The organism is Roseimaritima multifibrata, from assembly GCF_007741495.1.
Lineage (GTDB): Bacteria > Planctomycetota > Planctomycetia > Pirellulales > Pirellulaceae > Roseimaritima > Roseimaritima multifibrata.
Window position 1 is genome coordinate 3460285 of the sequence record NZ_CP036262.1, and the last position, 461373, is coordinate 3921657.

The 461373-nt window shown below is 53.9% G+C and carries 330 protein-coding genes, 1 tRNA gene, 1 other RNA gene and 2 pseudogenes (2 of these 334 cut by a window edge); 169 read left to right on the forward strand and 165 right to left on the reverse strand.

All coding sequences use genetic code 11. From position 1 onward, the window contains the following. Positions 1-2138, forward strand: the 3' portion of a protein-coding gene (locus FF011L_RS12580; protein WP_145351999.1) for an efflux RND transporter permease subunit. It extends 982 nt beyond the left edge of the window; only the last 2138 of its 3120 coding nucleotides appear in the window; its start codon lies beyond the left edge, outside the window; its stop codon occupies positions 2136-2138. A gap of 479 nt (positions 2139-2617) precedes the next feature. Here FF011L_RS12580 and FF011L_RS12585 read toward each other — a convergent pair whose 3' ends face one another. Then, complete coding sequence (locus FF011L_RS12585; protein ID WP_145352000.1) at positions 2618-5179, reverse strand: phosphocholine-specific phospholipase C; 2562 nt, start codon at positions 5177-5179, stop codon at positions 2618-2620. 153 nt (positions 5180-5332) lie between these two features. Here FF011L_RS12585 and FF011L_RS26290 point away from each other — a divergent pair, with 153 nt between their 5' ends. Continuing rightward, positions 5333-5509 (forward strand): hypothetical protein, encoded by a 177-nt coding sequence (locus FF011L_RS26290; RefSeq protein ID WP_218933173.1) that lies wholly within the window; start codon positions 5333-5335, stop codon positions 5507-5509. Here FF011L_RS26290 and FF011L_RS12590 read toward each other — a convergent pair. The 3 genes from FF011L_RS12590 to FF011L_RS12600 form a co-directional block, all read right to left on the reverse strand. Next, positions 5506-6012 (reverse strand): CBS domain-containing protein, encoded by a 507-nt coding sequence (locus FF011L_RS12590; protein WP_218933174.1) that lies wholly within the window; start codon positions 6010-6012, stop codon positions 5506-5508. The two genes, FF011L_RS26290 and FF011L_RS12590, sit on opposite strands and share 4 nt — an antisense overlap. 349 nt (positions 6013-6361) lie before the next feature. Further along, positions 6362-6745 (reverse strand): group I truncated hemoglobin, encoded by a 384-nt coding sequence (locus FF011L_RS12595; protein WP_145352002.1) that lies wholly within the window; start codon positions 6743-6745, stop codon positions 6362-6364. A gap of 1 nt (position 6746) precedes the next feature. Continuing rightward, a complete protein-coding gene (locus tag FF011L_RS12600) occupies positions 6747-7229 on the reverse strand; it encodes a hypothetical protein (protein ID WP_145352003.1) in 483 nt (160 codons plus the stop codon). A 676-nt stretch (positions 7230-7905) separates the two neighbouring features. Between FF011L_RS12600 and FF011L_RS12605 the strand changes: the two genes are divergently transcribed. The 3 genes from FF011L_RS12605 to FF011L_RS12615 all read left to right on the forward strand — a co-directional run bounded on the left by FF011L_RS12605 (position 7906) and on the right by FF011L_RS12615 (position 12700). Next, on the forward strand, positions 7906-9735 hold the full coding sequence (locus FF011L_RS12605) for an SLC13 family permease (RefSeq protein WP_145352004.1): 1830 nt from the start codon (positions 7906-7908) through the stop codon (positions 9733-9735). Between the two features lie 270 nt (positions 9736-10005). Beyond that, positions 10006-10875 (forward strand): universal stress protein, encoded by an 870-nt coding sequence (locus FF011L_RS12610; RefSeq protein WP_145352005.1) that lies wholly within the window; start codon positions 10006-10008, stop codon positions 10873-10875. 370 nt (positions 10876-11245) lie between these two features. Further along, positions 11246-12700 (forward strand): catalase, encoded by a 1455-nt coding sequence (locus FF011L_RS12615; RefSeq protein ID WP_145352006.1) that lies wholly within the window; start codon positions 11246-11248, stop codon positions 12698-12700. 90 nt (positions 12701-12790) lie between these two features. On the opposite strand, the gene FF011L_RS12620 is transcribed toward FF011L_RS12615, so the two are convergent. Further along, positions 12791-14443: a cation:proton antiporter domain-containing protein gene (locus tag FF011L_RS12620; RefSeq protein ID WP_145352007.1), complete on the reverse strand. Its 1653-nt coding sequence runs from the start codon at positions 14441-14443 to the stop codon at positions 12791-12793. Between the two features lie 998 nt (positions 14444-15441). Here FF011L_RS12620 and FF011L_RS12625 point away from each other — a divergent pair. Continuing rightward, complete coding sequence (locus FF011L_RS12625; RefSeq protein ID WP_246109890.1) at positions 15442-15783, forward strand: DUF1501 domain-containing protein; 342 nt, start codon at positions 15442-15444, stop codon at positions 15781-15783. 91 nt (positions 15784-15874) lie between these two features. On the opposite strand, the gene FF011L_RS12630 is transcribed toward FF011L_RS12625, so the two are convergent. Further along, positions 15875-16888 carry a hypothetical protein gene (locus FF011L_RS12630; RefSeq protein ID WP_145352008.1) on the reverse strand — a complete coding sequence of 338 codons (1014 nt, stop codon included), beginning with the start codon at positions 16886-16888 and terminating at the stop codon, positions 15875-15877. A gap of 167 nt (positions 16889-17055) precedes the next feature. After that, entirely contained in the window at positions 17056-17322 is a 267-nt protein-coding gene (locus FF011L_RS12635; RefSeq protein ID WP_145352009.1) for a hypothetical protein, read from the reverse strand. Between the two features lie 259 nt (positions 17323-17581). Between FF011L_RS12635 and FF011L_RS12640 the strand changes: the two genes are divergently transcribed. The 6 genes from FF011L_RS12640 to FF011L_RS12665 all read left to right on the forward strand — a co-directional run bounded on the left by FF011L_RS12640 (position 17582) and on the right by FF011L_RS12665 (position 23991). Next, positions 17582-17854 carry a hypothetical protein gene (locus FF011L_RS12640; protein ID WP_145352010.1) on the forward strand — a complete coding sequence of 91 codons (273 nt, stop codon included), beginning with the start codon at positions 17582-17584 and terminating at the stop codon, positions 17852-17854. A gap of 56 nt (positions 17855-17910) precedes the next feature. Continuing rightward, complete coding sequence (locus FF011L_RS12645; protein WP_145352011.1) at positions 17911-19641, forward strand: amidohydrolase; 1731 nt, start codon at positions 17911-17913, stop codon at positions 19639-19641. Between the two features lie 745 nt (positions 19642-20386). Further along, entirely contained in the window at positions 20387-21082 is a 696-nt protein-coding gene (locus tag FF011L_RS12650) for a thioredoxin domain-containing protein (protein WP_145352012.1), read from the forward strand. Continuing rightward, on the forward strand, positions 21067-22566 hold the full coding sequence (locus tag FF011L_RS12655; RefSeq protein WP_145352013.1) for a sensor histidine kinase: 1500 nt from the start codon (positions 21067-21069) through the stop codon (positions 22564-22566). The genes FF011L_RS12650 and FF011L_RS12655 overlap by 16 nt, the downstream gene beginning before the upstream one ends. A 52-nt stretch (positions 22567-22618) precedes the next feature. Beyond that, positions 22619-23092, forward strand: coding sequence for a response regulator (locus tag FF011L_RS12660; protein ID WP_145352014.1), 474 nt, complete (start codon positions 22619-22621; stop codon positions 23090-23092). Positions 23093-23409: 317 nt separating this feature from the next. Then, the gene (locus FF011L_RS12665; RefSeq protein WP_145352015.1) at positions 23410-23991 is read left to right on the forward strand and encodes a uracil-DNA glycosylase family protein; all 582 of its coding nucleotides are present in this window, start codon (positions 23410-23412) and stop codon (positions 23989-23991) included. A gap of 100 nt (positions 23992-24091) precedes the next feature. Here FF011L_RS12665 and FF011L_RS26295 read toward each other — a convergent pair whose 3' ends face one another. Further along, entirely contained in the window at positions 24092-24229 is a 138-nt protein-coding gene (locus FF011L_RS26295) for a hypothetical protein (RefSeq protein WP_218933175.1), read from the reverse strand. Between FF011L_RS26295 and FF011L_RS12670 the strand changes: the two genes are divergently transcribed. The 5 genes from FF011L_RS12670 to FF011L_RS12690 all read left to right on the forward strand — a co-directional run bounded on the left by FF011L_RS12670 (position 24228) and on the right by FF011L_RS12690 (position 30499). Continuing rightward, on the forward strand, positions 24228-24569 hold the full coding sequence (locus FF011L_RS12670; RefSeq protein WP_145352016.1) for a 2Fe-2S iron-sulfur cluster-binding protein: 342 nt from the start codon (positions 24228-24230) through the stop codon (positions 24567-24569). The genes FF011L_RS26295 and FF011L_RS12670 overlap by 2 nt on opposite strands. Positions 24570-24958: 389 nt before the next feature. Continuing rightward, on the forward strand, positions 24959-26218 hold the full coding sequence (locus FF011L_RS12675) for a sialidase family protein (protein ID WP_261342568.1): 1260 nt from the start codon (positions 24959-24961) through the stop codon (positions 26216-26218). A 264-nt stretch (positions 26219-26482) separates the two neighbouring features. Next, positions 26483-27883 carry an exo-alpha-sialidase gene (locus FF011L_RS12680; RefSeq protein ID WP_145352018.1) on the forward strand — a complete coding sequence of 467 codons (1401 nt, stop codon included), beginning with the start codon at positions 26483-26485 and terminating at the stop codon, positions 27881-27883. A 331-nt stretch (positions 27884-28214) separates the two neighbouring features. Next, the gene (locus tag FF011L_RS12685; protein WP_145352019.1) at positions 28215-28811 is read left to right on the forward strand and encodes a sigma-70 family RNA polymerase sigma factor; all 597 of its coding nucleotides are present in this window, start codon (positions 28215-28217) and stop codon (positions 28809-28811) included. Next, on the forward strand, positions 28808-30499 hold the full coding sequence (locus FF011L_RS12690; protein ID WP_145352020.1) for a FecR domain-containing protein: 1692 nt from the start codon (positions 28808-28810) through the stop codon (positions 30497-30499). Before FF011L_RS12685 ends, FF011L_RS12690 begins: the two co-directional genes overlap by 4 nt. Before the next feature lie 426 nt (positions 30500-30925). Here FF011L_RS12690 and FF011L_RS12695 read toward each other — a convergent pair whose 3' ends face one another. Continuing rightward, entirely contained in the window at positions 30926-32596 is a 1671-nt protein-coding gene (locus FF011L_RS12695) for an alpha/beta hydrolase (RefSeq protein ID WP_218933176.1), read from the reverse strand. Positions 32597-32823: 227 nt separating this feature from the next. On the opposite strand from FF011L_RS12695, the gene FF011L_RS12700 reads away from it, so the two are divergent. Beyond that, entirely contained in the window at positions 32824-33708 is an 885-nt protein-coding gene (locus FF011L_RS12700) for an alpha/beta hydrolase (RefSeq protein ID WP_145352022.1), read from the forward strand. Between the two features lie 922 nt (positions 33709-34630). Here the strand turns inward: FF011L_RS12700 and FF011L_RS12705 are convergent. After that, positions 34631-36442 (reverse strand): sulfatase family protein, encoded by a 1812-nt coding sequence (locus FF011L_RS12705; protein ID WP_145352023.1) that lies wholly within the window; start codon positions 36440-36442, stop codon positions 34631-34633. Between the two features lie 733 nt (positions 36443-37175). On the opposite strand from FF011L_RS12705, the gene FF011L_RS12710 reads away from it, so the two are divergent. Then, the gene (locus FF011L_RS12710; RefSeq protein WP_218933177.1) at positions 37176-38573 is read left to right on the forward strand and encodes a sulfatase; all 1398 of its coding nucleotides are present in this window, start codon (positions 37176-37178) and stop codon (positions 38571-38573) included. Positions 38574-38670: 97 nt separating this feature from the next. Here FF011L_RS12710 and FF011L_RS12715 read toward each other — a convergent pair whose 3' ends face one another. After that, positions 38671-41097 carry a transporter substrate-binding protein gene (locus FF011L_RS12715; protein ID WP_218933178.1) on the reverse strand — a complete coding sequence of 809 codons (2427 nt, stop codon included), beginning with the start codon at positions 41095-41097 and terminating at the stop codon, positions 38671-38673. A 535-nt stretch (positions 41098-41632) separates the two neighbouring features. Then, positions 41633-41776 carry a hypothetical protein gene (locus FF011L_RS26300; protein ID WP_218933179.1) on the reverse strand — a complete coding sequence of 48 codons (144 nt, stop codon included), beginning with the start codon at positions 41774-41776 and terminating at the stop codon, positions 41633-41635. Positions 41777-41890: 114 nt separating this feature from the next. Here FF011L_RS26300 and FF011L_RS12720 point away from each other — a divergent pair, with 114 nt between their 5' ends. The 4 genes from FF011L_RS12720 (at position 41891) to FF011L_RS12735 (ending at position 47918) form a co-directional block, all read left to right on the forward strand. Then, positions 41891-42820 carry a YybH family protein gene (locus FF011L_RS12720; RefSeq protein WP_145352025.1) on the forward strand — a complete coding sequence of 310 codons (930 nt, stop codon included), beginning with the start codon at positions 41891-41893 and terminating at the stop codon, positions 42818-42820. Positions 42821-42888: 68 nt separating this feature from the next. Next, positions 42889-44505 carry a protocadherin gene (locus FF011L_RS12725; RefSeq protein WP_145352026.1) on the forward strand — a complete coding sequence of 539 codons (1617 nt, stop codon included), beginning with the start codon at positions 42889-42891 and terminating at the stop codon, positions 44503-44505. A 61-nt stretch (positions 44506-44566) separates the two neighbouring features. Further along, positions 44567-45322, forward strand: coding sequence for an LssY C-terminal domain-containing protein (locus FF011L_RS12730; protein ID WP_246109892.1), 756 nt, complete (start codon positions 44567-44569; stop codon positions 45320-45322). Positions 45323-45410: 88 nt separating this feature from the next. Further along, positions 45411-47918 (forward strand): arylsulfatase, encoded by a 2508-nt coding sequence (locus tag FF011L_RS12735; RefSeq protein WP_145352028.1) that lies wholly within the window; start codon positions 45411-45413, stop codon positions 47916-47918. A 767-nt stretch (positions 47919-48685) separates the two neighbouring features. On the opposite strand, the gene FF011L_RS12740 is transcribed toward FF011L_RS12735, so the two are convergent. Continuing rightward, positions 48686-49525 (reverse strand): sugar phosphate isomerase/epimerase family protein, encoded by an 840-nt coding sequence (locus FF011L_RS12740; RefSeq protein ID WP_145352029.1) that lies wholly within the window; start codon positions 49523-49525, stop codon positions 48686-48688. A gap of 140 nt (positions 49526-49665) precedes the next feature. Then, positions 49666-50421, reverse strand: a complete 756-nt coding sequence (locus FF011L_RS12745; protein WP_145352030.1) for an SGNH/GDSL hydrolase family protein — start codon at positions 50419-50421, stop codon at positions 49666-49668. A 215-nt stretch (positions 50422-50636) separates the two neighbouring features. Here FF011L_RS12745 and FF011L_RS12750 point away from each other — a divergent pair, with 215 nt between their 5' ends. The 3 genes from FF011L_RS12750 to FF011L_RS12760 all read left to right on the forward strand — a co-directional run bounded on the left by FF011L_RS12750 (position 50637) and on the right by FF011L_RS12760 (position 53187). Beyond that, complete coding sequence (locus FF011L_RS12750; RefSeq protein WP_246109893.1) at positions 50637-51974, forward strand: Gfo/Idh/MocA family protein; 1338 nt, start codon at positions 50637-50639, stop codon at positions 51972-51974. Positions 51975-52132: 158 nt separating this feature from the next. Next, a complete protein-coding gene (locus tag FF011L_RS12755; protein ID WP_145352031.1) occupies positions 52133-52627 on the forward strand; it encodes a hypothetical protein in 495 nt (164 codons plus the stop codon). A 5-nt stretch (positions 52628-52632) separates the two neighbouring features. Further along, the gene (locus tag FF011L_RS12760) at positions 52633-53187 is read left to right on the forward strand and encodes a sugar O-acetyltransferase (RefSeq protein WP_145352032.1); all 555 of its coding nucleotides are present in this window, start codon (positions 52633-52635) and stop codon (positions 53185-53187) included. 60 nt (positions 53188-53247) lie between these two features. Here the strand turns inward: FF011L_RS12760 and FF011L_RS12765 are convergent, their stop codons facing one another. Then, entirely contained in the window at positions 53248-53952 is a 705-nt protein-coding gene (locus FF011L_RS12765; protein WP_145352033.1) for an SDR family NAD(P)-dependent oxidoreductase, read from the reverse strand. Between the two features lie 331 nt (positions 53953-54283). Between FF011L_RS12765 and FF011L_RS12770 the strand changes: the two genes are divergently transcribed. Continuing rightward, positions 54284-54736: a hypothetical protein gene (locus FF011L_RS12770; RefSeq protein WP_145352034.1), complete on the forward strand. Its 453-nt coding sequence runs from the start codon at positions 54284-54286 to the stop codon at positions 54734-54736. A gap of 156 nt (positions 54737-54892) precedes the next feature. Continuing rightward, entirely contained in the window at positions 54893-55843 is a 951-nt protein-coding gene (locus tag FF011L_RS12775) for an amidohydrolase family protein (protein WP_145352035.1), read from the forward strand. A gap of 213 nt (positions 55844-56056) precedes the next feature. On the opposite strand, the gene FF011L_RS12780 is transcribed toward FF011L_RS12775, so the two are convergent. The 3 genes from FF011L_RS12780 to FF011L_RS12790 are packed head-to-tail and all read right to left on the reverse strand — an operon-like array spanning position 56057 to position 60031. Next, positions 56057-57148: a WD40 repeat domain-containing protein gene (locus tag FF011L_RS12780; RefSeq protein WP_218933180.1), complete on the reverse strand. Its 1092-nt coding sequence runs from the start codon at positions 57146-57148 to the stop codon at positions 56057-56059. A 16-nt stretch (positions 57149-57164) separates the two neighbouring features. Then, positions 57165-58442 carry a DUF1501 domain-containing protein gene (locus FF011L_RS12785; protein ID WP_145352037.1) on the reverse strand — a complete coding sequence of 426 codons (1278 nt, stop codon included), beginning with the start codon at positions 58440-58442 and terminating at the stop codon, positions 57165-57167. An 11-nt stretch (positions 58443-58453) separates the two neighbouring features. Beyond that, complete coding sequence (locus FF011L_RS12790; RefSeq protein WP_145352038.1) at positions 58454-60031, reverse strand: DUF1549 domain-containing protein; 1578 nt, start codon at positions 60029-60031, stop codon at positions 58454-58456. Between the two features lie 589 nt (positions 60032-60620). Here FF011L_RS12790 and FF011L_RS12795 point away from each other — a divergent pair. Continuing rightward, positions 60621-61355 carry an SDR family oxidoreductase gene (locus tag FF011L_RS12795; RefSeq protein ID WP_145352039.1) on the forward strand — a complete coding sequence of 245 codons (735 nt, stop codon included), beginning with the start codon at positions 60621-60623 and terminating at the stop codon, positions 61353-61355. Between the two features lie 60 nt (positions 61356-61415). Continuing rightward, entirely contained in the window at positions 61416-61883 is a 468-nt protein-coding gene (locus FF011L_RS12800) for a hypothetical protein (protein WP_145352040.1), read from the forward strand. Between the two features lie 371 nt (positions 61884-62254). Here the strand turns inward: FF011L_RS12800 and FF011L_RS12805 are convergent, their stop codons facing one another. Next, complete coding sequence (locus tag FF011L_RS12805) at positions 62255-63208, reverse strand: universal stress protein (RefSeq protein ID WP_145352041.1); 954 nt, start codon at positions 63206-63208, stop codon at positions 62255-62257. Positions 63209-63535: 327 nt separating this feature from the next. Here FF011L_RS12805 and FF011L_RS12810 point away from each other — a divergent pair, with 327 nt between their 5' ends. From FF011L_RS12810 to FF011L_RS12830, 5 genes are all read left to right on the forward strand, one after another. Further along, entirely contained in the window at positions 63536-63895 is a 360-nt protein-coding gene (locus tag FF011L_RS12810) for a SpoIIAA family protein (protein ID WP_145355286.1), read from the forward strand. Positions 63896-63897: 2 nt separating this feature from the next. After that, the gene (gene glgP / locus FF011L_RS12815; RefSeq protein ID WP_145352042.1) at positions 63898-66447 is read left to right on the forward strand and encodes an alpha-glucan family phosphorylase; all 2550 of its coding nucleotides are present in this window, start codon (positions 63898-63900) and stop codon (positions 66445-66447) included. Further along, the gene (locus tag FF011L_RS12820; protein ID WP_145355288.1) at positions 66444-67634 is read left to right on the forward strand and encodes an acetate/propionate family kinase; all 1191 of its coding nucleotides are present in this window, start codon (positions 66444-66446) and stop codon (positions 67632-67634) included. The genes glgP and FF011L_RS12820 overlap by 4 nt, the downstream gene beginning before the upstream one ends. Before the next feature lie 59 nt (positions 67635-67693). Next, on the forward strand, positions 67694-70078 hold the full coding sequence (locus FF011L_RS12825; protein ID WP_145352043.1) for a phosphoketolase family protein: 2385 nt from the start codon (positions 67694-67696) through the stop codon (positions 70076-70078). A gap of 107 nt (positions 70079-70185) precedes the next feature. After that, a complete protein-coding gene (locus FF011L_RS12830; protein ID WP_145352044.1) occupies positions 70186-72237 on the forward strand; it encodes a glycogen debranching protein in 2052 nt (683 codons plus the stop codon). Between the two features lie 97 nt (positions 72238-72334). Here the strand turns inward: FF011L_RS12830 and FF011L_RS12835 are convergent, their stop codons facing one another. The 6 genes from FF011L_RS12835 to FF011L_RS12860 all read right to left on the reverse strand — a co-directional run bounded on the left by FF011L_RS12835 (position 72335) and on the right by FF011L_RS12860 (position 80489). Then, the gene (locus FF011L_RS12835) at positions 72335-73336 is read right to left on the reverse strand and encodes a 2-hydroxyacid dehydrogenase (RefSeq protein WP_145352045.1); all 1002 of its coding nucleotides are present in this window, start codon (positions 73334-73336) and stop codon (positions 72335-72337) included. 109 nt (positions 73337-73445) lie between these two features. Next, positions 73446-74498: a dihydroorotate dehydrogenase-like protein gene (locus tag FF011L_RS12840; RefSeq protein WP_145352046.1), complete on the reverse strand. Its 1053-nt coding sequence runs from the start codon at positions 74496-74498 to the stop codon at positions 73446-73448. Positions 74499-74545: 47 nt separating this feature from the next. Beyond that, positions 74546-76105, reverse strand: a complete 1560-nt coding sequence (locus FF011L_RS12845; RefSeq protein WP_145352047.1) for a bifunctional aminoglycoside phosphotransferase/ATP-binding protein — start codon at positions 76103-76105, stop codon at positions 74546-74548. A gap of 200 nt (positions 76106-76305) precedes the next feature. Then, entirely contained in the window at positions 76306-77205 is a 900-nt protein-coding gene (locus tag FF011L_RS12850) for a universal stress protein (protein ID WP_145352048.1), read from the reverse strand. A gap of 446 nt (positions 77206-77651) precedes the next feature. Continuing rightward, the gene (locus FF011L_RS12855) at positions 77652-79103 is read right to left on the reverse strand and encodes a sigma-54-dependent transcriptional regulator (RefSeq protein ID WP_145352049.1); all 1452 of its coding nucleotides are present in this window, start codon (positions 79101-79103) and stop codon (positions 77652-77654) included. Between the two features lie 291 nt (positions 79104-79394). Beyond that, the gene (locus FF011L_RS12860; protein WP_218933181.1) at positions 79395-80489 is read right to left on the reverse strand and encodes a two-component system sensor histidine kinase NtrB; all 1095 of its coding nucleotides are present in this window, start codon (positions 80487-80489) and stop codon (positions 79395-79397) included. A 316-nt stretch (positions 80490-80805) separates the two neighbouring features. Between FF011L_RS12860 and FF011L_RS12865 the strand changes: the two genes are divergently transcribed. Then, on the forward strand, positions 80806-81213 hold the full coding sequence (locus FF011L_RS12865) for a BON domain-containing protein (RefSeq protein WP_145352051.1): 408 nt from the start codon (positions 80806-80808) through the stop codon (positions 81211-81213). 18 nt (positions 81214-81231) lie between these two features. Here the strand turns inward: FF011L_RS12865 and FF011L_RS12870 are convergent, their stop codons facing one another. Genes FF011L_RS12870 through FF011L_RS12880 form a run of 3 tightly spaced genes read right to left on the reverse strand, consistent with a single transcriptional unit; the run spans position 81232 to position 84234 of the window. After that, entirely contained in the window at positions 81232-81588 is a 357-nt protein-coding gene (locus FF011L_RS12870; protein WP_145352052.1) for a response regulator, read from the reverse strand. Continuing rightward, positions 81581-82759 (reverse strand): two-component system sensor histidine kinase NtrB, encoded by a 1179-nt coding sequence (locus tag FF011L_RS12875; RefSeq protein ID WP_145352053.1) that lies wholly within the window; start codon positions 82757-82759, stop codon positions 81581-81583. The genes FF011L_RS12870 and FF011L_RS12875 overlap by 8 nt, the downstream gene beginning before the upstream one ends. A gap of 5 nt (positions 82760-82764) precedes the next feature. After that, positions 82765-84234: an ATP-binding protein gene (locus FF011L_RS12880; protein WP_145352054.1), complete on the reverse strand. Its 1470-nt coding sequence runs from the start codon at positions 84232-84234 to the stop codon at positions 82765-82767. A 304-nt stretch (positions 84235-84538) separates the two neighbouring features. On the opposite strand from FF011L_RS12880, the gene FF011L_RS12885 reads away from it, so the two are divergent. Further along, complete coding sequence (locus FF011L_RS12885) at positions 84539-85420, forward strand: universal stress protein (RefSeq protein ID WP_145352055.1); 882 nt, start codon at positions 84539-84541, stop codon at positions 85418-85420. 7 nt (positions 85421-85427) lie between these two features. On the opposite strand, the gene FF011L_RS12890 is transcribed toward FF011L_RS12885, so the two are convergent. Continuing rightward, the gene (locus tag FF011L_RS12890; RefSeq protein WP_145352056.1) at positions 85428-86063 is read right to left on the reverse strand and encodes a DUF3124 domain-containing protein; all 636 of its coding nucleotides are present in this window, start codon (positions 86061-86063) and stop codon (positions 85428-85430) included. Positions 86064-86511: 448 nt separating this feature from the next. Between FF011L_RS12890 and FF011L_RS12895 the strand changes: the two genes are divergently transcribed. Continuing rightward, a complete protein-coding gene (locus FF011L_RS12895; protein WP_218933182.1) occupies positions 86512-87936 on the forward strand; it encodes a sulfatase-like hydrolase/transferase in 1425 nt (474 codons plus the stop codon). Between the two features lie 254 nt (positions 87937-88190). Here FF011L_RS12895 and FF011L_RS12900 read toward each other — a convergent pair whose 3' ends face one another. Beyond that, on the reverse strand, positions 88191-88691 hold the full coding sequence (locus tag FF011L_RS12900) for a DinB family protein (protein ID WP_145352058.1): 501 nt from the start codon (positions 88689-88691) through the stop codon (positions 88191-88193). Between the two features lie 638 nt (positions 88692-89329). Between FF011L_RS12900 and FF011L_RS12905 the strand changes: the two genes are divergently transcribed. From FF011L_RS12905 to FF011L_RS12915, 3 genes are all read left to right on the forward strand, one after another. Then, on the forward strand, positions 89330-91336 hold the full coding sequence (locus FF011L_RS12905; RefSeq protein ID WP_145352059.1) for a redoxin family protein: 2007 nt from the start codon (positions 89330-89332) through the stop codon (positions 91334-91336). Positions 91337-91594: 258 nt separating this feature from the next. Further along, entirely contained in the window at positions 91595-92614 is a 1020-nt protein-coding gene (locus FF011L_RS12910) for an oxidoreductase (protein WP_145352060.1), read from the forward strand. A 143-nt stretch (positions 92615-92757) separates the two neighbouring features. Then, positions 92758-93048 (forward strand): putative quinol monooxygenase, encoded by a 291-nt coding sequence (locus FF011L_RS12915; protein ID WP_145352061.1) that lies wholly within the window; start codon positions 92758-92760, stop codon positions 93046-93048. Between the two features lie 479 nt (positions 93049-93527). Here FF011L_RS12915 and FF011L_RS12920 read toward each other — a convergent pair whose 3' ends face one another. The 5 genes from FF011L_RS12920 to FF011L_RS12940 form a co-directional block, all read right to left on the reverse strand. Further along, the gene (locus FF011L_RS12920) at positions 93528-94223 is read right to left on the reverse strand and encodes a class I SAM-dependent methyltransferase (protein WP_145352062.1); all 696 of its coding nucleotides are present in this window, start codon (positions 94221-94223) and stop codon (positions 93528-93530) included. Further along, positions 94216-94680 (reverse strand): Rrf2 family transcriptional regulator, encoded by a 465-nt coding sequence (locus tag FF011L_RS12925; protein WP_145352063.1) that lies wholly within the window; start codon positions 94678-94680, stop codon positions 94216-94218. Before FF011L_RS12925 ends, FF011L_RS12920 begins: the two co-directional genes overlap by 8 nt. A gap of 667 nt (positions 94681-95347) precedes the next feature. Beyond that, complete coding sequence (locus tag FF011L_RS12930) at positions 95348-96745, reverse strand: sulfatase family protein (RefSeq protein ID WP_145352064.1); 1398 nt, start codon at positions 96743-96745, stop codon at positions 95348-95350. A 317-nt stretch (positions 96746-97062) separates the two neighbouring features. Then, the gene (locus FF011L_RS12935) at positions 97063-98547 is read right to left on the reverse strand and encodes a sulfatase family protein (RefSeq protein WP_145352065.1); all 1485 of its coding nucleotides are present in this window, start codon (positions 98545-98547) and stop codon (positions 97063-97065) included. A gap of 7 nt (positions 98548-98554) precedes the next feature. Beyond that, positions 98555-99013: a hypothetical protein gene (locus FF011L_RS12940; protein ID WP_145352066.1), complete on the reverse strand. Its 459-nt coding sequence runs from the start codon at positions 99011-99013 to the stop codon at positions 98555-98557. On the opposite strand from FF011L_RS12940, the gene FF011L_RS12945 reads away from it, so the two are divergent. The 6 genes from FF011L_RS12945 to FF011L_RS12970 all read left to right on the forward strand — a co-directional run bounded on the left by FF011L_RS12945 (position 99013) and on the right by FF011L_RS12970 (position 110774). Next, positions 99013-100290 (forward strand): M14-type cytosolic carboxypeptidase, encoded by a 1278-nt coding sequence (locus FF011L_RS12945; protein ID WP_145352067.1) that lies wholly within the window; start codon positions 99013-99015, stop codon positions 100288-100290. The genes FF011L_RS12940 and FF011L_RS12945 overlap by 1 nt on opposite strands. Positions 100291-100337: 47 nt before the next feature. Then, positions 100338-103376, forward strand: coding sequence for a DUF4838 domain-containing protein (locus FF011L_RS12950; RefSeq protein ID WP_145352068.1), 3039 nt, complete (start codon positions 100338-100340; stop codon positions 103374-103376). Between the two features lie 68 nt (positions 103377-103444). Beyond that, positions 103445-104389, forward strand: a complete 945-nt coding sequence (locus tag FF011L_RS12955; protein WP_145352069.1) for a hypothetical protein — start codon at positions 103445-103447, stop codon at positions 104387-104389. 406 nt (positions 104390-104795) lie between these two features. Beyond that, positions 104796-106325, forward strand: a complete 1530-nt coding sequence (locus FF011L_RS12960; RefSeq protein WP_145355290.1) for a TolC family protein — start codon at positions 104796-104798, stop codon at positions 106323-106325. After that, entirely contained in the window at positions 106318-107649 is a 1332-nt protein-coding gene (locus FF011L_RS12965; RefSeq protein WP_145352070.1) for an efflux RND transporter periplasmic adaptor subunit, read from the forward strand. The genes FF011L_RS12960 and FF011L_RS12965 overlap by 8 nt, the downstream gene beginning before the upstream one ends. A 47-nt stretch (positions 107650-107696) precedes the next feature. Then, complete coding sequence (locus FF011L_RS12970; RefSeq protein WP_145355292.1) at positions 107697-110774, forward strand: efflux RND transporter permease subunit; 3078 nt, start codon at positions 107697-107699, stop codon at positions 110772-110774. Positions 110775-110779: 5 nt separating this feature from the next. On the opposite strand, the gene FF011L_RS12975 is transcribed toward FF011L_RS12970, so the two are convergent. Together FF011L_RS12975 and FF011L_RS12980 are read right to left on the reverse strand one after the other, a co-directional pair. Continuing rightward, positions 110780-112216, reverse strand: coding sequence for a DUF1501 domain-containing protein (locus tag FF011L_RS12975; RefSeq protein WP_145352071.1), 1437 nt, complete (start codon positions 112214-112216; stop codon positions 110780-110782). An 8-nt stretch (positions 112217-112224) separates the two neighbouring features. After that, entirely contained in the window at positions 112225-114513 is a 2289-nt protein-coding gene (locus FF011L_RS12980; RefSeq protein WP_145352072.1) for a PSD1 and planctomycete cytochrome C domain-containing protein, read from the reverse strand. A 406-nt stretch (positions 114514-114919) separates the two neighbouring features. On the opposite strand from FF011L_RS12980, the gene FF011L_RS12985 reads away from it, so the two are divergent. Further along, positions 114920-116197, forward strand: a complete 1278-nt coding sequence (locus tag FF011L_RS12985) for an alpha/beta hydrolase family protein (protein ID WP_145352073.1) — start codon at positions 114920-114922, stop codon at positions 116195-116197. Positions 116198-116441: 244 nt separating this feature from the next. Here FF011L_RS12985 and FF011L_RS12990 read toward each other — a convergent pair whose 3' ends face one another. Further along, entirely contained in the window at positions 116442-117095 is a 654-nt protein-coding gene (locus FF011L_RS12990) for a hypothetical protein (RefSeq protein ID WP_145352074.1), read from the reverse strand. 444 nt (positions 117096-117539) lie between these two features. Between FF011L_RS12990 and FF011L_RS12995 the strand changes: the two genes are divergently transcribed. Continuing rightward, a complete protein-coding gene (locus tag FF011L_RS12995) occupies positions 117540-118397 on the forward strand; it encodes an SHOCT domain-containing protein (protein WP_145355294.1) in 858 nt (285 codons plus the stop codon). A gap of 591 nt (positions 118398-118988) precedes the next feature. Here FF011L_RS12995 and FF011L_RS13000 read toward each other — a convergent pair. The 5 genes from FF011L_RS13000 to FF011L_RS13020 all read right to left on the reverse strand — a co-directional run bounded on the left by FF011L_RS13000 (position 118989) and on the right by FF011L_RS13020 (position 132743). After that, complete coding sequence (locus FF011L_RS13000) at positions 118989-120032, reverse strand: sugar phosphate isomerase/epimerase family protein (RefSeq protein ID WP_145352075.1); 1044 nt, start codon at positions 120030-120032, stop codon at positions 118989-118991. A gap of 618 nt (positions 120033-120650) precedes the next feature. Then, on the reverse strand, positions 120651-127718 hold the full coding sequence (locus FF011L_RS13005; RefSeq protein ID WP_145352076.1) for a DMT family transporter: 7068 nt from the start codon (positions 127716-127718) through the stop codon (positions 120651-120653). Positions 127719-127985: 267 nt separating this feature from the next. Next, a complete protein-coding gene (locus FF011L_RS13010; protein ID WP_145352077.1) occupies positions 127986-130877 on the reverse strand; it encodes a vWA domain-containing protein in 2892 nt (963 codons plus the stop codon). After that, on the reverse strand, positions 130874-131428 hold the full coding sequence (locus FF011L_RS13015) for an RNA polymerase sigma factor (protein WP_145352078.1): 555 nt from the start codon (positions 131426-131428) through the stop codon (positions 130874-130876). The genes FF011L_RS13010 and FF011L_RS13015 overlap by 4 nt, the downstream gene beginning before the upstream one ends. A gap of 316 nt (positions 131429-131744) precedes the next feature. Then, on the reverse strand, positions 131745-132743 hold the full coding sequence (locus FF011L_RS13020) for a phosphotransferase (RefSeq protein WP_145352079.1): 999 nt from the start codon (positions 132741-132743) through the stop codon (positions 131745-131747). A 308-nt stretch (positions 132744-133051) separates the two neighbouring features. Here FF011L_RS13020 and FF011L_RS13025 point away from each other — a divergent pair, with 308 nt between their 5' ends. Next, positions 133052-134224, forward strand: a complete 1173-nt coding sequence (locus tag FF011L_RS13025; RefSeq protein ID WP_145352080.1) for a phosphonoacetaldehyde reductase — start codon at positions 133052-133054, stop codon at positions 134222-134224. 37 nt (positions 134225-134261) lie between these two features. Here the strand turns inward: FF011L_RS13025 and FF011L_RS13030 are convergent, their stop codons facing one another. After that, a complete protein-coding gene (locus FF011L_RS13030) occupies positions 134262-135413 on the reverse strand; it encodes a prenyltransferase/squalene oxidase repeat-containing protein (protein ID WP_246109895.1) in 1152 nt (383 codons plus the stop codon). A 347-nt stretch (positions 135414-135760) separates the two neighbouring features. Here FF011L_RS13030 and FF011L_RS13035 point away from each other — a divergent pair, with 347 nt between their 5' ends. Beyond that, positions 135761-137083, forward strand: a complete 1323-nt coding sequence (locus FF011L_RS13035; protein WP_145352081.1) for a dipeptidase — start codon at positions 135761-135763, stop codon at positions 137081-137083. Positions 137084-137453: 370 nt separating this feature from the next. On the opposite strand, the gene FF011L_RS13040 is transcribed toward FF011L_RS13035, so the two are convergent. The 6 genes from FF011L_RS13040 to FF011L_RS13065 form a co-directional block, all read right to left on the reverse strand. Beyond that, positions 137454-140051 (reverse strand): peroxiredoxin family protein, encoded by a 2598-nt coding sequence (locus FF011L_RS13040; protein ID WP_145352082.1) that lies wholly within the window; start codon positions 140049-140051, stop codon positions 137454-137456. A 176-nt stretch (positions 140052-140227) separates the two neighbouring features. Next, entirely contained in the window at positions 140228-140911 is a 684-nt protein-coding gene (locus FF011L_RS13045) for a DUF4956 domain-containing protein (RefSeq protein WP_145352083.1), read from the reverse strand. After that, entirely contained in the window at positions 140904-141827 is a 924-nt protein-coding gene (locus FF011L_RS13050; RefSeq protein ID WP_145352084.1) for a polyphosphate polymerase domain-containing protein, read from the reverse strand. Before FF011L_RS13050 ends, FF011L_RS13045 begins: the two co-directional genes overlap by 8 nt. Further along, a complete protein-coding gene (locus tag FF011L_RS13055; protein WP_218933183.1) occupies positions 141824-143716 on the reverse strand; it encodes a CotH kinase family protein in 1893 nt (630 codons plus the stop codon). Before FF011L_RS13055 ends, FF011L_RS13050 begins: the two co-directional genes overlap by 4 nt. A gap of 464 nt (positions 143717-144180) precedes the next feature. Next, positions 144181-145029: a dienelactone hydrolase family protein gene (locus FF011L_RS13060; protein WP_145352086.1), complete on the reverse strand. Its 849-nt coding sequence runs from the start codon at positions 145027-145029 to the stop codon at positions 144181-144183. A 63-nt stretch (positions 145030-145092) separates the two neighbouring features. After that, complete coding sequence (locus tag FF011L_RS13065; protein WP_145352087.1) at positions 145093-145509, reverse strand: DoxX family protein; 417 nt, start codon at positions 145507-145509, stop codon at positions 145093-145095. Positions 145510-145589: 80 nt separating this feature from the next. Here FF011L_RS13065 and FF011L_RS13070 point away from each other — a divergent pair, with 80 nt between their 5' ends. Both FF011L_RS13070 and FF011L_RS13075 read left to right on the forward strand, forming a co-directional pair. Continuing rightward, positions 145590-146714: a DMT family transporter gene (locus FF011L_RS13070; protein ID WP_145352088.1), complete on the forward strand. Its 1125-nt coding sequence runs from the start codon at positions 145590-145592 to the stop codon at positions 146712-146714. Between the two features lie 144 nt (positions 146715-146858). Next, entirely contained in the window at positions 146859-149207 is a 2349-nt protein-coding gene (locus tag FF011L_RS13075; RefSeq protein ID WP_218933184.1) for an alpha/beta hydrolase family protein, read from the forward strand. A 170-nt stretch (positions 149208-149377) separates the two neighbouring features. On the opposite strand, the gene FF011L_RS13080 is transcribed toward FF011L_RS13075, so the two are convergent. After that, positions 149378-152326: a hypothetical protein gene (locus tag FF011L_RS13080; protein WP_246109386.1), complete on the reverse strand. Its 2949-nt coding sequence runs from the start codon at positions 152324-152326 to the stop codon at positions 149378-149380. 164 nt (positions 152327-152490) lie between these two features. Continuing rightward, positions 152491-153003 (reverse strand): ferritin, encoded by a 513-nt coding sequence (locus tag FF011L_RS13085; protein WP_145352090.1) that lies wholly within the window; start codon positions 153001-153003, stop codon positions 152491-152493. Positions 153004-153304: 301 nt separating this feature from the next. On the opposite strand from FF011L_RS13085, the gene FF011L_RS13090 reads away from it, so the two are divergent. Next, entirely contained in the window at positions 153305-154078 is a 774-nt protein-coding gene (locus tag FF011L_RS13090) for a hypothetical protein (protein ID WP_246109387.1), read from the forward strand. Positions 154079-154480: 402 nt separating this feature from the next. Here the strand turns inward: FF011L_RS13090 and FF011L_RS13095 are convergent, their stop codons facing one another. From FF011L_RS13095 to FF011L_RS13130, 8 genes are all read right to left on the reverse strand, one after another. Then, positions 154481-155827, reverse strand: a complete 1347-nt coding sequence (locus FF011L_RS13095; RefSeq protein WP_145352091.1) for an enolase C-terminal domain-like protein — start codon at positions 155825-155827, stop codon at positions 154481-154483. Between the two features lie 107 nt (positions 155828-155934). Then, positions 155935-157617 (reverse strand): sulfatase family protein, encoded by a 1683-nt coding sequence (locus FF011L_RS13100; RefSeq protein ID WP_145352092.1) that lies wholly within the window; start codon positions 157615-157617, stop codon positions 155935-155937. Positions 157618-157680: 63 nt separating this feature from the next. Further along, on the reverse strand, positions 157681-158172 hold the full coding sequence (locus FF011L_RS27235; protein ID WP_145352093.1) for a histone H1-like repetitive region-containing protein: 492 nt from the start codon (positions 158170-158172) through the stop codon (positions 157681-157683). 1233 nt (positions 158173-159405) lie between these two features. Continuing rightward, entirely contained in the window at positions 159406-161622 is a 2217-nt protein-coding gene (locus tag FF011L_RS13110; protein ID WP_145352094.1) for a hypothetical protein, read from the reverse strand. A 224-nt stretch (positions 161623-161846) separates the two neighbouring features. Further along, on the reverse strand, positions 161847-165953 hold the full coding sequence (locus tag FF011L_RS26305; RefSeq protein WP_218932597.1) for a coiled-coil domain-containing protein: 4107 nt from the start codon (positions 165951-165953) through the stop codon (positions 161847-161849). Positions 165954-166020: 67 nt separating this feature from the next. Continuing rightward, a complete protein-coding gene (locus FF011L_RS13120) occupies positions 166021-168144 on the reverse strand; it encodes a BatA domain-containing protein (protein ID WP_145352095.1) in 2124 nt (707 codons plus the stop codon). Next, entirely contained in the window at positions 168141-169139 is a 999-nt protein-coding gene (locus tag FF011L_RS13125; RefSeq protein ID WP_246109389.1) for a DUF58 domain-containing protein, read from the reverse strand. Before FF011L_RS13125 ends, FF011L_RS13120 begins: the two co-directional genes overlap by 4 nt. A gap of 76 nt (positions 169140-169215) precedes the next feature. Beyond that, complete coding sequence (locus FF011L_RS13130) at positions 169216-170244, reverse strand: AAA family ATPase (RefSeq protein WP_391560875.1); 1029 nt, start codon at positions 170242-170244, stop codon at positions 169216-169218. A 221-nt stretch (positions 170245-170465) separates the two neighbouring features. On the opposite strand from FF011L_RS13130, the gene FF011L_RS13135 reads away from it, so the two are divergent. From FF011L_RS13135 to FF011L_RS13155, 5 genes are all read left to right on the forward strand, one after another. After that, positions 170466-171596, forward strand: a complete 1131-nt coding sequence (locus FF011L_RS13135; protein WP_246109390.1) for a ThuA domain-containing protein — start codon at positions 170466-170468, stop codon at positions 171594-171596. After that, on the forward strand, positions 171596-172708 hold the full coding sequence (locus FF011L_RS13140) for a formylglycine-generating enzyme family protein (protein ID WP_246109391.1): 1113 nt from the start codon (positions 171596-171598) through the stop codon (positions 172706-172708). Before FF011L_RS13135 ends, FF011L_RS13140 begins: the two co-directional genes overlap by 1 nt. A gap of 150 nt (positions 172709-172858) precedes the next feature. Next, positions 172859-173155, forward strand: coding sequence for an Imm8 family immunity protein (locus tag FF011L_RS13145; RefSeq protein ID WP_218932598.1), 297 nt, complete (start codon positions 172859-172861; stop codon positions 173153-173155). Between the two features lie 786 nt (positions 173156-173941). Beyond that, on the forward strand, positions 173942-175114 hold the full coding sequence (locus FF011L_RS13150; protein ID WP_145352097.1) for a right-handed parallel beta-helix repeat-containing protein: 1173 nt from the start codon (positions 173942-173944) through the stop codon (positions 175112-175114). Between the two features lie 428 nt (positions 175115-175542). Next, complete coding sequence (locus FF011L_RS13155) at positions 175543-176073, forward strand: thioredoxin family protein (protein ID WP_145352098.1); 531 nt, start codon at positions 175543-175545, stop codon at positions 176071-176073. Positions 176074-176342: 269 nt separating this feature from the next. Here FF011L_RS13155 and FF011L_RS13160 read toward each other — a convergent pair whose 3' ends face one another. Next, positions 176343-177626: a serine hydrolase domain-containing protein gene (locus tag FF011L_RS13160; protein WP_145352099.1), complete on the reverse strand. Its 1284-nt coding sequence runs from the start codon at positions 177624-177626 to the stop codon at positions 176343-176345. A 25-nt stretch (positions 177627-177651) separates the two neighbouring features. Beyond that, positions 177652-178086 (reverse strand): hypothetical protein, encoded by a 435-nt coding sequence (locus tag FF011L_RS13165; protein WP_145352100.1) that lies wholly within the window; start codon positions 178084-178086, stop codon positions 177652-177654. Positions 178087-178239: 153 nt separating this feature from the next. Between FF011L_RS13165 and FF011L_RS13170 the strand changes: the two genes are divergently transcribed. Then, positions 178240-179031, forward strand: a complete 792-nt coding sequence (locus tag FF011L_RS13170) for an FHA domain-containing protein (RefSeq protein WP_145352101.1) — start codon at positions 178240-178242, stop codon at positions 179029-179031. A 69-nt stretch (positions 179032-179100) separates the two neighbouring features. On the opposite strand, the gene FF011L_RS13175 is transcribed toward FF011L_RS13170, so the two are convergent. Both FF011L_RS13175 and FF011L_RS13180 read right to left on the reverse strand, forming a co-directional pair. After that, complete coding sequence (locus FF011L_RS13175; RefSeq protein WP_246109916.1) at positions 179101-180348, reverse strand: glycosyltransferase; 1248 nt, start codon at positions 180346-180348, stop codon at positions 179101-179103. A 2-nt stretch (positions 180349-180350) separates the two neighbouring features. After that, complete coding sequence (locus tag FF011L_RS13180; protein ID WP_145352102.1) at positions 180351-181220, reverse strand: polysaccharide deacetylase family protein; 870 nt, start codon at positions 181218-181220, stop codon at positions 180351-180353. A 311-nt stretch (positions 181221-181531) separates the two neighbouring features. Between FF011L_RS13180 and hemQ the strand changes: the two genes are divergently transcribed. Then, on the forward strand, positions 181532-182374 hold the full coding sequence (gene hemQ / locus FF011L_RS13185) for a hydrogen peroxide-dependent heme synthase (protein ID WP_218932599.1): 843 nt from the start codon (positions 181532-181534) through the stop codon (positions 182372-182374). A gap of 106 nt (positions 182375-182480) precedes the next feature. On the opposite strand, the gene rnpB is transcribed toward hemQ, so the two are convergent. The 4 genes from rnpB to FF011L_RS13205 form a co-directional block, all read right to left on the reverse strand. Then, an RNA gene (gene rnpB, locus FF011L_RS13190) (RNase P RNA component class A) lies at positions 182481-182899 on the reverse strand. A gap of 49 nt (positions 182900-182948) precedes the next feature. Next, positions 182949-183935: an alpha/beta hydrolase gene (locus FF011L_RS13195; protein WP_145352103.1), complete on the reverse strand. Its 987-nt coding sequence runs from the start codon at positions 183933-183935 to the stop codon at positions 182949-182951. A 357-nt stretch (positions 183936-184292) separates the two neighbouring features. Beyond that, positions 184293-185444 carry a radical SAM family heme chaperone HemW gene (gene hemW / locus FF011L_RS13200; protein WP_145352104.1) on the reverse strand — a complete coding sequence of 384 codons (1152 nt, stop codon included), beginning with the start codon at positions 185442-185444 and terminating at the stop codon, positions 184293-184295. A 5-nt stretch (positions 185445-185449) separates the two neighbouring features. Further along, complete coding sequence (locus FF011L_RS13205) at positions 185450-186289, reverse strand: MBL fold metallo-hydrolase (protein WP_145352105.1); 840 nt, start codon at positions 186287-186289, stop codon at positions 185450-185452. Between the two features lie 316 nt (positions 186290-186605). On the opposite strand from FF011L_RS13205, the gene FF011L_RS13210 reads away from it, so the two are divergent. Then, complete coding sequence (locus FF011L_RS13210) at positions 186606-187535, forward strand: sigma-70 family RNA polymerase sigma factor (protein ID WP_145352106.1); 930 nt, start codon at positions 186606-186608, stop codon at positions 187533-187535. Here the strand turns inward: FF011L_RS13210 and FF011L_RS13215 are convergent. Further along, positions 187532-189007, reverse strand: coding sequence for a serine/threonine protein kinase (locus FF011L_RS13215; protein WP_246109392.1), 1476 nt, complete (start codon positions 189005-189007; stop codon positions 187532-187534). The two genes, FF011L_RS13210 and FF011L_RS13215, sit on opposite strands and share 4 nt — an antisense overlap. An 807-nt stretch (positions 189008-189814) precedes the next feature. Between FF011L_RS13215 and FF011L_RS13220 the strand changes: the two genes are divergently transcribed. After that, positions 189815-190291 (forward strand): keratin-like protein, encoded by a 477-nt coding sequence (locus tag FF011L_RS13220; protein WP_145352108.1) that lies wholly within the window; start codon positions 189815-189817, stop codon positions 190289-190291. A gap of 149 nt (positions 190292-190440) precedes the next feature. Here the strand turns inward: FF011L_RS13220 and FF011L_RS13225 are convergent, their stop codons facing one another. Next, positions 190441-191838 (reverse strand): hypothetical protein, encoded by a 1398-nt coding sequence (locus FF011L_RS13225; protein WP_218932600.1) that lies wholly within the window; start codon positions 191836-191838, stop codon positions 190441-190443. Between the two features lie 102 nt (positions 191839-191940). Between FF011L_RS13225 and FF011L_RS13230 the strand changes: the two genes are divergently transcribed. Then, positions 191941-193077, forward strand: a complete 1137-nt coding sequence (locus FF011L_RS13230; protein ID WP_246109393.1) for a calcium/sodium antiporter — start codon at positions 191941-191943, stop codon at positions 193075-193077. On the opposite strand, the gene FF011L_RS13235 is transcribed toward FF011L_RS13230, so the two are convergent. Further along, positions 193059-194621 carry an ATP-binding protein gene (locus FF011L_RS13235; protein ID WP_246109394.1) on the reverse strand — a complete coding sequence of 521 codons (1563 nt, stop codon included), beginning with the start codon at positions 194619-194621 and terminating at the stop codon, positions 193059-193061. The two genes, FF011L_RS13230 and FF011L_RS13235, sit on opposite strands and share 19 nt — an antisense overlap. A gap of 335 nt (positions 194622-194956) precedes the next feature. On the opposite strand from FF011L_RS13235, the gene FF011L_RS13240 reads away from it, so the two are divergent. Next, positions 194957-195820: an HDOD domain-containing protein gene (locus FF011L_RS13240; protein ID WP_145352109.1), complete on the forward strand. Its 864-nt coding sequence runs from the start codon at positions 194957-194959 to the stop codon at positions 195818-195820. Between the two features lie 114 nt (positions 195821-195934). Next, positions 195935-197320 carry a 3-phosphoshikimate 1-carboxyvinyltransferase gene (gene aroA, locus FF011L_RS13245; protein WP_145352110.1) on the forward strand — a complete coding sequence of 462 codons (1386 nt, stop codon included), beginning with the start codon at positions 195935-195937 and terminating at the stop codon, positions 197318-197320. A gap of 450 nt (positions 197321-197770) precedes the next feature. On the opposite strand, the gene FF011L_RS13255 is transcribed toward aroA, so the two are convergent. From FF011L_RS13255 to FF011L_RS13270, 4 genes are all read right to left on the reverse strand, one after another. Then, the gene (locus FF011L_RS13255) at positions 197771-198469 is read right to left on the reverse strand and encodes a TIGR04283 family arsenosugar biosynthesis glycosyltransferase (protein WP_145352111.1); all 699 of its coding nucleotides are present in this window, start codon (positions 198467-198469) and stop codon (positions 197771-197773) included. Beyond that, positions 198466-199605: an LptF/LptG family permease gene (locus FF011L_RS13260; protein ID WP_145352112.1), complete on the reverse strand. Its 1140-nt coding sequence runs from the start codon at positions 199603-199605 to the stop codon at positions 198466-198468. The genes FF011L_RS13255 and FF011L_RS13260 overlap by 4 nt, the downstream gene beginning before the upstream one ends. Positions 199606-199755: 150 nt before the next feature. Then, positions 199756-199977, reverse strand: coding sequence for a BON domain-containing protein (locus FF011L_RS13265; protein WP_145352113.1), 222 nt, complete (start codon positions 199975-199977; stop codon positions 199756-199758). 140 nt (positions 199978-200117) lie between these two features. Further along, positions 200118-201398 (reverse strand): M48 family metalloprotease, encoded by a 1281-nt coding sequence (locus FF011L_RS13270; protein WP_218932601.1) that lies wholly within the window; start codon positions 201396-201398, stop codon positions 200118-200120. 594 nt (positions 201399-201992) lie between these two features. Between FF011L_RS13270 and FF011L_RS13275 the strand changes: the two genes are divergently transcribed. Beyond that, positions 201993-203435 (forward strand): sulfatase, encoded by a 1443-nt coding sequence (locus FF011L_RS13275; RefSeq protein WP_145352115.1) that lies wholly within the window; start codon positions 201993-201995, stop codon positions 203433-203435. On the opposite strand, the gene FF011L_RS13280 is transcribed toward FF011L_RS13275, so the two are convergent. After that, positions 203432-204370 (reverse strand): GNAT family N-acetyltransferase, encoded by a 939-nt coding sequence (locus FF011L_RS13280; RefSeq protein ID WP_145352116.1) that lies wholly within the window; start codon positions 204368-204370, stop codon positions 203432-203434. The genes FF011L_RS13275 and FF011L_RS13280 overlap by 4 nt on opposite strands. A 410-nt stretch (positions 204371-204780) precedes the next feature. Between FF011L_RS13280 and FF011L_RS13285 the strand changes: the two genes are divergently transcribed. The 3 genes from FF011L_RS13285 (at position 204781) to FF011L_RS13295 (ending at position 208086) form a co-directional block, all read left to right on the forward strand. Further along, complete coding sequence (locus FF011L_RS13285; protein WP_145352117.1) at positions 204781-205374, forward strand: cytochrome c oxidase subunit 3; 594 nt, start codon at positions 204781-204783, stop codon at positions 205372-205374. Positions 205375-205757: 383 nt separating this feature from the next. Next, a complete protein-coding gene (locus tag FF011L_RS13290; RefSeq protein WP_145352118.1) occupies positions 205758-206171 on the forward strand; it encodes a TraR/DksA family transcriptional regulator in 414 nt (137 codons plus the stop codon). Between the two features lie 835 nt (positions 206172-207006). Further along, on the forward strand, positions 207007-208086 hold the full coding sequence (locus FF011L_RS13295; RefSeq protein WP_218932602.1) for a DUF3500 domain-containing protein: 1080 nt from the start codon (positions 207007-207009) through the stop codon (positions 208084-208086). Between the two features lie 259 nt (positions 208087-208345). Here FF011L_RS13295 and FF011L_RS13300 read toward each other — a convergent pair whose 3' ends face one another. Continuing rightward, positions 208346-210673, reverse strand: coding sequence for a serine/threonine protein kinase (locus FF011L_RS13300; protein ID WP_145352120.1), 2328 nt, complete (start codon positions 210671-210673; stop codon positions 208346-208348). Then, the gene (locus tag FF011L_RS13305; RefSeq protein WP_145355317.1) at positions 210670-211233 is read right to left on the reverse strand and encodes a sigma-70 family RNA polymerase sigma factor; all 564 of its coding nucleotides are present in this window, start codon (positions 211231-211233) and stop codon (positions 210670-210672) included. Before FF011L_RS13305 ends, FF011L_RS13300 begins: the two co-directional genes overlap by 4 nt. Positions 211234-213442: 2209 nt before the next feature. Between FF011L_RS13305 and FF011L_RS13310 the strand changes: the two genes are divergently transcribed. Continuing rightward, positions 213443-216274, forward strand: a complete 2832-nt coding sequence (locus FF011L_RS13310; protein ID WP_145352121.1) for a DUF7507 domain-containing protein — start codon at positions 213443-213445, stop codon at positions 216272-216274. Between the two features lie 75 nt (positions 216275-216349). On the opposite strand, the gene FF011L_RS13315 is transcribed toward FF011L_RS13310, so the two are convergent. The 6 genes from FF011L_RS13315 to uvrA (FF011L_RS13340) all read right to left on the reverse strand — a co-directional run bounded on the left by FF011L_RS13315 (position 216350) and on the right by uvrA (FF011L_RS13340) (position 229256). Next, positions 216350-216970 (reverse strand): 3-keto-disaccharide hydrolase, encoded by a 621-nt coding sequence (locus tag FF011L_RS13315; protein ID WP_145352122.1) that lies wholly within the window; start codon positions 216968-216970, stop codon positions 216350-216352. Between the two features lie 302 nt (positions 216971-217272). After that, entirely contained in the window at positions 217273-218412 is a 1140-nt protein-coding gene (locus FF011L_RS13320) for a hypothetical protein (RefSeq protein WP_145352123.1), read from the reverse strand. Between the two features lie 81 nt (positions 218413-218493). Next, complete coding sequence (locus FF011L_RS13325) at positions 218494-219156, reverse strand: hypothetical protein (protein ID WP_315851689.1); 663 nt, start codon at positions 219154-219156, stop codon at positions 218494-218496. A 121-nt stretch (positions 219157-219277) separates the two neighbouring features. Continuing rightward, on the reverse strand, positions 219278-220636 hold the full coding sequence (locus tag FF011L_RS13330) for an outer membrane protein assembly factor BamB family protein (protein WP_145352124.1): 1359 nt from the start codon (positions 220634-220636) through the stop codon (positions 219278-219280). Next, positions 220636-222369, reverse strand: a complete 1734-nt coding sequence (locus tag FF011L_RS13335; protein WP_145352125.1) for a redoxin domain-containing protein — start codon at positions 222367-222369, stop codon at positions 220636-220638. Before FF011L_RS13335 ends, FF011L_RS13330 begins: the two co-directional genes overlap by 1 nt. A gap of 215 nt (positions 222370-222584) precedes the next feature. Beyond that, positions 222585-229256 (reverse strand): excinuclease ABC subunit UvrA, encoded by a 6672-nt coding sequence (uvrA, locus tag FF011L_RS13340; RefSeq protein WP_145352126.1) that lies wholly within the window; start codon positions 229254-229256, stop codon positions 222585-222587. A 237-nt stretch (positions 229257-229493) separates the two neighbouring features. Between uvrA (FF011L_RS13340) and FF011L_RS13345 the strand changes: the two genes are divergently transcribed. The 6 genes from FF011L_RS13345 to FF011L_RS13365 all read left to right on the forward strand — a co-directional run bounded on the left by FF011L_RS13345 (position 229494) and on the right by FF011L_RS13365 (position 236828). Then, positions 229494-229772: a FeoA family protein gene (locus FF011L_RS13345; protein WP_145352127.1), complete on the forward strand. Its 279-nt coding sequence runs from the start codon at positions 229494-229496 to the stop codon at positions 229770-229772. After that, a complete protein-coding gene (gene feoB, locus FF011L_RS13350; protein WP_145352128.1) occupies positions 229769-231784 on the forward strand; it encodes a ferrous iron transporter B in 2016 nt (671 codons plus the stop codon). The genes FF011L_RS13345 and feoB overlap by 4 nt, the downstream gene beginning before the upstream one ends. 194 nt (positions 231785-231978) lie before the next feature. Continuing rightward, the gene (locus FF011L_RS13355) at positions 231979-233571 is read left to right on the forward strand and encodes a glycoside hydrolase family protein (RefSeq protein ID WP_145352129.1); all 1593 of its coding nucleotides are present in this window, start codon (positions 231979-231981) and stop codon (positions 233569-233571) included. A 564-nt stretch (positions 233572-234135) separates the two neighbouring features. Beyond that, positions 234136-234306: a hypothetical protein gene (locus tag FF011L_RS26310; RefSeq protein ID WP_218932603.1), complete on the forward strand. Its 171-nt coding sequence runs from the start codon at positions 234136-234138 to the stop codon at positions 234304-234306. Positions 234307-234359: 53 nt separating this feature from the next. Next, positions 234360-235190 carry a cysteine peptidase family C39 domain-containing protein gene (locus tag FF011L_RS13360; RefSeq protein ID WP_315851690.1) on the forward strand — a complete coding sequence of 277 codons (831 nt, stop codon included), beginning with the start codon at positions 234360-234362 and terminating at the stop codon, positions 235188-235190. 189 nt (positions 235191-235379) lie between these two features. Continuing rightward, on the forward strand, positions 235380-236828 hold the full coding sequence (locus FF011L_RS13365) for an FAD-dependent oxidoreductase (RefSeq protein WP_145352131.1): 1449 nt from the start codon (positions 235380-235382) through the stop codon (positions 236826-236828). 163 nt (positions 236829-236991) lie between these two features. Here FF011L_RS13365 and FF011L_RS13370 read toward each other — a convergent pair whose 3' ends face one another. Both FF011L_RS13370 and FF011L_RS13375 read right to left on the reverse strand, forming a co-directional pair. Further along, positions 236992-238005, reverse strand: coding sequence for a sigma-70 family RNA polymerase sigma factor (locus tag FF011L_RS13370; protein ID WP_218932604.1), 1014 nt, complete (start codon positions 238003-238005; stop codon positions 236992-236994). Next, complete coding sequence (locus FF011L_RS13375; RefSeq protein WP_145352133.1) at positions 237968-238300, reverse strand: hypothetical protein; 333 nt, start codon at positions 238298-238300, stop codon at positions 237968-237970. The genes FF011L_RS13370 and FF011L_RS13375 overlap by 38 nt, the downstream gene beginning before the upstream one ends. Before the next feature lie 25 nt (positions 238301-238325). Here FF011L_RS13375 and FF011L_RS13380 point away from each other — a divergent pair, with 25 nt between their 5' ends. From FF011L_RS13380 to FF011L_RS13395, 4 genes are all read left to right on the forward strand, one after another. Further along, positions 238326-239183, forward strand: coding sequence for a helix-turn-helix domain-containing protein (locus FF011L_RS13380; RefSeq protein WP_145352134.1), 858 nt, complete (start codon positions 238326-238328; stop codon positions 239181-239183). 186 nt (positions 239184-239369) lie between these two features. Further along, on the forward strand, positions 239370-240449 hold the full coding sequence (locus tag FF011L_RS13385; RefSeq protein ID WP_145352135.1) for a DUF1611 domain-containing protein: 1080 nt from the start codon (positions 239370-239372) through the stop codon (positions 240447-240449). Then, a complete protein-coding gene (locus FF011L_RS13390; RefSeq protein WP_145352136.1) occupies positions 240446-241474 on the forward strand; it encodes a dipeptide epimerase in 1029 nt (342 codons plus the stop codon). The genes FF011L_RS13385 and FF011L_RS13390 overlap by 4 nt, the downstream gene beginning before the upstream one ends. A gap of 161 nt (positions 241475-241635) precedes the next feature. Then, complete coding sequence (locus FF011L_RS13395; protein ID WP_246109395.1) at positions 241636-242793, forward strand: DinB family protein; 1158 nt, start codon at positions 241636-241638, stop codon at positions 242791-242793. 544 nt (positions 242794-243337) lie between these two features. Here the strand turns inward: FF011L_RS13395 and FF011L_RS13400 are convergent. Both FF011L_RS13400 and FF011L_RS13405 read right to left on the reverse strand, forming a co-directional pair. Next, positions 243338-244693, reverse strand: a complete 1356-nt coding sequence (locus FF011L_RS13400) for a sulfatase-like hydrolase/transferase (RefSeq protein WP_218932605.1) — start codon at positions 244691-244693, stop codon at positions 243338-243340. A 376-nt stretch (positions 244694-245069) separates the two neighbouring features. Continuing rightward, complete coding sequence (locus FF011L_RS13405; RefSeq protein ID WP_145352137.1) at positions 245070-246056, reverse strand: glycosyltransferase; 987 nt, start codon at positions 246054-246056, stop codon at positions 245070-245072. A gap of 376 nt (positions 246057-246432) precedes the next feature. Between FF011L_RS13405 and FF011L_RS26315 the strand changes: the two genes are divergently transcribed. Continuing rightward, entirely contained in the window at positions 246433-247629 is a 1197-nt protein-coding gene (locus FF011L_RS26315; protein ID WP_218932606.1) for a 3-keto-disaccharide hydrolase, read from the forward strand. A gap of 300 nt (positions 247630-247929) precedes the next feature. Here the strand turns inward: FF011L_RS26315 and FF011L_RS13415 are convergent, their stop codons facing one another. Beyond that, positions 247930-248781, reverse strand: coding sequence for a c-type cytochrome (locus tag FF011L_RS13415; RefSeq protein WP_145352138.1), 852 nt, complete (start codon positions 248779-248781; stop codon positions 247930-247932). Next, on the reverse strand, positions 248778-249962 hold the full coding sequence (locus FF011L_RS13420; protein ID WP_145352139.1) for a hypothetical protein: 1185 nt from the start codon (positions 249960-249962) through the stop codon (positions 248778-248780). The genes FF011L_RS13415 and FF011L_RS13420 overlap by 4 nt, the downstream gene beginning before the upstream one ends. 135 nt (positions 249963-250097) lie before the next feature. Here FF011L_RS13420 and FF011L_RS13425 point away from each other — a divergent pair, with 135 nt between their 5' ends. Next, positions 250098-251033, forward strand: a complete 936-nt coding sequence (locus FF011L_RS13425) for a WecB/TagA/CpsF family glycosyltransferase (protein ID WP_246109396.1) — start codon at positions 250098-250100, stop codon at positions 251031-251033. A 168-nt stretch (positions 251034-251201) separates the two neighbouring features. Here FF011L_RS13425 and rnc read toward each other — a convergent pair whose 3' ends face one another. Then, entirely contained in the window at positions 251202-252095 is an 894-nt protein-coding gene (gene rnc, locus FF011L_RS13430) for a ribonuclease III (protein ID WP_246109397.1), read from the reverse strand. A 202-nt stretch (positions 252096-252297) separates the two neighbouring features. On the opposite strand from rnc, the gene metK reads away from it, so the two are divergent. The 3 genes from metK to FF011L_RS13445 all read left to right on the forward strand — a co-directional run bounded on the left by metK (position 252298) and on the right by FF011L_RS13445 (position 255365). Further along, positions 252298-253479: a methionine adenosyltransferase gene (metK, locus tag FF011L_RS13435; RefSeq protein WP_145352140.1), complete on the forward strand. Its 1182-nt coding sequence runs from the start codon at positions 252298-252300 to the stop codon at positions 253477-253479. A gap of 81 nt (positions 253480-253560) precedes the next feature. Beyond that, on the forward strand, positions 253561-254400 hold the full coding sequence (locus FF011L_RS13440; RefSeq protein WP_145352141.1) for a metallophosphoesterase family protein: 840 nt from the start codon (positions 253561-253563) through the stop codon (positions 254398-254400). After that, positions 254385-255365, forward strand: a complete 981-nt coding sequence (locus tag FF011L_RS13445) for a GDP-mannose 4,6-dehydratase (RefSeq protein ID WP_145352142.1) — start codon at positions 254385-254387, stop codon at positions 255363-255365. The genes FF011L_RS13440 and FF011L_RS13445 overlap by 16 nt, the downstream gene beginning before the upstream one ends. On the opposite strand, the gene FF011L_RS13450 is transcribed toward FF011L_RS13445, so the two are convergent. Beyond that, a complete protein-coding gene (locus tag FF011L_RS13450; protein WP_145352143.1) occupies positions 255362-256240 on the reverse strand; it encodes a sugar phosphate isomerase/epimerase family protein in 879 nt (292 codons plus the stop codon). The genes FF011L_RS13445 and FF011L_RS13450 overlap by 4 nt on opposite strands. A 117-nt stretch (positions 256241-256357) precedes the next feature. Between FF011L_RS13450 and FF011L_RS13455 the strand changes: the two genes are divergently transcribed. Beyond that, positions 256358-257749 (forward strand): hypothetical protein, encoded by a 1392-nt coding sequence (locus FF011L_RS13455; protein ID WP_145352144.1) that lies wholly within the window; start codon positions 256358-256360, stop codon positions 257747-257749. 268 nt (positions 257750-258017) lie between these two features. Here FF011L_RS13455 and FF011L_RS13460 read toward each other — a convergent pair whose 3' ends face one another. Continuing rightward, complete coding sequence (locus FF011L_RS13460; protein ID WP_145352145.1) at positions 258018-259115, reverse strand: cellulase family glycosylhydrolase; 1098 nt, start codon at positions 259113-259115, stop codon at positions 258018-258020. 316 nt (positions 259116-259431) lie between these two features. On the opposite strand from FF011L_RS13460, the gene FF011L_RS13465 reads away from it, so the two are divergent. From FF011L_RS13465 to FF011L_RS13490, 6 genes are all read left to right on the forward strand, one after another. Further along, complete coding sequence (locus tag FF011L_RS13465) at positions 259432-260460, forward strand: AAA family ATPase (RefSeq protein ID WP_145352146.1); 1029 nt, start codon at positions 259432-259434, stop codon at positions 260458-260460. A 9-nt stretch (positions 260461-260469) separates the two neighbouring features. Next, entirely contained in the window at positions 260470-261375 is a 906-nt protein-coding gene (locus tag FF011L_RS13470; protein WP_145352147.1) for a DUF58 domain-containing protein, read from the forward strand. Continuing rightward, positions 261372-263570 (forward strand): BatA domain-containing protein, encoded by a 2199-nt coding sequence (locus FF011L_RS13475; RefSeq protein ID WP_145352148.1) that lies wholly within the window; start codon positions 261372-261374, stop codon positions 263568-263570. The genes FF011L_RS13470 and FF011L_RS13475 overlap by 4 nt, the downstream gene beginning before the upstream one ends. Continuing rightward, positions 263567-266296, forward strand: coding sequence for a VWA domain-containing protein (locus FF011L_RS13480; RefSeq protein ID WP_145352149.1), 2730 nt, complete (start codon positions 263567-263569; stop codon positions 266294-266296). Before FF011L_RS13475 ends, FF011L_RS13480 begins: the two co-directional genes overlap by 4 nt. Further along, positions 266293-271881 carry a hypothetical protein gene (locus FF011L_RS13485; protein WP_145352150.1) on the forward strand — a complete coding sequence of 1863 codons (5589 nt, stop codon included), beginning with the start codon at positions 266293-266295 and terminating at the stop codon, positions 271879-271881. Before FF011L_RS13480 ends, FF011L_RS13485 begins: the two co-directional genes overlap by 4 nt. A gap of 104 nt (positions 271882-271985) precedes the next feature. Further along, a complete protein-coding gene (locus FF011L_RS13490) occupies positions 271986-273122 on the forward strand; it encodes a prenyltransferase/squalene oxidase repeat-containing protein (RefSeq protein ID WP_246109398.1) in 1137 nt (378 codons plus the stop codon). Here FF011L_RS13490 and FF011L_RS13495 read toward each other — a convergent pair. Further along, the gene (locus tag FF011L_RS13495) at positions 273076-274485 is read right to left on the reverse strand and encodes a TCR/Tet family MFS transporter (protein ID WP_145352151.1); all 1410 of its coding nucleotides are present in this window, start codon (positions 274483-274485) and stop codon (positions 273076-273078) included. The genes FF011L_RS13490 and FF011L_RS13495 overlap by 47 nt on opposite strands. 1525 nt (positions 274486-276010) lie before the next feature. On the opposite strand from FF011L_RS13495, the gene FF011L_RS13500 reads away from it, so the two are divergent. Together FF011L_RS13500 and gdhA are read left to right on the forward strand one after the other, a co-directional pair. Next, positions 276011-277498 carry an ammonium transporter gene (locus FF011L_RS13500; protein WP_145352152.1) on the forward strand — a complete coding sequence of 496 codons (1488 nt, stop codon included), beginning with the start codon at positions 276011-276013 and terminating at the stop codon, positions 277496-277498. Between the two features lie 225 nt (positions 277499-277723). Then, the gene (gene gdhA / locus FF011L_RS13505) at positions 277724-279076 is read left to right on the forward strand and encodes an NADP-specific glutamate dehydrogenase (protein WP_145352153.1); all 1353 of its coding nucleotides are present in this window, start codon (positions 277724-277726) and stop codon (positions 279074-279076) included. Positions 279077-279159: 83 nt separating this feature from the next. Here gdhA and FF011L_RS13510 read toward each other — a convergent pair whose 3' ends face one another. Then, positions 279160-279762, reverse strand: coding sequence for an HdeD family acid-resistance protein (locus FF011L_RS13510; protein ID WP_218932607.1), 603 nt, complete (start codon positions 279760-279762; stop codon positions 279160-279162). Between the two features lie 585 nt (positions 279763-280347). On the opposite strand from FF011L_RS13510, the gene FF011L_RS13515 reads away from it, so the two are divergent. From FF011L_RS13515 to FF011L_RS13525, 3 genes are all read left to right on the forward strand, one after another. Continuing rightward, positions 280348-280761, forward strand: coding sequence for a hypothetical protein (locus FF011L_RS13515; protein WP_145352155.1), 414 nt, complete (start codon positions 280348-280350; stop codon positions 280759-280761). A gap of 135 nt (positions 280762-280896) precedes the next feature. Next, positions 280897-281781 carry a patatin-like phospholipase family protein gene (locus tag FF011L_RS13520; protein WP_218932608.1) on the forward strand — a complete coding sequence of 295 codons (885 nt, stop codon included), beginning with the start codon at positions 280897-280899 and terminating at the stop codon, positions 281779-281781. Between the two features lie 94 nt (positions 281782-281875). Then, a complete protein-coding gene (locus FF011L_RS13525; protein ID WP_145352156.1) occupies positions 281876-282811 on the forward strand; it encodes a histone deacetylase family protein in 936 nt (311 codons plus the stop codon). A gap of 214 nt (positions 282812-283025) precedes the next feature. Here the strand turns inward: FF011L_RS13525 and FF011L_RS13530 are convergent, their stop codons facing one another. Together FF011L_RS13530 and FF011L_RS13535 are read right to left on the reverse strand one after the other, a co-directional pair. Next, on the reverse strand, positions 283026-285722 hold the full coding sequence (locus FF011L_RS13530) for a bifunctional acetate--CoA ligase family protein/GNAT family N-acetyltransferase (RefSeq protein WP_145352157.1): 2697 nt from the start codon (positions 285720-285722) through the stop codon (positions 283026-283028). Positions 285723-285772: 50 nt separating this feature from the next. Then, a complete protein-coding gene (locus FF011L_RS13535; protein ID WP_145352158.1) occupies positions 285773-286225 on the reverse strand; it encodes a DsrE family protein in 453 nt (150 codons plus the stop codon). A gap of 589 nt (positions 286226-286814) precedes the next feature. Here FF011L_RS13535 and trxC point away from each other — a divergent pair. From trxC to FF011L_RS13560, 5 genes are all read left to right on the forward strand, one after another. After that, on the forward strand, positions 286815-287228 hold the full coding sequence (trxC, locus tag FF011L_RS13540) for a thioredoxin TrxC (RefSeq protein ID WP_145352159.1): 414 nt from the start codon (positions 286815-286817) through the stop codon (positions 287226-287228). Positions 287229-287921: 693 nt separating this feature from the next. After that, on the forward strand, positions 287922-288986 hold the full coding sequence (locus tag FF011L_RS13545) for an NAD(P)-dependent alcohol dehydrogenase (RefSeq protein WP_218932609.1): 1065 nt from the start codon (positions 287922-287924) through the stop codon (positions 288984-288986). A 19-nt stretch (positions 288987-289005) separates the two neighbouring features. Further along, a complete protein-coding gene (locus FF011L_RS13550; protein ID WP_218932610.1) occupies positions 289006-289173 on the forward strand; it encodes a P-loop NTPase family protein in 168 nt (55 codons plus the stop codon). A 66-nt stretch (positions 289174-289239) separates the two neighbouring features. After that, positions 289240-290268 (forward strand): NADP-dependent oxidoreductase, encoded by a 1029-nt coding sequence (locus FF011L_RS13555; RefSeq protein ID WP_145352160.1) that lies wholly within the window; start codon positions 289240-289242, stop codon positions 290266-290268. Positions 290269-291047: 779 nt separating this feature from the next. Beyond that, positions 291048-292430, forward strand: coding sequence for a transposase (locus FF011L_RS13560; protein ID WP_145352161.1), 1383 nt, complete (start codon positions 291048-291050; stop codon positions 292428-292430). Between the two features lie 193 nt (positions 292431-292623). Here FF011L_RS13560 and FF011L_RS13565 read toward each other — a convergent pair whose 3' ends face one another. Together FF011L_RS13565 and cls are read right to left on the reverse strand one after the other, a co-directional pair. Further along, entirely contained in the window at positions 292624-292935 is a 312-nt protein-coding gene (locus FF011L_RS13565) for a hypothetical protein (protein WP_145352162.1), read from the reverse strand. A gap of 185 nt (positions 292936-293120) precedes the next feature. After that, positions 293121-294620, reverse strand: a complete 1500-nt coding sequence (gene cls / locus FF011L_RS13570; protein ID WP_218932611.1) for a cardiolipin synthase — start codon at positions 294618-294620, stop codon at positions 293121-293123. Positions 294621-294876: 256 nt separating this feature from the next. On the opposite strand from cls, the gene FF011L_RS13575 reads away from it, so the two are divergent. Further along, positions 294877-295638, forward strand: a complete 762-nt coding sequence (locus FF011L_RS13575; RefSeq protein ID WP_145352163.1) for a TVP38/TMEM64 family protein — start codon at positions 294877-294879, stop codon at positions 295636-295638. Between the two features lie 114 nt (positions 295639-295752). Then, the gene (locus FF011L_RS13580; protein WP_145352164.1) at positions 295753-297309 is read left to right on the forward strand and encodes a mercuric reductase; all 1557 of its coding nucleotides are present in this window, start codon (positions 295753-295755) and stop codon (positions 297307-297309) included. Between the two features lie 69 nt (positions 297310-297378). On the opposite strand, the gene FF011L_RS13585 is transcribed toward FF011L_RS13580, so the two are convergent. The 4 genes from FF011L_RS13585 to FF011L_RS13600 form a co-directional block, all read right to left on the reverse strand. Then, entirely contained in the window at positions 297379-298752 is a 1374-nt protein-coding gene (locus FF011L_RS13585) for an NAD-dependent succinate-semialdehyde dehydrogenase (RefSeq protein ID WP_145352165.1), read from the reverse strand. A 623-nt stretch (positions 298753-299375) separates the two neighbouring features. Next, on the reverse strand, positions 299376-300197 hold the full coding sequence (locus tag FF011L_RS13590; protein ID WP_145352166.1) for a ZIP family metal transporter: 822 nt from the start codon (positions 300195-300197) through the stop codon (positions 299376-299378). Between the two features lie 21 nt (positions 300198-300218). After that, on the reverse strand, positions 300219-300482 hold the full coding sequence (locus FF011L_RS13595) for a hypothetical protein (RefSeq protein ID WP_145352167.1): 264 nt from the start codon (positions 300480-300482) through the stop codon (positions 300219-300221). 119 nt (positions 300483-300601) lie between these two features. Then, on the reverse strand, positions 300602-301198 hold the full coding sequence (locus FF011L_RS13600; RefSeq protein WP_145352168.1) for a hypothetical protein: 597 nt from the start codon (positions 301196-301198) through the stop codon (positions 300602-300604). A 752-nt stretch (positions 301199-301950) separates the two neighbouring features. Between FF011L_RS13600 and FF011L_RS13605 the strand changes: the two genes are divergently transcribed. From FF011L_RS13605 to FF011L_RS13625, 5 genes are all read left to right on the forward strand, one after another. Further along, positions 301951-302145, forward strand: coding sequence for a YjzC family protein (locus FF011L_RS13605; RefSeq protein ID WP_145352169.1), 195 nt, complete (start codon positions 301951-301953; stop codon positions 302143-302145). A 143-nt stretch (positions 302146-302288) separates the two neighbouring features. Continuing rightward, positions 302289-302657, forward strand: coding sequence for a carboxymuconolactone decarboxylase family protein (locus tag FF011L_RS13610; protein WP_145352170.1), 369 nt, complete (start codon positions 302289-302291; stop codon positions 302655-302657). A 77-nt stretch (positions 302658-302734) separates the two neighbouring features. Continuing rightward, complete coding sequence (locus FF011L_RS13615; protein ID WP_145352171.1) at positions 302735-303475, forward strand: rhomboid family intramembrane serine protease; 741 nt, start codon at positions 302735-302737, stop codon at positions 303473-303475. Positions 303476-303486: 11 nt separating this feature from the next. Next, positions 303487-304320, forward strand: a complete 834-nt coding sequence (locus tag FF011L_RS13620; protein ID WP_145352172.1) for an SDH family Clp fold serine proteinase — start codon at positions 303487-303489, stop codon at positions 304318-304320. 12 nt (positions 304321-304332) lie between these two features. Next, entirely contained in the window at positions 304333-305295 is a 963-nt protein-coding gene (locus tag FF011L_RS13625) for a magnesium transporter CorA family protein (RefSeq protein WP_145352173.1), read from the forward strand. Between the two features lie 247 nt (positions 305296-305542). Here FF011L_RS13625 and FF011L_RS13630 read toward each other — a convergent pair whose 3' ends face one another. Together FF011L_RS13630 and FF011L_RS13635 are read right to left on the reverse strand one after the other, a co-directional pair. Further along, positions 305543-306214 carry a response regulator transcription factor gene (locus FF011L_RS13630; protein WP_145352174.1) on the reverse strand — a complete coding sequence of 224 codons (672 nt, stop codon included), beginning with the start codon at positions 306212-306214 and terminating at the stop codon, positions 305543-305545. 77 nt (positions 306215-306291) lie between these two features. Beyond that, entirely contained in the window at positions 306292-309954 is a 3663-nt protein-coding gene (locus tag FF011L_RS13635; RefSeq protein ID WP_145352175.1) for a PAS domain-containing sensor histidine kinase, read from the reverse strand. Between the two features lie 429 nt (positions 309955-310383). Between FF011L_RS13635 and FF011L_RS13640 the strand changes: the two genes are divergently transcribed. The 5 genes from FF011L_RS13640 (at position 310384) to FF011L_RS13660 (ending at position 314129) form a co-directional block, all read left to right on the forward strand. Further along, positions 310384-310806, forward strand: a complete 423-nt coding sequence (locus FF011L_RS13640; RefSeq protein ID WP_145352176.1) for a response regulator — start codon at positions 310384-310386, stop codon at positions 310804-310806. 34 nt (positions 310807-310840) lie between these two features. Next, entirely contained in the window at positions 310841-311221 is a 381-nt protein-coding gene (locus tag FF011L_RS13645; protein ID WP_145352177.1) for a response regulator, read from the forward strand. Between the two features lie 57 nt (positions 311222-311278). Then, positions 311279-312358, forward strand: a complete 1080-nt coding sequence (locus FF011L_RS13650) for a two-component system sensor histidine kinase NtrB (RefSeq protein WP_145352178.1) — start codon at positions 311279-311281, stop codon at positions 312356-312358. 135 nt (positions 312359-312493) lie between these two features. Next, positions 312494-312631, forward strand: a complete 138-nt coding sequence (locus tag FF011L_RS13655; protein ID WP_145352179.1) for a putative PEP-binding protein — start codon at positions 312494-312496, stop codon at positions 312629-312631. A 424-nt stretch (positions 312632-313055) separates the two neighbouring features. Further along, positions 313056-314129 carry a fatty acid desaturase family protein gene (locus FF011L_RS13660; RefSeq protein ID WP_218932612.1) on the forward strand — a complete coding sequence of 358 codons (1074 nt, stop codon included), beginning with the start codon at positions 313056-313058 and terminating at the stop codon, positions 314127-314129. 466 nt (positions 314130-314595) lie between these two features. Here FF011L_RS13660 and FF011L_RS13670 read toward each other — a convergent pair whose 3' ends face one another. Further along, positions 314596-318705 (reverse strand): chemotaxis protein CheB, encoded by a 4110-nt coding sequence (locus tag FF011L_RS13670; RefSeq protein WP_145352181.1) that lies wholly within the window; start codon positions 318703-318705, stop codon positions 314596-314598. A gap of 539 nt (positions 318706-319244) precedes the next feature. Here FF011L_RS13670 and FF011L_RS13675 point away from each other — a divergent pair. Next, entirely contained in the window at positions 319245-319718 is a 474-nt protein-coding gene (locus FF011L_RS13675) for a hypothetical protein (protein WP_145352182.1), read from the forward strand. Between the two features lie 53 nt (positions 319719-319771). Next, positions 319772-320020 carry a hypothetical protein gene (locus tag FF011L_RS13680; RefSeq protein ID WP_145352183.1) on the forward strand — a complete coding sequence of 83 codons (249 nt, stop codon included), beginning with the start codon at positions 319772-319774 and terminating at the stop codon, positions 320018-320020. A gap of 872 nt (positions 320021-320892) precedes the next feature. Here FF011L_RS13680 and FF011L_RS13685 read toward each other — a convergent pair. Further along, the gene (locus FF011L_RS13685) at positions 320893-321837 is read right to left on the reverse strand and encodes an NAD(P)-dependent alcohol dehydrogenase (RefSeq protein ID WP_145355336.1); all 945 of its coding nucleotides are present in this window, start codon (positions 321835-321837) and stop codon (positions 320893-320895) included. A 587-nt stretch (positions 321838-322424) separates the two neighbouring features. On the opposite strand from FF011L_RS13685, the gene FF011L_RS13690 reads away from it, so the two are divergent. The 3 genes from FF011L_RS13690 to FF011L_RS13700 all read left to right on the forward strand — a co-directional run bounded on the left by FF011L_RS13690 (position 322425) and on the right by FF011L_RS13700 (position 325369). After that, positions 322425-323027 carry a class I SAM-dependent methyltransferase gene (locus FF011L_RS13690; RefSeq protein ID WP_145352184.1) on the forward strand — a complete coding sequence of 201 codons (603 nt, stop codon included), beginning with the start codon at positions 322425-322427 and terminating at the stop codon, positions 323025-323027. A gap of 252 nt (positions 323028-323279) precedes the next feature. Further along, positions 323280-323780: a cytochrome c nitrite reductase small subunit gene (gene nrfH / locus FF011L_RS13695; RefSeq protein WP_145352185.1), complete on the forward strand. Its 501-nt coding sequence runs from the start codon at positions 323280-323282 to the stop codon at positions 323778-323780. Positions 323781-323827: 47 nt separating this feature from the next. Next, on the forward strand, positions 323828-325369 hold the full coding sequence (locus FF011L_RS13700; RefSeq protein WP_145352186.1) for an ammonia-forming cytochrome c nitrite reductase subunit c552: 1542 nt from the start codon (positions 323828-323830) through the stop codon (positions 325367-325369). A gap of 75 nt (positions 325370-325444) precedes the next feature. Here FF011L_RS13700 and FF011L_RS13705 read toward each other — a convergent pair whose 3' ends face one another. Continuing rightward, positions 325445-330046, reverse strand: coding sequence for a DUF6797 domain-containing protein (locus FF011L_RS13705; protein WP_246109400.1), 4602 nt, complete (start codon positions 330044-330046; stop codon positions 325445-325447). Positions 330047-330570: 524 nt separating this feature from the next. On the opposite strand from FF011L_RS13705, the gene FF011L_RS13710 reads away from it, so the two are divergent. Both FF011L_RS13710 and FF011L_RS13715 read left to right on the forward strand, forming a co-directional pair. After that, positions 330571-331467 carry a ThuA domain-containing protein gene (locus FF011L_RS13710; protein WP_145352187.1) on the forward strand — a complete coding sequence of 299 codons (897 nt, stop codon included), beginning with the start codon at positions 330571-330573 and terminating at the stop codon, positions 331465-331467. A gap of 59 nt (positions 331468-331526) precedes the next feature. Then, on the forward strand, positions 331527-332531 hold the full coding sequence (locus tag FF011L_RS13715) for a 6-bladed beta-propeller (RefSeq protein ID WP_145352188.1): 1005 nt from the start codon (positions 331527-331529) through the stop codon (positions 332529-332531). A 39-nt stretch (positions 332532-332570) separates the two neighbouring features. Here the strand turns inward: FF011L_RS13715 and FF011L_RS13720 are convergent, their stop codons facing one another. After that, positions 332571-333617 (reverse strand): beta/alpha barrel domain-containing protein, encoded by a 1047-nt coding sequence (locus FF011L_RS13720; protein WP_145352189.1) that lies wholly within the window; start codon positions 333615-333617, stop codon positions 332571-332573. Between the two features lie 294 nt (positions 333618-333911). Here FF011L_RS13720 and FF011L_RS13725 point away from each other — a divergent pair, with 294 nt between their 5' ends. After that, positions 333912-335066, forward strand: coding sequence for an FAD-dependent oxidoreductase (locus FF011L_RS13725; protein ID WP_145352190.1), 1155 nt, complete (start codon positions 333912-333914; stop codon positions 335064-335066). 218 nt (positions 335067-335284) lie between these two features. Here the strand turns inward: FF011L_RS13725 and groL are convergent, their stop codons facing one another. Then, positions 335285-336904, reverse strand: a complete 1620-nt coding sequence (gene groL / locus FF011L_RS13730; protein WP_145352191.1) for a chaperonin GroEL — start codon at positions 336902-336904, stop codon at positions 335285-335287. 43 nt (positions 336905-336947) lie between these two features. Further along, positions 336948-337265, reverse strand: coding sequence for a co-chaperone GroES (locus FF011L_RS13735; protein WP_145352192.1), 318 nt, complete (start codon positions 337263-337265; stop codon positions 336948-336950). Between the two features lie 377 nt (positions 337266-337642). On the opposite strand from FF011L_RS13735, the gene FF011L_RS13740 reads away from it, so the two are divergent. Continuing rightward, positions 337643-338806, forward strand: coding sequence for a lactonase family protein (locus tag FF011L_RS13740; protein WP_145352193.1), 1164 nt, complete (start codon positions 337643-337645; stop codon positions 338804-338806). Positions 338807-338874: 68 nt separating this feature from the next. Here the strand turns inward: FF011L_RS13740 and FF011L_RS13745 are convergent, their stop codons facing one another. The 8 genes from FF011L_RS13745 to FF011L_RS13780 all read right to left on the reverse strand — a co-directional run bounded on the left by FF011L_RS13745 (position 338875) and on the right by FF011L_RS13780 (position 347180). Further along, entirely contained in the window at positions 338875-340488 is a 1614-nt protein-coding gene (locus FF011L_RS13745; RefSeq protein ID WP_145352194.1) for a serine/threonine protein kinase, read from the reverse strand. 82 nt (positions 340489-340570) lie between these two features. Beyond that, positions 340571-341002 carry a 6-pyruvoyl trahydropterin synthase family protein gene (locus FF011L_RS13750; protein WP_145352195.1) on the reverse strand — a complete coding sequence of 144 codons (432 nt, stop codon included), beginning with the start codon at positions 341000-341002 and terminating at the stop codon, positions 340571-340573. An 11-nt stretch (positions 341003-341013) separates the two neighbouring features. Beyond that, complete coding sequence (locus tag FF011L_RS13755) at positions 341014-341439, reverse strand: RrF2 family transcriptional regulator (RefSeq protein WP_145352196.1); 426 nt, start codon at positions 341437-341439, stop codon at positions 341014-341016. A gap of 57 nt (positions 341440-341496) precedes the next feature. After that, complete coding sequence (locus FF011L_RS13760; protein WP_246109402.1) at positions 341497-342354, reverse strand: phosphoadenylyl-sulfate reductase; 858 nt, start codon at positions 342352-342354, stop codon at positions 341497-341499. A gap of 183 nt (positions 342355-342537) precedes the next feature. Beyond that, a complete protein-coding gene (locus tag FF011L_RS13765) occupies positions 342538-343518 on the reverse strand; it encodes a type II secretion system F family protein (RefSeq protein WP_246109403.1) in 981 nt (326 codons plus the stop codon). Between the two features lie 91 nt (positions 343519-343609). Beyond that, entirely contained in the window at positions 343610-344584 is a 975-nt protein-coding gene (locus FF011L_RS13770; RefSeq protein WP_145352198.1) for a type II secretion system F family protein, read from the reverse strand. A gap of 71 nt (positions 344585-344655) precedes the next feature. Next, a complete protein-coding gene (locus FF011L_RS13775; protein WP_145352199.1) occupies positions 344656-345978 on the reverse strand; it encodes a CpaF family protein in 1323 nt (440 codons plus the stop codon). 746 nt (positions 345979-346724) lie between these two features. Beyond that, positions 346725-347180, reverse strand: a complete 456-nt coding sequence (locus FF011L_RS13780; RefSeq protein ID WP_145352200.1) for a TraR/DksA C4-type zinc finger protein — start codon at positions 347178-347180, stop codon at positions 346725-346727. A gap of 551 nt (positions 347181-347731) precedes the next feature. Here FF011L_RS13780 and tpx point away from each other — a divergent pair. Beyond that, positions 347732-348232, forward strand: a complete 501-nt coding sequence (tpx, locus tag FF011L_RS13785) for a thiol peroxidase (RefSeq protein WP_145352201.1) — start codon at positions 347732-347734, stop codon at positions 348230-348232. A gap of 126 nt (positions 348233-348358) precedes the next feature. On the opposite strand, the gene FF011L_RS13790 is transcribed toward tpx, so the two are convergent. Next, positions 348359-349318 carry an ion transporter gene (locus FF011L_RS13790; protein ID WP_145352202.1) on the reverse strand — a complete coding sequence of 320 codons (960 nt, stop codon included), beginning with the start codon at positions 349316-349318 and terminating at the stop codon, positions 348359-348361. Between the two features lie 207 nt (positions 349319-349525). Here FF011L_RS13790 and FF011L_RS13795 point away from each other — a divergent pair, with 207 nt between their 5' ends. Genes FF011L_RS13795 through hisA form a run of 3 tightly spaced genes read left to right on the forward strand, consistent with a single transcriptional unit; the run spans position 349526 to position 352698 of the window. Then, a complete protein-coding gene (locus tag FF011L_RS13795) occupies positions 349526-350746 on the forward strand; it encodes a hypothetical protein (RefSeq protein WP_145352203.1) in 1221 nt (406 codons plus the stop codon). Positions 350747-350791: 45 nt separating this feature from the next. Then, complete coding sequence (gene nadA / locus FF011L_RS13800; RefSeq protein ID WP_145352204.1) at positions 350792-351931, forward strand: quinolinate synthase NadA; 1140 nt, start codon at positions 350792-350794, stop codon at positions 351929-351931. A gap of 41 nt (positions 351932-351972) precedes the next feature. Continuing rightward, a complete protein-coding gene (gene hisA, locus FF011L_RS13805; protein WP_145352205.1) occupies positions 351973-352698 on the forward strand; it encodes a 1-(5-phosphoribosyl)-5-[(5-phosphoribosylamino)methylideneamino]imidazole-4-carboxamide isomerase in 726 nt (241 codons plus the stop codon). Positions 352699-353498: 800 nt separating this feature from the next. Here the strand turns inward: hisA and argJ are convergent. The 7 genes from argJ to FF011L_RS13845 all read right to left on the reverse strand — a co-directional run bounded on the left by argJ (position 353499) and on the right by FF011L_RS13845 (position 366524). Continuing rightward, positions 353499-354698: a bifunctional glutamate N-acetyltransferase/amino-acid acetyltransferase ArgJ gene (argJ, locus tag FF011L_RS13810; protein ID WP_145352206.1), complete on the reverse strand. Its 1200-nt coding sequence runs from the start codon at positions 354696-354698 to the stop codon at positions 353499-353501. 1 nt (position 354699) lies between these two features. Further along, positions 354700-355983, reverse strand: a complete 1284-nt coding sequence (locus tag FF011L_RS13815; RefSeq protein WP_145352207.1) for a 6-phosphofructokinase — start codon at positions 355981-355983, stop codon at positions 354700-354702. A 330-nt stretch (positions 355984-356313) separates the two neighbouring features. Next, positions 356314-360354 (reverse strand): FHA domain-containing protein, encoded by a 4041-nt coding sequence (locus FF011L_RS13820; RefSeq protein WP_145352208.1) that lies wholly within the window; start codon positions 360352-360354, stop codon positions 356314-356316. 171 nt (positions 360355-360525) lie between these two features. Then, a complete protein-coding gene (locus FF011L_RS13825; RefSeq protein ID WP_145355343.1) occupies positions 360526-361935 on the reverse strand; it encodes a DUF1501 domain-containing protein in 1410 nt (469 codons plus the stop codon). Between the two features lie 59 nt (positions 361936-361994). Further along, positions 361995-365189: a PSD1 and planctomycete cytochrome C domain-containing protein gene (locus FF011L_RS13830; protein WP_246109404.1), complete on the reverse strand. Its 3195-nt coding sequence runs from the start codon at positions 365187-365189 to the stop codon at positions 361995-361997. Between the two features lie 288 nt (positions 365190-365477). Further along, complete coding sequence (locus FF011L_RS13840) at positions 365478-366053, reverse strand: pyroglutamyl-peptidase I (RefSeq protein ID WP_145352209.1); 576 nt, start codon at positions 366051-366053, stop codon at positions 365478-365480. 15 nt (positions 366054-366068) lie between these two features. Next, on the reverse strand, positions 366069-366524 hold the full coding sequence (locus FF011L_RS13845) for a hypothetical protein (RefSeq protein WP_145352210.1): 456 nt from the start codon (positions 366522-366524) through the stop codon (positions 366069-366071). A 234-nt stretch (positions 366525-366758) separates the two neighbouring features. On the opposite strand from FF011L_RS13845, the gene FF011L_RS13850 reads away from it, so the two are divergent. Next, positions 366759-367289, forward strand: a complete 531-nt coding sequence (locus FF011L_RS13850; RefSeq protein ID WP_145352211.1) for a hypothetical protein — start codon at positions 366759-366761, stop codon at positions 367287-367289. A 213-nt stretch (positions 367290-367502) separates the two neighbouring features. After that, a complete protein-coding gene (locus tag FF011L_RS13855) occupies positions 367503-369260 on the forward strand; it encodes a DEAD/DEAH box helicase (protein WP_145352212.1) in 1758 nt (585 codons plus the stop codon). 505 nt (positions 369261-369765) lie between these two features. Here the strand turns inward: FF011L_RS13855 and FF011L_RS13860 are convergent. Beyond that, the gene (locus FF011L_RS13860; RefSeq protein ID WP_145352213.1) at positions 369766-370347 is read right to left on the reverse strand and encodes a hypothetical protein; all 582 of its coding nucleotides are present in this window, start codon (positions 370345-370347) and stop codon (positions 369766-369768) included. 134 nt (positions 370348-370481) lie between these two features. On the opposite strand from FF011L_RS13860, the gene uvrA (FF011L_RS13865) reads away from it, so the two are divergent. After that, a complete protein-coding gene (gene uvrA / locus FF011L_RS13865; protein WP_246109405.1) occupies positions 370482-373343 on the forward strand; it encodes an excinuclease ABC subunit UvrA in 2862 nt (953 codons plus the stop codon). A gap of 107 nt (positions 373344-373450) precedes the next feature. Continuing rightward, entirely contained in the window at positions 373451-374707 is a 1257-nt protein-coding gene (locus tag FF011L_RS13870; protein WP_218932613.1) for a PHP domain-containing protein, read from the forward strand. Positions 374708-375637: 930 nt separating this feature from the next. On the opposite strand, the gene FF011L_RS13875 is transcribed toward FF011L_RS13870, so the two are convergent. The 7 genes from FF011L_RS13875 to FF011L_RS13905 all read right to left on the reverse strand — a co-directional run bounded on the left by FF011L_RS13875 (position 375638) and on the right by FF011L_RS13905 (position 385793). Further along, complete coding sequence (locus tag FF011L_RS13875; protein ID WP_218932614.1) at positions 375638-375979, reverse strand: hypothetical protein; 342 nt, start codon at positions 375977-375979, stop codon at positions 375638-375640. Positions 375980-376099: 120 nt separating this feature from the next. After that, the gene (locus FF011L_RS13880) at positions 376100-377269 is read right to left on the reverse strand and encodes a hypothetical protein (RefSeq protein ID WP_145352216.1); all 1170 of its coding nucleotides are present in this window, start codon (positions 377267-377269) and stop codon (positions 376100-376102) included. An 87-nt stretch (positions 377270-377356) separates the two neighbouring features. After that, positions 377357-378748 carry a sulfatase-like hydrolase/transferase gene (locus FF011L_RS13885; RefSeq protein WP_145352217.1) on the reverse strand — a complete coding sequence of 464 codons (1392 nt, stop codon included), beginning with the start codon at positions 378746-378748 and terminating at the stop codon, positions 377357-377359. A 173-nt stretch (positions 378749-378921) separates the two neighbouring features. Next, on the reverse strand, positions 378922-380340 hold the full coding sequence (locus tag FF011L_RS13890; protein ID WP_145352218.1) for a DUF1501 domain-containing protein: 1419 nt from the start codon (positions 380338-380340) through the stop codon (positions 378922-378924). A gap of 20 nt (positions 380341-380360) precedes the next feature. Further along, positions 380361-383417 (reverse strand): PSD1 and planctomycete cytochrome C domain-containing protein, encoded by a 3057-nt coding sequence (locus FF011L_RS13895; protein ID WP_218932615.1) that lies wholly within the window; start codon positions 383415-383417, stop codon positions 380361-380363. Between the two features lie 197 nt (positions 383418-383614). Then, the gene (locus tag FF011L_RS13900; protein WP_145352220.1) at positions 383615-384961 is read right to left on the reverse strand and encodes a mandelate racemase/muconate lactonizing enzyme family protein; all 1347 of its coding nucleotides are present in this window, start codon (positions 384959-384961) and stop codon (positions 383615-383617) included. A 199-nt stretch (positions 384962-385160) separates the two neighbouring features. After that, positions 385161-385793, reverse strand: a complete 633-nt coding sequence (locus FF011L_RS13905; protein WP_145352221.1) for a response regulator — start codon at positions 385791-385793, stop codon at positions 385161-385163. Positions 385794-386491: 698 nt separating this feature from the next. Here FF011L_RS13905 and FF011L_RS13910 point away from each other — a divergent pair. Both FF011L_RS13910 and FF011L_RS13915 read left to right on the forward strand, forming a co-directional pair. Beyond that, on the forward strand, positions 386492-387607 hold the full coding sequence (locus FF011L_RS13910) for a Gfo/Idh/MocA family protein (protein WP_145352222.1): 1116 nt from the start codon (positions 386492-386494) through the stop codon (positions 387605-387607). Between the two features lie 429 nt (positions 387608-388036). Continuing rightward, positions 388037-388110, forward strand: a tRNA-Arg gene (locus FF011L_RS13915). Between the two features lie 607 nt (positions 388111-388717). On the opposite strand, the gene FF011L_RS13920 is transcribed toward FF011L_RS13915, so the two are convergent. From FF011L_RS13920 to FF011L_RS26325, 5 genes and pseudogenes are all read right to left on the reverse strand, one after another. Further along, entirely contained in the window at positions 388718-389344 is a 627-nt protein-coding gene (locus FF011L_RS13920) for a PEP-CTERM sorting domain-containing protein (RefSeq protein ID WP_145352223.1), read from the reverse strand. A 144-nt stretch (positions 389345-389488) separates the two neighbouring features. Then, entirely contained in the window at positions 389489-389956 is a 468-nt protein-coding gene (locus tag FF011L_RS13925) for a hypothetical protein (RefSeq protein WP_145352224.1), read from the reverse strand. 300 nt (positions 389957-390256) lie between these two features. Beyond that, entirely contained in the window at positions 390257-390424 is a 168-nt protein-coding gene (locus FF011L_RS26320) for a hypothetical protein (protein WP_218932616.1), read from the reverse strand. 43 nt (positions 390425-390467) lie between these two features. Further along, positions 390468-391319: pseudogene (locus FF011L_RS13930) on the reverse strand (transposase); the annotation flags it as partial. 33 nt (positions 391320-391352) lie between these two features. After that, complete coding sequence (locus FF011L_RS26325; protein WP_218932617.1) at positions 391353-391523, reverse strand: hypothetical protein; 171 nt, start codon at positions 391521-391523, stop codon at positions 391353-391355. Positions 391524-392026: 503 nt separating this feature from the next. Between FF011L_RS26325 and FF011L_RS13935 the strand changes: the two genes are divergently transcribed. After that, positions 392027-392656 (forward strand): carbonic anhydrase family protein, encoded by a 630-nt coding sequence (locus FF011L_RS13935; RefSeq protein ID WP_145352225.1) that lies wholly within the window; start codon positions 392027-392029, stop codon positions 392654-392656. A 197-nt stretch (positions 392657-392853) separates the two neighbouring features. On the opposite strand, the gene FF011L_RS13940 is transcribed toward FF011L_RS13935, so the two are convergent. The 3 genes from FF011L_RS13940 to FF011L_RS13950 all read right to left on the reverse strand — a co-directional run bounded on the left by FF011L_RS13940 (position 392854) and on the right by FF011L_RS13950 (position 393957). After that, a complete protein-coding gene (locus tag FF011L_RS13940) occupies positions 392854-393123 on the reverse strand; it encodes a hypothetical protein (protein WP_218932618.1) in 270 nt (89 codons plus the stop codon). Between the two features lie 53 nt (positions 393124-393176). Further along, positions 393177-393590 carry a hypothetical protein gene (locus FF011L_RS13945; RefSeq protein WP_145352226.1) on the reverse strand — a complete coding sequence of 138 codons (414 nt, stop codon included), beginning with the start codon at positions 393588-393590 and terminating at the stop codon, positions 393177-393179. Positions 393591-393678: 88 nt separating this feature from the next. Next, on the reverse strand, positions 393679-393957 hold the full coding sequence (locus FF011L_RS13950) for a tyrosine-type recombinase/integrase (RefSeq protein ID WP_145352227.1): 279 nt from the start codon (positions 393955-393957) through the stop codon (positions 393679-393681). A gap of 230 nt (positions 393958-394187) precedes the next feature. Between FF011L_RS13950 and FF011L_RS13955 the strand changes: the two genes are divergently transcribed. Beyond that, positions 394188-394916 (forward strand): PEP-CTERM sorting domain-containing protein, encoded by a 729-nt coding sequence (locus FF011L_RS13955; RefSeq protein WP_218932619.1) that lies wholly within the window; start codon positions 394188-394190, stop codon positions 394914-394916. A gap of 110 nt (positions 394917-395026) precedes the next feature. Here the strand turns inward: FF011L_RS13955 and FF011L_RS27040 are convergent, their stop codons facing one another. Together FF011L_RS27040 and FF011L_RS13960 are read right to left on the reverse strand one after the other, a co-directional pair. Further along, positions 395027-395149 (reverse strand): hypothetical protein, encoded by a 123-nt coding sequence (locus tag FF011L_RS27040; protein WP_261342504.1) that lies wholly within the window; start codon positions 395147-395149, stop codon positions 395027-395029. Between the two features lie 614 nt (positions 395150-395763). Continuing rightward, positions 395764-396426: a site-specific integrase gene (locus FF011L_RS13960; protein WP_246109406.1), complete on the reverse strand. Its 663-nt coding sequence runs from the start codon at positions 396424-396426 to the stop codon at positions 395764-395766. A 616-nt stretch (positions 396427-397042) separates the two neighbouring features. Here FF011L_RS13960 and FF011L_RS13965 point away from each other — a divergent pair. Next, a complete protein-coding gene (locus tag FF011L_RS13965) occupies positions 397043-397261 on the forward strand; it encodes a hypothetical protein (protein ID WP_145352229.1) in 219 nt (72 codons plus the stop codon). A gap of 41 nt (positions 397262-397302) precedes the next feature. Here the strand turns inward: FF011L_RS13965 and FF011L_RS13970 are convergent, their stop codons facing one another. Together FF011L_RS13970 and FF011L_RS13980 are read right to left on the reverse strand one after the other, a co-directional pair. After that, positions 397303-398061: a PEP-CTERM sorting domain-containing protein gene (locus FF011L_RS13970; protein WP_218932620.1), complete on the reverse strand. Its 759-nt coding sequence runs from the start codon at positions 398059-398061 to the stop codon at positions 397303-397305. A 947-nt stretch (positions 398062-399008) separates the two neighbouring features. Next, positions 399009-399359, reverse strand: a complete 351-nt coding sequence (locus FF011L_RS13980) for a group I intron-associated PD-(D/E)XK endonuclease (protein WP_145352231.1) — start codon at positions 399357-399359, stop codon at positions 399009-399011. Between the two features lie 659 nt (positions 399360-400018). On the opposite strand from FF011L_RS13980, the gene FF011L_RS13985 reads away from it, so the two are divergent. From FF011L_RS13985 to FF011L_RS14005, 5 genes are all read left to right on the forward strand, one after another. Beyond that, positions 400019-400399, forward strand: coding sequence for a type II toxin-antitoxin system RelE/ParE family toxin (locus FF011L_RS13985; RefSeq protein ID WP_218932621.1), 381 nt, complete (start codon positions 400019-400021; stop codon positions 400397-400399). A 571-nt stretch (positions 400400-400970) separates the two neighbouring features. Next, positions 400971-403319, forward strand: coding sequence for a right-handed parallel beta-helix repeat-containing protein (locus tag FF011L_RS13990; RefSeq protein WP_246109407.1), 2349 nt, complete (start codon positions 400971-400973; stop codon positions 403317-403319). After that, on the forward strand, positions 403312-404511 hold the full coding sequence (locus tag FF011L_RS13995) for a putative glycoside hydrolase (protein WP_145352233.1): 1200 nt from the start codon (positions 403312-403314) through the stop codon (positions 404509-404511). Before FF011L_RS13990 ends, FF011L_RS13995 begins: the two co-directional genes overlap by 8 nt. A 169-nt stretch (positions 404512-404680) precedes the next feature. Further along, positions 404681-406117: an alpha-L-fucosidase gene (locus FF011L_RS14000; protein ID WP_218932622.1), complete on the forward strand. Its 1437-nt coding sequence runs from the start codon at positions 404681-404683 to the stop codon at positions 406115-406117. Positions 406118-408075: 1958 nt separating this feature from the next. Continuing rightward, positions 408076-409338, forward strand: coding sequence for a PQQ-like beta-propeller repeat protein (locus tag FF011L_RS14005; protein WP_145352235.1), 1263 nt, complete (start codon positions 408076-408078; stop codon positions 409336-409338). A gap of 295 nt (positions 409339-409633) precedes the next feature. Here FF011L_RS14005 and FF011L_RS14010 read toward each other — a convergent pair whose 3' ends face one another. Continuing rightward, the gene (locus tag FF011L_RS14010; RefSeq protein ID WP_145352236.1) at positions 409634-410638 is read right to left on the reverse strand and encodes an alpha/beta fold hydrolase; all 1005 of its coding nucleotides are present in this window, start codon (positions 410636-410638) and stop codon (positions 409634-409636) included. Between the two features lie 787 nt (positions 410639-411425). Between FF011L_RS14010 and FF011L_RS14015 the strand changes: the two genes are divergently transcribed. Continuing rightward, positions 411426-412595 carry an aldo/keto reductase gene (locus FF011L_RS14015; RefSeq protein WP_218932623.1) on the forward strand — a complete coding sequence of 390 codons (1170 nt, stop codon included), beginning with the start codon at positions 411426-411428 and terminating at the stop codon, positions 412593-412595. Between the two features lie 568 nt (positions 412596-413163). Next, positions 413164-414321, forward strand: coding sequence for a glucuronyl esterase domain-containing protein (locus FF011L_RS14020; protein WP_145352238.1), 1158 nt, complete (start codon positions 413164-413166; stop codon positions 414319-414321). A 368-nt stretch (positions 414322-414689) separates the two neighbouring features. Here the strand turns inward: FF011L_RS14020 and FF011L_RS14025 are convergent, their stop codons facing one another. The 3 genes from FF011L_RS14025 to FF011L_RS14035 form a co-directional block, all read right to left on the reverse strand. Next, the gene (locus tag FF011L_RS14025; protein ID WP_145352239.1) at positions 414690-418118 is read right to left on the reverse strand and encodes a WD40 repeat domain-containing serine/threonine protein kinase; all 3429 of its coding nucleotides are present in this window, start codon (positions 418116-418118) and stop codon (positions 414690-414692) included. A gap of 35 nt (positions 418119-418153) precedes the next feature. Continuing rightward, positions 418154-418807 carry a sigma-70 family RNA polymerase sigma factor gene (locus FF011L_RS14030; RefSeq protein WP_218932624.1) on the reverse strand — a complete coding sequence of 218 codons (654 nt, stop codon included), beginning with the start codon at positions 418805-418807 and terminating at the stop codon, positions 418154-418156. Positions 418808-419616: 809 nt separating this feature from the next. Then, positions 419617-420078 carry a hypothetical protein gene (locus tag FF011L_RS14035; RefSeq protein WP_145352241.1) on the reverse strand — a complete coding sequence of 154 codons (462 nt, stop codon included), beginning with the start codon at positions 420076-420078 and terminating at the stop codon, positions 419617-419619. 685 nt (positions 420079-420763) lie between these two features. On the opposite strand from FF011L_RS14035, the gene FF011L_RS14040 reads away from it, so the two are divergent. Further along, positions 420764-421636, forward strand: coding sequence for a hypothetical protein (locus FF011L_RS14040; protein WP_145352242.1), 873 nt, complete (start codon positions 420764-420766; stop codon positions 421634-421636). Positions 421637-421921: 285 nt separating this feature from the next. Here FF011L_RS14040 and FF011L_RS14045 read toward each other — a convergent pair whose 3' ends face one another. Further along, positions 421922-422260, reverse strand: a complete 339-nt coding sequence (locus FF011L_RS14045; RefSeq protein WP_145352243.1) for a hypothetical protein — start codon at positions 422258-422260, stop codon at positions 421922-421924. A gap of 256 nt (positions 422261-422516) precedes the next feature. On the opposite strand from FF011L_RS14045, the gene FF011L_RS14050 reads away from it, so the two are divergent. Both FF011L_RS14050 and FF011L_RS14055 read left to right on the forward strand, forming a co-directional pair. Then, positions 422517-423821 carry a hypothetical protein gene (locus FF011L_RS14050; RefSeq protein ID WP_218932625.1) on the forward strand — a complete coding sequence of 435 codons (1305 nt, stop codon included), beginning with the start codon at positions 422517-422519 and terminating at the stop codon, positions 423819-423821. Continuing rightward, positions 423818-427024 carry a WD40 repeat domain-containing serine/threonine protein kinase gene (locus tag FF011L_RS14055; RefSeq protein ID WP_145352245.1) on the forward strand — a complete coding sequence of 1069 codons (3207 nt, stop codon included), beginning with the start codon at positions 423818-423820 and terminating at the stop codon, positions 427022-427024. The genes FF011L_RS14050 and FF011L_RS14055 overlap by 4 nt, the downstream gene beginning before the upstream one ends. Before the next feature lie 176 nt (positions 427025-427200). Here FF011L_RS14055 and FF011L_RS14060 read toward each other — a convergent pair whose 3' ends face one another. The 3 genes from FF011L_RS14060 to FF011L_RS14070 form a co-directional block, all read right to left on the reverse strand. Then, on the reverse strand, positions 427201-427851 hold the full coding sequence (locus tag FF011L_RS14060; RefSeq protein ID WP_391560936.1) for a Vat family streptogramin A O-acetyltransferase: 651 nt from the start codon (positions 427849-427851) through the stop codon (positions 427201-427203). After that, the gene (locus FF011L_RS14065; RefSeq protein WP_246109408.1) at positions 427851-429323 is read right to left on the reverse strand and encodes a mechanosensitive ion channel domain-containing protein; all 1473 of its coding nucleotides are present in this window, start codon (positions 429321-429323) and stop codon (positions 427851-427853) included. Before FF011L_RS14065 ends, FF011L_RS14060 begins: the two co-directional genes overlap by 1 nt. 587 nt (positions 429324-429910) lie before the next feature. Continuing rightward, on the reverse strand, positions 429911-430765 hold the full coding sequence (locus FF011L_RS14070; protein ID WP_145352247.1) for an endonuclease/exonuclease/phosphatase family protein: 855 nt from the start codon (positions 430763-430765) through the stop codon (positions 429911-429913). Between the two features lie 195 nt (positions 430766-430960). On the opposite strand from FF011L_RS14070, the gene FF011L_RS14075 reads away from it, so the two are divergent. After that, positions 430961-431182: a DUF2905 domain-containing protein gene (locus FF011L_RS14075; protein WP_145352248.1), complete on the forward strand. Its 222-nt coding sequence runs from the start codon at positions 430961-430963 to the stop codon at positions 431180-431182. Here FF011L_RS14075 and FF011L_RS14080 read toward each other — a convergent pair. The 5 genes from FF011L_RS14080 to FF011L_RS14100 form a co-directional block, all read right to left on the reverse strand. Further along, the gene (locus FF011L_RS14080; RefSeq protein ID WP_145352249.1) at positions 431179-431724 is read right to left on the reverse strand and encodes a hypothetical protein; all 546 of its coding nucleotides are present in this window, start codon (positions 431722-431724) and stop codon (positions 431179-431181) included. The genes FF011L_RS14075 and FF011L_RS14080 overlap by 4 nt on opposite strands. 226 nt (positions 431725-431950) lie before the next feature. Continuing rightward, positions 431951-432439 carry a hypothetical protein gene (locus FF011L_RS14085; protein WP_145352250.1) on the reverse strand — a complete coding sequence of 163 codons (489 nt, stop codon included), beginning with the start codon at positions 432437-432439 and terminating at the stop codon, positions 431951-431953. A 481-nt stretch (positions 432440-432920) separates the two neighbouring features. Then, the gene (locus FF011L_RS14090; protein ID WP_145352251.1) at positions 432921-433361 is read right to left on the reverse strand and encodes a hypothetical protein; all 441 of its coding nucleotides are present in this window, start codon (positions 433359-433361) and stop codon (positions 432921-432923) included. A 29-nt stretch (positions 433362-433390) separates the two neighbouring features. Next, complete coding sequence (locus FF011L_RS14095) at positions 433391-433591, reverse strand: hypothetical protein (RefSeq protein ID WP_145352252.1); 201 nt, start codon at positions 433589-433591, stop codon at positions 433391-433393. A 114-nt stretch (positions 433592-433705) separates the two neighbouring features. Beyond that, positions 433706-434122, reverse strand: coding sequence for a CBS domain-containing protein (locus tag FF011L_RS14100; protein ID WP_145352253.1), 417 nt, complete (start codon positions 434120-434122; stop codon positions 433706-433708). A 450-nt stretch (positions 434123-434572) separates the two neighbouring features. Here FF011L_RS14100 and FF011L_RS26330 point away from each other — a divergent pair, with 450 nt between their 5' ends. Then, positions 434573-434734 carry a hypothetical protein gene (locus FF011L_RS26330; RefSeq protein WP_218932627.1) on the forward strand — a complete coding sequence of 54 codons (162 nt, stop codon included), beginning with the start codon at positions 434573-434575 and terminating at the stop codon, positions 434732-434734. On the opposite strand, the gene FF011L_RS14105 is transcribed toward FF011L_RS26330, so the two are convergent. Then, a complete protein-coding gene (locus FF011L_RS14105) occupies positions 434721-435797 on the reverse strand; it encodes a hypothetical protein (RefSeq protein WP_145352254.1) in 1077 nt (358 codons plus the stop codon). The two genes, FF011L_RS26330 and FF011L_RS14105, sit on opposite strands and share 14 nt — an antisense overlap. A 258-nt stretch (positions 435798-436055) precedes the next feature. Here FF011L_RS14105 and FF011L_RS14110 point away from each other — a divergent pair, with 258 nt between their 5' ends. Next, positions 436056-436670, forward strand: a complete 615-nt coding sequence (locus FF011L_RS14110; RefSeq protein ID WP_145352255.1) for a class I SAM-dependent methyltransferase — start codon at positions 436056-436058, stop codon at positions 436668-436670. A gap of 231 nt (positions 436671-436901) precedes the next feature. After that, positions 436902-440309, forward strand: coding sequence for an AAA domain-containing protein (locus FF011L_RS14115; protein ID WP_145352256.1), 3408 nt, complete (start codon positions 436902-436904; stop codon positions 440307-440309). Positions 440310-440435: 126 nt separating this feature from the next. On the opposite strand, the gene FF011L_RS14120 is transcribed toward FF011L_RS14115, so the two are convergent. Then, a complete protein-coding gene (locus tag FF011L_RS14120) occupies positions 440436-440684 on the reverse strand; it encodes a hypothetical protein (protein WP_145352257.1) in 249 nt (82 codons plus the stop codon). A gap of 593 nt (positions 440685-441277) precedes the next feature. Here FF011L_RS14120 and FF011L_RS27240 point away from each other — a divergent pair. Continuing rightward, positions 441278-441721, forward strand: a pseudogene (locus tag FF011L_RS27240) (RHS repeat-associated core domain-containing protein); the annotation flags it as partial. 807 nt (positions 441722-442528) lie between these two features. On the opposite strand, the gene FF011L_RS26335 reads toward FF011L_RS27240, so the two are convergent. Further along, positions 442529-442681, reverse strand: a complete 153-nt coding sequence (locus tag FF011L_RS26335; protein ID WP_218932628.1) for a hypothetical protein — start codon at positions 442679-442681, stop codon at positions 442529-442531. Between the two features lie 367 nt (positions 442682-443048). On the opposite strand from FF011L_RS26335, the gene FF011L_RS14130 reads away from it, so the two are divergent. Then, a complete protein-coding gene (locus tag FF011L_RS14130) occupies positions 443049-444134 on the forward strand; it encodes an RHS repeat domain-containing protein (RefSeq protein ID WP_218932629.1) in 1086 nt (361 codons plus the stop codon). A 131-nt stretch (positions 444135-444265) separates the two neighbouring features. After that, the gene (locus tag FF011L_RS14135; RefSeq protein ID WP_145352259.1) at positions 444266-445117 is read left to right on the forward strand and encodes a hypothetical protein; all 852 of its coding nucleotides are present in this window, start codon (positions 444266-444268) and stop codon (positions 445115-445117) included. A gap of 338 nt (positions 445118-445455) precedes the next feature. Here the strand turns inward: FF011L_RS14135 and FF011L_RS14140 are convergent, their stop codons facing one another. Next, positions 445456-445707: a hypothetical protein gene (locus FF011L_RS14140; RefSeq protein ID WP_145352261.1), complete on the reverse strand. Its 252-nt coding sequence runs from the start codon at positions 445705-445707 to the stop codon at positions 445456-445458. A gap of 367 nt (positions 445708-446074) precedes the next feature. Here FF011L_RS14140 and FF011L_RS14145 point away from each other — a divergent pair, with 367 nt between their 5' ends. From FF011L_RS14145 to FF011L_RS14210, 14 genes are all read left to right on the forward strand, one after another. Continuing rightward, positions 446075-446932: an RHS repeat-associated core domain-containing protein gene (locus FF011L_RS14145; RefSeq protein ID WP_145352263.1), complete on the forward strand. Its 858-nt coding sequence runs from the start codon at positions 446075-446077 to the stop codon at positions 446930-446932. A gap of 1023 nt (positions 446933-447955) precedes the next feature. Further along, complete coding sequence (locus tag FF011L_RS14150; RefSeq protein WP_145352265.1) at positions 447956-448450, forward strand: MarR family winged helix-turn-helix transcriptional regulator; 495 nt, start codon at positions 447956-447958, stop codon at positions 448448-448450. A gap of 46 nt (positions 448451-448496) precedes the next feature. Continuing rightward, entirely contained in the window at positions 448497-449732 is a 1236-nt protein-coding gene (locus tag FF011L_RS14155; protein ID WP_145352267.1) for an NAD(P)/FAD-dependent oxidoreductase, read from the forward strand. Positions 449733-449935: 203 nt separating this feature from the next. Then, a complete protein-coding gene (locus FF011L_RS14160; protein WP_246109410.1) occupies positions 449936-450865 on the forward strand; it encodes a hypothetical protein in 930 nt (309 codons plus the stop codon). Positions 450866-450905: 40 nt separating this feature from the next. Continuing rightward, positions 450906-452069 (forward strand): purple acid phosphatase family protein, encoded by a 1164-nt coding sequence (locus FF011L_RS14165; RefSeq protein ID WP_145355354.1) that lies wholly within the window; start codon positions 450906-450908, stop codon positions 452067-452069. A 182-nt stretch (positions 452070-452251) separates the two neighbouring features. After that, a complete protein-coding gene (locus FF011L_RS14170) occupies positions 452252-453079 on the forward strand; it encodes a CvfB family protein (RefSeq protein ID WP_145352269.1) in 828 nt (275 codons plus the stop codon). After that, a complete protein-coding gene (locus tag FF011L_RS14175; protein WP_145352271.1) occupies positions 453051-453284 on the forward strand; it encodes a hypothetical protein in 234 nt (77 codons plus the stop codon). The genes FF011L_RS14170 and FF011L_RS14175 overlap by 29 nt, the downstream gene beginning before the upstream one ends. A gap of 650 nt (positions 453285-453934) precedes the next feature. Then, positions 453935-454444: a nucleotide exchange factor GrpE gene (locus FF011L_RS14180; RefSeq protein WP_218932630.1), complete on the forward strand. Its 510-nt coding sequence runs from the start codon at positions 453935-453937 to the stop codon at positions 454442-454444. Then, on the forward strand, positions 454441-454635 hold the full coding sequence (locus FF011L_RS14185; protein WP_145352275.1) for a hypothetical protein: 195 nt from the start codon (positions 454441-454443) through the stop codon (positions 454633-454635). Before FF011L_RS14180 ends, FF011L_RS14185 begins: the two co-directional genes overlap by 4 nt. A gap of 262 nt (positions 454636-454897) precedes the next feature. Then, positions 454898-455332 carry an Hsp20/alpha crystallin family protein gene (locus FF011L_RS14190; protein WP_145352277.1) on the forward strand — a complete coding sequence of 145 codons (435 nt, stop codon included), beginning with the start codon at positions 454898-454900 and terminating at the stop codon, positions 455330-455332. A 115-nt stretch (positions 455333-455447) separates the two neighbouring features. Beyond that, on the forward strand, positions 455448-455864 hold the full coding sequence (locus FF011L_RS14195) for an Hsp20/alpha crystallin family protein (protein ID WP_246109412.1): 417 nt from the start codon (positions 455448-455450) through the stop codon (positions 455862-455864). A gap of 925 nt (positions 455865-456789) precedes the next feature. Beyond that, positions 456790-457956 (forward strand): Gfo/Idh/MocA family protein, encoded by a 1167-nt coding sequence (locus tag FF011L_RS14200; protein WP_246109413.1) that lies wholly within the window; start codon positions 456790-456792, stop codon positions 457954-457956. Between the two features lie 190 nt (positions 457957-458146). Then, positions 458147-459541 carry a sensor histidine kinase gene (locus FF011L_RS14205; RefSeq protein ID WP_145352279.1) on the forward strand — a complete coding sequence of 465 codons (1395 nt, stop codon included), beginning with the start codon at positions 458147-458149 and terminating at the stop codon, positions 459539-459541. Next, entirely contained in the window at positions 459538-459948 is a 411-nt protein-coding gene (locus FF011L_RS14210) for a response regulator (protein ID WP_145352281.1), read from the forward strand. Before FF011L_RS14205 ends, FF011L_RS14210 begins: the two co-directional genes overlap by 4 nt. A gap of 440 nt (positions 459949-460388) precedes the next feature. Here the strand turns inward: FF011L_RS14210 and FF011L_RS14215 are convergent, their stop codons facing one another. Beyond that, a complete protein-coding gene (locus FF011L_RS14215) occupies positions 460389-460826 on the reverse strand; it encodes a MarR family winged helix-turn-helix transcriptional regulator (RefSeq protein ID WP_145352282.1) in 438 nt (145 codons plus the stop codon). A 316-nt stretch (positions 460827-461142) separates the two neighbouring features. Here FF011L_RS14215 and FF011L_RS14220 point away from each other — a divergent pair, with 316 nt between their 5' ends. Beyond that, positions 461143-461373, forward strand: the 5' portion of a protein-coding gene (locus tag FF011L_RS14220; RefSeq protein ID WP_145352284.1) for an OsmC family protein. It continues 342 nt past the right edge of the window; the window shows 231 of its 573 coding nt (coding positions 1-231); its start codon is at positions 461143-461145; its stop codon lies off the right edge, out of view.

Here is a 461373-nt window from a genome sequence, read left to right on the forward strand (position 1 = left end):
GCACTGAGCTTGTCTCCAAGACGATTCACACGGTGGGCGAAAATATCGGACTGGGCGTAATCCTGGTGATTTTGACGCTGTTCATTTTGTTGGGCGACGTGCGGGCTGGGTTGATCGTTGCCGCCGCAATACCGTTGTCAGCGATGTGTGCGTTGATCGCAATGCGTTACGCCGGTGTGTCCGCCAACCTGATGAGCCTTGGCGCGGTCGACTTTGGGGTGATCGTTGACGGGGCAGTTGTCATGGTCGAGAACTGTGTCCGGCGAGCCATGCAGTATCAGAAGGCTCACGACAGCGACCACGTTCCCCAAGGCGTTTTTCGCGAATCGGCTAAAGAAGTTGGTAAGCCCATTCTGTTTGCCGGATTGATCGTCATTATCGTGTTCTTGCCGATTCTGAGTCTTCAAGGCATGGAAGGCAAAATGTTTCGCCCCATGGCGTTTACTTTTATGACGGCACTGTCGGCGGCGTTGCTGTTGTCGGTGACCGTGATGCCCGTGCTGGCGTCTTTGTTCCTCGCACGTCGACTGAAACAACGCGAAACGTTTGTGGTTCGTAAGTTGAAGTCGACCTACCAGCCACTCTTGATGTTTGCGATGAAGCGACCCTGGCCGATGTTCGGCGGATCGGTCATTTTGTTCATTGGAAGCATGTTTTTGGCTAGCGGGTTCGGGGTGGAGTTCGTTCCGAAACTGGATGAAGGGGACATCGCGATCCAGGCTACAAGATTGCCCAGCGTATCCCTGGAAACTTCCATTGAAATGACCAAAGCGATGGAGAGAACGCTACTGAAATTTCCGCAGGTCCAGACCGTTGTTTCAAAGACGGGGAGACCTGAAATTGCAAATGACCCGATGGGGGTCTATCAAACGGACATCTTTATTCGGATCGATCCTTTAGCTGAATATGACGACGGAAAAACGAAAATCGATTTGATCGAAGAGATGCAAGCTGCGTTGATCAAAGAAGTACCTGGCAACGCCTACAGTTTCACTCAGCCGATCGAACTACGAGTGCAGGAATTGGTTGCGGGCGTGCGCAGTGACATCGGACTTAGTCTGTACGGCGACGATCTGGATGTGCTGAAGGTGAAGGGAGATGAATTGGTGCGTGCTCTCAATCAAGTTGACGGTGCGGCGGACGTCGCGGCTCAGCAAATCGCGGGGTTGTCGTATCTGCGAGTCAAAGTACGACGCGAGGATTTGGCTCGATACGGTATCAATACCCGCGACGTGCTTGACGCTGTCAGCTCCGTTGGAGGGATTCCGATCGGTCAAGTGTTTGAGGGGCAACGGAGGTTCCCATTGCAGATCCGCTTGCGTCCTGAGTCTCGCGAGAATACCGAACAACTGCTGGCGTTGAAGATCGACGATTCGCAAGGCCGACCGATTCCGATTTCGCAAGTCGCGGACATCATCACTGAAGATGGTCCTGTCGAGATCAGTCGAGATGCAGTCCGTCGTCGATTGCTGGTGCAGTGCAACGTTCGCGGTCGTGACCTGGCTGGATTTGTGGCCGAAGCTCAGCGTGTGGTCGAAGATCAGGTCGAATTGCCAGCAGGCTACATGCTCCGCTGGGGCGGGCAATTCGAGAATTTGCAGCAAGCGACTCAGCGGTTGGCAATCGCTGTTCCCGTTGCTTTGATTTTGATCTTTGCGTTGCTATACATCACATTCAACTCGGTCAAATTGGCGATGCTGATTTATTTGAATGTTCCAATCGCAGCAACTGGCGGTGTCCTTGCCTTGTGGGTACGAGATTTGCCGTTCTCGATTTCTGCAGGCGTCGGTTTCATTGCCTTGTTTGGCATTGCAGTGATGAACGGTGTCGTGTTGATCGAACATGTGCGGCATCTGCGACAGGGCGGAGATTCGCAGCGTGACGCTGTCATCAATGGTGCAATCGACCGTTTGAGGCCAGTGCTAATGACGGCAATGTGCGGCGCGCTCGGCTTTATTCCGATGGCGCTGTCCGCCAGTTCCGGCGCCGAAGTCCAGCGTCCGTTGGCGACGGTTGTGATCGGCGGATTGATCACGTCAACGGTGCTTACGCTGCTTGTGTTGCCGACGATCTATCGTTGGTTTGAGCCGACACAAGTTGAGCCAGAGTCTTTTGACGAAACTCAATTTGGACACTAGAGGTACGTGGGGTCCTCCGTTTTCTCCCGGGAAAGTACGCTCCCGCGGAAGTAGCGTTTTCGGGCAGTACTTTCGCGTGGGATGAAGCATCAATGGATGGCGTAGTGGACGGGGCAACAAGTCCCGTTTCGCAGGACTGGTTGCCTCGTCCACTACGTCACTTAAAGCTGCCGTTGCGAGGGAAGTTGACAATCACGAAATCAATAAGCTGGTAAGCGAGGGACCGTCGAAGCAGCTCGCTTTCCGTCGCTGAGGTCACCTATAAACCGCATTTTTAAAGAGACAGAGCTACGGGGTGTGGAGGACGAGTCGAGGAGCGATAACGACGAAGATTCGGGCTATGGTGAGTCGCAAGTTATTGCCGGAGCGGGATTGCTATCGCTTCTATAGTCTGGCCTACCTTCATTGCGTCGTGGATGCCACGACCACGCTTAGTTCGCCACTCAATAAAGGATGACAGACGCGAAAAGTGACGCTCGCTAAAGCGTTGCGTGCACCCTTCCCATCAAAGGGTCTGTCTTTGCTGAATATCCTGTTTCCACACGCCCAGCGTATCGTTGATGGAACGAATACGCACCGCGGACCTGGATTGAAAAATCGTACCAACCATGACTCTGGGTGGTTGATACGGCGACCGTTTCTGTGGTGCCGGGGGCGACGTCCACAGATATTGGCTTATTGCCATAGGCTTGGTCCGAGATTACGACTTTCGAACTTTCATTCTTGGCGTGATTGGCAATCGCGAGTTCGATATTTCCGCTAGGTTTTCTTTTCGCCGGATCCATTGTTTGATACCCGCATCTCACGATGATGTCAGGGGCTTTGGGATTACCTTTGAATTCTCTGAAGAATCCATTGGGGCCGTCGATTCGCAACTGATATTCGTTGTTCTCAAAATGGTTCAGTGGCCACTTCATGAGAATGGAGTCTCCAGCACGCACGGCGACCGGCCAGGTTTGGAAAGGTTCGAATTTGTTTTCACTTTGTGAGTTGTTTGGTTGATAGTTGACCGGGGCGCAAACTTGAAAAGGTGATCCCAATGCTGATTCACTAAAAAAATTGTTACCGGCAGCAAATTCGATCTCGAACGTTGCCGCTCGTGCGTTCAGTTTGCCGTTGGTATAGAGTTCGTAGCTCAGTGGGCATGAGTTTCGAATCCCCGGTTCTTGCTGGGGCATCATTGGCAGCGGATCGGATTGCGTTTTAGCTTGTTCGATTTCGGATTCACTAAGTGGTTTGAATGCGTTGGGCAAACCTTTGAAGCTTGAGTTGTATACCTGTCCGATTATTGTGTCGCGGTCCAGCGTTTCAGGAAACGTGGTTGGCTGGCCATGATAGGGCCGGAACACCGACGTCAAATCGCCACAGACGGTGCGCCGCCAGTCGCTGATGTTGGTTTCTTTGATCGCTTTTCCTGTTTTCTTAGAGAGAAACTTCTCCAGGAACCTAAGGGTTGAGGTGAGGTCGCAGACCTCCGAATTGACCCACCCACCTTTGCTCCATGGCGATGCAATCACCAGTGGCACGCGGTAACCTAAACCAACTGGACTTTGCCTAGCGTTGGAGCGGAGGTTCGCTTTATTCTCCAGGTCCACAAATTCTTCGGTTGTATCGATCCCTTTGGAGACGGCGTTTTTTTCGGCGGGATGGGGAGCCACAAAGGGGGCAACGTGATCAAAGTAGCCGTCGTTTTCGTCGTAGTTGAGCACAAAAATTGTTTTCTTCCAAATCTCGGGATTCTTGGTAAGAATGTCCAACACTTCCGAGACGTACCACGCTCCGTACCAAGGTGAGCTGGGATGGTCGGAGAATTTCTGCGGAGCCACCAACCAAGATACGGTCGGTAGTTTTCCCGCATCCACGTCCTGCCGGAACTGGTGAAGTATGTCTCCCTTGGGCACGCGGACTGAACGGGGCACGCCGTTATCGTCGTACCGAAGCGTTTCGATCTGATGGTAATGGGGATCGTTAAGATTTGTGGTGAACGCCTTTTTGTGCAGATTTTGCTCCCGCTGCGGCAATTTCTCGAAGTTCTCTCGGCTCCATGTTTTTGCCTCCTGATCATTGTGATTCCACTCGGCCAGGGCTTCCGACAATTGGGCGCTCAGTTCTTTGATTTTGGTATCGGCTTCGCTTGCTGGTTGTTTCGCAAGTTTGGACTTCAGTTGTTCGATTTTTCGCCTCAGCATACGCCGACGTTTTTTCAACGCGATCTGGTAGCTGCGACTAAAACCGACATGGTACTGTGAAAACCATTCAAGGTTGTTGTCGGTGAAATTGGCCAGCAGCGAAGCTTCTTCACCCACGAAGCCGTTTTGATGACTGATTTCATTTTGGTAAATCCTCCAGGAAACTCCATGTTCTTCCAATCGTTCTGGAAAAGTTGTCCAGTCGACGGTGCGGGTGTAGCCCACATCTGAATTTTGAATCAGTGCTTTCGATTGAGCGTTTTCACGCAGTTTGCCACTCCAGAAAAACAACCGGTTGGAAGTTGTGCCGGTCAGTGACGAACAGAAGTGCTGGTCGCAGACAGTGAACGCGTCTGCCAGGGCGTAGTAAAACGGGATATCCTCACGCGTGTAGTGCCCCATCGTAAGCGGCATGTCACGATACTCGGCAACGCGGGACTGTTTGGCGTCTAGCCATCGGTTGTGTTTGCCGTCATTGCGAGCGTCCACTTGATCGGGCCAGGAGTGAGGAAGGTCCCCCATCCACGTGGCTTTGGTATCGTGGATGTCTAAGCGGAACGGCAGGTAGGTTTCTCCTTTTCGATTGCTTTGCGCCCAAACCGGCAATTTGTTCGGCTGCTTGATCGCACGGGGATCATTAAATCCTCGAACACCCTGAAGCGTCCCAAAACAATGGTCAAAGGAACGATTTTCCTGCATCAAAAAAACGACATGTTCGGCATCTTCAAAAGTGGTTCCTTGATCGGGTGCGATGGCCATCGCACGCTCGATCGCCGGGGGAACACCAGCCTGCAACCCGATCGCGCCGGTTAACATGCTCGCTCGTTTCAAGAAGCTTCGTCGGTTGTTCATCGTCTCATTCTTTCCAGTAACTGGTTGGTCTGAAAACCAACTTTGGGAGCGTCCAAATAGATGTTAAGTGCTGAAAGATGATCTCTTGGACAGCAAGTTCTGCTCTCCGCGAATTTCCCCTTTGCGTCAGCAGCAACTGACGGGGAGACCAACATGACCGAAGTTAGTCTCTTAGAATCACTCGATCAAGCTATCACTTCTGAACTGAAAAGCATTTCCAAGGTCGCCAAGAGAAGCAGCGGCAACGAATACGATGCTGGCGATGAGAATTTGGAGTGTGGGGCACACGATCTTGACGAGAACTTAACGAAAGGCTCCAGGTACAACTAGACTTGCCTGAAACGCTTGTCTGCGATCAGGCGGACCAGATCCATCGTGGTTACGATTCCGACCAAGACGCCGTGATCGGTGACGGGAAGACGATGGAATCGATATTTGGCGATTTGGCGTGCGATCTCACTGATCGGGCAATTTAAGGGAATGGTGTGTGGGTTGCTGGTCATCACATCGCCTACCTTTAGTCCCTCGATGCGTTCACCAACGCGGTCGGCGATGTCCTTGAATGATTCCATTTTCGATTCATGGAAACCGCTTTCGTCGAAGTAGAAGTCGGACGTTTCCTTCGCGACTTCACGCTCGGCACAAATTTGACTAACGACGTCTGATCGCGAGACGATCCCTACAAGTTTCCCTTCATCGACAACGGGAAAGCCGCTCACATTCGCTGTGAGAAGTTGGCGTTCCAGGTCTGGCAGCGGTAGGGTCGAAGGGACGGTGCTTACCGCGACCTTCATGATGTCGTTGGCGGTTAGCTCTTGCGTTGCATCGTTCATTGCAGATTTCATCTTGGTTACAGGGATACGCGAATTCGCCGAAAACCGTCGCCTATTTCACTGCTGACGAGTTTCATTCAAGCCCGAACGGCTTCTGATATTTCGCCGCCCGCTGTGGTTAAAAACTAAGACGACCGTCTGAAGTGATTCCACCGCTCAACCATCATTTTGGCGCCGACAGATCGATTGAATTACGGTGGATTCCCTTTTTTATGAAGCGGATCGCGGTTGCCGTGGAGGGAAGGTCGGAGAGCGATAGCAACGAAAACCTGGCATCTGACCCGCTGGTACCGTCCGCCGAATCCGTATCGCTATCACCCTTGGCTTCGCCCAAATTTCTCCATCTTCTTTAACCATCGACGTTGCTGTCGCCAGTGATCTTATCCTTGTACGTCGCCAAACGAGCGAGTGCGTCATCGACGTCTCGTTTGGAGGCACCACAATCTTCCATTGCATCGGCGAAGTGCCCACAGAATTTTGCGAAGTGGCGTGATGTGATCCCGCGTCCGGCGTGAACGGAGGAGAGTTCCGCGCCGGTGTATTCGACCGGGCCATCCAAGGCAGAGGCGAGGAACTGCAATTGCATCTTGCGCACTCGATCCATCGGGATGTCTTTGAAGAACGGACCAAGTTCTTCGTCGGCTAAAACACGCCGGTACATCTCGTTGACGATTTCGGCAATCGCCTCGGTCCCACCTAAACGTTCAAACAGTTCTTTGGATTCATCGTTCATGCTAAGGCTCTTGCTTGGAAACTCGGGATGGCCAATGAGATGGAATTAGCTGCACGTCACTCGGCTGCGGCTGAGCCAGACGACGGGAGTCGCGGACGTAATCGTGGCAGTTGACGCAGGTCGTCGTCAGAGCAAGGTAGGTGAACATGACGCCTTCGTGGCTGTTGTCTTTTGCAGCCTGCTCTAACTGATTGCATTGCCGCCGAAAGGTTTGGCCAAAGTGTTCGTAAACTGTGTCTCTTGATCGCGGCCATTCAGCGGCTTCACTGATTCGCTTCATCTGGTTCGCCCCGCGAGCGATGGTGTCAAAGTCCCTTCGCAGCAGTCCTTCAAGCACCTGCTGGGAAGTCACCAACTTCAGTCGCATCAGCGACCCAGGGACCTCACCGATAGGAGTCACTGCTGGACTGTCCGGAGGATCGGCGTGGACAGAACTGATAGCGACCAGCGCCGTAAAGATTCCGGTAACAATGATTCGTTTCATTAATCGTAGCCTCATGCTTTCGTGTTAACGCCTCTCCACCCTTGCGGCGTTCCAGTCCGCTGCAGTTGTGAACTGGAGATAAACGTAGCCAAAGGCAGCTTCCATGCCAATCCAGATTTCATAGGCAATCGTGAAACCGGTCTTCGGGGTGTGTGCCGGAGACGCACACAATGAGACAATCGGCGCGCCCGCCGTAGGTTTAAGGCGAACGGCGGCACTCCAGATTAGTCGACAGGACGACTATCCATTCAGGTACCTCCGTGTCGCCATTTAGTGAAAGTCCTGCAGCGAAACTTTTCCCGATCGCTTTGTTCGAGCGTTGTTCGCTCCTGGTAATGATATCAACGGTTGAGTGACATTTTTTTTGATCGAACGTCGTTGGCGATCATTTATTTAAGGGGGGCGTCATTTCGCGAGGGACGTGAAATCGATTGGTGACGTATTGCGGGTCTGTCCACGCTGTGACGAGCGTAGCCACGTGGATGCCGTAGCTGCCGACGCCAGACGGTGGTTCTCGCCCGGAAACCGCTACCGATTCATTTCTCGTCGCGGGGCGAGGAGGTTCTGTGGGGAAGTTAAGGCACCTAAACATGAGGGCATTGGTTTTCATTTTCCGTAGTTGGAATTTGCACGCGGGATGCTTACGCTCTTACGGCAATGACGCTAATCTTCTCGCATGACTACTGACATTTGGATAGTGACCTGCGTCCTGCTGGCGACGATCATTGCTTTCGTGCTGGATCGTTTTCGCTTGGACGTGGTTGCGTTCGTTTCGTTGTTAGCACTTCTGCTGACTGGGATCCTCACACCGACGGAAGCGACCGCGGGGTTCTCTAACTCCCTTGTCCTAATGATTGCGGGACTATTCGTTGTTGGAGGGGCCATTCTGGCATCGGGCATCGCTGATCTTGCGGGCAGGTGGCTGGGGCAAGTCGGAGGTACGTCCACGGTTCGGCTGACGGCGACCGTGATGCTTGCCAGTGCTTTGTTGTCAGCATTTCTTAGTTCGACCGGGACCGTCGCGGTGATGTTGCCGGTCGTCTTGAGCCTTTGCCGTCGCGCAGAGGTTTCGCCGTCAAAGCTCCTGATACCGCTGGCGTTTGGTGCTTCATTGGGAGGCATGTTGACGCTGATTGGGACGCCGCCGAACATGGTCGTCAATCAAGAATTACGCGATGCGGGGCTTGAGCCGTTCGAGTTCTTCTCGTTTGCCCCGGCGGGGATTCTGATGCTCGCTTTGGGCATCGTGTTCATGTGTACGATTGGTACGCGTCTGCTTCCGAAAATGCGGACGAGCGCCGAGGACGCGACGCGTCATCAAGGTTATGTGTCACGGCCAGAGCTAATCCACAGCTACGCCGTCGACGATAAAATATGCGAAATTCGAATTCCTCGTAAATCAAAATTTGCAGGTCGGACCTTGCGGGACCTCGGGCTCCGCACCAACTTTCAGTTCAACGCGCTTGCGGTTTCCACGCCGAGTACCAAGGGAACGGTGGTCCGTAAGTGCGACGCAGATACCCTTCTGCAGGGCGGTGACACGTTGTTTATCAAGTCATCGAATGAAGAATGTCTGGCAAAACTAATCGATGAAGGGCAAATCGAATCGGTAGCGTTACCAGCGGTATTGCCTAAAGAAGTTCATCTTGCGGAACTCATTATCCCACCGCGTTCGGAATTTATTGGACGTACGGTGCGGGACGTAGAGTTTTTTCGCTTGTATGGAACGATGGTGCTTGCGCTGCATGACGGAACGCAACCGGCCAGCACACGAACTTCGGACACTCCGCTTACTTCGGGCGACACCTTGTTGGTCGCCGCCGATGCCCCCGCTTTGGAAAGATTAAGGAAATCGCGGAACAACGTTTTGCTGGTCAGCGAACAGGAGGAACCGCCGGAGACACCGCTGGCTCCAGCGGCCCGTTGGGTTGTCGTGATCCTTGTTGGAATGTTGGTCGCGATGAGTTTTGGGATCGTCGCAAACGTGACCGCCGTTCTTGTCGCCGCTACGCTGATGGTGATTGTCGGTGCGTTTCGTGGGACGAATGTTTACCAAAGCGTCAATTGGGAAAGCATTGTGATGATCGCGTCGGTGATGCCGCTCGCCACGGCGTTGCAAAAGACCGGAACGCTTGACCTAGTCGTTAGTGTGATCGTGGAGAGCCCAGGACTAACGAATCCATTGGCATTATTGCTACTTCTGTTTGCGGTCACGTCGCTGCTAAGCCAAGCGATCTCGAACACCGCGACCAGTGTGCTGATTGCTCCACTCGCACTCGAGTTGGCGGAGCGGCTTGATGTGTCACCGTATCCATTGCTGATGGGGGTTGCGCTGGCTGCGTCAACCGCTTTTGCCACTCCCGTTGCATCGCCGATCAATGCTTTGGTCGCTGGAGCAGGGAGGTATCGTTTTGGCGATTTTTTGAAAGTTGGCGTGCCGCTTCAAGTGCTGATTCTTCTTGCGACACTCGCCTGCGTCCCGTTTCTGTTTCCTTTCAGTCCGTAGCCGTGGCCACAAGATCCGGGGGGGCGATCTGTGAAGCTGTGTTTACTTTTCCCGTGAAGTGGGCACTTGGTAAGTCGGGGGCGATGCTATTGGTTAAACCCTGGTGTCTGCCCTAAGTTAGCTGGTCGAGTTCTAAGAACTGGATAAACTGAGGGTATCTGTCGACCGACAGCTTTCGTCAAATTCGGCTGTCGATTTGTATTGCAGCGTTGAGGTAGGCGTTGACCGTGGAAAGGTCGTATTCGTAAATTGCTTTAAGGGGACAGATTAGTGAAGACGATTGTGGTTGCTACGGATTTCTCGGAACGTTCGGATCGCGCCATTCGGCGAGCAACGTTGCTGACGCGTGAATTTGGAGCCAGTCTTCATTTGGTTCACGTAATTGATGATGACCAGCCACGGTTGATCGTGCAGGCTGAACGAGATGCCTCGCTCAAGATTCTTGAGGAACTGGCGACAACTCTTGAAGAGGTCGATGGCGTGCAATGCGATTTTCGTGTTGTCCTTGGCAATCCGTTTATCGGAATCTCGGAGGCCGCGCGAGACATTGGAGCTGACCTAGTCATCATTGGTCCCCATCGCCGGCAGTTGCTCCGAGACATCTTGGTCGGGACAACGGCGGAAAGGACCATCCGGACGGCAGATCGCCCCGTCTTGTTAACAAATGGTGTTCCGACGGGGGCATACCGTCGAGCAATCGTCGCTTCCGACCTTTCCACCTACTCGGAAGCAACGTTTCGCACCGCGAAATCCCTTGGAGTGCTTGATCGGTTGAATGTCTCTCTGCTCCATGTGTTCAGTGACCCAGGAACTCCTCTGATGAACCGCGCGTCATTAAGCGACAATGAGAAGCAGTCGTACATCGCTGACGTACGGAACCGAGCGGGAAAAGAGGTGGCGGCATTCATGGCCCGAATCAACGCTGGAGAGATGTCCACGGTCTTAAAACCCATTACAGGTAACATTGCTGAAACGATTTGCGAAACAGCCAACGCGTTGTCTAGCGAGCTAATTGTCCTTGGAACGTGCGGTCGCTCGGTTATTACGCGGGCCCTGATGGGAAGCGTGACAGAAGGTGTTTTGCGCAGCTCTGACCAAGACGTTCTTGCGATACCGCCGCCACGAAATCAACCGGTATGATGGGCTTGCCGTGCCGCAGATGCTCTTTCATCTATATCGGCGAGCTTTTGAAGGGGATGGCTTTGGATGTGTTGCCGACAGGCTGACCTTTTTGTTGAGCCCATTTCGTTTACCTCGATAGTCCCGCATCCGGACTTGCACCGAGCGGGGGCGCGACGGCCAGTTACCCTTTTGTCCGTTCGCTATACGATTCCTTGTCAGGCCTAAAACGCCATTGCGGTGGCGGGGGCGGTGGGCTGACAAAGCATGGTGGCGTTGGAGTCGACATATAGGTGACTGCTCGCTGTAGTAACTCGCGGCGACTTGAAGGAAGTGCTAGATTGGATCCGACTGGCGGATCGCCGAAATCCCACGACAAAGGACTCTTCGCATGACTAAGAAAGATACGAAACCGACGACCACGGATGCGGGGTGCCCCGTTTCCAGTGACGAGCACTCGTTGACCGTTGGCCCGGATGGCCCCATCCTATTGCATGACCATTACCTCATCGAGCAAATGGCCAACTTCAATCGTGAGCGGATTCCTGAGCGGCAGCCACATGCGAAAGGTTCTGGTGCTTTTGGGCATTTTCAGGTGACCCATGATGTTAGCGCATTCACCAAAGCCGCGGTGTTCCAGCCGGGGACAAAGACGGACACCTTGGTGCGTTTTTCGACGGTTGCGGGCGAGCGTGGCAGTCCGGATACTTGGCGCGACCCCCGTGGATTCTCGGTGAAGTTCTATACCACCGAAGGGAACTACGACATGGTTGGGAACAACACGCCCGTGTTCTTCCTGCGTGATCCGATGAAGTTTCAACATTTCATCCGATCACAAAAGAGGCGGGCGGACAACGGCCTGCGCGACCATGACATGCAATGGGATTTTTGGTCTTTGTCGCCCGAATCGGCGCATCAGGTGACGTGGTTGATGGGGGATCGCGGGATTCCAAAAACTTGGCGGAACATGAACGGCTATTCCAGCCACACCTATATGTGGGTCAACGCCGATGGTGAACGGTTCTGGGTGAAGTACCACTTCAAAACGGATCAGGGCATCGACTTTCTCACGCAGGAGGAAGCCGATCGATTGGCCGGGGCCGACGGTGACTACCATCGTCGTGACCTGTTCAACGCGATCAAGCAAGGGGATCATCCCAGTTGGTCTTTGAAAGTGCAGATCATGCCTTTTGAAGAAGCGAAGACCTACCGTTTGAATCCGTTCGATTTGACTAAGGTCTGGCCGCACGCGGATTACCCGCTCCACGATGTGGGCAAGTTAACGCTGGATCGTAACCCAACCGATTTTCACACCGAAATCGAACAGGCTGCGTTCGAGCCAAACAACCTTGTTCAAGGCATTGGTATCAGTCCTGACAAGATGTTGCTTGGTCGCATGTTCGCTTATGCTGACGCTCATCGACATCGCCTGGGTGTGAATTACAAGCACATTCCCGTCAATGCACCGCAATGTCCCGTGTTCAGTTACAGCAAGGACGGGCAGGGGCGAACGCAAAACGTTTCGGATCCGGTTTACGCTCCGAATTCGAAAGGTGGACCGGCGGCGGATGGCGAACGTTTCCCTGACGACGCGACTTGGGCGACCGATGGCGAGTTCACGCGTGCCGCTTATACGCTGCGTGAAGATGATGACGACTTCGGCCAGGCCGGAACCTTGGTACGCGACGTTATGGATGATGAACAACGCGAGCGACTGGTGTCGAATGTTGTCGGACATCTTAAGGGAGGCGTGGCCGAACCTGTGCTGGAACGAGCGCTGCAGTACTGGAGCAACATCGACAAGGAAATTGGTGACCGCATTCGCAAGGGTGTTTCAGGCGGTTAAGAAGTTGTGGGCAACGGTTGTCGTGGATCAACGAAACGATCCACGACAATCGCGCAGCGGCGGCAGAAGAGCTGACCGACGCATGCCCGGCTAGTTCGTTGCGGTCCCTGTTTCGGTCAGCCACGTTTTGACCTGTTCACCGATTGCGCCACCGACCTGTTCCTCGTCACCGCTGATGATTCCACCTGCGGCGGCTAAGGCGTCGCTGTGGATTTGGTATCGTGACCGAACCAGTACCGTCGCGGAGGGATTCATCGATCGGACCAACTGCAAGATCGTCAGGGCGGAACGGAAATGCGGTAGCGTAACGATCACCAGTTTCGCCTCACCGATCGACGCGTGCTCTAAAACGTCGGGGGATGTTGCATCGCCAACGTGTCCATCGAAGCCACGTTGGCGAGCGGTAAGAATTCCAGCGTGATTCAGGTCAATCACAGTCACTCTCAAATGCGACTCCATTAACGGTATCGAGGCAAGCTGGGCAGTTGGTCCGAAACCAACCACCACGACATCGGTCGTATGAGGTGAACTAGGCGTACCATCTTCCGCGCTGATGTCGATGCCGACGCCCAACATTCTTGCTGCCCAATCACCGAACTTCGGAGCGAATGGGACTGCCAGAGCGCTGACAAAAAACGACACAATGGTGACCGAAACAACGAGTGCGTAGACGTCATCCGACACGACGCCCGAGGTGCGTCCGATCGCCCCTAAAACAAATGCGAATTCGCCGATCTGAGCCAGAGCCAGTCCGGTGGCGGCTGCCACACGCAGCGATTGCCGGAACGCTAGGAAAATCGCTGTCGTGATTACCAGTTTGCCAATGGTCAATGCGGCCGTTGCGGCGACTACCCAGTGAAGGTGCGAGAGAATCCAGAGCGGGTCCGCCACCATCCCAGCGGAACCAAAGAACAGCGTCAGTAACAGGACTCGGAGCGAGGATACATCGGCGCGAATCTGGATCGCAAATTGACTGCTGCCCAGCAACATGCCGGAAATGAACGCGCCCAGAGCTGGCGAGATACCGGCGGAGTGGGCAGCCGCTGCCGAGCCGAGTCCGATGACGACTGCAAAGATGACCGTTAGTTCGCGGTTGCGTTCCAAGGTAAGCGTGCCGAGCGTCAACACTGCGATTTTTGTGACGACGTACAATGCGGTTGCCAAGCCGCCAGCCATCAAAACCAGTTTGCCGACATCCATGGCAACGTCCTTCGGCGTGCCATCACCACCAAGGACGGTCATCAGCACCGCCAACGGGACAACGGCGATGTCCTGAGTCAACAGCACGCCAAGGCTATTGCGGCCGTGTGGCATTTCCAGCTCGCTGCGTTCCATCAGGATTCGCAATACCACTGCCGTGCTGCTTAACGCGGCCATCGCCCCCAACGCGATCGCTGGTTTCATTGTCATACCGTACGCCAGCGCCGCGACGGCCCCAGCCAGCACGGTCACGATGACTTGACTGGCTCCGCCCAGAAGCGGCCGACTGCCAAGCCCCTTCAATCGCTCGATTGAAAACTCCAAGCCCAGACTGAACAAAAGAAGCGCGACGCCCAGCTCTGCGATTTCCTCGATTTCAACATTCGAACCGACGAATCCAAAGCCGCCAGGTCCCCCGACTAGCATCCCAGCCAGTAGATACCCGACAAGCGGGCTTTGTCCGATTCGCGACGCCAGTCCACCGCCGATCAAACAGGCAGCAAGCAAGAAGACGATGTCGGCGAGCAGTATCCAAAGTTCCATAGTTCCTACCGAAAATCATTCCATTAAACGCCGTGTCGGTTCCGCAATGGGTCAAGCCTCGCACCAACAAACCAGCGTGCGGGCCAACTCCCAGCTCACCACTAAAAATTCCCGCCCGCCAAATTCCAAACGCGCACCTTACAGCTTTCCCTCGTCGGGGAAACTATAGCATTGTGCAAAATCCTATGAGGCACAGCCATTCCTTAAATGAAAGACGAAGCACTGAAGCGATTGGTCGTACCCGTGGATGATATTTAACGGCTGATCGAACGACTTGCTTCTGCAAAGTTTGTTTGTGGCCGGGAGCAAAATGGTCTGAGTGCGATCGCCAAAAAGGGACGCATGTCGACTGACAGCGCTGGACAGCCGCTCGACGTCGCGGCATCAGCGGTATCTTGGATACCTGCCCGACGGGGGGGATGGGAAGGCTCAGTCGCTCGTAGGTGAAATCACGCCATTCTACCAACCCGAAGCACCTGAATGCGGTGTTTTGCAGTGTTTTTCGCTCGACAGTGTATTTTTGCTGAATGTGGCATTGGGCGATTGGTTCCGCTCCAACCAGGGGGTGTGCTACTTTCCGTGTTGCCCAAAATTGCTAGCTCTGCATAGCCCTCTCAGCATACCTGCTAGTGGCGTGCAGGTTGGTGCGTCGTTCGATGTCGCTATTACTTGGGAGTCGATTGACGCGGCAGCGGAGCTTTTGGTTTCGAATCCCGGAATCACAGCGATCGCTAATCCGTTCGTGGTCTGGACCGCCGTAGATTGCCCGGCAGGAATTTTGATGCCCGTGTGATGACTCCCACGGGGCGGTCCACGCCACCAGTCTTCACTGTTGGAGCGATTCCTGAATTCGTGCAGTCGATCCTCTCGGCGGATGTCGCTTCGGCGTTTGAGTTGGCAGTTGAGTTGGCAGTTGAGTTGGCAGTTGATTCAAGCTGTAATGCGACCATGCCGGCACGGAGTATCAATTACTAGTGCTTTCATGCGTTAAATGACCAATGCGTAGTCGTCGATTGTGCGGCCGTCTCCAAAACGGGGACGACCATGCGGTCAATCACCACGTGTTTGACGGCATGCGATTTCGCGCCGCTTACGATCAAGCGGTTTCGGCGTTGATCGAAGAAATTTGTGAACGCGGTCTCGACGCGAGAATGCTGGTAGTGGTTGCTGGCAGTTTTGGCGGACGCCGAAGATCAATTACCAGCCAAGTAGTGGTGTCGGGAACGCAAGTGCCGCAGGGGGCAACAAGCGGCCTGGCCGGGACCATTGGCCGCGAGCATTTTCGAACATCTGGGCTGATGGAGGGGACGCCCCCTTCCGCTAAAAATTTGAGTTCGTGATTACCTCTCAACGGTAGCGTGCTGGGCCGATCATTCGTCAGCAATGAACTTTACGTGCCCAGAGACGCGGCTACGTGAGATCTTGAGATGCTTAGGATGGTAGCGACGGTGAATCGTTTATCCGTCTGACAAGGTCGGCCACGGCAGGATTGGACTGGCGGTAGGAGACGATTTGGATGTCCAGACCGTGTTGGATGTTTTTCTGGAAGGCTCGCTCGATCGCGTCGGTGATCCATTCATCACGGTTTCCAAAAACACCTCCTCCCAGCAGTGTCAGGAAGAGGACGCGATTACCCGATTGGTTGGCATGGATCACCGCGGCGGCGAACGTCGCTTCGTAGGCAGCGTCTAAAATCAGTTTGGCGAACTCGGTCCACTCTGCCTGGGGTTGCTGCCCGTACGCTACAGGCAACGCTGAACAATAGGCTTGGGAGACTCGATGCCCGACATCGTCTAACGTCACTTCCACGCCCCATTGGAGCCCGATGCGCAACTGGCCACGGAGTAAGTCTAGGTCAGCTGCACTGGTTGCTCGGATCGTTTCGTTGATTTTGGCCAGGCCGTCGTCGCTGGGGAATAGGTATCCGTTCTGCATCTTCCACAGACAATCAGGGATGTTGCCAAGTTTTAGTCCAAGATCGGCTGAACAGTCGATTTGTCTGTCAGCTGATTGGCCCATTTGATCATCGATTTCGGCAAAGTAGTTTCGGTAGATCGTGCCGGCCCCACATGCGACCGCGCACGCAGGCCCTTGCGTCGGATCGTTCTCGTAGATGCCGACACCCCGTTCGGGAGTGACGTGCGGGCTGGTCATCTCTAGAAGGTTGAATTGCGAGGCGACTTGAAACAAGCTGCCAGCGTTGGCGGGATCGGTGTGTAGTTGGCGAACGTCCCCGACGATTTCGCGGATGGTCGATCGGCGTGGTGGAACATCTGCATCCGCGACGGCTTTACGAAGCTCTGATAGCGTCGGAGTTTCCAATCGGCCAAAGGCGATACGTGTTCCGTCGGGACAAACGATGCAATCACCGTCAACGCTCAGTTGATCACGAACTTGCTCGGGTGATTTCTCCTTGATTCCGGTAATTCGCTGAAACCATGTCATGGTTTGGCTCGATTGGTTGTATGAGTGGACAAAGCGATCTGACCGGATCTTTGATTCGCGTGCGAGCGAGAGACCGTGGCGGGGCAATCAATGATCGAGAACCGTCCCGCAGCGAGTGCAACGCCTTCTCTCAGTAGTGAAGAGGGCGGCGCATTGCTGCGCGGCGACTACTCTGTCAGGGAATAGAGTCCACGACCGTCATGTTTGACTTTCCCTTGCTTTGCCAGTTCTTGCCAGACGGCTTTGGGAAATTGGTCAGGAGGCCGGATTGCGACGACGCTGGACTGCTGGCCGCCCGACATTGGGCCGTGCCCTAAACGTGATTCGTCGTCCAAACGCATCAGTTTCAAACGTTTACGGAAGGCCTTCATCGCCAATCGAAGTTCCTCTTTGGATGGAGGAACCGGTTCGGGTATCGCGTCACTGTTTTCCATGGTCAATCCTGATAGTGGGAGTCATTGCATCGAACCAGGATACACTATCTCGGTTGGTCAGGAAGATTAAGGAACGACGATCTTGCCAACTAACGAACCGCGATTGCTAAACATCCAAACCAACCGGCGGGGCGAATAAACATTGCTGCAAATGCAAGAGGCAAAAAAGCAAGTCCATGCTGGCCGTTGGGTTCGTTGCTTGTTGGACCATCGTGTCGGGGGACGTGCGATAAATAGGGGATGGTTTCGTTCGGTTCCTATGGGTGAATCAAAAGGATCTGCGGTTTCCGCTTGCCTGCTTTTTCAGATGCCTTGGCATGTTGCCGTCGCCCGGATCGGACCATGCGGCGTGATCGTTGTCGAAATGGCGGTGGTTGAGTGGTATGATCAGGCCTCGATGCGCGCTCCTATGCCTGCATTCGCTGTAATGATTCGTCAGGCAATGCCTGAGCGATTTGTGCGTCGCCGTTTCGCTGGATTGAACTGGTTGATCCCCGATGCGACTACTTTGTTCAGGCTCTGCTTAAAATGACAATGCAAACGATGACTTGTTTTCCGCCGGCCCGTCCCGATGCAAAGACTTTGATCATGAGATTTATCGCTACGACGATTCTTCTTCTCGCTTCAACCGTTGCGTTTGCCCAAGACGCCGATCTTGTGTTGCGGGGTGGGAAAATTGTCACCGTGGATGCCGATTTTCAGATAGTTGATGCGATGGCAATTCGCTCCGGACGGATCGTAGACGTTGGAACGGAAGCAGAAATTGGATCCAATATCGGGCCCGAGACACGTGTGGTTGATTTAGATGGCAAAATGGTACTGCCCGGTCTGATCGACTCGCATGTCCATCCCAGCAGTGCCAGTATGTTCGAAGCCGACCATGAAATCCCACCAATGGATTCGATAGCGGACGTCCTGGAATACATTCGCCGGCGTGCGGAAGTGGTGCCAAAAGGTGAATGGATCAATGTGTCTCAGGTCTTCATTACACGTCTAAGCGAGCAACGGTATCCGACTCGATCCGAATTGGATTCGGCGGCTCCAGAGCATCCTGTGTTGTTTCGTACCGGACCCGACGGGAGCGCGAACTCGTTGGGCTTAACGGAAAATGGTATTGATAAAGCGTTCGCGGCAAAACATCCAAACCATGTCATGGTGGATCCGGCCACGGGCGAACCGACCGGCCTTTTACGTCAATCCTCTGCTGTCTTTAAATCCAAGCCGGCACCGTCAACGAAAAATTTGACGGAGTCGGAACGCGACGATCGACTGGTGATGCTGTTGGAAGACTATGGTCGCTGGGGCATCACCGGAATCATCGATCGCAATTGCAGTGATTCCGCTCGGTCGCAGTATGGTCGATTGCTGAAATCGAATCGTTTGCAGATTCGCGTTCGCTTGTCACGTAGTTTGAATCCGCGAGGCGACCTAACCGAAATTGAACAAAAACTGGATGCGATTGTTTCCGATCCCTATTTTGTGAAGCCGGATCCGAGATTGGGAGTGATTGGCGTGAAGGTTTTTGAGGATGGCGGGATGCTGACAGGAAGTGCGTTCTTCAATCAACCCTGGGGAATTAGCACGATCTACGGCATCGAGGACCCTCGTTACCGTGGCATGCAGTACATCGACGCGCATCGCATCGAAGCCCTGGTACGAGCGTGCGTAAAACGCGACCTTGCTTTCACGGCACATTGTCAGGGGGACGCCGCCGTTGACACTTTGGTAGGTGCTTATGAAAAAGTGAACCAAGAGATTCCGGTCGGGCCCACTCGATCGACTCTAACGCATTCAAGTTTCATGACCCCAAAAGCTATTGCAGGTGTTGCGAAGCTTGGGATTGGAGTGGATCTACAGCCCGCTTGGTTGTACTTGGACGCACGGACTTTGGTTGCACAGTTTGGGGAGGAACGTTTGAAGTATTTCATCCCGCTACGCAGTCTGTTCGATGCTGGCGTAATGGCGGGCGGCGGTAGTGATCATATGCAAAAGATCGGATCGCTACGCAGCGTCAATCCTTACAACCCGTTTCTCGGGATGTGGGTTGCTGCGACGCGGACGGCCAACTTGCACGATCAACCAATTCACCCCGAACAAGCGTTGACTCGCGAGGAGATGATCCGCTTCTATACAATAAATAACGCATGGTTGATGCGGAACGAGACGGAGACCGGTTCCCTTGAAGTCGGAAAACGTGCCGACTTCATCGTTATTGATACGGACCTGTTAACCTGCAGCGATGATCAAATCCGTGAAACAAAGGTTGATTCGACTTGGCTGGATGGAGAAAAGATTTTCCAGCAACATTCGATCGATTGATGCTTCCACTGCTCCGCCCGGCATCCTCCTAACCTGTTTGACGGGATTCTGCATCGACGCTTCGTTCGGGACGTTCGAAACAGCCACCATGAAGCATGGGGTTATGGGGACCGGAGTGAATCCTCCACTCCCTGTGATTCTTTTTTCACGAATAGGCGAAACACGCACCAGGGGGAGGATTCGTCTGTGCCGTTTTACGCCGTTACCCCTGTCCTTATTGCAATGCGATGTTCTTGGTAGACGTGCGTTTTCGGGGGGACGTGTTTTGCCAATTCTTTTTGCAGTCTGAACCAAGAAAGGAGTCTTCGCAGGCATCGGAAGTTCCGCTAATGGCGTGTCCCGGTGCATCGAAAAGTCCGCAACATTCCCTCGATCCGAAACGGACTAACAGGTTGCGGTGTCGAATGGATTTGTTCTCCGCGACCCAAAGGATGCACTGAGCTCAAATCCGATTGATTCGTCTCGGAAGTGAAAGACCTCCCAAATTTCAGAGGCGTTCCTGGATCATCCGTTCACCATGCAGTCAATTTTTGTCGCTCGGTTAAATCGTAACCTTCTAAACCTCACGTCCAAACGGGGCCCGTATTGTGGGGGATATGAGGGTTAGTCCGCAGGGAATCGTGGGAAACGTCATTTCGACCGCAATTTTGGGCACGTTACTCAGGTGGTACCGAACGTTGACGTAGGTTTGTTCTGAACAACTATTCGCGTCGGATTTTTGGCGGTGAACATGAAGGGCACTCTTATGTTGCACACAGAACCTCACGACAACATCGAAAAAAACCGGGTCGACATCGCGGAGCGTCGGCCGTGGTACTTCCCACGTAGTGGAGCGGTGCTAATGATGTTGATTGTCTGGGGCGCCGTCGTAGGTGCTGGGATTGGAGTTCTATGGAGTTATGAACATAAGCCAGGAACGGTCCATCCAACACTAGCGGTATGGCCGGCAGAATCGGAGATTCCCGCTTCTCAAAGTCGACCGACGCTGGTTTTATTTGCTCATCCGAAGTGTCCCTGCACACGGGCTAGCATCGGTGAACTTGCTCGAATCATGGCCGCCCGCACGGGCAATGTTCGAGCCTACGCGGTCTTTGTGAAACCATTGGGAGCTTCGCATGAAGCCGCATGGGAAAAGACCGATCTTTGGAATTCGGCGCAGCAGATTCCCGGAGTGACCGCGATAGTCGATATCGATGGCGTCGAAGCAAAACGCTTTCGTGCAGAGACCTCCGGATTCGTGGTTCTTTATGACCACACCGGCAAATTGCAATTCAGCGGCGGAATCACTGCGTCGCGTGGGCATAGCGGTGACAATCTTGGACGGTCCACGATTGTCGCTCTTTTGACGGGTGGGGCCGCTCAGACGAACAACACAAAGGCCTTTGGGTGCGGGTTGGCTACAAATTTGGGTGGGCAGGAGCAAAAATGTTGTCATCACTAAATACAAGTATTTCCGCAGTGGAGTCTGCACGAGCCGAGGAACTGCTGCGCGACCAACAACAGACTCTTCACACTCGTACCGATCGAGTGTTTGCAACGTTGATGGTTTTTCAGTGGGTTGCCGGGATCGCGGCGGCGGTATGGTTGTCCCCGCACACCTGGACCGGGGCGATGAGCGAGACTCACTTGCACGTATGGGCTGCGGTTTTTCTAGGTGGAGCGATTACCGCTGCGCCCGTTTTGTTGGTCTGGCTGCAACCTGGACATGTATTGACCCGCCATGTGGTCGCGGTCGGTCAAATGTTGACTTCTGGGCTATTGATTCATCTAAGCGGAGGCCGCATTGAGGCCCATTTTCATATTTTTGGCTCGCTTGCGTTTCTCGCCTGCTATCGGGACTGGCGGGTGATGGTGACGGCAACGCTTGTCATTATCGGCGATCACTGGATCCGCGGTTGGTTATGGCCCGAGTCGGTTTATGGTGTTCTGTCTGGGGCGTCGATGCGGTCCCTTGAGCATACCGGTTGGATTGTCTTTGAGGATATCTTCCTGTTTGTGACGATTCGCCACAGCGTGTTGGACATGAGCCGCAACGCCAGCATTCAGGCTCGGTTGGAATCGATCAATTCACAAATCGAGCAGGAGGTACGGCGTCGCACCGAGCAACTAAGCCAGTCGGTGGCCAAAACGGTTATCGCCAGTCGAAAATTGTTGGAAGCCAACAACATGCTAGAAGAACGCAATGACGAACTTGATCAATTTACGTACATTGCCAGTCACGATCTTCAAGAGCCTGTTCGTAAACTGGTTTCCTTCAGTCAATTGCTGGAACAAGACATTGATGGCGAATTGAATGAGGATGCCCAACGTGACCTGGGGTTCATCGTCGACGCGGCGAAGCGAATGAAGACTCTGGTTCAAGCATTGCTCGATTTCTCGCGTATCGGACGATCTGCTATGCAACAACAAAGCGTTGACCTAAATCACTGCATCGATGACGCGTTGTTTGCCCTCGACTTGCGTATTCAGGAGACCGATGCCACGATTACTCGCGACGAATTTCCTATCGTTGTCGGCGATCAGATGATGTTGACGCAGCTTTATCAGAATCTGATTAGCAATGCGTTGAAATTCATTAAGGATAAAACACCTCAAATTCATTTGACCGCATCCTGCGTAAACGACCGTTGGGTCTTTGGCGTCCGCGACAATGGTATCGGGATGAAAAAAGAATACACGGATCGAATATTCCAGCCGTTCCAGCGGCTGCACGGACGCAGCGAGTACGAGGGGACGGGGATCGGTCTGTCGATCTGCAAGAAGACTGTCCAGCGTCATGAGGGAGATATCTGGGTAGAATCCGAACTGGGGGCAGGATCGCATTTCTTGTTCAGCTTGCAAACCCATCAGCCTGAACCTGTCCCAGTAGCGCCCGTGGGCGTTGGCAGTGCCGCATTGGAGATTGCCCCCGTATCGGCGTCATAACAACCTTTTGTCCGACCGACCCATCTGCTGTCATCCACATGAAATGGACTCCATGCAAGAAGAACCGTTGAGAAGCCAAAAGAAAGCCGTGATTCTGCTGGTCGAAGACGACCCCGGGGATCAGGAATTAACGCGTCGCGCGCTTAAACACGAATCGATCCGTATTGATCTGCGAATTGTCAACGACGGGGAGCAGGCGATGGCCTATCTGCTTCGAAACGGTGGATATGAAGATCCCGTGCACTCGCCGACGCCTGATTTGATTCTTCTGGATCTAAATATGCCCAAAATGAATGGGCGTGAAGTGTTGATCGATCTGAAAAAATGCCAGCGATTGGCACGCATTCCCGTTGTCGTGCTGACGACCAGCGAACAGGAAGCGGACATTCTCCGCAGCTACGATTTGGGATGCAATTCCTACATCCAAAAGCCGGTCGACATTGACCAATTCGTACAATCCGTGCGTCAACTTGGGACTTACTGGTTTTCTGTCGTGACTTTGCCTTCGGCGGTTAGGCCGATCTAGAAGTCGTCACTGTGGAGCAAAAACTGATTTCCAGCTGTGCGTTCACCCACGCCGTCCCTGACTAATCCGATTGCTCCAAAACGGTCATGCTGCGGTGGAAGTCGTTTAGCGTCTGAATTCGAAATTTGGCGACACTGATCGGATCGTTAAAGCGACTTTGGCCGATGGGGACACAAAAGCATGTGATGTCATGCTGTCTGGTTTGGACGACAAAAAGGTTCTCGATACTTTGATTTATCGCGTCCAGGACTACCTCTGTTAGAATACTGCCACCCTCAATGAAGGAACACTGACCAGCGTCTCACGGATTCGTGTCGATGAAACTTCCTGTGTTACTAAAGAACATTCGGCAGTGCCGAGAATGCGGACCGCATCTGGCGCTGGGAACTCGACCCGTCGTACAGGCTGCGTCCGAAGCAAAAATCTTGATCATCGGACAAGCCCCGGGGCGTCGAGTCCATTTGTCGGGCATCCCCTGGGACGATGCCAGCGGAGGTCGCCTGCGAGATTGGATGGGCATTCAACGCGATTCGTTTTATGATCCAGCTGCGGTTGCCATCATGCCGATGGGCTTCTGTTATCCGGGCAGCGGTAAATCAGGCGACTTGCCGCCAAGAAGAGAATGTGCCCGTCTGTGGCATCAAGCTTTGTTGGAACAGTTGACGGCAATCAAACTGACGCTGTTGATTGGTGCTTACGCGCAGGCCTATTATTTGCCGAAAGAAAGCGGGAGCACGCTTACCGAAAACGTGAAGAATTGGCGATCCTTTGCACCCACTGTTTTTCCGCTCCCGCATCCGAGTCCCCGAAACAACGGATGGCTGAAGCAGAATCCGTGGTTCGCCAACGATGTTCTGCCGATGCTTCAGCAAACCACCGCTGAACTTCTCAATGAATGATCAGCGGGGGAATACGGAGCAGGGTAGGGGAGGCGCGATGGTAACCCAATGGATGCGATTCCTTTGACGATCGCCAAGTGAGTGGATTCATCGATGTTGTTTACTCGATCGTGGATAAACCGTATTCTGTTCGGTTCTCTGAATCTTTGGTAACGGATTCAACGTGACCGCGGATCTGCCCGTTGAATTCATAGATCCGCTGCGTTTTGTTGTTCCGTTTTTTGTTAGTTCGCACCATGTCGGATACATCCTCAAAACATGATTGTTGTTCGATCACGGTCATTCTTTTGAATGGACAGGAACGGGTCGTTCAATTTAGGCCGCACGCCTACAACAATTTGATGGAATTGATCGTCAACGAGTTGTACGAGGACATTGGTGATTGCAAAGGGCACGCGTGGTGCGGAACCTGTCACGTCCAGATCGTGTCGGGTGAGCTAACCGAAGAAATGAATCGCGACGAAACGATGACGCTAGAAAATCTTCCCAACACCATCACGTCCAGTCGGTTGGCATGTCAGATCATGACCGACGAGCTGATCGACACGATGGTATTTCGCGTACTCGGCGATGTCTAAAGGGACTGCGCTGACACATTCTTGATGCGCACTCCATTATCCACAGAAAGTTCCGATTCGATTTTGGGACTAGCGCAACGAAGGTGTGGGTTTTGTGGTGTCGGTTTTGTCGGGAACTTAGCAGAAGCGGGTTGTTTGCAGGTCGGAAGGAGTCAGAATGAGGCCCCACCCATACCGTTGCTTGCCCTGCCTCTTCCGGCTTGAATCCTGTCGATAGGCGGCATCAAAGATTAGGAAATAGAAACGCCATGCCAAACCAAGTTTCGTTTGTTCGCCAAGCCATCCCAGCCTTAACGGCTTGTTGCCTCATCGCCAGTTTGCTACTCAGCTTTCCCGCGGCGGTACGTGCGCAGACAGTCGATCCAGAATCCGTACTGGGTGACACCACGATGCCGCCAGCCGACGATGTGTCGCAAAATTTCCCTTATGGGATTACGGGCAAGACGCCACCCTCTTTGACCAAAGTCAATTACAAGGGACAAAAGCCTTATCACAAGCACCGTATTAATTTGCGGGTCTTTCAAGGCTGTCCGCAGGTCGAGATCTCCGAAGAGGGACGGCTTTGGGCAACTTGGTTCGGATCGAACATCCAAGCCGAACGAGCGCCGGTCATGAAGGACCAATTCTCGGTCATCGCGACTTCCGCAGACGATGGCAAGACTTGGAAAGAGGTTTTTATCTTCGACCCTAGCGAGCTGCTTGGCGGGGGAGCATCGGATCCCATTTTGTGGAAAGACCCCAAGGGGAATATCCGCTTCTGCGGCCGGCGGAATATCGAGTTTCAAGTCAAAGATGAATTCGCGTCCTCGGCGTGGGAATTCACCATGGTTGACCCTGAAGACGAACATACGGAATGGAGTAAGCCGCGTCTGCTTGGAAACAAACTCATCTCAGCCATGAAACCGTTGATTTTTCCGGACGGCACCATTTTGCGCCCGATGGACGATCTCAAGCTAGTCGGCAAACCGGACAAGGTGCGGATTCGCTTTTTGAAAGAGGACGTCGATGGCAAGCCGCTATTCGTTTCTGAATTCCCGGCAGATAACGACGCGGTATTTGCGGAACAAATGCCCATCATCCGAAAAGACGGTAGCCTCTTTACCTTCTACCGCGCATTGAAGGGCCAGAAGTTTGCCGAATCTTTTGACGGTGGCAAGAGCTGGAAGCTGGGTGGTTATTTCCCGATGCAGTTCTCGGTCAACACAAAGTGCATCCTCAAAACACTTCCTTCAGGAAGAGTCTTACTAGTCGCAAACGACGTTCAGGTGAAAGCCGAGAAGGGCAAGGATGTTTATTTCTACAACGACGAGAATGGTAAAGAACAGAAGCTGAAAAAACAGGTGACTTCGAGGACTCGAATGACCGCCTACTTAAGTGACGACGACGGCAAAACTTTTCCACATAAAATGCTTTTATGTGACGATGGTCAGATCAGCTATCCTTCGACGACACTCGGTAAAGATGGGGCGATCTACATCGTCTACGACCAAGGGCGTGGCGTGATCGGCCAGCAGGCAGTCTTTTTGTCAAAGATTACAGAAGAAGATATTCTTGCGGGCGAAATCGTGAACGCCAAAAGCTTCTTGAACAACACCGTCAGCCGCCCTAGCGATCATGGAGGCGGACGCCGCGAAGGCGACAGACTCTAACTAGGCCCGGTTCCTACCTGCCGGCGGCTTTGCGGGCGGGTGAATCGGTTTCTATCAGTGTCGTGTGACTGGTGAGAATCGGCTCCATCGGTATTGGGACCAGCGTAACGATCTGTTGGCTTTTATTGGGAACCGAACGGAAACGGGTTGTTTACAAGGCGGAATGAGTCAAAATGAGGACCCACCCATACCGTTGCTTGCCCTGCCTCTTCCGGTTTCAATCCTGTCGATAGGCGGCATCAAAGAATAGGAAACCGAAGTCCCATGCCAAACCAAGTTTCGTTCGTTCGCCAAACCGTTCTAGCTTTAACGATTGGCTGTCTGATCGCCAGCTTTCTACTTAGCTATCCGTCGACGACCCACGCCCAAGACGTCGATCCCGAATCGGTGCTGGGCGACACCACCATGCCGCCAGCCGACGACGTGTCGCAGAATTTCCCGTACGGGATTACGGGCAAGACGCCACCCTCTTTGACCAAAGTCAATTACAAGGGACAAAAGCCTTATCACAAGCACCGTATTAATTTGCGGGTCTTTCAAGGCTGTCCGCAGGTCGAGATTTCCGAAGAGGGCCGGCTTTGGGCAACTTGGTTTGGGTCGAATGTCCAAGCCGAACGAGCGCCTTTTCACGAGGACCAGTTCTCGGTCATCTCCACCTCTGCAGATGATGGCAAGACTTGGAAGGAAGTCTTTATCTTCGACCCCAGCGAAATGCTTGATGGGGGCGCATCGGACCCGATGCTGTGGAAAGATCCCCAGGGCAATATCCGCTTCATCGGCCTTCGAAACATCGATTTTAAAGGCAAGGACGAATTCGCCTCTTCCGCATGGGAATTTACCATGCTCGACCCCGAAAACGAACATACCGCTTGGACCAAGCCGCGTCTGCTTGGAAACAAAAACATCTCTGTCATGAAGCCGCTCATTTTCCCTGACGGCACAATCATGCGCTCCATGGACGACTTTAAACTTGTCGGCAAACCCGACAAAGTTCGAATTCGCTTTTTGAAAGAGGGCGTCGACGGTAAGCCAATATTTGTTTCTGAATTGCCTGCAGATAACGACGCGGGTTTTGCGGAGCAGATGCCTATCATTCGAAAAGATGGCAGCCTGTTCACTTTCTACCGTGCCAAAAAGGGACAGAAATTTGCCGAATCCTTTGACGGTGGCAAGAACTGGAAGCTTGGGGGCTATTACCCGATGCAGTTCTCGATCAACACCAAGTGCATCCTCAAAACGCTCCCATCAGGCAGAGTGTTGTTGGTTGCAAACGACGTCCAGATGAAAAAGGAAGGCGGAAAAAACAAATATTATTACACCGACGATAGCGGTCAGGAACGCATCCTGGATAAAAACCCGACGTCGCGGACTCGCATGACCGCTTTCTTAAGCGACGACGACGGGAAAACGTTTCCCCACAAAATGCTTTTGTCGGACGATGGCCAGATCAGTTACCCCTCGGCGACCGTCGGTAAAGATGGAGCTATCTACATCGTTTACGACCAAGGGCGAGGCGTGATCGGGCAGCACGCGGTCTTTTTGTCAAAGATAACGGAGGAAGATATTCTTGCGGGCGAGGTTGTGAACACTGAAAGCTTTTTGAACAACACCGTAAGCCGTCCCAGCGATCATGGTGGCGGACGCCGCAAAGGGGACAAACTCTAAGGACCGCTGGCTCTGACCGAATGCTATCTGCTTTCTGAGCGGAGCGGCGCGAGTTGTTCGGAAATTTTTCTCCGCTTTCGAATAAATCCACAGGCAGGTTGCGCCGTTCCGCTGGGAAATCCGCCCGCAGATGGCAAAATCTGTGGCATTTGGCTCTGGCCGGGTGATGCTTGTGCGGCGTCTATAGGTGGCAATGTTTGTGCCTGGTCAGAACGGGCACAATGGTGTTTGTTTGGCCGTGAGGACTTCCCCCCCCTCTGAAAATCCTCGGAATGACGAACTTGCAGAAATTGGGGGTAACTTCCTGGCTACTTCTGCCATATAGGTTTACATGGCTTCAAATACACAACCTGACGATTCACAGATCGACGCGGCTTTACTGCGAGTTTCTCGCGGTGACACCGCCGCGTTTGAGGTGATTATCCGCCGATTTGAACGTTCCTTACGTACTTGGTTGGCTGTTCATGCACCGCCGGGTGTGGATGTCGATGATATCGCTCAACGTAGTTTTATCGCAGCATTTACGCGGTTTAGTGAATTCGAATTGGGAACGAACTTTGAAGCTTGGCTGTTTACGATCGCGAAGTTTCAATTGCGTACGGAAACAACTCGGCTTCGTCGGATTGCTGACTACCACACCCGCTACGGTCCCGATTTGCTCCAACGCGAGCTTGCCCGGCGAAGCGACAATTCCTCCGAAGCATGGAAGATGCGGTTGGAGTACTTGCAAAACTGTTTGGGGGCTCTGGATGAACGTCCGCGGCGGTTTGTTTCCTGGCGGTACGACGAACAGATCTCGTTGGATGAAATGGCAAGCCGCAGTGGTCGGTCGGTACCGGCCGTAAAAAAGCAGCTGTGGAAGATCCGGCAAATGCTTCAACAGTGCGTGGAAGATCGCATTTCTGCGGTCGAAGGAGGCGTCACGTGAGTGTTCAAGAACGTTTTGTGGAACTCTGGACCGATTACCTCGAAGGGGATCTTGAAGAGGCTGGTCTGACTGCATTGCAAGAATTGCTTGCGGCGGACGATGCGCTTGTCCAGCAGGCGGCCGATATGTTTCAGACGCATCGTTTGTTGGGGTTGGTGACGGCGGAACAATTTGATTCGCAAGAGGAATTCATTCGCGAGACGCTTGCTCGGTTGCCAGCCAATGAAAACGATTTTTCCACGCAGGTGATGTCGAAGATAACCAATACGGTTTCGACAGGAACGGTTCAGTTGCCACCCAGCGGTCGCAAAACCAACACGCGATCGATGGTTGCGGTTCTGTTGGGGGGCCTTGCTTTGGGGGCCTTTGCCTTTCTGTCTGTTGCGCATCAATCGGGCGATGAAGGTGCGGGTGAAACGATCGCATTGGCACCGTCTGCCAGTCAGGTGCGAATGGCCAGCAGTTCCCACGCCAAGTTCTTTGGTGAACTTGCTCCGCCCATCGGGGCTTCGTTGGTGCCGCAACGTGAATATGTCTTGATGAGCGGGATGGTCGAAGTGAAATTTCCTGCAGGGGCTTCGGCGATCATGGAAGGTCCGGCAGTGTTTCACATCTCGTCGGATGAGAGTCTGGCATTGGATGTCGGACGCTGTTCCGTTCACGCTCCGGATGGTGCGGAAGGTTTTCGCGTCGACACGCCCAATTCACGTATTGTTGATCGTGGGACGCGATTTGCCGTCAACGTATCGGAGTCGACGGAAACGGATGTTCAAGTCATCGAAGGGGCAGCAGATATCTACGATGTCGATCGAGATGGCCATGTGGATCGTCGTCCGTCTTCCGAAACTCGGTTGGTGATCGGTGAAGCGAAACGTTTCGCGAAAACCGGTGTCGATTTGACCGATTCGATTCCGTTTGATGCCAGCAGTTACCGGCGTTCGCTACCGGACCGAGTGGTTTCGTACGAAGCGACGGTTGGTCCCGATGGTGGGGCTGAGAATCTTGTCAGCGTGACCGTTCAACGAGGCGGCCAAATGGATGAGATTTTGGTCGATGATTTGATTCCTGCTCAGGTGACCTATTTCCATTCCGCAACGGCCTCCGCATTCCTTTGCGGCAAAGCAACGCTTCCGGAACCACGAGTATCGGTTGCAGCGGATCATAGCTTGGTGAGCGGAGTCATTAATCCACCCGGCAGTCGTGAAGCGTTGACAGAGTCACCTGTGATGGAAGGTGACAATAAGACACCTGGAATGGCGATCGGTTTTGAGCGGGCTGTTGTGAACGGGCCTGGTGCAGATGTGGTCCTGTTTGATCTGCAAACCTTCGTTAATCCTCCTGATGGGGACCCGTTTCATGTTAGTCCGCTGGTGTTTAGGGAAGGCTTGCGCTCGCATACGATTTCCAAATATGATTTGACGATGGAATCGCCCGAATCCCTCAACCTGACGGACTTTCACGTTCACTTTTTTGATGAAACGCCCGACTCCTTAGCGAAACTTAATTCACTCAACACACGGGCCCATCAGCAGGCGATCAATTTTCGCGGCTTGGCTGTAGGGATTGATCTCTCCGACTTGGGATACGCTGAAGGGGAAGCAGTATCAGGGTTATTCATTCAGGATGCGCTTGACGACCCACACCACGTTGACCCTGTCTTCATTGGTGGATTGCCGGAAGTGAAATGACGATCCGATTTCACCCCTGCCCATTGGAGTCTGAGTGCAGTGCTATTAGCCCTCCGGGCTAGGTGTTTACTCGGCCCTATGTAGACTCGGCAACTGCTACAAAACCTTCACCTATAAACTTCACGTCCCTGCAAATGATCGAATCGAAGCGGTTGACTTCATGAAAGTGGATGGAACTTCGTCGTTTCGCGATCATTGCGATCGGCTGTCGACTTCGCGCGATGGGGGAAACCAAGCTCACTGCTGGCTGGCTTAAGGACAAACGACGCCTCCGGTTCGTCCAATGATATTGCGGTCCCGGCAGTACGTGGGACGTTCGCTGTAAAATCAAACGCGACGCTACGAGAATCTGAGGTCGGATGGATTTTCCGCTCGCTTTCTGTTGGGAATAACGGATCTTGCTTATTTGGCCGGTTGGAACCGTGCCTACTTTAGCGTCTGGTGAAAGAAGTCTTGGACGATTTGACGGACCTGGGGCGTTTGGAATTCTTTGCCTCCATGTCCTGCGTTTGGAATGACATGAAAGCTGGAAGGTACGTTTGCGGCTTTGAGTTTTTCGTGCAAACGGCGGCTTTGGTCGATCGGAACGCCTGGATCTTTTTCGCCGTGCATGATCAGAAAAGGTGGATCGTCGGCGGAGACCTGATAGAACGCGCTAGCCTGTTTGGCCCGTTCCGGAACCTCGCGGACCGTTTTGCCCAGCAACTGCGCCCCATTGGAATTTGCGATCTCTTGTAAGGTGCGGCCGTTTCCCAAGACGTTCGGCGGCATTGTTAATAGGTCCGTTGGGCCATACCAATCGCAGACGGCTTGGACTCGGCTTGAAGTCGTCTCGTCCAAGGGAGCGTCCAGTGTTCCGACTAGGGCGGCCAGATGAGCTCCGGCCGAACCTCCCCAGGCTCCTATATGCTTGGCATCCAGTTGAAAGCCATCGGCGTTTTCACGTAACCAACGAATCGCGGCTCGGCAGTCTTCGATCTGCGCCGGCCACTGGGCTTCGTCGATCAATCGGTAGTTGATACTTGCGACCGCGTACCCATGTTCAACCAACCAAGTTGCTGGACAGCGGTCCTTGCTTCCATTTTTCCACCCACCGCCATGAATCCAAACTACCACGGGGACCGGGGCGTCAGCCGTTTTGGGAAAGTACAAATCAAGCAGTAGGCTTTTCTTCCCCACGCGGGCATATTCTAAATCTTTGTAAACGATTGCCGAGTCGGGCGATGTTTGTTTGCTTTTGCCTGCACGCGTTTGACCCACACGCTTTTGACCTACACCTTCTAGGGATCTTTGGATCGTGAAGTCGACCAGGCTTTGGCAATGAAAGAACCCCGGCCAGTAGTTATGCCCTTGCCCATGGGGAACCGCGATTTCCAAGACATCCTCCGCGTTCGCTTGTTGGTAGATTTTGGCAAGGGCCGCAGAATTTCGGTCAAGCGGAACGACGTGATCTAGGTCTCCATGAATGATGTAGATCGGAATCTTCGCGGCGGCAAGCTTTTCGGCTTGGGCGATGGGATTGTGTCTGTCGAGTGACTGTTCCAGCTGATCTGGCGAGAGGCCGTAGGCGGAGGCAGCGTTGGGAAGACCGGGGTACGTTCGCAGATCGAAGACCGGATAGATTCCGGAAATGCCGGCGACTTTATCGGTGTTGCGAATGGCCCAACTGCTGGTCCATAACCCACCTCGGCTTCGTCCCAGCAGGCAGGGTTTCGGTGCAAAGCCACGCTGTTGGGTTAGTTCGTCGTAGAGTGCTGTGAAAGCTTCCTGGGAGGCAGGGCTTCCGTAGGCTTCCCCGACGTCGATTCCCGCGACCGCGACTCCGGCGTCAAGAAACTGTTGGTGCATCCACTTTTCGTGGCTGTCGGGATAGGCGGGCAGCGTTGGGCCATACATAACCCACGGCTGAGGAGTTTTTCGTTTGGATTCTTCGGGCCAAAAAATGAAAGCCGGCCGATCGTTGATCAAGAACGATTCGCCAGGAAGAATCAAAGTTTTTACGGGCGCATCGCTTTTTTGAGCGTCGATGGGACGTGCGAACCCTGCCACCATTAGACAGCTGATCACGAAAGGGGCTGCGTTGAAAAGGTACTTCATCGGTGGAGGCCAAAGCAGGTGTGTTTGGTGAAATGCCAGGAACTTGTTGTACTCCAGGCAACGCAGCGGTCCAAACATTTCGTCCAGATTGTGGTTTGCTCCGTTCCGTAAATTGAAGAGAAACCGTTCGTGATATCTTTTTAGAAAACGGATGATTTTGATGGAATGTCGCAGTGAATCCTGTGAGAATGGTCCCCTCCCATCCACCCCATGAAGGAGCCCACCTGATGAAACAAATGGTTCTAGCGATTGCCCTATTGTTTTTTGTGCAGCCTGTGCAAGCCGAAGATGCCAAGCCGTTGAAGAACGTCCGGTACGGCGAACACCCTCGGCAGGTTCTCGATTTCTATCAAGCGACGTCCGAAACGCCGACTCCGGTCGTGTTTTACATTCACGGAGGCGGCTGGCAGGGCGGTGATAAAAAGACGAGCCCTAAAACCTATCTCGACAATGGGATTTCTGTGGTTGCGATCAACTATCGCTATGTAAAAAACGCCGTCGAGGAGAAAATCGAACCGCCGGTGAAAGCTCCGCTGGAAGACGCGGCGAGAGCCCTACAGTTTGTGCGCTCGAAAGCAAGCGAATGGAATCTTGATAAAACAAAGATCGGCGCGACCGGTGGATCGGCAGGCGCTTGTTCTTCACTTTGGTTGGCCCTTCATGATGACATGGCCGAACCGGATAGCGAAGATCCGGTCGCCCGTGAATCGACGCGGCTGTACTGTGCCGCGGTCAACGGAGCCCAGGTTTCGCTCGATCCAAAGGAGCTGCGCGAATGGATGCCCAACTACCGTTACGGAGCACACGCGTTCGGTTTGGCTGGATTCCAAAGCTTAATCGACAACCGAGAATCGGTTCTCCCGTGGATCAAAGAGTATTCCCCTATCGAACATGTTTCCAAAGACGATCCAGCGATCGGACTGTTCTATAGCGGTGAAGTCCCTGTGGTAGGAGCTTCTCCCAAAGACCCAACCCACTCAGGCATCATGGGCCTGAAATTGGCCGAACGGCTAAACGAGGTTGGTGTCGATGTCGTATTAGTAGCGCCGGGCGTGAAAGAGCCAGCGTACCGCAATGCGAGTGAGTATCTGATTGATCACTTGACGAAGTAAGTGATCCGATTGAGAACCGAGAAAGCCTCGTCCCGACGGGGCTTTTTTGTTTTGGCGTTGAACAAGTCGCAGCCTAGCCAGTTGGATTGCCGCGGCCGCGTGATCCTAAAACCTTCGTTCGATGGTTTCACTGCTGAGCAAACTTCGTTTTCGTCGAAGGATCAGATTGCATAAAACCCTTGGTCCGCAGGCTTCCGACCCTGTGTTCCGTGCCCGCCGATGTGCCACTTTCCGGTGAAAGCAGTCCGGAATCATTTTGGCGATCGTTGACGTATTTTCTCCGTGGTCGGCCGGTTGCCCGGATGCGAAAGTATCTCGGGTTGTGCCGTTAAGCAATGCTTGTTGAATACCGACTTTGTCGTGCCAAACCAATGCGTCCTGCGCCACGTATCCCACTGGTGGCACGATTGATTGGTTGTAAAACGTACAAACGTTTCCACCGATGGCGGAGGTGAATCCCATGCGTGCGGCGTGCTTTCCCGTCAACAGACACGATTGATCCGGTCAGTAGAGGTGGCAGGCATCGGTTTGATAAAACGCGAGTTTGTCCCCGGGCAGTCGATGAATGTTCGGCGGTTCGTAGAACATTTACGACGATTTTGTCCCGCAAAAACGCCTCCGCATGGCCATTCTCGTTAACGCTACCAAGATCGTCGGCAAGAAGCACAATCATGAGGCGTTTCTGGCGGTCACCAGCTGTCGCGATGAGGACGCAGAAGGACGAATACCATCGCGTGAGCAGAAGTGTTGAAACAAGTTGTTTCAACGATTCATCGGAAGGGGAATTTGGGAAGTTGTTAGGTATAGAAGCGCATGATTTTTATACCGGTCGTAGACGCATCACGACAGCGAATTCTCTTTTCTTGATAGGCGGTTTTAGGTCGGCCCCGTTGGGAGGTACTCAACTTGTTGTTAGAGGTCTTCAATCGGTTAGCGTTATCGCTTTACCGCGAACGGGTTTTAGTTCGATATTCTTGATCGACGTAATCCCCTTGGGGAACCGAATACGAACGTGAATGATTTTCGCCGTACTAGGCAAAGTGGTTTCGAACGTTTGCCAGTCGTTCGTTTTTTGCACCGCGATACTCATCCTTTTGAGCGCGGGAAATTCTTTGTCTCCGGGCTCTCTCCATGAGAAATCGACAGCACCTGAGACGGACGTCTTTGCTGTGACACGAACGGAAACGGGGCCAGCCAGAAGTAAACCGTTTCGAGTAATGAAAGATGGTTGTTTCTGGTCCGAGGCTAGTGGCAAAATCTGTATGCCCTCTTCGGTCTGTTGGATTTTTCCGTTTCGTACCGTCCAAGGAAATTCGGATTCTCCGGATGCGTTCGGTTTGGCTTTCGGTCGAAACTTGGCTGGCAGCGGAGTTGCCGGTTTCCCATCAAGATAAAAATCAAAATAGTCCGATGCCGCTTGGGACATGCCGCCATTGGTCAGACCCGGGGGATCAAGCTGATTCGCCCACCGCGTGAGTTTGAATCGTAGACGTTCTGCGATTTCGGGATGCTCGTTGGCAAGATTTTGTTTTTCTTCGATGTCGACTTTTAGATTATATAAATACTCGCGGTCACCGCCCCGCAGAAGTTTCCAGTCTCCTTCTCGAATCGCAGCCTGAGCGACCCATCGCCATGCCAGGAAGTCGTGTGGCGGATCGGTCTTTTTGCCGGTCAGGTAAGGGATCAGATTGACGCCGTCTAAATCGTTTGGTTGGGTGTCGACGTTCGCCAACGCAGCAGCCGTTGCCGCAACATCCAGAGCACTCACCGGATGATCGAACACTTGTCCCGCCGGGATTGTTCCGGGCCAAGAGATCACGAAGGGAACATGCATGCCACCTTCGGAAAGCATACCCTTCTCACCGTTTAGAGGATTATTTAGCGAACCATCCCATCCTGGCCCTCCACCAGGAGCATCTAGTTTGTGGATTTTGAGGGGAGCACCGTTGTCGCCGATATAGAAAATTAGCGTCTTTTCGGTCAGCTGATATTTAGCAAGTGTTTCAGTGATCAGCCCCACGCCATCATCCACTGCAGAGAGCATTGCCAACGCTTGCCGTCGTCGCTGAGGCATTTTTCCCGGAAATCGATTTAGATATTTGGGCGGTGCGTCCAATGGGACATGCGGTGCACGATAGGCGACGTATAGAAAGAAGGGATCGTCTTTATATCGTTCGATCAACGACGCGGCAGCTTTACTGCAAGCGTCGATGTGATACATCTGGGGTGGCAGCGGCGACATCTCACGGTCACGACCATTCAGGTCAATGTTTGCTGCGAATGGCCTTCCCGAGTTTTGATTGAATACGTGATCGAATCCGTGGGTTGTAATCTTTGGCCCCGGACCAAGGTGCCACTTTCCAAACTGCGCGGTTTTGTAGCCCGCGTTCTGCAGTCGCTGTGGAAACGTCTGTTCGCGGTCGAAGCCAGCCAATGAGTCTCCGTTGGCTTCCAAACCGAATCGGGATTGAAACTTGCCGATCAACAGTCCCGCGCGCGACGGGACGCACTGCGGTGCCGTGCTATAGCCATGCCGGGCAAGGACACCTTTTTGAGCCAATGCGTCGACGTTGGGCGTTTTAATATCGTCAAACACTCCTTGGCAGGATAAGTCCGCGTGCCCGTGATCGTCGGTGTAGAAGACGATGATATTGGGCCGTGAATCAGCTGCATTGGCGAATGCCGGCGAGAGCCAAATGAGAGAGACGATGAAAAGTTGGGACAATCGTTTCATTTGTTTTTGCTTAATCCAGCGGACAGAATTGTAGATGACGATCGCCGCCGGGAAGAATCGCGATGCGCCGCGGGACGTGAACCGTGTTGACCGGCGTCCTGCAGAGAAGCGGAACATCGCCCCGTATTATAGAAAGGAAAAACATTGATCGCAAAGACAAAAGCAACGCGATGGGATCCCGAATGCGTTGTGCCGGTTGGGGCCGAACCATAGCTTTCCTGCGTTGGCACTATCGTGCTGATTTTCGACACAATCGTGATGGTTTCGCATTTGTCCGTATCTACAATGCAAGTGCCTTGTCTGTAATCGATTGGCCCACACTTGGGCTACGAAGTATGTCGCTACGACCGCTTTCTGCTCTGCTTGATCCTGAAACGATAGCCTGTTTTGTTGCGGGTTGGGATCTTTTGTAGCCACATGCCCGGGATGTGCCTACTTATAGATTCCACGTCCCAAGCAAAGTAGTCTCTCCGCTTTTCCCTGCTGTCTTTGTGTCGACGCTTCGCGATTGTCGGCCGATATCGTGCATTGCTCTGGGGCTGCGATTGGATCGGCTGGTTCTATTGAGGCTTCAGTATGGAACTCACGCTGGTGATAAACGTGTGTCGACGATCATTCGGAGATACAATGGATGCCTCTAGTCGCGAGAGAATTATCCCGGTGCCTTAACAAAGCAATCGTCAGCGGAAATTTCTTGCACCTCTTCCCACCAAACTTTTCAATTGAGTCGGTCATGAGAACACTTTTATTCGTACTCGCAGTGCTGGCGGGACGCTCGAGCGTAATGGCTGAGGAGAGACCGAACATCCTTTTCATTGCCATCGACGATATGCGTCCTGAGATCGGGTGCTATGGTGGGCCTCAGGTTCAGACGCCCCATTTGGACGCGTTTGCAGCGGAAGGGATGCGGTTTGACCGCGCTTATTGCCAAGTCCCCGTTTGTGGGGCTTCCCGTGCCAGTTTGATGACTGGCATTCTTCCAACGGAAGATCGTTTCCGGAACTATACGACTCGCGCCGATAACGATGCCGCGGGGGCCGCAACGCTACCGGAAACCTTTAAGAACGCTGGCTATACTACGGTTTCGAACGGGAAGATTTTTCATAACCCAAAAGATTCTGCAGGTCAAAGCTGGAGTGCCCCGGCGTGGCGGCCATCCGGTAAGTCTCTTGCGAGTCATGACCCCGCAACGACCGCAAAATTGTCCGCAAGCAAGCAGCGTGGCCGAATCTACGAGTCTCCGGACGTCGCGGACAATGCCTATCCGGATGGATTGGTTGCCGAAAAAAGCATCAAAGACCTCAGGCGTTTAAAGCAGGCGGGGAAGCCCTTCTTTTTGGCTTGCGGATTCGTTCGCCCACACATGCCATTCTATGCACCAAAAAAGTACTGGGATCGATACCAACGTGACCAGGTCGATATCGCTGACAACCGGTACCGGCCTGCCGGCGCGCCGAAAGCGTTGCAGGGGAGCCAAGAGTTCCGTTCCTATCACTTGGCCGATTTCGACGTGAACTCCGATGACTTTCATCGCATGATGCGCCACGGTTACATGGCCAGCGTAAGCTACGTCGACAAACTTGTGGGAGATGTGCTGGCGGAGCTTGAGCGTCTTGAGTTGGCGGACAACACGATCGTCGTTGTCTGGGGAGACCATGGTTGGCATCTGGGCGAACATGATTTCTGGGGCAAACATAACACGATGCATCTGGCGACTCGGGTGCCACTGATTGTGCGTGCATCCGGAAGAAAAGCGGGAGCGACACAAGCCTTGGTCGAAACCATTGATATTTTTCCAACGCTTTGTTCGCTGGCAGATATCGCGGTTCCCACAACCGTTCAAGGACGCTGTTTTTCCGCGATACTCGAGAATCCTAAACAGCCTTTTCGCGAAGTTGTCTACAGTCGTATTCGCTCCGGGGATACCGTGATCGATGACCGCTTCAGCTACACCGAATACGATGGCGGAAAATCAGAGATGCTGTACGACCTTAAAAAGGACCCGGCCGAGAACCGCAACGTCGCGGGCGAACCCGAATACGCCGACGTCGTGACAAAGATGAATCGGATGTTAAAGGAAAGGCAATCCGAAGCCGCCAACGCCAAGCTAAAAAGACCGAAAGTGAAATAGCTTGGCCGGTTCCCTGGCCAGTGAATTCGCTCCGGGCAGCACCCGCATTGGTAAGTGTCAAACGGAGCGGGCGTTGTTGGGGCCGGTAGGACAGTTCTTACTTTTCGGGTGGAGCTTCCCAGTGGTCTCCCCAACCTGCGTATAGGTCGTGAAGGATGGCTCGCCATTCCTCGGCGGTTCTTGTTGCTGGGTAGGGAATCGGTTTTTCCGGGCTTGTCGCTGTCCAGACGATTTTGAATTGCCCCTCTTTGGTGACTTGACCGATACGCGGCGTCTTGAACGTATGCTGGGTCGTTGGATCGATTCGGACATTCCCTTCGGGGGCAAGCATTCTTTGGTTTCGCATGGAGCGGCGAATATCCTTTGTTTCGGTCGTCCCTGCATCACGGACGGCCGCCGCCCACAGCTGGATACCGAAATAGGTCGCTTCCATCGGGTCGGTTACCAGACGTTGGGGACCAAACTTTTTATGGAACTTGGAAATAAATTCGGCGTTCTCCGGCGAATCAATGCTTTGGAAATAGGTCCACGCGGCGTAGTCACCCGCCATCGTTTCGGTGTCCAAATGTCTGAGTTCTTCTTCATCAATGCTGAACGAGATCGTGGGTACGGCGGCCGGTGTAATTCCGCCCTTGCGTAACGCTGAGAAAAACGCTTGGTTGCTATCGCCGTTGATCAAATTGAGAATGACATCGGGCTTTGTTTCGATAATTTGATCGACCGCCGCTTGAACGTCCCTGCTACCTAAAGCCAGGAACTGTTCACCTACAATTTCCGCACCTAATTCATTTAGCTGGTCTTTGATGATCTCGTGTGCCATTCGTGGAAACACATAATCACTACCGATCAAGAAGAACTTGCGTTTGCCTTCGAAGGCGTATGCCCATTTGACTGCCGGAATGATTTGTTGATTTGGAGTCGCGCCTGTGTAAATCACATTGGGTGATTCCTCGACTCCCTCGTACTGTACGGGGTAAACCAAAAGGTGATCAAATTCCTCGAACACTGGCACGACGGTCTTGCGACTTGCCGAAGTCCAGCAACCGAACACGGTACAGACATTCTCTTCCACGATCAGTCGTTCAGCTTCGCTGGCGAAGGTCTCGGAATCCGACCGACCGTCCGCGACGACCGCTTCGACCGGGCGTCCCAGCAGGCCACCGTCGCGGTTCAGTTGTTCAATCGCCAGCAATGCCGCGTCCACAACCGGTGATTCGCTATCGCTCATTGTGCCGGTCAGGGAGTGCAATATCCCTACCTTTATTGGTTCTCCAGTTGGGGCCGCGATCGCCACAAGGGATGGATCTGGCTGGCCGCCGGTTCCCAGTGCCGCTGCAGCACTTGAGCCAAGTCCGGATCCTGCGTCAGATCCATTTCGAAGCCACAGGTATCCGCCGACGCTTGCAAGCCCTAGCAGCAGAAGCACGATGGCACCTGGCACTAGCAGGTTTCGGTGCGAATTTGAGCCGCTGCTCGCACTGTTTGTGGATGGAGAGGGAGGCTTCGTGAAACTGCCCGATTGGCTGGGAAGCGTGATGCCGACACCTGACAACGCTGCGTAGAGAGAGTTCAGATCTTTCTCCATCTCCTCCATCGACTGGTACCTCTCCTCCGGTTTGGTCGCCATCGCCTTCATGATGATTTGGCCGCAGGCTTCCGGAACCCTTGGATTGACTTCACTCGGATCGGGACGGGACGCATGACAATGGGCGTACATGACCTGCGCGACGCTGCCGCTTTCTTGGAAAGGACTTTTGCCGGTCAACAAACCGTAGTACGTTGCCCCCAGAGAATAAATGTCGCTCCGCGCATCGACGTCGCCCGATTCCCACTGTTCTGGGCTCATGTAGTAAGGCGTTCCGAGGACCTGGCCTTCCTGCGTTAGTTGCAAGGATTCGCTCTGTGTTCGCTTGGCCAACCCGAAATCGGAAACCTTCACCGTTCCATCTTCGGTGAGCAAGAGATTTGCTGGTTTGACGTCGCGATGAACAAGCCCTGATTTGTGGGCGGCTGCCAGCCCTCGGCAGGACTCGATGACAATTCGAGTCGCTTCACTGGTCGAGTAGGCGCCGGATTTATAGATGTGATCGTCGGCGCTCCCACCCGAGACGACCTCCATGACCAAGAAGTGATCCTCCCCTTCCTGAGCGATTTCAAAGATTGTCACGGTGTTGGGGTGATTCAGTTTCCCGGCACTTCGAGCTTCTTCGAGAAATCGATCCAAAGATTGTTTGTTGGCGGATAATTCACCAGGCAACACCTTGATCGCGACATCGCGTTCAATCGAGACGTCGTGGCCTTTCAGCACGACGCCCATGCCTCCAACGCCCAGTAGTTCCGTGATCTGGTATTTGCCCAGACGACGCCCCACCCACGCCCGGGGATTCGCTCGGGAAGGAGTTTCCGAGTTTGCGGTCGTTTCGCCGCTAATATCCATCGTCTCCCCAAATTCGTTGGACAAATGTTGGCTCAAACTAGGTTCACCATCTTGGAATGGATCTGAATCGTTATCTTTTTCGACCATGGTGGATCTTGAACGGTGTTTTGATTTGGGGTGAGCGACAACGCAATATAAACTATCCAGGCTAAGCTTCGAGTACTGTTTGGGGAAAACCCAAAAGCGGTTCTTCGCTGAAATTCCTCCGTTGGCTTGGGCGAACGCCGCGGGACTTACGATCGAAAGCTCTTCGACTGCCACGTCGGGTCCGCACAGAATCAGCTGGACCCACATCATTCTCTCACGCAAGCAAGTGGCTTGGCCTTTCGGACGGGAGGGCTGCTTGCCATTTCGCCAAGGAGCCATGGGACGGCGAAGGAGTTTTTGAAAAATCGTTACAGCATCGATCTACCTGAAAAACGATAAGAATGGCGGGATGCAACGCTGGATCCCGAGGTGACAAGACGACCATCGTCAGCCTCGCTAAGGGCGGAATGCTGACAATTCCAACGGCCATCTGCCGCAAATCCTTAGGAACCATCGAACCCCCTCTTGTTGATGAATATTTCAAAAAGTTGAATGAATTCACGCTAGAAAGGCGGGGGGGAAGAGCGTTTCTGAGCTACAATTCATTCAACGCATCGCGGCCACTGAGAAAAGGAATGTTGGTCGCGACGGCTGCGGAGTTGAGGTCGGCATGGCCCCACATCGAACGGATTTTTGAAGATAGGATTAAGCAGTCTCCAGCAAATGGATTGCGAGACATTGGGCGAAGGAACACCAAGCTAATTAGACCTCATTAGTACCTCGGCGGAGTCCGAGATTGATACCGCATGGCTGCGACTCGTCGAACGAACCTATTCGAAACTGTGACGCAACCATGAAAAGAGTAAAATTCGCCGGCATGCTGCTGGCGTTATCTGTCAGCAATTTTGCCGTTGCCCAGGACTCAGCACCAGCGACCGCAGCTGCCCCTGCTGCGGCAGCCACACCAGCGATCAATCCGAGTTTGAATGAAATTCAAGTCGGTTCCAAAGCCTTTGTCGATGCTTTCAACAAAGGGGATGCCGCCGCAATCGCTGGGATGTGGACTCCCGAAGGCGAGTACATCGACGGGGCGGGGAATTTGATGGTGGGACGAGCAGCGATCGAAAAGTCCTATGCCGATTTCTTTGCGGAAAATGCGGGCGCAACACTCGAATTGAACATTGATTCGCTGAAAGCGCTAAGTGATGCCGCCGCAATGGAGCAGGGCACCAGTCGCGTTAAGGTAGGCCCCACAGCAGCCGTCGTGGGAAGTTACGAGGCGATCCACGTTAAGGTTGACGGCAAATGGCAGATGGCATCGGTTCGTGATTCCGTCATCGAATCCGCTACCGCTGAACAAAATTTGTCCGATTTTGAATTTTTGATCGGTACCTGGGGCGCTGAAGAGCAGGGCAACAAAAATGAATCGATATGCAGTTGGGTGAGTGATCATCGTTTCGTCAAACGTGATTACACGACGACCTTCTTAAATGGTTCGACTTCGTCAGGCGTGCAGTTGATCGGCTGGAACGCACAGGGTGGTTACATTCAGTCGTGGACATTCAGTTCGGATGGAGGGCATGCCGTCGGAGTTTGGATGCCAACCGAAGAGGGCTGGGCTGCTCAGATGCAAGGGATCACCGGCCGTGGCGTGTCGACAGCTTCCGTCAATCTACTCAGGCGATTGGACGACAACGCGTACGTATGGCAGTCGGTCGACCGTACCGTAGGGGGTGTCGCAATTCCTGACACCAACGAAGTTGTGCTCAAACGCCAACCCTAACACCCATGCGTTCGCAGGGTCTATTCATTCAGCCGATTTGCAAATCACTTTTTTCAGGAATCTCAACGATGTTTCGCTCCTTTATTTTAACGACTTTAACGATTGGTCTGATGATCAGTCTCCCACTTGCTGATTGCTTTGGACGTGGCGGCAGGGGCGGTGGTGGATTTGGCGGTGGCGCAAGTCGTGGTGGCGGATTTGGTGGAGGAGCTAGTCGTGGTGGATTCAGCGGAGGAGGCGCAAGCCGTGCTAACTTCGGTGGAGGAGGCGCAAGTCGCGCTAACTTCAGCGGAGGAGGCGCTAGTCGCGATAACTTCGGTGGAGGCGGTGCAAGCCGCGCAAACTTTGGTGGTGGGAACTTCGGAGGAGCCGATCGAAGTCCTGCTGGTGGTAGGGCTGGTGCGGGTGGCTTCGGCGGAGCGGGTGAGAACCGCGGGAACTTTGGTGCGGGCGGAGCAGGACGCAGCCCCGCTGCCGGTGGTCTTGGCAATGCCGGACGTGGTCCCGGCGGTGCTGGTGCCGATAGCAATCGCTTTTCGTCGCCTAGCAAAAGCTCGTTGGACAATTTTCTTGGGATGCCCTCTGACGGAGGCATGCACGGCCTGACCAACAACACCGTAAATAACTTCAATCGCAACACCGACGTTAACGTCAATCGGAATGTGAACGCATCGAACCGTGCTAATCTTGGCAATGCGGGAGACAACGTCGATGTCAATCGCGGAACCGTCGAGGGGCCTCGCGGCGGCGTTGCTGCCGGCGGTAGTGTGACCGGTCCACGGGGGAACACCGCTTATCGTGGCGGCGCCGTGGGGGCTAACGGCGGCGCGGTCGCTGGAAGAGGCGTCGAAGGCGCTGATGGCGGACGTGCTGCTCAAGGTGTCGCACGCGGACCTGGAGGAAGAGTCGCTGCTGGTGGTGCTGTTGAAGGCCGTAACGGTGCAGGTGCCGCACGTGGTGTTGTTGCCGGGCCACGTGGTGCCGCTGCTGGCTTTACACGTGTCACGCCGTCGGGACGCTACAACACTGCCGTCGCCGTCCGTGGCAATTATCACAACTGGGGAATCTACAATCGCGGTTGGTACGCAAACTACCCAGGTGCTTGGTTTGCCGCTGGATGGGCAGCAAACACGATCTGGCGTCCTTGCACTTGGGCGACGGCTGCTACTTATGTCGGCTACGCCGAAGCCCAACCGATTTACTATGACTACGGAACCAACATCACGTATTCCGACAACAACGTCTACTTCAATGGCGAGGAAGTGGGAACGGCTGAAGAATACTACGACCAAGCCGCTTCGGTAGCCGCAGACGGTGCGAAAGCCGATGCACCTGCCGACGGTGATTGGATGCCGCTGGGTGTGTTTGCATTAAGCAGAACGGATAGCAAAGAATCGGAAGTCACGATCCAATTGGCTGTCAACAAGCAAGGTATCATTCGCGGGAATTCGACCGACACGGCGACGAAAAATAACCAAGTCATCCAAGGATCGGTCGACAAAACAACGCAGATGGTTGCTTTCACCGTTGGTGATCACCCCGAAAACGTCGTGGAAACCGGACTGTACAATCTGACCAAAGATGAAGCGCCGGTTTTGATTCACTTTGGAAAGGATCGGACCGAGCAGTGGTTGCTCGTGCGATTAGAAAATAAAGAAGCAGATTCCTCAACGTCGACTCAGTAGGCTCGGTTGGATATCACCGATCCAAACGAGATTTGCATCAGTCTATTTCGAGATAACGAAGTTGAATCAAGAAAAACACCCTTCTCCTGCGCCTCGGTCAAGCCGCAGGCGAGCTGTTAAGTGGCTCTTTGGAGTTGGGCTGTTGTGGGGCGTCCTCGCGTATTTTGCCATCCCATTGGTGTGGGATGGGTACTCCTGGATCGCTCCTAGTATCGATGACAACCCTCGGCTTACGCAAACGAGCGATCGCCATCCCGGCGGTCCTCTGAATGTTGAATTGACCGGTTCTGAACAAGAACTGAAGGGCATCATGAAGGCGGCCGGCTGGTACGGAGCGGACGCACTGGGGATCGATAGTGATCTAAAGATCGCTGCCGATACGGTCCTATCGCGGCCCGACGCCGCCGCGCCCGTCAGCAATCTGTATTTGTTCGGACGCAAAGAAGACTTGGCGTATGAGCAACCTGTCGATGATAACCCACGTCAGCGACACCACGTTCGGTTCTGGCGGACGAAGGAACTGAGTGTGGATGGACGCCCCCAGTGGATTGGCGCTGCCATTTATGACGAACGGGTCGGACTTAGTCGCACAACTGGGCAGATCACGCATGTGACGGCCCCGGATGTCGATGCTGAGCGAGACTATCTTTTTGAATGTCTAGAAAAGACAGGCCTGCTTGAGTCGCATTCCATTGAACACGGATTCCAGTCGCAACTTACCGGACGCAATGGAGGTGGTGACCCTTGGAGGACCGATGGCGATCTGTATCGTGGAGTGTTAAAAGCGACCGACGCAGGAAACACCAGCCAACCGTAATTCGCTGGTGCGTTTAAGTAGCCGCCCAGATCTACCCTCTTCTCATTTGTAGTGAATTTTCTTTTCCTATCACCCGGAGCTTGTCAGTATGTTCCTTAAGTCTTTCGGAGCATTGGCAATAGCCTTGCTTGGGATTGTTTCACCAGCTCTTGCCCAGGTCGAAGTGACGGGCGATTTAGGATCGCCAGGGGCGACAACCACCATTTCGGGAAAACAACTTCCTGCACCCGATCCGAAGTTTGGTGGGGTGATCAAGGACGACGCGTTACAGTCGAAGCCGTGGTGGGCGCCGCGTACCGTGCCACCAAAGGAAGCGCCCAATGTGCTGCTTATTATTACCGATGACGCCGGGTTTGGCGTCCCCAGCACCTTCGGTGGCGTGATTCCAACCCCTGCGATGGATCGTGTTGCGAAAAGTGGTTTGCGGTACAACAACATCCACTCCACCGCACTCTGTTCGCCGACACGGGCGGCATTAATCACTGGCCGCAACCACCACGTCGCTGGCTTTGGCGTCATTTCCGAACAGGCAACCGGATTCCCCGGCTACAACAGTATCATCGGCAAGGACAAGGCGACGATCGGGCGCATTCTGCTGGACAACGGCTATGCCACTTCCTGGTTTGGGAAGGACCACAATACTCCCGCGTTTGCGGCCAGTTCGGTCGGTCCCTTTGACCAGTGGCCGTCGGGATTGGGCTTTGAATACTTTTACGGATTTGTCGGAGGCGACGCCAACCAGTGGCAGCCGAACTTGTTCCGCGACCATACGCAAATCTATCCTTTTCAAGACGATCCCGGTTGGAACCTTGTGACCGGCATGGCAGACGACGCGATCGATTACCTTCATCGCACGAATCAGACGCTGCCCGATAAAAAGTTTTTCGTGAAATACGCGCCCGGTGCCACTCATGCGCCCCATCATCCCACCGAGGAATGGGTGAAAAAAATCCACGATATGCACTTGTTCGATGACGGTTATGAGAAACTCCGCGAACGTATCTTTGAAAACCAGAAGAAGCTTGGCGTTATCCCCGCCGATACGAAAATGGCGCCATGGCCCGCAGATATTCTGAAACCGTGGGATGAACTGGATGCGGTGACTCAAAAGCTATTTATCAAACAGGTCGAAATTTTTGCCGCCTACGCCGCCTACAGCGACCATGAAATTGGTCGCGTGATTCAGGCCGTCGATGATATGGGAAAATTGGATGACACACTGATCATCTATATCAATGGTGACAACGGCACCAGCGCCGAAGGCGGACCGCTTGGGACTCCCAACGAAGTCGCTTTCTTCAATGGCGTTAATGAAATGCCAGTCGATGTGCAGATGAAGTGGTATGACGTATGGGGAACGGAGGAAACCTACAACCACATGTCTGCTGGCTGGTCATGGGCCTTCGACACTCCCTTCTCGTGGTTCAAACAGAACGCTTCGAAGCTGGGTGGGATCCGTCAGAACATGGCGGTGTCGTGGCCGGGACATATTGATGACCCCGGCGGACTGCGTAACCAGTTCATGCACGTCATCGATGTGGTTCCCACCATCCTAGAAGTCGCCGGCATCGCCGCTCCTGAGACGGTGGATGGCATTGAGCAGGCCCCGATCGAAGGAACCAGTTTCGCGTACACTTTTAAGAAGGCGAATGCGCAGGCTCCTTCGGAGCATAAAACGCAGTATTTTGAGATGATGGGGCAGTGGGCCCTGTATCACGAAGGTTGGCTGCTTAGTACCAAGGTCAACCGTGCCCCGTGGGAAGCCTTCGGGGTAGCGAATCCGGATCCGCTGAACAATCAAGTCCTCGAACTTTACGACTTGACCAGCGATTTCGCACAGTCTGACAATATCGCCGACGAAAATCCCGACAGACTTGCAAAAATGAAGGAGATGTTCATCAGCGAAGCGGAAAAATACCAAGTCTTCCCACTGGATGCCTCCGTCGCCGCTCGCGTTATTGCACCTCGACCCAATATTACTGCGGGTCGAAGCGAATTCGTTTATACACGTCCGATGATCGGGTTGCCGCAGGGCGATTCACCGTTACTGTTGAACACCTCCTACACGATCACCGCAGAGATCACGGTTCCTGAAGGGGGAGCCGAAGGCATGATGCTTACCTCTGGCGGTCGCTTCTGCGGTTACGGTTTCTACTTGCTCAAGGGCAAACCGGTCTTTCTCTGGAACATGCTTGACCTGGAGCGAATCAAATGGGAGGGCCCCGAGGCGCTCAGCCCCGGTAAGCACGTTGTCGAGTTCGATTTCAAGTATGACGGTTTGGGCGTCGGGACGCTTGTTTATAACAATATGAGTGGACTCGGACGCCCCGGCACCGGCACCCTTAAAGTCGATGGCAAGGTCGTCGACACCAAGCAGATGAAGAAGACCATCCCAATGATTTTGCAATGGGACGAGAGCTTCGACATCGGTTCCGATAGTTTGACAGGGGTAAACGATGCGGACTATCAGCCGCCGTTTGCGTTCACGGGAGGGCTGGACAAGCTGACCTTAAAAATCGACCGTCCACATTTAACCCCGGCGGACATAAAAACCCTCGAGGAGGGAATGAAGAAGGTGGAAGCCGGGAGAGAATAACCCGTTCCCACTTGCAGAAATCCGCGGGCCACACGTGTACGAGTGGTACCGCGGATTGCGAATTTCTAATCCTTGGGCGTTCTAGTGGCTGATGGAATCTGGTAATTCCATCGACGCTGGTAAAGCCATCACAGCCTTGAAATTTCGACAGCCCTCCAGCGGTCGAGACCTGCAATCTATAAATGAAGAGTTTGCAGCCGTTGACGAGTCTACACGGGCCGAGTGAATACGTAGCCCGGAGGGCGGCAGATACTTGCCGGCGGTGCAAGCCGCCGGAGTGGGGATCGCGAAAAGGAAAGCCCAGCGGGCGACAGAACCATCCTTGTCGGTCGCCCGCTGGGCTTTCATGCGCACGCACGCTAGGTTTCCGTTGGCTTAGGGACGTGCGATAAATAGGTTGCGAGTGTGGCAGGGAGAAAAGGTCCCATGCCAGCTTGCCTGGCGGAGAAGGATCGAGTGGGGGTAGGCATTCAGGTAGCTGCCAGTTGTTGTACCGACCGGGACGAGCCCAGCGAAAACAAACAAGAGCAGCCTGAGCGGAAATCGGCAACTTATTGATCGCACGTCCCTGCGCCAGCGGAAAGTATCTTCCGCCAGGTTGGCTCTATGCACGTCCCTCCCTGCGACGAGAGGATACGCATTCAGAGCGATTTGATGCATCACGGATGAGATCGCATCAACAGTCGTCCGATCGGAAATCAATTCTGATTTCCGCCGACGGTTGGCTCAAATGGAGGCCAACCGTCGGTGTTGTGTCATCGATCTGTTTAAACGCCGACCTTCTTCATTGCCGCTTGAGCGACGGTCACGCACTGTTGGATATCCTTGATCGGGTCTTTCGGATTTTCTTCGTACTCAAGCGAGATCGCGCCGTTTTCGGGGAAGCCCGTTGCCTTGAGAGCACGGAAGACCCCTTCGACATCCAGGTAGCCTTCGCCCAGGATGACACCTTCCGTTTTGTCTTGCATATCGGCAAAGTCCTTTAAATGGATGCCGTACAAACGTCCTTGCAGCAGCCGGATCACTTCCGTTGCACTTTGCCCGGAGCGAATGTAGTGACCAAGATCGGCACAGGCACCAATCCTTTTGTCATGACCTTGGATCGCGTCGAGGACGTCGATTGCCTTGTTATACCGATGTCGTGGACCATGATTGTGGATGGCAACTTGAATATCAAATTCCTCTACCAACTCATCGAGGTTGTCGAAGGAATCGGGATCCGGGTCGGCAGTGATCGTTGGTATGCCGAGGGCTTTTGCGAATTCAAAAATCTTGCGATTCGCGGCAGCATCTTTGGTAAGGCGATTCACGCCGTGAGCCGAGATAGACATTCCAAGGTCAGCGACCTTTTTCTGCATCGCTTGGATTTCGTCAGCGGAAGCATTTGTCGGCAACATACCGCCGTAGAATTCAACCTGTTCAAAGCCAAGGTCGCTCGCATGCTTGAGCGCCTGGTCGACATCAAACCCACGCAATGAGTAAAGCTGAATGCCAAGTTTGTAGGAAGGAGCGTCTGCGGCAACCGCTTCGCGAGCCAGCGTCGCCGCAGCCAAGGCAGCAGAGGAGGCAATCAAAAACTGACGTCGTTTCAACTGGGGTATTTTCATTGGTGTATTCTCAATTTTATCGAAAAGCAGTAATAAGGAGACACATTGTAACAAGTCGGGCTGGTTTCCACCGGCCACGCAAGCAGGTCAGCAATGTGATCACAAACATTTTTGTGGCAGTGGGCCGGTAGGAACGATTCCTAGTTTTGAAGCTTGCTCCAAATCGCGTCTGCGATAGCTTGCATTCCTTTATCACCGGGGTGAGCGGCGACGCCTGCGTGTTCGATCTGTTGTTCGGCACGGGCGAAATTGGCGGGGTTTTGGTCAAGATCGCTGATGTCGATGAAAACACCGCCGGCGTTCTCACACGCCTGCTTCATCAGATTGTCTTTTTCTGCGTGATGCCAGAAACTGCTGCGGACGAACAATGTCGGCTTCCCTTGTTTTGTCAATTCGGTGAACAGGTTTGCAAAGGCGGTCGCAAATTCTGCTTTGGCTTCGTCGGTCGCAGGGGAGACCGCGTTCTCGCCGATCGCGACGACGATCAAATCGGGGTTGAAGGCGAGTTCCTGCTTCAATTCCTCCTTAATGTCGTAGTCGGTCAAACTGCGTTCGAAGGTGGCAACGTTTTTGATCATGGCTTGCGGTTTTCCGCCCGCCGCCTGGGTGATTCGCTCAAGCAATAGATGAACGTAATCGTTTTCTTCGGAAGTCGCCGCCATCCCCCAATTGCCGGTCCAACCAATTTTGGGAGCGGGCCCGTGGCGGGTGATGCTATTTCCAATAAACAGGATCTTGTTAACAGACTGTGTACCGATTTTCAGATCCGGAACATCCGTAGGAGACGTTTCCGCGGCGTTTACGGAGACCGTACCCAACACAGCCGAATCAAATGGAGCCGCGATTCCGAAGAGCAACGCACAACCAATGGCCGCCGCAAAAAAACGATTAAACAATGGAGTTTCCTTTAACGTAGGGCCGGTTCCCACCGGCCGGATCTATCTGAATTTGCAGTTACTAAACAGCGTTGTCGTTTGTTGCCGAGGGGAAACGGCCCTGCTTTTGCTTGGACGGATCGATCCGTATTTCCGATTGACAATCGGTATTATACTTAACGGGCCGGTAGGAACCGGTTCTATTTGTTGGACCATCAAACCCGAGTTCGCAACCTATGATTCGCCCCGCTCGACCTGGACGCCGCGACCCTGTGGCAACGGATTTTCCCTCGACCGTTCCAATCGTTCAGCGTTTGTTGTCTGAAGGACCCGTTTCCGATGCGAGCTTGTCTGCGAAAGTGCATCGACGTCGTTTCATCTCCGCCGTTAGTACGCTTGCCGCTGTCAGCCCGATGTTTTGGCGGGCTGCAAACAGTTCGGCCGCTGCGCCCGATGAAAGGATGCGAGTGGCTGTGATTGGTCACACGGGGCGCGGTGATTTTGGTCACGGATTAAGTACCGTTTGGTTGAAGGTCCCCGAGGCTGAGATTGTTGCCGTCGCGGATGCGGACGCAAAGGGACTGGCTCGCGAGAAAGAAAAGACCGGCGCGAAGCAATCGTTCTTGGATTACCGGGAAATGATTGCCGAAACTCGCCCAGACATCGTCGTGGTTTGTCCGCGTCATATTGATCAACATCATGAAATGATCCTCGCGGCGATTGATGGAGGCGCAAAAGGAATCTACTGCGAAAAACCTTTTTGCCGAACGCTCGACGAAGCGGATGAAATCGTTGCGGCGTGCGAACGGACTGGCGCGAAAGTCGCCATTGCCCATCGCAACCGATACCATCCGGCGGTTCCCGCGATCATCGAAGCGATCCAGTCCGGAGCCATCGGCAAACCTTTGGAAATTCGCTGTCGCGGAAAGGAAGATGGACGGGGCGGCGCTCAGGACCTGTGGGTGTTGGGAACGCATCTGTTTAATCTGGTCCCCCAGTTCTCTGGCAAGGTGACCGCCTGCTCCGCGGTGATGATGCATGGCAAACGTCCTGTGACTCCGGCCGATGTCGTTGCCGGAACCGAAGGAGTTGGTCCGATCGCGGGCGACGAATTACACGCTCGGTATGAAACGGAAAATGGCATTCCCGTCTTTTTCGATTCCATCCGGAATCATGGAGTCGCCTCAGCTGGATTTGGGCTGCAAATTATTGGAAACGAAGGGATCATTGATTTGCGTATGGATACTGAACCGCTGGCCCACTATGTTCCTGGGAGTCCCTTTCGGCCTTCCGTGAAGCCAAGACCTTGGATCCCGATTAGTAGTGCCGGAATTGGCAAGCCGGAACCGATCGAGGGAATCGGCCATAAGGTGGCTCATCACCTGGTGGCCGTGGACGATTTGATCGCTGCGATCCGCGAGGATCGTCCACCGCTCTGCAGTGCAGAAGATGGTCGAGCGACGCTAGAGATGGTCCACGGGGTATATGCCTCGCACGTCGCGGGCGGAAAAGCTGTCTCGATACCACTCGCCACCCGCACGCACCCGTTTCTAGGTTGGCAAGTCAACGATTAGGGGAGGGGCCCGAGCGTTTGTTGAACGGTTTTCTATTGACGAGGATGCGGTATCGTATCTATCACACTTGCGTTCGCTAATTGGACGTGTGGTGAAACCATTCGAGGAATAATGGTTTCGAATGCTAACCGTTTACGAGAGGGCTTTTTTTCTTCCTGATGAGTGATTTCTACGTTTACGAAAGACGACAGCGGCGCACCGCATTGGTGTTGCTGGGCAATATGGCTTTTCTGTTGACGATGTACTTTGCGGCTAAGCATTTTCTTGAGCCGTCTAAGGCAACGGAGCAGTTGTTTTTTTGGGCGAACATTGTCCTCCCCATCGTTGAAGTTGGGCTTTTCCTGGTAGCCGTTCGATTCTGGCGGCAGAATGATACGCTGCGGATTGCCGTTGATGCAAATCGATTTGAGATTGTCGATCCGCTTTCGAAAGATGCCTCGTTCTCGGTACCTGTCAACGACATTGTTAAAATTGAGCATACTTATAGCAAACATGTCGGTTTTAATTCGATCATGATGTACCTGAAGGATGGGGAGAGATTCCGTATTTCGACAAATTACGCCTGCAGTCGCCCGAAGCTTTACGCGGCTCTGGCAAAAGCCAATCCCGCGATTCAATTGCCGAAAAATGCGTGGAGATTCAAACAGGCGTGATCTGAATGAAGTCCGAAAAAGAGAAGATGTTGGCTGGCGATCTGTACGACGCTAACGATCCTGAATTGGTAGAGCTCCGTGTTCTCGCACGCGAGCGATGTCACGCCTTCAACACCAGTTCGCCTCGTGAGACGGAACTGCGCCGCAGTCTTTTGCAGGATTTGTTTGCCTGCGGTGGGGATTCGGTTTGGGTGGAACCGTCATTTCGCTGCGATTATGGCAAAAACATTTACCTTGGCGAAAATGTCTATTTCAATTTCGATTGCGTGATCCTGGACGTGTGCGAAGTTCGTGTGGGGGATTTCGTTTTCGTGGGGCCAGGGGTTCACATCTATACGGCATCCCATCCGCTGGAAGCGACGCTTCGTCGTACCCAAGAGTTCGGAAAACCTGTCGTGATTGGCAACGATGTGTGGATAGGCGGCAAAGCAATCATCTGCCCCGGCGTGACGGTGGGTGCTCGTAGCGTTATTGGGGCTGGGAGTGTCGTGACAAAAGATGTGCCCTCGGGTGTGGTCGTTGCGGGCAATCCGGCTCGAGCGATTCGGGAAATTGAATAAGTGTCGCTGCAAATGAGTCTTGGTACCCATCGGAAATCGTTGACGGCGGTGCTCTTGGGCTCAGACTCGAAGTGTTGCCATCCCTCCGTCGACGCCAATAACCTGCCCGGTGATCCAACTGGAGCTGTTGGTTAGCAGGAATTCGGCGATGGCGGCGATGTCGTCTGGGGTTCCGATACGCTTCAGCGGATGTCGCTCGGCCATCGCATGCCGTTTTGATTCGCTGGACAGTAGGCGCGCTGCAAGTGGCGTGTCGGTTAACGATGGGGCCACGCAGTTCACGCGAATCTTCGGGGCTAATTCCGCAGCGAAAGATCGAGTAAGACCCTCAACGGCTCCTTTGGAGGCTGCGACCGACGCGTGCATTGGTAGTCCTTGAGAGACTGCGACCGAGCTGAACATTACCATCGTCGACGCTTCGGCTGCCTTCATTGCCCGAAGGCTCGCCTGTAAGCATTTGACCGCTCCGACCACGTTCAACTGAAAATCAGCGATCATCGCTTCCGGGGTGAGAGCACGAATGGGGAGAAGATTGATCGAACCAGGGCAGTAGGCCAACCCGTCGATAGATTCGGGAAGTTGGTCGGCATGGATCTCATCCTTCAATACGTCCATTTCGATGGCAGTGACGCCTGACAGCCCGGTCAGATGATCGCTTGTTCGAGCAATGGCGGTCACCGCGGCACCGCCTGCGACCAAACGTTTGACGATCGACAATCCGATTCCGTGACTACCGCCAACGACAACATAGTTTTTTTGATTCATGGCGTTCAAAAATTCCCTGAGAAAGAGTCTGCTGACGTGGCCGCGTATCGCGGATAATTTGATTTCAGGTCGACAACCAAGAATCGATTCTCACCGATCTGGGTTAACTGTTGGTGGCGTCGTGCAGGATTCCCATTCGCCGCAGCACAGACCGTATGAAAACCTGAATGAGAGGTCGCGGGATACTTTAGTCGCTTGAGAAGAGCCCCGTTTTTAGTCGTTCGAAGATCAACGTAAGACGTCTTGATCCGCCGATACAATGAAGCGAAGCCTAAACTTCGGCTTGCCTGTATTATCGAATCGATCGTCTATTTTGTGGGGCCGCAACACGGTGCCGTTTCCGATTCTTCTGCTGATCGTCAACCTCGTCGGCACCCTCTTCCTGGTGGGGCTGATCTGGACGATTCAGGTGGTGCACTATCCTCTTTTCAGTGGTGTGGGAGATAGCCAGTTCATTGCCTACCAGAAGCGACACCAGTTTTTAGTCACGTTGGTTGTTGGGCCCGTAATGCTTCTGGAGGCCATTAGTTCGCTTCTGTTGGTGTTCTATCCGCCGATGGGGATCAGCAGTTCGATGGTCCAGTTCGGATTTTTATTGGTTTGCGTGATCTGGATTTCGACCGCCGCCGTTCAGGTCCCCTGTCACACCAGACTGCTGGAAGGATTTAGTCCGAATACGCATCGTTGGCTGGTTCGTTCCAACTGGATTCGGACGGTCGCTTGGACGGTGCGAGGTGCTCTGCTGTGCTGGATGCTAGTCGAAGTTCTGTCGGTCCGGTTGTGAGAGGATGGACCTGATTTCTCGTTCGCAATCGTTTCGGTTTCGCTTGAATCCGTCTGTTGTGCTCTTCCGCGTTTCGATCGATTAGAATTGACGCTGCGAAGATTCAGGTCGCTCGATGAGCGAGTTTTTGTGTTGCATTTTTGAGGTTTTCCGCAGATGAACGATCGGTCCGATTTCGACAAACGTCTACCGCTCAACCGAAGGCAAGCCATCGGCGCGATCGCCGGAGGCGTTGCCGCGGCTTCCATGACATCCCCGGTAGATGCGGCCGACCAGTCCTCGTTGGTGGTTGATTCGCATCTTCATTGTTTTGCTGGTCCGGAGGATGCCCGTTTTCCGTATCATGAGCGGGCTCCCTATCGCCCAGGTCAACCTGCAACGCCTGAATTCCTGCTTGAGCGTATGGATGGTGCTGGAGTGGATCATGCGATTGTTGTTCATCCCGAACCCTACCAAGATGACCATCGCTATCTGGAACACTGCATCGACATCGGAAATGGACGATTGAAGGGCACCTGCCTGTTCTTTTCAGACCAGCCGAAATCGCTCGAACGTTTGCCGCAATTTTTAAGGCAGCACGAGGATCATATCGTCGCGACAAGGCTGCATGCGTATGCTCCGGGACGATTGCCACCGTGGGGAAGTCCGGAGCTTGATCGGTTGTGGGCCATCGCTACCGACGCGGGAGTCGCCATGCAGGTCCACTTGGAGCCTCGTTATGCCGCGCGGCTTGATCCCTACTTGCGTCGTTACAAAGAGACGCGTGTTATCATCGACCATCTGGGACGCCCGATGCAAGGGACCCCCGAAGAACACGCTGTCGTGCTGGGATGGTCGGAGCTACCGAACACGGTCATGAAGCTGGCTGCGATTCCTCCGCAGGACAAATATCCCCATCGCGACGTTGCACCGGTCATTGCGAGACTAGCGGAGCTTTGGGGTGCCGAGCGACTGATCTACGGAGGAGGTTTTAACGCCAATACAACAGATGCGTCGTACCGAGAATACCGGCAGAAAATTGCGGCGATGCTTCCCAATTTCAGCGATGAGGATAGGAAGAAAGTTCTTGGTGGAAATGCTGCAAAATTGTTTGGGTTTGATGCCTAAACATCGATGCATATCATATGCCGGTGCCTCGAATGTGATCGCTTCGAAGGCAGGTTTAGCGATATTCGTCTAGTGCGGATCTGCAAGTCCGGTGTCCGGTTTTCTTGTCTCTCCCGACGCCGGGCAGCGTTTGTGGTTTGACGACGAAGATCGCTGGCATTGAGGTCGTGTCGCCAGCAAAGCTTCTTGCGTTCTGTTAGGTAGGGCTGCGGATCAGGTGCTTAGTTGCATCAATACGATTCGCGATCTTCCCCCAGGATATTCTCCGTCTTTTAACCCGCGGCCATTACCGTTGGGAGCGTTGGAGGTCAATAACGCAAGTCGTCTACCATCGGGGTGCAGGCTTAGCGAGAGTCCATTGGATAGTTTTTTGTCGATCAGTAACGCCTGTTCGGATTCAGGATGCCACAACCAGAAAGGTCCCTTGCGGGGGAAAGCAGAAGAACAGGCAACAACGTTTCCTGAGGAATGAAACATGGCATCGTAGGCGAATCCATCGTTTTGATCGCCAACGACCATTTCTCGCAAGACGTCCCCCGTAGCCCAGTCGAAGACAATCACGCAGGGAGTGCCCGTTGCAAAGCCTCCTTTGGGTTCCTTCTGACCAGTCGCAGCCAATCGATCGCCCTGAGGACTAAAGACTAAGCGACGCACGCCACCGCATTCTTGGTTGTAATGTTTTTGATACAGCGGGACAGCACTTAGTTCACGAATCGATTTGCCGGTATCGAGATCCCATTGCCTAATGATGCCAAACAAGTCGCCCGAGACCAAGCTTTTGCCATCGGGCGTAAAGGCCAGGCTCATCACTTTTGATCCGTGCGCCCAATGGGAAACGGGAGCACCATCGACCGTGGACCAGATCCGCACGACTCCATCGTTACCACCAGTGGCGACCCGTGTCCCGGTCGGATGAATTGCGATCGTTCGAATCCAACCTTCGTGCGCGGATTGGTGGTTCCATAAGGGTTCGCTGGTTTCCGGTTGCGAATAGGGATAACAGGCTAACTGCCCCCAGGAATCGACAGTGTATAGATGGCTGAGCTTCGGATGGAAGGCGAGTCCGCAAATCCAACCATTATGTCCTGTTAGCGATTCGCCTTGCGTGAGCCCCGTACCGTTCTCTTCCGTCGGGTCGGCCACCGTCCAACGCACTATTTTTGCGTCTTGCCCGACGGCGACAAGCCATTGACCATCGGGAGAGAACCGGGCGTGCCAGAGCATTCGTTCGTATTCAATCGGCTTGCCGATCGGCTGCGGCGTCAGTGCCGCTATCGGTTCGTCTGTTTGTGGTTTGTCAGCCATCCGGAAAACGTCCAGTCTAAGAAAGCAACTCGGAAATAGCACTGAAATCATCATGTGCGACCGGCAACGGTTGGTCCTGATTGATGTATTCCATGTGCTCTTTAGGAATTCCCAACGCTTGAAACCATGTATGAAACAGATGACCGATGTCGTGTTCGGGACCTTCGACAAAAGTGCCCAAGGCATTGGTCGCCCCTACGACGGCCCCTCTTTGAATCCCGCAACCTGCCATCGCGACCGACCAAGCTTCGGGCCAATGGTCGCGTCCGCAGTGCGAGTTAATACGCGGGGTCCGTCCAAATTCGCTTAATACAATTACCAGTACATTGTCCAACAGACTTCGATCCGCTAGATCTTCAATAAGCGCTGCGAAAGGTTGATCAAATTGTCGATGAAGGCAATCGCTGGAATTAAAATGGTCACCGTGGCTGTCCCAGTGATAGGAGTTAACCTTCACAAATCGGACACCCGCTTCGATCAATCGCCGCCCCATCAAGAGATGTCGTCCCAATTCATGGGATCCATAACGAACAACATCTTTTGCGGGAACCTTGGACTCATCAAACAGGTCCATCCTGCGCATTAGTGTTTGAGCGATGTCGTAGACGCTGGTATCCGCGGCCATTTCATTGTTGAATCGGCGTTTTCCAAAGCGTTCGTTGAAACGGGTGCGGAGTTCCTGTCGCAGTTGGTAGTCCGCACTGGTCAAAGATGGATGTGGAAGCAAGTTTGCGGGTGGTTTGGCGTCTCCTAGTGCGAGGGCACCATAAGATGGCCCTAGGAATCCAGCGTCCTGTGTTTTGAATCCACCGCTACCCGGCTTCACCCAAACGTAAGGGGGCAGTCCGGTCTTTGTTGGACCCATCAGTTTGGCAACGGCCGAGCCAAGATAGGGATAGACAACGCCGCGTTCCTTGGGGTCGCCACGATTAATGCGTGCCACTCCGGCGGAGTGGCTGTTGTCCTGCGTGTGGACGCTGCGCAGGATCGCAAGGTGATGCATCTGCTGAGCGGTTTTGGGAAGCAGTTCCGAGACGTGAATCCCGGGGACCGAGGTCGGGATGGCCCGAAAGGGACCGCCAAACTGGGTATTCGGTTTCGGGTCCCAGCTTTCTAATTGGCTCATCCCTCCGTCCAGCCAAATACAAAGCACCTGTCGATCTTTGTCGCGAAGGTCTTCGGCTACAACGGGACGGAGCATGTTTCCAAAGCCCAACGTTGCGGCTCCAGCACCCATAAAGTGACGGCGTGAGAGCCGATGTTCGTGTGGACGACAAAGGGGCGATCTAGACATAGTGTTTTGTTTCAGTGATTGATATTGAATTCCGTGGATGCAAATAGAGCCCACACCCAGTGTGTCAGGCGGGCCTCGCGTTGATCGCTGTTTTCGTTCAAAAAAGACGCGAGTTCGGTTCTCTCTTCTTCACTGGGCGGACGACTGACAATCGATAGGTACAATTCGTCCGCCAAGGCGGTCTGGTCATAAATCCCCATTAGACGATCAACCAAATTGTCTGGTTGACGCTGCAACGCGGTAAGCACATCGTTATCGTTGGCGAAGAACAAAGCACTTTGCACCGAAGGATGGCGGTGGTCTTCATGTTCGCGGGCTGGATTTGCCAGGGCGGCAACAAATAGCGGTTCCAGTAACGATAGAACTTCTTGCCGTGCCTCCTGATCTTTGTTGCCATCGATCGCTTGGACAAAACTTTGAACCGCTTGCTCGGCAGAAAGACGTTTGGGAATCGCCACGACGTATTGATGCGGAACTAGCCGTTGAGGATCGATGCTGGGGTCCGCGACGCGACTGCTGCGCTGATAGGTGTCGCTTAACGCTATCTCACGGATCAGCCACTTCAAATCAAATCGATGGGCTGCCAGTTCGGTCGCCAATAATTCCAGCAACTCAGGATGGGTTGGTGGGTTGTCGGCATGATGGGAATCCAGAGGCTCAACAAGGCCGCGGCCGAGCATTAGATGCCAGATTCGATTGGCGATATTTCGCGAGAATCGGGAATTGTCGGCAACTGGCAATTCGGCAGCGACCAGGGAGAGCGGGCTGTACTTACTGTCGTCACCCAATTCGGTCGGCACTTCAAATTCCTTGCCGAACGGAATGCGTGGGCCGGTTGTAGCCGGAGTCGATTCGAAGACCGACACGAATTCCAGTTTCTCTGCCAACGGCTTTTCAGTGACCAATGGGAACGGCGCAGCCTTGTCTGGTTTAAGCGTCTGGGTAACGGCCAACAGCCCTTGGAAATCCAATTGTGTGTATTCGTCAACGAACAGGTGATCGTGGCACTGGGCGCACTGCAGGTCAACGCCGAGGAACAGTCGCCCGATGTCACGGGTCAGTCCAGGATGGTCAACTGGATTTTGCCCGTACTTTTCTAGCCGCTTCGTTAGAAAGAATGACGCCCCTTGATGGCTTTGCTGTGAGGGTTCTGGTTCCAGCATCGCCCGAACCATTTGGTCCCAAGATTCATTCTCTGCAAAGGCCGTTAGTAAGAATTTCTGCCATGTTTCATGACTGCCACGTCGTTCCATCAACATTACATCAAACGCATCTCGCATCCGATCTGCATAGGTCGGCGCTGCCAATAATTGGTCGATAACTTTTGCCCGTTTACCGGGGGATGAATCGGCCAAGAACTGCCGCGTAACATCTGCCGGCGGAATCTTTCCCGCAAGATCAAGCCAAACTCGCCGGAAAAATTCGGCGTCATCCGCGATGACTGGTTCCGCTCCATCCTCAAATTGCCTGGTTATGATTTGGTCCAAACGCTGATGCAACGATTGGCTGTCATCGCACCAAGCGGGGACGCAAATGATTAGCAACCAAAAAGTTTGGATATAGCGAGGGAGTGAGCCAAGTTTTCCCAAGGGAAGGCTCCGAAGTAGGTGGGCTAAAAAAGGTGGGGTATCCAGCTGACCAACTAAACGATTGGCAAATGGTAATAGTCCTCTGAAGCTTCCGTGTTTCCTTGTCGCTTCCGTGTTTCCTTGTCGTTGGCGACTGGCAATCTAACAAGCATCGGCGCGAAGGTTTAAAAGGTTTTAATCGAGTATTGCGTTCCTCCGAACCCATTGCACTCAATCAATGTAGGTGCTGTGCGGGGGGGATGCAACAAAATTCCAGGGGAGACCGATGCCGGGGCCGTATTGTGCGACCGAGCGATGGAGTGGATCGAGGAAACGGCTTGTTGATTTTGTGATTGTCGCGTTTCGCTCCGCGACAGAACGCTCCCTTAAATCTACTTCCGCGGAGCGTAAGGCTACAAGCTTTCTCCGCTTTCGATTAAATCAACAGACCGTAAGGGCAACGGAGAGTTGAAGTTGCGAATGGTTGCCGGGAAGTTACTCTTGGCGACGTGTTTTTTGGCGACTTGGTGTGGTGGTTGATCATCTACTGCTTACCGGGTGACCTTGGTCCCTTTTTGACTTTTCAATATTCCGAATGAGGATTAACCGCATGCCTAGTTGTCGTACCGCGCTTGTGACTGGTGGTTCGGGTGGCATTGGTAGCGAAATATGTAGGCGGTTAGCCTCGGATGGTTTTCGCGTTGTGGTCCACTATGGATCGGATCAGAAGTCCGCGGACGATGTTGTTCGACAAATTGTGGATGGTGGGGGAACGGCAGTGGCCAGTTCTGCGGATATCACCGAGGAAGCGGATGTCGAGAAATTGTTTGATTTTGCGACCAGCAAATTTGGTGGTCTGGACGCTGTGGTTGCGAACGCGGGGACGGGCGGCGGTGGACCGATCGCCGATGTAAAACTTTCTGATTTTAAGAGACTGCTGGATGTCAATCTGACCGGGGCATTCTTGACGCTTCGTGAAGCGGCCAGACGGCTGAACGAAGATGGGCGACTTGTGTTCGTCTCGTCGCAACTGGCTGAGCGACCACGTATTGGGACCGGTGTCTATTCCGCGACCAAAGCTGCGGTCGACGCGATGATTGTGGCGATGTCGCACGAACTTGGTGGGCGAGGGATTACGGTCAATAGTGTTCGTCCTGGGGCAACCGAGCCCGGGATGTTTGCGGATAGCGACGATGATCGAAAACAGTTCTTCCGCGAACTTTCACCTTTTAAACGCATCGGACATCCAAGCGACATTGCGTCGGTTGTTTCCTTTTTGGCCAGCAAAGAAGCGTGTTGGATCACGGGCCAACATATCCGCGTCGACGGTGGCGCGTCTAACTAAACAAAGTCCTCCGCTTTGCGATTCTTATCTAGCTATCTTTTCTCAACCACGGCAAATCAAATGAATTCACTGCCCGGAGCTTCGGTTCCCGAAGCACTCCAACGAAAACTATCGCCATCTTTCTTGTTATTGCGACTCGGGGTCGGAATCGTGTTCTTCATGTGGACGTTAGACAAATTGATGAATCCCGCACATGCGGCGGGGATTTTCGAACGCTACTACATGATGGAAGGGTTGGGGATGTCATTGATGTTGGGAATCGGCGTCGTGCAGATGATCTTGGTGATCGCTTTTGTGACGGGGACATTCCGCACGCTCTCATACTCGCTGATTACCGTTTTGCATACGGTGTCAACCGTTAGTTGTTATCAGCAATACATGAATCCATGGGAAAAGCCAAATCTGCTCTTCTTTGCCGCATTTCCGATGCTGGCTGCCTGCGTGACGCTCTGGCTGCTACGTGAGTATGATCAGTGGACGGTTGATGGCTGCAGGAAAACGTCTAAGCAAACCAATCTGGCGATATAGTGATCGTAGCCTTTCGCTCGTGACGTGAAGTCTATAACTGACGATTTCAACCCTGCCCATCCGAGTCTGGGTACAGTGCTTTTAGCCCAACGGGCGACAGACAAGGGTGGTTCTGTCGCCCGCTGGGCTTTCTTTTTCGCGATACCCACTCCGGCCGCTTGAGCCGCCGGCAAGTATCTGCCGCCCTCCGGGCTACCTGTTCACTCGGTGCTATGTAGACTCGTCAACGGCTGCAACCCCTTCATTTATCGATTGCACGTCCCGAGCGAAAGGCGGCACACCGTAACCTAACGAACTTCCCCTAGTCGTTGGTTTTGCCAACCACTCAATCGGAAACACGGGTTTCCGAAACCGGTTGTTACGACAGAGTGCTACATCGGAATCGACGTTTTGAATTCGGGTGGTTTTAGAGCCATGACCGAGCAATCCAAATGGTCGAGCAAGCTATGGGCCGTGTTACCCATTAGTAAACCCAGCAGACCGGATCTTGCGACCGTTCCCATCACGACTAAATCGACATCTTTCTCCTCCACGAACTCCGGCACGACTTCGACGACGTCTCCGTTTAGGAAGTGCACGTTTTTGTTGTTGCCATCGTTTTGCTTCAAGAACTTTTCCATCAGGTCTTTGTGGTAAGCGAGCTGCCGATCACGATAGGCATCGACTTGATCGGGTTTCAACCGCGTCCGAAGCAGCGGTTCGTCTTGCAGTTTCCAAGCATGCAGCAAGGAAAACTTGCAATCGAACTGCTCCGCAATGGCCCGGGAGGTTTCGTAAATGTTTTGGTTTAGTGCTTTGTTCGTGTCGTCGTCTTGTGCGGTGTCCAGACAAGCGGCGATGTGTCGAGGTTTTGAGGGTGCCTTTTCAGCGACCAACCATACCGTTGCAGGACAAGTTGCCAGCAGGCGCCGGGCGGTACGTCCGTAGTTGTTGGAAGTACGGCTGTTCGCTCCCTTGGTAACCGCGAGGACCAAATCATGATCTTCACGGAGCACTTCACGCACGATTTCGACGGAGGCTTTACCCGTAAACAGTTTGGTGCGAACTTCAATATCGGCTTTCCGAGCAATCGCCGCTAATTCGTCTAACTTGTTTTCTTTTTCTTTTCGGACAAGGTCGTGCAGATAGTCTAGGTCGTTGGTTACCTGTTTGGCGATCCAAGACTGTTCGGGCAGAATGTCCACGATCGTTAGCGAGGCACCGTTTCGCTTGGCGATTTCGACTGCGTCATCGACGACTGGGTGTTTGTCCAACCGTGTGTCCGTGGCCACCAAAATCTTCTTAAAGCGTTTCATCAGTCCGTACTCTCGCAATAGTGTGGGCATTGTCCGCCGGTGGATAACGCAATGGGTGTGCCATCGGGCGAGGTTCGGGGAGGAATGTCTGTCTAGCCGGGAATACGTTCGAAATTCAGCCAATGGAGATCCCAGAGGAGGTCGAATGTGCGAGATAGTTTGTTGGGTGTGCCAGGACGCACGTTCGTGCCGCTATCGCACGCAACACGATTGCTTTCCCAAATCAATCGCATTGCAGGCAGCAGGCTTTCGGCGGTAACGATGCCGAAGTTTCGGTTGGCATCCGAGTTGCTTTGCAAACGACCGAGCGTTCGGTGGGACGCTGGTTGTTTGATTCTCCATGACAAAGGCAATGGCATGTCCGTTGAACTGAAGGAAGTCCAGGAAGGGAACCTTTTAGAGATACGCGTTACAGGAAAGCTTGACCGAGCTGCCTACGATTTATTCACTCCTTCTGTTGAGCGTCAGATCGCGGAATACGGCAAGGTTCGAATCCTGTTCGAAATGCACGACTTCCACGGTTGGGAAACCGCGGCCCTGTGGGAAGACATGAAGTTCGACATGAAGCACTTCAACGATATTGAACGTCTAGCGATTGTGGGTGATAAGAAGTGGGAAAAAGGGATGGCTGTTTTTTGCAAACCGTTTACGACGGCGAAGGTTCGCTACTTTGACACGAGCGAAATCGATGAAGCTCGAGTTTGGTTGGCAGAATAATAATGTCTGAAAACCGACGGAGCATCTATCCCTTTTTCGATCACTTGCCGGTCGATATTGAGGGTGTCGAAACGCTTGCCGATTTGGCTTTGGACCTGCGGTCCACCTGGAACCACGCGACCGATGAGATCTGGAGTCGACTGGACCCGGAGCTTTGGTCGATTACGCATAATCCTTGGGTGGTCCTGCAAACGGTTTCGCAGCATCGAATTGAAGGCGTCCTAGAAGACGATGATTTTCGTCGGACCATCAAACGTTTGTCCGACGCTCGAAGGCAGAAGGAGGAAAAACCGGCGTGGTTTCAAAAGACCCACGCTGATTCCGACCTGTCGTGCGTCGCCTATTTCTGTATGGAATTCATGCTGAGTGAGTCGCTGCCGATCTATTCCGGTGGCCTAGGAAACGTCGCGGGAGACCAATTGAAGGCGGCCAGCGATTTAGGGCTGCCTGTCGTCGCGGTTGGCCTGCTGTACCAGCAAGGTTACTTTCGCCAATCGATCGATGAAGCGGGCCAACAGCATGCGCTCTATCCCTACAACGATCCCGGTCAGTTGCCGATTCGGCCGCTGCGGGGGCCCGATGGGGAATGGCTGCGATTGAAGGTCGAGTTGCCGGGGTACTCGGTTTGGTTACGAACCTGGCAGGTTCAGGTCGGACGCGTGAAACTGTACTTGCTGGACAGCAACGATGCCGCAAACTTTCCCGCACACCGCGGCATCACAAGTGAGCTCTACGGCGGCGGCCCCGAACTTCGTTTGAAGCAAGAATTGATTCTGGGAATTGGTGGTTGGCGTCTGTTGACCGCACTGGGGATCTCGCCTGAAGTTTGCCATTTGAATGAGGGACACGCCGCGTTTGCGATTTTGGAACGTGCGCGTGCTTTCATGAAAGATTCTGGACAGCCTTTCGATATCGCTTTGGCGGTGACTCGAGCGGGAAACCTGTTCACAACCCATACCGCAGTGGCGGCCGGGTTCGATCGTTTTGAGCCGCATTTGGTTCAGCAATATCTCGCCCGATACGCTCAGGTTGAACTGGGGATTTCCGTCGATGAACTGTTGGCGCTAGGGCGACAAAACCCAGGTGACCAATCGGAGTTATTTAACATGGCTCACTTGGCGATCCGCGGCAGTGGTAGCATTAATGGTGTCAGTCGATTGCACGGAAGGGTCAGCCGACACCTCTTCAATCCTCTGTTTCCACATTGGCCCGCTGACGAAGTTCCCGTGGGGCATGTCACCAATGGGGTTCACATGCCCAGTTGGGATTCGGCGGCTGCGGATGCGGTCTGGACCGAATCCTGTGGAAAAGATCGCTGGGACGGTACAAACAAAACATTGAATTGTGATATCGGCAGCGTATCGGATGAAACGCTTTGGCAGTTTCGCATTGATTCGACTCATGCGTTGGTCGAATACACGCGTCAACGACTGTCGCGGCAGCTTGCCGCTTCAGGATCGCCGGAAGAGGAGGTTGAAGCTGCCAAGCACCTGTTTGATCCGAATGCTTTGACCCTTGGATTCGCCCGGCGGTTTGCTACTTATAAACGCCCCAATCTTTTGTTGCATGACCCGGATCGGCTGCTTCGTCTGCTGGCGAATTCGGAGCATCCTGTGCAATTGATTCTCGCAGGGAAGGCTCATCCCGCTGACAAAGCAGGGCAGTACTTGATTCGTGAGTGGATCGAATTCATTCAGCATCCACTCGCCCGGCAGCACGTGATTTTCCTCAGCGATTACGACATGCGGCTGACGGAACATCTGGTTCAAGGATCCGATGTCTGGGTGAACACACCGCGGCGTCCTTGGGAAGCAAGCGGAACCAGCGGAATGAAGGTGTTGGTGAATGGCGGTATCAATCTGTCCGAACTGGATGGATGGTGGGTGGAAGCTTACACGCCCGAGGTTGGGTGGGCGATTGGCGACGGCCAAGAACATGGCGATGATCCGGCCTGGGATGCGGTCGAAGCAGAGCAACTGTACAACGTGCTGGAGAAAGAGGTTGTTCCCGAATTCTACGAGCGCAATGAGCAGGGCTTGCCGACGGCTTGGCTGTCACGAATGCGAGCAAGTATGTCCCAGCTCACCCCTCAGTTCTCCGCGGTTCGATCGGTCCGCGAATATACCGAGCAGCATTACCTTCCGGCTGCCGCCTCATTTAGGAAACGAGTTAGTTTCAATGGAACCGCCGGCGCACAAATCGTTGATTGGGAAAGGTCTGTCAGAGAAAAATGGCCTGCCGTAAAGTTCGGGGAACTGCGAACAGAAACGAATCAAACGGAGCATGTGTTTTCCGTCGACGTTTACCTTGACGGTCTGGATCCACGGTTTGCACGCGTTGAATTGTTTGCCGAGGCAACGGACGACTTTCCTCTCCTTCGGCAGACAATGGAACGCTGCAGAACAAGTGGAAACCTTGACGCCGAATGGTTGACGTTCCGAACCTCGGTACCGGTAACACGTCCGGCAACCGATTTCACCCCCCGTGTCGTTCCGCAACACGCAACCGTTAGCGTGCCATTGGAATTGGAACTGATTCGGTGGCAACGATGATCGCAAATCGGATCCTGACAATCAACGGCGGATCATCAAGCATCAAATTCGCGGTGTTTGATATCGGTAAAACGTTGACCCGAGCGTTGGTAGGGAAGCTTGACCGGATTGGATGCGATGGAACGCAGGTGAAGTTCAGCTGCCAGGATTCATCGGGAAAGCATGAAGTCGATTTGGCTGCACTCGATCATGTTGGTGCGACCGAATTTCTTATGGATTGGCTGACATCGAACGGTATTATCAAGGGGGTTTCGGCGATCGGGCATCGTATCGTTCATGGGATGCAACGGACGCAACCAGAGATCGTCAATTCCGATTTACTAAATGAATTGCGTCGGGTTTGCCCTTATGCGCCTGAACACGTACCCGCAGAACTTTCGATCATCGAATCGATTCGCAATCGGTTGCCAAACGTACCGCAGGTGGTCTGCTTCGACACCGCCTTTCATCGCACCATGCCCCGCGTTGCAACGGTGATGGCGATCCCTCGTCGTTATGAATCCGCAGGAATTCAGCGATATGGTTTCCATGGTCTTTCCTACGCGTACTTGGTTCGCGAGCTTCGTCGTATCGGTGATTCGGCGGCGACAACAGGCCGCGTTATTCTTGCTCATTTGGGTAACGGCGCAAGTATGGCAGCGGTTGTCGACGGCATCTGTATCGATACCAGCATGGGATTTACTCCGGCGTCCGGATTGCCAATGGGAACGCGATCGGGAGATATCGACCCGGGTGTCTTTCGCTATCTGACGCAACAGGAGGGCCTCGACGCCGGGAGCCTTCATCGCATGTTGAACCACGAATCGGGACTGCAGGGCGTCTCGGAAACCAGTTCCGACATGCGTGATCTCCTTGCTGCGGAAAGTTCCGACCAGCGTGCCGCAGAAGCGGTCAATCTATTTTGCTACCAAGCCAAAAAGTTTATCGGTGGATACGCGGCGGCGATGGGTGGGGTGGACACTCTGGTTTTTTCCGGAGGCGTTGGTGAGAACTCCGCGGAGATCCGTCGCCGGATCTGCGATGGGTTAGCCTTTTTGGGAATCGATTTGAATCCGAGTGAGAATTTGGCAAACGCGGCCCTGATTTCAACGACGGAGGGACACGTTGCGGTAAGAGTGGTTCCTACGGACGAAGAGGTCATGATCGCCCACTCGGTTGCCGAACGGGTCCCAGCTTTACAAACATAATCCGGTGAATTGACACCTTCCAATCCCAATGGACCTCTAAAGAATAAGGGAACTTATCCATGTCAACGCTGCAGCAAAAACGGACACTCTCGGCCGATCAGTTACGCACGATCGATGCCTACTGGCGGGCGGCCAACTATCTATCGGTCGGCCAAATCTATCTGTACGACAACCCCCTGCTCCGACGCCCTTTAGAATTGTCGGACATTAAGAAGATGTTGCTTGGGCACTGGGGGACAACTCCCGGGCAGAACTTCATCTATGCCCACCTAAATCGTGTCATTAAGGAGAACGATCTTGACATGATCTATGTTTCCGGTCCTGGGCATGGTGGTCCTGCGGTTGTTGCGAACACGTATCTAGAAGGTTCCTACACGGAGATCTACCCGCATATCTCTCAAGATGAAGAAGGGCTGCGAAAGCTGTTTATCCAGTTTTCGTTTCCGGGCGGAATTCCTAGCCATGTATCCCCCGAATGCCCTGGATCGATTCATGAAGGGGGTGAGCTTGGATATTCGCTCAGTCATTCATTTGGTGCCGTTTTCGACAATCCCGAATTGATTGTTGCCTGTGTCGTCGGGGATGGTGAAGCGGAAACGGGACCGTTGGCGACGGCCTGGCATTCCAACAAGTTCCTTAATCCCGTTGATGACGGGGCTGTGTTACCGATCCTGCATCTAAACGGGTACAAAATCGCCAATCCCACGGTGCTTGCCCGCATCGGTCATGAGGAACTGGAGCAACTACTGCGAGGCTATGGGTGGACGCCCTATTTTGTCGAAGGGGATGACCCGGCATTGATGCACGAGGCGATGGCGACGGCGATGGACGATTGCATCCATCAGATCCAAGCGATTCAGCGTGATGCGCGTGAAAATGGGAATAGGGAACGCCCACGTTGGCCGATGATCGTGCTCCGATCTCCTAAAGGCTGGACCGGTCCGAAGGTGGTCGACGGCGTTCCAAACGAAGGGACTTTTCATTCACATCAAGTTCCTCTTTCCGACCCGGCCGGCAAACCCGAACACCTGCCCTTAATTGAAGAGTGGCTGCGGAGCTATCGCCCCGAGGAACTCTTTGACGAGAACGGTCGGCTGATGCCGGAATTAGCTGAATTGGCACCGACTGGCAAGCGGCGTATGGGGGCAAATCCAAATGCTAACGGTGGTGCGCTACTGCGTGATTTAGTCATGCCGGACTATCGCGACTACGCGACGGATGTTCCTGAACCGGGAGCCCCTGGGATCGGCGATACTCGGGTGCTTGGACCGTTTGTTCGCGATGTGATCAAACTGAACATGGAAGCAAAGAACTTCCGCGTCTTTGGGCCTGATGAAACCATTTCGAATGGACTGGCTGCCGTGTTTGATGTCACTTCACGGCAATGGGAGGCCCGCACGGAAGCAAATGACGAATTTCTGGAAACCTCGGGACGCGTATTGGAGATGCTTAGCGAGCATCAGTGCGAGGGGTGGCTGGAAGGCTATCTGTTGACCGGGCGGCATGGCCTGTTCAATTGTTACGAAGCTTTCATTCATATCGTTGATTCGATGTTTAATCAGCATGCAAAATGGCTGAAGGTGACAAACGAATTGCCATGGCGCGAAAAGATTGCTTCGCTGAACTATTTGTTGGCGTCTCATGTTTGGCGGCAAGACCATAACGGGTTCACACATCAAGACCCAGGGTTCATCGATGTCGTCGTCAACAAGAAAGCGTCGGTCGTGCGAGTCTATCTTCCTCCCGATGCTAACTGTTTGCTATCGGTTATGGATCATTGCCTAAGGAGTCGCCAATACGTCAACGTTGTGGTTGCGGGGAAACATCCGGCTCCTCAGTGGCTGACGATGGAAGCCGCCGAAAAACATTGTGCGGAAGGAATCGGGGTATGGGATTGGGCGAGCAGCGACGACGGGGGCGAGCCCGATGTGGTTTTCGCTTGTTGTGGTGATGTACCGACTTTGGAAACATTGGCCGCGGTGTCGATCATTCGGGAGCATTTGCCCGATCTAAAAGTTCGGTTCGTGAACATCGTTGATTTGATGAAAATACAACCCGAAAGCGAGCATCCGCACGGTCTGGACGATCCCGCTTTTGATGCGTTGTTTACTGAAGACAAGCCGGTCATTTTTGTGTTCCACGCCTATCCCTGGTTGATCCATCGTTTAACTTACCGCCGTACGAATCACGAGAACTTTCATGTTCGTGGGTACAAAGAAGAGGGAACGATCACGACTCCGTTTGATATGACGGTGCTGAATGAGCTGGATCGCTTCCACATCGTGATGGATACGATCGATCGGCTCCCACAGACCGGAGAGATAGGGCAAGCACTAAAACGTCTGATGGCTGAGAAACTTGTCCAGCACCGGGAGTACATCTGCAAAAACGGTCAGGACATGCCCGAAATCCGGAACTGGCGATGGAAGGCTACCCAAAAGTAGACCTGCAAAATCGCTTGGTCTGTTTTCTTCATCAATGATCGTCTGAAAAACGTCGCTGACCAAACATTGGAAGGCGATTTTTTCGGAACCGCGAAGGCTGTCGAGCAATGAAAACCTGGGAACAAGTCGAAGGGACGCCGTATCCCCTTGGTGCGACCTGGATCGCCGAAGAGAACGCTTATAATTTTTCTCTCTATTCCAAACATGCGGAAGCTGTCCACCTGCTCTTGTATTCAAAGCAAGACGTGGAACGTCCGATGTTTGAGTATGCGTTTGACTACCTGAAAAATAAATCGGGACCAGTGTGGCACTGTCGCGTCAACCGTGAAGAGGTGGCGGAGGCGGCCTATTACGCGTATCGAATCGACGGGCCCGCGCCGCAAGGGATTTTTGCTTGGCATAACTTTGATTTTGAGAAAGTGCTGTTGGACCCGTGCGCTCGCAGTGTCTATTTTCCTGATGACTTCAGTCGGCAGGCGGCCTGTCGCCCGGGATCGAACGCTGGCCAAGCGCCGTTAGGGGTACTGCCAACGGAACTTTGTGAATTCGATTGGGGCGAGGATCCTTCGCCCAGGCATGACAGCGATTTAGTTATCTACGAATTGCACGTCAAAGGATTTACTCGGCATCCCAATTCCAAGGTTCCTGAATCGCATCGGGGCACCTTTCTCGGTGTCGTCGACAAAATTCCCTATCTGGTCGATCTGGGGATAACGGCGGTTGAACTAATGCCTGTGTTCCAGTTCGATCCTGACCATAATAATTATTGGGGATACATGCCCCTCAACTTCTTTTCACCGCATCATGCTTACGGCACCGACCCTGAGACCTGCAACGTGTTGTCTGAATTTCGGACGATGGTTAGCGCCCTGCATGATGCGGGGATCGAAGTCATCTTGGATGTTGTCTACAACCATACATGTGAAGGGGACCACACCGGTCCAATCTATAATTTTAAGGGAATCGATAACAGTTCAGCGTACATCATGACCGGCGACCCGAACGCTCCGTACGCGAACTACAGCGGGACAGGCAACACCCTGCATACGGCGAATCGTGCGGTTCGACGTCATATTCTTGATAGCCTGCGTTTTTGGGGAGCCGAACTGCACGTCGATGGGTTTCGTTTCGATCTGGCGTCGATCTTTACTCGGAAGAGCGATGGATCGATCAATTTGGATGACCCGCCAATTGTAAGTGAGATCGGTACAAACGCCGATTTGACGGACGCCCGATTGATTGCCGAGCCATGGGACGCGGATGGAGAATTTCAGCTAGGAGCAAAATTTCCAGGGCAGCGATGGATGCAGTGGAACGCCCACTACCGAGATACCATGCAGAAGTACGTTCGTGGAGATTCCGGTATGGTCCCTGAGTTGATGACGCGGCTGTATGGCAGCGCGGATCTTTTTCCGGATGATTGTCTTCACGCCTACCAGCCACGCCTGAGTGTGAATTACATCACGTCCCATGATGGGTCAACTCTTTACGACCTGGTTTCGTACAACGAGAAACGTAATTGGGCCAATGGCCATGGCAATACCGATGGCGCTAAAGAATCCAGTTGGAACAGCGGTTGGGAAGGTGATGAGAACGTGCCGCAAGAGGTTCGCAAGCTTCGCAAGCAACAGGTCAAAAACTTTGTCTGTTTGTTGATGCTTTCTAACGGAACCCCAATGTTCCGAATGGGAGATGAATTCATGCAAACGCAGGGTGGAAACAATAATCCGTATAACCAAGACAATTTGACCAGTTGGCTGAACTGGGATCTCCTAGACGAACATGCGGATATCTTTCGCTTCTTTAAGAACATGATTGCCTTCCGAAAGGCTCATCCCTCGATCAGTCGGTCTCGTTTCTGGCGTGATGACATCAAATGGTATGGGACGGGGCACCTTGTCGACATGTCACCCAGTTCGCAGCAGCTTGCCTACTGTTTGCACGGAGCTTCGCAGGACGACACCGATATTTACGTGATGGCGAACGCGTCCTCTGAATCGATTGAATTTGGAATTCAAGAAAGGGCCGCAGGATCGTGGCACCGCGTGGTCGATACTTCGCTTCCAAGCCCCGACGATTTTGTAGAAGACGAGGGTGTTGCTGTTGAAGAGCCGTTTTATCGGGTTAATGGGCGTTCGGTGGTTGTTTTGAAGGTTTGAAGGTTTGAAGGTTTGAGTTTGAGTTTGAGTTTGAGTTTGGGGAGACACGGAGACACGGAGACACGGAGTGAAGGAGTGGGGGAGTGGGGGAGTGGGGTTAGGCTGGAGTTGGTTGTACTTGGTTTTTGCATTTGCCTGTTTCTTCGAAATCGGTGACGTTTTGGATCGTTGTTGCGGCGATGCAGGCTAACGCTTCTTTTGTGAAAAATGCTTGGTGCCCGGTGATTAGCACATTTGGGAACGTTAACAATCGTGAGAGGGTGTCGTCTGGGATGACTTGATCGGAAAGGTCTTCGAAGAACAGATCCGCTTCTTCTTCGTAAACGTCTAATCCAAGGCGTCCGATCTTGCCGCTCTTGAGGCCAGCGATCACTGCCGTTGTGTCGACACACGCGCCGCGTGAAGTATTGATGATCGTGACATCCGGTTTCATTTGCTCGATCGCGTCATGGTCGATCAGATGATGCGTTTCGGGCGTCAGTGGGCAATGTAGTGAGATCACGTCAGCTCTTTGAAGCAATTCTGGCAACTGCACATAGTCCATTCCCAACGCTTCACATTCCGGATTGGTGTGGATATCTAGGCCCACCAGATGGCATCCAAATCCATTCATGATTTTCGCGAATTCGCAGCCGATCTTGCCGGTCCCGACGACTCCAACGGTCCGTCCATACAGATCAAACCCCAGCAAGCCCTCCAGAGAAAAATTGCCGTCTCGAGTCCTTCCGTAGGCGCGGTGAATGTTCCGGTTGAGCGCCAAGAGAAGTGCGACCGCATGTTCGGCTACGGCGTGTGGTGAGTATTCGGGGACTCGGACAACCGAAATGGCGTTTTTCTTTGCCGCTGTTAGATCAACGTTGTTAAATCCCGCACAACGTAAGGCAATCAAATGGATGCCCATATCGGCAAGCGATTTCAAGATGCCTTCGTCTAATTCATCATTCACAAACGCGCAGACCACGTCATGACCCGCAGCCAGTTTGACGGTTGCTGCCGTTAGCCGTGTTTCAAGAAAGGTAAGCGAATGATTCGACGATTGAACGGCCTCGTCGAGGAATCGGCGATCGTAGGGTTTGGTGCTGTAGACAATGATTTTCATTACTTACTTTGGTTTCATTCGCGGGGAAGTTAGCGGCCCGATTGATCGAAGCACCATTTGCGATATCGACGTTGTACACGAATGTTCCAAGCTGTGGCACTTCACGCAATTATCCGCCGGTCACGTGCCCCCAACGGTCGGAGTGGAGTGTTGGAGTGGCCGGGTCGGATTCGTTGCCTTTCAGGCGTGCTGAGAGTGCAGCGACGTAGGCGGCTCGCGCTTCCTCGCTATTGAATTCCAGAGGTCGTTTCTGCTGGAGGTCCCAAAGCGACTGCATCTGATGTTTCTCCATGAAAACGCGCAGTCCATCCAACATCGTGCGAATCACGTCGGGACCTTCACGGTAGATTGCGGAAGTCACCATTCCGACATCGGCGCCAGCCAGTAGAACCTTGATCAGGTCATCGGCGTGAGCGATCCCGCCACTGGCGGCAAGGGCCATCGCTGGGCAAAACCCGTGAACCTGCATCAAACTTTCGATCGAATCCGTTCCGACACCCGCGCGTGAAAGTTTCCATTTGGATGACAGTTTGAAACTATCCAGACAGATATCGACTGCGGGCGAACGGCCGTACAGCACAAGACCTTGAGCGCCGGATAAAAGTTGTGCAGCCAGATGTGGAATGCTGGTGAAGTTCCGGTCTAGTTTGACAAAGAGGGGGATCGTTATCGCCGCATCGATATCCCGTACAGCATCCAAAACCGTTGTTTCAATCTCAGCGGCACTCTTGTACTCACTCGCAATCGAATGATGGATGTTCAGTTCAATCGCTGCCACTCCAACCTCTTGAAGTTCACCAGCAAAATCGGTCCAGCCCCCAGCGGTAAATCCGTTTAGGCTAGCGATGACAGGGATGGTACGTGTCGCCGTCGCACGATTGACCATCGCAAGGTAGGTGTCGGCATCAGGAACAGCCCAGTTCGAATGACTGTGTTTCGAGCGTTCAAGCAGACGTTGTTCCTGCCCCGAGATCGAGTGACCGTTTTTTTGGCTCCACAAGATCACCTGTTCCTCGAATAGCGAGGGGAATACGATCGCCCCGGCTCCAGCTGACTGAAGGGTGACACGGACCGCTTCCTGCATCGTCATGGGGCATGCGCCAACGATGATGGGGGTGGCAAGATGCAGTCCGCCGTAATTGGTTTCTAGACTCATGGACATGATAGGTTCCAAAGATATAGAGATTCAGAAAAGCTGTTTCAATTGTTTCAAAGGGTTTCCACCGTTTGAATTCGGTCGGGAATGTCCACAACGAATTCGCGTTCGGCGCCGGTGATCGGCTCGTTCGTGGCCAATTGATGATTCAATGCTTCCAAGTCAGCATCGGAAGCGTCTGAATTTTTTGCCAGCCGATCGACAACCCTTTGCCGGAGCGTTTGAATATCTGCGTGGCATTCGAGGATCGCAAACGACACGCCCTCCTGCTCGGCAGTCTGTCGGAACCGTTCTCGTTCCCGCTGCTTCAGAAACGTTGCATCGACAATAACGCTATAGCCTGCTTTGAGAATCTGTGAAGCCTGCGTTCGCAATCGTTCGTAAAGCTCGCGATTGGTGGCCTCGCTATAGAGAAGTTCTTTTTGGCTTTCGGTCGGCCGTTCGGTCGGTTTTAAACCAAAGTGCCGCTTCCGTTCGATATCGCTGCGCAGGCGAATCGCTTCACGCCGTTGGACAACCGATTCGCTGATCGTGGTTTTGCCACTTCCACTCAGCCCATGGGTGATCCATAGTCCAGGAGCTTGCCGCAGGGTGAACCGATAGGCCAGATCGACGTGCTTTCGGCAATCTTCTTTTGCCAACCGCTTTTCCTCGTCCGTCGCCCCTTGGTTCGAGCTCCGGATGGACGCGACCAGGGCGCGAACGATCGATCGGTAACATAGGTACCAGCGGAGAAGTACGATCGATGAGTAATCACCGGTATGTTCAAAATAGGCATTGATAAAGCTGCGCGAAAGATCGAGGTGCCCTCGTGCGGCTAGGTCCATCGCGGTGAACGCGGAATCGCTCATGACATCGATGCAGCGAAGGCGTTTGTTAAATTCGATCCCATCAAACGGAATTAGGCGGCCGTTCCAATTCACCACGTTTTGAAGATGCAAATCGCCGTGACATTCCCGGATGAAATGGTCTTCGGTTCGCGTTCGGAAGGCACTCGCGTGTTCACGTTGGAAGTCTTGCGACCAAGTACGAATCACTCGAAGTGTAGAGGCGGTTGTAGCGTCGCCCACTGGCTCAAGGGTTTGTAGAATCTCCGCCAAGTTCTGGGTGACAAAATCAGCCCATCCTGCAGCGAATTCACCTTCGCAAATTTCTGCGGTCGAATGAAAATCAGCGATGGTCGCTGCAAGTTGAGAAATCTGTTCGGTCGTTACTTTGCCAGTTTCAATTCGTTCACTCAGCAGAGCTTCCTTTGGGAATCGACGCATTTTGACGGCATATTCGACAGGTTCGCCGTCGCCACCAATTTTAAGCCGGTTGTCGACCAAGCAGATGGGAACGACGTCCATATACAGTTCGGGGGCATACCGCCGATCAAGCCGCAATTCTTCTTCACACAGCGTTTTACGTTTGGCAAGCGTGGTGTAGTCAAGGAAACTGGTCTTGATGGTCTTCTTGACTTTGTACGCATAATCGCCCGCGAGAAACACTATCGAGATGTGCGTTTCATGGACTTCGATCGGTTGGTCAACCGGATGGGGATACGCGTCGTCGCTTTGCAGGTCCTGAAGCAGTCGAGTGCGACTGGATTGGCTGGAAGTTTCGCTTGGCATGGTACGACGACGGATGTTTGTGGGATGTCAGCTAGTCGTTCGCTGATGGGGGAAGTATGTCGATGGCGAGTGATCTCCTTCGATGAATGTTGCGACCACTCACCTGCACGTGAAGGTGAGTGAACGCTGTTAAGTTTCCTCGATCAGGCATCACTCCAGTCGACTTGCTGTCGTGATCCTTCGTGAGGCCGCCGTCGTCGTTACTCAGAAGCGACCTCTTTTGCTTCACTGTTCTTTTGAACGCCATGAATCGCTCGGTTTCGAGTGATCCACACGCCAGAGGGAGCGTGTCGAAGGACATACCGGGTCATGCTGCCCATCAGCACACGGCCAAGGCGAGTCCGGGGCGTTTCGCCAACAACGAAGATGTCAATTTTTTCGTCTTCGGCATACTGAACCAATGCCTCTCCGAAGTGATCGCTTTCCAGGTGCACGCCTGTCGCATTCGGAGCGACCGATCGAATCTGATCGGCGGCGTTCTTAATCATCTGGTCGGACAATTTTAAGTAGTCCGCGTCAAAAAATCCGAAGCGAAAGGAGACGTTGACGATGCGTACGTCCGGTTCTTTTCCCCAAGAGAATTCGCTGAATTCTTCGATCGCCGCTTGGGCAGCGCCCGATTCTTCGTATCCGATCGCGATTCGAATCGGCTGGCCCTTGGTGATTGCTTCGGTGGGGCGAACGACCAGAACGCTGCAGGGGGCGTGCGTTGCCACATAGTCGCTGGTGCTACCGAGCAAAATGCGATTGACCGCCGATTTCCCCTTTGCTCCTAGAACGACCAGTTCCGCGTCGATATCTCGAGCGACAGCGACGATAGCTTCTCCTGGATGCCCCTCGCGAATGACATGATTCAGCGTGACGTTAGCGCCTGCATACAGTTTTTTGATCCATTCAAATTCCTGCTCTGCCTGCTTCTCGTCCTGTTCAATACAGTTTCGTATCCAGTCCCCGGTCAAGTAGGTCTGGTTGGTTACGGGGAGGTACAGTGCCGAAACCACTGTGATCTCCACCTTTTCATCGTGCGGTAAGGACGCAAAAAACTTGGCCGATTGCCTAGCGTGTACCGAACCGTCGGTTGCAAGCAGTATCTTTTTCATCAGGCTCTCCTTGGTGTTACGCCTTCTTTAGAGCAAGCCGAGTGCCAACCGTCTAAATCGATCGATTTCGTCAGAAAACAATCATTTGTGTGCCGATAAGCGCGCTCGTGCCCATGGGCTCAACGGAGTCGTGCCACTCCCGCGGCGTTTCGAAGTTGCGACGTTTCAAGCCAGGCGTCTTAGGGCTTTGCGCTTACGCTGCATCGTCTGTCGGGACGTGAGATTTATTCGTGACGGTTTCTCAGTGGGTTTGACGCTGTGCGGTCGTGCATCAAAAAATCCCAACGCGCTGCGTAAGCGAGGGATTGCAGACCCTAATCCCTCGCGTGCGCCGCGGGTTGGGATTTCTACAGCCTGAGGCCTCGGAGAGGATCCCCTACGTTGCATCCCGTTAGACTAGTAGGGCTTCATTACCGTTGTCTCTGCGGTGTCCTCAAGCGGACGCATCAGTCGAGGACGGAGGTGGTCACCGATTCCGGTTGCTTGTCGGCGTCTTCGCTAAAACGTTCCAGCAGGCGATAGAGTTTGCGACGGTGGATTCCCAGTTTTCTGGCGGCACTCGCTTTGTTCCCGTTCTCTTTTTTAAGCACTTCCAGCACATGCACGCGAGCGACATCGTCTAAATGGAATTCGGGTTCGCCCAGAACCACTTGCTTTTCCAGCGAGGGCGTTTCCGGCGAATTTTCTTTGACGTATAGCGATGTCGGGGGAGAGGGAAGTGTATGAGATACACCATTGGTAAAATCGATGATCTGGGCGGGAAGATCGTCTAGCGTGATTTCGTGATTGTCCGCGAGGATGGTCGCACGCTGAACGATGTTGATCAGCTGACGAATGTTGCCAGGCCAAGGGTAGCGGTTGAGGACGGTCCGTACGTTTGCTTCCACGTGCCAGGGCTTGGGAAGGTAGTGATCGATCAATCGGTCGATATCTCCTTCCCGTTCGCGTAGCGGGGGAAGGACCAATGATAGGACATTGATTCGGTAATAAAGGTCTTCTCGGAAATTACCCGCCTGCACTTCGGCGGCTAAATCGCGGTTAGTTGCGGCGATCACGCGAACGCGAACCGTTCGTTCCCGATGGCAACCGACTCGTCGCATCGAACCATCTTCCAGAACACGCAACAGTTTCGGTTGTAACGCGAGTGGCAGTTCTCCAATTTCGTCGATGAAGATCGTTCCTCCGTCGGCGATTTCGAATAGGCCAGGCTTCTCGGCCGTCGCACCGGTGAAAGCTCCTTTTTGGTGGCCAAACAGTTCGCTTTCGACCAAGTTTTCTGGCAGGGCTGCACAGTTGATCGTGACGAACGGTTTGTCGCTTAACCGGCTTGCCTGCTGAATCGATCTGGCAACAACTTCTTTGCCGGTTCCGCTTTCCCCTTCGATCAGAACCGGTTTGTCTGTTGGTGCAACCTTTTCGACCATCCGCATGACATCCTGCATCGCCTTTGATTCGCCGACCATCTGGGCCGCAGGGCGTTGCCGTGAAATCACCGCTTTTAATTGTTTGTTCTCTTTACGAAGTTCCTTCCGCTCGCGCGCCATCAAGCAAACGCTTTCAAGGTCGCCCAGTGAGCAGGGCTTGCTGAGGAAATCGCAGGCGCCAAGTTTCATCGCTGACACTGCCGTTTCGATCGTTCCTTGACCGGTCAGCATGATGACTTCGATTTCAACGTTGTCTTGGTGGATCCGCTGTAGCAGCTCAAGTCCTGACATTCCCGGCATGTTCATGTCGAAAACCCCAACGTCGAACGTTTTTTGGTCCAACTGCGTCAGCGCTTCAGCAGCATTCGACACTCCGGTAACCGAGTAGCCCTTTCGCTGCATCCAACGGGCGCATGAATCGCGAAAATCTTCCTCGTCCTCCACCAGCAAGATCTTCATCGGTGTTTCTGTCATTGCTATTTCTTTGAATCGGTGTCGGCTGCGGTGATACTTACGCCTGACTCGGGTACGCGAAACCTGTTCCATCCAAATTTCCAAACAGGTTTTTCCTTGCTTGGAAGTGGAATAACCCAACGTTTTGCAACGGATTAACGGATGAGTTGTTCTGGGACACAGGATAGGGAAAACGGAACCTGCGTGCATTATGGCGCGCCTGTGCTAGGGTGCACAGGCAATTGGCTTCCCGATCATGGAACCGGTTTGGCGAAGGATCCGCGTGCGGGTGTCTGTGCCCGGTCGCTTCCCCTAACGGTGTTCAAGATTCTTCGGGAGCACAATGTGAACGAGCGCGCCGCCATCCGGGTGATTGGTTGCGGAGAGCGTTCCTTGGTGGGTTTCCACGATGCGGCGACAGACGGCAAGTCCAAGGCCGCTACCTCGCGCCTTGGTCGAAAAGAATGGGGCGAACAGATGGGGTAAGATTGCTTCGCTGAATCCGGTTCCATGGTCTCGAGCGCTGATCTCGATTGCATCTTTCTCGTGGAACGTAATTTTTTGGCAGGAGATGTCGATTTGAGCGCCGTCTGGGCTCGCTTGGATCCCGTTTTCCAAAATGGCCTGGAGGACTCGTTTGATTTTCGCAACGTCGACGTTTATTCGATCGCATGAAGCGTCACTTTTGATTACCAGCGTGTGTTTTGACGAGGAGGATTCGGTCAGCTCGTCAAAGGCGGTTTGGCAAAGTTGAGCAACGTTGATGTTGGGGGACAGTTTCAACGTGATCGGCGACGCGTAGCTCTTCACGTCTTCGTAATTTCTCAGCAGATCATCCAGGGCTTCGCTAATGCGTCCCGTCAAGTTCAACGACGGAGAGTCCTGTGGCAGGTCCATTTCCAGCAGTTCCAGGCAGGCTCGAGCCCGTTGCAGGGCGTTGTTGGTTTCATGTGCTAGCCCCGAAGCCATCTCGCGGATGGCGGTCAGTCTTTCCGCCTGGATCACTTTTTTGTGTTCGGGATCGTCGGACAGCAGGCAAGAAACCTGGGTGAGAATCAGGTCGTCTGATGGCGTCGGCATCGATGCCATTTGAAAGCGAATAGGAAAAATGGATCCGTCTTGACGTTTTAGTTCCGTACACTTCCATTCGGGTAAAGGCTGAGCGTGCGAAGGAGACATTTTGCGCGCTTTGTGTGACAAATCGTCGGATTCGGACCATTCGGGAATCAACGTCTCGATCGACGTGCCGCGTAATTCGGCTTCGCGATAACCGAAACAGGATTCCGCCTGTTGGTTGATTAGTACGATTTTGCCTTGTGAATCCGTGACGACCATGCCGGTCGGTAATGCGTCAATCAGCAAACGGGCTAGGCGAATCTGGTGAATGGTTTGTGCATTTAATTGCATGCTGAGTGTTTCATCTTGCGTGTGGTTGTATGCAAAGAATGACGTATCGCAATCGAAGTGCCGTTTCGAATTTTCCATGCAAAAAATTTGACCGCGATTGGGCACGTCATTCGCACTCTCGCTTTTAACGATTTGGACGCCCTACGCGAGCTAAGACGAAACACTGTTTTCGTAAATTGACGGTCCAGCCACAGAGGCCCGTAGGCAAAGCGTTTCCCGTAACGCGAAGGACCCGAATTGCCGCTCCCCCTCGGATGGATGCGGTCGGTTCGGTGTTCAGCTAGGCTCGCATCCTTACCACCCAAATGGAATCGTCATGCCCGCCACTCGAACCGTGGATGCCGAACCGATACCGACGCACTTTGGTGAATCATCGACCAACGATGGCCATGGGGGGGCGGTCATCGTACGACAGGCCGAAACACTCATCGAGAGAGTTGAAAACGAGAAAGAGGGATACTTCCGAAAGGCGATCGCGGAATCCGGTTACCGTGATTTGCGAAATGTGCGAGCGCGAGTGATCTCGGGAGTCGTCCATCTTACTGGTTGCGTCAGCTCGTATTATCTAAAGCAAGTCGCCCAAGAAGCGATCCGGCCTTTGGCGATCGGATTGACCATCTGCAATCGATTGACTGTCGGAAGAGTCGACCCTCCACATGCAATCAGTAGGCCCAATGGCTACCACGCCAGCTGCGGTTCTTTGTCGTTATTATCGGACCGATGATGGGGCCGATGGAGGGTACTAGCTTTCGTCGACGAGGTGCAATAATTCATTCAGGTCGACCGGTTTGCACAGGACACGCACCACGCCAAGCCCCAGTGCTCGCTTGGCCCCTGTACTGCCCGCGTGGGCGGTGATCATGACCGAAACGATTGTGGGCTGGATCTTCTGTAGTTCGCCGTGCAAAGTTGTCCCGTCCATGCCAGGCATTTGGTGATCCAGCAGGACCATATCGTAGTGTTGGTCGCCTGCGAGTCGGAGTGCTTCTGGACCGTCGCAGGCGGTATCCGTGTGATGCCCCAAATCGTCCAAGATATCCTTGATGTTGACACGGATGTCGGCGTCATCGTCGACAACTAACACTCGTTTCTCAGCCATGGTTTGTTCCCTGAGCGTCGTTCTGGGGTTGGTCTTTGGCGTCGTTTCCGGTGGGCAGCGAAATGAAAAATTGAGTTCCCTGCCCGAGTTCACTTTGCACGCGGATCATTCCCCGGTTTTTTTCAACGATCGCTTTTGTAATGGCCAACCCTAGCCCCATTCCGCTTGCTTTGGTTGAAAAGAATGGTTCGGCGATGCGTAGAAGGTCGGAAGGAGAAATTCCGGTCCCTGTATCTCGAATTTCGGTCGTGACTTGCGATTTGTCCGCACTGCATATAACCGTCATGACTCCGCCGTTAGGCATCGCGTCTCGCGAGTTGCGAATCAGATTCCGCAGGACGATCGCCAATTGACTGCCGTCGACAAGGACCTTCGGTAGGTCCGCGGGAATCTGTTTCTTGACGGTCAAGCCGGGAGGAATGTTCGTGCCAGACATGGCGACGGTTAGCAACTGTTCCACTTCGCATGGATGGACATCCGGTTCGGGCATTTGCGTGACATCGACTAAAGCCGTTACGACGTTGTCAATCATCGCAACCTGCCGGTCGATTCGTTCTAGGTGCTCGCGTATTTTTTCTTTCGAAGGCGTTTTCGCATTTAATAGAAAGTAGGCGGACGTTTTGACAGCGTTCAACGGATTTCGGATTTCATGAGCGATGCTGCCTGAGATCTGCCCCAGCGTTGCATACTTTTCTTTGCGAACCAATTCGGCTTGGGCCTCCTGTAACGCGAATGCCTGTTCCCTGACCCGTTCGTCTAGGCTGGCGTTCAATTCGCCTAGTTTACGCTGAGCCTCTTTTAGATCGGTGATGTCGCGAACAACGCCTGTGAACAGTTGCTTCCCTCCGATGTTGATTTCGCTGACGGCCAAGTGCAATGGAAACGTGCTGCCGTCTTTCCGCTGTCCCATCACCTCGCGGCCGCTGCCGATAATCATCCGATGACCGGTGTCATGGTAGTTCTGCAGGTACCCGTCATGTTCCTTGCGATAAGGAGAGGGCATCAGGATTTTCACGTTTTTCCCAATCAGTTCGGATTGGGTAAAGTGGAAAAGTTTTTCCGTCGCTGGGTTCGCTAACTGGATCGTTCCCTTCGAATCGATGACGATGATGCCATCGACAGCGGTTTCCAGAATGGAAGCGTTCAGGGCTTGGAGTTCGCGCTCGAGCATGCTGGCTAAATCTCCTGGCACGTTCGTTGACGAGCCAGGGAGGTCTGCTTCGCTAAACGAAATTGGAAGCAGGCCCCGGTCGTCGATTCAACGATTTGAATCTCGCCGCGATGGGCGTCGATAATTCGCTGCACGATCGACATGCCCAAACCGGTGCCGGCGCTTTTGGTGGTGTAAAAGGGATCAAAAAGTTTACGTTGCTGCTCGGCGTTCAGTCCGGGGCCGTTATCCCGGACTTCTACCAGAATGGAATTGGGCCCATCCGACTCGCAGCGGACGCTGATTATGGCCGGATCACTGCAAGCGGCGAGCGAATTTTCAAAAAGATTTCGAAAAACCTGTTCCATTTTCGCTACGTCCACTTCAACAAGATCTTCACAGTGACATCCACTGTCATCCAGTTCAGCAGACCGCCCCGATTTTGATACCTTCAGGTATCCCCAGACCCGTCGCCAAAGGTCGGGCAGCCGAACTTGTTTCCGGCGTAAGTGGATCGGGGCGGCGTAGGAGCGGACCTCTTCCAGCAAAGTGTGCAGGTCGTTTGCGGCACGAGCGATCGACTTTAAATCTGCATTCGCTTCCGAGGATGCCGGAATTTCCAGGGAGAGCACTTCCACGCCCGCTTTGATTCGCTGGAGTGCGTTGCGACTTTCGTGAGCCAGTCCGGTCATTGTCTGACCGATTGCCGCCAGACGTTCTGAACGCATTGCCAGGTCTTCAGCGGCGACCAGTTCGGTCACATCGACGCCCACCCCCAAGACTGACGTCACTCGTCCTGAATTGTCTTTCAGGGTGGTGTTGGACCATCGTATCTGACGTTCCCCTCCGTCTTTGGTGCAAATCGGGTTTAGAATGCCTGTGGAATGGACGTCGTGCGCGGTGGATAGAAAAACGCCACGGATCCTGTCCTTCTCCTGGGGAGGAATACAATGTTCAAACCAATCAAGGCCTTGCAGTTCCTCTAGTTCCCAACCGGTAATCTTGGTGAAGTAGGGATTGAATCGGCGGATTCCACCGTTCAGATCTAGCACAAGCACGATCGCCTCGGCGGTCGCCAGAATTTCATTGGCAAACCGCTGTTCGCTCCGTAGTTCGGCTTCCGTGCGACGTTGGCGAACAAGTCGCTGGACGCTTTTCCGCAGGGCGTCCGGATTGATTGGTTTTAGAATGTAGTCTGCGACCCCGTTACGGAAAGCTTCAATGGTGCCATCCATATCGGCGTATCCCGTCACGACGATGGTTTCGACGTCAGGAAGCAAGCGTCGCAGTTCCGGCAAGAATTCTTCCGCCGTGCCGTCTGGCAAGCGTCGGTCCAGAATCACCACGGAAACGGGCGCCAGTTGGATTTGCTGCTTTGCCTCGGCGTGTGTTGCAGCAAAGCGGACTCGGTGACCGTCAAGTTCAAGGATATCGCACAGGTTGGCGCGCGTATCGGCGTCATCCTCGACAAGCAATATGTCTAACACGTTCAACATCCGTTATCCTGCGCTCAGTGGGGAGTGTGCGTCTAGGTGGGCTCTCCGGAAGACTCGCTGCGGTGGTTCATCATAACGGTCGTGGGCCCCGTTGTAACGTGCGAATGATCGCGCCTGAACCCTTCCTAATGGGTGCGGACCGTCCCACTTGAAAGCCGAGTGGTCATAGATGCTCAGTTAAGCGTGCGATAACGCTCAATACCAACCCGTATTGGCGATTCCTGGGTTTGGCACAATAGCTGCCTAGTTAGCTCATGCAATCGATTTGATCGACACTTCCTGACGTATGAAAAGAGGCGCTGAGATGAAGGTTTTGCTTGCGACGGACGGTTCCGATAGCTCTATCGACGCCGCGAAATTTGTTCGCGGATTGGCGGAGCGAAACGATATAGATCTGACGATCATGACGGTTTCGTACAATCCCACCGAGTATTCGATGCAACCCTGGATGCCCGAATGGACGGATGTCGAGGAGAAAAGAACGCGATCGCTGCTCGATTCGACAGCGGATTCGCTCCGTGACCACGTCAGTACGTTGAAATTGATTCATAAGTCAGGTCCCACGGTCCCTTGTATCCTGGACGAAGCGGCCGACATCAAAGCGGATTTGATTGTGATCGGTGCGAAAGGGCATTCCGCCATCCATCGAGTCCTGCTGGGGAGCGTTTCGGACAGCGTCGCGAGTCATGCGAAGTGTTCGGTCGTTGTCGTGCGTCCTAGCAAGCAAGCTGAGACACAGCCGAAACAAATTGTCGTTGGGTTTGATAAATCAGCCGCTTCTCGTGAAGCGGTGGCTGAAATGATGGAACTGAAATGGGACCGGGATTCGAAGGTCAACGTTGTCAGCGCCGTTGAACAACCACGGCTTATGTTTGCGGAAGATTACGTGGGGCCGTCGCTTGACGTCGACCCCGAACAGGTCGATGCGATCCGCGAAACCGCGGAAAGGATGGCCAGCCAAATCGCATCCGCGATCCCAAAAACCGACACGAAAATCCCCGTCGCCGAGCATGTGGGAAGCGCGATCGTCGAAGCCGCAGAAGAAGATAATGCAGACCTTGTCATTGTTGGTGACACCGGGCACAGTTTGCTAGGCGAACTGCTGCTGGGGAGCACCTCCAAGTACGTTCTGCGACACGCACCCTGCAGCGTTTGGATCTCTCGGCATCATTACAAAACCGAATAAGGATCCGTCATGGCGAAGGGGCGACTGGTGTGGACGGTGAAATGTTTTCACCAGTCCCTTCGCTGAGGATGACGGCGGAAGCGGTGAACGAAATTCCCTGCTGACCTCGCGTGTCAATCATGATCGTTTCGGCCAACGGTTGATTGACTTCAGTTCCCGCCTGCCACTCGACAATAAAACTAGCGCCGCTGCCGCCCGCTTTGTCTTCACGCTTGATCATGAATTCGGTGGCTGCCAACGGACCAAGTCGCAGTGGCTTCTTTAGCATGGAACGCAGCTCCTTGCCGGCGGTATCGAAATAGCGAACGGAGCTGACCACGATGTCATGGTTCATGTCCGTGTTGCGAATATTTAGGGTTACCGTTAGGTGAACCGGTTCGCCTTGCTGGTGGTAGACGTGCGAGTAGGCCGGAACGTACAGACGCTGGCCATCGACTGGATGCCACGGCATGACGTCAATCTCCATCCGAGCGTCGTCTCGAATATTTGGTTCTTGATAGGGAATCGCGGATTCGAATGACCGAAACCGGAATTCGATAAAAATCACCAGCAACACGATCGGTGCGACCACAAACAGGAAAATCACCAGTTTGAGTTGTTTTGTGATCTTTTCGGCTTGAGCTTCATTTGCCTCGTTCGCCATGGCTAACACCGCTCCGGTTCGCATGCGTGATATGAATGACCGTCCCCATTATGCCGCCCTTGCGAGGACCCGCCCATGGCAGGGAATTCGGATGTTTGGAATTGACCAGCCGCCATTTGCGTGGGCGGTGACAGAACCGATACGTTTGATGGGGGGATTCCGCGTTGTTTTCTCGCAGAGACATCGAGAGAAACGTCCAGCGTAAATGCCGCAAGAGCCCGACCATTTGTGTTTGTCGCCTTTCGCCCCGCGAAAGAATGTCATTGAAACGCAACTTTCGCGGAGCGAAAGGCGACAAACTTTCTCCGCTGGCGATCAAATCGAGGGCCCGTAATGCTGCGCGGGAATTTGCTGGATTGGATTGGTCTGAAAATTCAGGTGTGTATGTCCGTCGCTGGCGTTACGATGGGCGTATTACCCACTTGGCAAGCCTATGCGGATGATTCGGATGACCACGCAGATTCACTCAACGCTCGATTCAGTCAGCTACCCAATTGCCGCAAATCGCTTTGCTCGAATCAGGGGAATGACCGCCGGCCGCTGGATGGTGATCGCGTTCCTTCTTCTTCAAACGGCTTTCGTGAAGGCCGATCCGCCAAACATTTTGATTATCACCGCGGATAATCTGGGGTATGGTGACCTTCCAATCTATAACCCAGCCTCCCCAATCATCGCCCCGAATCTAGAGCGGTTGGCATCGCAGGGAGCTCGTCTGACCAATTTTTATACCGCGTCGCCAACATGCACTGTTTCTCGAGCCTGTTTGTTGACCGGGCGTATCCCGCAGCGGCACGGTTTGGTCAATCAGCTTGCCGGCGTGGAGGGGAATTACGGAATCGGACTTAGCCAAAAAGAAATCCTTGTCCCGCAAATCTTAAAGCGGTCGACGCAGTCGTATTCGACGGGGTGTTTCGGTAAATGGAATATTGGTTTCGCGGAAGGTTCTCGTCCTACCGAACGGGGCTTTGACGAGTTCCTCGGCCATGCGTCTGGGAACATCGACTATTACCATCACATCTACGCGGGCAAGCACGATCTGTTCAAGGGGACAAACCCGTTCGACGCAACGGGGACATATTCGACCGATTTGTTTGCGGACGCCGCGATTGATTTTATCCGAAGAAAATCGAGCTCAAAAGATTGCTGGTTCTGTTACGTTCCGTTTAACGCACCCCATTTCCCAAGCGCGCGGAATAAGCAACCCGGTCAGAAGAATGAATACCAAGCACCGGATGAAGCCTTTGCCGCGTACGGGGTGTCAGCCGATCAGGCGGATCCAAAGCGTCGGTACGACGCGGTCGTTACCGCCTTGGATGCGGCAATTGGTCGTCTGATCGATGCGGTCGACGATTCCGCTGCCGCTGATAATACCTTTGTTTTCTTTTTCTCGGATAACGGTGCGTTCCAGCTCGGGCGTAAAGGTCTGGATGTTGGCGACAACGCTCCGCTTAAAAGTGGAGGCGTCACATGCTGGGAAGGGGGCCTGCGAGTTCCTGCACTGGCACGCTGGCCGGGAAAGATTGCAGCGGGATCGGTAGTGTCGGAACCGCTTTGGTCCCCCGATTTGATGATCGCTTGTGCCCGGTTGTCTGGCACGGAACTACCAACAGACCGAACGTTCGACGGAAGGAACCCGTTACCGGTTCTTTGTAACGGTGCTGCATCACCACACGAGTCGATGTTTTTCAATTTTCGATCGCATGCCGCCCTTCGCCAAGGAGATTGGAAGATTGTGCGCGAGAAGCCGACTGCGGCGTGGCAATTGTTCAATTTGGCGGAGGACATTGGCGAGTCGCATGACCTCGCGGCAAGGAAGCCGGAAACCGTCGCCGAACTAGAACAAACGTTTGCCGAGTGGAATACGTCGCTGTAAACGCAACCTCGCTCGACTGGTTCATCCGTGTTGTAGGTGCTAGTTACGACCAACCATCATCGAATTTGGATGATAGCCCGATCTGTAAAAGAAAATCGGGCATTGCGAGCTGACTTAACTAAACGCATCGACGTCGGATCGACATACCGGCAAACGGCTGCAAGTTTAAGACGTGATCGACTCTTCTTGGATGCGTGCAGGCTCGATCTTGTCTCTAATGTGCTCACCAATAGCCAGAGCGACCGACAGGCCGCTCACTCATCCCCAGACGGACCGTACAGGCCTGGAACGGGGATGTCATTCATCCGGAGGTAAACACATAGATGGGCACGGTGGTGAATGATGTGATTGAGGACCCAGGTCCGGATGACGGCAAGTTTTGGCATCGTGAAAAGAGTTTCACCCGCATTCTTAAGACTCCATGGCTTATGAAGTTCTTCGTCGCTGACCGATTCCAAAAGCGATCGGCTTTCGGAAACATTGCGATCAAACGCAGCCAGAATTTCAGCGACAGAATCGAAGCTGGGTGTTTTGAACGGCTCGCCACCGGGCGGATTCATGTCGAAGAAATCATTTTCGATGGTCATTGAAGCCCAGGTCGGCAAATTGACGATATGGGCGGCAACCCAGCCAATCGTGTTTGATTTCTCGTGAATCTTCCAGTGAAGTTTGTCGTCCGGAATCCGTTCCAATGCCTTGCGAGTCCCGGCCATTTCATTGTCAAATTCTGGCAGCAAATCTGTTCCGATGGTCATGATTTTGATTCCCGTGCATTGTCAGTTGATTTGATCGACTGGGGACGTTTCTGCAATCCCATCGACTTTGCCATCTGCAGGCGGATTCCTTTGCCGGACGGCTCGCGCCGTTCCGCGAAGAAAGTAGATGGCATTGGGCGGTTCCTCGTCTCCACTTGATATACCTATCTTGTGGGAGCATGGGGATGATACGCGACTGGTGGAAATTTGTCCACATGTTTTTGGCGTTCGCTCAGATCGTGGATCCCTCGGCGGATCGTTAGCCCAGGGGGCCGGGACGCCGCGAAAAGAATGGGCTGCGAACCACCTGCGTGGCTGAATCGAAGGATCGGTTCAACGCGATTTGCATAAAGTCACCGCGGGTTTCGTTTGTCATCCAATCGGGTGACAATCCACGAATCGTTCGGTCTAGGATCAGGGGCGACGATCTGCGCATCGTTCATGGAGGCATTGGATTCGATTGACACCGATTTTCTTGCCCGTCACCAACCACTCAAATCCTCGCAGCGGCGATTGGTATCAGGTTGTATCGACTTGAATCACGGAACTTGGAATGGGGTTTCGGGTTATATAATTGGTTGCTATTCCTTCTTCTGACGAACCTATTCCGGCCCCGTTTCACTGACATGAGCACACGCATGAAGTCTTGCATCCTTCTGTTCTCGATCTTTTGCGTCTCATGCTTTGTCGTTTGTTGCAATGCCTCCGTCGCTGCGGCGGCAGATTCGGACGTTCGCCAAGGCCCCGTGCCGGTGAACGCTGGCAGTGCGGGCGTAGGGCGTATGGTTCCTGACTTGAACCTGACGACCATTGATGGACGGGAGCTTCGTTTGAGTCAGCTAACCGACGCGGATGCGGTCGTGATTGCGATGACAGGGACCGGTTGCCCGCTCTGCCTGAAGTATGCGCCGACCTTGGCTGCTATTGAAAAAGAGTATCGCGGTCGAGGCGTTCAGTTCCTGTTCGTAAATCCAAATGAATCGGAGGAAGTGGATCGGTTGCGTGCCGCAGTACAGGCTCACGGGTTGGAAGGACCCTATGTACGGGACGACGATCGATCGATTTCCCAGACGCTCAACGCCAAGTCGACCACCGAAGTCTTCGTCTTGGATCGTTCGCGAACCTTGGTCTATCGGGGAGCCGTGGATGATCAATACGGGTTTGGTTACGCGTTAGAGAATCCGCGTCGCACGTTTTTGAGGGATGCCCTCGAGGCGACTTTAAAGGGCCAGGCTCCCGTTCATGCCGCAATGACGGCTCCGGGATGCGAGCTGATCGTCCGAGCCAATTCGGAGGTCGCTAAGGCGGAGGTGACCTACCATCGGCAAATTGCCCGTATCATCAATCGCAACTGCATTGAATGCCATCGTGATACAGGGCTCGCGCCGATTCCGCTGGAAACCTATGAACAGGTTCGCGATTACGCCGGAATGATCGACAGCGTTGTCGATCGTGGCGTGATGCCTCCTTGGTTCGCGGCTCCTATGGCCAGTGAGCGTGAGAAAGCCGAATCCGAAACCGATCTGCACTGGGCAAATGAACGATCTTTGTCCGATGCCGAAAAGGCCGACTTAGCTGCCTGGATCGATGCGGAGACGCCGGAAGGAGACCCCGGTGATGCTCCTCTTCCGCGACAATTTCCCGACGGATGGTTGATCGGTAAACCGGATGCAGTCTACGAATTTGCCGAACCGGTAGCCGTGAAAGCGACTGGTTTCATGCCGTACCAAAATATTACGGTCGAAACAAATTTAGAAGAAGGGAAATGGGTGCGAGCGATCGAAGTGCAGCCCGGCAATCGTTCTGTTGTGCATCACGTCATCGTGTCGCTAAAGTCAGGTGGCGCGGATGAACGAGACGGATACTGGGGGATTTACGTCCCGGGCAATAGTACGCTTGACTATCCCGAAGGTTATGCAAAGTGGTTGCCAGCTGGCGCGACGTTGCGATTTCAAATGCACTACACGCCCAACGGGACTGCGACCGAAGATAGCACCCGAATTGGATTGGTTTTCGCTGAAGAGCCGCCCAAGCATGAAGTGAAAGTCCACGCGATTGTCGATCCCCGTTTTAAAATTCCTGCTGGAGCCAACAATCACGAGGTCTCGGCGAAACTGGATGTCCCTGCCGATGTGGAAGTCCTGGGCTTTTTGCCTCACATGCATCTGCGTGGGAAGGCGGCGAAGTATGAACTGGTTCGTGATGGGGAAACCGAAACCTTGTTGGACGTCCCTCATTACGATTTCAATTGGCAATTGCTGTATCGCTTAGCCGCGCCTCGCCAACTGAAAACCGGAGACACGATCCGTTACACCTCATGGTACGACAATAGTGCGGATAACCCCGCGAATCCCGATCCGAGTCGAGACGTTCGCTGGGGACAACAGACCTACGACGAAATGCACCTTGGATACGTCGAATACGTAGTGACTGCGGAAACGCCAGAAGAAAAACCGGTCGCGGATCAAAACAACGACCGCGCGAGATTGTTTCGCCTTTTGGACGTCAATAAAGACGGTGCAATCACGCGTGATGAAGTCCGCCGACGAATGCCGCGTGATGAGTCGGCTGCGACAACCAAATTCGATCGACTCGACCGCGATAAGAACGGCAAAATCGACGCCGAGGAGCTGTCGCGTTTGTAGGGCTGTCCTGGCTGCCGGGAATCCGCGCAGCAAATGCGAAGAACGATCGGTTTTCGTGATCGGGCACGGATTCTCTTTCCCCCCCAGCCTGATCGCGGACGGAATTACGTCAAGACGTCGCTTGCACTCTGCTTGCCAGCGGAGCGATTGTCCGATTGAAGATGGATGAGCAATTGGTAAGATCCATGACAGGCACTTGAGCAAACGCGTGCTTTTGGACTCATCGAATCCACCTATTGATCACGGATTGAAACCAGCATGTCCCAGACGCTAGACGACAACACAACCTTTCAGTGTTACCGAATTCAGAGTCATGATGGTGAGGTAAGTGGGAGCGTTGAAACTTGCACAATCGGAAGTCTGCCGGAGGGCGAAGTCCTGATTCGTGCCGCGTTCTCTGACGTGAACTACAAAGATGCACTTGCGGCAACCGGACACGGCAAAATCATTCGCGACTTCCCGTTGATTGGTGGGATCGATGTATCGGGACGGGTCGAATCTTCCACGGACAATCGCTTCAAACCTGGCGATGCGGTGGTTGTCACGGGATGTGGTTTAGGCGAACGGCATGATGGTGGCTTTTCTGAATTCGTACGTGTTCCCGCCGATTGGGTTGTCCCCCTTTCGGATGCGTTAAGTTTGCAGCAGGCGATGGCGGTTGGAACGGCGGGGTTTACCGCTGCATTGGCGATTGACAGGATGGAATTGTGTGGTCAAACGCCCGACGGTGGTTCGGTCCTGGTCACCGGGGCGACCGGCGGTGTCGGCAGTTTTGCAATCAACATGCTGAAGGGACGCGGATACGAAGTGACCGCGTTGACAGGGAAACCCTCCTCCGCGGATTACCTCCGCGAGTTGGGGGCCAGTGAAGTTTTAATTCGCGGGGACTTAGAAATGGGGACGCGTCCTTTGGAACGTGCAAAGTTTGCAGGGGCAATCGACAGTCTGGGGGGCGATGTGCTCTCATGGATTACCCGCGTGATCCAGCCTTCTGGTAATATCGCATCGATTGGGCTTGCGGGCGGCAGCGCGTTAAATACGACGGTCATGCCATTCATTTTGCGAGGCATCAACCTGTTGGGAATCGATTCCGTAAACGTCCCGCAACGTGCACGGCGTGAAGTTTGGAAACGGATCGCTACCGACCTCCGTCCATCGCACTTTGATAAGATCGTAACACGGCAGGTCACGCTGGGCGAATTGAACGATGTGTTCAAAAGTTTCATCGATGGCCAGGTCACGGGACGAACGATCGTCAAAATTTCCGACGTCCATTAGAATCCGTTCTACCGCATGTTTGGTTTGAATCGCTTTGATTCTCCATGAATATGCTGGTTCACGGGGTTGCTGTCAGCTGGCAATTTTCCGCGAAACGCTCTTTGTACTAAATCACTTTATCTTTACACCTTCGAAAATTATTGATGTCAAAACTGACCATTGTTGCAAATTTCAAAGTCAAGTCCGACAAGATCGATGTCGTTAGAGCCGAGCTTGAAAAGATGATCGGCCCAACTCGCCAGGAGGAGGGTTGTCTCCAATACGACCTCCACCAGGACAACGACAATCCAGCGCATTTCATGTTCTATGAAAACTGGGAATCACGTGAGCTATGGCAATTACATTCGGCTAGCGACCACGTTCAGGCATACCGCAAAGCCAGCGAGGGAATGATCGAAGAGTTTGTCCTCAATGAAATGACTCACATCGCGTAATAGGACGGTATGTGGATCGGTGACCTCCCGTAGGCGAACCTCTCCAAGGCTCGCAAGTACCATCGTCGGGGAGAGACGTGAAATTCATTGGTGAAGATGCCCGAGTGGGAACCACCGTCTGGCGACGGCAGTCATGTAGCAATGATCGTCAGAGCGTGGACAGCCCGGCAACAGGTCATCTATCAATTTCACGCCCCGCATTTCAAGCGATTCTGATATCCCCTGTCGGCCTCCTCTTCGCCAGAACAAGCCTTTAAGTCGGATTCAATTGAACTCGATAGCGAACAGGTGGTTCAAAATCAAACCTGTTTTGAGCGAGTTTGTTTTAAGGGCGAGGGTAGCCAGATTTTCTTTGCTAACAGAATTGCTCAGGTGCGCCACCATGTATCCGGTTCCTGCACCGATGAATTCGCATCGCCATTTAAATCTGGAGCACAACGCACCCAGGTCGACAATCGGTTTTGTTCGTTCTGATCCGTTTAGGCATAAGCCACCCAGCCGCGAAAAGCGAAGCCGACGTAGAACAGGCTGACGTTTGAAAATCCAGCCTCTTTCAGAATGGCCTCGTCCTCTTCGGGAGTGAGGATCGACAACTGGGAATCGATTGCATCGCGAGCTTTATTCGCGTTTTCGGATTCGACACCGGAGCTGACCGCAAAGGCTGCGTATCGCGACAGCCACACAGCCCGTTCTCCATCACCTTGAGGAACGCTCAGGTGAGCCACAACGAGTGGTGCGCCGGGTTTCAGACGTCTGCGAATTTCGCTCGCCATTCGCCGACGTTCTTCACGTTCGACAAAGTGCATCGTCAGGATGCAAGTTGCTGCATCGAATGGGCCGTCAGGGGTAACGTCAATGAAGCCGTGGTGCAATTGAACACGTGATGCAATTGGCCCCATGGTTTGTTCGGCCAACGTCAGCATCTCTGCGGACGGATCAACTCCGTCAAAAGACCAGCTGGGCTGAGCCTCTGCAAAAACCTTCAGCTCTAATCCGCCGCCAGCCCCGACGACGAGGATGCGACCATTTTCCGGGACACGCTCTGCCAAGAGCCAGCACACCATCCGTTGCATGTCTGAAAATCCCGGCACGAACCGTGGCGGACCTTCGGTATAACGTGCGACTGCATCGGTGTTGGAGAACGCACTCTCAGTGAAGTATTTGTCCTCATCCATCAGTGTCCCCTTTGGATTTGCCTTTACGGCTACGAGCAACGATACGGGTATGGCAGTCCGCGCTTAACTTGGCGAGTGTTACATCGCCAAGTCGGGTGAGCAGAAGTTCTTCGGCCTCATCAAAAGTTTGTTGCAGTGCCGCATTGACTACCTGTTCAACGAGGCACTCTGGTGACTCGGTGCGATTCCCGATCGCAACCAGTGAAGGACTGCCAACGGCTGTGTAGATATGCCGCAACGTTACGTTTGCCAAATCACACGAAAGCGTCCATCCCCCGCCATGCCCCTTTTCCGATTGCACATAGCCTTGCTTCCGAAGTCCTGCCATTGTGCGGCGCACTACCACCGGATTGGTGTTTATCATCTTTGAAAGGTCCTCGGACGTGACAGGCCCATCACGCTCAGCGAGGTGGAGCAGGATGTGAAGCACGCCAGAAAGTTTGCTATCGCGTCTCATGTAACTAATGGTATTACGTGATACGGCGGACGCCAATGGTCGGTACTTGCGGTGTGATGGTAAAGCGAAGATCCCCAACAACGCCTGGGATCACACGCCGCCTTGACGCTTGCATCTCGATGGTCTCCATCAAGCAGGAACAGTACCGCCCGGAATCCCTCCACCAGCTACAGCGGTGGTCGTATCCTGGTTACGACCAGACAGACTGGTTCTTAGGCACATCGCAGCACGCCTGTTTCCACTCAGGCGTCCTTCCTGTGTCAGTCGACTGTACGGAATGCATCAGCGGTCTGTCGATTTAGTTAGCCGTTTAGGCGCTAGCCTCGGTTCTTGGAGGACGAAACCGAGGCTATCGCCTAAACGGCTAACATTGAAAATCGAAACTGGGCTCAATCAACCGAGGCTATCGCCTAAACGGCTAACATTAAAATCGAAAATGGACTCAATCAACAAACCGTCAACGGCTTCGACAGCTTCTGTTCGATCGTAAGTCGCATCAGTGAACCGACCTCCTGAGTTGTGATGTCCATCATTGGGCAGCGTTGTACGCACCCGCGACGCGTGGAAAACGTCAATTGCCACCGACTGAGCCTTGAAAGTGACGACGGGATTGGAACTAATTAAGTAATTTCCACGCCCCTGTCGATTCGGGAATTCGGTTAGCGAGCTAACGTTTGTCGTCGGATGATTTGTTTGGCGTTTTGGCCGGCTTCTTTTTCCCTCGGGTTTGATGGTTTAATGCGTCCCGTTCCGTCTGTTGACCTTTGTCGTTGCATTCCTTCATCCAGCGGTCCAGCTCATTCTTCAGTTCTGTTTTGACGGTGTCGTATTGTGGGTCTCCGGCCAGATTGACCATCTCGTAGGGATCTTTCTGGATGTCGTAAAGTTCAATTTCAGGACGCTGCTGATAGCGTGTCACCCAATCTTTTGCGTGGGCGTCCCCAGTTCCTGCTAAGGTTTGCCAACTCTTGAAAACAGCCGTGACAGATGCTGCACATTGGAATTCAACGTCTGGTGTAAAGTTCCAGATGTATTTGAATTGCTTGGATCGGACCGAGCGAATTCCAAAGTGTTCGGAACCCGAATTGATTCCCCTTGTCGTCATTTCGCCAAAGACGTATTGCTTGTGGGTTGGGGCACCTGCGAAAACGTCTAACAAGCTTTTTCCTTGCAGCGTCTTTCCTGGGATTCCGCCGGCAACTTCGATGAAGGTTGGTAGGAGGTCGACGTATTCGACAAGTGCTTGATTGACGCTGCCCCGAGCGATCTTTCCAGGCCAGCGTGCGATCATGCCGGATTGCAAACCGCTGTCGTAACACGTCCATTTTGCGAAAGGGAATGAACTGCCTTGCTCACTGACAACGATCAGCAGCGTGTTGTCCTGCATACCGTGTTTGGCAAGCATGGTTAATGTCTCGCCGACCTGTCCGTCGAAGTAGCTGACCTCGGCCAAGTAACGAGACATGGCTTCACGGGTCTGGGGCGTGTCTACAAAATTGGGTGGCAGCACAATTTTGTTGGGCGGATATTGCGACGCATCCCCTTTGTTCCACGGGGTGTGTGGTTCGTTGGAACAGAGGAGCAAGCAGAATGGATCGTTGTTGCTTGCACAGTCAGTAATGAATTCTTCCGTGAGGGCAAAGTCTGGATTGTTTCCCCTTCCAATCTTCTCCCACTGAAACGCTTGAGCGGGAGCAACGTGAGTCTTTCCGCTTTGAGCAACACGGTAACCGAGTTTTCCCAAATGTTGAACGATTGTTCTGGTGCCTCGGTTCACTCGAGTGTGGTTCGGGTAAGCACCGCTTTTTACGGGATACAGCCCGGTGTAAATATTGTGCCGTGTGGGCGAGCACATTGGGGCGGCTTGAAAGCATTGGGTGAATCGCATTCCCTGTTGGGCCAGAGCATCGATATGGGGCGTGTGAGCTTGCCCGCCATAGCAGCCGAGGTCACGAAAGGTGCAATCATCGGCAATCACAAAGAGGATGTTGGGGCGTTCCGCGAATCCTCTGACGCAGCAAACGCACAGCAACCCAAATGCAAGAGAGCGGAAAGGATGGTTCACGGACGAGTTCCGAGTGGGAGAGAACGACAAGGGGTTAGCCCGGATTATAGTTCATCCAATCGAACATCGCCTGAACGATTCGTCGTGCGCAACCATTGACCCAATGCCCATTACTTTGGCAACTGCGGGCGGGTTTTCAAGCGGATCAGTGCAAGCTGTCTGAAAAAATCATTGTGCTTTTCAATACGATTGCCGGACGGGTCGCGTCGTTCCGCTAGGAAGGTAGATGGCGTTGACCTTTTGTCCACGGAGCCCCAGAGATGGCAGGTGGGCATCCAGAAATCGACTGCGGAAGCTCAGTCTTAACACGCGGCCTACTACTTGGCCTTTGCGGCGTTGAAATAGTACTTGTACCAATTGATTTCTTGGCGATTCAGCGGTTTCGCTGGCATGCCCGCAGGTTTTAGCTCGTTCGTCCAAGCGTCCAGTTCGGAACGCATTGACTTGGCAATTTCGGTGTTTGCGGTGAGGACATCCTGTTGTTCCTCCGGATCCTTCGCCAAATCATACAGCCACTCGTTTCCGTCGCTGGTAAATAAGTACTTCCAGTTTCCGCGGCGCATCGCCGCTTGGTTCCAGAACCGCCAGTAGAGTGCACGTTCCGGTGGCTTAGCGTTTCCTGTCAGCCATCTTGTAAGCGAGATTCCGTCCAGTTCTGACGCGTCCTTGATTCCAGCGGCCGAGATTGCGGTTGCCGTCATATCCAGGCTGATTACCGGTGAGTCAACGACAATCCCCTTGGGAAGCCTGGCGGGCCATGACCAGATCATCGGAACGCGGATCCCCCCTTCGGCCAGCATTCCCTTTTCGCCGCGAAGGGGATCGTTACGCGATCCATCCCATGCCGGACCTGGCTTATTGACTGGCAATACATCTAACATCGGTTGGCCCGTCTGAGCCCCCAAGGGAGCTCCGTTGTCGCTCGTGAACATGATCAGTGTGTTCTCGGCAATCCCCAGGTCTTTCAGGCGTGCTTTGATTTGGCCGATCCCCTCGTCGACCGCGTTGATCATTGCCAGTCCCGTGCGGCGTCGCTCAGGCATCTTGCCGGGAAAGCGGCTAAGGTATTTTTCGGACGCTTCCAAGGGAACGTGGGGAGCGTAGTGTGCAACGTAAAGAAAGAATGGCTCGTCTGCATGTCTTTGGATGAAACCAAGTGCGGCGTCGGTTTGAACGTCGACGCGAAATCGCGGGTCCTGTACCACTTGGCCGTTTTTCGCGAGGCTTTTTCCGTCAATCGAATAGTTGGCCCAGTAGGGTGAGCGTTCGCCTTTGAAAAATTCTTCGAAGCCTCGTCCTTGTGGGTAGTAGGGCATCGCCAATTCGCGACGAACCTGTACTCGATTGTTTTTGATCCCGTTTGGTTGGTGTTGCTTGGCCCAGCGGAGGCTGAGCGCGTTTGGTTCCAAGTGCCATTTGCCAACCATGCCCGTCACGTAGCCGGCAGCTTGCAAGCGGTCAGCGATGGTCGTTTCGCTAAGCGGGAGCGGGCAATCTGGAATCGTGTCAAATCCGAAACGCTGCTGATAGCGACCGGTGATCAAACCGGCGCGCGATGGGGAGCACTGAGGAGCCGTGATATAGGCATCCGTAAACAAAACCCCTTCATCTGCCAACGCGTCCAGGTGAGGTGTTTTTACATCGCTTAGGGTTCCATGTTTTCCAAGGTCGCCATATCCCCAGTCATCGGCAAACAGGATGATGATATTCGGTTTGCTCGCTTCGTTTTCCGCCGATGATGCTGTCTGAGTAGTGCAGGCCACGAGAATCGCGATCAGCAGGATTCGATAGGTGTTTTGCATGCTTCTTCTATTTCTTCGTTTGCAGATAGATTTCAAGGAGAGTTGGACCGTTTTCGAGCTCAGCTTTGTATTTTCGCGATCCCGCGAGGTTGATTTGCGTATCGAGGGCCTCGCTAAGGTCAACCAATTCGACCGCCGGACGTTGATCATAATTGCGAAGGATCGCCCGTGCGCTGCCAACGGTCGTTGCCGCTTTGTCCAGGCAATTCCAGTACGCTCCCGCGACAACATTGCGAACAAATATCCAAGCGATCTGAATGGTAGGCATCCGGGTGCGTATTGTGAATGTCTTCAGGCCAGCGGCGCGTACACTTCGCATTGGATAGATGTTCCGCGTGGTATCGGCAACGGTGGTTGTAAAAATCACCTGACGGGGCTGATTGGACTTTCCCAGCAAAACGGCGGTCGCATATCGCTGAGCGATTTGTTCTATATTACCGGTTTTCGCAAATAGGAAGATACTCAATGAATGGCGGACAGTGGTGCGTGCTCGCACTTATTGAGGTTGGGATTGTGGTTGTCGCCAACGGTCTGCACGCTGGCGATCTTGTTGTTGACACCGATTTCGAAGGTGGGTCAGCTCGGGTGGTTGAAATCGACCAGGAGAAATCGGCGATCACTGTCATGCCCGGCGGGGATCCGGAGCGTGGTTGGCCGGCTTGGTGGTACTTTCGAGTTAATGGATTGACCGAGGGGCAACCCCTTACGGTCAGCGTTGTCGGTTCCAGTCGTCTGATTCCGCAGGGGCATCCCGGTGGAGGGAAACCGCTTTCCAGTTCGTGGGCAAGGCCGTCGCGGGCGACTTGGTCGGCCGATGGCAAGACTTGGCACCAGAGCGAGGAAGGGCAGCGCGATAAAGCTAAGACGACTTATCAGCTGACCGCGCCTGGTGAAACCATGTGGATTGCTTGGGGCCCGCCATCGACTCCATCGATGGTTAATGAATGGGCGGAAGCGATCGCCGCAAAGCACTCTTTCATTCAGGACTTTACGCTGGCGACCACACGCGAAGGACGGGAAGTTCGCGGTATCCGTGTCGAAAATATAAGGGATGGCGGAACGGCAAGACCGGTTGTCTGGTTCCATGCTCGGCAACATGCCTGGGAGAGTGGTTCCAGCTGGGTCGCGATGGGTATCGGTGAATGGCTGGCCGGAGATTCCGACGATGCCAAATGGATGCGAGAAAACCTGGTCACTTACATTGTTCCAATTATGGATGTTGACCGTGCCGCTACCGGCGATGGCGGAAAGGAATCGGTCCCACACGACCACAATCGTGATTGGTCCACGAATCCTCACTATCCCGAAGTCGCTGCAACTCAGAAACGGATCGCAAAGTGGAGCAAAGAGGAGCGGTTGGCTCTATTTGTTGATCTGCACAATCCTGGCCCTAGCGATGGCAATGCCTTCTTTTATGTCGCCCCGAACGAGGCGATCGAGGTGTCAAGACGTCCACACCGCAGTGTTTTTCTTGACGTGATTAGCCGCGAGTACGACGGTCGGATCTCCTTGAACCGGAAAACGCGATCGACTGGTCCTAGTTACCATCCGTTGTGGCACCAGATTTCGGCAACTTGGGTGACTCAGCATAGCAATCCGCAAGCGATTTCCGTCTGTTTAGAAACTCCGTGGAACACGGCTCATAGCAACACGAAGGGGTACTACTCCGTTGGTGCAGGACTAATGAAAGGGGCTTCAAAGTTCTTGCAAACCGAGTTTGAATCCTCTGAATCCGCAAACTGAATTCGGGTGGTGTATCATGCGGGGGAACAGAATTATTCTCCGCTGACATGATGCATATTATGACGCCTTCTTTGGTATTTAGTTGTCTGACATTAAGGCTCTGTGGAGCTTGGCTGCTAGTCGCGGTCCCCACAGTGCTCACGGCTTCAAATGAAACGGTCATTACTCGGTTCCCTGTCGAAGCAGAGAATTCGTATCGACTGCAGTTTGAGGCAGAGAGCAACGCCGAAGGCGCCGAGTGGTTCCTGCGCACGATCGATGGCGACGGCCGAGTTCCTCATGCAGGCTGCCAAGACTATCCTTGGCAGCAAATTACGCCAGGAAAGAATTCGTACTCGCACGTTTTCCGAGCTCCGCCACAAGCCGCTTCGGTGGAGTTTGTTGTCCGCTGGGATACAGAACAACCTAAGATCGGTGGCTGCGGGTTGGAGCCCGTTCAGAATGCAAGTCTTCTGATCAATGGAGACTTCCAAGAGGGGGAAGGGAATTTCTCCGGCTGGTCTGAACACAACAACGTCGAATTTATTGAAGTCGATGGCAAGACCGCCTTGAAGGTCTTGCACAACGGCTACGCTTTGACAGACCCTATCCCCGTCAAGGGGAACGCCCGCTACCGGTTTGTACGCGGATCGACCATGCCGACGTCGGTGCTTGAGTACGACGCGGACTTGCACCCATTAACGCCCAAATCATACGGTCGCAAGCTTGAGCTTCAGACCGACTCGGCAACGCGTTATTTTCGTTTCCTTTATCAGACCAGTTTTGATCACATTCCGATTTACCGCACGAATACGATCACCTCGGTTGGACTTGTTGCCGTTGACGAAACGGATGCAGACCGGTCGGTGAACACCTCTCCTTTTCCGGGAGAGATCGTGCTTGGTAGTCGGTGCGATCCGAGGGAAGAGTTTGCTGCTAGAGAATTGCAGTATTGGATTGGGGAGATCACAGGAAAGCGGATACCGGTTCTCGCGAACCCAACGTCGGACGACCATCTGAGAATTTTCCTTGGAGAGGATTGGGCAACCGATTTTGAAGAGGATAAAGCGTTTCTTAAAGGAACCGATGGTTACGCGGTACGCCGTGTCGGAAACAACATTTTTTTGTTTGGTGTCCAGCCACGCGGAATGTTGTTCGGCGTTTATGCGTTCTTGGAGCGAAATAGCGACATCATATGGCCACGTCCGCTTCCTGAATTCGCCGCAATCTTTTCAAAGAATCCGGAACTCGTTTTTGACAACACGAATTTTCGTTCGCGACCGGCTTTCAAAATTCGCGAACTGAGATTTTCGGGAAGCGATCCTAATCCCGTTTGGAGTCAACTGTGGTCGGGCCGAAATGGAAGCAATTCACCCATGACGTTGGGGAAAGGTTTTCAGTACCAGCAGTGGCGATCGGGGGCGACCATCGGAATGGGGGGCGGATACATTTGGTCCTTTATCGGTTTAGAGGAAGAGGACGAAACGCTTTACCCATTAGTGAACGGAAACCGGCTAAGGAACATGTGGCGACAGCCTTGTTATACGCACCCGGACGTCCCCAGAATCATGGCCAAAAACGCGAGTGAAATGTTGGAGAGCGTCCCTGGAATGAAGCTTGAATTCCTCATCTGCCGCGTTGGAGATAACTGGGAGGTCTGCACCTGTGACGAGTGTATTAAGCCGATTCCGCTGGACGACGGTACGCAGCTGGCGCCCACTGCGACCAACAGTATTAAGGACCAGCTGTTCTTTTCGACGCGGAACTACATCATGCTCAATCGGATGGCCGAAATTCTGGTGAAAGACTACCCCAATTTGGAATTGCATACCCATGCCTACATCTTTGCTTCGGAGCCGCCGAAGGTAAAACTTCATCCCGCCATCGTTCCGCACTATGCGGCATATCCCACCAAAGACGAACGCTATCCGATCCTTGAACAGACGTCGAAAGGCGGATCCGTGTGGTCACGGCGCATGCGGCAATGGAGCGATGAACAAGACGTAAAATTCGGCTATTTCGGTTACTACTACGCAAGTGGTTTTAACGCGTTGGCCGACACCGCCGGGCCGGATTACAAGGCTCTTGCTCAAATGGGTGGAATTCACGCACACAACGAAGGGCAGGCGAGCGAAACGGGTGATTTGAACAGCTGGGATGTGGACGGGATTGAAAAATGGATCATCACCAAACTGCAGTGGGATCCGACTCAAAACCCCACGGCCCTTCGTGCCGACTACATCCGTCGCGTCTACGGGGATGCCGCGCCGCAAATGACGCAGTTTTACCAGTTGATCAACGATGCGTGGCATAGTGCGGACAACCCCACGACGGTCAATTGCCATACGTCATCGAAGATTCTGTTTCAGGAATTCATCGTCAACGCCGGAGTCGAATCACAAGCGAAAGGTCTGTTGGAAGAGGCGATCGAAACGGCGACCGACGTAAAATCGAAAAAGATGATCGAACGGACGCTGGCGAAATTCAAAGCGTTTGCCGCAGAGTTGAATCGGTTGCCGGTTCCTTATGTTCCCGAATCGACGGCACAGTGGAGTCAGTATGAGTCACCGCATTGGTACAAAGCTCACGAGGTCACCGATTTCGAACGGATTCCGACTTCGCAGCCAGTGACAGCGGATCTTGAAGCGGTGCATCGCACCTCGATCGCGATGATGCGTGATGACAAAAACTTGTACTTCAAAATTGATGCGTTTGATGAACAGCAGCAGCCTTCGGAACCGCCCGAACAAGGGAAGCATTTCCCGAAATCCGATCGCGTCGAGATTGTTTTGCGTTCCGGTTCCAATGCGTACTATATGGCGTTCGGAGCCGATGGCGGCGTGTATCTGTTGAAAAATTGGAATACGGATCGCCCTTGGTCCAACCAGACGCAAGTCCGTTTCCGAACGGATAAAGGGCGTTGGTCAGCTCTGGTTTCCGTCTCTTTAGACGATCTGGAAGCGACCGATGCCGATGTTGAAATGGACGCCAAGTTCAGCCGAGTCGTGAACCCCAAGACGCCTCAAAGAGAGGAAAGCACTTACGGCGGCAAAAGCATCTTCAATGACCATCCTTTGTTACGCAGTCCAATGGTGTTGTCACGGTGATCGGCATTCCTAACATTCAAAACTTATTTGTCGTCACGCTTTCGGCAGTTACCTCTGGGAATTACTTGATGAACCGAATACCGTTTGTTGCCGGATGCATGTTGCTGCTGTCGGCTGGATCGCTACACGCAGAAGCGATGTTGGATCTTTCGTTCGAAAACGCCAAAGACGCAAAGCATTTCGATCAAACTGGTGCTGGCGTTCGTTTAGGTTCCATCGGAGATCGCGGTTGCCTGATCGTCGATAAAGCGAAGAGCGAGCAGGCGTTCAAGCCGATCGCCGTCAAACCGTTGACGAAGTACAAGTTGACGCTTCGTGCATCCGTCGTCGATTCCGATACCATCGAATCAAACGATCGGATCGCTGATTTCATCGAGCAAAATGGGGGAAGAGGTTTTGCCGAATGCAAGTTGAATTTCCTCGATGACGCAGGCGAAAAGACAACCTTTCTGATGTATGGGAAAATTAAGGTGGCGACGCCGGGCGTCAACATCGTCTCGAAGGAATTTCACGACTATGTTTTCGTCTTCTATTCGCCGCCCGGAGCAAGTCTACTGGAACTGCGGATTGCGCCGCGGGGACGCGATGTGCACGTAGACCACTTGACCCTCGAAGCGGAGCAGGAGGAAGGGACGGTCAATTGCAATCCTGATTTCCGGTACGGTTCATTCCATGCAGGAGAATGGTCTGATGGGCAGCTTTATGTGCGCCCTGATGCGCAGACCGTGATGAAGTTTGGCTATGGCGGTCATAGTTCGTTTTTTGCGGTCGATGACAAAGCGAGGTACTCGTTCGAGTGTAAAGGTGTTGGTTACCACACAAGTTCAGGGAAAGTGACGGTGGCCTTTTTTGACGAAGTCGGGAACGAGCTAGGCTATACCCATCTGTTTTGGGATCGCGATATGGAGAAGGTAGCCACCAAAACGGGAATCCAGCCACTGCCCGGAGCGAAATTGGCGATGTTAAAACCCTCTCGTGTGATTGTGGAAAAAGTGCTTGTGACCAAGGATTAGGTTAGGTCTTTTCGGAGGGGAGAAGGGCAGGTCGCTGCCAGTTGTTTCCCTCCGTGGGGGGCGTGAAAAGAACCACCGTCGGACGACGGTAGCTACGGGGGGAGTCACGGCAGGCACGTAGCTACGCTCGCCAGAGCAAGGACAGGCCGGCAATACGTCACGACTAATTTCGCATCCCGAGCGAAAGCCTTCATTTGCGGCTTTTTTGCTTCGAAATCCCCCCCTTTGGCATTTTGGTCTGGTGATCGGTTAGTGTTTTTTTGTAACTGTCCCTTAACCAGGTTGGATTGTGCTTTATCGCACAATCGGTTGAGACGAATTCCAGCTTTTACAACGATATTTGACGTGGTGTTTCGGGATTTAAGATGAATGATGGATCGATAAGGGAAAGTAAGCGTCGGTGTTAATGTTTTCTCTCTATAGACGCAACTTATTTGGCTCGCTTTGTCGGTTTTGCAGCATCTTGTTGCTGGCGGGTTCTGGCTGTGCAAACCGTGAAAGCGTTGGCACATTGCAGACACAGACTCCTCCGGATTTTTCGGCATCGGGGCAGGTGGCTGCTCCTAATCGATGGTGGACGGCCTGGGGTGATCCAAAGCTTGATTATCAAGTCAACCAAGCGCTCAACGGCAATTTCGTTCTGGCAGCAGCGGTTCAGCGTTTGCGGGCTGCTCGAGCGTTAACTCGCCGTGAAGCATCCGATTTGTGGCCCGATCTTGACGGCGTGGTCGATATGGACAGCACTTATGGGCCGGGAGCGTCGGCTGGCGTCACCGCCTGGGGATTTGATACCTCCTATCAAGTCGACCTTTGGGGTGAGATCGCTTCACGCGTGGATGCCGAGCGATTGCGTACGGCAGCGACCAACGCTGAATATCATGCGATCGCGCTTACGCTGTCAGCGGAGATTTCCCGTACATGGTTCGCTATGATCGAATCTCATGCTCAGCTGCGCCTGCTGGATGAACAGATTCAAACCAACGAAACGGGGCTTGCACTTCAGGAGTCGCGGTTTGGGCTAGGGATGATCCGGAGTGCGGACGTGCTGCGTCAGCGGCAATTGGTGGAATCGACTTTGGAACAGAAAGTTGTCGTGCAGGCTCAAACGGAGCTTTTGGAGCATCAGCTGGCGGTTTTGTTAGGCCAGATGCCCCAAACGGCTCAGTTCCGACCGGGCGATGTGCTCCCAGACCTGCCTCCGATGCCGGAGACAGGCTTGCCATCGGAATTATTGCAACGCCGTCCGGACGTACGACGCGACTATTTGGCTTTTCAAGCAGCCGACCGTGATTTGGCTTCGGCGATCAGTTCCCAGTACCCACGCATCAATCTGGGGGCTTCCGTTCTAAATGTCGCCGAGCATCCGGAGACGTTGTTTCGCGACTGGTTTGTTTCGATTGGTGGCCAGTTGATCGCGCCTATCTTTGATGGTGGGCAACGGCGAGCCGAAGTGGATCGGACATCGGCCGTGGTGAGCGAGCGATTCAATCAGTATGGCGAAACGATGTTACAAGCGTTTCGCGAGGTCGAAGACAGCCTTGCACAAGAAAAGTACCAGCGACAGCGGATTGAACATCTAAATAATCAGGTCGTACTCGCCCGCCAGTCTTCGGAACAACTGCGCGAGCAGTACCTGATCGGAGACGCAGAGTATCTGGATGTCCTGAGTGCGATTCAGGCTCAACAAAGATTGCAGCGCGAAACGCTGTCGGCCCGACTAGAATTGATTCTGATTCGAATTAACCTCTATCTCGCACTAGCGGGTGATTTTGACACTCGACCGCAAGAATTTCCTGAAATTCAAGGTATTGTTGAGGTTTCAGAGGGTTTAGAATCATTGAACGTATCGGATGTCTCTGAATTCCTGGATGGGGCGGAAGGTCCCGATGGGGTATCCACTGTAGAAATTTCGCCGGAGATAGTAATTGATGAATGATGCGATTGAACCACGGCCCAAATGGCGCTGGCTTCGCATCTTGGCGACGACAATTTGCTGCATTGCAATATTGGCAGGGACGGCCGCTGCGGTGGTCGTTATCAATCAGACAGAACCGACGGCTCAGCAGATAAACGCGACTCGAAAATCGGCTGCCTTGGTGCAGACCGTTGGAGTGGTCCGCGGGAGCTATTCGCCGAGAATTGTTGTGCTGGGGACCGTCCAGGCAGCACAGGATATTGTGCTCAGTCCTCGCGTCAGCGGGCAGGTGGTCGAAATGTCAAGGCGATTTGTCCCTGGCGGCATGGTCCGCAAGGGCGAACTGCTTTTGCGAATCGATCCCGCCGATTTTCAAAATGCAGTCTCGATTCGCGAAAGCGAACTGCAGCAACGGGAAGCGTCTAAGGAGATTGAACAAGCACGCCAGCGGCTGGCTGAAAAAGAACTAAAAATGTTGGAAGGGACGATTGATGAAACCAATCGGGCCCTCGTCATGCGTGAACCACAGATCGCTTCGATCGAAGCGGAAGTGGCGGCGGCGGTCGCGGAAGTCGAACGCGCTAAGTTGGATCTGGAACGGAGCAGTATCTTCGCTCCGTTCGACGCCCAAATCCAAAGTCGCTCGATGAATGTCGGTTCTCAGGTCCGTATCGGAGACGAACTGGGACGGCTGATCGGTCTGGAAGAATACTGGATCATGGCAGCGGTTCCGGTCCGCAGCCTTCAGTGGATCAAATTTCCGGACGAAACCCAATCTGAAACGCTGACAGCGGGGACCGAGACGGCTGAAACCAATTCGGATATTGAAACTCGCTCGAAGGGTTCGAAGGTGATCCTCCGGCACGAGGACGCTTGGGGACCAGACGTCGAACGCGTCGCACACGTTTCCCGGATGATCGGGACTTTGGATCAGCAAACGCGATTGGCCCGAGTCCTGATTACCATCGCGGATCCCTTGGGGCAAACCTCTGACGCTCCTCCATTGATTCTGGATACGTTGATTGAAACCGAGATCATCGGTCGTCCGATTACGGACGTGGTTCGGCTTAGACGTGAATTCGTGCGAGACAACGATCGTGTTTGGGTATTGAACGACGACAAGCTACAAATCCGGCAAACCAAAATCGTCTTCCAAGACGCCGAATACGCTTACATTCGTGAGGGGTTGGAAACGGGCGATCGTGTTGTCACGACGACGTTGGCTACGGTTGCCGAAGGCGTTGGGCTGCGTGAGATCGAACCAACCGAAGATACTGAAAAACAGCCCAGCGAAGAGGGCGAAGAGAGCTCTCAGCCGAGCCCCTCAGAGGAGGCTCCCGCTTGACTAGGCAACTTGAGGCACCCGGGCTGAGTGGTGGTCCCATTGCCTGGATGGCACGCAATTCGATTGCGGCGAACCTTTTGATGTTCCTTTTGCTGGGGGGCGGGATCTGGTCCGCCTTCGCCATTCAGAAAGAGGTCTTTCCACAGTTCCAACTGGACATTGTGGAGATCACTGTTGGCTATCCAGGGGCCGCGCCCGAAGAAGTCGAACAGGGAATTCTTCGTCCGATCGAAGAGGCGGTGCGAGGTGTCGACGGAATTCGTGAAATCTCCAGTGAAGCCCGCGAAGGACGGGGGGAGGTCCTGATCGAATTGGTCGCCGGTCAGCAACGCATGAAGGTTTTTCAAGACGTTGACCAAGCGGTTAGCCGCATTCGCACATTCCCCGATCAGATTGAACAGCCCGAAGTCCGTCTGCAATCGCGTCAACAAGAGGTGATGCAGGTTGCGCTCTATGGGCCAATCGAGATCTGGGCCCTTCGGAAACTAGCGGAGCAACTTCGTGACCAACTGCAAGCGAATGAAAATATCACCCAGGTGGAACTTCGCCGCGTTCCTGCTTACGTCACCCATATCGAAATTCCCCGTCAACGGCTGCGGGAATATGGGCTAACGCTCCCCGACGTCGCAGACGTTATTCGCAGCTCCAGCCAGGATGTCGCTGCCGGATCGGTGCAGACAACGGCTGGTGAGATTCTGCTTCGTGTGAAGGCGAGGAAACAGTGGGCCGATGAATTTTCCAAAATCGAAATCGTGTCCGGTCGAGAAGGAGCCGTCGTCACGTTAGGCGATATCGCGACCGTCCGTGACGGTTTTGAAGAGGTCGGATTCCATTCACAGTTCAGTCAGACCCCTTCGGTCGAACTGAATATCTATCGAGTCGGGTCACAGTCGCCCATCGAAGTGGCCGAAGCGGTCGAACAGACAATGAAGGATTTTGAGACCGTTTTGCCCCCCGGAGTGACTTGGCGGATCGACAGCAATAACGCCGAGGAGTTTCGTAGTCGGCTGGGATTGGTTGCCGAGAATGCATTGATGGCCGTCGGTATTGTGCTGGTCATTCTGTCGTTGTTCCTCGAAGTCCGCTTGGCGTTCTGGGTGATGATGGGAATGGCCGTCAGCTTTATCGGCGGTTTGTTGTTCCTGCCACTTGTCGGGGTCAGCGTCAACATGATTTCCCTGTTTGGCTTTCTGGTCGTTCTGGGAATTGTGGTCGACGATGCGGTGGTGGTAGGTGAAAACGTCTACGAAGAACGGCAGAAACGTGGCAACAATGAAGAGGCTGCCGTCGTGGGGACGCAGGAAGTGTCCGGACCGGTCACCTTCAGCATCCTGACCAATATTGTGGCGTTCGTTCCCCTGTTGTTTATCCCGGGCGAAACCGGGAAATTCTGGGGACCTTTGCCCATTGTGGTGATCGTCGTTCTGTCGCTCTCTTTGATTGAATCGCTGTTTATTCTTCCGTCGCACCTCGGGCACGCTCGAACAGCACGCCGTAGCCACGGCATTGGGGCTTGGCTGCACAACGGGCAGCAACGCTTTAGCCGTGCTTTCAATCGTGTTGTCGCGTTCTTCTACAAGCCCATACTGAGTGTCTGCTTGCGACACCGATATATCACTTCAACCTGTGCGTTCGCTCTCTTTCTGATTGTTGGAGGGTACGCCACAAGCGCCCACATGGGCATGATTCTGATGCCCGAGGTTTCGGCGGACGAAATCGAGGCGGGAGTCCGTATGCCTGTGGGGACGACTCAGGATCAAGCGGCAGAGATTGCCGATGCCGTCACCGAGGCGAGTGTGCGAATGTTTGAAGAGCACAATCTTTATGAGGTGGCCGAAGGGATCAAGACAAACGTTCGCGGACAGAGCTTTATTGATGTCGAAATTGTCATGAAGCCACCCGACGAGCGCGATATGACGGCCAATGAAGTGATTGAATTATGGCGAGATTCGATCGGTGATTTGCCTGGTGTGACTCAAGTGACCTTCGAAGCCGAAAGCGGGCCGGGGGGCGCTCGCCCGGATATCAGTATCGACCTTAGCCACAGCGATATCAGCGTCTTAGAAAAGGCGACCGAAGCGATGGTGGCTCGCCTGGAAACCTACTCAAATCTTCGCGACCTAAGCGACAACTACAACAAGGGAAAGAAGCAGTACGATTTCACACTTCGCCCCGAGGGACGCGCTTTGGGGATTACCGATGAAGAATTAGGTGAGCAACTACGCGGCGCCTTTTTTGGTTCGTTGGCGCTGCGGTTGTTGCGTGGTACGAATGAGATCGAAGTTCGAGTCAAATTGCCAGAAGACCAACGTGAAGATGTGCACCACCTTGAGGATTTGGTGATTCGCGCTCCCAACGGATCCGAGGTTCCGCTGTTGGATGTCGCTGAGAAAAAGGAAAGCCTAGCATTCAGTTCGATCAATCGTCGCGATGGACGAAGAGTCATCAATATTTCGATGGATGTCGAACCGAAGCGGGCGGTGACCCAGGTTATCGATGCTCTGAACAATAAAGAATTAAAACAGTTGCGTGAAGACTATCCCGGCATCACCTGGACCTTCGAAGGGAGCGACGCCGAAATGCGTGAAGCGACCGCGGCGCTCTGGGGATATTTTGGGTTGGCATTGGCAGTGATCTATTCGCTGTTGGCCATCGCTTTTCGAGGCTACATCCAACCATTGATCGTTCTGGTCGCAATCCCCTTCGGAATTGTTGGCGCGGTGATGGGGCATGTGATGTTGGGGTATGACCTGTCATTGGTCAGCTTGATGGGCGTGATCGCACTATCAGGCGTTGTGATCAACGACTCGCTGATCATGATCGACTATGCCAACCGTCATCGTGGGGAACATACCGCTTTCGACGCCATTTCGATGGCGGGCCTGCGACGTTTCCGCCCGATCATGCTCACCACGCTGACAACCTTCGGTGGTCTGATGCCGCTGATCTTCGAGGATTCGTTGCAGGCTCAGTACATCATCCCGATGGCCATTTCGTTGGGGTTTGGGATCCTGTTTTCAACCGCGATCATCCTGGTGTTGGTTCCATGCCTGTATTTGATCTTGGAAGACATCACCGGTTTGTTTGCAAAACCCAAACCGGCCCTCGCGGAAGGCGTTCGCTGAAGTGATTAGAGGAAAAGGTCGTGAACCACTCGCCCGCCGACATCGGTCAGTGTTTCTTCACGGCCTTGATGGAACCAAGCGAGGGTTTCGTGGTCCAGCCCCATGCCGTGCAGGATGGTCGCGTGCAGGTCGTGCAAGTGAACTTTGTTCACGGTCGCTTCAAAACCAAGTTCGTCGGTTTCGCCGTACGTTTGCCCCCCGCGGACGCCTCCGCCAGCCAGCCACATGCTGAAACCGTAGGGGTTATGATTTCGCCCGGGCGCGTCTTTTCCTTCGCTGAATGGCATGCGGCCGAACTCTCCGCCCCATACGACCAGCGTCTCGTCCAGTAGGCCTCGTTGTTCCAGGTCGGTCAACAGCGCGGCAATCGGTTTATCGACTTCTGCTGCATGTCGGCCGTGATTCTTTTCAATGCTTTCGTGCGCGTCCCAGGTCTCTTCCAGGTGACCGCCACCTGAATAGAGCTGAATAAAGCGGACGCCTCGTTCGACCAAGCGGCGAGCGATCAGGCAGTTCTTGCCGTATTCATCGGTAGGTTGGTTGCCGACGCCGTACATCTGGAGCGTCTGCTCGCTTTCACCGGACAGGTCAACTGCTTCAGGGGTCGCTGACTGCATTCGGTAGGCGAGCTCAAAACTGTCGATGCGGTCTGCCAATTCTTGGCCGCCGGGTCTTTCCGATAGATGTCGCTGATTCAGTTCTGCAAGGAGGTCAAGCTGTTCTCGTTGTACCGAGCGAGTGATATGAGCGGGGCCCTGCAGGTCTAGGATCGGGTCGCCCGTAGGCCGAAAGAGCGTGCCGGAATAGGTAGCTGGCATAAAGCCGCTAGACCAATTGGGCTGTCCGCTGATAGGACCGCCCCGCTTGTCCAGCATCACCACATAGCCCGGCAGATTTTCGTTCTCGGAACCCAATCCATACACGCACCAACTTCCTAGCGAAGGCCGCCCGATTTGGGTTTTCCCGGTGTTCATTGCGACCAAAGCGGACCCGTGGGCATGGCTATCGGTGTGGCAGGAATTAACCACGCACAATTTGTCAGCATGCTTTCGGACTTCGGGGAAATAGTCGGACACCAGCAACCCTGATTCGCCGCCCGGACGAAAAGGCCTCCAGGCAGGCGTCAGGAAGCCCATTTTGCGGCCTCCAGAATTGATAAATTTCTTGTCGGCCGGCAATTGCTTGCCGGCATGTTTGGCAAGCTCCGGTTTGTAATCGAAGGTGTCAACCTGGGAGGGGGCGCCATTCATCATCAGAAAAATGCAAGACTTCGCGCCTCCAGTAGGGATCGACGCGCCGCCGATCCCCCTGGCTGTAGGTTGGGCGAACGCGTTCTGTTTACCCAACAATCCCGCGAGGGCGACACCGGCAAAACCAGCACCCATTTCCCAAACAAACTCGCGACGCGAACGGCCGCAAGGAAATCCGGATGACTTCAACATGACAGATCTCAATCGACGTAGACGAATTCGTTGGAGTTTAATAACACGTGCGCAAGGGATGCGAGGGCTAACCCTGCCGGGGAGGAAGCGATCGACGAATCTTCCTTCGCTTCCGACAGTGAATCGAAGTGGTGCCGTTGGACGGATAGGTGCTTGGTTGCGATTTCTATTTCGTCGGTGGTCGGGGCTCTTCCGTAGACGGATACCCAAAGCTGCTGCACTTGATTCTGAACGTTCTCTGCTTGAGAGGACGATAAACCTTCGAGGATTGTGGTTGCTAGGCGGTCGCTGCGCGCGTGGACAAACGGATTGTTCATCAACACCAACGCCTGGGTTGGGACGGTCGTGATGTCCCGCTGGGCACAAGACTGGGTTGCGTCTGGAAAGTTGAAAGTGGTCATCATCGGCGGCAAAAGACTACGCTGAGAAAACAGGTAAAGCGTCCGTCTGGCCTGTTCTTCCTTAGAGGAGGGCTGCCAAGCATCGGTTTTGCGAGAAAGCCCTTCTAACGCTTCTGCGCGAATCGATGGGCGGAATCCGGGGCCACCGACCCGCAGGTCCAGTTCACCGGTGACGGCCAGCATTGAATCGCGCAGTGCTTCGGCATCTAAACGACGCCGTTCGCTTCGCCACCAAAGTCGATTGCCAGAATCCTTCACGCTGTATTCTTCCTGCTGAGGATGCGTTGACGCTTGACGCCAAGTTTGGGACGTCAAGATCAGCTTATGCATCCGTTTTGTCGTCCAGCCGCCGCTAACAAATTCATCGGCTAGCCAGTCCAGCAATTCGGGGTGCGTGGCAGGGTCGGCCAGGAAGCCAAAGTTATTGGGCGTGCGGACGATCCCTTGTCCGAAATGATGTTGCCATAATCGATTAACGAAAACTCTGGCCGTCAATGGGTTTTCAGGATTACCGATCCATTGGGCAAGCTGCAGACGCCGATGCGTTGTTTTCGCGGTTTCAGGTGGCGGCTGAAACGGACGGTCCAGGGCGGGAATCATCGAAAGCGAAGCCGGGATCACCTCATACATGGGAACTTCGCGTTCTCCATTCATCAAGACGTGAAGGGGCGAAGGCGTCTGGCCGAGGTCGGTCCATCCCAGAACCTCCGTGACGCCTAGTTCCTCAGGACTTGGGCCACCCAAAAATTTGCGTTCACGTGCGGCGATCGGGCCTCCCCAGAATGCCGCCCCCATGCGGTAGTAGTCCTCTTGGGTAACCGGGTCGAATTTGTGGTCATGGCATCGCGCGCATTTGACCGTGATCGCAAGGAACGATGAGGACGTGGTATGGACCAAATCTTCCAGGCGGTCGTATTGGTAATCGAGCGGGTCGTTCGGTTCATCGTTCCAAGTTCCCAGACGCAAAAATCCAGTTGCAATGACCGAATCCTCGGTGCGATCGGGGATTTCGTCGCCTGCCAACTGCTCGAGAATAAAGCGGTCATACGGCATGTCGGTATTGAACGCGTTGACAACCCAGTCGCGGTACTTCCACGCAAAAGGTTTTTCCTGATCGCGCTCGTACCCACTGGTGTCCGCGTAACGCACCAAGTCTAACCAGTAGCGGCCCCAACGCTCTCCGTACTGCGGCGATTCCAGCAATTCGTCAATGAGCTTCTCCCAGGCCTGCGGCGTTTCATCCTGTTCAAAGGCAGCGATTTGTGATTGCGTTGGGGGCAGGCCTACTAGATCAAAGTAGAGACGGCGGATGAGGACACGTTTGCTGGCGGTCGGAGCGGAGGTCATTCCTTCCCGCTTCAGTTGTGCTCCAATAAAGGCATCAATGGGATTCTGAGGTTCGATGGATTGAGGTTTTCCGTTTAGCTTGGGAATAGTCGGCCGGCGAACCGGTTGCAAGGACCACAAGTCTCGACCGCCTCGTACGTCATTCGTCCGTTCGAAGAGATCCAGGGTTCGACCTTGCGGCCAGAACGCTCCGCCCTTCACCCAGCGTTCTAGAACGTTCGTTTCCTCTTCGCTCAACGGTTTCGGTTGCCCCTTTTCCTCCGGAGGCATCTCGCCTTCATGGACACGACTAAGCAGCAAACTATCGCCGGGGGCTTCTTTGTCCAACGCCGCTCCTGAATCGCCTCCTTGCAAGATGCCTGCGGATGTCGTTAGCAACAGGCCGCCGGAAGGATGTTTCCCCTGATGACATTCGACACAACGCTTGATTAGTAACGGTGCCACCTCACGTTCAAAGACTTCCGAATCGTCGGCTTTACTGTTAGCCGGACCGGTGCCCATCCATAGCAGGTTGGTCACTAACAATAGGAATGCATGGCGATAAGTCACTGCGGGGTACCTTCGTAGTACTTTGGGTCAGGAATCCCAAGGTTAGGCGGGAGCAGACAGGCTAACGGTAACGAACCGCCACGTCAAAAATTTTCTTGGTGTCGATTGCTTCGAATGAGTGACTCACGTAGTCGTTTGCGTTGTCATCGCATGGCTGGCATATGAATGCAGCGAATGAAAGAACCACCCTTCGTGGCCCGGCGTGTCGTCTTGGTGGAAAGCGGCGAAAGAATGTCGCCTTCCACGCCGCGAAAGCAGCTTTAACGGAGCGGAAGGCGACAATCTTTAAGTTGATCGCCCGTAACACGATAGGCTTTCTGTTAAACTATGACGCTTTGAAGTGCTGGGAAACGAATGCTTGGCATGCTGCGTTGATGAAACTCTTTATGAAAGAAGTGAGCCGTTGATGACGATCCATCGAATATTCCTTCTGATTTTCGGTTGCTTTCTAGGCGTTAGCTCCTCGCTTGCCGCAGACGATGGACCGACGAATCCAACACCGGGGGTCTGGCCGATTGAGCGATTGAAATCCGAGGTTCCCAAATTTCGAATTGAGAATCCCGATGCGAAAATACAGTCGCTAATTTATGAAGGCGAGAATGTTAACGGTGAGCGAACGGAGGTTTTTTCATTCTTCGCTTCACCCAAAACTCTTGGGCAAGAGACCGGTGACGCAAAGTATCCTGGAATCGTATTGATTCACGGCGGAGGTGGTACCGCGTTCGCCGATTGGGTTGGGATGTGGGCGGAACGTGGTTACGCTGCCATCGCGATGGATCTTGGTGGCCGTCGGCCTCCGCTACCGAAATATGATTCAGCGGGCCGAGTGAAGCCTTATGTTGGCCACAAACGAGAGAGTCGCGTTCGGCTTGCCAGGGGCGGCGTTGTCGACGGGAATTCGCAAAAATTCGACAGCATTGGTGGAGTAGGAGAAGATGACTGGCCGTATCATGCCGTCGCCAACGTGATGCGTGCACATACGTTGCTCCGAAGTTTCCCCGAAGTGGATGCGGACCGGACAGCGGTCACCGGAATCAGCTGGGGCGGGTATACAACCTGTTTGGTTGCGTCGATGGACGATCGTTTCAAAGCGGCCGTTCCTGTGTATGGTTGCGGCTTTTTGCACGAAGGGGAATCGGTTCAGAAACCGGCGATCGATAAATTGGGGGATCGCAAAGCAGCGTGGGTCGCGGCATATGACCCGGGAAGTCATTTGAGCAAATGCACCGTTCCAACGTTGTGGGTGAATGGGACCCACGACGTTCATTACGTTCTGGATAGTTACGCGAAATCGTACGCAAAAGTGCAGGGGCCGCGTACTATCCGAATTGAACCTCGAATGCGGCACGGGCATACGCCCGGTTGGGATCCTCCTGAAATTCAAATTTTCATCGATTCATTGCTCGATGGTACGACTCCGCTTGCGACCGTCGGTGAGATGACGGTGAGCGACAGCGGGACCGTCACGGTGCCTTACGAATCCGAAACCAAAATCGTGAAAGCAGAGCTTCATTACACAACGGAATCAGGACTTCGTTCCAAACGGAACTGGAAAACGGTCACTTGCGAAATCACGGAAGACGCGGTTTCGGCCGACGGTCTCCCCGCGGAAGCCAACACATGGCTGGTGACGCTGATCGATGACCGAGGGGCGTTGGTTTCTACCGAAGTTGGGTTTCGGTAGGATTGGTTTGACGCAGCAGAACGTGATGGATCGTTTCTGCTGCATTGGAGGACGGGACGCAGCTAGAATGATGGCTTGGCAAAAGCTGCAGTAAGCAACGCTGCCTCGCTTCTTTGGATCATCTGACCTAAATCGTCTATCGGCCGCTGGTGGCTGATTCAGATGATTCTGGGTTGATTTGCGAACGCTGTGCTGAATCTAAAGTCCGTTCGCGGTGCGTTGCTCTAGTGACCGTTTCGGTTTGTTAATAACCGTAATGAGCCGCTGAGTGCAGGAGAGTGAATTCGTCTGGAGAAAGTCCTTCGATGCGACGTGGATCAAATCCGTGGTCGCGTACTAAGTGGACCCAGCAGGTCATGCCTCGAACGGCCGCTCCGGGAGATTCGGCTTTCTGCAGCCAGTCTCGCAGTTCTTCTGCGGTGAGGCTTAACAGCCATTCGCTTGGCGGTTTGCCGTCCCGTCCTTGAATGATTGGGTCCGGCGTGCGCTCGCTTGCTTTTTCTGGATCGTACTGCGACGGTTCCATGTCGATTAAAAGATGAGACGGGAGCTTGGGGATTTTGTTTTCGATAACATGCGTCGGGATTTTTTCGGGGCTGACGTAGCCGTCGCTCGGTTCAAAAGCTTCACCACTTTCGCGATGTTTAGGAAGGGAGATGCCGACCGTCTGCCATTCCTCGTCAAGGAATCGTTCCAGCCGGTACCACTTCCATTCCCCTTCTTCTTCGGGCGTCCAATGTTCAAAGACATGCCCCTCGATTGCAAACTGCTGCCATGGACGAGGGGCCTCTTTCATCAATTCCAGATTTTGTTCGTCGCTCCAGCTGGTCTTTGCTGCGGCCAAGCTCAAGCCAAGCATCTGAATGAAACTTCGCCGGTTCCGAATGGTGGTGTTCATGCAACAACCCTTTTGTACAGTTCACTGAGGTAAGCAATGAACACTAGAACGGAGCAAACGGCCAAGATGCCGCATTTAGCGATGCGAGCTCCGGCAGTAGGGACGCGTGGCCGTGGAATCCCGATAATCGCCACAGGTCACACGGGGCGGCGGCGCAAAAGAGCACAAAAGTGCGGAAACGATTAGGACTCTCAAGCGTGCGCGAGCGACGAAGCCCGCTTTTGCCTCGCATGGCGGGGAGATTCTGAGTGTGCCGCCGGTTGTTGGCCAGTGGGACCGCTCGCGACGATTCGGGGGAAAGGTGAGGACGGAGGCCTGCAAGTCGTATCTTTTTGGGCAACGTGGCAAATTGGGCTATAGGAGGTTTGCCTCGGGTAGTTGACAATGGGGGAAATATCTTGATCTGCAAACCCAACGAGCTCTCCTGTGCTGCCTCTTTCTTCGATGGGCCAACAAATCGCCCAAACCCTTGCCAATCGCCACGGCTTTTCTGTCGATGCGGTTACCCACATGCTGGTGGCGGTCTATAACGGGAATTGCAGCATGGCCCAGTTCTCTCATCCAGAGTTTGGAGGATCGGGCCAGTGGATGGCAGGCGGGATGGTGATGATCGGAGACATGTTCAACCAGAACCTCAAGTATCGCGTCTCCGGGTTGTGTGAGGATTGTGCTCGATCGATCGGAGAAAATCAGACCGGAATGCAGTGCGGAGTCTTTCAGTCGCAAAGCCAAAGTGGCGGGTCAAATCATCAAGACCAATCGACTGGCGGGAACCGGGCAACGAACAATTTGTTTGCACCCGATCCACGATCGAACTGGTGGCCGCAAGAACTGGGATCGCCCTCCGCAAGTGGATCGCAAAATCAAATGCGATACGCCTACTTTGCAAATGCAAGAAGACTTGCTGTCGCCACCGGCGACGATGTTTGGGTATACGACACTCTGCAGCACAATATCGGCGGTTTCAGCCAGCAACAGTCTGGGGACGGTTCGATCGTCTTCACCAGTCAGTTCGGAACGGTTCCTCTCGCTTCGCTGCCGATTGTCAGCCGAAATGGATTCCCTGTTCCGCCTCCCCCACCGCGTCAGCAGGATCCGATCCCAGCTTCCCAGCCTGAAGCTCCGCTACCACCGGTTCCTACAGCACCGCAAGTCAACCATTCGCAGATCTCTAACGAGCCGGGTCTGTCTCAGTCCGACGTCTTTGAGACCATCGACCGTTTGGGAGGCCTGTTGGACAAGGGCTATATCACTCAAGAAGAATTCGATCGCAAGAAGTCGGACTTGTTAGATCGCATCTGATCTTCGGAACATAAACGCGATGTTTGGTAGCGAACGCTTGCCATAAAAATCGTAGCCAAGTAGGCCGGATCAAAGAGCGACAGCGATACCGCTCCGGCAGACACATTTGATTCATCATTTGCCGGAGCTTTGTCGCTATTGCTCCTCGATCCGGCCTACACAACTGGCCGCTATTCCTCGCTTACGCATTTTGATGTTGCGTTATTGGGGTGATTGCTGTGCTCAACCGTCCTGATTTCCGTACTCTGGCAGAGAATGATGAAAGCCAAGTAGGCCGGATCAAAGAGCGACAGCGATACCGCTCCGGCAGACACTTTTGATTCCTCATTTGCCGGAGCTTTGTCGCTGTCGCTCCTCGATCCGGCCTACACGACTTGCCGCTATTCCTCGCTTACGCATTTTGATGTTGCGTTATCGAGGTAATTGCTGTGCTCAACCGTCCTGCTTTCCGTACTCTGGCAGAGAATGATGAAAGCCAAGTAGGCCGGATCAAAGAGCGACAGCGATACCGCTCCGGCAGACACATTTGATTCATCATTTGCCGGAGCTTTGTCGCTATTGCTCCTCGATCCGGCCTACACGACTTTAGGCCTAGGATAAGCGACCTAGCATGCGGTCCAATGAGTCCGATGTTTGGTAGATCAATGCTTCGGGATAATGCGGGTAGGGATGGAAGTACTCGAAGGTCACGTAGCCCTTGTAGTTGATTTTGTCCAATTCCTGCATGACTGCGGGCCAATTGGTGGTTCCGTCCAGCAGTGGCCGGAACGTCTCCAGCGAGTAATCGGTTCCCTTCTTCGTGAACTCTTTGAAATGGACATTTTGAATCCGGTCACCCATGATCGGGATCCAATGTTCCGCGAACTGGAACATTGAAATGTTGCCGGTGTCGTAGTGAACGTTGATCGCTTCACTTCCAAATCCGTCAACGAATTGGTTCATCTCCATCGGCGTCATCAAGAAACCATTAAAGAAGATGTTTTCCATGTTAAGCGAGACGCCGGACTTCTCAGCCTGCTTGACTAGTTTGCCAACCGCATCTTTTGCACGCCGTAGACAGACATCATTGGGGACTGGTTCGTGATCGTCACGCCAGGGGATGTGGACCGCTCCAGGGACGACCAGAAGATTTTCGACTCCCATTTCGTTTGCGGCACCGGCCATCAGCCCGGCTAGTTCAATGCCGCGATTTCGTTTGGCTGCGTCGTTGCTTGAAAGTGGATAGGGCCAGAACAGAAAACTGCACAAACCGCTGATTTCGATCCCAATTTCGTCGGCCATATGCCGGATCCCAGCAAGTTCCTTTGCCGTCGCTTTAGGGGAGAGGTCGTTGTCCAGGTCGTAATTCAGTTCGATACCATCAAACCCTGCTCGTTTGGCCAACTCCATGCATTCCCGCAGTGACATTCGGTCAGGGTAGGGGAAAGCCCAAAGATTGATCGATTTGCGAAAGGAGTACTTTTTTGCTGACTGTCGCCGTTCGTCGATTCCTGAACCGCTGGTTGGCCCATCCGCCGGGGACGCTTCGCTAGCTCCAGCGAACAACGCTGCCGAAGTGCCTGCGGCAGCGAGCCCGCTAAGCAGAGCGTCACGTCGGGAGATGCCGCGATTCTGTGCAAAAGGTCCGGTCGGCATGTCTATTCTCCGTGGAGGTCGGTGAAACCAATCGAGATAGGCCCGAGGGCATCTCGATCAAGATTTTTAGTTTACAGGCAATGGGTAACAGGATTTGCCATGATTCTGTTGGCAAGTTACCTGCCCATTGTAACCAGACCGCCCGTCCCGATTGTGACCGAGCGGCTTGCTTTTTCAGGCCGATGGTTAGCGATCAAAATCTTAGACATTGGAGCCCGCGACAGGTGAAATCAGCCTCCGTGACGAGGCTTCGCCGCGTAAGATTTGGCAGCACCCTCGCCCCCAGTTTTGGCCTCACGTCTATCCGCCACGACGTTCGTCCCCGACCTCTCCGATGTCGTATTTAACGATTCCGTCGCGATCGAAAAAACGGTCGGAAACTTTCCCGTCCATAGAACCATGGCCTGGTCGGACGAGCGTACGGTTCGGGCTTGAGTGCTGCCTCCTTGTGGCTTTTTTGGTAACGCACTCCTTCGAACTTGTTTGCGTCAAACCATGCCGTACCGTGTTGGACCGCGAGAACGACCTACGAACCTATCCTGCGTAAGTGCGTTCGTGTGAAAGAAACGCCTGAGGCAGCCGGACGCCGATGATTCTTTCCAATGGAGGCCACCGCAATCACGCGGCGTTTTTCCTTCGAGTGGCGGTGAAGGCGAATCCGGCGGCCATGGTTACCAACAATATGAGCAGTATGCTCGCTTGCCAGATCGGCAACCGACGCTGCAGATCAAATCGCAAATCCAGTTGGAGCGGCTCGTTTTCCGCGACCTGCACGCTGCGGCTGAAAGTGTAGACCCCACCCTCTTCAGGTAGGCTGATCAGAATCGCTTGCGGGGCAGGTTCGGTTGTATGCTGGTGTTGCACCAGACGCCCCGCGATTTGCTGAAGAATTGCATTGTCTTCGGTCGTGTTACCGCCAAGTAGCTGGCTTAGTTCTTGCGGACGAAAATTCATTTGGTCCTGTTGAAGGATGGGGTTATCAACCGCAGCTTGACGCAATTGTTCATTGTCCACGATCGCCGTGTCGTCGCGGTTATTATCCAGATAGAGACGTTGGCGGCGGGTGTTTAGGCCGACGATCGCCTGCTGTGTTTGCAGATTTTCCAATTGAACACGTGCGTCCTCGTTGGAAGCTGCATCGAGGGCATAACGGTTGGCAACACTATTCAATGCCCAACTGGCCTTCGATTGTTCTCCGGCTTGAAGTAACTGGTTAGCTTGTTCCAACAGCTGCGTCGCCTGTTCTGCCTGCACCTGACGTTTCCCGCTGATTTTGGAGAGGTACGAGGAACGGTCATACTTCTCTTGATTCGCTCGGCCAATCAGTTCCAGATTTCCATCGCTGTCGGTTAGTTCAAATCCCTTGGGGGCGACCACATTCCATTCGATGTTTTCCAAGGGAACATTTAGTTCGGGACTGCTGAGCGATAGTCGATTTAGCCGTGTTCCCTTAACCGAGTAGACAAAACGAACCTGAGCCGTTCGGTCGTCGATGCCCGGAAGGATGTAGAATTGCCAGGCATTGTCGTCACCACCTTGGCGAATCGAATGGACGCTCTCTCCATTGACAAAGATACTGAATAGTTCGCCCTTTAGAGGCAGGCCAACGACTAGGCTGCTCCGTTGGATGACCTCCACGGTTAAATCAACCGCGGTCAATTGGTCTCCGGTCGGCGAGAGGATCGTGGTCAACGTTCCCTTGGCGACTCGAAGTTTTAGGGCATCGGCAAGAGAATGGCGTGTTGCGTGAATTGCCAAAGGATTGGCGGGAGCAACGGCCCGCAACGTGAGTGCGGGGGCAACCCGGTTACCGGCATCGCGAAGGGCTTGAGGAACAGTGCTCCAGTCGGCTCGCTGCCAACCCGAGGACAGTTCCTCGTGATCAATCTCCAGACGACCGCCAGCGCGAACGCTGAAGAAGTAGGTTAGTTGTCTAGCTGCGGGAAATTCGGCAGGGCGAAGCGATTCGGTTTCGTGGGTGCGGTCGCCGCGGCGTTCGTATTCGATGCGAAACTGAATGTTGCCGACGACCCGTCGCTTAAACTGAACCTCCCATATGTTTGAGTCGGGCGCGGTACGGATAAAGTCGCTAACTGTTTTCCCGTTTGCTCGAAGCGTTTTGATTTCACCTTCATCGGAAATCGGGAGAACCACTTGTAAAGATCGAATCGAAGCGTTTTGGACGTTGAAGTTCGCGAGTAGCGCGGTACGCGTTTGTCCTTCTCGTAACGTTGTTTCTTGTAGTACCTGGCCGGTAATCCATGGTTCAAGCTTTTCGATACCCAGCACCAGATTCCAATCTCGCTGCAGCAACCGGAACGCTAGTGCTCCTTGGGCATTTCCGCCCATGCTTCGCGGATCCGTTTCCGATACATTCTGCCTCGTGATCGTGCGTAGCCGGATTCCGGTCGTGGGACGCACTACCAGTTCACCGGTTTGGCGTGTCGATTCGTTCACGACAAAGCGGGGGATGTCCCAACTTTCCAGCGCATCCGGTGTGGGGCCCGCAAGCACAAGCGAGAAGTTCTGGGGACCAATGGTCTTTCCATTTAGGTGCAAAATGATTTGGCGTTGATCACCTTCGGTCAGTTCTGCCCAATGATGGAGGGAATCGCCCGTCAGTGATTCGACTTCCAGTTTTTCCGGCAGCGGGAAACTAAGCTGAAACAGCCCGGAGCGGGAAATCTCTGCGGTGAAGTTGACGTTTAGGACGATTCGTTCGTCCCCCAACGATAGTACCTGCTTGCTAACCAAACGGACCTCCGAGTCGACCGGCGCGACGCGTATGGCCAACTCCCCTCCGTCGACGCCATAACGGAAGACGCGGTGGAGGACCGATTCTTTACTGGGCAGTAGACTGGCATCGAAGTCACTCAAGTTGACCGCTGAGAGCGTTTTCGGTTCTAGTTTCGCCGGTTGAGCATCGGGGCCAAAGGCAATCGCCAGCAAGCCCACTTCGCCATCCGCATTGTCAACCTTCAGCGGACCAACGGTTGCCTCTGTTGGAAGCGGTTCCAGCCCCCGCTGTGTTTCGATGGCTACATCGAAGCTTTGAGATTGTGCGGGTTCCAGTTCAAGATTCAACTGACCGCTTTCAGCGTCGAACTGCCACGATCCAACAGGGCCACTCACACCGCTGACCGTCAATCCATTTGGCACCCGGACGTTCAGTTCAGTCAGTTGGCCTTGCGATGTGCGAACGTGCAGGCGATGCCGTCCATCGATGACTCCAGGACCGGGTAAATATAGATTCGAACCTTCGACGAAGAATTGAACCGTTTCGGCCGTGACGTCGCGGGCTTTGGGTTTAAAGACTAGCGTGGCCGGCCCCGGAGCAAGCAACAATCTGGCTTTGGTCGCGTCCGTGACGATTTCGTCCATCTCGGTTCGAACGGCATTGGAACTGGACACTTGCCAACCCGGTTCGTCATAAACAACTTCAACCTTTTGTACGGCTGCGGAGCCGGTCATGACCTGCACCCCTTCCGCTGGTTTGATCGCTTCTAATTGGTATTCGAACGTTGCCTCATACCGCTGCACCGAACCCTGAACTGCCGGTTTCTTTTCAACGGCGTCGTCGGAATCGTCCGGATCTGTCTTGGAACCATCGGTCTCGGTGGCGGGTTCGTCCGCTTTGTTTTCGACGCTGGGTGCGTTCTGCGTTTCAATGCTGACGACATAAAACAGGCCTTGTCCAGGGACCTCGGCTTTTGTCAATCGAAGACCTTCACCGTCAAAAGCTGTCAGGACGGCGGGTGCGTGAAGCAGGAGAAATCGATCGCCCGGACGACCCGTTAGAGTCACGTTGGCAGTGGCCGTTAACCGTGAATCCTTGTGAGCAACTTGCCACTGTTGTGAAATGACGTCGGCAGCTTGATACCCGCCGGCGACTTCCGCAGAACAAGTTGACCATACGGACGAGAGACCAAACAGCAGCAGTGCAAGGATGGTGGTCACGATTCCCGAATCGGAATCCGGAGGATGGGTTCCCGACGGTGTCGTTGTGGGTTTGTTTTCTGAATTTTTCCGTAGCCATGTGATGATATCTTTTCCGACCTTCGATGCGATAGGAATGATTAGGAGGAAAAGGATGGCGGCAACCGTTACCCCAAAGAACCAGGGCGCTCCGTCGCGTTGCAGCAGGATTCCGATCGCGACCAGAACGATTCCCACCCCGCAGATGACGGTGCGGCGTTTACCTGAACGGCGTGAAAAGGACCAAACAATGGCCAGCAAACCAACCACCGCAGCCGCCAGACCTTCCCATGTGAAGTTGACACGCCACGATGGAATGTTCTGAACCTGCAATTCCACTAGTTCGCCCGCTGCAAGAATCGGCAGGCTTAGCTGCAACGACGCAGGCCCCGCGGTTTCAGCGATTGCCATTGCCGTTGTTGTGATCGACAGCGTTAACGCAATCCCTAACGCAATCAGGCCAAGGCCTCTCGTCAGTGGAGATCGGTTTTGGCTCCAAATACCTAAGACCGCCAGTGACACGATCAGAGTGAAAGCGATCAGTCCTCGTTTCGCGACCCACTGGAAACCGTAGGGACGCAGGACGGGCAGGGGAGGCGTGACGGTTCCTCCTTTGGAAATCAACACCTGCTTTTCGTCGCCTGAAATGCTCCACTGGGTTTTTAACACCGGCGTTGAAACAATGGGCAGCCGAAGCATTGGTTGTTGACCGGCAATTTTCGGCTTTCCTAACCGCAAGCGAACCTCGACTGGAACATTAGGATCTGTTCCACCAGGAAGTGGAATCAAAGTCGCCTCGTCCGCTTGCCTAGCGGTGACGGGCTGACCATTGACGGTCGCTTCCCAAAGACGTACTGGTTCCGCTGGCAATTGGACTCGAAAAGTCCGCTCTCCTCTCGTTTTTACGTAATACAAAACATCCGTCACCAGTTCGCCGTCTTGGGAAACGCGGCTGTTCGCTTCTGAAAATTCGACGACTTGCGTGACGGTGGATCCAGGCTGAAACCACTTTACTTTTAGGTCCAGCTGAAAAGGGCGCGCCGTGTATTGCCAGGATCCTAAAGAAGGAGCGGTGCTTAATAAGCGAAATTCGGCTGGTAGTTCCAGTGGATCTAGTTTCAGCATGTCCTCCGAAACCGATGCGGTCGTCATTTCAACCTGCATGGGGCTGACCACTTGGATGTAACCACGCTCCCCTTGCACATTCTGCGGATTGATTTGTCCGGCTTGGAAAAGACCATCGTTACCTTCAGGTTTTTCTTCGTAGGTTATCAACAACGTGTAGGCTCCCATCACCGGCTGATGGAGCGAAACGATCAGCAGGTCGCCTTCCCGTCGCCAAGTCCGAACGTCTTGACCATCGACCATTACGTTTCCCAGGGTTTCTGGGACTTCGATGGACCACTGCGAAACGGGGGCACCTGTGATGAAGTAATTGATCAAGGCGCTTCCATAGACCGTTTCCTGGCTAAGGGAATAAAGGTGAAAGATATCCGCCTGTACGCTCCGGGGAAGTTGTTCAATACGCATCGTCGCAGACCAATCGGATTCCCTAATCCGGAAGGTTTGTTGCAGATTCGGCGTCGGTTTTGGGAAATAGGAGAGCGGTGTTTCGACCAACAGGTCCGTTTCGCCTACCGCAACCCGAAATCCAGGTGCTCCAACGATTCCAATGTTGCCGCGAACCGATTTCGCTCCGGTATATTCGATTCGAGGAAGGACCCAGTCCGCTTCGCCCGCGGGTTCATTTTTTTCTAGATGCAGTGCAACAAGCTGACGCCCGGATAGGTCTTCACCAAAGATGACTCTTAGGTTGCGTATTCCATTCGCCGGATCGGTGGAAGCGATGTAATCGGACACGCTTGCGCCGGTGACTGAAACAATCGAATAGTCGCTTGGAATGCCGAACTGCCATTCACGAATGGGGGCTTCGCGAATATCCAATTCGATGTCCGCTTTAATGACGCGATCGGTGTCGGCCAACTGATAAAGCACAAGTTCCGAGATGTTAACCTCGGGCTGGATCCGATCGGCGGATATCGAAAATGCATAATCAGCGGCGGGAAAGCGGTAAGCAAAAATCTGCCGGGATTCTAATGCCTCTCCAGGGTACTGGTCTGGGGCCAGTTGGGTCAGTCCAGCCAGCGAAGTTGGTTCTAAGCGGACCGATCCCAAATTGCTAAGACGCAGATACCCCGAATGTCGGATCGCGTTTAAAGGAATCAGACTAAGCCCCTCGGTGCGCACCGGGAAAGCACCGAGCGGTGTTCGGGTGCGGACGTTTATCTGACCCTTGGATGTGATCGACTGGCTGAGGGTGACGTCCAGCCGGCGGGCTTCCCCCTCTTCGCTTACTTTCCAAGCAACAATGTTACTGCCCGATACGTCCAGAATCTCTCCGGGGCCGCGCAATTGAAGGCTTAACGAAGCCAATTCGCCCTGCAGAACGTGGTAGTCGATCTGATGATCTTGACGAAGCAACCCCGTGCCGATCTTTGCATCGATTTTGCCGCTTGTGGTAAAAAACAGTTTTCCGTCGGTCGACTTCTTCGCGGATTTCCACTGAAGCTTCGTCCGCCCATTGGCGGGCAGGAACCCGGTCCAATGTTCCTCGTCGCGAACCGGAACAATCGCTTCTTGTTCGCGCACAAATTCAAGGTTCGAATCCAGACCGTTCAATTCGATGGGAACAACCGCACTGGCGGCAAGCGTGAAATCTAGACTGCGAGAATTCGCATCGGGAACCTTCAACGCTGCGACAAAGTCCAGCTTGATTGCAAAGGTTCCCGCTTCAGAAAAAACAAGTTTGTAGACCGGTTTGTCCGCTTCGTTAGCAAGTTTCAGACGATAGCCAGGTCCGCTGGGAATCTGATCGACGGCAACATTCCCGGCGAGAATGGTGATTTCGGAATCCGCCTGATTGACTTGTGCGGTCGTGTTGTATTGAAATAGAACCGAACGTTCGTCGGAGGCAAGCTTGCCGACTAAATGGCTTTTGGTCAGTTCGATCGGTGCCGGCGAAGTGCCGCTTCGCTGTAGGTCCAGTGTGATCTGCCCACCTGTCGCTGTGTGTAGGTGGCTTGCCTGATCCTCCGTTTTCAGCGGAGCAAAACCTGCTGCCTCGGTAACGGTCCCTTCCACTCCATCGGCATATCGAATATTGACCAGCGAATCGAAACCGATGGCGTCTCCGGGGGTCAAATGGGCGAGATCAACTTTGGCGGGCAGACTGGAAATATTCGATTGCAGTTCGATCGTCGGTTTCGTCTGGGTAACCTCGTTCTTCAGTTGCAGTTCGAGAAATTGTTTATCGCCCACTTTGCGAATTGCCCAGGAGAGCAGATTTGGGTCGGTCACTTTTGTGACTTGAGCGTCGCCATGCATCCCCAGATTAATCGTTTTTGTACTCCCCTGAAGTACCTTGATTTCCAACTGAATAGACTGTTGGATCTGTTGGGGACGGACGGTCACGGTTGCCGTCGCGTTCGCGGCGAAGAAAAGGGGCGGTTTGGGCATTTGGCCACGGGCTTCAACGATGATGGTTGCCATTCCATTTTCGCCGACCGACGACTGGACGGTCGCTTTGTCCGTCTTTTCTTCTCCGCGGCAAGGAACGTCAGCGATAAGAAACGCCGCGAGGAATGCAAGGATCGCGATCAGAGCGGGCCATCGGACGGCGTTTTTCAAAGTTGACGAGGCTCTTGTATTCATCACGGACGGCTCTTGGGAAAAGGAGGATTTGCACGCTCTAGCGAAACATGCTTCTTCGACTGGCGTCAACTTCTTGCGATGATCTTTCTGAACAAATCATCTGCGTGGGCAATTGTCGCGGCTCTAGTTGGACTTCCTGGGACCTACGGTCTTACTGCGGAACGGCTGATAAATGGAGCGACCTACCGCCACACTGATTAATGAAGTGTCCTGAGTAGTCGTATGTCCATATTCGCAATCCTTTGGCGTTTAGCGTTTTGCTTTCCGTTACTCTCCGTTTACTTGCCTCGCCTGCTGGATCATCTCTTGCAGTTCGACGACTCGTTTCGTGTCGCGCTGGGGTTCGGGCAATTCGGAGACTAGTTTCGTTAGCGACTTCAGGTCGACGTTCGCGCCCAGGGGATCGCCCTTTAGTTTGGCGGCCAGCAAACTTGCGGCGGTGGCGATCTGCATTGAAGGGGTCGCTTGGTCGGTGTGTGGCGCGTCTGGCTGATACAAGATGGGCCATCGTTTCTCAACCATTTGACCGGAGTTCATGTCGCGGAAACGGACAGAGACCGAACCGACATCTCCCTGACCATCTGGTTTGGCTTCAAACTGATACATCGCCACTCCCGCTTCTTCAGCGGACATCTCGGCCGCGTCGACGCTGTCGTCGCGGAAGTCTTCTTTGTCTAGCAAGTGTTTCTCAAACCCCAGTAACTTGTACCGTCCGACTCGCTGTGGATTGAAGTCGACCTGGACTTTGACGTTCATTGCCGAAGGCCGAAGCGCTCCGGCGAGCTGTCTGGCGAAGCCCTCATCGGCCGATTCCAGATTGTCAAGCAAGTAGTATCGTCCATCGCCCTTCCGAGTCATCGCTTCCAAGACCTCGTCGTTCAAGCCCTCGGCACTGATCCCCGCCGCATCAAATGCGATTCCAAAATTGCGCAGTTCAACAATCTGATTGGACAGCCTCTCGGGGTTGGCGTTCCCTAAGTTGACGGCACCATCGGTCAGCAATACGATTCGATTTTGGGCACCTTCGATCTTTTGCTCCAGTGCCTTCTCTCCGGCAAGCTGAAGAGCCGCTTCGATATTGGTTCCACCTTCACTGGGAAGTGATTCAACCAGTTCCATCAACTGCCCGGCCTGATCGCCTGTAACCTTGTCCGCAAGCAGTCGCGGCTGGCGAGCGAAGCTGATCAATGTAACCTGGTCGATTGGTTTCAGTTGTTGTGCAAGTAGTGTGAATGCTCGCTGGACAGTCTGGTGGCGGTCGTGACGTTCCATCGACCCAGAATTGTCCAGCAGTAGAGTCAACCGCAGCGGAGTGTTGTTGGAACGGCCTGCGGCAGCGGTCCGCATCGCGACTCGCAACAAATTTCTCTGCTGGATAAACGGGTGAACCGATTGCTCAATTTGGCAAGCGATTTTTTCCGATTCACTTGGCAGTGGATCTCCATAGTCAAACGCGTTGACGAATTCTTCGATTCGTACCTTTGATGGTTCAGGCCACTCGCCTTGGGAGAGCGCCGATTGAGCCAACTTAAACGAGACGTCGCTGACATGCAGGGAGAATGTCGACGTCGATTCCTCGTTGGCCAATGTTTCGTTGAGCGCCTTTGGAACGGACGGGATTGGAGATTGCCAAACATTGGATCCTAGGCCATCGAATCGAGTTGGCAGTGTTCCAGCGGCTTGTTTTTCGCTCGCGACATTTGCCGGACTCGGTAGACCAAGGTTAGCTTCCTCTTTGGGGGCGATCGGCAGGCCTGCAACTCGATCGTCTAGTGATTTTGGTTTCGCTTGTTCTTCGGTCAGCTGTCTAAGAACATCACTCTTGAATTCCACTTCAGCGGGCGCTTGTTTTAATGGGGCAGATTTGTTGGCAGCCGCTCCCGCGTAACCCGAAAAGTCCAATGCCAGTAGACTTTCATCGTCTGTGGTAGGTGCAGTTTTGGGGGCGTCCGCCTTATCATTGCCTGCACTCCCCGCGGATGGCGCCGATGGTAGAACGGGAGCTACCGTTTCTCTCGTCGTTCGAAGCGCCGGACGCGCTTGTTGGGGAGATCGATTTAGCGATTCCTCCAGCGGAGTTGGGGGCATGGGCTGACTGCCATTTGCAAATCCTTTCCCGCCCGACATTCCACCTCCCGCACTTCCCGCCACATCCCAAGCCGCATCGGGTGGCGAGGCCGGTTGGTTTTGTTCAGTTTCTCCTCGCTCAAAATGGCGTCTTTGATTTTCGTCGACGCCGAAAGGGTCATCTTCTTTCGCGTTTGGAAATGGTTGGGCGTCTTGATTCTTGGAATCCACAGGGGGCTGGGAGGGACTCTCATTTCGTGTCGGTTGTGGCACAACTGACGAATCAGGCAACCGTCTTTCACGGCCGAATCTCTCTCCGAGAGGAACCGATGCTACGGACGGCGGTAAAGTTTCCCCCGATGGTGTCACGTCAGAAAAGTAGGACATCGAATTTTTGCGATTCGATGCGGGCAGTTGAGTCGTGGCTGCATCAAGTCGTTCCTTGATATCAGGCAGCAAGTTCTCGAGCGGGACATTGTCTTTAGCATCGCGTGACAAATGGTCTAATTCATTGCCAAAAACCGAGTAATCATCTCGATCGTCGGCACGCATTTCTAAACGAACATCCGCTTCGATGGAGGGCACCAAAATCGCATCGGCAGTCTCGGCAGTCTGACGGTTCAGGACACGATCGGAGACAGCGACCTCCGAATCGCTAATCAGCGAAGTGCTTACGAACGCAACGAGTCCGACCGCTGCAATCGATGCGAGGACACCAAAGACGGACGCAACTTTGACCTGCCGCCGACCACGTGCTCCCAAGACGCTCAGCGTGCTATCCGCGGCAGGGGCAGGTATGGGAGGCAGCTGCAGTGGATCCGCTTCGCCGCGAATCACCGCCATCACTTGGTCGCGGCGTTCCAACGGTAGTTTCCAATCATCGCCTGCGTCGATTGAATCATCATCGCGCAAATCATGCAGCAACCCATGAACGTCTTCCATCCGTGCCTTGAACGCCGCTAAGTCGGGCCTCTGCTGCAACAATCGTTCTAGTTGGTCCCGTTCGAAATCGGATGCCTCGTTCAGCACCATCGATACGATGCGAGCTTCTAGATCCGATTCGGTCGAGGGATTGTTTATAGGTTCGTTCATGATTCTTCATCAAGTCCCAGAGGACGCAGTTTGGCTGCTAAGTCTTTCAGAATGTGGTGCAGACGGTAGCCAACGTTGCCGATGGTCAAGCCGGTTTGTTTGCTGATTTCGCGATACTTGAGGCCTTCAAAATATTTGAGTTTGACCAAACGCAAATCATCCTCATTAAGTTCTCTGAGAGTTTCCCGCAGGACTCCGGATGCCTCCATTCTCAGAAGCATCGCCTCGGACGTTTCATCGCTTCCGTCTGCAGATCCGGGATTGCGATCATCCCCCTGTAGAACTTCGCGGCGATTGTCTCGGATATAGTTAAACGCACGATTGCGGACACTGCGGAACAGCCAGTCGCGTGGCGAGTCAACCTTTTCCCAGTGAATGTGCAACTGCAAAAAGACTTCTTGAACGATATCTTCGGCGACGACACGTCGTCCGATCAAAGAGAACGCGTAACGCAGTAGAGGAGTCTCCTGGTCGTCAAATAGCGACTGCAAGGAATGCTCACGCACCCCTTTCGCAGTGGACGATTTGACTCCCGGAGTCGGTTTCAACATAGGTCCTCTTCGCAGCGTCTGGCATTTCTGAATCACAGCGAGCCCTTCCTCTAACAGGAAGTACCGGTGACCGATCCTTTCTTAGAATTTTATCTGAAAAAGGTTAGAAACCGTGATAAAAGCCCTGCGGGTGGCTCAGATACTACGGGAAGTCAAAATAGACGGTGGATAAATGGCCAGCAGTCGTTGCGTCGGCCCTCCGGGCCTTTCGCTGGCAGTGGTTCCTATTTACCGGAGGCTTCACCCTCGCCAGAGATTGCGTCACCCCTTCGGGCCTGGAAACGATGAGGGACTTTTCCCCTCTGACTGTGGAATTTTAAAACGTGGTGTCACCGTCTATCGATTCCAGTTCGTTGGTGACGCTTCGTGAAAGACGGCGGCTGTAGGCGTTTAGTTTTCCGTGTTCGGGGCACCATCCCAGCATGAACCGCGTGAAATCAGCCCAGGCGACAGGGTAGAGCTCTCGCCATTCACGTTCGATATTCCCCGCCGATTCGGTAGATCCGGTTCGCTTCAGTGCTTTGCGAAATTCTGAAAAGTACGTTTCTAGAAAAGTGGATTCGCCGCGTTGGCATTCCGATTCGTCTAGGCAACTTCCGAGAAAGTACGCGACGTCTTTCATCCCGCAGCCGCCGCCGACGTACTGAAAATCGACAGCCGCGATTTGTTGTAGATCCTCGGAGAAGCAAAAATTTGCGACCTTCGCATCGCCATGCACGATGGTCTTGTACCGACATTGATTCAGAATCGTATCAATTGCAGCGGCGTGTGTTTTCAGTTCACCTGGTTGCATCGCCTGCCATTCGTCGGGCCGGGTTGCGAGATGCCAGTACGTCCCAATCGGCCAAAGACCTTTTGGTGGCTGACCGAGAAAGGTCGCGTGGAAATTCGCCAAATAACGGAGCCCCGTTTCCACGCCGTTTCGACGGAGCGATGATTGTCGACGTGGAAAACCGGCTGCGTCTAAGTCTTCCAAGACAAACAGAGACTGCCCCTTTAGAGAACGCGTCGCGTAACATTTCGGGACGCGGCAATAGGAGCCACATCGTTCGGAAAAATCTCGATACCACGCTAATTCGACTTCGTAAGAACGAAGCTTGCGGCGATGGGATTGATCGCTGTTCCAGCCACGCGGATGGTTGGTTTGATCTGGTGGCGAAACCTGTTTGACGATCGCCGACCGGATTGGCAAACCGGCTAACTGCACACGCGCAATCTGCCCATAGCCACTCCAAAGCGACTGTACCAAATCAACTTTCAGTACCCGCTCAGCCCCAGTAGCCGAACAAACGAAATCAGCAACATCACGATTCAAAGGGGCTGGCTCCTTTGTTTGAGTCTGGGACAGGAAGATTAACGGGTGCCTTCCTCCGATGTAAAACAGGGCGCTGATTCTATCAGTTTCATTTCAGAGACAAAGGAGCCTGTCACTTGGTTCTTCGCGAAATCTTCATGTTGAGATTGCGGAAGGTTTTGCCTCCATTTGTTCATTTTGTTAAGTTGCACGCGGACGCGGCGGTTCAGCTTTGGATCGGACTTTGTACTATCATGCAAGACGACCATGTGTGTTCTCTATGGTCGTTTTTTTGCTTTTGATTCATCCTTTGCTTTGATGGTGCGCTGATGGTTTTGGACCCTTCCTCTTCGATTGCGTCTGCAAGTGGTCCGGCCGAATCCATTGATCTGGTTCCTGGATTGGTTGAGACGCGTGGATGCGAACGGTTGTTCTTGGTCCTTGACGAAATGGCCTATCAAGCCTCGGGCGCGAAAGAGCGGCTGGAACCTTTTTTTGAAAAATGTGAAACCGTTCGTTTTGTTGGCTTCGAACCCAATCCGAAACTCTCGGATGTTCGGCGTGGGATTGAAGCATACCAAGCCTTCCGACCAGATATCGTGATCGCGATTGGAGGGGGGACCGCGATCGATTTGGCGAAATTGATTGCGACGTTTGCGGTCGAAGAGGCCGAACCGATGCAGATTATCGATCGCGAAGTCTCTCTACAGGCAAAGCGAGTCCCATTGATTGCGATTCCAACGACTGCCGGAACAGGAAGCGAAGCGACCCATTTTGCAGTGGTTTATGTCGAGGGCAAAAAGTATTCCGTCGCCGACGCCAGTCTGCTGCCTGATATTGCCGTGGTGGATTCCCGATTGACGTCCAGCCTTCCCAAATCGATTACCGCCGCGACCGGATTGGATGCGTTTTGCCAAGCTGTTGAGTCGATTTGGTCCGTCGGTGCTACAGAGGAATCGATGGGCTATGCGACCGAAGCAGTACGTCTGGCCGCTCAGCATCTTGTCCCTGCCAGTTGCGGCCCATCCCCAGACGATCGCAAAGCGATGTCGCTTGCATCACACTTAGCTGGCAAGGCGATCAATCTGACGAAGACAACGGCCTCCCATGCGCTCTCTTACCACCTCACTTCGATGCATGGAATCCCCCACGGCGTCGCGGTAGCCCTCACGCTGGCTCCGATGTTGGCATTTAATGCCGAGGTTGGTGAGGACGATTGCAGCGACCCGCGCGGGGCGGAGCATGTTCAGAAGCGTATTGGCTTGATTCTTGAATTACTGGGGGCTGTCAATGTTGCAGAAGGCTGCCAACGAATTCAAGAAATTCTTCGTGATCTCGATTGCCCTGTGTCGGTAGCGGACGCAGGGATTTGTTCGCAGGATGATTTGGTAGCGGTTGTCGATTCGGTGAATGCCGAGCGTTTGTCAAATAACCCACGCAAAGCTACACGCGAAGACCTGCTGCAGGTTCTGACAATGGACCTTTGCAGCGATAAAATTTAGGAACGTCAATCGCCTTCATTTTTGCAGGCCAGCGATTCTATTCGCCGATCGCCGTAGAAGAGGTTTCGAGCGGCCAATTCGGTAGCTTGCCACAGGCTTGCAACGCAAGAACCGCGTACGCGCTGCCGGTATTGGATATCAGATTTCCGGCGTCGTTAACCGGCGATGGAGTGAACCATTTTCCGCTCTCGCGTTGGTTGGCAAGTATCCAGCCGATTGCCTTTTGAAGACGCGGGTCGTCGGCGGGGATACCCAGTTCCCGACTGATCACAATTACCAATCCGGTCCCGTAGGCGTCGCTGGTATCGGTATCCAGTGGAAGACCGCTATCGCGTTCCAATCCTTTCCAGTCCGTTAGAAAGCCAGCGGTTGACCAACCACCATCCGGTAATTGAAGTGACAGCAGTTCCTTCAATGTTTCGGCTCGCTGCTGGTCGGAGGCAAGCCCTTCGATCCGGACCGAAGCCCAAGCAATCATGGCGCGATGGTGAAGCGATTTTGGTGGGTTGTTAGCAAAATACCCTCGTAGTTTTTCTAATCCTGCTTTCGCCTGTTCGGTTTTCGAGTATCCATCAGGGGCGATACCAACCGTCAGAGCTGCCACGGTGACACCGTAATGATCATCGATTTCCATAGGGGCATAGTCGCAGTCGGGCCAGTTCCAACCACCATCCTCCCGCTGGGCTGTCCACAACATATCGAGAACATCTTTTGCTACGGGGCTCAGCTTTCCCGTTGTTTGAAGATCGTTGAACGTCAATCCAGCGGCGACGACGATCGCCCAGAATCCTTGGTTCTCTGTTGGGCGTTTGTCTTTCCAACGAACCGTGCGGTATTGTTCGAAGAATTGCCGAACCTCTCCTGAATCAGGCTGCACGGACGCAAGTGCGGGGCGAGCAAACATGTAGGGCATGTTCGTATGGCAGGTCACGCACTTTTTCTCTTTCTGCCACGTAAGGGATGCGCGATCAAGATAGATGGCTGCCTGCTTCGCCGAAAATGATTTTGCAAGAGGCTCTTGAGAGGAAATCGCTTCACGTTCTGCCGGTACCGAATCCAAGGTAACAATGTCTTGCCCCACCCCCGTCGATTGCAAACCGTAGGCAAGGAGCAAACATACGAGAATTCGTGGAGAATGATCCGAGGTGAATCGGACGATGCGGTTCGTTAGAAAGGCTGTAAGCATCATGTGTGTCGAATTTCGATGAAGCGGAGGGAGGCAAACGATGTTCGCAGGTGCAGCGGTCAATTTGTTGCGTGAAGCGGTGGTATTGCCCGCCCGGGACTGGTGGAATCATTACCTGCCAGCACAGTGCCCGGACCAGCGGTTCGGGTAAACAAATGACGGTGAACAGACTGTAGAATACCGTTTTCACACCCTGCCTGCTGCGGATCGTCGGATTTGGGCCCCACATTTGTGTTGCGAAAATCCTATCGCCCCGACCTTCATCATGTCGCCGTCATTTGCGGGGCTTGTCTTCCAAGTATTTTGAATCGCATCGGCGATTTTTGTTATTCATATCTAGGTATTCCAACATGATCAATCGACGACAAGCGGTTCAGACCATTGCCGGAGCGTGCACGCTTGCGGTCGCGGCAGGGCAGGGTAGCGCAGCGGAAGCGAGTCCGGGGAACTCCGTTGAAGCACTTCAGTCGCGACTAAATCCTAAGATCCAGGATGCGCGGAACGTGGCGATGAAGATTTTGAATCCCTCAAAAGCTGAATTGGAAAGGGGACTGCAACTGCACGCAGAATCGATTGTCTTTGATTCCTATGGGTTTGGACCTCGAGCGTCCGTCGATGGGGATGTCGTTGCAGCGGCCGTCGATGCGGGCGCATCTGCAGCCGAACTGAAGGACATGCAAGAAGAGATGACGATGACACGGTTCGCAACCGATCCGGTCCAAGAACAGGAATACCGCGAAGCTTGGCGGGCATCGGGCGTTACCTGCGTGTTCAATAACGCAGGGGAAGAGGGGCAAGACCCGATGCGTTTACTTAAGAGATTGGCCCGACATACCTACACGACCGACCTTTTACGCGGCTTCGTATTTAAAGCAGCGGTTCCTGGCGATATTGTTGCGGCCAAGAAAGAAGATCGGCACTGCTATTATCTGACCGGTAACGGCGTCCCCCTGGCTCAGCAGTGGGTGTCGGTCGAAGACGAATTAAAGTACGTGCGAGTCTTCTACCAGTTGGGCATCCGAATGATGCATTTGACCTACCAGCGTCGTAATATGATCGGCGATGGTTGTGGAGAGAAGAGCGATGCCGGTTTAAGCGATTTTGGGCATCGAGCGATCGCCGAAATGAATCGTGTTGGTATCATCCCCGATTGTGCTCACAGCGGATGGAAGACAAGTCTGGAAGCGGCCAAGTCATCTACCAAGCCGATGGTTGCTAGTCACTCAACGTGCAATGCAGTTTACCCTCACTTTCGCAGCAAGCCGGACGAGGTGATTCGGGCGATTGTCGATGGTGGCGGCTATATCGGGATTTGCTGCATCCCGCGTTATCTAGGGAACAGCGGAGACATCAATGCCTTGCTTGATCATGTCGATTACGTGATCAAGAAATTTGGAGCGGATGCGGTTGCCATTGGAACCGACGTCGCATACACCGCCCAGGATTCCGGAACTCAACGGGCAAAGGTCCCGCGTCGTGGAAAGCAGCGGGAGGAGTTTCGCATGCTCTGGCCGAAAGACGATTTTAAGACAACCGGTGCGATGAACGAGAGTATTGCCTGGACCAATTGGCCGCTGTACACCGTTGGCTTAGTCCAGCGTGGACATAGCGACGAGGTTATCCGAAAAGTAATTGGTGGAAACGTGATGCGTGTGATTCAAGATTCGGTGTAGCCGAAAATTTCTTCTATCGGATCCGAAGATGTTACTCACTGAAACTCTCTCACAGAGACTAGCGGAGAACCGCATTTCGATCGCACAAGAGAGTAGCTGCCAGTTGTGAGCCCGCCGGGGCACGCCCGGAAACGGAACTCTTTTCGAAGCCTGCGGGCTAGAGCGTCGACGCAACTAATTCCAACCCGCTGCGTTAGCGAGGGATTACGGACCGTGTTCCCGGTCCCTCGCTTACGCAGCGGGTTGGGATTCTCTGATGCACATCTGCGACCCAACTCGGAAACCGTCACCTATCAATTTCATGTCCCCAGCGAAAGGCGACGACTCCGGTATTCTTGGCGTCGGAGAATCAACGCAAACACCGCGAGGGCTACTTGTTCGCCGAGGCGGTCTTCGGTTCGGGGCCGTTTTGTGGAGTCTTGACGGGATCCGCGTCCGCGGCGGAAGCGTCGGGAGCTGGCAACCAACGCTTGGCTTCGCTTAGAACGAAGTCAGGATCCATGAACGGTTCGTAGCCGATGTCTTGCCAGCGGATACGGCGATCTGCATCGATCAAGAAGGTGCCGTGAAGCGGTTGAGATTCAAAGTCGTCATAAGCGCGGAAGGCCTTGAAAGCTTCATGTTCCGAATCGGCGAGAAGCTGGAATGGGAGTGGGGCACCGTTGTATAGGTCGATCGATTCTTTCAGGTCATCCTGTCCTTGGCTGCTGATGGCGACGATCTGCAGTCCCGCTTCGGCAAATGCGTCCGCTTTGGGAGCAAAGGCTTGAAGTTGTTCAGCGCAGTGCAGGCATCCGGCGCCTAAGTAGAAAATGACAAGGATCGGCTTGCCGGAGTTCTCCTCGATCGTGTGGGGCTTGCCGTCCATGTCGATCAACTTCCAGTCGGAAGCCTTGGAGGGTTGCCAACGGAAAGGACCGAGGGAATCAAGACTCGGACGTTCGCCCAAATCATCGCGGACGGGAGCATCGCCTCGCCAACCCTTCGGTTCACCGACGCGTTCGGAAATCGAATCCATTCGACCGAATAGCGGAGCTGTCGTATCGGCGGCTGAAGCGATGCCGCGAAGTTTCACGATGGACTCTTTCGTTTGCTCCCAATCGCCAGAGAGAAAACATAGTTCGGCCAAGCTGGCGAGTGGATGAACTTCGTTACTGCCCTTGGAAACCTCTTTCTTCATCAGGGCGACCGCTTTGTCTGGATCCCCTGTCCGCAACAGGATCATCGCTTTCAGTGTAGCCGGAATGTTTCGGGAGGCTTTTTCTAGCAGAGAAGAGGCTGCATCAAATTCGTCTTGGGCGACGTGTCGATAGATTTGGACTTCAGCGATCGCCTTTACCAGATCGTTGATCGGAGTCGCGAATGGTTTGCGAGCATCCGACCGTGCTTTTTCGATCGCCTTCTTACGCTCTGCAGCAGCTTTGTCCTCAGCTTTGTCCTCAGCTTTGTCCTCAGCTTTGTCCTCAGCTTTGTCCTCAGCTTTGTCCTCAGCTTTGTCCTCAGCTTTGTCTTCAGCTTTGTCTTCAGCTTTGTCCTCAGCTTTGTCCTCAGCTTTGTCCTCAGCTTTTTTTGCTGCTTCGTCGCCTGCCTTCTTCTGGGCTTCTCGCTTATCTTCCAGTTTGGATTCTAGATCCTGCAAGACTTCTTCGCCTTGCGTGGTCCGGTGGGTCATCCAGGCAGCGGCACCCAATAGACGCAGACGTTCGAGTTGTTCTTTTTCGACTTCGGTTGGTTCAATATATGAGGTTTGGCATAACTGATAGGCTTGCTCCCATAGTTCCCACTGCCGTAGGGTTTCAATCAGGCGTAGCCGTCCGTAACGGGCGCTTCCACGTTTCTCGAGCGTATTGAATTTTGGATGGCGTGGCAGATCGCACATGTTGATCGAAAGGTCGACCGCGTCTCCGACACGTCCGACAAAGTTCAAATTGCGAATTAACCATTCGTTGTTGTGCGCAAAATTATGTATTTGGTCTGGGAGGACTCGATCTCGCATCATGTGAGCATGGTCCACGCGAGCCGAAGCTTCCTGCTGCCAAGCAGCGTCGTTGTAGCGTTTCAACCGGGAGTAGATATGCCCTGGCATGTGCCACATATGTGCAATTCCAGGGGACGACTGACCGCACATTGCCGCGGACTGCAACGCCAACTTCGCTTCCTTGCGATCCCAAAGGTGGATGCGAAAATGGTGAGCCGAATGCAAGGGTTGGGCTGCGAAGACTCGGTCCAATAACCCGTCAACGGCCAAGTAGCTTGGGTTGGGCAGGACGGAGTGGTTCTCATACAACTGCAATGCCAACAGCGCTTTGGCTTCGATATCGTCTGGGAACGCGATCGCAATCGCTTCCAGGTCCTGCGTGTACTTCTCGGCCTGCTTTTTTTTGTCTTCGCTGGTCAAAGCTTTTGGTTTTTCGTCTTCTTCCTTCGCGTCCTCTTTATCCCCTTTTTTCGGACGTCCGAAATTCAAATACTTGTCGAGCGCGTCGATATACATTTGCTCGCGTTTGGTCGCGGAGCCTTTGCGTTCGACAGCTTCGGCAATAAAACCGCGAGCACGGTCTTTGGATTTAAGAGTCGCCAGGGCGGCTCCCCAGTACGCCATGACACAATCCGGATCCTCTTTAGCTGCCTGCCGGAAGGAACGCTCTGATTCCAGATACCAGAAACCGTAGAACTGACCTAAACCCTGCTCAAAAAATGCTTGGGCTTGGGGGCTTTTGGTGGAGACAGGGAAATCGACATGCCCGGTCCCTTCCATCGGATAGGCCGCTTGCCGCGGACCGTCGTTTAGGAAATCGCCATGGTACGAATGTCCGGCCAGAATTTCGTCGGCCGTTTCGTCTGTCTCGGCCCCCTCCGCAGTCGCTTCGATCTTGGTGGTCGGTTCTTTGCCCGGCAGCGAGCCCTGCCATCCAATGCCGATAATGGTGGCTACTAATCCCATAAATCGAATGGAATCGAAGAACATGAGCGAAATCCGTAGGGCAGGCACGTGGAAGGGAGGCCGCTTTCCATGGAAAACGGTAGATACTTGGTTGCCTTCCATTTGTAGGCACAGGTATCTAGGGCCCAGCTTAGGTTTCTTCGCTTCCAATGGCAAGCATTTTGGCTACCCGAAGCAAGATATGCCCCTCTTTTAGACGGCTAAAGTTCCTTGGTTGCGACGGATTCGACGATGGGGAGCGTATTTAACGCCGCCACTAAATCAATGACGTTGCTGTCTGGCAGTAGGACTAGGTGATAGGTGAGTTCCAGGGCGCTTCCTCGCCGACTGGTTTCTGCGGAGACCAGTTGAAGGTTCTGCGTGAACCTTTCGATCTCGGATTCCCAGCCATCGGTTGCACTAAGGCCGACCTGCAAATTCAATCGCCACGTTGCTGGCTTTTTCCCAGGTTCCGTGGTTTTCTTCAATGTGGGATGCGATGAGGCGCGATTGATTTGGGTTGCTAGTCCAACGACTACCAAACCGAGTCCTGAAACCCAGTATTGGCCAGCGCCGACCGCCATGCCAACAACAACGGCTGCAAGCACAAACGCGACGTCTCGAGTTTCCGACATCGCGGTTCGGAAACGAACGATCGACAACGCTCCGACCAAGCTGAACGCTCGAGCTACATTGTCACCAATGATTTGAGTCACCATCGCAATGAGGATGCTCATCAGGATCAAGGTTAAGGTCAGCGTGTCGTTTGTACCGGGGGCTTGATTGCGACGAGCGATCCAGGCAACGACGCACCCGCACAACCAAGCCAGTATCAACCGAGTGAGCAATACCTGGAGCGAAGGATCGACCTGGGTATCGGTAACGTTTGTGAGCCAATCAGGCATTTGCCATTCGTCCCTTGTTTGCTAGTGGCCGGCCGGATGCCAGTGGTTCATTTGTTAGCGTCTCCGATTGATGCAGTGACCGGCAGACGATCCCCGACCGGAATTTTGAGAATCCGGTTGCTGGAATAGGGAACGTCCGGAGCAATTTTTTAAACAAAGCGGGCATCTGGTTGTTGAACTTCAGTTCCAAAATTTCATGCTCGCCGATTGCCAAGTCTTGGCGTGCGCCGCCGGTCGATACTTTCCAGTCATCGACCGGTCCGGTAGACATGTGACTGTCGATGGTTAGACGCAGATTTTCTCCGTTCAGCATCGAAGTCCTCGCAAACCTTCGATAACCGATTTGGACCGCTGGTTGTAAGCGTCGCTCCGCGATGCGTTTCAGGAACCAATCACCACACCAAGGATCGGCCGCGGTTTCCTCTGAAAAGACCTGGGCGGTGTTCGTCAGAGCCTCCATAGAGTTTGACGCCAGCGTGCCACGCGGTTCGCTGGTAGGTTTCGGACGTGTCACATTGCTCAATGGGCCATTGGCATTCTGAAGGTCGATTGCCTTAGGGGAAGCGAATTCCGGTGCAGACAAACGAGCCAGTAAATCGGATTCAAACACCGCAGTTCGATTTTTGCGAACGATCTGCTTTTTCTTGCGTTTGGTTTCCACCCATAGGGTTTGCTCGTTTCCATATCTCCGGATTCGATGTTTGGCAAGCCCGATCACGCGTGTGCGATGAAACAGGTCAAGTTCCGGAGTGTCCAGATAGAGCGTTCGAATATCATAGGAATCGCTTTCCGCTGCATTGCAGTTTTCGTCGACGCCAAGGTGGTCTCTCGCCCAATCTTTCACTTGAGCGGACATATCCGCATCGAGCTGAAACTTCATCTCGATGCGTTGGATGGTCGGTTTTGAGTGAGTCATTTTGCCTCCATGTTCAACAGAAACTCGCGACGTTGGTCGAAGAACGTTTTCAGGTTCATGGAACCGTGTCCTCCGCGAGCTTCCGGGGCTTTGGCCTCGGTGGTCGGCGGTGAGGTTGCTTCGACGAATGCTTCGTATGTCCCCAGTTTGCGGGTCCCTGCTTTGACTTCGTCGTCAATCAATTCGACCGCTTGATTTACAAACGGTTCGATCGACGTCCAGTCGAGATCGTTTTCCGCCAGTTCACGAATGTTGTTCAGGTATTGCTGACGGTATTTGGGAACAGCCAACACCTTGCTTCGTAGCGGTTTGGTCGGATCGTCCATTCCGATGAGTGGATCGAGTCCCACTGGGGAGGTTGCCGTTGCGGGAGGCGCCGCGTCGGGCCTAGCTTCACGATTTTGTTCCGGACCGCGTCCGCGACCGCCTGGTCCACGCCCGCCCATTCCGGGGCCCCCTGCAGCTCGAAACGCTTCGTTCATGTCGTGGGGGATGAAGTGGAATTTGTCCTTTTCGTCCAAGTAGATGCTGTAGTCGCTTGCTCGAACCCAGTACCCATCGGAGTTAATCAGACCGTTGTCAAGCGCTAAGAACCACAGCAAGCCATCGACATTACAGATCGGTTCAAGGGCGGCTGGCAATTCGCTGGCTGGAGTTTCTTCTAAGACACGGCAGAGTTCGATCAGTTTTTTCAGGGACTTTTTGCCGCCCGACTTTTGTTCATAAGGATGTTGGTAGTTCGCAGGATCTTCCCCGCGATAGTCCAATCCGCCGCCGCCGCGTGGGGAGCCACTAACTTTCCAGCGAGCTCCTTTGGTGGTTTCAAAGTTTGCTTTGATAAAATCCTTATTGAATTGTTCGACGTTAGTGTAGATGCCCCAGTTTTCACCGTTGATAACCACACGGACGAAGTTCGCTTTGGGCGCTGGGACGTGCTTTCGGGCGATGTGCGAGTAGAGGACTGTGCTCATCAGAGAATCGTCACTGCTTCCGTTAAGCAGGTTGAGGGTTTTGTATCCCTGCAACCGTTGGTCTTCGTCCGCCATGTCGGTCGAAATATTCAGCGATCGTTTGTGTCCGGCTTGCACCATTCCATAGGAAGATGCTCCGCGGAAGTGAATGCCAACGTTCGGGTAGGTTTTGCCGTCCACCGTCAAGGTTGCAGCGACGTCGATATCGGTTCCGTGAAAATCTTCTAGCTCTGCTTCCCAGTCTGCATTTTCAAAATCAAGAAAGATTGTTCGCAGAACACTGACGTCATACAGGTCACCTTCCACCGGCGCAACCGATGCTTTATCGATTTCAATTCCCTTGGTGGCAGGTGGACGGTCGCCGCCGCGTCCTGGTCCGCCTGGTCCGCCTGGACCACCACGTCCGCCTCGTCCTGGCCCACGGCCAAATCCGGGGCCACGATCACCCGGAGGCCCAAATCCTTCGCGCCGTCCAAAGTCTCGTGGCGGGCCGTCAGCTTCCGGTCCGTCGCCCGGCCTAGGGCCTTCAGGACGATCGAATCCGGGAGGGGGGCCAAATCCAGGGCCGCCAAATCCGCCGGGGCGTCCAGCTCTTTCGGGACGATCTTCTGCTCTTTCGCCTTCAGGTGGATCAAGACCAGGAGGCGGCCCAAATCCAGGGCCGCCTAGTCCTCCAAAACCCCCGGGGCCACCAGGCCCACCAGGAGGTCCGCCAAAGCCTCGCCGTTCCTGAGGGTTCTCTTTGATGAAGGCACGCGCCTGTTGGCGTTCTTCGGAATTTAGCCATCCATTTTTATCACTGTCGAATTGGTCCAGCAGCTCGCGATCTTCACCTCCCATCCCGGGAGGTTGAGCCAAAGTGAATGGGGCTGTCGCAACTATAAAACAGGCGGCGTAGAAACCCGAGCGTATCGACATTGGCTGCATCTCGCAGAGGGGGAAAGAAACAAACTGCTATTGAATTAGTTGCCGAGTGGCAGAGAATCCGCCGCCGAGAATCAAGATTTTTTTCCAAATTCCCCTCGGCGCTACACCTAATCGATAGAGTGCGTCCCTGGGGGAATGAGCCGAGGGAGAAAAGGCAGTCGCTCGGGATGTGAAATCGGTTCTTTGAGGTGGTGCCGTTCTACCCGCGCTCCGGCGAGTGCAGCAAAATACAAGCACAAAGCGCAAGCGATGCACAAAATGCTAGACGGCGCGGGCTCAATTTGATCGCTTGCGAGTCTGTTCCGAATACTCGCTTGCGCTTCGCGCTAGCAAATGGAAGGTTGGAAGCGAAAGGGAGTAGCAAATACAAGCACGAAGCGCGAGCGAGTGAGCAAAATACTCGCTGGCGCGGGCTTGATTTGATCTTCCGCAGGGGAGTCTGAACCTGAACCGGCTTAGGCAAGGTTTTCTTGGAAAAGCACTAGCAATCGGCTCCATGCTTTTTCGGCTTGCGCTTGGTTGTGGACTCTGGAGTCTGGTGGGCACCAGCCATGACCGGCGGGGTAAACTTCGATCTCCGCAGGAAGATTGGCTTTTGCGTATGCCTGTTTTAGCGTTGTCTTCGCTTCGGGATCTCGTTCGTCATCGTTTTCCGCAATGGCGACTAGGAACGCGGCCTTCATTTCTGGAATCAATAGATGCGGACTATCCGGTTTATCGCTAACCAGTCCGCCGCCGTGGAAGGATGCCGCAGCGCCGATGCGATCGGGAACGGCTGCAGCGGTTCGCATTACGATGGGGCCGCCCATGCAGTATCCCGTTGTGCCAGCCTTCTTCGATGTGTCGACCTGTGGCTGGGAGTCAAGCCATTTGATGAACGTCTTGGCATCGGATGTGTGTTTCGTCGCATCCAGGGACTGAGCAAGAGGCCGTACTTCGGAAATAGGAGTCTTCGCGCCGTCGGCCGCGGTGGGGGCTTTCTGAATTCGGTAGAACGGGTTGACGACCAACACGCTGTAACCGGACTCGGCCAGGCGATTGGCCATCTGTTTGAACGATGGGCGTAGCCCAAAGATATCGGGCCAGATCAATACGGCTGGATGCTTTCCCGTTTTGGGCGTTACGAAGTAGGCGTCGCATTCGCCGTCTGGGGTTTGGATGACGACGTCGTTGTGACGCACCTCTGCCGCGTCCGCCGCTCGGGGTAACATCATGGCTGCCCCAATGCCTGCGGCTGCCAGCGTACCAATATCTCGTCGAGAGTACTTTTTCAGATCGTCTTCAAAGTGGTCTTGATCACACATCGAGTTGTCTCTTCAAGTAAGGGGAACTCTGCTGGGAAACGAAAAAATAGCGGAGCGGTGCAGTTAAGGTTCGCTGGAATCTGTTTTTGCCGAACGTCTAGAAATCAAATGATCGATCGAAAATATTCCAGGTCCTGATATCGCGATCACAGCGTAAACCGCCAAATAGCACGCTGCAAGTTCTTTGACCTTCCATTCGTGTTCGGCATGTACGACAAACAGCGCAATCAACATCGTAAACGCCAGTGGAACCGTCGCAAAACGAGTTCCCAGGCCGATGATCAGCAGCAACGAACATCCCACTTCCGCACCGATGGCAGCGATCAAACTCAACCGACTGCCCATCTCCAGCGGGTCTGAAAACGAATCGGCTAACTCACTGAAACCATTCAGTTTCTGCAGGCCGTGAACCAGCATCAAACAACCAAAAGTTACTCGAAGCAAAAGCAGGCCTAGGGATGTGGTGGTCTGACGATTCATTGGGCTCTCTGGAAGCTGTTTTCGGTGGTCGGGAAAACGGCGCGTGGACGAAGTTGCCAAAACGCAATTAGCTATACGTAATGCAATGGTCAGCGGGGCCATGGATTCCGCAAATTTTGTTTCCCGATTCCGCTAACCGCCGCGCCGATTCCACCGGGATCAATCCAGATTCCCTGCGGCTTGGCCGCTTGTCCAAGCGGGTGCGGCTTGTGGATTTGGAGCATTGCAGTACTTTAACCGCATCTTCCAACAAACACTTTTTCTCATTTTTGGTGACTGAAGCGAGGCCTACGCTGAATACGCGGAAACACTCCCTTGGAGCCGACGGACTGCTGCTGTCAACGGCGCTGATGTGGGGCACAAATATTCTGGTTTTTAAGGCTTCCATTCGCGATTTGGATCCGTGGGTCTTTAACGGTCTGCGATTAATTTTTGCGTTCGTTACCCTGGGGATTCTGGTTTGGGCGGATGCTCGCTTGCGTCCGGTGAAGGAACCGCAACCGCCGATCCCGTGGGGGCGGGTGGTTTTGTTTTCGGCTTTGAACGGTTTCTTGTACCTTGTGATGTTCGTAAAGGGGATCGAGCTGACCACGGCGGGAAATACTGCATTGATTCTTGCTTCGATGCCAATGTGGACCGCGGTGCTGTCCCTAATATTTCTGAGGGAGCGGCTTCCTCGCGTCACCTGGCTTGGGCTGTTGGTGACGTTTTGCGGAACGGTGGTGGTCACCACCCAAGGTAGCGGCGAAGTCAGCCTGGCCAGCCGCTACTTCATCGGGAACTTGGTGATGCTTTGCGCGGCGTTGACGTGGGCAACCGGGACGGTCGTTAGTCGATCCATTCTGCAAACCATGCGCCCGCTTCGTTTGACCTTCATCAGCTGTGCTTTAACGACGCCTTTCCATCTGATGTTGGCGATCCCTTCGATTTCGGAGGAAATCCCTAAGCTCCTGCAGCCGACAACCTTCGCAGCCCTCGCCTATTCCGGAATTTTTTCGACGGGGATTGCGTATGCCACTTGGAATGCAGGTGTTCGCGCCGTCGGCGGCTCCCACGCTGCGGTCTACCAGAATGTTGTGACCTTGGTTGCAGTCGTTGGCGGTTGGTTCATTCTTAAGGAGCAACCGTATGCGGCTCAGATCGTCGGCGGGCTGTTTATCGTGCTGGGATTGTTTCTGATGCGACGTGGTCGCCGCTCAATTTAAGCCGCGTCGGCAATTCGATTCGTCGACGAAAGTTTCGCAGAGTCTGGGATCTGGGGAGGACGGTGTGTCGGTATTCGATGGAGTACAATGGACGCCCCCGCTAACTCTTCAATTCCCCCTCCCGTTGCTGTGAAAAGGCCTCCCATGAAACTTCCTATTTGGGGTGCGTTGCTGCTTGCTTGGTCCTTCCTTCCTTGCCCAGCGTTGTGCGCCCAAGGGATCGATTCTGATTTGACTCAGCTGGCGGGAACCCAACCTCTGACGATGGAAGGTGATCTCGCAAGACAAATGGTCGCTGGCATCGACAGCTTTCTTCTAGGCGAAATCGATGCTTCTGTGGCGTTGCGGGAAGCAAACTTCACTCGAGATCGCCATTCGGCAAGTGCTTACTCCGAGTCATTGTCCGCCAGTCGCAAACGATTGGCTCATATTCTTGGAGCTGATGACGCGCGTGTTGGTATTGAATCACTCGAATTTGTTGGCAGCACGGTTGTCCCTTACGTGGTGGAAGAGACCGAACGCTATACGGTCTTTGCGGTTCGCTGGCCGGTGTTTCGCAATGTTCACGGAGAGGGTCTGTGGTTGAAACCCAAAGAGGCCGCTATCGCTCGAGTGGTCGCGATCCCCGACGCTGACCAAACCCCTGAGGACGTAGCAGGTAGCCATGCCGGGATTCAGGAGAAATTCCAATTCGCTAGGCAACTTGCAGAAAACGGCTGCGAGGTTTTAGTGCCTACTTTGATCAGCCGGGATTACGGTCCACGCAATGGCCGAGCAAAGATGACCGACCGGGAATACCTTTATCGAAGCGCCTTTGTATTGGGGCGTCACCTTATTGGATACGAGGTGCAAAAGGTTTTGGCGGCAGTCGATTGGTTCAGTACGGTGGAAGATGATCGTTCCAAACCTATCGGCGTCATCGGTTACGGAGAAGGCGGCATGATCGCTCTGTACTGTGCAGCGCTTGACACCCGAGTCAAAGCGGCGTGCATCAGCGGGTATTTCGGATCGCGACAGCGGATCTGGGAGCAACCGATCAGTCGCAACGTTTTCGGTTTACTTGAATCCTTTGGTGACGCGGAACTGGGGGCAATGATCGCCCCTCGTGCGTTAACCATTGACGGGACCGGGGGACCCGAATTGCGTTTGCCCAGTGAAGGTGGAGCCCCCGCAGTCCTTGTCGCCCCTGCAGACGAACAGGTCACCGCCGAGATTCAGCGCCTGCGTGATATTTTGCAAACCGTTCCCGGGACAGTTCATCACATCCATGCGACCGAAAAACGAAACACATCGATTGATCCTCAAGCGACCGCTCAGTTCTGGAGTGATCTGACTGGCAATCCGCTTGTCGATTTCCAGTTTGTCGAAGAATCGAAATCACCAGCCGATATTGATCGATCCGCCAAACGGTACCAACGACAATTCAAGGAATTGGAAGCGCACAATCAGTTGTTGTTGACTCAAAGTGCCGCCGAAAGACGAAAGTTCGTCAACTTGGGCAGCCATTTACCTGATCAAAGGCCAGGACGATTTCCGCTGGACACCTCGTCTTTGGAAGCTTACGAAAAATCGATCGATCCTTGTCGTGACTACTTTCGTGAAGAGGTCATCGGGGAATTTAAGCAGCCATTGATGGAATTCAATGCCAGGACACGAAAGGTGTACGATCAGCCGAAATGGGTGGGGTACGAAGTCGTGTTGGATGTTTTCCCCGGCGTCTTTACCAGTGGGATTTTATGTTTACCCAAGAATCTAAAGGAAGGCGAGCGGCGACCGGTCGTGGTCTGCCAACATGGTCTTGAAGGCCGCCCCGTCGATACGGTTGTTGGCAATCATCGTGCCTACCACGATTTTGCTGCAAAACTTGCCGAACGAGGGTACGTCACTTTTGCACCCCAGAATCCCTATATCGGCAAAGACGACTTTCGCACGCTCCAGCGAAAAGCGAATCCATTGAAAAAGACGCTGTTCTCCGTGATCGTCCCACAGCACGAACAGATCGTTCGTTGGCTGACGTCCCAACCGTTTGTCGCTGCGGACAAAATCGCGTTCTACGGTCTGTCGTACGGCGGGAAGGCCGCAATGCGGATCCCTCCTCTAGTACCAGGCTATTGCCTTTCGATCTGTTCGGGGGATTTCAATGAGTGGGTTGATAAGAATGCGACCACCGAATCAAATTACTCTTACGTTTGGACCGGTGAATACGAGATCTTTGAATTCGACCTGGGCCGGACTTTCAACTATGCCGAGATGGCCGCACTGATTGCGCCTCGCCCCTTTATGGTCGAACGCGGGCACTTCGACGGAGTCGGCATGGATGAGAATGTTGCCTACGAATTTGCAAAAGTGCGACACCTGTATGCTGCGAGACTTGGGATTCCAGAACGTTGCGAATTGGAATGGTTTGTTGGTCCGCATACGATCAACGGAAAAGGGACTTTTGAATTCTTAGACCGCCAATTGGATTACAACCGCAAAGCGGAATCCGAATAGGGTCGGTGTTCGAATGTTTCCGGTTTTGAATCGCCCTGTTTGATGGGGGCGTTCACTTTTCATTGATACTGAAGGGACTGTTTGAGGGACGGGATCCTGGAAGTGTCGGCTGACCTGGACGGTATTTCCCGTCAGCCGACTTGAACGCAGCGAACTGATCACGCGACCTGTTATCGGTACTCGAACTGGGCGGTCGCCGATGTATCGGAATCGCTTACCGCTCGAATCCAACAGGCGGAGAATGCCGCCGGAAATGTGTACTCGGCCGTTCGATTCGGATGGACGGTGAATTCTTTGTAGGGAACCCACAGTCCACGTCCTTCGACATCGATTTCCAACGTGATCGTGACCGGAGTTTGTGACTGATGCGATAAGGTGACCGATTTTTGATCGTAGCCGGTCATCAGATAGGGATCGGACGGGGCGTCCGCTTTCACTTTAGAATTGAGCCACGGACCACCGGACCCGACCGGTTTGCCGAACTTCCACAGATCATCGACCCCACCGAACCATAGGCCTGTTTCCAATTGAGGGTCAGCGAATACGTGATCGTCATTTTGGGCATCCGCACGGACCCCGGCTAAAACCAGCAGCCCGTTCCACGAGCAGAAATCAGAGATCTGTTTTGAGTGGCTTGAGACGGGCCGCATCTGTTCCCAGACGGGCGGTTCGCCGTTGCGAATCAAAGGAACCTCGTAGAATGTGCCATGAATGTTTGCCAGGTGTCGTTCCGATTCGACTTCACGACTTGCTCGCGGCCAGCCAGACGCAAACGGTTTGTCAAAGGCGGGATCGCCTTTTGGCAGTCGATAAACTTGGTCCCCCGCCCGCAACACGACCGAGGCATCATCCACGGTGAATTCTTGTTCGATCTTCAAAAGCGCATTTAGTTTTGGATCGGGTTCCTCTTGTTGAAAAGCGAAGCCTGATTTCGTGAAATCGAGATAGCGGTTGTCGGACGTGATCAGTCGAAGGTTCCGATTTCGTTTTGCAGGATAGAGAATCGCTTCGCGGACGTTCTCCGATCCAATATCCGCCAGACCAGCAAACAGGGTTTTGTTTTGAGGAAGGTCACCCTCAACAAAACGATCGGTGGTTTGGTGCAGAAATGCGGTCACGGTACCGTCTTGATCCGTTCTTAAACGCAACCAGACCGCTTGGAGGTCCGCAGGTAGATAGTGGGTTTTGTAGCTGTTTCCTGGGACCGTGACCGTTTCAACCTTCTTCCAAATACCGTTCCCTTCGAAATCGGCTTCGATGGTAAATGTGATCGAGGGAGAAGTGTCGGCGGAATTAACCATGTCGGGCCGCGTGACGGTTGCGTTGCCCAGAGCGGTGACGTCGACTTGTTCGGATTCGATAAACGCCATATGCGGCATCCCAAACGATCCCTTCAGATGCTCCGTCGGATTCGCGGGGATCGAGATCTTTCCGGCGGGAAAGGCTCGCGAGTAGATATGGTCTTGAAATCCCTTTCCCCACAGCAAGGTCATTTCCGTCAATTTCCATGCGGAATCCAGTTTCGGGGATCCACGTTGATCGACGGCCAAGTAGACGGTCACAGGCGAATCGACTTGGAATTCAAATCCGGGCGCGGGTTCGTGCCAGTCGCCACGAGGGAGGGTGATTCGAGGCAGCGATGCAAGCGGTTCGGGGAGCTTGCGAATGTCTTGTTGGTCGGTCGCTCTTAAAACGGTTCCGCGAGGAGCCCTCTTCTGGCCCGTTGCCAGATGCAGAACGCGACGATCGAAGCCAGCGATCAGAAACGGATCGGAAGGCGTGTTCGCTTTGACTTGGTCTTCAATCCAGGGACCACCATATCCATTGGCCGGGCCCCAGCTTTTTAGGTCGTCATAGTTTCCGAACCAAAGATTACTTTGCGGTTGTCCCGCCAGATGGTTCCCTTGGATGCTCGTTTCGTCAGTGGCCAAAACAAGCCGACCATTCCAGTCGCAGAAGTCGGGCACGTAACGCAGGTGACTGCCGATGGGGCGGATGCCCGCAGAATTTTGCGCTGAGAACGTTTTGGGAAAATCAAAGAACATGCCATGCATGTCCATCATCCATCGTCCGCCGGTGATTTCACGGATCCGAGGCCATTCGGTATACCAGCCGTGGCTGGCATCGTTGCAATAGGCAGCCTTGGGCAGCAGGAAGGTATGCCATTCGCCATTGTCCAGAACTTTTAGACGCAGACTCCGGCGGTCCCAGCCCATCGACCAGACGGGATCGTTTCCGTCGCTTCCCCCGGTAATTCCGAAGGGACCTGTGACTTCGGTATATTGCCGTCTTTCAACAATTTTCCAGTTGGTGCCATCGAATTCAGCAAGGACACCCCGTTCTTCTTCGTTTTTAGCCGCACCGCCAACCAAGAGGTCGTCGTAAGTTCCAGCGTGTAATTCGCCATTGTTGGAAATCACCAGTCTGCCCTGGGATGTGTAGCCACCTTTTCCATGCCAGCCGGGGACCGGTTTTTTAAACAGTCGCTTGACGGCTAACGTGTGGACGTTGGCCTCCCAAATTGCCCCTTCCATGTCGATGTAGTAGACCATGTTTTGAGGGTCTTTTAGGTGTCGTGCGATGGCAGTCACGCGGATCGGCATGTCTTTCGGCAAAATGGCCCGGACGGAACCTTCGCTATCGATCAAATAGTGGGCGATAAGCAGTTGGTTCGATTCTTTGTGAATCATCCGGCCAGCCGGTGTGCCCCCAACACTTTCTGGGTGGATGGTCATCGGCAGCGATAGATCGGGATCGATCGAATAAAGCTTGTGTTCACTTCCCCCAGGCATGTGGGGTGCGTAGTTGACCATCCATAATTTGCCAGCCCAGGGGACAATTCCTCCGATCCCACATTCATTGTGCCCGCCGACGTAGTGCGCACCATTTTGGCTGTAGACGCCATAGGTGGTCAGATGAGGGTAGACCCCGCTGATAAACAGGTCGGTCCGCGGCGTTGGCGGAGCGGTTTTCGGAATCGAAGGTTCTTCGGGGGACGGTTGCTTTGCCGCCCTGGCTGTTTTTGTGTCAGGCCGATCTGCCGCCCAGAGGGATGACGGCAAACCGAAGACCAAAGCGGTAATCGCGATCGCGGTGCAGCTGAGAAAGTTTCGAATCATGATGTGCCGAAGAGAATGAATGCAGGTTTTCGTGGGAGGTTTCCACCTGCATTATATTACCCGAATCTTCAGCGAGGGAATTCCAACGACGGTCCCGGGATCATGTCTTTTGCGGAAGAGCTTCACTAGGAACATTTACCAAGCATCTGGATCGATGCCTCAAATTACTGAGGGGTGGTGTTCATCGGAAGCGTTCGCTCTGACAGGCTGTTGTCGAAATCGAGAATCGCTGCGGGGTCTCCGGCGACCATTTTGATCCTGGCCAGGTTCGCGCGAGCGATTTTTTCCTCTTCGACTTGTTCGGTGACAAACCATTGCAATTCGACCAGCGAAGCAAAGGCTCGCTGTTCCATGGCAAGCTGGAAAAGTGCGTCGATCCGCTCGGTGTTCTCCTTTTCTTGCTGCAGGGACCACTCAAAGATTTCCACGATCGACGCAAAGTTGTCACGAGGCGGGTTAACCTGCATGAATTTGACCGTGACGTCTCGGTCGAGCAGGAATTCGTAAATCTTCATCGCGTGGGTGTACTCTTCCTGAGCCTGAGCTCGCATCCAACCGGCACACCCAGTCAATTGTTCTTTTGCACACCATGCACTCATCGAAAGGTAGGAATACCAAGAATCAAGTTCCGCGGAGAACTGATCATTGAGTGCATCGCTAACGGGTTGGTTGGACATCGTTCGTCGTCGTTTGAGATAAGAAAGTTGGTTCCAGGCGATAGTGCCCAATTCATTAATTTATCGCTAATCCCCAACGTTGACAGCCCACCTTCGGAATCACTCCGATTCGTCGTAAAGCGACACTTTGACGATCGACTATTTTTACGCGTTCGGTGCCTAAAGGGTGCAAGTTCCAGACGATTGAGCGATAATCCAGTCGCATCCTAAATCCTTCGATAATTGGTGCGGCAAATTTCTTTGCTTCGAAGAGAGTGTTTGCATGCCGCGATACCTATTTCCCCTTCAAGAGGATCGATCCGTGGAACGAATTTTCGAATTTGGACTTTGCCTGCTGCTGATGATTGGAATGGGGGCGAAGCCAGGACTGACGGCCGACGATCCATCCAAGATTCGGGTTGAAGGGACAAGCGATACTGCGGAAGCGTCAAAGAACGCTCAAATCAGGAAAGTCCACAAGCAAACCGATGGAGTGGTTGTGGTGGAAGCAGAGGATTTTTCTGACGCCGATCGCCAAGAACACCGCAAATGGTATCTGACGACGACGGACATCACCCCCGATGTTCAACCCGACCCCGATGAAAACCATTCCAAGGGAGCGGGGGGGAACGCCTACTTAGAAATCTTGCCGGATACTCGTGTCACCCACGCAGATCCGTTGGTGAAGGGAGTAAGTTTTTCCAACCAAGGAGGCCAATGTAGTGTGCTGTCCTATCCCATTCAGTTTGAGGAACCGGGACGTTATTTTGTCTGGGTGCGGATGTGTTGCACTGGCAGCGAAGACAATGGTCTGCATGTAGGGATCGATGGCGAGTGGCCGGAATCAGGAGCTCGGATGCAGTTCACCGGCCATCACGGTGAATGGCAGTGGGATTCACGTCAGCGAACCGCAAAGGTCCATACCGGAGTGCTGGGGCAAATCTGGCTGGATATCGAAACCCCGGGATTGCACACCGTGATGTTTTCGATGCGGGAAGATGGATTCGAATTTGATCGATTCATGTTGACCAAAGAACCAAACGCGATGAAAAGCAAAAATGGTTCGCTTGGCCCACCGGCAAGTCCCTATAAGTAGATCCTAGGCGATGACCTGCAAGACGAATCAGGGTTTCCACATTCCGCGTCGATTGACGATCAGATGGGATTGAATTTAATTAATCGCATTTAACAATCGACGCTTGCCTGCCGCGCAGACGTCAACGCGATCTACTGGCGGTATCTCTATCGGATCCGCGCAAGCCGACCGACCATTTAATGGGGATATCAGCTTGATTCCTGGACGGCTCGCGCCGTTCGCTAAGAAATTAGCGGGGATTGGGGCTCGGCAGGTTTTGCGACCTGGGATGTTTTGCGAACTGCGATGTTTTGCGAACTGCGATGTTTTGCGAACTGGGATGTTTTGCGAACTGGGATCTTGATGACCAGACCGCAATCGAATTTCTGTTGCGGCACTGTGACTGATTGCACAGCGGGTCCGCTACTTAAGAGCGACCTCGAAGGCTGCTCCTTTGCGATTCGCGGCGCGATCCTTCCAGACTTCTCCGTTGGGGAATCGATGCCGTTCGATAAACTCGGGATGGAATTCTAGTCCCCAACCGTGGGCCGTTGGCGCGACATAACAACCGTCCTGTATCTTGACCGGTTGTTCGACGGCGTCTTGCAGAAAATCAATGTATTCGACCAGTTGGGTTTCAGAGTGGCCTGCCACAGCGATTTGATCCCACATTCCGTAGTGGCTGATCATGTTGCATAGTGCAATCCCGCCTCCGTGCGGACAGATTGGGATCTCGTATTTCGCAGCCATCAACACGATCGCCATAATGTCGTTGACTCCGGCGACTCGCACGGCATCAATCTGACAGTACTTAATGGCTCGGCTCTTAAGCAGTTGCTTGAAGATCACTGGGGAGGCTGCATGTTCACCACATGCCATTCCAAAACTTGCGCTCTTAAAAGTCTCAGCTAATTCGACATAGCCGAGAACATCGTCACGGGCGATCGGTTCCTCGATCCATTTAAGTCCAAAGGGGAGGTAGCGTTTGATGTGACGCTTTGCTTCTTCCAGGCCCCAATACTGATTTGCATCGACCATCAGATTGCAATCTGGACCGATGGCGTCACGCATGAAACGAATCCGTTCCACGTCCTGCTCGGAATCACGGCCGACCTTTAATTTGAACGAATCGAAACCTTGCTTCTGAAGGTTCTGGATTGTTTCCAGGATCTGCTGGTCACTAAGTCCTAGCCAACCGGCGGTACAGTAGGCTTTGGGGCCTTGAACCTGCATGTCACTTTGACGCCGGCCTAAAGCTGGTCGATTTCGCTGCAGAATTTCCAGTGCTTCTTCGGGCGTCAGGGCGTCTTGGATGTTTCTCCAGTCGATACAATCAACCACAAATTCAGGTTCCAGATCGACAAGTAACTTCCACATCGGCTTTCGGACCGCTTTGGCCCATAGATCAAATACCGCATTCAGGATTGCCCCGGCAGCCATTCGAAAGACTCCGTCGTGCAGCCAGCGGAGCTGATGATGGTCGATCAATCGTTGGTAGAGTGTGATCGGGGATTCGGTAAGCGATTCCAAATCCGCGCCGATCACCAGTTGGCACAAATCTTGAATCCCATGACAGATCCAGTCGGTCCCAGCACCAACGGTGAAAACAATCGATACCCCCTTTAAGCCAGAATCGGTTTTCAGGTGCAGGACCGCCGACGAGTAGTCGGGCATTTTGTGAAAAGGGTCGGAGCCGAGCATTTGGTCGGAAGTTGGAATCCGAAGATCGATGATTTCGGCTCCAGTAATCTTTATTGATTTCAAAGACACTTGTTCGGGCCCCGCTTTGCTGACTGAAAATATTTGGTGGATGGTTGATTGGACGAACAGAAAACAGAAACTTTGTCTCTCCATTTTCTTAGATAATACGCGAACGGTTATTGCTTCGCTGTGACGGGAGGAGGAATGACATACGGCGGACGGTCGAAATCGTCATTCAACCGTGGATCCTTCGAATCCCTTAGCACTGTCATCAGGCGGGATGCCAATTCGGATTTGACTTCTGCATACTCGGCTTGATCAGCAAGGTTGTCCAGTTGGTCGGGGTCGTCTGTCACGCGGTACAATTCCTCGCCGGGACGTTTCCCCAGCGTCTGTTCGAGCGACTGCGATGCTTGTTGGGTATCGCGATTCGCCAACAGCCATGCCTTCGTCAAACTGGCATCGAGGTCGCGGTAGGGCGATTCCGCCAGGCGATCATAGTTTCCGGCAGAGTCGATGTCTTCAATATTGTATGGTGCGCCGTTTGGCCAACGATTCGTTTTGAAGTTGCGGATGTACAGGTATTCGGGCGTCCGAATGGCGCGCATCGGGTAGGGCAGGTTGCCATCGCGAGCGGAATGGAAATGCAGTTCACGTCCAATAACGACTTGATTCCTTTGCGGGTTGATCCAGCCACTCTCCTCGGCAAGCAGTTGTCTGAGAAAACTCTTGCCATCCATTGATTTCGGAATTTCCAGGTCACTGGCTTCCAGCAACGTGGGACCAATGTCCATCACGTTCACAAAGTCATCGACCGTCCGACCAGCTTTCACTTTGCCAGGCCATCGAACCATTAAGGGAGCTTGCACCGACAAATCGTAGCAGTTTGTTTTTCCTCGAGGGACTCCGGGGATACCGTTGTCACCTGTGATGATGATTAGCGTGTTGTCCAGTTGCCCGGCCGCATCCAATTCGTCCAACATCGTGCCGAACATCGCGTCGGCTGCCTGTACTTCGCCTAAGTAGTCGGCAAAGTCGCGGCGTACGTCGTGCACATCGGGGAGGAATCTGGGAATCAGACCTTTGAGTGAATCCGGATCGATTCCCCACTGTTTTTCACCAGAATCGGGGGCAAAGGGGCGGTGTACGTTGATCGTTCCGTAGACAAAGAAAAATGGCTGATCGAGAGCGGCACTTGACCGCAGGACTCGCCGCATTTCATAGCGAGGATGGTTCAACGTTTCTTCGATACGTTGTTGCGTTTCGGCTTCGGTCTTTGCTTCACTAACGTACAGCCCGTAACGTCTATAGGGTTGCTGCGGAAGCGAGCGTTCGGCTTTGGTTGGTTTGGATGCTGTAAAATGAATCGTCTTGATTGCCCGCCGCGCCATGTAACCGCTCTCCCGAAGTAGGTCGGGGAAGTAGGTCATCGAACGGAAGGGATTGGGGGTCGTTTTCCAGTCGCTTGCGCGGCCATTTAAAAAGGCACCGCTGCCACAGTTCCAGAAATATTGGCCCGTAACCAATGAAGCTCGGCAGGGACCGCATGACGAAACGGGGACGAAGGCGTTGTTGAAGCGAACCCCTTCGCGGGCGATTCGATCAAAATTCGGAGTTTCGAGGAGATCATTCAGAGAGGGAGTCTCTGGGGACGCGTAGACATTCGCGAAACGTCCCCAGTCATCGACAAAGTAGAACAGAATGTTGGGACGGCTATCCTCTGCAATCGCTGGTGTTGATCCGCACAAGACAATCAGAAGGAGAAACAACTTTGGCATGGAATGTTGGGTGCAAAACTGAACGGGGCAGGGGACGGAGCGAATCGCTACATCATACTTGATCTGTCGATCTGAGTTCATACTCGGATCGACCCCACCGATTCCTGAACAAGCAGCCCGTGTCCACCATGATTCCAACGCTTCCTAAACGCTCGAATTCCGCAGCAAAACGGGCCGGTCAGTTCTCCGTTGCGGAATCATCGTCGGCTTTTGCGTCGTCGGCTTTTGCGTCGTCAGCTTTTGCGTCGTCAGCTTTTGCGTCGTCGGCATTTGCGTCGTCAGCTTTTGCGTCGTCAGCTTTTGCGTCGTCAGCTTTTGCGTCGTCAGCTTTTGCGTCGTCAGCTTTTGCGTCGTCAGCTTTTGCGTCGTCAGCTTTTGCGTCGTCAGCTTTTGCGTCGTCAGCTTTTGCGTCGTCAGCTTTTGCGTCGTCAGCTTTTGCGTCGTCAGCTTTTGCGTCGTCGGCTTTTGCGTCGTCGGCTTTTGCGTCGTCGGCTTTTGCGTCGTCGGCTTTTGCGTCGTCGGCTTTTGCGTCGTCGGCTTTTGCGTCGTCGGCTTTTGCGTCGTCGGCTTTTGCGTCGTCGGCTTTTGCATCGTCGGCTTTTGCATCGTCGGCTTTTGCATCGTCGGCTTTTGCATCGTCGGCTTTTACGTCGTCGGCTTTTGCATCGTCGGCTTTTACGTCGTCGGCTTTTGCGTCATCGCCTTTTGCGTCGTCAGCTTTAGAAAGCTTCTCTTGATCCCGATAAAGTGGAGCTAGCTGCAAGAAAACGCTTTCCAGTTGGCGATAGTATTCGTCAATTTCTAGTTCCGGCTTCATTGCTCGAATGGTTTCTAGATCCGCTTCCAACTTTGCGCGTAGGGCTTCGTTCTTTGCGTCGAATGGAATCGACTTGGACGGCAGCAATACTTGGTATCGGGCGCGGCTACCGTCAGCAAGGGCATTCGATTTCGGTTGTGAAACCAGTCGGGTGCCTTCAAAAAAGGAGGCGGGCGTTCCAAGTTTGTCGCCATTGTCGTCCAGCAAAGCGTGCTCGGTCAGTAGTCGCCCGTCCGCTTCATAGAACTGGTTTGTCTTTGCAGAAGCATGCAGGAATAGCTCCAGCACGGATACGGCGTCGTCGTGATCCAAGTCGGCTTTTTTGTCATCCAACGCTGACGAAATGAATTCACCAAACCTTGCTAAGTTTTGTTCGTCGCCGCTTCGAGTTGCCGTGACAATCGTGCGATTTTCGCCGCTTAATTCGGTCAGGAAGGGACCGCTTGCGGAGGCAGTATTGATGATAACTATCGGGCGTTGAATAGCGTCCAGCCATTTGGCCAAGGTTTTGGGTTCTAAATCGGGGCCGACAAGGTTGAATTTGGTAACCCCGTTACTGGAAGTTCCGTGGCCGATAAATACGATCCAGACAGGCATCGCGGGTTCGGTGGATTCGGCGTAAGTGGCCAGCAGCGTTTCGATCCGCTCTAGATCGGTCGCCCCTTCGGCGGTCGCTCGGCCAACAATCGTGACCGAGACGTTCGCTTTTTCGGCGACCTCGCTCCAGCGATCACCCCACTCGCTGAAAAGGGAATCATATTCAGGAGATCCAGGTGCCCCCATCATCAGTAACAGATCGCCACGTTGCTCCACAGGAGTCGGTTCTGTTTCTGCGGCGTCTTTCTGCGGAGCTTCCTCTTCGGTTGGTGGCGGCGTTTCTTTGTCGGGTTTAGTGGACTCAGAAGCCGCGGGGGTATTTTCCGCAGCTGAATCGTCTGCCCCAACGCATCGATCGTTTGTCCCGAAGAAGCCTCCGAGTGCCATGGCAAGCAGGCACGCCTTATTGAGAAATGTCGTTAAGTCACGCATCTTTTGGTATCGAAGCATTATGATTACGGCCATCCTTTCCAGCGTCGTAGACCCCATTCGGTGCATAAGCACCCCAGGGCAATCAGCATCATCCAAGGGCGGTGCCAGATCGGATAGGTCCAGGTTTCCATGACGGGCATTTCACGGCTCTCAAGCGAACGAACGAATCGATCCAAGTCGGAGATGTCTAGCACTTCCCCATTTGTCGATAACGCAAGTTGTTCCATCGCTTCGGTCCCTATTTGTAGTTGCTCGTGCTCTTCGGCCAGTTGGTCGGACGTCCACCCCGATTCGGTAAGACCCAGAATCGATCCGTCGGGGCGTTGGACGGTTACTTCGGTCAAAAAATGTCCCGGCAGTGGAGACCAGTATGTGGTGAAGTAGCGACCTGCGGTCGTTTCGTCAGCGACCGCGGTCAATTCCACAGCGGTCTCGTTTGGATCGACGACAACGAAATGGACTTGAGCATTGTCCAGCGGACGAAATGCTTCATCGCGGACGTCCACCTGAATTCGATGGGGCCTTCCTTTTTGCGCGGGTTCTTCGATCGATATTTGGATGGGACGGGGAAGGTCACTGACCAGCCACCGAACCCACTGCCGCCATCTGCGTCCAGGGTCGCCGTCGTTATCATCATCGCTTAGTTGGTTTTGCAGATTTGTGGTTCCTGCGGCGGGGGCTGCGCCCGCCGGGACATGCATGAACCAACGCCAGAAATCGCCCGCTAAAACGGCACTTGTTCTTCCTTTTCCAAACCGCTGCGTTACCAACGCTGGAAATGTTTGATTTGGATCTTGCATTGATTGCAGATTGGCAAGCACTTCGGCGCCCGGTTTGGCATCAAGAATCTGATTGCGGACCAGCAAAGGCGTCATCTGACGCAGTCGGTTCCGTTCACGCGCCTCCGTTGTTTCGACTCGCAACCAAGGATGGAGCAAGCCTTCACGTGTCAACGCGAAACGCCATCCATCCTGTAACCCTTCCGATTCCGCATCCGTGCTGGGCAAGTCCTGGTCGGTGAAGCGTTTGCCCGGCAGATAGACAGGCAACAATTCGCCGATCGGGGTTTGAAAGTAGTCCCCCTTTTCAAAAGACTCCTGGCCTCCCAAAGCCATTAAGCCTCCGCCACGCTCGGCAACGAAGCGCCGCAGCATCAGTTGTTGATCGGTGGTAAAAAAGGCTGCTTCGATATCATCCAGAATGACCGCGTCGTAGGCGAAAAGTTCCTCGATGTCTCGGGGAAATGCTTTCGGTAGGTCTTCATCGCCCGGTTCGCCAAGCGTGAGGATCACCGGTTCATCGATCGACTCAGCCGCTTCTTCTTCGTTGGCTCCCAAACCGGCAAAGAGAGGATTGGTGGACTGGACGGTTGAATCGCGGAAATTGAATTTGGGTTGACGTTTTGCGATTCGGATGAGTCCGGTTAATTTAATTTCTTCGTCTGCCGCAAGGGATCTGCGCAGAAATTTGAATTCCCAGTTCGGTCGTCCGGCGACATAAAGGATTCGAAACGGTCCCTGAGGACGATCGACCATCAACATGCGGCGATTGTTTGCCAGGGTCACTTCTTGCTGAGAACGCCCCTCAGCAAACGTTTTCGAATCGGAATCGAGAAAGGTGGATACCGTGTAGAAATGAATTCCACTTTTCTCCGGACGAAACTGAAAACGCATTTCTTTCCCGTCATTATCTTCGGGAGCTAGAAACGTTTGCTTCTTATCAACGACCTTTCCTTTTTGATCGGTCAACTGAATCGTCGCCGGTTCTCCGGCCAGTCCCGTCGCTTTAACTTGCACGTCGATCGTGATCGGGGCTGCTTCGAAATCGGAATGACGAACCGTTGCCGCAACGATCTGCAGATCACGAATCGTCTTTCGTTTACGCAGTACAGGGTAGATAGGGACGCCGAGGTCCTCCAGAGTGTCCGCTTTAAGAGGTTGAGTCGAATTTCCATCGGTGAAGAGTAGGATGCCAGCGAGCGGTCGGTTCTGGAAACGTCCTGTCAAGGTTTTCAGCGAAGTGGAAAGCTCACTCGCGCTGCCGTCGTATTGAAGTTGTGCGAGGTCGTCCGCTTGGCGAAGGCGATCGGAATAGGCATAAGTGCGAACATCAAAATCCTGTTCCAAACGACGTTTCCAACCAGTTTCCCGGTGGAATGGCTTTGCGAGCGTTTGCAGAGCCTCTTTGGAATCATCGAAACCAACCTGCATGCTGGCACTTTCGTCTACCAGGATGGGCATTAAGTTTGCCTGAGGGCGTGGTCTTTCCCCTGTCCGAACTGGTTGAAGAAGGCATAGGGCCAAGGCCACCATGGCCACAAACTTGCAAATTCCGCAGACAGCTCGCAGCCACATAGGCATCTGAGAAAAGCGATAGCCGTACAGCAGAAAAACGAAGGTAACCAGAATCATCGCTGCGACGGGCCAAGCCCACTCAGGGCTTGCGAATTGTAACGCTGTGTCACTCACTGGCCGCTCCCGATTCGTTCGTAATATTCGCGAACAGCCCGATCAAAACCTTCGGGTACCGGGTCGCGATCGACGGGGACCAATGCGTTTTTCTCAGCACTACGCCGCAACAGTTCCTCGGAGACCCGCATTCGCAGGCGTTCCAGCGGTTCCGCAATCATCTCGTTGACCAAGGGCCACTGCGGCTGCGCAGAACCCCGGTTCAGTCCTTTTCGGATCTCACGTGCACGCTCGCGAATTCGCGTTGCTTCGGAACGGAGTGCCGGATCGTCAACCAATTCTTCGACGTCGCGCAGACGGTCGGTCCATTCCGTAAAACCTTGACCGGTCAAAGGAGACGCGAGCCCCCGTGATCGATTGGAGCCGCTTTGGCCATTTCCCACGCCGTCTAGTAATTGTCCTGGTTGTTGGCCTGGTTGCTGTCCTGGTTGCTGTCCTGGTTGCTGTCCTGGTTGCTGTCCTGGTTGCTGTCCTGGTTGCTGTCCTGGTTGCTGTCCTGGTTGCTGTCCTGGTTGCTGTCCTGGTTGCTGTCCTGGTTGCTGTCCTGGTTGCTGTCCTGGTTGCTGTCCTGGTTGCTGTCCTGGTTGCTGTCCTGGTTGCTGTCCTGGTTGCTGTCCTGGTTGCTGTCCTGGTTGTTGTCCTGGTTGTTGTCCTGGTTGTTGTCCTGGTTGTTGTCCCGGTTGTTGTCCCGGTTGTTGTCCCGGTTGTTGTCCCGGTTGTTGTCCCGGTTGTTGTCCTGGTTGTTGTCCTGGTTGTTGTCCCGGTTGTTGTCCCGGTTGTTGTCCTGGTTGTTGTCCTGGTTGTTGTCCTGGTTGTTGTCCTGGTTGTTGTCCTGGTTGTTGTCCTGGTTGTTGTCCTGGTTGTTGTCCTGGTTGTTGTCCTGGTTGTTGTCCTGGTTGTTGTCCTGGTTGTTGTCCTGGTTGTTGTCCTGGTTGTTGTCCTGGTTGTTGTCCTGGTTGTTGTCCTGGTTGTTGTCCTGGTTGTTGTCCTGGTTGTTGACCCGGTTGTTGACCCGGTTGTTGACCCGGTTGTTGACCCGGTTGTTGACCCGGTTGTTGACCCGGTTGTTGACCCGGTTGTTGACCCGGTTGTTGACCCGGTTGTTGACCCGGTTGTTGGCCTGGTTGTTGGCCTGGTTGCTCGCCGGTTGCGTCCGCAATTTCCTGATTGAGAGCTTCGCTCAGTCCGTCTAGTTCTCTCATGGCTCGCTTCAGTCCTTCCGTGCCATCGCCGATGACCGACTCAGCCGCTTCTTCGATTTCACCTTGCAGCTTTTCAATCGACTCACGTGCGATCTGTTCAAATTCTTTAGCTTGAGCGTCCAATCCTCGTTCTAGAAGTTCGCCCGACATTTCGATACGTTGCCGAACCTGTTCTTGTTGAACGCGTCGCTGTGAATCGAACAGTTGTTCTGCGAGAAACGGCTCGGATTCTTCGGCATTGCGAACGGTATCGGTCATCCGTTCCAGCAGGTTACCCAGTCGGTCACTTTGTTCTTGGAACGCCTCCGAGTTCTTGGATTCAGGTTTGGGAGTTCGAAGCCCTGCGGTTTCTTCGACCTCTTCCTGAACCGCATCAAGCGACTCCGCAAGTTCTTCCTGATGCTTTAGAAGATCGACCGCTTCTTGCTGCATATCTTTCAATGCCGATTCAAATTGGTTTGCAGACTGACGCCGGATCTCCTCGCTCAGGTCTTTCAATTCCTCAGCCGCTCGAGTTCCCGCGGCCAGGGCCGTTGAAGGGCTGTTCGATGCAAGGCTTTCCGCCGCGTCCTGCAGGTTTTGGCGAGCGTCTTCAAGTTGTTGCTGAGCCTCATCCAGCGGTTTGCCGTTGGACTGTGCTTGCTCAATTCGCTGCGCCAATTCGTCGCTGTCTCGCAACATTTCCTGTTGTTGCTCGCGAAGCCGTTTGAGTTGACGTTCGACCTCTTGTTTGGCGGCTTCATCTTCGGCCGCGAGCAGCGCCGTCTGCAGTTGTTGGATCTGCTTGTTCAGATCCTCTTGTCTTTGAGCGAGGTCTTTCAAGCGGTTAAGGATTTGCCGGGAATCTCTTGCTTCGGTTTCTTCTTGTGATTCGGCTTGGCTTTGTTGCTGGTAACGATTTTCGTCGTTCTTCAATTCCAGTTCGTCCAACTGCTTCTGTAATTGTTGCCGCGAGGCGCTAGAGCTGCTGGAGCTGGAACTGGATGAGGATTTCGACCGAGTCACTTGGAATTCGCGAGCTCGCAATTTCAGCAGAGCCTGGTAGGCCGCTTGTTCCGTCGAGAGAGCGGTAGGAAGGGAATCGATGCGGGGGGCAGCCGATTCTTGGATGTTCGTCGAAGCTTTGGTCATCCATTCCATTGCAGCGGCGGCGTACTGGATCGATTGATCGTCCTCAAGTTCGTTCTGTAATTCCACCAGCATGGCAATCGCATCGGTTTGCCCCTTTAAAATCAAGGCAATGTCCGCGTCGTATTCGTCCGTCGGCGTCTCTTTCGTTTCCCTGCGGATCAACGTCCACGTGGCATTGATAATCTGTTTCTGCAATTCGGCTAGTTTTTCAGCTTCGGCCGCTTGCTCACTAGGCGGTTGGGGTTCACTGGGCTGTCCTTCAGGCGGAGATTCCCCTTCGCGGAAGATTTCCTCGAAAGGGCGGACCTCTGCAAAAAACATGTCGCTTTGAACGCGTCGAGGCTCGCCATCTGGGCCGGTATCCTCCGCCCAAAAGTGATAAACAAGCAACATGTCTGGTTCAACCTTCAGGTTTTCAAATTCGATCAAATCTTGAAAGCTGCGTTTCTCGTCCTTCTTAATGGTGGTTCCGAGGACCTTTTCGCTTGGTTCGGTTCCGGGAACAATGTAGCTAAGCCCGATTTTAAGCACCCCATAATCGTCGCGGACATTCGCTTCGATAGGCAATTCTTCCAGCGGCGAAACACGCACATCGCGAGCATTCACCAGCGTCAAATCGGGCGGGCGGTTAGGAGTGACTTGGACAACAAAGGGAGGAGGGAATTTGTTGCCGCGTTGCTCCGAATCAAGTAGATGCAGTTTCCACTTCTGCGATTTGTCTAGGACCATTTGGACGCTGTATAGCAGCGGATCTGAATCGTCAGCGACCAGTTCAATCGCGTCCCCCTCTTCGGGCCTGAGCGTTGCGGATTCAATCGGCTTGTTAAGACGAAATTGCCAAAGCAACTCGGTTCCTTCGACGGCGGTGATGCGGCGCGTGTCCGAGATCGATTTTTGTTCTAGTTCGGTATAGTCGGGGAAGTTCAGGACCGCGTCGGCTTGAACCAAGGCAGGGTAGTCGAAGACATCGACGTGGTACTTGTCGCTTTTACCCAGCTCACATTCCACGTAATAGTCAAACGGGGCGGAGACCATCGACACCGAAGCGGCCCAAAGTGGATCATCGAGAGAGCGTTGCATCGTGATGCGGTCTTCGACACCTTCGGCGTTCATCAATAAATGGGTTTCCCCAGGCAAGACAAGTTCATCGAATCTTGCCGAGATCACAATTCCTGTCCCGCGTTCGATCGAAACACTTCCGGGCTGAACCTCAAATTGCTCTGCGGCCATGTTCACGTCGGAAGAGGCGGATCGGTTAGCAAGTGCGTTGGTTTTCGGATTGTCATTCAGGAGCGAAAAGACAAAGAACAACAAGGCGATGGCAGGGATATTCAGTAGGACTCGGCCCCAGAGGCGAGTCCCGGGAATGGTTTCGGCCCACGGATGGCTTTTGGCGTGACTTAGCGTTTGTTCGGTCACCTGTTTGCGAAGAAAACCGGGAGCGTTCTGTGATTCTGGTGTGACGGCGGTCAACAGGCGTTGATTCAGAAGCGGGTAACGGGATTCAATCTTTTCGGCCAACGCTTGCCAGTTGAATGGACGCCTGAGGACGGCAAGTGAATAGATAAAGGCGATCACCGCGGTGACTGCGAAGAGAACCGATCCAGGTGAATAGCCTGCCGGACGCCAGGAGATCGATTGGCCCACCGCAAGAACGATCCTCCCCACAAATGCGGCAAGTAACCAGATGCAAGCCCAGCCAGTCCACAACCGGACCGACCGTTGACGGCGGCCGACGCTGCGAAGTTGATGAATCAGTCTTGCGTCCATTGGATCATTCCCTTGAAGGGCGTGTGAAATTCAGCTTCATGGTTCGAACCGTCTCTTCTAAGCAAAACTACGAAATTCGACGTCCTGCCCAAATGCTCTCGACCATCAGCAGACCAAGAGCCGTCAGCACCAGCCATCTCCACCACTGTTGGTTTTCTTCCAGTTCGACATCCCGCATCTGGCGTTCCTTGTCCCGTTGCTTATCCTCCGTCCAGTCTTTGTCGACCATGCTGATACCAAAAGCTTCAAGCTGGTCGGATGAAACCGGTTCGGTTTGGCTTTCTTGCGGAGCGATGTTGACGGCCAGCGATACTTCCGAATCGCCCTCTTCCACGGTGAAAAGCCCAGGCTGAAGAAAACGGTTGGCTGGAGATTCCTTGGAGGCGTCAGGATTGGAGTCCGGACGCGCGTCACCGACGGACCAGCGTTTCTGTTGTTGCTGTTCCCCAGCGGTCGAATCGATGATGCGAGAGAGCAGGGGGACAAATTTTGTTGACATTGCCAGTTGGCTTTGCTCCGGTTGCCAACCAGTCGTTAACACAAACACCTTGCCTTCACCAATCGATTTCGTCAGCAACGCTTCGTCGCCATCGTCGTAGCGAATCAGAGTTTGCCAGTCGGAATCTGACGGGGGGACCACTTTACGGTGAGCCCAGACGCGAATTTTGCTGAAATCACTAAAACGAGGGTCTGCGAAAATCGTCAGCAGCGGATGACGGAAATCGATGTCGACTAGCAAAGCAAAATCATCGATATCTGCTTCTTCAATGCTCCATGCTTGCGGCACGTCCGGGCCGGACGGATCTTCCGCTTGAGCCGTGAACTGTGTCAGGAATTTTGCAGGGGAAAGCAGACTTGGGTTGGTAGTTTCCTCGTTTTCGCTTGAAGCGTCCGTTGGATGAGGAAGAACGACCAGGACCGTTCCACCAACGCTGACATATTTGACCAGGGGCTGAAGTAGTGTTGGATGCACTGGGGGCGCCACAACCACTAGCGACTGTCGGCTGGGAAGGAGTTCGGTGATCGATCCCGGTAGTGGCTCGTTTGCCGGAAATTGCAAGTATTGAACGGTCTGTTGCGGAGAATCAAAACTGGCACGTTCCAGATAGTAGGTCAGGCTCTCTCGTGGATCCGTTTCGTTTGCCGTGAAAGCGAGAACTTGTTTTTCGGCGGGTTTGACCGGAGCGACGTAGATTCGATTGTCATAGTCGTGTTTGTCACCATCTAGTTCTAAGCCGACGGCTCCAGGGCCTTCGACGGGGGCCCGGACGACGCGTACTTCGCCTGGCGGAACATTGACAAAAATCGGTTCTGTGCCGGAGACTCGTTCGCCAGCTTGGTCAACCCAGCCAACCGAAAACTCCGTAACCTTTGAATGAGCCACGTTGGTGACTCGCAACCTTTGTTTTTGAGGGACGCTGTTATCCGGTTGATCAGCAGGGGAGGGAAGCGAGTCCAATAGGGTGACCGCAGCATTGCTGGGATCGTCAGGGAGAACGGTGGCAATCTTCAATCGCACATCCGGAGGCCATTGAAACGTTTGTAGCCCCTCCCATCCGTTTCCTTTTTGCATATCGCTAACCAAGAGGATCTCTTTGCGAACCGACGATTCATCCGTTTGTTTCAACGCGTTCAGGTGGTCGGCTGCCGTCTCTAACGCCAGCGACAAATTGCCTGCCAGCCAAGTCGGTTCGAGAGATTCGATTGCGTTGAGAATCGCTTCCGGCTGTGATTTCTCTTCTTGAAGGTTGGAAGCGACCAATTCGACGACGGTTATCGGCGTCTGATCGAAGGTCATCAGGCCAACTTGGTCTCCCGGTCGCAAGTCGATAACAGCCGAGCGGACTTGTTCAACCGCTTTTTCCCAGACGCCCGTTTGGTGCATGCTGGCACTGGTGTCCACAAGAATCCAGCGTTGGACGCCTGGTGGCTGCCAACTGGTGGCGGCGGACGAACGCAAAAAAGGACGAGCGAAGGCCGACGCGATGAGCAGGATGGCAAGCATCCGCATCAACAACAGCAACCAGTTTTCGATTCGGCTGCGGCGAGAAAGACGCGGCAGGTCGGTGCGGAGGAACATTAAGGAACTGAACGATTGCACTTCCTTTGGTTTTTGCCGAATCAAATGAAAAAGGATTGGCAAACCGACCGCAAGTCCAGCAAGCAGATAGAGGGGAGTAAGTAGGCTCATCCAGCGGCTCCGCCACTTGAGGGTGTCGAGCCGGTGTTACGGTTCCGAATCACTTTTCGCCCCCGTCGCGACTGAGCGTTGACTAAATCAAAGAGGGCAGTATCGATTGGCGAATCGGTGGGCAACCGATAGAAGTCGATTCCCAAATCGTTGCAAATGCCTTTCAATTCGGTTTCGTGTTTCTCGAATTGCCGTCCGTATTCGGCAGCTGCGGTTTGTGGATTCACGACAATCTCTTGATTGGTTTCCATGTCCTTAATTAACGCGGCCGGCTGAAGTTTCAGTTCGATTTCCGCGGGGTCGAGAACTCGCAAAAGGATCACTTCATGTCCTCGGCTACGCAGATACCCAAGCCTCGTTCGGAGCGACTCAAGCGGGGTAAGCAGGTCGCTGATCAGCACAATCATCCCTCGCTTACGAATGGTCGCCGCGATCCGCTCTAATGGAATGTTCAGGTCGGTTCCCTCGCCCGCCTCGGCACGCTCTAAGCAGACCATCAATTGACGCAAGTGGCCGTGGCGATGGCGGGCGGGCAGATAATCCGCGATCTCTTGATCAAACGTAAGCAACCCGACACTATCGCGGCTGAGTGTCAAGAAATAGGCAAGCGTGGCGGCGACCGTTTTGGCGTATTCCGATTTGCTATACCCGATCGCATCAAACGCCATTGAACGACTTTGGTCAACGACGAAATAACAGCGGCGACTGGTTTCGTCTTCGAACCGTTTGACGAAGTAGCGATCGGAGCGGGCGTACAGTTTCCAGTCCAGCTTTCGGAGGTCTTCGCCCGTTGTGTAAGGACTGTATTCACTGAATTCCGCGGAAAACCCGTGGAAGGGACTTCGATGCATCCCGTTGAAGTAGCCTTCGACGACCGTTTTTGCTCGCAGGTGAAGGTTCTTGATCCGCATCAATGTCGCAGGATCGACACCGCCAGCAGGTCGGCGGGCCGGCGTGGAGTCTGGGTTCGCGTTTCGCTGTGAGGTGACAGACAAAATCAGTTCCAACCAGATAGGAAGAAATACGATGCGAGTGGTGAAGGTCTCCGGTCAAATTTGCCATCGATCGGAATCATGGCATGTCGCGTGGTACCGTTTCCAAAAGGCGAGAGATCACATCTTCGACCGAAATCCCTTCGGCTTCGGCTTTATAGCTGATCAGAACGCGATGCCGCAGCGTCGGGGCCGCCAAAGCGACAATGTCGTCAAAGGATACGTGTACGCGGCCCGCCAAGAGTGCGCGAGCCTTGCCACCCAGGACAAGCGTTTGCGCGGCTCGCAATCCTGCTCCCCAGCTGACCATTTCGTTGACGAAGTCAGGCGTCCCTTCGCGGTTCGGTCGGCTGGCCGCGACAAGCCGGACCGCATAGTCTGCGACCTGTTCTGAAATCGGGACCCGGCGGACGACGGCGTGAAAACGCTGCACATCATCGCCGCTGAACAATGCCTTGATCGGTTCCGGTTTGTCCGCAGTCGTTTGCATTACCACGGCACGTTCCTGTTCGCGTGGCAAATAATCAATCAAGATGTTGAACAGAAACCGGTCCAATTGAGCTTCGGGAAGCGGATAGGTTCCCTCCATTTCGATCGGGTTTTGAGTCGCAAGAACAAAAAAGGGTTCTTCCAGCGGGTACCGATGGCCGGCGACCGTGATTTGGTGCTCTTGCATCGCTTCCAACAGGGCCGCCTGTGTCTTGGGAGGCGTTCGATTGATTTCATCGGCCAGCACCACATTGGCGAAGATGGGGCCCTTCACGAATTTCATCACGCGATGGCCCCCCTCTTCCTGCTCGAGGATTTCGGTTCCGGTGATGTCGGCGGGCATCAGGTCAGGGGTGAACTGAATGCGTTGGAAATTCAAATGAAAGACCTGGGCCACCGAACTAACAAGCAGCGTTTTTGCTAACCCTGGAGCTCCCGTGATCAAACAGTGTCCGCCCGCCATCAGGCTGATCAGCAGCTGCTCGATCACTTCCTCTTGTCCAACAATCACCTTGGACAGTTCGGCTCGAATCTGTTTGCGGCTCTCACGTATTTGCTGGACGGTTTGTTGTTCTTCGGCTTCGGACAATCCCGGCGACTTATTGCTGTCAGTGCTCAAGCGAATTCCTCGAGAGAATCTAAGGCGAGTGATGCGGCCAGTCGTATCTTAACAGTATCCAAGGGGCCCGTGCCAAACGAATTCCAGCTCAGCCGAGAGGAAATTGCTTAAGGGACAAAATCGATGGAAAGAATGCGGGGCAATGAGTAAACTGTGGGCTCTACGGTCCGTGGACCGTAGAGCCACCGTTGCTGAAATCAGATCCTTTTGGAAGTCACTTGATGTCCTGCTTACCTGTTCGCGCTAAACCTTGCTGTCAGCCGCACCGTTTTCGGTTATCGTCGATGCGGTTTTTCCTTGCTGCCTTTCTCATGATGGGAGCCGTGACCGCAAACGCTGGCGACTACCTGACCTTTGCCCCCGCGGACGGTGTGACGCCTACCAAACGAGTGGTGCTTGTTGCTGGCGATGAAGAATACCGGACGGAAGAGACGATGCCGATGTTGGGCAAACTGCTGAGCCAAAAACATGGGTTCCACTGCACGGTTTTGTTCGCCTTAGGGCCGGACGATGCCACCTACATCGATCCGAATAACCAGCAGGGACTGCGAGGATTGGAAGCTCTCGACGACGCTGATCTGCTGATCATCGGGACCCGCTTTCGCATTCCATCCGCTGACCAAGCTGCTCACCTCACCAAATTCCTGAACGATGGAAAACCGGTTATCGGAATTCGTACGGCAACGCATGCCTTCAATGGCAATGGCAGCTTTGGCGAGGGCCTGCCCTACGGACAGTTTGGACGAAAAATTTTGGGCGAGCAGTGGGTCAATCATCACGGTAAACACAAGCATCAAGGGGCGCTTAGCGTTGTCGAACCTGGAGCCGAGGACCATGCGATCCTTCAAGGTGTCGGACAAATCTTTGCACCTTCGGATGTCTATGGCGTTATCCATCTGACGGACCAGGATGAGATCTTGCTTCGCGGTGCTGTTACCGAGTCCTTAGACCCAGAATCGACGCCGATTGAAGGAGAAAAGAACGACCCGATGCAACCGTTGGCCTGGTTGCATACGTATGTTGCGCCCGATGGCGTTCAAATGGGACAGTCTTTCTGCACGACCGCAGGTGCATCGGTTGATTTTGTTGACGAAGACCTACGCCGTTTGATTGTTAATGCCGCCTACTTTTTAACCGGCCAAGAAGTTCCAGCAAAAGCAGACGTGCAGTACGTCGATCCCTTTTACCCCAGTTTCTATGGCTTCATCAGAACGCCTGACTACTGGAAGAACCTAAATCTAAAACCATCCGACTTTGGACTGGGGAAATCCCCGTCCCAAGCGGATCCAGAAGGGTCGCCCGAATGGACTCATCGCCCAACCCCTCCATCCCAAAAAGAAGCTGCCAAGTAATGCGATTCATCACTTCCCTAAACGCTCGTTCCTGCTCAACGCTTTCGATGGCGGCATGCCTGATCGCTGTGATGCTTACATCTGCCAACCCCGCGACGCTGTCCGCAGAAGACGCCGCAGCTAAGTTGGCGCCGGTGCCGAATCCAGATGCCGAGGCGGATTCACCTGAAAAAATGAAACCGTATACGGAACTCCTTGAACATACCGAGGAGAGCATCGAATTGGTGCCGATTCCTGGAGGCACGTTTACGATGGGAAGCCCTGAGGAGGAAGCGGATCGCAATGACGACGAAGGGCCTCAGCATCAAGTCAAAATAGATCCGTTCTGGATGGGCAAGTATGAAATCACTTGGGACCAATACGACGTCTGGACCGAGCAGATGGACCAATTGCGTCGCAAGATGATGGCGAAAAAGGCAGGCGAACGGGACCTACTGGTCGATGGGGTATCGCGGCCGACCGAACCATACACCGACATGAGCTTCGGCCGTGGGAAAGGGCGACACCCTGCGATTTGCATGACGCAACATTCAGCCAGGGTGTTTTGTAAGTGGCTGACCGCCAAAACCGGACGCTACTATCGGCTGCCGACCGAGGCGGAGTGGGAATACGCCTGTCGCGCAGGAACCAAAACCGCCTACTCCTTCGGCGATGACGTCAGCGACCTTGGGGAGTACGCCTGGTTTTTCGACAACACCGAGGACAAGTATGAAAAAGTAGGTCAGAAGAAGCCCAATCCATGGGGGCTGTACGACATGCATGGGAACGTTGCCGAGTGGGTATTAGATCAATACGTTCCCGACAACTATGCCGCTGCGGGTACCGGAGTGATCAGCAACCCGCTGCAAATTCCCACCGAACTGTACCCGCGCGTGGTTCGTGGTGGCAGCTGGGATGACGATGCCGAGATCTTGAGAAGTGCCGCACGCGTCTACTCCGACCCGGACTGGAAGCAACAAGACCCTCAGCTTCCGCGAAGCATCTGGTATCACACCGATGCACTCGGAGTCGGGTTCCGCGTCGTCCGGCCATTTGAGGAACCAACCGAAGCCGAGAAAGAACAGAAATGGGAGAAGACCGCGCCCGAGCAACTCGATCCAGAAGAAGGCTGAGTTCGTAAACATCGTCATGGCGTGAATAAGCACAGCTGATGGTCGCCCCGTCTGTCGTAAATGATCAGTCTGCCGCGAGAACTTGATTACCGAAACGGTCTCATGCTACACGCCATCGTCAGGTCCGTTTATCCGCACGATTTCGCTTCGGTGGATGACTTCATCTCCTTTGTCCCTCCGGATGTTACAGTCCACTATGGATGGATCGTGCTTGTAATAGGCACCGACGAAACCGATCCAGAGTATTTTCAATGCCTTGTTTCGACTCCGCTTGCGCTGGAGGAAGCACTTTGTAGAAGCAAGGATTGCCTGGTCCATATCGTCGAACGTTATGAACCGGCGAATATTTTGAGCACCTTGATTGCTAGGGTGGAGAATTCAAAGGGAAATACCTGGATCGAAATTGTCGATCAATTGCGCACCTTCATGCGTTGGGAACGCGGATAGACAATTGCGACATCACACTTTGTCCGACGGATTCACTTGGTTCCTCTATTGGAAGTTCCCCCCGAACGACTTTTTCCGCTGAGGCGAAATCTGCAACGTGAACTAAATACGTGATGGTTCAGTCCTTCTCTTTCGTTTCTCTTAAACGTTTTTGAACGGATCTTTGGTCACCTAGCGGAAATGCTTTTTGCCTGCGTGCGAGAGAATCTGTAAATCTGTCGCCCGCCCGGCTGGATGCTTTTTTTCCTGAGCCTTTTTAAATTCTTGTACGGCCCTGAGTTTCGTAAGGTTGTGGAAACGGCTCCGTCGGCATGTTACCTGGCGGACAGGGGAAACTACCAAACCGTTTGTTGTGAGGGTCTGGCGAACAGTATTGCTTGAGTTGTTGAAATGCCTGCTAGAGCTTGTGATCAAAACGATTCAGGCTGATTCCCAGCACAGCGTTCTGCTGTGGACTCCGAAACATGCGAATGCCCCTGGCGCATGTCTGATTGGATACGTGCGCATTGGATGCCCAATAGGGGTATCATGCGATTGGGACGTGCGATAGATAAGTTGCGAGTAAGGTAGCAGGGATCCGAGATCCTAAGTTGCTGTGTAGCGGCTTGTTGATTTAATCATCAAGCGAGGGACAGGAAGAGCAGGGCGCTATCCCTCGTTGACGCAGCGGGTTGGGCGTTTGGTCTCTTTCCACTCCACTCCACTGCAATCCGCGAGGAAAGCGCCAACCTATCAATCGCACATCCCGATTCTCGCCAATCTTCGATCGAGACGCAGGGTTCAAATATGAAATTGATTGCAACCAGCTTGTTCCTGTTTGTTGTTTTGACGATTCCCGGGACCGCGGGCGAGTACAACATCACAGACTTCGGCGCGACAGCGGGAGACGAGAGCGATGATACGCAGGCTATGGAGAACGCTCTTGCCGCTTGCGGCGATGCGGGAGGCGGGACCGTGTTTGTTCCGGCGGGGACATTCCTTCTGTCGCGGCGCAATAATGAATCGCCCATTCTTGAAATTCCTCCCAATACAACGCTTCGAGGTGAGGGAGCCGCGTCGATTCTTAAGTTCGCAGCCGAAGTCAATGAGAGCAACTATTGGCGGATGATCGGTGCGCCGGTCGACGCTGGAACAACCAACGTCATGATTCGTGACCTGCACCTAGACGGTTCCAATACACACGCCGCCTACGTCAAGGGCGAGACACCCGAGCACAATGCTGGCCTGTGGTTCTACAACAAAGATCATGTGATCGAAAACGTGACCGTCGTTAATGTGTTTGCTGAAAACTTTTCCGGTGACTGCATGGCATTTTCGTATAACTGCCGAAGCATCACCGTGCGTGACTGTACGCTGCGGAATTTCATCCGCCAGGGAATTCAAATGGGAGGAGGTCCCGGGTCCCGCGATTATTTGGTGACTGGCTGCCGAGACCTGGAACACTCGGTAAAACCGGGCGGTTCCACTATCCACGTCGAACACGCTCGAGGATTGAAAAACGTAATCATCGAAAATAACCAGTGCCGCAAATCGATCCTCGCGGGTGGAGTCGATGGCATGATCATTCGAGGCAATACGGTCGAGGGACGGATCGTCGGTAACGGCAACTCCAATCTGTTGATCAGTGACAACATCGTTTCCGCAGGAGAGCAATCCGGATCGGTCGTTCAGTTTGGCTATACCAAAGGCCTAACCGTTCGTGGGAATACGATACTGGGAACGGAGAACAATCCGACGGGACTTTATGTTTGGGGAAATTCGCGTTACAACGACCAGCCCGGCGAAGACGTCCTCATCAGCGGCAACCAAATCAGCGCCGCCGACCATGCAATTTCGCTCAACGGAGCCGAAAACGTCCGGATCCGTGGCAACTTGTTGAAAGCCTCACAACCGTTGCTTCAGCGGCGCGCCGAAAACGTGATTTCCGACGTGGTTCCTCCAACACCAGATACCCAGTAAGGTCCGCGTGATTGACAACCGCGCAGTGGTGCCACCAACGACTCACTGCTTGTGAATCGGCGGCGATTTCATGTGTCGTATTCGGCCCGCCAATGTCGCAGATCTTTGCGAATGTTTGTGGTTGGGATTTCCGGTTGGGATTGCCGGCAACAAATTGACAATCGACTGGTTGCGTCGAATTTTGGAACCAGGCGTAGAACAGCGGTGATCGCCAGTGTAAGCCGCAGGATGGAAGAGCGTCTGTGTCTGCTCGGTTGTGGCTACCGCCCATCAAACCGTTGCATTCCTGTTAAATTTTGACTAGTTTGCGAAATTCGCGCCTCGAAGTCCTCGAATGGCGGCCCTTAATAGATGGGATGTCAGGGATTTTGTTGCCAGCGTCGGCTGGCTGGTCTGGCCATCCGATTCTTCCTTCACGAAGGTGTTCGATGAGTTCAAGCAATGTGTTAGGGAACTCAAATTCCCAGCCGCAACCACCTTCGGATCCTGCCCCGGCCAGCGGTCGCGGCATCCTTCATCGTCTGTGGCAAGCGTTTTGGCTCACATTTCTTGTGGTATCGCTAGCTTATGCTTGGTATTGCTTTTACGTCCCCTCCAACAGCGTCGTCTGGGCCGAGAACTACGCTGCGGCGCAGCAACAGGCGGTCCAATCTGACAAACCCATTATTCTCTTCTTCACAGGGGATTGGTGCGTTCCTTGCCGGATAATGAAACGGAACGTTTGGGCAGACGACGAGGTCGCGGCTACGGTGAATGCCAAGTTCGTCCCCGTAATGTTAGACGTAAATGATCCCGGTGCCGTTGACGCGTTAAAACGATACAGCGTCGGCAGTACGCCGAAGACGGTCGTTGCGGATAAGGACGGCAATGTTCTGCGGCAGAGAGATGGAGGGATAACCAAATCCGAATTCCTCGACCTACTTCATCTCGAAAATGGCTCGGGCACCGAAGGCCTATGACGCAAGTGATGATTTGTGTTGACGCAGCAAGTCACTGCATGGGACTAGAGCTGTTTTCCGATTCGATCTGCATGTTCGAAGACTGTTTCTGTTGTCGATGAAGCCGTTCGCTCACGACTCCCTTTTTTGTAACTGGAGTTTGCATGAGCCTACAGTAGACGTTGCCGGCCGCGATATTGTTATGCGTCACAGCGAAAGCGAAATTGTTTGGGTAGGCACCCCGTGTTCTGCGGCTACGCTCGAACCTTGTGGTGATCGAAGCGGTTGATCTAGAGAAAAGCTTCAAACGGCGAGGGCGACGGCCAGTCGGTGACTTGATCGACAAAGCGGTGCATCGGGCCATCGATCTGCCCGACAAGGCTTTTGCCATCCTGATTGCTCCGTTGGCTGAACAGGATTGCCCAAGCAAAACCATCGTGCCGCATCACCCACAGTGAATTGGTTCCATTCAATGCACCATTGTGCCAGACGTTGTATTTGCCCGTACCGACGGGGCGTACGGAGACTCCACACCCGTAGTAACTTGAGGCGGTTGGCTTTGTGAAGTCAGGGCGTTTTCGCAGCGTTTGTTGAGACGAATCCTGTAGCAACGGCTGGGCAGTGAACCCTTGAATCGCGGTTGCAAAGCGAACTAGGTCAACGGCCGTCGCCAGCCATCCACCGTGGGCTGCCATCGGTTCCAAATGAAAACGGCCGTAGGGGCCAGGAACCATTGGTCGCGACGCCTCCAAGACCGACGGGAATCGTTTATCGTTGTCAGGGACGTAGGAAACTTCGTCCGTGTGAGCAAGATTCTTGGCGGTTTTTCCGAGCTGCATCCGCTGAACGCCAAGCGGATCCAAAACGGCCGACTGCACTTGACCTTGGTAACTCTTTCGACTGACGACCTGAATCATCTCGCCTAGCAACGTATAGCCAAAATTGGAGTAGGCGTGGCGAGTCCCGGGACCAAAGTCCAACGGTTGGTCTGCCATGAATCGAATAATATCAGACTGATAAACCGGCAACGGAACGTCAAGCGTTTCCGCAATCTGAGTGTCATGGAACATCGGATCGAAACGACTGCTCCGATCGAAACCTCCCGAATGTTGTAATAGGTGCAGGACCGTAATTTTTTCGAACCGAGGATCCTTAGGTTGCAGAGGCAAATACTTGACGATCGGATCCTTTAGCGAAACGATGCCCTGTTCCACCAGTTGCAGGACTGCGACCGCGGTCAGCGGTTTCGAAATACTCGCAATGCGAAATAAGTGGTGAGGCTGAACCACTTTTTGTGCCTGCCGATCGGTCCACCCGTAACCTCTGGCGTGAACCAATTGTCCGCGTCGTGCTACTGCCACAGAGGCCCCGTGGACTTGATTCTTCAGCATCCAAGGAAGGATTGCATTGTCTAAATCCGCAGCGCCCAACCCCGCTTCCGAACGTTCTTGCGTCCCCCGCTTAGCCGGGGTCGCGGATAGCGACCGCATTGAGCCCAGGGCCAGACCTCCCATGATTGCTGCGTGTGCCGACCGTCGAGGGAAGCGAATGCTGCTGGGAGTCTTGCTGTTCATGGCATTGCCGGATGAGGACGCTAGGCTAATAAGGCGAGGGTTGCCTTAAAAAGTCGTTAATTGTTTCGATCTTTTTGGGCTCTTCTGGCGGCGTGAACCAACGCTCGAAGAATCCAGGCGAATCGGCATCTTCCTCTGATTTTACAGCTGTTGAGGTGCTAGGGAACAAATTCATTGGATTCATTACCGCTGTCGTCTTTTGCCAGCCTCGACCAACGCTTTGGGAAATCTGATTGGCCGTCGACTTTTGAGCCGGTTTTGCCGTCTTTTTCTTGCTCGGTTTATCCGTGGAACTCCAGGTTGGCAGTTTCCAATTAGAAGGCGAAAGGGAGGCAACCCATTTCTCTGCAGGGCTTGCGTCCCCGATTTGCGGAGGCGCACCGACAGCCACAGGAGTCGGGATTAACAGATGGATCGCAACCAGTAATCCTAAGATCGCGTTTATCGTCCGTACGTTCATTGAATCAACCCTCCGGGAAACCTTAATTTCTGGACTTTGGTGTACGGAAAACGGGCACCGGGCGTCAATAGAGATCGATGCTTGCTACAATGAAGTAACGCTTCAATCTTTGCGGTGGAGCTCTTTTTATTGCCTGTCTGAATTTGAAGTTGTATGGCGGATCAACAATGGCTAATCGGGTCGGGTGAGTCCTGCGACTTGCTGGTCGACGAACCGAAGGTTTCCGCTGCGCATTGCCGCCTGAGCCGCAGTGGCAACTTCTACTCCCTAGAAGATCTGGGAAGCACGAACGGAACTTTTGTTGATGGGAAACGTATTCGAGAGCGGCAAACGGTTCAGCCATCGAATCAAATCACGTTGGGAACCTCTTGTCCGATGCCCTGGCCGGACAGCCTAGGAGCCAAGCAGATTGTCCTTATCGGACGGGCACCGGAGAGCGATTTCCGAATCACTCAGCCCAGGATTTCCAACCTGCACGCCCGATTTCTTGTCGGATATCAAGAAACGTGGGTCTTGGAAGATCTACATAGCACGAACGGGATCGCTATCAAGCTTCGGGGCGTTCGGCACCGGGTGAACCGCGCGGTCTCCGTTCAACCCGATCAATCCGTATGGATCGGTAATGAGCAGGTCGCCGTCGAAGACTTGATCGCTGTGGCGGCTGAGAAACCTGAACGCCCGCTACCCGTTTCGATAAAGCCGGCACCGGTTGTCGATTCGTTGGCGTCGGACAAGCGTAAGAAAGTAGCGGAAGCGATGTTGGCCATCGAAGCAGGGCGAACCGAGTCGCAAGGGAATCGGGGAGTCCAGTACCTGTTATGGTTCGGCGCGGGGATGCTGCTGGCGATCTTGTTATATGTCCTTCTGGTCGTCTACGAAGACGAGATTAAATCAAAAATCCGTCTCCAGCCACGAAGTTCTTTTCGTGCCGGGATGCTTGGCTGAGTTGCCAGGTACCGGGACCCAACGCGTTAACAGGTCGTCATAGGTCTGGTTTCCCAGTGCCGGACCAAGCTAAGAAATCGGATGCTGTTTGCGCAGTGGGGCGGCAACCAACTGGTTGGCGTCAGCCTTCACGACGGCTGTGTTATCGCTGTAGATTTTTTCGACCAGATTCTGATAACCGTCCGTCATCGCTTGCAGCGATCCGGAACGGAGGACTAGCTTTCTTCCGGCGGCTCCCATTTGTTTCCGCTGGTCGGGGTCGGCGAGTAAATCGGACACGTACTTTGCTGCCACTTGAACGTCAGCGTTCTGCACCAAGTATCCTGTTTCACCATGTACCACTGACTCGGCGATCGATCCGACATCGTTGCTGACGACCGGTGTTTCGCATGCGAGGGCTTCAAGAATCGAAACAGGGCTCGCTTCGTTGTGAGATGTCAGTAGAAACACATCCAGTGATGCGACGATTTGTGGCGTGTCATGCCGGGTCCCTAGCAGGTGAACCCGATCTTGAATCTGCAGTTCCGCCATCTCCGTTTCGATGTCGGGACGCATCGGACCGTCTCCGACAATGATGAAGTGTGCATTCGGCGTGGTTTCCAAAACCTGTTTGGCAACCTTCAGGAACATCCCATGGTTCTTTTCGGAACGGAGGGCAGCGACAATTCCGACCAACGGCGTGTCGGCTGCTAGTCCCAGTTCTTTGCGAATATTGGATTGGTCTACCGAGCCTTCGGCGGTTGCACGACGGGAGAAGCGATCGGTATCGATTCCGTTGCGGACAACATGGACGCGGTCGGCAGGGAAACGCTCGTGGGATCGCATGAAATCCCCGTGACTGTCGGCAACGGCGATGAAGCCGTCGGTCAATGGCGTCAACATCCGATTCAGCCTACCGACACCATCGGGCCAGCCGGTTGAATGGAGGGCGCTTGCAATCACAGGAACGCCTGCAAACCAAGCCGCCAAACGGCCCCAGAACATTTTGTCGCCGGCCCCGACGGTGATCACCGCGTCGGCTTCGCGTTCTTTGAATAGTTTTCCTAAGCGACGAACGATGCCCAGATCCCATTTACTGTGCAGCAGGTTCGCATGCAGGGGGACGCGATGTGAAATCTGTTGCCCCAGCGGTCCTGGTTCTTTGAGGCAAACAACCTCTCCAACCATCCGTTTTGCATCCAGCCGATCCAGCAGGTTGACAAGCAATGTTTCGGCTCCACCAACTGGCATGCTGGTGATAACAAACAGAACTTTTAGCGGACGATCGACATTGTTCCGTTTGGAGGATCGAAACCAAAATGGAATCCGGCGTAGCATGATCACCTGGAGATTGCCTGAGGAGTGGATTTAGTCGATGACAAATGGTACGGAACGTAGGGTTCGATACGGACTTTACGAGAGTCAAAATCGAGCCAGTTTTGTAAGCGGCTGAAATCGGGGTCTGCGTGAAAACGGCGAATATGGAAGGAGTTGCGACCAGGGAAGTTGTACGCACCATAAGCGCTACAGAATCCCTCCAGGCCGGTCTCTTGGATGACGTCGATCGCCGATTGCGTGATCTGCTGTGGCAATCCGTAGGGGAACGCAAAATAGCGAACCCGCCGACCGATCATATCTTCCAGTTCAGCGTTTGCGTCTTTGATCTCGCGATTCAAAATATTGGTATCAAAGACGTTCGCTAAATCGATGTGAGTTCGTGTATGCAAGCCAATTTCGATCCCACCATCCGCCGCAGCACGCAGTTCTTCGGCTGAATTGATCGGCAACGGGATCCCTCGAGCAATATCATGGGAGAAGGGTTCTCCCGATATTACATGCCCAGTGGTGACAAAATAGGTGCAAGGGATCTTTCGCTGCATCAGTAATGGCAAAGCGAAACGACAGTTTTCGGCATAGCCATCATCAAAGGTAATGGCGACAGCAGGCTGTGTGGAATTTCCTTCTCGAACACGACGCTGCAATTCATCCAAGCCGATCAATTCGAATCGGCTTTGCATGTAATCGATTTGGCGTTCAAATTCGCGGCAGGAAATCGTCCACGGGTTCGGATATTCGTCAGCAACGCGATGATAGAAGACCGAATAGATCGGGGCTTGCCCTTCACGCATCAACTTTTCCATCGCGCGCCGGCGGAGTGGTCGAGTTGCGATTCGTCGCAGCGACAGCAACGTGGAGCGGAGGGATATCATGGGAGACCACTGGCGTAAATGTATGGGGCACTCAAGATGTAGAACGCAGCAACCCGTAGGCAAGGCGAACCAGACCTAGTTATTTGGTTAGCCTTCGCATTGCGGGCGGCCTTGACGGAACTAACGATTACAAGGGCACGTGTAGGTCGGGTAGCCCGGCTGGCATCCCCTCAGAGAGGAGGGGCTCGATGGATCCGGCTGCCATCCGCTAAACTAGGAAGGACTGTCTCCCTTCCCAGAGCGGTGCCACGAAGTCATCCTCGGCTTGCGGTGGCCCGTTTTACGATACTTTCTCCATACCGAGACCCATCATGTCGACTCGCCCGTCACATGCACCCTTGCCGGACCCTTCCATCATCCCTTCGCAAGGTTGGCACTGTTCCCATTTTTGCTACCGTTTCAATCGAGCTGCCCTGAGTGCTTTAACGCCCGACCAACTTGCCAAGGGAAAAGAAGCCTTCATCGCCGCTTTGCAAGGTGATTCCGATACCGCACCGCAGCGGCTTCAGGGCTATATCACCAGCGGCCACCGCGCCGACTGCATCGTGATGTCGATGGATCCCAATCCTTTGACATTGGATTCGGTTCATCAACAAATCATGGGAAGCCCACTGGGCGTTGCGATCGACCCAACCTGGTCGTTTGTGTCGATGAGCGAAATCAGCGAATACGTTCCCAGCTTGGAGACCTATGGTGAGCGTCTTCTTCGTGAGGGGGAAGAAGCGGGATCGCCAGCGTTCGAAGCGAAGATGAACGCGTATGGCAAACGCTTGCCGATGATGAACCAACAGCGGCTTTCCCCTGACTTTCCCGACTGGCCTTCCGCCTGTTTCTACCCGATGAACAAGAGCCGAGTCGTGGGGGCAAACTGGTTCACCGAGCCATTTTCGCGGCGCAACGCGCTGATGGCCGAACACGCGCGAAGTGGGATCGCCTTTGCCGGACGGGTAAGCCAGTTGATTACCGTTGGCGTGGGACTGGATGACTGGGAATGGATGGTCACGCTGTGGGGCCGAAACCCAGAATACCTGCGCGAAATCGTCTACAAGATGCGGTTCGATGAAGCGAGTGCAAAATACGCCGAATTTGGCCCCTTCTACGTCGGCTACAAAGCGACTCCGGGCGAGATTCTAAAGCATTGCCAATTGGGCTAATTCGCCCCTTCATTCGTTATTGTCGCCCGTCCTCCGCGAAAGCTGCTTGAAGAAGGCGTTCTTTCGCGGAGCGAAAGGCGACACTGCCGTAGCTGCAAAAAGAAATTGAGCGAGTGGGTTTGTAAGCCGGGTTCTGTCCCATTCAAAAACTGCGTGCAGCGTTTGATTGGTGACGATCATTTATCTGGGACGACGATTGCTCGCCGCCTCTAGCGACCTACCCGAAAGTCAAGCGAGGCGAACCGACTCGCCGCCGGCATTCACCGACGTTCCTTTCTGTTTGGTCTAGCTCCGGGTGGGGTTTACCAAGCCGCTGAAGTCGCCTCCAACGCTGGTGCGCTCTTACCGCACCGTTTCACCCTTACCACGCACATGGCGAACCATGCCGTTTGGCGGTTTGCTTTCTGCTGCACTAGCCCTAGCCTCACAGCCGGTCGGGGTTACCGACCACCCTGTCCTATGGAGCCCGGACTTTCCTCCCGCGCGATGAAAATTCACCGATCAGGCGACCGTCCCGCCCACTCGCTCAAGCTGCTGAATCTAGCATGCTACCGTCAGGTCGTACAGGCAACCGTTACTCGCTGCGGTTAATCCAGCGGAACTTAAGAATGTTCGTGAGGACCTGACTATTGATGAAATTGACAATTTCCGTGGTCACTGCCGGATCGTTTTGAATGAGGTTTGCCCCCGAAAGGCTGGCGTTGGCCAGGAACATTTTGTTGGCTTCCTCATCGGTCATGCGAGCCTTTTTGCGCATTTTTTCCAAACGATCATGGACGGTGTTGGCTGCGCCCATTTCCGGCGAACCTTTTCCTGCGATGATCAAGGTAGGCAGACGCCAGACGAATCGATCGCGGAACGTTTTGTCCAGTCGGACCCCTTTATGCAGTTCTTCTGGAGAAACGTAAATCATCGCGCGAACATCTTGCCCCTGTTTCTTGCTGCCAAGGCTGGGGAAATTCCAATCGGCGATCGCCCACTCCGCCGCCAACGCCGCCCCTTCTTTGACTCCGATCAGAGTCAAGGCATTTAGGTTTAATTCACCCGCATCGTTTTTCTCTTTCAAAAATCCTTTGCAAGATTCGAGGTCTCGACTGAGCATCAGAGCAACATCGGCTTGGCCCATTTTAGAAAGATCAAATTCTTCTTCGCCGCCACTGAGTGTGGTGTACTTATTGCTCGCTCCATGCCCGCGAAGTTCGGGAATCAGGACCGCACAGCCAGCTTTTTTAAGCGCCAAACCTAACCGCAAATAGGGACTGGCTTGGCCGCCCCATTCGTGAACGATCAGAACCGGAACGGCATCCTTTTCTTTATCCGAAGGGAAATAGGCAGCGCGCAGACGAACTCCATCTTTGGTTTCGATCGCGACGATCTGGAATGGGCGTTCTTCCTTCTCACCAGGCCGTTTTTTAGGTGCCTGAGCAAAGCAAGCGGTCGTGGTTGCCATGACCAATACCCAGGTCCAAAATCCGATCCATAGGCGACTGGAGCCGCTTACTAAATCCATTCGCTCTTTCACCAAGGCTATAGAAGTTTGGCTTGAGTGAATATTGGGCATCGTAATCCTCAATAGATGGGCGCCTTCTAAAATTACTTGCAGAATGGCGGAGGGGAGAAGAGTTTCGCTATCCCCCTATGCTAAACGCCAGCGTCCAAGGGGTCAAACATTCTGCATCAATCAGGTGGTTTCCACGATAAATGGAAAATTTGCCGCGTGCAGGGCTGTGCGTCTTTGAGTGTCGCCTTTCGGTCCGCGATAGAACGCCCTTTGGGAGCTGCTTTCGCGGAGAGAAAGGCTACAAAAACCGTCACCTAAAAACTTCACGTCCCCTGCGAAAGTAGTGTTAATGGAGCGTTCCGTCGCGGAGCGAGAAGGCGGCAACTTTAACGCTCCGCCGGTGCGGGAGGGAAATGGCTAGAGAAACGCGGAGGAGACGCTGTCGGCAAGCGGGATACCTTTTTCGGTCAATCGCAAACGATCGTCGCTCCATTCAATTAACCCCCATTCAAAACAGGGCGATAGTTCCGCTTTCCGAAGGGGCATGACGTCGATGCCCGTTTCTCGGTGCAGGCGATTCACATTCAGCCCTGCGATTCGGCGAATCCCGAACGCGGCGCGTTCACAGGCCCACTGAACGCGACCGATCGGTTCTTCATCCTGGATCGGGGAGACGCCCGAATGGCAACGCCGAATGTAGGTTGTTGGGCTTCGATGGTTGGTCGTTCGTGTCCCATCGACAAATCCTGCAGCCCCTGGTCCATAGGCGTACCAACCTCGCCCCTCCCAGTAATGCAGGTTATGACGGCATTCCGACTTTGCGGCGGCGAAACTGGAGATCTCGTACTGCGTCATCTGAGCGGCGGCGGCTTTGGAACGAGCCAATTGGTACATCTGCAGTTCCACCAATTCATCGTGGGTCGTCAATTCGTTCTTTTCGCGACGGTTCCAGAATTGAGTCCCTTTTTCGAAGGTGAGGGCGTAGGTCGACAGGTGAGTGATCGGCAGCGCAAGGGCGGTATCCAGGTCGCGTTGCCAGGAATCAAGCGTTTCGCCTGGAGCCGCAAAAATCAGATCGATGGAGACTTGCGGGATCGACTGAGCGGCTAACCGAATCGCCGCGGAGGCGATGTCTTCGTCGTGGTCTCTTTCCAGTGTTGCTAATTTCGCAGACTGGAACGACTGGACTCCCAAACTGATTCGGTTCAGACCAAAACGCTGCAGCAATTCCAATTTGGCTTGATCGATGTCGCGAGGATTCGCTTCGATCGAAAATTCCGCATTCGGCCGGAGCGGGATGCGGGCGGCAATGATTTGCAAGAAACGTTCCAACCATTCCACCGAAAGGTGTGTTGGCGTTCCGCCTCCGAGAAACAGGGTTTCGACCGGTTCGATGATCGGCCGCTGTTGCAGTTCCCAGTCAAGCGCTTGCAGGTAGGCTTCGGATAATTCATCCCGTCCTGCGATCACCGAAAAATTGCAATATCCACAACGATGGCGACAGAATGGGACGTGGACGTATGCGGCCTGAGGCACAGGCCAATCGACAGGAGTATCCGATTCTGGCATCGAACCTAGACCCATAACATTAGGCGATCGCCCAACATGTCGGGCAAACCGCGACGCAGAAGCTGCAAAGCCTGGTTGTCGGTGTACCGCGTGCTGACGTGACCGGCAATGATCAATTCATTCTTAAAGTGGTCTCGACGCTTCTTAAAGTCGTCTAGATGCATGTGTCCATGTTTGTGGATCTTTTCCTTGCGATGGTTTGGATCCAGGAAAGTCATTTCGGCGATCAGGATCTTCGTTTCGTAGAAGATCGGATTGTTATCCAGACCGGGCGGGGAGGTATCGCCGGTATAGCCGATTAGCGGGACACGCGTTTCCGCGGAAATTTCCACACCACTTAACCGCAGGTCCTTCAGTTCGGGACCGGTGTAGTGGGAAAATTCGGGTTTTAGCTTTTTGCGACGTTCGTGGACCACAAACCCGACCGAAGGGACAGTGTGTTTTGTCGCTAGAACCTCGACCACCAATTCGCGGCTCAGTTCGATTTCGTCGCCCGCTTTGATCCCGACCAGATCGCATGGCATCGAACCGCGGTCAAGCCGGCAAAAATCTTGCAGAAGTTTCTGGCATCCATCGACGTTGCATTCTGGCAGATAGATCGTCGGCGGCTCCATTTTCATCATCCGCCGACGCGAAACGTAGACGGGGAGGGCTGCGATGTGATCCAAATGGGTGTGGGAGATAAACCAGTTTGGTGTGCCCATGAAATCCCAGGGCTGGACTCCCAGATCAAATCCCAGCTTCAATTCGGGGATCCGCCAACAGGTTTGTACGGCCGCTCGAGAGTAGCCTTCGATCGTCAAACCGTTGAATTGGTGCGTCTTTAGCGGAATGTTCTCTACCATCACCTACCAGCCGTCCGTTTCTAAATGCAAATCCAAACACGCCAAAATAGCGTGCGAACGCGTTATCAGACACCTGACACGCAGTCGTTAAATTCGGTTCATCCGGTCTAGCTTGCCTGTTGCATTTATTTTTGGGGCCACTGAGCTTATCCAACCGAAAGATAAGGGTATGACCAGATGGCCTTTGAAAGAACGGGCTTGTCAAACCGGTGTGCCGTGCGAACCCTCCCCGCCCGGCCACCTCATTTCCCGGTGCGATGGATTTCTGGTCCTCCCATAATTTTCGTACCGAATATACAAGCGTACTGAGGTTGCCATGACGGAATCGATTATCGCGAATGAGTCTGCAGATCTTCCTGTTTCGGAAGAAGTCGAACTTCGACAGGCCCGTCGTCAAGTTCGCGTGGGACGTTCCACTGGAAGTGCCCAGTCCCCTCTGGAAACGTACCTTCGCGAAATCAATGAAACAGCACTGTTGTCGGCCGATGATGAAACGCATCTGGCTGGTCGCATTGCTGTCGGCGACGTCGAGGCTCGCGACCGAATGGTTCGTGCCAATTTGCGATTGGTCGTGAATATCGCACGGGGCTACACAGGCAAAGGCCTTGGCCTGCAAGATTTGATCGAAGAGGGCAACCTCGGGCTCCTGCGGGCGGTCGAAGGATTCGACCCGACGATGGGGACTCGGTTTAGCACCTATGCCAGTTACTGGATCAAGCAGTCGATCAAACGGGCATTGATCAATAGTTCGAAGACCATTCGAATTCCCGCCTACATGGTCGAACTATTAAGCAAATGGCGTCGTGCTAGTTCCAGATTGAGTGAAGAACTTGGGCGGACGCCGACCCACGAAGAAACCGCTCGTATGCTGGGGTTGCCCAAAAAGAAGTTGCCGATCATCAAGAAGGCGATTCGGATCAACAACAGCACTCCGCAAAGTGACCAGACCGATTCGGGGTGGTCGCTGAGTGAAATGGTGATGGATGAACGCCTGAAAAGTCCCGATGAAGAGATGCTTGATCACGATATCTTGCGTCATGCCATGGATCTTTTGGAACATCTAGATGATCGCGAAGGAACGGTGTTGAAGTTGCGGTTTGGCTTAGAGAATGAAGAACCGCATACGCTAAAAGAGATCGGAGCCAAACTTGGTTTGACGCGTGAACGCGTTCGCCAGATTGAAACGGAGGCGCTCCGACGTTTGGCCGATGGGCTTACCGACCCTCGAGAACATTACTCGAACTAGCCCATCGACGCACGGAAGATGAATCCGAGGATTGCCCCAACCAGCAGGCAAAGTGGGACCGCGATCGCCAAGGTGATCGCAACGGCCAAGCCAGCACTTCGCCCTTGATATCCAGGCACGCCCTGAGGGTAGTAGCCCGGCATGATCCCTGGACTGGGAAGATAGGATCCTGATAACTGGGAATTATCGATGGAATCGTCGGTAACCGGTGGAGGGACGATCTCTGAACCGCTGGCCGTTAGCAGGTCACCCGACTGTGGCGGTGAAATATTCAGCGGCCCCGACAATTCCTCGCCGTCGCTGGTTTCTTCCTCGGCAGGAGGCGGCGGAGTCGCCCAGTGCTGATTGTCGGTTGGGCGGTCGACGATGTCGGCGATCCCACCGGCCCAGGGTTCAAGACGTAACGCGACCTCCGCAGCCGAGCTGATACGGCGTTCGGGATCCTTTTCCATCATGTCGCCAATAATGTCGACCAGTTCCTCATCCAGTTCCGGAGCGAATTTGCGAGGATGCCAAGGGGTTTCTTCGCAGTGCCGTCGGCATTTCGACAGACTGTCGCCGCCGGGGTAGGGGACTTTGCCGCAAATTGCGTAATACATCGTGCAGCCGAGCGAATAGATATCGCTGGCCGGTCCGACTTGTGATGGGCTCCGTATCTGCTCGGGCGAAATGTAGTCAACGGTCCCGACGATCTTTCCGGCCCGGGGATCATCATCCAGCCCCATCGACCAAGCGGCCAAACCGACATCGGACACCTTGGCGTGCCCTTCTGGCGTGACCAATATGTTTCCCGGTTTCACATCGCGGTGCACCAATCCTTGGCGATGGGCGTAATCCAGCCCAAGTGCCGCTTGCATGATCACCGATGCGGCTTGCTCGGTCGGCAGGGGGCCGCGTTTGCGTATCAGTCGCCTCAGATCCGTCCCCGGGACGTATTCGGTGACCAGGTAGTGGACGCCTCCGTCCTCTCCTGCATCAAACGCACGCACCAAATAGGGACAATCCAGCCCCGCCTGCAACCGGATCTCCCGCAGGAAGGATTCTCTGGATTCCGCAGTCGACCGTTCGGCGGGGAGGACTTTCACCGCCGATTCCCGTCCCATCACCTTGTGGACCGCTTTGAACACCTGGCCCATGCCTCCCTGGCCGATCCATTCGGTGATGATGTAGGGGCCGAGGGTTAATTTGCTGCGTCCGGCCAACAACTGGGTCGCTTGGTAGCGTGTCAGGACTCCGGTTTCGACAAACCAGCTGGCTAGCCGTTCGTCCCGTTCGCGGAGGGGCGTGCTGCCGTTGGAATCATCGGACGAGTCGTCTTCATCGTCCGATCGGGTGTTCGACACGTTCCGTTCGATTGCCAATTGTTCGAAGACGGACTGTTTGGCTGTCTGCCACTGCAGTTCGGTCACCAGTCCACTGAGGATGGCTTTCGCGTGAAAGGGCGAGGGTTTGACGGAACGAACAGGGGCCACGGTATCAGGATCTCTGGAGGGCATACAGCAGAAAAGGTCATTCCGCGGTTCTTGCGGAATGAGAGATATCCCGATTTTATACTAAGCACAGGGCAACGCGCAGCGTGTTACCAAGGATTCTTGATAACCGTCGCATAACCTGTGAGCTCAAACTTACCTGTTCCGCAAAACCCTACAGGGCAACCGGATTTTCGGCGGGCTGCATTCTCCGCTCTGCCGTGGATGATTGGCGGCATCCCGACAGGTATGTGCTCGCTTCCATGTTGCCCACGGTCTGCGGAGCGTCCCTAGTCCCTGCCGTCACTACGGTCGCCAGACGGTGGGACGTCCAGCTTCCATTCGAGCCAGGTCTCCTGGGCCACCATCCGATGGGAAGAGCGGAATTCGGGAGAGGTTACAGACAACCTGCCGCTGCGAGCCAGTCCGCATAACGGTCGCAGGCCGCAGGCTTTGCCTGGTCGATACAGTCGCTCGTCCGGAACCGCTGCGTTTGACCCGTAATCGGAAGAACCGGTAAAGTTGGTGCGACCGACGGCGGTAAAGGGTGCGGGCTAGATAATTCGCAAGGATGGGCAAAGAAAACCGGGTTAGCGAGGCGATACCTAATCCTGAACCATGGGGTGCATCGCTATGCCAAGCTCCCTTCAATCGAATCGTACGTCTCCTCCCAGAGATTCACGTCCGTTTGATTTAGGGATAAGAACTTGTGATTGAATCACAGTTCCTTGGTGGCGGGTGTCCTTCGGTGGTCTGAGAAAGCATGTAACTTTCCAGCCTTCCATACAACCCTCCCTTGGAGACCTTTCGATGCGTATTTTTGCTCCTGTAATGTTGGCAGCCGCTCTTATCGTCAGCAGCACCGCCAATGCAAACGCCTTCGGCCTATTCGGCCATCACTTCGGTGGACACGACGCTTGTTGTGACGTCGAGCCAGCTTGTGGTTGCGAAATCGCTGCCCCAACATGTGGCTGCGAAGTTGCTGCACCCGCTTGTGGTTGCGAAATTGTTGATCCTTGTTGTGCACCAAAGCGTTCGCTTTGTGACAAAGTTCGCGGATTGTTCGCGAAGAAGCACAGCAACTGCTGCGAACCAGTTTGTGGCTGCGAAGTTATCGTTGAACCAGCTTGCGGTTGCGAAGCACCTTGCGGATGCGACGACGTATGTGCCCCTCGTAAGCACAACCTGCTGAAAAACCTATTCGGCAAATTCCATCGCCACAACGACTGCTGCGAACCAGCATGTGGTTGCGAAGTTGCTGCACCAAGCTGCGGTTGCGGATTCTAAGAATCCTGATCTCGCTTGAGCATCATTAGCTATCTCAAAAGCCCGTCAACTGGGAACAGTTGACGGGCTTTTTTTGTCGCCTTTCGCTCCGCGAAAGAACGTCCTTTGGGAGCTGCTTTTGCGGCGCGGAAGGGGACAATCCAAACGTCTTACTCAAAATCGATCGTGTCCAAATCCAATCGGTATAGAATCTGGTTGTAATTGAATCGAGGCGTTGGAACTTTTGTCTTGGAAAACTCTTTGGTATAAGTCGCCTCAAACAATAGCACCGGAGATCCCGAAGCGACAAATTCTAAATGCAGCTGCGGGTTGTAAAACGAATATTCATCGTGGGTAACCACTTGGATGGCACCTCGCCAGGGGCCGGTGGGTGCGTCCGCTTCCGCATACCAAAGTTCTCCAAGATAGGAGGACTCACCGGCCAACTGGGTAAACACGGTCACCCACTTCCTGCGATAATTCGACCACGCAACCGCACCGCGATGAGGTTTTACGGCTCGGTCCCCATTTTGGGTTTGGACGAAAGCCTGCGGTTTTAGGGTCTGCCACTGAGTTGGATCTTTCCAGGATTCAAAAGTCGCTTTGCATTTTAGGGTTGGAAACGGATCTCCGAACAGCATCCATTTCTCGCCCGCCGGATCGGTCCAAGAGATCGCGTGACCGCTGGGCATTGGTGGTGGAGTTTCAGATTCGTCTTGTTTTGACCAGACGACGTGCTCTCTTTCAAAACGTTTGTTCGCTTCATCCCAAACGCAGAGCCCCGTTTCGTAAGCTTCGAGCGGCGGTTTGATTTTTGAGTAGGTGGACCCCAAATGTTGTTTTCCGTTTGCGTCCTTTAAACTGACGTAACCAAACAACCAAGTCGGCCCCTCACCGGGGAGCTTCGCAACATTGCGGGGCACGGATTCTGGATTTGTGAAATATTCAAATCGCAACCGGACGGGAGGCTGGAGGTTTTCCAACGGCTGAATGGCCGTGGTCGCTCCGATCATGTGAAAGTTCCCCAGCGGGTAATGGGCCAGAATCGTGTCGCCCCACCCCCAGAAAGTCCGACCCTTGTGAATGACGTTCTGGACGCTGTCACACCCCAGAATCTTTTGATCCTTCCAGGCCAGCTCCAGCCCCAGTTTCTGGCTCTCTGCAAAAATTCCAGCCCCCGTCAATCGACCAAGACGTTTGCCTGGTAGCTGGCGGTCGACGTGGACCGTTAGCGTTTCGCCCGGCTGTGGGGTCAGCTGGACCCCGCGGAACCCAAAACCGTCAGCCGGCAGACCGTAGCCATGGCCGTGAACATGAAACCAGGTCTTTTCCCCCATCAATTCGGGCAGGTCAAAAGCGATGTTTCCAGCGTTGTCTGAAACAAACCGGACTCCATGGTTGGTTTGCAATTCGACCAAGGGGACTGGCCAGTCATTTTCGCGGTCCAGGATCTGAATGCGGCACGGCTGCGCGATTGCAGCGGTTCCGTTCAGAATGCCGCAAAACACTAATAGATAACCACACATCGCGACGCCGTTGGACGGCCAACGCAAGCGATCGATTGGCATGATTTGCTACCTGTGTGAAATGGCCGGGTGGTGCGCTATCGCGGCAGCAGTATCCGGATTATCCGCCCTACCGTCTGTTGTAAAACCGACCAGGATCTTACAGTGAGTGCCGATAACTTTGTACTCCTTCCGCAATTGAAGTGCTTGATGAACTATCTGTGGTTGCTGATTGGGCTGATCGTTTTGATGCTCGGCGCAGAACTATTGGTTCGCGGTGCCGTTGCATTGGCAGAATTGGCAAAGATTTCGCCACTGGTAATCGGTTTAACCGTATTGGCCTTTGGGACCAGTGCCCCGGAATTGGCTGTCTCTGCCGTTTCCAGTCTAGAAGGGGAGGCCGAAATTGCATTTGGGAATGTCGTCGGCAGCAATATTGTCAACTTGCTGCTGATTCTAGGGCTTTCCGCGGCGATTGTGCCACTTTCGGTTTCCAGGCGATTGTTGCGAGTCGACGTGCCAATCATGGTGGTCGCATCCTTTGCCGCTTGGGTGGCAGCAATGAATGGCACCATCAGTCGACTGGAAGGAGCTGCCATGCTAGCAGCCTTCTTTATCTACAACGCTTGGCTGCTGCATTCGACGGCCAGAGATAAGCGGGTGGCAAAGGCAGCCGCTGCTGAGCTAGGGGAGACGGCGGATTTCGACAAAGTCCCCTTCAGCAAATTTGTGTTAAACGCACTGTTGGTTCTGATCGGTTTGGGGCTTTTGGTGGTTGGGGCTCAATTGTTGGTCGATTCGGCGACCAACATCGCCCGTGCCATTGGCGTCAGTGATGTGGTGATCGGTTTGACCATCGTCGCGATCGGGACGTCTCTTCCTGAATTGGCCACGTCGCTCGCTGCGGCAATTAAGGGTGAGCGTGACATGGCGGTGGGGAACGTCGTCGGCAGCAACCTGTTCAACCTGTTGCTTGTCCTTTCGACCGCTGCCATTTTGGCCCCGACAGGGATCCCCGTCAGTCAAGATGTGATCTGGTTTGATCTCGCTTTCATGACCCTTGTTGCTCTGCTGTGCTGGCCGATGTGTCAAACACAGATGCAGGTCACGCGGACCGAAGGAATCACCTTGGCCCTCCTATACGTCGCGTACGCGTCGATTTTGGTGGCGGATGCGAAAGGCGTGACGATGGTCACGACCTTAAAACCGATTCTCTGTTATGCCATCATCCCGTTATTGATTCTGGGGATTTTGGGCAAATCGATGCTGACGAAGCGTCGGCGTTACATCACCGAGAAGTAGTTGTCGACTGCAAAGTCGAAGTACTCTCTTTTCAGCTCTACTTCCAGGTCGTGATAGAGACAGAAATTTCGCACTTGCAGCAACAAGTCACGCGGCTGACAGTTGCGGAACGGACGTTCCACTGGCAGGTAGTGCTTCTTGATCAAGTAATCGATCGGATCGGCTTGGTAAGGAATTTTCAGGACCTTACACATGATTTCGAACAGTTTTCGAAAATCCGCTTCGGATGGATTGGTAACTTCGATCTTGTAAGGGATACGACGCAGGAACGCGTCGTCCACAAGGTCTTTGGGTTCCAGGTTCGTACTGAAGATGACCAGCTGATCGAACGGCACCTGAATCTTTTTACCGCTGGACATGTTCAAATAGTCATAGCGTTTTTCCAGAGGCACAATCCAGCGATTCAGCAGTTGATCGACAGACATTTTTTGCCGGCCAAAGTCATCGATCAACAGGGTTCCGCAATTGCTTTTCAGTTGTAGCGGGGATTCGCTAATGCCACTCTCTGAACTGCTTTGGACTTCCAGCATTTCCATGGTTAGTTCACCCCCGGCGACCAGGGTTGGCCTTCGGATTCGAACCCAGCGTTTGTCATAACCGCCCTGATCCAGCAGTCCGCCTTCTCCCACCGGCATGTCCAGGACATGGTTCATCGGATCAAAGACCCGCATGATGTCGCCATCGATATCGACGGCTCGAGGAATCCAGATGTATTTTCCGAAGGCTGCGGTAACCCGTTCGGCGATACTTGTTTTCCCGTTTCCAGGAAATCCAAAGAGGAACATACCTCGTCCGCTGTTGACGGCCGGGCCCAGGCGATCCAGCATCTGAGGATTGATCAACAGGTCGTGAAACGCGCGTTTAAGGTCGGCCGCTTTCGGACGTTGGCCCTCGATCGTTTGCTTCTTTACACTAAAGATGTACTCGTCCAATCGGACCGGGCAGGCACCGTAATAGGTGCAATCCTCGGCAGCGCTGCGGGCTGCGGCGCGGCCGGTATCGGTGAGGACGTAAACGTAATCGCCGGTCGCGGTCGCCGATCGGTAGGCGACACGTTGTTCCATCTTCAGACGTGTTAGGATCGGTTCGACAAGGCGAAACGGTAGCTTCACCTGATCCGCGATCCGGCGCCCTTCCAGTTCGCCACTGTTCAACAGGTACCGCAAACAGATTTGTTCTAACAGCGTGTCGCTGATTCGGTTGGCTTCCAGTGATACCGGTTCGATCGGCCGCCAAGGTTCATCGCGAGCCGGAGTAAAACCAGCGGGCAGTTTGTCTAATGGAGATGGTGGGGCAGGGGGGGATGCTGTTTTGGGAGGGGAGGGTTTTGCGGATCTGGCAGGGGGCTGCGGTTGCCCGGGCTGGCCACCAGGGGCTGGCCGGACAGGTGCCCGTTGCGGAGGTGCTTGTGCTACCGCAGGCGATTGACCACCACCATTCGCCATCATCGATGCTAGATCGCTTCCTTCGCCTAATCCATTGATGCGGGCAATAAGTGCCTCCAGTTTCGGATCGTTAGACGAAGACGTGTTTGGAGATGGCATAGTCATATTGGCTTTAATCAGAACGGGATCGCCGAAAGAAATGTCATGGTCCCTTCTCTGGTTTTTTCTTGACCGAGCGGTACCTGACGAAAACTAGGTCGTGTTTTCCGCGTCGTCAAAGAGAATCAGCAGAGATGTGGAAGGGGAGGTGATTTTAAAAATGGGGGGGATCGTCGCGGTGTGAATATTTCATACAACCCGGAATGGCAGAAGCTTCCTCGCAAAAAACACCTCGCTAGAGGGTGACGGTGCGGGCGTCCATGAAGAGTAAAGCTAGGTTTTTCATACAACTCGATAGATGAAATCAATCCCACCATGCCCCGCCGGATTGCACCATGATTAATCTGCCTCAGACTTCCTCGATCGCCGCTCGGGTAACCGATCAAGCGTTTGCAGAAATTCCGCTTCTCGGAGGAACCCGTCGGCTGCTAACGACGACGGACTATTCCGGACGATCGGCGATCTCTCCACGCGCTTGGATCACCCAGTCGGACGACACTCTCCAAAAACTGCAGGACTGGTGTAACTGCCCTCTGTTTAATTTGGGGGAGCGTTTTAAGGATCTTCGTCAGGCGACCGCGGTCCTCGGCGCACAACCGGTTGCCCAACTAGCTTTGTTGGCAGGGTTTCGAACACTCTTCTTGCCGAACCTTCGATTTGAAAGTTATGCCCGCGAACAGTTGTGGCGTCGATCGATCGCTGTCGGAGCCGTCGCCAGTCTGATCGCCAGGACTTGCCAACGCGCGGATCCTGACAGCGTCTTTTTGGCTGGATCACTGATTGATGTCGGCCTGTTGGCAAGTGAAAAATCACAAACCGATGCCTTTCAGTACGTCGTGAAATCGATCCAACCGGACGAAGATACTCTCGTAACGGAGCAGCGATTACTTGGCTGGGACCACGCAACCTTGGGGGCAGGGTTGCTGGAACGTTGGGGCGCGCCGGAGAAGGTTTGTGAAATCGTCCGCTACCACCATTCGCCGCTCGATTCCGAATTTTGTGGGGACCGTGAACAACTCCACTGTGTTTGCTTGGCAGACTATCTGTGCAGTCGCTGTGGTTGGACGTCCCTTGGGTTGCACAACGTTCCGCAGCCTTCGGACGCGATGTTCAGGACGCTGGGAATTGACGCCGATTGCCTGATGATCTTGTGGCAAGCTTTGTACGAAACGTTGGAACAGACGCGGGCAATGGTTTAACGGTTAGCTGGGCTCCGGACGTTGGGCTCCTGCTGCCAATAATGCTGTCGCTATGATACGATCCTACCTTTTCGCAAATAGCCATTATTTGATCGTCATTTTTGGAACGCTGCCGTGAATCCTGCCGGGCCGCAAGCCACTGAATCGCCCCTGACGACCGTTACTGTCCTTCCGGATGGGCCCGTTGAAGGCGAGATCCGGCCGCCCGGGTCAAAAAGTCTTACCAATCGGATTCTGTTAGCCGCTGCTGGAGCGGGTAAGAAAACTTTGCTGACCGGGGCCCTCCGCAGCGAAGATACCACGGTCATGCTTGATAGCCTGCAGCAGATTGGTGTCATCGTTGAATCAAGCGACGACGGGCGGACGTTGCAGATCGATGGTTCGGGATTGACACCCCATTACGGTGCGGAACCTTTGCGGCTGTACATTGCAAACAGTGGAACGACGGTTCGCTTTCTGACAGCTTTTCTGTCAGCGCTGGGAGGGAACTATGTGTTGCACGGCGTTCCTCGCATGCATCAACGCCCGATCGGTGAACTGTTGAAAGCGATCAATCAATTGATCGACGGAACGGTCACGGCTGAATCGCCCAACGGTTGCCCTCCGGTCCATATTCAATCCAAAGGCTGGAAAGGTGGCACGGTTTCGGTCAGTGGCGATGTCAGCAGTCAATACCTGAGCGGCCTCCTGTTGGCAGCTCCTCTTGCCAAAGAATCGGTAACGATCGTTGTCGACGGCGAATTGGTTTCCAAACCGTACGTAGCGATGACCTGCGAAGTGTTGAAAACGTGTGGCGTGCCGACAGTCGTTTCCGATGATCTTGCCCGCTTCGAGATCCCCGCCGGATCGCATTACGATTTTGACCGGTATTCAATCGAACCGGATGCATCCGCCGCTAGTTATTTCTGGGCGGCGGCCGCATTAACGGGTGGTACCGTTCAAGTTCAGGGGCTCTCCAAAGACGCTTTGCAGGGCGACGTCGGCTTTGTCGAAGTCCTTGAACAGATGGGGTGTAACGTGAGCGACGACGGGGATTCGATATCGGTCACCGGGGGTGCACTGCAGGGGATCGAAGTCGACATGAACGCGATCAGCGATACCGTCCAGACATTGGCGATCGTTGCGTTATTCGCTTCAGGGCCGACAACGGTTCGCGGTGTCGCACATAACCGGTTCAAAGAAACGGACCGCATCGCTGACCTTGCTTGCGAGCTTCGCAAACTAGGGGCGGAGGTCCACGAGAACGAGGACGGGTTGATTATCCACCCGCTGACCGCTCAGCAGCGTCAGAACTTCGCTGGGGCTCGACTGGCAACTTACCATGATCACCGGATGGCGATGAGCCTAGCACTGGCAGGATTGAAACTGCCAGGTGTGGAGATCGAGAATCCCTCCTGTACCGCTAAAACGTATCCCGAATACTTTGCGGACCTTGAATCCCTGATCAAGCGCCCGCACTCGTGGCGTTCCTATTCCGTGAACGCTGGGTCTTCTGCTTGACGCAAAGCGCGTTCGACGCGCTGCATCAACATCTGTTCGCTATTTCCTTGGCGAGGTTGTTTATCTGTCGCGTTGAATTCAGCACGACAATGAGGGCACGCAACGGTTCGTCCGAGGAACTCCATGCGAATTTTGATGCGGCGACCGCATGTAGGACAAGACTGACCGAATCTCAATGACATAGGGCATCTCCGTTTGCCAGAAGTAGTGGAATCGGGGACAGCAAGCTGTCAGCGGCAGGATTGTACCCGTTGCTTGCCTTTAATGCAAGAACCTTCACCGCAAGCCAAGTGTCTACTGCGCATCTAAGGTTCGATTTCGTTATCAAAACGAACGCAACGGCACTCAAGATTATCCGATTTTTTGTTTATCAGCGGGCCATTGTAGTCCAAAAAATATCCCTGTGGAGGGGGGTGTACCTGTACAAGAAAACAGATGCACAAAGGGGCCCTAAGTCGCTTGATCATGTCGAGGGTAATACCCGGCCAATTGCTGCGGACTTTTACCGCAAGCGTAGCCGATCTGGAGTGCGAAGTTTCGCAGGGTTTGCCGGATAACGCCTCGCGATTCCCACCGTCTTGTGCCGACATGAACGGGGCCGGGCAGGAGTAATGGCCAAGCCTGTTTTTTCAGGCGTTGCATCAGGATCAGGTCCTCCATCAAAGGGACTTCAGGGAACCCTCCCTCCGCTTCAAAGACCGAGCGCCGGACAAAGATGCCTTGGTCGCCGAAGGGAAGCCCACGATACCGGACGCGGGCGGCATCGCCCCATTCCAGCGTCCTGTAGATCCACCGCGGGGAATCGATCTGTTGGCGAAAACCGCCGCCCCAACGTTTGGGGGCCGCGTCGAGCGCATCGGCGACTTGCTGTAGGGAATCCGCGCCCAGCCAGTTATCGGCATGGAGAAAAAGAAGGATGGGAAAGCGACTGGCGTGAAAACCAAGGTTTTGCTGGGTTGCGCGGCCGGGGGCGGACTGGAGGACCACCGCCCCTGCCTGTCCGGCAAGCCTTTGAGTTCCGTCGTCACTCCCCCCATCGACCACGATCACTTCGCCTGCATCTTGCTCCATCGCCGACCGAACGGCTCGCTCAATCGTCTCCGCCTCGTTGATCGCGGGGATGATCACGGAGATTGAATTCGGGGTCATACCTGTTGTACGCTGCAGTACCGTGAGTAGGCCAAGGGCGTCAGAACCAGAATCGGCACCCAGGCGGCCATCGACGGACTGAGCATGTATCCGCTGGCCCCCAACGTGCCAGCAAGTGTTTTCACGCCGAAAAACATTGCCACTAGCAGCAACGCGTGTCCAACGACAACAAATAGATTCTTTTCGCCTCTTGAAACCGCGAGCGGAAGGCCGAGGAGGACCAAACTGAAATCGAGCAAAGGGCGGAGCAGTCGGCTGTGCAGATCGACACGTACCTTGCTGCTGGTATGGACGGCTGGGTTTCGGACTCGGCGAATCGTGGCCCCCAACGGAGCGTACTTTTTGCTCGATCCAGCCGCTTCCAACAGCGGAATATCGACACTTGTGGCGACGAAACACTCACCAGGATTCAGCCAATCATTGTCTAGCGAGGTCATCAGAATCGCCTGCTCCTCGATCCTCCGGGTCGGCAACTGGTCTAGTTTGGAGGGGCGAGTGACGCCGCGCATCAGAAAACCGGCCGGATGATTTCCCGAAGCCGGTTTCCAGAGCGCTTCGGTCCCGGTCAATTGATTGCCAAATCCGGGGAATTCAGCGAACAGCCGAAACGCGGGGCGAATCACCAATTGACGGTCGGTGATCAGGCTTTTCCCTTCTACCAAGACTCCGATTTGGCGGTCGTAACAGGGTTGCAGAGGACGCTCGGTCATGCCGGCAATTTCGCTTGGCTTGTTCCCCAGTTTGTTACGAAGTTCCGGGAGCAGAAATTCGCGATTGAACAACCCGACGACCACGATCAAAGCCGCGGCGATCAGCATGGGGCGGAGGATTCGGCCGTGGCGAACACCGACGGCAAGAATCGAAGTTAATTCGCCACTTTGCCTCAGCCAGCCAATCGTGAAAAGCAACGCCATCAAGGCAAGGATGGGGCTGGTGGAGTCAAAAATGACCAGTAGATAGGGGCCGTAGTAGTCGATCATCGCAGGGATGAAACCGCCCAACGCTTCAGCATGGGCGCCTAAAGCCTCCAAATTGCTGAATGCGTGGAAGACGACAAAGATCCCTCCCAGGCTGCTGAAGCAAATCAGCAGGGTGCGCATGTACAGCATTAAGATGTAGCGGTCGATCTTGGTCACAAGAATCCGTGACGAATGGGGCAATGAAGCGAGCTAACAGGCATGTTTATGCCCGTTATCGTCGCTAAACCTTGCTCTTGGCAAGATGACTTTGCCAAGACGCCCATTTTTTACGTCACGCACGCTCGAGAGAGCGGCCCACAATTACCTCTAAGGCAGATAATCAACGCTCAATTGGTTGTCGATCTCGTCGACACCAGGGATGTCGCGAACGGCTTCTTGAGCCATCTGTTTGAGGAAAAATGTGTCAACACTACCGCTTAGCACGACTCGATCTTCTTGGTGCTGGCTCTTTACCAGAACACGACGAAGGTGTGGATGCGTTTTGAGGGCGGAATCGACGCGAGCAAGAATCTCATCAGGACGTTGCATGGCGAACTGGCCTTTTTAGGGGAGGAAGGGAAGGGGCCATAGTCGACTTCGAATCGATCTTCCCTTTCTCTTCACTCCATCTAGGCATTCTTATTAACTCGAGCAACCACGCGGTGAGGGTTGTGCTGACTGGTCCGCATTTAGAGGCATTTATTTAGTTCGGGATGGCAGTTTTCGATCACGGCATCCCGCCCCGCCAACCGGGCCAACGCCTTTTGACGTTTGGCGATACTAGGGTGCAACCACGATCCGCGCTGGGCACTCGCTTCTCCTTCGGTGACCGATTCCAATGCATGAGCCATCGCAAACGCTGCGGAGGAAAGGTCGCGTGGAGCTTGGGGAACCGTGGCAGAGGCTTTTACAGCCAATCGGCACGCGTAGGCATCGGCATCGAATTCGGTTCGGTAACTGATCAGATGGAGAAAACCCAGGGACCCGGCAAGCGCCGTGACGACTCCAAACGTTTCGCTCCAAGCATAACTGTCTAAATAGCGATCGACCATCCAAACCACCACCCAGGCAGGAACCACCGCAAACATTCGCAGAGGGACATGCCATCGCTTGAGATGTGCCAATTCGTGAAGCGTCACCATCATAAGGTCTCGGTCGCTTAGGGTATCCAGCAATCGGTCGGTGATCATTAGGACTCGGCAACCAGGGACAAAACCTGCGACCAATGCGTTTCCCGAACGATGGTTGGTATTCCAGCGGCGTACATCAAGCCTCCGAAAACCGCACGCCTTGGAGACGCCTAACAACCAACCTTCCGAACGATCGCCGATCGGTTCAGTTTCCCAGACCCGTTTGGCAAGCCAAGGCATCGCCAGCGGGATAAAGAGGATGGCAAGAACCGCCACGCCTAATCCGCCGCTAATCGAGGAGATTCCGGGAATCAAAGCAACGAGGTCGACAAGGGTCAGTAAGGCCAAGACAGGAACGACCAACCATGCCCCCTGCAAGCGAAAGTAGGAGACCAGTTCGCGAATCATTGACGAGGGGCCCTCTTTCACCCACCCGTTGGCGACTCCAAACTGATGATCGGCCCACCAGACAATACTTACCATCATCACCGCGGGAGTGATCATCAAGATCGCTCGGATTGCCATGGAATGTTCGCAGACCGGCAGGTTTTCGATCAAATTGGCCAGCCCAAATCCGATCAACGTCATGACGGCAGCGACCAGGCCCCCCCAACGCAAGAAGGTGATTTGTCGCTCGAATTCGCGGACAATCACAGCAGGCTCGGCGACGCCTTCCTGCATTTGCCGAGTGGTCGTGTAGGCGGCGACCTTAGCGAGGAGCCCCCAGGCCAGCAGCACGCCGAACGACGCGATCATCGCCTGTTGTGCAGGGACAACGTTCCCCGGAACGGAGCCGCAGCCGAGGGAAACCACCACCAAAAGAAACCAGAACAACGGCATGCAATGCATCCATTCAAGAGGGAATTCGCAGTCCCCGTGATTCTACTTGCACTACGTCACGATTCGAACTCGGTCAAATTGCGGGAACGATCTTTTCGCAATCCGCAGCGCTCAAATGACGGGTTGTAGCGATTCGGGCGAACGTGCCGCCAATTTGCATTATGTGCAGTTGACCGGCACGTACCCGTCAACGGTTGCGTGAAAGGCAATTTCAGTTCAGCGCCCACCCCATTCCTAGCGGAACGGCGCGAGCCGTCCGGCCCGATTCTCGGGGATTCAATGCAGTGGCCGGACGGCTTGCGCCGTGCCGCTAAGAAGGCCCCCCTCCCCAAGATCCGACAGGCGAACGAATTCGCATCCCTGAATGAAAAACCGAGCGGGACGGCAGACGAATGACGCCCACGCCGTTCCGCTAAGAATTTTCTTCGCTAGATTCCAAGGGAAGCGACAATGGGGGGGCCGCTCTGCTGGTCGCTTGGTGCTTTAGTCGGGTGGCACCGACCTGCGGACGTGGTGCATACTGAGTTTTCGATATTCCGACTGATTTGGTCTTCTGAGTGAATCACACCGTTTCGTTTTTGAAGGTGGCTTGCGATGCTCCGGTTTCTTGTCCTGTTGTTTGTCGCCGGTTGCTGGTTTCCCTGTGCTCGAGCCGAACGCACGAACATCCTGTTTATCTATCTGGACGATTTCGGCTGGCGAGACTGCGGCTTTATGGGATCGGACTTCTATGAAACGCCGCATCTGGATCAGCTGGCCAAAGATGGAATGATCTTTACGGATGCTTACGCCGGTGCAGCGAACTGTGCGCCATCGCGAGCCTGTTTGCTTTCCGGGCAGTACACCCCGCGTCACGAAATCTATAACGTCGGCACAGGGGCTCGTGGAGCCGCGGCTCATCGACGACTGCTCCACGTTCCCGGAACGGATGTTCTGCGAAAGGACTTTGTCACCTGGGCGAACCGGCTTCAGAGTGCCGGATACAAAACGGCTTCCATTGGCAAGTGGCACCTAAGCGATTCGCCCTTGGAGTTCGGTTTTGATGTCAATATCGCGGGGGACCATCGTGGCAGTCCTCCCAGCGGATACTACCCGCCTCATCCCCGAGCAGTTGGGCTGGAAAATGCGGATTCGAAGGAATACCTCACCGATCGATTGAATGAAGAGGCTTGCAAGTTTATTACCGCGAACAAGCAACATCCGTGGGCCCTCTATCTGACTCATTTTGCAGTCCACACCCCTTTGGATGCCAAGCGTGAGCTGTTGGCAAAATACCGTGCAAAGCGTCCGGGGGATCTTCACAATCACCCTGAAATGGCGACGATGATTGAAGCGGTCGACACGGGCGTTGGCCAAATATTGGCGACCCTTGAAAAATGCGACCTGAAAGAATCGACCGCGATCTTCTTTACCTCTGACAACGGCGGGTACGGACCCGCAACCGATATGGCTCCGCTGAAAGGTTACAAAGGAACCTACTATGAAGGAGGGATCCGAGTTCCCTTTTTTGTAAACTGGCCAGGCAAAGTTGCAGCAAACAGTCGCTGTTCGGTCCCTGTTGCTTGTGTTGACCTGTACCCCACTTTCTGTGAATTGGGCGGCATTGAAATTCCTCCGACGCAGACGCTAGACGGCGCCAGTTTGATGCCGCTCCTGCAGGCTCCCGCTGGGCAACCGGATCGTTTGAAGGCTTTTCCGGACCGGGCACTCTTCTGGCACTTTCCGGCCTATTTGAATTCCTACAAAGTTTATGGGGAACAACGGGATCCGCTCTTCCGTTCCCGCCCCTGCAGTATCATCCGCTACGGAGACTGGAAATTACACGAGTACTTCGAAAGCGGCGATTTGGAATTGTATGATTTGAAAGAGGACGTCGGCGAGAGCAACAACTTGGCGCTGTCGAATCCGGATCAGGCAGAACGGATGCTGAAGCGACTAAGAGCTTGGCAACAGGAAACGAAGGCTCCCATTCCTGTGACTCCGAACCCTAAATTTGACGCCAAGAAAGAGGCCGCGGCGATCGAAAAGCGGAATTAGAACGTCTTGCTAAACAAGGTGCCTTCGGTTGTCAGTTCGAATCTTAGCCCGCGCAGTAGGACCGTACGGTGGGGATGCTGGTCGGAAGTTACTGCGGTAACCTGCGTGACTCCTGAATTCGACAACTGCTGAAGTCCGGATGCGATCGTGTACCTGACCGCCGCGCCGTGGTCTTCGGGGTCGACGCTCTTGCAGGCCCCCAGAATTGCATGGCTTACCGGAAAAACCATCGCTTCGGGATCGCTCAGATAGAAATCGGCCCACGCGGCGACGTCACCTCCGCGATCGGTCGTTATGTAACGCTCTTGGTCCACATGAGAGAGCGCCGCGGCATGACGTGCATCGGCACGGATAATGCGTTGCTTGGTGATGGTTGTGCTGCGGCGTAACTGGACTAATGTTCGATCGATCGGAGGCCGAAAACGTGCCAACTGGACTTCGTACTGCGCCAAACGACGCCGCGGAGAATATCCCAGTTGCATGAACCAGCCAGATGTCGCCCGATCCGCGTCGGCGATTCCGATCCCAGGCCCCAGCGGGGGCACGCCACAGTAGCCACTCCCATCGGTTGGCCCCGATCCGCCAATGATTCGTGAGCACCCCGTCTCTTGAATTTGCTTTTCGAGGTGGTTTAGCAAAGCCAAACCAATTTCTGTGGCCGAGTGCTTCAAGGAATCCGGCAGGACACAGACCACGGGGACCACCGCCAATTCCGGCTTGTCGGGGACGGGCAGCCAATGGGTCCACCCCACCGGTCGGTCGTCGACCGTAGCGACGATCAATTGCCGGGGATCGAAAAAGGTCCGGTTTAAAATCGCGGCGTGGAACGTGGAAGGGTCCAGCGGAGACCATAGGCCGAGGCTCTGGAAGTGTTCGTTCCAAATCTGCACTAAAGCCGGGATGTCTGTATTTAGGAATCTTCGCAGTTTGGTCACGATAGCGAGTACCTTGGGAGTAGGCCAGGATGAATTACATCATGCCAAATAGTTCCGCCCGCGGGCACCCCCGCCGACCCAGCATCGACGAAAAACTTTGGCCGCTTGGCCTGCACATTCGAACTCGCCATAGTGTAAGGGGACGCGGCAGTCGTTCTCGCAGATATCTGCCTCGCGACACAGGCTGGCGTGAGTTTAAGGCTTGGGGGGATCGTCAGGCGTACCAGCGTGACGCGACCCGTCTGGTGGTACGCTAGTTTTCCGGTGGTGGCACTGGACGCCTAGCGGATTGTTGTTTTAGGGATGGTCACCTTTCGCTTTGCGACTAAATCGACAAGCCTCTGGCTCCGTTTCGCTAACCAAAGATCACGCTCTTCCTCGTTAATTACCCGTTGACTCCCGTTAAAAAGATGCCGAAATCGACAGCAGCGCTCCCTTTGGAGAATCGCTTAAAACAAGGTGCCGCTCTCTTCATCGCCTCACTGACGATGTTTTTCTTGGGAAGCATCGTCCTCTACCTGCTGTACGCGTACTGGCGTCGGGACGTTGTCCAGCCGTCCAGTCTGCTGCCGGGGATATTTGTGCTCAGCACGCTGTTGTTGGTGCTGATCAGCGCGTTGTCGCATCAGGCATCCCGCACCGTGCGCCGCGATCACCGCAAGAGGACAGCCGCGATGCTGGCGTTGGCCTTGCTACTGGCGTTCGGATTCTTGGTGGCTCAGGGATACGCGATTTGGCAGATGATGGAAACGCCCGAGATGCGCAACAGTTTTTCCCAAGGAGTCGGGGGGATGGTGATTATTCTGGCCATTCTTCATGCCTTGCACGTCGTCGGCGGGATTATTTCGCTGGGGATCGTCAGTGTCCGTTCATTTGAGGGACGTTATGACCACGAACGACACGGAGCCGTCGATTTTGCGGCTTCGTATTGGCATTTTCTCGATTTGGTCTGGCTGCTGATGCTGTTTGCATTCTGGATGACAACGGCCGGATTCGCCTTCTAAACGCGTTCTCCGCTGCAATCGATAAACGGCGTTTACGTTAAGCAAGCCATAGCACCGACTTAGGGGGTCCTAAGTCGCATTAAATGTCCCAGCAGCGATTCGGCATGGAACCATGCTGTTTATCATTGTTTAAGGAAATCTGTAAGCTGATTCCCCACAACGGTTTAAGGGGGCTAGCCAGAGTGGTTTTAGGGGATTTGGTGAAAAGATTTGCCGCTTCCCCCTTCACTCCTGACGTATAGTACTCTGACGGCACGATTAACGGAGCGGCAAGTTATAGTCCTTTATAGCTTGCTTTGGGGGCTGCAATAAGCCACCCGGTCGGTTTATTTCGAACCGAATCCGTGATCGCGTATAGCCAATACCACAGTGAGGGTGCCCCTATGCCAAATAAAGACGCAGTCAAAAAGTTGCGGGAAGTTCTCGTTCTTCGTCGTGACGCACTTCAACGAGCGTTAGCAGGGGATCTGAGCCTTTTGCGTGAAGTCCGAAATTCTGGCTCAGGCGACTTGCTAGACGCAGCCGTTGATACCGCTCAAAGCGAAGTCAACAGCCAGTTGGCCGAAGTCGAGAGCCGGGAATTGTCTCTGATCGATTCGGCGCTAGAGCGAATGGAGCAGGGCGTATACGGTGCTTGCGAGGAATGTGGTAAAGCGATTCCGCTTACCCGTTTACGAGCCGTACCGTACGCGACCGAATGCATCGCTTGCCGACGGAAATCGGAACAAGGTACCTCGGCCGCTCCAGCCTGGAACCGTCTGTTTGCCGACGCTCCCGCGGAGACACTGGATCGCTAAGAAGAGATCCCCGCGTTGCTAGGTGAGCTAGCGACGCGGGTGTCCTTCGTAGGGACGCTAAATCCTTTAACGACCGTTTCCGAGTGAGATTTCAAGTCAACGACGCGTTTATCGCGGTCGTGACAATCATTCGGCAAGAGGCACGGTCTGGCGACGGTCGCCAACGCAGTCACGTGGCGGTGCTCGCCATAACGTGGGCAGCCCCCCGGTGCATCACGAATGGTTTCACGTCCCAACGAAGCGGCGCGAACCCTCGGCCACCAAGTTTGGCTTCGTGGTGGTCACCGTTTCAGGTTCGATATTGCCCACTCAATGAACCCTGCGAAAGCAGGGTTTATTTCTGCCCTGTCGGCAATCGTTCGAATCCTTGTACCGGCAACGAGAGGAACTCTTGCCCATAACGAGATCGAACCCCGATCGGCACAAACGCGGTTCCGGCGATTCGGCGTTCAGATCAACGATGCCGCCATCGTCCGTTGCGTTTTCAAAAATCGTTTCTCCCCAGTTCCTCTGATTGCGGCAGCGAAATTGGGGGACGGACTGATTCTTTTGTGATCGATTGCAATGGTGCGTTCCAAAGTCCGGCCGCAGGCTTTCTTTATGATTGCTCGAGTGGATGAGTTGACCATTTGGGATGTTGCATTGGGTGAGAAGCAGATTTCCAACATGCATGCTGACAGACGCCCATTGTCATGCAGGAGGGCAGAGTAATTGCAGTTTGCAACCGTGTCACCTACGCTGGAACGCGATGGAGCACGGGGCGCCATGTTCAGAATCCGAAGTCTCCGAGATAGCTATTAACAACTTTCTTGATCTCAGCCAAGGAAAACCGAATATGAAACCATTCGTCCTCACAGCGATCTTCTTAATCAGCGTCACGGTCGCGAATGCTCAGGAGCAGAAGGAGGAATACAAGGCCCCTGTCGCAGAAATTCGCCAGGCGGCGGTTGCCTTCCTTGAAGGGCTCGGACCTGAGCTGCGAAAACAAGCTTCCTTCAGCTTGGACGACAAGGAACGTCGGGCGTGGAGCAATCTCCCGACGACTTCATTCAAACGAGAAGGGGTCAGTTTCAAGGAAATGTCACCCGAACAACGATCCCTTGCGCATCAACTGCTTCAAAGTACGCTGAGTAGTCAAGGGTATCTGAAGACTACCGGCATCATGCATCTTGATGAGCTTTTGAAAGCGATGGCAGCGGAACGCCGGCCCAACAGAACCCCAATGTTCGGGCATGATCTTTACTGGATCGGCATCTTTGGCAATCCCTCAAAGGATGAAGCATGGGGGTGGCAACTGGATGGTCACCACCTTGCGTTGAACATTACCGTTGTCGGTGACGAAGTCTCGGTACGCCCCGCATTCATGGGATCTGACCCGGCAAGGCTTCCCGAGGGAACGTACTCGGGGTGGAAGGTTCAAAACGCGGAGGATGAAAAAGGAAAGCAGTTCTTCGCATCTCTTAACGAGAAACAGCGGGCGAAAGCGATCATCGATAACGTGGCTCCGCGCGATGTGATCACCGGTCCGACTCGCGGCGATCAACTAAAAACACCATCAGGCTTGTCTGCCGGAGAGCTCAATGCTAACCAACGCCGCCTCTTGATCTCTCTCATCAATGAATACGCCCACAATTACGAACACAACATTGCCCACATTCAAATGGATCGAATCTTAGAGACCGGAATCGAAAAGATTCATTTCGCATGGGCTGGCACAGAGGAGGGCAAACCCTATTACTACCGGATACATGGCCCGACGGTCATCATCGAATTCGATAACCATTTCCCACCGGGACGTAACTCAGGTCCCGTTAACCATATTCACACCGTGTTTCGCGAACCGGGGAACGACTACGCTGAGGATCTCCTTAAGAAACACCTGTTGGAAAGCCCACATCACCAGGCTGAAAAGTAAGTCGACATACCGAGAAGTCTGATCGTCAGCGTCAACGCGACCAGCCATTTTCGCACTCAACGAAGGCCCCGGTTGGCGTGCGGTTTGTAGATTGTGTGATGGTCGCCTTCAGCTCGCACGAAGCAAATACAACCACGAATCGCAAATCGCAAACGAGTGAATAAACGACTCGCTGTCGCGGGGCCAAATCAATCGCTTGCGTGATGTTCCTGAATACTCGCTTGCGATTCGTGCTTGTATACGGGGGGGTTCTGCGGGGCTAGTTCTCCTGCCCGTAGGTTTCCCACCACAGGGAAGCCGATTCTTGGTCCCAGGGATAGTTGTTCTGGATCTTGCGGAGCTGCTTGCGTAGTTCGTCGGCGTCTTGCGGTCGATTCCCCTTATCTTTTTCCATGCACCGCCGAATGATGTCGGCCAGCGGCTTTAAGGAGTCGTCCGCAAGCAGTTGGTCCAGTGGAGTTGGTGCTGCTTTTAGAATCAGTTCAAACATTCCGCTGGGGTCGATTTCAGAGAACGGTTGCCTTCCCGAGAGCATGAAATAGCCGACAGCTCCAAGGCTGTAGATATCGGACCTGGGATCGGTTCGACCCGGATTCCGAAAACGTTCAGGCGCCATGAACATTGGCGTCCCTGCCCAGACGCGTTCCTGCGTCATGAACAAGTTGCTGTCGTTTTCAGTCGGTTTCGCCAGCCCGAAATCGAACAGGACTGCCCAGTCTTGTTCGGGGCCCCGAGGGGCAAGCATCACGTTGCGCGGTTTGACGTCTCGGTGCACCAGGCCCAATCGATGAGCTTCGGACAATGCGTCACACAATTGAACCAGCACATGGACCACCCGCCCCGGTGCCATCGCACCGCCTCGGACGACGGCTTGATGGACCGTAATGCCCTCCAGCAGTTCCATCGCGCAGTAGGCTCGCCCGTCTGCGGTCCATCCATAATCAAAAATGGAAACCGCGTGGGGGCTCCGCAAGCAGGCGGCAAGTTGAACTTCACGATCAAAACGAAGCGTATTCTCCCTATCGAAACGGTCCGGACGGATCACCTTCAGCGCTGCAGGACTTTTCATCAGTTGGTGTTGTGCTCGAAAGACAATCCCCATGCCTCCGCTGCCAAGTTCTTCTAACAATTCGTATCGTCCCAATTGATCCTCATCCGATTCACGCAGATTGCAGATCTTCCGTTCCAGTACGAAACCAGTCACTGCGGCTCCGAAGGTCGACACGATCACCAGACCACCAAGCAGGTACTGGAGAATATGGAGCGACGAAAATGCATCGGCCGATGGCATTTCAGCTAGAATCCCCAATTGCAATTCCGGGACCCACCGCCAAGCCCCAATCACTTGGACGCCCAAATAGTTTCGGTAGGGTTCGATCGTCTGGCCATTCAGTTTCACCGCGGCGCGGCTGGCCCCAATTGTTAACGGCAACGTCCGCAGCGGCTGATCGAGCGGGTGCTTGGGGGTTAGTATCCTTCCTGGATCGCCAGCCCGAATTTCCAATAGCTGAGCCGAATCGGGGGCGGCGGGAATCAGACGTGCAGCGATGACCTTGGGGGATTGCCTTAGTTGAGAGCGGATCCGACCTCGGTCATCAATCGCGTAGACTTCGCCCCTCGCGTCAAACTGCAGCTTCTGAAAAATCTCATTTAGATCTTCATCCAGTCCCATATTGCGGAACAAAAACACTGCCTCCGGAGCTCCGTTGCTTCCACGGACCGCAATGGCGATCGCCAACCAGGGGCTGTGAGGAACGAAACCTTCCGACGATGCGCGAGCATCGCTCCATTTGGATTGATAGAAAACGGTTTCTCCAGCGAATCCCCGACTTAGTGCCGGACTAAACTCGGGGGCGATCGAAGTTCCGATCACGTCCCGTTCCTCATTCGAACTGGCCAGGACGATGCCACTTCGATTCCACAAAACGTATTCGGGTTGCGGGCCGACTAGCGACTGGAACTGCGCCCGTATTTTATCGCGGGCACTTGCCAGTTCGTTTCGCCTTTCCAGTTCGTCCGGTTGTTGCGTTGCAGCTAACAGGAGACGCACTTGATCCGTAATCACGATGTCATCAACCCAGTGCTTGATCTCTTCGCTTTTTCTTCGAGTCCAGTATTGGACGGTCAAGTGGGAGGTATCCCCGATCGTCTGAAGCTGCGAATAGCGGGCCTCTTCGATCCCCGTTTGTATCTGTTGCTGGATCGCCAAAACCAACATCAAAACGGGGAGTCCCACTAACAACGCGAAAAGTAACGGAAGCAGAAACAAACGCCGCGATCTTCGCGGCGAAACCGATTGGCTTCCATGAGCGGCTCGGATCACCGAGGGGAATTCCGGCAGCGAGGTTTTCGCAGCTCCGGCGTTTACCTCTGCTTGGCCCTGGTCCTCTACTGCCGGGGCCGCGTTGACCGTCGTCCCTTCGATTCGTGCAGCTTCCGCATCATGGAATTGGAGCAACGAGAGGACTTCGCGGCGGAGGACGACGTCGGTGGTCTGTTGCTCAACAAAAGCGGCCCGCTCACCCAGCGGCAATTCTTCTGCGGCTTGGAATAGGGCTCGCGCTTTCGCATACTGTTCGGGGGTCACGATTCCAATTCTCGTTCGAGTTCGCGGCGGAGCCACGCGCGAGCCATTGCCCAATCCTTCTCGACCGTCCGCAACCCGATCCCTAGTTCTGCTGATATCTCTTTCATCGTTAGCCCTCCGAAAAAGCGGAGTTCGACGACGTTCGCTTGGCGGGGATCCAGGACCTTCAGTTGGTCCAGTAGGCCGTCCAAGGCAAGTACATCTTCGTCTTGCTCGATCTGAATGGTGATACTGTCATTTAACGGGGTGCGTGCCCAGCCGCCGCCCCGCTTAGCCGCTTGGACTCGACGAGCATGATCGACCAGAATGCGCCGCATCACCCGAGCACCAATCGCGAAAAAGTGAGTTCGCCCTTGCCAATCAACTCGACGTTGATCGACCATACGAACATACGCTTCATGAACCAGCGAAGAACTGGTCAATCGCTCGCGGCTCGGTTCGTTTGTTAAAAAACGTGAAGCCATCCGCTGAAAATCATCGTACATCGCAGAGAACAACGCATCGGCAGCGCGGTTCTCACCACGCTGCGATCCAATCAAGTTGTCCGTCACGGATCCCATAAACAGGCGACTCAAAGAGTTAAATTCAGGCTGCCCAACGTGAATCGTAATTAGAAGAGAGAAAACGAAAAGAGAGCAGTTAAAGGTCCAGGAAAACCACCCCCTAAGAGATTAGTACATTATCGTAGCGGCCACCCCGATTATGCAATGTCAGGTTGACGATTAGTGTCATTTATCCGCTGTTTCGCTGCATAAATGCGTCAACTTGCGGAGTCGTTAATATGGGGGGATGGATGTGCGGAAGGCCGCAAAAGTCCCGGATTGTGCGTTCCGAATACGAACCCCGGTGAGAGACCCTGGAACCGTTCGACATACCGGGCAGTCACACTGAGCGGAGGCGTCCCCCTCGAATTGACCGCGTAAATTTTCTGCGCGCTAGGTCGTCAAACACCGTTAAGCCGGTTAACTGAGCGGTTCAGATTCTCGGCGACCGCAGATTGCTGAGTGATGGATTCGAGCGAAAGGGGAGAAACGCTAAGTCGGTAGGTGGTGCGCCGATTCGAGTAGCGATTCTAGTAGGAGTACGAGTAGGAGTACCGGGCTGCGCTCGGAGTACGATTCATTGCCTAACGTTGGCCGTCATCTGGGGCTATCGATCAAATTCCCGCTGGTAAAGCGATACCATCCGGCTCTCGATCCGCTATGTGGGGCGGGCTTCATGTCCTACTCGTACTCAGCGAAGCGGTGCTCGTACTCAGCGAAGCGGTGCTCGTACTCAGCGAAGCGGTGCTCGTACTCGACTCCCGCATTGCATTCGACGGCACCTCGACCGCGCCATCGGAACGTGGGAGCAAGTGGTTCAGACCTTTGGCGACGACAAAGCGACAAAGCAACGTATTCGACCGAATGGCGAGAAACGCTAATTCGGTCAGTAGTGCTGAAAATGGTGCGCCGGTTCGAGTACGAGTACCGGGCTGCGCCCTGAGCACGAGCACGAGTACGAGAAGGGGGGGACGAGCACGGCTTCGCAAAGTACGAGTACCGTACTCAGCGAAGCGGTACTCGTACTCGACTCCCGCATTGCATTCGACGGCACCTCGACCGCGCCATCGGAACGTGGGAGCAAGTGGTTCAAATCTTTGGCGAAAACAAAGCAACGTATTCGACCGTAAGGCGAGAAACGCTAAGTCGGTCAGTAGTGCTGAAAATGGTGCGCCGGTTCGAGTACGAGTACCGGGCTGCGCCCTGAGCACGAGCACGAGAAGGGGGGGACGAGCACGGCTTCGCAAAGTACGAGTACCGTACTCAGCGAAGCGGTGCTCGTACTCGACTCCCGCATTGCATTCGACGGCACCTCGACCGCGCCATCGGAACGTGGGAGCAAGTGGTTCAGACCTTTGGCGACGACAAAGCAACGTATTCGACCGAATGGCGAGAAACGCTAATTCGGTCAGTAGTGCTGAAAATGGTGCGCCGGTTCGAGTACGAGTACCGGGCTGCGCCCTGAGCACGAGTACGAGAAGGGGGGGACGAGCACGGCTTCGCAAAGTACGAGTACTCGTACTCAGCGAAGCGGTACTCGTACTCGACTCCCGCATTGCATGCGACGGCACATTCGGCCGCGTCGTCGGAAGGTGGGAGCAAGTGGTTCAGATCTTTGGCGACGACAAAGCAACGTATTCGACCGAAAGGCGAGAAACGCTAAGTCGGTCAGTAGTGCTGAAAATGGTGCGCCGGTTCGAGTAGGAGTACCGGGCTGCGCCCTGAGCCTGAGCACGAGCACGAGCCCTGAGCCCTGAGCACGAGTACGAGAAGGGGGGGACGAGTACCGCTTCGCAAAGTACGAGTACCGGATTCAGGGCTTTAACGGTCGCACGGCGACGAAGGCTGCTACCTCGCCTGCAGGGCTGGGGTGACCGGTTTCGACAACTTCATTCGCAAACGGGATCGATCACCGTTATCCACCGGGCAATAGACTTCCAGCCCGCAAGCTTGATACGGCGTTTATCCTGCTCGCACAGGTTTGTTTCCGCCGTTGTGTTCGTTGCGGCCTTGAAACGCTTTGATCTTCACCGATATCGCGGCGAAAGGCTGCTGCCAGCCGCTGCAATCCGCACGACCGGCGCAGTCGCCTGCAGGTGGTTGTTTTTTCGCAACCCTCAAGGTTGCTTTTCGGCATCATTGCACTAGCCGCGTGCTAGGTTTCCAAGGGCAAGTTCCGCCCTAATTCGATCATCCCTTTCCAGGGTCCATATTATCTAGCGTGACAATGATGCGGTTTGCAACTTCCACCACGAACGCTCAGCAAAGGCGACTGACTTGTTTAGTCATTTCGCTACTCGCTGGATTGTGCGTTGTCCTCGCTAGTGGTTGCACCCGATTGCGGTTGCCTCAGATCGACAAGACAGGATCCTGCTTGTTCGCTCCTTACCCAGAGAATAGCACCGAATTATCATTGGGGTGTGGATGTTTTTCATGCTTGTCCGGAAATCGAAGTGGTTGCTTAACCGGAATCGGTTCCAGCTGCTGCCTTACGGGTGGAGGGAAGTGCGGTGTTGGCGGTTGCTTTAAATCCCTCCTTCCGGACCCAGCGTTCCCCGAACCTGCGACGCCTCCAGAATGTGGCGTTGCTCCAAATGCCGCGGCGAACCCAGATGTCTGTGTTGATGGATCGGGTTGCCAAGAGTGTGCCGATGGTCCTCCCGCCGTCTTGTTCGGGTGCGAAAGTGAAGCTCGCAAGTTACCGACAACAGGAAAACGGGGCTGCATCCTGCTTTCTCCACAACGAATCGTTGCCCCGGTTGGCGGCGAAGTTCTATTGTTGTCCGGAGTTTGCGGCGATGACGGTCACCTGATGGTCCGCGAACCTTTGGAATGGATGTTAACTCCCGACAGCGTCGGCCATATCATTGACGTCGGGGACGACGATCCAGGGATCCTGCATCGTTTAGCCAAAACACCCAAAGCCGACAAGCGGAGCGGAAGCTTTGCACGTGGCGTGACCAGCACCAAAAAGATGTTGATCACCCGTGGGAACAAGAACCTGCAAGATGATGTTCGCCTTGAAAAAGGGCAGACTTGGATTTCCGTTAGCAGTCCCAGTGAAGGGACCAGCCGAGTCACCGTACTTGCACCCGATAGTGATTGTTGGGACCAACGCAAAGCGACAGCGACCATCTACTGGGTGGACGCTCGCTGGCAATTTCCTGGTCCGCAGGTGCTTGTCGCAGGAACACCAACGTCGCTGACGACTCGCGTCACACGAAGTGAAGGTTCGATTCCGGCGGAAGGATGGGTCGTCCGTTACGAAATCCTCAATCCCGAATTCGCCACCTTTGAAAGTGGAACAAACGTCAGCGAAGCGGTCGTCAACAGCAATGGCGATGCGACGGTGAATGTCGTTCCAACACCAGGGACCAGCGGTACCGCTGGGGTTTCGATGACGGTCATTCGTCCTGCCGGAACTTCTGGCGACATGCCAAAAATGACGCTCGGCCAGGGGCAAACCACCATCACATGGAGTGCTCCTCGCTTGCGAGTCCGTGCCGGAGCTCCACCGGTGGTGGGATACGAACAATCCTTCCCGATCGCGTGTGAAGTTGCGAACCCTGGAAATCTGGATGCGGAAAACGTGTCGGTAAGTTTGCAATTGCCAGCCGGTGTCACCGTAGAGAATGCCGATTCGTTCGCTCGGATCGTCGGTAACCAGATCATCTGGGAGATCGATCGTATTCCTTCGCAACAACAATGGGACATTCAAGCAACGCTAAAAGCCAAATCGACACATCTATTGGAATTCCAAGCTCGAGCCGACCAGAACCTGTACGCCGAGGATTCGGTCCAGGTCGATATCTATCGACCCGCCCTTTCGCTGGGCATCCAAGCGGTCGTTCAGCCCGGAGAAAATGTCCAGGTTGGCCAGGAAGTGACGTTCAATATCGATGTAACCAATTCAGGCGACCGGCCGCTAAGCAATGTCAACTTAGAATCGGTCGGCGACAGTGGGATGATGCACCTACAGACAGGGAATCCACGTGCCTTTCGAACTCGTGACGAAGGTCCGTTGCAACCTGGTGACACCTGGCAAATCGCGACGACCTATGTCCCGACCACCCCAGGTCAACGTTGCTTAACCATTAATGCGACGGCGGACGGCGAACAATCCGCTAGCGATCAAACCTGCATTACCGTCCTGAATCCGATCCCCGCGACGCCAGCGATGTCGGCTCGAATTGAAAGTTTGCCGGTATGGCAAATGGGCAACGATCAGGTCCTGTTTCGCTTTCGAATCCTGAATAGCGGTCGCGAACGGCTTCAGAACGTGCGGGTCGTCGCATCCTACGATCCTCAATTAGACGTCCTGCAAACAACACAAATCGGCTGGGACGGCAGCCAATTGGCCCAGTACAAACTGAATTGGCTGATCCCGTTTATCGAACCTGGACAGGAACAAGTCGTTGAAGCTCAGTTCCGAGCCCTCCAGCCCAACCCTCAATCGTTGATGGTCGTTTCGGTTACCAGCGAGAATGGAGCGTCGTCGTCCGACCAATACCAATTTGAAATCCAACCAACCGTTAGCCAGCCGGCTCGTGTGCAACCGTCCACACCCGTGCTGCCACCTTCGACGCCTATCCCGGAAATCCCGTCCACCCCGATTCCTCAGACGAACGGTTCGCCGTCAGGCCCCGCATCCAATGCGGCTCCGCCGATCGCAGCCGCTCCAGGGGCACTACAGTTGCGACTGATTGCCTTGGACAATCCTGCCGAAGTGGGACGACGGATTCGTTTCCAGTTGGTGGTCACAAACGATCGTGATGTCCCAGACAGTCAGGTTCAGCTTAGTTTTCCGCTTCCAACGGGGACAAACATTCAAAGCATTTCCCAGACGATGAACCCTGGTGGAGAACAATTCCGCACGTACGCAGGATTGATCCAGATGCCGGAATTAAGACAGATGACGCCTCGTGAGACCGTCACCTACACGATCGTGATGACCAGCAACCAGGCTCAACAGATTCGCTTCGAAGTGACCGGCAAAAGCCGTCAAGCTCCGCAGGGCGTCTCGGTTGTTGAACGAGTGAACGTGCTACCGCGTCAGTAGGATCGCGGTTAACAAATAAAAACGCCGAGCCTTCACACAAACAAGTGTGAAGGCTCGGCGCGATCTAAAGTTCCACTATTCAATCGGTTGAACTTCGACTTTTCGGATGCTTACTTTGCTGCCGGGATCGTGCTGCTGGAAAGCGAATTGACCTTCTTTGAAGGTTTTATCGAAATCCAAGAATTCGTACAATTCTTTCCCGTCGACGGTTACCTTGATACGAGTCAATTCGCGACCGCGCCAGACGTCGTCGCGGACTTCTAATTCGTATGTGAACCAGGTGTTGGGTTTGACCAGTTGGTCGTAGACGTGGCACATCCCGTAGATGGAACCGGTACGGATTGGGTCGGTATGGGTGCTGTCGATCTGAGCTTCATAGCCATCGGAAAAACCGGGACGACGAGTGGTCCGGAAATAGAGCCCGGAATTGCCACCATCATTGATCATGATTTCGGCACGGTAACGAAAATTCTTGTAAGCGTCGCCGGTAGTGACCAGCATTGAAGCGCCACCGGATCCAGCCAACGCTCCATCCTTAACTTCCCAGTGGCTTTTGTCGTTGCCGATCTTCTCCCAACCATCCATCGTTTTCCCGTCGAACAAGGAAATCCACTTTCCGTCTTCAGCCGACAGATCGACATTCCCAAAAAACAAAAACAAAGCAGCAGCGGACAGTAAGGTACGAACAGCGGTCATGTTGAAATTCCAAGCAGGGTAGAAAGTTAATTAAACGAGCGGGAAATCACAGGCAAAAGCAATTCCACTCGTTTTACCGGTAAGGCAGCCTATTCTAACAACGCCGTCCTCCAAAGTTTGCTGCGCCCCCAATAAATCTCATTTCCCAACACAAAAAAAAGGCGACAATCAATAGGGGACTGTTTCCGAGTGGGATTGCTGCTGTGCGGTAATGCATCAGAACATCCCAACCCGCTGCGTAAGCGAGGGACCGGGCGAGAATACCGACGCTAACCGGTCCAGCGACGTGGCTGCCCGGATCCCTACTGCAATTCAAAGCAAAGCGTTTCCAGTATGTTTCCGTTAACCTGCAGGCTTAGGCGATGAGTCCCCGGGTAGAGCTTGTACGTTGTGGCGTTCGCTCTTAAGACATGCCGTTTTTTGAGCGTTTGCGATTGGCCTGACGCTAGTTCGATTTGCTTCAGTTTGTGAACCTTGGGCGCTCGGGTCCCGTTTGCTTTGACGAAATCGATCACGAAATCAATTAGTAAAGACTCTTCACGCTCCGCTGTGATGTCGAATGAAAACTCGACCGCCTGTCCGGGCTGAATCTGCTCGTTTTCAAGCTGAAAGTTTGCGATCTTGATTTTTGGATCACGGCGGAAACCAAGAAACTTCAACGCTTTCGCATCCCCTTTTTTGACCAGCGTTCGCAACGCATGTCGATTCATCCATGCTAATTCGGCGGGAGCCTGCTTGCCCGTCTTCTGCCAGCGTGTGAGGGTTTCTAGCACCAAAGCGGCGTCGATTTTTGAAATGTCGTTTAGATGATTGGCAACTGATCGGGTTACGTATCGCGTCGGATCGGCATGCAGGCTATCGAGAAACGGGATCGTTGCACTGGCCGGCAGGTTCACTCGCTTGGACCATGGTAGAAACGGCCGAGTCCCCTCACTGACAAGTCGACGCACATGATAGTTCGGATCGTTTGCCCACTTGGTCAATTCGACCAGCGTCGCTTCCGGGTGGGTAAGTATGAATTCACGAATCGCATCCTCCATCGAAAACCGCTGAGTGATCGCTTTTAAAGTTTTCAGCGAAACCGCGACATCCCCTTTTTTTAATCCGTTGCGAGCGACGAATTCACCCAGTGGCGCAAAGATGAAATCGCCAAAGTCATCATCCGTTTGGGTTGGATCAAGCGGAGGTGGCAACGCTGCGACGATCTGTTTGGTTGCCTGTTTGTAATTGGCGGACAGGAATTCGTTCAACTGATCAGCGATATGAGCGATCCGCTGTTTCAGCTCTAAAGCTGAAAAACCTTTCATCGTCTGCGAGACAAAACGCTTCTTTTCAAAACTGGCGTCAGCGGAATGAAAACGATCAGCGAGATATTGGACGCGTTCCCGGTTGAACAGCTGGTCTTTTAAACTGAATTTCTCGCCCGCCGCTTTCGTTGCCATCCTGAAATCCTCGGACTTGATCGTCAGCAAGAAGGGGAGTGGAGGGTGGCAACGAAACTCGGTTGACTACTGCAGAGCGAACTATTTAGATCGCAAGACGACTTCGTCAAATGCGTCCATGTCGTCAAACGATCCGATCCCAATCCGGCCTTTGCCGAACCTTTTGTCATTGACCGACAGGTGAGGCGTGGTCATGTCGTCGAAGTAAATTTCGATCGTGCCTTTCTCGGCATCGCGAACCAATTTCACGGTATGCCATCCGTCGGACCAGGGAGTCAACTTTTCGTTGTTGGTTAGATTGGTCCGAGGAGCGTCCTTCACGATGAACACCTGACCGCTGTTCTGATCCGGTTTCGCACCCAAGTGGATGTAGTAATAGTTGGTCGGATCTTGGTAATTGAAAAAGACGCAGCAGTCCCTGTGATTGCCGGTGTTTTTCGTGTTTTTCACTTTGAAGGTCAGTTCAAAGCTGTCAACTTCGATGTCTTTGATCAAAGCGATATGCCGTGGGCTGCGGACCTTCGGTTCGTACTCACTTTCACGGCGAATGATCGACAGGCTTTTGCCCATTCCGTGCTCTTCTAGTTTCCAAGAAAGAGGATCGACAATATCCCAGCGATCCGTCCCGTCTTCAAAATCTTCTTGGAACAAAATGGTCTCTTCGGCTTGCAAACTTGAACTGCCAAGGCCAACGATCAAGGCGGGAATCAAGATTCCTAAAGACATCTTGGAAGCGGCGAACATAGACTGGGGCTCTTAGGTAGGAGTCGTGCATTCTCAATCGGGTACCGTCATGGCACCGGGTGGTAATGCAACATTATAGCCCCGGAAGAATTACCATTACAGCTACTGGTAACTTTATCGATCACTCAGCCGCCTGCTGGTCCTGATCCGCGATGCAATAGAGTTTGGATTTGGTTCGGATCAACAAAGCGTCGCCCGAAATACTCGGCGAAGCGATCGACAATTCATTTAGCGGATTCGTGTTTTTCAATGCGAATTCGTCCCCCGCAGTAATGACGTACGTCAGTCCATCTTCACTCAAGCAGTAAATCAAACCGTTTGCTGCCCACGGAGACGCCGTAAACGACCCTCCTGGTGAGAATCGCCGTTTCCCGTAGATTTCTTCTCCGGTTTTGGCGTCATGGCAGGTCAGAAAGCCTTGGTCGTACAGCGTGTACAGACGGCCGCGGTAGACAAGCTGCGATGTGTTATAAGGTGATGCCCGCGGTTGGTACCACTGGATGTACTCGCTGTTTTCAAACCCATCGCCAATTTTCAATTCTCCGCTCGCACCAGGCTTCATCGCAAAAGTCGGACGGTGTGCGTCGCCAACGTATCCAGACGCCAAATAGCAGAGACCATCGACAGCAAAAGGGGAGGGGATCACCAGGACGGACATGTCTCCGTCGAATTCCCACAACAGTTCTCCGGTCAGCGAGTAGCTTCGGTTCATTTCCCGTCCGGCAACGACGATCTCAGTGCGAAGTTCATTTTCCCAGACCAGAGGCGTTGCCCAAGAATGAGTTTCGTCACGTTTGGTTTTCCAAATCGGAGTTCCCGTTTTTGCATCAAACGACGCGATCCACGATTCTTCTAGATTGTCGTAAACAACGATGACTTGACCGTCATGAACGACTGGCGAGGAGGCGGCGCCGTAATCCAAATTCGTTTTCTTTGCAGCGATCGGATGGCTCCACAGCAGTTCTCCCGTCAGGCTGTAACAATACAAACCGACATCGCCGAAAAGCACATACAACCGTTCGCCATCGGACGTCGGCGTTTCCGCCGCATAAGAGCTCTTCGGATGTCGCGGTACATTGGGGCGTCCCGTTTTCGGTTCGTGCTGCCAAAGCGATTCACCGGTGGACAGGCTAAAGCAGTGAACCTGCCAATGATGAATGCCGGGCGCAGGTTCGCGGACACCTTGCCCAAGGTACAAACCCTTTTGCGGTTCGGTCCCTTGTTCATCCGCGACGACTGTTGAAACAAAAACGCGGTCGCCAACAATCACGGGACTTCCCCAGCCGATACCAGGGATGTCGGCCGACCAGCGGACGTTTTTGGTTTCGCTCCATTCCACTGGCAGTTCGGTATCGACTGACAGCATCCCGGTCGCATTCGGGCCACGGAAACGTGTCCAATCTTCCGCACCGACGGGGAGGAGGGCAACATTCAAAAAGACGAAGGATGCCCAGCACGCTGCGAAAAGAAAGGGACGCATTATAAATTGTTCTTTAGAGGGATCGTATCCATAAAACCAATCATCATCTCTTCAAAGCTCTGATCCCCCCACCGAACCTCTTTGTTGGGATCAGGATTGGTTAAATTCGCTTCGCTGTTATCGAAGACGGCTGTACACAGAATACGTGTCCCGGCGGGGAGAGTCAGGGGTTCTTTTAAGAAATATTTTAGTTGCCAGTTGAAATCATAGTTCGGAACGTCCAGCAGAACCTGTTTCCGCCCGTCCGGAAATTGGGCTTCGTAGCGAAACGATTTGCCTCGCACGTGCATGTGTGGGGTCATGCTGACCAATTGTTCATCCTGCCGCGAAATGTAATTGGCAAGAACGACATGGTTGGCGTCGCCGGGGGGAATTTTGAAACGGGTATTGATCGCCAATTGTCCGGTTAAAACACGCCGCACATTTTCCTTTTCAGTAAAACAAAACCCAGCATAACTGAGGTCTTTCTGCGCCGATCCGTTGGGCGTGTAGTGCATTTCAAACAACAGCCGACTGTTCGCCGCGACGCGGATCGCAATCCCGTCGGTAAGCTCGATTGGCGGAGTCCCCGGGGCATAACCAGCAACGATCTGACGCAGGTCCTGCCGGGTCGCTCCTTCGGGAATGACGTAAACCAAAATGTGATGGACCACGGTGCGACAATCGGGGCGTGCCTCGGCCGCCGTAATGTATTTGTCTTCCTTCCAACCGGGGTCCACGATGAATCGTTGATAGTCGACAATTCCTTCGGCCGGGACGTCAAAGGGGACCTTGTCCATTTTGACGATTTGGTCGGGCTCGGGGATTTGCCAACCGGGCGTCCAGTTGGGCGTCGGCGGGAGGTCTTTTGCGTCACCTTCTGGCATCCCGTTGTCCACCCAGGTTTCCAGCAATTGACGATCCTCCGGCGAGAGACTGGGATCATTGGAAAACGAGCCATGTGCTGGGTTGGCGGACCATGGAGGCATTCGCTTGTCGTCGAGGACCTCCAGAATGGTTTCCTCCCACCCGATAAGATCGTCGTAGCTTGAGAGCGTGAAGGGAGCAATCTCTCCCTCGCGATGGCAGCTAACGCAATGGGCGTTCATGATCGGAGCAATGTGCTTGGTGTAGGTCACATCACCATGCGGTTCAAGCGTCTTCAGCCGTCCGATATGGCACCCCACCGCTTCCGTGTTAGGAACGGCAATCGGTTTCCCTGCGAGTAGATCTTCGATTGCGTTTACCAGCTCCGGCGAAGCCTCTCGTTCTCGAGAGTAACCAACACCATATTGGTCATCGATGCGGCCGTGATAGCGGATCTTTCGTTCCGAATCCAACAGAAAAACCTCGGGGGTTCGCTCGGCGCGAAACTGGTCGGCGACGCGGCTTCCCGGGTCCTTCAACATCGGAAACGAGATGTGATGTCGATGAACGTATGCGGCAATTTCGGTAAGGCTGTCCTGGGAATTCGAATTGATCCCAATCACCTGAACGCCTTTGTCGGAAAACCGTTCTTGGATATCGTTCAACCGCGGCCCGTAAAGTTTGGCCAGCGGACATTCGGTCCCAAGGAAAACCACCGCGACCAAGCGTTTGTCTTCAAAGTCTTTCCAGGCGATCGATTTCCCATAGCAATTATCTAACTGAAATTCGGGAACCGATTGCCCGACCAATGCTCGGTCTTCCGCGGAAACGGTCAAACCTGTGTTGGCCAGCAAAGCGAAAAGAACGGTTAACACAAGCAAACGCATCTCAGACCCTCGGATTCAAGGAAATTCAGAAGCCACAAAAAGACTGCAATCACCAGTCAATCGGTAGAAATTGTCGTTGATTCTGGACGAGGCGTCCACAGCGAAACCGTATCGTTCTGTACGACAAACCACGCAAACGCTCAATTGTAATGGGCGTCGCAGGCCTGCGACGCCTATTCAACGATAACCGATTGGGACAACCGTCTGTTCGTATTTTATGCGAGGGAGCTATTCAGGTGACGCTGTAAAAAGGTTCTCAATTTCCCGCTTCGCAATTGGTCGAAATCCGTCAGATGGATCGTGACGCTGGTCGTGCCATTCCGTTCGGAAATCGCCGTTTCATGGACATCCAGTCCCTGTAAACGCCCGTGATCGACCGCTTTACCAGGTCCATCAATCGTCAGTTTCAGGGCGTCGGGTGCTTTGGTTTCCAGCACGGCCCACAAATCGTTGGCCCCTGGATAGCGAACCGACACCCGATCGGGCTGTTCGAACGTTAGGGCATCTTCTCCGGCGATTGATTCCATTAAATCGAAGATACCATCGACCATTTCCAACGGCCACGCAGGATGCTCATCTTCGGGAAACCCTTTGGCCAGCGTGTGCCAGTTTCGTCCTAAGACCTGCCAAGGCAACATCCCACGGGGTTGCGTGTCGCTGGCGTTGTCGTCTTTGACATGTGCTGCGGGATCGGTATCGCCCGCACCGTTGTCGGTACCGGGCATCGTATCTGCGAGAATCGATTCCAGGGAATGCTCACCACTAGTGGGTGCGGGGGAATCGAAGGAAATTTTCTCGGCGTTCGAGTGATCTAAAGCCGCTTGCAGAAATTCACCCGTATAGCTGCGTGGAGTCTTGGCTCGAGCTCTACCCCGAGCGTTCTTTGCTTTATCTGCGTATTCGCAGATATGCTCTGGTGCCCCGGCCACTACGACTCGCCCGCCTTCGGCTCCAGCTTCGGGGCCGATATCGACGATCCAATCGGCGCACTTAATGATGTCTAGGTTGTGTTCAATAACCAGTACCGTATTGCCCGCTTCGACCAAACGCTGAATCACGGCCAGCAGTTTGATAATATCGTCGAAGTGCAAACCGGTCGTCGGTTCATCAAGCAAGTAGATCGTTCGCCCGGTGTCGGGACGAGCCAATTCAGAGGCCAGTTTGACGCGTTGGGCTTCACCACCGGAAAGGGTCGGAGCGGACTGCCCCAGCGTGACATAATCAAGGCCGACGTCACAGATCGTTTGCAGAATGCGTGTGATCCGGTCGTGTCCTTCAAAGACTCGCAGTGCTTCGCGGCAGGAAAGGTTCAGGACATCTGAAATGTTGTGCCCGTTGTACTCGACGGCCAGAACATCGTCGGTGTAACGCTTTCCATGGCACTCTTCGCATTCGACCCAGACATCGGGGAGGAAATGCATTTCGATTTTACGTTGCCCAGCTCCCTCGCAGACTTCGCAGCGTCCCGCAGGAACATTAAAACTGAACTGCCGAGCGGTAAATTTTCGTTCGACCGAGGCTGGTAATGCAGCGAACTCGTTGCGAATCAATTCGAAGAGTCCGGTGTAAGTTGCCGGATTGCTTGACGGCGTATTTCCTAACGGCGATTGGTCAACGCGAATCACTTTGTCTAGATTGCGAAGCCCTTCGATACGTTCATGGCGGCCAGGTTTCAGGCGAGCACGATGCAGCAAACGAGCGAGAGCGGGATAGAGGATGTCGTCAATCAGCGAACTCTTACCGCTTCCCGAAGGGCCGGTGATCGCGACAAAGACACCCAAAGGAATCGATAGGGTGACATTTTTGAGGTTGTTTTCGCTCGCCCCGTAAATCGTCAGCCAATTCGGGTCGGCCGAACCGGAGCCGGTCTTCTCTTTTGCAGCCACCACAGGCCGTCGATTCTTGGGATACGGAATCGAACGGGTGCCATTGATATACGGAGCCGTCACCGAATCTTCGATCGGTTCGACAGCGTTCGGCGGACCATGGGCGACGATTTGGCCACCATAGCGTCCGGCGCCCGGGCCAAAATCGAACAGATGGTCGCTTCCTGCGATCACGTCGTGATCGTGTTCAACGACCAGCAGCGTGTTGCCAAGGTCTCTTAAGCGGTGCATCGCTCCTAGCAGACGTTGGTTGTCACGCGGATGCAGGCCGATCGTTGGTTCATCAAGAACATACAACACGCCACACAACCCGCTTCCCAGTTGCGAAGCAAGCCGAATTCGCTGAGCTTCGCCTCCGGACAGCGTTGCCGCCCCACGGCCGATGGTCAGGTAGTCCAGTCCAACATCAAGGAGGAACTGGGTGCGTTGTTTGATTTCACGGATCAATTCCCCAGCGATCTTCTTTTGCCGACGATCCAGTTTCCATTTGCCAACCGTCTCGGAAAGCCGTGACAGGGGCATACGGACGTAGTCACCGATCGTCAGTCCGCCATACCTAGCGGAAGCCGCAACCTCTTGAACTCGCGTCCCTTGGCAGGCCGAGCAATCAATTTCGTCGACGTATTGGTCCAGACGCATCCGCAACTTGGTCGAAAGCCGGGCCGCCTCTTCCAGTGCGGGATAGAACCCTTTGAACTGGAATCGGAACAAGACAGGCGAATCGTCTGATTCCAGTTGTCGGTCTGCATCCGCTTCGGCTTGGCTGGATGCCAACTGGGAAGCCGTTTGTTTTGCCTTTTTGCCCTTCTTTGTCTGTTGTGCGGCGCGTTCACGATCGAGTTCGATGTCACGTTGGCGGACTTCAATCCAGCGACTTCCACAACCATGATAAAGAACACGACGATCGAGTACCGGCAATTCGTCGACAGGAACATCGACGGGGATTCCCGTCATTCTGGATAGCGCCAACAGCATCCAGCGAGCGACCGCATGGTTCAGGTTAGGCCAGAGCAGGGCAGCCCCTTCTGCTAAGGTCGCCTTCGGATCCGACAGCAACGCCAGCGGATTCGTCCCGGTCTGTGTCCCCAGTCCATCACACTGCGAACACCATCCGACAGCCGAATTGAATGAAAAGTGATGGGGTGTCAGTGGGGTAAACGAACGGCCACATTGTTCGCAGGCTAAGTGTTGGCTATGCCGAACCTCGGTCCATTGGGTTTCGTCGCGTTGGTCGTCAGCGAGTGCGATCTGGATGACGCCCACGCCCAGACTGAGCCCCAGTTCGATACTGTCAGCAATCCGGCTTTGCTCTTCTTCGCGGATCACGATTCGGTCGACCACCACCTGCAGGCGATGATTCACGCGAATGTCCAGCGGCGGCGCTTCATCGATGGGATAGGTTTTTCCGTCGACGCGAACGCGAGCGTACCCGTTCTGCTTCAGTTCATCCCACATTTCCTTCGGGTCTTGCTGCGGCGATCGTTGGATCGGAGCAAGCAGCAACGCCCGAGTCCCCTCGGGCAACTTCATTACCTTGTCAACGATCTGGTCGGACGTCTGCGTTCCGACGGGAATCTGACAGGTTGGGCAATACATTGTTCCGGCTCGAGCCATCAAGATCCGGAAGTAATCGTAGATTTCGGTGACCGTTCCCACGGTACTGCGCGGCGAATGCCCTAGGTTCTTTTGCTCCAGGGCAACCGCTGGTGACAATCCCTCGATTCGTTCGACCTGTGGTTTCTGGACCTGGCCAATAAACTGCCGAGCATAGGCGGAGAGGGATTCCACATACCTTCGTTGGCCCTCGGCATAAATGGTATGCATTGCCAACGACGATTTACCACTACCGCTAGGCCCACAGAAAACGCTCATCGCATCCCGTGGAATGCTGGCACTGACCGACTTTAGATTGTGCTGTTCCGCATTGAGTACGGTGATCGCGTTTGCGGGCGTCGGCCCTGTTTCCTTTTCGACCGAACGCTGCTGCGGATTTTTCAAATCTTCCCGTTCGATTCCCATGACCTTTGCTAAGGCTCGACCGGTATGGCTGTCGGGATGGGACGCGACGACCGCTGGAGGCCCCTCGATCAACAGATGCCCACCACCGATGCCTCCTTCGGGGCCCAGGTCGATTACCCAGTCCGCCGTTTTAATCACATCCTGGTTATGTTCAACAATCAGGACCGTATTGCCAAGGTCGGTCAAACCATGAAGGACATTTAGCAACAATCGAATGTCGGCAAAGTGCAATCCAGTGGTCGGTTCGTCCAGGACGTACAGCGTCCGACCGGTCGATCGTTTGCTTAATTCCCGCGACAGTTTGATACGCTGGGCTTCGCCGCCGGAAAGCGTGGGCGATGGCTGTCCCAGTTTCAGATATTCCAGGCCGACATCCACAAGCGTTTGCAATTTTGTGGCGATCTTGGGGATGTTGCTGAACAGCTTAAGCGCTTGCGCGATATCCAGTTCCAACACATCTGCAATCGAATGCTTCTTAAACTGGACGGCCAACGTTTCTCGGTTGTAGCGATGTCCACTGCAGACAGCACAGGAAACCCAAACGTCTGCCATAAAGTCCATTTCTAACTTGTTGGCTCCGTTCCCTGAGCACGCGCTGCAGCGTCCGCCTTCGACATTAAAACTGAATCGGCTGGCGGTGTAACCGCGTGCCTTGGATTCTGGCAGGTTGGCAAACAGGTTTCTGATTTCGTCAAAAACCTTGACGTAGGTTGCGGGGTTGCTGCGCGGGGTTCGCCCGATCGGGGTTTGATCGATCGCGATCGTTTTGTCCAGGTGTTCGAGGCCCTCGATCGATTCGTGGGCCCCCGGTTCCGATTCGGCTCCGTTTAGGTCGCGGCGCAGCGCCGGTTCCAAGATATCGCCGATCAGCGAGCTTTTACCGCTACCGGAAACCCCGGTGACACAGCAGAGTGTTCCCAAGGGGATGGTGACATCAATGTTCTTTAGATTGTTGTGCGTCGCTCCACGAATGGTGAGTAAACGCTCATCCGGTTCGCGTAGTTTTGACGGGATTTCGATCTTCTCTTCGCCCGACAAATACTTGCCGGTGATGCTCTTCGGCTTGGAAGCCAATTCATCGCAATCCCCAACCGCCACGATCTGTCCACCACGGACGCCGGGTCCGGGGCCAAAGTCGACGATCAAGTCGGCCGCTCGCATCGTATCTTCGTCATGTTCGACGACGATTAACGTATTTCCTGTGTCTCGCAGATGCAGTAACGTTTCGATCAAACGATCATTGTCACGCGGATGCAAACCGATCGATGGTTCGTCCAAGATATAAAGGACGCCGACCAATCCGCTGCCGATTTGTGCCGCCAAACGAATACGTTGTGATTCGCCGCCGGAAAGGGTGGGCGCCGTTCGGGCCAGAGTCAAATAATCCAGTCCGACGCCTAGCAAGAAACCGATTCGCGTACGGATTTCTTTGAGGGCTTCCTCGGCGATCCACTGTTGGGTGGGATCAAGATCGACATGCGAGAAGAACTGCTGCAGCTGATCGATCGGAAGGTTGGATACCTCGGCCAGAGAGAGTTCAGGATGTTCGAAGTTTTCGTCGGCTGTCGTTAACCGAACCGCCAACGCCTGCGGGTTCAATCGCTTCCCATGGCACTCTGGACAGTCCATCGTGCTCATGTATTTTTCTAACTGCCGCAGCTGCATCTTGTTGTTGGACGTCCGGTAGCGTTCCAGCATTTCTGGAATCAGTCCATCAAAGCTACCCTGGTACTTGGTCGCTTTGCGGCCGCCTCGCCAAACAAAGTCAATCGTTTCTTCGGCGCCCCACAGCCAAATGTGCTGTGCGGCCTGCGGGAGTTTCTCCCACGGCGTTTTCAGCGAGGTGCCCGTGGGAAGTTCCAGCTTTTGGTCGATCCACTTGGCAACGCCATTGTAGATGTGTTTGCGATAACGTCCCAAATCGGCCCAGGTGCCCAGCAACGTGATCGCGCCATTGCGCAGTGACAATGTTTCGTCAGGGATCAGCAATTTGGGGACAAAGGTGTACAGGTGCCCAAGTCCGTCGCACCCTTCACACATCCCCTGCGGGCTATTGAAACTGAACAGTTGCGGAGAAGGGGCTGGGAAGCTTTGCCCGCACTGGCCGCACGCGTACTGCGATGAGTATAAAATCTCGCGAGCAGAGCTGGGGATTTGGACTCCTTCTGCCTCATCAAAATCATCGTCGATTTCTTCGTCGTCGACGGGATCGTCCGGCGTCCGAACCTCGACTTCGTCAACTTCATCCAAGTCCACGCCCCCTTCCGAGAGGGTCGTGATCAGGTTTCCTGCACCTAGTTTCAAGGCGCTATCGACCGCATCGCCCAAACGTCCGCGTTCCCGTTGGTCGGGCGGCACTCGGTCGGTTACCACTTCAACATAGTGGCGTCGTTGGCGATCCAAAGCCGGCGGATTGGCCAGAGAGACGATCTGCCCGTCGACACGTGCCCAGCCGAATCCCCGTTTGCGAAGGTCTTCGAAAAGGTCGCGGAACTCTCCCTTTTGGCTGCGGATCACCGGAGCCAGGATGGTCAGCGTTGCCTCTTCGTCCAGTGCAAGGATTCGCCCCAGGATTGCGTCGCGGGTTTGTGCGGCGATCACCGTCCCGCAATTAGGGCAATGAGGCGTACCGACGCGAGCAAACAAGACGCGTAGAAAATCGTGGATCTCGGTGACGGTCCCCACCGTACTGCGGGGGTTATTGCCGGTCGATTTTTGGCTGACCGAAATCGAGGGGCTCAGACCGCTGATGTATTCCACATCCGGTTTGGGCATCTGCCCCATGAACTGCCGCGCATAGTTGCTTAGCGATTCGACGTACCTTCGCTGCCCCTCGGCATACAAAGTATCGAACGCCAAGGAGGACTTTCCGCTACCAGAGACCCCGGTAAAACAGATCAACTTCCCTCGCGGCAAACTTAAACTGACGTCGCGAAGATTGTGCTCGCGAGCCCCGCGGACCGTAATTTCAGTAGTCGTCATAACTGTCTGTGTCGGGTGCCCAGCCTAGGCGGAATCGTGAAACGGAGCGCATCGCCGGCAAGAACGAAGATTCCAATTGTCTTTGCCAAACCCCGTTACGAACAGGGGGCAAGAGGATCGGAGCCGCCGAGTCGGTTAAGCGTTGACAATGGCGTCCGGATCAGGGACAATTGAAGAATCTAATGAGATTGATTCTCATTTACCCGCCCGGAATCTCTTTCCCAATTCTGAGACGCCATGTCGATCATGATTCAGCCTGAGGTTTCCCCGGTGGTATCGGACGAGACCGGACCTCAATCGCTCACGAAGGTCGCTTCGCATTGCTTGGAAATCGTTGGGTTTGGCCTTCCTGCGGATCAAGAACACCGGTTGAGAACAATGGGGTTATTCGAGGGCCAATGCCTTCAATTGATCAAGGCATCCAACCCCGTCATTGTGAAGGTTGCGGGAGCTCGCGTCGCCCTCGCTCGCGAGGTCGCCGATTTCATTTACGTCTCGGCAGTTAGCGATTCATGAGCCTCCCAATTGTCGATCCGAAAGAAACGTCGCGGATCTCAACGCAAAACGAACCGGGTTCGATCAAAACCGTTGTCTTGGTCGGCAATCCCAATGTGGGCAAGACGTCGCTGTTTAATCGGCTGACGCACATGCTGGCGAAGACGTCGAATTTTGCGGGAACCACTATCGAACGTCGCGTCGGGATGTACCATCCGACCAAAAATCTTTCGCTGCGGTTGGTCGACCTGCCGGGCATCTACTCTTTGGATGGAAAAACTCGAGAGGAAACGGTTTCTCGAGAATACCTGACAGGCGAACAGGCCGGGGCCAATATCCCCCCCGCAGATGCCGTATTGGTTGTCGTTGACGCCACCAATTTAGAACGCAGCCTATTCGTGGCTCGGCAAGCCTTGGAACTGGGGAAACCGACGGTCGTTGCCATCAATTTGGCAGACGTTGCCGAGAAGCAAGGGATTCAGATCGACCATTCGGGCCTTGCATCCAAATTGGGATGCCCCGTCGTCTCGGTTTCCGCGCGAACGGGGGCCGGAATCGACCAGTTGGGGCCGCTGCTGACCGCTGCGACGACCACCGATGCACAGGGGTCCACCGCTCCAGAATGCACCAGCTGCTTAACCTGTCCTTATGCGCAAGGTCATCAATGGGCTGCATCGCTCGCTGCGGAAACGTCCACAAGAAAGATGATCGCATCGGCGGAGTGGACCGATCGCGTTGATCGCTGGGCGACCCATCCAATGGTCGGCCCGCTGGCCTTTTTTGGGGTCATGCTGACACTCTTTGCGTTGATTTTTTGGCTGGCCCAATTCCCGATGGAAATGCTCGATTCGATTTTCGGATTGGCAGCCGGCTGGGTCGGATCGATTCTTCCCGAGGGGGATTTCCAAAGCTTGATCAGCGATGGGTTGATTGCAGGCGTCGGCGGCGTGGTGATTTTCCTGCCGCAAATCATGATCCTGTTTTTTGTCCTGACGCTACTTGAAGATTCGGGTTACCTGTCGCGAGCCGTTGTGGTGGTGGACCGCTGGATGCGGCACGTCGGTTTGCCCGGGCAGGCGTTTGTCCCATTGCTGACAGCTCACGCGTGTGCGATTCCCGCGATCATGTCGACCCGCGTGATCGAAAATCGCCGTGATCGCTTGGTTTCGATTATGGTCATCCCGCTGATGACCTGTTCGGCACGGTTGCCGGTTTACGCGATGATTGCCGCGATGCTGTTTCCGAACCAGGCACTCTATGCGGGGCTTCTATTCGCCGGAGCCTATTTCCTTGGCATGGTGGCCGCTTTTGCGGTCGCGTTGCTGATGAAATTGACGATTTTGCCTGGTAAGCCAGCACCATTGATTCTGGACCTGCCTCCTTATCGCATGCCATCCTTCCTGAACGCGCTTCAACATGCGTTTGACCGCGGTTGGGCATTCATTCGAGATGCCGGCACCGTGATCTTGGTTTTGTCGATCGCTATTTGGGCGATGTCGACTTACCCCAAAATGTCTGAGGAAACTTTTGAAACACAACTGGCCGCCAATCAAGTGGTCGCTGCGGATTTGGACGAGGACGCGGTTGAGCGTCTGGAAATGCAGTATGGTCAAGAACACTCGGCGCTTGGGCGAATCGGCAAAGCGGTCCAACCAGTCTTCGCGCCCCTTGGTTTTGACTGGAAAACAAGCGTAGGAGTGATGGCATCCTTTGCGGCTCGCGAAGTCGTTGTTTCGACTCTTTCGATCATGTACGGCATGGGAGACGACCCGGGTGACGAAATCGAAACGCTTCATACCCGGCTAAAAACAGCAACACGCCCCGACGGTAGTCTTGTCTTTGACACCGCCACCAGTATCAGTCTGTTGGTCTTTTTCGTCTTGGCGATGCAATGCTTACCAACGCAAGCGGTCACGATGAAGGAAACAGGTTCTTGGAAATGGGCCTTTTTCCAGTTCGCCTACATGAGCGTCCTCGCCTACACCGCAGCTTTCGCGGCAAGGCATCTGGTGCTGGCCTTAGGCTTTGCCTAGCTTCTCTCGGTGCCCGAAAACAACGGTGGGGATTGCGCACTAGCAAAAGCGGTCCCCCCCGCTGCGGCAAGCCATCCGGAAAAGAGCGTTGCGCTGTCCAGCTGAAAATCGGATGCCCACGCCCCGAAGAACAGGTCGTTCCCTAGAATGTGCGGAAACCGCAACTAGATCGCCCTGTTCAAATCTTGGAATTCATGTTTTCAGAAACCCTCGGAAGCCGAAAAACGATTGGCGATGTGGACGTCCTTTACCATGAGGGGCTGTACCATCTGTTCCACTTGGTTCTGCCGAATCATGATTTCATCGCACATGCGGTTAGTACCGACGCGTTGAATTGGCGTCGCGTCAACAACGCTCTCTTCATCGGGGACCCGGGCAGCTGGGATGACCTGATGTTATGGACGATGCATGTCAGTCCCAATCCGCATCGCCCTGGCGAGTGGCGGATGTTCTATACCGGACTATCGCGGCGCGACCAAGGTAACTATCAGCGATTGGGGTTGGCCGTCAGCAAAGATTTATATCACTGGGAAAAATCGGACGTGCACTGGGAGGACCATCGTGGTCCCAATGACCCGGACCTGGTTAAAAATGCTGTCCAAAACAGTCGGTCCACCAGCCCGGATGCGCGCCATGCAAATTTCGATGCGACCAGCTGTTTTCCCTTAGAACCCGATCCAGCCAATTATGAAGCTTCGCTTGAAGAGGGACGCCACTGGGTCAGTTTCCGCGATCCCTATTACTACCATGACGGGACCAGTGGTTGGTTGCTGGCCGCAGCGCGTGTGAACCAAGGACCGATTGTCCGTCGTGGTTGTGTTGCTTTGATGAAAGAGACGGAGCCGAATCGGTTTGAAGCCTTGCCCGCATTGCATCACCCTCGGTTGTATGACGACGTCGAAGTTCCCAATCTGTTTCGAATCGATGGCGATCACTATCTGATCGGAAGCATCCGAGAAGACGCCAAAATCCGTTACTGGCACACCAGGAAAATCGGTGAACGCTGGCAGAGCTATCACGACAACGTGCTGCTGGCTCAAGGGAACTATGCGGGCCGGATGTGCAGGGACGACAACGGCTGGTTGCTATGGAATTTCTATTCGATGAATTCCAAAGACCGGACGACCGAGAATTTGATGCCGCCGCCCAAGCGTTTAGTCCGCCGGGATAACGGCATGCTTCGCGCGGCAACGTTTGAGGGAATTGAACGGTACGTCGGTGAAGACCTGCCTCCAGAGAACATCTCGCCACTGATCGATTTTGATGGTTCAACAAAACTTAAATGCCAGGCGAAGAGACGGTCGATTCACCTGGAATGTGACAGCCAGTTTCAGGGCTTCACGTTTCCGTATGACCTCCCCAATTTCCGCTTTCGAGCCCATTTGCAGATGGATGGGTTTGGGAAGTGCGGGTTCCTGTTCCGCCTAGACCCTGAAACTCGCGACGGATATTACCTGTCATTGGATCTGCTGAAAGAGATCGCGCAGCTTCGAGCCTGGGGGACAGGCGAAGAAGGAAGTGGCGAACACATGATGCAGTTCGAATCGTTGCAATCGGGATTCTGGTATTCCAAGGATCGGAACAGCGCAGAAGTCCAACTGATCGCGTTTGGCAGTTACATCGAACTGTCCGTAAACGGGCGAGTTATCCTTTCGCTCGCCGACCAAACCTTCAGCGAAGGCAGCTTGGGCTTCTACCTGGAAACCGCGGACGTTTTTCTAGAAGAGGTCCACATTCATCGCCTCCGTTCGCCTCGACAGTCTGACGAACACCTCGCCAGCGGCTAGCCCAACGCCACCTTGCTTCGATGTTTTTCAATAGCGGCAGGGCGCGAGCCGACCGGCCAGTACGCAACGTGATTCCAAGGCAGCAGCCGGACGGCTCGCGGTCAGTTTTCTTAGCGGCAGGGCGCGAGCCCTCCGGCCAGTACGCGAGGTTTCCAGGGCAGCAGACGGACGGCTTGCGATCAGTTTTCTTAGCGGCAGGGCGCGAGCCCTCCGGCCAGTACGCAACGTGATTCCAAGGCAGCAGCCGGACGGCTTGCGGTCAGTTTTCTTAGCGGCAGGGCGCGAGCCCTCCGGCCAATACGCAGGGTTTCCAGGGCAGTGGCCGGACGGCTCGCGCCGTTCCGCTAAGAAGGTCGCCGACATCGGGCTAGCTTCGTACGAAGAAGAGAGACCCTTGATACCGCACGACCACCTTTCACGCCTTGTTACCCAGAACTGGCGCACCGTTTGCTAATACTGTTTCCTCGCTAACTCCATCCGCAACCGATGCGGCATTCAAGCGATGAACGCTTTTGCAAACCATTCGCTATCGAGTGCCGCTGTCCTTAAATCGTGAGGAATTCGATGAGCCAGCCACTACACCAGTCGGATCGACGCCAAAATAGAGCCGCCGACGATGAAGAGCTATTGGACGAAAAGGCACCGGGATCGCCTTTTCTATTGGTCGCGTTAAGCTACATGGCAATTATGGCGGTCGTTTGCCTAGCGATCGCAGGCTACTTTTGGCTTACGTAACCCGTTTGATAAAGTAAACGATGGGACAGGACCTTTGGACGGCGATAGTCGTCATGAGTGGGATATCTTTGATTTGCGGTTTTCTCACCGGACGCTTTGCCTATAAGAAACGCGGCCAGACGACCATGCTCTGGTTGGCGCTGTCGGTCTTTGCGATGGTTTACTTTATGCTGTACGCGTCGGGACAGTTGTTCTGGGCACGCTGGGTGCCGGCATCGGCGGCGATCATCTACACCAATCTGGCCGCCCTGTTTGCCGCGTGCGGAGCCGGTTGGGCTTGGCGTTTACCTGACACGCCGGTTTGGCGCCGCGGCATCATGGCTGGCATGCTGGCGGTCGCGTCGGCCGCTTCCATCATTTGGCCGCTCCTTTCAATCGCCTTGCGTCCGCCTCCGGCCGGAGACGATCAATGGCGAGACGGTGTCGCGTTGCAAACGTCTTGGGCGACCTGCAGCCCTGCCGCCGCAGCGACTTTCTTGAACGCTGAAGAAATCAAGTCTTCCGAAGCGGAATTGATTCCGCTTTGCCTGACCGATTCCAGCGGTACCCCGACGCTTGGCCTGTATCGCGGCGTCAAACTGGTTGCGAACGAAAATGGTAAAGATGTCGCGATCCTTACCACCGATTTAGAGGGCTTGATCGCCGCGGACAAGTGGCCTGTCCTGATCGGCGTGCAGCTTCCCTTTGGGACCGAGGACCGTCGCTACGCAGAGCAGTGGGGATGGATCCCGGGGATGGGACACTCGGTGGTTGTGCTGGGGCGTGACGGAAACGATCGGTTCATCGTCGGAGACCCATCGATTGGGCTGGAAGTCTGGGATCGATCCGATATGGAAATACTGTGGCATGGCATCGGAATGCGACTGGTTCCGGCCAAACGCTAATAGTTCGATCGCATCCGCAATAGGGCGTCGCGGTGATCTTGGTCCGGCAAAACCAGACCGGGGTCGGGACAGGTGCCTGATCGTGCCGGCGTCGTGGCGGGAGAGCTGTTTATTCTGCGGCAGTTCAGAAGGTATACTGAGGGACCACAGCGTCCCCCCCAATTCCTTCCTTCTCGTCTCAGGCTTGCCATGTTCCCTTCGCGTCGTCGTTTTTTGCAGGCTACAACCGGTGGATTGGTGGTTTCCGCAGCGTTGACATCCCCGGATACTTCGGTGGCGGCGGACGCAGCAGCGAACCGAATCCATAATCCGGTCAGCGGCGATGTACTGCGTTCAGCCGGTCAACTTTCCGCGGACCAGAAGAGCCTTGTTGAAAGTCAACGCAGCATCCCGGTCAGCGGTCAATCGGATGTGTTGGTTTGCGGAGGTGGCCCCGCGGGGATTGGTGCGGCGTTGGCTGCAGCTCGCGCTGGCGCTAGCGTCCAATTGATCGAAGTGGCAGGTTGCCTGGGAGGCGTCTGGACCGCGGGCCTGCTTACCAAAATTCTGGATGCCGAGAATAAATCCGGGATCATGGCGGAGCTTTTGCAAAAGTTTGCCGAACGTGGAAGCGATGTCGCAAAATCGACCGACGGGACCGTTTATGATCCGGAAATCGCTAAGTGGGTGCTGGAAGAATTATGCATTGAAGCGGGAGTCAAAATTCGGCTGCATACCCGTTTGGTTGGTGTTGTTACCGACGACAAACGAAAAGTCGTCGCGGTCCTGACCGAATCAAAATCGGGGCGTGAAGCTTGGTTAGCCGATCGATTTGTCGATTGCAGTGGTGATGGAGATCTAGCAGCCCATGCAGGTTGTCAATTTGATCTGGGCGTCGGTGCGGACTGCGAATGTCAACCGATGTCGATGTTGGCGTTGCTTACCGGCATTGATCCAGAAGAAGTACGCCCATTTATTCGCGAAACCAGCCGAAAAGCGAAACCGCTGTTGCTCCAGTTAATGGAAGAGAATGGGATCTCCCCCACCTACCGCGGGCCGACGCTTCGCCATTTGCACAGCAATATCTTTTCGCTGATGACCAATCACGAGTACGGCGTTTCAGCATTCGATGCCGATGCCATTAGCGAAGCGACGATTCAGGCTCGCCATGAAATCCACGCCATCGTCAACGGACTTCGCAAAGTGGGCGGACCTTGGTCGAACCTTGCCGTGGTCGCGACGGCAGAACAGATCGGAGTCCGTGAAGGGCGACGCATCCGAGGTCGATATCAGATCACCGCGGACGATTTGTCCAAAGGATTGCGGCATGAACAAGCGGTCTGCCGAGCCAAATTCGCGATTGATGTCCATGCGTTGAACACCGAAGGGAACAAAGAAGTCGATCGTGATTACAAAAAAGGAGGCATGCGGCCCTACGATATTCCCTACCCCGCATTGATCGCCGCGGATGTGGATGGATTGTTGCTCGCCGGTCGCTGCATCAGCGGAGATTTCATCGCCCACTCAAGCTACCGCGTCACAGGAAACTCGGTCCCGATGGGAGAAGCCGCCGGACTCGCCGCCGCTGTTTCCATTCAAAAGAAGGTGATGCCACACGAACTGGACTGGAACGCGATCAAACCATTCGCTCAGGCGTAGTGACTCCAGTAAAGACTGCCGTACGCCGTCTGATTTTCCCTTCTAAAAGAGGCCTGCGACTTAGGGATTGTCGTCTTTCGCTCTGCGAAAGAACGTCCTTCAGGAGCCGCTTCCGCGAAGCGAGAGGCTCCAAATCCGTACCGCCAAGGCGTAGCGGTTGGGGCTACATGCAGGAAACCGTTCCGCTTCCGCCCGAAAGTGCCTCTTCCAGTTTGAATTCCGACGCCATTCCATTCAGTTTGCTGACGGCTCTTTTCTCCAGTTGGCGGACTCGCTCTTTAGAAATCCCCAACCGGTCGGCCAGCGATTGAAGCGTCCTTACTTTGCGATGACTTCCCAACGCATAGCGGCTCCGCACGATTAAACGTTCGCGGCGGTCCAGACGATCCAGCATCGTTGCCGTTAAGCCTCGAAGCTGCTCCCAAAGCTGGTTGCTCATCGACGATCGCGATGGGTCTTCCGGAGCAATGTCGGCAAGCCGATCGGCGTCTTCGGTAAAGCGAAGTCGATCATCGCGGACGACACTGGTCGCGCGAAAAATTCCATGGACGATCGACCGGTAAGCGTACGTGCTAAATCGATAGCCCCGGCTGTAATCAAATTTCTCCACGGCCTGCATCAGGGTCAACACACCATCGCTAAGCATTTCGTCAAAGGTTAGCTGCGGCGTCACATACTTCTTAACAATCGAGATCACCAAGCGAATGTTCGATTGAGTAATGTGATCGCGAATCTTCATCGCTCGGTCCAGCAACGCATGGATCTTTTTGATCGTTTTCCGGTCTGGGGCAATGCCGACGCAGCTTTCCTGGAGGCTGGCGGCCTGCCACTTCAAGCGGTTCATTTCTCGGAACAGGGCCGCTTCCTGTTCGGGGGTCAGCAATGTGGACTCGCACATCCGCTGCAGATGGCGGGGAAGATCGACGGGACCGGAATTTTCCGACGTCCCGGATCCAAGGACCAAGTCGACGATTTTCTTGTCGTTCACAGCCTCGTCGGTTGCCTCTTGGAAATCAGGACTGTCGATGTATTGAATCTCGATGGGTGTCCAACTCGTCCTACGTTCGGAGCGTAGGCGTGGGAACTCGGAAACCTGCGAGAATTCACCAATGTCTGTATTGCTGGCAGCGGCAACCATTTCAAATCCCTCGAAGTAAAATTCGTTCAAAACGTTCACTTGCAATCTTATCGACCAGCCCTGTCACTTCAACCCCTAATTCGTCCAAAACGTTCACTTCTTTTTGGATGGCTACGCTGCGATTTTTTTCGTATTCCCCTTGGGCCGTCAGAGGAAAGCTGGTCCAGGTCGCTTCTGAGCGGCAAAACCATGCGTTTCCCAAGCGAAAACAAGCGAATATGCGGACCCTTTGCGAACGTCGATTGGCAATAAATGCTGTCGGTGCCCCATCCAGTGGGTTGTAAAACGAGTAAAGTAGAAGCTCTGCCAGCCTTCGTTCTGACAGAAAATTCATCCGTAGCGTTCAAAAAGGACCTTCAATGCGAGATCTACTCACCCCCAAGCAGGTGGCCAGAGCATTGGATGTGAGCGAATCGTCAATAAAACGCTGGTGCGACCGTGGCGTGCTGACGGCTCAGCACACCGCCGGCGGTCATCGCAGGATATCGCGGGCCGTCTTGACGGAATTTCTGCGGGGTGGACGCCATCAGCTGGTAAACCCTGAGGCGTTAGGGCTGCCGGCAACGAGCGGTCGGACCGAGCGAGTCGTGGAGCGGGCTTGTGACCAAATGGCAGCCGCGTTGGTCGCAGGAGACGAATCTCGGTGCCAACAGATCGCCCGCGACCTTTATCTAGCGGACCACAGCGTTGCGGTCCTCTGTGATGATGTCTTTGCGGCGGCCATGCGACAGATTGGAATCCAATGGGAGGAAGGGAAAACAGAAATCTATCAAGAGCGTCGTGGCTGTGAAATTCTGCTGCGTATCCTCCATCAGCTTCGTTTAATGTTGCCGCCAGCGCTGCCAGATGCACCCTTGGCGATCGGGGGGACCGCGACCAGCGACGGATACAGCTTGGGAACGGCGATGGCGGAACTGGTCCTTCGCAGCAACGGGTGGAACGCGAATTCGTTGGGGGACAACCTTCCCTTCGAAACGCTTGCGGCCGCGTTAAGAGATCAGCAGCCGAAACTCTTTTGGCTTAGTTGCACTCATATCACAGACCCGGACCATTTTCTGGCCGGTTATGAACGCCATATCGCCCCTTTTGCTGAGAACGTGACGATTGTCGTTGGGGGGATGGCATTGACCAAAGAAATCCGCCAAAAGATGAAGTTCACCGTCCACTGTGATTCCATGCAGCAGTTCGAAAATTTCTGTAAACGTCCGAACGCGTAGCGCGGATCCGATCTTCTTTCACTGTGCGTCCACAATCGTTAGGATGTCCCGCAACGAAGGCTGCGACCCGGAGAGTTGGCGCGATCTGTAGTGCATACAGGTTGTTCCGAATCCGTTTCGCGTCGATATTTCCGCGGACGATCCGACGTCTTTTTTTAGACGCTGGTGAACAGGAATTGCAGGAACATGACGGAATCAACTGAGAGCTCAAGCGGTGATGCAGCGTTGCCGCCACACCACCAAATCGTTCTAATAACCGACGGCTATTCGACTCCGTTCCTTGCGAAAACCGCGATCAGCATGCTGCGTTATCGCAGTGCCGATGTGGTTGCCGTTCTCGATCAAGAGAACGCCGGCAAAACGTCGCAGGATTTATTTGGAACCGGTGGGGATATTCCTATCGTCGCCACGTTGGAGGGACTGTTGCCCGACGCCCTTTACATCGGCATCGCACCTCCCGGCGGCAAATTGCCCGTTGCATGGCGGCCTCTTATTCTTGCTGCAATCGATCGCGGTATCGACATCGTTTCGGGGCTGCATGAATTTCTGACCAACGATCCGGAATTCGTCGCTCGAGCCGCCAAGAACGGGTCTCGGTTGTTTGACGTGCGAAAGAATCAATACAAGGAAACCGCTACGGGGCTCCCCTACGACACGGGGCCTTTGCGAATCCACGCCGTCGGTCAGGACTGCACGGTAGGCAAGATGGTGACCACCTTGGAAATCTGTCGTGGGCTGGTCGACCACGGCGTCGATGCCCAATTCTTAGCCACCGGTCAAACAGGGATCATGATCTCCGGTGAAGGTGTTCCGATCGATTGCGTAGTCGCCGACTTCGTGAACGGGGCGGCGGAGGATCTGGTGAAACGCAACAGCGACCACGACATCCTTCTCGTGGAAGGGCAGGGGAGTATCGCGCATCCTAGCTTTTCCGCGGTGACCTTAGGGTTGCTTCATGGCTGCGACCCTCACGGACTGATCTATTGCTACGAGGTCGGTCGTGAAATGGTCAAAGGGACCGATCACATACCACTGTTGCCCGCCGCTCAGCTCATTTCGATCTATCAGGCAATCGCCTCCCTTCGGCATCCTTGCCCGGTCATTGGAATTGCAATGAACAGCCGCACCGTTAGTGCGGAAGCCGCGGAACAAGAGCGGGCGGCAATGGAAAAAGAGTTTGGCTTACCTGTCTGCGACGTTTATCGTGACGGCCCCGAAACGCTTGTTCAAGCAATCCTTCAACTTCAATCGCAACTGCGTCCATGATTATCCGTTTGCATCGCCTTTCGCTACCGCTCCAACACGAATTTCGAATTGCGCGTGGAGCGATCACTGCACAGAATTCGCTTGTCGTTGAATTGGAACTAGATGGTTTTACCGGATTCGGAGAAACCACTGAAAACAGTTACTACGGACGCACCTTCGAATCGATGACCGAATCGATCGAGAAATGCCGTAGCCTGCTGTCCGGCTACCAATTTGGTCCTCCTGAGGAACTGTGGGACCAGTTGTTCGAAGTGATTCCGGATGACATGTTTGCCCTTTCCGCGATCGATCTGGCCGTTCATGATTTGTGCGGAAAACAGGCTCACCGCCATACCTTCGATATGCTTGGGCTTCAGTGGCAAGACATTCCCGAATCAAGCTATACCATCGGGATCGATTCGATCGAAACGATGCGAGCCAAGCTTGCAGAACAGCCGGACTGGAGCATTTACAAGATCAAACTGGGAACGTCGCACGACGTCGACATCGTCAAACAATTGCGAGAGGTGACCAATTCGCGTTTCCGAGTCGACGCGAATTGCGGATGGTCGGTCGAGGAAACGATCGAAAATTCGAAAGCGCTTCGAGAACTTGGCGTTGAATTCATTGAACAACCGTTGCCTGCGACGGCGACCGACGCAGACCTTCGACAGATTTATGAAGAATCGGTATTACCAATTGTTGCCGACGAAAGCTGCCAGGTCGAAGCCGATGTTGCTGCCTGCCACAACCGATTCCACGGCGTCAATGTAAAATTGTGTAAGTGCGGGGGGATCACGCCCGCCGTCCGAATGCTTCAGCAAGCCAAGCAGCTAGAAATGAAGACCATGGTCGGCTGCATGATCGAAAGTTCGATCGGGATTTCGGGAGCCGCACAGTTGCTACCATTGCTTGATTACGCCGATTTGGATGGAGCCGTTTTGCTGTCCGAAGATCCCGCGGTTGGCGTTCAGGTCACCAATGGCGTGGTTACGCTGAGCGACCAATTTGGAAACGGCGGACGTTTCCGAGATTCGGCGTTATAGAAAGCAGTTCGGATCGACGAGTGCGAGCGTTCAAACCAACGGACCCTCCGCTGCTAGAAATCCTTCTGAACCTCCGTCCAGCGGTCTGGTCGTGCCCATTTGCGGTTCGGACGTTCCGTTCCTCCGTCTCTCGAACCTGCAACTCCAAAAGTGACTCCGAAATGTTACGAAACGTATTTGCTGCCTTGCTTCTCTACGCTCTGTTGTCGCCCTCCACAGCCGATGCAAAAGAGGGCGCTCCTGTAGCCATTCGGACGTTGCCAAACGGAGCGACCGCAATCGAAACGATGAGCGGATTAAAGCTCCAAATCGTCCAGCAGGATTCTCCTTCGGAAAAGAGTGGAACCGATTTTGATAAGACGATTCTTCTGAGCGAAACGGGGCAACATCTGCTCAGTCGCCAAGCCAATGAACCGGCCGCGACATGGTCGGTCCCTAAAGATACGGACGGGCGTAAAGGGATCCTGGTCCGAAGCATCGGCACAACAGCCGATCCAGCGATGATCGTCCGAGTGGACGGGTTGCAGATTTTGATCGGAGTACCTCGGGCGGTCGCCAAATTGACACCCCAGCAGTACCCAAACCTTGATGTGGTGGTCCTCAGAGTCGACAACGAACAACCTCCGGCAGAAGACTTGAACAAAACGCTTAGCGTCCTAGTCCCTCGGTTTGTTTTGGTTTCAGCGTCCAACAGCGACGATGCAAAAAAGGTCTCTCTAGCAAACGTGCCCGGATCTTCGACGTCCCATCGAAACCACAATACCTTTGCCATCACGTCCAAAGAGGCTCCTGACGAAAGTCAAATTCAGCGAGTTGTTTTAACCGAGCAGGACTGGGAACCGTCGGCAGAGCTGGAGAAACTATTTCAAGCGATGGAAACGTCCGCCAAGGAATCGCAATCCGTATTCTCAAAATTGTCTGTGGACCAGATGAATTTCCGACCTTCCAACGGGACGCATACACCAAGGTGGAACACCGAGCACATGATGGGGCGGCAGCTGCTCTTCTTTTCACAGATCTACCATGCCGCCGATCCGATGATTCCCGTGATCGACCTAAATCCGAAACAGATGCCGCCCGATTATCGAGCCGCACATCCCGACTGGGACGGAGCCGAAGAAGCCCGTCAGATCCAGCGAGTCGGAGACTACTGCAGACGTTTCTCGTACCTATTGGACGGGATGGATGTAGACAGCAAAGCTCCAGGCAGTAGTTGGCCCTCGCTGCGAGCGTTGTTCGTTCAAATGGAAATTCACTATCTGGAACATACAACCAACACCGTCAAGAAGTTCGATCTTCCCGACTGGCCAAAAGAATAAACATCTTCCGGCACTGGCAACCCACGTGTCCAACGATCGTCACGCCATGTGAGCAGCAGAGAACTTGCCAAGGAGCAATGCGTTCACAGCACGCAAAGCCGAGTCACTTGCAACGAAGAAGCGACCGGCCAGAGTTCCGATTTCCAGCTCGCCCCAACAAAGCAACGCCAGCCCCATCACCAAGCTCCGGAGGGCAGGAGCTGTTGAGGTTGTGCCCTCCCTCCTAGTCTTTCAAGAATGCGAGCCATCTGCCACCGCAAAACCAGGCCCGGAGGGTCGACACAATCTTTGCCGGGGGTGAAGCCCCCGGAATGAGACTAAATGCGGTCGAAAAGGCCCGGAGGGTCGACACAAAAAGAGCCGCCGATCTGCTCTCTAACGCTACTCTAAAACGGACGGACACCTCTGGTTAAGGTTTTTCGTTTTGAGGCAGTCTTGACGTACTAGTCTGCCGGATACTTTCTAGACTCACTTCACTCTCCCTTAGAAGAAGAGTGAAGAGCCCCGAAACATTCCCGATTTGCCCATCATCAATCGCAGCTCTTTAGTCGTCGATTTCGGCGAAGTATTCTTGCTGAAGGTTGACCAGTTCCGTGACGACTTCTGGGTACTTGGTTGCTAGGTTGGCGGATTCGGTTTTGTCTTCGTTTAGATTTGCCAGAAACAGTTTGTCGGCAGGCGTGATTGATTTGGGCTCTCGTCGGTCATTGGGGTTCCCCAGCAGTTTCCACGGGCCTTTGCGAATTACCCACTGGGCGTTCTTTCCTTTTCCCAGTTGCCAATACAGAGAGTCATGCGGCGTTGGATTGGATTCGTCTGCGATCACCTTAACGAGACTTTTGCCGTCCAGCCGATGGTCGGGTTTGTCGATTCCGGCATACTCGGCCAGCGTTGGGAACCAGTCGCAACCGACAGCCATTTGCTCACGCACTTCGCCTTTCGGAATTCGCTTTGGCCACGACACGATCGAAGGAACTCGAATGCCACCCTCGAACAAGCAGCCCTTTGCGCCGCGGTAAGGGCCTGGGTTGCCTCCGCCGAAGTGTGTCCGCTCTTCGACCGAATGCCCATGGTCGGATTGCAAGACGATGATCGTATTATCGCGCAGTCCCAGCCGTTCAAGATGATCGACGACCAACCCAATGCGTTCATCCAGCGAACTCACAAAAGCGGCGTACTCTCGTCGTGGATGAGGCAAATCGGTGTACTCTTTTCGCCATTTTGCGGCGCCCTGCAGCGGATAATGTGGCCAGTTGATCGCCCAGTAGATGAAAAACGGTTCCTCTTTCCAGTCGGTGATCAACCGCTGACATTCGTTGACCATGGAATCGCCGAAGTACTCGCCATCCTGCCAAATTTCCGTCCCATCGCGCCATAGGTCATGGCGATTGGGCCCCTGCCAGTAGAAGAAATGCGAGTAGTTATCGATGCAGCCGCCCATGTGCCCAAATGATGACAAAAATCCCTGGGCGTTTGGCATCGTCGGTTCGGTGAACCCGAGGTGCCATTTGCCAACGTGCCCGGTGCGGTAACCATTCTGCTGAAACAGCTCAGCCATGGTGACTTCTTCGGTCGGCATCCCCGCGACTCCTTTGGTCGAAGAGACATTGCTCGGCACACCGGCTCGAGCCGGAAAGCGGCCTGTCAACAATCCGGCTCGTGAGGCCGAACAGATGGCTGACGGCGAATACATTTGAGTAAACCGGACGCCCGTTTCGGCCAACCGATCGAAATTCGGAGTGATCAGATCGTCGGAACCGTAGCAGTTGGCGTCCAACGTCCCTTGGTCATCCGTATAGATGATTAGCACGTTGGGCCGATCTGCACCATTCAGTTGGGATTGCAGAAGACCGCCAAACACAACCGCCAATAAACATCCGAAAACCGAAGTCCGCAACATAAGTTCCACCAAACACAAAGGACGAAAAGGGGACGCCATTAGAAACAACTAAGCGAAGTCTTGAGGGACTATCTTAATGAGTTGAATCGGTCCTTGGGGATTCTTGTATCGGTGATACGAAAATCGTCCGGGGCTGACCGCGCGCGCCGGGACGTGCGGTCTGTTGGGGACGTATTGCCGTAGCTACCTTCGCCAAACGGTGATTCCCTCGCGAAAGTTGTGTTTGGGCGGGCGTTCTTTGGCGGAGCGAAAGGCAACATTGAAAGATGCTCAGGCTAAAATGCACGTCAGCGCAGCTTCAAAGCGTACAGCTCGAGGGGCCCCATTTGACGTCGCGTTTGGCGGTGGAACTTCCCGATTTTTTTACGACGCCAAGCTACTCGGCCAGCAGGAGTTCAAAGGCATCCCGTGCCCGGTCTTGAAACCCAATCTGGTTTTGCTGGAACCACTCTCGAGCATTGTCACCCAATTGTTGCAGATCTTGGGTTGAAGAGGCCAGGATCGTTTCAATCGTCTGCTCCATCGCTTGCGGAGATACTTTGAAATTTGTACCTAGGTGCCGTGGTTCGGATTCGTGCCAAGGGACCACAAACCCACGTGAACTGTCGACCAATTCATTCATGGGAGGTCCGTCGGTCGTAACGACGACGGATCGACAAGACATGCCTTCAACGATGTAGTGGCCCCAACCTTCGGAGAGCGAGGGACAGAGATGAATCCCATGTTGATTTTGGATCTGCTGGAGGACGGAATCCTCCAGGTAGTCGACGATCAGGTGAACGTTGGCGGGCACGGAACTTGGCGCGTTATCTGGATGCTGGATCAAAGTCAGGGAGGGCCATTCTGGATGATTGCCCCACAATTGCAGCAGCATCTCGGTCCCTTTTAGAGTGCTGCGACCGGCCAGATGGAGGAATTTCCCGTAATCAGGTTTGCAATCGGGCAGGAGACGATCGACGGAGGTGAAGCCGATGTAGATTGCTCGTTTTGCATGCTTCTGAAAGATGTTCTCCGCGTGCCTTGATTTGCAAAGGACCGCATCGATCTGCTTCAGCCGACTCAAATGTCGCTCCGGAAATCGCTCCTGATTTGGCACCAGGACCTTTGTCCCCAAACCATGTGACCAAGCCCAAGGGACTCGTTCAACAAGGATGTCCAGTGATTTTTTCGGCGGCGTTTGACTTCCAAATCGCAGAAATCGCTCGCGAATGGGAAGCCAGGAGCGGACCGAGTGATGTTCTACTTCGGATTCGGGGGGCAACACCGTTCGCAGTAGATCAACGTCGCGATCCAAGCCCACACCATTTCTGCGGGCGACAATGCGGACGGTGGTACCAGGAATCGCCATCAAGTGCTCATTCATCGTGGGGGCATCCTGCAGCGAAAAACCTGGACGCGGTGCAGCAAAAGGGTATCAATCCCAGCGATCCGGCTCAAGTGCGGCGGCACATTTGGGCAAACATCGTCGTGTGGAAGCCTGAACGGCAGAGGAGTCGGTCAAGCCTCGCACCACCGCGGTTTGTCTTGCAGACGCCAGGCAAAATTTGATGCGACCTTCGGCAGCATCTATACTCTTCCTCTTCAGAGTGGGGCTGGCATTCGCCTTTTAAAACCAAAATCAAAATGGGGCACCACGCCAATTGGTGCAGTTCTCACACAACAATTGCGATCGTGAAATCTCCTCTATCCAACCGACTTGTTTTCTCTCCTACCCGTTAGAGTCTGACCCTATGATAAGAATGGCGTTCAATATCGCACTTATAGCTGCGATCAGCACCGCAGTCTCCTCCGCCGAAGATGGAGGGTTTGTTTCACTCTTCAATGGCAAAGACCTAGACGGCTGGAGCCAGAAAAACGGGACGGCGACCTACCGCGTCGAAGGAGATTCGATCGTTGGGAAAACGAATACCGGCAGCCCTAATTCGTTTTTGTGCACCGACAAACCCTACGGTGATTTCGAAATGACCTTTGATGTGAAGGTCGATACCGCTTTAAATTCCGGTGTTCAAATCCGTTCCCAAACCAAGGGAGACACTCCGGATGGTCGCGTCAACGGTCCGCAGGTCGAGATCTCTTTGGATGGGATGGCTGGGTATGTTTATGGCGAATCGGCTGGCGGCTGGATGACGCCGGATGCCGATCGCAAATCACACACGCATTTCCAAGACGGCGAATGGAATTCCTACCGCATCGTTGCTTTTGGCCCTCGGATTCAGACGTGGATCAATGGGACGCCAATCTCTGACCTTGTCGACATGGATAAGTTCAAAACGCACCGCGAAGGTTTTATCGGCCTGCAAGTTCACGGCATTCCCGCCGACAAAGGACCGTATGAAGTCCGTTGGCGCAATCTAAAGATCCGCGACCTTTCCGAATTCCAAACGCTTTACAACGGCAAGGATTTGGAAGGCTGGACCACAACAGGAAATTGGCTCCCTCAAGAAGATGGATCGTTGTTGATTCAGCCTCGTGATGGAGAAATGGGCTGGACTCGATATGCCGACTACCTGTGGTCCGAAAAAACCTACAAGGACTTTGTTCTAGACCTGGAATACGCGTATCCGCCAGGTGGTAACAGCGGTATCTATTTCCGCACCGGGGACCGTTCGGATCCTGTTGAAAAAGGAATTGAACTTCAGATCCTTGATTCGACCGGGAAAGAAGAGCCACTGACGCACCACGATCATGGTGGAGTGATTAAGACTCAGGGCCCAACAAAGAACATGTCCCGCCCGCCGCACGAATGGAATCGGGCAGTGATCACCTGTATCGGCAATCACTTAACGGTCGAAATGAACGGTGAAAAGACGATCGATTTGCAGTTAGACGAAGGCCCGATGAAAGACCGTCCAATGGAAGGGTACATCGGGTTGCAGGACCACGGCCAACCCAACAACCTCCTGTTCCGCAACATTCGCATCCTGGAATTGCCATAAGCGAAACGTCGCAGAGCAAAGGCGACAATCAATAGGTGAAGGCAAACACGTGCTGATTGTCGCCAGAGCGTGGAATACGTTGCGAATAAACTTCGCGTCTCGGAGAGACGCTGCTACGTAACAGCTTCGCGTCTCGGAGAGACGCTGCTACGTAACAACTTCGCGTCTCGGAGAGACGCTGCTACGTAACAGCTTCGCGTCTCGGAGAGACGCTGCTACGCTAAACGTCAGCCCGCTTGGCTCTGACACTCACAGCCGAAAAGCGGACGCCTGATTATTTATGGCGGAGATATCGCCGGTTCACTTCCCCGCCGAATCGGTTTTGCCGCGTTTCTCGGAGGGACTGAATTTGGGACGCGCGTGCCCGTTGACGTAAGCTGCGATATCAAACGCTTCCTGTGCGGTTAAGTCCGTGTCATCCAGTGGCATCGCGACTTTCAACCATGAAGCCAACTTCGGAACTTTGGAAAGTCCCGCGCCATCGTTGTAGGAGAAGTCTCCCCAGACGGCGGGTCCATCGTCCGTTCCCGCTCCATCGTCTGCATGACAAAATGCACAGCGGTCTTCATACAACGTCTCGCCCCGTTTGGGATCAGCAGTGAACTGGCTTGCGTCCAAAGGTTCCACGTGGTTTGGACCGAGTGGAGCCTTGGGATTCATTTGCAGCTTCCAGCCTTGCGACAGCCATGTGATGTAGGTTGCGATCGCGACGGGAACTTCACTGCCGTTTTCGGGACGCGTCCCATTTTGGCTTCGGATAAAACAATTCAGGATTCGGTCTTCCAGGGTGATCACTTTTGATTCACGACCGGACCACGCTGGATAAGCCGCTGCGACTCCGATAAAGGAGCCGGCTTCAGGATGTTTGCCACCCTCCAAATGGCACGAGGTGCAATTCAAATGATTGCCGACATAGGGGCGTGTCAGCGGGTGTGAATGCGTTTCCATCACCAGCGATTCTCCCAGCCGAACCACGCGGCCAAGCTCTCCCGGCGGATAGGGGGTCTTTTCCGCCACGGTCGAATCCGAAGTTTCCTCCGGTGAAGCCGCATAGGAACCGGATAACGCCGCGAGGACGAAAAGTGTGCAAAGAATGGTGACCGCGATCGAACCGATTTGATTGGGCCGAGCTGTGAAAAAAGTCTCGATCATGTCGAGGGTGTCTCCGGAGGTTTAATGAACGATTGAAGTTTTTCGACAACGTCGGGTACGCGACTAGCGATATTGTTGACGTCGCCGCGATCATCCGGTTTGACATAAAGAGTTTCCTCTTCTCCGGTTTGGCAATAGAACCAGTCGGGAGTGGTGATCGCGACCGCACCCGACTTGCTACGTGATTGGATTGCCGGAGCAAACGGATCGAGTTCCGCGGCCCATTGTTCGGGGGACAATAACCCCGATTCATTCTCGGCTTCGGCCTCAAAGAGGGCGTTCATCGCGGCTTGGGGAGTACATGGCACGCGGCACCGGGTGTGCGGGATGCCGTCCCCGACCGCGATGAACGGAACCTGCAACCGGGGACTATGCAGCGGTCCGTTGGATTCACCAAATCGCCTGTTTTCGCCAAGATTAAAGCCGCTGGTTCCCAGCAAAACGACGCGGATCGGCAGGTCTTCAATCGCCTCAAGCAAAGCGGTCATTAGGACATCGACCAACTGGATCTGAGCGGCATAGGTGTGTAGCCAAGCGAGCAATTCGTCAGGATCTTGTTCGATGGTCCACTCTAACTGTGGCGGTTTTACCGTTTCGTAATAGAAGCCGGGGGCAACAGGCAGAGGATTATCCAAATCGGAATAGACAAGCATATCTTCTTCCGTTTCCACTTCCCCCTCGGTCGTATCTTGCCGACCGCTCCCATCGTCTGCCCATTCCTCTAGAGGCAACAGTTTCCGGGGCGCGTCCCAGTGTCTGACAAGAAAGTCACTGTGAAGCCAGACGCAGCGAGCCGCATTTTCGTCCGCTGGAGGTTCCAAGAGGACCTCCAACCCGGCTGCTAACAGGTTGGCCAAGCCTGTCGTTTCGACTTCTTCGGAAGGCTGATCGGTTTCTTCAGCAGGAATCCGAAAGACCTGCTGGCAGTCATGCTTTCCCGCCAATTGAATCGTCGGGTCGTGATCACTCACAACGCTCAGGCGGATCTCTTTGGGAAGGCTTTGCCAAAGGGATTGCAAAACCTTGATCGAATCATCGGACTGGACGACGCAGCGGTCAAACAAAGTGCCCGCTGCCGCCATTTCGTCCAGCTGTGGAGTCTGATTCCAGGAGCAGCCATAGGGCCCGAGGGAGGCATTGGCCAAGCCTTGCAAAGAGAGGACGAGCGTACAGTTATCCATTTAATCCCTACATTCCTAAATGTCGAATCGCGGCAAGCGGCTTTACCAGCGGAACTGCTGGCGAAACGCCAGGACCAGTGTAGCCGAGAGATAGGTTTCAGAAGAGCAATCCGTATTTCTTGGAGTCCCCTATTCATGTCGCCCGTGCCTGAAACATCGTCCCACTCATTGCCACTGGCGGGCGAAAGCCTGTCGCCTTCTGGATATGTCTATGTCCCGCCGGCGTCCGACGATCAGGAGAGCAATGAATCGGCAGAAACCCGCACGGCGGTCGGTCTCAAGCTTGAAAAGCCGAAAACGGGTGCGTATGTCGCCCCCCCGACGGTCGATGTTTGGGGGCTTCCTTTTGCACAGGTAACGCTCGATCAAACGCTTGAAAAAATCGATCAGATGATCACCGATCGAGAACCGCGGTACATCATCACGGCCAACTTGAACTATGCCATGTTGGCGGATCAACAGTCGGACTTGTGGCGAATCAATCGTGACGCTGCGATGATCCTGGCGGATGGCCAGCCCATCGTTTGGCGCTCTCGAATTGAAATGAATGCGCTTCCTGAACGAGTCGCCGGCAGCGAACTGATCTATCGACTGGGCGAACGTTCGGCGGAGAAAGGCTGGGGAATCTACCTGCTTGGCGCCGCCCCTGGAGTCGCTCAGGCCTGCGCCAACGGTCTCGCTGAACTGTACCCTGGCTGCAAAATTGTCGGCGTCGAATCGCCACCGTTTCGCGAAGCGACCGCTGCGGAAGAATCGGCCCAAATCGAACGGATCAAAGCGGCCAAACCTGACATTCTTTTGGTCGCGTTCGGGCAACCCAAGGGAGAGCTGTGGATCCATGAGCGACTGCACAAGTTAAACGTCCCGGTCAGTATTCAATTAGGCGCTTCCTTTGACTTTGTCGCAGGAAATGCGAAACGAGCTCCGGAAATCTGGCAGAAGTGTGGACTTGAATGGGCGTATCGGATGGGACACGACCCCAAACGTTTGGTCCCTCGCTATGCTTCCAATATTTGGTTCTTAGCGAAATCGCTTTACCAAGATGCCATCGGTCGCCGCCGTTCGATGTAGCGGATGGCATGGATCGCAGTAAACACGCATCGATCGGCAGGTGAATTGGGATGCAAGATCGCTTCCGCTATCAGCCGGATTCGATTTGAAAGGCCGATGCGTGAACCTATCCGGGCAGTCGTTTTCTGCCAGGGGCAAAGGTTTCCCCTCAAGACGATGCCATGTTGGCTATTCGCCGTAGGGAATGTCTTGATCGTTCAGTTCGGCCAATGCATTGGCCGCTGCACGCTGTTCCGCTTCTTTCTTATTTCGTCCCCACGCCGGAACAAATTCTCGTTCTCCGATCGCAGCGGAGACACGAAAGGTTTTACTATGGTCTGGGCCCGCTTCGGTAACCAGCCGATAGCAGGGGGTACTGGCAAGTTCTTTCTGAGCGAATTGTTGCAGCGTCGATTTGAAATTGCTTCCCTGGCCCGAGATGGCTTCCTGAAGCAGATCGGCCATCCATTCACGGATCAAATCCCGGGCGGTGTGCAGGTCGCTATCAAGGTAGACCGCCGCGACAATCGATTCGAAAACATCGCTGCTTAGTGACCGTGGGAAACTGCGGTTGCGAACCACACCTTTGCCGACGATCAAACATTCGTCCAAGCCGATTTGGCGAGCCGCCTGCCCGCAGGATTGTCGACTGACGACCGCCGATTTGATCTTGGTAAGTTCTCCCTCACTCGCTTCGGGGAACTCTTCAAATAACCACTGGCAGACGACCACCCCTAAAATCGCGTCGCCTAGAAACTCCAGGCGTTCGTTGCTCGCCAGCCGGGTCATCGCTCCAGAGGCGTGCGTTAACGCCTCAAGCAACAATTGGCGGTTCTCGAATTTGTAGCCGATTCGCTCTTCGCAGATCGCCATTTTCTCGAGGTGTTCATCACCGGTCCCCGCGTTTCCGACCGCTGACGTATCAACAATTTGATCGCGAGTAACACCCGACGGATCGTTAGCCGAACCGGAAGGAGAATCAGATTGCAGGGAAGGATCGGTAGTTGCCACGGAAAAGTTCGATACGATTTGAGCTCGATACGGATGGTGAATTTTCTGCTGCCGAGGGATCGAATCAGGCAAGCAACGCGACCGGAATGAAAATCGGCGAGTTCCAAGCCAAATCCGATTGCGCCACTATAGCGTTTTCTGCTCCATAACGTTAGTGTTTCTCTCTAGAAAACCCAATCGGTACGGGAAAGGTTTGTCGTTTCTTCGTTCGATAGTGGTTCCATCCTCCAATTGTAAATATCTAAAAACCAGTTTACGGCGGGAATTTATAGCGATGTCCGAACAGCACAATTATCTTTTTACTAGTGAATCGGTCAGCATGGGCCACCCTGACAAGTTGGCCGACAGGATCAGCGATGGGGTTCTGGATGCACTGCTAGAACAAGATCCCTATAGCCGCGTCGCCTGCGAAACCATGGTCACGACCGGGATCGCGATTATCGCCGGTGAAATCAGCACCAAGGCGAACGTCAATTACTCACAGATTGTTCGCGACGTGATCAATGACGTTGGCTACACCGACGACCAAATGGGAATCTGTGGCGACACCTGTGCCGTTATGGTCAGCCTAGACGCCCAAAGCCCCGATATCGCGCAAGGCGTTGACGCCTCGGATAACAAGGATGTTGGCGCTGGTGACCAAGGGCTGATGTTCGGTTTTGCTTGCAAAGACACTCCGGAACTGATGCCACTGCCGATCGCGCTTTCCCATCGGATCATCAACCGGATCACCGAAGCGCGAAAGAACAACGAAGTCTCTTGGCTGCGCCCCGACAGTAAGGCTCAGGTAACGGTCGAATACCAGGGCAACGAACCGGTCCGAATCGATACCGTGGTCGTTAGCACTCAGCACGCTCCCGACGTCGACAATGACACGATCCGTAAATTCGTCATCGAAAACGTGATCCTGCCTTCGCTGCCTAAGCAACTGGTCAAGGATGATATTAAATACCACATCAATCCGACCGGCAAATTTGTCATCGGTGGCCCTCACGGCGACTGTGGACTGACGGGACGAAAAATCATCGTCGACACCTACGGCGGTTGGGGCCGGCACGGTGGCGGAGCATTCAGCGGAAAAGACGCTACCAAGGTCGACCGAAGTGCCGCCTACATGGCTCGATATATCGCCAAGAACATCGTCGCTGGTGGGCTTGCCGAACGCTGCGAAGTCCAGTTGGCTTACGCAATCGGCGTTTCAGAACCTGTCAGCGTGCATGTCGATACTTTGGGAACCGGCAACATTGCGGACAGCAAACTATGTGCTCTGGTACGAGAGCACTTCCCGTTGACTCCCGCTGGCATTATCGACCATCTGGAACTGCGCCGTCCGATCTTCAAAGCGACCACTTCGGGTGGGCATTTTGGACGATCCGAACCTGAATTCACTTGGGAAAAAACCGACAAAGCGGAAACGCTCGCAAAGGCCGCAGACCTCGCGGCTCAGTCGGTTTAAGTAAACGATCGATCGGGCTCGCCGCCAACCGCTTGGAGGGCGGCGAGCTTTTTTTATAGCCCGTTCGCGGAGAGTACAGGAATGCGTGTTGCCTGGCTGACGGATCTGCATCTAGACCACGCCACCGATTCTCAGCGAGACGCCCTCTACGCGGAATGCCAAGCATCCACCGCCGATGGTTTCCTGATTACCGGCGATATCGCGACCGGCCCACTCGTTTGCGATTGCTTGCGTGAATTAGGTGATGTCTGCGACCGCCCGCTCTACTTTGTGCTGGGCAACCACGACTTCTACAACAGTCGCATCGATCGAATCCGACGCGAAGTTTCCGACCTTTGCGGAATCCAAACAAACCTCCATTATCTGACCGACCAGTTCAGCACCGCCCTTTCCGAGAACGTCGGATTGGTTGGCGAAGATGGCTGGGGGGACGGAACCGAAGGTGATTATGAAAATTCATCGGTACGTCTGTCCGATTTTGCTTTGATCGAAGACTTTGCAGAACAAAATCCGGAACAGTGGAAAAACCACCTCCGGGCTTTAGGGGCTGAATCAGAAGACCGTTTGCGTCCCAAATTGCAGAAGGCATTGGAACGATTTGCGACCGTCGTGGTGGCGACTCACGTTCCTCCTTATCGCGAAGCCTGTTGGTACGAGGGGCACACGACGGATGACAACTGGGCACCATTTTTCGTCTGCGGCCAAATGGGAAATTTATTGACTGAGATGGCATTGGAACACCCCGCCCGCCGAATCGTGGTCTTCTGTGGTCACACCCATCATCCTGGTACGGCTTCGATGGCGGATAATCTAACGGTCGTCACCGGGGGCGCTCACTACGGAGCCCCAGGAATCACCGGGATCCTTGAGATTGGTTCTGCCGAATGCCTGTGGAGAGTGAACGGATGCCAACCGCTTTAATTACTGGGATCACCGGACAGGATGGAAGCTATCTGACAGAACTGTTGCTTGAAAAAGGTTATCAAGTCCACGGGCTTGTCCGCCGTCAAAGCAGCACCAAACGGCTGCGTCTGGATCATCTGTATGTCAACCACGACATCTACGAACAACAGCTGTTTCTCCACTACGCGGACCTGAATGATCCGACAACGATGCGCCGCGTGCTGACGGCGGTTCAGCCCGATGAACTGTATCACCTGGCCGGTCAAAGCCATGTTGGGGCGAGTTTCGAAATTCCCGAATCAACGTGCCAAACGACCGCGATGGGGACCTTGCGGCTGCTAGAGATGATTCGGGACCTCCCACAGCGTCCGCGTATCGTGCAGGCAAGCAGCAGCGAGATTTTTGGTTCGCCCACAGCCTTCCCGCAAAATGAACAAACGACGCAGCGGCCCGTGACTCCCTACGGTGTGGCGAAAACGTTTGCGACCAATATGGTGCGAGTCTATCGAGAATCGTTCGATTTTTTCGCCTGCAACGCGATCTGCTACAACCACGAATCCCCACGCCGTGGGGAGAGTTTTGTGACCCGAAAAATATCACGCGGAGTCGCCGCGATCGCTCGCGGCGAACAAACGCATTTGACTTTGGGAAACCTGGACATCTACCGCGATTGGGGCTACGCCCCGGAATACGTCCAGGGGATGTGGCAAATGCTGCAACATGATCGACCGGACGACTATGTTCTGGCCACCGGACAGTCTTGTTCGTTAAAAGACTTCCTCAAGGCAGCGTTTGAAGTGATTGATCGTCCGTACGAACCGTACATCAAAACCGACCCGCGGTTCGTGCGTCCGGCCGAGGTCCATCGTTTGGTCGGCGATTCCAGCAAAGCTGAAGCGACCCTTGGCTGGAAGAGCCAGACGTCGCTACAGCAGCTTGCCAGGATCATGGTCGAACACGACCTTCAGCACCCAAGCGTCTAAGACAACTGGTCCCACAGGACTTTGTTCTCGTGCATCGAAGCAATAATGTCTTTGGGAACGCTACCTTCTTCGATCAGGGTCCATCCTGAGAAATCCGATTTCTTCAACAGCGCGAAGAGTTCCTTCCAGGGGTAGGTGGTGGTTCGCAGGTCATGGATATGCAAGATTCCGATTTTGTCTTGCACCAGTTCAAAGTTGGACTGCAGGCCCTTCCCGTTCATATCGGAAGCATTGCAATTCCAACAGACAACCGCATTGGGATGGTCGGCGATTTCCATCATTTTGTGAATCATCGGCAACTCAGCCGATCCATCACGCCCATGAACTTCGACGCGAATCACCACGCCGTGTTCGGCACCAAATTCAGCCACCTCGCGTAGCGATTCTCCGATCTGGGTTAACGTCTTTTCAACGGGAACCTGTTTCGGCAATCCATTGGGGCGGACCTTGACTCCCTCGCCGCCGACGTCATGACAAAGTTTGATGAAGGCTTTGGTTTCTTCAATGTTCTTGCGAACGGTGGCAGGATCCGGCGAATGATACTCACACGCGCTCCCCAGCCCAACCAATTCAACGCTCGAATCCGCAAACCTTTGGGCAACCTCTTTTCGTTCCTGAGGCGATAGCGAAATTTCAACGCCATGCTTATGGGTACTGCGAAGTTCGACTCCGCCGAACTTGGTCTGTTCGCAGTTTTTAATGACCGCTGGCAGATCCCAGTCCTTCCCCCAGTTATAGGTGACCAGCCCCAATTTCATCTTCGTCGACTTGGAAGCGTCTTCAGCGGAGAGTGCATGATTTCGCAGGGGTAAACCGTAAGCTAACCCAGCGGCCATAGCCGATGCGGTCAGGAATTTTCGACGTTGAAGAGCCATAATAAACCTTGAGAGGAACGACGTGCGATATAGTTTGATTGGTTTAGATGCAACGACTGCCGCGGATTTTCTTCTGTAGCAAAGCAGCCTACGTCCATTTTATCAGGATTCTTCCCGATGTTCAGAAGCCTCAATATTCTTTTGTGCTTTTCGTATTTGGCCCTCTTGGTCCCTGCGTCCGTCGTCCATGGGGAGGATCGCATTCACCCAAGCAGTCGCAACCCCTTCTACTGGGAATACAAAGGGGAGAACGTTCTTCTAGTCGGCGGATCGGTCGAAGATAATTTGTTTCAGATCCCCGATCTCCAATCACATCTAGACGAGATAAAATCGGTCGGAGCGAACTATATTCGCAACACCATGAGTGACCGACATGACGAGGGATACGAGGTCTATCCTTACGCACAAGGGAAGAATGGGAAGTACGATCTTGAAAGCTGGAACGAAGAGTATTGGACACGCTTCGAAAACATGCTGAAGTGGACGGCCGAGCGGGACATCATCGTGCAAATCGAGCTTTGGGATCGGTTCGATTACTCCACTAAATACTGGCCGCCAAACCCGTACAATCCCGTCAACAATGTGAACTACAACGAAGCTGAATCAGGTTTGGCAAAGGTTTATCCGCGTCACCCAGGGACCAACGAACAGCCCTTCTTTTTCACGACGCCCAAACAACGGGACAACAATGTCGTTTTAAAATACCAGAGGAAGTTTGTGGATAAGATCCTTAGCCACACGCTGAAATACGGACACGTGTTGTACTGCATTGACAACGAAACAAATGGTGAGGAAGCCTGGTCAACGTACTGGGCCGAATACATCCGCGCCGCAGCCGCACAGGCAGATCGCTCGGTCTGTATCACCGAAATGTGGGACGACTGGAATTTGTCTGGGCCCCACCATCAGCGAACCATCGCTCATCCCGAACGATATGACTTCATCGATGTCTCTCAGAACAATCATCAGAAAGGGCAAAAGCACTGGGACAATTTCCAATCGTTACGGAGCACGCTCCTCAAACAGCCTCGCCCAATCAACACGGTAAAGACGTACGGGGCTGACAACAACAAATTCGGGCACACAAGCCAAGACGGTGTCAGTCGATTATGGAGACACATCGTAGGGGGCGCCGCATCCGCAAGATTTCACCGCCCCGATTCGGGGCTGGGATTAAGTGATCCAGCGAAGGGGGCGATCAAGGCTTGTCGCAAACTGGAAACGTTGGTCGCGCTGTGGGATCTGACCCCGGGGAACCAGAAACTGAGCAATCGCGGCGAAGACGAAGCCTATTTGGCTGCACAAGGCGACAAGGTCTTCGTCGTCTACTTCCCGCAAGGCGGATCCGTCGACCTAGCCGTAGCGAATCCTGACCGAACCTGGACCATCAAATGGATCAACATCGACACGGGTGAATGGGGACCAACGGACAAGCAAAACACCAAAGGCCGGGCGGAGGTAAGTCTTAAAGCCCCCGGAAAAGGGAATTGGTGTGCGGTAGTGAAGTGATCGCTGAAATTTAGTCGCCGGAATTCAGTAGGCGTACATCGGTGCACAGATTCGTCAGATGCACTCGGCCTGCAAGCCGAGTGTTTTTTGATGGGGGCGGCGCAAACGTCTTTTTGCTGCCTTGCCCTCCATGGAGTCTGCGTCACTGCGAATACAGGGAGTGGATATCGGCCGGCAAACGTCTGGCGATACCCACGCGACTCGGCAACGTTGGGCATTCGGCTTTGAGAAATGCCATAACATTTCATCACGCTTCATAGGACTTTCCCTAAGGCGTTTCCAGCACTTCTTTTCCCAGACGTTTGAATTCGTCCAACCACGACGCCGTTAATGCTTCTGCCATCGTCGGCTTTTCCGATGCTTTCAATTCTTCGCTGCTGGCTCCCCAGTAAAAACTGATCCAACCATCGCAGAACGGACGCGATTCGTTGACAAACTGTGTTAGCTCTTCCTGGCCACATCCAAGCGGAAACATCTCTTCGACAACCAGTGGTTTTCCGACGTCGTAAGCCTTGAGGGCTTTGATCGCTTCGTCGACTTTTCCCTTTTTGGGATAGAAGTGTACCGCAGCAAAATCAAGACGGTCCGAAATCGGAGGTGCGTGGAATAGCGGCTTGCCACCGCCGAATACGAACACCCACGGGATGACACCAATCGTGACCATGTGATCCGGGTCCTCGCTACGAATGGCATCGACCATCTGACCAACCCAAGCCTCCGCAACTTGTTGGCGAGTCCGACCCTTTGTCTCAAGTGCAATGCGTTGCACGAAGAACTTGCCTGCCAGTTCGCCCCCCAGCCACTCGGTCGCCGGATCTTTTCCAGGCAGGATAGGTTCGTTCATTAGGTCATAACAAAAGACGGCGGGGCTATCCTTGCAAGTCTTCGCGATCGCCTTCCAAAAGACCGCTTGGGATTTCCAGCGACCTTCCTCGGAGAGTGCGTCGAACCAAGGGGGGATGTTCTTTTTGTGATAACAGGCCAACCCGGTGATATCCAAGTACAACTCGTTCTCTTCGGCCAACTGAAGCAACTTTTTTAATTGATCTAGGGCTGCTTGGTTTGGCCGATCGGCGGCATCTAGAAACTTACCAACTTGCAGGTGCACACGAACACAATTGGCACCGAGTGATTTGATTTCAGCAAAATCCTCGACCACCGTATCCCATTCGTCGATCCAGTACTCATCCAATAGGCGTCCACTTCGGTCGTGATCATAGTTCACTCCCCAAACAACAAACGGATCCCCTGATTCTTTTCGGATAAACTGCTTTCCATCGGGACTGACGCCAATCGGTTCCAAGCCCCACAGCGGATTCGCCAAAGCCAGCGAACAAGCGACCACTACCCATTTTGAGAACAACATGGATTCAAAGCCTCGAACTAAAGAACGTGGAAATCGAACGATACAATCTTAGACTTCGCAGCTGATTTATGAGTACTTGTGCCTGCTATTCCCCGTTGAAGTGACGGTAATCTTCTGTGGACTGGAAGCGTGCCTCGCCGATCAGAAAATTGCGTTTTACGAATATAACACTATCTTAGAGACTTAGACGGGTCCTCGCCCATCCGCGTTCTTCTCCATTGTTACGATTATCGGACATCGCTATCGCTCACACGCTTTATCGCACCGATGATTCTTGTTTGCCATCCTCTCTTGCACGTTCTGTTTGGACTTCCTAATGCCAGAAACGCCGGATTCATTGCCTTTGGACGATCGCGAACGTGCAGCTCGCCTCGTTCAAGTTTGCGATAACATTCGCCATCAGGTTAGCCAGATCGTGGTCGGCCAAGAGGAAGTGGTTGAGCAACTTGTCATCGCGATTCTGGCGAGAGGGCATTGTTTGCTGGAAGGTGTCCCGGGACTGGCCAAAACGTTGATGGTCCGATCCTTGGCGGAATCGATGAACCTCTCTTTTCATCGCATTCAATTTACGCCTGACCTGATGCCCGCCGACATCACCGGGACCGACATCATCCAAGAGAATCGCGATACCGGGCACCGTGACCTTGTGTTCGAAAAAGGCCCGATCTTCACTCAGATGCTGTTGGCCGACGAAATCAACCGAACGCCTCCGAAGACTCAAGCCGCTCTGCTAGAAGCGATGCAAGAGCATGAGGTGACCGTGGGGGGAACAACCTATCGGTTGCAGGAACCGTTCTTCGTGCTTGCCACGCAGAACCCGATTGAGCAGGAGGGTACTTACCCGCTTCCCGAAGCCCAACGCGACCGTTTTCTTTTCAACGTGATCGTTGACTATCCAAACCGAGATCAAGAGGGGGAGATCATCGACCGGACCACGTCGACGGCATCCGCGAAGATCGAATCGGTCGTTAGCGGCGAAGAAATCGTTGCTTGCCAACAAACGGTTCGGCTTGTACCGTTGCCGAGCCATGTCAAAGATTTCGTGCTCGATTTGGTGCGGTCGGCGCGCCCCAAAGACCCCGCAACCGCGTCGTGGGTTCGCGACATGATCGACTGGGGCCCAGGTCCTCGCGCCTGTCAACAGTTGGTCCTCGCAGCGAAAGCACGCGCCCTCCTGAAAGGGCGGCACCACGTCACACTTGATGACGTGCAAACGCTTGCCTTTCCTGTCCTGCGTCATCGAATTGTTCCGACCTTTAATGCGGAGGCCGAAGGCGTCAGTGTCGACGAACTGATTCAGCGATTGATCAAAGAAATCCCAGTTCGTTCCAAACAATTACTGTAAGGCACCTCCATGGCAAACGTTTTTGACGTCTTGTCGGCTCAGGACATCGGTAAATTCGGGAACCTGCAAGTCCTCGCAAAACAGGTTGTCGAAGGCTTCTGTTCGGGGCTGCACCGTTCGCCTCACAAGGGTTTCAGTGTCGAATTCAAGGAACATCGCTCCTATGTAACCGGGGATGACATCCGGACCATCGACTGGAAGCTGTTCGGTAAAACGGACCGTCTGTACATCCGCGAATACGAAGAAGAAACCAACCTGCGTTGTACGATCCTGTTGGATTCAAGTGGGTCGATGGGGTACACCGGCGGGCGTAGCAACGGCGTCAGTAAACATGAGTACGCCGTCCGCACCGCCGCATCGCTGGCGTATCTAATGCTTCACCAACAGGATAGTGTTGGATTGGTCACGTTTGACAAGAAGGTCCGCAAGTACATCCCTCCCCGCGGCCGCCCCAAACATTTGAAAGCGATCGTCGCCGAACTACAGAATCAAAAACCGAAACATGAAACCGATCTTGGTAGTGTTTTCCACCAAATGGTTTCCAAAATCCAACGCCGGGGAATGGTTATCGTCGTTTCCGATTTATTCGGAGACGTTGATAGCCTGATGAAGTCTCTGGCACACTTCCGGCACGCCCGTCATGAGGTCCTGCTGTTTCAAATCTGGGATCCCGACGAACTAGATTTCCCGTTCCGGCAATGGACTCAGTTCACTTCGTTAGAGGCGTCTGAAAACCGGCATCTGGTCGACCCAGCACAGCTTCGCAAAGCGTACTTAGAAAAACTTGCACAGTTCCGCGAACAACTTTCCAACGGCTGTAACCGCCAGAGAATCCGGTTGGTGCCGTTGGTAACGGACCAACCGTACGCCGACTCGTTGGCCGCCTACTTTGCCTGGAGGAAAAAGTCCAAGTGACATTCCTCAACGCGGCGCTCGCTTTTGGGGCGGCCGCATTCCTGATCCCGTTGGCGATCCACATCCTCAATCGCAGCCGTTTCAAAACGGTCGATTGGGGTGCGATGCACCTGTTGGAATCGGTGATCAAAGTCAATCACAAGCGATTTCGTTTTGATCAGTGGATCTTGTTGGCACTGCGCTGTGCGATTCCCATCCTTCTCGCATTCTGTCTTGCTCGACCAGTCCTGACCGGGATGAAAATTTTGGCTGGGGAATCGCCGGTTTCGATGGTCGTGCTGCTCGATTCCAGCTATTCGATGGAAACGGAGTCGAGTGAGGGGACCCGATTTAATGCGGCCGTGGATGCCGCCAAAAAAATCATCGCCGCGACGCCCCGGGGATCGGAAATTTCAGTGATCCAAACAGGAGGCAAAGCGACGCCTCTTTTTCCTCAGCCTGTGTTTGATTCATCGATCGTTGTTCGAAAAACCGATCAAATGCGATCCGGTTTTGGTGCCTGCGACATGCCGGCCGCGCTGGCAGAGGGTCTGGCGACACTGGCGGAAATGAAACATGCTCGCAGAGAAATGATTGTGATCAGTGACTTCCAGCCGGCTGATTGGCAACCGGTGGAAGGCTCGGTGGCTCAGTCGATTCGGTCGCAAATCGAAGCCGCTTCCTTTGCCCCCGAACTGTCGTTGATAGCGGTTGGGGAAACCGAAAGTGGGAACCTGTCGGTCGATTCGCTTGAAATCCCTCAACGAGCGATCGGAATCGAACAGCAACTGTTGATCCGCGCGAACCTTCGTAATCACGGTCCCCTCAAAGTTGACGATCTTCGCGTCAGCCTTTCAATTGACGGCCAAGAAAAGAGCGTTTCAAAGGTATCGCTTCCGCCGAATGGAACGATCCAAACGCTCTTTCCATGTGTTTTCGACACGCCTGGCTCCCATGTGATTCAGGTTCGCCTGATCGCTGAGGATCCCCTGCAAGTCGACAACTCTGCGGCCGCGGCGGTCACCGTGTGGGATACCATTCGTGTTCTATTGGTCGATGGCGATCCACGTTCCGAGCCGCTGAAGAGCGAAACCGATTTTCTTGCCGTTGCACTTTCCCCTTACACCTTTGGACGAGTCCGATTGGCCGACCTCGTTCAAACCACCACCGTGCAGGCGAACAAGATCAATGCCGAACTGCTTGCCGATACTCATGTTTTGGTGTTGGCAAATGTCGCCAAATTGACAGACGCCGCTTTACAGGCGGTGCAGAACCATGTCAGCAGTGGTGGTGCGTTGTTGGTCTGCGGAGGCGACCGCATCGATTTGAATTGGTATGAGGAACGGGGCTACGATTCGGGAAACGGGATTTTGCCAGCTCCCTTCGGACTTGCCAAAGGAATCGAGAGGGGGACTGCAAAAACCACCGAACCGCAAGGCCAAACCCATCTGATAAACCAGCATTTCGACCATGCAGCGTTAGAATTTTTCAACAACCCTGCCAACGGAGATTTGTCGCGGGCGGTCATTCGTCGCTGGCATGAACTGGCGGTTTCCTCACTGCCGAACGACAGCGATCCCTCGCAACGAGATGTGACCACGCTTGCTCGATTAGATTCTGGCGATCCCTTTCTTTTAGAGCGACGTTTTGGAAAAGGCGTAGTTCTGCAACTGGCGACCGCCTGTGATGCGGATTGGTCGGATTTGCCTTTGCAGCCTATCTACGTCCCATTGATGCAACAACTTATTACGACCATGGCTTCCAGCATCACGCCCCCTCGAAACCTGATCACCGGCGAACCGGCCGTAATGTGGTTGTCAGATACCGCTTCGGATTCCTCGATTTCGGTGACATCGCCCGATGGCGTTCAGCACCTGGTTGTCCCCATTCAGGAAGCGGATCGCACTGTCGCCCGCTTCGCATCGACCGAACGACCGGGGATCTATTCGATCTCTTTGCCGTCAGCAGAAACCATTCATTTCGTTGCGAAAACCGACCGTAAGGAGTCCGAACTGGCGGTGCTTGATCACGAGCAGTTAGTGGAATTGTCTGATGAACTGGACGCGGGATTAATTGAATCGGCGGACCAATACCTTTCGCAAGACCGACTGCGACGTCATGGGCGAGAGATCTGGAAATATCTGCTCGCCGCCGTGCTCGCTTTCATGTTTTTGGAACTAGTCCTGCAACAACGTTTTTCCAGGGTAAGCACATGACCACCCTGAAATTTGTTGGTGACGTCCCGCTGTGGCTGGGGGTCATTCTTTCCATTGCCGTGGCCGCGATGTCCTGGCGTTACTACCGACGAGAGAGTCTTGAACTATCGGGACGGCTTCGCTGGTTGCTTCCCACACTGCGAACGGTCGCATTTGTGCTGGGAATCCTGATCCTGACCGGCCCCGTGCTGCATCACCGGCAAACGATTGGTGACCTGGGCAAGGTGCAAATCTATTTTGATGGATCGGAAAGCATGCAGATGCTTGATCCCCATATGTCGCTGCGCCGAAAATTAGAGATCGTCATCGCAACAGGCTGGCTTCCCAATGTCGACCTCGACCAATCGACATTCCAGTTTTCCGACGCGCTTCAAAACATCCGAACAAAGCACGAACAGCAACTTCTAGGCATCGAACAGACCGACTTAGCAAAGGTCCGTGAACAGATCCAGTCGTTCGGTAAGGGATTGGCGGATTTGGGGCCAATGATCCCACCGAAATTCGTGGCCACCTTTGAAAGCTCGCTTACCCAACCACTTGCCCGTTTGGGATCGATTGAATCGGTGGAGGAATCCGTTACTCAGTACCGCACGCTGTTTGCGGTTTCTCGGGACCTTGAAAGTGCGGCCGAACAAGCTGCTCTTGAACGTCTGATTCAGCAGAATGATTCGGTGCGAGCCGCTTTGACACAGTTTGATGAAACCCCGCGTTGGCAGAGAGCACAAGCGGGATTCTTGCAATCGCCAACGAAGGTGCTGACGGAACTGCGAAAGAATCACGAGGTCAACATCCACAGGTTGCTCGGTCAAGACGCGATTCGCGAAGAGTCTTTGCAGGGCAGTGACACCGATACGGAGGAGGAAGCCCCCGTCCAGCTTTTTGCTTCCGCCACCGATTTGGCGACGGGGATTTCCACTAATCAAGAAGACTCCGTCGCGTCCTCGGATCCGTCGGAAGCATCACAGGCCAAAACATCGATCGTGTTGGTTTCCGATGGACAACACAATTCAGGTCCTTCGCCAATCCAAGCCGCCCGGATTTTGGGGGCTCAAGGAATCCCTTTCTTCTGTGTGTCGATGGGGGCAGCCCATCCTGCATACGATCTGTCGGTGGTCAAAGTGGCTCATCCTGAACGCGTGTTTCGTACCGATTTGGTTCGAGGCACCGTCACCATTCGCGATCAATATCCCGCAGGGCATCCCGTATTGGCGCAAATTTTTAGCGGTGACACCGTCCTGTGGCGAAAACAATTGCGGACAGAAAATTCCGGTGAACGGCGAATCGACTTTGAATTTTCGGTCGACCCGATCGTCAAAAATGCGTCGGAAGGCTCTCCGACGGACGTGCAGCAGCACGTGGTACCACTTGCGCTGCGAGCCTCACTCGTCCCTTTGGCTGACGAACTGCAGGTCGACAACAATCATCGCCGGTTTCATCTAGCCGCGATCGCCGACAGCCAAAAAGTTCTAATCTTAGATGGTCGCTCTCGATGGGAAACTCGCTACTTACGGAACGCCTTTGAAAGGGATGAGCAGTGGTCGGTCAACACCGTGATCGCGGGTGCCGCTACGGAGAACGGAACGTTGCCTCGCGGGGAAGCGCCAAACCAGTTTCCCGCAACACGATCCGATCTGTTTGAATACGATCTTGTGATTTTTGGCGAAATCGGGCCCGAACTATTTGAGCAACATGAACTGATTTGGCTTCAGGAATTCGTCGATGCACGTGGCGGCGGAATGATTTTTATCGATGGACAACGGGGGCTGCTAAAACAATTGGCCGCGACGCCATTGGCGGGACTCCTACCGGTTCGCTGGCTTCCGGACAGTGCGCGGCAAAAACCAAAACGCTTTGAATTGACCGATTCAGGCGAAGCCGCACCAGCGCTGCGGTTGTCGGACGATTCGGTTGAAAACCGTCGCCTCTGGTCGGAACTTCCCCCCCCGCATTCCTTTATGCCTGTCGAATCGGTCCCCAGTGCTCAGGTCTTGGTTAACCTGGATGTTGCAGACAAGCTATATCCGGTCATCATCCGCCAACCTTACGGGGCCGGGCAGGTCTTATTCATGGCGTTCGATGAATCATGGCGATGGCGGTACCGGACCGCCGACCTGTGGCATCAACGATTGTGGAACCAGTTCGCCGAACTGGTCATGCCGCCACCCTATGCAGCTAGTGATGAATACGTATCCATCGATTCGGGAAAGGTCCGCTACGAATCGAACGATTCGGTCCCCCTGCGAGTCCGTCTGAATGGCTTGGACGGAGCTCCGATGACAAACGCAAATGTGGATGCATTGATCTGGAAGGACAATCAGCTAACAACCACGGTGAACCTCAAACCAGATCCCGATGTACCGGGAGTTTATCGAGCGATTTCGCACGCACTTTCTCCCGGTGCGTACGAAGTTTCCGTGCAGGCTTCCGGTTTCAGTCAGTCGGCGCTTCAGGCAAGAAGTGAATTTGTCGTGATGGACCAGATCTCCGCAGAACAAAACACGACTTCCGCAAATGAACGGCTGCTTCAACAACTGGCAACGGAATCAGGTGGTCTCTTTTTGCGGGAAGAAGAAATCGGACAACTTCCTGATCGCTTGCTGCCGTTCAGCCAAGGACGCGTTATTGAATCGGATCATCTGATCTGGCAAAGTTACTGGTGGTTTTTTGCAATCCTTTCCATGATAACCATCGAATGGATCTTGAGAAAAAGGGTAGGGCTACTATGAGTACGCGTCTGGATCCCACGATCGCCGATAAATTGGCACAGTTCAAACGTCGCCGTCAGCGCCTGATTCTGGCTCGCGGAATCTGTGCCGGAATTGCCGCGTTGCTGGCCTGCATGTTCGTCGTGGCACTTCTCGATTGGTACTGGTTGCTTGACGACCGTCTGCGTTGGGGGCTAAGCGGTGCCGCTTATTCGATCGCATTGATGACGTTCTGGATTGTTTCTTTAAGAAAGGTGATCACCGCACCTGCAATCGAAGACGTCGCGACCCAAATCGAAAGCGCGGAACCTGTTCTTCGAGAAAACCTGCTATCCGCAGTCGAACTTGCCAACGACGATCCCGACGCGATTCATGATTCCCCCCTTTTTCGCCAGCTACTGCAGGGTAAAGTCGCCCAGCAAATTCAAAACGTCGAAATGACGGCTTTGCTGCCGTACAAACTTGTCGCGAAATGGATTGCCGCCACAGCCGCCATGATCGGGATCCTGCTATTACTGCTTATCGGCGGCGGAGGCCGATTCAGGCAATTAGCGACAAGAGCCATCCTGCCGGGCGCTAACATCGCCAGGGTTTCCCGAATCCATGTCGAAATCCTGGAACCGAATCCACCCTCGCTGGTCGTTGCTGAGGACGAAACCGTTGCGATCGCGGTCCGCATTTCCGGCGGAAAGGTTCGCGAAGTCCTCCTCGAAACGTTTTCGGATAGCGAGGGAACCACCCAGCAACCGATGGCCATGCGGGATGAGTCGCAATTTGTTGCAAACCTTCATGTTGTTGAAGGAGCAATCGAATATCGGATCCTCGCGGGAGATGCGGTGACAGAACGTTATCGAATCGAATCGATCCCCAGACCTCGCGTCGAATCGTTTGAAAAAGAGTATGCGTATCCTGAATACAGTCAGTTGCCCAACAAGGTGGTTAAGGAGGCAAATGGAGATCTGATCGCCCTGCAAGGCACGAAAGCACATCTGACGATCGACGTTGATCAGACGGTCACCCAAGCGGAACTGCGACTGGATTTGGCGGATGAAGAGGAAACCAAAGTGATCCCGCTTAAATTGGTCGATTCGAACACGGAGCAAGGACGCCGCTGGGAAACCGATTTGGCTGTGGAAACCGCAGGGATCTATCGAGTCCATCTGTTCTCCGAACATTCGCAGTTGGAAAACCGCTTCAGTCCGCGCTACGAGATCCAGCCTCAACCGGACACGATCCCGCGTGTTGGGTTTATTGATCAAAACGAGGGGACTCTGCTGCTTCCTCCCAATGACATTCTCGCGTTGGAAGGGATTGCCGAGGACGACCTTCCGCTAAACGACCTTCAACAACAGATCTCGGTCAATGGTGAAGAGTGGCTGTCCGTTCCACTAAAGGCAACCGCCGTCGATGGGACCAAAGGCCAACAGATCAACGCCCAGTGGAAGTGGGATCTTGTGCGTCACAACCTGAAAACGGGGGATCAGGTTATGACTCAACTGGTGGCCACCGACCGCAAAGGAAATCAAGGGAAGTCGGTTCCTCTTAGAATTTTGGTCGCGGCTCCTGATTTCGATCCTGAACGACACTCGGTAATGAAGACGAAAACAAGCCTATTACCTTCGCTTGATCGTTTCGCTCAGCTGCTTGCAGAACAATTTGTCACCGCCAAGGAAATCCTCGAGGGGCTTTCCGAATCCGAGAACGTTTCGGATTTGAGTTTGCAGGACCGGGAGATCTTGATTGATTTAGCGGCAAAGCAAAAAGAGCAAGCTCGTCTTTTGTTTGCGGAAACAAAGGCGATCGAAAAGCAGATGCCCGCCGGAGCTGACGCTTATGACTTGGACTTAACAGGACGAGTTATCGCAAGGATCCAACAGGAACATTCCAGCACGCCCGCCTACCTTATCCAAGCGATGGAAACCGGCGAGGATGTGGAGCAATTCCGCAAGGACGTAACGGAGCTGCAAAAAGCGTTTGAAAAAACCGCAAGCGATGCAGAGAACACTGCGAAACACTACCGGGCGCTCGCTGCCCACAACGTCATGATCGCGATTGCCTCCGATTTGGATGCGTTGCTGCTGCAACAAAAACTAATCGTCGACAGCCCGACTCAAACCTGGGAGCGACTGCTCCGGCAAGAAACGATTGTGGTGAACCAACTGCAGGCCCTGGAAACATTGGTGCGTGACCACCGAACGAATGTCCCCGATTATCTATCCTCGACGTTGAATAATCTAATCCGCTGGTCGGAGACTCAACGCGATCGGATTCAACTGGTTTCGGAATCCGAAGACCAACTGCCTCAGCTGCAAGAGGCGTCGAAGTACCTCCTTGGGCAACTAACCGACACGCAAAGGATGAATGATCAACGGCTCACGTCTTTGCTCACAACGGCTCGCCGGGATCTATCGAATCGCGCGGGTAGTTTGTATTCGCCGATCTATGAATTAGCTCGTTCGACGGAACAAGAGAATCGATTGGTTTTCAAAGCATCACAATCCCCTGATTCCCAAGAGAGTGCGAGTCTGATTTCGGAGGCGGAACGCTATTCGGCGGCGACGGAACTGAAGCATGCCTTTAGTATCGATCAATTGACATCCCGCCGGGAATTAACGCAAGCTCGCAGCGATGCGGATCTTCAGTATGCAGCCGATGCAGGACTGACCCAGCGAGCGGTCGATTCGCTTCTCGGTCTGCATCAACAAGCGTCACAAACCGAATCGACCATTCCCGCCAACTTGCTAGAGGTCGCGCCGGCATACCGGATTCTCGAAGCGGGCCACCAATTGGTAGCGGTCAAAGACGCCTTAGAAACGCTCCTTAATCAAGAACGATGGGGATCGCAAAACCTGAAGGCAGCTTTTGATCATCCCCGGCAATGGGGTGTCATCCTCCAAGGGCTGGAACTGACCAGCCGTCGAATGCGTGAAGCCCAAATTGACAGTGAACGAAGCCGCACCATCGATCAGCTGCGGTGGTCCGAATCGGTGCGAAACACCACGCGAAAAATCATGGACCGAAATCATGAACGCGACGCCATGGTAAGCGCTGCACATGAATTGGTCGTTGTCCGTGACACCGTGAAAACGGTCTTAGAGGAACTGCAACCGCAGATGGCGGAAGCTCGGGCAATCATCGCGAAGTTCTCTCCCACCATTTCGCAAATGGCCCAGCAGGCTGCCGACCAACTGCGTCTTCTGGAAGAAAAGTCCACGGAACTCGCTGACGCCGTCGAGGCTCCTGACCCGACCGAAACCGATCAACCGCTGGAACAGATCAAGGAACAACAAAGCCAGATCAATCAACAGATCGCGGATCTGTTTGAAGCTCTTATAGAAGAGGCCAATTCCCAAGACCTGCTTGACGCGGATCAACGAGAGCGAGCTCGCGATGCGGATGACAGTATTGCTATGATCAAAGAGCCGGCGGTGCAAATGAATCGGTCTCTCGAAGAGGCGGTGGCAAACGCTCCCCCCGAAACGCTTGCGAAGGAGTTGTCCGAGGCGGCTGAGGACCAAGAGAAAACAGCTCAAGCGTTGGAACAAGTCGCAAACCATTTCGAACGTTTGGAAACTGGTGACGACATTGCAGAATCGCGTGCTGCCCTACGCGAAAGTGAACGTGAAATGCAGTTGGCTAGTAACATCGAACAACAATACAACAAAGCGGAACAGATCGATCGCCTAACCAGTAAGTCCGCCGCGCAGTTACTTGCAGACCTGGAACAAGAACTCGCTACAAACCCTGCGATGCAACAGGCGCTTTCGGAACTGTCGCAAAAGACCCTGGAGGAATCCAAGAACGCACTTGAATTGGCAACCGAGGACGAACATCGCCTGCAATTAGAAAACGAACGATCGGATTTGGCTTTCAACGCACAGAAAAAGGCGATCGCTCAGGAAATACAGAAACTTGCTAAGTCGGCTTCCACACTGTCGGAATCTTTGGTTGCTCAGGCAGAACAGTCCGCTTCGATCGGCAAATCAGAAACCGCCTCCGAGAGTATCGAACAGGCTAGGGCAACACTCGCCGATCTCGCTGAAAAAGCGGCCAAGGCGTCCGACCAGATGTTGTTGGAAGACATGGCGCAAACCGCTAACGAAACTCAAGCATCTCTTCGTCAAGCCAATGAGATGCTTGGCCGCGCGAAAAAGGAAACGAATCAAGCGAAGAATGAAGAGGTGCACGAAACGGAAGAAGAGCGTGCTAAACAACAGAAGGATTCTGAGCAAAGAGACGATCGGTTTCGCCAACAACAGAAAAGAATCGCGAACGATTTGGTCAAACGAGCTGAACAACAGAAACGGGTCACCACACAGAACCTTAAGAACGCAACCTCAAGCTTCAAAAAGACCCAGCAAAGCGTCGAAAAGGCTCAGGCAGACCTTGCCAAGAAACCGAAAGATTCCAGCCGCCAAAGCAACCTAGATCGACAGAAATCACGAGCCGAAACGGAACAACTAAAAGTCGAGATCGCAACAAAGGCAGACAAGCTTGCGGCAGAGGATGTTGCTGAAGCCAAAGACAACCTCGATCAGATAAACCGCAAATCCAAACCGAAACTGGATGCGAAAAATCCGGCAACACAACTGGCCGACAATTACCTAGAAGATGCCCTCAAAGTTGCTGCGGATCTGAATCGTTCGGCTGATGAAATCGAAAAGGCGATCGGCATTGAAGATCAATTGACGCCCACAAAAGACCAGTTAGTGAATGCAGAGCGTCAGCAAGAAAGCATCACCACCGATGTCCAGCAAGCCGCCGAGAACGTTCAGCGAGTGGCTAGACATGAGCGCCGGCTTGAAAAAGGAACGGTTTCAAAAGCGCTACAGGCGGTTGCCGAAGGAATTTCAAAAGTCGCAAAAGAAGAAACGAACACCGCTAGCGATCGACTAAACGAAGCCGCCGAAGCAGCTGGGGCGAGCGAAGCAGGGGAGTCGCAGGCCGCCGACAGCACGCGTTCGCGGAAAGCTCAGGATGCTTTGAAAGCAGCCGAGTCGGCTTTGGCGAATCAGGCGAACGGACTGAACGATGTTCTGGAACCACTGGCCGCGGCCGCCGAAGCAGCTCAGGCGACCGCAGCACAATCCGCTGAAGGATCCGCAGCGCAACCGGCCGAAGGATCGGCTGCACAACCGTCTGAAGCTTCGGCGAATAAACAGAATGGGGAAGGGGGGCCTGCTGCATTTTCTCCAGAAGAAATGGCCCGCGCCGAACGCTTGGCAAGAACTCTTGATGACCTAGACCAACAATCGGCCAACGCCACTTCCGCGGAACTGGCGGCGCAAACCGTGGGGCAGCTTGACTCGCTGACCGCCATCGCCAATTCCCAGCGATCAGAACAAGTCCAAGCGAGGCAACAGATCCAACAACAGGTCGCTGAGGCAATGGGGACCGAATCCTCTCAGACGCCCGGTGCAACCGGGACCACTAGCGAGTTTAAGGTTCTTGCACTCGATCGATCGGACGATAAAGCTTGGGGGAAACTTCGAGACCAATCCGCAAAGGATCTGGCGAAAGGGGAGACGACCGAGGTTTCCGAAGAGTACCGCAAAAGCGTCGACACCTATTTCAAGGTCCTTGCCGAGCGAGGGCGACAGAAGTAGTCATACCTGCCCACACATTACTCCTACGAGAGTCGGGCCGTTCATTGTTTCGCCGATCTTTGGCACGACTTACCTCATTTGATCCAGTCGAAAGGCTGTCCCCCATGCCCTCATCACAATCGAATCAGAGAACGGTCCCGTGCCTGATCATGGGGGCCGTATTTTTTCTACTGTCGGTATTTGGCGGCAAACAGAACGTTCAGGCTCAATCGCCTCGTGCAACGGTTCCCGAACCAGAATCGGCCTTTCAGAAAGATCAGGTGGATGTCGCGATCGATCGTGGCGTCGCTTATTTAATTAGCAAACAGCGTGATGATGGAGCGATCATCGACAAGGGATACGATACGACGATGACGGCGCTAGGAATCATGGCACTTGCCAGCGTTGGAATCCAACCAACCGATCCGACGCCTGAGGGCCTTGCGATGCAACGTGCCTTGGCATTTGTCCTGCAGGAAGACCGAATCGATGACCAAGGGTACTTCGGATCGAAAGACCGTTCACGCATGTACGGTCACGGCATCATCACGTTGATGCTGACGGAGATGCTGGGAATGGGCAGTTCCGCGGAACAGGATCGACTGATTCATGACCGTTGCCAGAAAGCGATCGATGTGATCCTTAGTTCGCAAAAGGAATCGAAACCGATCCACCATCGCGGTGGCTGGCGATACTATCCCAATGCAAAAGATTCCGACCTTTCGGTCACCGTCTGGCAGTTGATGGCGCTCCGCTCGGCAAAGAACGACGGGTTGCAGGTTCCTGCAAACGCAATCCACGACGCCGTCGACTACCTCAAACGATCCTATGCGTCTCCGCTTGATCGCAATGGCTTTCCCGATAAAAAGGCGAGCGGTTTTACCTACGAAACAAACCAAAACAACCCGACGTTTACGATGACCGCTGCAGGGTTGTTAGCGATGCAAGTTTGTGGGGAGTACGAATCGCCGTTGGTCCATGGGGCAGCGGATTGGCTTCTTGAACACCCACCCGAATGGAAAGAACGTTTCTGTTCCTACGGCACCTACTATTACGCTCAAGGGATGTACCAACGCGGCGGTGACCACGCCGATTCAGCGCGTCAGCTTGTCCAAGAAATGATGCTAAAACATCAGGAAGCGGATGGTTCATGGATCGCAGAAAACGGATCCGAGCGCGATCACGGAGCCGTCTACACAACCTCGCTAGCGATCCTTAGTCTTTCGGTGAAGTATCATTTCCTGCCGATCTATCAGAAGTAGCGGTCGGAACCATGTGCTCGGAATGCTCGGCGGGGAATCGCTTAAAGACTTTCGACAAAACGATGCTGGCGATAAACACCAGCACACTTCCCAGCACAAATGGGGCTCCGGCAAACTCGAACGGAGCCGCCGAAGAAGTGAAATAGCTGAACAGCCCACCGGTGAAGATCAAGGGAGCAACGACGTTGGTTAAACTGACCAACGATGTGAGGGCCCCCTGCACCTTCCCCTGTTCATGCGATGGGACCGCACCCGCGACCAGGCTCTGAATCGCAGGGCCGCCCAGGCCTCCCAGCGATCCAAAGATAATGATCGGCCAGACCATCCACCCCTGCGTCGCAAAGGCGTAACCCATGAAGGCCGTCCCCGAGACCAAAGTCGCAAAGACGGCTGTCCGGCGTTCTCCATAGCGGGCGATGATCGGGCGGACCATTCCCCCCTGAACGATGGCCGCGGTCAAACCGACCAATCCCAGCGTTAAGCCGTTGGTCACTTCATCCCAGCCATAACGATATCCGGTATTCAAAACCCACACGTTCTCTAAACCGCGTTGCCCAAGTGAAATCAACACAAACGGAGCAACCAAGGCAGCCACAAGCGGAAAGTTGCGCAGGTGAACCATCGTCCCAAGTGGATTTGCTTTTGATAGTTGCAAATCGCTGCGATCTTCCGGAGGCAAGGATTCCGGCAAAACAAAGTAGCCGTACAACCAGTTAATAATGGCCAGCCCAGCGGAAACGTAAAATGGCAGTCGAATGGATATTCCCCCCAGCAGACCGCCTAAGGCGGGGCCGATAATGAACCCAAGCCCGAACATCATCCCAGCGAAACCAAAATTCCGCGCTCGCGTTTCCGAAGTTGAAATGTCGGCGATGTACGCGTTTGCCGTTGTAAAACTTGCACCGCTAATCCCTGCGACCACCCGCCCAAGCAAGAGCCACCACACCGTTGGCGCCAATGCCTGAATCAAGAAATTAACGCTGAACCCAAACATCGAAGCAAGCAAAACGGGGCGTCGACCAAACCGGTCCGAACAAGCCCCGATCAACGGTGCAAAGAAGAACTGCATCAATGCGTAAGAGGCCATGATCACGCTAAAGTAGACGCCCGCCTCGGAAATCTCGCCGCCGATCAACTCCTTCACCAATTCGGGAAGAACGGGAATGACGATCCCAATGCCAAGTACGTCAATGAATAACGTAAAGAGAATAAAGGCGATCGCTGCCTTACGAGGTGGCGAGCCGTCGGACCGTTTCGCATTCGAGCCTAAACCGTTCGCAAAATCCGAATCCCCATCGACCACGCCACTGTCCGACTCAGCATCGTCCCAGTTTCGCTCGCTATCGTCGCCGCGATTTTTCATGAATCAATTGGAACGACAGGGAAAGCGGGAATGTGAATACGGAACGCGGTCGGCTCCCGCGTAGGTTACTCGGTTTCAGCACGCTGAGCGACCAGTGGCTGGTTCTTTACGCTTACCACCGAAGCGATATCGACCGAACAACAATAGCTTCCTATAGCAAACCTTGCCCGCACGTCTCAAAAGGCATGTAAAAACCCTTGCAAACCCCTTGATCAGAGTGCGTTCCACCGGCCGGCCACCAGCCCCCGACTCTACGCTGTATTCCAAAATTCTGGTCAGTGACGCCACTCGGAATCTGTTGGCGATTGATTTCACGAACCCCAGCGAAAGAACTGCCCCTTTAACCTATTTTCGCGCAGCGAAAGGCTATAAGCGACATCGACCGCAAACCCTGGTTGTCGCATCCGGCTGAGAGCCAGACATCGCAGCGGATACTCGTTCCCTGAATCTGGACTGGCAACGGAGTCCCCGTTTCCGGACGCTGTATCGTGAGACCGGCGTGAAAGGGAAGTGCGAGAATGCCCATTTCGGGCGTCAAATCTTCCAAGCTAGCAGCTCTTTCCTAGGTAACGAACCCAGACATCGGTAAATCGCCGTTCTGTGAAACTTAGACCGCCACACTATTCGCGTCATGAATGTTACTCAGAGGCAGATTTCCGGCCTAATATCGTTTTTTTTTGAAGAAAATGGACCATTAAGGCGTTTTTTTTGGGGGCCCACCTCTGCGGACGGCGACACCCCCTAAAGCGTCGCGTATGGAGCCCTGACTGCCGCTAAAGCCCGTTTTCGCCCTTTTTGGGGCTTCGGATCGAATTTTGCATTTAAGGCACTTTTGTGCATCTAACGGCGGAGTCCAACGCGGCCGGGCGTAGTCAAAACGAAACACCTTCTCCTCCAGACGATCATCGATCGCAATGCAGACATCGATCGCAATGCGAAGTCTGGAAAGCCGTTTTCCTACCTCTTGTGTGGACCGACCGTTCCCTAATCGAGAGGACGAACCAACGCCGACCGTCAACCTGCGCTGCGTGCGGATGACAACCCTTATTGACGCTCTCTGCGGAAGTTAGTCTTCCATCGCTGTTCAATGTTGGGGATGAAAGCATTACCAATCGATTGAAAACAAGAAGGTTCCAGAACGGATCGGTCACCAGTGATCGGTCACTTCCTAGCGACCTATGGCAGGGCTTTCCAACGGTAGCGGGCTCCCGCAAGATTACCGGCACTTATAGTCAGGTCATCTAATAATCACCTTCTCTTAACGACGTGCACCCCGGCCTGCAGATTCCGCGTTATTAGCAAATCAACTAAGTAGCGGTTCGTACCATTAGCGTTGTTTTTGTAATTCGTTTTGCTAAAACGGAATTGTTGTTCACATCACGAGTGCACGAGAACTCTCGTTTGCTCGAAACACCACCGTACCATTATCAGAGAAGGAAAAACTTCCATGTGGAATTTGCTGACACGCTCCATGGAGCCCTCAACGAACTGCGGGGGAAGCGGGATCCGATTTCCGTGGCTTCCAATGGTTCTGCTCATCGGCGTTTTGGCGGTAGGAATCGTCACCACCGCGAGAGCCTCAGGACAAGACGCGACGCCTGAAACCGTCGATGAACAAGTTGTTGCAGAAGCTGAAGTCGAAGTTGTCGCAGAAGACGCAGCAGGCGACGAAGTGGTTGAAACCGAAGAAGTCGAAGAAGTTGGAGCGGTTGATCTAGGAGTCGGTTACGCTCTGGACAACGCCATCCTGTTCTTCTGTGCCATCCTGGTTCTGGCGATGCAAGCCGGATTCGCCATGGTCGAAATCGGGTTGAACGCCGCGAAGAACGCGATTAACGTGCTTGCGAAGAACTTTATGGATCTCTCGCTGGGGGCGATGTTGTTCTTCTTCGTCGGATTCGGATTAATGTATCCGGGCTCCTATGAAAGGGATCCTGAACTACCCGAGATCAGCCCGTACGTCGCTTTTGGTGGATCAGGGATCTACGAAACGGTCGATCCTGAACGAACTTTCTCGCCACAAGTTGACTGGTTCTTCCAGGCCGTCTTTGCCGCAACCGCCGCGACGATTGTTTCGGGTGCCGTTGCTGGCCGAATGAAATTCACTGCCTACTTGGTATACAGCGTCCTTTTGACAGGCTTCATCTACCCAATCAGTGGCTACTGGAAATGGGGTGGTGGCTGGTTGACTCAGTTCGGCGAATTTGTCGACGGTGGATGGACCATGGGCTTCCAGGACTTCGCAGGATCGGCGGTTGTCCACGCGGTTGGCGGTTTTGCCGGGCTTGCCGGGGCAATCTTCTTAGGGCCAAGGCTGGGACGTTATACGTCTTCGGGTAAAAGTGTAGCGATGCCAGGCCATAATGTTGCCTTCGCAGCGATTGGCGTCTTTGTCCTTTGGGTTGGTTGGTACGGATTCAATCCTGGTAGCCAGTTGGCATTCCAGGGAACCAGTGATATCGACGCGACTGTATTTATCGCCGTCAACACAACGCTTGCTGCGGCAGCAGGAGCCATTGTCGCCATGTTCGTCAGCTGGGTCTTGTTCGCGAAACCCGATTTGACCATGGGATTGAACGGTGCCTTGGGTGGTTTGGTTGGAATTACCGCTTGCTGTGATGCATTCTCAAACTACTGGGCCATTGTTATCGGTGCTGTGGCTGGAGCCCTCGTCGTTGGCGGAGTATTGGCTCTGGACAAACTGAAAATCGACGACCCTGTCGGAGCTTTCCCGGTTCACGGATTGTGCGGCGTCTGGGGTTGTATGGCACTGGGCATCCTTCCCAACGCTCACCTGGAAAGCGAAAGCACCAGCCTATGGATTCAGTTTGTAGGCACGGCTTCGATCTGTGCATGGTCGTTCGTGACCATGTCCATCATCTTTGGAGTTCTGAAGATGGCTGGAATGCTGCGAGTCAATCCTGAAGAAGAACAAGCCGGTCTCGATATTAGCGAACACGGCATGTACGCCTACCCTCAGGACTCCGCTCCTGGTGGTGCAGTAAGTAACTAGATAGTCTGCTTGGTATGGTGCAGACGAAGGGCAGGTCAGTGGCTTCGGTCACTGGCCTGTTTTTGTTGACACATCCATTAGCGGCGTCTTAACCGCCAAAGCTCGCCCATTCGGGCGGCTTTCCTAATCCTAACTGTCTATCTTTTGATTTCGTGACCTGCCGACACCAAGCTGCAGTCGATGGAGTTCTTTGCCCCATCGTTCCATGCACTTCAAAGGTCTCGGATGTCTGTTTCAATCAAAAAAGAACTCGCACACTTCATGGACGGGTTGCGCAAACGGAACCCTCACGAAGAAGAGTTTCATCAGTCGGTTGAGGAAGTTGCTGAGTCGGTCTTCCCTTGGTATTTGGACCACAAGCAATACCGGGACGCCCAGATATTAGAACGGGTAACCGAGCCCGATCGCGTCATCATCTTCCGAGTCACCTGGGAGATGGATGACGGAACGATCCGAGCGAACCGTGCATGGCGGGTCCAATTCAATCACTCCCTTGGCCCTTATAAAGGGGGACTCCGCTTCGATCCCTCGGTCACCTTGAGTGTTTTGAAATTCCTCGGTTTTGAACAAATTTTCAAGAACAGCCTGACCGGGTTGCCGATGGGTGGCGGCAAAGGGGGCGCGAATTTCAATCCCAAGGGGAAAACCGACCGCGAGGTGATGCGGTTCTGCCAATCGATGATGACGGAACTTCACCGCCATATCGGTGAAGACGTCGATGTCCCGGCGGGCGACATCGGTGTCGGGGCTAGGGAAATCAGCTACCTGTTCGGGCAATACATGCGGCTGGAGAACCGCTGGAGCGGGGTGATGACCGGCAAAGGGGCCTCATTCGGCGGCAGCGCGATTCGCACCGAGGCGACCGGGTACGGGTGTGTCTATTTCTGCGAACACATGCTGAACGAACATGGTGAAGACCTGGAAGGAAAGACCGTCGCGATCAGCGGGAGCGGAAACGTCGCCCTGTACGCGGCTCAGAAAGCGATGCAAAAGGGGGCCAAAGTTATCACGTTAAGCGATTCCAGCGGCTTCGTTCACGCCCCCGAAGGACTGAATCCAGAACAATGGGAATTCGCTCGCGTTCTAAAGGAACAACGACGCGGTCGGCTATCCGAGATGGCCGAACAGTTCCGGGATATCTCCCACCACACTGGCATCCGGCCCTGGCAGGTCCCTTGCCAAGTCGCGATGCCCTGTGCGACTCAGAATGAAATTGACGAATCGGATGCGGACCAATTGATTCGCCAAGGCGTGATCGCGGTGTGCGAAGGGGCGAATATGCCAGCGACCGTCCCGGCAGTCCACCTGTTAAGAGACAAGAAGATTTTGCACGCCCCCGGGAAGGCTTCCAACGCGGGTGGCGTTGCCGTCAGCGGTCTTGAACAGACTCAAAACGCCATGCGAATCAGCTGGTCCAGAGAGGAGGTCGATGAACGGCTTCAAAAAATCATGAGGCAGATTCATCAACGATGTGTCGCACACGGAAAGGTCAATGGGCGGATCGATTACGTTGTCGGAGCCAATATCGGAGGCTTTCAAAAAGTGGCCGAAGCGATGTTAGCCTACGGAGTCCTGTGACGTCTCTTTGCCCTCGGGCGTACAAAAACGCATTGTGCGGCGGGACGACTTCCCATCGCACATTCGTACTTTTACCGAAGGATCTATTCGGATGTTCGTTCGCTACTCGGATTGACGGCATGCATTTCGGCTTCCAGCACGGTCGATTTCACCTTTTTCAATCGCATCGCAATCGACAGCAGCACGAATCCGGAAAGAATCGAGAACCCACCGATGATCCAAGCCATCACGAGGATACCGGCCCCAGGGGCCATGAATAAGCTGCCCCCTAGTAGGATCGAGATAACTCCGCCGACCACTAACAGCCACTCATGCTGGATCGTGCGTCGCATGCGAATGGCAATAAAAATCTCCAGCACGCCCATGACGATCGCCCATGACGCGATCAAAATAACGACCGCCATCGCAGTCGCAATTGGGGCAAAAAAGGCAACTAAACCAATCGCGACGTTCAAAACACCTTGCAAAGCAAGGCTCGACCAACGCGGATTGGTCTGGCGAGACTGAATGCCGACGGCAAGCATCATCAGTCCGTCCAGCAAAACAAATGCCCCGAACACCGCGACAAGAATCGAGATCGTCATTCCTGGCCAGAAAATGGCCGCCAAACCAAACAGCAAGGCAAATACGCCGCGAGTCGCAAACAGCCACCAAATCCGGGAAAGGCGAGAATCTTTGTTGTTCATCATGGGTTCCTTGTGAATGTCGACGTCGCGAAAAGGGGCTTCTTCGGCATGGGATTCGAATCGCCGATACTCTACAGCATTGCTGCCTAGATCGGTATGCGATAACGCAGTCGATCGAACACGAAATCGCGTAGGAAAAGGCGCCGCGTGAACGCCTCCCAGAACGCTTTTCGCTGACGGAACCGCCCAAAATCAGCAACCCTTCCCGTGTGACGCAAACGCACACCTGCGCTGTGAACCGCTCAAAAAGAGCCGCTGCCGACCCACAAAGCGGGAAACATGTGCAGATCTCTTTTCCACAAGAAATTCCAGCAAGGCTGTGAATCTTTTAGTGTCGCTTTTCGCGGGGGACGTGCGATTTATATGTTGCGAGTAAGTCTCAGGCAGCCAAGCTCCTAACCCGCTGCGTAAGCGAGGGACGGAAAGAACAGGCCGCTATCCCTCGCTTACGCAGCGGGTTGGGATTTGCTGATGCATGGCCGCACAGCAGCACTCCCCCTCGACGCTTTTGGAGGCTTTGGCACATCTATTGCTTTTCTTGCCTTGTATTCAATTCACTAACCGAGAATTTAGGAATTAAAGAAGATGGCCGTGAAGACAAAATCCGTAGCGGAATCCCACGCTGATCATCGCCACTGGCATAGCGATGTGACTTGCTGGCAAGACGATATTCAAAACTGGCAAGCCGAGCATGTGACCGCGATTGAGGAATTGCAGGCGGCGCTCAAACGGATCACCGAGCATGGAAAATCCTTGGAAGCTCATGCTCAATCCGTTGCGGAACTTGAAGCAGGGTTGTCGCAGCACGAGAAAAGTTTGGCAGAAAGCCTGAAAGGTGGCACGGAGAGCGCCGTTGACGAAACGCTCGACAAACAGCACCTGAAACAGGCTGAATTGCATCAACGTCAACAAGATGCTCATGAGCGCATCAAGAAGCATCACCACACCGTGATGGCGCAAGTGGCGATCCTGAAGGCTGCACTAGAAAAAGCGGTTTAGGTTCCAGCCAGCGGTTTCTCGTCCAGGTATCGTTTACCCACTCGTGGTCTGCGACATAGGTAGCGATACCTCGGTTTCGTTCGCGTTGGGTTGATGTGCGGTGCCACCAAACACAAATCCAACAAGCATAACTGAATGAGAACCGACAATATGAAGACCGTTTCACTGGTGCTTGGTAGCGGCGGTGCGCGTGGCCTCGCACACATCGGAGTGATTCACTGGCTTGAAGAGCACGGCTATCAGATTCGTTCAATCTCCGGTTGTTCGATGGGAGCCTTAGTCGGCGGTGTTCATGCTGCTGGAAAACTGGACGAGTACGAAGAGTGGTCGCGGGCAATTACACGTCTGGATATCGTCACTCTGCTGGATGTGGCTTGGAGCAAATCGGGATTGGTTCGCGGAGATAGGATTATCAACGCGCTGGCAGACTTGGTGGGCGACCAGGCGATCGAGGATCTACCGATACCATTCACCGCGGTCGCCGCAGACGTGAAACGACAACGTGAAGTGTGGATTCAATCGGGCCCCCTTTTTGATGCCATCCGTGCATCCATCTCTTTGCCGATTCTATTCACTCCATTCAGACGGAACGGAGTCGACCTGATCGATGGTGGCGTATTGAATCCAATTCCGATCTCGCCCACGTTTCGCGACAACAGTGATTTAACCATTGCCGTCGATGCGGGTGGGGCGGTCGACCATCAGGTCGAAATGCCAGCAGCAGCTGCAGCGCCTGCCGTGGCGCCAGATCTAACAAGAATACAAGGTCGACTGCAGGATTTCATTTCGCAGATGAAGGATTCACTGGGGAGTACCGGACAACAGGAATGGGCGGCGTTTGATGTGGTTAATGACGCGTTCGATGCGATGCAATCGACGATTGCTAGGCTTAAACTGGCCGCCTCGCCGCCAGACAAAGTGATCGTGATTCCGAAAAACCGATGCAAGATGCTGGAGTTCCACCGAGCCGACGAATTGATCGATTTTGGCTACCAGCAAGCGGGACGCACTCTCGCTTGATGCCTCGCGATAAAATGGCAAGGAGCCCTTTGAAAGACCACCCCACCGACATGAGTTCACGCTGCAAATGTAGCCTGGGAAAGCAACTTGCCAAATGACACTTTTTTATTATGACCCGATTTTTCAAGAACACGTGACGGGCGACCATCCCGAAAACGGTGGACGCATCCTTTCTGTCATTCGGCACCTGAGCTTTGTCGGTCTTGACGCGAGTTGCCGGCGTCCATCCTGGAAACCGGCTTCCGCGGAAAGACTCTGCTACGTACACACCCCTGAATACGTCGAATCCGTCAAACAATTCGCATTGAGTGGGGGCGGCTACATCGAAGAAGATACCGCTGTCAGCAAGAAGTCCTACGAAATCGCGTGCATGGCCGCCGGTGCGGCATGCGATGCGGTGGAAAGAGTGGTCCGCGGCGAAGACAAAACGGCTTTCTGCCTAGTCCGCCCTCCTGGGCACCATGCGATGCCAGATCATGCCATGGGATTCTGCTTGCTAAATAATATCGCGGTCGGGGCGAGGGTTGCGACGCGGGAACTAGGGATTGAACGCGTATTGATCGTCGACATCGACGTGCATCACGGAAATGGCACTCAAGCAATTTTCTGGGAAGACCCCCTTGTTGCTTACTTCTCGATGCACTGCTTCCCGCTCTATCCAGAAACGGGGGCGGCCGATGAAATCGGTGCCGGGCCAGGAGTCGGCACGATCTTGAATCTGCCAATCGCACAGGGAACCCCACGAGACGAACTGCTGGGCACTTTCAGACATCAGCTGAAGGAATTTGCTGCGCGTATCAAACCGCAACTGGTTCTAGTCAGTGCTGGCTTTGACGCACACAAAGACAACCCCGTCGGTTCGTTGGGGCTGGAAACAGACGACTACAAAGGAATCACCCGCTCCCTTTTAGAGATCGCAGACGAATACGCCGACGGCAAACTGGTCAGCGTCCTGGAAGGCGGTTACAACCCGCACGCTCTGACGGACTGTGTCACCGTTCACTTAGAAACGCTTCTAGGCGAAATCTAAGCCCCAAGTGCTGAGAATCAACTTGCCATAAATCGCGTCCACTCTCTTAGCGGAACGGCGCAAGCCGTCCGGCAAATTCGTTGTGTGTTTCCATGCGATTGCCGGACGGCTTGCGCCGTTCCGCTAAGAAATTTGTTCGCCGATGGTATGGAACATACGGCGTGCCGCTGCCTAAACGGTCCTTTCCCGAAGCCGTTTGAAACCTTGTGCTGGCCTATTTCTGGACGGCAAGTTTCTTGCGAGCAACCACGGAATCACGCGCATGGCTTCGATCAATATCAAAATCGCGGTGGGAAAACATGTGGATCATGCGTTCATTTTGTGGAGCCGTTTCGGCGATGACCGATTGGATACCCCAGGAATCACAGATCTCAAGACAGTGATCGGTCAACATCGATCCGACTCCCTTACCTTGCCAAGGATCGCTCACAATAATCGCATATTCAGCTTCGCGATGATCCGCATCGGCAACCAAACGGCCAACACCAATTAACTTCCGTTGACCATCCTCTTCGGTTTCCGCAACGATTGCGATTTCTCGGTCGTAGTCAAGAAAGCAGAAACGCGTCGCCATTTGATGAGTCGTTGCTTTGAACATGTAACGGAAACGCAGGTGCAGCGATTCGGGTGAGCAACTGGCCACCAGTTCGTGCCACATCGGTTCGTCTTCGGGTTTGATGGGGCGAAGCAATACCTCGGTTCCATCTTTCAATTTTGTCTGCTTGGAGAATTCAACGGGATAGGGGCGGATGGCAAGATGGGAGTACGCACGAGGAGGATGAAGAACCGCTTGGTGATCCAGCACGATCCTGGCATCAAGCGCGACGGCACCCTCGGGTGTCGCCAGCAACGGATTGACGTCCAGTTCCACAATCTCGGGGAAATCGGCGACCAGGTAGGACAAACGCATTAGAACTTCCACCAACCGGTCAAGGTTGACTCCTGGACGTCCGCGATAGCCCTCCAGCAGCGGCCACAATTGCAACGATTCCAACATGCGTCGTGCAAGGTTTTCACTCAGCGGCGGTAGTTCGAGCGCAGAATCGTGAAAGAGTTCGGCATTCGTTCCGCCTGCCCCCACCAGTAAGACAGCGCCGAACACAGGATCACGTTTAGCACCGATAATCAGTTCGCGTCCGTCAGGTGCAACCAGCATGTGCTGAACGGTAACGCCTTCAAGATGTGCCGAAGGCCGATGCTGCTTAGCCCGTTTCAGAATCCCCTCAAACGCTTCGGTAACCGCATCCGCATCCATCAGGTTCAGTTCGACCCCGCCCACGTCTGTTTTGTGCGTGATATCGGGCGAGTGAATCTTCAGCGCGACAGGATATCCCACACGTGCGGCGTAATGCACCGCATCCTCAGCCGTACGAGCGATATAGGTCTGAGTCACCGGTATTTCATACGCTTCCAATAGCGCTTTCGATGCCGTCTCGCTAAGAATGTCGTTTCCTTCACTCAAAATCGTGTCGAACACGGCGCGGAGCTTGTCACGATCGAGAGCGAATTCGATCGGAACCTCTCGCGGCGTTTCGTAGAGTGTTTCGCGGTTTCGGGCATACGACACAAGGTGCATGAAAGCTCGAATGGCTTTTTCGGGGGATGAATAGGTCGGGATTCCCTCATCATTCAGAAGTTTGATGCCCTCGCGCACCTTGCCGCCCCCCATCCATGCCGCTATCAGCGGTTTGCGAGACAGCTTAGCCGCTTCGATCACTGCTTTCGCTGCGCCTGTCGGGTCGGTCATTGCCTGTGGAGATAACACCACCAGCACGCCATCCACCTCTTCAGCGCCCAACACGATTTCTACGGCGGCGGAAAAGCGTTCGGGCGGAGCGTCGCCAATCACATCGACAGGGTTACCGTGTGACCATGCCGCTGGAAGTTTCTTGTTTAGTTTGGCGATAGTTGCACTGGACAATTCGGTCAAGACGCCATGTCGTTCCAGCAACGCATCGGTCGCCATCACCCCGGGGCCGCCAGCATTCGTGATGATTGCCAAACGCGGGCCAGATGGAAGTTTTTTTCGAGCCAGCAGTTCGGCACAATCAAAAAGATCGTCGACGTCGAACACGCGTACAATGCCTGCACGTGCCATCGCCGCCTCATAGACGCTATCGACCCCCGCCATCGCACCGGTGTGTGACGCAGCCGCCTTGGCGGACTGAGCGAATCGCCCAGCCTTGTAAGCGATGATCGGCTTTTCCCGGGAAAACGCCCGAGCCGCTGACATGAATCCTCGCCCTTTGCTGATCGATTCCATATACAGGATGATCGACTCGGTATAGCCATCGGTTGCAAAGTAGTCAATCAAATCGGCGATCCCCACGTCCAACATGTTGCCGACAGACACGAAATTCGAAAAGCCGACATTTTCTTGAATTGCCCAGTCAAGGACTGCCGTGCATAACGCGCCCGACTGCGAGATAAACGCGACGCGACCCTTTATAGGTGAATCACTTGCGAAACTGGCGTTAAGCGAATGATGTGGCGCCATCACGCCAAGACAATTCGGGCCGATGATCCGCAGTCCAGCAAACTGCCTAGCCATCCCCCGAATCTCTTCCTCTAAGGCAGCGCCTTCTTTAGACGCTTCACGAAACCCTGCCGACAGAATCACCAATCCCCGAATCCCCGCTTCACCGCATTGGCGAACGATATCGGGCACGGTAGCCGCCGGGGTACATATCACGGCTAGATCGACTGGATCGGGGATTTCACTCACCGCCCCGAAACAGGCCACACCGTTGATTTCGGTGTATTTAGAATTCACCGCATAAACAGCGCCGGTAAACCCACCATCGACCAGGTTCAGAAGAACCGTATTGCCGACGCTAGACGGACGTTTGCTTGCCCCGATAACGGCAACGCTTTTAGGAGCAAAAATCTTGTCTAAATTGCGAATCGGCATGTCTCAATACTCTCCGGACCACGCGAATAGCGGATGTGGATTTTGGGGTCTTAGTAGTCCATGATCTTGTCGGCGTCCATCAGCATTTTTCCGAGCGATGGCATGGTTGCGATCTCCGCATTGCGTTTGAGCGCTCCGTCACCAATCCGAGCCGATTTGGCACAATGCGGGCAGACCACAACCTTACCACCACCTTCGGTGAAGCTGTCATAGTGTGTTGAAAGCGTTGGGGAATCCGGTCCCCAGGTCAGGTCCAGCGACTGTCGGCGTTCGGCCAATCGAACGCCCTCAAGGTCAAGAAAGATCGTAACCTCCGCACCATGTTCCTGCATTAGGTTCGCAACTTTCAACGCCATGAAACAGCGATGCAAGTCATCGGTGAAATGCGACAGATGCACAACCACTTGTTGCTTATCTCCCGCTGGCTTCGCATCGTCCGCTCTCGCAGAAGACTGAGCGAGTGGCAATAAAAGCGTGGCAAGAAACATTACGCGAAAAAGCATGGTACTTTCCTATTGGAAGAAGGTAGGTGCCGTCTCTACCGAGTCGGCAAAGGCAGGTTCTGAATGTTTTTTTTGAACCTTTATTTCAAAAACAATTATGCATTTGCTGTGCCAACCAACATTCCCAAACGCTCGTTCAGCGTTCCACGGACCGGATTTGAAAGGGTTAGAATGAATGTTGTTCGTCCTGCATTCGCACGACGCCAAATACGACCATGGTCTTGGTTACCCAACCGGAAGATCGTATTGCCTATCGCCACCTAACCTCGCAAATTTCAAGTCCAGTTCGCGACCGAGTGAGCAGTACCGCACGCGTCGACCGCGTACGCACATTAGGCCGCTCACTTTCACGGCAGAGATCCTCGCTTTACAAATACTTGCCAATGACGCTATTCCGTTTGGCACTCCTGTTGCTTTGCACGTCGATTACGAATTTACTATGACGCGAGTCATTGCTCCGTCAGACGCGAAAACGCGGGCGAACAGCCCGTCGGCTTGTCTACGAACAAGCTCGTTTCCGACGGATGATGCGAACATTGCCACGTGGTCGTGTCGCTAGAATACTTCCACTGACGAAGGAGTCCCCACCGTGAATCTAGTCTGCTCCGCATGCTCTGCTTTGAATCGCGTTCCCGATTCGAAGTTGCACGACAAGCCTGTCTGCGGCAAGTGCAAACAATCTCTACTACCCGATAAACCTGTCGAACTTACCGACGCCACTTTCGCAAGATTTATCGCGAAAACCGAAGTGCCTGTGCTCGTCGATTTCTGGGCACCTTGGTGCGGCCCCTGCCGGATGATGGCACCCGCATTCGCGGAAGCGGCCGCACAACTATCACCACAGGTCATCCTCGCCAAATTAGACACCGAAGCCAATCCCGTGGCAGCGTCTCCATTCGGGATTTCAAGCATCCCGACAATGATCTTGTTCAAGCGAGGAGCCGAAGTTTCGCGGCAATCCGGCATGCTAAACGCAGACCAAATCGTTCAGTTCGCCAGCTGAGAAAATTGGGGATTCGCGAGCGGCAAGGACTTGCAAAAAAAATGGTTGCGAGTGAGGTCGCAGGCAGCCAATGTCCAGCACCGCTGCGCAACAGCTTGTTCTGTTAGTGATTGTCGCCTTTTCGCTCGGGACGTGCGATATATAAGTTGACGGTTTGACAGCAGCTGGCACCTGCCCAGACATCCAAGCGCCACGTCCCCTCGTCGGTTTACCCGACAGGAACGCAAGATTTGAAATTAGAGGTGGTTGCCCCCACGGTTTTCGCATCCCGTTCGGATTGCCGCTTTCAGCGGCAATCCGAACGGGATGCGTTTTCCTAGAGCCATGCGAACTAATTTCAAATCTTGGCTTCATGCCAGGCAAGCTGGCATGGGGCCTTTTCTCCCTGCCACACTCACTACTTATTTATCGCACAACCCCCGCGAAAGAACGTTCCCTTAAAGCTACTTTCGGGTAGCCAAAGGCTACAGTCTTTCTCCGCGTTCGATTAGATCGATAGGTCGTTGCGCAGCGGGCTGGGATTTTGGTCGCTTGCCAACCCAATTCAATCCGTCTGGGAACCACCAGCTCATCGATCGCGCGTCCCCGCTGTTCACAAACGCTAAAGTGGCCCACTGTCGCTGGCACGCTGTTTGCGTTGCCAAACCTCCGCAAGGTTCGACTTTACAAATACCCAAATTTGCGGAAACAGCTATGGCTGACTTGATGAAAGCGTTTGTGATGGAAGGGATTGGGAAAACCGCATTCATGGACAAACCGGTCCCTGAACCCGGCCCCAATGACGCAATTGTTAAAACGACTCGAGCTCTCGTTTGCACCTCCGATGTGCACACCCTTAAGGGAGCCATTGGCGATCGCAGCAACCTGACGCTCGGACACGAAGCGGTTGGTGTGGTTGCAAAATTGGGGAGCGAAGTGCGTGGGTTCAAGGAGGGAGATCGTGTGGCCGTTAACGCCATCACCCCCTGTTTTCAATGCCAAAACTGTCAACGCGGATATACTTCCCAGTGCGATACGATGCTGGGTGGTTGGAAATTTGCGAACACCAAAGACGGCAACTTCGCAGAATACTTTCACGTCAACGACGCTAGCGCAAACCTGACCTCGATTCCCGGTTCGATCTCTGACGACATTGCAGTCTATGCGTGTGACATGCTGTCGACCGGATTCATGGGCGCCGAACACGCGAACATACCGCTAGGCGGGACGGTCGTCATTTTTGCCCAAGGTCCCGTCGGATTGATGGCGACTGTCGGAGCTCGTCTGTTGGGTGCCGGTTTGGTGATCGGTGTCGACGGCGTTGCAGCACGCCTTTCGCTGTCTCGTCACTTTGGGGCCGACGTCACGATCGACTTCACCCAACAAGACCCGCTCGAAGAAATCCTCAAACTCACCGGTGGCGTCGGAGTGGATTCGGCGATCGAGTGTCTCGGTTCCCAGGCGACGTTCGAATCTTGCGTGAAAGCCACTCGCCCAGGCGGCACGATCTCGGTTGCGGGATACTTTGGTCATGGCGACAGCGTCGAAATTCCTCGAGTGGAATGGGGCGTCGGCATGAGCGACAAAGTGATTCGGACGGGACTCTGCCCCGGTGGAAATGTACGCATGTCACGCCTATTGGGATTGATCGAACGCGGTCGAGTCGATCCGTCACCGTTGACGACTCACAGGTTTGCGTTCGACGATGTCGACAAAGCGCTGCACCTGATGGAAACAAAAGAAGACGGCATCCTCAAGCCGCTAGTCGTGTTCAAATAGTGAACCGACAATCTATCTGGTGACGTTTACAATCCCGGTGACCTACTATTTTGAAATCCTGCGTGGTGTGGTCTTGCGAGGTGCGGACTTATCCGATCTGATGCCTTGGGTGCTGGGGCTGACCGTCTGTGGAGTGGTTGTGCTTACCCTCAGCGTCTCACGATTTCAAAAACGATTGAGTGGCTAGATGGCACGAGGTTTGCCGTCACTTCATCCATCAGAAACCCTAGTTGCAACATATAAAGATATTGATATGCCTCAATCACCAGAAACAAACCGGCGAATCGTACTGAACTCTCGCCCCCATGGTGCTCCGTCACCCGACAACTTCCGCCTGGACACTACGGAACTACCGAAACCGACTGACGGACAGATGTTGCTGCGAACCGTCTACCTATCGTTAGATCCGTACATGCGCGGGCGGATGAGTGACGCGCCGTCGTACGCCGCTCCAGTTGAACTTGGCGAAGTGATGGTGGGGGGGACCGTCTGTCAAGTCGAACAATCATTTCATCCTGAGTTTGCTGTGGGCGATTGGGTTTTGGCGAACACAGGATGGCAGGATTATGCCGTATCGGACGGGCAGGGGGTGATTCCGCTTGGGCGAAATTTAGAGCATCCCGCCAGGTCGTTGGGCGTCCTTGGGATGCCAGGTTTCACCGCCTATATGGGGCTGCTTGACATTGGTCAGCCCAAACCTCGCGAGACCGTTGTGGTCGCCGCAGCGACCGGTGCGGTCGGATCCGCAGTCGGCCAGATCGCCAAGCTAAAAGGGTGCCGCGTCGTAGGCGTGGCAGGCGGGCCTAAAAAGTGCAAAGCCGCTGTCGAAACGTTTGGCTTTGACGCGTGCATTGACCACTACGCATCCGATTTCGATCAGCAACTGGCAGATGCGTGCTCAAGCGGTATCGACGTTTACTTTGAAAGCGTCGGCGGGAAAGTGTTCGATGCCGTCCTCCCACTTCTGAACGTTAAGGCTCGGATTCCGGTATGCGGATTGATCGCCCACTACAACGACACCGCCTTACCCGAAGGCCCAGATCGTTTGCCGTTGCTGATGCAAACGTTTTTGATTCGACGAATCAAAGCACAAGGATTCATCATTTTCGATGACTACGGCCCGCGTTATGGCGAATTCCTCGCTGAAATGACCGAGTGGGTTAAATCAGGGAAAGTGAAGTCGATCGAGGATGTCGTCGAGGGCCTGGAGAACGCCCCCAACGCCTTCATCGGTTTGTTAGAAGGCAAGAACTTCGGCAAACTAGCGGTCCACGTCGGCTAGCACCAAAACGCGTCTGCCGATACGTGTACGTTTCTCTAGTTAAAGCGGGTACCTGCCGGCCATTGCCTGGGTGATTTCCTGGCATTGGTTCTATCCGGCTGGGACCGTGCAGGCGATTTAATGAGTGTCGTCTTTCGCTCGGGTTGTGCGATAAATAAGTTGACGGTTTGACAGCAGCTGGCACCTGCCCAGACATCCAAGCGCCACGTCCCCTCGTCGGTTTACCCGACAGGAACGCAAGATTTGAAATTAGAGGTGGTTGTCCCCACGGTTTTCGCTTCCCGTTCGGATTGCCGCTGAAAGCGGCAATCCGAACGGGAAGCGTTTTTCTAGAGCCATGCGAACTAATTTCAAATCTTGGCTTCATGCCAGGCAAGCTGGCATGGGGCCTTTTCTCCCTGCCACACTCACTACTTATTTATCGCACAACCCCCGCGAAAGAACGTCCTTTTCCAGCTACTTTCGCGGGGACGTGAAGTCTATAGATGAAGGGTTGCAGCAGTTTACGAGTCTATATTTCGCCAAGCGAACACGTAGCCCGGAGGGCGGCAGATACTTGCCGGCGGCGCAAGCCGCCGGAGTGGGGATCGCGAAAAGGAAAGCCCAGCGGGCGACAGAACCACCCTTGTCTGTCGCCCGCTGGGCTTTAATACGCGCGCTAGGTATCCGTTGGCTTACGCCGAGCCCTTTCAAGCTAGCACTTTGGCGTTTTGGCATCTTGTTTGCGACTCTATCTAAGTAGTTTACTTAGAGGATGTTACGCAAAATGAGGTGTTGAAATGAATGTTGACGAACTGCTCGAACGCTTCAAAAAAGATTGTCCTGTAGCGTTAGGAACTCGTTTAGTGCTCAATCATTTGCTCAGTAACGAGCGGATGGACGCTCTCTTTGCGAGGCATGTAGAACGCCAAAGGTGCGGTGAACTATTGTTTTCTTCAGTCGCTGACGTCATGGCATGTGTTGCCCTGAAAATCAAACCTTCGGTGAATGCTGCTTACAGACGACACAAAGAAAATATCGAAGTTTCCATCGCATCCGTTTACAACAAACTTCAAGGCATCGAGCTGCAGGTGAGCCGTGCTTTGGTTAGTGAAACAGCAGCCGAGCTTTCACAGTTGTGGGATCATCTTGAAGGTCCCAAATCATTGCCAGTGTTTAACGGCTACGCCACGCGGATCATGGACGGCAACCACTTGGCAGGAACGGAGCATCGCATCAAAGAGCTACGGACTCTTGGCGCTGCAGCCCTACCGGCCACCACCATTCCAATACTCGATCCCGACAAGAAGCTACTTGTGGACGTGATTGTTTGTCGCGATGGACATGCCGGCGAAGCCACTTTGCATCCCCAAATTTTTGACCTCGTCCAAAAGGATCAAGTTTGGATTGGTGACCGCCACTTTGCTTCGCAGAAGATGATGACGACCATCGCCTTAGACAAACAAGCGTTTTTCGTTTTGCGTCATTCAACAGCTTTGCTGCCGAACTGGGAATCGCAAGGAAAACGCAGTAAAATCGGGCCTTGTGATGGTGGCGTTTTGTATGAACAGAAGATTTCTTTTACGTACCAAGGCCGCCCCCTTCACTTGCGTCGGATCACGATTGAACTCGATAAGCCGACTCGCAAAGGGGACAAAGCCGTCCACATTTTGACCAATCTGCCCAAACGCGTCAGCGCAAAAAAAGTGGCGAAGGGATACCGTAAGCGATGGAACATCGAAACAGCCTTCCAGCAACTCGCCACGACGCTTCACAGTGAAATCAAGACGCTTGGATATCCCAAAGCGGCGCTATTCAGTTTTTGCATGGCGGTAATGATGTACAACATTCTGAGCGTGATAAAAACATCGATTGGCTGTGCAGCGAACGACGCGGATTTAGCCGACAAGGTCTCGAGTTATTACGCGGCCAATGATGTCTCGGAATCGTGGAAAGGTTTTGCGATAGCGGTCACCGAAGAAGAGTTTGATTCTGTGTATCGAGAACTAACCTTGGAGCAGCTCGCTAAGGAGCTGGTCGACATCGGAAAGCAGCTCGATTTCAGCCGTTACAAAAAGAGCCCCAGAGGCCCAAAGAAGCCGCCACCAAAAAAGAAAAGCGGTAACCGCGGCAACCATGTTTCGACTGCCAAAATCCTCGACCAAAGAGCCGCTAAGTGCTAGCTTGAAAGGGCTCGGCTTACGCCAACGGCAAGTATCTGCCGCCCGCTGGGCTAATAGCACTGCACTCAGACTCCGAAGGGCAGGGTTGAAACCGCAACCTGTAAATCGCACGTCGCGAGCGAAAGGCTACTATCCTTCCCCGCTTGCGAATAAATCGACAGCCCATTTCGGATGCTACCAAGAAACAGTGCAGCTACGCATGTGCGTGGGAATAGGTTGGCGGATCACTTGCGGGAAAACTCTCGTCCGAAGCTTCGTCGATCATCTCTTCATCATGAGCGAAACCGGCAGCTCTTGCTTTCTGCCAGCCGACGGCAAGTTTCGAAGCGGCCGCCGTTCGTTCGAGTAAAACGTGATAATGATCTGGCGCCGCTTGCGTCGCGAACTCTTCTGCCTGCCGAAGAAATTTAGATTTCTGATCGGCGTTCCTTGATATCGCCACCGCACATCGCCGCAGGTGATCGCATAGTTCCGTCCATTCAGATTCCAAATAGGGATCTTTCATTGGTTTTCCTTTGCATTGCATATCGAATTGAATAACTAACGCGAACGCCGAATCGGTCGATCGAATTCAATAAGTCTGCAATTTCGATGCCGAAGACAAAACGGCCAAAATACATCCCAAGTGTGTCACGAAAGCACAGATCCTGTGCACCGCTGGACAACGCGGAAGGAAAGGATTGCCACGTTTTAAAGAACCGGGCTGAACAGACGAGCTAACGCCGTCCCGGCTCGAGCGAACCATGGACGCAATGGCCGATTCGACCCATTACTGCGTTTTGCGTTGGCAAAATCTCGATCGAGCATCTTTTCCACCTCACAGATGAATGCTCGGTCCTCAATCGCAACCATCACTTCAAAATTCAGGTGTAGCGACCGGTTATCAAAATTGGTCGATCCGATCAGCGTCAACGAATCGTCAACAAGAACACATTTCTGGTGAAGCATGCCATTTGTAAAACGGAATACAGGAACGCCAATCTCCGCCAATTTTCGTTCGTAATAGAATCCTGCCAGGTAGACGGCCCACAGGTCGGCAACGGATGGGATCAGCAGTCGCACATCGACTCCACGTGCCTTTGCCATGGCCAAGGCTACGATCATCGCATCATCTGGTACCAGATAGGGCGTGCTGATCCAAAGGCGCTCCTTGGCAGCCCCAATGGCAGCCGAAAACATCATCGACGTGCGCGGTCGTTCGTCGGCGGGTCCCGTCGTGCAAACGGCTCCCAATCCGCTCGGTTCTTCCTGCAAAGAAGGATCGTTAGAATCCGTTGTCCCGCAGTCCGTCTTCCGCTGCCAATCGGCCTCTGGTAGATCGGCTCTAGCCGCCCAGTAGTAATCACCGGCAAACACCGCTTGGACTTTTCGGGTCAGACTCCCCTCGATTTGAACGCTGGTGTCCCGCCATGGCGACATCGAAGGAATCGCCCCCAGATATTCATCCCCCACGTTCAACCCGCCGACGATCGAGACTCTGCCATCGACGACGATCATCTTGCGGTGATTTCGAAAGTTGACCTGAAATCGATTCACCCAGCCCTGACGGGTGTTGAACGAATGCACATCCACACCGGCTTCGGTTAGGCGACGCAGATATCGGTTTGACAAACGAATGCACCCGACTTCGTCATATAACAGCCGAACCGTTACGCCTGCGTTAGCTCGTTCGATCAGTGCATCCGCAAAACGCTTTCCAATCTGGTCGTCACGGATGATGTAGAAGGAAGCGTACACGTACCGTTTCGCCGACTGGATTTGCCACAGCATCGTATCGAAAAAGGCTATCCCATCGATAAGCAATCGATATTTATTTCCTTGGCTGACCGGAGTCCCCATGACGGTGGCAACCTGTGCCAAGGGGGACTGAAACGTCCGCGGCTGATTGCACGGCTCGCTGAATAATTCTCGACGGATCGAAGTAACCGATTGATCATGTTCCTTTCCGATATCCCGGATCGCCTCTCGATATCCCTCGAACCGATTCCGGGCGAACACCCAGTACAGTGGCAATGCTAGGTAGGGAAGGGTAACCAACCCGACGACCCAAGCGACTGCAGCCTGTGAGGTTCGGACATGTTGAAGCGAGTGGAACGCCGAAAGCAGGGCGCACAAATGAATCAGCACCAAACCTGCTGGAATCAAAAGGCCCGCCGAGCCGTAATCAGAATACTCAAGCAGATATGTCATCGTGCCAGTATCCTCGGCGTGAATGGTTCCAACAAGCCGATCGCAGAGGCAATAATTCGCAGGACCGATTCCCCTCGGCTGGATTAACCGAAGTCCAATCCCCAGTCGGTGCCGTTGACCCAAAGTGCTTTCGGGGGGCATGGGCCGAGACAGGAGCTTTGTTTTCTTTACTTTTCTGTAAGGTTCTGCCTCCTGCTTCGTCTTCCATCCATCGTATAGTCATAGGACTACATTAACTTACTTGGAAGGAAAGACGATGGATGATGACCTCGGAACCCCGGTCCAGAAGACTCGCTCTTCGCTTGGCAAGAAAGCCGGAGTCTTTTTTATCGTGGCGGTCGCGGTTCTCCTCGTTTACTTCAAATTCGGCCACTTGCTCAGCCTAGAAGGTCTCGCAACCCAGGAATCACAGCTACGAGCTTACCAGGCCGAACATCCGGTCCTGGTGTTCGGGGCAGCGTTTTTGGTCTATGTCCTCGCCACCGGTTTGTCACTTCCTGGTGCCGCGGCCCTCACACTCGTCTACGGCTGGTATTTTGGATTTGCACGCGGACTGGTCCTTGTCAGTTTCGCATCGACCGCTGGGGCGACGATGGCGTTCTTGCTCAGTCGGTTTCTATTTCGTGACGCGATTCAAAATCGATTTGGGCAACGACTGGAAAGCTTCAACCGATCCCTGGAGAAAGAAGGGCCCTTTTTCCTGTTCACTTTACGACTAATACCTGCGGTTCCATTTTTTGTCATCAACGCAGTCATGGGCTTAACCCCGATTCGGACGCGAACATTTTGGTGGGTCAGTCAAGTCGGCATGCTGGCAGGTACGGTGATCTACGTTTATGCCGGGTCAAGCGTACCCGACCTGCAAACGCTTGCGGACAAAGGGATCGGCGCGGTCTTCACTCCCAGTCAACTCGTAAAGCTCGCGATCGCCTTTGCCCTGCTGGGGCTCTTTCCGCTGGCCGTTCGATACGCAATGAAGTTCTTTTACCGTGGTCGACCGGTGGGCGATGGCCAATAAATGGCCATACCAACAAGTCGGCTTCCCCGAAGGGACGTAGCCAACACTTGCAATGCCCCCCCTCGGCGGTTCCCGAACACTTCATCCAACGATCATCCACGAAAGATCCCTGCTATGACTTCTAAGATTATCCAGTTGCAACCCGATGATGAACACAACCAGGCTCTTGAAGCGAACGTGCACCCGCCCGAATGGCAAAACCCTACTCCAAGCCAACCGTATCATTTAGTGGTCATCGGTGCCGGAACCGCAGGACTGGTCACTGCCGCCGGAGCCGCCGGCTTGGGAGCACGGGTCGCGATCATCGAACGGGAATTAATGGGTGGTGACTGCTTGAATGTTGGCTGTGTTCCATCAAAGGGAGTAATTGGTGCGGCTCGAGTGGCGGCAAGCGTTCGAAACGCAGCTCCGTTTGGCGTTAACGTTCCCGAGGGAGCCGCCGTTGATTTTGCCAAAGTGATGGAACGAATGCGTTCGAAGCGCAGCCAAATCAGCCACGCGGATTCCGCCAAACGTTTCAACGGCCTGGGCGTCGACGTATTCTTCGGCCAAGGGACCTTCGTTGATGACAATACGATCTCGGTGACAAGAAAAAGTGGTGAGGTCTCAGAACTGAAATTTAAGAAGGCGGTCGTGGCAACTGGGGCCCGTGCCGCAGCGCCACCGATTAAAGGCCTTGATGGTGTGAACTACTTGACCAACGAAAGTCTCTTTTCGTTGACCGAATTGCCCAAACGATTCGGGATCGTCGGAAGTGGGCCCATCGGCAGCGAAATGGCTCAATCATTTGCTCGGTTTGGGAGCGAAGTCTTCCTGTTCGAACGAGGCGACCATATCCTGCCGCGTGAGGACGCCGAAGCATCCGCAGTGGTACAAGACCAATTTATAAAAGATGGAATCCATCTGATTCTGGACGCGAAGGATATGGAGGTCGCCGCAGGGCCGGGAGAGTCGATTCGCGTTAAAGTCACGCAAAACGGTCAAACAACCGAAACGATTGTCGATCACTTGTTGGTCGCGGTCGGTCGTGCACCGAATACAGACGGGTTGAACTTAGAAACGGTGCATGTGAAGTACGGTCAACAGGGATTGGAAGTTAACGACCAGTTGCAAACAACCAATCCACGGATCTATGCCGCCGGCGACATTTGCTCGAAATATAAGTTCACACACGCAGCCGACTTTCAAGCTCGAATCGTCATTCAGAACGCTTTGTTTGCCGTGGGACCATTTGGCAAGAAGAAAGCTAGCGACCTAATTATCCCCTGGGCGACCTACACTTCGCCGGAAATCGCACATGTTGGTATCTACCCACATGAGGCCAAGGAAACAGGAGTCGAAATCGATACCTACACACAACAGCTTGAACATGTCGATCGCGCCATCTTGGAAGGCAATGACGAAGGCTTTGTGAAGATCCACACGAAAAAGGGAACGGACACCATCGTTGGTGCAACCATTGTCGCCGAAAACGCTGGGGACATGATTTCAGAAATAACGGTGGCGATGCAGAACAAGATCGGCCTGGGAGGAATCGGATCCGCCATCCATCCTTACCCAACTCAAGCCGAAGCGATCCGAAAGTTGGGAGACCAGTACAGCCGGACGCGGCTAACCCCATTCAGCAAAAAGATGTTATCCATCCTGCAAAGGTTAAACGTAGGAAAGTAGGATGCGTTCTTGCCGGCCGGATTCCATTTTCAAGCACCGCAAAGCGATCCTGCCTCATGGGGATCCGTCCTACGTTTTGGGCCCTAGGTGAATCAGTTTTTTGTTTATAAATTCTTGGATGCCCAGGCTGGAGAGTTCTCGTCCATAACCGGAATTTTTAACTCCTCCGAACGGCAACTCGGCTTGAGACCTAGTGGGTTGGTTCACGAACATCATGCCGGTTTCGATTTGCTCGGCGACCCTTTGACCTCGCTGGATGTCTTTTGTGTAAACACTTCCCCCAAGACCGTACGATGATCGGTTTGCAAGTTCGATCGCCGCCGCTTCGTCCTTCACCACATAGACCGTTGCGACAGGCCCGAAAAGCTCCTGGTCGAATGTAGGCATGTCGGGGGTCACATCCGTCAGGATCGTTGCGTTGAAGTAGGCCCCCTCACAGTCCGGTCGATCTCCACCAAGTAAAACGGTTGCACCGGCGTCGATACTGGATTGGACTTGCTGCAGCAATTTGACGGCAGCTTCTTCGCTCGACAGTGGTGCAAGGGTTGTATCCTCATCCATCGGGTCACCGATTTTCAGCTTCGACATTCCTTCCTTGAAAGCTGTCAAGAATTCGTCGGCAACCGATTCCACGACGATGAACCGTTTGGATGCGACACATGATTGCCCAGCATTCACAACCCTTCCCTTGACGGCCAACTCAGCCGTTTTTGGAATGTCTGCGTCTTCGAGGACGATGAACGGATCGTTCCCACCCAATTCTAAAACAGATCGTTTCAGGTTTTTGCCTGCCAGAGCTGCCACAGCCGCCCCCGCTTTTTCGCTCCCCGTTAAAGAAACGCCTTGCACTCTGGAATCCGCAACAACGGTTTCCACGAACTCTGAAGGGATAAACAAGTTGGTGTAAACGCCTTTAGGGAGACCGCATTCATCAAACAGTTCAGCGATCGCCTGAGCGCACTGCGGCACGCTACTGGCATGTTTCAGCATGACGGCATTGCCAGCCATAATGTTTGGGGCGGCAAAACGCACGACCTGGTAGAACGGGAAATTCCAAGGCATAACGCCCAGCAGCACGCCGATCGGCTCTTTACGGATGTAAGCGTTTGCGTCAACATCCTCCATCGGTTGGTCTGCAAGAAAGGTCTCGGCGCCGTTGGCATAGAAATCCGATATCTCCGCACAATACTCGATTTCTCTACGGCTCTCGGAGATTCGTTTCCCCATATCCAACGTGATCAGTCTGGCGAATTCATCGCTCCGCTTGCGAAGTTCTGTCGCGAATGCAAGCAGGACCTTTTTTCGTTCGGCGAAACTTGTTTTTCGCCAACTCTGGTAAGCCTCCCCGGCTGTCGCAACCGCATTTAGCGATTCATCCTTCGAAAGTGATGTAAAAGTTTGGAGGGTTTCATTGGTCGCAGGATTGATACTGGTAATGGGCATTTTTTGACTCCATTGAAGAATATCTAGGGGCAAGTAATGGGAAAGTTTGCTAAGTACAGCGAACCAAACGTCCCCAAACACCGCGGTCATCATTCAACGCAAACTAGTGAATAATTCAGACAGCTTTGCATTTTAGAACTAGGGCTGGAGAGATACGGTCGTAGCGCGAAAAACACCTAAAGGGCAGGGGGAACTTCCACCAAAGGGTAGCCACAGTCTATTCGGGTCCTCATCCCAAACGGATCGACCGTCGATCACCTATTATTGTTCGTCCGGGATGGATCACATCCGCCCCTGAACCATCGCCTGGCTCGCCATAAATTGGCGAGACATGCAGGATTTGTGCATAAAGTCTTGTGGGGGCCGACAGGTTGCGTGTCCTTCTTCTCCGTAGCAAATGACGTGGGAGTTGATGGCGACATCCAATGCCTCCAGATCGGCACTTCCAGCTAGGCATGAGCGCAAACTAGCGGAATCCCTCGCACGGACCGGCGTTCTACCAGTTGAAGCTGCAATCTAAGAACGAGGATCCAGGGGGTGCAAACCGCATGCCGATTCTTGAGCGTCAGCGACGACTTCACCTGACGGCTTTCAACACCGGGAAGCGGCTAAACCGTGCTCGTTTAACCCAACGCCACGTCCAGGACCATCATGATCGTGAATCCGATCATTAGACTAATCGTTGCCAAGTCAACGTTTCCGGCACGATGTGATTCTGGAATCAGTTCCTCGACCACCACGAAGATCATCGCCCCGGCGGCGAAGCTTAATGCATACGGCAGGATCGCTACCGCGTAAGTGACCGTAGCGGCTCCGATGACCGCTGCGATTGGTTCAACCACCGCCGAGAGTTGACCGTACCAAAACGCCTTTCGGCGTGACATGCCTTCCATCCGAAGCGGCATGGCGACGGCCGTCCCCTCGGGAAAATTCTGCAGGCCAATTCCTAGTGTCAATGCAAGCGCCCCCGCGATTCCCGCTGAGGCTTGCCCCGCGATCACACCACCGAACGCAACGCCAACGGCAAGCCCTTCTGGAATATTGTGCAGGGTGATTGCCATGACCAACAAGGTACTTCGACGCCAACGCGTTTTGGGGCCTTCCGATTCGGCGATCGAAAACCCGAGGTGCAAGTGCGGCAACAACTTGTCGCAAGCTAACAATACGGCTCCCCCGAGCAGAAATCCTACCGCGGCAGGCAACCACGACATCCCACCACGATTTTTAGAAATTTCAATCGCTGGGGCGAGTAGCGACCAATAGCTGGCAGCAATCATCACGCCACCAGACAATCCCAGCATTGCATCGATCAGCTTCTGATTGACGGCCTTTGCGAAAAAGACAAGCCCTGCGCCCGCCGCAGTGATGGCCCAAGTGAATAGGCCAGCCAGACCTGCCTGCGCGACGGGAGACAGCTGAAGAAAGTATTCGGTCAAACTTAACATGGATTAATCGTTATTCGCGAATCAAACCGCATCGCGAATCCGCTTGAAGCCATCCCGTATTTCGCTGGCGACCAATTTCAGCGAGTCCAAGACATCGTCTGCCGATGTTTGGACCGCGTTCTTTAGTGGCTCATACTCATGTTCGAGTTCATCGACCTTGTCGCCAAGTTTGCTCAATTCCTCTCGAGCTTCCATTGACGCAAGGTGTGCTTGCAGCTTGAGCGCGTCACGTTCGTGTTTTAGTCCACGAATTAACTCGGCCACAATCTTGTCTTGTCCGCTCATCTAAGATCCAGCTTGTTCTGGTGATACATCGAGGTCGTCTTAACAACTGGCGACATCTTACAACATTTTGCAAATTGCGAAATTGCAAAAGCCATGCCAGAGAATTCGCAAACCCCTTTTTACGGAGATCCCTTCAAGTCGTGGAACTGTTTCCGTAGCTCTTGCAGGTTTTCAGTGTAGCCTTCCGCGTCCCCAAATTCGCAGAACAAACACGTACGACTGTGGCACCCCTTGGTTCGTCGCGAATGCTTGATCGGGCACCAGTATTGCTCCGTCCTTGAAGCGATCTCGCGTGCGAATGCCAACACGCCGTTGCAATAACCGCAATAAACACAGTTCAATTTCTCGATCGCGTTCAGATAATCCAACGACCGTCTGTCGATGACTACGTATTCTTCCCTCCGAACGGTGGGAACCCGATAAACCGGAAAGCAAATCCATTGATACAGACTGACGAATAGGTCCAGCATCGAAATCGGAAGCAGGAGCGAATAGATCACCGGGGCGGTCAGAATTGTCAAAAACGATGACTCACGTAGCGTCCGCCATGCCCGCTTGGCCATCGCCCTGTGACGCCGACGCACACCTTCGCCAAAAACTGCCCGCCCGCGGACAATCTCATATGTTAGCTCCCTCTTCGTTTGCTGAACTTTGTCCGCAACAACTTTCTCAAGATCGTGAATCTCCTGGAGAAGTTGATCGAGTTGCATGGGCATCGCATCAGCCGAATTACGTGGAGAGGAAAAATCATTAGGGTTACACCTAGCCAATGCGAATTCGGGTCCGTTTGGTGCGCTCCCTGCGTTATTGAATGGATCCAGCGTTTAACGATCGATTCTTAACAAGCAGCTTTTCGGTTGAATTGCAGTAAAGCGGTACGAGCGTGTCAGCTCGGATAGCCCAGGGCGAATGCCATCTATTTTCTTAGCGGAACGATGCAAGCCGTCCGGCAATCGCAAAGAAAACACAATGATTTTGCCGGTCGGCTTGCGTCGATCCGCTAAGAAATCCGCCCGCAGGTGCCACAGTCGATGGCCCAAGGCTAAGCCATCCCTGTTGTGAATTCGGACAGTAAGGCTTGTTTGAGTAAGCGATACAAATTCGCTTGGTATTAGGTGGCCGAGAGTCTGCTGCATTCCCGTAGTGTTTTTGGGTCGCGAACCATGCTGAGGCTCGCTTCTTCGATAAAGTCGGAAACGTCGTTTTAACGCCCCGAATAATTTTCCTGCGTCTGTGTTGCCATAACGACATCCCACGCGACTTACCGAGCGTTTGGGTCGCAAGGGTGCGCAATCCCTTGGGGAAATGATCGTTGGCGTATCAGCACCACCGCCTGTCGCGACGACACTGCTTAATCGGTTGGGTCAACGGTGGCAAAGACATTCGCTGAGCGGTTTGGCATACGCATTGCGATGTCGCCCATCATCTTCTTTCATAACAACCAACTTGAATCGGTATGGAGAATTCAATGTCCGGCAAAGTCAATGAGTTGAAACCAGGCGAGAAAGCCCCCGCATCAGGGCAATATCAAGAAATTGGGCCTCTCGGCCAAGAAGGACACGAAGTAACGGTCGTCAAAGGCGAACCGCTGCCCCCAACCACCACCGCTGGATCGACCTACACGATCGTCGATCGAACGAAAAACAAAAGTGGATTGGGCTAACCGACGTCCAGCGTTAACTGACGAGTAGGAATCCGCGAGGTCACATTCTGACCGTGTACCCAATTGCACGCACCGTCACACCGCAACAGGAGCTGTCACTTCTGTAATGCACGCTTCGCATACTTTGATAAGAACCATTGACCATGACGACATCACTCCCCACTGAAATGACCTACCCTAAGCAACTCGAAAAACTCAGCAGCAGCATGGCCGATTTGGCCAAAGCTCAGCCAGCAACCATGCATGGATTTTCGATGCTGCATGCCGCAAGTGCAGCCTCGGGAGCATTGGACAGCAAAACAAAGGAGCTCATTGCATTGGCAATCTCGGTCACGGATCGGTGTGATGGTTGCATTGCCTACCATACGCATGCAGTCCTCCAAGCGGGTGCGTCTCGCGATGAGGTGATGGAAACGCTTGGCGTTGCCATCATGATGGGGGGCGGGCCGAGTGTTATCTACGCGACTCATGTGGTCGAAGCGATGGACCAATTTGAAAACACGAAAGATTAAGTGCGGGCCGAAAACCTCCGCGATCGTGGTGATGGCGATTAAGTGGCGTCCAGAGCGTAGGCCAACGGATTCGATTCATGTTCCCCTTAAAAACAAGTGTCTTTACCAGCCACGTTCCCGTCGTCACCTGGTTGATTATTGCTTCCAATGCACTGATCTTCTTTATGGAAGCGGGACTTCCTGAGGAAAGTCTGGAGCGGATCAGCTATCTATTCGGAGTGGTTCCAGCGCGCTTCACCGATCCGGACTGGGCCCAGGAAGTCGGATTCCCGATGAATGGCTACTGGCCGTTTTTGACCAGCATGTTCCTGCATGGCGGGCTGCTACATATCGTCGGCAACATGTGGACGTTGGCCATTTTCGGCCGCAATGTGGAAGACCGCCTTGGCTCCGTCAACTTCATCATTTTCTATTTGGCTTGCGGGATTTTGTCTGGAATTATCCATGCGTTGGTGAATCCCCATTCCACGCTCCCGGCGATCGGTGCGTCAGGAGCGATCGCTGGAGTCATGGGGGCCTATCTGATGATGTACCCCACATCACGAGTCATCGTCATGATTCCGATCTTTATCTTTCCCTTCTTCTTTGATCTGCTGGCAGTCTTCTATTTGGGATACTGGTTCCTGCTGAATTTTGTCAGTGGTCTTGCCACGCTCAACATGACATCCGACGTCGGTGGCATTGCGTTCTGGGCGCACGTTGGCGGCTTTCTGGCCGGAGCAATACTACTGCCTCCGTTCTTGTTGCTGCACCCCAAACGCTCGCCCTGCTATCCCGACGAAGGCTGTGTCGAGGACGTCTGGGGACACCGCCCTTAAAGGAAACGTAAATGGACGCAAGCAAATTGATTTGGCTTTTCATCATGGTCGTCATGATGCAGCCGGTGATCTCACGGCGGCTGGTTGACGCGTCGCGAAAACGGCTGTTGGCGAAGATCGAAAACAAACGCAAATCGCGTGTCATCTTGCTGGCTCATCGTCAAGAAACAATGGCGATTCTCGGGTTTCCGTTGGTCAAATTCATCGACATCAACGACAGCGAAGAAATTCTACGTGCCATTCACATGACCGATCCTGACGTGCCAGTCGATTTAGTTCTGCACACGCCAGGGGGGCTCGTCCTGGCGTCATTGCAGATCGCTCGGGCGATTCACAAACACCCCGGAAAGGTGACGGTTTTCGTGCCACATTACGCAATGTCCGGGGGAACGTTGATCGCGTTAGCAGCCGACCAAATTGTGCTCAGCCCCCACGCGGTACTCGGTCCAGTTGATCCGCAGGTGGGCAACTTTCCGGCTGCCTCACTGGTCAAGATCGTGAAAGAGAAGCCGATAGAAAGGACCGATGACGAAACCCTTATCCTGGCCGATCAAGCCGAAAAAGCGATCAAACAAATTCGTGCGAGCGTTCTCGAATTGTTATCCGACAAGTGTTCGCCGGAACATGCTGAGGAACTGGCCACAATGTTGACGGAAGGTCGTTGGACGCATGACTACGCGATCACATTCGAGGACGCCAAAGAGTTTGGACTATGCGTGAGCGATCAGATACCGGAAGACTTTATGAAACTAATGACGTTGTATCCGCAACCGATCAAGCAACAGGCGACCGTCGAATACCTGCCGATTCGACGTCATTCACCCGCATCCAAGGAATCCGCTTAGCGGAACCAGACGATGAAACAATACATCTATCGCCTTAACCAGGAGCGTTGCCTTCAAGCTTGTTCGTTAGAAGAGGTGCTTGCGACGGGTGCAGACCAACAGCCATGCTGGATCGACCTGCAGCGGACGGATTCTGATTCGCTTGCAAACGTCCTTTTGAAGCTAGGGCTGCATCCCTTGGCGATTGAAGCCTGCCTCGATCCGACCCCCGCATCGAGACTCGTGGCCTACGGCACCTCCCTCTTTATCGGTTTGCCGACACAAGTGAGTTGGGACGCGGAGGATCGTACGTTTCTATGGATCGTTTGCGTGCAAAACAAGATCATTACGGTTCACGAGAACGGGATTCATGCGTTGGAAACCGTCATGCAGCAGTACACGCAAGGAATGCGATTTCATCGCTACTGTACCTCTGCCATTCTGTATCAAATCATCGACCATCTCATCGACGAGGATATGGCGTTCACGCTCCGGACTCGCGACACGATTAACCAGTTCGATGAATTGTTTGATGAAGAAGAAACGGATGCCCTGATCAACCAGGTCCTTCCACTTAAGCGACAGTTTACTCGCCTTGCCGCCACGTTTGAGGACCAGCTGTACTGTGTCGGAGCTCTTCAGACGATCGAGTCCGAATCATTCAGCATCGAGGGACTGCAAGACTATTTCCGTGACGCGGTTTCGCATCTAGAACACGCGGGGCGATCCGTCGCAAGGCAACTTGGCCACTTGAACGCGATCCAGCAGGACTACCACCTGAGACTGCAGAATCGAACCAATGACCGTCTGCGATTGTTGACAATCGTATCAACGATTTTCATTCCGTTAACGTTGATTACAGGCATCTACGGAATGAACTTTCACAACATGCCTGTCATCGAGTCGCAATTCGGCTATTTAGGCGTGCTCGCCGTGATGGTGGCGTTGGCAACAGCCATGTTGTGGGGCTTCTATCGCAATGGTTGGTTTAAGTAGCGACAAACCTCCCGTGGCGCCCCTCGCCAGACGGTGGTTCATTCGGAAATCGTATGCGTGACGTGTTGCCGGTCTGTCCACGCACTGGCGTAGCGACAGAAATTTTTCCATCGGCCTTACGGATATTGGCTCAGGCGTACCGTCGTGTCGGCTTGCACATTGACCTTGGCTTCGTCCTGGACGTCGAATACCGACTCTCCGTGGTCAAAATCGCACCAGGCGGTATGACCAGCGAATTATCAGACTCTCAACCATTCTCCAGCATCCACTGCGTCGCTTCGCGTTGCAATTCGTTGGCGGTTTTGACGTTTAGTTTTTGCTTGATTTTTTCGCGGTGGGTGTCGATCGTGTGTGGGCTGAGGTGCAATCGGCGGGCGATGGCGCCGGTGCTCAAACCCTCGCCGATCAACTGGAACACCTCCAGTTCGCGGTTACTTAGCGTTTCGACGGGAGCGGTTCTAGTGGGATCGGCGGCGCCGATGGCTTGGCCGACCAAGCGATTGGTCATTTCCTGACTAATGTAACGTTCACCATCCAGAACGGCGCGAATGGCCTCGAAAATCTGCTGCCCGGTTTCTTGTTTGTTCAAGTAGCCCATCGCCCCAGCCCGCAGTGCCCGTTCGGCGTACAACGATTCTTTGTAGGTCGACAGCACGAGCATTTTCACCCCAGGGAAGCGGGACTTGATGTCCTTGATCAAGTCGATGCCGTGTCCTTTTTTTAAGGCGATGTCAATGATGGCGAGATCCGGACTGGTCGATTTGATAGTAGCCAGTGCGTCGCTGACGTCTTCGGCCTGCCCGCAGACTTCCAGCCCCGGCTTCTCTGAGATCTGCATCGCCAACCCTGCTCGCATCATCGGATGATCGTCAACGATGAGTATTTTGGCCGCCCGCAACAATGGAGATTGCTTTGTCATTGTTTTCTGTTGTTTAACGGCAAGCCGAAGGCGATTGCGTTAGCGGTGCGCCGTCGCGTCGCCGTTTCGCGGGTTGACTATTGACTGATCGTACAGACCACCTCCGTGCCGCCACCAGTTGCCTGACCGATGTGCAGGGTCGCTCCGATCAGGTCGGCGCGGTACGCCATGATACGCAGGCCCATGCCGGGGCCATGCGAACTTTTCTCTTCGATCCCGTCTCCGTTGTCAAGTACCTTCAGTGTGATCAGATCATCAAGTTCTGAAAGACTGACTTCGATACGGTCGGCGCGGCTATGTTTGAGGGCGTTGTTCACCGCTTCTTGGGCGACACGGTACAGATGGGTTGAACAAAAGTTGTCGGGAACGTCCACGGCACGATCATTGATAAATTTGCATTCAACGTCTTGTACATCGCCTACACTGCGTACCAATTCGGCAAGCGACGACATTAATCCTTGAGCATCCAATTCGACCGGAACCAGACCGCGTGCGAGATGGTTGACCTCTCGAGCTGCCTGGTCCAAGCCAGTATGCAATTTTGCTGCCCTTCGATGAAGTTCGCGAACACGTTCCAGCATCCCCACCGCTTCGTCCACATGCACAAGTTGCTCCAGAGACTCAGCGACGTTTTGGGCGACCAGGCCAAGGCCGGTCAATTGCTGTTGCGTGCTATCGTGCAGTTCCTGACCGATACGGCGTTGTTCCTCAGCGGCGATTTCTAGAATTTCCCGCTCTAGCATTCGTCGTTCCGTGACGTCCAGCCCCGTGGTAAGCAGACCGGTCACCTCGCCTTTGCCGCCCGTCAGTGTGGTGTCATACCATTCGATCTCGCGTTCATGGCCGTCTTTGGTCAGAATGGCTGACACGTTTCCATGCGTCCGTTCGCCCGCGATGCCGCGTCTAAAAAGGCTGCGGGTTTTCTCGCGGCTGTGTTCAGGCAGAAAGGTGTCAAACCAGTCGCGTCCTTGAACTTCGTCCAGTTGCCAGCCAGTCAGTTCTTCCATGTATGGGTTGAACCGCACGATCCGCCCACCGGTGTCCAGCACCAGCACGATGTTTCGAGCCATGTTGGTCAGGCTCTCGCTGAACTCATGCTCACGCCGCAGCGATTCTTCGGCCTGTTTGCGGTCGGTAATATCTCGGATGATGCCAGTGAACAGGCTAAGGTTTTCGACCTCACTCACAGCCAGATCCACGGGAAACGTCGAACCATCCTTACGCTGCCCAGCGACTTCGCGGCCAACACCGATGATGTGCGTTTCACCGGTTTCACGGTAGCGGGAAAGGTAGCCGTCGTGCTCCCTGCGGTACGGTTGCGGCATCAATATTTTGACGTTCTGCCCGATCAATTCGTCCTGCGTGTATCCGAACATTCGTTCGGTCGCCGAGTTAATGCTCTTGATGATGCCTTGACGATCGATGGTGACAATGGAATCGACGGCGGCGTTCAGGATTGCCCGCAACCTTTCTTCGCGATCGCGCAGTTTTTGCTCAGCTTGCTTCCGTTCGGTGATGTCGTGTTCGGTTGTCATAATGATTGGAGGCTTGCCGGCAACCTGAACCCTTTTTGCAGTTACCTCGACCGGGAAGACGGAACCATTTTTTCGCACATGGTTCGTTTCGACCGACAGCGTCTTCCCTGACATGATGATTTGTGTTCTTTCCCTGCATAAACCTTTGCCCTCCTCATCATCAAGTTCCACAACCGGCTTTCCGATCATTTCACTGCGACTGTAACCATGTGCGTCGCAAGCTGCTTCGTTGATATCAATAATCACAGGGATTCCGCTGTCCGTCGGCCGAAGTAACATGCAATAACCACCGGCCTGCTCAAACAACGCCCTAAACATCCTCTCACTCTCGCGCAGCGATACTTCGGCTTCTTTGCGTGTGCTGATGTCGCGAGCAATTGCCGAGGATCCAATAACTCGGCCAGTGTGTTCCTTGATCGGAGAGACCGTCAGCGAGACGTCGATGTGCCGCCCATCGCGGCACACACGGACCGTTTCAAAAGTCTCGACCCGTTGGCCTCGTCTAATTCGTTCGAGGATCGTTCTGATTTCGTCGTGGCGATCCGCTGGCACGATCATCGTGATCGACTGGCCAACGGCCTCTTCCCGTGAATATCCGTAGATCTGCTCGGCCGCGTCGTTCCAACTTTGAATTCTTCCGTCAAGTTCCTGCCCGATAATCGCGTCGTGGGACGATTCAACAATCGCCGCCAGCCGAGTGAGTTCGCGTTCAGCCCGCCTTAGTTTGGTGATATCCGTAATCAAACAGAAGAAACCTTGTACGCATCGTTGTGCGTCAAGATTAGGAACGTAGGTGACTTGGATCGCGTGGTGGTCATCGTCCCAGTCGAATTCGCTATCGAATGTTACTTCTTCGCCCCCCAGGACTGTTTCGATGTACGGTCTTGTGAGCTCGAACTGTTCAGTGCCTAGAAGCTCGACGACCGTCTTGCCAACGATCTCGTCGGCCGGTAGACGAAACGCGTTTTCGTAGCCTCGATTGACGTACTGATAGCGGAGATCGCGGTCGATGTACGAGAACAGTCCGGGCACGCTTCCGGCCAGCGTGCGAAGTTCCCGCTCCCGCCTCTTCAATTCGTCTTCCGACGCCTTTCGGTCCGTGACATCATAGTTTACACCAATCATCCGTAGCGGCTTGTTGTCCTTGTCACGGATTACGTCCCCTTTGCCTTCAATCCAGTACGTGACACCATCAGGCCGGATGATGCGAAACTCCGTGTCGTATCGGATTCCGCTTTCCAAGACTTCGTCCACGACGCGTTTCAGTTCCAACCTATCACGTGGGTCTACAAGGTTGAAAAAAGTTTCAAGAGTGACCGTTGAGGTTGGGGCGATCCCGAACAGTTCGAATTGGGTCGCGTCCCAGGTAAGCCGATCGCCTTCGACGTCCCACTGCCAGGTTCCCATGCGAGCGGCAGTCTGGGCCAGCCTGAGTTCGGTCGTGCGTTCCATGACGCGCAGTTCAAGTTCCGAATTGACCGTCCGAAGTTCGGCCAATTCCTCGTCGGCCCGCTGCAGTTCCTCGGTCACTGCTGTTGGGTAAGACTTGATCCATCGGGCCAGCGCGAGTTGTTCGGAAAACAGTTGTTGCACGTCGTCTTCGAATCGGATGTCAGGGTGTGTCTCCGTCCAGAAGTGCGTCGTGCGAATGAACTCCAGAAGCGCCATTAGTTGGTCGTAGCGAATCGTTCCAAGCACACGGCGAAGTTCTGCCTGGCAACGTGCGACGTTACCGCGGCGCCGAAACACCGGGACGCAGCAGACGCGGAAGGCGGTTTCAAGTTCTCCCCCAGGTTCCGGCCACGTATCCAAAGGCTCCCGGATTTCGGCCAGCACGGCAAAAGAGTCGTCGATTTGTTCAGCCGTCGGAGCGGGTCGCTGAATCAGGTGCAACATTTCGTCCACCGAGACCGGTTCACACGCCGGATCCCCCGCAACGTAACCGCTTCCAAGCAAAAACGCGCCGTGCCGAGCCACGCAGTAGGGAATGCTGCAGAACCTTGACAGGTATGTGAAGAGTTTTTCCTTAAACAGTGAGGGGAGCGGGTTATCGAGGTATCCGACCTCAGCCTGCCGCCAAAGACTCTCCATGATGTCCGGGGATTGTTCGGCTAACAGAAAGAATGACGGGCAAACGCCCATCCGTTCGCGAATCTCGACTTTGAGGCGTTGGACGGTCGTCTGGTTCGTGGACTGTTCATTCATCTCGGAGAATTACCTCAAAACGGGGACATGGTATCCCCGGACTCTACGAGGAAAAATCTGCCGGCCTTTCGACACATGGTTTGGTTTTGCGCCGAGTGAAAACCGGATCCACCATGCCACCATGGTGGATTCCGCCATGCCCGAACCATACGCCTCTCTATAGTCAAGGTTGCCACAATAGCAACAATGTGGGTCGTTTTGAACAAGACACGAAACGCTTGGTTAAGCGTTTCGGCGATCCACAACTTCATGTTACCCAAGACCGAGGGAGCGAAGGCAATACGAATCCGGGTGAAGCCGAAATAATCGGCTTATGTTTCAGCAGCCCGGTTGCTCATAGCAACCAGGCCGCCAGTCACTATCGTAAGGAGTAGGTGCGATGTCGGTTTCGAGTAGGGATATCCAATTCAGATTTGCGAGGCGAGCACGATGAGCAAACGACTACTATTTGCCGAGAGTGACTCGACACTGGCCGAAATTTACAGCCGGTACTATTCAAATCATGGATACGAGGTCGATACGGCGCAAGACGTTATGGAATGTCTGGAAAAACTTCACAAGACCGACGTGTTAATCCTTGAGCTCGGGCTGCCACGGTTCGGCGAGTATGGCGCAGATGACGTCTTGTCACACATCCGGACGCATTCACAGATTTCGGACATTCCGGTCGTGCTAGTCACCAGCGAGAATTCACGCGAGTGGCTTTCGAGGCTCGCGGTGCCTCCGGTTGTCGAATGTTTGCAGAAGCCATTTCGATTAGCGGCGTTGCTTGACGTGGTGCGGGTCGCTAGTCGATCCCAATTTTATCCGGCGTGTTCACGTGTCGGATTTTCGGCCGCAACCGTGGGCTAGCGTCCAATGACTGATTGATTTATCGGAGGTAAACATGACGATTCGCTTATTGATCGCGGAAGATCATGACATGGTCCGCGAGGGATTGCGGATCACGTTTGAGGAAACGGATATCGACGTGGTCGGGGAAGCAACAACCGGCAGCGGAGCGGTTCGCCTAGCAAAACACGAAGAAGCGAATGTGTTGCTGCTGGACATTCAGATGCCCAGCGGCGACGGTTTTTACGTTTTGCAACAAGTCAAATTGGTAAATCCGAAACTGGCGGTATTGTTCTATTCGCAGCATGAAAGGCCGGACTACATGGATCGCGCCCATGCGCTCGGTGCGAGTGGATACCTGACCAAACGCGCCCGTGCGGAGGAACTGATAGACGCTGTACGAAGAGCGGGAAGGGGGGAGGATCTCTGGGGATAAGAACCGAGGAATTGTGAATTATGAAACAAACAGCTAACGACAAATGGAGAAGCCGCAGTGGCCACCAACGAAGAAAATCGGCTTAGATCAATTGTCGAAACAGCGGTCGACGGAATCATTACGATCAACGCACGAGGGATAATTGACAGCTTCAATGCTGCTGCCGAACAGATATTCGGATTCGCGGCTGACGAAGTAATCGGGAAAAACGTCTCGGTGTTGATGCCCGCCCCCTACAAAGCTGCACATGACGACTATTTGGCCAACTATATCGCCACGGGGGAAAAGAAGATCATTGGCGTCGGCCGCGAAGTGGTTGGTCGCCGCAAAGATCATAGCAAATTCCCGATGCGTCTTGCGGTAGGAGAATTTTGGCTTGGTGATCAGCGTATGTTCACGGGAGTGGTCCACGACTTGACCGAACAGAAACAAGCCGAAGAAAGGGCGGTGCGTTCCGAACGATTGGCAGCCATGGGGCAGATGCTTTCAGCTCTCACACACGAGAGTCGCAATGCACTTCAGCTCACGCAAGCCAATTTGGAACTACTGGGCATGGAACTGGAGAATCATCCGGAAGCGCTTCATTACGTGTCACGGATTCAATGCACTCAAAATCGGATCAAACGGCTTTTCGAAGAATTGCGTGACTTCGCCGCTCCAATGTCACTCGATCTGGACAAGTGCAACTTAGGTCGTATCGTCGCGCAAGTTCTTAACGAACTGTCGCCGCTCCATTCACACAAAAAGATTTGCCTCAGTGAACAGGCCGACCTTGTCGATTTGCACTGCACGGCCGATCCGTTCCGCATGCATCAGGTGTTTCGTAACCTCCTAGAAAACTCGATTGCAGCATGCCCTGACGTTGTTTCGATCCAAGCGAACTGGTCGCATACGGAGCTTGACAATCGCCCGGCCCTGCGTCTGTCACTCAGCGACAACGGCCCCGGCCTCACGCCCGAACAGCGCAAGAAAGTCTTTGAACCGTTCTTCACCACAAAAACCAAGGGGACGGGACTTGGGCTAGCCATCACCAAACGGATTATCGAATCACACCGCGGCCAGATCAGGCTTGGGAACAACCGAAGCACAGGAGCCGAGTTTGTCATTACCTTGCCCCGCCAAATCACATGTGCGTAACCACGACTGAAGTTCAGCGTTCACGGAACGAAAAGCAATTGCACACTGTTGTGTTCAGATTTGATTCATTAGACGGGGAATTCTTCGCACAGAGAATTTTGGGCTTCCCATTTCAGGAAGCACGATCTAACTCGGTTGACACTTGGCGTTGGACGCAACGAAGAAATCATTGCAAACGTGTACGACGAAAATCATGAACAGATGAACCGATCGATTGCGTTGGTCATCGGAACCGCGGAAATCCTAGGACCCAAGATCGGCATCTGCAATTAGCCGCCAAGCGACTACCCCAAACTTACCCAAATTTCAGTACAGCAAGGCATCGATGGGTTGTCGATGAAACCTAATGTGATCGGAAGGATGCCCATGCATGTTTGGGATTTCGAAAAGATAATATCCGTCATTTCACGCCGCCAAAAGCTCAAACGAGCACGGTCAGTGTTGCCAAGGAACGGTTTGGCATGGCATGGAAAACGACTAAGCGGAAAACCACGTAGGCGTTCGGACATTAACGCTTCACGAACTTCTAATCTCGCGACCATTACGGCAGGAATATGTAGGCACGGAGTCGGCTGGATCATTCAAAAAATCATTCTCGATCTGGAGGACCTATCGAAATCGCTGGCATGAAGATTGCGTGGATCCAAAATCAAGAAAAATGAAGGCTAGTTTCCCACTCACACCATTGCTTACTGAGATGTCGCACACCCCCCCAACTACAGCAAATCAAACCAACCGATTTACCACCGATGCGAGGGAGATCGTTAAGGATCTCTCATACCACAATCCGTTTATCTACTGGTTTGATTTCCTGGTCAGTCTGTCGATCGGCTACGGTTTTGCGGCGGCCTATTTAAATGCCACGCTATTTTCAGCAGAGCAACTTGTTTGCCTTCTCGTAGCCTCTTTCGCACTCTACCGTGTGGCCTCTTTCATGCACGAAATCGTGCATTTCCGATCAGGTGAAATGAAATGGTTTCGCCTAGTGTGGAATGTGATCGCGGGTATCCCGATGCTGACTCCGACGTTTTTTTACCAGAGTCACAATGATCACCACAACGCAAGGCACTACGGTACGGAACACGACGGCGAATACTTACCGCTCGGGACCGGAAACGTCAGCGAAATCGCTCTGTTTCTTTTGCAAATCCTTCTTCAGCCAATCTTTGTGACTTTGCGTTTCCTGTTGGCTCCATTCTCTTTCCTACATCCGCGGCTGCGACAATGGACCTTGGAGCATGCGTCCTCGTTCGTAATTGATTTCCGCTATCGGAGAAAAATACCGAGAAACGCGCCGCTAATGTCTTGGGCCGCTATGGATTTATTGTGCAGCCTTCGCGCCTGGGCGATCTTCGCATTCATTTTGGCAGGCGTGACCGACTGGACACGCATCCCCCAACTTTACGCCTTGGCCACACTCGCACTCGGGTGGAATCATATTCGGACGCTGTCGGCTCATCGATACCTAACCGAAGGACATCGAGTATCGCACGCCGTCCAAGTGATTGACTCCACCAACATCACAGGCGTACCAATCCTTACCGAGTTACTCTTTCCGCTGGGGATGCGGTACCACGCGTTGCACCACCTTTTCCCTTATTTGCCGTACCACAACCTCGGAATTGCCCATCGGCGTTTAATGAATCAATTGCCCGCCAATTCGCCCTACCGAGCGACGGTTTACCCGAGTTGGTTTGCTGTGATCAGCGAACTGGTGCGGAGTCCGGAGGGGGAGGTTGGGATGTTGATGAGTGAAGGAGTGAAGGAGTGAAGGAGTGAAGGAGTGAAGGAGTGAAGGAGTGAAGGAGTGAAGGAGTGAAGGAGTGAAGGAGTGAAGGAGTGAAGGAGTGAAGGAGTGAAGGAGTGAAGGAGTGAAGGAGTGAAGGAGTGAAGGAGTGAAGGAGTGAAGGTGTGAAGGTGTGAAGGTGTGAAGGTGTGAAGGTGTGAAGGTGTGAAGGTGTGAAGGTGTGAAGGTGTGAAGGTGTGAAGGTGTGAAGGTGTGAAGGTGTGAAGGTGTGAAGGTGTGAAGGTGTGAAGGTGTGAAGGTGTGAAGGTGTGAAGGTGTGAAGGTGTGAAGGTGTGAAGGTGTGAAGGTGTGAAGGTGTGAAGGTGTGAAGGTGTGAAGGTGTGAAGGTGTGAAGGTGTGAAGGTGTGAAGGTGTGAAGGTGTGAAGGTGTGAAGGTGTGAAGGTGTGAAGGTGTGAAGGTGTGGGCCGTTTTGGTTGCTCGTTCCGGATCTTATTTTGGTTTTCGGTTTTGTGCGATTAACGCCGCGACCATTTGCATCAAGCGGGGGCCGTCGATTGGTTTCGGGAAATACTCGTCGCAGCCCATTGCGATGCACGATTCTCGTTCGCCTTCCATTGCATCCGCCGTTAGTGCAATGATCGGCGTCGAAATTCCTTCGGCCCGGATTGCCGCAACCGCCTCGCGCCCCGACATCACAGGCATTTGCATATCCATCAGGATAAGTTTGAATGGTTTACCGTCGCGCCCGGATCGCAACACCGCTTCGACCGCTTGCAGACCGTTTTCGACGATCGTGACATCGGCGCCACATTTTTCTAAGAAGTACTTCCCGACTTGCCATACATCGCGCCGATCATCTGCCAGCAGAATGCGTGAATGAATCCGAGGGTATTTCCTCTCGTTCGGTTCCGGAGCGGGCCGCGACTGCCCCTCTGCCTCCGCTTCACTGGTGATCTCGGTATCCGATTGTGACAGGGGAAGGACGAGTGTGAAGCGACTTCCTTTGCCCAGTCGACTGTCAGCGAAAATCGTTCCCCCCATTCCTTCGGCCAGTCGTTTACTAATGCTGAGGCCCAGACCGGTGCCGCCAAATTTTCGAGTGGTCTGTTTATTCGCTTGGCTGAAGGGTTGGAATAGACGTTCCATCTGCTTGGGTGAAATTCCGATCCCGGTGTCGACAACCGAAATTTCCAAACGACTCCCCGCGACATTGTGGTTTACAACGGTGCTAACCGTCACTTCACCAGATTCGGTAAACTTAAGTGCATTGCTGATCAGGTTGACCAGAATCTGACGCACCCGAACTTCATCGGCCGTAATCTCCGCTGGAAGCTGTGTTGCATAGGTGAATCGTAGGGCAAGCTTCGAATCATGCGACCGGTTGGACATCAACGATTCGATATCCGCCATGACGCGGCGAATGTCGACACGTTGCTGGTCAAAACGCAATTTCCCCGCTTCGATTTTGGAAAGGTCCAGAATGTCGTTCAGAAGCGCCAGTAGATACGTCCCATTGCGTTTGATCGTGTCGACTTTTTCAAGGTAGTCAGGATGATCCGATTCGCTTCGTAGGATGTCCGCGAAACCAAGCACCGCGGTCAGCGGCGTGCGCAGCTCATGAGACATAGTTGCAAGGAACGAATTCTTAGCTTCGTTGGCACGCTGACTTGCCGCGTTCGCTTCCAGCAACGCATTCTGAGCGGTCATTTGATCGGTGATATCGTGCTGCACCCCGACAAAATTGCGTACGGTACCATTTGCATCCAAGACGGGTGTGATCTGCAAATCGTTCCAGAACTGGCTTCCATCTTTCCGATAGTTCAAGATCGTCGCGCGAACCGCTTCGCCGCGATTAACCGCTGCCCGAATCTTCTTAACCGTTTCGGGATCGGTCTGCTCTCCCTGCAAGAATTTACAATTTTTCCCAAGCACTTCGTCACGCTCGTATCCGGTCAGCGATAGAAAACCTCGGTTGGCGTAGGTGATCGGATTGTCTTCCTGCGAGGGGTCCGAGATCACAATCCCATTGACCGCAGATTCGATCGCCAGCTGTTGAAGACTGATTTCCGTCTGAGCGTCGGTCAGCGATGAAATATCAATCAAAGTCAGCACGATCCCGCGTGTTGTGTCACCGCTCTGATACGGCAAAATGCGAAGCAGGTAAGGCGTTCCACTTCGATCGCGGACCGTCAGTTCACGTTCTTGTTGATCCTGAAGAACCGTCTGCAGATCGTCCAACAGGTTCGGATGGTTTAAGACGTGAGCGAACTGCTCCATTGACCGCCCCGTATCGTGCTGCTCCAGGCGAAAGACACGAGCGATTTCAGGCGTGAAACGACGAATGTAAAGCCCGTCGTCTAAGAAAATCACACCGACTCGAGTCGTCGCCAGCAAATTGTCCATATCATCGTTTGCCTGCGCCAGTTCCTCCACTCGTCGCTGGTGTTCAGCGTTGACGGTGTAGAGTTCCTCATTGACGCTGTGCAATTCTTCATTGGTGCTCTGCAGTTCCTCATTCGAGGCGATCAATTCTTCATTGGAGGCCTGCAGTTCTTCGTTCGAGGTTTCCATTTCCTCGATGGTCGCTTGAAGATTCTCCTGCGAAAACTGCAATTGAGACTCAAGGGACTCTACTCGCGATTGATCATATTCTTGTTGCGAATGGTCAGCGAGCGATTCGACACGGGGCGTTGCTTCGACTCCCGCGGTGAACTCGATCAAGACATTGCATGGTCGGCTGGAATCATCGTTCAGCGGTTCCACTGCGATACAGATCGACTCCAACGCCGCATCTCCAGTGAACACCGTTGATGCGTAGCGGACGGTGGTTCGCTTTGTAACAGCTTGATGCCATGCCGATGCGATCGACGATTTCAGGGATTCATGGATCATTTCAAGAAGAAGATTCGAAGGCCTTCCACGCCGCGGTCGCAAGAACCGCTCCGCATCTCCGAACAGGTGCAACATCTCGCCAGTTTCGCTAACCAAAATACTACATCCTAGTTTTTTGGCATGCAGTTCCTCGTAGACTCGCATCATCCCCGCATCGATCCGATTGCTTTTAGGCGGAGTTGGTGCCAGCGTTGCGTAAGGGAGTTTTTCGCTGTGCCGGTTGACCATCATTTCGGTCGCAACAGGTAGGCGGACGTCTCGACGTTTGGAGAAAATTCGCCAGCGTTTATCGATCGGATGAAATTCGTCAACCAGTTCGCCCGGAGTCTCACTGGGGCCGAGAAACAAAAGCCCATCTGCTTTCAATGCAAAGTGAAACATCGAAAGTGCTTTCTTTTGCGCCACAGGTTGAAGATAGATCAACATGTTGCGACAGGTCACCAGATCCATCTGTGTGAAAGGCGCATCATTGAGAAGATTGTGTGTCGCAAAGACGACCCGATTTCGAATGTCACGATCGATCTGATAGCCATCCGACGTCTGCATAAAGTACCGCTCAAGTCTTTCCGGGGACAACTCGCGCAGTGCTTCCGCTGAATAGACCCCCTTGCCGGCTAAATTCAAGGAACCGCTATGAGCGTCGGTGGCAAAAATCTTGTAGTCCAAAGAGATATTCTGTTTACGAATCTCCTCGTCCAAAAGGATCGCAATGGAATATGCCTCCTCACCGCTGGCACAGGCCGCAACCCAGATCCGCAGCATCTCGCCCGAATTTGTTCGGCCAAGCCAATTAGAAATCACATGCGTACGGAGCGATTCAAAGGCCTCTGAATCACGGAAAAATTTCGTCACACCAATCAGCAGATCTTTGTATAGCTCATTTAATTCGTCTTCGTCCCGCGTCAATCGTTTAACGTATTCACCCAGGTTCTTCAGCCCCGCTAATTGAACTCGGCGATGAATTCGCCTTCCAACCGTACTCGATTTGTACTGTGCAAAATCGAGCGAACTTTTGCGATGCAGTAGATGAAGGATTTGAGCTTCCTCTTCCATGCTTCCGAAAGCGAGATCTTCTTCCGCCAGTTTCTCCCGAGAGATCCCTTCCTGGGTGTACCGAACCAACGCCTCTGCAATCGCTGCGGGAGGCAAGACCAGATCGACCGCCCCGGTTTCCCGAGCACTATGCGGCATCCCATCGAACTTGGCGGAAGCGTCGTCTTGCACGATCACCAATCCGCCCGCGTCGTGAAGGTCGGTCACCCCACGCGAGCCATCGCTTCCGGTTCCCGACAGGACAACGCCAATGGAGCGGCGGCCGACATCGTTCGCCAACGAACGAAAGAAGGTGTCGATGGGGTGGACAAGAGAACGATCCGAGCTCCGTTCGGTTAGCAACAACTTGCCGCCACTGATGACCATTTCCATCTTCGCCGGAATCAGATAAATACAGTTTGGCTGGACCTGAACTCCGTCATCAATTCGGTGGACGGGTATGCTGGTTTGCCGCCTCAGCAATTCTTCCATGTGGCTTTTGAAATCGGGCGACAGATGCTGAATGACAACAAAAGCCATCCCGCTGTCCGCAGGCATGGCACGGAAAAAGGCCTCCAAAGCCTCCAAACCGCCTGCCGACGCCCCCACTCCGACAATATGAAGCTCCCGGCCCGTTCCCTCGGTGTCGGTCGAATTGTCGTGCATCGATTCCATGTTCGTTACAGTTAGGGGATTCGCCAAAATTTACAACAAGAAGCGTCCGGCGTCTTCCCACCAATCCCTGCCATTTATCGCAGATCGATGCAGAACATGTGTCCGTGCGGGGGGACTTGCCAGTGCCCCTCAACCTTACCAGAAGCGTCAAGTGGACACAGGAAGCCCTACGAAGATATTTCCGCCCAACGGTGATACCCAAAAGCGTTCCGACATCGCTGCTAAATTTCCATTGTCAATGCATTTATTAAACGCAAATAGGGTGCCAAACGACACACCCCACAGCGACGCCCGCCCCTCGGTTAGACGTACAGATTGCATCCACCCAAGCGGTCGATCGACGTATCATCCGTCGACTTTCGGGTACCGAACGAACGTTAACAAGGCGAACGTGTAACGCTTCGACAACCAAGCCCGTCGATGCTTGCTCGCGGAAAAATGGTACGGCAGTTGCGTACACAGTTTCATCGATGTCGCGAATCCTTCCGCTGGATTTAGCGGACGCGACTTACCAATGTATTTTGCACAGGAATATAACGATGAACCGGAAACCTGAGACCACGTTGACTGATAATCAACCAAGCCAACCTGAATGGACCGACGAAGCTTGGACGAAAGTAAAATCAGCCATCGTTGAGAAATGGCCCCATCTGGACGAACGGGATGTCGAGTCGGTTCCGTGCGACGTATACCAGATCGAGGATTTTCTCGCTGAGTTCACAAACGCGTCCGCGGACGAGATTCAGTCCGTCGTTCGAGAATTCGCTCCCTCTCCATCGGTTTTCCGCAGAGCAAGTCACTTGGGCGAACAGGTCGGCGATCAAGTCGGTCCTCCCGTTCATTCAGCGATTGAACGGGTTCAGTACGAAGTGGATGAGCATCGTGGAACGGTCGGCGGAGTGATTTTTGTGACCGGACTTGCTCTGGGAGTCCTAGCCGCGACCGCATTCTTTAAATCGCGACCTCAACCGTCCCCGATGGAGTCCTACCTGCCACATCGATGGCGTGCGTAAGAGCTTCCATTAATTCAATGTCAGCCCCAATTAATCCAACAAGGATCCATCCGATGGACGTAACACATTCCCCACACCAACCGGCAAGCGATCGCCGCAACAACGATCCCAACCACGGGACGTCCCAACGGGTTAGCGAAGCGGTAACCCGCGGCGGACAAGCTGCCGCAGAGCACTTAATCGCCACGCCCGCCAAGGACATCCTCCAACGGTTGCAACAGTACGCTCACGAAAAACCGGACGTGGCGGTCTGCTGGTGCTTCGCATTGGGTGTCGTCGTCGGCTGGAAATTGCGGTCCTAAAATCGACGGCTTTTCGCCGCACCGCTACAAACCACCCACCGCCCCGTTCCGGGGGTTCTCACCACCGACAGCGGTTGTGTCGGCCCTCGGGACGTGAAGTTTATCGGTGACGACTACATCCCTGCCCATCCGAGTCTGAGTGCAGTGCTTTTAGCCCAAAGGGCGGCAGATACTTGCCGTTGGCGTAAGCCAACGGAAACCTAGCGTGCGTGCGCATTAAACCCCAGCCCGCTGCGTCGGCAAGGGACTGCAATAGCTAGCGGCGATCCCTTGAGGTGTAGCCTTACGGTCCGCGAAAGTAGCTTTAAGGGAGCGTTCTTACGCGGGGGACGCGCGGTTTATAAATGAAGAAAGTCTGGCTCCCCTCGCCCTCAAAACATGCTCGCTAAAAACAGGTTTAATACTGGATCAACGGTTCGCCAGCTAATTCAATTAAGGTCGATTCAAAGGCTTGTTTTTGGGGAGAGGGGCCGGGGGAGAGGGGCCGACAGCGTAGGCCAAGGCGTGGCATAACCTTTTGAAATCCGAGGCTTTAACCGCCTCTTCGCTATAAAATCGCCGCCTGGAAATCTCCCCCTCTCCCCCAGCCCCTCTCCCCCAAGCAAGCTCCACGAAATCAAACAAAGAGGCAGAGAGCACGCAATGGGCTAGCAGAGATTTCTTCCGCAACATAGAGCTCGCTTAGGGGCGAGGGGAGCCAGACTTTCTTCAACTATAAATCGCACGTCCCGATAGAAACGCGACAATAATCGCCCCACATCCCGGACCAGCCCGACGGAAAAAGCAAGACCGGTTGACGCCCTGAAATTAGGACTCCAATGCAACTCGCCTCTCACCCGAACCAGCTGCGACAGCGTTTTGAGGTCAATCCACTAAGCGGTTTCTTTGACCAAAACCACTTTGCCTCGATCGACACCATTTTCGACGCGGCGATGTGCATCGGCGATCTCGCTCATTGGGAACTGGCTATCGATCGTCACTTCTAGCTTTCCGGACTCGTGCAAACGAATCAACTCCCGCAGGTCGTCCCCGTTCGGCCGAGCCAGCATGACCTTCCCTGATTTCGAAAGAGGCCAAGTCAACACGGTCATCAACATCCCTTTGACATCCGGTTCCGTTGAGATGTATCGGCCTCCGTCCAGCATTACGTCACGGGCCTCGAAGTAGCTCGCCTTTCCGGCGGCGTCAAATACGATGTCCCAGCGTTCATCCGACTCGGTGAAGTCCGTTTTCTCATAATCGTAGAAGTGGTCGGCTCCCAGAGCCATACAAAATTCGCGGTTATCGCCACTGGCGACCGCATCGACGTGACAACCAGATGCCTTAGCGATCTGGACAGCAAACATGCCGACACCTCCGCTTGCACCGTTGATTAGTACCCGGTGCGCCGACTTCATCTTGCCGTGGTCTCGAAGCGACTGCAATGCCGTCGTCCCCGCCAACGGCATCGCCGCTCCAATTTCATACGATATCGTCGCTGGGATCTTGGCCGCGACTCCGGCGCTGCAGACTGCGAAATCAGCACACGCTCCCCCTCTGGCAGAATCCAGGAACGCAATGACACGATCTCCGATTACGAAATCCGAATCCGCATCACAATCGGCGACTACCCCGGCGACATCGTAACCGGGGATTCGCGGGAATCCTCCAGGTAACAATCCCTTCATTTCACCGCTTCGCAGACGGTAGTCAATCGGATTCACACTGGATGCGCGAACGTCGATCAGCAATTGACCTGCGGACCGCTCAGGGATAGCGATGCTGCCGACATGCAGTACGCCCGCGTTACCATAGTCATCGTAGATCATCGCTCGCATCATTCCCGCTTGCATCGTCATTTCCGCAGTTGTGTCTAATTTGGTTGGCATCATTCACTCCAGTACTTTAGCGTTGCGCGTTATCAAACCATCGGGATCGGCATCGCACACACCCGAGAAAAAAATGAGTCTAGACCGTGCATCCCGAGCCAATGGCAGACGATTGACCTGCCAAATATCACAAGACCGTAGTCGATTCCTGGAGGACCAGAAATAACTTTGGTAGCGAAATCAGCCGGCATTCGTTTGCGACCTCGACACGGATGGCAAGTAAAGAGCAACTACTGTGCCGCCAACTAGCTATCGATTCTCAGTTTTTTGGGATGGAATTGCGGTTAGGATTCAACCTCACCAGTCGCGGCTGTTTGGCACGAGAATCGCTTTACAGCGTCCCATCTCGGTAGCGAGGTGCGATTAATGAGTTGGCGGTTTCCTAGTGGATTGCAGTGGTCTGGCAAGAGACCAAAATCCCAACCCGTTGCCTGCGACCTTACTCGCCAACCTATAAATCACACGTCCCAACTGAGCCGGACTCGCCCGGAACTGCCCCGCAGACACTTTCCCCCTTCAGATTCAAACTCACTGAAATGATCGATCACGCCGAAACGCACGAGGGTCGCGATTACTGGAGCCGATCCATCGCCGTGCTAAAAGAATCGCTCCGCCATCCGACGCAAGTCGCTTCGATCATCCCAAGCTCTCACTTCCTAACGCGTACGATTGCCGATAGAGACGTTGTCAGAGAGGCAACGAAGATCGTCGACCTTGGACCGGGGACCGGTGGGACAACAGAAGAACTGCTTTGGCAAGCCGCTGCGGATTGCCGCGTTCTTACCATCGAAAAGACGGCAGGTTTCATCGCCCCGCTGAAAGCCATCAATGATCCCCGATTAACCGTGGTGGAAGGTGATGCCGTTAACCTTCCCGATATCTTAGCGTCAAACGATTTCGAATCGCCTGACGTTATCGTGTCGGGAATCCCTTTCTCGGCGCTGCCTCCCCGTTCTTCTCAGTCGATCATGTTAGCGATCTACCAAGCTCTATCAGACAGCGGCACCTTTATTGCCTACCAGTTGCGAAATGATGTAACGAAGTACGCCGATCCCCATTTCGGGGCCCCCACGGTTCAATCGGTACTGCGAAACTTTCCTCCTCTCCGCGTGTTCACGTGGCGGAAGAGCGGCGTCTGATCGGCGACCTGAAAACTACACCTTGACGCACAGATTGGAACACGTATCTTTAGGCGGCGAGCATGGGACTTCGCTGCTCTGCATGCGTTCGCTGTTAATCGTCAAAGCTCACATCTTATCTAGCCGCGGCGTTAAATTTTGTAGTGGAACGGTTTCGGCCACCATCGCACTCGTCTCGTTTATTGGACCTGGAAATTTCCGACGACCCTTCGGATTTCAAACCAACGGTACCGATGCTTTATGGAATCGGGGATGAACACTTCAGACCAGCCAAGTTCCGAGCCTTTGCTGGGAGCGAAACCTCGATTTGGCCGCTGGGCCATTCTATTTTCGCTGCTCTTAGGCATGCTGGCCGGCCTTGGCATGTTCACTTTCGGATATGGCAACGGAGCCAGCTATTTGAGCAACAACCCACAGACCTGTGTGAATTGCCATGTCATGCAGGACCACATGGATTCGTGGCAAAAGAGCAGTCATCATCATGTCGCGGTTTGCAACGACTGCCATCTGCCCCACGACTTCGTTGGCAAATGGGTGACTAAAGCGGACAACGGATTTTTCCACTCGCTGGCATTCACCTTGGGCAACTATAAGAACCCGATTCAGATCAAACCTCGTAATCGACGCGTCACGCAGAGCACTTGCATCGATTGCCACAAAGACTTTGTTCATTCCTTGTTGCCTAGTTCAGCAGGCCAAGACATGCAGTCTTGCGTTCATTGCCACAGCAATGTCGGACACGCATTGCGGTAACTTAGACCATCCCCAAGCCCTTCTTTTCAAACATCAGACTTTCAAGCATGGACAGACAAAAAAATCGAGGCTTCGTTTGGCTCCTGTTGCTCGCGGCGATCATGGCAGCCGGTACCTTTGGGGTCGTCGCTTTGCTGGTCAATATTTTTGAACGCAAACAAGAGGCTCGGGCTCCATTCGTTCGCTTGGTCGAGGTCAACGAAGTCAGCACCGATCCCGAACCATGGGGGATCAACTTTCCGGAACAGTACGAAAGTTACCTTCGCACCGCGGACACCGAGCGGACGGAATACGGCGGTAATCACGCATTGCCCCCCAGCAAGCTTGAAAGCAGTCCGTGGCTAAAGCGATTGTACGATGGCTACGCCTTCAGCATCGAATACAGGGAAGCACGCGGACATGCATACATGTTGGGCGACCAAGAAGGGACCAAACGCGTCACCGAAGTGCAACAGGCGGGGGCTTGCCTGCACTGCCATGCATCGATTATCCCAACCTATCGCCGCATCGGTATGGAAGCCTTAGGAGAAGAAGTGACGGAGGCGAAGCTTGGCGAATCGTTCCACCAGGAAGCGGTAATGGCAGGGTTTGAAGCGGTCAGTCAGATGAATTATGAGGACGTTCATGCTGAGCTTTCAAAGACACCTGACGGAGTCGTTAAAGCCACTCCCGGAGACCCGCATCTTGGCGATGCCCATCCTGTTGCTTGTATCGATTGCCACGATCCCGAAACAATGGCTATCCGCGTGACCCGCCCCGGTTTCCTCCAAGGCATTGCGAAGCTGGCTCGGTCGGATGATCCTTTGCCTCACCTGCCAAGTATCCAACGTTGGCGCGATTCAAAATCGGACCAACCTTACAATCCGAACGTCGATGCGACTCGCCAAGAAATGCGTTCATTTGTCTGCGGACAATGCCACGTCGAATACTACTGTGCGAATAAAATGACGCTGACGTTCCCGTGGGGCAACGGTTTGAAAATGGAAAATGCCGAGCAGGAATGGGAGGAGACGACCTTTCCTGCCAGCGAAGATGGAACGCCCGGCGGAGAATTCTATGATTTCGTTCACAAAGAAACAGGGACGAAAGTCTTCAAAGCCCAACACCCTGAATTTGAACTTTGGAGCCAAGGCATCCACGCCCGTGCGGGCGTCAGTTGCAGTGACTGCCACATGCCTTATGAGCGGCAAGGGGCGACGAAGATAAGCAGCCACTGGGTTCGCAGCCCGATGTTGAACATCAATAAAGCTTGTCAGACATGCCATCATGTTTCCGAGCAAGAACTAAAAGATCGAGTGGAAACGATCCAAGATCGCACCGTAGCAATCATGGACCGCGCGGCGATCGCAATGACCGACATGCTGGATGCAATCGTTGCGGCTGAGAAAGCTGGAGCAAGCGAAGCGGAATTGAAGCCGATCCGCACACTGCAGCGCAAAGCGATGTGGCGGTTGGACTACATCAGCAGCGAAAATTCGAAGGGGTTCCATGCCGACCAAGAAGCTGTGCGAATCTTGGGTGAATCGATTGACTACAGTCGACAAGCCCAAGCCGCAGCCTACAAACTGGACTCGGGGGCAAAAGACTAACCTGCGACGTGCATCGGCCCAACCCGACGAAGCCGTTGGGACGTGGCAAAGGCTCCATCGTTAGATTCCTGCAACCTATTGACGTGCAGGGCGAACGATTAATTTCCCGTTCATGACCATCCAATGCCCGGGAAAGGTGCACAGGAATGGATACGTTCCAGGTACTTCTGGAGCCGTAAACCAAATCGTTTGTTGTGCCCCGGGCGAGACGACATCGGTGTAACGCAAGACGTCCTCGGAACGGGGAATATACTGACGAGCGAACGCTTTCGGATCGGCTATCAGCTGGTTCGCCAGCCCTCCGACGGTCGCCAACTTCCCTGGCCGAACCAAAACCCAATTATGCGGAACCACGTCTGGATTTAAAAAGTTCAACGCAATCGGCTCGCCCGCCTGAACTTCGAATTCAGGCGTTGCGTAGGTCAGGTTCTTGTCGGTTTGCAATTCAATCTCGCGAGCTCCTGCGATTTTCTTGCTCCACGGATTGGGAACCCGTTCAGCATTCCACTCCAGGTCGGTCAGAATCGGGTGGCTGGCAATCGTTTTCTCCGTCGGCTGATAACCTTCAAAATCTTCGAACGGGGCATCCAACGCATGCACTGTGACAAACAAGTCATGCCCTCGACCGACAGGTCCCCCCACAGGCAAAGCCTCTTCCGAATTGACGATCATCCGCAGGTGTAATTGATTCACCGGCTGCAGTTCCGGGATCTCTAAAAAGACAGAGTGACCATCGCTTAGCACGTGAGCAGACCGTATTTCCAGCGGATCATGTCCTTCGACGCCCGGATGGGTGGTTGAATATTCTGGCGACCCGTAGGCTCCGCTGTACCGGTAATTCCAGACTTGGGCGAAATGATTCCCGAGCGAATCAACTACTGCGGCATCGACAGGCTGCGTAAAACGGACTTGAATCCCGTTTTCATGCAGATGAAACGCGATGGGGGACTGAACTTTTGAATCAACCAAACGAACTCGCTGAAAGCAGCCATCATGAATCGTATAGCTGCCCCAGCCCTGGCATCCCGACACATATAGATGACCATCGGCCGATGAAAAACGTGCACGATGAACCCCCGAAAGGAAATCGCCCGCCATTGGCACCGCGGCCCCTTGGGACTGCCCATCCACGACATCTTGCAGAAGCGTGAACCAAGTCCCCGTGCCAAACGACAGATGCAGCAAACTCCCTTCCCATTGATCCCAGGTCCCAGCAGGAACTTCCACTTGCCCACCACTTGAATTGTCTAATAGTCGAGGCAGATACGCCAAGGGCAGGGCAGGGGGCTGACTGTTTTTTGGTCCCCCGTAACCAAAATGAAGGGGTGACCGAAACGATTCTTTGGGAACCCGGCAGACCATCGACGCTGGGGTCCAGGAACCTTCCGAGCAAGGAACCGTAAGGCTTCCATCGGAAAGGATTCCGATTCCATCTGGATTGCGAAATCCGGTCGCTACCACTTTTGCTTCTTTACCGTCTGGCGAGATCTGGACAATCCCTTGGTTACCCGATGCCGTGTAAAAAAAGCCGTCGACATCACGCTGCAAGCCGCAGATGAAGTCATGTCCCGCCGCTGAGGTTTGAAAAGCATTCGAAAAACACTCGTAGAAATCGGCGTGCCCGTCATCGTTTGCATCCGTAAGCCGAACCAATTGGTCCCGGCACTGCACGTAAACAACGTCATCGACGACAACCACTCCCTGAGGATGATTCAATCCCGAAGCAAAACGACTCCAGCGAGCCGTTCCCTCTTCTTCGACGCCGGTTTCAAGTCCCGACACATGCCATACATCACCATGGATCGTACAAACAAAGCCACTTCCGTCCGATGCGAAATCGTGCCCGCTGCAGAAGAGAGGGATCTGCCACGGATTCTGAATCGGCAATTCGATCGTATCGATCGCAAACGAAGGCTCGGTTCCAGGCATGATTTTTGTCGTCACGACTTCTCGCGACCGGGCCTCTTCGTTGCCGATCCGATCACGCAGCGAATGCTGTTCGACCGGCGCTACTTCAGGGACGAATTCTCCATCGATGACCGCAGGCGAATCCAAATATTCGGTTTCGCCAATTCGATAGGAAAATACAATCTGTTTTCCTACCCGATAGAAACCGTGGTACTCAAACGGCTGCTCCGGTTTTGGTTTGACCGCCAGTTCCAGCGGGGTCCCCTGCAAACGAATACCATCTAAAAAGCCATGCCGATGGGCCGAGAAGGAAACAAAGCCATCCTTCCAAAACGCTTCGTACGACAACGTATCGGGATTGAAACAAACCGAAAATTTTTGGTCTGCTCCTAATCGCACACAAACCGCTCTTGGGATGGTCTGTTTTTGATGCCGAAAAATTCCCAACTGAAAATCTTCCAGGATGACTTTGTTCCAGGCGTCACTCGCCCAAGTCTGTTCATCTTGGTTGCCCCAGTGCCCTTGATCGCCTCCATCCAATCCTGGTGCGGAAGCCAACAGAATCGGGGTCTGCTCCGACTGCCGAAAGTGCTCAGCTTGTTTGGTGTAGAAATCATAAATGCGGTCCCGGTTCACATGTGCGGAGGCATGCGGCCAACGATCAGCGTCTAGGGGTTCACGGGTATGAGCAAAACCAGCAGGGCCATGATGCTGCGATTGACGCATCGCCTGTTGAATTTCTGACGACGAAGCAAAACCGACTTCGTCCAATTTGAGAAGAAAGGCGATCAAGTCCGCCTGTTGGGCTTCGGTCATCGCTGAGGTTAAACCGATTGGCATCACGGTCGACCCAGGAACTTCGTCTTCAATATCATCAACATCGATCGTCACTTCGATCGCCGTTGCAGGGTCTCGGACGGTAATGCTCTGTTCGGTCTCCGCTACCTTGTAACCCTTAATCACTTCGCCATCGACGGTCAAAAACGTCCAAGCCACATATTCAGGCAACACTTCCCGGTCGGGCCAAAGGACTGCTTCGACCAGTTGGGTTGGTTTGCGAACCTTGACGATCTCCGTCAATTCAGGTCCCACGGCACCGCCACGATCACCGACCTTATGACAGGACAAACAAGCTGTTTTTGCATCGGCAAACATGCGAGCCCCACGAAGCGGATCTCCACTGGACTTCGCCTTGGCCAGTAGCGCGTCGACCCGTTTGGGGTCGTATTGAGACTGCGCTTTATCATCGCTGCTTGGGGCTCCACTTTTTTTTGGAACTTCGACGCTTCCCCCGTCTCGCTTCCAAAACGCGATGGTTGCTTCATTAACCGATTGTGGTGGGGCATCTACATTGGAAACCGGCTGAACGTCCGAAGCGATATGCATCCATTCAATAGGACCGCTGCAGCGATGGTCGCGTTCAACCAGCCGGCCAATCCCAAGTGGGCTTGCGACGGGCGGTATTCCGACGGTGCGACGGATGTTTTGATCAGCAACGATTTCACCGTCGACGTACAAACGGACGCGTTGGGGTTCATAAACCATCGCCAAACGATGGGGTTTCCCGTCACATATCTGCTTTTTCGTATGAACATGATCGGGTGACGCGCCGGGAATATAAACCGTTAAGTTCCCACTACCGTTCATCGAGAACATTTCCCAGTGTCCCGCGTAGGATTTTGTATTGCAGGCGACAAGAATGTTGTATTGGTTTTTGCGGTGCAACGTTGCCTGGACCTGAACGGTAAGAGGTGCCTCCGCATACTGGATGTTCGGTGGCAACACCGCAACGGTCGTCCCCGGATTCGTTGTCGTGCTGGACTGTGTTTTTGCTGGGACCGCAGGTTTTGCTTTTGGAGTCTTCGGTTTTGGGCCTCCACTACCCGGTTTCAAAAGTTCCTTCTGGGCCCACTCAACTCCCTCAAGGTTCTCTTGCAAAGAATCCTTTGCATCCAGTTCATTGCGGTGATCCAGGATTCCAATCGGTCCTTCGTAACCACTTTCCTGGATCGACCGAATCATCGAAAGTTCAAATGGTCCCTTACCGATTCCCAGAATCTTAGGGTCCGCGTTCGCATTCATTCCGTTCAGATTCAGACAGTGCAGTAACGGCAGCATCGCTTGGAGGGACTCGTCCCAGTCTTTGATGTGCCCATGCCCATGGTGCAGGTTGTAGACGATGCCAACATGCGGGTAGCCCAGGGAATGCAGACGACGGCAGACCGCGACCAGATTTTTGGGTTCACCGCCCCAGCCACCATGGTTATACAGTCCTAACTTACACCCTAAATCCTTCGTGCGTTTCGCTAACGGAACCATTGCCTGAGCGGCCGCTTCGACTTTTTCTTGCTGGTTTGCCCCGCCTGGGTCGGCTAAGGTCTGCCAAATTTGTGGGTGGAGGTCATACTTTTTGAACAGTTGAAAAGCATCCTCTTGCACGCTCCAGAACGCAAAAAATTCGATCCCGTGTTTTTTGTACTGCAGTATCTCTTGTTCGAAAGTCGGGATGTGTTCCTGACGCCAATCGTAGGCAGACCGTTTGATGCCAAGGTCGTTCAACATCTGAGCCCGGGCTTCGGGGCCTCGGCGAGCGGCGTCGAAAGGGACGATGCACCAGGCGACTAAATTATCACGATCGAGGACCGCCGAGTGACGGTTTTGCTTCGCCTGGTCCGCCCCCCAAGCAGGATTCAAAATCAGACAGCAGAACGCCAACGTCCCAGCGAACTTCCAATCAAACATGCCAATAACCTTCTGCATAGAAATCATTCGCCTACCGCTGTGATGTCGTTACCTAAATGGGATGGATCGCCGTTCGATCGTTGACGGCCGCTAGATTCGATCCGCCGTAAAGCGAATGCCTACACTCTCCCTGGATGCCGAACTCTCCCAGATCGAAAGTCCCGCACCACCGACGAAACGTCCTTTTGTGAACACACACACGAAACGACAAGCCGGTTCTGAGACGTCAACGCAGAAGCAAGGGTAGGTAGGGTCACCGAGGAAGCGTCTTGCCAGTTTAACACGAAATCATGTGGCAGACCGCAAGTTGTGGATTCGCGACGAACCAGGAGGCATCTGATATTTGGAAGCTGATATCTTCCTGCAAAATTGCCAGTCGGCGGGATCTTTTATTGCAGAAGGTAAGGGAAACTGTCGCAAAAGAGGCTGGAGAGGGCAGCGAAGATCCTCTTTGCGAATGCCACCCCATGGGGCGTTGATGAGTTAGAATGGGCCTGCTTGTTTCTTACGCACGTTCTGCGCACACCGTTTCCAGCCAGAGAACCTTCTCCATGACCTTTTCATTTTCACGGCATGTAGTGCCGCTTGTGATCATCACCAGCTCCCTTCTTTTCGCCAGTCAGAAACTGACGGCCGAAGAGCCCGCCGCGAAGGGCGCTCCGCTGAAAGTCCTGTTGGTCGCGGGAGGCTGTTGCCACGATTATTCGGCTCAGGCCAAACTACTTAAGGAAGGAATTGAGAAACGGATTCGTGCCGAAGTGACCGTTGAGCTAAGCGAAAGCAAAACGACGGACACCACATTCCCCATTTATGACTCCGCCGATTGGGCAAAAGGTTATGACGTCGTCATCCATGACGAATGTTCAGCGAATGTGACGGAGCGACCTTATGTCGATCGAATCCTGGCCGCTCATCGTCAGGGGACTCCTGCAGTGAACCTGCATTGTGCGATGCATAGTTATCGCTGGGGCGATTACCGCTCACCAGTCGATCCGACGGCCGAAAACGGAGGCTGGTACCAAATGTTGGGCGTCCAATCGACCGGACATGGTCCCAAGCATCCCATTGCTTTACTAAGTACAAACACCTCACATCCCGTAATGAAAGGCTTCGAAGACTGGACAACCATCAACGAAGAACTTTACAACAACATTCGCGTTTACTCTGGAACCGATGCCCTCATCCGGGGCAACCAAGCAGTTCCACCAAACAAAAAAGCCTTGGAAAAGAATCCAAACGCCGAACCGAAAGAAGCGACAGCCGTCGTCGCCTGGACGAATCTTTACGGTCCCGAAAAGACAAGAATTTTCAGCACCTCGTTGGGGCATGAAAATATGACCGTTGCAGACGATCGCTATATGGACCTTGTCGTTCGCGGCATTCTATGGACCACCAACCATCTGGACAAAAGTGGTGATCCAACCGTTGAATATCGACTGCAACAATAATCGATTGCGATTCCGCCCCTTCCACCTCGACTCCTGTTCCCTTAGGTAAGCCTCCCACAATGCGATTCTCTTCGAACTGTTTATCCGCTCTCTTAACGCTGACGCTATTTTCGGTTTCCTTTGCTCAGGAAAAAGTGCAGCCGGTAAGGATGGGTGCCGGGATAATGACTTTTGATACGGTCCCCGGTTGGGGACTTCGCCCCGATGGGCATTCGGCGATCGGAGCCACGCACGGTGGAGTTGTGATCGACAAAGCCGGGAACATCTACACCAGCGCCAAAGCAGGCGTCTTTGTTTTCTCCCCAGAGGGCGCGGTGATTCACTCCTATCTAGGAGAGGATTACTCCAACCTGCATGACATAGAAATCCGCAGCGAAGGCGACGAAGAATTCATTTATGGAGCTCGCAATCAAAACGCAGAGGGCATCAAATTCAATGCCCACACTGGCGAAATTGTCCTCCACCTCCCCTATCCTGAAGAATCGGGGCTGGGAAAGATCAAGTTCAGTCCGACCGCAATCACCGTCGCGCCGAACGGGAACATCTATCTATCCAACGGCTACGCCAGCAATCATATTTTCATTTTCGACAAAGAGGGAAAATACCTTTCTCACTTTGGCGAAAAAGGGAATGGGATGAAGCAATTCAACACTGCCCACGGGATGACGCTGGATACGCGGTATGAACCGAATCGGTTGCTGATCTGCGATCGGAATCACCAGCCTAAAGGGCGTTTGCTCCATTACGACCTTGACGGTCAGTTCATTGAAGAAGTGATCACCGGGCTTGGAATGCCAACGTCCGTTTCAATCCAAGGCGACTATGTCTCGGTCCCCGACCTACAAGGACGCCTGGTTATCCTGAACAAACGGAACGTCATCATGGCCGTTTTGGGGCACAACCCCGATCCGAAGAAAGGTGGAAACTACAACGTTCCTCAAGACCAATGGGTCGAAGGCATCTTCAGTGGTACCCATGGTTCGTTCTGGGATGCGAGCGGGAACCTTTACATTCAGGACTGGAACGTGGACGGTCGGATCATGAAATTGGTTCGAGTGAAATAGTCCATTTCAGCAATCGACACCAAGGTCTTCGGATCCCGATTAGGGGATTCGATGACCGAAGGAGTCGCAGCGGCCATGCGTTGGCGCCGGAGTCGGATCGGGATAGTCATTGGTCCTGATCAAAGGGTCAACGTACTCCATGTGCATCAGGCGATCCGAACATAAATCTGGAACCGGTCGGTCGGCAAGGAATTCGGCCAAAGATTGAAACCGACTTGCGTCCAGGAATGCCCGAATACCTTGCAATATATTGCGGATGGCGTCGGGTCCTGCGCGGTAGATTTCAGAAGCGATCATCACCGCGTCAGCTCCTGCGACCATCGCTTTGACGGCGCCCTCCCCGGTGCGGATTCCGCCACTTGCCGCAATCGACACTTTGCCGGCACCTGTTCTCGCGTGAACAATCCCCTCAAGAATCGCTCCTAAGGATTGCTGCGGCGTCAATTCCCAACGGATATTCCACTGCATCCGATCGACGCAAACATCCCAATGAGGGCGATGAGCAAACAAGATCAAACCATCGACGCCCAGTTTCTCCAGCTTGGAAGCGACCGCAGCGATATTTGTAAAATGCTGAGTCAATTTAACCGCTACCGGGATCGAAACCCTTTGACGCAACTCCTTCACCAAATCAAGCAGCCTGGATTCGATGTGGTCGGAAGATTCGGTCGGTCCAGTGACGCCGCTACGCCAGTTCAATTCAATAGCGTCCGCACCGTTCGCCTCGACCTCGTTCGCAAATTCCAGCCATGATCCTCGCGATGTTCCGCTCAGGTTAGCGATCACCGGTGCCGAGCAACAATCTTTCAGTTTTGCCAACGTCTGCAGATAGGCGACAGGACCGCCGTTGAATTCATCTTGCTGTGGCTGATATCCACTACGTTGCACCGCGCCGTCTGGATCTTGATCCTTCAGACGCTGAAAATCCAACTGCTCCTGCAAAATAGAAGGAAGCACAATAGCGCCTGCCCCCGCATCGACCATCTGACGAACCTTCTCCGGTTCAAGGGTCAACGGACAAGCTCCCACGATTATCGGGGTCTCCAACTTAAGTCCGAGATACGCCGTCGAGAGTTCCGTAGTCATAAAATGAAATCCCATAGGAATCGTCTGAAAGAACCGTTACGTTCAGTTCTTATTGTAGGCTCTGATGAAGTCGTCGTCGTTTGCACTCATGGTCGACATCCACGTTGCTGACTACCGCAATTATCATTCCACTTAACGAGCGAGACGATGCGCCGCGGGAGTTATGCTTTGGAAGTTCCCACGCTTGTGAACGATGCGAGCGGGTGATTTCAAAATTACCAGCGAATTAGCGGGACAAAAGCGGGGTGCATGGAGCCCCCAACCGGATTTTTTAACCTCAAACCAAGGCCGAGCATGAAGGGAAAAGATTCACTTCGTCAATTGGTGTTGCTAGGGATTGGGCACACAAATGCACACGTGCTACACGAATGGGCAGAACACCCCATTCCAAACTGCGAACTGATCTGCATTAGCCCCTTCGCTTCGGCAACCTATTCAGGGATGCTGCCGGGGACTCTGGGCAAACAATTCTCCGACTCGGAGATGCGAATCGATCTTCGTCGATTGACAGATGCGGCGGGCGCCACATTGATCGTGGGTACGGCCAGCAAAATCGACATCCAGAACCAATCGATTCTTTTTCCCGACGCCTCCTCGATTTCATACGACGCGTTGTCGATCGGGATAGGTTCGGTTCCAGCAGGCTACGCCGACCACCAATCGTCACCGATACTGGTCTCGACCAAGCCGATGCAAACTTTCTTGCAACGCTTGGAAGAACGCACAAGTCAATCGAATGCGAATGCGAATGCCAAAGGGGCACTGCGTTGTGTGATCGTAGGAGGAGGGGTCGCCAGCGTCGAAATTGCACTCTGTTTTCAACAGCGATGGAATAGCCAACCGGACCCTGTGCGTCCGATCGAGATCCAGATTTTCACCGCAAGTGAACGGATCGCTAACGGGATGAACTCTAGCGCGATAACCAAACTGGAAAAAATCCTAGCTTCGCGCAAAATCGAAATCCATACTTCCCAACGAATCGTAGAGGTCTCTGATCATTCGATCCAAACGGCCGATGGCAAGGAGCAGGCAGCCGATGTCGTTATCTGGGCAACCGGCGCAACCGCGTCACAGTGGCTTGCCGACGTCCCTCTAGAACACGACCCAAAAGGTTTTATCGCCACGCACAAGACTTTGCAGTCACTGACAAAACCAAACATCTTTGCCGTCGGTGACTCGGGCACCATCATCGAATCGCCTTCCCCCAAAGCGGGAGTCTACGCGGTTCGCCAAAGTCCAATCTTGTGGCACAACTTGCAAGCGTTTTTCGATGGAGGGCCGATGCGTGAGTTCGAACCGCAGGGAGACTTTTTGAAAATTTTGAATACGGGAGACCAGAAAGCACTCCTCGATTACCGCGGATGGTCCGTCCACGCCAAATGGTGCTGGCATTTAAAGAAATGGATCGACAAAGGTTTTATCCAGGACTACCAACTCCCCCCGACCTAGCTCGCAACTTTTTCGTCCCAAGGCAACCCACTCAGAGGGCGGTTTCGCCGTTTCGAAAATCACGTCGGCGTCCGCTGAAAAGGATTTTGCAGCCGCGATGATGCCGACGCCGGCGACACCGGCGACTAGCGCATAAAAAAAGCTTCCGAAGCATCATAAAGAGACTTCGGAAGCTAATTTGTTTAGGAGACTATCGGTAAAAACCGTTAGAAGGTGTCCTAGTACATGTCGTGGTCGCCACCGTGGCCGCCTTTACCTTTGCCCTTAGGGGCATCGGCAACCAATGCATCGCTGGTCAGCAACAAGGTTGCAACACTAGCTGCGTTGGAGAGTGCGGTACGAGTCACTTTGGTTGGGTCGATGACGCCAGCCTTAACAAGGTCTTCGTAGGTGTCGGTCAAGGCGTTGTAGCCTTCGTTGTTTTTCATTGCGAGAACTTTTTCGCAAACCACGCCACCATCTTGGCCAGCATTTTCGCTGATCATGGTGACAGGTGCACGGCAAGCACGCAGGACGATGTTGTAACCAACAACTTCGTCGTCTTTCAACGATTCAGCGGCGGAAACGCTACTGCTGGCTCGCAACAAAGCGACACCACCACCAGGCAGGATACCTTCTTCGACAGCGGCACGGGTTGCGTGCAACGCATCTTCAACGCGAGCTTTACGCTCTTTCATTTCCGATTCGGTTGCGGCACCGACATTGACCTTGGCAACACCACCGGCCAATTTGGCCAGTCGTTCTTCCAATTTTTCTTTGTCGTAATCGCTGGAGCAGTTTTCGATTTCGCGGCGGATCTGATCGATCCGAGCCTTGATATCGGCTTTCTTTCCGCCACCTTCGATGATGGTCGTGTTGTCTTTGTCGATGATCACTTTCTTGGCACGACCAAGGTCGGCAAGGGTGACGCTTTCCAGTTTGGCACCAAGTGCTTCGAAGATCGCTTGTCCACCGGTCAGGATGGCAATGTCTTCCATCATGGCTTTGCGGCGATCGCCATAACCTGGAGCCTTAACGGCGACACAGGTGAAGGTTCCACGCAAGCGGTTGATAACCAAAGTTGCCAGTGCTTCGCCGTCGACATCTTCAGCGATGATCAACAGAGGCTTGCCCTGTTCAACAACTTTTTCCAGAAGAGGCACCATGTCTTTGATGTTGCTGATTTTCTTTTCGAAAACCAAGACATAAGCGTCTTCCAAAACCGCTTCCATGGAAGTGGTGTCGGTGACGAAGTAAGGCGAAAGGTATCCGCGATCGAACTGCATCCCTTCGACCCACTCTTGTTCGGTCTTCAGGCTCTTGCCTTCGTCGACGGTGATCACACCATCTTTGCCAACTTTTTCCATTGCATCGGCAAGCAATTCACCGATTTCGCGGTCATTGTTGCTGGCGATCGAAGCGACATTGGCCATTGCGGCTTTGTCTTTGACCTTGGTGGCCATCGAGTGCAATTTTTCGGTGATGTCCGCAACCGCGGCTTCGATCCCACTTTTCATCTGGATCGGATTAACACCGGCGACAACGGCTTTCAGACCTTCGTTGAAGATCGCTTCGGCCATCACGGTTGCGGTGGTGGTTCCGTCACCAGCGACGTCGCTGGTCCGGCTGGCCACTTCGCGAACCATACGAGCGCCCATGTTTTCATAGACATCTTCAAGTTCGATTTCTTTAGCGACTGTCACGCCGTCTTTTGTGACGGTTGGACTGCCAAAGCTCTTCTGCAAAATAACATTGCGACCCTTAGGTCCCAAAGTCACTTTGACGGCTCGAGCCAGCTGGCTGACGCCGCGGCGAATCGCTTCGCGGGCTTCTTGATCAAAAGCAATAATCTTTGCCATGGTTATCTATCTTGCTTGTTTTGTGAGGTTAGGAAAGGGAGGATTACTCAACAACTGCCAAGATGTCGTCTTCACGCATCAGCAGGTATTCAACGTCATCGATTTCCACAGTTTCACCGGCATAGCTAGTGAAGAGGACGCATTCGCCTTCTTTCAACTGGGGAGCCGAGCGAGTTCCGTCATCGAGCAATTTGCCTGTGCCAACAGCGACTACGGTCCCGCGAGCTGGCTTTTCCTGTGCCGAACCCGGCAACACGATCCCACCCGCGGTCTTCTCTAAGCCCTGGTCACGCTGCACGACGATCCGTTCGCCCATGGGTTGCAGCCGAATTTTGGTCTTTGCTTTCGTGGCTGTTGCCATCTCTATCTAGCCTCCGAGGGAATAAAAAAAGTGTTTGGAAAGGGGTGAATTCTATTTTTGTTCGTTCTATCGAAGTTTGACTGTGACAGCCAAACCTCTCCGACGTGCCACAGTAGCAAGCGGTGTGCCGAAAACCAAAAACCATCACGCAAGCCACACGTCAGAAAGGACTTACGAATTTTACAGGCATTTCACAAGGCATTTGACGGCCCCTCTTAAGCAACGCCGTCCCTTCCTTCCTGTCACAGTGGCACTCCGACATGCGGTACCATTCGGTTTCCTTTACAATCCAGGTCCCCACTCGCCGGCGTCCGGCCCCATCCTCCGGGTGGCCCCGCCAGCGTCTAAACCGTTCTCCCTAGCAAGGTGCATTCTCCATGATTTCACATCTATCGATTCCATTCCCCTATTTTGCCTCCATCCTTCTCGCCTGTGCAGTCGTCCAAGTTGGCGGAATCGCTCAGGCGGACGTTGTCGATGTCTGGTTCGGGACGACCACCGGCAAAACGGGCCCTAGCAAAGGGATCTATCACGCCAAATTCGATACCGACAATGGGCGGCTGACGGCTCCACAATTGGCAGCCGAAATCGACAGCCCCGGATTCTTGACGCTCCATCCCACACTGCCAATCCTGTACAGCGTTGGATCGGTCGACGGAGAAGCTTCCGTGGTTTCGTTTCAGATCGGAGACGATGCAAACGCCACGCTAACTCAATTAAATGCTCAGGCCGTCGGTGATGGCGGGGCTGCTCACCTTGCGGTCGATCACAAGGGGACCGCGTTGATCACGGCTCAGTACGGAGGCGGATCGACCGCCCTTTTCCCGTTGTCGGCAGACGGTTCGATTCAACCTCGCAGCCAGCTAGAAAAGCACCCCGCAGGCTCCGGTGTCGTTGCCAATCGTCAAGACAAAGCCCATGCCCACTGGACCGGGTTCTCGCCTGACAATCGCTTTGCGTTTGTACCCGATCTTGGTTTAGACCAAGTGGTTATCTGGAACTTTGAAACCGAGAATGGCAAACCAAAATTGACCAACCACGGCGCGGGCGTTTGCCCTCCCGGCAGTGGTCCCCGTCACATGAAATTTAGCCCCGACGGCGATATCGTCTATGTCCTGAACGAACTCTCGCTTACGGTCACGGTCTTTCAGTACGATCCAGCCGCAGGAACGATGACTGCCATCCAAACCATCCCAACACTAAGCGAAGCCCAGAAGGCGAAAGAGTCCTTCAACAGTGCCTCGGAAATCCGTGTCCATCCGACCGGCAAGTTTGTCTACGCAGCAAATCGCGGGCATGATTCGATCACCGTATTTTCGGTCGATCCTGAAACGAGCAAGCTGACTCTCGTCGAGCAGGAACCGATCCGAGGCGGATGGCCACGGAACTTCAACATCGATCCAAGCGGAAAATGGTTGATGGCTGCAGGCCGTGATAGCCATACCGCTTCGGTATTCGCAATCGATCCCGAAACGGGCGAACTTCAGTACAGTCGAATGATGCAAACGGTCCCAGCACCGATTTGCGTGCTGTTTCGATAAGCGAAACGGTATAGGGAAAAGCCGCCCGCAAAACTAGCGTTTGCGGGCGTTCGTTCGCGGACGATCGCCTACTGCGATCGTTTTAGCGCTTCCAACTTATCTTCGGCGATCAAGACCAACGGCTGGACTCCATCGTTGTCTCCGTACAGTTCTAGAATACTGTTCCAGATCTCTTTGGCCTCGAAGACTTCGTTCGCCTGCATCAGTTTGTCGGCTTCCGACAATCGTTGACGCAAAATTCGCTCGGCTTCACCGCTGCGGATCCCTTGCGATTCGATTTCGGCGATTTGCCGTCGAGCCAAATTGACATAGACGCGATGGTCCGGTTCGTTATCGAACAGGGTTACCAAAGAACGGTACTTATCGATTGCCGTTGAAGGGTCGCCAAATTGTTCGAATCGCTGAGCGTCTGCGTACCTTCGTTCGGCTTCGTTGCGTAGTTTCATACCGCGGCGAAGTTTTACCGACAGCGCGTGATCGGTTTCGACCATTTCAACTTGATCGATTTGATCTCTCGCCCAATCTGCATTTTCTCCGTCAGGAAACCTCCGCACCAGAGGTTCCAGACATTGCGATTTTGCTTGCCCCATGTTGATCCGTCCTCCTTCGGCCAACAATTTCTCAGCTCGCGCACGAAGCTGGCTTTCACTTGGTGGCCACAGGACCCAGCCGATAAACGTGCATAGCAGGACCAGCATCACACTCAAGAACCAAGCTCGTTCCCACAGCGGTGGCTTAGGAGCAACCGGCTCTCTCAATTCCAGTTCAGCCCGCCCCAAAAGCTCTCTAGCTTCCTTACTATCAGCCTGCACCTTTAGAGGGCTAAAGCCCGACGAGACGTGTTCAGCGACTCCGGTTCCTGCGGCGGAACGCCGGCGAACTTCGCGAATCGCCATCCTGACCGCGTCGGCTCCGTGCGGGCGATCAACCGGCTCTTTCTGTAGCAATTGCTCGACGACGGCACTTAAGAAGGTTGGGCAGTCGAAAACTTCCGTCGAGACATTGGGCGGAACTTGATGGACTGCATTTTCGGCCAGCTCTTCCGGAGTGCTGCCTGTGATCGGGTGCCGTCCGGTCAACGCATAAAACAGGATCCCACCGAGCGAATAAAGATCGCACTTCGGCGACATTGCCCCGGGATCCTGGATCAATTCGGGCGCCCGGTAGGCAAAATCTTCGATCGTCGGCGGGCGTTGGACTCGGAAAACCGAAGTCGCTCGCTCGGCTCGGAAATCAACGATCACTGGCGACAGTCCCGCCATGCGAATTTTGTCAGGCTCCAAACCACCGTGAACGACTCGTCGATCGTGGGCATAGGCCAACGCCTCGGTCAGCGGATCGGCCAAATCCAAAACCGCTTGCCAGGGTAGGGGACCTCGCGATTCGACCTGCTCACTTAGCGATTCGCCCTCGATCATTTCGTAGGCCAGATAGGCATCTTTGCCTTCAAAACCGCCCCCGTAGCAGCGGGCGATCGCCGGTTGCCTTAATTTTTTTAACGTTTCCCATTCGTTCATGAATTCCCGTTTGGTTTCGGGCGTCCCCCCAAAGGGGATGGAAAACATCTTTACGGCCACATTCCGCCGCTGCTCAATATGCACCGCGCGCCAGTATCCGCTGGTCCCGGAGGACTGCCCTAACGGAGATTCAAGAGCTAGAGGACCAAGACGAGAACGAGCCATAGAACGTGCAGTGCCGATTGGCGAAAGAAATCATACGAACGAACTATTGTGATCCACGGCGTCCGTATTTACCAATGCTAAGTTATGCGTCCCGCCGTACGTCCGCACAACTTTCTTCCGATTCCCAAATAACCACACGCTCTGCTCGAGCTCCGGTCCCCTCAAGGATTTGTTCGGAAGCCTCAAACAGCAGGTAGGTCGCCAAATTTTCGGCCGTTGGATTGTAGGGCAGTTTGAACAATCGATGAGGATTGGTTTGCTGGATCGCCGCGATCGCTTCGACGTCTTCGTCCCAAAGCAAGAAGGCGTGATCCCAGTGCTCGTCCAGCCACCCTTTGCAACGTGTTTTCAGCAGTTTGAAATCAATGACACGTCCGACCGAATCTTGTTGGTCGGCCGTCACGTAAAATTCGGCAACGTAGTTGTGGCCATGTAAATTGACACATTTGCCATCATGATTCAGCAACCGATGGCCGGCACAAAATGTCACCCGGCGCATGACAGTTAACGACATAAAAAAACCTTTTAGATGTAAAACATGGATTCTGCAGGCTCATCACAGCGAGTCGCCAAATCACTCAGGCGAGTCTTCGCAAGCTTGTCGCGAAAGGCATCGCTTGCCTCTTCCCAAATCGCTCGCAGAACTTGCGATTCACGCGTTGCGTCATCATCGCCTCCGCAGCCGCCATCGCCACATCCAATCTGCTGGACAATATCTAACAACGTAAGGCTTTCGGGCTCCACCAATAACCGATAGCCTCCCTGAGCACCACGTGTACTGGAAACCCAGCCCGCTCCCTTAAGCTGTTGCAGGATCTGCACCAAAAACGGCTGGGGAATCCCTTGCCGTTTTGTGATTTCACGCAGCGCGACCGGCTTCGAACGGTTGGCATGCGACGCCATGTCCAGCATCGCCAGACAACCGTAATGAACTCGAGCAGGAATTTGCATTCGTTATCTCCTCAAAGGATGCACCCACGACCCATTCACCGATCGTGGCGAACCGGGCTACGAAGTGTGCAGACCGCACTCGGTTTTCTGAAATCCACTCCAACGTCCTGCTCGCTCGTCTTCGCCAATCTGCACAACTCGTGTGCAGGGTTCGCAGCCGACGCTCGGGAACCCTTTATCGTGCAGTTCGTTGTAGGGAATGCTCTCTTTGCTGATCAAACTCCAAACGTCCTTCTTCGTCCAGTTCGCTAACGGACTGATCTTCACCAGCTGAAATTTACGATCCCAGCCAACGATCGGCGCCCGTGCCCTGTCGGGACTCTGGTCGCGGCGAATGGCACTCGCCCATGCATGCCACCCGCGAGCCGCTTTATGCAGCACACGAATCTTGCGGTCAAAGCAGCAACGGTTGGGATCGGTCTTATAAAGCGGACCACCATGTTGCTTTTCGTATTCTTCTACCGTCGTTTCAGGCAGCTTAAATTCGACTTCGATCCCGTAACGCTCTTTTACGCGTTCACGCAAAGCCAGGGTTTCGGCGAACTGATACCCGGTATCCAGATTGAAAATGGGCGTTTCCGGAGCGATCTCGGAAAGCATGTGGATGATCGTCATCCCCTCGGGCCCAAACGCAGTCGCCATGGTGAACTTGGGGGCGTAGCGATCGACCGCCCAACGCAAGATTTCCTGCGGGGTCGCTTTCTCTAACGATTCGCTTTCCTTGGCCAGCGAAGTCAAAAAGGCTTCATCGGGCACCAAAGGAGGATCGGCCGCCAAGGCACCTCGAGAGGCATCCTCCCCTGGATCGTCCGAGAAAACCTGCAGAGTGGGAGGCAAAGGCCCGTTAGGGGGCATCTGAGCCTTCACAGACGGCGGATCGGCCGAGACAGCTTGCGGCTGAGGTTTGGGAACCATCGCGCGATCTTTCCTGAGCGTTAAACCTGGACAGGATATTGCCTGTCCAATGAATCGAGTACGTACAAATCGGTGAAAAACTATCAAAGGCTCGTCGACTGACGAGCCTAAATAGTAGATACATGATCTAAATAGTCAAGTATCGGGATTTGTCCGCCTCAGGTTTAACAAAATCGCCTGGGACTATTTGGAGAGTAGTTCGCGGTACATATCGATCCCGGCGGGGCCAATCAGGACCACAAAAATCCCTGGAAAGATGAAAAGGACCAGCGGGAAGATCAGTTTCACGGCGGTTTTTGCAGCTTTCTCTTCCGCCATCTGGCGGCGTTTGGTTCGCATCGAATCACTTTGCACCCGCAGGGCCTGACCGATGCTACTGCCAAATTTATCGGCTTGGATCAGGATCGACGCGAGGGCTTTCAGGTCATCGACGCCACTTCGATAGCCGAGAGCCTGGAGCACTTCGGAGCGGGAGCGACCGTATTGAAGCTGAGCATTGGCGACCACAAATTCGTCGGCGATTTGGGGATACGATTTCTGTAGTTCTTCGGAAACCTTCCGCATCGCCTGGTCCAGTCCCAAACCGGCTTCGACGCAGACGACCATAAGGTCAAGTGCATCGGGAAGTCCCAGGAAGATGCTGTTCTTGCGACGTTTGATCAAGAAGGAAAGGATCAATTCAGGAATGAAGTACCCGATTCCGCCACCGATGATGGTTTTCGTGAGCAGTGCCATCGTCAACCCAGACGTCAACAAACCGAACACTCCACCGAAGAACAGCCCGACGCCGGCAAAGATCAGCTGTGCCCCTTTAAAGACGACCGGGGCAGCTTCCCTGCGGTACCCAGCGTGAAGCAATCGTTCCCGAAGCTTGCCAAGTTCTTTTTCGTTTTTCGGTTTCACCGAATTACCGAGAGGGGACGTTGCCCGTTCCAACACGGCGGTTAGAGCTTGCGCTTTCTTCTTGTCACGGTCTTCGGCACCATCGACCGTTTCAACCGTTCGCTTGCGTGGACTTCTCAGTTCATCCAAACGAGCTTCCGCACGCGGTTGACTTTCGCCGCTGACGCGTCCCAACAGCAAAAATGCGATTGCAGAGACGGCGACGAATAGAGCGACCGGCACGATCACGAAGACCAGCGAAGTTTCGGCAGCGAGTAACATGGCAACAGGTTCCATTTAACAATAAATTTGAGCAGTGATGATTTGGTGCGGCAAGCTTGCGATGCAGCCGTTTTGCGTCGTCTGTAAGATCCTAAACTTTGATCGTGACAATCTTTCGGATCACCAAGGCTCCGATGACCTGCGTCACGATTGCAACGACCAGCAGCTTTTGCCCGATCGGGTCATTAAATAGCTTCATGATGTATTCTTTGTTCATCCATAGCATTACGAAGAACAGCAGCGGAGGCATCGCCAGCAGCACGATTCCGCTCAAACGTCCTTCCCCGGTCAATGCTTGAACCTGTCCCAAAATCTGAATGCGTTCGCGGACAAGGTGTCCGATTTTGTCGAGGATTTCCGCAAGGTCGCCCCCGGTTTGTCGCTGTAGGATGACCGCGGTGGCAAAAAACCGAACGTCCATATTGGGGACTCGGTCGGCCATGTCATCGAGCGCTTCTTCCAACGGAATACCGAAGTTCTGTTCCTGGAAGACGCGTCCAAATTCAACGCTGATCGGTTCCGACATTTCCGAAGCAATCAACCCAAAACCAGCCGCCAACGAGTGCCCTGCGCGAAGCGACCTGCCGAGCAATTCCAAGGCTTCGGGAAGCTGGCGGCCAAGCAGCCCCAAGCGGCGAGCCCGAGCCATCTTCAGCCAAGCCATGGGAACCACGCCAAGTATCAGTCCGGCGAACGGAGCGAAGATGATTGGCAGTCCCGGTGTCAACGAAGCGATTATCACTCCGGCCCCGCAAGCTCCGGCACAAATTCCCATGAACTGCGGAGGAGTTAGGCGAATGTTGGCTTGTTCCAGATAGGTTCCCAGAGCTGGCACCGATCCGGTAATCACATGGGACCAGTGTTTCGAATCATCTAAACCCCCCGCCAACAACAGCGAAGGTTCGTCACCGGCGTCGGCGCCTCCCTTTGGCCGTCGACGCGCCAATTCCTGCAACCGATCTTCAGCCTGGGTACTATCGGACCCTGGCATAAAAGCGGTTACTGCGAACGCAACCAAAGAGGCACATCCGATACCGGCGGCGATGATTACAAGAATTGGAGTCATAACAGTTAGCCCAAACAGGAGCGTGTGGTTCAAAAGCGGTTAGATCAAAAGCGAAACAGCAGAGCCGTTCATTAAGCCTGCATGATGATTCGTTCGCGGAACGCACTGGCAGGCAAACGAACGCCAGCGGATTCCAATTTGTGCATGAAGGAAGGCCGAACTCCGGTGCATTCGAAGTGCCCGAACGCTTTGCCGTGTTCATCGACCCCTTCTTGCTTGTAGCGGTAGATGTCTTGCAACACGATCGTGTCCTGCTCCATCCCAACGACTTCGGTGATGGCCGTGACACGGCGGGGGCCACCCTGCAAACGGTTGGCCTGAATCAGGACGTCGACAGCTCCGGAGATCTGTTGGCGAATCGCCTTTCCGGGCATATCAAATCCGGCCATCATGACCAGCGTTTCCAGACGTGAAATTGCATCGCGAGGTGTATTGGCGTGAACCGTCGTCAACGAACCATCGTGACCGGTGTTCATAGCCTGCAACATGTCCAGGGTTTCGCCACCACGGCATTCCCCGATGATGATCCGTTCAGGACGCATACGCAGTGCATTGCTGACCAAGTCGGTTGCAGACACTCGCCCGTTTCCTTCAATGTTTGCTGGGCGAGTTTCCAAACGGACAACGTGGTCCTGTTGCAATTGAAGTTCCGCCGCGTCTTCGATCGTCACGATCCGGTCGGAGTGACTAATGAAGGAGGAAAGCGTGTTCAGGAGCGTGGTTTTACCGGAACCGGTACCGCCAGCGATGATCATGTTCAGCCGAGCCTTGATGCAGCCTTCCAGCAACATCACCATTTCAGGCGTGAAGGCTCGGTAGTTCAGCAGGTCTTCCAACTTCAGTGGATTGCTACCAAACCGCCGAATACTCATGCAGGCTCCATCCAAAGCCAACGGTGGAATGATCGCGTTCACACGACTTCCGTCGTCCAATCGAGCATCGACCATCGGGCAGGTCTCGTCGACTCGCCGACCGACTTTACTGACGATCCGGTCGATGATTTGCATCAGATGTTTGTTATCGCGGAATTCAACTTCCGTTTTCTCCATCTGGCCGCCTTTTTCGACGTAGATGTTTTTCGGACCGTTGATCAAAATATCGCTGATCTTAGGATCTTTTAGAAGCAGTTCCAAAGGTCCCAAGCCAAACGTCTCGTCAAGAACTTCCTCGACGATTCGGTCGCGTTCTTGGCGATTCAGCAGAGTCTCTTCGCTATCGCAAAGGTGCTCGACCACCATCTTGATTTCGCGTTTAAGGGTTTCCCCTTTCATGTCGCCAACCCGCGACAAATCAAGTTTGTCAACTAATTTACCGTGAATCCGACTCTTGATTTCTTCGAATTGAGCTTGGCGATTATTGTCGGCACTACGAGGCGTTTGAGTTGGAGTTCGCATAAGATCACAAGTTGGATGTGTATGGATTTTATCGATAACAATTGGATCCCGGGCGGTCCTTGGCCTGCTCTCAAAGGACTGTTCGGTATCGATCCACGGAAAGATAGGTCACAGATTTAGCGCTGTTGCAAAAAAACAACAAAACCCAACCAGCGACCGTTTTTGGGCATTCCCTACGGGCCGCGTTTTGCAGAACCATTCCCCCAATTCACTCATTTCCGTAGCGGAACGGAGCAAGCCCAATAGCATCTGCGGGCGGTATTTCTAGGCCCGAAGGGTCGACACAATCACTGCCGGGCATGAAGCCCCCGGAATGGGGAGAAGTGCCAGCAAAAAGGCCCGAAGGACGTGCGATTTATAAGTTGGCGGTTTTCGAGCGGATTGCAGTGGTGTGGCAAAAGACCAAAATCCCAACCCGCTGCGTCAGCGAGGGATAGCGGCCTGTTCTTTCCGTCCCTCGCCTACGCAGCAGGTTAGGGGCTTGGCTGCCGGCGACTCATTCGCAAGTTGTAAATTGCACGTGCCAAGGGCCGATACAAAAACAGAGGGGAATGCATCCAGATAACGCAACTTCAAAGCGCGTAAGCAAGGGATAGTAAGTACTGCACGCGATCCCTCGCTGACGCAGCGGGTTGGGATCTTTTGATGCATTGCCGCACTTCAGCAGCCTATTGGGAAACCGTCAGTAATACTCTTCACGTCACGAAGGGCTCGGCTACGTGCAAACGCAGGAAAGAAATGCATCTTTACCCGCAACTTGGGCAACTGCGGCGATAACGTGTCAGCCCACCGCCTGCTAATCGCGTCGTGAGACGGTCTCCACAGGAAGGGCAGAAATCGTCTTCGGTTTCGGGATCCGGCTTCGATAGGCAGGCCGCACATCGAACGGTGTCGGGAAAGATCTCCAGACGTTCGGGCATCAGCGTCTCGCGACAAACCTCACAACGACGGGCCTCCCCCCAGAATTCTGGATCCTCTTCTTCGACGACTTGCGACCGCAATTCCAGATCGGCGGAGCCACAGCCAGAACAAGAGAGCTGGGGCAGGCTGGTCACGAACAATTCCTGAACCAAATCCGGTTCGGGGTTCTTGGCCCGCCGCAGTTTCCCAAGAGCATGCAGAGTCCGCAATTTCTCGGAATAGCCGACCACCTTCTTATGTTGGCAGGCAGGGCAATGGATAGATTGGAGCAAACCGGACATGGCATCGATATAAAAAAATCCTAAGCCGCCCCCAAAATGGGAGCGGCCTAGGAATTGTACCAGTGCATCAAGACGGACAATATGTCTGCCTCGATGCACCGCAAAAATTTCACTGAGAAGCGACCTGCCGAGACGATTGACCCAGTAACCGTCGCCGCGAGGCCATTGTGCTTCTACCCAGGAGGAAGGCTAACAAACGATTCCCGCAAACCATTTGCTAACAGTGAAATTTCCAAAAGGTTCTGAATCTCTTGGGATATCGGAGAACTACCAAGTGGAATTCCGGGGTGTCAACCTGAAATTCTCGACAGAATGATTTTCGAACCGGCGGAAAAGACCGCGGTTACCTGTATTTCCTGCGGGCGACGGCTTCTCAGGTTATGGAAAAAGGATCGTTCGGTTCCCTGATCGGCCTGTTCTTGGCAGTTCCGTTCGGTGCCCCTCCGCTCCCTATCCCCCCTTGTCCGCTGGTTGACAGATACGGGGGAAAGCGGAATAAACTGGCATAACCAAGCGACCATTCTCAACCTTTTTACAGACCGAGTGCTTTGATGGCTGATTTCAAACTTAAAGGAAATCCTTTCCACACCTGTGGCGATCTACCTTCGGTAGGTGCTGACGCTCCTGCGTTCTCGCTCGCAAAAATCGACTTGAACGAAACGACTCTTGCAGACTATGCCGGCAAACGCGTCGTCCTAAACATCTTCCCCAGCATTGACACGCCTACCTGTGCGACCAGCGTTCAACGATTCAACGCGGAAGCCAACAGCTTGGACAACACGGTTGTGCTTTGCGTTTCCCGCGACCTTCCGTTTGCACAGAAGCGATTCTGTGGAGCCGAGGGCCTGGATAACGTGGTATCGGCTTCCGATTTCCGCAGTGGTGATTTTGGCCGCACCTACGGCGTTCAAATCGAAGACGGCCCGCTTGCTGGCCTGCTGGCACGGTCGGTTGTTGTGATCGACGAAAACGGAAAAGTCGTCCACTCGCAACTGGTCGAAGAAACCGCTGACGAACCAAACTACGACGCCGCTTTGGCAACGCTTCGCTAGTCGCTAATTGCGATGGCAAAATGGCTCTCCGCCCGACAGCTTCGGTTGTCGGGCTTTTTGATGCGCAACACGTAAATCAAACGGATGAGACCAACGCCGTGGGCCGGTCACTGACGGACGGTGGCACTAATCACGTGGCAAACGTGTGCCGCAGCGATGGCAAAATATGGCTCGCTTCAATTGCACATTCTCTTCGCAGGCAGGGCAGGTTATGTCTCCGATTTCCCCCCGCGATGCAGACTGCGCATCCGTACAATCAGCGGACTTTTTGATCTGCTTGCGGGTCTCATTGAATTCAGCGCTAACAAAACCGGTCGGGACAATGATCAGACTGTATCCCAGCAGGATCAGTGCCGCACTAATGATCTTTCCGACGGTCGTCTCAGGTACGATGTCTCCGTAGCCAACGGTGGTCATCGTGACAATCGCCCAGTACATCGACTGCGGAATCGAATCGAATTTCGAATCGACCACCGCATCGGGATGGGTCTTCTGATATGGCGAATTCTCCACCTGATACATCAACGCGCCACTAATGGTTACAGCAACCATCACCACCGAAAGGAAGACAACGATCTTGCCTCGCGACCGCCAAATAACCTCCCCGAGGACATCGGCTTCGCTCATCAATCGCCACAGTTTCATGATCCTAAAGACCCGCAGCAAACGGACAGAGCGGAGAATCACAAAAGCGTTCTGACGCATGGCCCCCAGTCCCACCAGCAGCGATGGAAGGAAACTTAGCAGATCGATCACGCCCCAAAAACTGAAGACGTATCGCAGCGGGCGACGGGTGCAATACAGACGCAGGACGTATTCGATCCCGAAGAGGATGGCAAAACCGATTTCACAGCGAAGGTACATGGCAACCTGCGCCTCGTCGTCGCGGACCGATGGCAGGGTCTCAAAAGCAACCACCGCGATACTACCGACGATCGCAAGCAACAAGATGATGTCGAACATTCGCCCCCAGTACGACTCGGCGCCAAAGATGATGTCATACATCGACTGACGGAGCCCCGGTTCAAGGGGTCGTTGGCGTTCCGGAGCGACTCGCCCTCGCCGCTTTAGTTTCACTTTCGACATCGGTAACTCTTTGCAAAAACGTCTTCGGACTGGACGACGGTGTCGTCCTCCCACCAAAACTGGAGCCGTCTGGTGAGCCTGGATTCCTTCCCAGGCAACGGATGGCAGCCGAGCGGTTCCAATCGAATAGCCGGATTGTGGTCGGTCCGTTAGTAAAAGCTTAGAATAGCGTTTCCGTGGTCTTCGGAAACCGTGAAGAGGGGCAAGATGACACCACCAGCAGAAAACCGAGGCAGGGAGGGACCGTCGGCGAAGCCATTCAAGCGTGCGGATTGCTCAGGTCGACGTCCGTTTTTCAAGACGCCCGAACTTCATGCGATCGTCTGCTCACGACTTGGTCGCGACCTCCGTCAACGGAGCGAAACCTTCGCATTTCTACGCGTCGCGGTGCAGCAGGCTCGGTTCGCAGGCAGAGTGCTTTTAGTCGCTGACGGAACCGCCGCGGCGCCTTGGGTACGACGAGCCGCCCAGCTGTTTGACGTTCCCACCGCCGAACTGACGGATCGATCCCGTAGGAAACCAGCATCCCAGTCCGTCGATTCCGAGCTGATTGAACGCGCTGACCGGGTCAGCGCCATCTGGGTGCGGAAAAAGGGGTTGATCGCAGACGCCCTTCGCAGCCGCTTGAGAAAACGTCGCGACGATTCGACCTGGGTCGCGGTATGTGCGGACCCGAATTCCGACGCGGCCGACCTGATCCAGTCAGGGGCCATCGGGTGGTATCGCCCTCACGCCCCCTCCGTTGACCCTGCTAGAGGAAAACCCGGAAACCGTTGTACAGAAACGGAAACAGAAACAGGAGCAAAAAATTCTCAATCATCGCCCTCGGCCGATTGGTCCGAGTACCTGGTTCACTGCACACGAGCCCAAACGGGGCAGATCGCTGGTCAGTCGAAACAACAGTTCCAGGATGAACTGATCCTTGGCGGGGTGGCCGCAAACCCGATCAGCCCGTTTGATGCTCTGCTTTCGATCCTGAGTAGCGGCTGGCTGTATGCGGGCGCCAGGTTGTCATGCCAGCGTTTCCCTGTGGTCTGTTGGTCCGCGGTCCCGCTGCCACAGCTGCTCAAACGGCGAACGTTTCGCTCGGCCGTGGGACGCTGGGATTATCAGCCGTATGGGTTCGCAATCCACCGCAGGGTTTGCAGTCGACTAGGTGTCCAGCCCGTGGTCTATGGCCTACCCAAGGAACGCGGGCGTTTACCAAGCGACCAACATTGGCGGTTTCAGGCTCTCGGAAACGGCGTCAACTGGCAAGAAGAACGCGAATGGCGTTGCCGAGGGAGCTTCGATTTGCAACAGATATCACCGCACGACGGGTTCGCCTTTGTTCCGCACGCCTGGCAAAAAGAATCTATCCGTGAAATTTCCAGGTGGCCGGTCCATGTCATCGACGGATGCCCCCACACCGACAAATCGGTACAATAGCTCTCGTAGCACGCGATTTAGTCAATTTGATACCGGAGATAGTTTGTGAGTACGGTTGCCGATTCGGATACCCTACACCCGCTTGCCCCCTACAAGTCGTTAGAAAATGACACGCTTCGCGACCGAATCGAAGCGGTACGCAAGGAATTGGGAGAGCGACTGTTGATTTTGGGGCACCACTATCAGCAGGACGAAGTGATCGCACACTGCGACCTCCGGGGCGACAGTTATCAGCTAAGCCAAATGGCGTCTGCCAGTGAAAAATGCGAGCAAATTGTATTTTGCGGCGTTCACTTTATGGCCGAAACAGCCGACATCCTGGCCAATCGTCCAGAACGTTTGAAGAGTCGCGACCAACGCCGTGTCCCTGTGATCCTGCCTGACCTGGCAGCGGGCTGCTCGATGGCTGACATGGCCGCGATCAATCAGGTCGACGCCGCCTGGGAAGACATGGGCGAAGTGATCGACACCAGCGAAGTCATCCCGGTAACCTACATCAACAGCGCCGCCAGCCTAAAAGCATTTTGCGGGCGGAACGGCGGAATTGTTTGCACAAGCAGCAATGCCAAAGCGGTTCTGGAATGGGCTTTTGAACGAGGCAAGCGAGTCTTCTTTTTCCCGGATCAACACCTCGGACGAAACACTGCCCTGAAAATGGGAATCGATGTCGAGCAGATGCCGGTTTGGGATCCGTACGCGATGGAACTTGGTGGGATCACCGAATCCGCCCTCGAAAATAGCCGAGTCATCCTCTGGAAAGGGCACTGCAGCGTCCACCAGATGTTCCGCCCAGAACATGTTCATCAATTTCGGGAGCAACATCCTGGTATTCAAATCTTGGTGCACCCCGAATGCCCGCGCGAAGTCAACGATTTGGCCGACATATCGGGAAGCACCGGGGCGATCATCCAAGCGGTGAAATCCAGCCCCGCGGGAACGAAATGGGCGATTGGTACTGAATTGCATCTGGTCAATCGCCTGAAGGCGGAGCATCCGGAACAGGAGATTCATTTTCTCTCGCCGGTGCTTTGCATGTGTGCCACGATGTACCGAATCGACCTAGCCCACTTGGCTTGGTGCCTGGAAAATCTCCGCGACGGGCATCCGGTCAATGTTATCTCAGTCGATGACGATACGAGTGCCTGGAGTCTAGTGGCCCTGGAACGGATGCTTGCCGTCAAGTAACCTGTTCGCTTTCGATCGTTCATTTAACATGGAAAGCGACTGTGGAAATCTGGCCAGCAATTGACCTGCGTCGCGGCCGCTGCGTGCGACTGCAACAGGGCGACTACGACCGAGAGACTGTATTCGGAGACGATCCAGCCGCGATCGCCAAACAATGGGTCGATGCGGGAGCAAAACGTCTCCACTTGGTCGACCTGGATGCAGCTCGAGGCGACGATCCCTCCCAAAATTTGGCGGCCGTCCGCTCCATCATCGAATCGATCGACGTCCCTTGCCAATTAGGCGGTGGCGTCCGAGACGAGGATACGATCGAAACGCTACTAGCGTTGGGATTGGCCCGTCTGGTGGTCGGCAGTGCAGCTCTAAAGCAGCCCGCTTGGTTCGCCGAAATGTGCGATGCCCATCCGGGGAAACTGGCTGCCGGTATCGACGCACGCAACGGAATGGTCGCAACCGACGGTTGGCTGGAAACAAGTTCCACCCCCGCGATCACGCTAGCCCAGGACCTCCGCGCACGCACCCAGAATATCGCGGCGGTTATCTATACCGACATCGCCAAAGACGGCATGCTGCAAGGTCCTAACCTTGAGGGGCTGATCGAAATGGCGAACGCAACCGACATCCCGTTGGTAGCCAGTGGCGGAGTGACCACCATGGCCGATGTCCAAGCTTTGGTAGACGCAGAAATGCCAGCAGCCATCATCGGCAGAGCCCTCTACGACGGGCACCTCGATCTGGCAGCCGTTCTAGAACTAGCCAACGATTAATCGCACCAGTCGTATGGACATGCGAGTAAGGCTACCTGCAAAACAAAGCATCTGCAGTGAGCCCGCAATCTAGCGCAGGAACTTTTATAGCCCGGAGGGCGGCAGATACTTGCCGTTGTCGTAAGCCAACGGAAACCTAGCGTGCGTGCCCACGAAAGCCCAGCGGGCGACAGACAATGGTGGTTTTCTGTCGCCCGCTGGGCTTTCCTTTTCGCAATCCCCACTCCGGCGGCTCGCACCGCCGGCAAGTATCTGCCGCCCTCCGGGCTACCTGTTCACTCGGCCCCATGTAGACACGACGCGAAAGAATCCACCCCGGATCTCGACTGACATTCACCAATGCCGTGTCGGTCTGCAGCGCGACCATTTCTCCGCAACATGCGCAGGCACCGCGCCGAAGGAAAGGGGTCAGGAGCCGTTTAGGTTCACACCGCGAAAAAACGTCCTTAGTGCAGTGCTTTGAGCCCGGAGGGCGGCAGATACTTGCCGTTGGCGTAAGCCAACGGAAACCAAGCGTGTGAGCGCATGAAAGCCCAGCGGGCGACAGACAACGGTGGTTTTCTGTCGCCCGCTGGGCTTTCCTTTTCACGTTACCCACTCCGGCGGTTCGCACCGCCGGCAAGTATCTGCCGCCCTCCGGGCTACCTGTTCACGCGGACCTATGTAGACGCGACACGAAAGAATCCGCCCCGAATCTCGACTGACATTCACCAATGCCGTATCGGTCTGCAAAGCGACCATTTCTCCGCCACATGCGCAGGCACCGCGAAAACCTCGATGCTGCGAAAATCGCGTACCGCTTACGTCGTATACAGCGAATTGAAATCGACGTAAGCATTGGTCAAATCGCTTGCCCAAAATTCGGCTTCGCCGGAGCCACTCCCGACGGTCAGATCAAGCTTGACCGACTTGGAATCTTTCATCGCTTTGCTGAGCGCCGCAGCATCGAATTTCAGAGGTTGGCCGGCTTCAAAAACGGCTTGCCCGAGGATGCTTAAACAGGTTTTGTTCACTTCAATTTTAGGACCCGCGTATCCAGCGGCTGAAACGATTCGTCCCCAATTCGGATCGCCACCGGTGATCGCTGTTTTGACCAGCGGACTTGCACAGACGACTCGAGCAATCTGTTCCGCGTCGTCCGTCGATTGGGCTCCGCGAACGCTTAAGTGCATGATCCGCAACGCTCCTTCGCCGTCAGCAGGCAACTGCTTGGCCAGCTGAATACAAAGGGATTCCAATGCGGCTTGAAATGCAGCGAAGTCGTCACCGGACAAAGTCTCTGCTTCGTTGGCTGCCAACAAAACGACCGTATCGTTTGTGCTGGTGTGCCCGTCGACGCTGACTCGATTGAAACTCCGGTCGCAGGCGACCGAAAGCGACTGCTGGGCATCCGCGGTCGTCAACGGTGCATCGGTGGTGATCGTCGCCAACATGGTAGCCATGTTGGGAGCGATCATTCCCGCTCCCTTCGCCATTCCGACGATCCGATAACGATGCGTCCCGATCTTAAAATCGACCGCGGCAACTTTCCGCCCTTGGTCCGTCGTCAGAATCGCGTCGGCGGCGGCCTGAAAACCGTCCGCGCCGTGACTCAGCACGTCCCCAGCTGCGGTGACTCCGCTTTGAATCTTTGCCATCGGCATCGGATGCCCGATAATCCCGGTACTCATGACGAGTACCGATTGAACGTCAGCGTCGATCGCATCGGCGGCCCACTGGGTCATCTGAGCCGCGTCGCGATCTCCTTGTTCGCCGGTACAAGCGTTGGCGTTACCACTGTTAATCACAACCGCACGCACGTTCGCCGAAGGCGTCCGCGAGCGACTGAGGACCACCGGTGCGGCCACCACTTGGTTGGTTGTGTAAACCGCTGCGGCGACCGCCGGACGATCCGAAACAATCAATGCAAGATCGGGACGACCGCTCTTCTTAATGCCACAGGTCACCCCGGCATATCGATAGCCAGTCGGCAAATCATCTGCTTGTACCGCGGTACTCATCTCAGCTATCAACACAGGTTTCGAGGAATCGAGCCAATCGATGGAAGTCACTCTTCGGATCAATAAAGCGAACTTTGGTGACCAATGTCTGAGGATCGATCAATTCGGTAAACGGAACGAACTTCAGATCGAACTGCCGTTCCACCGAAACCATCACCCCGTTCAATTTTTCTTCAACCAAAGCACGGTAAGCTCCGACTCCCAACTGGGCTCCAAGGATCACGTCAAACGCGATCGGAGGTGCACAACGTGATTCGTACCCCATCTGCAAACCGTTGACCTTGCGGTTCCGACCGGTTCGTTCGGTGTATCGTTTGGAAAGCAACGCCGCAATCATCTGCCCAAGGTTTAGGGAAGAGATATTGATATGACCGTGGTCGTCGCGATCGATACCATCCAGGTGAGTGGAAGGCAGGAATTCTGCCAACCCTTCAGCGATCACGATTGTGCCATATTCACGACCTTCACGTTCACGGGCCAGCATCATGTCGACCATACGATCGATAACACGATCCATAGCCATGACTTTACGAGTTTCGCCGGTTTCGGCGTTGACGACTTCTTCTTTGGCCAACGCTCCGGTAACGTCTTCGACGCTTAATACCATGCTTGCTTCACCAGCGATCGCAGCACCGTATGCCAACCAACCGGCACTACGTCCCATCGCTTCACAGATGAAGTACGACCGGCCTGCCGAAGCGTCAAAGTTAAGATTGCGAATTTCTTCGGCGAGGGTTTCGACCGCGGTGAAATAACCGAACGTGAAATCGATTCCCGTGTAATCGTTATCGATGGTTTTTGGCAGGTGAACGATTGGGAACCGGCGAGCCGATTCAGGCAAATTGTCCTGGAACAATTTCAGTTTGTTAGCCGTTTTCAGCGTGTCGTCTCCGCCGATCGAAATCAGTGCATCGACTTCCAAAGAGCAAAGCCCTTCGTAGACGCGGCGAAGCGGTGCAACCAATTCGGGATCTTCAAGATGTTCGGGACTGCTAACGTGTTTCCCGGGGTTGGTACGGGCCGTGCCGATCATAATTCCACGACTGGTCCGCGAATGGGTCAGTGTTTCGTGGGTAAATCGCAGGTAATCCGCTCCCTCTTGCAAAGGCCCCGCAGCGGTGTACTCGGCCAAGCGACTGTAACCGTGCTTGATGCCAAAAACCTGAGCACCTTCCTCTAGAAACGAGAACGCTGCGGTCGAGATAACCGCATTGGCTCCTGGTGCCGGCCCGCCTGCGAAAAGAATGGCGACTCGTCGAATATCTAGATTGTGTTTGTCTGCCATAATTCTCAAAACCCTTATTTTGTATTCTCAAGTTAAACCAGATCAGCCGTGGCCGTTTTGCCTCTTTCCCTTGGGATTCCCGTAGAAAAGCAGAAAACGGATCCGACAGACGATACTGCATTGGAGCAAATTTTAGAGGGTCAACGGAAAAATCCTAGACGGGTTCCCGGAGACCTACCGCGGCATGGCACCTTGACGAACTGGGAACACCAGTTTTCGGCCGTACCAGAATTGGAAACGCACACGTCGTTTCCAGTCGCAATACGCCGGCCCTTCCGATGGAGGCAGGAAACCTCACAACGAATACCGGCATGTTATCAAGCGGGCCGATTAGCTGACGGAAGCTGGTGAAGACGGTTCATCGTCTTCAATAGCTGTCAGGGCCTGCTGAAGATCATCCCCTTCACGCTTGTCGGATCGAGCTTTCAGGTTCTCCAGTTCAGCCGTCTGACGAGCATTCCGAAGTTCCAATTGCAACCCAGAGTGGACTCGGATCGCTTCCCAAATCCAAAAACCGGCTAACAAAAACAGGCAGCCCGAAGCCATCAATTGCCAGTTCAATCCAAAGCGACTGACGACTAAAAAGATCATGCCGCCAACAAATCCGCCAGCGGCCATTGCGAACTTTCGAATCACATTCGAATGAATCTGTTGCCGAACGCTACGTTGAATCGCGTCTCGAGCCGAAACGTTTGCAAGCTCACGCATCGCCGCCAGATTGCTCGTTCGCTCGGGAGCCTGAGAGCGAGGGATGTAGGGCGAGTCGGGATCAAGAGGCGTATCATCTTTTGCAAGTTCCGCGGTCAACGCTTCCATCTCTTCAGCCGCCACGCTTTTAACCGCAGCAACAGGAGCCGCCACGACCGCTGGTGCTCCACCTTCATTCGAATCCCCACGTCCCTGAACGCGTTGCAACAAACGGTTCATGTAGGCTTCGATCGAATCGTCATCAACCATCTCTGCCGATTCCGGAGCACCACTGCTAGCCGGCGTGGGCTGAACCGCGGGCGCCACAGTCGCTGGTTTGTCGGAAGCTTCCTCAGCCGATTCGGACTCCAAACGTTTCTTATAAGCCTCATAAGAATCGTCCTCGTCCATCCCAGATGAATCCGACTCCAGACTCCTGCCCTCATCCAAGGAATCTAGAGACGACAATCCGCTGTCAGCACTGGCATGGTCGTTACTTGCATAATCTTCGCTGGAGTAAGCGTCTGCTGGTTCGGAAGAAACTTCGTCGCCATCCCCCAAATCGGAAATGCCCGAACCGCGACCGACAATCGAATTCATCGAATCTTCGTCGGCAAGATGAGTCGCATTCGTATCGTCAAACGCCGAATACGATTCCCAACCGGATTGCCCTGCATCCAATTCGGCTTCGGGGGATTCGTCTGCGTCACCCGATTCAATTTCCCTCAACAACTGGCTTGCCAAACCTCCTGCTTCCACACCCGAATCGGAGACTGAATTTGAATCATCTTCCGTGGCGGAATCCCAAGGATCCATTCCCTCGATATTCGCCATGATCGAAGCGAAGTCTTGATCTTCGTCGGAATCGGATTCGTCGGCACTCGAATTCGCTTCGTCCTGAATCGGATCCGCGGCCGCATGCCCCCAAGGACCGTTTCCAATTCCCAACTCGCCTGGATCGTCGGATTGATCCGACTGTTCCGTGTGTCCAAATGGAGATTCCGATCCCGCGAACGAGGCAAACCCATCCTGCTGGTCGATCTCTTGGGCGTCGGTTCCGAGTTCACCCTCAACGACTTGATCGTCCGTTATTTCCTCGCTGGTCGTTTCCTCGCTGGGCTCACTAAAGGAGGCCCATGGGTTTTCAGCCAACTCGCTCGCCGCTTCGTCTTCGGCCTGCACCAAATCTTCCGATGGACCTAGATCTTCGGCCCGAACTTCTTCTTCACGACTATCCGAAACCGCAAACGGTGAAGCATTCGAAAGATCATTCTGGTCGTCGGTTTCATCCGACCACTCAACACTATCATCGCTGCCCTCTAACGATGCGGAATCGATAGGATCGGCGTCATAGATTTGACCAACAACTGGCTCCGCTTCTTCCTGGTTTATCGCTTCCCAGGCAGACGATTCATCATCACCTAAATGCGATTGTCCCAAGTGGGCATCGCCGAATGAGTCAGCAACATCGCCTTCATCATCCGAACCAACAACTGCCTGCGACGCGTCGGGACCGAGGACGTCTCCAAAAGATTCGTCTTCGACGGTCGAATCGGCTTCTAATGCAGCGGCCGAAAAGCCTGAACCGAGTTCGGCGATTGCGGAGGAGTCCGAATCAGCAGGCTCTTGCCGTTCCTGCGTCTCTGGGGTTTGGACTTTGTCGTAGGTTGGCCACCCGCTATTAAGCGAATCGAAATCCAACCCTTGCTCGTCATGATGGAAGCCGCTACCCGAATCAGCAGCAGGCGACTCTTCTCTCGCAGCTTCCAACGCCATCTTCTCGATCGACGCATCCTTTTCGGCGTTTTCACGATCGATCACCTGGTCGACTCGATCGTATTCTTCGCGAAGCTGCAGAAGTTGCTGCTCGGTCGTTTCCAAACGCTGACGGATCGTTTCGATTTCGTCCGGCGTTGGACGTGTTTCCAGCGTCTGTTCCGCCTGCTCCAGGTTCTGTTCGGCTTCCAACAGTGCCCGCTTAGTTTCCTGCAAATCCTGATTCAAAGCTTCCGCGGTGGCGTTGCTGTCGGTCAGATTGGCGACTGCAACGGCCAAATCCTGACTAACCCGCTGCACGTTATCGCGAAGCTCGGCGGCTTCTTGTTCCCAACTTTCACGATCGGTCTGACGCGCTGAATCGGATTGTTGGACCAGTCCTTCCAAACGCTCGACCGACTGAAATGCCTTCTGGCACTGTTCACGCAACTCTTCTGCTTCACGCCCTGCCTGCTCGACCGATTGCTGCAAATCATCGATTTGAGTTCGCAACTGGTCGATCAGTGCGGCCTGAGAATTCAGCTGATCCGCTTGCTCGGAAACCGTCGTCTGTGCTTGATCGCGTTCTTCGACCACCTGCTTCAATTCGGCGGTCAGACGATCGCGTTGGCTGGCGAAATCGCGGCAGGCTTGGTTTGATTTTTCAAGTTGTTCGGTAACCGCATCACAACGACGGGTGAGGCTTTCGACGCTGGCGATCGCTTCGGCATGTTCCCGCAGCAGTTCCGCATTGTGCTGACGAGCCGTTGCGAGGTCGCGATTTGCCACCTCGGCTGCCGACAAAGCCTTCTCTTTTTCCTCTTGAATTTCTTCGCGTTCGACCTTCAGCACGTCGACTTGCGACGCAAAGGAATCGCGTTCCTGCGCCCGTGCCTGTGACGTAGCGGTGACGGTCTGCAGATGCTCCGTGACATCCATCAACTGCTGCTGCATTGCAGTGATCGCCGAACTGGTTTGCACACCTTGCTGCTGTGCATCCTCGAATCGCCGCATGACTTCCGCCAACTGTTTTTCGTGGCGAAGTTCCATCTGAACTCGCTCACCCTCCCACAGTTCTTTCGCAGCGGCCACTTGTGCACGACTAGCTGCCTCGTTCGCCTGCAACGTTCGCTTCAGCTCGGCACGCTCCTCTTCAGCTTTTCGGTTGGCAGCCTGCTGCGCGGCACGTTCCTGTTCGTTACGTTCCTGCTCAGCTTTTCGACTGTCAGCCTGCCGCTGCTCAGCACGTTCCTGCTCAGCACGTTCCTGCTCAGCACGTTCCTGCTCAGCACGTTCCTGCTCAGCACGTTCCTGCTCAGCACGTTCCTGCTCAGCACGTTCCTGCTCAGCACGTTCCTGTTCAGCTCGCTCCTGCTCTGCTCGCTCCTGTTCAGCTCGCTCCTGCTCTGCTCGCTCCTGTTCAGCGTCTCCGTCCTCTGTCCTACCTGAAAAAGCCGATGTTTCGCGACCGGCAAATCGAATTCCATCAGCGAAAGAGAGACGTGTCGACGATTTATGCTCGACAGGTGTGTCGGACGCATTGCGGTTCGCAACGGCCGACGGCTGCTCATCCGCGGGTACAGCGTCTCCTCGACTGCCGCCAACATCCCCCAGAAGTTCGAAGTGATAGACTCCCATCCGAACGACATCGCCAGTCTGCAATTCCGCTTCGCTGGTCAGCCTTCCATTCAGCTCAACCGGAACAGAGTAGGCACGAATGATGGACCGGCCTTGACTGCGCAATAGAACAGCGTGCAGTTCACGCAAAGTCGGATCTTCCAACCGGATCGCACATCCCGCACCGTTGCCGAACGTATACCGGGTACCCGACAGACGCATCCGCCGATTTGGGGTTCCCGGGCGGGAGACACGAAACTCCAAGGACTCACTTTTTGCAAGTGTGGCGGTCCCTTCGTGTTCTTGATCCATGCTCACTTTGCTCTTCCCTGCACTGGCGGCCGACGAAATGTCTCCTCGCGTTACCTGCGTAGTCTCATCAAGAACTTCGGCCATCTCCCGTCGGTGGGGTTAGGCAAAAAAGACCCGCGAGGCAAAATCGTCGCAAAGAAAGGGAAGAACGGCCTGCAACGACAATGCTAGCTAAGCGACAATCTCGTTTAGGACGTGCCCTTTGACGTCGGTCAGCCGCATATCTCGCCCGCCAAATCGGTAAGTCGACCGCGTATGGTCAACGCCCAACAAGTGGAGCATGGTGGCGTGCAAGTCGTGAATTTCAACCCGGTTTTCAATCGCCTTGTAACCAAATTCATCCGTTGCCCCATAAATCGTTCCCGGCTTCACTCCGCCTCCCGCCATCCAGATGGTAAAACCAAACGGATTGTGGTCTCGTCCATTTTTCCCTTGGGCAAACGGAGTCCGACCGAACTCACCGGCCCATACGACCAGCGTCCGCTCAAGCAAGCCGCGTTGTTTGAGGTCGGCAAGCAGGCCTGCGATCGGCTGGTCGACTGCCAACGCGTTATTGGCGTGCCCCTTCTTCAGGTTGCTGTGCTGGTCCCAGCGGTCTGCACCAACATTCGGGCAAGTCAATTCGATAAACCGGACACCTCGTTCGACCAAACGCCGTGCCAACAGGCACTCCGCTGCATAGATCCTCGTTTGCTCGTACTTTGCGTCCAGCCCATACAACTGACGAATCGATTCCGGTTCGTCCGCCAACGACATTAGATCGGGAACGGCCATCTGCATCTGGTAAGCCAATTCGTAGTTTCGAATCGCCGATTCAACACTGTCATGGCCTCCGAAACGGGGCAGGGCGTTTTGATCCAACTGCCGCACCAGATCCAGCTTGGTTTGCTGCCGTCCCGCAGTCGATTCCGTCGGGTTGATGTTGGCGACCGCCGATCCCGACGGTTTAAAGACCGATCCCTGATAGCTTGCCGGCAGGAATCCACTCCCGAAACAGTCCAATCCTCCTGGCGGGATCAAGCCGCCATTCATGGCTACGAACCCGGGCAGGTCCTTGCATTCGCTTCCCAATCCATAGTTAACCCAAGCTCCCATACTCGGGCGTCCCTGCAGCCCACTGCCAGTATGCAAAAAATAGTTGGCAAACGTATGTTCAGGAAACTCTGAAACCATCGATCGAACGACGCACAACTCATCGGCGTGCTTTGCGACATGCGGAAAAAGATCGCTTACGGGAATCCCTGAATCACCATACTTTTTAAATTTCCATGGGCTTGCCAACACATTCCCATTGTTATTGAACTGAGTCGGTTCAACGTTGAACAAGCTGCCAGGGTTTTGCCCATTAAACCGATCGAGTGCCGGTTTCGGGTCAAACGTATCGACCTGGGACGGCCCACCATCCATATACAAAAAGATGACGTGATCGGCCTTGGCGGGAAAGTGAGTCCCATGCCCTGCGATGCCCCCCAACTGCGTTTGAGCGTCAGAGGGGATTGCCAAAGTTTCGGCGTAGGCTTTATCCCGAGCCAAAGCGGCCAACGCAACAGCCCCAAATCCACTACCACAGCGCGTCAACATTTCACGCCGCGAGAGTGGTCCCGATTGATAACGGCCACAGGGAAATTTGTTTTGATTATTCATCGCAGGAAAATAAACTCCTTGGTGTTGATCAGCGCGTGGGCGACATCGGTCCACACCCCATGGTCATCCATCCCTACCGCACGCTCTTTCGCTTGCGATTGAACAAACGCCGTCAAATTTGCCAGTTCAACGCCGGAGGCAGGACGTCCGTAGGCCATCCAAACCATCCGCTCCACACGCTCAACTGCGACCTCCTGATCGGATTTCGCAGCGTCCGTTCCGGACACGTTTTCAGCGACCGATTGTTCCACCGAATCGGCAAGCAGACGCTTCGCCCACTCACCGGCTTGCTGCACAACAAACGGATCATTCATCAAAATCAAAGCCTGTGACGGCACGTTCGAAACATTCCGCCGCCCCATGGAACTGAAAGGGACCGGAGTATCAAAGGCCAACATAAATGGAGAAAGAAAATTACGTCGAACCGCGACATAGATCGAGCGACGTCCAGCCCCATCCAGCGGGCCGTTGGTGCCAGGCCTCCCTCGCCCATCCATAAAATTGGTTAGATGAATCGGAACTGGTTCGCCGTACATCGTCGGGTCCAACCGACCGGCAATCGACAACAACGAATCGCGAATCGCTTCCCCCTCCAATCGTTTCGGGGGGAGATAATGAAACCACTGATTTGTCGGATCCTGTTCCAGTGCAAGCGGGTCCGCTTCACTTGACATTTGATAAGTCCGAGACAGCACAATGGCGCGGATCATATTCTTGATGGAAAGTCCTTCGCGGCGAAATTCGAGCGCAAGGTAATCGAGCAATTCAGGGTGCGTTGGACGCTCGCCAAGAAAACCAAAGTCATCCGTTGTGGGGACAATCCCGCGGCCGATCAGATGGTGCCAGATACGGTTCACAATCACCCGGTGCGTCAGCGGGTTTTGATCCGAGTTGATCTCCGCGGCCAGTTCCAGCCTGCCACTTTCTGTCTGCAACGGCAGCGGGGAATCGCCCGAGATCGCAGTCAGGAAATGCCTTGGTTCAACAGGGCCCGGGTTATCACTACTCCCTCGCACCAGGATCACGTCATCTTCCCCGGTCCCATCACGCATCGCCATTGCCAGCCGAGACGTACGAATCACCTTCTTTTGCAAAGCATCCCGCTGTTTCGCCCATTCGCTAACCAACGAACCAATGGCTGCATCTGCGGCCGCCGATTGCTCATTTTGCAGAGACTCACGAATCGCATTCTCATAACCCGCCCAAGCCTGCTTAACAGAATCTAACTGCTGCTTTGTCGCGTTCTTCCATTCCTCCGAAGCCGCCTGAGCGACCATCACAACTTTCAGTGCCCGTTCTTTCTTCGGCGACCATTCCAAGTGAACGCGATGGCCAACGTAGCGTTTCAAATTCAAATTCACCCAACGTTGATCCGGCTTTATTTCCGCGATCGTTTCGCCATGCAGCGGCCCCTCAACCAAACGGTGCGAATCGACGACGACAACAACCGTCCCTTCCCCTTCTACCAAGCAACTGACTGTTCCGTCTTTGACAACAAACGTCGGCGACCGCAACGTCCGTCCGCTCCGTGGCAAACTATCGACGCGGCCTCGCCGATTGATCCCTGATTCGGAAATCCCCTTAAGCCCTTGCCAGAAGGCATCCGTGACAGCGGCGGATTCGCCAGCAACGGCAAGCTTGGCGTTACCATCCGACCGATCCAGGAACAGTTGTCCCGCATCCTGTGGTGCCGCGCCAAACAGAAATCCATCCTGGATCCATGGAACCGCGCCGGAACCTGAATACCAAAACTCGATCTCCTCTGAATCGACTAGCGTCTGGGGAACGTTTCCGTCGGCCTGAGGTCGTTTCGCACCGACAGGCGACTTCGCCAAAGCCTCCTCAATCTGAGCGCGGAAACGCTGATCCAGTTCAGCGAGTTCTGCCGCAACCTGGCGGTTCGATGCCAACGATTCAAATCGTACCTGCTGGTAATCGCTACTTTGCAAAAAACCGCACAGCGAGTAGTAGTCCGCCGTCGAGATCGGGTCGAATTTGTGGTCGTGGCATCTTGCGCATGCGACCGTTACTCCCAAGAAAGACTTCGACATCACATCGATCATGTTGTCAAAACGATCGGATTCGTCTTTGCGAATATCAACCGGGGAATGGACCCATTCACCCAGAAACCAAAACCCGGTTCCCAAGATCGATTCGTTAAAACCTTCTTCCGGATTCAATCGAGGGCTGGTCAGTAAATCGCCCGCGACATGTTCACGCACCCATTGGTCGTAGGGGACATCCGCATTTAGACCGCGGATCACGTAGTCGCGATACTGATAGGCGTTCCGCGTGTCCGCATCAAATTCATGCCCGCGCGATTCCGCATACCGCACCAAGTCCAACCAATGGCGTCCCCATCGTTCCCCAAAGTGAGGTGAATCGAGCAACTGATCGACCAGTTTGGAGATCGCTTCGGGGTCTTCATCGGCGAGCAATTCTTGAACTTGTTCGGGTGCTGGAGGCAATCCCGTCAGATCGAAGTACAACCGTCGCACCAGACCTGCCCGATCGATGTCCGCAGCCGGAGCGAGCTGTTCCGATTCCAACTTCGCCAACACGAATCGATCGATATCCGAGCGAGCCCAGTCCTTCCGCTCCGTCACAGGCACCGGATGCTCCACGATCGATTGCCACGCCCAGTGGGCCGCTTTACGTTTATCGATATCAAATGCTTCGGGGCTACTCCCCGCAGTCGCCGTCGGTTCCGGCTCATCCGGCCAAGGGGCTCCCATCTGAACCCACTTTTCCAGCGAGGCAATTTCTTTGTCGTTCAGTTTTCCTTTGGGAGGCATCTCATAGGATTCATAGTGCACTGCCTCGACCAGCAGGCTCGCCTCCGCATCACCAGGCACCATAGCGGCCCCCGAATCGCCCCCCTCCAACAGGCCGCTTCGGCTATCCATCAGCAAGCCGGCCTGAATTTTCTTGGCATCAACGCTATGGCAGCCGTAGCAATGTTCCGCAAACAGAGGCCGAACATTCGTCTCAAAAAAAGCCAACTGTTCAGCGGAGAACGCATCATCAGCAACAACAGCCTTCCCCCCCAACAACCCGCTAGCATTTAAGCACAAGAAGGCCCCCAGCAAGCCTATTTTTCCAAGCAGAAAAAACCGCTGCATCGATATCAGCAAAACCTGGGCAAGGCCATCAAACAACCTGAGCTGGAACAACATGGGCAGAGCAGGCACTCAAAAGGAAGGAGGAATCCGCAGGGCAACAAAACCCCAGCCAATAGCATACCGCCCCAAACGCAAACCATCAAAGACAAGGAGAGGGGGGAGTAGGGAGAAGGGGAGACAAGGAGAGGGGGAGTGAAGGAGAAGGGAGTGAAGGAGAAGGGAGTGAAGGGAGTAGGGAGACGATCACTCCTTGTCTCCTTGTCTCCTTGTCTCCTTGTCTCCTTCACTCCTTCACTCCTTCACTCCTTCACTCCTTCACTCCTTCACTCCTTCACTCCTTCACTCCTCCACTCCTTCTCAGACCTCGAAGGATTCGATAATCGTTGCTATGGCGGCTGCGGCCATGGCGGAGCTCATCGAAGGTAGGGGCGTTGTTTGAGCTGCGGCTTGGGCGGGGGTCAGGGGGAGGTGGATAAAGGCTACCTGACTTTTCAGCCGGCGTTCTGCTAGGTAATGCTGGGAAGAGAAGAGAGTTGCATTGCAGAGCACGGTTCCGGCATGATGCGAAACGCTGGCGGGGATCCCTGCTGCGTTCAGCCTCTTCTGCCAGCTCGGCAGATCCAGACTGGTCTGGTAGGCGGTTGGGGCCCCCTTCACCAGAGGATCACCGCAGGAGTCGACATTTAGACCGATCGATTCCAATCGAATATGGGTCGTGCCGGGGGCCTGTCCTAGATGGAGGATTAGATCGTAATCCCCCTTTAGATCGTCGCCTAACTTCTTAGAAACGGCCTGAAAGCAGACCGGATAGCGACGAGTCGTCAGATGGCTGGAATCTTCCAGCCATCGGGTCAATTCGATGAGCGCCAACCAACTACTATTCTCGGTCCACTCTTCGTAGGGCTCAAAAGCAGTCAGAAGCACACTGGGCATAAAGAACTCTTCACTCTAGTTTTCAACCGGGACGCCGCTGCCCAGTTGAGCCAAAACCTGCAAAACTCCATTCAGATGCGCCAATCGCGGTCCAAACCGGTCAACAAATTCATTAAGCATGAATTCACCGTCGACCAGACTCTCTTCATTTTCAGTGATCTCTTCGGTCAAGTTCTCCAGGAACTGGGTCTGCACGCGCGACAGGGTTTCTGCGGCCCTGCGACAAGCCCTTGTCAATTCTGGATTTGCGTCCTTCCACTGCTGAAGCTCGCTGACTCGCTGCTTCTGAATGGCCACTGTCTGCTGAACCAATTCAGTCAAAATCTTGTTCGTTTGCTGCTGCCCGACGACTAGCTGTCGAAGCAACATATCGTTGGAGGTCGGTTGGGTAGGATCGTTGGCCGAGGAGGGGCTATCGGCGGAGACGTCGATGCGGAAAACGGGGGAAACTTTACCAGAATCTTGCGACATGATGAGGGCATTCCTGAAGTGCTCGAGGACGCGAATGTCCCGAGTATAACCACCTAAAATGAAGAATGTCGAGCAACTGGTAAGAGTCGGCAAATATTCGTTTCTTTGCCGACGCTAGCAAGATATTGCCGCGTTTATGCCTCTAACCCGCAAGGTCGTTAAAGTCGTCACCACCGGAACGCCGAAGTCCATTCCAGGGATCTATGATTTTGCTTCGATCGACAAGGGAGTTGTATGGCCGCGCCGCCGGATGCTATTGGATTTTACACCGTGCAGCAGTGCGAACGTGTGGGATGGACGGGGGGGTACCTAATGCTGAACGCTGCAGGTCGTCCGCTCGAATTTCATTGCACCCTACCGGTTCGTCCCAGTCGCGCCCACGAAATCCTCTTCGGACCGACTCTCCGAGAACACATTATCGGCGAGGCGATCGGCTGTGCATTGTTGCCCAAAGCCCGTGTTCAGCCAATTTTGATTTGCTGTGACCAACCCGAAGGCCTGCACCTAGACGTTCACCTACCCGCTCCGATCGGCCTTGTATCGGACGCTGCCTGCAGCGAAGAAGGCCCGATCACCGCCGACGACCTTCCCGGCTACGAAGCCCTCTCGATCGCCGGATCCGAAATCTGGGTCGCCATGGAGCGAGCGGAAGCGATGCGGGCCATCGTCGATCGATTTGCAGACCTTCCCGATTTGATCGAACCGTTCGGACGTATTCGTGAAGCGATTCAAGAAGCCCAACAACAGGTAGCCCGCGCCGCCTAACCGCGTTGACTACCGAAAGAAATGACCCGGTGCCGCCGCAAAACAGACCTAGCTTTTGCCGCCCCACCGGAAGGAACCTTTCGCTCGATCCCCGAAAGAGATCGAGCGAAAGGTTTTTGACGTTGAATATCCTCCTTGCCCCCTCCCGTGACAGGCCCTCTTAATCTCGTGTTGCCTCCAGTTACCGCACCGTCTGCTCCCTCCTCCCACACGATGTCGTCGGGTTCAAACTCCGACGCGATTTCTGCTGCCGCTACAGAACGCATTTCAGTCGACGTAGATACGTCATGGTACGCCGATAACAGCTTGGTCCCCGACCGCTTCGCAACCCTAACCCTCGGCAAAATTCCGATTCGTGGGTTTCCAATCCGCTTAAAAGCGTTGCCGATCCGAACGACGGGTTTCCAGTTTCCGGAATCGCCTGCATGGAACCTACCCAACAGCGCTTCCGCGTTCGATTCCAGCAAAAGCAAACCAGACCCTGCAAAGAAGAAACAAAAGAAGACGTCCGAATCGAAAATCACTCGGATCAAACCGCCGAACGATGTGATCAAACTGCAGGACCGTCTGTATTACTTGCTTCAGCCACCGCTGGAACAACTGGTCGGCAGCGGGCAACTGAACTTTCCCTTTGAACCATTCCCATACCAACTGGACGGGATTGCGTTTCTCTTCCCCCGTTACGCGGCCATCTTGGCAGACGAAATGGGGCTGGGGAAAACGATGCAGGCGATCAGCACGATCCGCATGCTCCTCTGCAGTGGCGAATGCAGCAACGTCCTTCTTATTTGTCCGAAACCACTGGTCACCAACTGGCTCCGTGAATTCAGCGTTTGGGCTCCTGAAGTTCCGATCGCTGCGATTGAAGGCAACGCCGCCAAACGGGCTTGGCAATGGCGCAGCAACGAAGTTCCCGTCAAGGTCGCCAACTACGAACTACTGATGCGAGACCGCGACATCGTGCTGGGCGATGATGTCCATTTCGATTTGGTGACGCTGGACGAAGCCCAACGGATCAAAAATCAAAACAGCACTACCAGCCAGATCGTTCGATCCATCTCAAGGACTCGATCTTGGGCCCTGACGGGGACACCCGTAGAAAACAGCCAGGACGACTTAGTCGGGATTTTTGAATACCTCTCGCCGGGATACCTAAACCGCGACATGAAGCCGACCTGCATCGGCAAAGCGGCTCGCGACTACATCCTGCGACGAACCAAAGACGTCGTGATGGACGACATGCCTCCGCGACTCTACCGCGACCCTGAGCTTCAACTAACGCCGCAACAATGGGCGACCTACGAGAAGGCCGAAAACGAAGGGGTGATTCGGCTGGAAGAAATGGAAACCGACCTGACGATTCAACACGTCTTTGAATTGGTGCTGCGACTGAAACAGATTTGCAATTTCGATCCAGTGACCGGTACCAGCGCGAAACTGGACCGTTTGGTTGCAGACATGGAAGAGGTCGCCGCAAGTGGTCAAAAGGCGATCGTCTTTAGCCAATGGGTCAGCAGCATCGACAAGATGCGAGACGCATTACAGCCGTTCGGCCCCTTGGAATACCATGGCAGGATTCCGCACAAACAACGCGACGGAGTGATCGATCAATTCAAGAACGATCCGAGTAAAAAAGTGATCTTGATGAGCTACGGCGCTGGCAGCGTCGGCCTGAACTTGCAGTTCTGCCGGTACGTCTTCCTGTTCGACCGCTGGTGGAATCCCGCAGTCGAAGATCAAGCGATCAACCGAGCCCATCGGATCGGCGTTAAAGGGGCGGTCACGATCACGCGAATGCTGGCCGTCAACACGATTGAAGAACGGATCGCAAAAGTACTCGATCAGAAACGAGAACTGTTCGACAGTATCTTCGCCGATACCGACGCCCCGCGAAGCTCCGGTGGCTTAAACCGAGACGAGATCTTCGGGCTATTCAACCTGCACAGCCCCAACGGCAAAATCAACGCCTAAGCAGTTGGGGGTGAACGCTATCTCTACCTCTCTCCTAGCGGAACGGCGCGAGCCGTCCGGCAGGGGCATTGGAAAACACGCGGATTGGCCGGTCGGCTTGCGCCGATCCGCTAAGAAAATCGCCGGCCCCCAACTTCCTAGCGGAACGGCGCGAGCCGTCCGGCAAGGGCATTGGAAACCGCGCGGATTGGCCGGTCGGCTTGCGCCGATCCGCTAAGAAAATCGCCGGCCCCCAACTTGCTAGCGGAACGGCGCGAGCCGTCCGGCGGGGGCATTGGAAAACACGCGGATTGGCCGGTCGGCTTGCGCCGATCCGCTAAGAAAATCGCCGGCCCCAACTTCCTAGCGGAACGGCGCGAGCCGTCCGGCAGGGGCATTGGAAACCGCGCGGATTGGCCGGTCGGCTTGCGCCGATCCGCTAAGAAAAATCGCCGGGCCCCAACTTCCTAGCGGAACGGCGCGAGCCGTCCGGCAGGGGCACTGGAAACCACTCGTGCCTCCACAACTAAATTTGCGGCGGAACTTCTTGACCTCGATTCGGTTGCGAGAATGACTGCTGCCTTTGATCGAACACCGCCAGCACCTCCGTCCGATTCATCGTTTTCCCCAGTTCAAACGCATACTTAACGTCGTTATGAACCATCAAGATGACTCCCCAAATCAGCAACCCTAAACTTGTCGGCGTGCAGTAGCAGGTGAACAAGCCCAGCGACAATGCACCAAATCCAGTGTATACCCAAAACGGATTTCGGAACTGGATCGCCTTCCATCCGGCAAGCATTTGCAAGGTTCCAATTAAAAACAGCCCCGACGCAATCACTCCATAAACCCCAACCACCATCCACATCTCTTCATCGGGCTCAACCTGGGCAATAAGGGCGATCACCGGAAACATCGCGGCGCAAAATCCCAACATGAGCACGATCCCACCGTGAATCATCAATAAAATTCCAAACGGCAATACCTGCTGCACAATATTGGAAGGCTGAACGAAGGCCGGGGAGCCGTTGGGCGCATAGGGCTGTGCACTGCTATGCTCGGTTGTGTACGGATTATGCGGGGGATTCGATCCGCTGGGATTACTCATCGATCAGGCCCAAAGAGGGAAAACGGACAACCGTATGGGGATAGAATGACAACTTCCGGTTGTCTTAACCAGACCGTCCGTCGATAATTCGGTTTCATTCGCATCATCGAATTATTCCCTTCCGGATACCGATATTGAATTCTGAACCTTCGATCGTCTCCAGCTCCGATTCGCGATCCATCCAAGCACGTGGCGTTCGTGTCCACAATCTAAAAGAGGTCGATCTAGACCTTCCGCGAAATCAACTCATCGCGTTCTGCGGTCGCTCGGGAAGTGGCAAAACCAGTATGGCGCTGGACACTTTATATGCCGAAGGCCAACGCCGGTACATCGAAAGCTTCTCCGCTTACACTCGGCAGTTTCTGCAGCGCCTGGATAAACCGGATTGCGATTCCATTACCGGTCTCCCACCTGCCATCGCCGTCAGCCGCAGTGGTGCCGCGCGTGGCAATCGTAGCACCGTTGCCACTGCGACCGAGGTCGCCGATCACCTCCGATTGTTGTTCGCCAAAATCGCGGGCTTGATCTGCTACCGCTGCCATCAGCCCGTGGTCACGTACGACCCACAATCGACCGCAGCAGAAATTGCCAAACTGCCGCCGCGAACTCGAGTGATGTTGGGTTTCCGAATCCAGCTGGACAACCGTGAACATGCTTCGGAAGTCCTCCTCGGATTGCAGCAACAAGGGTACGTGCGGATCATCCTAAAGGATCGACTGTTTCACCTTGCAGAAGACGACCGCAGCGAAATCGCTAAAGCGATTCCAAAATCGGGGATCGAAGGGATCATGATCGTCGACCGGGTCACCAGCGACGGCGATCTCCTCCGCACCAGTGAATCGCTGGAAGCTGCTTTTCAAGCGGGCGACAACCAAGCCATCGCCTTGGTGGCAAGTGAAACGCCGCTTCCTGGGTCTTCGGCGGCACTCCAACTAGATGGCCGCCAATGGCTCCGGTTCGATTACTCGTATCAACACCGGTGTGATGCCTGCCAAATCGATTACCCACCACCGCAGCCCAGCCTATTCAGTTTCAACAACCCGCTGGGTGCTTGCCCGCTTTGCGAAGGGTTCGGAGACCAAGTGGATGTCGACATGGGATTAGTAGTTCCCGATCCAACAAAGACCATCCGCGAAGGAGCCATCGCCGTCTGGAACAGCCCTTCCTACAACCATGAACTGCACGAACTACTGGAACTGGCCGACGACTACAAAATTCCCGTCGATGTCCCTTATTCCAAACTCTCCAAGAAAGCGATCGCAATCATCCAAAAGGGAGTCCCCGAACGAGATTTCGGAGGCCTGGATGGATTTTTTGCTTGGCTGGAACGCAAGAAATATAAACTTCACGTTCGGGTCTTCTTGTCACGATACCGAAGCTATTCAAAGTGCCGCGAATGCGACGGTCAACGACTCCGGCCCGAAGCTTTAGCATACCGCGTCCAGGGCAAGAACTTTGCCGAATGGACCGCCCTTCAAGTTGACGCCGCTGCGCAGGCCCTTTCCGAATTGGATTTCCAAGAACAGAAGAAGGCGATCACCGCAGAAATCCTTCGACAGATTGGAAACCGCTTGGGGTACCTTCAAGACGTCGGGCTGGGATACCTTCAACTAAATCGCACGCTCCGCACGTTGTCCGGCGGCGAATCGCAGCGAGTCGCTTTGACCAGTGCCCTGGGTAGTAGTTTGGTCAACATGCTCTATGTCTTGGACGAACCAACCGCAGGCCTGCATCCCATCGATGTCGACCGACTGGTCCATTCGATCACTGCGCTTCGCGAACGCGGTAATACCGTGATCGCCGTGGAACACGACGAAACCCTGATTCGAACCGCGGACTGGGTCGTAGAATTTGGACCGCAAGCAGGCGTCAGCGGAGGCGAATGCCTGTTCGAAGGAACTCCCCAAGAACTATTGGCCGACGCCGACAGTCTGACGGCAGACTATTTGACCGGACGCCGCGGCTACGTCCCCGATGAATCGACTCGGCGGTCCGCAAAGGGATCGATCACATTAAAGGGAGCAAAGGGGCACAACCTGCAAAACATCGATGTCACTTTCCCACTGGGGGTCCTCTGCTTGGTCACCGGAGTCTCTGGCAGTGGAAAAAGTTCGCTGGTGCACGACACACTTTACGGAGCCCTCTGTCGCAAGAAACAAAAGAAAGTTCCCGAAACTCTGGAGTACAGCGATGTCGTAGGTGCTGGGCAAATCGATGATGTCGTCCTGATCGATCAAGCACCGATCAGCCGCAGTGCTCGCAGCATTCCGGTCACCTATGTCAAAGCGTTTGATCCAATTCGAACCGTTTTTGCGGAAACCGTTGAAGCCCGGACGCGGAATTTTGCCGCCGGGCACTTTAGTTTTAATAGTGATGCAGGCCGCTGCCCGCGTTGTGAAGGGGACGGAGTTCTGCAAATCGACATGCAATTTTTGGCGGACATATCGGTGGTCTGTCCCGATTGCCAGGGGACACGGTATCGACGCGAAGTCCTGCAGGTCCGCTACCGTGATCGCACCATTGCCGAAGTCTTGGCGATGACCGTCCGATCCGCTCATTCCTTTTTTCGCGGACAACCAAAAGTCCAAGCGAAACTGCAACGTCTGATCGATGTCGGACTCGGATACATCGGTCTAGGACAGCGGGCTACCACGTTATCGTCCGGCGAAGCCCAACGTCTGAAACTGGCCGCCTTCCTGACCGGAGCCCGACGGCGGCGAACGCTATTTCTGTTGGACGAACCAACGACCGGTTTGCACTTCGCCGACATCGTCCAGTTGCAAGATTGTTTCGCGGCACTCCTTGAAGATGGGCACTCACTGGTGATTGTCGAACACAACGTTCAGCTGATGCTGGGGGCAGACCATATCATTGATCTGGGCCCTGGGGCCGCAGCACAAGGGGGTAGGGTGGTCGCATCGGGAACCCCTGAACAAATATCCAAGGTGACCGAATCGGGAACAGGGCAAGTTCTTGCGGCTTCTTTTAAGTCTTGATGAAGTCTGCCCGTTTTTCCCCTAAGCGTTTCGCGGTCTGCTAAATTGGTCTCCCCACTGGTTTTGCCAGGGAAGCCCTCACCTTGTTTTCTGCGAGATCCCACCCGATGAAGAAGTCACTTCCCCTGCCCCTTTTTCTTCTGTTGACAGCGACGGCACTTTTGCCCGCAACCTTCGCCCGCGGCGAAGAAAACGACCCGCCGGCTCGTTGGTGGAAAGGAAACATCCACACCCATTCATTATGGAGCGACGGAAATGATTTCCCGGAAATGATCGCCGACTGGTACCGCCAGCAAGACTACAACTTCCTCGCTCTTACCGATCACAACGTACTGGCTGAGGGGCAGCGTTGGATGCCGTTTGACAAAATTGTCGCCCGAAGTGACGCGGAGATTTTAGACCGTTACCAAAACCGTTTTGGCGACAGTTGGGTAGAAACCCGCGGCGAAGCAGGAACTCCCAAATTCGAAGTCCGTTTAAAGCCACTGGACGAATTCCGCTCACAGCTTGAAACCCACAAGAAATTTATCCTCATCCCTGCGGAAGAAATCAGCGACGGCGCCGAGGGCAAACCGGTTCATATCAATGCGACCAATATCGCCGAAGCGATCCCGCCTGCTGGTGGTGATACCGTTCGCGAAGTGATGCAGAACAACCTGCGAGCCATCTTGGCGCATGAAAAATCGCATGGTCGTCACGTCCTGCCTCACATCAATCATCCAAACTTTCACTACGCAATCACCGCCGATGATCTGGCGGCTGTCGTGTCGGAACGTTTTTTCGAAGTCTACAACGGACATCCAGGCGTTCACCACGAAGGCGACGAAGATCACCCTAGCATCGAACGAATGTGGGACCTTGCAAACGCGATCCGCCGAACAAACCTAAACGTCCCACCGTTGATGGGACTGGGAACCGACGACAGCCACAACTACAACGGCCACAAAGGTGCTAGTCCTGGACGTGGTTGGGTTATGGTGCGAAGCAAGTACCTCTCACCTGAGCATTTGATCAAAGCGATGAAGGCGGGCGATTTCTACGCCAGCAGTGGCGTGACGCTTAAAGAATTAGATTACGCTGCCGATACGAAAACGCTCTCTCTGGAAATCGCCCCACAAGAAGGTGCAACTTACAAGACCCAATTCATCGGGACTTTAAAACCAACCGAGAACGAGACTCCCGCAGACGCCGAAAAGCGAGTTGGCAAGGTGCTGAAAACGGCTGAAGGTCTGAACGCTAGTTACAAACTGACCGGCGATGAACTGTACGTCCGAGCCGTCGTCACCAGCGACCAAGCTCCCGTCAACCCTTCCTTCAAAAACCAAAAGCAACAAGTCTGGACGCAACCCATTGGTTGGGAATAGGCTCCCTGTTGCAGGTTTTAATTTGGCTTAGTTCGCTCCTAAATTCACGCTCGCCCCAATCCGAAGCAAATGGTGTTTGCTTTGGATTGCGGGAGACGCGTGGACGTCGCTGTCGATCGTTTTCGTCGCTGCCGATCTACTGATTGTCGCCTTTCGCTCGGGACGTGAAAGAACGCTCACTTCAAGCTACTTTCGCTGGGGACGTGAAATTTACAAATGAAGGGTTTGCAGCAGGTGACGAGTCTAGCTGGGGCCGAGTGAACACATAGCCCGGAGGGCGGCAGATACTTGCCGGCGGCGTCAGCCGCCGGAGTGGGGATCGCGAAAAGGAAAGCCCAGCGGGCGACAGAACCATCCTTGTCTGTCGCCCGCTGGGCTAAAAGCACTGCACTCAGACTCAGATCGGCAGGGTTGAAATCGTCACCTATAAGTTTCACGTCCCGAGCGAAAAGCTACACCTTAAATCGACTACCCGTTTTACGACGGGATGCGAATGGAGTGCAGAGTAGAAGAACAGGGCTTCAGGCTAACAGCCCAACCTACGTATCGCAGTTCTCTAATCCAGGGGCGCGACGCTGATGCGATGGAATCGGTATCGGCAATCGGAGGCACCAACGGAAAGCTTGCTGTTGTCTCGCGTGTTCCAATAATCGCTCGGGATGTGCGATATATAAGTTGACGGTTTGACAGCAGCTGGCACCTGCCCAGACATCCAAGCGCCACGTCCCCTCGTCGGTTTACCCGACAGGAACGCAAGATTTGAAATTAGAGGTGGTTGTCCCCACGGTTTTCGCTTCCCGTTCGGATTGCCGCTGAAAGCGGCAATCCGAACGGGAGGCGTTTTTCTAGAGCCATGCGAACTAATTTCAAATCTTGGCTTCATGCCAGGCAAGCTGGCATGGGGCCTTTTCTCCCTGCCACACTCACTACTTATTTATCGCACAACCCCAGCGATTGACGATCTGCAGCTCCCTCCCATGTGAGGATTCGTTGCCCAGCCACGTCAACGTGTAGACTATCTTTTCGCACGGTCACAATCACCTGCGACAGCCGCCCCTGTTTAAAAACACTCCCCGATACGGTTGTCCGGTTTCCAACGTTCTGCCCATCGACATTTTCTAGATCGCTGCGGACTTGGTCTCCGGTAACATACTGCAGCAATGCCGCCACGCGGTTGCCTTCAACATTCTGACCTAGAAGCAGTCCTTGCGGTGGATCGATCGGCTCCACGATAAGGCAAAGGCGATCGTCACCTTTTGGTTCGTAGGGCAATTCGATCCTGGCCCCGAAGGCCTTCGGACTTTGCAAACGTCCATCGTTGAGCGACCACTCTCCGACCTTCCAATCCGTTTTAGGCTGAACTTGTTTCAGCAGATCGATCTCTTCAACACGCTACGGAGACGCGACGGCAGAGAGAGTTCCTGTATCATTGTTTTCTGGCCGAAGGTCGATCGACAAATTCGCCGGAAGCGGAGCTTGCTCAGGATCGCTGCGAACCTGAAAATAGCCCCACAGTTCCGCGGTCTCTCCGGTTTCTAACACGACGTCGATTCGATAACTAACAGGAGTCAGGCGGTCAAAGCTCCCCAGCCGAACCTTCGCAGGGGTACCTTCGCTTGCCACTTGCTGACATTCGACCCACGCCCCGTCGATCGCGGTCTGAAGACGAACCCGCACCGATTTCACATCGACGTCAGCGGGCCAATTCAGATCCAGCTGCACCTCCTGCCCAGGCTTGGGGACCATCGGATTTGGCAACGCGGTGAAGCTGGAAAAAAGAACCTCCTGGAGATCGGGGTCAGTCTCCACGGGATGCCACCCCATGCGTGACTTCTGCTCTTTGTCCAGCGAGGATTCATTGATCCAGCCACGGTACTGCCCCTGACTCATCACCGACCCGTTCCCCGGTTCTGGATGAGGAAGCCCTACAGTGTGTCCGCATCCTTCGTGATAGACAACACAATCACTGCCGCGGCAAGGGACTCGCCAACCATCACCGCTAACCAATCCCCAGCCCACCCCTCGACGGGCCAAGTAGGTCGCTCGTGATCCACCCGCTGCGGCGCCAGGGAAGTGTTGCCCCCTGTTCAAGTTCCCATCCATGACCCAGCCCTTTTCGCCATCCGGTTTCAACCGATAGAAATCATCCAGGGGTTGCCAATTGATATCGCTTAGCACCAACAGAATCCGGAAATGACCGTTCTGATCCTTCACAAATTTCAATCCTGCATCGACTTCCCCCAAAGTCCGAAAGAAGATCGCATTGGCATCCCCTTCTCTGAGACTGGAGGTCTGTGCAGCGGAAACAAACGGTTCGGGATGAACATGAGTCTTCATGGTCGACTGATCCCCGAACTCACGTTTATGGAACTGTTCGATCCGGTTACAGAAATAGTCGACGCGATCTCGCCAATCCGGAAGCGGCGTCCGATCTTCGGGCACAAAATAGACGACCGTTACATCGATATTCTCGGTCGAATGTTTCCCATCCCACGTCGTGGTACTCCCCTTCGCGATCGGAGCAAACAACAGCGTCAACAAAAGTGCAAAGTGAAATTTCATGTTCGGCGCCGAGTGCTTCCAATGGTCGTAGTGACAGACGATGAACGGGCATTCTACGGTTTCGCTATCGACTGAGAACCGGCTTTGCTATTCAGCGAACTGCAATAACCGCTGCCCCTCCGCTGGCATCGCTTGAATCGCGGCGGACAACTTGGCTTTGGCCTGCCGTGCCGCTCGCCTTCCTTCGAAGTCAGTGATCGGAGTTTTCTCTTTGGGATCGTTCTTGACATCGAAGAACCGTCCGTCTCCGTACAGCTTCCACCGCTGATCCCGTGCAAACCGCACCGGTTCAGACTTTTCAGGCCGAGGACAGTAGTAACAGTAAACCGACTGACGAGGCTTACCAGGTTCACCCATCAACTGTGGCCAAAAACTATACCCGTCTGCTCCAGCGAGTTGCGGACGGCCGGATAAATCGAGCAAGGTCGGCAAGAAATCCGAGAAATCGACAAGGTCCTCGTTCACGACGTTGGCGGCGATCTTATTGGGCCAATAGGCAACGAGGGGCTCGCGAGTCCCCGCGTCGGTCGTCTTTCCTTTTCCACCCCGAAAAGATTTCCCGAGATACTCCGACTGAATCGCAGTGTGCGTACCATTGTCGGCGGTAAACAAGATGACCGTATTGTCAGCCACCCCCAACGCTTCGGTCTTCTTGACAATGCGGCCGACCAGCTTGTCCATATAAGCGACCATGTCCACGAAATTCTTTTTCTTCCCTTTCGCGTTTCGGCTCTCGGAATCGGGTGTCGGTTCAAAGGGATTGTGGACCAGAATCATCGGATAATAAACAAAGAACGGTTGCTTAGAGGCTTTGGTATGCGATTCCATAAAATCGACGATGAAGTCGGTTGCCTTGTCCGGACCATAATCGTCCTTTCCGTAGGTGATCGTTTTCCCGTCCACATTCAACGTCGGTTGCCAGTAGCGATCTCCCAGCTGATCGACTTGCCATAAACAGAATCGGTCGAATCCCGCCTCGGCAGGCCACGTCCCCTTCAACTGAAATTGTTTGCTGTAGTGGTTCGCCCCCAGCAACTGCCACTTGCCAGCGACCAACGTTCGGTACCCCGCTTCCTGCATGTGATGACCGATGGTCTTTTGATCGCGATTCAGGATTGAAAACCCCGAATAGTTTCGCACGTTAGAAAGCCCCGTCATGATTTTGACTCGGCTGGGCGTACACAAAGGCTGAGAGTAGCAATGCTCGAATCGCATTCCCTCCTTCGCCAAACGGTCGATATTCGGCGTCCGATATTGCTCGCTGCCGTAACAGCCAAAGCACTCACGGCCGATATCGTCAGCCATGATCAGAATCACATTAGGGGGTGAAACTTCCTCAGCCACAAGACGCGATACACCGACCAACGGAACCGCCACGACGACCGACACCGGAACAACCACCGACGTCCAGCGAGCCAGCAGACAGAAAACACCAACACAACAGCGACCGAGCAAAGCAGCAAAATCGAACGGAAACATTTTGAAACCTCAGAGCATCCGCACCAGCAAGAAGCAAAGAGCGAAAAGGGCGATGCAAGTTAGACGAACGGGGGCAGAGCCTATGATAACCCGCCGCCGGCCACACATGCGATTCGCCCATGTCTCCGAAGGAGAAAACGTGTCGCCCCAACAATGGGCTATTCCTGCTGCCCCTAGACCAGTTCTTTCACGACCTTGCCATGCACATCGGTCAAGCGGAAGGGGCGACCTGCAAAGTTGAACGTTAGTTTCTCGTGTTCGATGCCCAACTGATACAGAATCGTTGCTTGAATATCGTGAACATGAACCGGTCGTTCGGTCACGTGGAAACCAAGTTCATCCGTTGCGCCGATTGTTTGCCCGGGGCGGATGCCGCCCCCCGCGAACCACATTGTGAACGCCTGAGGATGATGGTCCCGGCCTTGGCTTCGCCCCAGTGCAGCGCTCGCCTCGACCATCGGAGTCCGCCCAAATTCGCCTCCCCACACCACCAGCGTATCTTCCAGCAATCCTCGCTGCTTCAAATCCGAAACCAATGCAGCGGCCGCTTGATCGGTTTGCTGACACTGAGCTTTCACTCCGCCAGCGACGTTGGAATGGTGATCCCAGCCGCCATGATAGACCTGGATGAAACGGACGCCACGTTCCGCCATCCGACGAGCCAACAAGCAATGGTTGGCAAATCCCTTCGCCGAATTCCCCGGCTCCGCGCCGTACATTTCAAGCGTCTCGGCCGACTCTTGCGAATAATCCATTAACTCCGGAGCCCGTGACTGCATCCGAAAAGCCATTTCATAGGCGTTGATCCGGCTGACGATTTCTGGATCCTTTGTCACTTCGTACCGGCGGCGATTCAGATCGGCGATCAAATCCAGCGACTTTCGTTGCATCCGGGAATCGATGCCCTCTGGATTACCCACATGTAAGATTGGATCACCAGAGGACCGGAACGGAACCCCTTGATGCTGCGACGGCAAAAACCCGCTGCTCCACATCGAAGCGCCACCACTAAGCGCCCCACCGCTATTCAGCACAACAAACGCGGGTAGGTCATCCGCTTCGCTGCCGATCCCGTAACTCAACCAAGAACCCATCGCTGGACGTCCTGGAATCGGACCGCCGGTGTTCACCAACAACTGTGCGGGCGCATGATTGAACTGGTCGGTATGCACGCTACGGACAAAGGCCAGGTCATCGACGATGTTTGCCAAGTGCGGCAGACGGTCCGACAATTCGGCGCCCGATTGACCATGTTTTGCGAAAGGAAACTGCGGTGCCAACACAGCCGCATCGGGCTGGATGAACGCATACCGTTGACCATCGATCACCGACGGAGGCAAAGGCTGTCCGGCCAGCTCCTGCAGTTTCGGTTTATAGTCAAACAGATCTAACTGACTAGGCGCCCCGGCCATAAACAAGTAGATCACTCGTTTCGCTTTCGGAGCCTGCGGCGTCGCAAACGAAGCGGGCACGTCCACATTAGATGCCTCCGCACTTCCTTTCATCAGAAGCGAAGCCAAAGCGACTTTGCCAACACCAACCCCACAGGTTTGAAACAATTGGCGTCGAGAAATCGATGAATCGATTTGCATAATAATTCCAAGTGCAAGTTTTACGGTTTGGTGATGGCTTCGTCGGTATTCATCAGAGCCCTGGCCAACAAGAACCACGCCTGAGCTGGAGAAACCTTGGCGGCAATTTGGTCGTTGTAGAAATCCAGCATCATCTCTTGCTCAGCTTTCTCGGCGGGCCGGATCAAAACGTGCCGGAACAACTGAGTCGCGATCAACGTTGCTTCCGCTCCATCCCCCGCATCGGCGACCGTTTTCTCCGCCAGCTGACGTGCGGTTTCCAAAAACATTTCATCGTTCAGCAACGTCAACGCTTGCAGCGGCGTATCGCTTCGCTGCCGACGTGCTGCACAGGCTTCGCCCGTCGGTGCATCAAACACGGTGTACGCGGCAAACGGAGCCGTCCGCTTGCGAAAGGTATACAGACTCCGGCGATACCGGTCGGCTCCCACCGAAGGTTCCCACTTGCCACTTCCGTATGCCAACGCGGTTACCGATCCGGGCTGCGGCGGGTAAACGCTGGGGCCTCCAAATTGCCGGCTGATCGTTCCGCTGATAGCCAGGTTCTGATCGCGAATCGCCTCCGCAGCTAACCGAAAACGTGGCCCGCGACTAAGCCAACGATTGGTCGGATCAAAATCTGGATCTTTTTCCGAAGCCTGCCTGTACGTTGTGCTAAGCACCATTTCACGGTACAGCCACTTCATGGACCATCCATTTTCAATCCACTCGATCGCCAGATAGTCAAGCAGTGCCGGGTGCGAAGGCGGCTCCGATTGCGTCCCGAAGTCTCCGTCGGTTCGCACGAAACCACTCCCCAGCAAAGACCGCCAAATGCGATTGACCATCACTCGCGCCACCAACGGGTTCTCTTCACTGACCAACCACCGTGCCAGTTCCAAGCGGTTATGCGGGCGTTCGTCTCCTAACCCTCCAAACAACGAGGGGATGTCTGGTTCCACCAATTCCTTCACCTGCAGAAATTCCCCGCGGTGGTGCCGATGGGTCGCCCGTGGGTGCTCCGCAGGGCGTTCGGTAAAGACCATCGTCCGCGGCGGCGTGGGGACCTGCCGGCGCAGCGAATCCAATCTTTTGCGTGGTTCTTTCAGAAGGTCGGACGAATCCAAAAACAATCGCTGCAAATCGGCATAGCCGGGCAACGCTTCGGCCTCCTCGGTTGATTCGATCCCGGCAAGCTGCTGCAGTAAATCAACCGGCATCGATGTGGCCGCCATCGCTTGATCCGAATCGGTCGCCGAAATTCGGAAGCGTCCCAGGGGAGCCGCAAAGTGACGCTCGAACAACATTTCAATACGGAGCGTTGCAGGATTCTCCGCGTCGTTTTCGCCTGCGGCCGGATCAATCCGCTCTTTCAAATTGACCACTAATTGGCTTGCCTGTCCTTCCCGCCCCGACGTCGACCAACCGGTCGAACCTTCGCCGTCCAGAACAGAACTTGCTGCAGCGTCTCCCGAACCGACACTGATCTTGCCGTAATCGTGGGATGCATTCTCTAACGCGATCGGCTTTCCATTCCAAAACACCTTGAACTCGCTGAGGAAAAAATCCCCTTTGCGACCTTCGTAATAAGCCATGCCGGGGCCGTTTGCCGGAAGCGAGGGATCGGGCAAAACTTCCAATCGCAACGCACTGACCGGAGCCTTTGGGTTGAACTCCAACTCATAGACATCTCGCTTGCTAACGTCTCCACCGGCAAGAATCGAATCGTCTGGCAGCCGTTCAAAATAGGGCGTCGTTGACTTCATCTGCTCAGGCCGCAGATTGCTCCACTCCGCTGCCTCATTGATTTGAATTTCAAGCCACCCCCGGAAAGCGTTGGCGATCGATTCCTCAACGTTCTCGGCAGGCGTCGCCTTGGAAGACTCCGCTGCAACCGGTTTCGGATCAGCCGTCGGCCGCGGCAGGTTCGTTAGATAACGTTTGACCAAGCGATTCTCTTCCGCATCGATCTGTTTTTGCAATGCGACCTCGGCCGCTTCAACCGCTTCGGTTTCCACCGCCATCTCCGGTTCATCAGCATTGTTCAGCAACGCCATCAACGCGTAGTAATCGGTGTGGGTGATCGGATCGTATTTGTGCGTATGACATTGGGCACAGCCGGTGGTCAGCCCCATCCACACCGTCCCCGTCGTGGCGACTCGATCGACCATCGCATAGAAACGGTATTCAAGTGGGTCGATGCCACCTTCTTCGTTCAACATCGTGTTTCGATGAAACCCAGTAGCGATACGATCTTCAGCCGTTGCGTTTGGAAGCATGTCACCCGCCAGCTGAGCGATCGAAAAACGATCAAACGGTTCGTCTGCAGCGATCGCTTGTAGCACCCAATCTCGGTAGGGCCAGATCGTGCGTGGTCGGTCTTTTTCATAACCGTTTGTGTCGGCGTATCGAGCCAAATCCAGCCAGTCGCGACCAACGTGTTCCGCGAACGCTGGCGAAGCCAACAAACGATCCACCAACCGCTCATAAGCGACCGGCGAATCATCGGCAGCAAACGCGTCCGCTTCCTCGACCGTTGGAGGCAATCCCGTTAGATCAAGCGACAAACGTCGAATCAACGTATACCGATCAGCAAGCTGTGAGGGCGGTTGCTCAGAAACGTTACGCAATCGCTCTCTGACAAAATGATCGATCGCCGACGATGCACGAGGTGCTTTCGAGAAATCGGCAACCGCGTTTGGAACCTCCGACTTGACCGGCGGCTCAAACGCCCAGTGCGTTTTGTATTTCGCCCCCTGTTGGACCCAAGCTTCCAAAGCCGCCTGTTCCTCCTGGGATAGAACCGGCCCCTGATCAGGAGGCGGCATCCGGATATCCGGATCCTCGCTCCGCACCCGTTTCAACAGTTCGCTGGCCGCCGCATCTCCGCCGACCACCGCAGCGTAGCCCCCCAGATCTTCGAACGCCCCTTCCTGAGTGTCCAACCGCAAACCGGCTTCACGCGCCCCTTCGTCGGGACCATGACAATGGAAGCACTTGGCAGCCAGTATCGGGCGGATCTGAGTATTGAAATCAATCTCAGCGGAAAGGCAGGGACCGGCAGCCACAAAGGCTCCTAAAACCCAAGCAAAACTCAAAGACGTTAATCGTCGGCTAAAGTAGTTCATCCCGGCATTATAAACGCTATGCCATAAGATTAAATGCGAGCAACGCCAAACAGGGCTTTGATTTCTTGGCCGCCAGAACTTCGGCTCAGCAGCGGAAACGGCCAGTCACTGGCGATTTTCCGCTGCTACAGACGCTTTAGGCAGTGCCGTAAGGGAATCTCGGCGGACTAGTAGCCCAGTCCCGGCCCGTTCAACAAAGCTGTGGGAACCGTGCCGCCTTGGACGTCAAACATCCCAGGAAAACGTTCTCGCCAGGCGTCGTTGCCGGCGGGACAATATTGCCGTCCGTTGCTCTCGATCGCGGCGACCGTTGGAATGTGAGCCGCCAGTGAAGCCGAATGCAGCAGCGACATGCCGACACAGGTTAAATCTTGGACGCACAGATAAAGCCCAAGGTGCTGCGCCGCCGCCCCCATCAGCAGGGCTTCCGCGTGTCCTTTGCAGGCTTTCAGGGCCACGCCGCTATATCCTTGTTCTCGAGCCAACATCAAACTGGGCAATCCCAGCAGCGACTCATCGATCACAACCGGCAGTCGCTCGGCAACGCGGTGCATCGTGTTTTCTGGATGCGCCTGCAGATCGCGATGCGTCGGTTGCTCGATGTACTGAACTCGTTCAAGCGATTTTTCATCGGTCCCAGCAACGCGGTCCAGCATCTCCAGCACGTACGCCTCATCTTGGCAACGCTCGTTGAAATCAAGCGAGAAAGCCCACTCGGCCGCCGCTCCTCGAGTCGACTGATCGGCAACCTTGCTAACTTCCAGAACGCGTCGAACATCCCAGTCCAAATCGTCACCAGAAAGTTTGATCTTCAGATGCGACAAACCATCGCGTTCGATCCAAGCGGCCAAGTCCTCCGGCAAGTGATCGCCAACCGGCTTTTCAACTTCGCTTGGGACCAAAGGATCCAGGGCTCCAACCAGATGATAGAGAGGCATCTTTGCCTGAGGCTCAGCACTGACAAACGAATCCAACCGCAAGCCTTGGAAATCAGATCCCAAGTAGACGCCAAGGTCATTGGGCAGATGGTCTTTCCCCAGCAATTGATAACTACTGGTCTGACAAGCTTTCCCGTGAGCGTCAAACAGAGCCGCCTCCAGAGGGGAAGCCGCCATCAGGATTGCCAATTCCGGAATCGATTCCGACAATCCGAATTCTTGACGGACTTGTTCGGCCAGACCGGCGCGTCGTTCCCCAAGCTCAACACAGATATCAAGCGGGTGCCCACTCACGACATCGGTCGCAGCGTTCTCAACAATTTTTTTGGCCAAGCTAAGCACGGCGGCCAGCTTTTGATCGCTCTCGATCGCAGGACTAGGCCAAGCCCAAGCGACGCCCATCGTCATGCTACCGCCACCGACGGCACGCTTCGAAGCTCTGTTTTCAGCTTTGCAGGTGACCGTTACCAGGTCGACGCCATCGACGACCCGTCCCCCAAACTTCATCGGGGTTCGGTACTCGATCGACTCGCTTTGAAAATCAAGATCGTAAGCAACAAGATCAGACAGTGGCATTGCGATTCCGCACAGATTGAAAGGGATATTTGCGACAGTTCGACGACACAAAAGTCGACAGAAATGGATTCGCGAACATCCTAACAACAACCGGTCGTTATCGCAGTAGTGCTGCGACGCGGGCCCAACAAATGCCTCTATCTGCTAATCAGCGGAAACAGTCGATCGGTATGAAATCGACGTTCCGCGTAAAGAGATCTTAGAACAAGTTCTTGCGAACGGCCCAAACAGCAGCTTGAGTACGATCGGTCACGCCGATCTTACGCAGGATGTGCTGAACGTGCTCTTTGACAGTCTCGTAGCTGATGCCCAAGGTCTTGGCGATTTCTTTGTTCGTCAGACCAAGCGCCATTTGCCGCAGGACTTCGCTTTCGCGCTGAGTCAGCGGAACTTCGATGTCGCCGGCTAGACGAGGAGTCGCCAAAGCACCGGTGACGCGACGAAGTTCTTCACGAGTCCAAGCCGATTCGCCTTTGGCAGCCGTCTGGACACATTCAAGCAATCGCTCGCGTGAAGAGTCTTTGACGACATAGCCCGCAGCACCCAGAGCAACGGCTCGAGCAACATACGTAGGGTTGTCGTAAGCGGAAAACAACAGGATTGGAAGCTCTTGGAAATCAAGCTTTATCCGACCCAAGGTGTTGAGGCCATCGCCCCCTTCCATACGGATATCCAGCAGGACGACGTCGGGATTGCACGTTTTGACTAACTCAAGGGCTTCAGCAGCCGATGTCGCTTCGCCACAAACTTCAATACCGGATTCGCGAAAGATTTGCTTTAAACCAACGCGAACCACTTCATGATCGTCAACAATCAGAACACGAGTGGACATGACAATTCTCCTCTAACAAATTTCGATTAGATCGCCGCCACCGCTGTGGCAAGCAAAGTAGGCTGTGCGGCACTCGCGACATAACGCCAATGCCTTAGATACTCTTCTTCTATACTTTCGCTTCTGCCCATCCAGTCACCTCCGTTAGGCACTGGCAATTCATCCTTCAACTTCTCTTCGCAAGCACTCGACTTAAATCACTCCGTTGGAAAAACCGATCTTAAAAAGCGGTCTTCTAACAGGGTGTTTTCATGATCAAGATGGGGGGAAAGGTGCTGTTTCAAATGAATGTCGTGTCGTTTTAGTCGTTCTCGCACACCTCGAACAGTGGCAGAGAATGCTATCGCAACGTTTAGAGCGATTCCGATCCCTATTGGTTCCGAAATCGCCATTCATCTTCAACTATCGTCTTTCTACCAAATCATCCGCCATCTAGCCTTCAGAAACTACCCAGACAGGACTACTTTACGGAAAGCCGTACCAACTAGCGTAACACGAACCCCCTAATCAAGTAATACTCTAAATCTTTGTTTGGATACTTCCATCCTGTACGAATGAACGCCTACATCCATGATACCCGTGTCGACAACACCTACCTAATCACCGCCCGTTAAATCGTTAAAATGATTTATTTCTGTTGGAATGATCGTTCCTACTCGCATTATCCGACGCGAAACCCGCCCCGCTAAACTTCGCCGTTGCCTCCTCCAATTCCAGCAGGCCATCCGCTGCCCCTCCCGCCATCAAAATCGCAAAGCCGCCCCCCCTACCTAGGGAAGAACCTGTCGATTGGACTGGTCGGATGTGGCGCGATCGCCCATGAACATCTGTCCGCATATCGGGCGGCAGATCTGCCTGTGGTCGCCTTGAGCGATCGGCATTACGACCGAGCATCCGCCCTAAGGGACAAGTATTTCCCGTCAGCAAAAATCTTCACCGACCACCATCAGATGCTACTGGACGGCTCAACAGAAGTAGTCGACATCGCGACGCATCCGGAGGGCCGCTCACAGATCATTCGAGACTGCCTGCAAGCCGGGCGTCACGTCCTCAGCCAAAAGCCGTTTGTGCTTGATCTGGACGAAGGAGCCGCGCTCTGCGACCTAGCGGAAGAGCAGGGCGTTCGCCTGGCCGTCAATCAAAACGGACGTTTCGCTCCCCATTTCCAATATTTGAGGAAAGCGGTCGCCGAGGGGCGACTGGGGATACCAAATGCAGCACACCTCTCGGTTCACTGGGACCACACCTGGGTCGCAGGGACACCGTTTGAGCGGATCCATCATTTGATTCTGTATGATTTTGCAATCCACTGGTTCGACATTGTCCGCTGCTTGCTGCCAGCCGCAAAAGCCGAGCGAATCTACGCGACGGTCAACCGAGTCCCCAACCAGCCGATCGCACCGCCGCTGGCAGCGACCGTCGCCATCCAGTTCGACACCGCCCAGGCAACGTTGGTCTTTGACGCCTATACCCGACACGGGCCAAGCGACCGCACGCTGATCGTCGGAGACCAAGCAACCGCAACCAGCAGCGGCCCCGACCTACAAAATCAGACCGTCACCATCACCGACGCTCAAGGGAGCTTCAGCCCCAAGTTAACCGGGAAATGGTTTCCCGACGGATTTGGGGGCGCCATGCAAGAATTCCAAGCAGCGATCCGCGAAGAGCGTCCCTCATCCATCGAAGCCCGAGACAACCTGGAATCGCTATCACTCTGTTTCGCCGCCATAGCCAGCGCCAACACCGGCCAACCACAACAACCGGGCATCCACCGCAAACTTCCAAGCAACAACCAAGACTCCGCAATCCGGTAGACAACGAAGCATCCAAGCAAAGAAACGACAAAGAGCCGACACGGGCACCAAGACGAACGGTCAACCTATCGAGCACCAAGCAGAGCCCCAAAACCAACCAAGCCACCATCCTCCAGCATTCTCCAAAGACCAAAAGGAAAAGAACCATCGCAAAGAAGCAGCGAGCCTAGTCCCGCAACGGAGCATCGCGAGGCGAAGCAACGAGTATCGGGAAAGCGGTCAAAAAAAGAAACGAGCAGAAACGAGCAAATGGGTCAAAGAAGGGGGCAGGGTAAAGCCGAAAAGCGTAACATCAGAGGGCGATCCCTCGGCGAGCCGAAGCCCAAAAGAAAAAAAGGCAAGGTGAACCAAAAGAGAGCGTCCCGGGTCTTTGCAAGCGAGACATCGATTGCTAAACTCTGACCCATCAACCGAGCAATCGGAAGAAAAGCACCCCTAGCTCAACTGGATAGAGCATCGGTCTACGGAACCGAAGGTTAGAGGTTCGAATCCTCTGGGGTGTATTTTTGTGGTCCCCCACAACCATCAGCAATCGTCATAAGCCCGGTTTTACCGGGCTTTTTTCGTTTTGTGACTTCTCTAGGGGGCTCCTGACTACGTTGTGATGGGATCCCCAATGGGATCCCCAGTAGGTCAGTTCGGAGGTCGGCTTCGTTCCCAGTCCCGGTGAAGTGAAGGGCGAATTGGGATCAGGATGGCTAACGCCAGAGCTGAACGGATCAGGGCTAGGTAGTTGCACTCGACAGAATGTGGCTAGGCTCCCTTAGAGTGCGTTCAAAGGGTGTAGGAATTCCACCGGTACGCTTGGCGGTCGGTTTAAACTCGCCAATTTACCGCTCCTCAATTTCATCCTCTCGCCGAAAGCTTATGGCGTTGGGGCCGGTGGTTTGTCGGTTACAGGTGGTCGATTCGTGACAGCGTGTTTTCGAGCGTTGGCGTGGTGTCGATGCGTCGACTCGGTTGCCAAACGAAAACGGCGGGGCTACCTGAAATAGCCCCGCCGACGTTTAGCCGCTTGTTGAACGTGTGAACCAGCTCAAAGAGCAAGGAGCGGATGCAGTCCGCATTGGTCAGTAAGTTCGATGTTGGTTTAGTTGGGTTACTGTGGGGTTAAAGCAAATCCAATTTAACCTTCCGGCGTCTGCGGAAGACGACAAGGCCCAACGCACCGATGCCGAAGATGGCGAGGGAGGCTGGTTCTGGGACGGCAGCAGCCGACGAGTACTCGATATTGTCGACGTAACCGTAACCCAGTGCACCGCCATTACCGACGGTGTCACTCAGGCCTACCACAGTGAAAGCGTTTGTGGAAACAATGCCGAAGAAACCCGATTGTTGCGCTGGGCCAAACGTCTGAGCGAAATTTTCACTGGCAATGATGAGTTCTATTTGATCGTTGGTCGGGTCGGTATTCCGCCAGTCGAAACCAATCGCATGTATTGGGTCTGCAAAGGTCAGATTGGTCACGGTGTCAAACCTCCATAATTGCAATCGCAATTCCTCACCAAAGAAGACTGGAACATAGCCCAAATTTTGGTTCACGATGCTGATGCTGAAATCGCCGTTATCGAAACCGATAGCATTACCACTGGTCCCGGTAAAATCCTCGACGGCAGTAGCTCCTGCAGCCAACTGAAAGGCAGCTTTGTTGGTGTACGTGATGACCCCTGCCTGCACTTGCCCCGTCGTAGCGACCAACATCGCCAAGCACGCAATCGTCAATAAAAATCGTTTCATTTTGTTTTCCTGAAAGCATCCTCGTGTCGAGGATTAGTTGAGTCGTAGATGTCAGTAATAACTTGGAAGTCACGCAGCACAGTCGCGTGTCTTGGTCATGGCTAACAATGCCACGACTTGTCACCGAAAAGAGTCGTTGAGCATCTACGAAGGTTTCAGGAGAGAGCGATAGTGAGGGGTTTGCGCCAGACGAGTGACGCTGATTGCCAAACGCCACCGCAATTCAGCGATGGGCAGTGGCGTCGCAACGCCAACCAATGCCGCAAACGAAACGACAGAACCGATGGAGGGTGAAGGAAACGCAGCAAGTCCCTCTGTGGGAATGGCGTGGTGAATGTGTTCCCTATGCTCCCTATCGCCATGGGGAACAACGACCGGAATGGACATGGCCTCACTTGCCTGCGAAATACTCGGACCTGGCTGCAAACGGATCATTATCCCAGCCTTTGCCAGCGACGGGCAAAGCATCAGCGTGCAAATCAATAGGAGCATTCGCGCAACCATATGGGTCAGCGTACACAACCCCAAGAGGGGCATCAAGTGTTCGCCCCCCCGTTTGTCGAAGAAATCTGCAAAATCTTCATGGTCAGGTTTTCTCGCATTTGCAGACATGCCGGAAACACCAAAGGCGGGAGCAGATTCACGTTCTTTGCTTTCCACAATTCCGACGGGTACCGCCGCAGGCAAACGAGTGCCGCATCGACCATCCCGCACTCGATCGAGTTAGTTCAGCAACACCGTCCTGATAGCCAAAAAATGCCCGCGATGCCCAGCCGGATGCTATCCGGCTGGGTACGCGAGACTTGGTGCAGTGAATGCTACTTCGAAGATGGCAGCGTGAGGACAACAACGAAGTTGTCCTCCATCCGATTTACTTCTTTTGGTTTGGAAGTGATGTCGGGCATCGAACGCCTACGCTGACTGCAGGTTGCCTTTTAGCTCATCGATCAACGTTGACACCTCACTGATCGTCAGTGCCGAGAGTGCCGAAACACCAAACCGATCGTGTAGCGTACGTTCCAGCGTCACGCCCTGTCGCTTGGCCCCGGCCGAGGTCGCATTGACCTGCTTTTCAGTCACAAGACGTTTCGCTGACTTTCTGTTACCCGACACTGTTCGCTGCCGGTTTTCCCTCGGAAGGGACGCGTTCGGAAATGATTGTTCCGCCATGCACTGCAAACAGTTCTGCCAGCGTATCAATCGCATCTTCGCTCGTGATATTGCGCCCAACTTTGATGCTCAGGCACTGACGTGTGTACTCGTCGACAATGTTCAGGAAACGAATTGCCCGTCCATTAAGAGTCGACGATTGAACGAAGTCCCACGTCCAAACGTCGTGAATGAAAGACGCCGCTTGAACATCGCAAGCATTGCCACGAACACCCGCAGCACGCTTTTTACAGCGTTTTGTGACACTTTCAAGCCAGCAGCTCTCCAAAGTCGGTACATCTTCTTCATGTTCGATGTCTCACCTTCGCGGCGCAGAGCTTGGCAAATCAGTCGGTAACCGAAACGCAGGCGTTGCCGAACGAATTCAAGAATTGCTTCGTCAGTCGCTGGTCTTCATCCTTGGGTTTCCCCTCAAATCGCTGACTCGACCGCGGTTGGTCTCGCACCCGGCAGGCACGTCGCTCCGATACTGAGAATTTCTCTTGAAGCTCGATGACTGCATCGCGGCGAGATTGAGGGGTTGTTAGTTTCCCTTGGTGATTTCCTTGAGCATCGAGATGTCCAGCGTTTGGTCGGCAACGATCTTCTTGAGGCGATTGTTTTCTTCCTCAAGTGTCTTCAGACGCTTGGCTTCTTCGCTCTTCATCCCGCCGTACTGAGCTCGCCAGCGGCTCAGTGTCGCTTCACTGACCTGGAGGGATTGCAGCACTTCGCCAACGCTCTTTCCAGCCGCCAACATCGTGTCGGCGTCGCGTAGCTTCTTAATGATCTGTTCAGGTGAATGTCGTCGTCGTTTCTTGCTCATGAAAAATCCTTTACCGAAATTGGTTCTAGACTTTCATAGCACCTGGATCAGGTTTTGGGGAGCATTCCAGGAGTGCAGCTTGGAAAAACCCTTGGAACTGGAAGTAAGCATCGCAGGCTCCTGAGTGAATTGGCTAGTATTGACGGTGCCGTAGTCTTCGACGCCCAATCGGTACTGGCAGTTGGTGCTGTTATCAATACTCACCCAGATGCCGGAGACTGTATTGGAGCACGGACCACCGCCGCAAAGTCAGCGTTCAAATGGGGTGGGATACCGATGAAAATAAGTTCCGATGGCGATGTTACACTTTACTTTTCCAGTGGTAGCGATGAAGACGGCTACTGCGATGCGGAACTCTCATTCACATAGGATGAAACATTGGCCGTCATGAAGACGCAGACAGCACGGGCTGACGGTTGCACTAAATGCGATGCTTTTTGCCAAGCATTCGGATTAAACGCTTGTATCACCCGATTGCCGCTCCCAAGAATCAGTTCGTTCGGCGATCAGTTCTTTGTGAGTGATGTCTTCTCGAAAAAGCCAGCCCATCTTTATTCTCCCTTGTGAGTTGCGTTGCTTAACTACAAGGAAGCGGGTGTTACTCGAATTGAGCGGCAAGTGGTTACTGCAACAACTGATTGCTGTGACCCTCGAACCAGTTTGCTAAAATAATTCTCTACCGAATCACATTTCGATCAGGAACAAGCATGAGCCAGTCACAACAATCACCGATCAATTTGACAAACGCAGTCCACACTGACTTCGGCAAGAACAAGCTTGCCATTAGGTGGAAGAAATCCGCTGCCGGAACGATCGACGACGAACACGGTGTTACAGTTGTCTTCAGTGCTGACCAGAGGCAGTACATTGAATTGGACCGGAAACGATTCCACCTTGTTCAGTTCCATTTCCACCACCCCAGCGAGCATTGGGTTGACGACGTTCAGCAGACGCTGGAACTACACGTTGTGCATCAGAACATTGACGACGGTACTCGTGCAGTGCTCGGCATATTCATTGAGGCTGGAGGGAAAACGGCTTCAGTGCCGACACTCGTTCCGAAGATGCGTGCTTACTTCGAATCCAAAGACGAAGATCCTGAACCAGTGATTGCAACGAATCCGCTGGAATGGCTTCCAGATAATAGGGAACACTACTATCGCTACGAGGGCTCACTTACCACGCCGAATTACGACGAGAATGTCAGTTGGGTGGTTCTTCGAGATTCATTGAAGATCCCCAAAGAAGAACTATTGAAGCTAATTCCCTACCTGAAGCATCCGGCTCGACTACCGCAGGCGTTGAACCGAAGATTTGTTCTCGCCAACTTCAAGTAGCAACCGTGGGGACTTCTTGTCTCCCTTTCAGGTTGGGTTGCCTAACAACCAACAAGCGGGTGTTAATCCGCATCGACGTGCTCAAACTCGGTGGGGAGAACTCCTTCATCGGGTAGTCCGTCGCCGTGATAGCGACACAGAAATGGTGTTTCGCTCCCCTCTTGGCCGTATGCCATCAGATGATCGAGATCCAACACCTAGCCACTGTGGCCATAGTGGCGGTCCTCCTCGGGATAGTCGCCGAGATACTCGTCCTCCACGACGATGTGGTGCCCGTGTTTCTCGCTGTCCGCCAATTCATCGATTGCATCGCTCATGCTGTTGGCTTCGATGATCAGATACAATGACGAATAGCTTCCACCGATTTCGATCAACCACGTTTTGCCAAACCAGTCACCGGGATTCAGTACCGGGATGTCGGTCAGGTCGTGGCCATGCAGGTTGCCTGATGCTTTGATCTCGCTCATCGCTTGCTCCATTACAAATGGTTGGATTGCTGTTGATGTCGATCAAGCGGGTGTTATCCGTCCTCGCTGATGGCGAACGCTTCCTCATCGTCCGCATCAAGCTGGGCGAAATGATCAGATAATTGATCTGCATGGTATCGAGCGTCGTCTTCATCCCTGTGACGTATCAATTCGCCACGGAAGAGCATTCCATCGTCAGCGAGTGCATAACCAACGATGAATCGATTTGCGGTAAGTCGGAACAACAATGCCATTGAGCCGTCCGAGAACCGCTGAACGACTTCGGATCGACAGGCAAGAATCGTTTTGCCGCACCACGATGTGAGATGGATTTTACCCCTAGTTGATTTAGTGTAGGCGGTGAAACTGCGACCGACAACACTTGCTCCGATGGCGGCAAACTGGTTTCCTTCGTGGGAGATGATTCCGACCTCAACTTGTCCTGATCGAATACAACTGGTTTTCATTTTTGTTCTCGCTTGTTTTTTCGTCGCAGGCGGTTGGAACGAAGTGTTCCGTGGAAGCCGACTGCGACGAATATCAAGCGGGTGTTAATTACAACGGAATGACTTCATACTCCGTCGATTCACCGTGCTCGATGCGGTCACCAACAAACACTCGATCCGCATCAACCGGTGGCCGGATATCGAGATAGGCGTGCAAGCCTTGACGAGCGAGAATTGGCAACGGGACTGAGCGTTGCTTGTTTCCTTTGCCTTGCCTGAAGACAGCCGTGCCGCTTCTCACCCCGATCATCAGATCATTCAATTCCATTCCCACTAAATCACTGACTCGGCAGCCAGTAAACAGAAACAGGTTGAAAATCGCCTTCATCGGGCAGCCCCTCGCCGTGCCGTAGCTTCGTTGCCGACTCCTCGGCTAGAGTCTCTTCACTTTTCTCTGCTGTTGGACCGGTTTTGCGAGGCGGGAGTATCTTTCGAATTTTCCGCTTGTGACTATTGCCCCCCCCCCACGCATGGTAAAGTACCTCTCCAGTAGTGGACGCCACCGGTGCCGGATCTGGAGCGGGCCAACTTCCTAGACCTACAACAAGGAGAAGCGAGATGATGCGAACAATTCAATTGGCGGTGGCGTGCGTGGCAATGCTGGCCTTCACGGCGGGGCAGGTGCAGGCGGGGATAATCACTACCACTACGACATGGGATGGAACTAGTAGCATTAGTTCTTTCGGAGAACTAAATTCCGCCACCTATGGGCAGACATTCCTCGTGTCTGGCTCGGATGACGTTCTAGATAGCTGGACCTTTTTCCTGAACGATTCTCAGGATCCCGATTTCGTAGATTTTGCTTTTTACGTCATGGATTGGGATGCCGGAACGACTCGAGCGACGGGGTCCGTGCTTTACCAAAGTGCAGCAGTTTCAACAAGCAACAATGGCGGGTTTGGCGGCATGGAAGCGTTCACTTTCAATACAGGCGGATTGCAACTTACGTCTGGCAATGATTACATTGCATTTGTTAGTGCGACCGGCCTCTTTGATGGGAGTAACGGTACGGCTTCGGCAGGTTCACTGCTAGACGAGTCGGTGTATGCAGATGGTAGCTTTTTTTGGCAAAATAACGGTAATACGGCAGGCACTTGGGACACACAAGGGTGGTCATCTAATGGCAACTTTGGGGATCTAGCTTTTACAGCGACGTTTTCGGAATCGGGCATCTCGCCTGTTCCTGAACCCTCTTCGCTCGCTTTGTTCGGGTTTGGTGCGTGTGTCGCTGGTGCCGGTGCCGCCCGTCGCCGCCGACGTGAAAAACAGCAAGAAACCACGGCCTAATCTAGCCGACACAACAGGCAATCAAAGCGGGCGACCATTACGGTCGCCCGTTTTCAATGGTGCGATGGAAAATTTCAGCAGCACCGGACGCACCTGCGGCTTGGCCGCCTTCACGGCTTGCGTTGGGGCGGTTTCTTCGGTTTGGGCTGGGGCAACTTCGACAGACCTTCCACGGCCTTGCCGTCGTTCAGCCACAACCCTTCCAGAATCGCCAGCCATTCTTGAAACGTCATTATGTTCATGCCCGTCTATGCGTCGGTCGGAAACCCCGGTCAGTTGGTGTTCATGTAGATTGCCCGATGCTCCATTCCAAAAGTTGTATTGCTGTTGATATGGAACAAGCGGGTGTCAGATCGGGAGCACATCGAATTCGACGGATTCACCTTCAGCGATTTTCTCGATGGCTGAGAATGCCCTCATTTCACGTTCGATGGTCATTCGGCAAAGCGAGTTGAGCTTGCTGATAAAGACGATTGAAACCGGATGATTGTTGAGATCGCTGCCCAGCCCTGGCTGTCGGCGAGCGATGTGTACTACCAAATGGGCGAGTGCGGTTAGGCGACTGGGTGGACTGGAGACGCCTTCCATCACTGAGTCGCCGCATCTGTGTCCTATGAACCAACCCTGGAAATATTTCAACCCTCCATCGCAAGGCGGGGACAGGCTCGCTTGCTGAATGGGTTTTGACGAAACAGTTAACGCCGAATAACAGCAATGTGGGGCGACTTATGGGGTGACTTGCGAAAATCACATACTCCCTAAACCCTTTCTAGCAAAGAACTTGGCAGAAATGGCAGGGAGTCCTCGGGGGTGTACTTTTGTGGTCCTCCACAACCATCAGCAATCGTCAAAAGCCGGTTTTACCGGGCTTTTTTCGTTTTGCGACTTCTCTAGGGGGCTCCTGACTACGTTGTGATGGATCCCCCAATGGGATCCCCAGTAGGTCCCCGGCCAAATCGAAGTCCTCTTCGGCCGTTTGCAGATAATGCGTCTCCGCAATCGCACCACTGTGGCCGAACCAGTCGTTTAGGACGTGGTTGGCAAATCGACCAGAACGTTCCAGCTCCGTCCGCCGCGTCGAACGCAAACACATGAATGGCTTGGGCCACCTCTCCACACCGGCCAGGTCAGCGATTCGGTGCAGCTGCGACCTCAGATTCTGCTCCGTATGACGGTACCGATTAATCACGTAGTCAGTCGCTGGCACATCGACGCCCGGCTGACGGATATCCGCAAGATCCTCTAACTCGACTCGAAGCTCCGGGAACAAAGGGGCGCCGCGTTCACCTTTCCCCGCTCGTTTCGTCTTCGTAGCATGAATCTTGAACCGGCCACGCTCCCAGTTGATATCCGACCACCGGAGCCGAAGAACTTCCGAAGGGCAACGGAGACCTCCGTATCGAGCCAGGGAAAAAATTGCCCGCCACTCCTGGTCTGGGCAGGCTACGACGCCGAGGATCGCCAGTGTCAGGCACATAGCGATTGGTCGAATCTGGATCACGCGATTCATCGTCATTTCTCCATTGGTTAAAAACTCGGGCCAAGAGCGACTGCAGAGCACGCCTGAGACGAAACTTTTTAGCCCAAGCCAGGGTGATGAGCACAACCAACACGCTGCTTGTCGCAATCAAAGCTGTGGTCATACGGACCTCTATTGGCGAAAGGGGGTGAAAACGAAAAAAGCCCCGCCCTCCGGAAATCTCGTAATGAGATGACCGGAAGACGGGGCTGTGGACTCCAAATTGGAGTGCTGGAAGAGCTAAGTCTCCCCTAGTATTAGTGACACCAATCGGCCAAAAATTTAGCGGATCGTGGCTGCACTCGAATCACACGTGCCACGATTGCTATGCGGTAACAGCTTTAACGTTTCTTCAACGCCGGGATCACTTGGAGAGCCGACGCCATCATGGCCGCTCGCACGTCACCACCGCCAGAACGTGGTGGCGTCGGCCCTGCCCATTATTAGCCGGGTTTGTAAGCCAATTTCCCCCGTGGTCCGCCCCGAACCCGTTTCTCCACAAACGCCAGCAACAGCAACACCTTAGAGACCGGTGTAGGCATGGTGTTGGCATGTTTCGAGGGGGCTGGCCTGCTCCGTTTTTATGACCGCCAGCGTAAATACAGACATGAACATCATGACGTTTCAAGAATGGCTGGCGATTCGGGAAGGGTTGTGGCTGAACGACGGCAAGGCCGTGGAAGGTCTGTCGAAGTTGCCGCAGCCCAAACCGAAAACACCGCCCTACCACAACCCGCTCACGCAGGCCGTGAAGCCGGCAAAGCCGCAGGTACGTCCGGTGCTGCCGAAGTTTTCCACTGCAGCAAAGAAAAACGGACGACCGTGATGGTCGCCCGCATTGATTGCCTGCTAGTTCTGTAGGTCAGGTTACGCCGTGGCCTCTTGGAACTTCTCACGTCGTCGACGACTAGCGGCCCCAACACCCGCCACACACGCACCAATACCGAACAATGCGAGAGATGAGGGTTCGGGGACTGCTGCCGTAGAAGTCGCATCCAAAAACAAGTTATCCACTGCGAATGTTGAAAAACTGTGAGTCACTGCCCCAACATATCGTAACGTGAGCGTTTGGCCTACGAGCGGGGCTAGGTTGCCGGTAACGTCGACGTTGTACGACCGCCAACCTCCCGAATCGAAGGGCTCGCCCCCCGTACCAACGGCGAGACCGGTCGCAACCACGTTGGCGACGCTGATGTTCGTGAATGGCGTACCGTTAAGCACGATGTCCACAACCAGTGTCTGATCAGTAAGAAGGACTGGACCCAAATATTCCCACCCCCCTTCACCGTTGTAATCCCAGATCACGTCAAACGAAAGAGCATAAGTTGAAGCGGCTGGAACGACGAAATTCTGTGTCAGTTGGTAAGCGTTCCCTGCGTTCCAAGTTTGATATGCGAAATTGTCCCCCGTCGGCGCTGCAGGAAAATTCGTAAAGATAGAAGTGTTGTTATTCCCCGTTGGGGATCCAGTCGTGGCGATTCCATTGAGACTAGAACCGCCGGTGACAGTCCAGCCTGCCAGCCCCGTTTCGAAATCCCCATTGGTGTTAATAATCCCCGCCTGCACCTGCCCCGCCGTGGCGACCAGCACCGCCATGCACGCCACCGCCAATTGAATCGTTCGCATCACCTCGCTTCTCCTTGTTGTAGATCTAATAATGGGGCCCTCTCCCAATCCGGCAGTGATGGCGCTCACCACTGGAGTGGCAATCATACCAGCCTACAGAGGGGCTTCAACAGACAAGACCGAAAAAATCCGAAAGATTTTCCCGCTTCGCCAAACCGCTCCGACCGGGCCAGTGCGTGTAAAGTCTCTATATCTACAATCAGTGACGGCGGATCACCCTCGTTTCCGGCTTCGTTGCGAGCAATTAGTCCGTCAAGTGTCGTGAGTACGTTGTTCTCGCATACCCGACTCTACCACGATGGTGATGTGCTGCGTCTCGTTCGACGATGGAACCTGGATCTTCTGGCACGACGACTCACCGGTCCTAGTTACGTTCCCTGCTTTAGAGCCTGAGCAGTACGAGAGCGGCACGGTACATGAAATCGACGATTTGCTTGATGCTCCCGAAAGACTCTACGAGCTACCCGAAAAACGGATGGACGCGGTACGAGAACGGTACGTTCGAATAGTCTTGGGTTTTAGTGAATTCTGATTCGCACGCGAGCAACTGATATCTCGCGACACACAAAGTTGTGTTGCCCCGAACCTCATTGGCTCCTGGCTTTTCCAAGCTTTGGTTCGACCATACTCTGTGGATGCATATCATAGGCAGCCGCTTGTGTAGCTGGAGAGCTTGTTCCATCGGAGGTGATGCAATTTCGTCGAAATACTGTTCGGCCATCTTTTGCAAGACTGCTAGTTCAGCACGTTCGGTGGCACTAATTGAGCCAGTGATCTCACGATCGATCAATTCACACCGTCGATCGTCTTTAGCTTGTGTCCATTGCGAGTCGTCTCCGGTCGCATCGACTTCCTCGGCAACAAACCGTGTTACGGCGAGTTGGATCAGATGCCTAAAGTCCTGCCCGGATTTCCGTGCCGTGCCTGTTCTGCTTCGATTGCGTGCGTCAGATTGAGTGAAACTGTCTCAAGAAGTCTCGCTTTGTTCGACGAAATTTTCGATGGGTCTCGTGCTGAAGCCTGCGGGATGATTTTTCAAACGCTGGGGCGACCACGCCCCAGTCACCATTTCGTGCAAACAGGACAAGAACGTCGACAAGGCTTTTCGACCAGGAATTCTGAATGCGATGGTTCTTGCCAGTCGACTCGAACGTTTTGACCTGGATTCGATAAAACTTCGGACCGTCGGATATTAGCAAGTCTGTTTTATGACCGTGATCAAGCAACGGTGCGAAAACCTGCCATCCATCTTGCATCAACCAGCATGCCACCATGTTTTCAAACGAAATATTCTTCATCGTTTGATGGGTCTTTACAAGCGTTTTTGTTGACCGTCGGGGCACTGTTCTAGATCCAGCTAGCGGCTTATTCAGAACGACTATAAATCGCAGCTCGGAAATTTGGCTCGGGCAAAGATCTCTAGTGAGGAAAACGGTAGAAAAGAGAACGCGGTACCGTATCGGCTTCGAAAATTGAGAACTACTTTAAGATTGAACAGGCCTTGGTTGAGGCACTTGAGGAAGTTCGTCATCGACTCACTAACAACGTGAAGATACTCGAATTGGGGCGAAGCGAGATCGCCCGCGGCGCTGTCGAAACCCGAAAAACATTCGACAATTCGCAGCTCCTTCCCTTACCTGAATGTCAAACATTGACAAATAAGGTCGCGAACGCCAACTTTGTCTGATTACTTCGCGAGGAATCATTCTAGTGGCTAATTCACTCAATTTATCCCAGTCTGACGAGCTTCGGGCTTTCATCAACGAGAACTGCGGCGATGGAACCCTCTATGCAACTCCCAGCGAATAGGCTCGGGATGTTTTTCGGCAGGTGAATCGGAAGAAAGAGCCAGCCGAGACTTGCGATAAAATTCTATCCGGATACCAGGATGCAATCGAGGGACGCACCGTGGAATTCACCGGTGACCTACGCAAGGCCTTGAAAAAAATGCTCGATCGTGAGTCCAAAGAAATCCGCAAAGCTCGCCCTGACTCAGGCCGCTCTGGCGTCAATCAACGCGCTTGATCAGTGCTCCGTTGAGAATTGGGGCAAAAAAGTAGCGGGACGTTATCTCGATAATTTAGAAGACGGGCTGCTTGGAATCCAAGAACAGCCTGACCTGCTGCGATCGCAATCGAATTTCCATCCTGCTCTTTGCTTTTACCGAGTCAACAAGCTTCTCTTCGTCTGCGATCGACAAGCAAATTCCATCATTGTTCTGGCAGTCGTTCAGGCGACACAAGACATCCCAGTACGTTTGGCCGAACTCGAACCAACGCTGACGCAAGAAGTCGAGCTTATCCACAAGAAACGAGAAACAGCAAATCCCCAAAAGTAGCTATTGCAAGGAGGCGCTGCCATGTTGGTGAATTAAGCGGACCAGGGAATGTCGCAAAAGAGCACAAAAAAATCGTCAACGGACCTCTTGTTGACGCCCTGTTTTTGGCTGACACGTACTGCTTTCTCCTTGCGTTGATGCTACCACTGACAAAGCTTTCATTAGATACCAGACGGTTCGATTCGCTTTGAATTCAACTCAACATTCGACATATCGTCCTTTCCGCACAAGTAGTTGCATCGGTTTCTGCAATCGCTGGGGCCGTGCTGACCGTTCGCTTGCAACCGGAGGAGACCGGCAGCACCGCAACGGAAAACCCTGTGCCCCCGCCCAAGGCGGACAATTAGCCGAGATGTTAGCGAGCCGAAATTTGTTCCCGGCAGATCCTACGAACAAGCTAAGATGTGAGCTGAGCGTAACACGATGCGGCGTCTTGCCCCCTCGCGGTTGTTCGTGCGGCCTTTTTCTGGTCGCCCGGCGGTATGCTGGGATCGGTTGCTGATGGTGATGCGGCGACGGCAGAGCACGCGAGTGAATGATGAAATCAAAACTTAGGAACAGGATCCATCCCATGAGAACAAAACGTTCGTGCATTCAGTTCGCGCTGATGGTCTTCGTGTGGCTTCCGATCCTACTTGTCGTTGCGGTTCCCAGGACAAGCCTTGCGCTGGATATCTTTGTGTCCGTCGATGGGGGCGCCGATGCAGATGGCAGCTTGGCGAAACCGTACAGATCACTTCGCGCTGCGGTGCAGGCGGTCAGGGCCTCACGCGGCGAAGGCAATACGGAACCCGCCGTGATTTACCTGCGTGAGGGACGTCACCAATTAGACGAAACTCTGGTCTTGGGCCTGGAAGACGGTTCTCCTACGGCGGTCGCTGACGCAGCACTTCCGCAGTATGGCGTCGGTGATAAAACAGATCCTGCTTTCTTGACCTTTGCTGCCTATCAAGGTGAACACCCGGTTGTCAGTGCAGGAGTGCCGATCACCGGCTGGAAACGGTTGGAATCGCCGCCTGCGGATTTGCCAGCCAAAGCGGTTGGTCAGGTGTGGGTCGCAGACATGCCCGCGGGATTGGAAAGATTTTACACCCTCTACGATTCGCAAGGACGATTGAATCGTGCCAGAGGTGACGGATTTCTGCCGACCGAAAATGGAAACAACAGCACATTGCATTTTCCTGAAGGTGCTTTGAAAAACTGGGACAATCTTGAAGACGTAGAAATTCAGGTGCGGCCAGGTGTCGCCTACGAGATCAATATGCTCCCGCTTGAATCAGTCGACGAAACGACTGGTGTCGCACAAACTGGAGTGTCGGCTGCAGGGCGAATTGGATCGTTGCCTCCCTATCTATTGGGAATGATGGGGGACGATGCGGCTTCGGCATGGGTGGAGAATGTCCTGGGAAAACTTGACGAACCCGGGGAATGGATCGTCAACACGAAAACGCGCAAGATCTATTTATGGCCGGCCAATCCAGCAGCGGATGGGGCTCCGCAAGGAATCCTTGCGCCCGTAACCAGTGAACTGATTCGTGTGGAAGGAGAAATCGACCTAGAAGGCCCCACAGATACTCCGGTCCGTCGAATCGCGTTTTCAGGACTTACCTTTACCCATGCCGATCGATGGGCGTGGACGAGCAATGAAGAAGTTTCGGGCTGGGGATTGCAGCACTCCTGGGACATGTTCGACAAGCCGACTGCACTGCTTCGCTTCCGTGGGGCCGAAGACTGCGAAGTGTCCGATTGTCGATTTGTAAATTCCGGAGGTTCAGGGATCCGGCTGGACCTTCACGCCCAACGCAATCGGATCACCGACTCAGAGTTCGCTCATCTTGGCGAGGCAGGGATCCTGCTGGTCGGCTATGGAGTCGGCAGCAAAGACGTCAATCACCACAATGAAATTATCAACAACTACCTACATCACTTCAGTGAAATCACTTGGCAATCCCCGGGCTTTTGGGCCTGGCAAAGTGGGCACAACCGGATCGCGCACAACGAATTTGCATACAGTGGCTACTGTGCGGTGGTCATCAGCACACGCTCAGCCGGAAACAAAACCAGACCTCAAGGAACCGGCCAAGGAAATGGAGAAAGAAGACAGCGAGGTGCTCAAGGACAACGCGGTGCTCAAGGGGGAGGAGGCAAGCGAGGACGGGGTAATCGAGGACGGAGCTATGAAGGTTGGAAGCTTCGCGAAAAGCAACTCCATTCCCGTCACAACCTCTTTGAATACAACGAAATTTCGCATTCCGTTCAACGGCTTTCTGATGGGAACGGCGTTTACGTGTCCGGGACGGGAACGGGCAACATCATTCGCTACAACTACCTGCACGACAATCAGTCGCATTCGCTGCCGGCGGCTATCCGCTGTGATGATGACCAGCATGAGACGCTGATCTACGGAAATGTTCTCTATCGCAACGGCGGCCATGCGGCGGCAATCGCATCCAAAGGTGTCAACGACATCATCAACAATTTCATTGTTGACCAACGGGTGATGCCAAGGAACGGTTACATCAGCTTTGAATGGGTCCCGGTAACAGGGTCGAAAGTAAAGCGAAACATTATTATCTCTCATCCCGATGGCGGCCTTCCCCAATCCGAAAGGTTGCGTGCCGGCCAAACCACCGGCGGACCGAAGCTTGAATCCACGGAGATGGATTTCAACCTCTACTACCATCCCAAGGATCCAAACTGGGTGGATGAGCATCTAGCCAAGATGCGGGCGGTCGACAATGAGCAGGCAAGTCGTTTTGGCGATCCTCGGTTTGTGGACCCCGCGGGCGGCGATTTCAGTTTCCAGCCCGGCAGTCCGGCTTTGGCATTGGGGATTGAACCTTTGAACGTTTCCAAGATGGGGCGAGTGAACGATGATGCCTCCATCACCCCACATGAAGGGAAAAACTCTGATGACTAAATGCAATTTTGTAGTCGTTGTCTTTGCGTGCCTCTCGCTGGCTGCGATCGCCAGGGCAGAGGAAAACGTAGACGTAATCCAGCCGGTTGATCGTACCTTGATCAACAGCGATGGAAGCCGCTTCGTCCCCAAGGACTTCTATCCGAAGTTTAGCTGGCAGACCACGCCTCGCTATTTCATGTTTGGGGACAAGAGTCGTGTGCTCCGTCCAAAGCAAGTTCAGTTCATTGCTAAGCAAACCGATTTTCTTTGTATTGAAAAGTCACATGGGATGGAAGAACTTGGGGCTGCTGAGCTAGGAGCCAAGCATGAAGCGGCGGCCTTTAAGAAGGTCAATCCCGACATCAAGGTGTTGTTCTACTTCAATGCCGCCTTTGCTTGGCCGTATACTTCTTACAATAAAAACTTCACCAGTCGACGTATCGATGCGCATCCTGAACTTAAGAAGTTCCTGATCACCAACCCCAGGACGGGTGAACTTGTCAAGCGATTTGGGGTTGCGTTCTGTTACGACGTTTTGAACCCCGACTTCCGCAACTGGTGGGTGGAAACGGTTGCCAAGGGCGTTGCCGAATCCGGCACCGACGGTGTCTTCATTGACCAAATGCATGGCAACCTGATGTATCGCGATCGAAATACAGGACCCGAGGTTGAAAAGGCCATGGGGCAGATGATGGCGGCGCTTAAACAGAGGATGCCAGCCGATAAAATCCTACTAGCGAATAATGCTTATAGCGACGATGCCAAGCACGTCTATCCCGTCAGTGACGCGATCATGTTTGAAAACTATGCGAGTTCGAAGTCCAGTAAGGAAAGTCTGCTGGCGGAGTGGGGGCACATGCTGAAGAACGCGAAGGATGGAAAAATCTCCGTCTTTCGCCTAGGCGTTGAAGGAACCGGCCGAGGCAATATGAAACCCAACATGCCTGGACTGTCCCAGGAAAAACTGGAGTTCGCCCAGGCGTGCTATCTGATCGGCGCACAGCCGTATTCCTATTTCATGTACAGCTGGGGGTGGAAGCTGGGGACCGGAGCGTTGGTTGAGTATCCCGAACTGGAAAAACCACTCGGCCCACCAAAAGGGGCTTACAAACGCACCACACCCGATGGTTGGGAATTTACCCGTGATTTTGAACATGCCAGCGTTTGGGTGAACACGAAAACCAGGCAAGCCAAGATCACTTGGCGATAGAATGAAAATTTGGTCGACCAAGCCGAAACGGTAAAGTAAGGCATTGAATATGAGATGCACAGATATCTTCCGTGAAACTCTCCTGTCGACGGCGTTGATAGTCGGTTTGCCGACCTGTGTTTGTGCTCAGGAGGGGGAAACGACCGCGCCGCCTGACAAAGTCATCCAGTTGAATCCTGATGGCGTGACAGCGATCATTGCTTCAAGTGGAACATTGTCCGGCAACGCGAAGCGTCACTTCCGAAGTGGCAATGTGGTGCACGGTTTTGAGTCTCCGCAGGATACGGTGACCTGGACGGTCGATGTTCCGAAAGCAGATGATTACGTGATCGATGTGCTGCTGAGCAAGCTGGAGCCGACGCAACTGGAAGTGAGTTCGGGAGACTCGGTTCTGACCGCGCCGTCCATGATCAGGACCTGGGAGTATCGCCCATTTTTCTGGCGTCAGGAACTACCGGGCACATTGCATTTAAAGGCCGGTGTGAACCAGATCACCCTACGTCTGCCGGATGCAATCCCGGCAACAGCGTCCGCTGGAAAAAACGCCAACCAGTCGTCGCGCTTCGGCCAAGGGGTGACGGAGGAATTTCACCTGTTTTCCATCGAATTGGGAACCGCCGGTGCGCGTCAACGGCAAATGGAACGCGCCAAGGCGATTCGAGGCGATGTCTCGTGGATGATCGATGGCAAGTACGGCATCTTCGTCCACTGGTCATCCCAAAGCCGTGGATTCAACATCGACGAAAAGAGAGCCGAATGGTTCCAGAAGTCCGTGGAGATGTTCGATGTGACGGCTTTTGCGGATGCCATTGAGCGTACCGGTGCCGCATGGATCACTTTTACCGCGACACACCAAGGATTCTATTGGCCCGGGCCAAGCGCAGCCATCGACAAGGTTGCGCCGGGACGTACCGCCCATCGCGACCTGCTGGGCGAAATCATTGATGAACTGGACCAGCGGGGCATTCGCACGCTGTTTTATCTGCATACCGGCTACAACGGTTACGACCCCAAGGTGTGGCGGGAGGCGTTGGGCGCCAATGATGCCGACACCAAACGTTTCAGCGACAATATCGAGGCGATTCTTCGCGAATGCAGCCTCCGCTATGGCGAGAAGCTGATGGGATTCGGCTACATGGATGGGGCACTTGCCTGGGACTATCCCCTCAGGCCATCCTGGGAAGGCTGGGCTCGCGCGATCAAAGCAGGCAATCCCAATGCCATCGTGGGGCTCAGTTCCAACCGGGGCCCGTCCGTCAGTCCGTTCAGTGAATTGGCCGTCACCGATGGTGGGAGTGAATTACGCCAGGTCGATCCACAGTTGATCGGTCCCGGAAAGCAATTGGGGGATGTTTCTCCGGCATGGTGGTGCCTGATGGACCAGGGCGGTTGGTTCCAGAATCAGCCGATGAAAGGCCGCTACGGCCCCGGACCAGTACATTCGACAGAGGCGTACGTTGACTTCTTCAAACGGATGGCAGAGGCCAAGGTTCCCGTGACCATCAACCTGATCATGACCGCCGATGTTACCGATGACCATCCGATCTTTAACCCCGAATGCATGGCGGTCATGGAAGAAGTCCGCAAGGCCATACGTGGGAAATAGACAATGATCCGATTTCCAAGGTTCCCGTGGTTAGAGTCGAGCGTTTTTGCACGGTCGCCTTTCGCTCGGGACGTGAAAAGAATAGGTAACGATTTCCGGGCAGGCTCCTCCCGTTTGTTTCCGCCGGACTTGTCCCCGGTCCGGGGCAACAACTGGCAGCTACCTCAATGCCTCACCCTACTCAATCCTTCTCCGCGGGCCCCGCATTTCGATCGCACAAGAGGGTAGCTGCCAGTTGTGAGCCCGCCGGGGTAAACTCGGAAACGGAACTCTTTTACCAGCATGCGAGGTAGGAGGGTCGGTGCTATAAAACTCAGCCAAAGCGAGGCGGAAGCGATTCGGAGGTCGCCAATCCCTCACATATCGATTTCACGACCCGAGCGGTAGGCAACCTATAATAAGCCGACAGTCTACAAGCGTCGGCGTGTTGTAGGCCGATTGCATTTTCGCATTTTTACTCAGCGCGGAAGTGGGACAAACCTCCGCGGTAAGCGAAACAGTACAAATTTCGTCGGTCCCAAGGAGCGAAGCGGGATGAACGATTGGCAGCATCGGTATCTCTACCGCAGCGCCGTTCGAGCAAACCGGACTGGCCGAAGATGAAGCAACCGCCGCGAGTTTACGACAATGCAAGCTGACGTCGGTGTCCGGGCAACGCACGTACCTGCGCCGGTGTCGGCAAACGGAGGGTGCGTCGGCGTTCGGGACCGAAGGCAATTCCCCGGTCTTCCACGAGCTCTCGGCTTGTCCAACTTCAGCGTGGGAAGATCAGTTGCATCGGTCTGATAAGACAGTTCTGACGGATCGAAGCAGCGAGAAAAGAGAGTTCTTCCAAGGGGCATAACCTTGTCGGCAGCGACCGCGTTAACTGTTTCGGGTTACAATAAAACGGCCCTAATTGACATCGGCGTCCCGCTTAATCCACCAATGAGTCAATACCTTGCTAGACGACTTTGATTTTTTCGGCGATGTAAGTGGATCCAACAATTCCATTGGCTGTGTAGGGCTAATGATCACATTCGCCATCGCTGCTCTACTATTCATCATCATTTCGGCTTGGATGTCGTGAGAGCGTTTTCGTCTTGCTGAGATTGCTTGGGCCGAGGCGAATTTGACTACAGACACTCGGGCATCGGCCGCCGGAATATTTTTTGACAGGTCGTGGGATCATCTACCAAAGCAGCCACGAGGGAAATCTGAATCCGCTGAAGTTGGACAAACCTTAGTGGCCAGATAGAGGCTTCCACTTACTTCAGCCTGCGGCCCGTCGCGCTTCGATCTTCCGAAGGAAACCGCTCGTCGTATTTGATTTGCGGCGAGCTGTTTCTCTCTAACTGGCGGCGATTGTGGCATTGGACTCCTTTCGTATCGCAACTTCAAACGGTTCTTGCATTTTGGCAACTTAACGCTCCCCGCTAATACGTGCTCTACGATTTGCTGACCGCTCCGGCGGAGACCCGCGATCTGGCGATTGTTACGCAACATGCGGCGACCCTATCGAAAGAGAAACTTCAACTCGCCTCTCGCGAGCTATCAGGAACGCTCCGTTGCTGAACCCGTACAATGCATCATTCAACGCGGGCCGATAGCAGCCTTGCGGGCCACGCAGTTGGAACCGTCGTCAAGAACACAATAGGGTTAACGATTAATGCCGGCTACTTTTGCATCCACGGGCGTTTTTCTTAGCGGATCGGCGCAAGCCGACCGGCAAAGTTATTGTGTTTGCAAAACGATTGCTGGACGGCTCGCGCCGTTCCGCTAAGAAAGGAGATGGCAACCGAGTCAACTCGCACGGGCCGTCAAACATCCGCAGTGCATCCGTAACGATTCGGACGGGCGATCGTTGAAGCTTGCAGAATGGCGGTCTGTGAGACCGCTTGATCATTTGGTGGGTGCAATAACCGTAGCCGATCCAGCCCCGATCTTGCTGTCTCAAATCCTGGAAAACGAACCTGAAAATGACTCACCCTCCAACGCTATTTCGGATTACTTTGGCATGCGTGCTCGGTTCTTCTTTGCTAAACGGTTCGTCGTTGGCGGCCAGCGATGTGACTTGGCCCGGTTTCCTCGGCCCGCAACGCGACGGCTGGGTCGATCATTTTGAGCCGCCTGCTGAGTGGCCGAAATCGCTAACCAAGGTGTGGCAGGTGGATGTTGGCACGGGATACGGGTCTCCGCTGGTGGCCGATGATCGCGTTTATCAGCACGCTCGCCAGGGGAATGACGAAGTGTTGCAGTGTTTGGAACTGCCTACGGGAAAGCAGATTTGGAAGCAGACTCACGTGGTTCCTTTCAAAGCCTCGTCGGGTGGTGAGCGACATGGAGATGGCCCGAAGTCATCCCCCATCATCGCCGACGGCCGAATCTTCACCTTGAGCAGCCTTGGTGAAATTTCTGCATGGGACGCGGAGTCGGGCGATCTGTTGTGGCGCCGTGACTACCGGAAACGCTTCCCGCAAAATCACCCTAACTGGGGCGCCTCCACTTCGCCAATTGTTGACGGGGATCGCGTGATCGCTCACGTTGGCAATGACGACGAAGGAGCATTGATTGCTTTGGACGTGAAAACGGGCGACGAAATTTGGAGTCAGGGCAATGATGGAGCTGCCTATTCGTCGCCGTTGGCTGTCGAAATTCATGGTGTCCGCCAGATCGTTGATTGGAACCATCGTGCCCTTGTGGGTGTGGACCGTGACTCGGGTGTGGCGTTGTGGGAGTTCCCCCTACCGCAATACACCAGCAACCAAAATATGCCGACGCCGACGTTGCACAACGGGCGGATTCTATTGGGCGGCGAGAATCGAGGCATCTATGGTCTGGAACCAGAGATGAAAGACGGCAAGTGGTCGGTAAAGGAACGTTGGTTCCAAAAAGACGTCGCTTTGGACATGAGTACCGCCGTGATCAACGGAGACCTGTTGTTTGGGTTCTCGCACTACAAGAAGGGGCAACTGTTCTGCCTGGACACCGCGACCGGTGAAGTGCTGTGGCAGGGGCCGGGACGAACGGGAGCTAACGTGGCGTTCCTGTCGATTCCGGACCACGTTGTCGCCTTGCTGGACAATGGGCAACTGCAGGTGATCAAGGCCACCGACGGTGCTCTTGAAGAAGTCGCCAGTTACCAGGTCGCCGATAGCCCCACATGGGCACCGCCAGTACTGTTGAAGAACGGTCTCCTGATCAAGGATCAGACAAGTTTAGCGTTGTGGTCGTTCGAATAGCACAGCCTTTCGATCGGTGAGTGCCCGAAAAGCTTTACCGTTCGACCGCGTGGGACGTGAAATGTATTGGTGACGTATTGCCGGCCTCTGCGCTCTCTGGCGAGCGTCGCTAACGTGCCTGCCGTCGCTACCGTCGCCAGACGGTGGTCTCCACTCGGCAACCGTCCCTTATTGATTTCACGTCCCTTGCAGCCGTCTGTCAAAATGATTGTTGCACGCCAAATCAGCAACCAACGTTCACACCGGCAACACGCCGCCGGTCGACGGACTCTTGTTTCCGCTACAGACAGCAGAATCAAGGGCTCAACGCTTTCTCGAACTCGACGCGGAATCGGTCGAAGGCTTCGATTTGAGGCATGTGGCCAAGACCCTCCAGTTCAAACAGTTGGCTATTCTCAATAGCCGCCGCAGTCTGCTTGCCCAGATTCTGATACTGGCCCAATTCTCGCTCGACGCCCGGTTTCATCCAACCACGTCCTGGCCCAGTTCGATCGCGAGTTCCGATAATCAGCCGCGTGGGAGCCGTGATGTCGGCCCATTCGTTGCACACGGGTTGCGAGAAAATCATGTCGTAGGTCATTGCGTTGTTCCAAGCGACTCGCTCCCAATCGGGCCCGTTAATCCAACCGACGTGAATCTTTATCAATTCGTCATACGCCGGATCCCATTTGCCGTCGTAGTAGTTTTTCAGCTGATACGCCTTGATGCCAGCAGGTGTATTTTTGATTTCGTTCTGGTAGAAGAATTGCACATCTTTGTACTGCACAAATTTCAAATAGTCTTCCAGACCAATCGGATTCACCAGAATCAAACGCGTGACATCACTCTGGAACATCAGCGTGTATCGCGTTGCCAACATGCCCCCCATCGAGTGTCCGACGATGATCGGCTTGTCGATTCCAAGCGATTCTATCAATAGCCGCGTGTTGTGCGCGAGCTGCGGAAAACCGAATTGGTAGTAGGCAGGTTTGGACGATTTGCCAAAGCCGATTTGATCGGGAATCAAGACAGAATAGCCTTTCGACTGCAAAAACTTCGCCGTCTGTTCCCAGTACGAACCGGAGAAATTCTTGCCATGCAGCAAGACAACCGTCGGCATCGCATCAGAACCTTTTAAATGCATATAGGCCATCTGTAATGTTTGTCGCTGCGAGACGAATTCAAACGTCTGAACGGGGAACGGATAGGGATACTCATCCAGTTGGTCATTGTATGACGGCGATTCTTGACCGACCGCCACCACCGACGTCAGTACCATCACAATCAGACTGGCAAGGACGCATCGAATACTTTGATTCATTTGAAGTTTTCCTAAGGCTGCACGTTCATATCAACTCGAAAGTAAACACCACCGAACGGGTTCGTCCGACGTTTGGGGCACTGGCCTTTTCGGTCTAAAGACCGCACATTCCCCGGCACCGTCATCGCGCACTCACTTCTCTTCTCTTCTTGCACGGTAGCAGAGTTCCGTCGCAGGATCCGCTGCCTCCCCCGACGACGATGACCAAGCCAGACAAAATTTGAAGAAAAATCCGCAGAGAGTGCTATCGGCTCTGGTTTTCTGTACGGCACAACGATTCTCGCCTTAGCTGTACACAATGGCCGCGAGAATTCCAATCGAGAAGATGTGCCGTTTCCAAGTCTCCATGCTTGTTTCAAAATCGGTTTTGCCTAACGCGCAAGGTGGCGGGCCTAGCGTATGCACCGTCATTGAATTAGCGCGAAGGTGGCACTCGGTCCATCAAAGACCCTGTTGCCATCACCTCCATAAAACGAACAGACAAACGGCACACAACACGTTAGGGTCGAGCGGTTTTGATAGTCGCCTTTCGCTCGGAACGTGAAATCAATAAATGACGGATTTCGAGGTAGTCACTAAGCACGCTCGCCAGAGCGTGCTTAGGCTGCAACAACCACCGTCTAATTGCGCAGGCACGCTCGCAGAGCGTAGGCAGCCCGGCAATGCGTCACTATTAGATTTCACGTCCCCCGCGAAAGCTGAGTTATTCAAACTTTCGCGGAGCGAAAGGCGACACGTATTTCCCGCTCGACCGTTACTTAAATCGATCACGGAGAATGACGACATGATGACACGAAGAAACTTGTTACAAGCAGGTGCGGCGTTGGGCGTTGGATCGGTCGTCCGTTCAACGGCTTCAGCGCAAGCACTGAAGTTCCAAATGTCCTCCGGCGACGTGATGAAGACGAAGGGTCTAGTGGATATCGCCGAGAAGTTACCCATCAATGAAACCAGCGGCGACAAACGCTATCGCCCCAAATTCAGGATGGGCTTGGGGGGCCTTGCCGCGGGCAATGGTTTTAACACGGTATCGAACGATGAAGAAATCCTTGGCATGCTCAATAAAGCCTGGGACTCGGGGATTCGGTATTTTGATACCGCACCGTTCTATGGGCTTAGCCTAAGCGAGAGGCGTTATGGTGACTTGCTGCGAAACAAGAAACGCGAGGACTATGTCTTGTCATCAAAGGTGGGGCGCATTCTCACCCCATCATCCGAACCACTAGAAAAAAAGTGGCATTGGGCGAACCCTTCTCCCTTCCACTACAAATACGACTATACGGCTGCGGGGACTCGTCGATCGGTCGAAGATAGCCTGCATCGGATCGGTGTCTCGTCGCTTGACATCGTGTTCATCCATGATCTTTCGCCCCAAAATAGTGACATGGGCGAAGACTGGACCAAGTATTTTGATCAAGCTGTCAAAGGCGCCATGCCTGAACTGACAAAGATGCGTGAAGAGGGCATGATCAAAGCATGGGGTTTTGGCATCAATACTCCCCATGCCATCTACAAGGCGGTTGACGTCGCCGATCCGGACATTTGTTTATTGGCTCTGCAATACTCTATTCTGGATCACCAACAAGCCCTTGAAAAAACGTTTCCTCTGCTGGATGAACGAGACATCTCGGTCGTCGTCGGCGCCCCACTGAACGGCGGATTTTTGGCAGGACGAGATCGGTTCAACTATTCGAGCAAGATTCCTCAGCCGATGAGGAAGAAATTTACCGCAATCGATTCGATTGCGAAAAAACATGGCATCGATATCAAAACCGCTGCGTTGCAATTTGCCGAGGCACCGTCGACGGTTGCGGCGATTGTCCCGGGCGCAAGAACCGCTCAGCAAGTGGAAGAAAATATCGCCTCGATGAAAGTTCAAATCCCGGCGGATTTCTGGAGGGAGTTGAAAGCCGCAAATCTCATCGCTGAAGAAGCTCCCACCGGTACCGAGAGTTGATAGGGAAACGATTCGGTCGCTGAGTCAGGTCAAATGGGGCAAACCTTTGTCTTGATCATTCAGTGCAATGGTCGCACTCTTGGTCGCCGGCGAGGCCCCTGCATTGATTCGAGGTTCAATCGTCAGCCGATGGAATCGCCCCAGCGATCGTTTCCAAGAGGTGCTTAGCGCTATGCGTCGTTGCGGATAGTCTTACCCTCAGTGTCAGAAAGCGGTTCGTTGCCTTGATCACCCCAATTGGGCAGGCGTGCTATCCGCCATAGCGATAGCAACTTCCGTTCAGGTTCTGAGCCGGACCAAACATCGCTCGAGCAAGCCCCGACGCCGAGCGTGTTGGTTACAATGGATGAGAAACAGGAAGCATAAATCGAGTTCGCAAGGTATTGCTAGACTTAAATTGGAACGCAATAACTTTGCTGCGGGGAACGCCCATGGTGGAAACTTTCTCGGCAGAAACGCCGTCTCTGATTCCTGAATGCTCCCTCAGCAGGCCAGGATGCCTTCTATGAAAATCTGCTCCTATTCGCGGCACATCGATGCGTTGCGATTTAAGACCAAAGTGTATTGAATGAGCGCTCGCATTATCTTTATTGTCCTCGTTGTGTCATGGATCTCGCAAAGAGCGATGCTAGTTCCTCTGCGTGCGGAAGAACCCAACTGGGAACCGCGTCCATTCGATAAGCTGCCGATCGTTGAGACGCTGCCCGACTTGCTGAATTTCGAAGACGGAAAACCGGTGGTGACGAAGCAAGATTGGCTGCGGAGACGCAAGGAACTGCAAGCGATCCTTGAGTATTACGCTTACGGCCATTCGCCACCACGGCCTGCTACCATTCATTCCGAAACAACCCGCATTTCAACACTCCCAGATAGTACCATTTCGGAGGAACTGATTACTCTTTCGGTTGCCGAGCATAAGGCCGTGCGGTTTCGAATTGCCGTCTATCGCCCCGACACCGACAAACCACTCCCTGTGATCGTTCGCGAAGAGCATGCACTCGGACATACCGAAGAGGTTCCGCTGGTCGTTGGACGCGAGTTCATGTTTGTGGAATTCGCCCGGGAAGACCTCGCCCCAGACGAGGCCAACGTGGTTGGGCCCGCGCAGGCGGCCTATCCCGAATACGACTGGGCAACCCTTGCCGTTTGGGCCTGGGGGGCCATGCGTGTCGTCGACTACCTGGAATCACGCGATGATGTTGACTTAACGCGGATCGGTATCGTTGGCCATTCACGAGGTGGAAAAATGTCACTGTTGGCCGGTGCACTCGATCAGCGATTTAGCCTTGTCGCTGCTAACGGTTCTGGCGCTGGTGGCGCGGGTAGTTTTCGAATCCAAGGCAAGCGTGTGGAGACCCTGGAATTGATCACTCGTCCAGATCGATTCGGCTATTGGTTTCACCCCCGTCTTCGACAATTTGCTGGCCATGAATCACGCCTACCCTTCGATCAGCATTTCCTCAAAGCTCTCGTTGCTCCACGTGCACTCATTTGCACCGACGCCATCGATGATCAGTGGGCAAATCCCGAAGGAAATCGCATTACAAGCAAGGCCGCTCAGCCAGCCTTTGAACTGCTAGGTGCGAAAGACCACAACTCGCTCCGCTTCCGCCCCGGTAACCACGACCTACTCGCGGAGGATTGGAATTCGATTTTGGATTTTGCTCAGTGGCATTGGTACGGCAATCGCCCAAGCGACATCAAACCCTACTTCGATTATCGGTAGACGAAAGATTGAGGGCAGGTCCGAATGGCGTTGCTGCCCGTTTTTAACGTTTCCAGCGCAGGATGGAGAACCTGGAAAGCCTTGTGGCATCCAAAACGATTGTCTTTCCGAGACGATGCATTCCGATATTTTGACGTGCCCGCTCTGCCTGTATTGTTGGCCTGGACGTGGTCTTTAAGAATTGAAGTGCGTGATCACCTATCAGCGGAAGCATGTTAGACCGCAAATATGTCACCAATTAGAATCACGTCTTCCACGAAAGCTAACCATTTTTTGTCCTACCACTATCAGGAAGCATGCAGTTTTTACGGACGTTGTCAGTTTCCCCCGCTCTAACAGCCATTCGTTTGCGATGCGTAGCGCGTCGATTAGTCATCGAACGTTAGGGACCAGACTTGCGGGAGATCTTCGTGATGCGTGGTCACGAACTTTCCGACTGTTGGGAAATAATACAGCGAAGTGGCGGCAGAGTTTGGCAGATTTAGCGTGCCTAATTCACGCCCCGTTGCGACGTTCCAAAACCGAATCGTGTTGTCGTCCGAGCTCGACACCAGTGTCCGATCATCGTCTAGGAACAGACAGGCGAGGGGTTTCTTGCGATGTCCAAGCAGCAAGACCGGAGGGACGGCACCATCACAAGATTCAATGCGAATGCTTCCGTTCTGAAAGCAAAGGGCGCGTTTATTTGCGGATTTGGAGAACTCCACGTGCATGTAATTTTCGGCTGTCGACGGTGATGTCGCGATCGTAGATAACCTCCCTTGATCCAGTTCATGGATATTCAATCGCGTGACAACGTAAACCTTTCCGGTGCCAGGGACGCGAACAAGTTCTCTTGCATTGTCATCCGGCAACCCGCAGACATCTTTCGTTTCGAAGGTTTCAAGATCGATGATCATCAGATGGTCATTGAATAACGCAAACAGCTCGTCACCCACGACCATCATCGCTGCACAGGCTTGCTCCGGATCACTCTTGTCGACTCGACGTTCGATGCGGCCACTTTGTGGATTAAGACGAACAATCTCGTCCGGCGTGGAGACGACAATGTGCTGGTCGTCGTCCGTTACAGCGATCTTTTCTAATGTATCCGCCGGCGGACCATGGATCCGACGAAAATTTAGCGATGCATCGAGAATACCGATGGAGCTATCTCCGAATCGCATATAGAAAGCCCCATGATCGTCTGCACCACGCCAATTTGAACTCACATAGTTGTGGAGCAGGTTCTCGGAGGCGGCAAATAGTGGTCGGGGATTTTTCTTCGGCAAAGACCAAAGTCGCACGTAGCCGTCGTCCGATGCGGCTAGGATTCCGCGCCGCGGATCCGAGTCCTGCGCGTTAAGATCTCCTGCCCCTACCACGATCTTCACACTCGTAATCCTCTGTTCGCTCGCGTAGATCACCTGAGGCGGATGAGTCGGCTGCTGTTTGTCCAAATTCGTCAAATCCCAAACATAGACACTACCCTCGTCGCATCCGGCAGCGATGATCTCTCCATCGGGACTGATATCGACACATCGAATTCTCCCGACAATCTCTTGTTCTTTGAGAATCGGCTTTTCGCTGGGCCACTGGAGGACGCCAATTCTATCCATGCCTGCCGCGACGACCGCACAGGTTGAATCAATCGCACTGGACGCCGAAAACGCAAACGTTTTTGTATCCATTCCAAAGTCTAATTCCGACATCTGGCCATTGGTCAAGTCACAGATTTGCACCGTATCACCACCGACGGGTCGACGAATGATGGCCGCAAGAAAATCATTGCTGTTGAAAAAGGCCATCGACTCGTTGCGTGACGCCGCCTCGATACGGTGCTTGAGTACTCCATCACCGTCATGAATTTGAATCTCGTTGTAACGGTCGGCGGTTGCGAAAAGGGATCCGTCCGGCGAGATCGCTGCAGCATCGACAGAATTGGCATGCCCGGGCCACGTCGCTATCACCCTGCCTGTCTTAACATCGCAACGGTGAATGCTATTGGGCCCTTCGACGGCGTTGGCCCCGGTCAGGATCGAAGAACCGTCGGAAGAGACAGCAACACTTTCCAGTTTCTTACCAACCTCGATAATCTTCGTGTCTGCGTCGCCATCAAGATTGAATACGTGCGCCTTTCCATCAAAGCCGACTGAAATGGCTTGCTTGGATCCAGGAAACAGAGCCACCTCAGTGGCGGGGCCATCATGTTTGGTTAGTACGATCGGCTGGGAAGTACTTGAAAGGCTATCGAGAAAGTGCCATGCAAAGCCTCTCATATCCGCATCTTTTGACGGGTCTTGATGCTGCAGGAGCAGTTGCCGAACTACGGGCGAGTCACGTTCATCGAACGCTTCGAAAGCGGCAGCCACGTCGGAAATGTAGAGTTGTTGACGCAGTTCTTGCTCGCGAGCGATTAAAGCTTGGTTGGAATGAGAAAGCACTCGGTTCATGGTTTCCTGTGTTCGATTGACTGCCTGCAGTGCATTCGCTTTTACGGCTTGAACGATGAAGATGGCGACTATCGTTGCGATCAATCCTAGAAGGGACGTGAGTGTCACCAACGGATTTCGCTCGATCCAGCGATATGTTCGCTCAAACCGATTCGGGCCTTTGGCGTGCACGAGTTTGCCCGCAGCAAAACGCCTTAGATCCTCTGCCATCGCCGTCGCCGACTGGTAACGATCGCCTGGTAATTGAGCCATTGCCTTAAGAATGATGGCTTCCAAATCGGCCGGAACTTTCGATCGTACCGCACGCGGAGCACTGATATCGCCTCGCATCACACCAAACAAGATTTGGTGACGGTTTCCGACAAACGGTTTTTGGAACGTGGCAAGCTCATACAGCGTGGCACCGAGGCTATATAGATCGCTTCGCGAATCCACTTGCGCGCTCGGCCCCATCGTTTGTTCGGGACTCATGTACGCAGGAGTCCCGATGATTTCACCGGTCATCGTTAATGCGGTTTGATCATCGGAGAACGAGGCGAGACCAAAATCGGTCAACCACGCTTTGCCCTTGGCATCGAGCAAAATATTGGACGGTTTGATATCTCGATGCACAATCCCGGATCGATGCGCCACTGCGAGCGCGTCAGCGATCGTCGCAGCGATCAAGGCGATGCCAGGGAAGTAATTGACTGGGTCCAGAAACGAAGCCGCACATTCGGCCGCCGAAACAGAAGTCACCGGCGTTCTCGAAAGCGAACCGTCATCCGCTTGTCCGACTTTTGTGTGGGCGTCGTCTTGTCTTTCGTTATGCGGTTCTTCAGACAACTGAATTTCGGCGTATGCGATCACTTCGGTGAGAGTCAGGCCGTCGACCAACTCCATTGCCAAGAAGGCGTGTTCCGGCTCGATGCCCGTCGCGACCAGGGGGACGATGTTCGCATGCGAAAGGGAAGCAATCGCTTGGACTTCGCGCTGGAAACGTTGATTCAAGCTCCGATGCTGGGCGATCGATTGCCGAAGCACCTTAATCGCGACAAGTTTCTCGTTCTCACGGTGCTTGGCGAGATAAACGATTCCCATGCCGCCGACACCGAGCGTCCGAATGACTCGAAACTCCCCGTAATCGACACCGCATTTGTCAAAGTTCTCCTTCGACGAAGGGATCCTATGAGGGTGGTCGACTGTGGCCGCGGGGACCGTAGCCATGTCGCCTGCCAATTCGACGAAGCGAATGAACCGTTCGCGAACTCTCGGATCAATCCCAGCGATTGCTTGGACTGGAATGGAACGTCCGTCATCGATGGCTTCGAGATATTGCGCGACCAATTCATCCAAGGCGGAATCATCCGCCGGATTGTCGTTCATCTGCCTATCGTCATTTAGGTCTTGCAAATCATCCACTATTGGTGCACACCTGAATTCGATCGGACTCCCGAGGGCAAAGTATGATTTAACTCCTCCAAGCCGCGACGCAATGATCCCGCAACGACACCGATGGTCGTTTCCATTTGGCAAGCGATTTCACGCAACTTGAGCCCAGCGATGAATCGGAGCTCGATTGCCCAGCGATAACGCTGAGGATGCGAATGCGACGACTGGGCCACCATCAGCAATTGCTCACCAGACATCCCTTGAGCCGACGGAACACGATCGCGAGGAATAGGCCTTAGGAACGAGAGTTCCGAGGGACAAGCCTGCATCGCAAGTCCGCGGCGGACGTCACGTTTCTTGGCGACGTGCTCTCGCCACATTCGCAGAGTGGTCCGTTCCAAAATGACTTCGACCCAACGCGTGATCTCCTGCGTCGTCTTGCCGTTGAAATCAGGGAATGACGAACAGACTTCCAGCAAAGTAACTTCCACGACGTCCGACTGGTCATATCTAGCCTTGAAAATCCGCCGCGTGTATCGACCGGCAACCAAACGCATCCATGGACGGTCCATGCCAATCAACTCTTCGCGACCACGATCGTCCCCCGCGGTCGCACTCCCTGGCAAAATAGCGAGGCTACCTTCCTGAATCACTTCGCAATTTCCGAACTGGTTCTGAGCCAACAAAATTGCTCTCGCAATTTAAACCTAAATATTCGACTGATTTCGCGAAAAATTGCCGTTCTTTTTTTTAGCATCTTCTCTGTTATACCCGAATCGCAATGCCAGACGAGACGCCGAAACCTCATCCAGTTTTGGGAGCAGCCGAGATCGAAAAGCATGAAGCAAGGACCGCAACTTTTTGCAATGGGTTTCCAAGCCGATCGATGGTAGCCGATCGGTAGGTTCCGTCTGTTTTCAATACGAGTGACGGACGGTTCGCGACTTGTTGCCTTAATCGAAAGCAGAGAAAGAGTGCAGCCTTTCGCTCAGCAAAGGTAGCTTTAAGGGAGCGTTCTTTCACGGAGGACATGAAATGTATTGGTGATACATTGCAGTCTGCCGACGCTCTGGCGAGCGTCGCCACGTGACTGCCTTGGAGACCATCACCAATGGATTTCACGTCCCGAACGAGGGGCGATAAGCACTAAATCAACATGCTGCTCACGCCATTCCGCTAACGAAGTTGATGGCACTGGAAGGTAGCTGGCGAATCGCTGATTCAATCGACACCGCCGCGACAACGCCACGCAAGGCAGGCAAAACCCCTCTAGATAGCCAGGCAGCACCCCCGTACAATCATCGGCGCACCGATCCAACGCTTTCTTAGGTTCACTGATTTACTTGTCTGGGAAAAATCCCATGGGTGATCGACTAATAGCATGTCCCTGCGGTCAAAAGCAGAAAGTGGGCTCAGACGTCCAGCAGGCTCGTTGTCCGAAGTGTTCGACCGTGTTGAAAGTCCGCGCCAAGCCAAGTGGCGGTGTCGCGACTCAAACCCGATCGGATGACCGCGCCCGCTCAGGAAGCCATGGGCGCCCGACCAACGCGTCTCCGACGAGCACGCGATCGCATATCGACAGCACGCGTGATGCGTCATCGTCGAAGTTTCGCTGCCAGTGCGGCCAAATGCTGTTGATCCCAAGCAACGCCAAGGCTGTCAGGTGCCCCAAGTGCTCAACGCTGATTCGGGCGTCCAGCACGCAGCGTCGCTCCGAACCGAGGACGACGATCGGGAATAAGCCTGCTCCAGATTCTTTTGCGTCGCTTCCAACGCCAACCGTTGGGCAATTCCAAGAAAGTGCGATGCAGTCGGCATCGTGGAGCCGGTCCGATGCGAAGCGAGGCGGCGAGTCGCAGCGACCGGGATGGTGGTTACCCATCGGTATCGGCGTCGGCTCGATCGCTTTGTTGGCCGTTACCGCACTGATCGTCTTTCCGCGGTTCTTAAACAATCCGGTCGCAGAAACGTCTGCTCAAACGGAATCCAATCGATCTGATACGGATGGCTCCAATGACCGTTCCGGCTCCACCTCAAAAGCCGCTGACCGGACATCCAGTCAAAAAAACAACAGCGATCTCGTGCGCATCGGCACGTATCCGCCAGGTCCCCGCCTGCCTGGGATGGCCGAGTTCGTGGAGCGAGACTTCGTCGCAACCCTGCCGCGGCCGATTAGCGACTACGTCGAAGACGTACCGCCAGACATGAACATAGCTCCAAAGATACTTGAGACGCTCACGCCCCTCTCGGCGGAACTGGTCGTTTGTTATCCAGAACCTTTGTACCCGCAATCGAAGCGAACGGAGATCATCCGCGTTGGAAAGCAAAACAGTCAACGAATTGGACGTTGGTATCAGGACTACCAGGAATTGGGCAAGCTACCTGAGCCCAGCGAGCTCCGAGCCTTCGACGACTTATTCAACGATCTCAATCGGTTAACTCATCAAACGCGTTGCAGCTTTTTGTGGGTGCAGGATTATCCAACAAGAAAGGAGTTCCAGTCGGCGAAAGTGTTTCAAACACTAATTTGGCTACTCCATCTTCGGCAATTGGCTCGAGCAGACAGTCCAGAAATCGATCAGAGTATTGCTGACCTCGAGGTAGTACTCCGATTAAACAGGCTGCACGATACCTACGACATGACAACTGACGGCTCCATTGAATGGTGGAACCTAAACGACTATGTCTACACCTTGCTTGTGCCTGAAATTGTCAACAATAACAACCTAACGGAAGCAAACGTCAAACGTTTGCTGTCGGCACTTGATAACGATGCCGATCGTGACCATATCAATACGGCCAACGCAATAATCCGGATGAAAGAATTGGTTTTCCTCCGCAGCATGTACAACATAGAAACGAACGTCTATGCGTCCGACCCGCTGAGTAGTTTGTCTTCAACGGTGGACAAAGCCCAACGGGCCAATATGGGCTATCTTGCAATCCCGCTTTCAACGATTACACCTGATCAGATCCAAAGCAATCGGGATGCGTTCAATCGAGAGGCTGAATCGATTTCGAACTTTTTTGAATCCGGAGACTACGAACGAATCACCTCAGTGGATGCGTACTTAGAACAGCGCAACCAAATCGAGGCAGGCCAAATGGAGGCCTTCAAAGCGGCCATGAAAAATGACGCAGATATGTTCAAACGCATGAACACGCTACCCTGGTTGAGCATGATGATGCGCCCAGTCCCTAAACAATTAGTCGGGCTTTCAACTTGGGCAATCGCGCGGCGCCGAGTTGCGATCGCGACACTTGCGGTCCGGATCGCTTCACTACAAAACGCTCAGGACTCAGAAGCATTGCCCAGCCTATTCAGACGTCTCAACATCAAGGCATCACCGATCGACCCCTACTCGGGACAGCCACTGAAGACCATTCAGAAAGACGGGAAGACATTGGTGTACTCGATAGGATCGGATCGAATCGACGATCAAACGGTCACCAAAGCTGAGAGTTATCACTTACCAGGGGACCTTTTCTTTGTGAAAAGAACTTCCCAATGAAAAATGTCTACGATTGCCCAAGAGCAAACCGATGAGTGATCGACTAGTAACATGTCCTTGCGGGCTGCGACTGAAGGTGGGTGCGGGTGTGGAGCAAGCTCGTTGTCCCAAGTGTTCGACCGTGTTGAAACTGCGGGTCAAGCCGCAGGGCGGCGTCGCGACACAGACCCGATCGGCCAACCATGCTGGGCCAAGTAGCCGTGCCCGGACAACTGACAAGGCCGCAGCGGGCGCGCGATCGCAAGTCGCTAGCACACGGGGTGCTTCTTCGTCGAAGATTCGATGTCAGTGTGGGCAAGTGGTGTTGATCCCAAGCGAGGTCAAGGCTGCCAAGTGCCCCAAATGTTCTACGCTGATTCGTTGGTCAAGCACGCAGCGGCGTTCCGAACCGGAGACGACGATCGGGAACCAGCTTGCACCTGATTTGTTCGCCTCGCAGTCAACGCCGCTAGTCGGGCAGTTCGAGCAGAGTTCGGTGCAAACCGCATCGCGGCAGCGGTCCGGTGCAAAGCGGGGCAGCGAGCGACGTCGAACAGGATGGTGGTTGCCTGTCGGCATCGGCGTCGGTTCAATCGCATTGTTAACCACCACCGCACTGATTGTTTTTCCTCGGTTCTTGAACACTACCGTTGCAGAAACGTCTGCGCTAACGGACTCCACCGGCACCGATGATGGAGGTTCCCGAAACAGCTCCGGTTTCGACGCAAAAGCCGCCGGCTCGGCATCCAGCCAAAAACACGACAGCGATCTCGTCCGCATCGGGACGTACCCACCAGGACCACGCCTGCCCGGCACCACCGAGTTCCTAGAACGAGACTTTATTGCCACGCTGCCGTGGCCGATTAGCGACTACGTCAAAGACGTTCCGCCAGACGTGAACGTGGCTCCAAAGTTACTGGAGATGCTCTCGCCATTACTAGGGGAACTTGCGGTCTGCTATCCGGAAACCGCCTATCCGGATTCCAAGCGAGCAACGATCACGCGGATCGGGGCGAAGAACCAACAGCTCATCAAACAATGGCATGAGGAATTCAAGACGTCCGGCAAACTACCAGACCCTAGCAAACTTGATGCCTTCGACGGCCTCTATCAGGATCTTGATGGCCTAACCGGTCAGACTAAACATAGCTTTTTGCTAGTGCCCGAGATGGATCACGTCATGCCTCACTTACAAGCCATCCGAGTGCTGGCCCAACTTACCGTTCTTCGATTCCATTCCCGCAAAGACAGCTCAAGCATCGGAGATCGTATCGCTGAGCTGGGTAGCGTTTTAAGGTTGCTGAAGATCTTTGAGGATCAATATATCATTGGCAATATCGTATGTCAGGTTTCCAGGGATTTAGCATATGATTCAATCGCGTCGGACATCATTCACAATCAAGATTTAAGTGAATCGTCCGGACTTCAGCTTCTTTCAGTACTCGATGAATCGGCTACTTACAAAGATTCAATCCAACTTTCGCGCGTCATACGGTCCGAGCAGATAAGGGCTAGCCGTTTTTTCTACCATTTAGAAAAAGGGAGGGGTGCGGTGGAATCATTGATGGAGGTCATGTCGTCTTTGGGCACTCAATCGGCGAGTGCTTCGAAAAACCAAGAGCAGCTTATGAAGCTTACCTTGTCGAAAATGACCGTCGCACAGATTCGCAACAACCGCGATGAATACGATCGCGACGCAGAGCTAATTCTTGCCTATTTTGATTCGGAGGGATTCCAGAGTCCCGACGCCGTCGATCCGTTTCTGGAAAATTATGAACAACGAGAGCAAGAGAGGAGGGCTTGGGAAAAGAATCTTCAACAATTCAGAAACATCGAGGCTATTGTGCAGGAAATGGTCAATCATACTTGGTTGACAGAGCTAGTACGACCTTCGCACGACGCGCTGATTTCTGCTTCCGTTCGCTCAGTCGCTCGACGTCGCGTTTTAATCGCAACCCTCGCCTTGCAGATTGCTTCGCTGCAAAACGAGGGCGAATCCGAATCTTTACAGAACCTATTCAAACGTCTGAACATCACAGAGTCGCCGATTGACCCTTACTCGGGACAACCACTTAAAACGATTCAGCGGAACGGCGTTAAGATCGCGTACTCGGTAGGGTCGGATCGAACGGATGACCGTGCAGCTGCAGCCGATACGAATGGTGATTCCTTAGGTGACATATTCTTTGATGCAACAGCGCAATGAAAACCTTCCCTTGCCCATCTTGCCGGCAGCCGATCGACCCAGTGGATGCCAATGCGACCACGGTGCGGTGCAAAAACTGCGATACCTCGATCGATCTTGGGGCGATTCGCGAAACGTATTCGGTCGAAGTGAAAACTTCACGGCCCGCGAAACCTTCGGTCCCTCAATACTTAGGCCACTATCGGCTCGTCCAAATACTGGGGCAAGGCAGCTTTGGTGCGGTCTGGAAAGCACATGATGAACGACTGGAGCGGACGGTCGCCATCAAGGTCCCGCGTGACGGTCGATTTTCTAGTAGCCAACTCGACGATTTCCTCAACGAAGCTCGCGCCGTTGCCAAGCTGAATCATCCGGGCATCGTCCGCGTTCACGAGGTCGGCCAGTCGACGACGGTCCCCTATATCGTCACCGAGTTGATTCACGGCTCCGACCTGAAGGATTTTCTGAAAACGAAAACGCTATCCGCCAAGCGAGCGGCTCAGCTGAGTCTCAAGTTAGCCGAAGCGATGGGGCACGCTCACGACTCCGGAGTGGTTCACCGAGACTTGAAGCCAGCCAACGTGATGATGGACGAAAAAAATCGGCCACACGTGATGGACTTTGGGTTGGCGAAACAGTTCATCGGCCAAGACGTCGAACGGACCATCGACGGTCAAATCATGGGCACCCCAGCCTACATGTCGCCCGAACAAGCACGGGGAGATTCGAAGCATGTCGACCAGCGATCAGATGTCTATTCGCTCGGCGTGATGCTGTTCGAATTCCTTACCGGCGAGCTACCGTTTCGAGGACGTTCGGCAATGCTGCTTCGCCAGGTGATCGAGGAGGAACCACCGCTACCCCAAAAACTCAACGCGTCGATTCCTACGGACCTCCAGAGTATTTGTTTGAAGTGTTTGGAAAAGGAACCCGACCAACGTTACGAGTCAGCTCAAACCTACGCGGAGGATTTGCGGGCGTTCTTGAACGACCAGCCCATCCAGGCGAAACCATCGACGCGTTGGCAGCGATTCAACAAGTGGTGTCGTCGCAATCCGGTTGTGGCATCGATCTCCTCGCTGGCCCTTTCGTTTTTGGTTGCGATGTTGATTTTGAGCGTCGTGTTTTTGTTTCGCGAGCGTGGGCTGCGCCTTTCCATCGATGAGGCACTTGTCGAAAAGACGGAGGCTCTGGCGAACGCTGAGGCACTGACCCTGGACCTGCGACGAAAACGCAGCGGTTTGGACGCCGCGATGGGCCTGGTTACCAACGCACAGGAGCAAATCAAAACGCAGGTGCTGTCGTATGCCCAGCAATTGTATGCCTATCGCCTGCGTGACGTTCAGAGGGAAGTCGACAACGGACGCTGGCATCAAGCTCGGCAGACGTTGGATCTGATCGCAGAGGAAGACCCTGATGATCAGTTGCGATGTTGGGCTTGGTCGACGCTAGATCAATCGCTTCAGCAGCGTTGCACATGGCTGGACGTCGGTAAAAGATCCATCACGCGGATGACGGTGGACTTCGAGACACGCCGCGTTTGTCTGTTGGCCTATGGGCAAGTCCATCAATATCGCCGCGTCGACAACGATTTAGTGGAACTGGCATCAGTTATTAGTGCCAACACGAAGGTACGTGATTTTGACCATCACCCTGGCAGTGGCCTGTTTGCCGTGGCAAATGAAGGGGGCCGCGTAAGGCTGACCCGATCCGATGATCAGTCGGAGTGGTTACCGGTATTGAGTTCACTCCAAGGCATTGCTAAGGTCCGGATCTCGCCGGATGCAGGTCGTATTGTTGTTGCCGCAAACGACCAAAAGTGCGCCGTCTTTGATGCAAATTCACTTGAGCCGCTGGCGCATTGGCGATGTGATAGAGGACGTGTCGAAGATATCTGCTGGCATCCCTCAGGCGAATCGTTCGCCCTCCTCACCGGCGGTAAAGTAGAACATCGCTTGGCAAGCTCGGGAGACTTGCTCAACACGATCGAACACGGTGAGGCGTTTCGCTGCGTCGCTTGGAACCGAGACGGCAGCCGATTGCTTGTCGGTGGGTGGTGGAATGCATGGTCGGCCGACCCCGAAACAGGACGGCTCGACCGGTTCGCGGATCATACTTCCGGCACGCGTGGGATCTTCGCGGGAGCGAGCGTTGACCAAGCTTACTCGGTGTCCAGCACAGGGCAAATCTCACTTTGGGATGTAGCGAAGCATCGTTTAATTCATACGAGAAACTTAGTCGCAGGAGCCCCGCTCCAGATTTGCGTAGATGGGCGTAGCGGTGCAATGGTTTGCACGTCCGGCTCCAACGAGATCGCATGGACGGCCCCGGAGCAAGAATCGCTACTCGAGCCGTTTGTATTGAAACACCAGGCGCCGGTCCGGCGCATCGATTGGCATCCGGATAGCAATCGCTTAGCGGCCGCCGATTGGCAGGGACGGTGTGTCGTTTGGGATGTGGATCAACGCAGCCGCCTTTTGGATTTTTACGCCTGCAAAGGTCACTACTGCGAAGCGGCAAAGTGGAACCCAGCAGGCGACCGTCTTGTGACCAGCGGGAATGACGGATCGATCCAGGTATGGGATGCCAAAGATGGGTCTCGGCTGTTGAAAATGTCCGGACATCAGGGACCGGCATACGGGTTAGCATGGCATCCGGATGGGCACGCTTTTGCCTCTTGCGGCGTCGATGAACACGTCCGTTTTTGGAACACTGATTCGACGGACGAAACGGATTCCTGGAAAGTCGGCGGCGTGATCGAGGAAGTTGCTTGGGGCCGCGACGGGAAACACATTTTTTCGGTAGGACATCGATTGGCGATTCGTGACGCCGCCTCGGGCAAAACACTGTCAAACGCTTCCGCACCCAGCATGTTTTCCAGCGTTGCCCCGCACCCGATCGATGATCGCTTCGCGGCGTGTAACATGACCGGTCAGATTCATATCAAAAGCACGGCTTCAGACTACGAAGACGTTGTCGTCCAGTGTTCCGCTACCGAACTCCGTGCGCTCGCCTGGTCGCCCAACGGGCGCTGTCTAGTCTGCGCCGACATAAGGGGAAACGTCTGGATCCGAGCGCCCGATGCTAAGCCATACTTAATACGATTGCGGGGTGAGGAAGGCCGTATCGAAAGTCGAGTTTGGGACGCGAAGTTTTCACCCGATGGGAAACGATTGGCCGTCTGTGATGAAAAAGGAAGGATTTTCGTATGGAATCGTCCGTGACCGAAACGAACGATACGGTGAAGCAAGGAAATCCTCTTTCGTAAATTCGTGAAACGGTTCTCGATTCAACAAGAAACGCCATGCGAAGGGGTAACCCCGTATCGATCGTCAGGAACCGAATGCGTAAAGCCCCCGTGACCGTGTCCGGGATGTCAACAGACACTCGCCCAATTCGATCAGACGGCGTCCCTTAAGGCAGAAAGATCGGCGCCGACGATGGCTGGCAAATTTCGCGTGACTTTGTCGACCGGCCAATTCCACCATTTGATCACTAGCAATTCGCGGATCACCTGATCGGAGAAACGTTGCTTGATGACTTTTGCCGGATTGCCTCCGACAACCGAATAGGCAGGTACATCGCTGACCACGACGGACCGTGCCGCGATGATGGCACCATCGCCAATTGTCACTCCCGGCATCACCAACGCATCATAGCCCAGCCATACATCGTTTCCGAGGACGGTGTCCCCCTTGTAGGGTAAGTCGCCTGGTTGCGGCGTCACCGATTCCCAGCCGTTTCCGAAGATGTAAAACGGATACGTCGAGAAACCGCTACTCTGGTGATTGGCACCGTTCATAATAAACCGAACGCCGCGGGCTAATGCACAGAATTTTCCGATCACCAGCTTGTCGCCGATGAACGGAAAGTGGTACAGCACGCATTTGGCCTCAAACCCCTCGGGTCCATCTGGATCATCGTAATAGCTGTAATCACCGACAACGATGTTCGGATTATCTATCAGCGACTTCAGAAACCCCACCTGAGGGAAACCTAGCATTGGATGCGATGCATCGGGAGACGGCCCCAACATCTTTGACTCCTCCATCATTCAATGGACTTCGGTGAAGTGGAGGACAAATGTTGATACACATGAACATCACGCTGAGGATAAGGAATCGAGATTCCAATGGCATCGAACCGGCGTTTAACTTCACGTGTGATATCGGTCTTCACTTGCCACCAGTCCGCCGTCTTGGCCCACGGACGACAAACGATGTTGACGGAGGAGTCAGCAAGGGCGTGAGTCACGACCACCGGAGCGGGGTCATTCAAAACCAATTCGTGCTCCTCAACAACCTCTTTGATAATCCCCTCTGCGTTATCGAAGCTGTCGTCGTAACCAATGCAAAACTCCAAATCGACTCGGCGAGTGCGATTCGCAGTCACATTTGTGATAACGTTGTTCCAAATTTCGTTGTTAGGGACATGGATCGTTTGATTGTCAAAAGTTCGGAAGTTGGTCGAGACTAGATTCATTTGCCTTACCGTGCCGGTGACGCCCCCCGCAGTGACAACATCTCCAACGTCGAAGGGACGATTAATAAGAATCATTAAGCCGCTAGCCACATTGCTTAATGAATCCTGTAGAGCCAACCCGACCACAAGTCCGGTGGCTCCGATCGCTGCCAAAACAGGCGTCACGTCGATCTCCAGTGCCGTTAGGGCGACCGCAAAACCGACCAGCAGCAGGACATACTTGATGATGTTCGCGATCAGCCGCTCCGCAAGCTGACTTAATCTAATTTTGCGTTCGAGAAGCCAATTGACAAAGGTGCTAAGGAACCCGGCGACCAGATAGGCACAGAGAAGGATCAGGATGAATTTAGTTACATTCCACGCCCACCGCTGTCCACCTTCCTTCGAAGTAGCCCAACCGACAAGCCCAGACCAAACGCTCTCTATGTCGGATGTCTCAAGCTCGACGCTCGACACTGCAACCGAGTATTTCCGATACTCCTCGACATCCCCGCCTTTCTCTTCCAGCGAATCCAGCACGACGGCCAGCCGATCATTCAGTGCAGTACGTTGTTCTTGCAATTCATTGATATCGGCCAGCAAATCCGTTTTGATTTTTGATGCGACGCCAGCTGTCGACCCGTTTGTCTCTGTAGAATCAGCCCCCGGCGTCTCCTCCATCGGCTCGCTGCTGTCTGTTTCCGCAACTTGTGTGATTTCCTTTTCAGTCTCTTCAGCAACCTGTTCGGCATTCTGCGCCGCTTGTTCGACCTTGCCTATTTTTTCTTTTGCGGTTTTTTGATTCGTCTCAGACTCCGCGTCGATCGCTTCCCTGACTCCTAATCGTAACACCGCAATCTGCCCGGCCTTACCACGCAGTAGTTCAAACCATGCATCGGCCTCTACTTCCAATTCGGTTTTCGTGAGCGGCTTGACCATCACGACCAAATTGTCAATCGGAACACCTGGATCCACCGTAGTCTGCGGCGAAGCGGGAGGAGGGGATGCGGCTTCGGTTCCCTCCTGTGCAAAGCAACAGCCAACCCAAAAATTAGTTAGCACAATTACAGTTGAGATCCATCTGCTGAACATCGCTTTTTCCTTTCAATGAAAGTAATGGTTTCAAGAGCCCAAAGAATCCGTAGACGCCTAGCAGGAACTGTGATATTAGCCCCCTTTCAATGACCAACGGATTCTCAGCAACTCAGATGGCTACGCTTCGGGGATTTCCTAAGTACCGCCGGGAGTACGTTACTACAAGCAATCGAGACGAACTAGGTCCTACCGAACAGGTGTGATAGGTAGACAGTTTTGCTTTCCTTGCCACACTTTTCGAGATGAATGGTAGCAGATCCATCACGTTTGGGGACGCGGGATCGGTCGAACGCAGTTGCTGCCGGTCTGCGAAAAGACATCAATCCCCCCCGACCGCGTGAGCTAGGACGGGAGTCGCGTAGAGCGTTGTTATTCGTTCCCCCGTCGGGATTGGGATCATTGCAGCTAGGAACCAAACGCCTCCGCGAGACCTGCCCCCCTAAACGCCGCCTTAACAACGCAGAACGAACCATTGTCACTGCAGGTCTAACTAAGCAGCGTCCTTGGCAACAACGGACAAAGCGTTTTGATCAGAGCTCGCGATTCATTATTGCCTACTGAAAAACAGCCAACTGCGGCAGATGATCACTCAGCGAATAGGATTCCTCGTCATTGATGTTTAGGCGAAACGCTCCCTCATACAATGGTCTGGATTCAATGATCCTTTCGGCGATTGGCCCAGCGGCCATGACATAGTCGATTCGCGAATTCGGAATGTCGGCCTTGAACGTCAGGCCTTCGCCTTTGCCGACCTTGGCAAACGTATCCACCCAACCGGCGTCCATCCAAATCGCGTATTCTTCCGTATCAGGACGATGATTCATATCGCCGATCAAAAGCATCGACTTCCCAGCATCCAGATCGGATTTCATCGATTCGATCATCGCTCGAATCTCTCTCAGCCGAATCTTAGGATCGGGAGTTGGGAAAAGATGTGCCGAATGCACGATAAGCGGTTCGTAGCCTGCCAATTCGACTGTGGCTCGCCCCCAGTGTCGGGTGAATAGGTCTTTCGGTCTCTCGCCTTTCGTGGGAGCGTTCTGAGATTCGATGACCTTTGATTTACTCAGCAGTGTTCCCGGCCAACTTCCGCCACTGGGGAAACGAACGTGATTCATCCCCATCAGTTCAGCGACGTCTTTGGTGAATTCCTCATTCGGGGATTCTGAGAAGTTCACGATGTCGGGATCATGCAGCGCCAGTTCCATCGCCAATCGCTCTGCCATCTGGCCCTTCGCTACCGCTCGCCTCGCCAACGGTCGGTCGCTCGGCCAGCCCTTGCTTTTGTAAATGTTGTACGCGATCACTCGAAACGGCTTGGGTTTTGAATCATCCGCGAACAAATTTGAATTGGCTACGGCAAGGCTCGTTCCGAGTGCTCCGCAGAACTGTCGGCGTGAAATCGTCATGTGTGTCTCCAAGGTTAAGTAAATTGCATTGTAGCCCGCCCAAACCGTTCCAGGTAAAATAGTAGAAAGGAGAACGGTCGTGGTTAAAAACAGACCCCAGACCGCCCGAAAACCAGGAAACAAGTTCGCTCAACCTAAAAAGAAGATGCAGAAGCGAAGGATCGAAACAAAGAAAAAGACAGGAAAGAAGCAGTGATGCAGCACCCCGCATGGATCTTGATTCTGGTAGGTCTGGTTACGATCGCCATCGGTGCTGCCTGGTTACTGGCTCCATCGATTTCATGGTTTGGGAAGTTGCCGGGCGACATCCGAATCGAGGGCGAGAACGTTACGTTCTATTTTCCTGTCGTCACTTGCGTCGTGATCAGCCTGTTGTTGACGGCGATCATCTGGCTTCCTGGATACTTCTCGCACTAGGTCGATATCGATACCCACTGCGCCAGTTCCTTCAGATCGGCTACATCCATTTCGAGAACAAGTTCCTGACGGTGAATATCATGGACGGCCAAGACGTGATCCTCCTGAAAGACGATCTCGTCACCCTTCGCCACTCCGTGCAATCGAGTTTCAACCAGTGGATTGTCCACGGTCCCTCGAAAACATTTTCCCGACCGTTCCTCTATTCGCACCCAAAAATCCTCGCCCCATCCCCGTGACGGAACACTCTGCTTCGGCAACGGCACTAGCGTTGCCGGGTGGTTGTGCCGCAAGATTGGCTTGGTCATCTGGCCATTGCACGACGGACACGAGCACTTCTCAGGGGTGTCTTCATGCACCGAGAATCTAGGGGAATCAATCCTAAGCTCGACGAACTGCCCCGGTCGGACATGCCGTTTGATGACTGCAGGTGGGATCTGGAACGTTTTGGGAGACTCCGCGTGCAGGACAACACCGTTCACCAACTGGTAGGCGTTGGTGAATTGCTGAGAGTCGAATTGTTGCTGAAGACGATTGTTCATTTTCGAATAAGACCCAACGTTTGGCTCTACGCGGAACAGCGGATAAGCGGATAAGCGTCCACCAACGCAACCAATGCGACCGACGCAAAACGATCTTAACGAACCCATTGGCTACCAGCAAATTCACCCAAGTTCGACACTCTGTGTTCCACATATTGTACATATTGTGAAAATCGAAAATGCCGCTCGTGCAAAGATCGATGTCGCCAGAGCCGTCCAACCCATTCTATTGTGATTCAAATGGCGGATCTTGATCGGGACCTTGATCGGAACTAGGGGACCGCGTTTCGAGGAACAGGCGTATTGATGGCGAGAAGAAGAATGCAAGGCCAATGACGACGAAGATGGACGCGTGAATTACCGGCATGGTGAATAGCATATCGGAAATTCGAAAAAAGGAATCTGCGTTTTCAGGTGGCGTGATTTCAGCCATCCGGTACATGACGTATCCCAATACCCATAACGATGTGATCCCTTTCAATAAAGCCCATGTGGCCAGCCCCCAACGTGTCCACTTTTCGCCCGTTTCCCAAAGACTCCACACAGCGCCAATCAGCAGCACCGGCAGGATAACGGACTTAAACCATTGGAAATTTGCGGACATCCCCGAAAAGGCGAACAGGATATTTGCCGCTTCGTTCAGAACGATCAACAAGGCAAAAATCACAAATAGGACGCGGCCCCGATTAACCATTCTGTTTTGGTCTGTGTTCACGGTGATGGTTCAGCGACACAAAGATTGAGATCATTCAGGTGCCGCGAATGATGTAACTTCAGTTTGCGACCGGCCGACAGCTCAGCGAACGTAGACGGGGGCTCTTTGGCTTAGGTTAGTGCTTGAGTTCACCAATTACCACCGATTCATGGAACTCGCAACGCAAAACACCAACTTCGCCACGTCGTTGGCCGGCCTCTCTCAGATCGGGATGTGCCACACTCAAGCATCCGACTCCCTGAGTTCACGTGGTACCACTCCGTAATACAGGCAGGGCACAGCCATCGGCAAATCTTTTGTGGCGAATCGTGCAGCGGGCATTGATGGTTTCGCCGGTCAAATCGTTGGCCCGTTGGCAAACAACCGGCCGCGCCCGCAAGACCGTCCGGTCTGACACCGCGATCAGGGTTCGCATCGCCTCCGCAGGACGGTTGATGGACGCGTTAAATCAATCGCTGTTTTTTACTGTTTTCGGGACGGATCAACCATGAACTCGCTTTCCATTTCCCCGCAACTTCGACGCAATCGTCGGACTGAACAAGAGGATGCCTAACCCGATAGGCATTAACCCACCTTGCATCAGGTTGTAGTCGGCGCAAAGCCTTTCCCAAGATAATCCCACAACGAACCGTCCGAAACTCAACTCGAACGCTACCGTCAAAAAGAGCCAGATAGCGCCCACCACTAGCAATTCCGATGGACTGATAGCACCGATCGAGCGGATGGTGAAGTAGGCGATTGCTAGGATGATTGCCGAACCGGAAAACACACCCAACTGATTCGAACGGAACTCGCCAACGAACGGAACGAGGGCAATCGCTCGAAGAACCCCATGGAGAATCTCGAAAACAATCAGGACCAGCCAGATCGTCAAACTACGTACAATGATTCGACAGCGACTGGCGGAAGCTTCGTTATCCATCGCCCATCCAATCCCACCGATTCTGGTACTTATCTATGGGATCGCTCCATTTGTTTGCCATCAGGACCAACGATTGCGGTCATCGGCATGAAATTCAACTGGGAAGCGACACCGCACGGAGCCATGACGTTTGCTCGTATCCATCTGACTGCATGGAAGTCTTCGCTCATTGCCGCCATGCCATAGCGAATCAACGCTTTGGCAACTGTGGCAAAAACATCCGAATCCATTTGAGGAAATCCTAGTCCCAGGCCGGGCGAACTACGTATATCACACGCGTTGAAGCATGCGGTTCCACGACAGTACGCCTGAAAGAGAATCGTAGATCTGGCAAGACGCAACGCCTATAGATCGGCAAGATACCGAATCAAGTCGGTTGATGTCACAATGCCTACAAGCTTGTCACCTTCGACGACAGGCAAAGCGTGGAAGCTGTGAGACCCGAGCAGCCTCGCTGCTTCACGGATCGTGCCCGATTTCTCTATCGTGACACAATCGGTCACCATCACGTCATGGATCTTGTACATGTGATCAAGTGTCTGGTCCAACGATTTCGATGTTTGATTTCCGAACTCGCCAAAAGAGATTCTCGCGAAGTCACTCCAGCTGATGACGCCGATCAGCTTTTCCCCGCTAACAACGGGAACGTGATGAATACCACCTTCTTCAAACATTTTGCGCAATTTTGAAACGGGTTCACCATCGTGAATCGTCTGTAATCCTGTTGACATGATTTTTGTCAGCGGCTCGTTCTTCTTCATCTTATCTCCAAGGAGTGGTCGCAGAACCGATACTAGATAATTTTGAAATCGATCGGGTCAGCATGTGGGTTTCATGTTGCCATCATGCTTTCGCAAACGTTGTTCCAAGATGCGCAAACGTTGTTCCAAGATGGACGAGAATTCCAGAATGAACTCCGCTGCGACTGCGAAAGGGATTGCGACCAGCCTATTCCATGTGCCTGCCACGCATCTCTTCGACGAGAAAGGAGGCTGTACCACAGGGCCCCCAGAGATACGATCTAATGCAACAACGGCCAGAGTGTGCCTAAGATGCACAGCGACCGCGTGCGATGTCGCACATCAACGGTCCTGTACGACGAAACGGGGATTCAACATCGCACTTCGTCCGGCCCGAATCGTTGGCAGATCGAATAACAGAGAATCCGCCAACTGAGCGCCCGGAACCGAAACGTTAGAAGGAGGTGAAGCGTGGCACACAGCAGGGTTCCATCGATCCGTCCGAGCACTCTGGGCGTTTCCATCACGATTGAATTCATCGTGCTGCTCTACCGAATCAGCGCGACTCCAAGAGAGACGCCGTGGGGAGCCCTTTACTGCGTGCAGGACGAGTCAGGGTTCATGGCGAGCTAAATTTGGCTTGCGTCGAGACGTTGAATTCTTCCAGGATTTCGTCGCACGTATGGTTTTCGAATTCGTAGTTCCAAGCTTCGATGTAGCGCATGCCCAGTTCCTTTGCCTGCTTGAAGACGGTGGTGTAGTCGCCACCTCCAAACCGGTCTTGCTGACTGGAGCGACCGATAACTTGGCCATAGAGATCGCCTTGATAGTCTTTCAATAACGTGATCAAGTTGCCTTGGTAACTGGTTTTACCAGAAATCCACCACATCGCGATGCCGACACGATTGTCGTATTCAGGCTTTTGGAATTCGCTGATAATCCGGGCGGGGATTTGAGGGCTGCGGAACAGTTCGTGAACTTCAAAGGCGACGGCTTTGTCGGGAAAAGCTTTCAGCACACTCTGAGTGGCCTCGGCGGATGCTTTGATCCAAACATCGCCAAACCTGCGTTCAGCGTTTTTGTCACGCGAGTTGATTCCGGCAGCTTGGAGAAGGGTTTGATCCGGGACGCCGTTGAAATGCCCTTCGAGTCCGTTGCTGGTCATCTGAGGAACGTAAACCAATTTCAAACGTGGGTCTTTTCCGTATTTTGCGCCGACAGCCAACAGCATTTCTCGAAGACGTTTCTGTACGATCGGGTCCCAATACTTCGGCATTTGGACGGGGTTTCCACGGAAGGCCATTGCAAATGTTTCGGCGTGGAGATCCGAGACCAACCAGCCCGGCGAGAGGGATTGAGATCCTCGACGCCTGCGCGACAAACGCGAGGGGGTTTTACTGTCAGCAGAAGCTTCGGTAGACGTCCAACCGCCGTGAATGGCAAGCGTCCAGTTCATTGTGGGTTTGAGAAGTCGAACCTGGTCTTCGATCCGGGTAAAGTCAAACCGGCCGGGCGCGGGTTCAATTTCGCTCCAGGTGACTCGGACGAGCCCACCGTTCATGTGCTTGTTTTGGACGGCACGTGGGGTGATCGTACTGGCATAGGTGCCGATTGGTTTATCAACGTCCTTGCCAAAGCCATCGGAGGCAAGGAAGATGGCAATAAGCAGCAGCGAGAGCAGGTTTGGAGTTTTCATGATGATTGAACACACTAAGGGAGTGAAAAGTTCCGCGACTGGAAACAGTTTTTGGAGTCTTACCCCGTTTTCTTGATCCTTCCGCGTTGAAAGTGGAGGAGACGACGCATCAAAACCTGGCGTAGTGGACGCGGCAAAACCTGGTGTAGTGGACGCGGCAACGAGCCCCGTTTTGCAGGACTTGTTGCCGCGTCCACTTCGCCAAACAAGGCGATGCCACCAGCAATGTAAATCCTTCTGGAGACGCGGTCAGCCATCATGGGGTTTTATTCAAAAGTCGTTTTTCCTGCCTTCTACGATTTTGTAATCGACAAGCCGTACTGGGACGAACACCGAAAACGACAACTGGCCGATGTGAGCGGCGAGATTCTAGAGATCGGTGTTGGCACGGGGCTAAATCTTCCGCACTACCCTAAGCACGTTCGAAAGATAACCACGGTCGATCCGAATCCGGGCATGAACCGTAAACTTGCCAAACGAATGGCTTCGACTGAAATCGAAGTCGACCGACGAATTTTGTCCAGCGAAGAACTTCCCTTCGATGACGCGACGTTTGACTATGTGGTCAGCACCATCACGCTTTGCAGTATCGCCAACGTCGATCAAGCTTTAGGCGAGCTTTGCAGAGTGCTCAAGCCGGGGGGTCGGTTACAATTTTTCGAGCACGGGATCAGCCCCGATCCCGCTGTGCAGAAACAGCAAGTGCGATGGAACTGGCTTCAGGGAATCATCGGCGATGGTTGTCGGCTGGACCTGGATCTTGCGGCATTGCTGGCGAAGCAAGCCTTCCGTGCCGTAGAAATCGACAATTTCTACATGCAGCAAACTCCACGAACACACGGATACATGTACCGCGGCATCGCCACAAAGTGAAATTCACTCGTAACTTCGGAAGCGTCGATTGAAAACCTTTGAAACACTGGGAATCTGAGTAAACTAGTTCCAGTTTATCACGCGGGGTGGTGGTAACCTGACACCCTTCGTGCAACGCGTGCGTTCGATGATTCTTTGCTGAGATGTTTTCAACTCCAACACGACCCGTTCCGATATGCGCAGGCGTTCATTTCATGGGTTCCTTAGTTGCAGTCATGGATGCCCAACCAAATGAATTCAAGCTGCGACGACGAACCTAACGAAGGTCAACCTGGTGTCGCCGATTTCGAACCGGCATGCTTTCAGTCCTGCCTCGGTTTGCCCGATGGCGACGATCAGCAACTTAAAGATACCGCGGTTGCAGTTCGCCAAGAGTATCGAGACGGGTCACGGTGGAAACGCTTGAACTGTCAACGGGTGAGCATTTTTGCGGAACGCGATCGGGGAACCGTCTTCGTTGTCCATGTTGGCTCGTCTGTTGAATTCGACTGGACCTGGGAAGGCGCGAAAGCGTTTCGCCCGAAGTCGCTTGACGACAACGAGCGTTATTCGGATCGTTTCTACGAAGAAGCCGACTACGAAGACGAGATCCTTTGGTCGGGTGAGATCGTCGAAGTGGATGAGCGGAACGGTTGCCTGTTCATCAGTCTTGATGATCCAGAGAGGACTCCAAAAGCTGGACCGTTCTTTGTTCGTCCGTTTGAATTTCTGTCGGTTTTGGATTCCATTTACAACGGCGACGAGTTTGCCGAACTCCGGAAGCACCTTCCGGCTAGGCTGAACGCCGCTGAGGGCGATATCCATCCGCAAGTCTCCGCGTCCAGTGACTGCGGCCTATCAAATTTGCACGATTGGTGGCAACATTCCTGGAGCGTGCTCTGGGGGCCGCCCGGCACGGGAAAAACTTGGACGACCGGACAACAGATCGCCAAGGTCCTGCAAGACGAAAGCGAGAGGATCCTGGTAATTTCGACGACGAACCGGGCGACCGACGCCGTCGCAGTCGCCATCGGCGAAGCGGCCAAGATTCACTGCCCAAATGAAATGGATGCCGACACGCTGCTGCGAATCGGCAAGGGGGCGTCCTATCAAACGTTCGTTGCGAAAGAACTTGACCCGATGCTCCGAGGGACGGAGTCGGAAACCCTGGCTCAGATCGATCGCCTTGTACAGCAGCTCCAAGCCTTTGAATCGTCTGAAGACAAAGCCCTAGCAAGAAAACAGATAGGCAAATTGCGAACGTCGGCCAACGATCAAAGCAATCGCATCTTTGTCGATGCGGATCGACGTGTCGTGGTTGCAACCGCTTTCAAAGCAATGAGCTATCTAAAAGACGAATCGATCCGAAAGATGGTTGAAGATGGTGAAGCCCCGTTCACGACGATCTTTATCGACGAAGCAGGATTGATCTCCAGAGCCGCGGTCGCAGCCTTATCGTTGTTGGCGGGGCGGAGAATTGTATTGGTCGGCGATTCGAAACAGCTGGCGCCCATCAGTCGTATTTCACGCATCCTTCCGACTCGTCAGCAAATTTGGCTGGCAAGCAGCGGCTTGAGCCACCTGGACCATACGGACAACATTCCCCAAGCGGTTCACTTGCTGTCGGCACAACACCGAATGCACCCGGACGTTTGCAAAGTCGTGTCGAATTTTCAGTACGATGGAGTCCTGTCGACCGCACCAGATCGAGCCGAAATGAAGTCGACGCTTTCGCCGTTCATCGCCGATCAATCGAGAGCCATTTGGTACGTGCTTGATGAAGAAGATGCCGATCTGGCGTCGATTCGCGCGGCACGCGGGCCAGCCAAAAAAAGCTGGGTTCGTGGGATGACGGCGGCGACGCTCCGAAAACTGTTCTCCGATGCTGGAGTGCGTGGTTCACACGGACTTTTTATTTCGCCATTCAAAGCCCAGGCTCAGCAAATCGGAAAATTGTTGGCTGGTTGGGGAATGAAAACATGGGAAGCGTCGACGGTCCACAGCCAGCAAGGATCGGAGGCGGACATCGTCATTTTTGACACGGTCAATGCGGGTAGCGGCACGTGGCAAATACCCGAATGGAAAAGGCTGGTCAACGTCGCACTCAGCCGAGCAAGGGAAGCGGTCATTGTCCTGGCAAGCCGCAGCGAGATGGAAGAACCCTACCTCCGTCCGCTTAAGCAGACCATGACGGCTGCGTTCCTGGTAAATGATGGGAAGCGCTTCGTATGGCGGGACGCTGGTAAAACGCCTTCATCGCAGGCCGTCGCTGTGGCCGAGCCAAACGCTGGTTACAAATCAAAAACCTCAGGCCGTATGGGCGATCAGTTTGATGGACGCAAGGGTCTAAAGCCAATTCTGTCGCAGGAACAGCAACGGCTGACCAATCTGGATCTAGACGGAAAGCCCCGCCTGGTTCGAGGCGTCGCGGGCAGCGGCAAATCGATTGTTCTCTGCAACTGGCTGGCCAAGACGGCGATGCGTCTGCAAGATCAAAAAGACGCCCGCATCTGGGCCGTCTATGCGAATCGAAGTTTGCAAAAGCTGCTTCAAGAATCGATTGAATCAGCATGGACCAACCTCCACGAAGGCGATTTGTTCGATAACTCCGAATTCCCTTGGGAGAAGGTGTCGCTTCTCCACGTCAAAGATGTTTTGGCAGGAATGCTTCCAAGCGTTCAAATGTCCATCGAATCGATTGGTTTTGATTATGACCAAGCAGCCGAGGAATTTCTCAATCGGAAAGGCTCTGATGAATTACTTCCACGATGCTCGGCCCTGTTCATCGATGAAGCTCAAGACATGGGACCGTCAACATTGCGACTGCTATTGTCCATCGTCGAACAAACGGACAAAGAAGATGCCAACAGTCGATCGGCACATATTTTTTACGACAATGCTCAAAACGTCTACGATACCAAGACCCCGAAATGGTCCGATTTTGGCCTCGATATGCGTGGACGATCGACGATCATGCGAGAAAGCTTTCGATCGACAACGCCGATCACCGAATTGGCAGTCAACGTGCTCAGCCGACTGTCAGAGAGAAGTAAACGTCAAGATCAGCAAGAATTGCTCCAACTCGGGCTGCTAGAAAAAGCCGACCGAAGCGGCGAGGCCTGGTTGCGAGTTCGGTACAACCAGATCGCTGGCCCCAAACCGATCTATCACAGCTTTGATAATCGAAGCCAGGAAATGGCTTCGATTGCTGTTCATTTGAAACACTTGATCGTGAAAGATGGGATATCGCCAACCGATATTTGCATCATCTATAACGGCCGGGTGCAAAGTTTCCTCGAATCCAAACTGTCGCCGGCACTTGCGAAGATTGGCGTCGAGCTTTCATTCCAGAAGAATCGTTCGTTCGAACGACAGCCCAACACGCTGGTTGCCACCACTCCGCATTCTTTTAAGGGCTACGAATCGGAAGTGGTCGTGATTCCCTGCGTAGACAACTATGTCGCTCCCGGAGGTAAGATTTTGGAGAACAGCCTGTACGTGGCGATGACACGAGCTCGATCGCTGCTTGCGATTTACGGAATGAACCGGGGATCGGAGGCGAGTCAAAAAGTCGGCGAAACGATTCGTACATGCATTTCAACACAGAATCGTCGCCCACTGATTGAATCGGTCCCCGATGAAAGTGGGCAAGGGCAATAACTACCGTCAAGATTCGCTTCCCACATGGGCGGCAACGTGTTGTCACGACCAGGTTTACCGATACGTTCACTTTCGACGACGCAGGACGAATGCTGACAGCCGTTAGCAGTCGTTACAGTAATACGGTCATGGCGGGGTATGCTCCTCGATCGCCCTGGCTAGAACTTCCATCGCCTGTTTTTGGCGATGCTGTTGAGATCTCTGCCCGTCGGCGACGAAGGCTCGCAGGTGATCGGGAGCTAAGAATGGTACCTTCTCAGGCGGGCTCTCCGTCTTACCGCCCAGCCACGCGATCACTCCGATCAGATAGGGCAAGATCCGCAGCGTCAGGCGGCCATCCATCTGCTCCAGCGGTTGCATCGACTTCGTACACACGCGGCAACGGGCCGGATAACTTCACCGTCGCTTGTTCGCCTCTCCGGTGAACATCGCGCGGCGTTCGTTTTCGATGAGCGTCGCCTTTCGCTCGGGTCGGCGGCATTTAGTTGACGGTCTGGCAGCGAAAACAGGCCCCATGCCAGCTTGTCTGGCATGATGCCGAGATTTCAAATTAGTTAGCATGCCCCTAAAAATACGCCACACCGGATCGGATTGCCGCCGAAGGCGGCAATCCGATCCGGTGGCGACATACGGGGAGCAACCAGTTCTAAGTTCAAATCTTGCGTTCCTGTCGGGCGAGCCGACGAGGGGACGTGCTGATCGGACGTCTTCGCAGACGCTAGCTACATCGACGAACCGGTCATGAGAGCGGGAACACTAGCAACCGAGCGTCTGTACTACCATCGCAACCAACAATACAGCGTCACCGCACTCACGGACACAACCGGTACGATCTCCGAACGCTACGCCTATGATGCCTACGGAAAGCTGACCGTGTTGGCTGGTGGCGGGACGGTGCCGGTTCGGCGTATGGGAACCGTTACACCTATACCGGACGCGAGTGGGACGAGGAACTTGGTCTCTATCACTACCGGGCGAGGATGTACGATCCGGTGGCGGGGCGGTTTTGTTCGCGTGATCCGATTGGGTTTAAGGGAAGCCCTTGGAACCTATTCGAGTACGTTAGTTCGTCGCCCCTTGCTAACATGGATCCAAGTGGGGAATCGCGCATTATCGCGGTAGGCTGTGGGGGTTGCATGGCAGCTTTGGGTCCAGGCGCCGTTGTATGCCTTTTCGCAAATGAAGCGTTTAATGACAGCATCGGAGAGTGTTATAAGTCTTATTGGAATGATCTCCCCTGGATACATCGTCAAGCGACAAAACTGGCCTGCATTGGGTGTGTGCTTCGTGTGGCTGGACCGGTCGTATACCGCTGGGTCATCAGAAATGCGGGCGCTTGCGGACCTAACGCATGGGAACAGATCGCCGTTCGTAGCGAACGCGTAATTCGTTTTTCGGTCTTGCTACAATGAGCGACGAGGCTTTTATGAGTTACCGCAATGACAATTGGTTGGCTTTGGTTTTAGCCAGCGTATTCATGCCGCTTGTATTGGTCACGTCCGTGTGGCCGCACGAGCTACTCCTTAGTTGCTTGAATTTCTTCGGAATTTTTGCCACATGTTTCTTTGCCGTTCTTTCCCTCGGAAGCTCGTTGCTAACGCGTTCTCGGTGGCGTCAGGTTCAGCTTTTTCTTTTGCCATTTGTAGTAATACCTGCATTTTTGTTCTATAAGTTGATCAGCGATATTTTTCTACTAGAAGCAGTTTTTCTTTACACGGGCATTTTTTGGATATCCATTCTTTCTGTTGCCACCATAAGGGAAAGTAGAGCTCATCCAAAGGAAAGGCGGTCCCTCGACAAAAAAGAATGACTGAGTCGGGAAATGACGACGAGTAGGTCTCCTCTGTGTCATTCTTTTTCTTTAGCTGCTGACTGCCGGGGTTAGCTGCGGTTTGGACCGCAGTGGCGTGTAAGAGGTAGCGAGCGGTTTTGATCCGCTCGCTTGTCACGCAGTTCCGACTGGCAGCCTGATTCGCCGCCCCAAGAGATAAGTTTTACCGGCTTTGAAGGTTGGTACTTCGTTGATTGCGGCAGATAACACCGGAGCGGCGATACAGGAAGAGGGCCACGTGGATAGCAGCTTTCCGAAAGTCGATTCATGGAGCGGAGCAATCGTTGCACGATCATGGCGGGGGATGCTCCTCGATCGCCCCGGCTAGAACTTCTGTCGCCTGCTCTTGGCGATGCTGTTGAGCTTTTTGTCCGTCAGCGACGAAGGCTCACAGGTGATCTGGAGCTAATAATGGCACTTTTTCAGGCGGGCTCTCCGTCTTACCGCCCAGCCATGCGATCACTCCGATCAGATACGGTAAGATCCGTAGCGTCAGGCGGCCATCCATCTGCTCCAGCGGTTGCATCGACTTCGTACACACGCGGCAACGGGCCGGATAACTTCGCCGATGTTTGTTAGTGTCTCCCGTGACCATCGCCCGTCGATCGTCTTCGATGAGCGCCGCCTTTCGCTCGGGACGGCGGCATTTAGTTGACGGTCTGGCAGCGAGAACAGGCCCCATGCCAGCTTGCCTGGCACGATGCCGAGATTTCAAATTAGTTCGCATGCCCTCAAAAATACGCAACCGGATCGGATTTGCCGCCTTTGGCGGCAAATCCGATCCGGTTGCAACATACGGGGAGCAACCAGTTCTCATTTCAAATCTTGCGTTCCTGTCGGGCGAGCCGACGAGGGGACGTGCTGATCGGACGGCTTGCGCAGACGCTAGCTACATCGACGAACCGGTCATGAGAGCGGGAACGCTAGCAACCGAGCGTCTGTACTACCATCGCAACCAACAGTACAGCGTCACAGCACTGACGGATACGACCGGTGCGATCAGTGAACGTTACGCCTACGATGCCTATGGTGAACTCACGGTGCTGGCTGGCGGTGGGACGGTGCTTTCGGGTTCAGCGTATGATAACCGGTATACCTTTACGGGCCGTGAGTGGGACGAAGAGCTTGGGCTTTATCACTACCGGGCGCGGATGTACGATCCGGTGGCGGGAGGATTCGTGTCCCGCGACCCGATTGGGTATATTGACGGTGCCGGGCTTTACACTCCCTATTTTTTGCCGGAGGGACTCGATCCTTATGATTACTTCCAAATCGCTGTTGAGAATCCCTACTTGCCACAGCCATATCTTCCAGATTTCATTGATCCTTATGGAGACCTCGAAGCCGGACTGAGCAAGTGCTCCGCGTATGCTACGCAGTACCCTTGCAGCAGCACAAGGTTTAGCGAAGGTAATTGCGACGACAGGTTGATTGACGGCGTAATACCAGCAAAGGGATGCAAATGCAGCAACTCGAAAGATGGTGCAGTTATCCAGCAAAGTGAATGTCAGAGCCAATTGGAGGCGGCAAAGGGCAATGTCAACTTGGGCGTGGCGAACGTTGTCTTGGGCAATGTTTACTGCAGCCAGAGATGCGGAGGTTCTAATTACGGATTGACGTGCTGGCGTCCAATTCAGCGAGGGCCATCGGCAGGGAAGTTGGAAATTGGTGTTTGTATTCCTATAGCCAATCAGAGCGGTTGCAATGCGGAGGCGCTTACCGCAGACGAACTTACGCATGTCACCTACCTAGTGATGTCGGTCACCACGAACCCAGGTACAGCTAACGGAGACATGATGGGGTTGTTTGACCGTGATAAATTCGAAGACAAAGCATATCGCGCCCAGTGTGACATTGAGCCTAGCAACCGCTGCTTGAAGGATGGTGAGAGAGTTGCTTATGTTGAGGGGTGCGTCCTTCGAAGAAAGCCGCAAAGCACACTCGGCGCAAACGTGACGTCGATCCGTAACGCATGCGATCGTTTTCAATGGTAGCCATAAAGAAACTGAACTACAGATTTCTTGTCCTTCTCGTGAGAGTGACTATCGTAGGGGCTGCGTTATACTTAGCCTGCTTTGCTTCATACGTTGTCAAGTCAAGCGGAGGTTCTGCGGGTGGTTTGCAGATGACGAGCCGCACCGTAAGTTATGGTTTTCCTGCCGAGTATGAAATTGCTATAGTCACTGCCCCTGGCGCAAGTTGGTCAACAGTCCACTTCTCTGCTGCTGCCGTGTTCTTTGACGTAACCTGGGCTGGTCTATTTGCCCTTGCCCTTTTTCCACGTCGCGGAAAACCAAACTGGTTTTGGCGACATGTCGTTCTTTTCTGCAGTCTTTCCATCTTGTGCTGCGAAATTGCTTGGGGCATCAAGGCTAGCACTAAGGCAATTGGGCATGGGGTTGCGTTGGAGGAACGTGGCGCTTCTGTGTACTTTGAAAAGGGAGGCAGTCGTTTCCTTTCTTTGACGAACCTTTCGAGCTTCATTTCTCCGGATTACGACGCACAGCTTGCTGACATCACTTTCTCGGATACGCTAATTTTGCCATTCAGTAAGCCTGGATTCGAAAAGCCCCGCCCCACATCGACTGTGATCTTTCGTGGCAGGAAGCTCTCGACAGAAACCATTGAACTTGCGTTGGAACAAATAGACTCGAGTAAGTTTTCTGTACTAATAATAAGTACAGAGGAGCTTTCAGGGCTTCCGGATGTTAGTAGATGCCAGAATCTGAAGCGTATTTATTTCAACGGCACACAGTTTAAAGATGTTTCAACGGATGCGAGAAACCTTGGCTCCCGGGTTGAATACCTCGATCTCGCCTATTCGAATATTTCGCTATCGTCGGTCTTGAAGTTTCTTGAGGCACCAGCGTTACGAGAGATTGATATAACGGGCTGCGGACTCGACGTTTCCAGGGTTTTGAGAAGCGCTCCAGACCATGTCGTAGTAAAGCACGCGGATCCGCTACCGTCGATATAAAGGAAAGGCTGTGCCGAGTCAGTGCGTCCACAAAAAAGGAATGACTGAGCCGGGGGATGACGACGAGTAGATCCTCTGTGTGCCATTCTTATTTCTTTAGCTGCGGTTTAAACCGCAGTGGCGTGTAAGAGGTAGCGAGCGGTTTTGATCCGCTCGCTTGTCACGCTGTGCTGGTGGACTGCCTGTTTTGCCGCCCCAAGAGATAAGTTTGACCGGCTTTGAAGGTTGATGCTTCAATGTTTGCGGCGAATTGCACCGGAGCGGCGATACAGGAAGAGGGCCGCGTGGATAGCAGCTTTTTGGGAGTCGATCCATGGAGTGGATCAATGGTTGCTCGATCATGGCGGGGTGGGATGCTCTTTGGTCGATCCGGTTAGAACTTCTATCGCCTGGACTTGACGATGCTTTCGGGCTTTTTGCCCGTCGGCGACGAAGGCTCGCAGGTGATCGGGAGCTAAGAAGGGCACCTTCTCAGGCGGGCTCTCCGTCTTACCGCCCAGCCACGCGATCACTCCGATCAGATACGGCAAGATCCGTAGTGTCAGGCGGCCATCCATCTGCTCCGGCGGTTGCATCGGCTTCGTACACATGCGGCAGCGGGCCGAATAACTTCACCGTCGCTTGTTCGCCTCTCCGGTGAACATCGCGCGGCGTTCGTTTTCGCTGAGTGTTGCCTTTCGATCGGGACGTGCGATATATCAGTTAACGGCCTGGAAGCGACAATAGGCCCCATGCCAGCTTGCCTGGCACGATGCCGAGATTTCAAATTAGTTCGCATGCCCCCTAAAAATACGCCACCGGATCGGATTGCCGCCGAAGGCGGCAATCCGATCCGGTGGCGACATACGGGGAGCAACCACCTCTAATTTCAAATCTCGCGTTCCTGTCGGGCGAGCCGACAAGGGGACGTGCTGATCGGACGGCTTCGCAGACGCTAGCTACATCGACGAACCGGTCATGAGAGCGGGAACGCTAGCAACCGAGCGTCTGTACTACCATCGCAACCAACAGTACAGCGTCACAGCACTGACCGACACGACAGGAACGATCTCTGAACGCTATGCGTACGACGCGTACGGCAAACCGACCGTGCTGACTGGCAGCGGGACGGTATTGTCCGGTTCGGCGTATGGGAACCGTTACACCTATACGGGACGGGAGTGGGACGGGGACCTTGGGCTGTATCACTATCGGGCGCGGATGTATGATCCTGTGGCGGGGTGGTTCGTGTCTCGTGATCCAGTCGGTTACACTGATAGTGCGTCTCTGTATTGCGCATCAATGTTATTGATGCTGGTTGACCCTGCTGGCAATGCGGGAATCTGGGAGCCTCGGGATCCGCGACATGGAGGCCCTCATCCTAGAGTGTTGTTGCCTCGTGATCCGCCTCCACCGCCGGAGCCACTGACGCTTGATCAGTCCGCAGCCTATGCCGCATGCGCTGACACTTCTTATTCACGTTGTGGCGGGTGCACTCAGGAGTCGTGTGAAGCAGCGGTAGCCGCATTCATTCAAGCGGTGGATGATAGCTGGCTAATTGGTGTCCCATTTATTGGGCCGGTTGGGCCTCACACTTGTGAACGACTAGCAAACGATATAATAAGGCGAATCCCTGAGTTAGAGAACAATCCTTGCGTCGCCTACGCAAGTGTTACTATCGTGAGGGACTCCCGATCCACACATCCAACGAGGCCGCCGACTCATGCCTGGGCAACTCTGAAGTTATGCAATGGCGCTACCATCAATGGAGACAATCACGCCAACGGTGGTGAAGATCAGATTTGGGTTGGATCTCCATCGAACAATTCAGACTGAAAGGGTTGGCCTTGGATGCGTATAAACCCCCTGTGGAACCTTGTTCTACGTATACCGAAAGAAAGAAAAGCGTAATTGCGGGCAAACTTCGGTGGCCGTTCATTGCGGTATGCGTCGTTGGACTTGGACTCGTATTTCAGCATAGCCTGTCGGATTTTTTTCGATGCGTTGGGGACCCTGAAGGAAAAGGGATTGCATTTGGGGCTGGCGGACTTTTGGGGCTGATTATCGCGATGTTGTTTATTGGAATTGTTCATTGGCGCTGCGAAGTTCACAAAAAAGAATGACTGAGTCGGGAGATGGCGACGAATAGACCCCCTCTGTGTCATTCATTTTCTTTAGCTGGTGACTGCCGGGGTTAGCTGCGGTTTAGACCGCAGTGGCGTGTAAGAGGTAGCGAGCGGTTTTGATTCGCTCGCTTGTCACGCTGTGCTGGTGGACTGCCTGATTCGCCGCCCCAAGAGATGGATTTGAACGGCTTTGAAGGTTGATGCTTCATTGTTTGCGGCGAATTGCACCGGAGCAGCGACACGGCAAGAGGGCCACGTGGATAGCAGCTTTCCGAAAGTCGATTCATGGAGCGGATCAATGGTTGCTCAATCATGGCGGGGAATGCTCCTCGATCGATGCGGTTTGGACTTCGATCGCCTGCTCTTGACGATGCTTTTGGGCTTTTTGCCCGTCGGCCACGAAGGCTCGCAGGTGATCGGGCGCTAAGAAGGGCACCTTCTCAGGCGGGCTCTCCGTCTTACCGCCCAGCCACGCGGTCACTCCGATCAGATAGGGCTAGATCCGTAGCGTCAGGCGGCCATCCATCTGCTCCAGCGGTTGCATCAACCTCGTGCACATGCGGCAACGGTCCGGACAGGCTTCTCTCACACCACACGCGTCTCAGCCTGGGCTACGGCTTCCCCTGCGTTACGGGGCTGTTCCGTTGTATACGTTCGGTGAATATGTTAGAAATTTTGTCGTCCCCACGACAATTGTCTTGACGACAGTTGTTTCGACGTGTATTAAATTGGAATGAGCAAATCGTCTTCGGCTAAATCCAAACAACGTTTTGATTCCTTGCAACAGGAAGCTTATCTGAATTTGTGGCAGACCTACGATCGTCTTAAATCGTTGGAAGATGATGCGTTCAAGCAGGCTGGCTTGTCGGCTCAGCAGTACAACACGTTGCGATTGTTGCGATCGGTTCATCCCGATTCGATGCCCACACTAGTGCTGGGCGGTCGGCTCATTTCTCGTGCCCCGGACATGACGCGTCTGCTTGATCGCTTAGAGAAACGAGGATTGCTTGCTCGGGAACGTCGGCCTGAAAATCGCCGTGTTGTCGAGGTTCGGATCACGGCGGAGGGGATAAAACTTCTCGATGACATCCATGATTCGGTACAGGAATGTCACCAACTGCAACTTGGTCACATGAACAAGAAGGCGTTAAGTCAGTTGGTCGAGCTTCTGAAACAAGCTCGTCAACCGCACGAAAACGCTGTCAATCTTTCTTTTGTCGATGAATGATTTCGCCGAACAGTTTCCACCCACAGATTGCCTAGGAAGTCGAGAAATGCCAGATCAACAGTCTCCTGATGTTATCGTGATCGGTGGCGGCCCCGCCGGGGCCACCGTTTCGACGCTGATTGCCCAGCAAGGCTATCGAGTCACTCTATTAGAGCGAGAAAATTTCCCCCGCTATCACATCGGCGAATCGCTAATCCCCGAAACGTACTGGGTCCTGAAAAGGTTGGGGATGCTGGACAAGATGAAGTCGAGCCAATTCATCAAAAAGTTTAGCGTCCAGTTCGTAAGCCCCACGGGAAAACATTCGGCTCCCTTTTACTTCCACGATAACAACCCGCACGAATGCTCACAGACTTGGCAAATTCAACGGAGCGAATTCGATGTGATGATGTTGAAGAACGCCGCGGACCAAGGGGTCGCTGTTCACGAGGGAGTACGCGTTCTTGATGTCCTTTTCGAGGGCGATCGTGCGATCGGAGTGCAAATCAAAGACGAGAACGGTAATCCAAAAGAGATCCGCGCCAGTGTCGTCGTCGATGCGAGTGGGCAGAGTTCCATGCTGATCAACAAATTCAAGCTAAAGGTTCCTGACCCGAGCTTAAACAAGGGAGCTCTTTGGACCTATTTCGAAGGAGCCTATCGGGACGAAGGAAAGGATGAAGGTGCGACCATCGTCCTTAGCTTGCGAGATAAGAAAGGATGGTTCTGGTACATACCGATGCAGAACAACCTCGTAAGCGTCGGCGTGGTAGCCGATTTCGAGTATCTATTTAATGGACGGACGAGCCACGAAGCGACGTTTTACGAAGAGATGGAAAATTGTCCAGCCGTAAAAGAACGGGTTTCCATGGCCAAACAAAAGGCTCCGGTGAAGGCGACGAAGGATTACACCTATCGTGCGAGCCAAGCGGCTGGCGATGGCTGGGTGCTGGTTGGTGATGCATTCGGATTCCTTGACCCCCTTTATTCATCAGGTGTGTTGCTGGCACTTAAGTCAGGAGAACTTGCCGCGGATGCGATTGTCGAGGGTTTGCAAATCGGCGACACCTCCCGAACCCAGCTAGGCAAATGGGAAGCAGGGTACGTGAAAGGAATGAACCGAATGCGGCGATTGGTATGCGAATATTACGATGGATTCAATTTTGGTCAGTTCATACGAAAGTTCCCAAATCATAGAGGGAACGTAACGGACCTTCTTATCGGAGATCTTTTCAAAGACGAACTCGATCAAGTCTTCGAAGATATCGATTCGATGAAAACGGGCCCGTCCGAAGCGGTGTAGGCACCGTTGTCGCAAAGTACCACTTAGCCCATCTAATGGGGCGAGTTGACTGGTAGTGCGGCCAGCCCAACGGTGAGACCGCTCGTCCGTGTATTGGCGAGCGTTTCTATCCGCCCCCACGGTGCGCTTTCATCGACTATCTTATTGGGCCTATGAACTCACTTGCACCACCATTATCGACCGACCACTCTGCCTCCCGCCGAATGCTAGAGTGTCTGCGTGTCATTGTTGTGATTGAGTGTTTTGGTTTGGGCGGTCGCTACCTGTTTTCATCATTCGAAACGGAAAGCGACATCTACGGTTGGCTTTATTTCGATTGCCACTGGCCCGAAACGATCGCCCAAGGAATCGATAACGCTGGATCCCTGGTGACGTTGATCGCCGGGGGACTTCTGTGCCTGACCGGGGTGCTGATGGCAAGTCGGCCAAGCGAATCGCCTCCGCCCAAAATCGTTCGTCGGATTGACCAGGCGGCCGCTTTGTGGATCGCCGTTTGGATGCTGTTGCTGGCTGCTGCGCATATGATGCGAGCCGCGGTGTTCGCTGAATTAGCGTTGTCCGAACATGCCGTCCGCTATATCGCCCCTTTGGCGTTGGCCGTTTGCGGTAGTGCTGGTCTGCCCGCCCGGTCGGCCGCCGCTCCACACCTAAATCGATCTCGATACATCGTACTGTTATTGACTGTGGCGGCCGCGTTCACATTTGCGGCACATGGTTACAAAGCCTATGAATGTTACGCTCCGTTTACCGATCTGATTCTGTTGTCGGACATGCAATGGACCGAGACCGGATGCACCCAAGCGACAGCCGAGCGAATACTGGTCGTGATCGGCGTTGTTGACATCCTGGCGGCGTTGATCTTGCTAATATTTCGCTCGCGTTTGGCCGCGTTTTATATGGTCGTTTGGGGGTTCGTCACTGCGGCAAGTAGAATAACGGCACTCGGCGCGGATGCATGGCCCGAAACATTGATCCGAATTGCAAACGGCGGCGTTCCGCTGGCCATCTTGATCTACTGGATGACACTGCGAGAATTTTCTCGATCCCCCGACCCACCGCAACTGTCGCACCATGCGGCAAATCGCCCAACTCCCCTCCATCAACTGGACTCCATTTCAGATGACATCACATAAACCGACTTGCCCGCACATGTTGGGGATCCTCTGCTGTCTGATGCTGGGCGGCGGAACGACCGATGCCGCCGCGCCTCTGAAAGGGACGCAGCCTGCACAGTGGCGTGTGGTCTGGACCGATGATCCGGCTACCACGGCGACCGTTTCCTGGAGCACCGCAGCGGCCGGCAAATCGCACTCGGTTCGCTTTCGTGTCAAAGGGAGTGAAGCGAGCCCTTCCGCTCAACTAGCCGATTCGGGGCGATACACCGGTGGAGAATCCGAACTGTATTACCACCATGTTCACTTGACCGATTTGCAGCCAGCGACCGCGTACGAAGTTCAAATGGTCAGCGACTCGGACGAGTCCCCTGTGTTCTACTTTGTCACTGCCCCTGCGGTCGACCGAGAGTTCAGCATTTTGCACGGTGGTGATTCGCGTTCCGATCACAAAGCCCGCCAACGCATGAATAAATTGATCGCCGACATTGTGGCAGATTCGTACGAGAACGATGACCTAGCCGATGACATCCTGGCCTTCGCACACGGTGGCGATTATGTCGTCACCGGCACCAAAATGGATCTTTGGTCGTCTTGGTTGTCGGACCACGAACTGACGACTGGTCCAGATGGGCGACTGCTACCGATCATCCCCGCCCGTGGCAACCACGACAAAGGGAAACCGTTCAACGAGATCTTTGGATTCCCCGAAGGCGACCTAAATTACTACGGCATCAGCATCGGGCCCCAAGTTCGTTTTACCACTTTGAATTCCGAGACCAGTACGGCTGGCGACCAAGCAGAGTGGCTAAAGGCAGAACTTAAAAAATCGCGAGCGAGCCACCGTTGGCTGCTGACCCAGTACCATCGCCCGGTCTACCCGGCGGTCAAGTCACCGGGATCGGGCCTGAAGAGCTGGGTTCCGCTATTCGAAAAGTACAACGTCGACTTGGTCTGCGAAGCCGATGGACACAACATCAAGCGGACCGTCCCGATCCGAGACGGCAAGCTAGACGAAACCGGAGTCGTCTATATCGGTGAAGGAGGCCTAGGCGTTCCGCAGCGGACTCCGAAGACCGATCGTTGGTTCCTGGAATCCCCCGGAATGGCTGACCAAGGGCACCATGTATTTGTCCTGAAATTCACAGAAGAAGCGTTGGAAGGAACCTGTCTGCTTGAAGGAAGAAAAATCCGCGATCAATTCACCCGAAAAGTTCGGCAGTAGGGGCGGAGCCGGGGTTATTAGCACAGCCCAAGCACCAGATCGTCAAAAACGGATTTGGACGATAAACTATCGCGAATGACATGGGGGTCGAGTCTAGGACAGACTAGGCTGGGTTCCTCTGTCCCCGATCGAGAAAATCGACCCATCAGGTCGGTCCAGCATTCGCGAAAAGCATTGAAGCCATGATTCAACTCGGCAGGACGTATGACCTACTAGTGGTCAAGAAGACGGATTTCGGATTCTATTTAGACGCCGAAAATCTAGGCGAAGTCTTGATTCCCTTGAAGCATGCTCCGGTCAGCTTAAGTGTCGATGATACTGTCGAGGTTTTTCTTTACCTGGACTCGGAAGATCGCCCGATCGCGACCACTCAGGTTCCCAAAGCGCAGGTTGGCGACTTCGCTTATTTGCAAGTCAAAGACAATACCCAGGTCGGAGCGTTCTTGGACTGGGGATTGGACAAAGATGTCTTGGTCCCGTTCGCCGAGCAGCATCGACCGATGATCGTGGGCCATTCCTACATCGTGTATCTGTATCTGGACAACCAAGATCGGATCACTGCGACCTCAAAGATCCACAAGATCGTGCTGGAAGATGATGAACACAATTTTCATCCGCAGCAGCCGGTCGATTTAATGATTGCGAACACCACCGAACTGGGCTTTAAAGCGATTGTGGATCAGAGCTACTGGGGGTTGCTATACAAGGATGAAGTCGATCAACGGCTTAGTTTTGGGCAGAGCATTCAAGGTTACGTCAAATACATCCGTGAGGACGGAAAGATCGACCTGAGTCTAAAAAGTGGTTCGCAAATCCGCGAGAACTACGGCCAGAGAATCCAGCAGTTCCTCCGCGATCATGACGGGTTTGCCCCCGTTCACGACAAATCCCCTCCCGCACAAATTTCCGAACTATTGGGAATGAGCAAAGGGCAGTTCAAAAATGCGATCGGCACTCTGTACAAACAGAGATTGATTACGATTGAAAAAGACGGAATCCGATTGGTTTGATCCCCTGCTTGATCGGTGGGTGCCCAGCAGGCCGATCGGTTCCATTCGCAATCCATCGACGCGAATCTCTTCTAAGACGCTACAAAGCCATCCACTGGAGCCATCGATCGTTCACGGAGTCTGGCCAACGGCAACCGAAAACACTGGCTGCCCCGCGGGGCGGCAATTTCATGCTTGGCAGTTGCTGTGCTGCGGCGAGGAATAAGAGGTTTCCGACCCGCAACGAATGGGCAGTCGACGGATTCGAGGCGGAGAAAATTTGCAGCCTTCCGCTTAAGGAAAGCAGCTTCAAGGGAGCGTTCTATCACGGGGATGTGAAAAGCATTGATGAAGGGTTTGCAGCCGTTGACGAGTCCACCTGGGGCCGAGTGAACACGTAGCCCGGAGGGCGGCAGATACTTGCCGGCGGTGTAAACCGCCGGAGTGGAGATCGCCAAAAGGAAAGCCCAGCGGGCGACAGAACCATCCTTGTCTGTCGCCCGCTGGGCTTTCACGCGCACGCTCGCTAGGTTTCCGTTGGCTTACGCCAACGACAAGTATCTGTCGCCCGCTGGGCTAAAAGCACTGCACTCAGAATCGGATGCGGAGGGTTGAAATCGTCGCCTAAAAGTTCCACATCCCCTGGCGAATGATATCGGGCTGCACCTGAGTGCTATGCAACCTCGGTGCCAGCATTGCGAAAAATTTCTATTCAAATGTCGGTTCAATTTGTTTGAAATTTTTGACAAAATTTTGATAATAGAAGTTGAGGGAACGACGCACTCAACGGCGCGTTTACGTTTTAAAAGATTGTCGGCATCTGCAAGCAATTCAGGGAAGTTCTCGGCTTGCTGCCAGCTGAGGGGAGACAAGACAATGATTCAAAACGTTCCACACAACACAACGGACTGCTTTCAATCCAGACGTCCTGGGAAATCGGCCGCAAACAGGTTGTCCTTACTTCGTCCCGCTCCGAACCTTGGCGAACCGCGACAACAGAATCACGGTGCCCCCCAAGAACGAGATAGCCGTTCCACATTCGGGCTAATGCGCGACCTTTTGCCGGTCATGGACAATCTGGAACGTGCGATCCTAGCAGGTCGCTACAGCGGAGATTTTGACGAATTGATCTCAGCAGTCGAATTGGTTCGAGACCAATTTTTCGCGACGCTCACGAACCACGGGTTGCGAAAATTATCTGGCTCGCCAAGCCTCTTTGACTCGAATCAGCACCGTGCATCCGGCGACGAGGAAAACCATGAACAGCTTCACGGATCGGTCGTAGACGTGGTCGAACAGGGCTATCGCCTACGCGGTGACGTTCTCCGCCCATCCAAGGTAATTGTATCTCGTAACGACTCCAATCAATCGGGAGAAGACCAATGAGCTATTACGTCATTATCGAAACGGACCAAGGATACACCATTGCGGGGGTCCGAGAAGGTTCGAACGCAGAGACCGCTGCGCAAGAAGCGGGCGGCGTCCTGATCGACGACGCACGCTACCACACTTTAGAGCAAGCACTGAATGTCTTGTCTGCAATGCCCAGCCCGTTCCCCAGCAAAGCGATGGGATAACGCCAACGCCAGAAGTATCGCCGAACAACGGATTGGCTATCCTTCGCACACGGGACGTCCGCTAAAGCATGCAGGCGATCACGGCGAAGCAGCGAAAGCACGTCCTCGAGGCGTTCTTAAAACGGAGGCAAAATTTTTCAATGCAACGTTTGTGATTGGCACGGACGTTGCATTTTCCTTACGTGACGACAGATCTGACTGTCAAAAAGGCAAAGGCAATTGGATTACTCTTCTTTTGAACCCATTTGAAAGGAGCGAAGAAATGTTAGCAACACGATGGGAACCTTGGAACGAATTGACTCGACTGAACCGCGAAATGGACCGCATGTTTGGCCGAGGCGGCAATCGGCGAAGCAGCCTGGCTGGCGTCGGCAGTTTTCCTGCTTTGAACATGTGGGAAGATGAGGCCAACCTATATGCCGAAGCGGAGTTGCCTGGTTTCGCGATCGATGACCTTGAAATCTATGTCGTCGATAACCAACTGACAATCAAAGGCGAACGTCGACCACCGGAACTTGAGGGAGGTGTGTGGCAGCGGCAAGAACGTGGTTATGGCAACTTCAGCCGAGTGATCGAACTGCCGATTGAGATCCGCGCAGAAGGCGTGTCCGCCGAATTGAAGAACGGCGTTCTACACGTCACTCTCCCCAAGACCGAAGCGGTTAAACCACGTCGCATCGAAGTGAAGGTCACGTGATCCGGTCCCTCACAGGCAGCCTTGTGTGGGAATCAACACTGGCTTGCGCCCACACGAGGCATGCTCACACTTTCCAAACGCGTAAAACCATTAGACAAACATTTGGAGAATAACGATGAGCACTACAATGACCACGACCAAACGCAATGATTCCCAGTACAAGAACGATCTGCGGAGTCACGCGGGCAACGGAAAATCCTTTCACCCTACTTTCCAACCTCGATTCGATATCTGGGAAGGTGATGATGAATTAATCCTTTACGGAGACCTTCCTGGGGTGAAGAGCGAGGATCTGAATGTCCAATTCGAAAATCGACAACTAACCATTCATGGTAAAGTAGAACGCCACCAGGATGGCGGAGAGACTTGGTTCTGCGAGTATGGCGTAGGGGATTTCCAAAGATCTTTTACGATCGGTGAAGCGATCAACAGCGAAGCCATATCGGCCGAGTTGCATGATGGTGTCCTCACCCTCCATCTACCCCAAACGGATCGGGTGAAGCCTCGTCGCATCGAAGTGAAAGCGAAGTAGTTAGCCAGTACGGCGATGCACCGAGTCACGCTAATGCCAGAGCAGTTGACTATTTTGAGGATGCGGTTTCAGCAAATGCTTGGGGGAGATCACGCCCGAGACGTGATAGCCCGCAGATTCAGCTGAAACCGCAGGGAAAGGGGGCGCTGGCGGACTTAGGCTGTGAATTTATCCGGCCGACCGTTTGTTTGTGTGCGACAACGCGATAGCCGCTGGTTCAACCACGCATTACCCGGCGGATAACGCCCAGTGCCATCTACTTTTTGCATCTGCGAGCAGATTTCCTAGCGGATCGGCGCAAGCCGATCCGGCAAATTCATTGTGTTTTCGATGCGATTGCCGGACGGTTCGCGCCGTTCCGCTAAGAAAGTAGATGGCATTGGGATAACGCCTGGCGCTCACTCGGATCGATTCACAGCCTCTTCGCGAAAGTCGCAGTCAAGGTCGCGGCGTTTCGCGGAAGACGCGATTCAAATAGGTGGCAAAAGAATCTTCTACGGTAAGTGCGTCCCCTCTTTTGTCCCCGTTATCAGAGAGAATGGAGGGCATCGGTCTGGCGTGTGAATGCACGGCGTTCCATAGGTAGTCCTTCCCAAAGTCGCAGGGAACCGATGCACTTTCTAAGAGATTGGTGCCGTTTACTTCAAGCACCTATACTGCTGCTTCCTGAACGGTCAATTCGTTAGCTTTCCCAGCAGTTTTCAATTGCACAAACACGATGGGTGACCGGCACGTATTGACCGACGATATCGGTACACCATCCTATAGAATCCCGCCAGCGTTCTTCACTTGGACGCGACGTTTCGGAATCGATCCTCACCAGCTGATTTTTCTTGATTAGAAATTCAATGAACGACTGCTCGGTCCGATAGAAGAAAGCAAACTTTCTCAGCGACTTGAATCCTAAAACCATAGTTTGAATTGAATGACCACACTCACAGTCGCGATGCACGGCGTTACCGGGCGGATGGGCACCAACCAACACTACATCCGCTCCATCCTTGCGATCATGCGTCAGGGAGGCGTGAAGACGTCCGACGGGCGAACCATCGACGTCAAACCGATCCTACTAGGACGTGATGAAGCCAAGCTGAAACATTTGGCCGAAACCGTCGCGATGGAGGAAATCGGGCGGAAGGTTGATTGGTCGACGGATGTCGACAACGCCATTTCGGCCCCGAACGTTGACATTGTATTTGATTCTTCCAGCACGCAGATGCGGGCGTCGATGGTGCGGAAAGCGGCAAAACTGGGGAAAGCCATCTACTGCGAGAAACCGATTGCGATCGATCCCGCCGAAGCGATGTCGCTGGCAGAAACATGTGAATCGGCTGGTATCTGCAATGGCGTCGTGCAGGACAAACTGTGGCTGCCTGGAGTTCGCAAATTGCGGGCGCTGCGCGATCAGGGATTCTTTGGAGACATCCTCAGCGTACGGGGCGAATTTGGATACTGGGTATTCACCGGCCATGATCCAGATCAACCACCACAGCGTCCCTCATGGAACTACCGCAGTGAAGATGGCGGCGGAATGATGACCGACATGTTCTGTCACTGGGAGTACCTGATCGATGACCTGTTCGGTCCAATCGATCGAGTCCTTGCGCATGCGGCGATTGATCTGCCAGAGCGAATTGATGAATGCGGCAAACCGTACGACTGCACGGCGGATGATTCCGCATATGCAATCTTTATCACAAAAAGCGGAATCACCTGCCAATTCAATAGTTCATGGACCACGCGGGTACGTCGCGATGATTTGCTGACCATCCAAGTGGATGGCACCAAGGGTTCCGCCGTCGCAGGGCTTCGTGAATGTTACGTGCAAGACATGGATTCGACCCCACGGCCGACATGGAACCCCGATGTTCCTCAACCAATCGATTTCTATAGCGGATGGACGCAAATTCCCGACGAAACCGATTATGACAATGCGTTCAAAATCCAGTGGGAGCTATTTCTGCGGCATGTGGCAGGCGACGGTGAATTCCCATGGTCTCTTCGCAACGGCGCAGCTGGGGTCGCGCTGGCGAACGCCGGGGAGACATCGTCGTGCGAACAACGCTGGGTATCCTGCTCAAACACCTGCTGACACCCCCATTTGGCGGTCGAAAAGGCATGATGCTCCGCGTTTAACGGCTAGGTCGCACGGTCGAAGTCCGCATTGCATCCCCAAAGGGTTACCGCGACCTATACTTGCTGCGCTCGCCGAGCCCGGAGCGTCGAGTGAATAGACCGAAACATCGCATTCAGGCAACCGCTCCGCTAAACAGGGAATCCAAATGTCGTTGCCGAATGAGGATGCGACCGTCACTCATCGCAGCTTGACTGCATACTATGGCGTGGCCTTGGCAATCGTTGCCAGCATGTTGTTGCTCGCGTTTCTCACGCTCGCTTGGCAGCTTGGGAAAAACCAGGGGGACGCAAGCCTGATCAACATCAGTGGCAGGCAACGAATGCTGTCGCAGCGAATACCGTTGCTGGCGTCCAGTCTGGTGAATGCTGGCCCGGACCAAAACACCGGAGAAATTCGAGATGACCTGCTAGATGCGGTTGACCTGATGCAGGAAAGCCAGGATTGGTTGACTGGCGCCGTCAATGGGCAGGCAAGTCCCGGCCGCCCCATGAGTTCTTCGCTGCAAAAGCTTTATTTTGGTGACGATGGCGTCGAATCCCTCGTTCGCGCTCACATCGCCGATGCCAGCCGTTTGGCCACCATCACGGAATTAAATCATACGACCCCGGAAGCGAAATCACTCGCAAACACCATCCGTCAGCGGGCAATTTCACCTGGATTGCTCGAAAAACTCGATCGCATCGTTGAACAGTACGAATCGGAAGCCGAACTGAAACTCCAACGATTTTGGTGGCTTGAATTTTCCTTTTTACTAATTGGGCTATGCGCTTTGGCAGCTGAAGTGAAATTCATTTTTCGCCCCATGGTCCAGTCTGTCATTAAAAACGTCTCCGAGTTGCAATCCGCGAACCGTGAGTTGTTGGAATTTGCCTACCGCATCTCGCATGATTTAAGAGCCCCCATTCTTTCATCGATCGGCATTGTCGCGATCACTAAGGATGCGTTAAACGAAAATGATGTCGAAGAAGCCAAAGAGTCATTGAATCATATTGGGCGTGCACTCAATCGCGTTTCCAAAACATCCGAAGACATCGTCCAGTTAACCAAACTGCGCATGGCGGAGGTCAACGCAGAGACGTTTCGGTTGTCGCAAGTGATCGAAGAATCCTTGGCAGCAGTCTCTCACATGTCAGGGTATGCCAACGTCGCGATCCAAATCGATCGACTACATGGGGATCTCATTCACACGAAGCGGACGTTTGTCAATCATTCGATCGAAAACCTACTTTCCAACGCAATCAAGTATCAGGACTCCAACAAGGACCGTCCCAGCATTAAAATCGAAGCCACCGTAGAGAATGAAACGTGCATTGTTTCCGTCACGGACAATGGTCTGGGAATAGCGGCGGAATATCAACCAAGAATATTTTCAATGTTCCAACGCTTTCACCCTAAGGTATCCTTTGGCAGTGGCCTGGGCCTTTATTTGGTCAAGCAAAATGCGTCTGCACTCGAGGGGGAAGTGATTTACAGTCCCTGTGAGAAAGGTTCGCGTTTTACGCTTTCGTTTCCGGTGCAAGAAGGGACCATCGCAAATTGAATACGATATTGTTGATCGACGATGACGAACTCGATCAATACCTCTGCTCACGCGTGTTCAAACGGAGCGGGCTTTCGTTAAACCTGTTGACCGCCAGCGATGGCGTCGAAGCATTGGAGCTGCTAAGTGATACGGAACGGTGTCCGGATCTGATCCTTTTAGACATCAACATGCCGCGAATGAATGGTCTTGAATTCCTTACGGAATTCAGCAAATTTGAACATCGCGACCTCCCCGTGATCGTCATGCTGACCAGTTCCGATCAGAGGAGTGACCGTGAGGCGGCGATGAAACATCCAGCCGTCAAGGACTACTTCTTGAAACCACTTTGCAAAGAGATGATTGAAAAGCTCGTTTCACTCGTCCAAGCGGCGAAGGCGGACGTTGAAGCGAAGGAACAGGAATAAGCGGTCTGCTTGCTCGTAAGTGCTTACAGGCCCGCGATAACAAAAAAATCGCATCAACACGTCCATTCCACGAGCACGCCCATCCCACCAGTACGTCCACCTAACACCGCGTTCAACCAATACCGCGTTCAACCAATACCGCGTTCAACCAATACCGCTTTTGGGAGGATCATCCACTCTTGATTCGAGTGGCCGAGGAATTCAGGCAAAGGAACGGTTACTTTCCTGAGCCCGTCTAGGGGAGAGTCCTAAGACTGCACGGCTTGCGAGTAACCATTTACGAGCGCACATACCAATAACATGATTGGAACCGTTCACATGATGGTTCTTTGCGAACAAGGGCAGGGGAGTGGTTTGCGGAAGTGAATCCCGTGTTTGAGCATTACCAGCCATCGGTTGGCTGCCACCACAGTGGCAGGAAGCGAAAATTCATTCGCATCTCATTCAGGGTTCTCGTCGGGAGTGACAACGTCCACAATCGAATCGAGAGACGCAAAAAACTTCAATCGTTCGGCAGGTGTGATCGCGTTTTCAATCGACAACCTCAACTCTTCGGAACTGCGGCTAAGCGTCTTTGAGAGCCGTCTGCCTGCAGCGGTTAAATGGACCCGCCGCGCACGACCGTCGATCTTGCAACGCACGCGACGAATGTACTCACGCTGTTCCAATAACTTGAGCATCGCCGTCACCGTGTTGCCGTCGGACGCCATACGGTCCGCAAGTTCCGACTGCGTGATTCCATCTTTCTCAGATAACAGCGACAGCAATACAAACTGATCAGCCGTTACGTCAAACGAAGCGAAATGGGCTTGAGCCACCCGATGCATCATCAAGTAAGCGCGTCGCAACCGCATCGGAATCGATTCTTCAATGGTCATCTGTCACGTTTTGCAAAAAAAGCGAACGTCAAGTTTTTCTTTCCCGCTACCCAAGTTTCCGACTCGCAAATTCCAACAAGACAACCTCTTGCTTGCCATTGGCGATAAAGCGAATCCTTAGCAATCTTGTCCCACAGGCCTCGTTTCGCAGTAGAAGTCTGCAGAGACCATGCAGGATTTCCAGTGTAACCACTCAACGCGTCATCGGCGCGACAAAGCGAGCATCCGTTTCCCCACTTGCAATAGTGCTACTTGCACGTACTAATAGCAAGATCGAGATTTAGCGGCCCCTTTTCTTAGAAATTGGAATCCACCGATGACATCGAACCCGTCTACCCCGCCCATCGTTCGCAAATTGGAAGAATCCTCGGACCCAGCAGAGCATGGGGTAAGCCTGCAAGCGGTCCAGAAGCGGGAAGTGGTACTGCGTGTGGAGGCGGAATCGCTGGAGAACATGCGTAAGCGGGCGACCGTTCGGGTCGACCAACCGAAAGGGAGCACATTTGAGATCATCTGTGATGAAGGGCCCTACCTGGGCGGAGACGAT

What these genes read in the sequence shown, in the direction of transcription:
- FF011L_RS13620 (WP_145352172.1), top strand. Translation starts at nt 303,487, where the DNA reads ATGGACGCAAGCAAATTGATTTGGCTTTTCATCATGGTCGTCATGATG.
- FF011L_RS13715 (WP_145352188.1), top strand. Translation starts at nt 331,527, where the DNA reads ATGCGATTCTCTTCGAACTGTTTATCCGCTCTCTTAACGCTGACGCTA.
- FF011L_RS13395 (WP_246109395.1), top strand. Translation starts at nt 241,636, where the DNA reads ATGTTACGAAACGTATTTGCTGCCTTGCTTCTCTACGCTCTGTTGTCG.
- FF011L_RS13735 (WP_145352192.1), bottom strand. Translation starts at nt 337,265, where the DNA reads ATGGCAACAGCCACGAAAGCAAAGACCAAAATTCGGCTGCAACCCATG.
- FF011L_RS13465 (WP_145352146.1), top strand. Translation starts at nt 259,432, where the DNA reads ATGCCAGAAACGCCGGATTCATTGCCTTTGGACGATCGCGAACGTGCA.
- FF011L_RS13485 (WP_145352150.1), top strand. Translation starts at nt 266,293, where the DNA reads ATGAGTACGCGTCTGGATCCCACGATCGCCGATAAATTGGCACAGTTC.
- FF011L_RS12965 (WP_145352070.1), top strand. Translation starts at nt 106,318, where the DNA reads ATGAATGATGCGATTGAACCACGGCCCAAATGGCGCTGGCTTCGCATC.
- FF011L_RS14020 (WP_145352238.1), top strand. Translation starts at nt 413,164, where the DNA reads ATGAGCGCTCGCATTATCTTTATTGTCCTCGTTGTGTCATGGATCTCG.
- FF011L_RS12715 (WP_218933178.1), bottom strand. Translation starts at nt 41,097, where the DNA reads ATGGTCGAAAAAGATAACGATTCAGATCCATTCCAAGATGGTGAACCT.
- FF011L_RS12950 (WP_145352068.1), top strand. Translation starts at nt 100,338, where the DNA reads ATGATGCATATTATGACGCCTTCTTTGGTATTTAGTTGTCTGACATTA.
- FF011L_RS13440 (WP_145352141.1), top strand. Translation starts at nt 253,561, where the DNA reads ATGCGTGTTGCCTGGCTGACGGATCTGCATCTAGACCACGCCACCGAT.
- FF011L_RS13685 (WP_145355336.1), bottom strand. Translation starts at nt 321,837, where the DNA reads ATGCGAGCGATGATCTACGATGACTATGGTAACGCGGGCGTACTGCAT.
- metK (WP_145352140.1), top strand. Translation starts at nt 252,298, where the DNA reads ATGTCCGAACAGCACAATTATCTTTTTACTAGTGAATCGGTCAGCATG.
- FF011L_RS13335 (WP_145352125.1), bottom strand. Translation starts at nt 222,369, where the DNA reads ATGCGTTTGCTTGTGTTAACCGTTCTTTTCGCTTTGCTGGCCAACACA.
- FF011L_RS12665 (WP_145352015.1), top strand. Translation starts at nt 23,410, where the DNA reads ATGAAACTTCCTGTGTTACTAAAGAACATTCGGCAGTGCCGAGAATGC.
- FF011L_RS13705 (WP_246109400.1), bottom strand. Translation starts at nt 330,046, where the DNA reads ATGATTTCTATGCAGAAGGTTATTGGCATGTTTGATTGGAAGTTCGCT.
- FF011L_RS14105 (WP_145352254.1), bottom strand. Translation starts at nt 435,797, where the DNA reads ATGAAAACTCCAAACCTGCTCTCGCTGCTGCTTATTGCCATCTTCCTT.
- FF011L_RS13120 (WP_145352095.1), bottom strand. Translation starts at nt 168,144, where the DNA reads ATGAGCCTACTTACTCCCCTCTATCTGCTTGCTGGACTTGCGGTCGGT.
- FF011L_RS13850 (WP_145352211.1), top strand. Translation starts at nt 366,759, where the DNA reads ATGGCCGCGCCGCCGGATGCTATTGGATTTTACACCGTGCAGCAGTGC.
- FF011L_RS13100 (WP_145352092.1), bottom strand. Translation starts at nt 157,617, where the DNA reads ATGAACTCAGATCGACAGATCAAGTATGATGTAGCGATTCGCTCCGTC.
- FF011L_RS12890 (WP_145352056.1), bottom strand. Translation starts at nt 86,063, where the DNA reads ATGGCGAACGAGGCAAATGAAGCTCAAGCCGAAAAGATCACAAAACAA.
- FF011L_RS14215 (WP_145352282.1), bottom strand. Translation starts at nt 460,826, where the DNA reads ATGACCATTGAAGAATCGATTCCGATGCGGTTGCGACGCGCTTACTTG.
- FF011L_RS13065 (WP_145352087.1), bottom strand. Translation starts at nt 145,509, where the DNA reads ATGAATCGTCAGACCACCACATCCCTAGGCCTGCTTTTGCTTCGAGTA.
- FF011L_RS12885 (WP_145352055.1), top strand. Translation starts at nt 84,539, where the DNA reads ATGAAGGTTTTGCTTGCGACGGACGGTTCCGATAGCTCTATCGACGCC.
- FF011L_RS13580 (WP_145352164.1), top strand. Translation starts at nt 295,753, where the DNA reads ATGACTTCTAAGATTATCCAGTTGCAACCCGATGATGAACACAACCAG.
- FF011L_RS13870 (WP_218932613.1), top strand. Translation starts at nt 373,451, where the DNA reads ATGAAGAAGTCACTTCCCCTGCCCCTTTTTCTTCTGTTGACAGCGACG.
- FF011L_RS13635 (WP_145352175.1), bottom strand. Translation starts at nt 309,954, where the DNA reads ATGAATGAACAGTCCACGAACCAGACGACCGTCCAACGCCTCAAAGTC.
- glgP (WP_145352042.1), top strand. Translation starts at nt 63,898, where the DNA reads ATGTCTGAAAACCGACGGAGCATCTATCCCTTTTTCGATCACTTGCCG.
- FF011L_RS13760 (WP_246109402.1), bottom strand. Translation starts at nt 342,354, where the DNA reads ATGGTTCCCAAACCTCAGCCGCAAGCTGTCTCGGCCGATCCGCCGTCT.
- FF011L_RS13315 (WP_145352122.1), bottom strand. Translation starts at nt 216,970, where the DNA reads ATGACCGCTGTTCGTACCTTACTGTCCGCTGCTGCTTTGTTTTTGTTT.
- FF011L_RS13775 (WP_145352199.1), bottom strand. Translation starts at nt 345,978, where the DNA reads ATGCGAACTCCAACTCAAACGCCTCGTAGTGCCGACAATAATCGCCAA.
- FF011L_RS13450 (WP_145352143.1), bottom strand. Translation starts at nt 256,240, where the DNA reads ATGGCTCTTCAACGTCGAAAATTCCTGACCGCATCGGCTATGGCCGCT.
- FF011L_RS13080 (WP_246109386.1), bottom strand. Translation starts at nt 152,326, where the DNA reads ATGATTCGAAACTTTCTCAGCTGCACCGCGATCGCGATTACCGCTTTG.
- FF011L_RS13955 (WP_218932619.1), top strand. Translation starts at nt 394,188, where the DNA reads ATGATGCGAACAATTCAATTGGCGGTGGCGTGCGTGGCAATGCTGGCC.
- FF011L_RS13840 (WP_145352209.1), bottom strand. Translation starts at nt 366,053, where the DNA reads ATGCCCAGTGTGCTTCTGACTGCTTTTGAGCCCTACGAAGAGTGGACC.
- FF011L_RS13220 (WP_145352108.1), top strand. Translation starts at nt 189,815, where the DNA reads ATGCGTATTTTTGCTCCTGTAATGTTGGCAGCCGCTCTTATCGTCAGC.
- FF011L_RS13530 (WP_145352157.1), bottom strand. Translation starts at nt 285,722, where the DNA reads ATGCCGATTCGCAATTTAGACAAGATTTTTGCTCCTAAAAGCGTTGCC.
- FF011L_RS12850 (WP_145352048.1), bottom strand. Translation starts at nt 77,205, where the DNA reads ATGAAAAAGATACTGCTTGCAACCGACGGTTCGGTACACGCTAGGCAA.
- FF011L_RS14200 (WP_246109413.1), top strand. Translation starts at nt 456,790, where the DNA reads ATGACCACACTCACAGTCGCGATGCACGGCGTTACCGGGCGGATGGGC.
- FF011L_RS13515 (WP_145352155.1), top strand. Translation starts at nt 280,348, where the DNA reads ATGGCCGTGAAGACAAAATCCGTAGCGGAATCCCACGCTGATCATCGC.
- FF011L_RS13290 (WP_145352118.1), top strand. Translation starts at nt 205,758, where the DNA reads ATGCCAAATAAAGACGCAGTCAAAAAGTTGCGGGAAGTTCTCGTTCTT.
- FF011L_RS13415 (WP_145352138.1), bottom strand. Translation starts at nt 248,781, where the DNA reads ATGATCGAGACTTTTTTCACAGCTCGGCCCAATCAAATCGGTTCGATC.
- FF011L_RS12620 (WP_145352007.1), bottom strand. Translation starts at nt 14,443, where the DNA reads ATGGAACTTTGGATACTGCTCGCCGACATCGTCTTCTTGCTTGCTGCC.
- FF011L_RS13860 (WP_145352213.1), bottom strand. Translation starts at nt 370,347, where the DNA reads ATGAGTAATCCCAGCGGATCGAATCCCCCGCATAATCCGTACACAACC.
- FF011L_RS14150 (WP_145352265.1), top strand. Translation starts at nt 447,956, where the DNA reads ATGAGCAAATCGTCTTCGGCTAAATCCAAACAACGTTTTGATTCCTTG.
- FF011L_RS13950 (WP_145352227.1), bottom strand. Translation starts at nt 393,957, where the DNA reads ATGAAGGCGATTTTCAACCTGTTTCTGTTTACTGGCTGCCGAGTCAGT.
- FF011L_RS13040 (WP_145352082.1), bottom strand. Translation starts at nt 140,051, where the DNA reads ATGTTCTTCGATTCCATTCGATTTATGGGATTAGTAGCCACCATTATC.
- FF011L_RS12820 (WP_145355288.1), top strand. Translation starts at nt 66,444, where the DNA reads ATGATCGCAAATCGGATCCTGACAATCAACGGCGGATCATCAAGCATC.
- FF011L_RS12605 (WP_145352004.1), top strand. Translation starts at nt 7,906, where the DNA reads ATGACTACTGACATTTGGATAGTGACCTGCGTCCTGCTGGCGACGATC.
- FF011L_RS13990 (WP_246109407.1), top strand. Translation starts at nt 400,971, where the DNA reads ATGAGAACAAAACGTTCGTGCATTCAGTTCGCGCTGATGGTCTTCGTG.
- FF011L_RS13980 (WP_145352231.1), bottom strand. Translation starts at nt 399,359, where the DNA reads ATGAAGAATATTTCGTTTGAAAACATGGTGGCATGCTGGTTGATGCAA.
- FF011L_RS12900 (WP_145352058.1), bottom strand. Translation starts at nt 88,691, where the DNA reads ATGACCATCGGAACAGATTTGCTGCCAGAATTTGACAATGAAATGGCC.
- FF011L_RS13780 (WP_145352200.1), bottom strand. Translation starts at nt 347,180, where the DNA reads ATGTCCGGTTTGCTCCAATCTATCCATTGCCCTGCCTGCCAACATAAG.
- FF011L_RS14060 (WP_391560936.1), bottom strand. Translation starts at nt 427,851, where the DNA reads ATGGAGGAGTCAAAGATGTTGGGGCCGTCTCCCGATGCATCGCATCCA.
- FF011L_RS12700 (WP_145352022.1), top strand. Translation starts at nt 32,824, where the DNA reads ATGAAACAAATGGTTCTAGCGATTGCCCTATTGTTTTTTGTGCAGCCT.
- FF011L_RS14180 (WP_218932630.1), top strand. Translation starts at nt 453,935, where the DNA reads ATGATTCAAAACGTTCCACACAACACAACGGACTGCTTTCAATCCAGA.
- FF011L_RS13195 (WP_145352103.1), bottom strand. Translation starts at nt 183,935, where the DNA reads ATGCCCAATATTCACTCAAGCCAAACTTCTATAGCCTTGGTGAAAGAG.
- FF011L_RS14010 (WP_145352236.1), bottom strand. Translation starts at nt 410,638, where the DNA reads ATGAATCAAAGTATTCGATGCGTCCTTGCCAGTCTGATTGTGATGGTA.
- FF011L_RS12780 (WP_218933180.1), bottom strand. Translation starts at nt 57,148, where the DNA reads ATGGCTGACAAACCACAAACAGACGAACCGATAGCGGCACTGACGCCG.
- FF011L_RS13025 (WP_145352080.1), top strand. Translation starts at nt 133,052, where the DNA reads ATGGTTTTGGACCCTTCCTCTTCGATTGCGTCTGCAAGTGGTCCGGCC.
- FF011L_RS13770 (WP_145352198.1), bottom strand. Translation starts at nt 344,584, where the DNA reads ATGACTCCAATTCTTGTAATCATCGCCGCCGGTATCGGATGTGCCTCT.
- FF011L_RS13495 (WP_145352151.1), bottom strand. Translation starts at nt 274,485, where the DNA reads ATGAAAAATCGCGGCGACGATAGCGAGCGAAACTGGGACGATGCTGAG.
- FF011L_RS13445 (WP_145352142.1), top strand. Translation starts at nt 254,385, where the DNA reads ATGCCAACCGCTTTAATTACTGGGATCACCGGACAGGATGGAAGCTAT.
- FF011L_RS13945 (WP_145352226.1), bottom strand. Translation starts at nt 393,590, where the DNA reads ATGAAAACCAGTTGTATTCGATCAGGACAAGTTGAGGTCGGAATCATC.
- FF011L_RS12755 (WP_145352031.1), top strand. Translation starts at nt 52,133, where the DNA reads ATGAGTGATTTCTACGTTTACGAAAGACGACAGCGGCGCACCGCATTG.
- FF011L_RS12985 (WP_145352073.1), top strand. Translation starts at nt 114,920, where the DNA reads ATGACGATCCATCGAATATTCCTTCTGATTTTCGGTTGCTTTCTAGGC.
- FF011L_RS13965 (WP_145352229.1), top strand. Translation starts at nt 397,043, where the DNA reads ATGAACATCATGACGTTTCAAGAATGGCTGGCGATTCGGGAAGGGTTG.
- FF011L_RS14075 (WP_145352248.1), top strand. Translation starts at nt 430,961, where the DNA reads ATGCAGCACCCCGCATGGATCTTGATTCTGGTAGGTCTGGTTACGATC.
- FF011L_RS13750 (WP_145352195.1), bottom strand. Translation starts at nt 341,002, where the DNA reads ATGTCGTTAACTGTCATGCGCCGGGTGACATTTTGTGCCGGCCATCGG.
- FF011L_RS14170 (WP_145352269.1), top strand. Translation starts at nt 452,252, where the DNA reads ATGATTCAACTCGGCAGGACGTATGACCTACTAGTGGTCAAGAAGACG.
- FF011L_RS13000 (WP_145352075.1), bottom strand. Translation starts at nt 120,032, where the DNA reads ATGCCGACCGGACCTTTTGCACAGAATCGCGGCATCTCCCGACGTGAC.
- FF011L_RS13235 (WP_246109394.1), bottom strand. Translation starts at nt 194,621, where the DNA reads ATGCCATCTCCAAACACGTCTTCGTCTAACGATCCGAAACTGGAGGCA.
- FF011L_RS13700 (WP_145352186.1), top strand. Translation starts at nt 323,828, where the DNA reads ATGGACAGACAAAAAAATCGAGGCTTCGTTTGGCTCCTGTTGCTCGCG.
- FF011L_RS13360 (WP_315851690.1), top strand. Translation starts at nt 234,360, where the DNA reads ATGAGTGGGATATCTTTGATTTGCGGTTTTCTCACCGGACGCTTTGCC.
- FF011L_RS13210 (WP_145352106.1), top strand. Translation starts at nt 186,606, where the DNA reads ATGACGGAATCGATTATCGCGAATGAGTCTGCAGATCTTCCTGTTTCG.
- FF011L_RS12640 (WP_145352010.1), top strand. Translation starts at nt 17,582, where the DNA reads ATGGGTGAATCAAAAGGATCTGCGGTTTCCGCTTGCCTGCTTTTTCAG.
- FF011L_RS13585 (WP_145352165.1), bottom strand. Translation starts at nt 298,752, where the DNA reads ATGCCCATTACCAGTATCAATCCTGCGACCAATGAAACCCTCCAAACT.
- FF011L_RS13600 (WP_145352168.1), bottom strand. Translation starts at nt 301,198, where the DNA reads ATGCCCATGCAACTCGATCAACTTCTCCAGGAGATTCACGATCTTGAG.
- FF011L_RS12935 (WP_145352065.1), bottom strand. Translation starts at nt 98,547, where the DNA reads ATGCAAAACACCTATCGAATCCTGCTGATCGCGATTCTCGTGGCCTGC.
- nrfH (WP_145352185.1), top strand. Translation starts at nt 323,280, where the DNA reads ATGAACACTTCAGACCAGCCAAGTTCCGAGCCTTTGCTGGGAGCGAAA.
- FF011L_RS12655 (WP_145352013.1), top strand. Translation starts at nt 21,067, where the DNA reads ATGTTGTCATCACTAAATACAAGTATTTCCGCAGTGGAGTCTGCACGA.
- FF011L_RS12750 (WP_246109893.1), top strand. Translation starts at nt 50,637, where the DNA reads ATGATTCGCCCCGCTCGACCTGGACGCCGCGACCCTGTGGCAACGGAT.
- FF011L_RS13420 (WP_145352139.1), bottom strand. Translation starts at nt 249,962, where the DNA reads ATGGATAACTGTACGCTCGTCCTCTCTTTGCAAGGCTTGGCCAATGCC.
- FF011L_RS12870 (WP_145352052.1), bottom strand. Translation starts at nt 81,588, where the DNA reads ATGGCTGAGAAACGAGTGTTAGTTGTCGACGATGACGCCGACATCCGT.
- FF011L_RS13855 (WP_145352212.1), top strand. Translation starts at nt 367,503, where the DNA reads ATGTCGTCGGGTTCAAACTCCGACGCGATTTCTGCTGCCGCTACAGAA.
- FF011L_RS14115 (WP_145352256.1), top strand. Translation starts at nt 436,902, where the DNA reads ATGAATTCAAGCTGCGACGACGAACCTAACGAAGGTCAACCTGGTGTC.
- FF011L_RS26305 (WP_218932597.1), bottom strand. Translation starts at nt 165,953, where the DNA reads ATGGACGCAAGACTGATTCATCAACTTCGCAGCGTCGGCCGCCGTCAA.
- FF011L_RS13005 (WP_145352076.1), bottom strand. Translation starts at nt 127,718, where the DNA reads ATGAATACAAGAGCCTCGTCAACTTTGAAAAACGCCGTCCGATGGCCC.
- FF011L_RS13615 (WP_145352171.1), top strand. Translation starts at nt 302,735, where the DNA reads ATGTTCCCCTTAAAAACAAGTGTCTTTACCAGCCACGTTCCCGTCGTC.
- FF011L_RS13605 (WP_145352169.1), top strand. Translation starts at nt 301,951, where the DNA reads ATGTCCGGCAAAGTCAATGAGTTGAAACCAGGCGAGAAAGCCCCCGCA.
- FF011L_RS13405 (WP_145352137.1), bottom strand. Translation starts at nt 246,056, where the DNA reads ATGAATGAGCACTTGATGGCGATTCCTGGTACCACCGTCCGCATTGTC.
- FF011L_RS14110 (WP_145352255.1), top strand. Translation starts at nt 436,056, where the DNA reads ATGGGGTTTTATTCAAAAGTCGTTTTTCCTGCCTTCTACGATTTTGTA.
- FF011L_RS13400 (WP_218932605.1), bottom strand. Translation starts at nt 244,693, where the DNA reads ATGTTGCGGACTTCGGTTTTCGGATGTTTATTGGCGGTTGTGTTTGGC.
- FF011L_RS13160 (WP_145352099.1), bottom strand. Translation starts at nt 177,626, where the DNA reads ATGAACAGCAAGACTCCCAGCAGCATTCGCTTCCCTCGACGGTCGGCA.
- FF011L_RS12920 (WP_145352062.1), bottom strand. Translation starts at nt 94,223, where the DNA reads ATGGATGAGGACAAATACTTCACTGAGAGTGCGTTCTCCAACACCGAT.
- FF011L_RS13795 (WP_145352203.1), top strand. Translation starts at nt 349,526, where the DNA reads ATGACACCACCAGCAGAAAACCGAGGCAGGGAGGGACCGTCGGCGAAG.
- FF011L_RS13885 (WP_145352217.1), bottom strand. Translation starts at nt 378,748, where the DNA reads ATGTTTCCGTTCGATTTTGCTGCTTTGCTCGGTCGCTGTTGTGTTGGT.
- FF011L_RS12845 (WP_145352047.1), bottom strand. Translation starts at nt 76,105, where the DNA reads ATGCCAAGCGAAACTTCCAGCCAATCCAGTCGCACTCGACTGCTTCAG.
- FF011L_RS13010 (WP_145352077.1), bottom strand. Translation starts at nt 130,877, where the DNA reads ATGAACGAACCTATAAACAATCCCTCGACCGAATCGGATCTAGAAGCT.
- FF011L_RS13295 (WP_218932602.1), top strand. Translation starts at nt 207,007, where the DNA reads ATGAAACCATTCGTCCTCACAGCGATCTTCTTAATCAGCGTCACGGTC.
- FF011L_RS13015 (WP_145352078.1), bottom strand. Translation starts at nt 131,428, where the DNA reads ATGTTGAAACCGACTCCGGGAGTCAAATCGTCCACTGCGAAAGGGGTG.
- FF011L_RS13940 (WP_218932618.1), bottom strand. Translation starts at nt 393,123, where the DNA reads ATGAGCGAGATCAAAGCATCAGGCAACCTGCATGGCCACGACCTGACC.
- FF011L_RS13710 (WP_145352187.1), top strand. Translation starts at nt 330,571, where the DNA reads ATGACCTTTTCATTTTCACGGCATGTAGTGCCGCTTGTGATCATCACC.
- FF011L_RS13425 (WP_246109396.1), top strand. Translation starts at nt 250,098, where the DNA reads ATGTCGCCCGTGCCTGAAACATCGTCCCACTCATTGCCACTGGCGGGC.
- FF011L_RS13510 (WP_218932607.1), bottom strand. Translation starts at nt 279,762, where the DNA reads ATGAACAACAAAGATTCTCGCCTTTCCCGGATTTGGTGGCTGTTTGCG.
- FF011L_RS13995 (WP_145352233.1), top strand. Translation starts at nt 403,312, where the DNA reads ATGACTAAATGCAATTTTGTAGTCGTTGTCTTTGCGTGCCTCTCGCTG.
- FF011L_RS12895 (WP_218933182.1), top strand. Translation starts at nt 86,512, where the DNA reads ATGACCACGCAGATTCACTCAACGCTCGATTCAGTCAGCTACCCAATT.
- FF011L_RS14160 (WP_246109410.1), top strand. Translation starts at nt 449,936, where the DNA reads ATGCTAGAGTGTCTGCGTGTCATTGTTGTGATTGAGTGTTTTGGTTTG.
- FF011L_RS12840 (WP_145352046.1), bottom strand. Translation starts at nt 74,498, where the DNA reads ATGTCCATGAGTCTAGAAACCAATTACGGCGGACTGCATCTTGCCACC.
- FF011L_RS13555 (WP_145352160.1), top strand. Translation starts at nt 289,240, where the DNA reads ATGCCTCAATCACCAGAAACAAACCGGCGAATCGTACTGAACTCTCGC.
- FF011L_RS13135 (WP_246109390.1), top strand. Translation starts at nt 170,466, where the DNA reads ATGTCCTGCTTACCTGTTCGCGCTAAACCTTGCTGTCAGCCGCACCGT.
- FF011L_RS12670 (WP_145352016.1), top strand. Translation starts at nt 24,228, where the DNA reads ATGTCGGATACATCCTCAAAACATGATTGTTGTTCGATCACGGTCATT.
- FF011L_RS26290 (WP_218933173.1), top strand. Translation starts at nt 5,333, where the DNA reads ATGACCGAAGTTAGTCTCTTAGAATCACTCGATCAAGCTATCACTTCT.
- FF011L_RS12660 (WP_145352014.1), top strand. Translation starts at nt 22,619, where the DNA reads ATGCAAGAAGAACCGTTGAGAAGCCAAAAGAAAGCCGTGATTCTGCTG.
- FF011L_RS12945 (WP_145352067.1), top strand. Translation starts at nt 99,013, where the DNA reads ATGAATGGCGGACAGTGGTGCGTGCTCGCACTTATTGAGGTTGGGATT.
- FF011L_RS12830 (WP_145352044.1), top strand. Translation starts at nt 70,186, where the DNA reads ATGAAAACCTGGGAACAAGTCGAAGGGACGCCGTATCCCCTTGGTGCG.
- FF011L_RS13205 (WP_145352105.1), bottom strand. Translation starts at nt 186,289, where the DNA reads ATGGTAGAGAACATTCCGCTAAAGACGCACCAATTCAACGGTTTGACG.
- feoB (WP_145352128.1), top strand. Translation starts at nt 229,769, where the DNA reads ATGAGCCTCCCAATTGTCGATCCGAAAGAAACGTCGCGGATCTCAACG.
- FF011L_RS13030 (WP_246109895.1), bottom strand. Translation starts at nt 135,413, where the DNA reads ATGATGCTTACAGCCTTTCTAACGAACCGCATCGTCCGATTCACCTCG.
- FF011L_RS12675 (WP_261342568.1), top strand. Translation starts at nt 24,959, where the DNA reads ATGCCGCCAGCCGACGATGTGTCGCAAAATTTCCCTTATGGGATTACG.
- FF011L_RS13755 (WP_145352196.1), bottom strand. Translation starts at nt 341,439, where the DNA reads ATGCAAATTCCTGCTCGAGTTCATTACGGTTGTCTGGCGATGCTGGAC.
- FF011L_RS13155 (WP_145352098.1), top strand. Translation starts at nt 175,543, where the DNA reads ATGAGTTCAAGCAATGTGTTAGGGAACTCAAATTCCCAGCCGCAACCA.
- FF011L_RS13060 (WP_145352086.1), bottom strand. Translation starts at nt 145,029, where the DNA reads ATGTGTGATCAAGACCACTTTGAAGACGATCTGAAAAAGTACTCTCGA.
- FF011L_RS13380 (WP_145352134.1), top strand. Translation starts at nt 238,326, where the DNA reads ATGCGAGATCTACTCACCCCCAAGCAGGTGGCCAGAGCATTGGATGTG.
- FF011L_RS13170 (WP_145352101.1), top strand. Translation starts at nt 178,240, where the DNA reads ATGGCGGATCAACAATGGCTAATCGGGTCGGGTGAGTCCTGCGACTTG.
- FF011L_RS13275 (WP_145352115.1), top strand. Translation starts at nt 201,993, where the DNA reads ATGCTCCGGTTTCTTGTCCTGTTGTTTGTCGCCGGTTGCTGGTTTCCC.
- FF011L_RS12865 (WP_145352051.1), top strand. Translation starts at nt 80,806, where the DNA reads ATGCCCGCCACTCGAACCGTGGATGCCGAACCGATACCGACGCACTTT.
- FF011L_RS13520 (WP_218932608.1), top strand. Translation starts at nt 280,897, where the DNA reads ATGAGAACCGACAATATGAAGACCGTTTCACTGGTGCTTGGTAGCGGC.
- FF011L_RS14135 (WP_145352259.1), top strand. Translation starts at nt 444,266, where the DNA reads ATGACGAGCCGCACCGTAAGTTATGGTTTTCCTGCCGAGTATGAAATT.
- FF011L_RS12775 (WP_145352035.1), top strand. Translation starts at nt 54,893, where the DNA reads ATGAACGATCGGTCCGATTTCGACAAACGTCTACCGCTCAACCGAAGG.
- FF011L_RS13595 (WP_145352167.1), bottom strand. Translation starts at nt 300,482, where the DNA reads ATGAGCGGACAAGACAAGATTGTGGCCGAGTTAATTCGTGGACTAAAA.
- FF011L_RS13545 (WP_218932609.1), top strand. Translation starts at nt 287,922, where the DNA reads ATGGCTGACTTGATGAAAGCGTTTGTGATGGAAGGGATTGGGAAAACC.
- FF011L_RS14005 (WP_145352235.1), top strand. Translation starts at nt 408,076, where the DNA reads ATGACTCACCCTCCAACGCTATTTCGGATTACTTTGGCATGCGTGCTC.
- FF011L_RS12695 (WP_218933176.1), bottom strand. Translation starts at nt 32,596, where the DNA reads ATGAAGTACCTTTTCAACGCAGCCCCTTTCGTGATCAGCTGTCTAATG.
- FF011L_RS13820 (WP_145352208.1), bottom strand. Translation starts at nt 360,354, where the DNA reads ATGGATCAAGAACACGAAGGGACCGCCACACTTGCAAAAAGTGAGTCC.
- FF011L_RS13845 (WP_145352210.1), bottom strand. Translation starts at nt 366,524, where the DNA reads ATGTCGCAAGATTCTGGTAAAGTTTCCCCCGTTTTCCGCATCGACGTC.
- FF011L_RS13625 (WP_145352173.1), top strand. Translation starts at nt 304,333, where the DNA reads ATGAAACAATACATCTATCGCCTTAACCAGGAGCGTTGCCTTCAAGCT.
- FF011L_RS12595 (WP_145352002.1), bottom strand. Translation starts at nt 6,745, where the DNA reads ATGAACGATGAATCCAAAGAACTGTTTGAACGTTTAGGTGGGACCGAG.
- FF011L_RS12720 (WP_145352025.1), top strand. Translation starts at nt 41,891, where the DNA reads ATGAAAAGAGTAAAATTCGCCGGCATGCTGCTGGCGTTATCTGTCAGC.
- FF011L_RS13880 (WP_145352216.1), bottom strand. Translation starts at nt 377,269, where the DNA reads ATGAAATTTCACTTTGCACTTTTGTTGACGCTGTTGTTTGCTCCGATC.
- FF011L_RS14025 (WP_145352239.1), bottom strand. Translation starts at nt 418,118, where the DNA reads ATGAACGACAATCCGGCGGATGATTCCGCCTTGGATGAATTGGTCGCG.
- FF011L_RS12810 (WP_145355286.1), top strand. Translation starts at nt 63,536, where the DNA reads ATGTCCGTTGAACTGAAGGAAGTCCAGGAAGGGAACCTTTTAGAGATA.
- gdhA (WP_145352153.1), top strand. Translation starts at nt 277,724, where the DNA reads ATGTCTGTTTCAATCAAAAAAGAACTCGCACACTTCATGGACGGGTTG.
- FF011L_RS13355 (WP_145352129.1), top strand. Translation starts at nt 231,979, where the DNA reads ATGTTTTCAGAAACCCTCGGAAGCCGAAAAACGATTGGCGATGTGGAC.
- FF011L_RS13575 (WP_145352163.1), top strand. Translation starts at nt 294,877, where the DNA reads ATGGATGATGACCTCGGAACCCCGGTCCAGAAGACTCGCTCTTCGCTT.
- FF011L_RS14090 (WP_145352251.1), bottom strand. Translation starts at nt 433,361, where the DNA reads ATGGATAACGAAGCTTCCGCCAGTCGCTGTCGAATCATTGTACGTAGT.
- FF011L_RS13460 (WP_145352145.1), bottom strand. Translation starts at nt 259,115, where the DNA reads ATGTTGTTCTCAAAATGGGTAGTGGTCGCTTGTTCGCTGGCTTTGGCG.
- FF011L_RS13970 (WP_218932620.1), bottom strand. Translation starts at nt 398,061, where the DNA reads ATGCGAACGATTCAATTGGCGGTGGCGTGCATGGCGGTGCTGGTCGCC.
- FF011L_RS14190 (WP_145352277.1), top strand. Translation starts at nt 454,898, where the DNA reads ATGTTAGCAACACGATGGGAACCTTGGAACGAATTGACTCGACTGAAC.
- FF011L_RS14155 (WP_145352267.1), top strand. Translation starts at nt 448,497, where the DNA reads ATGCCAGATCAACAGTCTCCTGATGTTATCGTGATCGGTGGCGGCCCC.
- FF011L_RS13645 (WP_145352177.1), top strand. Translation starts at nt 310,841, where the DNA reads ATGACGATTCGCTTATTGATCGCGGAAGATCATGACATGGTCCGCGAG.
- FF011L_RS14205 (WP_145352279.1), top strand. Translation starts at nt 458,147, where the DNA reads ATGTCGTTGCCGAATGAGGATGCGACCGTCACTCATCGCAGCTTGACT.
- FF011L_RS13305 (WP_145355317.1), bottom strand. Translation starts at nt 211,233, where the DNA reads ATGGGATCCGTGACGGACAACTTGATTGGATCGCAGCGTGGTGAGAAC.
- FF011L_RS13085 (WP_145352090.1), bottom strand. Translation starts at nt 153,003, where the DNA reads ATGTCCAACCAACCCGTTAGCGATGCACTCAATGATCAGTTCTCCGCG.
- FF011L_RS12760 (WP_145352032.1), top strand. Translation starts at nt 52,633, where the DNA reads ATGAAGTCCGAAAAAGAGAAGATGTTGGCTGGCGATCTGTACGACGCT.
- uvrA (WP_145352126.1), bottom strand. Translation starts at nt 229,256, where the DNA reads ATGACGACTACTGAAATTACGGTCCGCGGGGCTCGCGAGCACAATCTT.
- FF011L_RS26310 (WP_218932603.1), top strand. Translation starts at nt 234,136, where the DNA reads ATGAGCCAGCCACTACACCAGTCGGATCGACGCCAAAATAGAGCCGCC.
- FF011L_RS13925 (WP_145352224.1), bottom strand. Translation starts at nt 389,956, where the DNA reads ATGTCTGCAAATGCGAGAAAACCTGACCATGAAGATTTTGCAGATTTC.
- FF011L_RS13330 (WP_145352124.1), bottom strand. Translation starts at nt 220,636, where the DNA reads ATGCGTCCCTTTCTTTTCGCAGCGTGCTGGGCATCCTTCGTCTTTTTG.
- FF011L_RS13500 (WP_145352152.1), top strand. Translation starts at nt 276,011, where the DNA reads ATGGTTCTGCTCATCGGCGTTTTGGCGGTAGGAATCGTCACCACCGCG.
- FF011L_RS12990 (WP_145352074.1), bottom strand. Translation starts at nt 117,095, where the DNA reads ATGAACACCACCATTCGGAACCGGCGAAGTTTCATTCAGATGCTTGGC.
- FF011L_RS12785 (WP_145352037.1), bottom strand. Translation starts at nt 58,442, where the DNA reads ATGTCTAGATCGCCCCTTTGTCGTCCACACGAACATCGGCTCTCACGC.
- FF011L_RS13375 (WP_145352133.1), bottom strand. Translation starts at nt 238,300, where the DNA reads ATGAATTTTCTGTCAGAACGAAGGCTGGCAGAGCTTCTACTTTACTCG.
- FF011L_RS12915 (WP_145352061.1), top strand. Translation starts at nt 92,758, where the DNA reads ATGTCAAAACTGACCATTGTTGCAAATTTCAAAGTCAAGTCCGACAAG.
- FF011L_RS12680 (WP_145352018.1), top strand. Translation starts at nt 26,483, where the DNA reads ATGCCAAACCAAGTTTCGTTCGTTCGCCAAACCGTTCTAGCTTTAACG.
- FF011L_RS13920 (WP_145352223.1), bottom strand. Translation starts at nt 389,344, where the DNA reads ATGAAACGATTTTTATTGACGATTGCGTGCTTGGCGATGTTGGTCGCT.
- FF011L_RS13270 (WP_218932601.1), bottom strand. Translation starts at nt 201,398, where the DNA reads ATGCCGTTGTTCTGGTTTCTTTTGGTGGTGGTTTCCCTCGGCTGCGGC.
- FF011L_RS13150 (WP_145352097.1), top strand. Translation starts at nt 173,942, where the DNA reads ATGAAATTGATTGCAACCAGCTTGTTCCTGTTTGTTGTTTTGACGATT.
- FF011L_RS12650 (WP_145352012.1), top strand. Translation starts at nt 20,387, where the DNA reads ATGTTGCACACAGAACCTCACGACAACATCGAAAAAAACCGGGTCGAC.
- FF011L_RS13255 (WP_145352111.1), bottom strand. Translation starts at nt 198,469, where the DNA reads ATGACCCCGAATTCAATCTCCGTGATCATCCCCGCGATCAACGAGGCG.
- FF011L_RS13050 (WP_145352084.1), bottom strand. Translation starts at nt 141,827, where the DNA reads ATGACTCACTCAAAACCGACCATCCAACGCATCGAGATGAAGTTTCAG.
- FF011L_RS13480 (WP_145352149.1), top strand. Translation starts at nt 263,567, where the DNA reads ATGACCACCCTGAAATTTGTTGGTGACGTCCCGCTGTGGCTGGGGGTC.
- FF011L_RS14070 (WP_145352247.1), bottom strand. Translation starts at nt 430,765, where the DNA reads ATGACGATTTCACGCCGACAGTTCTGCGGAGCACTCGGAACGAGCCTT.
- FF011L_RS14130 (WP_218932629.1), top strand. Translation starts at nt 443,049, where the DNA reads ATGAGAGCGGGAACGCTAGCAACCGAGCGTCTGTACTACCATCGCAAC.
- FF011L_RS13890 (WP_145352218.1), bottom strand. Translation starts at nt 380,340, where the DNA reads ATGCAAATCGATTCATCGATTTCTCGACGCCAATTGTTTCAAACCTGT.
- cls (WP_218932611.1), bottom strand. Translation starts at nt 294,620, where the DNA reads ATGACATATCTGCTTGAGTATTCTGATTACGGCTCGGCGGGCCTTTTG.
- hemQ (WP_218932599.1), top strand. Translation starts at nt 181,532, where the DNA reads ATGTCGACTCGCCCGTCACATGCACCCTTGCCGGACCCTTCCATCATC.
- FF011L_RS13310 (WP_145352121.1), top strand. Translation starts at nt 213,443, where the DNA reads ATGATGCGGTTTGCAACTTCCACCACGAACGCTCAGCAAAGGCGACTG.
- FF011L_RS12970 (WP_145355292.1), top strand. Translation starts at nt 107,697, where the DNA reads ATGGCACGCAATTCGATTGCGGCGAACCTTTTGATGTTCCTTTTGCTG.
- FF011L_RS12905 (WP_145352059.1), top strand. Translation starts at nt 89,330, where the DNA reads ATGAAGTCTTGCATCCTTCTGTTCTCGATCTTTTGCGTCTCATGCTTT.
- FF011L_RS13790 (WP_145352202.1), bottom strand. Translation starts at nt 349,318, where the DNA reads ATGTCGAAAGTGAAACTAAAGCGGCGAGGGCGAGTCGCTCCGGAACGC.
- FF011L_RS13740 (WP_145352193.1), top strand. Translation starts at nt 337,643, where the DNA reads ATGATTTCACATCTATCGATTCCATTCCCCTATTTTGCCTCCATCCTT.
- FF011L_RS26295 (WP_218933175.1), bottom strand. Translation starts at nt 24,229, where the DNA reads ATGGTGCGAACTAACAAAAAACGGAACAACAAAACGCAGCGGATCTAT.
- FF011L_RS27040 (WP_261342504.1), bottom strand. Translation starts at nt 395,149, where the DNA reads ATGACGTTTCAAGAATGGCTGGCGATTCTGGAAGGGTTGTGGCTGAAC.
- FF011L_RS14015 (WP_218932623.1), top strand. Translation starts at nt 411,426, where the DNA reads ATGACACGAAGAAACTTGTTACAAGCAGGTGCGGCGTTGGGCGTTGGA.
- FF011L_RS13365 (WP_145352131.1), top strand. Translation starts at nt 235,380, where the DNA reads ATGTTCCCTTCGCGTCGTCGTTTTTTGCAGGCTACAACCGGTGGATTG.
- FF011L_RS13535 (WP_145352158.1), bottom strand. Translation starts at nt 286,225, where the DNA reads ATGCTTTTTCGCGTAATGTTTCTTGCCACGCTTTTATTGCCACTCGCT.
- FF011L_RS13265 (WP_145352113.1), bottom strand. Translation starts at nt 199,977, where the DNA reads ATGCAACGTCCTGATGAGATTCTTGCTCGCGTCGATTCCGCCCTCAAA.
- FF011L_RS12645 (WP_145352011.1), top strand. Translation starts at nt 17,911, where the DNA reads ATGAGATTTATCGCTACGACGATTCTTCTTCTCGCTTCAACCGTTGCG.
- FF011L_RS13905 (WP_145352221.1), bottom strand. Translation starts at nt 385,793, where the DNA reads ATGTCCACTCGTGTTCTGATTGTTGACGATCATGAAGTGGTTCGCGTT.
- groL (WP_145352191.1), bottom strand. Translation starts at nt 336,904, where the DNA reads ATGGCAAAGATTATTGCTTTTGATCAAGAAGCCCGCGAAGCGATTCGC.
- FF011L_RS13070 (WP_145352088.1), top strand. Translation starts at nt 145,590, where the DNA reads ATGCAATGGTCAGCGGGGCCATGGATTCCGCAAATTTTGTTTCCCGAT.
- FF011L_RS12995 (WP_145355294.1), top strand. Translation starts at nt 117,540, where the DNA reads ATGGGCCAACAAATCGCCCAAACCCTTGCCAATCGCCACGGCTTTTCT.
- FF011L_RS14095 (WP_145352252.1), bottom strand. Translation starts at nt 433,591, where the DNA reads ATGGATTCGGATGTTTTTGCCACAGTTGCCAAAGCGTTGATTCGCTAT.
- FF011L_RS13045 (WP_145352083.1), bottom strand. Translation starts at nt 140,911, where the DNA reads ATGCCTGATTGGCTCACAAACGTTACCGATACCCAGGTCGATCCTTCG.
- FF011L_RS12725 (WP_145352026.1), top strand. Translation starts at nt 42,889, where the DNA reads ATGTTTCGCTCCTTTATTTTAACGACTTTAACGATTGGTCTGATGATC.
- FF011L_RS13470 (WP_145352147.1), top strand. Translation starts at nt 260,470, where the DNA reads ATGGCAAACGTTTTTGACGTCTTGTCGGCTCAGGACATCGGTAAATTC.
- FF011L_RS13075 (WP_218933184.1), top strand. Translation starts at nt 146,859, where the DNA reads ATGAAACTTCCTATTTGGGGTGCGTTGCTGCTTGCTTGGTCCTTCCTT.
- FF011L_RS12615 (WP_145352006.1), top strand. Translation starts at nt 11,246, where the DNA reads ATGACTAAGAAAGATACGAAACCGACGACCACGGATGCGGGGTGCCCC.
- FF011L_RS13345 (WP_145352127.1), top strand. Translation starts at nt 229,494, where the DNA reads ATGTCGATCATGATTCAGCCTGAGGTTTCCCCGGTGGTATCGGACGAG.
- FF011L_RS12735 (WP_145352028.1), top strand. Translation starts at nt 45,411, where the DNA reads ATGTTCCTTAAGTCTTTCGGAGCATTGGCAATAGCCTTGCTTGGGATT.
- FF011L_RS13390 (WP_145352136.1), top strand. Translation starts at nt 240,446, where the DNA reads ATGATTATCCGTTTGCATCGCCTTTCGCTACCGCTCCAACACGAATTT.
- FF011L_RS13690 (WP_145352184.1), top strand. Translation starts at nt 322,425, where the DNA reads ATGATCGATCACGCCGAAACGCACGAGGGTCGCGATTACTGGAGCCGA.
- FF011L_RS14100 (WP_145352253.1), bottom strand. Translation starts at nt 434,122, where the DNA reads ATGAAGAAGAACGAGCCGCTGACAAAAATCATGTCAACAGGATTACAG.
- FF011L_RS13140 (WP_246109391.1), top strand. Translation starts at nt 171,596, where the DNA reads ATGCGATTCATCACTTCCCTAAACGCTCGTTCCTGCTCAACGCTTTCG.
- FF011L_RS12705 (WP_145352023.1), bottom strand. Translation starts at nt 36,442, where the DNA reads ATGAAACGATTGTCCCAACTTTTCATCGTCTCTCTCATTTGGCTCTCG.
- FF011L_RS13680 (WP_145352183.1), top strand. Translation starts at nt 319,772, where the DNA reads ATGGACGTAACACATTCCCCACACCAACCGGCAAGCGATCGCCGCAAC.
- FF011L_RS13240 (WP_145352109.1), top strand. Translation starts at nt 194,957, where the DNA reads ATGATTAATCTGCCTCAGACTTCCTCGATCGCCGCTCGGGTAACCGAT.
- FF011L_RS12590 (WP_218933174.1), bottom strand. Translation starts at nt 6,012, where the DNA reads ATGAACGATGCAACGCAAGAGCTAACCGCCAACGACATCATGAAGGTC.
- FF011L_RS12630 (WP_145352008.1), bottom strand. Translation starts at nt 16,888, where the DNA reads ATGACATGGTTTCAGCGAATTACCGGAATCAAGGAGAAATCACCCGAG.
- FF011L_RS12740 (WP_145352029.1), bottom strand. Translation starts at nt 49,525, where the DNA reads ATGAAAATACCCCAGTTGAAACGACGTCAGTTTTTGATTGCCTCCTCT.
- FF011L_RS12875 (WP_145352053.1), bottom strand. Translation starts at nt 82,759, where the DNA reads ATGCTCGAGCGCGAACTCCAAGCCCTGAACGCTTCCATTCTGGAAACC.
- FF011L_RS13565 (WP_145352162.1), bottom strand. Translation starts at nt 292,935, where the DNA reads ATGAAAGATCCCTATTTGGAATCTGAATGGACGGAACTATGCGATCAC.
- FF011L_RS12710 (WP_218933177.1), top strand. Translation starts at nt 37,176, where the DNA reads ATGAGAACACTTTTATTCGTACTCGCAGTGCTGGCGGGACGCTCGAGC.
- hemW (WP_145352104.1), bottom strand. Translation starts at nt 185,444, where the DNA reads ATGCCAGAATCGGATACTCCTGTCGATTGGCCTGTGCCTCAGGCCGCA.
- FF011L_RS12910 (WP_145352060.1), top strand. Translation starts at nt 91,595, where the DNA reads ATGTCCCAGACGCTAGACGACAACACAACCTTTCAGTGTTACCGAATT.
- tpx (WP_145352201.1), top strand. Translation starts at nt 347,732, where the DNA reads ATGGCTGATTTCAAACTTAAAGGAAATCCTTTCCACACCTGTGGCGAT.
- FF011L_RS12835 (WP_145352045.1), bottom strand. Translation starts at nt 73,336, where the DNA reads ATGAAAATCATTGTCTACAGCACCAAACCCTACGATCGCCGATTCCTC.
- FF011L_RS12795 (WP_145352039.1), top strand. Translation starts at nt 60,621, where the DNA reads ATGCCTAGTTGTCGTACCGCGCTTGTGACTGGTGGTTCGGGTGGCATT.
- FF011L_RS12600 (WP_145352003.1), bottom strand. Translation starts at nt 7,229, where the DNA reads ATGAAACGAATCATTGTTACCGGAATCTTTACGGCGCTGGTCGCTATC.
- FF011L_RS12825 (WP_145352043.1), top strand. Translation starts at nt 67,694, where the DNA reads ATGTCAACGCTGCAGCAAAAACGGACACTCTCGGCCGATCAGTTACGC.
- FF011L_RS13165 (WP_145352100.1), bottom strand. Translation starts at nt 178,086, where the DNA reads ATGAACGTACGGACGATAAACGCGATCTTAGGATTACTGGTTGCGATC.
- FF011L_RS13590 (WP_145352166.1), bottom strand. Translation starts at nt 300,197, where the DNA reads ATGTTAAGTTTGACCGAATACTTTCTTCAGCTGTCTCCCGTCGCGCAG.
- FF011L_RS13320 (WP_145352123.1), bottom strand. Translation starts at nt 218,412, where the DNA reads ATGGCAACGAAAGCGGCGGGCGAGAAATTCAGTTTAAAAGACCAGCTG.
- FF011L_RS13490 (WP_246109398.1), top strand. Translation starts at nt 271,986, where the DNA reads ATGCCCTCATCACAATCGAATCAGAGAACGGTCCCGTGCCTGATCATG.
- FF011L_RS14185 (WP_145352275.1), top strand. Translation starts at nt 454,441, where the DNA reads ATGAGCTATTACGTCATTATCGAAACGGACCAAGGATACACCATTGCG.
- FF011L_RS13285 (WP_145352117.1), top strand. Translation starts at nt 204,781, where the DNA reads ATGCCGAAATCGACAGCAGCGCTCCCTTTGGAGAATCGCTTAAAACAA.
- FF011L_RS13610 (WP_145352170.1), top strand. Translation starts at nt 302,289, where the DNA reads ATGACGACATCACTCCCCACTGAAATGACCTACCCTAAGCAACTCGAA.
- FF011L_RS13055 (WP_218933183.1), bottom strand. Translation starts at nt 143,716, where the DNA reads ATGTCGATACGCTCGGGTTTCTACGCCGCCTGTTTTATAGTTGCGACA.
- FF011L_RS13675 (WP_145352182.1), top strand. Translation starts at nt 319,245, where the DNA reads ATGAACCGGAAACCTGAGACCACGTTGACTGATAATCAACCAAGCCAA.
- FF011L_RS14040 (WP_145352242.1), top strand. Translation starts at nt 420,764, where the DNA reads ATGACAACTGACGGCTCCATTGAATGGTGGAACCTAAACGACTATGTC.
- FF011L_RS14165 (WP_145355354.1), top strand. Translation starts at nt 450,906, where the DNA reads ATGCTGGGCGGCGGAACGACCGATGCCGCCGCGCCTCTGAAAGGGACG.
- FF011L_RS13035 (WP_145352081.1), top strand. Translation starts at nt 135,761, where the DNA reads ATGATCAATCGACGACAAGCGGTTCAGACCATTGCCGGAGCGTGCACG.
- FF011L_RS14140 (WP_145352261.1), bottom strand. Translation starts at nt 445,707, where the DNA reads ATGTGTACGAAGCCGATGCAACCGCCGGAGCAGATGGATGGCCGCCTG.
- FF011L_RS12880 (WP_145352054.1), bottom strand. Translation starts at nt 84,234, where the DNA reads ATGTTGAACGTGTTAGACATATTGCTTGTCGAGGATGACGCCGATACG.
- FF011L_RS12635 (WP_145352009.1), bottom strand. Translation starts at nt 17,322, where the DNA reads ATGGAAAACAGTGACGCGATACCCGAACCGGTTCCTCCATCCAAAGAG.
- FF011L_RS13815 (WP_145352207.1), bottom strand. Translation starts at nt 355,983, where the DNA reads ATGGCAGACAAACACAATCTAGATATTCGACGAGTCGCCATTCTTTTC.
- FF011L_RS13175 (WP_246109916.1), bottom strand. Translation starts at nt 180,348, where the DNA reads ATGCTACGCCGGATTCCATTTTGGTTTCGATCCTCCAAACGGAACAAT.
- FF011L_RS12585 (WP_145352000.1), bottom strand. Translation starts at nt 5,179, where the DNA reads ATGAACAACCGACGAAGCTTCTTGAAACGAGCGAGCATGTTAACCGGC.
- FF011L_RS13960 (WP_246109406.1), bottom strand. Translation starts at nt 396,426, where the DNA reads ATGAATCGCGTGATCCAGATTCGACCAATCGCTATGTGCCTGACACTG.
- FF011L_RS26315 (WP_218932606.1), top strand. Translation starts at nt 246,433, where the DNA reads ATGGCGTTCAATATCGCACTTATAGCTGCGATCAGCACCGCAGTCTCC.
- FF011L_RS26300 (WP_218933179.1), bottom strand. Translation starts at nt 41,776, where the DNA reads ATGTCTCGCAATCCATTTGCTGGAGACTGCTTAATCCTATCTTCAAAA.
- FF011L_RS13745 (WP_145352194.1), bottom strand. Translation starts at nt 340,488, where the DNA reads ATGGCTCGTTCTCGTCTTGGTCCTCTAGCTCTTGAATCTCCGTTAGGG.
- FF011L_RS13720 (WP_145352189.1), bottom strand. Translation starts at nt 333,617, where the DNA reads ATGACTACGGAACTCTCGACGGCGTATCTCGGACTTAAGTTGGAGACC.
- FF011L_RS13825 (WP_145355343.1), bottom strand. Translation starts at nt 361,935, where the DNA reads ATGTTGACGCGCTGTGGTAGTGGATTTGGGGCTGTTGCGTTGGCCGCT.
- FF011L_RS13180 (WP_145352102.1), bottom strand. Translation starts at nt 181,220, where the DNA reads ATGATATCCCTCCGCTCCACGTTGCTGTCGCTGCGACGAATCGCAACT.
- FF011L_RS13525 (WP_145352156.1), top strand. Translation starts at nt 281,876, where the DNA reads ATGACACTTTTTTATTATGACCCGATTTTTCAAGAACACGTGACGGGC.
- FF011L_RS13325 (WP_315851689.1), bottom strand. Translation starts at nt 219,156, where the DNA reads ATGTTCGCCGCTTCCAAGATGTCTTTAGGAATCTTGATTCCCGCCTTG.
- FF011L_RS12685 (WP_145352019.1), top strand. Translation starts at nt 28,215, where the DNA reads ATGGCTTCAAATACACAACCTGACGATTCACAGATCGACGCGGCTTTA.
- FF011L_RS27235 (WP_145352093.1), bottom strand. Translation starts at nt 158,172, where the DNA reads ATGCAAAAGCCGACGATGCAAAAGCCGACGATGCAAAAGCCGACGATG.
- FF011L_RS12860 (WP_218933181.1), bottom strand. Translation starts at nt 80,489, where the DNA reads ATGCAATTAAATGCACAAACCATTCACCAGATTCGCCTAGCCCGTTTG.
- argJ (WP_145352206.1), bottom strand. Translation starts at nt 354,698, where the DNA reads ATGAGTACCGCGGTACAAGCAGATGATTTGCCGACTGGCTATCGATAT.
- FF011L_RS13900 (WP_145352220.1), bottom strand. Translation starts at nt 384,961, where the DNA reads ATGCCACTGTCTGATCTTGTTGCTTACGATCTTGATTTTCAAAGCGAG.
- FF011L_RS12805 (WP_145352041.1), bottom strand. Translation starts at nt 63,208, where the DNA reads ATGCCCACACTATTGCGAGAGTACGGACTGATGAAACGCTTTAAGAAG.
- FF011L_RS13935 (WP_145352225.1), top strand. Translation starts at nt 392,027, where the DNA reads ATGAGCCAGTCACAACAATCACCGATCAATTTGACAAACGCAGTCCAC.
- FF011L_RS12960 (WP_145355290.1), top strand. Translation starts at nt 104,796, where the DNA reads ATGTTTTCTCTCTATAGACGCAACTTATTTGGCTCGCTTTGTCGGTTT.
- FF011L_RS12925 (WP_145352063.1), bottom strand. Translation starts at nt 94,680, where the DNA reads ATGAGACGCGATAGCAAACTTTCTGGCGTGCTTCACATCCTGCTCCAC.
- FF011L_RS13630 (WP_145352174.1), bottom strand. Translation starts at nt 306,214, where the DNA reads ATGACAAAGCAATCTCCATTGTTGCGGGCGGCCAAAATACTCATCGTT.
- FF011L_RS13455 (WP_145352144.1), top strand. Translation starts at nt 256,358, where the DNA reads ATGTTCAGAAGCCTCAATATTCTTTTGTGCTTTTCGTATTTGGCCCTC.
- FF011L_RS12765 (WP_145352033.1), bottom strand. Translation starts at nt 53,952, where the DNA reads ATGAATCAAAAAAACTATGTTGTCGTTGGCGGTAGTCACGGAATCGGA.
- FF011L_RS13225 (WP_218932600.1), bottom strand. Translation starts at nt 191,838, where the DNA reads ATGCCAATCGATCGCTTGCGTTGGCCGTCCAACGGCGTCGCGATGTGT.
- FF011L_RS12955 (WP_145352069.1), top strand. Translation starts at nt 103,445, where the DNA reads ATGAACCGAATACCGTTTGTTGCCGGATGCATGTTGCTGCTGTCGGCT.
- FF011L_RS13660 (WP_218932612.1), top strand. Translation starts at nt 313,056, where the DNA reads ATGTCGCACACCCCCCCAACTACAGCAAATCAAACCAACCGATTTACC.
- FF011L_RS12975 (WP_145352071.1), bottom strand. Translation starts at nt 112,216, where the DNA reads ATGTTGAAGTCATCCGGATTTCCTTGCGGCCGTTCGCGTCGCGAGTTT.
- FF011L_RS12855 (WP_145352049.1), bottom strand. Translation starts at nt 79,103, where the DNA reads ATGACAGAAACACCGATGAAGATCTTGCTGGTGGAGGACGAGGAAGAT.
- FF011L_RS14055 (WP_145352245.1), top strand. Translation starts at nt 423,818, where the DNA reads ATGAAAACCTTCCCTTGCCCATCTTGCCGGCAGCCGATCGACCCAGTG.
- FF011L_RS14145 (WP_145352263.1), top strand. Translation starts at nt 446,075, where the DNA reads ATGAGAGCGGGAACGCTAGCAACCGAGCGTCTGTACTACCATCGCAAC.
- FF011L_RS13765 (WP_246109403.1), bottom strand. Translation starts at nt 343,518, where the DNA reads ATGTTACTCGCTGCCGAAACTTCGCTGGTCTTCGTGATCGTGCCGGTC.
- FF011L_RS14195 (WP_246109412.1), top strand. Translation starts at nt 455,448, where the DNA reads ATGAGCACTACAATGACCACGACCAAACGCAATGATTCCCAGTACAAG.
- FF011L_RS13385 (WP_145352135.1), top strand. Translation starts at nt 239,370, where the DNA reads ATGACGGAATCAACTGAGAGCTCAAGCGGTGATGCAGCGTTGCCGCCA.
- FF011L_RS13110 (WP_145352094.1), bottom strand. Translation starts at nt 161,622, where the DNA reads ATGCCCATCCTGGTAGACGAAAGTGCCAGCATGCAGGTTGGTTTCGAT.
- FF011L_RS13670 (WP_145352181.1), bottom strand. Translation starts at nt 318,705, where the DNA reads ATGGAATCGATGCACGACAATTCGACCGACACCGAGGGAACGGGCCGG.
- FF011L_RS14080 (WP_145352249.1), bottom strand. Translation starts at nt 431,724, where the DNA reads ATGAACAATCGTCTTCAGCAACAATTCGACTCTCAGCAATTCACCAAC.
- FF011L_RS13560 (WP_145352161.1), top strand. Translation starts at nt 291,048, where the DNA reads ATGAATGTTGACGAACTGCTCGAACGCTTCAAAAAAGATTGTCCTGTA.
- FF011L_RS12625 (WP_246109890.1), top strand. Translation starts at nt 15,442, where the DNA reads ATGCGTAGTCGTCGATTGTGCGGCCGTCTCCAAAACGGGGACGACCAT.
- FF011L_RS13640 (WP_145352176.1), top strand. Translation starts at nt 310,384, where the DNA reads ATGAGCAAACGACTACTATTTGCCGAGAGTGACTCGACACTGGCCGAA.
- FF011L_RS12800 (WP_145352040.1), top strand. Translation starts at nt 61,416, where the DNA reads ATGAATTCACTGCCCGGAGCTTCGGTTCCCGAAGCACTCCAACGAAAA.
- FF011L_RS13725 (WP_145352190.1), top strand. Translation starts at nt 333,912, where the DNA reads ATGAAGGGAAAAGATTCACTTCGTCAATTGGTGTTGCTAGGGATTGGG.